The following is a 461,373-nucleotide window of genomic DNA, read 5'->3' on the forward strand; positions in this document are numbered from 1 at the left end:
ATCCGCGAATGCAAGAGAAAGGGAGAGCCGAAGCTCTCCCTTTCTCTTATCTTTTCCCTATTCTGGATGACTCAGCTAGACTGAATCGTCTTCTGTGGCGGTCTCCACTTTAATCTTGAAATAGTGTTTACGGTCAGTGGTATTTGGAAAACTGACGGCATCGTCATCGGTATTCAGCAGCGGAATTTCCACGTAAAACTTCTTCGCGCCTACTGCATTTTTCCACAAACGTATTCTGGCAGGCATGATTAACAGGGACGTTGGCAGCTTTGGTGCTGGGGTTCCTGCTGTCTTCTTGATTTCATCGACCAAATAGTTGGCAGAAACCGACAGCAAGTTCATATCTATCTCGTCGAAATCTTCGCTCAGAAACGATATATCCGTAGAGATGGTAAATACTTTGCCAGGTTCGATAGAAACGCCTTTGAAGTTCTGTACATGAGTGCCGAAGTACAAGGTATCGAGCTTATGTTGGCCTGCAATACCAATCGAATCTGCCGAAAGGGCGACGTCTTTCCCCGCGCCGGGGAGTTTCTTGTCTTTGGCAGAAAACACCACCTTCCAACCATGAGGGAGGTGGTTTTTCGGCGGTGAAATGTCATAAATCCAGGGCCTGAAGAGCACCTTCCGGGTTCCTGCGAAAAGCCCCTGCAACTCAACCGCGCCACCTTTTTCTGCCTGTAAATCTCCAGCTGCACGCTCGTTTTCATCGTACGGGGTGATATGCAGGTGAGCAATAGATGGCGGGCGCACGTTGACCAGAGAACCCAGATCATCCGGTCTTGGGTGTGTGTAATGGTTACCACTAAGACCACTGTAGACATTGCTGTCCGGGTAGCTTGACCTTGGGGTTTCCCAAAATAAACGCGCTTTACAATAGGTGACGCGACGGGAATCTGTAGGGGTACTGGTGATCACCATTTCATTCTGGCGCGAATCTGCTGTGAATACGATCAAACTGGTCCAACGCAGTGGGTTCCGGTCTGCGCGGTCGCCATATTGAGTGGTGTTGAAAGGGTCGTAGTTGTTGCTGTCAAAATGGTGCTCGACACTGCCAGTCTGCATGGAGTTAGAGCAGGCACCCATATAAATTGCGCCGCCTTTGTTGCCGTAGCAGTCAAAGTTTCCGAGATCGTTCGACGATGCAATGTAGGTCCATTTACGGTGTACTTCCAGCTGACCATCAGGGGTTGGCCAACGGTTTTCGTCAGCCGTGTTTCGACTGCCCAGGGTTGGATCAGACATATATATGCCCCAACCATCGTTATTAACCGCTGCACAGCCAATAAAGCTGTTGTGCATGTAGTCTTCGTAGCCGCCCGGGAAATACCATCCGTCCAGACCATTTTCCCGCGCCATCAGGTTTACGTGGGTGTTGTAAGCACCATCAATGCCCACAAAGCCGTTCCATGGCATAGCATCAACGACAATGTTCATAAACTCGTTGTATGAAGCGCGGGCAGTGGTGGAATAGTTGCCCGGAAGATAAGGGGTCATTTGTGAAAGCAGAGTGTAATAGGCTTCCATATTATAGAAGGAGACTTCGACCGTTTTTGTTGACGAGGGTAAGCCACCCGGCACCACAACGGTTGTTGTTGTATCCAAACGTTTGATGGGTTTATGGTAGACCCGTGTTTCACCCTGTGTTTTGGGTTTGCTGGTGGTTTGCTTGTCGGATGCTTTGATACCAACGGATTTACCATCCAGTTTCTTGCCGATGTTGGCGATACGGGCGACTTCTTTTCCCTTGGCATCAAAAGCTCTGACCCAACGGACGAGTGGCACATCGATGGTGTCATCAAGCAATACTTCTTTGGAATCGCTGTAGGTGCCGCGAGCAGGGACGATGATTTCCGTATCACCTTCGCCATTATTGAGCTGAAAGCTGGTGAGATCAGACCAAACCAAAGGGATGTTGAATCGCTTTTGCGGTAGGCGGTTTGGCTGACCTGCCCAGTATTTCGGGGAGTTGGGCTGAGAACTTGCTGCAACACTCGGCTGGGGCGGCGTATGACCAATGATGATGCCGTTACCTCCATCCCCTGGATCTTTTAGACAGCCGCTGACGGCAAAATCAAATAAAAGGGTAGAGCCACATTGGGTATAAATGCCATCATTATTTGAGCCACCAATTGGACATAGTGCGGTGGGGTGCGTGGTGACGTCGCGCAAGGCGCCGGAGAGGGCTTTCCTTCTTACATAGCTACCTTGCCCTCTGAAAGTTCCGGAGCCCGTGGGGACTAACAAGTTTCCGACAATGGGGAAATAGCCTTTTCCCATGACGACATGGAAATCGTAGCGTTCATCTGATGGCGGCACAGGATCGCCATTCAAATCACGAAGCCTGAGCGCTTGCTCAAGCTTGACCTGATTTCGTTGCGCCATGGCGATAACGCCTTCGCGGTCTCTCTGCCAAAAGGCTTTGGCAGCTTGAGGAGTCTCGCCGACAGATTCCAACTCAATCGTGAGCTCACCTGTTTCGAGAAGGCTAATCAGCCAGTTATAAAGTAACTGAAACAGGCGGTTTAAGGCATCTGCGGTGATACGGAAAGGGGAGGTGACGGCATTCCATGTTCTGGGATAGCGTTGGCGTAGGTTACACATTTTTCGGCGCTCTTTTCCATGTATTTCCTCAAACTCTACGCAAATCAGTAATGGATTGATGTCTAATTTTGTTTACATGCGATATATATTATGACTTGATTTTTGGTTAACTTAGGTAGACGGTCTAGATTGAAGAAAAAGCCGGTGGCAAACCGGCACACGCTTAAGCCAGTATTAAAAAGGGTTAAACAATAGGAATTAACCAGCAGCCTTACTCTGGTTGTAAACATGGGTGGCGATGGCATCCATTAGTGGTGGAGAGAGACAGTCATAAGGCTCTAGCCCCAATTCATGTAGCCTTTCCCTGATGGCCTTCATTTGCTCTGGGGGGGTGCCAGCTTCGATAATGGAAGACACAAACGCCGCAAATTCTGGCGGTGACCAACCTTTTTCTCGCGACAACTCTGTGTGAACAAAATCGAGCCCATAGAAAGGATGGTTGGCGTCTTCAATACGGCCATACATATGCACGCCGCAATCACGGCAAGCATGACGCTGAATGGCTGCGCTTTCGTCAATGATAAAGAGCTTGTCAGCATTCTCATCGACCGAGAGGTTGTCCTTTGAAACTACGGCGATCTGAGAGAATGTTGCTCCTTCTGGTTTCCAACACTTCGAGCAACCGCACACATGGTTGTGAGCGGTTTGTGAAGATATGTTGACCACGACTGGATTGCTGCCACACTTACAGGTCAACGTACCGCCAGAAAAGCTAGCGGTGTCGTTGATTCGCACGCCACTATCGACGGCAGGGTGAATTGAAATTGTCATAGGAAACACCTTAGCAATAGCGTCCTTAATTGCTTTCCACATGGTTAGTCCTCCATGGGTAACCTTGTATAACGTAGGCCGCACACTAACCTGATTGAACGGGTTGGGATGAGCGGCTTTTTAAGCCTAATGTGAAGGTTCAGGATTGAATATGAGCTGGCTGGCAAAACATTGTTGCCGTGTCTTTAAAGGATGGACTTTGGGGCTGTTGGCAAAAAAAGCGCCGTCAAAGACGGCGCGAAAAATGCTTATGCATTAATGGATTAGTTAAGATCAAAACGATCGTTATTCATCACTTTTGTCCAAGCTTGAACAAAGTCGTCAATAAACTTTTGCTGAGCGTCATTGGAGGCATAAACCTCCGCTATCGAGCGCAACTCTGCATTAGAGCCAAAGATGAGGTCAACGGGTGTGGCCGTCCATTTCTGGTCGCCGCTAGCGCGATCGTAACCCACGTAGATACCCTCTTCAGTCTTAGAAGGTGCCCATGCGTTAGACATGTCCAGCAGATTCACAAAAAAAGCATTATTCAAAGTACCTGGTTTATCCGTAAATACGCCATTACTCGAACCATCACTATTGGCGTTCATGGCGCGCATACCACCAATCAGAGCAGTCATTTCTGGCACTGTCAGCGTGAGTCGGTCAGCACGCTCTACCAGCATCTCCGCAGGAGAGCGATAGTTACTTGCAGCATCATAATAGTTTCGGAAACCGTCAGCCGTTGGTTCAAGCACCGCAAATGACGCCACATCAGTCATGTCTTGCGTTGCATCAGTACGACCAGGGTTGAACGGTACTGAGATATCGACGCCACCTGCTTTCGCCGCTTTTTCAATGGCAGCATCACCACCTAGCACTATTACATCAGCCAGAGAAACTTGGGTGTCGCCGGCATTTTTATTGAAAGCTGTCTGAACCTTGGTGAGTTCTTTTAGGACCTTCTTAAGTTCTTTTGGATTGTTTACCGGCCAGTCAACTTGAGGTTGCAAAGCAACCCGCGCGCCGTTTGCACCGCCTCGCATGTCAGTACCACGGTAGCTTGCAGCAGAAGCCCATGCGGTTCTCACCAGCTCAGGTACTGTCAGGCCGGTTTCAAGAATAGCGGTTTTGATTTCCTGAGCCTGTTTGTTGTTGATAAGCAGATGGTCAACAGCTGGCACTGGGTCTTGCCATACCAGAATTTCTTCTGGGATTTCTGCACCAATATAACGGGCGCGAGGGCCAAGATCGCGGTGGTTAAGCTTGAACCAGGCTTTAGCGAATGCCAGTTCAAAATCTTCCGGGTTTTGGCGGAATCGTTCTGCAATAGCGCGGAATTGAGGGTCTTCTTTAATAGCGATATCAGTGGTAAACATGATGGGCGCATGGCGTTTGGTCGGATCGTGGGCATCCGGCACCAGGAGTTTTGCTGCGTCACTATCTGGAATCCACTGCTTTGCACCAGCCGGGCTTTCAGTCAGCACCCAGTTGAAGTTAAACAGGTTGTCTAAGTAGTTAGTGGTCCATTGAGTGGGAGTGACTGTCCACGCACCTTCCAGGCCACTGCTAACGGTGTCTTTACCGTTGCCATCGCCACACTTACTTTTCCAGCCAAAGCCTTGGTCCTCAATCGGTGCGCCTGCCGGGGCCTCGCCCACACACTCTTCCGGTTTGTGCGCGCCGTGAGCCTTACCAAAGGTATGACCGCCAGCTATCAGGGCAACGATCTCTTCATCATTCATCGCCATGCGACCAAATGAATGACGAATATCCTTCGCTGCAGCAAGCGGATCAGGGTTACCGCCTGGGCCTTCAGGATTGACGTAAATTAAGCCCATTTGAACGGCTGCCAACCCTTCTTTCAGGTTACCGTTTTCGTCACGTCGCTCATCTGCGAGCATTTCTTCTTCCGGCCCCCAGTACACCAGATCCGGTTCCCAATCGTCTTCACGTCCACCGGCAAAACCAAAGGTTTTGAAGCCCATTGACTCTAGCGCTACGTTGCCGGTCAGCGCAATTAAATCAGCCCAAGAAATTGCTGCCCCGTACTTCTGCTTCACCGGCCAAAGCAGTCGGCGAGCCTTGTCGAGATTGACGTTATCCGGCCAGCTATTCAGTGGGTCAAAACGTTGTTGACCACCACCGGCTCCGCCACGTCCGTCATGAACACGATAAGTTCCGGCTGCGTGCCAAGCCATACGGATGAAGAAAGGCCCGTAGTGACCATAATCCGCTGGCCACCATGGCTGGGAAGTGGTGAGTACATCGGAGATGTCTTTCTTCACTTGATTGAGATCGAGTTGTTCAAATGCAGATGCGTAGTCAAAGCTTTCGCCATAAGGATTGGATTCCTGACCATGGTCACGGAGTGGAGCGAGGTTGAGTTGATCAGGCCACCAGAATTGGTTGGACTTTGGTTCTCCCTGAGCCATGGCCGGCGCTGAAATTAGCGCTCCAGTAAGGGCTATGGAGAGTAGGGTACGTTTAAACATAATTGCCTCCTTTGGTCATGCCAACTGTTTTTTTCTTTTCGTGAGTTGTTTATTAACATTGAAAAGTTAATTGGATTTTCCATTTTCAATCTTCATCAGAAAATTCGAATTAGATGAATTTTCTGAACGAGATTCTTCTATTGTTTAAAAAATAAAGCTCAGACTTATTTTTTTCATCTAATGAAAAATTGATTTTGTATTAATTTATAAGCACGTGTTACCCACTACGATTTACGCTGTATGAAATAACGGTGGTTGTCTAACCCTTTTTACTTTAGATGGTTGTATCTTCTCTTGTAGAGTGTGGGTTATGTTATCGATCTAAGATTGACTAATTATTCGTCATTTTTTAATTATAGAAATGAAAACCCCAATCGATAAAAGGGAATATTTCGATGGCTATGATTGGTAAAAACGAAAGTGTAGCCACGTTTACTTTTTATTGTTCATTAAGTGACTAATATAAAATGGAATGTTGAGTGAAAAGTAAGAGCTGTATCTTTTGGTTTTTGAATTATTTTAATAGAAAATTAATTCTTTTCTAATCGATTATTTTGGCTGTTTATTTACTTATATGCATTTAATTGCTTTGTTCTGAAATTAAGAATACTGAAAAATATTCAGTTTTCATATGGTTTGCGAATGGTCACTCGCTTTTACATACCCAAACGACCTGAAGATACTCGCATTCAGAGGTCATCAATGCGTTCAATTCGAGGCAAATAAGAATATCAATCTCCACCACTGTGGGCATGAATTCAGAGCGCACGCGCAGCATGTTCAATGCGGAAGCGCCGACCTTTGCTTTATCGCTGAGACGCCTCTGAACGAGATAATTAGCCATCTACATAGGGAAAATGTAGCGTTGCTGGAAGAGCCCATAAAAAGGACAGGGGCAACCGGAGCGATTGAATCAGTGTACTTCCGAGATCCTGATGGAAACCTCATCGAGGTTTCGAACTATCTCTAAACTACTGAATGGCTCTGTGTCTGGCTTGATGTACTCTGCTAAGCTCTCGTTTACTTGTTGATAAAGAGGGTAAATATCGTGTGGGGTCTTTATGAACATTAACATTACATAATGTTATGTTTGTCTACGTGTCAACCCTTATGAAGACAACATTGAAGATCGCTATGCATACTCGCTACGATCTAAGGGCTTACAAACGCTAACTCGTAGAGCGGTCAATCAAAGAATAGAAGGTATAGAGCCTATGTTTACACGTCAAGTTACTGAGGACCTTGCTATTGCCTTGGTTCAGCCCTCTTTTGCAAAAAACTATTACGAAATTGTTTGCCGCGAGCGAGAGTATTTGTCCCATTGGCTTGCTTGGCCACCCCATGCCAATGGTGAGGCATTTTTCGAAACCTTCGTAAAAAGTGCGCTTCATGATTACGCAGAGGGAAAATCCTTGACTTGTGCCATGGTGTATCAGGACGAGATCGTTGGCAATATCAGTTTCAACTCAATTAACCACGAGCTCAAGAAAGTGGAAATTGGCTATTGGCTGAGTGAATCTTTTCAGGGAAAAGGCATTGCTTCTCGCTGTGTTCAGGCGTTGATAGATATCGCTTTCCAAGAGTTGGAAATGGAAAAAATCCAAATCGCGGCGGCAACGGAGAATCTGCCAAGTCGGAAACTGGCTGAACGCCTTGGCTTTGTGCTTGAAGGGATCATCACCCGTAACGAGAATCTAAACGGTCGTGTGGTGGACCATGCGATCTATGGACTTAGTGTCAGCAGACTCTAACAGAAAAGGAGAATAACCTTGGCGATCATCTACTTCATTCTTGCCGTTCTTGGGGCACTGTTTCCCTATGCTGCTTTTGGAGTTTGGCTGGTGGAGAATGGCCTAAATGTTTCTCTGCTTCTTGCAGATGCGATGGCAAACCCCATCAGCATGATGGCGTGGCTGGATGTCATCATCGCGGGCGTGGCGCTTATCGTTTTCATCGTGGTTGATGGCAAGGATAACAACGTAAGACTTCGCGGTTGGGCGATCGCGGGTACATTGACGATCGGCGTGGCTTTTGGTTTACCTTTCTATCTATTCCTCAAAGAAAGCAATCAAAAATGAACCTAGCACTTGAAAATCCCTTAGCGAGCAACAATGTCGCCTTTACCTGAACCCGCAGAACACTCTGTCTTCGGGTTGTTGTTATAAGGACACCGACACTAAGGGGTGATGACTGATATGGACTACCTAATTGCAGTAACGCTATTCGCGATCTCAGCCTCTGCTACGCCCGGCCCAAATAACCTTCTTTTGATGTCTTCTGGCGCCAACTTCGGCGTGAAGAAAAGCCTACCGCTGATGTGTGGGATCTGCTTTGGTTTTGCGCTGATGCTGTTTCTGGTGGGCGTTGGATTTGGGCAAATCTTCCAACAGTTTCCAGAGCTTCACTTCATCATTAAATGTGTTGGTACGGCTTATCTTCTTTATCTTGCGTTTTTAATTGCCCGCTCTGGTGAGATTGAAGAAAGCGGCGCTGAAGCCAAACCACTGACTTTCATGAAAGGCGCGCTTTTCCAATGGGTGAACGCCAAAGCGTGGGTCGTAGCAACTGGGGCGATTGCAGCCTTCACCACTTTAGGTGCAGGTTACTATACCCAGAATTTGACGATTGCCACGACATTTTTTGTGGTGTCATTTCCCAGCGTGGGGATTTGGTTATTGTTTGGTTCGGCATTGAAACGAGTGTTGTCATCCGCCGCCCGTCGCAAGGCCTTCAATTACTTTATGGCGATCTTGCTGGTATTGTCGGTTGTTCCTGTGGTTTTGGAAATTTTCAAATCGATATGAAGGCAATAACGCACCGTTTGGCAACCATCGAAGACTATGAGTTTCTGCTTGAAGTGAAAAAGCAGGCGGAAGGGGAAGCGTTATTTGGTTGGGATGACGATGTGCAACGGCGTATTCACCAATTTGCAGTTCGTCGGGCACCATATCGAAGGTAAAAAGCCTTCTTTCTTTAAAGATGTGCAGTTTCTATTGATTGGGCCGGCGTGGGTGTTTCACTTCTTTTTGCCTTTGATGCCGCACAGTGAGACATAAAAGAAGCCAACCGAGAGGTTGGCTTTTTAGTTTCAATTAAGCTGCTTTGTTTGGCAGGAACTTCGGCGCGTAACAGGTATCGGTTTCCGCCGTTACTCGTGTCATCGCATCAATACGCATTGGCACCAAACCAGCGTGTGATTGGCTACCAAAGTTTTGGTCATTAGTGGTCGGATCCAGCACCCAAAAATTGGTACTGTTCTGATGACCCGTCACGTTGTTGTTCATAGCCGCAACCAAGATTTCACCGTTCTGATCAAGCGTAGCAGCTGTGATTTCATCAACGTGGTGGAAAAACTTCACGGTTGCTGAAGCATCTTCGGTGCTGAGGTTAAATACGCGGGTGTTAGTCACGAAAAGAAGTTCGCCATCTTTGAAGATCAAATCACCCCAGTTCGCGTAGCCACCAAGACGAATATTCAAATCCAGATTACCGATCAAAGTTTGCACGCCAGTCGAAGGATCGATGGTGAACAGTCGACGGATATCGGAACCGTAAAGCGTTCCAGTCTCTGGGTCGAAGGTCATTCGCCAAACTTGATACTTGGTTGAACCAACTACGTGGTGAGTTTGCGATGCTACATCAAAATACGCCAACTCATAGGGTTTATGCGTTTTGTGCAGGAATGGGAGATTAGAAATCTCCTGTTCTGTAAATTCACCGTCTTCAACACCATCAATATAATACTCATCCGGTGTTGGCGTACTGGTGTAATAAATGCGGTTATTGGTTGCATCGTAAGCCATCGCAGAAGCACTGAATAGCGCGCGAGAGTTTATCTCTACGAGGTTAGCTGCTTCTGTGTGGAACTCTTGGCGAGTGATGCTCCGGGCAAGGCCTTCGTGAACGTTCACAAGCACACCTACATCGCCTCGGCCTGCGTTCATGGTGTAGAGGTTACCATCACACTCTGCTGAGGCAGCTGACATGCTAAAAGTGCCTGCTAATACGAGTGATGATAGCAGTGTCTTTTTCATTTCCTGGCTCCTATGTCCTTAAAAATTTTTTACACCTAGTTTTTGAATTCTGGGACAGGCTGACAAGTGACGACTGAAGTAAAATATTCTGTACATCAAGTTGTAAGAATGTCTAATAAAGCATCCTAACACCGACGAATATTATTTTCTTTGATAAATAAAGGAATAGATTTCAACTTCTCTGCACTGAAACGTGAATCTTATTTAGAGGACTTAATGTTGTGAAATTAACAACTAATTTGTTTGCAGCTAATGTTTGTTCACGATACATCTTTCTCCTAAAAGAGGGAGGGCGCCGAAGGATTTTTTGAAATGCCATGAATAGAAAAACGGCTCCGAAAAGGAGCCGTATTCAGTGATTCAACTTAGTGAACGATTATGCGCCTATTACGCCACCATCTTTGCGGGTAATACGCATCACGGTTGAACGTGGTACAGAATCACCACCATCAGGGAAGTGGGATGGTGCCAAGTCTTCACCTGGGTGCTGAATACCTACAAACATGGTTTTATAGTCAGGAGAGAATGCTAAGCCTGTGATTTCACATGCGATTGGGCCTGTCAGGAATCGACGTATTTCACCGGTCTTCGTGTCTGCACAGAGCATTTGGTTGTTCCCCATACCCGCAAATTTACCCTCGTTGGAGTACTTACCGTCTGTCTGGATCCAGAGACGACCAGCGCCATCGAAACCAATACCGTCTGGGCTGTTGAACATGTTGTCTTTGTTCACGTTTGCTGAGCCTGCCATCAGGCCTTCCTGATTCTCTGGGTTACCTGCCATCACAAAGATGTCCCATTTGAAATCAGATGCAGTGTGGTCGCCGCCTTGCGGTTGCCAGCGAATAATGTGGCCATACGGGTTTTTCTCACGAGGATTTGCCACGTTTACAGGCTGATTCTCTCGGACACCGCGGTACTTATTGTTTGTGAGAGTACAGAACACGTGCTTGTTGTCTGGATGAACAGCAACCCACTCAGGACGGTCCATGGTGGTCGCGCCAACTTGTGTCGCTGCTTCACGGGCAAAGATCAATACTTCTGCTTGGCTTTTGAAGCCATTCTCTGGTGTCAGGCCATTTTTGCCGAAAGTCAGCTCAACCCACTCACCTTTGCCTTTCAGTTCGCCTTCTTTGCCGTCGAGTTTCGCCACATAGAGCGTGCCTTCTTCCAGCAGATCACGGTTTGAAGCGTGAGTGCCTGGTTTGTATTTGTTCTTCGAAACGAACTTGTAGAGGTGTTCACCACGCTCGTCATCGCCGAGGTAAACCACAACGTGACCGTCTTTATTGATAGTTAGCGCTGCGTTTTCGTGTTTGAAACGACCCAGTGCTGAGCGTTTCTTCGGCTTGGAGTTGGGATCCATGGGGTCGATTTCGACAACCCAGCCAAAACGGTGCGGTTCATTAGGTGTTTTGGCAACGTCAAAACGCTCGTCGTGTTTCCACCAGTCGTAGCCCCAATCTTTATCTTTCACACCATAGCGCTTATAGGTCGGCCCCAGATCCACTTCTTCAGAAGCCGCAAAGTAGCCGTTGAAGTTCTCTTCACATGCAAGGTAAGTACCCCATGGCGTTTGACCGTTTGCGCAGTTGTTGTAGGTACCTAGAATGGTTTCACCACCTTCTGGGTCTGCAGCCGTTTTTAGTAAGTCGTTACCGCGTGCGGGGCCTGTCATTTCCATTGGGGTGTATGCGGTTACCTTACGGTTCAGTCGACCTTCAACATTTGGCATCCACTTACCATCTTTCTTTACCAGTTCGATGATAGAAACACCATGTGCAGCCTGAGATTTACGTACATCATCGGCAGAGATGTTTTTACCCTGATGGGTATAGAGGTATTCGTTGTTGGTGTATTCGTTGTTTGCGACCAGTACCGCGCGGTCATCAGACAGCGGGAAGAAGGTCATGCCGTCAGTGTTATCACCATACTGCATTTCCTGTGCTTTTGAATCGTTAGACTGACTGAACTCTGGTGAGTTGGGGAACAGTGCGTCACCCCATGAGATCATTGTTTCAGCAACATAGCCTTCTGGAACAACAACCGTATCAGCAGTAGAAGCAGGAATGGCCTTAAAGCCCATCAGCTTGCTCTTGTCCATTGAACCAGCAACCGCTTGTGCTACTGGACTTGCTGCGAAGAAAGCTACAGAGCCCGCTGCACCGGCAGCACGTAGGAAATTACGACGATTCATCGCCGCGTCAATAAAACGGTTAAACTCTGGCTCGCTGTCCAGTTGACGTTGGTCAATATGTTTGCTCACGATGACTTCCTTTCCAGATGATTTTATTAATTAATCGTGTGATTTACCCAAACGCAGGTTCTCCTTGCGTTTGGGTATCTACCGGAACCGAATTCTGAGATTCGATTGTTAAAAGTTCGTGAACTCTCAATGAAATGTAAATGTCAGTATCGAGAACTATGCACTGATAAATAAGTATTGGGCATATCCATATGCGTCTGATTTCACTTTTTAGTGTTAGTATGAGTTTTTGCGCAAATCAAAGTCGACGAGACAGCAGAATTGATCGGACACAAAGTCCCTTTACTAGAAGTTCGGCATCTTTAGCATGAATCAAGATGAGGAATAAACGATGCTGAGATTTTTGGGAACGCTTTGTGCAGTGCTGTTATCAACCCATTTGAGGGCAATAGAAGGAGAGGGTGATCCTGTTATAGGAAAGCAAAAGGCTTACACCTGTCAATTTTGCCACGGAGAAACTGGCCACACACCAAAGAAGGATTACCCTCGCATTAATGGTCAGAATACCCAGTACTTATAAGCGGGAGAGCGCACTGGTGCAATGGGTAAAATAATGTGCCAGCAGATGTCAGTGTTGAGTGATCAGGACATGAAAGGCATCGCTGCTTTCTACGCCAGCCAAGAACGTGGAAAGCATGAGTAAAGCATTGCTAGAGGGCAGGCTCGCTGCTAATGTTCAGGCAACATTGAAGACAGGAAAAAGACATGCCAAGAATCTGGGTTGATGCCGACGCTTGCCCGGCCGTGATCAAGGAAGTGCTGTTTCGCGCTGCAGACCGTACCCAAACCGAATGTGTGTTGGTGGCTAACCAACCTTTGAGAACACCACCATCCCGTTTTATCCGAAGCCTTCAGGTTGAAAAAGGGTTTGATGTCGCAGACAACGAGATCGTCAAACGTGTCGAAAAAGGTGATTTGGTCATCACCGCAGATATCCCTTTGGCATCAGAAGTGATAGAGAAGTCGGCGGTAGCGTTAAACCCGCGAGGAGAGCTGTATACGCCGGAAAATATCCGCCAACGACTGAATATGCGCGACTTTATGGATACGCTGCGCTCAAGCGGTATTCAAACCGGAGGTCCCGCAACCATGAGTCAGCAGGAAAGACAGAAATTTGCCAATGAGTTGGATAAGTTTTTGCAGCGCGCTAAGCGGTGATTAAATACAAAAAAGGAGCGATAAATCGCTCCTTTTTCTTTTTACGTTTTGATTAGTTGTAGATGCGTGACCAACAACCATTCGAACAATCTACGTTTTTGTTCGCGTGCAGTTGTGCACGGTGACCAGTGCGGATGTTGTAGTAGCGGCCGTTTGACCCTTTCAGGCGTGCCCAGGCGATATCACCATGATGGTAGTAACGCTCGTGGTTTGAATGTTGTTCATAGTACTTACCGCCACCATTGATAGTGATGCTTCTCAGGTGCGAGCCAGTTTGGAAGAACTCAAGCGTTGTACCTGCTGGGATAGTACCGTTGATATTAGCGTGTACACCTCGAATCCACTGGTCTTTAGTACCCCAGTTACCACCTCGGCTACCGTGCCATGCTACACCACTATTATTTGCTGCGTTTGTCAGCAGAGTATCCACATCTGGGTCGTTGTCGACAATGGTAACGCTCGCAGAATCTACGTCGCTCTTATCGTCTTTCACCCAAGCTTGCAGCGTGAAATACTCATTGTTTTCATGAGTAGAGTCATTGATCGTCGATACGCCAATACGAACCGAATCTACACTTTGTGGCAGGGCAATTTCAGTCAGTGTCGAAGAGATGGTTGCTGAACCTGTTGAGCCGTCAGAGAACAGCAAAGTCACTGTGTTGCGATAGTCACTGTTCAACACCGCAGAGCCATTCTTCAGTGCTACGCGGAGTTTAGTATTTGCTTCTCCGGTAGCTTTATCAAAGTTGACGGTAAAGTAAGCCGTAGAACCTTCGCTGACTGAAGATGAAGCAAGTGTGATGCCTTGTACTTCTGGCTTGAGATCAGATGGGAAAATCGTCTTTGGATAACAGGTATGGTCTTCAGATGTCACAGTACCCATTGCACTGATGCGGCTAGGGAATAAACCAACTTTGATTTTCTCACCCGTAGAAGGCTTGATGCGGTAAAGGATATTACTGTTCACATTGCCTGAAACGTTCTGGTTTTTCGCCGCAACCAGCATTTGACCGTTTTGGTCGAGCGTCGCTGATGCGATAAAGTCGATAAAGTGGAACGCTTTCAGCGTTTGTGCACCTGTGGTGGTATCGATCACGAAGGTGCGGCCATTGGTCACAAACAGTAGCTCACCTTCGTAGAATACAAAAGACCCCCAGCTAGAGTAGCCGCCGGATCGCAGGTTGCTGTCAAAAGTACCGATATCAGTCGTTTCACCGGTGGTTGGGTTTATTTTGAAAATCTTAGTCGTGTCAGATGCGTAAAGTACACCGGTATCTGGGTGGAACGCCATACGCATGATCTGACGGTCTACGGTTGGACCAGCAACATGATTACCACTGGCAGGATCCATGTAAGCCAACTGATAAGGTTTGATCTTCTTGGCATGGATATCCAGCGCTGCATATTCTTCAGCGGTGAAGTCGCCTGTTGGGATGTCGACATAAAATTTGGCTGGCTGTGGAGCGTTCGCATAATAAAGGCGCTCAGTCTGACGGTCGTAGGACATTGCAGGGCCGCTAAATAGTGCACGAGAATGGTAGGTCGTGCGGTTAACTGCGTCCTGGGCGTAAACACCAGTCATTTTGTCCAACTCCTGAACATCCAAAAGAACGCCAACATGGTTACGCCCGGCATTCATTGAATATACGTTACCTACACAATTTGCTGCCGCTTGTGCTGATGTTAAAACGCCGGCCAATACGGCCATTGAAATCAGAGTTTTTTTCACGGTGAAAGATACCTATATCCATTTCTTTTTCGTTAGTGTGGCCAAACTACTTAAAACGCATCTGTCGCGATTCTTTTTGGTCGCTTCAGCTGGGCATACTTAGTCGTTTGGATTGTATAGATGGTCAAACAGGCACATGTTGCTCAACCGTGAGCAGAGCCTAAATGTTTAAATGGCTCATTTACTTCTCATTTTTTAAACGAAATTTATTTTGATGTTTTTTAGGGAGAAACTTATAAGTCGCATGGCTTTTAAGTGGTGGAAATGTATGGTGACTTGATGAGGGAACGTTGTAGGAATAGAAAGACAAAGACTAATTAAAGTCTGATGTGTTTAACAGGTTGACACCACTTTTCTTTGTCTTCTTGCTATTTGATAAGCTAAATATTATCCAGTTTCTCAACTAAAAAACTCACGACGAGAGTGAGAATCTCTTTCTTTTTTCTAATTAAGAAATCTCTAATGCTTATCAAAATAGTCTTTGCGCCGGATGTATTTATCCATGAAGTGATAGGCGATAGGGCGCAGAAGCCAACTGGTTAATACCCTGATGATGCGGATAAGGGAAGGCATATTGTGGTAAATCTTGTCGTTATGAAGCCACAAGAGCTCGCCAACATGCCAGAACATTAAAGGAATACCTGGCAAGAAAGTGACTATGTCGACATCACAGCAAATCCGGTAAGTACGGTTTTTCAAGCGATAGCGTTTTTTGAAACTCCAGAACCCTGTGGCTGGCTGCCCGAAGGTAACAATACGTTTAATCGACCCAGGATATTTCTGCTCCAGTATCTCACCGGCAATAATGGCCATGCTGCCACCCGAGGAATGACCAGTGAGCGTCAAGCGCTTACCTTGCGAAACTAATCTTGCAGCACACGATTCCAGCTTTTCCATCACGCTGATGCCTTCAATTCGATTAATTTCTTCAGAGTGCTGAAATTCGGCTTGTTGGCCTGGGGAAAGTCGAGAGTAGTCTTTGTCGATGACGAAACGTCTGGAGGTGCTGGGTTGGCGCAACAGAAACTGGAAACCCCAATGAACGTGTCCTGCGTTTTTCGGGGCATCGACTTTACTTGGCAACACAATTAGGTTTAACAGCCAATCCCAAACGCTTTGTGAGCCTTTGAACACGATAACGGCATCGCCGTCTTCGCGCCATAAAACGCGAATGATGGTTTTCCCCCATCGGTTGTGAATATCCCTACGTCCATTTTCTGAAAAGCCATACTGGACGTGGTCAAAGTGTTTGGGATAAGCGTCCCGACAGAGGATCGCGTAGCGCTCGTATTGATAGCGATTAAGTCTTTTCACCCGTTAAATCAGTATGAACCGTAAAACAGATCAGTGTAGTCATAAAAAATGACGAATCAGCGACAGGAAGAAGAGGGGTAGAGGTTTTTTGTGCGAGTGACCAAAAAAAGCTGCACTAGGCAGCTTTTTAGGTCAATCATAGTGCTGTAGGAACGGGGAGATATGTGTGTTGTAGGTTAGCGCCTTAACGGCACTGTGATTGCTTATTAACCACTCAGCCTTGCTGATATTTCCTATTCCGATGATGGCTTGAACCAACAGTTTAAAATCCCGAAGCCAACGCGCTTTCTGATCTTCGCTCCAATCGTTGCGATAAATCTCATGATAATGTTCCACCCACCAGTAGCCGCCACGGATAAAGGCAGCAATTATGCTGGTCGCGGGTTCGATTTGTTCATCTTTACCGTCGATGGCGTACTCATCTGCCAAGGGTTGACCCTGTGAAAAGGCAGCGTAATTTCTACAGTATTTAAAAAGCGCCAGTTGCAGTGCAGACCCGGAGTCACAGTGTTCAAGAGGCAGTGTGGTGACGGGTAGGTGCTTTTTATTGTTTCTGAAGAGTTCAACAGAGCGCTTGCCCGGCAAGAGTTTTTCGATAACAAAAAACAAATCGATACTGATGAGTTTATTGCTCAAAGTGATTTCCTTGTAACTATCCAAGCTTCAATTCGCAGCCAGCTTGTTGGCGGGTTGAAATGATGTGCTTGGTAACAATAAGCTGATTTTCAACAAACTAGCCGCAGCATAACCCCTCAATGTGTAAAACGGAATTCCTTTACGCTGAATTCGCTCCATACTTTGATTTTCGTTGTCGAAAAACTGTGCGCTGTAGTACAAGTTTATGTAGACCCAAGGTCCAGTTTTATCGTCAAAAAACAAGATACTCGCAAACTTTGTAACCTAACTGTTATGAAGGTCCTGTTCGGAACGAATACATCAGTTTCAAAAAACCACTTCGACTAATAATTATCCACTTATGTCTTAGTCATCAATGAATTGAGTGGCTTCGGCAATATATCCATACAACCTGACATTGCTCGTTATTCAGAGGCCAACAATGTGTTCAATTTTAGGCGAATTTCTTTAGGAATAGTCATTCTATTTCCGTGAGATTTGACGAAGAAGTGGGCGCAGCATTGAAGGCCTCCCCTCGGGCAAGTTGAATCCTGCATCTTCAGGTTGATTGGTTGTAAGAACGTGGCTTACAAGGAGATAGTATGAACAAAATTCTAGCAGGTGCAGCGCTGAGTGCCTGTTTAGCGGCCCCAGCGTTTGCGGAAAATAACGTTGTGGGTGGCTATTTTGCAGACTGGCAATATGCCAATGCTGATAATCCCTACACTGTGAAAGATATTCCAGCAGACCGGTTGACCCATATTATATATGCGTTCCTCAGCATGTGTGGCCCTCATACTGGTGCATCTGAGCTCGTTCAACAACAGGTTGCTAAAGCCTGTGAAGGGCAGGCTCCATACTCTGCCATCGTCGTTGATAAAGAAGCAGCCATGGAAATAGATTTCGGCGATGTTTCTGTCGATGTCCCTTATAAAGGGCACTTTGCTCAGTTAGCCGAGCTTAAGAAAGCATACCCTGATTTGAAGATCCTGCCCTCATTCGGCGGTTGGACTATGTCAGAGCCTTTCCATGCGATGGCAAAAGACGATGCCAGTATTAAGCAGTTCGCGAAATCTGCTGTTGCTTTAATCGCTGAATATGACTTTTTTGATGGTATCGATCTGGACTGGGAATACCCTGGCGGTGGCGGCTTAACAACATCTCCTTGGAACCCGGAAACTAAGCTGTCAGACGAGGTGAAAACGCAGGAGCGCGAGGCCTTTACAATATTGGTCACCTTGCTTCGTGACGAACTTGATACACTGTCTGCAGAAACCGGCCGTGAATATGAGCTTTCTACAGCAGTGGGCGTAGGCCCGAAAGCAGCACAAATCGATTGGGAAGCTGCTGCGCCAAAGCTGACAAATATGTTCGCGATGACGTATGACTTCCTTGGTGGATGGGGTACGCAAACTGGTCATCTGGCGAATTTGCATGCGACTGACCGCAGTTGGTGGGGCATGGGGGCCGATGCGTTTGTTAATCAGATGATTGAGCTGGGCATTCCGAAAGAAAAACTGGTGCTTGGAGCGGCATTCTATGGCCGCGGTTGGGAAGGATCTCAATTTGATGGCAGCTTACCAACATCTGACTTGGCTTCCGAAAAAGGCGCAAGCTTTGGTACCGGTGAGCCAGGGTACTTCATGTACTGGGATTTGAAGCAAAACTATACCCCATCTGAAGGTTACCAATACGGCTATGATGAAGCTTCTCATGCGCCATATCTTTGGAACCCGGAGAAGAAAGTCTTTATCTCTTTCGAAGATGCGCGTTCAGTGAAAGCGAAAGCGGAATGGGCAAAGCAGAAGGGACTGGCAGGTGTATTCACTTGGGAGCTCTCTGGTGACCCTGACAACGAGCTGACTTCAGTTATGCATCAGGTGCTGCAGAGCAAAACCGCGAAGAAATAAACAAGTATACCCACGACCTGAAGATGCTCGCAGTCAGAGGTCATCAATGCGTTCAATTCGAGGCAAACTTCACGAGGAATAGTGGTTCTATTTCCGTGGGATTTAACGAAGAAGTGGGCGCATTGAAGGCCTCCCTTCGGACGAGATTGACTGACGCCGTGCTCTTTGTTGTTCTTTTTTGATGGAGATGACTGCACCTACAAAGGAACGTCGCGATCACAACGCCAGTCAATCTCGGTGAATCCTGTATCTTTAGGTTGTTTGGGTATACATTCTTGTTTGTATAATCCGGCGATCTGTCGGGTTTTTTATTTGGGGGTTACCAAGGGTTTCTTTTACTTCCTGTATTCCATATTGCGTTTTCAGATTAGTGATTCGTCTAGAGGCACCAAGCCATCTGTAAGCAACACCATCGAATTGCTAAAGAGGATGTCGTGTACCTCTTTGATAGAATAAGTATGTGCGTTGCTATACAAGTATTTAAATCAGAAAGATAGAGTGAATTCTGGCTGCGTGTCCGTCAAAAAGACAAAACCCCGCACTGCGGGGTTTTGTCTTTTTCAGCAAGCAAAGATATCTTTGTTTTTGTTTGTATGCGCTGACTATAGTCTGCACGATCACTGGATGTCCAACGCTTCTGTAAGGTTTATTAAATGCTGGGCGGTGTATCACTTTAGTTATGTAATGAAATAAGTTTCACAAATTTGTTGGAGACTCTTTTCCAAAACCAAGCTGATTTCTCAGCAGGAACTGAAATCTATGCTTGTAATTTTTTCTTTACACTTTTGTTTTCAAGTGACTGAAATAAAAGCAAGTTAGTCAGTGTTTTGGCGATAACCTTAAAATTTCGCCATTTGAGGAATCTGTTAAGAGATAGATATCACCGTCAGGGGATTCGACCACATCTCTGATGCGCCCATAATTGCCATCCAGTAGCCTTTCTTCACCCATTACCCTGCTATTTTCTATATCCAGCCGAACCAAAAGCCCGAACTTTAGGGAACCAAGCAGAATATCGCCTTTCCATTGGTCGAATTTAGCACCAGAAAGCATGTCCATCCCGGAGGGGGCAATTGAAGGAACCCAGTAATGAACAGGTTGCTCCATGCCTGCCTGCTCAGTGCCTGAACCAATCTTGCTACCCGTACCGTAATTCACACCATAGGTAATAGTGGGCCAACCATAGTTACTACCTTTTGTTATTGGGTTCAGTTCATCACCTCCTTGCGGACCGTGTTCGTGTGTCCAGAGGGTTTTACCGTCATTGTCCAGCGTCATACCCTGAATATTACGGTGACCATAGGAATAGATCTCCGGGAAGCTGCTACTATCGCTAACAAATGGGTTGTCAGAAGGGACTGATCCATCAAGGTTCAACCGGATAAGAGTGCCAATGTGTGAATCATTCTGTTGGGCTTTGTCTCGGTTACCGCGGTCACCCAGTGCGATAAAAAGATGTTCGTCTGTTACTAGCAATCTTCCGCCATAGTGACGGCCGCCAGCCAGTTTAGGCTTTTGGGAAAACAGGAGCGTAACGTGGGAGAGCGTATTGTCATTGAGGATGGCGGAAGACACTGCAGTGCCGGATTTCCGAAAGTCACCGTCTTCGGCATAGGCTATGTACAGACGTTTTGAGAGCTCAAAATCGGGAGCAAGAGCAAGCCCCAATAAGCCGCCTTGCCCACGATAAACCAGGTTCTCAGGCAAGCCTTCAATGCTCGTCATAACGCCTTCAGAACTAACGCGCTTTAGAGCGCCATTTCGTTCGGAAACTAGCATGTCACCGTCTGGAAGGAAGACGAGCGACCAGGGGTGGTTGAGGCCCTGTGCGACGCTGTCTATGATGAAGGTGTGTTTTTCAGAAGTAATGGTGTCTGCGTTCGCTGCCAAGGGAGCAAAGGTTGAGAGTATGGCTCCTGCAATGAAGATTGCTATTTTCATTAGGGGGTCCCTTCCATTGTTGTCCGATTTATCCGTCACCCCTCAATCTTACCTCATGTTGGTAGCTTCACGAGAAATGCTGTGCAAAACGGAATTTCAGTCGGCGTATACCCCGGCTAAGTTGTGAAAACTTATCCGACATTGAAGAGGCGTCTTCTGCTGCCTGCTCCGTACTGTTGTCTGAACTGTTTTGGCCGCTACTTTCTACACGGTTTCGTCCATTTTGCTTTGCTCGGTAAAGCAGCTTATCAACCTCACTGTAAATGTCGGATAGTGACTGATTGGAATCCACCGCTGATACACCGAAACTGGCAGTGACACTGAACTCATCACCCTGCTCTGTCATGAACGAAAGTTCACTAATACGCGTACGCAAATCCTCCGCAATCAACTGAGCTTGCTCTAGGTGGCTGCTTGGGAGTAGAAGCATAAATTCTTCACCACCGACGCGGGAGCAGATATCGTTCCGGCGTAGGTTGTTTTTAAACAGTTCTGCAATACCGGTAAGCACTTTATCGCCAACGGGATGACCATGAGTGTCATTCACTTTCTTGAAGTGGTCGACATCAAGCAGCAAACAGCAAACAGGATCACCATCGTTTGCCATCCCTGACTTCAAGATATCGAGTTGGGAGCTTAGATAACGTCGGTTGTACAGGCCTGTCAGACTGTCTGTGTTGGCGATTTTTCCCCAGCGCGCACGTCGGCGGTTAATCCATAGTGCTGCCAATGTAGCGACCACAGTGGCTAGGACACCTGCTACAACCAGTACATTTAGGTATTCTACTTTGTCTTCATTGGTTTTTAGCTCAAGTGTCTGCAGCACGTTATTCCAACTCAAGTGTTGGTTCTCTGCCTTGAGTTTTTCCAGATTGAAGAGCATTTGTTGGCGTTCGAGATTATCTATCTGCTCATCTGCGCTGAAGTTATTAAAGCGGTTCTGGTAATCCAATAGGGTCAGGTAGGCATTTTTGTAGTCTCCAAGACCAAAGTGCGCTTTTGATGCTACCAAGTACAAGTCAATCTCGGTGCGATAAAGACGCGCGAGTTCTGTCTGTCCCGTAATAAGGGGAGTCACCAGGTCAATGGCTCCCTGAAAGTTTCCGCTTAAGAGGCTTTGATTAGCTTTCAGGTAGTTGTATTTGCTGATGTAGTAGCGAATGGTTTCGCGCTGACGTAAAGCATCAGTTTGCTTGAGGTAGCGGGCCATGCTTTTAGTGTCACCGGATTGCAGCAAGAGATCGGCGATTTGGAGGTTGATGCGGAAACGGTGGGAACCATCACCTAATATCTGAGCAATCTGCAGTGCCTGCTTATATTCAAGTAAAGCCTGCTTTTTGTCGCCTTGCTTTTTAGCCAACTCCGCCATATCGAGCTTAACCAGGAGTTGATTGAACGACATCTTTCGCTCACGGAAGAACTGATAAGACTTGTCGAGTAGGAGGGAAGCTTTATCGAATCCATTCAGCTTAACCAGTGTGCCACCCAGACTTGACGCAATGCGTTCAACCAATAGGGCATCTTGCGTGGCTTTAGCCGCTTCCAACGAGCTCATAAACGCCGCCATGGAAACGTCGTAATCGTTCTGTGCTTTGTAGGCTTCACCTTTAACCAAAAGGATCTCTGCAGTCACTGATGGGTTATTCAGCTTCTTAGACTCTGAGAGTAAATTATCTAATTGGTCGAGCACCAAGGCTTCTTCGCCTTGAAGAATTCGCGCTTGTCCAAGTCGAAGCTGCATCAGATAGAGATCCGCCTTTAAAAGCGGGTCGTTTTTCGCCAATTCGATACCACTGTTTGCTGCTGTGATAGCGCTTTCTGGGTCGTTCAGTAAAAGATCAACCGTGGCCTTTTGCAGGTAATACCGAACCAGAAGAGGCAGCGGTTGGTTTTGTTTCAGCTCGACTTTTTCTAACTCACTGAGTAGGGCCCGAGCTTTTATTGGAACAGAATAAAGGATGGACTGAACGCCGCTAAGCGTCTTCTCAAAAGACTGTGTTTTCTCCACAGAAGCATGTGTTATCCCGGAAAAAATAGCGAAGAATAAAAAGAGGTTTTTTAGTATTTTTTGCATTGGTGAAGCTTCCATGTTCGACTTAGCTAAGCGTCAACTTGTCGTTTTTTTTTGTTCTAGCCCAAGTTGATCTCAATGAAGGGAAAACAATATATTGAGCCAGTTTTCGCACTTAGAATACCCAACGCATAATAAGGACTTTGTATTAATTTTGAGCCGAATGTATGAACTTCCTATCGGTCGTTAGATAAGCGTAGGCAGTCATAGCTGGTTTTGCCTGAGAGGAAATAGATTCTTATCGAGGAGAGTACTGTTACATAGTGCAGCAGTAGTTATACAAACCGCTGTGAAAATCATCACCAAAGTAACGTTTGAACATGAGCTGGCAGACAGGTACTAAGGTCTTAACAGAAAGGGTAAAGGTTACTTCACAGAAACTAAAAAGGCGCTGAAAGCACCTTTTTGCTGGATATTCCTATAGATATCAGCGTTTGTCCTTGATGGACTCCGCTTCTTTTTTCAGCAAAGTGATTTTGCCAAAACCCAATTTACTGAAGTAGCTGTCTCTGTGATTTTTCACTGCTTTACCATCAGCCACCATTTCCAACTGAAGCTCCATTTTCAGGAATGCAGTTAAATCGATACCCTCTGCTTCCGCGGCGGCTTCATGCGGCGAGCGATGCTTCTGGTAAGAGAAGGTAATCACTTTTGTTTCGCCTTTATAGACATATTGAAGTTGGCGCGACATATCAGCACTCATTGCTAAGGAAATGGGGAGCGGAGTATTTCTTACTGGCCTCACCAAGTCAATCCCAATGGGGGAAATCGTCAGCGCGAGAGGTCGGCGCTGAGGAACTCTTCCTCTTTATCTGTGTCCTCGCAAGGGTGGAAGGCCACACGTGTTCCTTTGCCGGTGAGAAGACCAATGTATTTAGGTGCGCCGTCCTGATCGAGCTTTACAACACCCACGGCACTTTGGTTGACGAGGAGCCCGGGACTGCCATTGTCCGGCTTGCGGCGCTCGATGCGCATGCGTTTTCTTCGGGTAAAAACGTTGAGCGGGGATTCTGGCCAGAATAGCTTTCTGTCCAGCCATTCAAAAATCGACAGAAACGGTTCAGGGAACTGATTCCTTAAACCACTACAGGTGATTTGCCAGATCCGAGGGCTGCTTTTCCGAAAACGCATACGAATGTCATATGCAAAGGAGTAATGCACGTCACCAGACAGGATCACAAAGTTCTTTGGTGTCTTGGGATGTTTAAAGATGTTTAGCAGAGCATTCGCTGAACCAGGGTGAGCCATCCAGTTTTCCGAATCTGTGGCGAGTGGATGGCCCAGAAAGGTCACAATACGCTGGATAGTTTCAATGAACTTTACACCAAACATGGGGGCAGGTGAGACCACCACCACTGCATCGTTATTGAAAACATCTTGTTGGAAGTCCATTAGAGATTCCCAGTCCATTAGACCTGATGGCTTGTTATAGCTTGACTCAGAGCGCCAACGACGTGTGCGGGTATCGACCACCACTACTTTGGGCGTGGTGGGAATAGTGTAATGCCATTGCTCAAAATGGTGCATCACTTGAGTCATAGCGTAAAGAGTGGCTGGATCCGGTGAATCAAGAAAAGTCTGTAAAGGCGTCCAGAAATCTTGGGTAAAGGCTTTTGGCTGGTTTCCCCAGCCCTGGCAGAAAAAGTAGGCCATCATGGCGTTGGTGATAATGCCTTGGGCGAACGCCGAGTTGTTGACCGCGCGCTCCCAGCCAACGGTGAGGTTAAAATCATCCGTGACGTCATGGTCGTCGAAAATCATATAGGTCGGAATATGAGCAAACAGTCTTCGCAGGTGGACCAAACCAGTGCGGAAGCGTGCTAATTCTGCCAGCTCAATATCCCACCTTTTCTGAAGCTCCTGGGAAAGGGTGGGAACTGTTTTCTCAATTTCAATGTGCTGCCACAATTCCGGTGACCACACCAGCATGTACATTGCAATAAACTCATTGAAGCTGATGAGATGATTTTCAGTGGTGCGGGAACTGAAAACCGGCTCAGGTTTGGCTTTGAAAAGCCGCTTTATTAACCCGTGGTTAATATCGCTGAATGGCAGTATCTCGGTGCGGCTGTAATAAGGCGTTTTGTCTGGCGATAATTCACTGCACCAGCGAATATTATCCCCTTTCATCTCCTGATTCTTCATGCCCAGTAGACTGATAGTCTGTCGAATAGCAGACATTAAAGGGCCGCAAACGTCGTCGGCATAGATCTGATCGCCAGTCATGATCAGCAAATTTGCCCGCTTTTCTATAGGTGTGTGTTCGTGGCTTATATCGAGCGCAGCCAAGGCATCTTCACAATGGTGGTGAGGATGGCGGCAGGAGCCGTGTGCGATGTGTTCTGCTCTTGAGGGAATGACAAACGTTGGGCGGGATTCATCGCCATAAAGAACCCCCTCCAGTGATGAGAGCATTGAATGACCGTCGAGGACGATGTCGTATTGAAGCGGCGTGTCGACGAGGAAGGGAGCATCGCCTTTAAATTGTGCCATCACGACATAGCAATGATCGCCAAGTTGGATCTGTTTTTGGTCGGCAAAGTTAGCCTCATAAAATGCGTCGTCCTGCTCAGCTTGGTACAAAGTAAAATCTGCTGTAAGAGGCTTAGAGGTAACTGCCCAAATACAGACCTCATCTTGGGTTGTCCGCCTCAATATAGGTCCGGCTAGAAAAACAGGTAACACCACAAGATCACTCGACTTTATTGTTTATTACCTTCACTTTACGCGCTCTATGAGAGGATTTGTAGCAGTGGAAATGTAAAGTCTTGCAAATAAGTTAAGTAGACCACCGGTTCATCAATCCGGTATACCTCTATTAGATAGGATGTTCGCACCATTGCCCTGTGCTTTAGCGAGCCACTGAGCAGCAACCTCACTTTCACCGATATCACGTAGCGCTGAGGAAAGTGCAACCTGTGCCTGCACATGATCCTGACGGGCAGCAAGGCTTAAAAAGTAGATGCCTTTATCTATGTCTTTGTCTGTAATAAAGCCATTAAATAGCATTTGACCTAGCGCGTATTGCTCGACAGGGCTATTGCAAAGCGCGAGATCAAGCACCCATTTGAATTCGTCGTAATCGACCCCATTCGACAGTTGTTCGCTGTGATAAATGCTGCTATTTATCAGCGTGTCTTTCTGAGGGGGGGCACTGCAGAAATCGATGTAAAGAGTAGAAAGCTCAAAAACGGCGCTGTCATTCACTCCTCTTAGAAAATAGGGAGAGGCACCTGCACAGTTTTCGGTGGGGTACTGACCACGCTGAAGATGTTGCCAGCCACGATAGAAGTCACTTTCTAAAAATGCATCAGAATAGTTAGCCAGCGTAGGGCAGCTCGCGTTGGCAAATTCCGTTTCTTCAGAGCAAGCTGTGATGGTGACCAGCAGCACGGGAAGTAACCACTTCATACTTCGTTCCTTTTACAGCACTGGGTTGAGTGTAAAAGGAGTGGCATATACGTTGCTTTCCCATCATTGAGAAACAACAGAGGAAATTGACCGCACACTGTACGGCCAATTGATGTGGAAATTCGGCTTCAGTGTTTACACAAAACACTGGAATCTGATTTGTGCGTAGACTTATCTTTCGCTGGTTTCATAGCGAACACGTATCTGAGTGAGGCATAAAATATAGTGACATATGCCATCAACTCGGTGCCTTCTTCGGCGATATTTTTCGCTGCGCGGACATAGCCGTCACCCAACAGTTCCCGCCACAGCGAGCTCATGCCGAATAGTCTTGAAAAGACCAGCAGCATGGCTAGACCCATACACAGAAGCCCAAAGTTCCTGTGATTGACAAAGGCTGCAAACTGGTTAGCTGTTTCAACGCGATCTGTCAGCGAATAAATAACGGCACTAGCTGCAACGATAGCAGCGGGGTACACCCAGAAACCATGGAAAACTAATTCATCAAAGAACATGTCTAGTTCGCGGATCAGCAAGCACAGAAAAAAACCTATCACCAAAGCGCCAAAACGTTTAAATGATGGATTGTGCTTTGCTATGTATGCGTAACAAAGGACAGTCAGTGATAACAGAAATTGTTCCATGTATTCGACCAAAGTACCTTCCGAGGCACCGGTTTTCAGCGTGTCAATGTCGAACCGGATAACTAGAACCGGCAAAGAGACCAAGACAGCGAGAAATAAAAACTGTGCAAAGGCATTAAAGATGGCGAATGTATTATTATTGCGATATGGCATCAGCTTCCTCTCAAACTGCATGAATACGTTTCTCATTCCAGAATGACCACCTATCCGTGATTTTTGTCACAATGAATTGTAGGTTTGTTATTTAAAGTTCATTTTTATGTGACGTGAGTCATTTTAGGCGAGAATACGTCATCAATTGTTCACAGGATGTCTTATTTATGAGACCTCAAATGCAAATGTCATACTTGCTTTAACGAGTTGCTTGCCTGAAGTTCCAAGTTTCATCTATCGCTTTTTTGTCTCAATGTTACTGGTTCGGGTAACTGACTGAATCGTGTATCTTTAATGGGGGAATTTTCGAGGAAGGATCATGGGGAATAAAACTATCCGTTGGGGAATGATTGGCTGTGGCAACGTGACTGAGCGAAAAAGTGGTCCTGCTTTTTGGCAGGTCGATAGCTCGTCATTAGAAATGGTGATGGCTAGGCGAAAGGAACAAGCTAAGGACTATTCCGAGCGTCACAGAATAATACGTTACACAACCGATGCATCGGCGCTGATTAATGACGCCAATGTGGATGCGATTTACGTCGCTACACCACCGGATAGTCATCTCGAATACGCATTAATGGCCGCCGATGCAGGCAAGCCATGCGTTGTTGAAAAGCCAATGGCACTGACGACGGAAGAATGCGATCAAATGTTGGCCGCGTTCGAAAAAGCCCAGGTGCCGATTTTTGTGGCTTATTACCGCCGCTCATTACCGAGATTTGACGTGGTGAGAGAATGGATAGAGCAGGGAATGGTCGGTGATGTCAGACATATCCACTGGGCTTATCACCGTGCGCCTAGCCCTGATGATATTGCAGGTAAAGACAACTGGCGTGTGGACCCCAAGCAAGCTGGAGGTGGTTACTTTGTTGATCTGGCAAGTCACGGGTTGAATTTGTTCCAACAGTGGTTTGGGGACATTGTTGCTGCCAAAGGCATCAAAACCAATCAACAGGGTTATTACGAAGCAGAGGATGCAGTAGCGGCTAGCCTGGCATTTGAGAGTGGTGTAATAGGTTCAGGTTACTGGAACTTTGGAGCGGTAAATAGCGAAGATCGGGTCGAGATTATTGGAAGTGATGGACGGATAATTTGCTCTGTGTTTGGTGAGGATGACTTTGTGCTGGATGGAAAAGAAAAGGCAAGGGCAAATGTAGTTCTCCCTGATCCGGTTCAGTATTTTCATGTCCAGAACATGGTTGCGCATTTGAATGGCCATCAAGAATACTCAAGCACTGGAATCGCAGGTCGAAATACCACTTGGGCGATGGAGCAAATTCTTAACGGCTGAGTAAATTGGTCTGAGAATTTGCTGAATTGAAAGGCGAATAGGTCATGATTTAGTCACTTGAGAGCAAATTCGTCTTGAAACGCAAATTAGTGCTTGCAAGGCTAAGGCGCTTTCCCTAATATTCATCTCGTTCTCAGGAACACAGACTATTCCCCCTTAGTTCAGTCGGTAGAACGGCGGACTGTTAATCCGTATGTCGCTGGTTCAAGTCCAGCAGGGGGAGCCAAATTTAAAGCCTCGTCGAAAGACGGGGCTTTCTTCGTTTACCTCTTCAGGAATGAATGAAACCGTCGAGACTGTCGCTTCGCGATATGTCGCTGACCTAGGCGGCCCCGTCACAAGTCCAGCAGGGGGAGCCAAATTTAAAGCCTCGTCGAAAGACGGGGCTTTCTTCGTTTACCTCTTCAGGAATGAGTGAAACCATCGAGACTGTCGCTTCGCGATATGTCGCTGACCTAGGCGGCCCCGTCACAAGTCCAGCAGGGGGAGCCAAATTTAGAGCGTCGTCGAAAGACGGGGCTTTTTTCGTTTTAGTGTTTGGTTAGCTCTCCTATCTTTTTGAATCACCCTCATAACAAGCTTCCACTAAACTTCAGCAGATTATTCCAATAAATCCGTTCAAATTGCTGAGAATGTAATGTTATATTATAACATTATTGCTTAAGGCTCTTGATGGATCATGTTGTTACCCTTCCGCAAATTGCTTCCTTTACTGTTAGCTGTATTTCTCGGCTGGCAGGGTTTTGCGGTTGCGCATCATAAGGGCGAACATCATCACCAGCACAAAGTGGATCATGAGTGCATGCTCTGTGTTCTCGGTATGCCAGCCATTGAAGTCGATGTTGTTGACTCCCCCTTTAACAACATACTGACTTTTGCAGAGCCAACCCTTTGGCTTTTGTCTTTGCCGACAGCACATATCGCCCAAAATGCGCGTTCCCCTCCAGAGTTCACCTTTTCAATCATCTACATTTAAAAGACTAAATTTTGGAGAAATTATGCGTACTAAACATTTGTTTGCACTGAGTGCGATTGCTTTGGGTGTGACGTCGGCAGCGTCTGCAGAAAATCATGAATTCCGTCAGCATGACGCTCACCAACACGGGGTTGTTGAGTGGCATATTGCGCAAGATGGCGACGAGCTTCTTGCAGAAATCACTGCGCCAGGTAGTGATGTAGTAGGTTTCGAGCACGCACCAGAAAATGCAGAGCAGAAAGCGGCGATTGAAAAAGCGGTTGCTGCACTGGCGAAACCAGGTGCTTTGTTTGCAATCAATGCAGAGGCAGGCTGTGAACTGGAAGCCCAGCAGGTTACCCATACGCTAGATGAAGATGACCACGACGGACATGACAATCACGATAAGCATGATGAACACGATGATCATACGGGTCACGACCATGACAAGCATGACGACCATCATGATGATCATAAGGGCCATGACCATCACGATGATCACCATGACGAGCATAAAGGCCATGATCATGATGAGCACGACCACGGACATGATCATAAGAAAGCACAACATGGCGAGTTCTCAGCGCAATACACCTTCCACTGTAAAGCGCCAGACAAGATTCAATCTATTACAACGGATTGGTTCACGGCATTTGGTAATACTGAGAAAATCAGTGTTCAGGCAGTGACCGATAAAGGTGTAGTGGCTCAAGAACTGCTGCCATCGTCCACGACTTTCCGTTTCTAAATATTCAGGCCCCTTCGGGGGCCCTTTGGTTGTAATTCTATGTTATTGATTAAAGACCTCCGCTTCAGGTGGCCAGGCCAAGAACAATGGCAAATTGATATTCCGGACTTTTTTCTTCAAGCCAAAGAGCGCGTTTTTCTCAAAGGGGCCAGTGGGTGCGGTAAGTCCACTTTACTTGGACTTATTGCGGGTATTAACTCTGCTGACCAAGGTTCGCTGCGCATTCAGAATACGGATTTAACCGCTCTGAAAGGTGCGAAGCGGGATGCTTTTCGTGCAGATCATCTTGGCTATATCTTCCAGCAGTTTAATTTACTGCCTTATCTCTCTGTGATTGATAACGTGACGTTGCCTTGTCGCTTTTCTAAAGCGCGTAAAGAAAAGGCAGGGGATAACTTACAACAAGAGGCGGAGCGATTACTCCGTGCACTGGCATTGCCAGAAAATTGCCTTAACAAAGCAGTTACCGAGCTCAGTATTGGCCAACAACAACGTGTGGCTGCGGCGCGGGCATTGATTGGTAAGCCCGCGTTGCTTTTGGCTGATGAGCCAACGTCCGCTCTGGATGCGGATACACGCAATGCCTTTATCTCGCTTTTGATGAATGAGTGTGAGAACGCAGGCTCCAGCCTTTTGTTTGTTTCTCACGACGGTTCACTGGAATCACACTTTGATCGTTCTATCTCCCTGCCAGATTTAAACAGAGCGGCAACACCAACGGAGGTGCTCTAAATGGCTATCCTTCGATTGGCACTACAAAGCCTTCGTAACCGCAAAGCAACGGCAATCCTGACTATTTTCACCGTGGCTGTTTCAGTCGCTTTGTTGATTGGTGTCGAGCGCGTAAGAACCCAAGCTAAAGAGAGTTTTGCCAACACCATTTCAGGTACAGATCTCATTGTCGGTGCCCGCTCTGGGCAAGTGAATCTGCTGCTTTACTCTGTGTTCCGCATCGGCAACGCCACCAATAACATCGATTGGAAAAGTGTTGAGGATGTTAAAAACCATCCTGCTGTAGCTTGGACTATCCCGATTTCGCTGGGCGACTCTCACCGTGGATTCCGCGTTGTCGGTACAACTGATGACTATTTTAGATACTACCGTTACGGCCAAAAGCAGCCGTTATCTTTCAAAGAAGGCAAGTCGTTTGATGGTTTATTCGATACGGTCATTGGTTCAGAAGTGGCCAAGAAGCTGGATTATCAACTGGGCGATGAGATCGTTATTGCTCACGGTTTAGCAGATAAGAGCTTTGCCCGACACGATAATCTTCCGTTTAAGGTTACCGGTATCCTTTCGCCAACGGGTACGCCGGTGGATCGAAGCGTGCATGTTTCTTTGCCAGCCATTGAAGCGATTCATATCGGCTGGGAAAGCGGCGCCAGAATGGGGCCAGGGGTAAAGCCGGAAGATATCGATCCTGACTCGCTGCAGCCAGAGCAAATTACCGCAGTGTTGCTTGGACTAAAAAGCCGTATTCAGACGTTTGCTTTGCAACGAACTATTAACGAATACAAACAAGAGCCGCTAACGGCCATTATGCCGGGTATCGCGTTACACGAACTTTGGGGCATGATGTCAGTTGCTGAACAGGCTTTGCTGGTGGTTTCCGGCTTTGTGGTAGTTGCTGGTTTGATGGGTATGCTCTCAAGTCTGCTGACCAGCCTGAATGAACGCCGGCGTGAAATGGCAATATTGCGGGGAATGGGAGCAAGACCTGCTCATATCTTCTTCCTGCTTATCAGCGAAGCCCTGTTCTTAACCCTGTTGGGAATCATTGCTGGAGTGACAGTGCTGCTAATTATGATTAATCTGGCTGCTCCTTTTGTATTGAGCCAATATGGATTGCAACTTTCCGCAGCATTTTTGAGTCAACATGAATGGATGCTGCTTGGTATTGTTCTGGTAGCAGGTTTTCTGGTTGGTGTGTTGCCAGCGCTTCGAGCGTATCGCCAATCTTTGTCAGACGGCATGACGATACGGATATAGATAATGAAAAAATGGCTATTAGTTTTAACCGCCTGTCTGCCAATGTTTGTGCAGGCTAATGAAGCGCTGAAACTGGATTGGTTAGATTTGATCCCTGAGTCTGAACGCAATCAGTTCAATGATCGCGGTATGCCTGTGATTGACCACACTAACGAGGCGCCACAACAAAATTTGGTCGGCAAAGTGCGTTCTGAACTCAACAACAGCCAAGTGAAAATTCCGGGCTTTGTTATTCCTTTAGAAGGCGATGCCAACATAGTGACCGAATTTCTGTTAGTTCCTTTCTTTGGGGCTTGTATCCACGTGCCGCCTCCACCACCGAATCAAATTGTCTACGTGAAGTTTGAAGAAGGTGCGCCTGTACAGGAGCTTTGGGATGTGGTGTATGTAGTTGGTCAACTGAAAACACAGACTATCTCCCATGACATTGCGCAGGCGGGTTATCTGCTCGAGGGTTCAGCGATTGAACCTTACGACGATGAATAAGCTCAAACGAGTAAACGTTAAACAGAAAGCCCGAAAAATGCGGGCTTTTTTGTGTTTAGTGACTTTGGAACAAATCATTCAGGGTGCTATCAATCCATATCATGACTTTATCCCAGCCTCTGGCTTTTCGTTTAATTGCGCTCAGCGTTAATAGAGGAGGGCTGGAAAGCTCTGCGGTCGAAAGCTCTTTGACCGAACCTTCCATCCATTCGTGAGAGACAATGTGTTCAGGGACAAACGCCCAGCCAAGGTTTCGCGTGATCAGGTTTGAAATGTAGTAGTAACTGTCTACGTGCCAATACCGTGGGGAAAGCGGCTCCTCTTGGGAATAACCGAGTCGATCTCGAATGGCGAGTTGGCGATATTTAACCAAGTCATCTTCGTGAGGGTGTTCAAGCTTAGCAAGAGGGTGATCATGACCCGTGATAAGGCATTGCTTCACTGTCTCGATATCATACCAATCCAGTGACTCAGAAAGCGGTTTAACACGGAAGATGAATCCGATGTCAGCGCGACCCTCGTTAACCCAGGTAGCTATATCTTCTTGAGAGCCGTTAAGAATAGTGAGTTTAAGCTCAGGAAAGGCATCAGCAAGCCGTTCGAAAAGGATTTCAAACGTCTGAATGGGAACCGCTTCATCCATGGCGACATTGAATGCGACAGGCTCTCCACTAGTCACCGCCATAGCTCGGGAGTTCATCCGTTGACATTGCTGCAAAATCGCCTTTGCATCGATCAGCATTTCTTTTCCTGCTTCTGTTAGTACAGGCAGTTTGGCGCTGCGATCAAAAAGTTCAAATCCTAGATCAATTTCGAGGTTCGCAATGGCGGTACTTATTCGCGATTGAGCCTTACCAAGTTTCCTCGCGGCGGCGGAAAATGAGCCTGTTTCGGCAGCTTCTACAAATGCCTTGAGTTGTTCCAATGTCCACTGCATAGGTTATTCTCGCTTTGACCTATCCGCTTTTGTGATTGATTTTAACTTTAATCTATAGCTAAACAGCGTGAAAATCCACTTTGTCGATTTATCACTTTATAGATTCGCTTTTATGCACGTGACTGAAGTTAAACAAGGTGATTCCATCACCAAAACATTCTGGCGATTTACGATTCCTGCCATTGCAGCAATGATCGTTAACGGTCTATACCAACTTGTAGATGGTATTTTTGTTGGCCATTACATTGGTGCAGAAGGACTGGAAGCGATTAACATCGCCTGGCCTGTGATTGCTATTGTTGGTGGTCTGGGTCTGATGATAGGTATGGGCGCTGGTAGCCTTATTTCCATCTATCGGGGTGAAGATAATCCTTGCAAAGCCAGAAGCGCCATGGCTACAGGTTTAGTATTAACGATAGTGCTGGGTGCATTAGCGTCCCTTTATCTTCTTTTGTTTGGCGATGTACTGGTTAAACTGCAGGGCGCGTCAGGGCTAGCCTATGGCTATGCCAATGACTATTTAGATGTCTTTAAGTTAGGTTCGGTGGCAACCGTGATAGCGGGCGCATTGCCATTTCTCATCCGAAATGACGATAGTCCCTTTGTTGCAACCTCTATGATGGTAGCGGGTGCACTGACCAATATCGTATTGGACTATCTTTTCATTGGTTTACTGGGGTGGGGGCTTAAAGGCGCTGCAGTCGCAACCGTGTTGGCACAATTGGTCAGTGTGTTAATGGGACTCGCATACCTCAGCTCATCCCGTTCCTTTCTGGGTATCTTCCGTCACCCGATAAAACTCAGTGTGTCTGACGCGGGCCAAAGCTTGGTACTTGGCTGCTCATCGCTGGTGATGTTTATGTATTACGGTGTGCTGGTAGGCTTCCATAATCGGCTGTTTGCGGAATATGGTACGCCAGTGAGTGTTGCTGCATTTGCTGTTGTGGGGTACCTGATGACGCTTTAATACGTGGTGGCTGAAGGTATTGCGGAAGGTATGCAGCCGCAAGTCAGCTTCTATCACGGTGCACAGTCTTACTCAAAGATTGCGAAGGTCGCGAAACTGGCCACAATCGTATCTCTTGCTGCGGGCTTTATCTGGTTGGCAGTGCTGAACCTTTTTCCGAATTTCGTCATTGGTATGTTCAATACAGGCAATGTTGCCTTGCTACAGGAAGCGACGTTAGGGATAAGACTGCACTTGTCGGCCATGTATCTGGATGGCTTAATTATTCTGGCATCCATGTACTTCTTGTCTGTTGGCAAAGGCGGAAAGTCATTGAGTATTTCTGTCGCTAACATGCTGGTGCAGTTCCCGTTCCTATATACCTTGCCTAAGTTTTGGGGTGTGGAAGGCGTTTGGCTCGCAATGCCTATCTCGAATGTGGTGCTGGCATCGGTGGTAATTCCAGTAATGTGGCATGACATTTTGAAGCAGCAAAAGAAACAGCCAGAGTTGCGTCCTGCAATGGCCTAACAAAAAGAAGGGGAGCATTCGCTCCCCCGTTCCTTCTTTAGAATTCGTCCCACTCTATCTCGTCGTCCGCAATGGGCTTGGGCTTCTCTTTATTTTTTTTAGGCACAACGGCTTTCTTACGTACCTTATTAAACTTGGGCGTTTTTACGGGCTCGATGGTTTCATCAATGGTGAAGAATTCCACCATGGTGCTCATATCCTGTGCCTGAGAAAGCATGCTTTCGCCAGCAGTTGTGGCTTGCTCAACAAGCGCAGCGTTTTGTTGCGTCATGGTATCCATGCGGGAAATCGCAACATTCACCTGCTCGATTCCCGAACTCTGATTCTGAGCAGCTTCACTGATCTCCGACATTTTGCTACCTACCTCTTCCACCATGCTTAGAATTTCTTGCAGGGTGTTGCCAGACTCACTGACCAAGACTGCGCCGTCTTCGACTTTCTTATTGGTGTCACGGATCAGGTCTTTGATTTGTTTCGCCGCTTCGGCAGAGCGTTGCGCCAGACTTCGGACTTCTCCTGCCACAACCGCAAAGCCACGTCCTTGATCACCGGCACGAGCGGCTTCTACCGCGGCATTCAATGCGAGAAGATTGGTCTGGAAGGCGATTTCATCTATCACGCCGATAATGTCAGAAATCTTGTTGCTGGCGCCGCTTATCTGATCCATGGCTGTGATGGTTTTCATCACTACATGACCACCTTGGCGCGCTCTATCAACGGCTTCATCACTCAATTTGTTTGCGGTAATCGCATTTTCAGCACTTTGTTTTACCGTGTCGGTCATGCTGTCCATACTAACGGCGGTTTCTTGTAAGGACGTGGCTTGATCGTCAGTGCGCTGGCTCAAGTCGCGGTTGCCAGAAGCGATTTCATTGGAGGAATTTGAAATCGTCACGGACGCTTGTCGAATGTTACCTATGACCTGGGTTAAACGCTCAATGGTAGAATTCGCGTCTATCTTGAGTTGCGCAAAGCGACCGTGATAATCCTTGTCGATACGTTTTGTGAGATCCCCGCGTGCCATGGCACCAAGAATGCGTTGCATGTCTGCAAGAGCAGTATCTATATTGGTAGTTAAACCGTTAAGGCCTTTCGCCAGATTTTGGTGAAAACCGTGCTTCCCGTCTAGCGATAACTGAATAGAAAAATCGCCTCGTGATGCCGCATCGACCATTTCGTCGATTTCCCGCTCGATAGCGACTTCAGCGGTTCTGTCTTTCCATTCAATAACGGTACCGATGCGAGCGCCACTATCGTCGATGATAGGTGTGGCGGAAATCGCCATGCTTCGACTTCCCACAATAAGCTCTGTTCGATAGAGGTCTTCCAATTGGTCTAAAAGACGGCGCTGGTGGGAAGGATCTTTATGGAAGAGATCGATGTTATGACCCATAACGCTATCGGGGTTGAACTGGGGAATTTCGGCACTGAAATCTTCTTTCGTATCGGTCAGCATTTTGATTGCTGCCCGGTTCATATAAATAATGTCGTAATTGCGGTCAGCAATCATCGTATTGGTCGAAACGGTATCAAGCGCTTGCCTCACGCGGGCATTTTCTTCTGCCTTCATCTTCGCTTCGTATTCCATTTTTGCTTTTACCCGTTCGGACTCTTCTACGTTTTCAAGCGAAGTATTCGTCGCTTGCTTAATCACCAGAAGATCTCCTTTCAGGTCTGATTGGATTCTGTTACTAAAATCACCTTCAGCTAGTCCCTCCATGACTTTCTTGATGTCTTCGATTGCATTTTGAGTGCTGTCCATCAAAGTATTAAAAGCGACAGCTGATTGGCCGATCTCGTCGCGGCTGGTGACGTTGACCCGAGCAGAAAAGTCGCCCGTCAACGCAACATTCTCAAGACTCTGGGTCATTTCCAGTATCGGATTTGTCAATGAACGTGTGACCAACAGAGCAATAGTGGAGAGAATGGCAATGCCCAGCAATAAGCTGAGACCAATGAGCCCCTTGAGAGCATCGACTTCACTGAATGCTTCAGCGCGATCAATTTCAGCCAACAGTGCCCACGTTGTGCTCCCGAACTTAATGGGTGTGTACGCTGTTAGCACCGGAATGCCTCTATAATCCTTTGCCACTTCGTAATTGCTTTCACCTGCGAGGGTTTTTCTTGTCACTTCTGTTTCAATGCTGCCCTTTATCGGGTCAGCAAAAGAGGCGATGACAGAGTGGCTTTGGTCTGCCAGATAGGAGTCAGAGCGCATCAGAAAATCAGGTCCAACAAGGTAAGTTTCACCGGTTTCGCCCATACCAGTGCGTTGTAGCATGATTTCGTTGATTTCATCGATGGAAAGCTGAAGCACCGCAACGGCCAGCGTTTGACCACTTAAATCAGTAATCGGACTACCAATGAAAGCTGCAGGTCGGTTACTTTTCACTTCATAACGTTCATAGTCCTGCATCGCAGTGGCATTAGTGCTAACCACTTGGCGGTAAAGTGTGGCAAGTGGGCTGTTTTTGTACTCTCCAGAAGAAAGATTTGTACCGAGGTCTTTATCTCTGCGGGCAGAGAAAATAACATGGCCAGTGTCTGCCTGGATAATGTAAACATCAGAATAGCCGTAGACTTTCACAAAATCATTGAGGGTTTTGCCTCTAGTTTGCCATATCTCTTGGTATTCGTAGGTGTCGGTAAGGAACTCTTCATCTGCCTGAATTTCTTCATCAGCGGCGTAGAAGGAAAGTTGCTTCTGAATTTGCTTGGTGTCTTCACTGCCAGCAAGAATGCGGATATCTTTCATTGCCCGATCAAGGTAAGACTCAATTTGGGTCTTCTTAACTTCCCGCATACTGACTAGCTGGGCAAACGCCTGTTTATGAAGGGCATCGCTGGATTTTACCAACGCAAGATAACCTACAATGAGGATGGGTAAAACGCCAATAAACAGGAATATGAGCAAGAGTTTTATCTTTAGCTTTCCGAACATCTGATACCCTTTTATTGTCGATCGGGAAGCTTCCTTGAAGAAGCTTCTCAACTATTGCGATTATTCAACTGACGGGTTTCCGTACTAGCGAACCGACCAGTGAGATGGCGAAACCTCAATTTCCCAAAGAGGCATGTTGGCCATTCGGTAAGGGGTGTATGTCACTTCCTTGTTCACCGCTAACACTTTGTTGGGAGTGGGTACAAACAGCATGTACCCACTGTTATAAACGTGTTGCATTATTTTCTCTGTCACCTTGTCAAACTCCGGTGTGCCTACGGACTCCCTAAACATCTCCTCGATATAGCTGTCCAGTTTGCTGTCGGGGAAGATGGTGCTCCAGTAGTTGTGAGTGCGGTAGACAAGGAATGCAGACCAAGGGTGGTTGTAATACCAATCGTCATCACCCCACACCAGTAAATCCCACTCTTTAGTATTCTTTCTGGCATTGGTGGCGAGCAGTTGGCCGAACACATCCTTTTCACTTGAGGTGATGTTGAAGTTCAGCTTTACGCCAACTTTGCGTAAGTCGCGGTCAATACCTTTCCATATATACATAAAGCGATCTTGGGTGTAGACATTGAGCTCCAAGCCTTTGAGTTTGGCTTTCAGCTCATCACGTATGGATTTTGGGTCCTGCACTTCGGAGTACGCTTTAAGGTTTTTCGCGACTTTATCGACACCAGGATAGAGTGGGGCAGCGAGGGTTGGTTTGATTTGACCTTCACCCCGATAGTATTTGTTCAGCAATCTGCGTTGGTCGATAGCTTTGTTCAATGCGATGCGAACATCTTTATCCATAAGACGCTCGTTACCGTTTCGAAGGTTCATGTGAATCGCAATATTGTCAGTAGAAGGTGCAGTGACAAGTTTGGAGTAGCGCGAGTTGCTGATGAGGTCTTTTTCCGAAACTGGAATAGGCATAATGTCCAGTTGGCCTTCTTTGTCGGCTGCCATTTCCAGAGCCACTTTACTGTCAAGTTCTGTATAAACCGTCACCGTTTCAATTTTCGGATACTCAGGGTTCCAGTAATTGGGGTTGGCAACCAGCACGGCTTTGGGTGTTTGCCTATCCCCTTCAATGTAGCCTTCCTTTAGAATATAAGGCCCCAAGCCATATGGGCCAGGTTCAGCAAGGTTGGGGCAGGTTGGTTTACCATTCCAACCATATTTTTCAAGATAAGGTTGGGTATAGAACTGAATCCAAATGGCGTCATTCAGGAATTGGCCATACTTTTCAGTTAAATGAAAACGTACCGTGTAATCGTCCACTTTTTCTGCGCGGTCGAAAACCGTATCTATTTTAGTGAAAAGGAAAGGTGCTTTCTTAAAATACTCCATATTCATTAATACGGCGTCAGCATTAAACGGGCTTCCGTCCTGAAACTTAACGCCCTGTCGAAGATCGAATTCATAAATTGTTTCATCAATTTTCCGGTGCGCTACCGCCATATCATATTCCCAACCTTTTTTGTTATTTGCGGGCTTGAGCAAGGCGGCATTTATAGAGTGGGAGATATAAATGTAGGGAAGACTGGGAATAAAGACTTTGAGATGAGAGCCAGCTACAGGCTTGGCCCAGCCAGCGTTTGGGGCGAAAAGAGCGAGAACTAAAATACCTCTCAAAAACGCTTTGACTGCTTTCATCACAACTACCTTGGTGTTTAACTAACAACAAATTTGGCCGCTTAAGACCTACGTTTAATAATTGATTTGCTAATCAGAAGTGTAGTTAAGTTTTGTCTTATTTAAGAGTCTGGTGTTTCAATGTGTCTCAATTTCTAATTCAAGTTATTGAATTAAATGATAATAGTCCTAATCGCAACTTTACACTCTGCCATTGACTTTGTTTGCTGAGACTTGGAGAGTAGAAGTATAAGAAATGGCTAAATTAGTCAGGATTTGTTTCTACAAGGAGAAGGTTATGAAAGTGCTTGCTTTCGCAGCGTCCAACAGCAAAACATCGATCAACAAACGACTGGTGACCTATGCAGTAAGCTTGCTGGCAGACGCTGAAACCGAAGTGTTGGATCTGAACGATTACGAAATGCCACTTTTTAGCGTGGATGTTGAGCAAGAGGTTGGAAGCCCAGACAAAGCTCAACAACTCTTTGCAAAAATCGGTGAAGCGGATGCGGTCGTTGTGTCCTTTGCTGAGCACAATGGTTCTTATTCAGCGGCATACAAGAACCTTTTTGATTGGACGTCGCGCATCAATCAAAAAGTGTTTCAAGGTAAGAAAATGGTGCTGCTTTCAACCTCACCGGGCCCAGGAGGTGCGAAGCATGTGTTGGCCACTGCAACCACCTCGATTCCTCACTTCAATGGTGATGTCAAAGCGACACTTTCTGTGCCTTCGTTTTATGATAATTTCGATGTAGAAGCGGGCAAGCTGAGGAATGAATCACTCGATACGAAATTAGTAGAAGCAATGGCATCATTACGCTAATTTCCTCTGCCTGAACAAGAGGTCAACAATTGTTGTGTTGTTGGCCTTTTTTTGTTTCCTATCTGTTGATTCTCTCCCCTAAATCTTTGCTCTGAGTCGATGTTTATTGGGCTCGTACAGGTTCCAGTAAGAAACCACTGGCATAATCAAAGCGGCATGGCCGCTGAGCGGCAAAAAGTGGCTAATTTACGGGCAGTTGTACAAATAACACCCAATCCTTTCCACATAAAATAATCAAGTTCCGTCGAGCTATGCCTGCCCGGTGCTATCGCATCATACCCATTGTTTTTGCTCGGCTTATTTAGGGTCTGTTGACCTTTGGTTGAGGGAAGGAGAAAAAAATGATTAAACGGAAGTTGTTACTTCCTGCGCTGATTGGCGCAACACTTCTGGCCGGTTGTGGTCAGGAAGCACAACAGAAGAATACATTTTCACCACTGGTTGCTGTTCAACCAGCAGAGTTTATTGATTACCAACCGCAAAAAAGCTTTGTCGGTCGTACCGAAGCGATGGAAGACGTCGGTATCGTTCCTCAGGTTTCTGGCTACCTGAAATCGCGCTACTTTAACGAGGGCGAGATGGTGAACACTGGTCAGCTTCTTTACCAAATTGATCCGTCACTGTACGAAGCGAAAGTGGCGAGTGCAAAGGCCTCTGTGGCACAAGCAAAAGCAGGTGTAACCAATGCTAACCTCGACCACAACCGTGGACAGGATTTGCTGCCTCGTGGCGGTATCAGCCAGTCTGAATTTGATCGTCTGACCGCAGTGAAATTGCAGGCAGAAGCCGCACTAAAATCGGCCGAAGCACAGCTGCAGGCCGCTGAAACAGATCTTTCCCATACCACCATCCGCGCGCCATTTACCGGTCGCATCAGTGAAAGCCGCGCAAGTATTGGTGATTTGGTGTCACCTTCAACCGGCGTGTTGACCACTATCGTTAGCCTTGACCCAATGCAGGCTTCATTCTCAATGAGTGAAAAAGACCGCCTGCAATCCGGCGCTGACCGTATGTCAGGTCTTGGCAAAGGACGCAGTGGTGATGTGGAAGTCTGGCTGAAGCTCGGTAAAGGCTTCGACTATGAACACGCTGGCCATCTTGACTACTTGGGCAACCGTATCGATACCCAAACCGGTACTATTGCGCTTCGTGCCAAGTTCCCTAACCCGGAGCATCGTCTGCTACCAGGTCAGTATGTGGAAGTGATTGTGAAAGACAAGAACACCAGGCCGACACTGGTTATCCCTCGTTTGTCTGTGCAAACCGATCTTGAAGGCGATTTCGTGATGGTGCTGAAAGAGGGCAACATCATTGAGCGTCGTAATGTCGAGCTGGGCCCTCAAACCGAACAGGGTGTGATTATCCGCAAAGGTCTGAGCAATGGTGAGCAAGTGCTGACCAAAGGTCTGCAACGCGTGCGTAATGGCATGACTGTTCGCCTTGAAGGGCAAGGGGCATAACCGAATATGTTGAGTCGCTTTTTTATCCAGCGCCCTAAGTTTGCGCTGGTCATTTCGATTATTCTGACGCTCGCAGGTGCCATCGCATTGCTTAACCTGCCAGTAGCGGAATATCCGCGTATTAGCCCGCCTTCGGTGAGTGTGACCGCGGTGTATTCCGGTGCGAGTGCAGAAGTCGTTGAACAGGCCATCGCCGACCCGATAGAAACCTCGGTCAACGGCGTGGAAAACATGATCTACATGTCTTCCAAGAGTGCGAACGATGGCTCCTACAACTTGAACGTGACGTTTGATATCGGCACTGACCCTGACATGGCGCAGGTAAACGTGCAGAACCGTGTGGCGCAGATTGAATCCAAGCTGCCACCGGAAGTACGTCAGGTCGGTGTGACGGTCAAGAAGCGTTCCCCAGACCTTCTGATGGTACTTAACTTCTACTCGCCGGAAGGCAAGTATGACGATCAGTTCCTGGTGAACTACATCAACCTGAACATCAAAGACCAGATCGCGCGAGTTAAGGGCATCAGTGAGGTTAACGTGCTGGGTGGCGGTGAATACGCGATGCGTGTTTGGCTGAACCCAGAGAAAATGGCTAACCTCGGTATCACCACGTCTGATGTGCGTTCGGTACTTTCTGAGCAAAACGTACAGGTTGCTGCCGGTGACATCGGTGCACCACCGTTCAACAACGCACAGGAAATGACCTTCAAACTGGTGACCAAAGGACGTTTAGGCTCGGTGGAAGAGTTTGAAGAAGTGGTTGTCCGAGCGAACCCAGACGGTTCTATGGTGTACCTGAAAGACATCGCAGAAGTCTCGTTGGGCAAGAAGTTCTACACAGGTAATGGTCAGTTCCGCGACCAACCGGCTTCTATCGTTATCCTGAACCTGCAATCTGACGCCAACGCGCTGGAAAGTGGTGGTTTGGTGATGGATCGTCTGGCGCAGCTTTCGCAGGGCTTCCCGGAAGGCATGACCTATGAAACCAGTTATGACACCACACTGTTTGTCGCTGAGTCCATCAAGGGCGTAGTGAAAACACTGGTGGAAGCGGTACTTCTGGTTATCGCTGTTACCTACCTGTTCCTCGGTAGCTTCCGCTCAACGCTGATCCCGGTTGTGGCGATTCCGGTTTCCCTGATTGGTACCTTTGCGGTCATGTTGGCAGCCGGCTTTACCATCAACACCGTGACCCTGTTTGGTCTGATACTCGCTATCGGTATCGTGGTGGATGACGCCATTCTGGTTATCGAAAACGTTGATACCAACATGGCGAAAGACCCATCCCTTACTCCGCGTCAGGCAACCCTGCTGGCGATGAAAGAGGTAACGGGTCCAATCATTACCTCGACACTGGTACTGCTGGCGGTGTTCCTGCCGGTTGCTATGCTGCCGGGCATCACGGGCATCATGTACCGACAGTTCGCGCTGACCATCTGTATCTCGGTACTGATATCGTCCATCAACGCACTGACATTGTCTCCGGCAATGTGTTCGTTGGTATTGCGTCAAGGTGGCGACAACCACGCGCGTTGGTTCAAGGCATTCAACAATGGCCTTGAGAAAGTAACGAACAAATACGGTGCAGCCGCAGGCTTCCTGGTGCGTAAAACCGCGGTGCTGGGTGTGTTGTTTGTGGTGGCGGTCAGTGCTGCTGGCTACTTCGCGAAAACCACTTCAACCGGTTTCGTTCCTCAGGAAGACAAGGGCGTCATGCTGATAAACATTCAGTTGCCAGATGCCGCTTCTCTGTCCCGTACCGAAGAAGTGACCCGTAAGCTGGGTGAAATCGTGACGTCTGAGCCGGGTGTAGATGGCGCGACCGTTGCGAACGGTTATGCGTTCCTGACTGGCGCGGCGGCATCTAACGGTGCGTCGATGTTCGTGAAGCTGAAAGACTGGGAAATGCGTCAGGCGTTGGATGGCGATCATTCCTCGTTCGACATCATTAACCGCATTAACGTGAAAGCGGCGATGCAGTTGCCAGAGGCCATCATCTTTGCGATGGGGCCTCCAGCGGTTCCGGGCATGGGCCCTGCTTCAGGCTTCGAGTTTGTACTTGAAGATACTCTAGGCCGCAGCCGTGGCGATCTGGCGATGGTAATGCAGCAACTGATGCAGAAAGCCAACGAGCAGCCGGAAATCGCGCGTACCTTCAGTACTTTCCGCGCAAACGTACCGCACTTCTACATCGACATTGATCGCGAGAAAGCGAAACAACTGGGCATTCCGCTCTCTGAAATCTTCACCACACTGCAGGGCAATCTGGCAGGCATGTACGTGAACGATTTCAGTCTGTTCGGTAAGAACTACCGCGTGACGATTCAGGCGGACGGTGATTACCGAAACGATCTGGATTCCATGGGCCGCTTCCACGTGCGTTCAACGTCGGGCCAGATGATCCCACTCAGCACCCTGATTGATGTTGAGCAGGTGTTTGAGCCTGATGTGGCGTGGCGTTACAACATGTACCGTTCAGCAGTGATTCAGGGCTCGCCGGCACCGGGTTACTCGTCTGGTGATGCGATTGCTGCGATGGAGCGTGTTGCCGCTGAGATGCTGCCACAGGGCTACCAGTACGAATGGACCGGCATGGCTTACCAAGAGAAACAAGCTGGTAATCTGGCCATTTACGCGTTCGCACTGGCATTGATCTTTATCTATCTGTTCATGGTGGCGCAGTACGAGAGTTGGAGTATTCCGCTGGCAATCATTCTGGTGGTTCCGGTGGCAACACTGGGTTCCTTCCTTGCGTTGGCAATGACAGGCACGCCGCTCAACTTATACGCACAGATTGGTCTGGTTCTGCTGATTGCACTGGCAGCGAAAAACGCCATCCTGATTGTGGAATTTGGTAAGAACGAGCGTGAACAGAATGAACTGCCGGTTGAACAGGCAGCAGTGAAGGGCGGTAAGCTGCGTTTCCGCGCCGTGAACATGACGTCCTGGTCATTCATTCTCGGTATTCTGCCGCTGATTTTCGCAAGCGGTGCGGGTCATATCAGCCAGAACTCGCTGGGTATCTCGCTGACGGGCGGCCTGCTCTGTGTGCTGCTGGCCGGTACCTTCCTGATCCCTGGCTTCTTCGCACTTATCCAGAAACTGCGTGAGAAACACCACGGAGGCTCAACCAAGCTGGTGGAATTAGAAGACTGATTCACCCAGAAGTAAAAAGCATCCTCGGGTGCTTTAAGATTAATGACTAACCCCGCTTTTTTAAGCGGGGTTTTCTTTTGTTAGCGATCGCGGCATTTTCCAATGTTGTTAGGTTTTAAGCTGCTTTTAATCCATAGACCTAAAAGGATCGTCTACGCATGAAAAGCTGCCATAGGGCTACCAAAACAGTGGACATAGTCACCCACTGACTCTGCGCTTTGGGAAGCAGAAATGACCCGTTCATATTGGCATCATTCGCAATATAAATTCAGTTTCCGGACGAAAAACCAAATAATCAGATTGTGAGGAAGAGGCGCTGATTTTTCTCTGACAGGCTAAATAGGCGATTTCAGCTTTTCACTCAGGCTACGTGCTGCATCCATTAAGTTCGGTACGATACTGTTTCTGATTTCGTCGAGGCTCACGCTGTTTTCAGGCCACGCCGCACTGAGGCAGGCAATCACTTTTCCTTTCTGAATGACAGGCACCGCAATAGCTTCTATTTTCCGCCCTTCCGTAGAAGCCACTCCCCAATATCCCGGTTCGCGTTGCCCATAACCATTGGTGACAGTGTCACGCATTGTTTTGTTGAACCATTGCTTATCGCTGACAAGACGTCCTTCTTTTCCACCTTTGTTTTTTAGTCCGTTGATAATGTCGTCTCTCTCACTTTCTGAGCAAAAGGCCAGATAGGTGCGCCCTACAGCAGAATACAGAAAAGCGGGTCGATAGCCTACAGAATCACGATTGAGAACAAAGGGAGCAGACGATCGGGTTGACTCTATAATTTTCATCGAGAGGCCATCTCTAACGGCAATATCAGAAGGCCAACTTAAGGCTTTATGTAACGATGCCATCACCGGACTGATAACATCATCCTCTAGCGTTGACGTTTGATGGTCAAGCTTCCGGGTTGAGGCGATGGAGTAGCCAAATCCTTTCGGGTCGCGGGTCACCCAACCAGACTCCTGCAGGGTTTGCAAAATACGTAGCAATGTCGCTTTACTTAAACCTGAATCGTGATGTAAGTCAGTCAATGTGACTGCTGGACGGCTTTTAATCAGGTCTAAAACATGGAGTCCACGTTGTAAAGATTGAATAGATTTAACCATATGCCCCTCTATACCCAAATAACCTGAAGATACTCGCCTGTATCTTCAGGTTATTTGGGTATGGCAGCTCAAATAGAGCAGCCATTTTGACATTAACGGATACCAATTTCCTGATAGTATTTTAGCGCTCCAACATGAAGCGGCATATTCAAATCCGTAAAAGCGGCATCTAAAGAAATGTTTCTGAGCCACGGAGCATTTTCTGCATCTTTTTCTACATTCTGCCAGAAGGTTTTTGTCATCGTGTAGATGGCTTCTTCCGACAGATCTTTATTTGTCATAATACCGACAGTGACACCAACGGTATACACGGGCTCGCTGTTTACCTGATTCGGGCCGTAAGCATCGGAAGCCAATTCAGCAAGCCTATAACTGGGTTGGCTGAGCAGCTTTTTGAGTTTGGGGTCAGTCTCGGCAACGTCTTTAGAAATACCGAGGAAACGCAGTTTGTTAGTCAGTGCGACCTGACTGATCACCGGGCTTGGCGCATTGGTGGGGTTGAAATACACGTCGATATTTTTATCCTGAAATGCCTGAGCAGCAGAGTCCCAGCCAAGTTTTACTGCTGTGTAATCTTCACCAGCCTTGTAACCCGTGGCCGCCTCAATAATGGTTTGCGACGTTCGTCGCGCAACACCACCCGGAGGGCCTACAAAGACACGTTTTCCTTTAATGTCTTTCAGACTTTTGATCCCCGAGTCATCATAGACAGCAATATGATAGACACCCATAGGGAAGTTGAAGACGGCGCGAAGATTATCAGACAATGTATCGACATTTTTGATTTTTTTGAACATCGCCATTTTATTTTTCATTAAATGAAACAGCATTGGCGAAGTCATAGAAAAATCGGTTTTTCCTTTTGCCACATCCAGCGCATGTTTAGTGGCAGCGCCGGTAGCATTAACCACAATGGAGTAGTCATCGATTTCTTGATTTACAGTATTAGCAAAATGGGTCATAACCATATACGGGCTGGTTCCGGGCCCTAGCGTCGACATTCTGAATGTTTCCGCTGCACTGGTGCCAAAAACAGTGAGGAAAAGTGCGCAGAAGGCAAACAGCACCTTCATCCCCCGTCGTATGAATCGTTTATTGTGACCGTTCATTATTCCCTCCTTGTTAGCCCGAATGTGGCGGCACTAACGATTTAATGGTATGCGATATCGCATAGTAGTAATGGTGATAAGAGCGATAGAAATGCCAGCGAGCTGCACCCAAAGAAAAGGCGAAATCGCTGCCAGACCAGCCAAGATATAAATTATTTTCTTCAGGCCATTGCTGCTGAAAGCGCTGGATATCAGCAACACAGCGGCAGATGTGGTTGCCAACGCAAGCAGAAGCGATGGAACAGAAAAGCCCTCAGTGATAAGTAACAGTGAGGGTTGATAGACAAAAGCAAATGGAATGATGAAACCGACCACAGCCAATTTTAATGATGTAAAGCTGAGCGTCAGTGGATTTGCATTGGCGATCGGTGCAGCGGCAAAAGCAGCAAGCGCAACAGGCGGTGTCACAGCAGACAAAACGGCGTAGTAAACGACAAATAAATGCGCAACAACCGTCTCAACCCCTAAAGATGACACCGCAGGGCCCATGACAAGCACAATGATCAGATAGGCGGGTACCGTTGGCATACCCATCCCCAAAATAAGGCAGCCTACTGCCATACAAATCAAAGAGAGGAAGAGATGGCCTTCTGCTAATGTCTGAATTGCTGAAGAGAAGCGTAAACCCAGCCCCGTGCTATTCATTACTGCAATGATCACTCCCACTGCAGCAACAATGACGGAGATAGATGCAGCAGCCCTCGCTCCGGTTTTAATCAATGACCACCAGGTACTTATATTCGCCATTCTTTGTGGTTCAATCATCGCTCCGAGTAATATGGCTGAAATAACGGCCCAGAATCCAGCTTGAGCAGGGCTTGACCCACTCACCATCAACACGACAATCAAACCAAGAGGGACGACAAATGCCAATGCCTTACGTTTTTCAAGGGGAGTAAGTGGCTCCTGGTGTTTGTCTCCCATGGCCTTCATACCCATAGACTTCGCCTCAGCGGATATAAACGCGAAGAGGCTTGCGTAATAGAAAATGGCAGGAATAAGGGCAGCAAGGCAGATACTCAAGTACGGGATACCAGTAACATCAGCCATGATAAATGCGACAGCCCCCATAATTGGCGGCATCAGCTGACCGCCACTCGATGCTGCTGCTTCAACGCCACCGGCAAATGCCGCTGAAAAGCCTCTTTTCTTTATCATGGGGATCGTGATGACGCCCGTCGCCACCACGTTAGCCACTGCGCTGCCGGAAATCGTACCAAACATACCACTTGCCAACACCGCAGCATGCGCATCACCGCCAGCGAGACGTCTCGTGAGACGAAAAGCCAGCTTTAGCAACACGTCGCCCGTCCCCAGCGTTTCCAGCAATACACCAAAAAATATAAAGATCAAAATGGTAGAGGTAACAACTGCAACAGGCCGGCCAAAAACACCATCGAAGCTATACCAGACCGTTGTCAGAAGTTCTGACAACTCAACGCCAGCATGACCAATAAACGATGGCAGGACATCGCCGAATAATGCGTAGCAAAACGCCAATGAGCACACCACTAACAGCGGAGTACCCACGACTTTATAGACGAGGTAAGCGAGTGACAACAAGCCGAAAATAGCAAGCACGATATCAGTGCTTTCAAGCTCATACAAACCTGTTTCCAGCTCGACAGATACCCAGAAATAACGATAGGTAGAGGCACAAACGGCGACAACAAAAAGTAACTCAGTGAAACGGAGCCAATTTAACGATGAAGTATCCGTCAAACGTGTCATTAGCAGTATAATTGCTCCGAGGGACACGGTACCAACACGAATAATCGTATCGTCCCAGGTTCCCCATCCCGCTGTATATATGATTGACGCAACCATCAGAAGGTATAAAGGGGCAGAAACGATATTGAGTATTTTCGCTATGCTCAGTAACAAATTCTGTGGTTTGGTCTCGGTCATCCGTGCTCCCTCATACTTTAAGTATCCAGTGTCCCTTCCCTAGTTTCAGTCATCACCAATAGCCGAACAAATATCCTCGTTTGTCGGCAATGTCGGTGTTACTTTCAATAGCGGTGTCCGATACGGTCACTCTGTTTTTCCTTTTTCGGTACCAATCCAAAAGAGCCTTTTCCATCTCTGTGCATACCGCCCGACAAGCTTCCTCATTGGCGAGATCGTTTTGTTCAAATGGGTCAGCGGTAAGGTCGAAAAGCTGCGGCAAGAAATGATGATAATCAATGTATTTCCATCGCCCGTCGGTGATCATCGTGGCCTTGGTTTGATCCGGTCTTAGGCCAAGCGTTCTCCTCGCTCCTCTCCATGCATAATCCATTTCGCTCACGGCATGTTTTCGCCATTGTTCCGGCTTAACATGCCCATAGAGGAAAGGCGCCAAAGAACGGCCCTCAAGAATATGAGACTGAGGCTCAAGGCCGGCCAGCTCGACAAATGTCGGGACGAGATCAATAGACTCGGCGAGTAAATCAAGTGTTTTACCTCGTGAAGCATTTGCAGACGCTCTGGGATCATAAATAATCAGAGGAATTCTGGCGCTCTCTTCATGGAACAGCTCTTTTTCACCAAGCCAGTGATCCCCCAAGTAATCACCATGGTCAGATGTGAACACAATGACCGTGTTTTCATACTCACCTAGAGTTTTCAGATGTTCAATCAGCCTCGCGAGGTGGTCGTCCACTTGCGTGATCAGCCCCATGTAGGCTGGAATAACGCGCTTTCTCACCTCTTCCCTTGAAAATTGAACAGACTCGTTATGCTGCATAAATGCAGAGACGACAGGGTGTGGATTTTCTTTCTCATCAAGCGTTGCGTTGACCGGCTGCACATCTTCTTCTGAATACATGTTGTGGTAAGGTGCTGGCGCAATATAGGGCCAGTGGGGTTTGATATAGCTCAGGTGTAAACACCAAGGGTTCCCTTTCGCCTCGTTGATAAAGTCTATGGCTCTATCGGTCGTATACGCTGTTTCTGAGTGCTCTTCGCTCACTCTCGCCGCGAGATGACTGTTTCGCATGTACCAGCCAGACTGCAGATTACCCTTCTCGTCAATACCTGAATTCGCCACGCTGTGCCAAGGGTTATGACCTTCATAACCTCTTTCTTTAAGGTAGGTGTTGTAAGCGAGATCAGGCGATAAGAGCTGATCGGGGTGCAAACCGTCATCCCGCTCATATGGTTCAAATCCGCATTGACTGACCAACACACCGCGTGAAGATTGCGGATCAATGCCTAACCTTTCCATTCCTTCTGCGTCAGCTTTCATGTGTGTTTTACCGACCAAAGCCACCCTATATCCCGCAGAACGGAGATGATCACCCAGCGTCTTTTCAGACACCTTCAGCGGAACATTGTTATAGCTAGCACCGTGAGAAGAGGCATATCGCCCCGTATAGAATGACATTCTCGAAGGCCCGCAGACAGGCGCCTGACAATACGTCTTGGTAAAATTCACACCGTTACGTGCCAACGCATCGATGGTTGGCGTCTTTATTGTCGGGTGGTTGTTACAGCCAAGGTAGTCAGCGCGGAGCTGATCAGCCATAACAAAAAGTATGTTGGGCTTTTTTGGGTTGGTATCGTCGTTTTTCACTGACAAGCTTTTCCTTTCAACGCTCGACGCCCCTCTCGGGAAGCCGTTATTTTCCTTTATCTAATGGATAATGTATGGCGGAAAATTGTAGAAAGAAAATAAAGTTTCACTAGGTGAAACCACTAGGGTCTGTTGACCTTTGGTGGTTAAATTTTGTTCTAGCTATAAGCGTTTTAGGCGCGGCGAGGTGCGCGCGCCTAGTAGTCTAAGCAAATACATCTCAACAAAGCATAAAATCCCCACAAACTGCTGTAAAAATCATCACCAAAGGTCAACAGCCCCTAGATAGTAAGTGTATCAGCAATATGGCTATTTATACGTTCGTGGTCATCAAGAAACTGTTTTATAAACAGCATGTTGGATCAACTAAGCTGGCGTGATTAGAAGACGGACTCATCCAGAGATAAAAAACGCCCTCGGATACTTTTTTCTTTTGGTGGGATATCGTCCGCACTCATTATGCATCAAGTTGCTAATATTAAAGTTGAGAGTCCAGCAATCATGAGTGAATACTGAGATGGAAAAAGACGAAGAACAAGAAGAACAAGAAGAACAGAATCGTAGTTTTTTTAGGCTTAGGTATAGCGAGCCAGAAATGCCTTCTTTCCTGTGGGATGGCACCACATTCCCTGTGTGTGAGATTTCAGAGCAAGGTATTCGCATTGTCTTAAAAGCAGACACCCAGATTGTAGACGGGGAAGTTATCGCCGGTATTATTCATTTTGAAGATGATGGTGAGATTGAAATACAAGGCAAGCCGCTACGAAGAGATGAAGATGAGCTAGTCATTAAACTTCATCACGGGGTCGAACTCAGAATCATCAACAAAGAGCAGATTAGAATAAGAAAAAAATATAGCCGAGACTGAATCCAGTCTGCCAATCCCCCCAATTGCTCACCTGCCATTCCTTCTTAAAAAAGGGAGAAAGGTGATGGAATGATTGCCTTACACTACAGCAATAAAGTATCGGATAATTCAGTTTGGCATGAGCTTATTCTCAAAGGATTTGGTATGGCTGATATGGTAAAAAATGCAAAATGCGCCTTGGTTTCTTGTTCTTTGTTTTTGACCAGCGTTGCACCTTCATCATTCGCCCTGGAATTGACTCAGGCACAAAAAGAAGAGTTCGTGAACAGCACCATGATGATGCTCGAAGCAGGCGGTATTCTGGGCTCTATTGCTAAGTGCTCGGGCAAATCTGAGGGTGAACTAAAGAAAGGGTATGAAGAGGTTCTTTTCCAGTGCTATAACGAGATTAAGAGCTTTGATGAAGTCTCTATCTGCCTGACGGAAAAAGTACCCAAGATGACAGGACTGACGGCGGAGCAACTGGATAAGTGCGCGCCGGACGACATGTGATTTGATAAAAAAGGGGCATGACACCCCCTTAACCTTTTCTTGCGCAAAGCTTTACTAGAAAGCCAATCGGCCTAACCTAGGGTTGCGGCAAATCCGGCTTGGGTTTTACCTTCACCAGATTTTCGATAATGCTGATCGCCAAGCCCAGCCAAATCAGACCAAAACTGACAGTTTTCACGCTATCAAACGTCTCACTGAATACCGCGACCGCCAGAACAAACTGCAATGAAGGCTCAATGTACTGCATAAAGCCAATCATCGACATTTGCGCGTACTTCACCGCCTCAGAGAAGAAGAACAATGGCAACAAAGTCACTGGCGCGGCGCCAAGGTAAAGCAGCAGGGTAGACATATCACCGGATACTCCCACGCTGTTACCTGTGCTCATCTTGTAGGCCATGTAGATTGCCGCAATCGGCAGAAGCACAATGGTTTCCACCAACAGGCTCGAAATCGCATCATACTTCACATGACGTTTGCACCAACCATACAGTGCAAAGCCCACCGCCATCAGCAAAGCAGCAACAGGCAGTTCATCGTATTGCCAGATTTGATAGCTCAACCCTAAGGTGCCGAAAACGACAGCGGCTTTCTGCCCTAGAGAGAGCGTTTCATTAAACGCCACCACACCGAGTGCGATCACCAAAAGTGGGTTAATGAAATAGCCAAGGCTCGCATCCAATACGCGGTCGTTGGTCATTGCCCATGCAAATGCACTCCACGAAACACACATCATCACAGAGGCGATGCCCGCGAAAAGAAACGAGCGTTTATCGGCAATCAGCGCCGCCCAGTTTGGCGACTTGGCTTTGCGCAGTTGCAACACCAAAAGCAAAAACGGCAACGACGCGAGAATACGAAGTGCCAACAGCTCATCCATGGCTGCGTTAGGCAAAAATTGGTAATAGAGCGGCATGGCGCCCCACAACAGGAAGGCAACAGCCGCCATCACGTTACCAAAACGTGTTGGACTCATAGATAAATACCTGGATGAAAAGTGGTCAGAGGATGCGCGATTGTATAGCGAGATCGTGATTTGTAAAGTGGTTAAGGTGAAAGAATAAAGCGTTGAGCTTCGAAATTTTTTGGACGTATAGAAATGGTGAATTTGTGGATGCTAATAATGGGTTTGAAGTCAGTTAAAAATGGTAATTATGTGAAATGAATTAATATTCAAAGTGCATTATTTTCTAGCCGAATTTCGCTATTTCAAGCTGTTATTTTTAATTGCTTGATAGCCGTTGAGCCAGAATTCGTCACCAATTCCGCTCTTAGTCTCTTTCCCCTTCCAAGGGAAGGTTGGGATGGGAGTCGGCTCTGACACGCTTCTGCCCCAAAGCCAGTGTCACTGAGTCCGTCATGGCGCGGAAAAAAGAAAAACAAAACAAAACAAAACAAAACAAAACCAATTATGTTGAAGTGCGCCGCATTCTTTAAAGGAGTGGTGTGTCTCAACTGTGAAACTTTCTTTCTGTATTTCACCAGATTTCTCTCAGTAACTGTCTGCTTTAACAATTAATCTGATTTCCACAGTTTCTCAGTCTTATTTGTGAATCAATATTCTCACCATTGAATTCCCCTCAATCTCTTCTAGCTTATTTTTTGATGCGAAATTTTACGCGCACCCGATTTGTGGGTGTGCTGATGGGCTTAACACGCTTCACAACCATTAGGCGTAATTTATCGAGGACATAGGATGTATTTCTTCAAGAAAGCGATATGGGTGGTGCCGGTATTCTCGCTCGGACTCACCGCTTGTGGGGGGGATGACGCAAATACGACAGCCTCCGTACCGGGGAACACGAATAGTCTCCCTTTACCGGGCGCACCGGTTTTAGCACAACCGACGGTGGGGGCGCTCACAGGTGATGCTTATCCTGTCACCTTCAGTTGGAGTAGCGCCACGAATGCGGCGGGCTATTTCCTGTGTAGAAAAGATGCATCACAAGACGATAACTGTGCAATGGTGGGCGAAACGACGGCCCTTACATCGCTGACTCTGCCTCTGAGTTTGGACACGCCGGCTGACTATTTTGTATTGGCCAAAAACAGTTCGGGCTCAACGGCGTCTACTGAGATAGCCGTATCGCTTCCCAAACCAGAGATGTCGGTTTTAGCGACGCCACAGGTGGGTGCGTTCAACGATAGTTCTCGTTTTTACCCTGTCACCTTTAGCTGGGATAGCGCCGAGTATGCGACGCACTATACCTTGTGCAGAGAAGACGGATCAGAAGACGATGACTGTCAATTTCTACAACAAACCGAAGCTAACAATACCTCGCTTACTGCCAATCTAAATTTGGACGAACTGGCTAATTATTTTGTATTGGCCTCTAACGGTACAGGCAAAACAGCGTCTGGTAAGCAAGCCCTCTCTCCCGCTCCTGGTGCAACGAATTTATCGCTAGAGGTGGGTGCGCTCTCAAATGGCTATCATCCTGTCACCTTTACCTGGGATAGCGCCGAGCATGCGACGGGATATACCTTGTGCAGAAAAAATGATGCACTCGATGATGACTGTGAAAAGCTGGGCGAAACGATTGACACAACATCGCTTACTCTGAGTTTGGGCCCACTGAAAAATCATTTGGCTGAATTTTTTGTGCTAGCCGAAAACAGCACGGACAAAACAAAGTCTGGTTACGAATCCTTAACATCATCAGACCTGACAACATTGATAACCTACATCAAGGCCTCGGATACCTCGCCGAATGACCTATTTGGCTGGGCGGTATCGGTGTCAGGGGATGGCAACACCCTCGCGGTGGGGGGTATTGGAGAAGATTCCAATGCCGATCGCTCTAACGATACCGGGGAAACTGATTCCGGCGCGGTGTATGTGTACCGCTTTGCCAGTGGCCGTTGGTCGGAGGAGGCCATCATCAAGGCCTCGAATGCCGGGGCAAGTGACCAATTTGGCCACTCGGTATCACTGTCATCGAATGGCAACACCCTCGCGGTGGGGGCTCGCTTTGAAGATTCCAATGCCGATGGCTCTAACGATACCGGGGCTGGTGATTCCGGCGCGGTGTATGTATACCGCTTTGACGGTAGCAATTGGTCGGAGGAGGCCTTCATCAAGGCCTCGAATACCGGGGCAAGTGACCGATTTGGCCACTCGGTATCACTGTCATCGAATGGCAACACCCTCGCGGTGGGGGCTCGCTATGAAGATTCCAATGCCGATGGCTCTAACGATACCGGGGCTAGTGATTCCGGCGCGGTGTATGTGTACCGCTTTGCCAGTGGCAATTGGTCGGATGAGACCATCATCAAGGCCTCGAATGCCGGGGCAAGTGACTATTTTGGCTGGGCGGTATCTTTGTCATCGAATGGCAACACCCTCGCGGTGGGGGCTCATGCGGAAGATTCCAATGCCGATGGCTCTAACGATACCGGGGCTAGTGATTCCGGCGCGGTGTATGTATACCGCTCTGACGGTAGCAATTGGTCGGAGGAGGCCTTCATCAAGGCCTCGAATACCGGGGTAAGTGACTATTTTGGCTGGGCGGTATCTTTGTCATCGAATGGCAACACCCTCGCGGTGGGGGCTTATGCAGAAGATTCCAATGCCGATGGATCTAACGATACCGGGGAAAGTAATTCCGGCGCGGTGTATGTGTACCGCTTTGCCAGTGGCCGTTGGTCGGAGGAGGCCTTCATCAAGGCCTCGAATGCCGGGGCAAGTGACACTTTTGGCTACTCGGTATCGGTGTCAGGGGATGGCAACACCCTCGCGGTGGGGGCTCGCACTGAAAAGTCCAATGACACCGGCATTAACGGTAACGGGACCGATAATAGTGTAAGTGCTAGAGGCGCTGCGTATGTGTACCGCTTTGACTTTAACAAATGGTCGCAGGAGGCCTACATCAAGCCCAAGTATAATACCCTTACAACTGACTTATATTTTGGCCGCTCGGTATCGGTGGCAGGGAATGGCAACACCCTCGCGGTGGTGGCTCGCTATGAAGATTCCGGTGCCACTGGGATTAACGGTGACGGAAACATTGGCGGTGTAACTAATTCCGGCGCGGTGTACATCTACTAGCCCATACCAGTAGTCACAATGGACGCGCCCAAACACGGTGTTGCACCAGACCGAGAGGGTGAAATCCGTGAATCGGGCGCGTCCATATCTATCCCAATGGCTCGGTTTCTTTTTGTGGGCTCAGCCAACATTGCGCTAAAACAACAAAGTGAAAAGTGAGTGTGTCACTTTGCGTAAATAGCGCTAAGAATTGGTCGATGGAGAGCACAAAAGCTAAGTCGGAATTGTCCAAAAATGTTTCAACCCCAAAAGAGCCAACCCCCAGACTTAACCTTCAATATTTTTAAAACCTGCACTCCGCCCCAAACGTCATTCGCTCATGCGTATACGGATGATCAAACGACAACTGCTCGGCATGCAGATGAAGACGGGTATCGGGTTCGCCGTAAAGTACGTCGCCGACCATGGGCATATTTAATCCCTTCGAATGGGCGCAGTGGACGCGAAGCTGGTGGGTGCGGCCGGTTTTGGGGAGCATGTAGAGCTTGCTGCAGCCATTTTTCACATCAATTAATTGCCAATAAGTGGTAGCTGGTTTGCCGTGTTCAAAGCAGACCAACTGGCGGGGCCTATCATCTGGGTCGCCGCGCATCGGTAAGTTGATTTCACCTTGTTCTTGTTCAATCACACCTTCCACCATGGCGATATAGCGCTTTTCCACACCTCGGGTGATGAACTGCTTTTGCAGGCTTTTGTTTGCGCGGCGGGTGAGAGCAAATACCAACAAGCCAGACGTCGCCTGATCCAGTCGATGAAGCACAAAAGGGCCTTCTACATTCGGGAACATTTCAATAACGCGGGTGTAGGCGGAATCTTTAATCGTTTTGCCCGGTACTGAAAGCATGCCGGAAGGTTTGTTGACGACGACAATCGCATCGTCCTGATAAACCACTTCCAGCGTTTTATCTTCTGCCCAGTTTTGTTCAAGTGGGTTTGGGTCAACCGTTAAGCCTTCGAGCATGTGCCCAAGGATGGGATGACACTTTCCGTGGCAAGAAGGGTAGAACTTCCTGTGCTGACGGACTTCGGATTTTGGTGACACGCCCCACCAGAACTCCGCCATTGCTAACGGTGTATAACCGTGTTTGTAAGCGAAGTGAAGAAGCTTAGGTGCAGCACATTCACCTGCCCCCGCTGGTGGTGTTGGGTTGGTGGTGGGCGCAAAGATCGCTTTGAGGGACTTCTCTTCCCCAAGTGCGTTGAGGAAACGGTATTGCTCAAACAGCATGTTCTGAAGAGTGTTTGAGAGGGCTTTACGTTGCTGCTTGGCGTGCTCGATATCTGTAGTTAATGCGCTGAGTTGTGACTCGATAACGTGGATTTTATCGTCCCACCACATTTTCAGGTATTTAAGCGTGTTTTTCTCTGCCACGCTTTGCCTCGCCAATTCATCCAAGGCAGCTTTCAGGGCATCGCCCGTTAAGGTTTCTTCCGCGATTTTCCGTGCTTGTTTCCGGGCGACTCGGCTTTCAATCATGCGCTGGCGTTGTTGCTGTTCTTCCGCGCCATACTCGGCCTTCATTTGAGCAAGTTGAGCACTAAACTGCTCTAAAAAAGGGTTGGCAGAAAGCACAGAGACTTGGGTATTTAGCTCAGTGATCGCTTCCAACTCTGTTCTGAAGAAACACTCTTCCGCCAACATATCGAACACAGGTGGAACGAAGTGAGGCAGTAAGTTTTGGTCAGCAATTTTTCCGGAGAAGGCACTGAAGTAACCAAGTTCGCCTTTTGGCGATCGCACCAGCAGCACACCAAACATTTTGCCTGTGCCTTCAGTAGAGCCATCAAGTCTTGGAGCCAGTGCGTCATCCAAACCGAAATCGTGTTGCCAATCTGTCTGATTTACGAGGTGTTGTTGCAGTTCATCTGCTGCGAGAACACAAAGTGGATGTGGCTGATAGTAAAAGGGAAAGGTAAATGCACCTGGCAGTTCAAACTGCTCTGTCTCGCTTTGAAAGCGGGTGAACAATTCTTCAGGGGTAAACGGCATTTCTTGGTGCATGGTTATCGTCTATCAGCAGATCGGTTTGGGGCCGTGATTCTACCTGTTTAGGTGAGAAAAACCACTTTACTGAATTTAAGCCTTTTACGGATTCTGACACTGTAATCGATGGTGGTATCCCCAAATAACCTGAAGATACAGGATTCAGCGAGCAAGGCAAAAATGGGCTTACTGAACCATTGAATTCATTGCTTACTTGTTGGACTCGACGTTCAATTGTGGTTATTTGGTACGTTAGACATTGGATCGTCTCTGCCAAATAAAGTATGAAAAAAGTATGAAGAATTTGTAATGCGACGAGAAAAGATGTGTGTTTTGGGATGCATCCTTGATGATTTCGTGTCGAAAATTACGGTGGTTTCTTAATTGCTAAATTCAGTAAAAATGCAATGATAACAATATGATAAATCCTAAAAAACCATTAGGGCATTGAAGTATAAAGCATTCGTTTAGTCTACATCTAAACAAAGAACGATAGAAAACATCTATTGAATCGATGGAGAAAAGGTATTTTTCTTTGAGCTAACCCACGGGCTAAGATTTTTGTGAAACATAAGATCTATTCACAAACCGTTAGAACATCTCTGGAAGGATACAAATATGAGCAAAAAATTGACTACCGCAGCCGGCTGCCCTGTCGCCCATAACCAAAATGTGATGACTGCAGGTCCCAGAGGACCCCAACTGTTGCAAGACGTTTGGTTTCTGGAAAAATTGGCGCACTTTGATCGCGAAGTGATTCCAGAGCGACGTATGCATGCAAAAGGCTCTGGCGCATACGGCACCTTTACGGTGACACATGACATCACCCAATATACCCGTGCAAAGATTTTTTCCGACATAGGAAAGAAAACGGATTTGTTTGCTCGCTTCACCACGGTTGCAGGTGAACGTGGTGCGGCGGATGCTGAACGTGATATTCGAGGGTTTGCCCTCAAGTTTTATACGGAAGAAGGTAACTGGGACTTGGTGGGTAACAACACGCCTGTATTCTTCTTACGAGACCCTTTGAAATTTCCCGATCTCAACCACGCAGTGAAGCGAGACCCTCGCACAAATATGCGTAGCTCTGCAAATAACTGGGACTTCTGGACATCGCTGCCTGAAGCTTTTCACCAAGTAACGATTGTGATGAGTGACCGTGGTATTCCTGCTTCTTATCGCCATATGCACGGTTTTGGTAGCCATACGTTCAGCTTCATTAATGCGGATAATGAGCGTTACTGGGTGAAGTTCCACTTTAAAACACAACAAGGGATCAAAAATCTTACCGATGAGGAAGCTGAGCAGTTAATCGGTAAAGATCGTGAGAGCCACCAGCGTGACCTCTACGAGGCAATCGAGCGTCAAGATTTTCCCAAATGGACAATGTACGTTCAAATCATGCCAGAGCTTGAGGCAGATGAGGTTAACTTTAACCCATTTGATCTGACGAAAATCTGGTCTCAAAAAGACTATCCATTGATCGAAGTTGGCGAGTTTGAACTGAACCGAAACCCTGAGAATTTCCATGCAGAAGTTGAGCAGTCCGCTTTCAACCCTGCGGCTGTTGTTCCTGGAATTGGTTTTTCGCCGGATAAGATGCTGCAAGGACGTCTCTTTTCTTATGGCGATGCTCAGCGTTACCGTCTCGGGGTGAACCACCACCAAATCCCAGTTAATGCGCCGCGCTGCCCGGTTCATAGCTACCACCGTGATGGCGCAATGCGGGTTGATGGAAACTTTGGTTCAACAATCGGCTATGAGCCAAATCATCAGCAGGAATGGGCTGAGCAGCCTGATTACTCAGAGCCGCCACTGCGTATTAGCGGAGACGCAGACCATTACGATCATCGAGTAGATGAAGATTACTTTAGTCAAGCAGGTGATCTGTTCCGTCTTATGACTGCAGAGCAGCGCCAAGTGCTCATTGACAATACCGTCAGGGCTTTAGATGGTGTACCTGACTTCATTATCGACCGTCATATTAAGCACGCTTACAAGGCTGATGAGGCTTATGGCAGAGGCCTTGAAGTAGCGTTAGGACGTAAATAGTAAGTAAAAAGGAGGTACTTCTGGTACCTCCTAATTTTCTAATAAATGGTGTATCGAATTGATTGAAGCGGGAAGTGGTTTCAGTCTTTGTTCAGCTTGGTAAGTTCCCAATGTGCTCGCCCATCTCCATCAGCTTGCTCAGAATTCTCTCACCATCAGCACGCAGGCCATTGTGCTCATACTCATTGGTGATCCAAGCGCGGCTGTTAGGAATACCTTTCAGGGTTTCCCGTGAGTAATCCATTTCGACATACATGTCGTCAGCATAAACAGCACAGGTGACAGGCACCGTGTTTTCAGCGAGTTTCTTGACATCGTAGAGTGCAGGCCAATCTGACTTAGTCGCCAGTGCTTCTGCAGCCTGTTTGAGCGGCAGCAGGTTTTGCATTTGGTCGAACATCCATGGATAAACCATCTCTCCGGTAAACAGGAAAGGTTTGCCCGGTTCGTAATTAAACTCGGCGTATTCCGCATTGCGAATGCGGTGTGCAGACCAAACTGATGCTTCGCCCTGATTGTAAATTGGTTCGTGCAGGAAAGCGTAAATCGGGTTGGTCTGGTAGCTTTGTTCCGTCAACATCGGCTGCAGGAAACTGACACTCAGCACTTTGCCTTGGGCAGTTTCTGTAAAGGCTTCTTCCAACAGATAGTACATTGGCAGATTGGCACCGCTTCGGCCCAAATTGATACCAATCTGTTGGAACTGTTCAACGGTAAAGGTTTGGCCGTTTGGCAGTTTCACATCGCGGGTTCGTAAGAACTCAGCAATTTCTGCGCAACGTCTTTGTGCAGATGGAAACTGGTCAAAGAAGGCTTTGTTTTTGTCTAACACACGTTGATAGGTGGCACGGTAAACATCATCAGCATGACGGGTAAGAGAAGGTACACCGCCTGTGATGTAAACGCGATGCAGACTTTGCGGATAAAAAGAAAGGTACGTTAGTGAGCAGAATCCGCCAAAGCTTTGGCCAAGTATTGACCATTTTCCGGCGCCCAGTTTCTCGCGAATCGCTTCGGCGTCACGAACGATATTGTCTGCCCGGAACTGGCTAACGTACTCCACTTGTTCGTGCACTTCTAAGTGACCCAGTGTTTGGTGGGTCAGGGGTGAACTCAAGCCTGTTCCGCGCTGGTCTAACAGTAACACGCGGTGATCTTGCAAGGCGCGTTTCAACCAGCCACTCTTTGAATCAGGACGCGGGGAGGGGAAGCCCGGGCCTCCCTGAAAATAAACCAGCCACGGCAGATTGGCGTCTGCTTTCGATGATTCGACTACTTCACGGGCAAATACGGTAATAAAAGTGCCTTCGCTGTCGTCATAATTGAGCGGCAGTTCGAATTGGTGCTGGCGGTAAAGGACGCCATTTTCGATAAAGGTATTTTGCATAACCTATGTTCCTTGTCGTGAAACGGGAGATATGGTTGTCAGGAGACAGTTGAGACAGCACTGTTGGAATTATCAGCACTCAATTCGGATGCCAGGATGAGTTTAGCTAAGGTATCGCGAGATTTGCTTTTACTTGCGTCACTAAATTTAATGCCGAGTTGAACACCGTCGCCATTGCTGGTCACGTTCATAACCGTTCCTTCAAATTCCACGGGGTGATCAAACAGCGCATTGATGACAAATCCAATGGTTTCACCTTCATCAATGAACTGGCTGCTGGACACGCGAATGGCACAACCGCTCAGCGAAAAGTCAGACAGCTTAGCCAAGGCTTTACGTCCATCAATAATGAGATGAACAATACGCGAAACAGCATATCTGGCATCAGAACGCATGCGGTGGATGCTCACTTGAGGTGGCAACTCTATCGCAATCATTTTCTCCGGGCGGTGTAATACGCTGAGAATATGAGATTTGAACGCAAAGATCTCACCATAGCGTGATGAGGTTAACCCCCGGACAACCGCCTGCATGCCGGATGTATCAGTCAGCAGCTTCGAGAGCTCAGGATCAGTGGGCGTTTCCAGCAGGATGTACTTTTTCTCGCGATATCCGATAAGACGTGAAGCGCCACCAAACGCTTTGATCTTGTCTTTGTACCTAAGCTCGAAAGTCAAAGGTGTTCCAACAGGTAGCGTTGGTAGGAATGCTGAAGGTGTAAGAATATCAGTGGTTTTCATGTTTCAAATAGAGCAGTTGATGCGCATCGCTTATTTGGATGTACCTAAGCCATCTTCTTCTTAATGTTGCGACGCATAGTGTAATGCACTGATGGTGAGGGTTAATGAAGATTTAGTCAATAGATTGAGGTGCTGCACAGAAATACATATTTATGATTAATAATCAGCAGGTTACATAATTATTTGGTTGCTGAATGAGAGCGTTTGTTTTGTTAGTTTTTATGATTGTCGGGTTTTTCTTCGGCAATCGAACAAACGCCATTCTGGCAAGGCTCACATTTTGAACGGCCAGTGAAGAGGTAGGAGATTTTGTAGCGGTTTCTGGCGAAGAAAAGATAGGCTTTGTCTGCAAACCAGCGAATAACAGGTAATCGAAGTAGACCAATCCAGCGCTTTTTCCCAACAAGAGACCAAGCTTTATGGGTGACATCTAGCCCTAGCAGCAAAGTACCATCGCTCAATTTTCCATGCAGAATTCTGCTGGCTTCCATGGGGTCGATATCTGGAAACCGGGATTTGAAATCCGGCGCGAGAATATCTTCAAACTTTAAGCTTTCCGCTCGGTTAAGCGCTCGCAACTGATCCATTTCAGCCACGCAAAGTGGACAACTGCCATCGTAGAAAAGGGTGAAGGTCATCGGAGTACTCTTGTTTGATTAATTGACTTTACAGTACGGCCTTGATTTCAAATCGGATCGCCATAATATCATCGTAAGAAGAGTAGAGAAAAAGAGCAAAAGAACGAAGGAGAAAAGGAATGGAGTTCTATCAGGCGTTTTTAACATTAACTTTAGTGCACTTGTTAGGTGCCGCCTCACCGGGTCCAGACTTTGTGATGGTATCGCAGCAGTCTCTCGTTCACGGCCGCCGTGCCGGCCTCCTTGTTAGTCTCGGTATTGCTCTTGGACTTTCTGTTCACATTGTTTATTCCTCTATTGGCCTCGCGACGGTGATCAGTGAATCTTCTATGGTGCTGACAGTGATGAAATATCTGGCCGCGGCGTATTTGATTTATCTCGGTTGGAAGGGCATACGAAGCAAGGCCGCTGTTGGTGATGATGAGCAAAACGTGAGTGTGAAGCGACGTTCAGCGTCTAAGTTAATTTCAATGGGCTTTGTGTGTAACGCGTTGAACCCGAAAGCGCCGCTTTATTTCCTTTCTGTGTTCACCCTTGTGTTGTCTCCGGACATGCCAGTGATTGAACTTGCGTTGCTTGGCGCATGGATGATGTTCATTCAACTTCTATGGTTTGGTTCAGTGGCTTTGGTGCTTTCTAAGCCTTCCGTGCAGGCAAAGTTCAAACGTATTGGCCACTGGGTTGATCGTGTTTTGGGTTCGGTGATGTTGGCATTCGGTGTGAAGTTGTTGTTTACCAGCACTAAGTAATTTCTCCAAAGATAAATAAGAAACGCCCTGTATTTGCAGGGCGTTTTGCTTTTCCGGCATGACAACTTCAATCAGTAAGATGCGGTACCACGGATTGGATAGTTGTTATCCGGGTTACGGATCCATGCCAGACCATTCACCAGCGTTTCCACATCAGGGCGAACGAATGGGTTATTGGAAATATCGACGACTTGCACTGTGCCCTGCTCGTTAATCACGAAAAGTCCTGGCTCGGCAAAGTTGTGGTCAGTTTCCTGCTCTGAACGCGGAAGAGAAACCCAAAGACCCAGATCTTTCATTTGCGCTTCAGATAAGCCATATGCAAGTGGGAAGGACACTTCTAAACGCGTCATGTGCTCTTCAAGTTGTGCGATGCTGTCGCCAGATACAGCAATAATATCGATGCCAATTTCCGCCAGCTTGTTTTTGTAATCTTCAAGATGATTCAGGTATCGGGTACACATCGGACAGTGACGACCACGGTATATCACTACCATTTGCCAGGTTGCTCCTTCGCGCGGCTTTCCGAGCGTATGCTCCCCGCCTTCAAGATCCTTTAGTGTTATTGATGGGAATTCGCTTCCCGCTGCCAGTTTGTTTGTGTATGCCATTTTCTAGCCTCCCAGTTATTTGCAAAATCAAGGTTGGTCTGCTTGGTAACTACTGTCAACCAGTTTACTTTTGGTAACCTCAGTGTGAGAAATTGCTAAATTGAGAAAATATCTGCGAGATTCAGAGGGTAAGATAGTAGTGAGATTAACTAGACTAGACGCAGTAGGTCGTGCATTAAATTTTCATGGCGATATTCAGTGTGCGAATCCAGTCAGTCCTTAAGGAAAGCTATGGCAGACAATAAAAAAAGGGTTCTCGTGTTATTTGCGCATCCTTCGCAAAGGCGTTCTGAAGTGAACTCTCCACTGTTTAAAGTGGCTCAATCGGTAGAAGGGGTCACGACCGTTGACCTCTATGGAGAATACCCTGACTACCACATCAATATCGATCTGGAACAAAAACGTCTGCTTGAGCACGATGTGGTAATTTTCCAGTTTCCGCTCTACTGGTATTCAACGCCTTCCATTTTGAAAGAATGGCAGGACTTGGTGCTTGAATATGGGTTTGCCTATGGTTCAGACGGCATAGCGCTGTGCGGAAAACAATTTCTGTGTGCTATCACAGCTGGTGGCATGGAAGGCGCTTACAAGGCAGACGGTTTTAACCAATTTAAAATCCGTGATTTGTTGAGTCCATTGGAGCAAATGGCGAACTTAACGGGTATGAAGTATCTCGCTCCTTTTGCGTTGTTTGGTTCACGCACCGCAATTGAAGACAACAAAGTCGACCGGCATGTTGCTGCTTACGAATTATTGTTAAAGGCGTTTGTGGATGGAAACGTTGATCTCGACGCCGCGGCATCTCGTGAAAAAATCACTGTGGCTACTATCGGCCATGTGCTAAAGGAAGGTGAGTCATGACAAGCATTTTTCTTCAGGCGTTTATTTATCTTATTGCTGCTGTTGTCGCTGTGCCTATCGCCAAAAAGCTGGGTTTGGGGTCTGTACTTGGTTATCTGATTGCCGGTGTGGTGATTGGCCCTGTGATTGGTCTGGTGGGTGATGAAACCACCACTATTCAGCACTTCGCCGAATTTGGCGTGGTGATGATGCTGTTCTTGGTTGGCCTCGAGCTTGAGCCGAAAATGTTGTGGTCGATGCGTAACAAGCTACTAGGGTTGGGGGGCTTGCAGGTTGGTTTGACTGCAGCCATCGTTATGGGGATCGCGTTGGTACTGAATCAGGTATGGAGCGTTGCGTTAGCAGTAGGCCTGATCTTCGCGCTTTCCTCTACTGCGATCGTACTGCAAACCTTTAATGAGAAACGTCTGACCAAAACTGAAGGCGGCCGAAGTGCATTTTCTGTGTTGCTGTTCCAGGATATCGCTGTGATCCCTATGCTGGCCTTTATCCCGCTGCTTGCATTGCCAGAATTAGTGGAGCAGGCACAGTCTGCAGCCGCCGACCATCACGAAGAAATGAGTCTTGTCGCAGGCCTTCCTGGCTGGGCGCTGGGCTTGGCTATTATGGGTGCCATTGCCGGTGTGGTGGTTGGCGGACACTTCCTGAGTCGCCCATTATTCCGCTTTGTGGCAAGTTCAGGATTACGTGAGATCTTTACTGCGACGGCGTTGATGCTGGTGATTGGTATTGCCGCGCTGATGAGCCTTATTGGACTTTCTCCAGCACTGGGAACCTTTCTGGCAGGTGTCGTCCTCGCAAACAGTGAATTCCGCCATGAGCTTGAGTCGAATATAGAGCCGTTCAAAGGTTTGTTATTGGGGCTCTTCTTTATCACGGTCGGTGCAGGTATTAACTTCGGTATTCTGTTTGATGATTTCTTTGTCATCATTGGTTTGACTGTGGGCTTAATGTTACTGAAAGCTGGGATCCTGTTTGTTCTGTCGCTGTTTTTCCGCATTAAGGGCACGGCACGCTGGCTGTTTACTTTAAGCCTTGCACAGGCGGGCGAGTTTGGTTTTGTGCTGCTGAGTTTCTCGATGCAGAACCATGTGCTGCCAATGGAAGTTGCTCAATTGCTGTCTCTGGTGGTGGCGATTTCGATGTTCCTGACCCCGGGTTTGTTCATCCTGTATGACAAAGTGATTCTGCCGCGCTTCGAGCAAAGTGCAAATGATCGGGAAGCAGACGAGATTGACGAGCAGGGCAGTGTGATCATCGCGGGGGTGGGTCGCTTCGGCCAGATTGTTAACCGACTCCTAACAGCAAATGGTGTGAAGACCGTTGTACTCGATTACGAAGCAGCACAAATTGAAAATCTACGTCAAATCAATATCAAGAGCTACTTTGGTGATGCTACACGTCCTGAACATCTTCACACGGCAGGTATTGAAGAAGCTGCAATACTCGTGGTGTCGATGGATAATCAGGAAACAACCACAGAACTTGTCGAGTACGTAAAGAAAACATACCCGAACGTCAAGATACTTGCCCGAGCTTTTGACCGTGGTCATGCTTACATGCTGCGCCATGCGGGAGCAGATTACGTGATCAAAGAAACGTTTCTTTCCGCGCTGGAACTGGGTGCGGAAGCACTCCGTTCACTGGGGGAGCACCCGTTTGTGGTCGAGCAGCAGAAAGTGACATTTAAGCGCATCGAGAATGAAAGTTCGCAGAAGCTGTTTGAAACGTGGAAAGGTGGTGATGACAGTAAGAACTATGATACCCATTATCAGAACCTGTTTATCCAACTTGAAGATGCTATTCGCGACGCGATGAGCGAGGACCGAATGGACCGGCATAGCATGACTGAACGCGAATGGACGCCGCCGCCAAAAGGCTATCTCGATGATTTCAAAGGCGACGCTGAATGCAACAAAGATGAAACAGAAGACGGCTCAGAGGAAAAGCCAGCCTGATGCTCTTAGTACCGTTTCGCGATGAAAATGCGCCTCAGCTTTGTGAGTGGATAAAAAGCGGCCGGGATAACTTTCTGTGGGGAGGCCCGGCGTTTGATTTCCCGTTGCAGATAGCGAGGGTGCGCGAACATATCGCTAAAAAGGAAGTGACGCCATATTTGGTGATGCATGAAGGTGTTCCTATTGGCTACATCGACATTTACCGCGTTTCCAAATCGGAAGTTCGTCTTTGTCGGGTATTAATTGCGGAAACATCAGCCCGTGGAAAGGGTTTAGGAAAACAGCTCGTTTCCTTGGCGCTTGATGTAGTCACTGAAGATCCTAGAATCCGCACCGTGTCTTTGGCAGTGTTTGCTCACAACGAGATCGCAGTTCGTTGTTACACCTCATTAGGTTTCGAAATGCTTTGTGGTGAAACTAAAGTGAGGGAGTTTCAGGAGGAGGATTGGACACTCTACCGAATGACAAAACGTATTGCCTAACGATATCTCTCAGTTAAAAAGCCAGACATTCTGTATAGGATGTCTGGCTTTCTCTTCCTATGTACAGCAGGTTATGTCACTGCTTGACCAGAACAAATAATCGCCTAAATGACACAGAAATTGTGATCTTTATTCACTAAATGGATCGATGGTGACGTAAGAGATAAAAAAAAGATTGTGCGCTATCAATTTCTGAATACGATGCGCGCCATTCCAAAGTCAACGGCAAACTGCCTGAAAAGGTAGGACGCAAAGCTTCCGGTCTAAGGGTGATTTGAATGTCACTTACGATAGCGGGGCCGCCATTTTCGAAAGACTGATTTCAGCCCTGAAAATGTTCCGATGCGAAAGTTTGTCCGTGCTTGGTTAACAAAACAAAAATAGCCATTAGGAAGCACACAAATGCTCAAACTTAAAACCACTCTTCTACCTATTACTGCTGCACTTTTCAGTGCCAGCGTTATGTCTCACGGCTACATCAGTGCGAAAGAAGGCGGCATTGCTGCTGGCCGCGCTGCGCTGTGTAAATACAGTACACCAACCGGAGAGCAGAACTCTGCTTGTGGTCAAGTTCAATGGGAGCCCCAAAGTGTTGAAGGCCCGGAAGGCTTTCCTGAGCTTGGTCCTGAAGATGGCAAAATCGCCAGTGCTGGATTAATCCAATTTTCTCCACTTGATGAGCAAACCGCATCGCGTTGGGTAAAACAGCCAATCAAAGCGGGTCAAAATGACTTCGAGTGGACTTTCACTGCTAACCATGTCACGCGAAACTGGGAATACTACATCACTAAAGCAGACTGGAATCCGAACCTGCCACTGGCGCGCAGTACCTTCGATCTGAATCCTTTCTGTGTGGTTGAAGGTAACATGCAAAAGCCACCAAAAAGCATGCTACATACCTGTGATGTACCAGAGCGTGAGGGCTATCATGTGATTCTAGCCGTTTGGGATGTGGGCGATACCGCGGCGGCTTTCTACAATGTGATTGACGTAAATTTTGATGGCGACACGCCAGTGCTGCCAGAATGGACGCAAGGCGGTCAAATCAATCCGGGCATGAATCTGGCGAAAGGCGATGCAGTGTTTACCCGCGTGTTTGATTCAGAAGGCGAGCGCCCTGAGCTGTCTACCCGTCTTGAAATCGACAGCGAAAAGGCTGGCGAAGCCAATACTTGGGCTTACAATCTGGCAACCAAAATCAACCAGACCAATGAAAACATCCAAGCAGGTCAGCGTGATGCCAATGGTGTCTTTAACCCTGTGTTTGGCGCGAACCCAATTTACCTGAAATCTACCAGCGGTATGACCCGCGTGGAAGTCGGTTATGAGATTGAGTCACCAGAGCCGGATTACACTGTGACTATTGAAGGCGTAGCGCAAGAGTACGTGATTCGTGACGGTGAAGTCGCACTGGATCTGGCTGTTACGGCTTCTGGTGGTCTGACTGTTGAAATGACAGTATACAATCACGCACAGGAAGCACTCGCTTACGAAAAACTGTCTCTGGCAGATAGCGCGTCCAAAGCGGTTGAGATGGTGTTGAATGGCGCGAAAGTGGGTCACCATATGCTGGTCTCCCGCGCGAAAGATGTCGAAGGTAATCTGGTAGACCAGCAAATGTTTGACTTCTTTCTGGTAGAGCAAGGCGAGCAATGTGGCACAGATCCTGAAGCAGCAAACCACCCGACATGGTCAAACGTCACCACTTACACAGGCGGTGAGAAAGTCAATTTCAATGGTCTGGTTTGGGAAGCAAAATACTGGGTTAAAGGCGCAACACCAGACTCAAGTGATGCGTGGAAACTGATTAGCAAAATGCCAGTAGCCTGGACATCAGGCAAAGCGTATCTGGCAGGTGAACAAGTGATCTTTGAAGGTCGTCTGTATCAGGCAAACTGGTGGGTAAACAGCAGCCCGGCTTCTTCACCTGAAGCTTGGAGCGACAAAGGCGCTTTCGACTGCGAATAACTTAACGATAAAAAGCAAGAAGCAATATAAGGCCGATGTGGGTGACTACATCGGCCTTCTCCATATACCAGACGACCTGAAGATGCTCGCTGAATCCTGCATTTTCAGGTTGTTTGGGTATATAAGGGCTCTCGCTTGGCATTCAATTTAATAAGTTACCACTCAATATCAATCGGTGTTCCGATCCTTACCAAGCTGAGAAACTCATCCATTTCCTCGTTGTCGATGGCAATGCAACCGTCTGTCCAATCCTGACCGCGTTTGATACTGGGGTGCGGGCCATTTCCGTTCTTTTGCCCGTGGATCATTATTTGACCTCCGGGGTCAAAGCCTAGCTTTGCAGCACGTTTGGTATCGGTGTCATTAGGGTAGTTGATACGAATAGAGCGATAAAAACTGGATTTTTCATTGATAAGGTCAAGAAAGTAGCGACCTTCAGGGGTTCGTTTATCCCCCTCGCGGAGTTTATGTCCTTTAGGATTAGCACCAAGGGAAATGCTGTACCAACGGACGATTTTGTTTCCTTGAATCAGATACATCTTACGGGCCGACTTATCGACTTTCACCAAATCAATCTTATGCTCGGTTTCCATGCTACTGGCTGAGAAAACAACACTACACAGCAAGACAAAGCTCAGCATACTGAACAGTGATTTCATAGAGTCCCTGATATTTTTAATGTTCTATTCATTATTGGTGACAACGCAATCAGATAAGCGATATGGCGAGTAAAACAAGAGATACCAAGAAGGTAGTGCTTCAGAACTGATATTAAACCCCCTCAGCGCGATGGGGCTCTCAGATTGCTTATTGTGTATGGATCTTACTCGGCGAGGATATCAATGCAGCTATCCCAAGTCTTTTTGGCAACCGCATCATGAGAGGAAGACTTCGCGTAAACGGCGTCGATAACTTCATAAGGCTTGGTTGTTTTGTAACTGGCAAACATGATGTAAGCGTCAAGCTTGGGGGAACCAGCTTGCTTCAGAACATGGGCACCACCTGCTACCAAAGATTTCTGTGCACAATAGCTTGCGATATTCAATCGCTCCGCTGGGACGTTAGCGACTTTCAGTGCACATTGATCGAACAGGTCGACAGAGTAATCCCAAGCACTGGTAAAATCGTGAGCGTAAACATCTTCAACTAGATTGAGTTTGATTTGCGCGGTGGTACCGTTGGAAAAGCGATCAATTTGAGACTGTTTGGGTTGCTCTTGTAACTTCTGGGAGGCGACAAGATATGCCATATCTGCAAGCTCAGCGCAGTAAGACATTTGAACCGTTTCTTTATTGCTATATAGCTGGATAGGTTTAATGGGTTCTGGCTGGTTTGAGCAGGCGGAAAGTGTAGAGACTGATAAAGTCAGAATTAGCAGAGGACGAGTCGGTGCCATCATACTTCCTTATTGACTGCGTCGAATCGGGACATCAAAAACAAAGGGTCATTATACCCAGCTCCCCTCATTTGTTTTGTTTTCATATTGAGATCTAAACACAGCAAGCTTTATCCCCAAACGACTTGAGGATGCTGGATTCAGCGAGATAGACTGGCGTTGTGATTGCGGCAATATAAGCATTCTCAGGTTGTATGGGCTACTTATCGCACACCTGACCTTTCTGGTTTTCAAATCGCTGTCGGTGTGATGGACCCGAGCAAGAAGAGCGCAAACAGCTCGGAACACAGCCCTCGATTTGAAAGTGAAATCACTTACACCGGTGACTTTGATGCTGTTGATTTCAAAGCCTATATCAATGGTGTGACTCAAAGTTCGAAAGACAGTTATGGCACTGTTGATTCGGATTGTCTGGACGGTGGTGTCCGCGTTGGTTTCGGTGGTGTAGCTCTGAACGCTTCTGGGTTCAGCACTAAAGGCCTAGGAGATGTGGCTGGCTTGGATACTATCGTGAGTACAGAAAAGACCAAGTCAGATGGCTATTTGCTGCAAGGATCTTACACCTTTGATAGTGAGCGATTTGTGCTGTCCTACGGCAACACTGAAGTCGACACTGATGGAACCAATACGCTGGAGTACGCAAACAAAGCGGTTGCTTGGTTCCATACTGTGAATAGCAATCTGACCCTGGTGGCAGAATATAACCGTACCGAAGTGAACGAAGGTAACACCGAGAAAAACAACACCTACGCGTTAGGCGCCGTAGTCACTTTCTAACGGTTGTGAAGAGTACCCTTAAACCACGCCTGGTTTGTTAAGCACGATATGTTAGCGCTGAGAGGTCGCTTTCTGTAGTGTGCTAATGGCGTTAAGTTTGGCTTAGAGCTTGACGCCACTTTTTCATTCTAAAAAAAACACCCCAAGAAAAACTATTGCAACTCCCGTTGGTTGGCGTGGGAAAGAGCAAGAACAACTGCCTTGGGGTGTATAGAAGAAACCGCTTTCACAAAGAGTATTCAATACCGTAAAAAACGGATCTGAAATTCGTTTAAAAGAGGGTGAAAATATGAGAGATGAGACGTTGTATCATAAGTGGTTTACTCATGAAAAGTGGGGGAAATGCATGGTAAGTAACATTATCTAGATGACTAGCCCACTTTGCATACTAATATTGAATATACCCATACAATAAGGACCGCTGTAACAGCAGCCCTTAAAGACAGTTTTAAACGGAATTACTCGCCGGTTTTCAAACGCAGGAAGTAGTTCTCATACTTCTCGGTCAGGTTGCCAACGGCATCTTGCCACTCACCACGGTCAATGTCTTCTTGTGGTGGGAACAAGGTTGGGTTGTCTTTGTAGACGGCGTTAGATTTCTCAACCGCAGTCAGGTAACCGGTATCAGCGCTGATTTTTGCTGCAATCTCTGGACGCAGAAGGAAGTCGATCATCTTGTGAGCCGCTTCAGTGTTCTTCGCGTTCTTTGGAATTGCCAGACTATCTACCCAGAAGATACCGCCTTCTTTTGGCCATACCAGTTCAATCGGAAGACCTTCACGTTGTGCCGCGGCTGCAGAGCCATTCCACAGCATGCCCAGACCTACTTCACCGGACAGGTAAGGGTTCGCCGGGTTGTCTGAGTTAAATACCAGTACGTTTGGCATCAGCTTCTTCAGTTCTTCGTAGGCTTCGTCGATCTGTTTTGGATCGGTAGAGTTACCCGAGTAACCCAGCTTACGCAGCGCGATATGGAACACTTCTCGGGTGTCGTCCATCAGCATGATTTGGCCTTCGAGCTCTGGGTTCCAGAGATCTGCCCAGCTATCGAAATCTTCCGGGTTGTACATGTCTGTGTTTACTGCCAGACCTGTCATCGCAATCACGTGAGGAATGGAGTAATCGTTGCTTGGATCGAACGGCTTGTCGAGGTAGTTCTTATCCAGCTCGGTGAAGTTGTTCAATTTCGAATGATCGATTTTCTGGAGCATACCTTCATCGCGCATTTTCGCTACGAAGTAGGTTGAAGGCACCACAAGATCATACCCTTCTGGGTGGGTTTTCATTTTCGCATACAGGGTTTCGTTCGACTCGTAAGTTGAGTAGATAACCTTGATGCCGGTTTCGCGGGTGAATTGCTCTAACAGCTCAGTTGAGATGTAAGGACCCCAGTTCGCGAAAATCAGTTGATCATCAGCAGCTTGTGCCGGTGTGGTGAACATAGCGGCTGCACATGCAGCGCTGGCCAGAATTGAAGACCATTTTTTCATTGTCGGTTTCCACCTCCAAAGGCCCCCTCGATAGGGCGCATTAATACTCCAGGGATACATCATCATCCCCGCGTTAACATCTGATTTTACTCAGAGAATCTCGTCGGTTGGGCGGTCAGAAAGACATCCGAGCCCGAAAAAATCGGCGCGATATTACAGCCGAAACCCAGTACTGGCAACTGATTCAGGCCACTGAACGCCACTGTTCGCTTAGTGTTGGGACTGTGTCTTGCTTCCACGGCCTGCAGCGTGGAATAATCCGCGCAATATTCAAACCACAATAACTGTGAATTTATGACTGACAAAATTGATTTCATCAGCACCCTCGAAGAACTGGAAACCTTCCTGATCGCGATTGAAAGCGGTGGTCTGGGACTGACAGGTGTAGCGGGTGTTGCGCTTGCAACCAACAATGCTACCGGTCAGCCGTTTCTTGCCGTGCTGGACGATAAACATCAACTGATCCTTGCGCGCGATGTAACGCCTGAAGTTTTTGAAAATGGCAAAGATTTGGTTCGTTACGGGCCGAAAAAGCACTAACTCCTGATTTAGAAAGTTTGCTTTCATTAACGACAAACGCCCTCAGTTGAGGGCGTCAGTCAACTCCCCCGAAGGGGGCCCTCAATGCGCCCACTTTTTCGTTAAATTCAACGGAAATAGAACGACTATTCCTCGCCAAATTTGCCTCGAATTGAACGCATTGATAACCTCTGAATTCAAGCATCTTCAGGTCGTTTGGGTATGCTATTCTGCCAACCCACCTTGGGTGAGTTGGGTAGGATCGAGCAAGCGTGTTAACGCTTCTCTGTCTAAATCTGTCTCTTCTTCCGCAACATCAATGATGGCTCGACCTTCTTTGTATGCCTTTTTGGCGATTTCTGCCGCTTTCAGGTAACCAATCACGGGGTTGAGCGCAGTAACCAAAATGGGGTTTTTCGCCAGCGCAACATCCAGATTTTCTTTCCTGACCGTGAAAGTGAAAATCGCTTTGTCTGCCAGTGCACGTGAACTGTTACTGAGCAGTTCAATACTTTCCAACACATTGTGAGCAATCACTGGAAGCATCACGTTAAGCTGGAAGTTGCCAGATTGGCCTGCCACGGTGACGGTGGCATCGTTACCAATCACCTGCGCTGCTGCCATGGCTGCGGCTTCAGGAATCACAGGATTCACTTTGCCCGGCATGATGGAAGATCCTGGTTGCAAGCCTTGAAGCTCAATTTCCCCCAGTCCCGCCAATGGGCCGGAGTTCATCCAACGTAGATCATTGGCAATCTTCATGATGGCTACAGCAGCCGTCTTGAGTTGGCCAGATAAAGCGACCATGGCGTCTTGACTGCTGAGGTTGAAGAAGAAGTTTTCGCTGGCTTCAAACTGCGTGCCTGTCGCTTGTGACAGGTTGTGGGCGAATGCGGAAGCAAAGCGCGGATCCGCATTAATACCCGTACCAACGGCAGTTCCACCTTGAGCGAGAGCCTTAACGGCTTTCAGGCTGCGTTCAATGCCTTGTTTGGCATGCTCAACCTGGAACTGCCAGCCACCGAGCTCCTGATCAAAGGTCACTGGCATCGCATCCATCAAATGAGTGCGCCCTGTTTTGACCACGGCACCGATATCTTCACGCTTCATATGCAGTGTATGGGAGAGGTGCGCCAAAGATGGCAGAAGGTGCTTTTCAATCGTCAAAGCGGCGCTAACTTGAATCGCGGTAGGGATTACGTCATTGCTGCTTTGGCCCATATTTACATGGTCATTTGGGCTAACGACATCGCCGAGCTTGGCGCTGGCGAGCGTCGCAATCACTTCATTGGCATTCATGTTAGAACTGGTGCCAGAGCCGGTTTGGAACACATCGACAGGAAACTGGTCGAGGTATTCACCATCAATGATCTCTTGGGCAGCTTCAGAGATTGATTCAGCAATATCACCTTGCAGCAAACCTAGTTGTGCATTAGTGATAGCGGCGGTCTGCTTAATGTATGCCAAGGCCTGAATAAATGTCGCTGGCATGGTGTGTCGACTGAACTGGAAGTTGTCCAACGCGCGCTGAGTTTGGGCTTGGTAGAGGGAATCGGCAGGGACGCGGATTTCGCCCATGCTGTCTTTTTCAGTTCGGTATTCTTGCGTAGTCATACAGAGTCCTTTTTCTTTAATCCAGCGGCGCTTGAAGGCGTTGTAATTCGAGTTGTAGTGAGAGGAACTTCTGTTCCCCGCCATGGCGGCGTTTATAAAAACGTTTTAGTGCAATCAGAGGTTCGTGAATCATGTTCAGGCATACATGGCGGAATTGCTGCGAGCGTTCGGGGTCCCGGATGGCTTCAATCAGCGCGAAGTAAACCTGACGCAGATAAAGCTCGGCGAGCAGCGGGCTTTCATTCTCTGCGCCTAACTCATGGTAGGAAGCTAGCGTGACACCAGACTGAATGAAGTGGTAAACCACATCAGGTTCATAGCCCCAGACAATGTCTGAATGATTAAACCTTTCCAACGACTGAAAATACTCTGTGTATAAAAACGTTCTGTCGATCATCTACCAGCCCTGATTTATTTCTAGATAATGATAATTATTATCATTTAATGTTTTTGATAACAACCCCTTGGTTTTTGTCGTTATTAGGGTTTCCAGTCACCAGAGACAGAAAAGGGGCGCATTAGCGCCCCGCAAAATGAAGAGTGAAATCGATTAAATTGTCTCGGATAGCCAGCCGTTAAACTCATTTTGTGGCAACGCACCGTTGATTTGCTGAGCCATCTTACCATCCTTGAACACCATAATGGTCGGGATGCTGCGGATTCGATATTTAGCTGCCAGCGCTTGCTGTTCTTCTGTGTTGACTTTGACAAAAATAGCGTCTTCTTGCTTACCTTTTGCCGTGGCTTCAAATACTGGCGCGAATCCCTGACATGGGCCACACCAAGGTGCCCAGAAATCAATAACCACAGGCTTACCAGAAGCGAGCAGGGCGTCCATGTTGTCATCAGTACCTTCAATCGGTTTTCCTGTGAGCAGCGAAGACTTACAAATTCCGCAGCTTGGATTCTCATCAACGCGCTCAGCCGGAATGCGATTCAGCTTATTACAATGTGGACAACGCACGGTTAATGTACTCATTTTGAAAACCTTTCCTTTGATTTGCTTGGGTGTAGATTATTCGTATCCTGGCTTTGAGGCCATTTCATTTCTCCTATCGTTAGGATTGGTCTTTCCTATCATCAGAAATTCGCGCTTTGCACAGCTCGTAAAATTCATAAGCCTGTGGCGAAAAGTAACGATCTTTCAACCGTAAGATACCAATTTGCCTTTCCACATAGGGCGTTGTTAGGGGGAGCCAACAGAGATCCCTCTCATCATCTGGGAAAGCGAGCTTAGGCAGGGTAGTAATGCCTATCCCAAGCTTTAAAACGGAAAATAGGGAAGTGATGTTTTCGACGCTGTAGCGTGCATTAGCAGCAAGTACATTGGCATGCGTGGGCTCAAGCAGGGTGCAGGTGCCATTTTTTACAAAAGGAAGCGCCACCAGATCCTGCCATTCAATGTCCCGCAATTGTTTGGAAAGGGGATGGTCGTTAAGGCAAACCACGCCGAGAGGGTCAGCTAGCAATGGGGTAAACTCAATGCGTTCATCCTGAATATGGAGACAGTTCCCCAGTGCTAAATCTACTTCACCTGCGAGCAACCTTGCTTCTACACCCGCCGCATTGTCATCAACCAGAGCGACATCCACGTTGGGATGATTTTCTGTGTAGCTTGCCAAAACGGTAGGGATCAACTTGGCGGCAACGGAGGGCACACTTGCAATTCTGACCTGGCCTAACTGGCCTGCGGCTGCGGCGCAGAGGTCAGAGTTCAACTCCTCATAGAGTTTCAGGAACTGGTTGATTTTGGGAAGACAAAACTCGCCAAAAGGGGTCAGCTTTGCTTTGTGTCCGGTATCAAACAGTGCCTGCCCTAGTATCTTTTCCAGTTCTTTGACTGAGGTTGACAGGGCCGCCTGCGAGCGATTTGCCTTTGATGCGGCAGCGCGAAATCCCCGTTGTTCTGACACCAGAGAAAAGTGTTTCAACTGCTGCAGTTTGATATCCATACACACCAAATCCTTTCTTGATATACCCAAACAATCTGAACTCACGCATCTTCCGGTTGTTTGGGTATGAATGATAAATAAAACTGAACAATTGAAAAAAATTAACCGTTCGTTTTATCAACAATTGTAAGGCAGACTTTAATCAATTGTTAACAAATTGACAAAGAGAGTCTTAATTCAATGTTGCCCCAAGAAAATCGCCACGTAGAGAAATCCGTGATTAAAACTGACTTGTTTGCCTCAAAAGCTCCGCTTGAGTGGGCGGTTGGGTATAACGGCACGCTCTACACCGCTCAAATCCCTATTGATAAACAAGGTCAGTTGGTGAATGGCGGGATTGAAGCGCAGACCCGTCAAACCATGAATAACCTGATGCACACACTTGAAAGTGCAGGTGTGACTAGCTCTGCGGTACTGCAAGTGTTGATTTATGTGACTGACCGTAACTACCTCCATACTGTTAACAAGGTCTACGCCGAATATTTTAATGCGCCATATCCAAACCGTGCGGCCATGGTTGTGGCGGATTTAGCAAGGGAAGGCATGTTGGTGGAGCTGGTGGTGTATGCCGCGCTTCCTCAATAACGAATGAATTTGAAATAAGAAATAGAGATCAAGGAGTCAACGATGAGCCTGAACAGAGAAAACGCACTCTACATTGGTGGAGAATGGTGTCAGGGAAACCGTACGGTTGCCAACATCAACCCATCTAACATTTCCGAGTCTTTGGGGGACTTTGCGCAAGCCAGCCAAGCTCAGGTTCATCAGGCGATTGCCAGTGCACGTGAAGCGCAGCCAGTTTGGGCGAAAACGCCTCTGGAACAAAAACAGAAAGTGCTGCAAACCATTGGTGATGAGCTGATTGCACGTTGTGATGAATTGGGCCGTTTGCTTTCCAGCGAAGAGGGCAAACCTTTCGCAGAAGGTCGTGGTGAGATTTACCGTGCGGGGCAATTTTTCCAATACTATGCGGCAGAAGTGCTGCGTCAAATGGGTGAAATGGCTGAATCTGTGCGCCCCGGCGTTCAGGTCGAAGTCACCCGCGAAGCGGTGGGCGTGGTTGCGATCATTTCGCCATGGAACTTCCCGACGGCGACCGCCTCTTGGAAAATTGCGCCAGCGCTGGCATTTGGCAACAGCGTAATTTGGAAGCCTGCCAACCTGACACCGGCAAGTGCTGTGGCGCTCGCAGACATCATTCACCGTTCTGGGCTGCCAGCAGGAGCATTTAATCTGGTGCTGGGCTCTGGTTCTGAGGTGGGCGACACCCTGATCCACAGCAGCGAAATTGATGCTGTCAGCTTCACGGGGTCTGTGGATGTGGGCCGAAAAGTAGCAGCAGCGACGGCGCCTAATTTTGTTCGCTGCCAGCTTGAAATGGGCAGTAAGAATGCGTTGGTCATTGCCGATGATGCTGATATCAACATCGCGGTAGAAGCGACCATAGCTGGCTCATTTTCAGGGACTGGCCAGAAATGTACCGCGTCCTCCCGTCTTATCGTCCTTGATAGTGTTCATGATGCTTACGTTGAAGCACTTTCCGCTCGTATGCAGCAACTGAAAGTCGGACATGCATTGGAAGACGGCGTATTTATGGGGCCAGTCGTCGATGATCGCCAACTCTCTTCGAACCTTAAGTGGGTGGAAAGAGCCCATGAACTGGGTGCAGAACTGGTGACAGGTGGTGAGCGTTTAACCCTTGAAAACGACGGTTATTACATGGCACCGACCTTGTTCATTAATACCCAAAACGATTGGGATATTAATCAGGAAGAACTGTTTGCACCCATGGCCTGTGTACAGCGTGTTGGTTCTCTGGATGAGGCCATAGCAAAAGTGAATGAAACCCGTTTTGGCCTGACTGCGGGGATTGTGACATCCAGCCTTCGCAGCAGTGCCCTCTTTAAACAACAAGCCCAAACCGGTTGTGTGATGGTGAATCTGCCAACAGCAGGGACTGACTACCACGTACCGTTTGGCGGCCGTAAGGAATCCAGCTTTGGTCCGCGCGAGCAGGGCCAGTATGCACGTGATTTCTACACCATCGTGAAAACGGCTTACCAGCGCGCGTACTAATTGATCAGGGTAGGGACAGCTTATGTATCAGGACGAAATCATTATCGATGGATTGCAGTACTGCCTCTGGGACAGAGCGTACTTTGAATCGCTCAAACAAAGTGGAGTGACTGCGGTTCATGTGACCTTGGTGTACCACGAGACTGCGCGTGAAACGCTGACCCGTTTTGCTGAGTGGAACTTACACTTCGAGCGAAACAGCGATTTGATCATGCCTGTTATGTCTATGGATGACGTTTTCAAGGCGAAACGTGAAGGCAAAGTTGGGATCTTCTTTGGTGCCCAGAATTGCTCGCCGATCGACGATGAAATCGGCCTGATTGAGGTGATGCGTAAGCTTGGTCTTTTGATCATGCAGTTGACCTATAACAACCAGAGCTTGCTGGCGACGGGTTGTTATGAGCAGGAAGACAGCGGCGTAACCCGCTTTGGTAAGCAAGCTATCGCAGAGATGAACCGTGTTGGCATGATCGTGGATATGTCTCATAGTTCTGAACGTTCAACGCTGGAGGCGATTGAGTTGTCCTCGCGCCCTATCTGTATAAGTCATGCAAACCCCCAGCATGCGCATCCTGCGCTTCGCAATAAGTCGGATGAAGTGATCCGTGCTTTGTGCGAAAGAGGTGGTTTGCTTGGCTTCAGTCTTTACCCTTTCCACCTTCCTGGCGGCAGCGATTGCAGCCTGGAAGACTTTTGCCGAATGGTCGCAGATACCGCTGAAATGGTGGGTGTAGAACACCTCGCTATTGGCAGTGACCTTTGTCAAAACCAGCCACAGAGTGTTCTCGAATGGATGCGAAATGGTAGATGGTCAAAAAGCCTCGATTATGGAGAAGGCTCGGCCTCAAACGCTGGTTGGCCTGCGGCTTTGCCGTGGTTCCCGGAGACCAGCGGATTAAAAAATATTTATCAGGGATTGCGCGAAATTGGATTCAGTGAACAGGAAACGGCAGGGATACTCGGCCGCAACTGGCTCACTTTTTTGGAAGACGGCTTAAAGCCGGAATAAAAACATTTCGCGAGGCGGGATAACCCGCTCACAAGGAGCAAGGTTCTTGGACGCTAGTTCAGGAGCTAACGACAACGTGGAGACAGATGATGTCTGAATTACTCAATGCAGAGAAGACAAGCACTGTAAATAAGGAACAAAGTGTCTGGGTGAAACTGGGTCTTGATAATCCGGTTTTTTGGATGAGCGGCGGTTTTCTCACGCTGTTTGTGGTGACAGCGCTTGTTGATAACAAGCTTCTGTCTTCGCTGGTTAATGCTGGCTTCAGTTGGAGTGTGTCCTTCTTTGGCCCTTACTGGCAGTTGCTATTGCTGGCGACATTTTTGATTGGTATTGCACTGGCGTTCAGTCCAGGTACCGGTAGGGTGCGCTTAGGTGCGATGGACAAACCCGAAATGGAAGGTTTCAAATGGCTGGCAATCATTCTTTGTACCCTTTTGGCTGGCGGTGGTGTCTTCTGGGCAGCGGCAGAGCCGATTGCTCACTTCGTTAATCCTCCTCCACTGTATGGCGTGCCTGAAGGCAATATTCAGCGTCAGGCTTTTAATGCATTGGCACAGTCCTTCATGCACTGGGGTTTCCTTGCCTGGGCTATCCTCGGCACCCTCACCACCATTGTGTTGATGCACCTTCACTATGACAAAGGGCTACCGCTGAAACCGCGTACTCTGCTTTACCCGGTATTCGGTGAGCGCGCCATGACAGGTATGTTTGGTGCGCTGATTGATGCTTGCTGTATCATTGCGGTTGCGGCGGGAACCATTGGGCCAATTGGCTTCCTTGGCCTGCAAATCAGTTACGCACTGAATGCGTTGTTTGCATTGCCTGATGGCTTTACGACCCAATTTATTATCATCCTCTGTGCGATAGCTATTTACACCATTTCAGCATTGAGCGGCGTTAACCGCGGTATCCAGATTCTGAGCCGTTACAACGTGATTCTGGCGGTTGGCCTCATGGCTTATATCCTTTTGGTAGGCCCAACTGATTTCATTATCAATGGTTACCTGCAAGGTGTTGGCACCATGGTCGACAATTTCATCCCTATGGCTACCTTCCGCGGTGACATGGGCTGGCTGAGCTGGTGGACCGTATTCTTCTGGGGCTGGTTCCTGGGATACGGTCCGATGATGGCAATCTTTATTGCGCGTATCTCCCGCGGCAGAACGATCCGCCAACTGGTCACCACGATCAGTATCATTGCACCGCTTATCACCTGCTTCTGGTTCACCATTGTGGGCGGCTCAGGTCTGGCTTTTGAAATGGCAGAACCTGGCTCAGTCAGTAAAGCGTTCGAAGGCTTTAACCTACCAGCATCGCTGCTTGCGATCACTCAGCAACTACCGTTCCCAATGTTGATGTCCATTCTGTTCCTGATCCTCACCACCGTGTTCATTGTCACCACAGGTGACTCCATGACTTACACCATCAGTGTGGTTATTAGTGGTGATCTGAACCCGAATGGACTGATGCGCACGTTCTGGGGTGTCATGATGGGGGCAACGGCCATTATTCTTATCTCGCTTGGCTCAGGTGGTGTTTCGGCACTTCAATCTTTCATCGTTATCACAGCAGTGCCGGTATCACTCATCCTGCTGCCATCGCTGTGGAATGGTCCGAAAATCGCTCTTCAAATGGCGAAAGACCAAGGACTGGATTAACCGTCGTGAAATGACAGTTACAAGGCAAATATGGGACAGCGTTAATAAGGCTGTCCCTTAATAATCAACAAATCTAAGCGTTTGTAGGTGCGACGTCATGAATGCGAAAACTGCTATGGAAAGTGTAACTATGCTGCGTGATCCGGCTGTAGTAATGGATCCCTATCGATTGGGTGCCATGCACCAGACCCGTCTTAGCTTCGTGCGTAGTTTGTTGAGAAAGATGGAATCAGAGCAGTGGAAGATTGAATGCGTTCAGTGGGACATTGCGACGGATGGATTCGGAACAGCAGTTTACGAATTGAAGACACCTAACGGGGTTTATCAATTGGTGGTCTTTTCTACAGCGATTGCCGATGAAGAGCGTAACGACCGCGTGATTGCGGAAAAGTGGGATGTGACCATGGCACTGGTCAAAGGCAGGGTCAACCAACGGGAGTTGGATAGATTGCGCCAGAATGTGCCGCTGCAGGAGGCTGGCAGAAACACAACGCAGGTGCTGGTTTTATCCCGCGCCAACAAAAGTGTGCGCGTGTTTGAACATGTGATTGAAGCGCTGGCTTCAGGACATCAACCGAACGCCAAGGAAATTGCCAATGTGGGTTATATCCTCCGCACGACTGCAGTGTATGGTAACGGAAAGTTCGGGATTGCTGATTTTGAAACACTGGATGAAAACCCGGATTTTCGCCTCTCCTTCAGTGCGCAAATGTGTGCTGTCTATATGCTTCGCGAGTTCAGCCTTGATTGGGTTCACTTTCTGGCGAAGCAAAAAGGCGGTGAGTGCGCTATCACGCTGAAACCGGAGTTACAGCGTTATATTGGTGTGGGCAACGCAACGGGTTTGGGTATGGCGCCTTATCTTATTCGCCATCCTCGGGTCGTGGATAACTGGCTAACTCACCGTGAAATGGCTTTGGCTGCTGTTTCAGAGCAACCGATCGATGAAGACAGTACGGTGAGGATATTGTCTTTGTTGAACAAGGCAAGAAAGCACTTGAAAGAAGTTGTGACCATAGACGAGCATCAGCAAGACTTAAACGCTCGGAGCGTGGATGAACTTCCCGGTCTGGAGCAGGACATCGTGATGCTTTCCAGAGACAGGTCATGCTGGAGCGCTGCAGTTTTAGCGGCGGAAAAATACACTTTTGAAACGCAGGAAATTCTGGTTACTTGCCTGCTTGAAGCCTTCCCTGAGGTGGTAGACCCGTTCTGTAATGAAATGAATGCTGATGAGTCCCTGTCACTCACTCCGGGAGTTAAAGTTGCAGCCATGCTATCTCTATTGGAAACACGTTATCAATGGGCGCTGAGTATCGATTTCTCGCAACCAGATAGCCAGTATTGGTTCTGGTATCGCTCCCAGGACAAGGAAGAGCCTCGTATGGCAGTGCGTGGTGAGGAGCCTGGAGAAGAAAGAGAGTTGGGCCTTGATGTTGGAAGACAGGTATCAAGGTTCTATGAATCATTGAAGAAGGCAGACCCGGATATGTCTCTGGCGGAGTTCCTGCTGGAAAACAATGCTTTCAGGATGATTGCACGCCGTGTGTGGACGCTAGGCAACTGCCCCATGGGCGATATTCAAATGAATGTGCTCGGAAAAAATGTCCTGCCGATGCACTTACTCCGCTGCAAACTATCGATGTTTGGTGCGACCAAATTTGACCCTCGTTCAGACCGTTGGGTGAGAGTCACTTTGTTTCAGGGCGCCCCCACTTACGCCGAGCTTGGCCGTGTTGCAGATATTGACTCTTGGCTTTTTCCCGTCTTGACCTCATCAAATGAGCAAGGGGAGACAGTATGATTCGGGTCTCTCATAACGAGCTGGTAGGGCTATGCACCAAGGCATTTGATGCGTTAAACCATCCACACGGCGAGTCAGATACCATCGCAGACACTGTTGTCGATCTGGAAATGGCAGGACTGGGGGGCGTTTCCATGTTCGTGGAAGCCTTACCTACGCTTGATGGCGAGCAGCAAGCGCGCTCTCCGCTTTGTGACATTACTGATGGCAATATCCTCGTGAACCTTCATGGTGGTAGCTTGTTTTGTCACTTGCCAGCGCTGATTGATGTTGCTGTTGAAAGACTGATTTACTTCCCCGAAGTGTCAATGGCAGTGTGGGATTGCCGCAACCGATGGTTGGCTTTTGGTGAACTACTTAAGCTTGCTGGCAAAGGCTTATCGGTACGTGTTTGTTGGCATAGAAGTGACTCGCCAGATGATATTGAATGCATTCTGAATGCGGGATCCCGTTATCCTGATATTTATCTGCAGAAAGATCTGAACCTGGTGGAAAACAGCATGCAGATTGAATTGAGCCTGACGCCTTTTACTGCCTCAAACAGTGAAGCTTCGCCAACCATTGCAGGAAGCGTACAGAGCGAGGCAGTGAATTCGGCATGGGAGCAGGGGATCAGCATTCGCCTGAATGATTGGGAGTTGCTAAAGCACTATGCTTCAAGGTTGCTGGTTGAGGACAGTGATCGCTCTATGCGAGGCGCTGGGGAGTGACATCGCCCCGATGAGCAAATTGGGGTTAGTGTTTTCATTTGCGCAGGACACAATCGTCCCATTAGTCATTTTCCACAGCGGCTCACAGGAAGTTGGCGCGCCCCATGCTCGCTCCATGCTATAGCTATCTGAAAACCTCACATCCGAAAGTCGCGTCGGCTTAGACTATGTTATCCACGCATTGACATTGAGCGGGCGTATCGCCTGATAAAAAAGCCCCAGCTCGAGGCCGGGGCTTTTTGTTGTGAAGCGCCGCAGAGATTATTTGGACTCTACGCGGTTCATGAATTTGTGTTCCACTGTGTTCACACGGATTTTGTCGCCAGGCGCTACGTATTCTGGCACCTGAACTACCAGGCCTGTGGTCAAAGTCGCTGGCTTGGTACGTGCGCTTGCTGAAGCACCTTTGATAGACGGTGAGGTATCGGTGATCACAAGGTCAACGGCAGAAGGCAGTTCTAACGCGACAGGCTTGCCACTGACAGCCAGAACTTGAATGCCTTTGGTTTCTTCAGTGATGAAAAGCAGTTCTTCTTCGATGTCATCTTGATTGAAGTGGTAAGGCGTATAGTCTTCAGAATCCATGAAAACGTACTCGTTGCCATCAACATAAGAAAAATCAGCAGGGTGACGGCTGAAATCCGCCAGGGTAATCATGTCGTCTGCTTTGAAGCTTTCGTCAACTTTCGCGCCGGTTGCTACATCATAAAGACGCATACGGAAAAGGCTATTGCCCGCACGGCCGCTTGGGGTCAGCTTAGTAATATCTTTCACTGCCAGTACTTTACCGTTGTGTTCTATAACGGCGTTCTTTTTAATCTCACTTGCCTTTGGCATGGTCACTATTCCAGTTGAATTACTGGTGCGAAAAATATCACGAATCTTAATTTTGGCAAGGGAGTGCATGTATCATTGATGCAGAAATATACGCGCTATGATTTTCTCTTATGAAACGTCCTGGAACAGAAAAGTAGAACAATGATTAAACAGCTCGATACCAAAGTGGTTTACCAGAATAAATGGATGACCGTTCGTGAAGATAAAATTCTCCGCCCAAGCGGTGCGGAAGGTATTTATGGGGTAGTGGATAAACCTGATTGTGCGGTGATCATGGCGATTGATAACGGGCTAATCCACTTGGTTCAGCAGTACCGCTATACCGTCCAAGCGCGCTGCTGGGAATTGCCACAGGGGGCTTGGGAGTTGCGTCCAGAAGCTGATCACCTCGAACTGGCGAAAGGCGAGCTTCGTGAAGAGACGGGAATGGATGCCAAAAAAATGGTGTACGTCGGTGCGCAATATATTGCTTACGGGTTTCTGAACCAAACCTGCCATATCTATCTGGCGAGTCAATTAACCAACGTTGGGAAGTCGCTTGACGAGGAAGAAGAAGATCTGATTTCGGACTCATTCCCCATAGAAGAGTTTGAGCGCATGATGATAGATGGAGAGATAAAAGATAACGTTACTGTTGCTGCATATGGCCTAGCTAAATTGAAAAATTTGGTGTAATCACCTGTTTGTGAGTGGATAATAAAATTTATCATTAAACTTATGATATATAAACATTTTATTTCTTGTTTTGGTGACGAATAAATGGCGCATTCGTTGATGGTTGCGTCATTTTTCTGACTTATAATGAGATATGCCTCTGAGTGCGCTAAAAAACCTGCTTTTACCATTCAAATAGCTATTTTCTCCCGTCTATCGCACGTATAATGCGATTAAAAGTACACTGTAATTCAACGTACGAAAACCACCGCTTTTTGAATCCAAAAAATCACGGATGGCATGTCACCCAACGGATGCAGTTTTATGGTGTTGAGCCGATAACGATTTTCTGGAATATGCGAAATGCTTAAAGCCCGCCGAGCCGCGATGGCTGCTTGTTTAAGCCTACCTATATCATTGCCTTCTCTGGCCAATGTCGACCTCGACGCATTGCTGGACATGCCATTAGAGTCACTTTCTGATACCAAAGTGGTATCGGCAACCCGCACTTCACTCAGTCTGGCTGATATTCCAGCGGCTGTTCATGTGATCACATCGAAAGAGATCAAGCGCTCTGGCGCGAGATCTATCGCTGATGTGCTGGCGCTGTCACCGGGTATACACGTCGCCAAGTATTCGAACTATGACTGGGGTATTGCTGCCCGAACTACGAATGAAGCGCTTAGTAATACTATGTTAGTGATGGTTGACGGCCGAAGTGTGTTTAATGGCATGTTTTCCGGTGTGGACTGGGACTTGATTCCAGTAAGCCTCAAAAATGTCGATCGCATTGAAGTGGTACTGGGACCTGTTGGTACCATCTGGGGCGGGAATGCCGCGAATGCTGTGATTAACATCATCACGCTGGATGCAGAAGATACGCCAAGAAGTCACGTGTCTGCTTCGTTAGGTAATTATCATTATCAGGAGTATCAGGTCCGTCATGGCGGAGAGATTTCAGGCAACTTCTTCCTAAGTGGGTACGCTGAGTATGTTCAGCACATGCCTTGGACCAGCAAACAAGATGAATTACAGAATCTGCAGGATTTTCGGGTATACACCGAGCGATTCGGTATGCGTGGCGACTACCAGAATCTGGATCACACAATTTCCTTCCAAGTTGGTGGCATCCGTTCCCGTGAAGATTACCAATGGCTGACGTACCAACCACATTTCATGTTTCCCGGTCAGGATACGGAAGATTATGTAGCGTTTGATGCCGAAATGGTCGCTGAGGAATACTTCGCAGGCATTAAATATCTCCGGGAGTTGAGCCTCGATACTCAATGGGAACAGCAATTATGGCTCACATACAGTAGCAGTGATAGCAGCGACCGAAATGCTTACTTCACCCGCTTTGATTCAGAAACTACCTACACCGACAGTAGCGTGCTTGGTGGCCACGTTATGGTGGGACTCAACTACCGACTGGTTGAAGAGTATTTCCGACCTTATAGTGACTCTGAGCGCCTTACTCAACCTTATCTAAGGGTGACTGATGAGCCGGGTTTCACTAACCACAGCGTTGCGCTTTATCTCAACTACACGTACCCGCTAACGGACACTACCCAATTGATGGTGGGGAACCGTTGGCAGTATTTCAATCTCGTCGAAGATACTTTCGCTCAGCCACAAATTCGCTTAATGCAGGATCTCAGTGAGAACCAGCGCCTTTGGTTAGGCTGGGGACGCGCGGTTATCACGCCAGCGCGCCAAGCTAGGACCATGGATTTCCATCAAAATGATTACGTGAGCCATGTGTCCTTATGTGAGGCAGGGAATTCAACTAATTGTTTACCATACAACTTTGATTACATGAAGGTCTTTGTGAATCAGGGTAATGAAAATATGCCTGTTCCAGAAGTAGAAACGTTTGAGGTTGGTTATCGGTTGTGGGCAGACAAGTTGCTCCAATTTGACGCCAACCTTTTCCTTAGTGAAGAGTCAGATATTCCAGCTTGGCAATTGGAAAGTGCAGAACGCAGTTATATCTGGGAGAACTCTTCTCCAGGTACAGTTGGTACCATCATCGATGTATACAAGTATCGACAGATTGCTCCTTTGAGTGCGCGAACTCATGGGGGTGAGTTAAGCGTGAAATGGCAGCCTTCAGGCGATTTTCAGGTTAATGCCAGTTACTCATACCGAAAGATAAAAGCTGGTTGCCACGGCGATGTATGCAGAAATAGTGAATCGCCAATGCGTGCTTATGAAAACGAGCCTGTACATCTAGCAAACGCGCAAATTATGTGGGATATCACGCCGAGTCTTTGGGTCAGCAACGTTCTGCACTATGTGTCAGCTTCCAAACCAGATGAACGGGTGGGAAGTGAGGCAGAATTTGGCTGGCCGGAAGTTCTGACCTGGGATTTCATTGCTGGCTGGCAGCCTGCAAAGGATTACCCCGAGTTTGTTCTCTCGATTGAAAACCTCCTCAACGATCAAATTAATGAATATCCTGCTAGCCATGGTGGTTTTGATAATGGCACCCAATACTGGCTTGAAATCGATTGGCAACTTCCATGATAAGTCCATTAATTCATCACTTCTACCGCAGTGACAAAGCCAGAGCAACCTTGCTCTGGCTTTCGGCTTTGATCGTCTTTGCAATAAGCACCGGTGCGCGTGCCAGTGATATCCGTGATGACGATTTAAAGGCGGTTTATCTATTCCGGTTTGCGATGTTGGTGGATTGGAAGTCGTCACATGACCCTTCATCTCAATACCAGTTTTGTGTCGATGCTGAGAACGGCGTCAGCAGAAAGCTAAAAGAAATTATCGAGAAGAAACCTCAGGCAATATTCCATCAAATCCAGCGTGGGGAAGTTTCGGTGCCGGCATGCCATATTATTTACAGCAACACTGACGAAACCGATAAAGTATCTGCGTTAAAAGCAACGTTTCCCAATGCGCTTTTGGTTGGGGAAGGGCGGCGTTTTACCAGAGCAGGCGGCATGGTGGCGTTTGTCAGAGTGAACAACAGGATAAAGCCGCTTATCAATAGAAAAAATCTTGCGGGAGCGCCATTTTCCCTGCGCTCGCAATTGCTATCAATTGCAGTGATGGAAGGGAGGATAAGGCATGATTCTTAGCTGGCTGAACAACCTCCCCCTGAGAGTTAAACTAGTACTACCAACCTGGTTGTTGATGACTTCTGGCGTTGTATTACTTGGCTTTGCGATCGAAAATATCGCTGAAAACAAAATGGAAAAGAGCCTCATTGGTCGTACCGAAATACTAACCAATGCCGCGGCGGTTAACTTGACTGCGGCGCTGGCATTTGATGACCAGCGCACGGCTTTGGAGCAACTGGAAGCATTGCGTGTAGATCCAGAACTTATTGGCGCGTGGGTTCGCACGTCAAACCACACTCTATTCGCTTCGGTGATGGACCTACCGATAGACTGCCGCTTCACAGAGGCATCCATTGTTTGTAGCGACACCAATTACGAGCGGGTGAAAAAGCCGATTGTGTTGGGGGAGGAAATCCTCGGCTTCATTGAAGTGTACGTTTCTCGCGAAGCGATAGAAAGAGAACGCCATTTTCTGGTGGGCTATTTGGTTGTCGGTACGACATTGCTTTCATTGTTGGCGTTGATGTTTGCTCAAATGCTTCATCGTCTTGTGTCAAATCCACTCTCTTCACTCCATCAGTCTATGTCTTCCATGTTAAGGCTTGGTGTGTTCGGGCGTGCCATTCCTGTTAAACATCACGACGAACTGGGGAAACTGACAGCATGCTTTAATGACTTGGTTTCAAATCTTTCAGAGCGTGATTACCAGCTCAAGCAAACCCTTAACCAACTGGAAAACAAGAGCCAGTATATTGGTGAAGTGCTCGATACTATGGAGCATGGCGTGATGGTTATTGCACCAGGGGATGTGGTGACGTATTTCAACCCAGCGGCAGAATATATTCTGCGCCGGATAAGCTGCTCACCAAGGAATTTGACAAAGCTATTAAAGACCTTTGAGCCTGTGTCCCGCGTACAGGCAATTTCACGTGCTATCGACTTGCACCAGCCGATGAAAGGGATCGAGTTGACTCATAGCACAACGGGCAAAGTGTTTAAGGTAAGTACTCAGCCAATGGGTACTGCGCGGCATTCTTTGGTACAGTTTGAAGACGTGACTGAACAACGTGAGGCGGAGCAACGCCGTAAACTCGCGGAGCTAATTTTTGATAAAAGTCAGGACGCCACTTTGGTGATGTCCCGCGATTTGACGATCAAGACGCAGAATGCGGCGTGTATTCAGACATTTGGTATACACCACTCTTGGCGCACTTTGTCGACAGATAGCTCTTACAAAATGACCTTTTCCGAGCTGAAAACACTGTTAGCGACAGGTACTATGGAATGGCACCGTATTCTATTCGGTCATGGAGGCATTGAAATACCTTGTCAGGTTGTTGCTCGAACCCTCACAAACCACTGGGGTTGCGTGGAAGGATTTGTTGTTACTATTGTCGATTTGTCAGCAGAAATGGAAATCAAACGCCTGAACTACATCGCGAATCATGATGCGCTTACTGGGCTGGCAAACCGTGCTCACGCGCTGGATAAACTCAGTCAGGATCACGACAGAGAGCGTGATATGCACGTGCTGTTTATCGATTTGGATGGTTTTAAAGCGGTGAACGATCAGTTCGGTCACCAAGTCGGGGATGAGTTACTAAAAGTGGTGGCTGAACGTTTGAAGTCGTCGGTTTCGCGGCGCGACTTCGTGTCCCGATTATCCGGTGACGAGTTCCTGATTGCACTTTATGGCAACGCGCCAGTGGATAAGATTGCGAGTCGACTTCTGAGAAAACTTAGCGATGAAATCGTGATTAACAACTGTAAACCAAGAGTGAGTGCGAGTATTGGTGTTCGCTACTGGGCGGCGAAGGATGCTTCATCTTTGGCACAAGTTATCGAGCAGGCAGATAAAGCCATGTATGACGCCAAAGCAAACGGTAAGAATAGATATTCTTTAGCCGCGAACCTTGCTGCGTTGACGGAAGAGGTATGAAAACTCAGTCAAAACTCAAACAGAGTACCATGCTGGCTTTTGCTAGTGTCGTTCATACGGTGAAAAGCATTTTGAGGAACGACAGATGACGCTTGAAGGGGCGATGACATTCAGCATTGCTATATTCGTTTTTGCCATTACTCCAGGCCCGGGTATTTTCGCTATACTGGCCCGAGCTATGGTGACAGGCTGGCGAGATTGTGTGGCGATTTCTGCGGGTATGGTAGCGAGTGATCTGATATACCTGACGTTGGCATGTTTTGGTCTGGCAACTATTGCAGAAAATTACGCAGGATTATTTACCGTGGTCCGCTATGTGGGTGCAGCTTACCTGATTTACTTGGGCTACAAGATGTTCAGAGCTTTGCCGCAGGTCGCGCAGCTATCTGAAGAAACAGTAAAGAAATCCTCCGGTGCAGCCGCTGATTTTACCCAAGGCTTCTTAATTTCAGCTTCAAACCCTAAAGTCATTCTGTTTTATATCGCGTTTTTGCCAACCTTTATGGATGTGACGCTTCTTAGCATGGGTGATGTGGTGTTGGCGAATGTGCTGGCGGGTTTTGCCTTGATGAGTGGTGTCATGATGGTCGCTGTGGGCGCAGATCGCGCAGCAAAGCTTCTTAAAACGGAAAAAGCGGTGAAGCGTATGAACCGCGGCGCCGGTTCTCTTATGATTGGCGCTGGTGCCTATCTGGCTATCAGTCGTTAGGCGTAACCATCTGAACAAAGACGTAGCCATTCGGCTGCTTCTTTGCTCCAGAAAAGACTCATCAGGCGATTTTGACTTGTCCTGCCGTGAACTGATGTGAAATGGAAGAAATTACCGACGGCGTGATCATTGGATGTGAATGGGTCGCTGAGACCATCACAATATCGATTGCGGGAAGCGGTGGTAGTTTGGCGCTCTGAATCACCGTCAGATCCGGTGGTGCACTGCCAGAGGCCATGGCGGAAAGTGCTTGCCGGCTTCGAACCAATCCAACCAGAGTTGATGCGCTGGTGGTGAAAGCCACCAAATCAACATCAATGCCAAACTTGCCAAGTCCATCGAGCGCCGTTGTATGGAATTTACAGCTTTTATCAAACAGCGCTAAAGGCAGGGGGCGACGTTCTATCAGAGATGTGTCGTCACCGCATATCCAGACTCCTTTGTCATGTTTCAACAGCCATCCTTCGTCAGAATCAGGGGCTCGGGTCACAATGGCTAAATCCAAATCACCACTGTCCAGTCGTTGGCGTAACCGAACGCTCGATGCGCAAAGCACATCAAAAGTGACATTACCAAGTTGGTGACGAAATGCCTCCAGAAGCTGAGGCAGCAGCGATTCCGCATAGTCGTCCGGACAACCAATACGGATTGGACGTGTGTTATCTTCACGCCTGAAAGCATCTAGCGCTTCATCGTGTGAGGCAACCAGCCTGCGGGCGTGACTGACCAAACGCTGACCGGCGAGGCTGACGGTAAGCGGGCGTTTCTCTCTGTCAAACAACGGGTTGCCCAGTTCTTCTTCCAGCTTTTTAATCTGCATGCTGATGGCAGATTGTGTACGGTGAATCTGCGAGGCAGCCCGGGTAAAACTTCCTGTGTCAACGATCGCTAAAAAACTTCGCAGTGAATCGATATCCATTCCCGAACTGTCCTTACATCATGAAATCGAATACTAAGCATCAAAACTATACGTTAGAAACCTTTTCTGCTTATGAGCATACTCGTTCACATCAACAAAAAGCAAAAGGAAAGCCTGATGAAACTGATAATCGCCAACAAAAATTACTCGACTTGGTCACTCCGCGGCTGGCTGGTTCTCCGAAGCTTTGATATTGATTTTGAAGAAGTTGACCTCGAATTATTCACGGATGCTTTCTACGCCGAGATTGGCAAACACTCCGGTGCGGGAAAGGTGCCAGTATTGGTGGATGGCGATCTTGCTGTCTGGGACTCTCTGGCCATTTGTGAGTACGTCAACGAGCAATATCTCAACGGAAAGGGTTGGCCTGAAGACGTCGCCCAGCGTGCCAGAGCGCGTGCGCTATCTGCTGAAATGCACTCCGGGTTCATGGCACTTCGCGGAGAGATGCCAATGAATATCCGTGCGCACCGCAATGTCTCACCTTCAGAAGCGTGCCTAAAAGACATCGCGCGCATAGATGCCATATGGACTGAGCAAATGGCACAGTTTGGTGATAAAGGTGGCTGGTTGTTTGGTGGCTTCTCGATTGCGGATGTGATGTATGCGCCTGTCGCGTTGCGTTTTCTAACTTACGGCGTTTCTGTGTCTGCCGACGCCCAGCGCTACATGAATAAAGTGTTGGATGATGCTGCCATGAAGCAATGGATTGAGGAATCCAAACTGAACACCGTTGTTGTGCCGCAAGGAGAAGCGGGCGAAGAGATCACGGGCTAGGAGAAAGGAATGCTTGTTTACGGAGATATGAAGTCCGGAAATTGCCTGAAAGTAAAACTGATACTTTCGTTTCTGGATATTGAGCACGATTGGCAACATGTTGATATCTTGAAAGGCGAGACAAAAATGGCCGAATTTCTGGCGGTGAACCCAAATGGGAAGATACCCGTAGTGGTTTTGGATGATGGACGTGTGTTGTCTGAATCAAACGCTATTCTGGGCTACTTTGCAGAAGGTACCTCTTATCTGCCGACAGATAACTTCTTAAAAGCCAAAGTCTACGAATGGCTTTTCTTTGAACAATACTCGCACGAACCGTTTATTGCTGTTGCACGATTCATTCAGAAATATCAGGGAATGCCAAAAGAGCGAGTTGACGAATACCACTCTTTACAGTCTGGTGGACACAAAGCGCTGAAATTGATGGAGCGGCAACTAGGAAAATCGGCTTTCCTCGTTGGCGATACCATGACCATCGCAGATATCTCGCTTTATGCTTACACGCACGTGGCGCATGAAGGCGGGTTCAGTCTGGAAAACTACCCAAACATCGCACGGTGGATAGATACCATTGCGAACACTGAGCGCTATGTAGGTATATCCTGAGTGAGTCGTAGAAACCTCTGAGTACAAAACCGCCGCTAATGCAGCGGTTTTGTTATACCAATATCAAAGACAGTTATTTAACACTGAGCTCAACATCTCCAAAACCGAGTGAACGCAATTCATCAGTATCCAGATTGGTTTCCAGCTCAACGTCTCCCTTTCGTAAGATGTTGTTCGCGCTGGAGCGGTGAGAATCTGAGATCGGCCTTGCCCTACCAATTTCAACGGTACCGGCAAACTGGGATTCAGCATTGAAATGACCGGAAACAACCGCTTCAAAAGGACGAAGGCTCTCACTGGTAAGGTTTTGCATTGTCTGCAAACCATATTCCTGAATAGCCCAACTCCAATCCCACCATTGTGAAGCTCCTGGAATATGGCGAATATTCCATTGGTGGCGAATATCCGCTGACGGGTTGCTGGCTCTTCCCATCGTAAAAGTATGCTTATGGTTCGGGCGGTTGGTTGGGTGTGTATTCCATGCATTACCCCCCCAGCGTAAGAAGCCATCAAACTCGACATCGTAGCTGACATCAGCACTGAATCTGTATGGGTAAGAAATAGTGGAACGGTAAAGCTCTACGCGTATTGGAATTTCTGAATTAGCGGGTACCATAGGGCGTGTCTGAAGCGTCACTGTTTCAGAGGATGCCCCTCCGTTGGTGTTTGCCCAACTCTGATTAGCGCCCAGCTTGATGGCAACTTCTGTTTTGCCGACCAGTGGCCACTCAAACTCGTTTTTGGTTTCTACAGCCTGCGAGAAGCCGTACGTGTCGGTTTTTGACCAATTAGTTGATTGATCCACTTTGAGTTCAACGACCATCTGTTGTGGGATGTCACTTCTGTTTCTCGCGGTGGTCTCTATGGATGTAATAAGTTGCTTATCCGACTCTGTAACCTCACCATGCCAGAAATCATCGCTGTTCAGGGTGTAGTTAAAGTTACTGACGCGGATAGCCGTTTTCTCGTCACACCGATACCCTGTACATGAACCTCGGTTATTACCTTGTATCACCCATTCGTCGCCATCCTTCCGGACAGACATGTCACGACCAACATAATCACTACTATTCCCGCCGACCCAAGCATATCCTAGATAGTCAGCAAGGTAACTGAGAGGGCGGATAAACCTGCTCTCATCGGACACCAGACTGTACTCAACATCGAATTCTTCCCCTTCTGGCAAAGTATATTTGGCAAGAGTAGGAATTTCAGTGTTTCCAGTGCTGTTTGGGTGGCACCAAGTACTATAATTGGGTATATCCTGCTTAATCCTTCCTTCATGTCCAGTTCCCATGATGACCCAGTTATCTTTCAGACCGGTAATTTGCCACTGACCCATTTTAGAAAGCAAATAGTCGCGATGCAGCGTGGCTTCACTTCGTGTGATGGGACGATAGCCGGAGCGACAAACGTCGTCTCCTCCGGTATCAACGACAAGCTGATCGGGAAAAATCTTTGCAAAGCTTGGTGTAGAAAACGCTGAAAGTAGAGACAGGGTTATCAGCGATAGGGTGACTCTAGGCATGGCTTTTTCTCCATTGTTTTTAGATGTTGTGTTTGTGTTTTTTAGATAACACAGGGTCAGCATGGCACTGCATATTGGAGGTGCTAACTGAAAAACAATGAAAATTAATCACCAATAAAATCAATATATTAAACTCTATTTTCAAGCTTGTTCTTGCTTCAAAGGCGTGTGATAAGCTGGGTATGACCAGACATCTCATCCTTGATCAATAAGAAATCGGGATCTTCGTAAATAACATCTAGTTTTGCCAGACGACTTCCTTGTTCTAAAAACAGGTAGGGCGTGGCATGAAATAAGTCAGTGGCATTACCTAGGTTATTGACATAGACCAACTCAACGTCACACTTAAGCAGGAAGCTGGAGTCGAGTGTTGATGCCAAATGCCCAGTGAGCTTCACCAAACTGGTTTGCTTTGCGGTGCTATCTTCTATGGTCGCAACATGGATAAGAGATCGCCCATCAATGGCTGTCTGCCCTTTTGCAATGGTCGTGCTCCGGTCGGGATGAACCTTTACCAGAAGATGCTCATAGTGACCTGACATTAAATGTTGCTGCCAGGGCAGCGCCAGTACTCCTGTAAACACACTGATGTTGAGAAAAAGAAAAGCAATGGTGGCTTTCATTTTCGTTCCTCCACAAACTGTGTTATTTGGGCAGAGACAACAGGCAACTGGCCTGAACGATAAGTGAGATTAACAGCGTCTTGTGTTTGGCGATGGAACCAAGCAAGTTCGTTTTCTCCGTCTCCAATCCCGACAAAAACGACGCAGTCGCACTGGTTTGAAGCAAGTAAACGCCTAAGAGGTAGCGAGAGTTTTACCGATGGAGATTTGATGAGTATCAATTCACCAACTCGCTGTTGAGCTAGCGCCAAATGCGCAGCGTGAGGTGGCCAGGGTGCGAGATCCAGTTTGATCGAGAGAATCACGAGTGTGGCAAATATCAGTATGACTGAAAGTATATTCAGTATGATTCTGATATAGGGAGGACAGATTGGGGAAAGGTCGGTGCCATTCGAGGTATCTTGTTGTTCTGTAGATTCATTATCCAATTCCGCGTGTGGTTTGGGTGTTTCCGTTGAGAGGGGATTCTCAACGACTTCTTCCAATGAAATTTCAACGCATTGTACTCTGCCGGGTAATGCACGGTATCCCACTCTGGGGGCTGTGATGATTGGGCTTTCTTTAACACCTAGCTTTAAAAATGCCCGTCGCAATGCGCTAATGGATTTAGCAAGTGAGGTATCTCCTACGCAGATGTTCCCCCAAGCATGGGTGATAATTTCTTGTTTCTCTATCACATCGGGCGCACGTTGCACCAGTAATTCGAGAATCAGTCCTTCTCGGTGACCAATACCCACATTTCGCGTATCAGTAAATATCCGGTTTTTTACTGGGTCAAATTTTATCATTTGCATTCCTAGTTGCATTGTTTTTTTGACAAAGTTGTAAAAAATTAAAACGTCATAAAGGTTATCTATATTGTATTTTTGTGAGTTTTAAAGTGAGATGTTTCCCATTTAAGATAGTTACTTTGTTTTTTTCTTATATCTAAAAATCATTATTAACTAATGTATAAATAGTAAATTTTGACTTATTTCCCCCTCTTACTTACATGAGACTTCAGTATCGGGAATACATCAATCTTCCCTTTTAAATCAGAATATTGAATGTAATCGATTGCAGGGTAAGGAATGATGTATAGCTGATATGCAAATTGTTTAATAATAGGAAGTTTCTATGAGTAAATACTAATTCGACAAGTTGAATGAGAAGCCCCCTTTTATTTTATTGTCAGGGAATTGTTATTTTTAGGTCATTAATAACCTTCTTATTTTATCAATATAATTATATTTAAAACTGTATGTTAGTCTAGTCATTAATATTTCTATTATTAAGAAGGAAATTTCGATTGCTTTTATGGATAAAAGCGATTAACCCGTTGAGAAGATGAATCTCTGTGAAGGGTAGAGCGTGATCAATGGAAAATTCGGCTGATAGGCTATCAAATTTCTGCCTTCTTTGATGTGGTCGATTGAAATATTCTTCTGCTTGGGTTTAGGGTGTTAACTCATTCCGCTGAAAAGACGTCGAACACCGACGGAAAATATTAATCAATAAGGGCTGATTTAGTATTATATTGAACTGATGAAAATTGACAGATAATCTGCCGACGAGAAAGCGATGGCAGATTCACTGGCAGAGCAACTCGGCCAAATGGGCTTTGAAGTCACAAAACTCCCCGTGCCTGAGCACATCACCAACGGTTTCAACATCTTCAATGAAAAAGGCGTAAAAACCGTGAACCTTTCTACTGGTATGGCGAAAGTGCACACGACAGAAGAATTCATTGCCATTGCAGACCTGATTGCGATCAGTGAATTTGTGCGTACCTACGTGACGCGTTAATCGAATGATAAATAAAAACCGCCTTCCGGCGGTTTTTTAATCCTTCCTTTATTGTCCAAACCAAGGAAGATAAGTTTGCTGATGGGCGATGTCTAAGGAAACATAGACCAACAGAACTGACATGCTGATATTGAATACCCGGAAATAAACGGGGTTAGCGATGCGCTTGCCAAGCAAGCTGCCGATAAGGGAATAGGAGGCAGGTGCGCCAAAAGCCAGTATGGTCAAGATCCCAATCCAGAAAAGGCTCTCTATCCCGTGGATGTCAGCAGCAGGAAATTGAATCGTCACAATGGGGAGCGTCGCAATGATGCCCTTTGGGTTGAGCAATTGCAGCACCAGTCCGTCGTGGAACGTCATCGCGTTTTTCTTACATGAACTCTTATTGATGTCCACTTTCGCTTTGGCCAGCTTCCACGCAATGTAAAGAATATAGCTGCAACCAATAATACTGATATAAGGAAGGGAAGTCGTGGAAACCATTGTGCCGCCAATCAGTAACATCGAAATGAAGAGAATCAGCATTGCGGTAGCGACGCCTGCGAAAAATCCGAGATCCTCTCGTGTGCGATTTTGAAGTCCGCCATTCAGGCCTAGAAGATTCACAGGGCCTGGAGAATACATAATGCCAAAGGCATATGCCCAAAGTTCGAACATAGGAAGTCCTTTATAGAATTCAGAGAGGGAAGTTAGTCAGAGATTTGAAGCTGGTATTGCTTTGGCGTCATACCAAAGACGCGCTTGAACCTTCTATTGAAATGGCTACTGTCGGCAAAACCGAATTCCTGAGCGACATCGCTTGCGGGCTGTCCGCTTTCCAATGCTTTGCGAGAACCATTAATACGACAATTGATGACGTACTGGTGAGGTGTAATACCAAACTGCGCCCGAAACTGACGGATAAAGTGATACTTTGACATGTTGGCGACATCAGCAAGATCGTCAATGGCGATATCTCTAGCTAGGTTGTCCTGCACAAAATCTTTGGCGCGCGTTAGCAAGGTATCTCTGCGGTTTGTTGGCTTAGCTTCATCTAACATGCCAGCTAATGACACTAGAGTATGTGAGAGGTTAAAGAGTGCAGATTGCTGCTCAATACGATGGCAGGAGGGATCTTTAATCAGGCTGGAAAGGATCAACGCCTGATTGCGGAGTTTAACATCGTTGAGTAAGCAGCCTTTGATTCGTAGCGACGATGGTGCCTTCACGCTAAGCGCTTTGATTTGAGCTGTAATACTGTCTGGGTGGACATAGAGCATCAAATACTCGAGGTTTTGGTCTCCTCCCGAACTTCCATCATGAACATCTTCCGGATTGAATAGGATAACGCCGCCTTCAGGACTTTTATGGAAAGCGCTCTGACAGAAAAAATCCTGCCTGCCTTTAAGCGTCACACCAATAGAAAACTCTTCGTGGGCGTGTTTGTCGTAAGTGAAGTCGCTCATATTTGCGTCAAGCACAGCTACACCTTCAAGGTGCTCACTGTTTACAAACTGGAAGCGATTGTCTGTGTCCACGTCCGTTCCCTCATCCATCTCTTTAACATCTTTGCAAAATATAGAAGGGAGAGGAAACAAAAACTTGAACAAAATTGCGCGATTTTCTGTTTATCGCGCTATTCGGTGGGTATCACCATTTGGCGAATATGTTGACGAAGCTCTTTCGCGTTTGATTCTGTCAGCAAGAGATTGGCGAGAGAGATCATTGCGATGGCAAAGTAGGCACCTGACGAGAGAAATGATCCCAAGCTAAAGGAAGCGAAGGTCATAAACGAAAAGAGGCCAATCAAGCAAAGTTGACCCAGTTGGTTGTAATTGATGGCGAGGATCCCTGTGACGGGATCGTTTTCGATGTTGACGGGCAAGGTACTCCATCCCCATTTCACACGCACCTTGCCGTCTTTCAATACTGCGTTAAAGCCGTTTTCCCTTAGATGCTGGCTGAGTTTGTCTAAATCCACTAAATGCCACCGATACTGTCAGTGTGTCCAAATGTAGAACCACAACAATCGCATTGCTGATAAGAACTACCAAGCATCATATCCATAGAGTTTGAAAGAATTATCGTTGCACGCCGAAACAAAGTCGCATCCGGTTCAGCTTTTCTTGGCTCAAGTTGCACCAGTGTGTGGGCAGTCATTTTCCCGCAATCACTGCAGTAAAGTTTGTTCTCTTGTTCTGCCATAAGCACCATCCTTAGTCGTTTTCACTCCAAAAACCAGTGAAAATACCATTCACACTTCATATCAGACTACTTCAGCCTGATTGGTGAAATGAAGACGGACGGGCAAAAATGTGAAACCATTCGAAGTATTGAACTCGACATGTCGACTTTTTAGGCAAATTGCCAGCTCTGTTGGTGATAAGGATCGTCCTGACTAGGATCCGAATATCACTGTTCATTAAAAGATCAATCATTAACCAACTCTGCGGTGTTAAAAATCATGAAGCATGTATATACAGAAAAGAAAACTGCACTCGAAGGTGAGAATAAAGAAGAATATTTAACGATAAAGGGGGTATAAATGTTGATAGAAGTCTCAATAATAAAATAAATCCGGTTCAGATCGCATTTTATCTTGCGCGATCCTTAAATTGATAAAAAATATCAATGTATGGCAGGAGATAATTAAAAATAAATTCAGCCATAAAAAATGTATCACTGCCTACAAAAAGAAAATGGATCATTTCTTGACAGTGGCTTGGATCCTTTCTTTATATGATTCAAGAAAAAGGATCTTAATATGGGTGGAGTGTATTGTTCGGCGATCAGGAATTAGATCCTTCGAGAAGCTATCAACTTCCTGAACGTGTAGTAAATGAAAACGCAATGGTACACAGAAAGCGACTTTGTTGGAGATGTGGAATGTTTGGGCAAAGCGATCTACGAAATAAACTCGTTAATTACGGTCGTAAACTCTTTTTACAAGGGCATGATACACGACAAAGCGGTAACCTGTCGGCACAGATGGAAGATGGTACTGTAGTAATTACCACCAACGGACTAAAAATGGGTAGGCTAGAGAGTGATCACTTCTCTGTCGTTTCATTGAGCGGAGAACTGATATCTGGCGACTTACCGAATTGGGAATTTGAGCATCATTTGGATATCTATAATGCAAACCCGAAGCATAAAGCTATTTTTACGATCACACCAAGGCATATTTCAAAATTAGTTACCGAGGAAAACCTCAATGTAGAAAATGTATTACCGGCACTTTCTCCCATTGTAGCGATGAGAACGACCACACTTCCTAGAATTCCATTATTTAGATCTTCTGGATCTTGTTTCCTGGCAGAAATGGCCAAAAGTCATCACGCGGTATTGATTGCGAATATCGGATTGGTGGTGATGGGAGAAGATCTTGAAGATGCACTGTGTAATGTTGAAGAGTTGGAAGAAACAGCTGCGCTGAGAATGCAAGCTGCAAACGACAACTTCCGTTATTTGAGTAATGAAGAAATTGCGGAAATAAATGCGGTTTTTGCGCACTGATATGCTTCCCACCAATAAAGAATACTATTAAGAAGCTGGCATTGACGCTAGCTTCTTTGCTTTTGGAATATATCCAAACTCGCTAAATTCTGCATCTTCAGGTTATTTGGGTATATGAACGACCTGAAGATGCTCGCATTGATCGCCTCCCTTCGCTTTCGTTAATGGCTCTGTACCCTCTGTTGCTTCTTTTTGATGGAGATAACTACACCTGCAAGGGAACGCCACGATCAGAATGCCAGTCAATCTCGCTGAATCCTGCATCTTCAGGTTATTTTGCCACAGTAAAAAAGAAGTAGACATCACAATTGATAGTGTTACCGATTTAGGGAGGTTTACACTAAAAAATAGTGACTTAAGATGAAATGTAGGACTTGTCCATTATACAGGAGCCATACATGTCAACTGACTATCAGCTTGCAGATAAACCGATTCCAGCTCCACGAGGCACACTCGAGCAATTTAGTTTTCATTCTCCTTCATTGAAAAATAATATGGCAGATGAAAATGCCAATAGGGAGATCATTGTGTACCTTCCTGCCTGCTACTACGCGGATTCAAACAAAGCCTTTCCGGTTATTTACGTGTTACATGGCTACGAGGGTGAGCCTAATTCCTGGTTCGATGAGGAATTGAATGAAGAAGCCGGCCTCGACGATATATTGGATGAGTTGATAGACGAGGGAGATCTCGAAGCCTCCATTGTTGTCGCTGTAGATGGCCGTAGCTCACTGAATGGATCCTGGTACATTAATTCTCCCGTGTCAGGCAACTTTCTTGACTACCTGACAGTGGATGTCGTAAAGGAAATCGATATTCGCTTCCGGACCCAGCCGGGAAAAATGGCTATCTTTGGTCATTCAATGGGTGGCTTTGGAGCTATGCTGGCCGCGATGGAAAATCCAACTTTGTATCGTACGTGCGTTGGGCTAAGTCCTGCTGGGATGATGATGAAAAGGCATGATTATCAACAACATGCTGATTTCTTTCAGGAAGAATTGAACAAGCTCATAAATGGTGGGGAACCAGAATGGTTTATCTATGCATATCTGACTATCATTCGTGCTGTTGCACCGGATACTGAAAACCCGCTGCTCTATATCTCCAAAGATATTGATGAAATTGTCGCAGCTTTGGAGAAATTCCAGCTATCTGACATTGCCATGAGACAAGCTGACCGGATCCGCGACTTACCCATCTATACCGAGATTGGTGACAACGAGGGCGATTCTGTCGGTGAGCCGATTTTGGACAACTTCAACGCCATGATAGAGACGTTTGAGGAGCTTGAGCTAAACGTCACATCATACGTTTTCATTGGTGGGCACACCGATAAAGTGATTGAACAGGTATATCGGGGGCTGAGGTATATTGGAGGAGTATTTCAGGAGAGCAAAATATAAAATTTTTTTAATATCTCATTTAAACTGATAATGGCGCACTTTTTCTCATGCGCCTTTTCATGCAATGCCTATTATTTTATACATGCCATTTCATGAATTAATTGTGAAAATTCGCAAACTTAAAAATTATCGCAGGTCACGTCTCATTCATAATCAGCCATATATTGAGGCACAAAAAGAAGCCAGCCACTTTTCACAGACGGCTCTTTAGTTTGCTTTGAGTAAAACAAGCGACTTACACCCCTTCGCTTTTGTATGAAAAATAAACGCCGACTTCGGCATTTTTCTTTAACAAGAAGAGGCTTGGCTATGAATAATCAATCAACTATTACAAAAACACTCCCTTCTTTTATAGAAACACGTCTCAATTCGTTTTTGCGCGATATGACAGAGCCTTATGAAAATTCGCGGCCGCTACCAGTCAGTAGTCGGCCGGGACAAGGAGCTGTCGTGATGCAAAGTAACGATTACTTATCACTGAGCCTGAATGACTCTATTCAATCAGCGCATCTGAATGCGATTGCGGCATCTAAGGAAAACGTCGTGATGTCAGCAGTATTTCTTCAGGATGAAGACCACAAACCCGATTTTGAAAGTAGGTTGGCTGAGTTTGTTGGCATGGATGGTTGCGTGTTGTCGCAATCGGGCTGGGCGGCAAATATTGGTTTGCTGCAAACTATTTGCGAACCGGGAACACGGGTTTATATCGACTTCTTTGCGCACATGTCGCTTTTGGAGGGAGCTCGTATTGCGGGTGCGAAGATTATTCCTTTTCTACACAATAGCGTGAGCAATCTTAAGCGCCAAATTAAAAAAAATGGCCCAGGTATAATCCTGGTCGACTCGGTATACAGCACTATCGGTACGGTTGCTCCTCTTCCCTCTATTTGTGATGTGGCTGAGGAATTTGGCTGTGCGTTAGTGGTTGATGAATCTCATTCTTTGGGAACTCATGGCCCCGGTGGCTCAGGATTAATTAATGAGATGGGTGTGCGTGACAGGGTAGATTTTGTTACAACAAGCCTTGCGAAAGCATTTGCCTACCGGGCAGGGGCTGTATTGGGACCGGATAAACTTATCACGACAATGCCTTTTGTATCTTTCCCTGCTATTTTTAGTTCCACTGTGTTGCCGCAAGAAGTTGCGCGCTTAGATGTGACTTTAGACGTAATAAAAAATGCTGATGAAAGGCGAAGGCGGCTGTTTGAAGTCTCTGACTCTCTCCGTCATGGTCTTCAAAACATTGGATTTAACATTCGCAGCGATTCTCAAATCATTTCGCTGGAATGCGGGGATGAACAAAACACAGAGCAGGTCCGCGACTTCTTGGAAGCGAATGGAGTTTTTGGGGCGGTATTCTGTGCGCCTGCTACACCCAAGAATAAAGCTATCATCCGGTTTTCTCTCAGTGCTGATATGAGTAACCAAGAGGTCGATCAGGTACTGACAGTGTGTCAGGCGGCTTACGATAATCCGAAGTTGAACTTCTATTGATTAAGGGTGCTCTAAACAGGTCTCAGAAAGCTCCTGATGGTGCTTTTTCAGGTCAGCCAATTAGAGATTTTGTTCCGCAGCTTGTCTTGATCAGAAGGCTTAATGATAAAGTCAGACATACCAGAGCTGATGATTTTGTCCAGAGTTGGTTTTGAATTGTCACCAGTATGCGCGATGATCGGAATATTGGAATACTTCTCTTGTGAATCCCGGATTTTCCGTGACGTTTCCAAACCATCCATCACTGGCATTTCAATATCCATCAGGATCAAATCTATGCTTTGCTGATCATCGTCAAGGGTTTGTAGCGCGCTATTTCCGTTTGGACATTGAATGACCTTAAAACCCTGCTTTTCCAAAAGGATTGAGGTAAATTGCCGTAAGGTTTCGCTGTCATCGACTACCATAATGGTTTGTTGTGTAGCGCTGTTATTAGTTGAGGGTTGCCGTTTTGTAGCAATTTCAACCGTCTCAAAAAATAACTGTTCAATCAAAGCGGGTGTGTTGATTCGCCAAACCAGTGTCTCAATCCAGGCTGGTTGGTAAACCGAATGGGAGGGATGGAGTTCGGCGGAACCATTATGAAGATAAACCACTTGTGCTCTGGTAAATGAAAGGAGTGGTTCAATATGACTCAACACATCACCATTGGCTTTGACGCTTTCTAAATCAACAATAATCACATCATATTCGAATTCAAAATCGCGTTTTTGCAGTGCCTGTAACACGTTGATAGTTTCAAGCTTAAAGCCCACGTCTTTGCTGATTTTGGAGGTGCGTGCGATCAGATCGACTTCATCGGTAATGACCAGCATAGATTTAAGCTTGATTAGCTTATGCTTGATGACGTCAACGAGCGGGGACTCAATGCTGGGGAAGGTGAGGGTAAAGGCAGTCCATTCACCCAGCTTGGAGTCACAGGTGATTTCACCGCCAAACGAACGCATGACTTTACGACAAAAGGGAAGGCCTAAGCCGTAATTACCTGTTCTTCCCGTGGTATAAAAGTCTTCAAAGATGATCTCAAGAATTTCCCGGGGAATACCCTGACCGTTGTCCCGTACGACAATCCGATTTTCGTATTGGTCATTTTCCAAAAGGACATTAATCGTGAAGCTTTCGCTGCCACGGTGATGGAAGGCATTTTTAAATAGATTGTAGATAACGTATTTCAGGAGTGTATCGCTGCCTAAAAATTTGAAATCATTCGACCTAAGCAACGAAATTGCAGTTTTGTCAGACACACTTTTATACCCAAAACTGTCTACTGCATGCTTTAATACGTCTAGTGCACTGTGTTTCTTGAATGTTGAACGGGACACGCGGCTTTCATCAATGGAGGTCAGCAGTAGGTCAATGGTTTCGTTTCCGGCACGAATAATATTCATCGCATCATTGCTAACTTCACGCAACAACCTTACGTCTTCCTTAGAAAGCTGATACACCTTTTCGTTGTTCGATGGATCTGGGATAGTTGCTCGAATCAAATCAATGGTAGAGCAAAGGCCGCTCAATGGATTGCGCATTTCATGGGCGATGCCTGCACCGAAGACTTTTGCTATAGAGACCTTGGTTTCGTGTTCTTGTTGGTTACGGAAAAAGAAAATATTGCCGAATAAATAGATGAAGAGGAATACGGGCATGTAGTAGGTCCAGTCCATCGAAAACTCAAGGTGATAGCCTCGGGTCGCCCAAGCACAAACCATTGCCATGCTTAAGCCTAAAAGCGTTTGAGCAAACATCACCCAGGTAATATGCACCAGTAGGATGTGGAGGAATATCGCTGCCATAAACGATAACAACCAGACTGTTGACCAGTCATTCATCAAGAGCATGTAGAAAAAGAAAAACGGCAAGACGACAGTAATGGCAATTTGATAAAACCAATGCATATATTCTTGTAATGGTTGCTTCATGCGTTTTCGTATCAGAACAACAATGAAGAACAGGCAGCAGAAAAGCCTCAAAGAGAGATTCTCGTATGCTTGAGGGAGAAAGTAAGTCCAGACAAAATAATACAGGGGAAATCCAATTAGCCCCATCCAGCCAACCAATGTCAGATTGGGCTCAGCGTACTGATAAACCTTGCGAAACGCTGCTTCCATGCTTTTGATAGATAATGTCCTAGTCGAAACGTTTTTCCTCCGCCAGCATTATTATTTTTCAATATAGGAACGATTCCTTCAAACTCTGATAGATAAAGCTGAATGGAAATTTAGTTAGCTCACCTGCTGGCTTTGTACATCCTATAAACCCCGAGCTTGGTGCATATGTGAGCAAGGTATTGATGCAAAGATAATATCTTCTCTGCCATCACTTCCATCTAAACAACGAGTTTCTAAGACAAGTTAGATGCTATAGCGACCCTTTGAAGAAACTGTATACAATGGTCAGTCATTGGGGTGTCTTATTAATTGTACAAGTCTCGTTTTTTTAAAAAGATAATGATTTGACTTTAAATCTCTAAAATATTGTACAGTTAACTATTAGATGCTTTAGAAATAACAAAAAGTGAAAAACGTCGAATAAAAACCGTTTTCTTGTGGAATATATAGAGTTTCCCTTGCACCATCAGAAAGGGACAACAAAGAGCAAGGCGTCAGTCCACTCGACCGAAGGGAGGCCATCAATGCGAAAATCTTCAGGTTGTTTGGGTATAAAAAGAAAAAGCGAACCGGGTGGCTCGCTTTTCGCTATCAAAGCTGAAATTGCGAAGATCAGTCTTCCATATAGCTTTCGATGCTCGGGCAAGAACAAATCAGGTTACGGTCACCGTAGACGTTATCGACACGGTTCGCGGTTGGCCAGTACTTCGCATCTTTCGATTGTGCGCTTGGGAAGCAAGCCAACTCACGGCTGTAAGGGCGTTCCCAATCGGCAGCCATCAGGTCATTCTGAGTGTGTGGTGCGTTAACCAGCGGATTGTTCTCCAGCGGCCATTCACCATCCTGCACTTTAGCTATCTCTTCGCGAATCGCGATCATCGCGTCACAGAAACGGTCCAGCTCAGCTTTGTCTTCACTTTCTGTTGGCTCAATCATCAGTGTGCCAGCAACCGGGAAGGACATCGTTGGCGCGTGGAAACCGAAGTCCATCAGACGCTTCGCAATATCTTCCTCAGAGATGCCAGACGCATCTTTGATTGGACGAATGTCGATAATACATTCGTGCGCGATGCGACCGTGAGTACCGCGGTACAAAACTGGGTAGTAAGGACGCAGGCGCTCCATCACATAGTTTGCACTCAGGATGGCAACCTTAGTCGCTTCCGTCAGGCCTTGCTCTCCCATCATGGCAACGTATGCCCATGAAATTGGCAGAATAGAAGCACTACCGATCTGCGCAGCAGAAACCGCGTAATTAGTACCTTCAACCACATGACCTGGCAGGAATGGCGCAAGGTGTGACTTCACACCAATTGGTCCCATGCCTGGCCCACCACCACCGTGTGGAATACAGAAAGTTTTGTGGAGATTCAGGTGGGAAACATCTGAACCGATGAACCCTGGGCTGGTGAGACCAACCTGTGCGTTCATGTTCGCACCGTCGAGGTAAACCTGACCACCGGCTTCATGAACCAGTTCGCACACTTCCTGAACCGCTTCTTCATAAACGCCATGCGTCGAAGGGTAGGTGACCATGATGCAAGACAGGTTGTTGCGGTGTTTTTCGATTTTCGCTTTCAAATCGTCAACGTCAATATTGCCGTCATCATCACAGCCTACAACCACAACTTTCATGGAAACCATCGCAGCAGATGCCGGGTTAGTCCCGTGTGCAGAGCTTGGGATCAGACACACATTACGGTGAGCTTCACCACGGCTTTTGTGGTAGCGCTGGATCGCAATCAGACCTGCGTATTCACCCTGTGCGCCAGAGTTCGGCTGCAGAGACATCGCATCGTAACCTGTGATTTCACACAGCATCTTGCTCAGGGAGTCCGCCAGTTCACCATAACCTAGTGCCTGGTCAGCTGGCACGAATGGGTGCAAAGCACCGAACTCTGGCCAGGTCACAGGGATCATTTCCGCCGCCGCATTCAGCTTCATCGTACAACTGCCGAGCGGGATCATACCGTGGGTCAGGGAGAAGTCTTTGTTTTCCAGCTTCTTCATGTAACGCATCAACTGGGTTTCACTCTGGTGAGTGTTGAACACAGTGTGCGTCAGGTAATCACTGGTACGGCGGCACGCTTCTGGGATCGCGGCGTATTCGTCTGCTTCTACAGAAGAGGCGTATTGTGCCACATCAGTTTCGTCTGTCAGTGCAGCAACCAGTGCGTTCACTTCTTCCAGTGTGGTGGTTTCGTCAAAGCTCACGCCCAACTGACCATCAAGTTTACGAAGGTTATAACCTGCGTCCTGTGCTTTTTGGAACAGCACATCGGTTTGATCGCCGGTGTTCAGCGTGATGGTATCGAAGAAGTCATGGAATGCCAGCGCAATGCCTGCGTGGTTAAACGCCGCGGCCGCTAGTGCCGTCAAGTGATGCACACGACGACCGATTTTTTTCAGACCCTTAGGACCATGGTAGACCGCATAGAAGGCAGCCATATTCGCCAACAGTGCCTGTGCAGTACAGATGTTTGAGGTCGCTTTTTCGCGGCGGATATGCTGCTCGCGCGTCTGCATCGCCATTCGGAGCGCTTGGTTGCCTTTCGAGTCGATAGACACACCAATCACACGGCCAGGCATCGTGCGCTTCAGTTTGTCTCGTGTTGCCATGAATGCAGCGTGTGGACCACCAAAGCCCATTGGTACGCCGAATCGTTGTGCTGAGCCAATAACGACATCTGCGCCCATCTCTCCCGGTGCTTTCAGTAGGGTGAGGGAGAGCAGGTCAGCAGCAACAGTCACCAGCGTTTTGTTCGCTTGTGCCGCAGCAATAAGGCCTGTCAGATCGCGTACTTGACCTGTTGTGCCAGGATATTGCAGCAGAGCTCCGAATACATCGTGTTGTGGTAGGTTATCCGCGGAATCGACAACCACATCAAAGCCCATAAAGCCTGCGCGCGTATTAATTACGTCCAGAGTTTGAGGGTGAACGTCGTCTGCAACGAAGAAGGTGTTGCTTTTGCTCTTACCGCCACGCTTACACAGCGTCATGGCTTCTGCAGCAGCAGTGGCTTCATCAAGCAATGATGCGTTGGCCAGTTCCATGCCGGTTAGGTCCATCACCATTTGCTGGAAGTTCAGCAGTGATTCGAGGCGACCCTGAGAAATCTCTGGTTGGTATGGCGTATAGGCCGTGTACCAACCTGGGTTTTCCAACATATTACGGAGGATTGGGTTTGGCGTATAAGTACCGTAGTAACCCTGACCGATAAAGCTGCGCTTGATGACGTTTCTGCTCGCAATGCCTTTCAGTTTACTTAGCATGTCCACTTCACTCAGTGGTGCATCCAAATCCATAGGTTGTGGCAGACGGATAGCTGCTGGCACAGTTTCTTCAACAAGGTGATCAAGGCTGGTAGCTTTCACTGTGTTTAACATCGCTTGCTGGTCGGATTCGCGCGGCCCGTTATGACGGGTGGCAAATTCGTTGTCAGCCTGCAGTTGATCAAGTAAGCGTGATTCTGTCATGACCTTCGTCCTGAATTAGTCTTCGATAGTTGCTTGATAAGCTTCTGCGTTCATCAGATGATCAAGGTTACTGTCTTCTGCGAGCTTTATTTTCGCAATCCATCCGCCTTCAAAAGGGGCTTCATTAACCAGTTCTGGGCTGTCTTCCAGTTCTTCGTTAACTTCTACTACTTCACCGTTTACCGGGCCGTAAATATCTGATGCTGCTTTTACAGATTCTACGAGTGAAAAGCCTTCACCGATTTCAACTTCGGTGCCAATTTCTGGTAGGTCAACGAATACGACGTCCCCTAGCAGCTGTTGTGCGTGGTCAGAAATACCAACAGTCACTGTACCGTTACCATTGTCTTTAACCCACTCGTGGCTCTCAGCAAATTTCAATGTTGCATCCATTTTTACTTCTCCGTGTGAAACGAGTTAAGTCTTCGCTGCGGTATGCAGCATAAAAAATTGAACGGGCCGGGGGCTTCTCCGAACCCGTCTAATATTCCTTTCAGGCAAGCATTCTCTCAGCAGGCGACAACGTTAATGGCGATTGCGTTGGTTGCCAGTCCACCTTGGGAGGTCTCCTTGTACTTGCTCATCATGTCGAGTCCTGTTTCGTGCATGGTCTTAATCACGCTGTCCAGCGAAACGTGGTGCTCTCCATCACCATTGAGCGCGAGTCTGGTGGCGTTAATCGCCTTCACCGCACCCATGGTATTTCTTTCAATACAGGGGACTTGAACTAGACCATTGATAGGGTCACATGTCAGTCCCAAATTGTGTTCCATGCCGATTTCCGCCGCATTTTCAATTTGTGCAGAGGTTGCACCCATTGCGGCAGCTAGGCCTCCGGCGGCCATCGAACAGGCAACGCCTATTTCACCCTGACAACCGACTTCTGCTGCTGAAATGGACGCGTTGGTCTTGTATAAAGAACCGATTGCTGCAGCGGCGGCTAAGAAAGTTCTGATGCCTTCTGCGTTGTTGGGTGATACAAATTTATTGTAATAAGCTAACACCGCTGGAATAACACCGGCTGCGCCGTTGGTTGGTGCCGTGACAACACGGCCTCCGGCAGCATTTTCTTCGTTCACGGCCATGGCAAACATGTTGACCCAGTCATTAGTGTCGACTGGCAGTCCGTCCAGGTCTTTTTTCCTGATGCAGTCGTGCAGCTTTTTCGCTCGGCGTTTGAGTTTCAACCCGCCGGGTAATACACCATCTTGCTCGATACCGCGCTCAATACAGGCGTTCATGACATGCCAGATAGCATCAATTTGTTCGTTGACGGTTTCCATGGTTGCTTTTTGGTCTTGCGCTTTTGCACGAGCAAGCTCATTGGCAAACATAATGTCAGCGATACTCTTTTTTTGTTTTTCACAATGTTCAAGCAATTCTACCGCGCTGTTAAAGGGAAACGGCGGAGCAAAATCTGACGCTAGGGCATCCGTTTCACCTTTCTCTACGACAAAACCTCCACCAACCGAGAAGTAGGTGCAACAAAGCAGTACTTCTTCGTGACCTCCCTTTGCTGTCAGTGTCATTCCGTTTGGATGCTCCGGCAGTACTTCGTCGAAGTGGAAGATAAGATCAGTATCCCAATCAAAGGGGACGAAGCGGTGTCCGTCCACTGGCAGTTCCTTGCTGCCTTTAACCATATTGGTCATGGTAGGGATATCATCTGGGTTAACGCTGTCAGGCCATTCGCCCATCAGCCCCATGACACACGCGACATCAGTCGCGTGACCCTTCCCTGTTAATGCCAGCGAGCCGTATAGCTCAACTGTCACGGATTCCACATTGTGGAGAATTGATTTATCGCGCAATTCTGCTGCAAATCTTGCGCTGGCGACCATCGGACCCACTGTGTGTGAGCTAGATGGACCAACACCAATTTTAAACAGGTCAAACATGCTATGACTCATTGCACGTCTCCTTGCCTTTTGTAGGTTACGCACCACCGTTCTTGGCTTGGGTGCCGGTTGATGACTATCCTGCCATCGCCTGCCCAGTTGTAATGTTGAAGAGCTTATTACTTTGGGTATAGCAAGCGTGGCGTTTTATTGTTATTTGCACTTCAACATTTGCGTAACATACAAAACGTGTTTGCGCCCTGCAAAACAAAATTTCCTATAGGAAACTCTTAATGTGATCTGGCGAACATTTATGACAATTTGCTCAATATACGACTTTCTTAAAATCCCCAGTCCACGCAAACGTTTGCTTTTTTACTCTCTTACACTCAAAATTGCAAACAATAAATCTGAAGTTAACCAAATAATCTTTTAAAAACATAATCTTATATTTATATCTGGTAAGGGTGCTATTTGTTGCTGAAAAATGAGCATTGAGATAGGTTCAAAGGAATATAGCTATCGTCCATACGATTAGGTGGTACAGAATTGCCCGAGTTTCCAATAGGAAACTTTTTGTTAAAAATGTTAACTTATCTATGTCGGTCATCGTATTGTCTGTGTAAAAATGACCGCCACTAGGGATTAAACCCAATAACAGCAAGGTGAGAATCGAACTATGTCAGAGCCAGATGCACAGATCGGGTACCCGTCAGTGACCGTTGAAAGAGCGAGTGTACAAGCAGATGCGCCGATCTCGCCACTGCGTTTGGGTGAACGGTTGAAAGAGATCCGAACAAATAGCGGTTTGACGCTGGAAGAAGCCAGCAAGCTCACCGGGCTTGCTCGCTCCACACTTTCGAAAATTGAAAACGAACAGATTTCCCCAACGTTTCAGGCAATGCAGAAGCTGGCAGTAGGATTGAAGATTGATATCCCACAACTGTTCGCACCGCCAAAATCGCGTCAGGCGACAGGCCGTCGTGATGTTACCCGTGCTGGAGAAGGGAAATCGAGACCGACGGGTACTTATGAGCATGAATTGTTGGCTACCCAACTTACCAACAAAAAAATGTTCCCGTTCAAATCCCGCGTCCGAGCCCGTTCGTTTGAAGAATACGACGAATGGATTCGCCACGATGGCGAAGAATTTCTTTTGGTATTGGAGGGCAGTATTGCTTTCTACTCCGAATTTTATGAAGCAATTGAACTGAATGAGGGTGACAGCGTGTATTACGACGCTGCGATGGGACATATGCTCACCTCACTTAGTGAAGAAGACGCCTTGATTCTCTGGGTGACTGCATCCTGAATCAAGAAGGTAGTTATTGGTATAAACCCGCTGAGTCAGCGGATGATTATTTAGCAAGTCGGCAAGCGCCGTGATCATGGAGTGAAACATGTCTCAGGATCTACTCAAAACCCCACTGCACGCTCTTCACATTGAAATGGGCGGGAAAATGGTTCCATTCGCTGGCTATGATATGCCAGTGCAATACGCACTCGGTGTGCGCAAAGAACATATTCATTGCCGTGAACACGCGGGTCTGTTCGACGTTTCTCATATGGGCCAGTTGCGCCTGCATGGAGAGAATGCTGCAAAGGCGCTGGAAGCACTGGTACCGGTAGACATCATTGATTTACCCGAGGGTAAGCAGCGCTACGCACTGTTTACCAATGAGCAAGGTGGCCTGATGGATGACCTGATGGTGACTAATTTCGGCGATCACCTTTTTGTGGTTGTCAACGCTGCATGTAAAGAGCAGGACATCGCACACCTGCGCGCCAATCTTCCAGCGGATGTTGAGTTGGAAGCGATTGAAGATCGGGCTCTGCTGGCCCTGCAAGGCCCTGAAGCTGCAGCAGTTTTGGCTACATTGAACCCTGCTGTTGCTGACATGGTATTTATGGATGCAGCAAAAATGGATTTGGCGGGTATTGAGTGTTTGGTTAGCCGTTCTGGCTATACTGGTGAAGATGGTTACGAAATCTCTGTTCCTGCAGATAAAGCGGAAGAGTTTGCTCGCCGACTGCTGCTGAAAGAAGAAGTGGAATGGATTGGTCTAGGCGCACGTGACTCACTGCGTCTCGAGTGTGGCCTTTGTCTTTATGGGCATGACATTGATACCACCACAACACCGGTAGAGGGCAGCCTACTATGGGCAATAAGCAAACCACGTCGTGCTGACGGTGAGCGTGCCGGCGGCTTCCCCGGTGCAGAGATTATCCTTGAGCAAATTGCGACTAAAGACGTATCTCGCAAACGTGTTGGTCTGCTGGGGTCGAGCAAAGCACCTGTGCGAGAAGGCGCGGTACTGTTTGATGCTGACGATAATGAAATTGGTGTGGTAACCAGTGGTACCTTCGGTCCAACCAAAGGTCAGCCAGTCGCTATGGGCTACGTTTCAACAGCCAATGCTGTTATTGGTACTGAAGTGTTTGCAGAGGTACGAGGTAAGAAGTTGCCGATGACCGTCGAAAAAATGCCGTTTGTCCCTCAGCGTTACTACCGAGGCTAATTCGCTGAGTTATAGCGAAAAAAAGCTCGCATAATAAAACAGTGGTAATCCGCATTGATGACGGTAAAAGTTCAGCAATGTAGGTGATTTAAGTAAGGTCGGTGATTCTCACCGACCTTTTTATTTTATTTGTCAGTAGGCTAGACAAAAGGTCGTAAAGCCTGTCGGTTTATTTAACTTCACGTCTCAAAACTTGGCATTACTTGTGCTTTCTTTGTAAGTGGGCTCCCTGTCAATAAAGGTAAAAATTGTCAGAGGCAGAAGGTAGGCATCTGTGACTTCGTGCAGAAAGCGTCAATAAAGCAGGCGATTCACAGGATTATGGATTAATGTCTTATATGTACGACATGAGGTCGATAGGAGAAAGAGTTGTATGCTTGCAGAACAACGGGATGATATTGATAACCCTCTGATCTGGCCGATTTTGGGTGTACTAGAGGCGTCTAATCAGAGCTGGAAAGTGCACTATTTGATGGCAGAGCTGCAGAAGAATACCATCATGGACCATCTGGACGATGATCCACAACTGGACTTGTTCAAGCGTAATTTTCTTATCATGAATGCGCTCTACCAATTGCAGGAAATGCTATTGCCAAATCAGTGGTTGCAGGTGGAGTCGATGGACATCCGTTTGATGTGGCGAGGAGCGAGTTCTGGCTTTGTTCAACATGAAGTGAATCATAGCGACCCACTTCGTGGCTACTATATGGATTGGACCAACTACGATGCGCAGATTGAAGATGTGCGTGAATTGTTAGGCTCATTCTGGAAGCGCTATCAACAGCACGTGGGTCATTGCAGTGAAACCACAGTTGAACGTCGTAATGCATTGGCAGCATTAGGACTATCAGAAAATGCCTCTGATTCGGAAATCCGACGCCAATGGCGCAAGATGGCGTTGAAATGGCACCCAGACAGGCCTGAAGGGGACGCGGCGACCTTCCGTACCATGTGCGAAGCCTGGCAGAGCCTGAGACTATGATGACAACCCGGAACGCGTAAACCTAGCTTACCCCGAGCTGGTCTTCTTGTTTAATACACGGTGTTTTTTGGCAGCAGACAAAGTAAATAGCACCAGGGTCAACAACACAATGCCGCCTCCTAGCAGTACATTGTCACTCGGTACCTCCCCAAGAACAGCCCACACGAACAGGGGCCCAAGAATAGCCTCAAGTAGCATGAAGAGATTTGCGTGTGCGGCTGGAAGATACTTTGGCCCAACCGAAATGAGCACAAAGGAAACTGGCACTACCACACAGCAAAGTAGCAAAGTGTATTTCCATTCCTGCTGAGTAAGTGACAAGGGCTCAGCGCCTGCTATTAGAGAAATCATCGCTGTGCAAATTCCACCTAGAACCAAGTAGAGCGGGGCATTGGCGCTTTTGCTTTTTCGCAGAATCACAAAGTAGGTTGCGAGCATAAATGCTGTTATCAGCGCCATCAGGTTGCCATAAGAGGCCGTAGGCATCGCCTTTCCGTAGAACACAAACCCGACACCAATCATGGCTGCAATAATGGCGATGATAGTTCGAATGTCAACCTGCTCCTTGAGTAAAAGAAAGGCGAGCAGAGCAGAGATGAGTGGGCTGATATTGATGATGATGAGCGTACTGGCTACTTGAGTGTGATCGATAGAAAGTACGAAGCAAACTGTTGATATGGAAAAAGCAAAAGAGCCAACTAGTAGTGATTTGGATGGCTTTCTCAATGCGGCAATGGTTTGGGACGGTTTGGTTACTATCAAAAATGTTGAGATGATGAGTGCCGACAATAGGCCTCGCCAGAACAACAATGTCCAGCCTGATGCCTCAATCAGCCGAATGAGTAGCGCGTCAACACTGAGGATCGAAATCCCCACTAACATGGCTGCAGTGCCTTTAAATATCGGTGTCACTCCTACTACTCCTTGTTTTTACGCCGATTTCCTTTTCCCTTGGTAATACTATGTTTGGGCTAGACGTAAATATGAACACTCAACTTTGTTCACCAACAGTACTCCATTTATTAACAGATAAGTCAATAAGTGCAAATGGCTTTTGTCCGTTCTCACTTTATCAAGCTTCAAGAGGGGTCTACTCTTACTTGATGGTAGTGTCACTGTTAAGAGAATTTGGATAGAAAATGAGATCTATACGCCACATCTTTTTCGCGTTGATGGGATTAAACCTTTTTCTCGGCGTAGCAATCATCCTCGCGCACGTGCGATCTAATGAGCTAACGAATCAAATGAATACCATTTACGAGCAGCGCTATCATCAATATCGGCTGGTCATTGAGTTAAAGCAAAGTTCTGATCTTCTCACTCAGTTTGCTCGAAGCTATGCGGTAACAACAAACAATCGCTGGCGTTACCTTTTTGAACAAGTCAAAGCCATTCGAGATGGCCAGCTTCCTATGCCAGATGGTTATAACTTCGATTACTGGACGCAATTATCCGATCCAAACAATGAAGTCGTTCATCCCGAAATCCCGATTCGTCCAGATTATCCCTCGCTGATGAGTCGCTTACTAGATTCTGGGATCAGCGAATCCCATATGACTTTTCTGACCCAGGCACTATCCCGTTCACAAGATCTGATTGGCATTGAGCAAACCGCCATGGATCTCATTCAGGGTCGTAAGCGCACAGCCCGAGGAATTGAAAGAGTAATTCCTGATCCTGAACTTGCAGAGAAAATGCTGTTTGGCCCAGATTACAGTCATGAGAAGAGCAAAATCATGGGGCCCATTGGCGCTTTTTATCATGCGATAGATAAGCAGACGGCTGAAGAGCTGGATGTGCTCAATCAGCAGCGCGTTAATATGGAAGGGATCACCATATCGATGGCATTTTTGCTGCTTTTGGCTGTGCTGACCACTACAACCCTACTTTGGTATAGATTCCTCAAGCCACTAGACAATATCCGCAGCACTATAGTCAGCAAAGTTCGGAACAAAGAATTTGAGTTCAAGCTGGACGTCAACAAGCAAGGTGAATTGAAAGATCTTGCACACGCGCAAAACGAAGTATTACGTGAAATTGCTGAACGCTTCGAGTTTAGTCGACAAGTCAAAGCGTTCTCTGATCTGATTCGCGGCTGCTCCGATATGGGCGAACTTGGCTTCCAGGTAGCGAACTTTTTCTCCCAACGCCTAGAGTTGCCTTACACAGCTCTTTACGTAGTCCGCGGAGACATCATGAGCCTTGTAGGTGGTGTGGGTGTTGACGAGCAATCTGAGGATATGCAGAAAGAAACGCTCTCATTCCACCGCACTATTTTGGTTACCAAAGAAGTACTGATAATACGTAACGACAAAGACCAGTTCGTACTGACTTTGCCGGTCGGCAGACTTTCCCTGAGTGAGATGTATTTCATTCCGCTCATCGTAAATAACGAAATGGTGGGTGTGCTTGAACTTGGCTCAGTGCGTCTGCTATCTGATAAAGAGCACGACTGGCTCAATGAAGTTCAGGAAGACCTTGCAGTAGGCATTCAGCTTACCCGCAACGCAGAACTTCAAATGGAAGCTGAGCAACGTGTTTCCGAGCAGCTCAAACTTAATCAGCAGATCATTAATGCAATTCCGAATCCAACATATTTCCGTGATACCAAAGGTAACTACATCGGTGTGAATGATGCATTCACCGATTTTCTCGGACTTTTTTACGTTGATGTCGTGGATAAATCACCATCAGAGTTATTTGCTGATGACGTAGCAACCATGTTTATCGAAAAGGAAAAAGCGCTGCTCGATAACCCGGGTTCTACGGTATACGACATTGAGTTGGCCAACGTTGGCGGCGATGTTCGAATTCTCACGGTGTACGAAGCAACCTACTATGGTGGTGATGGCGTTCCATTAGGAATTGTGGGCTTGTTCGTTGATGTAACAACACAGAAACGCCTCGAATCTGATCTGATTTCTGCAAAGGATCAGGCTACTGAGGCGAGTAAAGCGAAAGGTGAATTCTTAGCCAATATGAGCCATGAGATTCGTACTCCAATGAATGCGATTCTCGGTATGTCTCACTTGGCATTGATGACTGATTTGAGTGATAAGCAGCGCAACTATGTGGGCAATATAGAGAAAGCAGGTAAGTCACTACTTGGCATTATCAACGACATTCTCGACTTCTCGAAAATTGAAGCCGGTAAATTGACAGTTGAACACACTGAATTCAGGTTCAGCGAAGTGCTGGACAACATCAGCAACATTATTTCCATAAAGGCAAAAGAGAAAGATCTGGAGCTTATTTTTGATATTGACCCTGACCTTCCTGATGATCTGGTGGGTGACCCACTTCGTTTAGGGCAGATCATCATTAACTTAACCGGTAACTCAGTGAAGTTTACTGAGACGGGCGAAATCATTATTCGTGCCCATAAGGTTACTGATGCTGATGAAATCATTGAGATTCAGTTTGATATTGAAGATACCGGTATTGGTATGAACGATGACCAATTGGGAAGGCTGTTCCAGTCGTTCTCGCAAGCTGATGGTTCGATTACCCGCAAATATGGTGGTACCGGTTTGGGCCTAACCATTTCTAAGAGTTTTGTTGAGCTCATGGGTGGCCGAATTTGGGTCGAAAGTGAGCCAGGTAAGGGCTCAACTTTCTCGTTTACCATCCGATGTGGTCGAAGTGAATCCAGCATCAAGGAAAAGGTAGCACGTGCCACCATTCTTAATGACAAGCGAGTATTGGTGGTTGATGACAACCATGCGTCGCGTGACATCATGTATGCGCTATTGGATAATCTGGAACTGCGTGTAGCAGCGGTTTCAAACGGTGAAGAAGCGGTTTCCGAAGTAGAGTCTGCCGACAAGATCAATGATGGCTTTGATGTGGTTGTGATGGATTGGAAAATGCCGGGCATCAATGGTGATGAAGCCACGCTACTCATTCGCGATAAGCCCCTCAACAAGATGCCGAAAGTGATTCTTGCTAGCGCCTACGGTGAGGATTCAGGATTGATCAATGAAGAAGTGCAGAAAGTGTTCGATGCTTCGATCGTGAAGCCGATCAACCCCTCGACTTTGTTCGATGCGCTGATGGAAGCATTTGGCCATGAAGAAATGAAGCTGACAAACTGCCACGAAGCTGAGAAAGACAAAACAGAGGAAGTTGACTTTACGGGTTTGAAGATACTTCTTGTGGAAGACAATGTGATCAATCAAGAAGTTGCAAAAGGTATTTTGGAGCAATTCAACCCAACCATTGAAGTGGCTGAAAATGGACAAGTTGCGCTGGAAAAGGTGCAGGAAGATAAGTTTGATATCGTTCTTATGGATATGCAAATGCCTGTGATGGACGGCTTGACGGCAACACGCAAGATTCGAGAAGTAGAAGCCCTTGCTAGTTTACCCATCGTTGCCATGACCGCAAACGCTATGGAACGGGATGTGAAGCAATGTAAAGAAGCGGGTATGAACGATCACGTTTCTAAACCGATAGACGTAGAAGAGTTGATCAAATCGATTCAGCGCTGGGCATCCGTGTCAGAGCAGACAGTGAAAACATCCATTGCACTCAATGGTATGAAAAAGGACCAACCTTCAGACTGTAATCTCAATCATATCGATCCTTTGGTGTTAGATGCGAAAGAGGGTATCACCCGTATTGGTGGTAATGTTGATGCTTACTGGAAAGTCATTACTGCATTCACTGAAACCAAACTCGTGGTAATTGAGACAGTTCGACAGCAAATCGCAAATGAAGAGCGTGAAGATGTAGAACTGTTCGCTCACTCGTTGAAAGGTGCAGCATCTAACGTGTCAGCTAAGGGCTTGGCTGTGTTAGCGGGCAACTTAGAAGATCAGGCAGGGTCTGATCTTCAAATGGAAGCTTCGCTGCTCGATAAAATCGAACAGTGTTTGCAGGAAATTAGAACCTACATCCCTGATGAAGAGCCTAAAAACGAGGTGGAAGATCAAGCTCAGGAGTTCGGAGGTTATACCCCTAGAGAATTCCGCATCGAACTTGAACAGCTTAAGATCCTGCTCAACAACTTTGATACACAAGCCGTTGATTTTATTGCCGGTATAAAAGAGAGCTCGAAGGGTATGAGTGTTGATCTTACCAGTGTAGAAGGTGCTATTCGCAAATTCGAGTACGAGGCTGCAGTCACAAAACTGGAAGCGGTGATCGAATCACTAGGTGCTGACGAAGTTAATGCCGCAACAGAGTCTTTATGATGTCGTTAGAGCGATAATCGCTAGATAAGATAAAGCCGCGTGTGTGAACGCGGCTTTTTAAAACGAATTACAGTGAGCGACTGCGTAATTCGAAAATAAGCTTTTCTGCACTGCATTCAAACTTCAATTTTACTGTCAGTGGATCAAGTGAAAGCTCGGCATCTTCGTCTAAGTCATGCATAACCTCGTCGTTCACCTGCTTTGCTAGATCCAGATAACGTTGAAATTCAGCAACAGCTGAAGCTTTGTCTTTGGCGAAGATTTCTACTTCCGCGACCTCGTCACCTTCGCCGATAACAAAGCCCATTTCTGCTGTTACACCGCATGCATCGCATACTTGGTATTCTTCTTGGCTCATCGCTTACTCTCTCAATAGCAGCCGCACTTAGTTCTAAGCTTAAGGCGTCTGCATGCTGTTATTTAAGTAATATTACTACATATAATCATTGAAAAAGTAGGGTTTTTATAAAAGAATTTTAAGTAGGATGGCTTGCGTTTGATTATCATTTCGGATGGGATGCAAACAAAAAAGCGCGGACCTAAATCCGCGCTTTTTCACTATGGGTTCAGTCTTCCCATTGAACCAGAGTACCTGATGGCCAGTTTGCACCAACATCATGATATTTCTTCTCAAGCATATGACGACGGATTTTGAGGGTTGGTGTCAGCAGACCATTCTCAATGCTCCAAGGCTCTTTAATCATCAACACGCCCCGAATTTTCGCGTGCGATTCCAACTCACCGTTGATAGTGTCAATCACATGCTTCACTCGACGCTCATAGCGCTCTCGGTCAAAGTCCGGGAAGTGATGAGGTAGTGCCAGCAAAACAGGGCCAGGCATGCCTGAGCCTACGAGGCACATCATCTCTATATTGCTGAGCTCGAAAAGACGCTTTTCAATCGGAACTGGAGCAACAAATTTCCCTTTTGCTGTCTTGAAGGTATCGTTTTTACGCCCTTGAATGGTGAGAAAGCCTTCATTATCGAGGAAGCCGATATCCCCTGTGTGCAGCCATCCTTCTACAAGAGTTTCGGCAGAAGCTTCCGGATTTTTGTAGTAACCGGCAAACAGGCCTTTACTGCGAACCAGGATTTCTTCGTCTTGTGCGATTTTGATTTCTACGCCTGGACCTGGGCTACCAACTGTGCCTATTTTATCAGCGCGGAATGGGTAGTTGAGGGTGCTATATGCGTAAGATTCAGTCATGCCCCAAGCTTCAGTGATATTGAGCCCAAGCTTTTCATACCAGCGAAGAAGCGCGGCTGAAACAGGTGCAGAACCACAACCTAAGACCCGAGCCTGATCCAAACCGAGATTTGTGGCCACTTTCTTCTTAATCAGGCCAGAAATGAGCGGCAGTTTAAGGAGAATATTGAGTTTGCTATCGGGCAACTTCTCTTGGATTCGTTGCTGGAATAGGGTCCATAAACGAGGCACCGAAATAAACAAAGTAGGGCGGTGCATCTTCACGTCGTCGATAAAGGTATCAAGAGACTCTGGGAATGCAGTGCAGATACCTGCATTCATCGCGGTTGCCATGATATAAACACGTTCTGTGATATGTGCCAGCGGCAAGTAAGAAAACAGACGCTCACCTTCGCGCATGCCAATGTGATTGATCAGTTGCTGAGCAGACCAAGCATGTGTGCCATAACTCAGCATGGCACCTTTTGGTAAGCCTGAAGTACCAGACGTGTATACGATAGACATCAGTTCATCATCTTGATGATCCGGTTTGACATCCGCGCGATCATTTTGGGCAACCAAGTCTTTCCAGTCGTAACCGCAATTGATGGTTGGGTAGGGGAAAGCAATGGTTGGAATGTCTGACCGCTCAGCCAAAGAGTCTTTCAGCGCTTGGGTGTCATCAAGCTTGCCTACAAACAGGGCTTTCGATTCGCTGTGGTCAAGCACATGGGAGATGGTTTCTGATCCGGCGGTTGGGAAAATTGGCACGCTAATGTAGCTGCCAAGCATCATGGCAAGATCAGCGGTAAACCATTCAGCACAGTTTTTGGAGATGAGAGCAACGCGGTCTCCTGGCTCGAGGTCCATACTGCGCAGAGCAGTGACGATACGCAATGCTTGGTCGACTACGTCTGAATAGGTGAAGTCGGTAAACTTGCGATTAATGATCTGTCTCAGGAAAATTTCATTTGGGCGTTCTTCGGCCCAGCGCAGCATTTGTAGATATGGTTTTTGTTGAGCCATAAAGGACCCCGTTTAACAGTAGGGAAAAGAGGTTATTTTTAATTGTATGTTACTAGCATGTTAAATTAGGTGTCTTGAGGGACGATGGTCAAGCGATTCATTCAAACGCTTGTTCAAATTTTGATGCATGTAACGCTGTACCACTCTTCTTTGTGGTTTTACTGACAAAAATAGCATTTTCGTTTCAGTGTGTTACAACTCAACAATACTTGTTGGTCCACCTTATGTAATACCCTTCACGCTTCTCATTTTTTTATACTTAATTGGCTCATAAGCTATACGAATGTACTATCTTTAAGACTGTTACGTTAAGGGTCGGTAGTCGGTAAACCCTTTTTACTTTCAACATAATCAAGCTCTACGTACGTGAAATACATACCAACAATAGCGTTAACAGCGGTAGTAGTGATGTCTTGATTGTTAAAGCTTACGGAAGCCAAAAAACAGGGATAAAACTATGCCAAAGAGAAGCAAAGAAGATACAGAGGTAACCATCAGGTTAATTCTGGATGCAGTGGTCGATCAGTTGGTTACCTTGGGGTATGACAAGATGTCGTACACCACGCTTAGCCAGCAAACGGGGATTTCAAGAACGGGGATTAGCCATCATTTTCCGAAGAAGACGGATTTCATTACCCGTCTCGATGACAGGCTGTTAGGTATCCTGATTGATAGATTGGATTTGGAAGGCGATAAGCGCTCTTTTATAGAAAGTTGGTTGACTGCACTTCGTTCAGACAATCGCTTCATTGCTGTTCTTCGCGTCTTTTTTCTGCACACAGTTTCGTCGGAAAACGCTGTTGAGTTTACCAGCCATGCGAGTAGAAAACTGCATGATGTTTGTTGTAACCGATATGGTGAAGAATTCGAAAAAGATCTGGAGTGGCTACTGGGGAAATCCCTGCTCACCATGGCTTAGCCAGCGTTAACCTCTTCAATGAAAAAGGCTCCTAATACTGGGGCCTGTTTCGTTGCGTTTGCGTTGCCCTAAAGTGCCTATTTTCTGTGCGTCAGCGGCCCATTTTTGATCTGAAACAGTAAAACGCCAAAAAAACGCCTCTCATTCAAATATAAGTTGAATTGTTCAAAATTAATTTAATAATGGGCTTCGAATTCGAGTCTTACACCCATTTGCCAACGAGATTTTTCATGAGCAATTCACTAGTACTTGTCCTTAACGCGGGCAGTTCCTCTCTTAAATTCGCATTGATGAACGCACAAACCGGAGAAGCCATTTTGTCTGGTCTGGGTGAGTGCTTCGGTCTTGAAGATGCGCGCATTAGCTGGAAACGAGAAGGACAAGACAAGCAAGAAGCCATGCTGGAACAGGGTGGTAACCATCACGAAAAAGCAGTAAGCCTTATTGTCGAGTTGGTGGAGAGTATGGATGTTGGTGGCCAACTGGTTGCAATTGGTCACCGTGTGGTTCACGGCGGTGAAAAGTTTGCTGCTGCGACACGTCTGAATGAAGATGTTCTGGCAGAAATCGAAGCGTTGAGCGATCTAGCTCCGCTGCACAACCCAGCAAACGTAATGGGTATTCGTGCAGCAATGAAAGCCTTCCCGGCGCTGCCACAGGTTGCTGTGTTTGACACCGCGTTCCACCAAACAATGCCTCAAAAAGCGTTTACTGGCGCAATATTAAACGAGCTATACACAGACTATGGTATCCGCCGTTACGGATTCCACGGCACCAGCCACTACTTTGTGACCCGAGAAGCAGCAAAACAGCTGGATAAAAACGTTGAAGAAGCGAACTTCATTTCTGTTCATCTAGGTAATGGTGCGTCGGTGTGCGCGGTTCGTAACGGTCAGTCTGTTGATACCTCCATGGGCTTCACTCCGCTGTCTGGCCTGATGATGGGTACTCGTTGTGGTGACTTAGATCCAGGCATCATCGAATTCTTACTGAAGAAAGGCTGGAGTCAGGAGCAAGTGTTTGAGGCATTAAACAAGAAATCTGGTTTCTTGGGTGTTTCTGGCCTGACTTCCGATGCCCGTGGCATTCTGGAAGCAATGGAAAGTGGTCACGAAGGTGCCAAACTGGCGTTTGAAGTGTTTACCTACCGCGTTGCCAAGTACATCGGCTCTTACATGATTCCACTGGATAGTATCGATGCGATCATCTTTACCGGTGGTATCGGTGAGAACTCACTGCCTATCCGTCACGAAATCCTGAAGAACCTCAAGCTTCTGGGCTTTGTCGAAGACGAAGCTGGCAATGAAGCAGCGCGCTTTGGTAACGGTGGCGTCATTGCAAAATCCGAGCTTCTGGGTGCTGTGGCGATTGTTGTTCCAACCAATGAAGAATTTGTTATAGCTTCTCAAGCTGCTGGGTTTGCAAATTAATCCGCGATAGCTGAATTGGATACTCAAAGCCGTTGATGAGAGTCAGCGGCTTTTTTTCATTTTTTGCGAAGAAATATCTAACATTCGGTTATAGATACTGGAGAGGATGACGTTCCAGCCAAGCTTGGACAATCAATTTACTTTGGGCTATTTCTGTATTCAACCGGAGTTCTTCCTGTCCACTTTTTAAAGGCTTTATAAAAGTTTGCGGGTTCGGAGAAGCCCACCAGTGTCGAAATATCTTCAATCTTCATACTTGTCTGCTGTAAGTACTTCACTGCGAGATTTTGACGTGTTTTTTCCAACACCTTTTGATAAGTTTGGCCAGATTCTGACAGCATTCGGTTTAAGGCTCTTAGTGAGCAATGAAAGTGTGTCGAGGCTTGTTCGGCACTGGGGAACTTGCCTGGGCTTTGTAAAATAAATGCCTGAACCTGTGTAGCAATGTCCTTGGTTGAAGGATAGCCAACATTTTTTATCAAGACCATTCAATCAGTGCTCCGTCCATTCATATTAATAAAAAACTTATTTCATAATTCAATAAATAAACCGAGATGCCAAACAGCCAAAAGCCAAAAAATGTACCATTGGTGCATAAAACGGTACTGTCCACGCCTAAATGTTTGTGAATGTTAAAACTAAGTAACAAGACTGAATTTACTTATCAAGTCTGCTTGCAGATACATATTGATTGGTCAATTTGATGCTCGTTCGGACAAGAATCAACGAGCTAACCGCAAATGGGTCGTTCTTATGGAGAGTCGTAAATGATATCTAAGAACTTTAACTACTTCGCCCCAGCGTCTGTTCCTGAAGCACTTGTCTTGCTGCGAAAGTTTGGTAATGACGCAAAATTGTTAGCAGGTGGCCACAGCCTTTTACCCATGATGAAAATGCGCTTTGCCGAGCCAGTACATCTTATTGATATGCAAAATATCGCCGAACTGAAAGGAATATCTGTTCACGATGATGTGATTTCCATCGGTGCCATGGCCTCTGAAAACAGCATATTGCGCCATGAATCCTTAGCAGAATTGTGTCCTCTTTTAATGGAAGCGACAAAATGGATTGCCGATCCGCAGGTGAGAAATAAAGGCACCATAGGGGGTGATATCGCGCATGGGATCCTGCCAATGACCAACCAGCAGTGATGCTTGCGCTGGATGCGACGTTCCACATTGTTGGCGGCGAAGGAAAACGGATTGTCGCTGCCAATGATTTTTTCCTCGGTACGTACCTTACCGATCTTAGCGCAGGTGAAATTCTCGCCCGGATTGAGATCTCCAAGCAGGCTGGCGTACGTCAATGAGGATTTAGAAAGTTGAAATGCAAAACGGGTGATATTGCCACCGCCGCATGTGCTGTGTCTTTGAACGTCAATGGTGACGTTTGTTCAGATGTCAGAATTGCTCTGACCAATCTCGGACCTACTGCCTTTCGGGCACGCAAGGCAGAATGGGTGCTGGAAGGACACTATCCCACACCTGAACGCTTAAATGCCGCTGTTCAAATTGCTATGCAAAGTAGTGAGCCCGCTGCAGACCAACGCGGAAACGAAGAGTACAAAACGGCAATGGCAGGAGAGATGCTCCATCGTGCGTTGCAAGATGCAATCACGAGAAGATAAGACAACAGCCTCATCAGTATGCAGGTTTATCGTCGGCAAATAGGGATGCCACTGCGCCGATCAAACATGCTAATACGCGTACACGTCACCGATATCTCCCTAAAAACACTGCATGGCACATTACTGAAGGCAAACAAGGGGAAGTGTGATGGTATCGAGTATGCAAGATCTAAACACCAATGAAGAAGGCGATCTCTCAGAGGTGACGAAAAGAGTTCAGGGCATCGGTTGCTCGCGCAAGCGCAAGGAAGATCCGAAATTTGTACAGGGTAGGGGGCAGTACGTCGATGACGTCAAACTACGGGGTATGGTTTTCGTTGATATGGTATGCAGTCCGTACGCCCACGCCAGAATTATCTCAATCAACAAAGAAAAAGCCCTCGTATTACCCGCGTGTTCATCCAAGTCCACTTGAAACCTATGGTTGTGTTGCCTCGTTTGACCTGGTCAAAGGCAACCTGACTGTCTATGTCACCTCTCAGGCACCGCATGTTGTACGCACCGTTGTGTCATCGCTCTCGGGTATTTCAGAGAGTAAGGCATTAGGATGGCAACTCGATAGCGGCAATTACCACTTTGCCCTGCAAAAGGTGATGGATGCCGTCGACTATCCCACGCTGCTCGAAGAACAAAAAGTAAAGCGCGAAAACGGGGAGTTGATGGGGATCGGCGTATGTACCTTTACTGAAATCGTGGGTGCTGGGCCAACCCGAAATTGTGACATTCTCGGTATTAGCCGCGATTATCATGGAAATGAGTTTCGGTGAATCCACGGGACAGTTTTGTTTAGAGATAAGTTGGAAACATTTTCCTAACTTCTGGAGGGTGAAATTTCACGATTTCCTTTCCGAGTGGAAAACCATCTTGACACTCTAGCACCTCGGAAGCAACGTGATTCATTGCAACTATTTGATTCCTCAAATTTAACCAAATAACACCCGGGTCAAAGCGTTGCAGGTGAAACTGAAACTGCTCCATTGTGAACCCCTCCTTCAAATACAGCTATGTTCCTTAGTAAGTATTAGTGGATTGGGTTTACTGATACAACAAAGAGTAATAATCTTTATTCTAGAGCCATCAACGTAAAATGAAAAACTCAATATTGAGTATTTTGACCAAGACTTATTATGCGTGATTTTCAATAAAGACAAGATAAGTCTGCGTGAAGAGGTTATTTTCTTCGGAACTTATCCGTGGATATTCAACATTGAACTGATTTTTTCGAAATCCCTAACAATTCATTGCTTGACTCTTGTCTTACTTCACCCAAGCGATATTTACCTATTTGGAGGTTTAGGTGGTTTTTTTTGTAGCATTAAATCTAAACAGGCACAAAAGGTTGGTGTAGATTCAGAGTAAAATTCATCAACTGTAGAAAAGTGATTTTTATTCTCTAAAACCACGGTATTGCTATTCATATCGTGAGACTGAAGATACTCCGCAAAAACACTGGTCTGCCTTTGAAACTCGTCACTTTCATTACCTCCTACATACAGGCTGAAATTGACGGGTTCAGAAGCATCAAAATGAACAGGACTCGCTTTTGTTAATTGTGTTGAGTCGAGGTTTAACCGCTCGCGCATGATGATAGTGAAGGGTTCCAGATCGTAAAGGCCTGAAAAGCCGATAACGGTTTGGAATAGATTGCGCGGAAGCGATGCATCAAACGCTGACCAGTTGGTCAACCCCATCATTGCAGCTAGATGCGCCCCTGCGGAGTGACCTGCGACGGTAATCGAGTTTTGGTCAATGCCATGTTCTTCTGCGGTGACAAATAGATTGTGAATACCGCGACGACATGAATTAATGATCTCACTTATTGTGACATCTGGGGCTTGTGGATAGTTAAGATTTGCAACGGCAATGCCATATTGCGTAAAAGAGTTCGCGACTTTGGCGTAGATTTCCTTATCGGTGTATTGCCAATAGCCACCATGGATGTGGATAAGCAGAGGCATTTTCTTACTTCTGCGCTTCGGGAGATAAAGATCGAGTGAATGATGATAGGAAGATGAACCGAACACGATTTCCTTCGTTTCGCAGTGGGAGGCCGGGCGAGTCTCTACCCAATTATGAATGATCTGTGGTGCGTCGGGGGCAGTCAAAAATGTGTAGTATTGATCAAAGAGCTCGGTTTTCGAGTAGCCTCTGAGGACAATGTCATTTGATAATGGTTCTCTTTCGATGGCTGCTTCCAGTGCCACCATTTCCTGTTGAATAACTGCAACCTCACCAATATTTCCTGCTAGCTTGAATCTGAGTATTTTGTCTATTTCATCTTGATTTTCATAAAAATCATTAAGTGATGTTACATATATCGTTAATGTTTTTATGGATGAGCGATTCACACCGTATGAATGAAACCTTTCATTAACTTTTTCCGCTAGAGCACCAAGCGAATTCACGGTGTTTTTTGAGCTTTCATCCGCTACGAATTCAATAAAGAGTTCAATATTATCAATGTGTTTAATCGGTATTTTCTTGTTTGTTGACTTTATTTTCATCATTGACCCCTCTTAGGTTATTCACGCTTGCAGGCAAGAGAGCAGGTGTTGAGTTTACCGTTGTGAAGTATTGTAGGGCAATAAAATGCACCTAATTTCATATTGAGTTATTTTTATTTGATATTTCTCATTTCTTATACAGTGGCTATAAAGTTATTGATTATAAACATAATTCTTCAAACCCAGCGAAGTCAAAATGTCAAATTTATATGAATTTATTTTAAGTATAGATATTTTAAGCTTGAAATAAAAAAATACGGTGCATACGCTTTAATCTTCTCATCAAAGCAGGAGCACGGAAATGAGAGTCGCTTGTATCGGGGGAGGACCTGGAGGTCTATATTTCGGCATATCAATGAAACTTCGCAACCCTGAAGCTGAAGTATGCATTATTGAGCGTCACCGTGCTGATGACACCTTTGGCTGGGGAGTCGTATTTTCAGCGGAAACACTAGACAATTTTGCACAAAATGATCCGGTAACGGCAGAAGCAATAAGGGAAAGTTTTGCCTATTGGGATGATATTGCCTTAGTGAGAAACAACGAGAAAATTGTTTCCACAGGGCATGGGTTTTGTGGGATTGGGCGATTAAAGCTACTTAATATTTTACAAAATCGTGCGGAAGAACTGGGCATTGAAATTTGTTATGCCACCGAATCATCACCCGCTGAAGAGTTAGCGAAAGCGTATGATCTTGTGGTTGCCGCGGATGGGCTAAATTCCAAAACCAGGCAAGCTCACGAGAAAGAATTCAAACCCAATGTCGAAATGAGGCCATGCAAATTTGTTTGGCTGGGTACGCCGCAAAAGTTCGATGACGCTTTTACTTTTATTTTCGTCGAAACCGATAAAGGTTGGGTTTGGGCACACGCTTATCAGTTTGACGACAAAATGGCGACCTTCATTGTCGAATGTGATGAAGAAACATGGGCGAAGTATGGCTTTGGTGACATGAGCCAGCAGGAATCTATTGAAGTCTGTCAGGAAATATTCAAAGACCACTTATCAGGTCATCCCCTCATTACGAATGCGAACCACATCCGAGGTTCAGCGTGGATCAACTTCCCACGTTTATTGTGCGAAAAGTGGAGCTTTAACAACATTGTCTTGTTAGGAGATGCAGCCGCATCTGCGCATTTTTCCATAGGATCCGGCACCAAATTAGCGATGGAAAGTGCGATTGCGTTGGCGACATATTTGAATCAAGAAGACTCAATACAAGATGCTTTTCGTCTGTATGAAAGCGAACGCCGCGAACAGGTGCTGCGCATTCAGTCCGCCGCAATCAACTCTTTAGAGTGGTTTGAGCATGTGCACCGCTATTTAGGGTTTGACCTGAAGCAATTGAACTACGCCATGTTGACGCGCTCCCAACGAATTGGACATGAAAACTTGCGCGTGAGAGACCCCAAATGGCTCGCTGAAGCTGAAGCCTGGTTCAGCAATCAAGCCGGTAGCGACGAGTCTGGCCAGGTTCGGTCTCCCATGTTCACTCCCTTTACTCTGCGTGACTTAAAACTCATCAATCGCGTTGTGGTTTCCCCGATTGCCCAATACAAAAGTACGGATGGGCACATAACCGATTGGCACCTTATTCATTATGGCGAGAGAGCCAAAGGTGGAGCGGGCTTAGTGTGCACGGAGATGGTGTCAGTGGCCGAAGATGGACGAGCTACATTGGGGTGTGCAGGGCTGTATCACGACACTCAAGTCTCGGGCTGGAGCAGGGTGAATGAGTTTGTGCATAACGAAACGCAGGCTGCGACATGTTGCCAGCTTGGCCATGCCGGTGCCCGCGCAGCGACTCAATTACCCTGGGAGGCGGAGAATCAACCCTTGGAAACGGGTGGGTGGCCGCTAAAGTCCGCCTCTCACGTGCCATGGTCGCCTAGCAGCCATGTACCTGAACCGATTTCCGAACAAGAAATGGATAAGGTGTGTGAGCAATTTGTTCAAGCGGCGCAACGGGCTGACCGTGCGGGTTTTGACATGCTGGAAATTCATGCAGCACAGGGTGGGTTATTGGCCTCTTTCATCTCGCCTCTGACTAACTTGCGTGATGATCAGTTCGGTAGCCAATCACTTGAAAATCGCATGAGATTTCCATTGAAGGTAGTGACAGCTGTTCGGCAAGTTTGGCCGGTTCACAAGCCAATGTCCGTCCGTATTTCGGCCAGTGATTGGGCGGGTGAAAGCGGCGTCACACCCCGTGAAGCCGTCGATATTTCTGCAATGTTGAAGAATGTGGGTATCGATATCATTGTGGTTTCATCAGGTGAAACAACGTCATCGGTAAAACCAAGGTATGGCCGTCTTTATCAAACCCCCTTTGCCGATCAAATTCGTAACGAAGCCAATATTAGTACCATGGCAGTCGGAAATATTTACGACGCTGACCATGTAAATTCCATCTTATTGGCGGGTCGTGCGGATTTGGTAGCGATAGGTCGTCCTCATTTATCCGACCCTTATTGGACCAACAGACAAGCCGCACTCATTCAAGACAAAGAACAGGTTTGGCCTGCCCCCTACCAAACGGGCAGAGAACAAATGCAACTGTTAATAAACAGAGAGTTAGTAAACAAGACCTCCTGAACGAGAGAGCTCCAAATTGATGATTGACGCAGAAAAACTACCAGTAAACCTCGATGAGAGAATTTCGAAATCACGACTTAGGGTGTGGCTGAAAATCCTTGGCGTGAGCCAGTCTATCCAGTCAGATCTGAGGCAAAAACTCCGAGTCGAGTTTAATTCAACGCTCCCTCGGTTCGATGTGCTGGCAACCCTGGCACGTTTTGATAGTGGTATGAAAATGAGCGAATTATCAACGGCTTTGCGCGTTTCTGGCGGTAATGTCACGGGCATTATTGATAGGCTGATAGAAGACGAATTCGTTGAAAGAACGGTGATGCCAAACGATAGACGTGCATCTTGCGTCTCTCTGACAGCATTGGGTCGCAAAGAATTTGAAGTGCAAGCGAAAGCCCACGAAGCATGGGTCAATGAACTTCTTATCTCTTTGGACGATGATTCGCTCCATATTTTGAGTCAGCAATTGGACGCCATTATTCATCATGTTGTGAAAGACTAAGCTAACCAACCCTACGGTCTGTCGATCTGCCGATAAGGCATGAGATGCAGTCGCTGAAAGTAGTACGTAGTGAGGGAAAAAGATGTTAGGACCAACAGCACATATAGATTCGTTTACACGCAGCAATTTGCCGCCTGCCGATACTTGGCCAGAGTTTCCGGGCAGGGAAAATCAATACCCAGAATACCTAAACGTTGCTGAAGAATTGACTGATAAAATGGTTGCCACTGGTTTTGGCGATCATACTGCGCTAATCGGGAATGGACGAAGACGAACCTATAAAGAGTTATTGGATTGGAGTAACCGGATCGCGAACGTTCTTGTTGAAGATTTCGGTCTGGTGCCGGGGAATCGAGTGCTTATTCGCTCCTCAAATAACCCCGCTTTCGTTGCATGTTGGTTGGCCGTCACGAAAGCGGGAGGCGTTGCAGTCAATACCATGCCGATGCTAAGGGCAGCTGAATTAGGTCAAATTGTAGATAAAGCGGAAATCAAATTTGCTTTATGTGACACCCGGATTTTGGATGAGCTTGAAGAATGCCAGCAGTCCAGTGCCTGGTTGGAGCATGTCATCGGCTTTGATGGCAGCTCAAATTTTGATGCTCAACTCGACAGAATGGCATTAGAAAAGTCGGTGAAATTCAGTCCAGTAAAAACAGGACGTGACGACGTTGCCTTGCTGGCTTTTACGTCAGGTACTACCGGAAAACCTAAAGCCACAATGCATTTCCACAGGGACTTGCTGCAGATTGCTGATGGCTATGCGCAGGAAGTGCTGCAGATCTCTTCCGATGACATTGTAGTAGGCTCCCCTCCGTTAGCTTTCACTTTTGGGTTGGGTGGCTTAGCGATATTCCCGTTACGCTTTGGCGCATCAAGTATCCTCCTGGAAAATGCATCACCTACCAATATCATTGAAATTATTGATAAATATAAAGCAACCATCTGCTTTACTGCGCCAACTGCCTATCGCGTGATGCTCAAAGGTATGGAGGAAGACGCAGATTTGTCTTCGCTGCGGGTGGCTGTGTCTGCAGGCGAAACGCTGCCAGCACCGATTTATCGCGAATGGTTTGAGAAGACCCAAAAACCACTGCTTGATGGTATCGGTGCAACTGAAATGTTGCATATCTTTATCTCTAATCGTCTGAACGACCATGCTCCCGGCTCAACAGGGAAGCCAATCTCTGGTTACGAAGCGAAAATTGTCAATGAAAACGGCGAAGAATCAGCGGTAGGTGAGGTAGGGAGGCTACTGGTCCGCGGTCCAACTGGGTGTCGATACTTAAATGATGCTCGACAGAGTGACTATGTTTCTTCCGGCTGGAATATCACGGGAGATGCATTTTATAAGGACGACCAAGGCTTCTTCCATTTTGTTTCCCGTAATGACGAAATGATTGTGTCTTCTGGCTACAACATTGCCGGACCGGAAGTGGAATCCGCGCTGCTCAGTCATGCTTATGTTAAAGAATGCGCCGTGATAGGAAAAAAAGACGATGCGCGAGGCATGATTGTTGAGGCACATATTGTATTGACAGATATTGCAGACCCGTCTGAACAAACAATCAACGAACTACAAGACTATGTTAAAAATAAAATTGCTCCCTTTAAATATCCAAGGTCTATAAAGTTTATTAATGATTTGCCCAAAACAAAAACAGGGAAAGTACAAAGATACAAACTAAAGATGAATTAAGTCACTTTTTGATTTAATTAACTATGGAAATACCATCTTGTGTGGTGGTTAAGGATAATGTTATGAAGTTAAAGATAAACCTATCAATAGCTATATCGTTATTTTTTTTGGTGTCAACATCGTATGCCAATGAACTCAAAGTAGGCTTAATTACGACACTTTCTGGTGGCGGGGCTGCGTTGGGTATTGATATTCGAGATGGTTTTCTACTAGGTGTTGAACAAGCAGGGGGCGGGAATATCTCTGTGGTTGTAGAGGATGATCAGCGTAAACCTGATATTGCAATAAAAGTCGCTGACAAAATGATTCAATCCGAAGATGTAGATGTGTTAACAGGGATTGTTTTCTCAAATATTGCGATGGCGGTTGTCCCAAGCAGTCTGTCACAGGGTAAATTTTATATTTCTCCAAATGCGGGGCCATCTTTATTGGCGGGCAAGCGTTGTCACAAAAATTATTTCAATGTAGCTTGGCAAAATGACAATTTACATGAGGCGGCCGGTGAATTTGCCAACGCTAAGCAATATAAAAACAGTTTTATTATGGCACCGAATTACCCAGCGGGAAGAGATGCGCTGAATGGGTATAAGCGGTTGTACCATGGCGAGTTGGCAGGAGAAATAAAAACTAAGCTAGGACAAACCGATTACGCGTCTGAAATTGCCCAGATTCGCGCATCAGGTGCAGATAGCGTGTATTTCTTTTTGCCGGGTGGCATGGGTGTTTCTTTCCTCAAGCAATATGCTGACAGCGGCGTTGGAATTCCGTTAATTGGCCCTGCTTTTAGTTTTGATCAAACTATTCTAGCGGCGGTTGGAAAGGCTGCAGAGGGCGTCAGCAATACCTCTCAGTGGAACAAGGACCTTAATAATGAAGCGAATAAAGCGTTTGTAGCGACATTTAAGGCAAAGTACGGTCGACTGCCATCTCTTTATGCGAGTCAAGGCTTTGACGCGGCAGTTCTTCTCGCCAATGTTAATTCGAAGGTGTCAATTTCAAACCCTGACCAGTTCCGGGCTGAGCTGGAAAAAGCGGATTTCTCATCAGTACGTGGCAGTTTCGAGTTCGGGCCTAACCATCACCCAATTCAAGATTACTATGTTCGAGAAGTTGTGAAAGAAGACGGCATCTACACCAATAAAGTGGTCTCCACGGTACTGTCAGCACATGCAGACGCTTATTCGCCCGAGTGTAAGTTTTAGCCAAGGGTGTAGGTGAGAAGATGTCGTTACTCCTCATAGTAGAGCAGTTGTTAAACGGGATACAGCTAGGTGTCATGCTGTTTCTCGTCTCTTCGGGGCTGACTTTGGTGTTCGGCGTGATGGGGCTGATTAACTTGGCTCACGGTTCCCTTTACATGGTTGGCGCGTTTGCGGCAGCTTATGTGGCAAGCATCACCGACTCATTTCTCGCTGGTATTGCAGCGAGTGTGGTGGTTGCGGGGCTTGTTGGGGTGTTGGTGGAATGCACGGTCATGCGAAAGCTATATGCGCGTGACCACCTCGATCAAGTGCTTGCTACATTTGCGCTCATCCTCATTTTCTCCGAAGGGACAAGGCTGATATTTGGTTCGTTTCCCCTGTATCTGTCCATACCTGATTACCTATCAGGACCAGTGACACTTCCCGGTGGCATCAACTATTCACTTTATCGTTTGGTGTTAATTGTTGTTGGCTTGTGTATTGCCGTTGCACTGCATCTTTTGATCAGTAAAACCCGGCTGGGGATTCAAATCCGGGCAGGAGAAAGTGACAGGGAAATGATCGCCGCTTTGGGTGTGAATATCTCTAAATTGTACACAGTGATATTCGCTATTGGTGCGGCATTGGCAGGGCTTTCCGGTGCCTTGGTCGGGGCAATCCAGTCGGTGCAGGTTGGCATGGGTGAACCGGTTCTGATCATCGCGTTTGTGGTGGTGGTCATCGGGGGTATCGGCTCCATTAAAGGGACATTTTATGCCGCTATTTTAGTGGGTCTTGTAGATACCCTGGGAGGGTATTTATTGCCCATCACCTTCATCTCGCTGTTTGGTCCTGAAGCGCACGAAACGGGGGCTACCATCGCTTCGATGCTGGTGTACATCCTTATGGCTTTAGTATTGCTGTTTAAACCGACAGGTCTGTATGGAGCATCGCAATGATTCGTTCCCATTCACTTAAATTGGAAAGCCCATTGTCTTCAAACTCTCTCAATGTGCTGCTCTACTTTATCCTGCCGTGTATTGCATTTATCGCATATCAAGCGGGAGAAACATTTCTGATTACGCTTTCCACTCGTGTTGCCATCTTTGCTCTGGCAGGAATCGGTTTAAACATTGCGCTAGGTTATGGCGGCTTAGTGAGCTTGGGTCACGCTGCTTTTTTCGGGCTGGGTGGCTACTCTATGGGTATTCTTGCGAGCCACGCGCAAGACTATGTTCCTCTGTATGAAGGCATCTTTACCCTTCCAGGTACACAATCTATGCCAATTATCTGGCTTGTTGCTCTGATCGCGAGTGGTATTGCGGCGTTCATCATTGGGCTATTGTCTCTGAGAACATCAGGTGTTTACTTCATCATGGCGACTTTGGCCTTTGGTCAAATGCTGTATCACTTTGCCATTAGCTGGTCACGCTATGGCGGTGAAGACGGGCTAGTTATTTATTCCAGAAACACCTTTCCTGGTTTGGATACCCTAGACCCTCTCCAATTTTTCCTCATCACTTTTGTGTTGCTGTCAGTGGTGCTCTATTTCACTTCTCGACTTCGCTTTTCGCCATTTGGCATGGGGCTAAAAGCGGTGCGACAAGCCCCTGGGCGCGTAGAAGCCATTGGTGTTCATCCAATGAAAGTTCGACTCATTGCGTTTGTGATTTCAGGGATGATCACTGGGTTGGCTGGGGCGTTGTATGCCGACTTAAATCGCTTCGTCAGCCCTGAAATGTTTGGTTGGCAATTGAGCGGTGAAATCATGATCTTCGTGATTCTAGGTGGTGTGGGGCGGTTGTTTGGGCCGGTGGCGGGTGCAGGTGTGTTTGTGTTTCTGGAGTACTTGCTGGGTGGATTAAGTGATTTTTGGCATATCTACCTAGGCCTGATTCTGCTGTTCGTTGTGCTCTACGGCAAAGGCGGCATTGTCTCGATGCTATCGAAGAAGGGGGAGGGGCATGAGTGATCCTGTTTTGGCTGTAAGTGGATTGTCAAAATCCTTTGGCGCGCTAAAAGCGACGCAGAACGTCTCATTTAAGTTGGCGCCAAATGAGATACATGCCCTGATTGGTCCCAATGGTGCCGGGAAGTCGACCTTGATTAAACAAATTGCGGGTGAGCTTCTGCCGGATGCAGGGAAAATTCAATTTTTGAATAAAGACATCACAGAGTTTGGGGTGGTGGAAAGAGCGAGAATGGGCTTAGGTAGGAGCTTTCAAATCTCCTCTGTCGTGCCGGAATTTACTGTGATGGAAAACATCCTTCTGGCTATCAAAGGGCGAGAGCGAGGCTGTTTTCACTTCTTTAAACATTGGATGTCTGATCCCCGTCTGAACGAACAAGCGGAAGAGTTTGCGGCTAAGACCAAGCTTCAGCATCGCCTCACAGCCGTCGCATCAGAACTTGCCCACGGAGAGCGCCGACGACTTGAGCTTTCTATGGCGCTTGCTTTGAAGCCCAAAGTGTTTCTACTTGACGAACCCATGGCGGGACTGGGAAGCGAGGGGGCGTTGGAAATGACAGAGCTGTTGTCGCAATTGAAGTTCGACGCACCGATTCTGCTTGTTGAGCACGACATGGATGCCGTATTTGCGCTAGCAGATTCCATCAGTGTCTTGGTGTACGGCGAGGTCATTGCTAACGGTACAGTTGATGAAATTCGGTCACATCCGGATGTCCGAAGAGCCTATTTAGGTGAAGAGTCCGAAGAGGAAGGTGGTTGATATGAATCTACTCACGGTCGCTGGATTAGAAGCCTCTTATGGCGCATCAAAAGCCCTTTTTGATGTGAACTTAACGGTTGATCAAGGTGAAGTTGTTGCCTTGATGGGGCGCAATGGCATGGGGAAAAGCACGACCATAAAGTCGATATGCCGAATGCTGACCAACACCCAAGGAGAGATACGTTTTCTGGATCGCTCCTTACACTCGATGGCGTCTTATGAAGCGGTGCGTTTAGGAATTGGGTTGGTGCCTGAAGGGCGACGATGTTTCCCGAACTTAACGGTTCAGGAAAACCTGATTGTCGGTTCCCAAACCGGCCATTGGGATATTGAAAAAGTCGGCGAATTATTTCCGCGCCTGATCGAGCGGGCGCACCAGTCGTGTAAAACCCTGTCGGGTGGCGAGCAGCAAATGGTTGCGATAGGAAGAGCCCTAATGACTAACCCTAAGTTGTTGATATTAGACGAGGCAACGGAAGGTCTCGCGCCCATTGTACGTCAGGAAATATGGAGTGCGATCAAAGCACTAAAAGCAACGTCAGACATGGCCATTTTACTCATTGATAAATCGATAAAAGAGCTATCGAGTGTGGCTGACCGCGCGGTGATCCTAGAGCGAGGAATGAGCGTGTGGGAAGGGCGTTTAAATACGCTTGATGACGAAACGTTAAATGAGCGCTTAGGGGTCTGAAGATGGCTTTTATAATCAAACAGAAAGTACTTTTTAAGCACTGTGATCCGGCTGGAATTGTCTTTTATCCCCGGTATTTTGAAATGATAAATGACGTTGTGGAGATGTTTTTCTCCGACGTGTTGCAGCGGCCATTTGAAGAGCTGCTAAAAAACGGTGGCTTACCAACAGCCGAGATCAGTACCCGCTTTCATTCTCCCAGCAGGCACGGGGATTGTTTACAGATTTTGCTTGAGCCGACGCATCTTGGTCACTCCAGTATGGGCGTTGTTGTTATCGCCATGTGCAATAGCGAAGAACGTTTTACGTCATCTCTCACGCTGGTGAACGTCGATTCAGGGGGAAAATCCTGTAAGTGGGATGATGCGATTCGCGAAAAAATCACATCGATGTTGTCGCCTGACATGGAGAAGGTGAAATGAAAGAATTTCCAACATTCAGAGCCGCTGCTGTGCAAACGAGCCCCGTATTTCTTGACGCAGATGGCACAGTAGAAAAAGCAGCCCAACTCATCTCAAAAGCCTCGGAAAATGGTGCAAAGCTGGTGGTGTTTCCTGAATCATTCGTGCCCGGTTATCCCTATTGGAACTGGATCACGGATCCTGTTACCGGCAGTGAATGGTTCGAAAAGCTGGTGAAAGCCTCCATCTTTGTGCCTGGCCCTGAGATTGATGTAGTGTGCGCTGCTGCTGCTGCCTGCAATGTGTATGTAGTGATTGGCGTCAATGAGCGTTCAAAAACATCATTAGGTACCCTATATAACACACTGGTTTTTATTGACCCGCTAGGTCAGATCATGGGGAAACATCGCAAGTTGGTTCCCACATGGGCCGAAAAACTCACATGGACGGGAGGTGACGGCGCTAGCTTGACGGTATACGACACCGACATTGGCCCACTCGGTGGCCTGGCATGCGGAGAGAACACCAACACATTGGCGCGTTACAGTTTATTGGCGCAGGGTGAACTGGTTCACACCGCAAGTTACATCTCTCTGCCTGTCGCGCCTGCTGACTATGACATGGCCGAAGCCATCAAGCTCAGGGCAATGTCGCATTCCTTCGAAGGCAAGGTGTTCACCGTTGTCTCCACCTCAACCATATCCGAAGAAATCATCGAAGAGATGGAGAAAATCAGACCTGATGCTCGCCAGCTGATGGAGAGAAAATCCAGTTGTTACTCGGGCGTCATTGGTCCTGATGGTCGATCAGTCGGCGATGAGTTGATTGATGAGGAAGGTATTGCATATGCCGATATTGACCTGACACGCTGTATTCAGCCAAAGCAAATGCATGACATTGTTGGGCATTACAACCGGTTCGATATTTTTCAACTGACGGTCAATCGCACCAAGCAACACCCGATCCGTCAATCAGACAATCAAGAGATCGCGAAAGATGAGCCTTCCGACGCTCAGGCTTCTCAAGAACGTTAGTCGGCACAGGGCATTACGCATACAGAGGGTGAGCAGTATGAACAATGTAAAGGATAGCGTTGGCAGCAACCAGAATCGCTCTGATGACCAACTTGGCCGGTCAAGAGTGAAAGATAACCAGGTTCTGGAGGATTACTACTCCGAACTTGAAGGGGTACACACTGGGGCATTTTGGAAAGTCGCCAATGCGATTGAGCCCTGGGAGCCTAAAGCATTATCAGAGCCTGTGGTTTGGCGAAATGAAGCACTCCGAAAGCTGGTATTGAAATCACTGGATTTAGTGAGCCCTGAAGATGCTGGTAGACGTGTGGTGTATTTGAAAAATCCCAAACGGACAGACGTCAGTGCTGCCTGTGGTTGGCTGTTTTCCGGTTTGCAAGTCATGCAACCCGGTGAAAGGGCAGGCGCACACAAACATGCGGCCTCAGCGTTAAGGTTTATCATGGAAGGCAAAGGTGCTTATACCATTGTGGATGGTCATAAAATCGACCTTGGTGCGCGTGACTTTGTCATTACCCCAAATGGGACATGGCATGAGCATGGTGTCTCCGAAGATGGGGAAACCAGTATATGGCAAGACGGACTAGATATTCCTTTAACCAACGTGCTGGAGTCCAACTTCTATGCTGTTCACCCAGAGGGATACCAAACAGTTACCCTGCCAGAAAATGACAGCCCGCTGACCTATGGCGCACCGGGTTTACGACCAGAGTTAGATAAGTGGGATAAACCTTATTCCCCGTTAATGAAATATTCGTGGGATCAAAGCTACGAAGCGCTGTTGAACTACTCAAAAGTCACAGATGGCTCACCCTATGACGGGGTTATTATGCGCTATGTCAATCCTCAAACTGGGGGCGATCCCATGCTGACCATGGGGGCTAGCTTACAACTCTTGAGACCGTCTGAGCACACCAAAGCGCATCGCCACACGGGTAACATCATTTACCAAGTAGCCAAAGGCTCTGGATATTCAATTATCAATGGGCAGCGGTTTGATTGGAAAGAGAAAGACATTTTCTGTGTACCGACATGGATGTGGCACGAACACGTCAATACGTCTTCATCGGAAGATGCCTGTCTGTTTTCTTTTAATGATTTACCAACCATCAAAAAACTGGGCTTTTATGTGGAGCAAGCCTTGGTTGATAACAATGGGCATCAACTTATCCAGGCGTAAAGCCAGAGAGTTGTTTTCAGTATCTGATAGCTCAGTTTGTATATATTCAAATCACGAAGGATGTGTAAATGAAACTTATTACTTATCGAAACGGGCCACACGCTGAAGCTCGCTTGGGTGTTGTCGTAGACCATATGGTCGTGGATGTTGAAAGATTGGGAGATGCATTCGGGCAGACCTTTTCCAAGGATATGCTTGGATTGATCGATCAAGGTCAGGACGCCGTGGCGGCAATTCGCCGGGCGTTAGAGCATACAGAATCAATTCGGCCGCCAGGTATCGCCACTGCCATAGAAAATGTCACTGTATTGGCACCGATCCCTAAGCCGAGAAAGAACATCTTTGGCATCGGTCTGAATTACGTGGAGCATGTCGCTGAGTCGGCAAAATCGCTGGATACGTCTAAAGATTTGCCGGAAAAACCGGTTGTATTTTCAAAACCACCCACCAGCGTTATTGCGACAGGTGAACCCATCCAACATAACGCCGCGATGACCCAGCAACTGGACTGGGAAGTCGAATTAGCGGTTGTTATCGGTAAGCGAGCTACGCGTATTACAAAAGAAGATGCGATGAGCTACGTGTTTGGTTACACCGTGCTCAACGATGTTTCCGCTCGTGATAACCGTAGAGCCGGACAATGGATTTTTTCTAAAGGGCAAGATTCTTATGCGCCAATGGGGCCTTGCATTGTGACGGCGGATGCTATCGAAGATCCGCACAATCTCGATTTATGGCTGACCAAAAATGGAGAGGAAAAGCAGCGCTCTAATACACGCCATTTACTGTTCGATATACCCACGCTGATTTCCGATATTTCGACCGGTATTACCTTAGAGCCCGGAGACATCATTGCCACCGGGACGCCGTCCGGGGTTGGGGCAGGGCGCGACCCACAAGAATGGATGTGGCCGGGGGACGTTATTGAGTGCGGCGTCGAAGGCATAGGGGTAATTAGGAACCCAGTGATCAACATTGGAGCGGTATAATGACCAGGACGTATAAAATTGGGCAAATTGTCCCCAGCTCTAACCTCACGATGGAACGTGAAATTCCTGCAATGTTGAGGGTAAGGGAGAAATTTTACCCGGAGACATTTTCTTTCCATTCCAGTCGAATGAGAATGAAGCACGTCACGCCGGAGGAGCTCAAGTCAATGGACAGTGACAGCGACCGGTGTGCATTGGAGTTGTCAGATGCCGATGTTGATGTCATGGGATATGCATGCCTTGTTGCCATTATGGCGCAAGGCAATGGTTATCATCGTGAAAGCCAGAAAAGGCTGCATGAAGTCACCCTAGCTAACGGCTATCCAACTCCCATTGTAAGCTCTGCTGGCGCACTGATAGATTGCTTAAAGCTGATGGACGCAAAAAGAATTTCATTGATTACGCCCTACATGAAACCTTTGACGAAATTGGTTTGCGACTACATTGAATATGAAGGTATCGAAGTGCACGATGCCATCTCACTTGAAATCCCCAATAATCTTGAAGTTGCTGCACAAGACCCCTTTAATCTGGTCGATATATATAAAAGACTTGACCTGACAGGGATTGATGTATTGGTTTTGTCGGCGTGTGTCCAAATGCCATCGTTGGCTGCCATACAAATCGTGGAAGATGAATGTGGGATACCCGTTATTTCAGCAGCAGTGGCGACAACACATCAAATTCTTACTAACTTGGGTTTGGAAGCGAAGGTTCCAGGTTGTGGAAAGCTACTCTCTTGAGGAGTCGTCACGATACACCACAACGCCGTCAGCAAGTGGCGGTAATAAACAGGAGATAGTCTCATGCTTACGTCAATCATCTTTTTCAATGTTGAACGCGATAAAATCAATACTGTGGCTGAACAGTTGGCGGACCTAAAGGAAATGTCCGAAGTCTTTTCTGTCAGCGGTGCTTATGATTTGATAGCGATTGTCAGAGTGAAGCAAGCCGATGATCTATCGCGGCTTGTTACAGAGCAAATGGCTAAGATTGATGGGATCGTAAAAACGGATACTATGCTGGCGTTTAAAGCCTACTCTCGACATGATCTTGAAAGCATGTTCAGTTTTGATTGAGTGCTGTTGAAAGTCAAACGCCCTGCTCGCGGGTCTGGATGGCGTTTATCAGCGGGGATGGCGCTAATGGAACACCCAATCCAATAGCATAGACTCAGCATCATCACACTAGAGGCGTTGACATGTTATCACGGAAGAAAACGGGACTGATTATTGTTGATATTCAGGGGAAGTTAGCTCGTACAGTACATCACAGTCAGATGCTAATTTCCAATTGTGGAAAATTGATTGCAGGGGCCAGAGCTCTCGACTTACCCATTGTTCTACTTGAACAAAACCCGGAAAAGTTAGGTCGCACGGTAGAAGAGCTAAGCGTTTACCTAGATGGAATCCATCCAATACCAAAGTTTACTTTCAATGCGTGTGATGCCCCGGACTTTCTAGAAGCTATTAACTTGTTGAATGTGGATTCTTGGTTAGTTTGTGGTATCGAGGCACACATTTGTGTCTATCAAACGGCAAAAGGGCTGGCTGATTTAGGGTTCAAGGTGGAGCTCGTCAGTGATTGTGTTTCTTCTCGTCTTTCTTCCAATGTGCAGCTAGGTATCGATCGTTTAAAGAAAAGTGGTGTTGAAATCACAGGTTTGGAAATGTGTCTTTATGAACTGGTGAAAGATTGTCGGGAGCCTGAATTTAAAGAGATACTGAGCCTAATTCGTTGAAGCTAAACTTGCAGAATTATAGAACAGCTTTTCCATATCATTTGGCTATTACTACTCTATCTTGATGGAACTCTGATGAACGAGGCTACCTCCTGAATCTTAGGGAAAACCTCTTTGATTAAGCGATTTTCATCCCATTCGCTCGTTTTAAATATGGCGACAATACAGGCTATTATTTCTTTGTCGTAATTCAGTATGGGTACAGAAATATTTATCTTTCCGTGACTTATCTCTTGATTGGTTATGCAATATCCATTTTGCTTAAACTTCTGCACTTCATTCTTAATGTCTTCTTCCTTTGTCATCGTCAGGGGCGTGAATGGTCTTTTGATTTCCTTCTCCAAGATAGAGTCGACCTTATTATCATCAAAAGTGGAAAGGAAAATTCTGCCTGAACTTGTACAGTAAATGGGGACAGTAAAGCCCGGATAATCGTTGGGATAGGCTTCGGTGATGCTTTGTAACGGAATGAGATAAACCACTTTTTCTTGATGGTAGACACTGACGCCAACGCGCGCATCCAGGTTCTGACGCAGATTGATAATGTGTGGGTTGATGGCGCTCACCAGATTGTTCTGACTAAGGTAACTACTTGCTGGAAGGAGCATTTTTAAGGAGAGCTCATATCGCTTTGAGGTTGGATTTTTCGTCAGGTATCCCAGCTCCTCAAGGGTATAAACATATCGTTGGACTGCGCTTTTCCCCATCCCCGTAACCTGAACAAGTTCGGTCAAACTCATGCTTTGCGTGGTCACATCAAAAGCTTCAATAATTTCAAAGGCTTTCTTAACTGAGCCAACAAATAAGCGATTCTCCATCCTCTAAATCCTCAGAAATAAGACATTAGAACACAAGATCTGGTTTGCGATCGTAACCTGATCGTTATAGGGTTGTTAACGAAGTAACACAATACACAACAAAGTATTGCAATGCAATATTTATATGGAGGTAAATATCATGAAGTATCTATTCGCTACGCTTTTTGCTGTGCTTTCTATTGTCGCTAGCTTTACTCAAGCTGCTGAATGGCCAAAGAAAACAATCAAATTAACCGTTGGTTATGGAGCCGGTGGAACAACGGATACGGTATCGCGCGTGTTATCCACCGAACTTGAGAAAAGTCTTGGTAAAAAAGTTACCGTCATCAATAAGCCGGGAGGTGGCGGGTCTGTCGCCGCTGCGTTGTCGAAAGCGCAACGCCCTGACGGATATTCAATTTTCACACTGACGACAGGCGCGGCAGTACTATCTCCCCATATGCAAAACCTGCCTTACGATCCTTTAAACGACTTTTCTTTCATCTCTCAAATTGCCCAATGGAACCTTGGAATAGTGGCCCCCAAGGATGCGCCGTACTCATCTATTCAAGAGCTTGTTGAATATGTGAAGCAAAATCCGGGCGAAGTGAGTTATGCCATTGCTGGTGCCGGTACTCCACAACACCTTGCTATGGAGCGTCTCGCGCAACAAGAGTCGCTGAAATGGAAGGCGATCCCGTTTAAAGGTGGTGCAGCAAGTGTTACGGCACTCTTGGGTGGGCATGTTGATTTGATGGCTGGAGCGACGGAGTGGCTGCCTCAAGTCCGTTCTGGTGAATTTAAACTCCTTTCAATCATTACAGACAAGCGAATGGCTGAGTTCCCAAATGTGCCCACCTTGATTGATGCAGGTTACGACATCTCCGCGCCTTCTATTTTGGGTATTGCGGGTCCAAAAGGGATTCCTGATGAAGTGGTAGAGAAACTTGCCAGCGCAATACAAGTTGCGACAGAAAGCGGGGACTTCAAGGAGATTATCGAAAAACTGGCTATGCAGGTGAACTATCTCGACGCGAAGAAATTCGAGGAGAACGTGACAGAGACGTTCCACAAGCAAGGCGAAATCATTCAGCTCTCTGGGCTAGGGAAATAGCCCAGTATTGAGAGCGGGAAGAGTAGAGCAGGAATTCAGGAAGGAATGATGAATCAAAAATCAAAGGACAGATTGTCAGCAGTGATGCTTGCCATTATTGCTGTGTTTATAGGTGCCACATTAATACCAGGGCAGGTTGAAGATACTCAATCTATCGCGTTGTCACCGAGGTTCTTCCCATACTTTGGTTGTGCGTTAGTTGGTATTGGCGCAGTTTTTCTGTTTATCAGCAGCTTTGATAAAGCCGCTGGTGAGCACGAAACTGCAGCTCCAAAGCAGAGTGTTAGGACTTGGTTGCGACCTCTTCTTACTGTCCTTGTGATAGTTCTGTTTATCAGTGTGTTTGAAACATACGGCTTCATCCTTTCTGTATCAGCAATGATGTTTCTGCTCTTTCTCATCAATGGAGTACGACGACCAGCGACGCTAATCATCATACCGGCTCTGGTCACTCTCGCGCTCTATGCACTGTTTGTCATTGGACTGGGAATGTCCGTTTAAACCAAGGAGGGTGGTATGGAAGGCGAGATCCTTCAATCTGTTGTTTCAGTTTTTTCTGTACTTAATCTTGTCGCTATTTTTGTTGGTGTTGCATTTGGCATCTTTATGGGGGCAATCCCGGGGCTAACTGGCACCATGGGTATTGCGTTGATTATTCCACTGACCTATGGATTTAGCCCTCTAACTGCGTTTTGTGTTTTGTTAGGGGCTTATAAAGGTTGCCTTTTCGGGGGGAGTATCCCCGCCATTCTATTAAATACACCAGGCTCTCCTGCAGCAGCGGCGACTGTTCTGGATGGCTATCCTTTGGCTCAAAAAGGACGAGGAAGCGAGGCGATGGGAATGGCGCTATGGGCGTCCGTTATTGCTGATGTTATTGCCACTGTCATATTGGTTTTGGGCGCTGTTTCTCTTGCTAAGCTGGCAACCAATTTTGGACCGCCGGAGTTCGCAACCCTAGTACTTTTTGCGCTTCTTGTTGTCGCGGGGGTGTCGGGTAATTCACTTTCCAAAGGTCTAATTACCGCTTCACTCGGGTTTCTTTTTGGAACCGTCGGACTAGACCCGATGGTAGCCACCCCAAGATTCACTTTTGATAACGTCAATTTGATGAATGGTATTTCGCTTATGGCGATGTTGATCGGTTTATTCGCCGTTTCTGAGCTTCTGATCCAGGCAGAAAATTTGGTTGAGAAACAGACAGCGAAACAAGCCAACAGCAAAGCCAGTTCATCTATTTCATGGTTACAAATCAGGGGGAGCTTGAAGACCATCTGTAGAGGCTCATTCATTGGTGTTGTGTTGGGGGCGATACCCGGGTTGGGAGCAACGCCCGCGGCGTTTCTGTCCTATTCTGAGGCAAAAAGGAAATCGGCGACACCTGAGAAATTTGGCCAAGGAGAGTTAGAGGGAGTCGCTGCCGCAGAGTCAGCGAACAATGCTACCTGCGGTGGTGCTTTGATTCCTCTGCTCGCATTAGGTGTGCCAGGAGATGTGACAACCGCTGTTCTGATGGGAGCCTTCCTGATACATGGCTTGGCGCCTGGGCCTGCGCTTTTTAGTGAAGATATTTCGTTGATTTATTCACTGTTCGTCGTGCTTTTTATCGCATCACTGTTTCTACCTCTTGTTGGTAAGGTCGCGATAAAGCTATTTTTTCAGATTACGAGAATACCCCAAAGTGTCTTGCTGCCCATCATCGCTGTGTTTTGTGTTGTTGGCGTTTATGGGTTCAACAACAGCACGGTCGATCTTTGGATTATGTTGGGGTTCGGCTTGCTGGGTTACGTCATGCGAAAGCTCGATTTTCCCCTTGCCCCAATGATGATTGGCTTTGTTCTTGAGCCAGTGGGCGAACAAGCAGTGCGTCAGGCGCTCACCCTGTCTGAAGGGAACTGGCTCATCTTCGTCTCTACACCACTTTCTGTGTTGTTTTTAGCTTTATCAGTCATATCTGCGGTGGTGATTTTCCGTCGTAATACGAATAAAAATGGAGTTTAACAGTGAGTTTGTCTCAATCATCCTCGTGGAATATCAAGAAGAAAGTCGTTCGTACGCACCGAGGTGTGGTGACGTCACAAAGCCGTATTGCGTCAGAAATTGGTGCTGAGGTTCTAAGAAAAGGCGGAAACGCAGTGGATGCGGCAATAGCCACATCGTTCGCCCTAGGCGTCGCGGAGCCCTGGATGAGCGGTATCGGTGGTGGAGGCTTTATGGTGATTCGTTTAGCTAAAACTGACGAAGTTAAGGTGATCAACTTCGGTATGAAGTCCCCTAAGAATCTTAACGTCGAAGATTATCCGCTTGTTGAAGGTTCAGCGACAGATTTGTTTCCTTGGACTCGCGTCCATGAAGACAGAAATGTGACGGGGGCGCTCGCGGTTGCTATTCCTGGCCAAGTCGCTGGAATGGGGTTGGCTGCTGAGCACTTTTCATCTCTTCCCTGGAAAGCACTCATTGAGCCTTCCATAGACCTTGCTAAGAAAGGACTGGTCGTTGACTGGTATGCACAGTTAGTTATTTCTTCCGTCGCCAAAGATCTGGTGCCGTTTAAAGCGTCCGCGGAGACGTTTTTGGATTCTGGTCTTTTCCCTAAATCTTCAGCGTGGACGTCTCATTCATCAAACGTCTGCGATCAGTCACGTCTGGCTAAAACGTTGGAAACCATAGCGGAAGAAGGCCATCAAAGTTTTTACCGCGGGGAGTTAGCAAGAACTATTGTCAAAGAACTCGCTGCAGCAGGGGGCAGGCATAGTTTGGAAGACTTTGAAAGTTACACAGCCACTCTGCAGACTGCGGATAAATACAGTTATCGTGACCATACCATATTTGGTACGCCGTCAATGACTGCCGGTCCAACCTTAAAACGCACTTTTTCACTGATGGAGAATTGGCAGCCAGAGGGCAATTCTCCTGACTCAAAAGCCTACAAGGTCTACGACACTGCCATTAGGTTAGCGAACGAAGAGCGCTACCGCTTTATGGGAGATGAACGTAAGGAAGTAGCACCTAGTTGCACGACACATTTTAACGTTGTTGATTCTGAGGGAAATTGCGTATCGGTGACGCAGACACTGCTTTCCATTTTTGGCTCCAAGTTGATGTTGGGAGACAGTGGCATTCTTATGAACAATGGGATCATGTGGTTTGATCCTGAACCTAATAAGCCAAACTCGCTCGCTGCGGACAAAAAATGCTTGGCGAATATGTGTCCCACCATTCTCAAACGCAACGATGGTCACTACTTTGCGCTAGGCGCATCGGGTGGACGTAAAATCATGCCTGCTGTAGCGCAACTTTCCTCGTTTATCTTGGATTACAAGATGGATATAGAGAAAGCGATGTGTATGCCAAGGATAGATATCAGCCTCAGTGAGCTCACGATTGTGGATGACACAATGGAAGAAAGCCTCATTGAAGATTTGAGGGGAACAATACAACAGGTCAAATTAGCCCCGAGGACGATATATCCGTTCAACTTCGCTTGCCCAAGCATCATTTCGAGTCAGGTTGTAGGTGGCCAACTCGAGAATGCTGGTATCACAGAGGTGATGTCAGCCTGGTCAGATGCGATCAAAGAATGAAAGGCGTGATGGGTGGCAGAGAATGAGTGAATTCTTACTAAAGCTGAACGACGGAGACTTGGTTGCACTTGTTGTTCTCTTTTTGTCTCTATTTCTTTATGAGCCTATAAGTAAAGCGATTTTTGGGAAGAATATTTCCAGCCAAATGATGTTGTGGAGAAAAGCGTGGGCAACCCAGATGCTCTGGCGCCATGAGAGAATTACGGATGTCAGCTTGGTGCGAGGACTGATCCACAATGTGTCTTTCTTCGCTACAACGACCGTTTTTGTTATTAGCGGCTTAGTTGCGCTGTTAGGTGCAAGCCACTCAATCACTGAAAAGTTAAACTCTTTTTCTTACTTGAATGGTACGACAGAGGAGGCAGTGGTTTTAAAAATAACGAGTTTGTTGATTATCATGGTGATTGCGTTTTTTGAATTTGCGTGGTCTATGGGTTTACACGCGAACTCTTTGCTTATGCTGGGGTCAGCGCCAGAGCCAAGTGAAAAGGATTCAAAAGCGACGAGCCTCGTTGTCAACAAACTCTCTGAAATGAGCGTGCTGGCCTCTTACCACTTTCAATATGGTGTGCGAGCTTATTACTTTGGAATATCCTCACTGGCTTGGATTATCCATCCTTATGTTTTCTATGCTGTTTTCCTGATTGTTATTCTTATTATTTTGAGAAGAGAGTTCTTTTCAAGAGCTTTCGATATCACGTCAATGGAAGATATCGAATGGCCAACCTCAGACTCCTCAACGGGGAGTCGTTAGGATCGGCAATTAGTTGGAATATTGGTATTTTTGGTGTGTAACGGTAGCATCAAGAATCTTCACCCCAGCTTTCTTCTTCTATCTTCGCAAACGCGAGAGATGCCCTTTGCAGTGCTGGCAGGAAATGTAAGGCTTGGTCGGCTTTGAGTCGCATGATAGGTGCCTGAATGGCGACAGCGAGATTGGACTTTCCGCGGTTGGAGGGCACAAGAACCGCAACACACAGCAGGCCTGGTAGGAACTCTTCGTTGTCGATGGCGTAACCGCAGGCTCGAACGCTTTCCAACTCTTTCTCCAAAGAAGCCAGATCAGTGATCGTTTTCTCAGTGAAGGCGGTCATTTCAGAATTACCAAGCAGTCTGCGGCGCTGAGAAGGGGTCATATTGGCCAGAAACAGTTTACCGGTTGCTGAGCAGTGCACGGGAACTCGGGAGCCTGGATGTAAATGGAAACGCAATGGGGCTTCCGTTTCAACGCGGTCTACGTAAATGACCTCACCGCCGGACAGAGAAGTCAGGTTACAGCTTTCACCCACTTCATCCCTTAATTGGCTCAACAGGTTGTGTCGTGCGCTGTGCGTGGTGGAGTTGAGCAAGACATTCTCTGCCATATGACGCAGTCTTGCGCCTTTGCCATAGTGTCTGTCGTCACCGTCGCGCTGGATGATACCCGCACTTTCCAGCTGTTGAAGCATTCTATGCAGTGATGGCTTGGGGATGTTGGTCTCTTCGGTGAGATCTTGTAGCGAGAAAAATTCATCTTTTTTAGCGATAAGTTCCAGCAATGAAAATAGACGTAATGTTGGCGTGTCGCCGTCCACAACAGCCAAGTCAGATTTGTTCTTATTTTTCATGGTTATTCCTTACTCCCTGCTCGCCATATATATCAGAACTCTGGAAAATGACAACAAACCATCTTGAAAAGTAAAATTTGCTGGCATTCATATCGTTTCGGCTCTGGCAACTAAACCACGGGTTTTTATTACCTCTGTTTGCCATAAGTTCTTGTCATAGATTCGGCAATCATTCTAGTGACATCCTTGAACGTCGCACTATCAGGTTGGAAGTCGATATCTAAGGTTAAATTGAGTGGGTAAAAGCGGCTAAGGTCTACACCAACACCCAGAGCAGTGATGATATCCCCCTGTTTTTCTCGGCTTGCTATGACTTGCTGGAGGTGGTTATCCAAATAGAAGTCGTCATTGGTCAGGTTAGTGGCGGTATCCATCGGACTGCCATCAGATATCACCAGCAATAGATGTCTCGAGGTGTCTATCTGATGCGACCTTGCGCATGCCCATTCAATCGCTTCGCCATCAATACCTTCACGGAAAATATCTCCCTTCATCAATGCCGCCAGGTTTTTAGAGCCTTGACGCCAATGTGTTCCTGCATCTTTGAAAATTAAATGGCACACTTCATTTATTCTGCCGGGCATGGCTTGCTTGCCTGTCATTAGCCATTTTTTGTAAGGCTGTCCGCCATTCCAAGCACAGGTTGTGTATCCCAGAACTTCAGTAGGTACGCCTCCAATACCTAGTGCCCTGACAAGCCCATCAACGAGATGGATAATGTTTTCCATGTGTTGCCTCATCGAACCTGAGCAGTCAATCAGTATGGTGACAGCGCTATCAGGACGTTCAACGAAGTGTTCTTTGATAAATACGCGCCTTTCCATAGGCGATGAGACAACCTGTGGAAGGCGGCTTCCATCGATGTAACCTTCCTCCTCCTCAAATTGCCAACCGTCCCGTGTTGTTTGGTTCAAACAAAGCAGTAGGCGTCTGGATATTTCCCGAAGGTTGAGTCCCAGATGAAGAAAGCGTTTATCAAGATGTGAGCGAAATTCTGCGAGTTGCACTTTTCTCACCAAGCTGGATGCGTCTACCTCGACATCGAATTCACGGTTAAAAACCTGATATTGAAGGCGGTGCATTTCCAATGATTTGCTGTTTCCCCCTGTGACTGAGGAGTAGGTATTGTCGGCTTCTATATCCGTGCTGAGTAACAGGGGAAAAGCACTGAGGATCTGCTCACTCCTTTCATTGTCATCTTCATTGTTCTCACACTCACTCACCATGTTGGACACTTTCTCAGCCAGTGATAGAGCGTGTCGGCCGTAAAATGTTTGATGGTCTTTATTGCGACGAAGACCTGCCAGTTCAGAACCCAGACTGGGTGTGATACCGGCGCGTGTCGCCTCTATTAAGTCTTCAATTTCTTGGTCGATGGGCGTTGAAAACAGGCGTGAACGGACAATCTGTATCACAGTGAAAATTAAGATACCGAGCTTTGATTCCATCAGATTCGCGTGCAATGCGAGCCTGCTCCAAGCGTCAAACCGATGGCGAATATTTTGTTGCGTGCCGGGCTGGTGATGGTTGGAGAGAAGGGCTTCCGTGCGAAATTGTTCCAGGAGGTCAAACAGCATGCCCGCGACAGGGTCTGCAGGCATGGTTGAGCGGTGAACATCAGGATCGCTGAATAATAGACGCGCTGAAATTGAATCAGCCCGCCCGCGCTGTGCTTGCGCATCATGGTAAAGATCATGAGCCTGTAAGTGAGCGGCCGAGATCGGCACATACACCGCTCCATTGTAAAAACGCTCACCACGAAGTTTGAGCTCCGGGTTGCCCGTTTCCGATCGGATGGTTGCCAGAGTCAGTTCCCGTCTGCGCTGCTGGGCTCGGGTAAAAGGTGCGGGCTCGGGGTGGTGAGCGCGACTCATCTTTCAGCACCCGTTAAAGCGGAGTTTTCCTCTATGATTTCCTCATTAAAACAGCGTTGATAAAGCTCGTTGATGATTGGCCATTCAGCTTCATCACATTTATTGAGGAAGGTGAGGCGGAAGGCAGTTCTAGGGTCACTGAATATTTCACAATTCTCTGCCCACGTGATAACGGTTCGTGGCGACATTAAGGTTGATATGTCACCGGTTGAAAACGCTTTGCGTGTCAGGTTGGCTACCTCGACCATTTGAGCCACCAGCTTTCGTCCGCGTTCTGTGTTTTTTGATGGGACACGCGCAAGAACAATCTTGGCTTCTGTTTCTGGCTTAAGGTAGTTGAGTGTGACAACCAGATTCCATCGGTCGATCTGGGCTTGGTTTAATACCTGAGTGCCATGATAAAGGCCCTGCAAATTGCCTAAACCGACTGTGTTGGCTGTGGCAAACAGGCGGAATGAAGGGTGAGGTTCTATCACCCGGTTTTTATCAGTCAGGACAAGCTTTCCCTCTTTCTCAAGTAAGCGCTGAATAACAAACATGACATCAGGTCTGCCGGCGTCATATTCGTCGAGGATCAGCGCAATCGGTCGGGCCGCAGACCAGGGCAGAATACCGTCCTGGAATTCGGTGACCTGCTTTTCGTCTCGGATCACCAAGGTATCTTTTCCTACCAAGTCCAATCGACTGATATGCCCATCAAGGTTAATCCTCATGCAAGGCCAGTTAAGCCGGGCTGCAACTTGCTCAATGTGTGTGGATTTACCCGTGCCATGTAGCCCTTGAATCAGTGTTCTTCGGTTGTGAGCAAAGCCCGCCAGAATCGCAGTGGTCACTTCTGGATTGAAGACATAGTCAGGGTCGATTTTGGGCACCAGCTCGCTGGTGCTGGAAAAAGCGGGTACAACTAACCCTGTATCGATACCGAATGTTTCTTTGGCCGACACCTGGATATCGGGTCCTTGCATCATCGTCCTCTCCATTTTTCCTCCGTTATTAAGCCTTTAGCGAGCCTTCTTATGTCTTGTTTTTACCAACGAGGTGATTTCTCGCTGGTGAGACTTTCGATATCAAAAATTCCATTATTTAAATTTCTGGTTGACCAATCCCAAAACATGTCATTAACTAAATTTCAAATTCCGTATAACGAAACATTTAATTCCATAATATGAAATTTAGCAAGGAGAACGTTATGAGTGAATCATCGATGCGCACTGTTGTTGAAGGTCCAACCAAGATGACGCCATCAGAAGCATTCGTGGAAACACTGGTCGCAAACAACGTCACAACGATGTTTGGCATCATGGGCTCTGCATTCATGGACGCGATGGATATCTTCGCGCCTGCGGGTATTCAAATGATCCCGGTCGTTCATGAGCAAGGTGCAGCGCACATGGCAGATGGTTACTCACGTGTATCAGGGAATCATGGGGTGGTGATTGGACAGAATGGCCCAGGGATCAGTAACTGTGTGACTGCGATAGCAGCGGCTTATTGGGCACACAGCCCAGTGGTGATGATTACACCGGAAACAGGAACCATGACCATGGGGTTGGGCGGATTCCAAGAGTGTAATCAGCTGCCAATGTTTCAGGAATTTACTAAATACCAAGGACATGTCACTCACCCAGCAAGAATGGCGGAGTACACAGGACGCTGCTTTGACAGAGCCATGAGCGAAATGGGCCCAACGCAACTGAATATTCCGCGCGACTATTTCTATGGTGAAATCACTTGTGAAATTCCAAAACCTGCCCGTTTAGACCGTGGTCCTGGCGGTGAGAAAAGCTTGAATGAGGCTGCTGATATTCTCGCAGAAGCCAAGTTCCCTGTGATCATTTCCGGTGGCGGCGTGGTAATGGCTGATGCTGTAGAAGAGTGTAAAGCGCTGGCTGAGCGTTTAGGTGCGCCAGTGGTAAACAGCTATCTGCACAATGACTCTTTCCCTGCTTCGCACCCACAATGGTGCGGTCCACTGGGCTACCAAGGCTCAAAAGCGGCGATGAAATTGATCGCGCAAGCAGACGTTGTCATTGCTTTGGGTTCCCGTCTGGGGCCATTTGGCACCTTGCCACAACACGGTCTCGATTATTGGCCGCAGAACGCCAAAATCATCCAGATTGACGCTGACAACAAAATGCTGGGATTGGTGAAGAAAATTTCAGTCGGTATCTGTGGTGATGCGAAAGCGGCAGCGGTGGCACTGACTGAACGGTTAAGTAGCCGAGCGCTGGCTTGTGACAGCAATAAAGAAGAGCGTCTTGGCATCATGAAACAGGAAAAAGATGCCTGGGAAAAAGAGCTGGATGAGTGGACGCATGAAAAAGACGCTTTCAGCCTCGATATGATTGAGCACAACGCGAATGAAACGCCATTTTCCGGTGGCGAATACCTCCATCCGCGCCAAGTCCTGCGCGAGCTTGAAAAAGCCATGCCTGAGGATGTCATGGTCTCTACTGACATTGGCAACATCAACTCCATTGCTAACAGCTACCTAAGATTCGAAAAGCCCCGCAGCTTCTTCGCGGCAATGAGCTTCGGTAACTGTGGTTACGCTTTCCCAACCATTATTGGCGCCAAAATGGCAGCACCAGACAGACCCGCTATTTCTTACGCTGGTGACGGTGCGTGGGGAATGAGCCTGGTTGAAACCATGACCTGTGTACGACACAACATTCCAGTCACCGCAGTGGTATTCCATAACCGTCAATGGGGCGCAGAGAAGAAGAACCAGGTTGATTTTTACAACCGTCGATTTGTGGCGGGCGAATTGGATAACCAAAGCTTCGCAGAAATTGCACGTGCGATGGGGGCGGAAGGTATCACTGTAGATCGTTTGGAAGATGTTGGCCCAGCACTCAAAGCAGCCATCGACAAACAAATGAACGAAGGGAAAACCACCGTGATTGAAATCATGTGTACCCAAGAGTTGGGAGACCCATTCCGTCGTGATGCGCTTTCTACACCTGTTCGCTTCCTAGAAAAGTATCAGGATTACGTTTAACCGCGTGTCGCGAAGTCGACAGCACCGAGAAGGAAAATTCTTTAAATAAAGAGTGAGTGTTTGGCTGAGTGCTCTCGGCCAGACCTCTCTTAAAAATTAACCCGAGACAGATTTCAAAAATAACAAGGTTCAGCTTAAAGCGCTGACCGCGGATGAAAAGGAGTTTTAACGTGAACAACCCTACGACTCAGGTAAAACCGGATTCCATCACCACCGATTTTTTGGACGCGTTTTCGAAAGCGTGGAATGACCATGATGTTGAAGCACTGATGACATTTATGACGGATGACTGCGTTTTTCTTACGGCAGCCGGTAGTGAACTGCAAGGCACCACTATTTCAGGGTTTGATGCCGTCCGCGATGCATTTGAGCAAGTGTGGAAAACCTTTCCTGATGTGTGTTGGAAAGATGCAGAGCACACGATTTTATCCGGGAGCAAAGCCATCACTGAGTCTACTTTCTGTGCAACAAAGCCTGATGGCAGCCTGATAGAAGCGCGCATGGTGGATGTGTTTACGCTCCGTGACGGCAAGATTGCAGTGAAAAATGCCTTCCGCAAAGACAGACCTGCCTTAGTGGTTTGATTGTTTTAGCAATTGATATCGGAGCAAGCAATGGAATCAGCCACTCAAGAGATATCTGGTGTCGAAAAGGAGCTATCCCGCTCCCCGACGCCAGCAGTTGATGCTTATGATCCCGCCTACGATCCCCTTGTGGATGCGACGCCAGGAAAGGGTAGGGATTATTCTCCTTCATATTGGATTGGTACGGCGGGTACGCCACCGAAAGACGATGGCCCGCTGCCCGGTGATACTGATGCCGATGTGGTGATCGTCGGTTCGGGGTTTACCGGACTGACCGCTGCTATTTTTCTGGCAGAAAACTATGGCATTAAAGCGACTGTTCTAGAGGCTAACCGTACCAGTTGGGGGTGCAGCACCAGAAATGGCGGTCAGGCTCAATGCGCTTCTGGCCGGCTAAAGCGCTCACAGTGGATAGAGCGGTGGGGGTTAGATACGGCGCTTCGCATGCATCAAGAGTGTGTAGATGGCATGGAAACGTTCAAATCGCTGATCAAAGACATCGATTGTGATCCCCAGCCAGGCGGACATCTCTATATTGCCCACCGTGCGAAGGTGATGCCAGGGCTAGTCAAAGAGGCGCAACTGCTTCGTAAAACGTTTAATTATGATGCTCAAATTTTTGATGCCCAGACCGTCAAAGAGCAATACGTCAACGATGCAGAAGCAGCAGGGGCACTGCATGAACCTGAGGGTATTGGCATACACGCAGGCAAGCTGGCCTTTGGTTATTTGAAGAAGGCACGGGCTCTAGGCGTGAAAGTGCACCCTGCAAGCCCAGTGACCGGGTGGGAAACACGAAAGGGTATCCACTACCTTCAAACACCGCATGGTACGGTAAAAGCGCAAAGTGTAGGCATCGCAACGGGGGGTTACACCTCTCAATCGCTGCATCCTCAGCTGAAAAACCGTCTGTTGCCCATATTGTCTAATTCCATGGTAACCCGGCCTTTAACACCCTCAGAAATTGAGGCATGCAATTTCAGAACAACTCAGATTCTCACAGACACCCGTGTTCTTCGACATTACTACCGGTTACTTCCTGATAACCGGCTACAAATTGGCTCGCGTAGCGCCATTACGGGGTTCGATGCGCCAAAACAGAAGTATGAGGACAAGCTATACGCGGACATGGTTCGAAAATTCCCTGCTTTGCAAGGCATTAGTATCGATTACTCATGGTGGGGTTGGGTGGATGTGAGCCATGACATGATGCCAAGAATTTTCCAACCCAACGAATCTGAGACCCTCTATTACGCGTTGGGTTATGGCGGTAATGGCGTGATGTATTCCGCGCAAGCTGGCAAGCGGTTAGCACAGTGGATTGCAGGGGATACCAAAGACCTCAATCTTCCTATTTTCCAGTCAAGGTTGCCTTATCCAAATGTGAGGGAGCTTATTGAATCTGAACATTTTGCGCCGTTTCGACGGCTGGGGCAGCGATTCCTATACCGTTGGTATCACTTAAAAGACGAAGTGTTCTAGCGATATAGGCCCATGTATTTAAATCAAAAAGTGATAAGCGCTCGCTGCAGCGCAACTGCTTGATGGAGCCAAGCATGACGCCAAACCAGCTGTAAACGGAGAATTCAGTTGGTTTGGGACAATAACACCGAAATCTAGAGCAACGTTTTGCCGCCTGCATTGGGTGGCTAGCACCCGAGGAAAGTCAGAACCAATACATTAATTAAAGAGGTTAAGATCATGAAATTAATTCGTAGTAACGTCCTCGCTATTGTCACCGCTTTCAGCATGGCGCTGACCACTCCGCAGTTATACGCTCAAACATTCAAAATGGCGTTGGGTGATGCTGCTGGTGGTACACAATGGGAACTGGGTAAAACGTTTGCTGAAAAACTCAGTGATAAAACGGGTGGTAAAGCTAAGGTTGACCTCTTTCCTAATGGCCAGTTAGGTACCGAGCAAGACACAGTTAACAATGCAGCTATCGGCTTGCTTGATTTCTCTGTGTTGGCCATCAACAACGTGACGCCTTTTTCTCCCACTGTTGGCCTGTTGACGATGCCTTATGTGATTCAGTCAGCTGAAGAGGCGAGACTACTGACGCAAGGCGATATTGGTAAAGAGCTTGTGGAAAACACCATTCGTGATGCAGGCGTCAGAATTGTTGGTTGGGCGTATTCAGGTTTCCGCGTTCTCACCAACTCTAAACGCCCTGTCAAAACGCCTGAAGATCTAAAAGGTCTGGTGATCCGCGTTCCCCGAAATGAAATCATGATTGCTTCCTATCAGGCGCTGGGTATTAACCCTACACCCATGGCGTGGTCAGAGACCTTTACCGGCCTCCAGCAAGGTGTGGTTGATGGTCAGGACAATCCTTACATCACTATTTCTGCCATGAAATTCAATGAAGTACAGAAGTACGTGACCAATATCCGTTACATCTTCTCGATGGAGCCCCTTATCATCAGTGAGTCGGTCTTCCAGGACCAATCACCAGAAATGCAAAAGGCGATTTTAGAGGCGGGTCAGGAAGCGACGGTACATAGCTTTGAGTTTCTTAAAGATACCGAAGATCGCATCAAGAAAGAGCTGGTAGCAAAAGGCATGGAAATCGCCGAACCGGCTGATAACGAGAAGGAATGGATTGAGAGTGTAACAACTGTTGTTTGGCCGAAGTTCTACAGCAGTATCGGTGGTAAAGAAAAACTGGATAACGCACTGAAACAGCTTGGTCGATAATCGAAATACCCGTCGGGCACGGAACGTGTCCGACGGGTTAGCTATTGAACTCACCCTTGAAGCCTGAACGTTGAGAGTAAGAGCATGTCGATAATGTTAACAGTGCGTCGTCACTTAAACAGGATTGAAGAATACATCTGCTGCTTGTTTCTGGCGGTATTTGTCACGCTTTTGTTTACGCAGATCTTGGTTAGACAGTTTTTCCAATACTCCATTCCTTGGGGTGATGAAGTCGCGACCTATTTATTCGTTTGGTTTACCTATTTAGGTGCTGTTGTCGCAGCAAAAATGTCTGCTCATAACCGAGTCTCTTTCCACTTTAACTACTTTCCACCCATCGTAAAAACTGTCTGCGAGACGATCGCCGATCTGCTCTGGATTGCTTTCAATCTGTATTTTGTTTACCTGAGTTATGACTTTGTTTTCAACAAGATGAACTTGTTTTGGAAGTCTCAAACCACCGGTATCCCAATGAAGTACATCTACATGATTTTGCCCATCGCGTTTTTGCTGATGTCGATACGGATTCTATGGAATGTCATCGATCGCTTAAAAGGTATTGAACACGATGACCCAGAGGCAGAAGAGATCCGCAAGCTCAGCGAAAAAAAGATGGATATTCCCAAGCTGCCATAGGCCCGGCGGTGAAAAGATAGCGAGAAGGGATTCAACCTTATGGAAGCCTATTTAACACTCATTTTATTTGGTGGTTTTTTAGTTCTGCTGGTGCTTGGGGCACCTATCACCGTTTCTTTGGCTGGCGCATCGATGGCGGCCTACCTGATTTTGGATAAAAACCCTATTGCACTGGTGCAAATCGCATTCACGTCTGTCGGGAACTTTCCACTGATGGCTCTGCCATCTTTTGTTTTGGCCGGAGCCTTGATGGAAGCCTCTGGTATATCACGCCGATTGGTCGATATTGCAGAAAACATGGCAGGCCCGGTAACAGGCGGACTTGGTGCTGCAACGGTTTTTGCCTGTCTTTTCTTCGGTGCGATATCCGGTTCAGGGCCAGCGACCACGGCAGCAGTGGGCATGCTGATGATCCCTGCTATGGTGAAACGCGAATATGAAGCGAGCTACGCGTCAGCGGTGACAGCCGCAAGCGGCGGCTTAGGAATAATCATTCCTCCGTCCATACCTATTGTCATCTTTGGTATCTCTGCGATGGGGTTGATGGCACCGCCAGAAGCGATATCCCTGCATGGCGAGTTTGATACTGTCTCCATCCCCAAATTGTTTATTGCAGGTGTTGTTCCCGGACTGATCATGGCGACAACCCTGATATTGACCAACTACTACATCTCAAAACGTCGTGGCTACAAAGGCTTGATGGAGTCCTGGTCTCTTCCTGACATCAACCACTCGTTGCGTCGGGGTGTTTGGTCGATTCTTGCGCCATTTCTGATACTGGGCGGGATCTATAGTGGCATTTTCACGCCAACCGAGTCGGCGGTGGTGGCGATTTTCTACTCGCTATTTGTGGGGTTCTTTTTACATAAAGAACTGAAATTTAGGAATGTGCTTAAGTCTTTGACCACCACAACATGGATAACCGGCCGTGTTCTTTTGATTCTCTTCGCTGCCACGGTTTTCGGGCGTCTTCTTATCGAGCAGCGAATTCCGGTTCATGTGGCTGATGCGCTATTGAGTGTCACGGACAACATGTATCTGGTTTGGGCATTGACCATCATGTTACTGCTTTTTATCGGCATGTTTATGGAAACGCTGGCGGCGATAATGATCATTGTGCCTGTCCTACTGCCCATCATGTACATGCTAGGCGCGGATCCAACGCATGTTGGGATCGTGGTGATTTGTACCTTATCCATTGGCTTTGCGACGCCGCCATTGGGAGAGAACATTTTTGTCGCGTCCGGTATCGGCGGTTCGAGCGTCGAGCAAATTACTTCAAGAATTCATCCCTTCGTTTTTGCCTCTGTGCTTGGCGTGTTTGTTATTGCCTTCTTCCCACAACTCACCCTATGGCTTCCTTCGCTGGTGGGCTGATAAAGAGGAGTAGACAAACGAAAGCTTTGTTTAGAGATATTCGGATGAAATCCCATAGGGATATTGGGTTTTGAAAAGTGACGTTAAGAGAGCAGTAAGTGATGAAAGCGTTAAACAACATTATTGAGAAAGCGAAGAAGTTGGACTCAAAAATTGTGCTGTGTGAAGGCGATGATAAACGGATTCTCATCGCCGCCGCTCAGGCTCAACAAGGTGGGATTGCAAAAGTCGTTCTGGTTGGCGAAAGAGAGAAACTACAACTGGCTGCAGACGAAGCCAACGTTCAACTTGATGATTTTGAGGTGATAGAACCTCAATCCAGCCCGCTCACAGCCTCTCTGTCGGAGTTGTATCTCGCGCTTAGGGAAAAGAAAGGCATCACGCCTGCGCAGGCGTTGCAAGAGACGCTTAAGCCACTCAATTTTGCCAACCTTATGGTGGCCAAAGGACTCGCTGACGGCTCAGTCGCTGGCGCTGTGCACACGACGAAAGATGTCGTTCGCAGCGCAATACAAATCATTGGATTGGATGGCACCAGCACGATTGTGTCCAGCTTCTTTCTGATGATGCTGTGCCAGCCCTTCCACACCTTGAAAGGAGGACTGATTTTTTCAGATTGTGGGCTGGTGATTGATCCCTCCGACGAAGAACTGGCGAGCATTGCTATTGCAGCAGCGAAGAATGCAGAAACCTTACTCATGGAAGAACCGAAAGTCGCCATGTTGTCTTTTTCAACCAGCGGCAGCGCAGAGCACGAATCGGTCAGCAAGGTCGTCAGGGCATCTCAACGGGTAAAGCAGCAGTTGCCGGACATTGCTATCGATGAAGATATCCAATTGGATGCGGCGATTGTCGCGGATATCGCGAAGAAGAAACTGCCTAATTCCAACGTAAAAGGGAAATCGAATGTCCTCATTTTCCCTAACCTGGAGGCGGGCAACATTTGCTACAAGCTGGCAGAGCGTGTTGGAGGAGCGGTTGCGATTGGTCCTTTGTTGCAAGGCTTGGCAAAACCAGCGAATGACTTATCGAGGGGTTGCAGCGTGGATGACATTGTTAACGTTATCGCGGTGACGGTCGTACAAAAAGAGATAAACAGCTCAGTTGGCTACTCCAATGCGAGGAAATTATGAATCATATTAACTATATAGACTCACTGTCTGCCTTTACGGTAGCGGTTGAAAATATCACCGAAACTAACAAAACCATGCTGTTTCGAGGTCAGCCAAATATCCGCTGCAAATTGCTCCCTCAGGCGGCTCGGGGTCATACCAAAACCGTAGAAACGGAAGCCAAGATGCTCGCGCATATCGCGGAGTACGGCCGGGACTATATCGATGTTGATAACCCTTCGACATGCCACTTACTGATGAAAGCGCACAACGCAGGCTTGGAAACCCGTTTGTTGGACTGGACGATTAACCCTTACGAGGCGCTATGGTACGCCTGTCATAGTTCAGGATCTCAGCCTCTTGTTTATGTACTGAACACGGAGAGTATTCCACAACTGGGTATGGACGATGATCCCTTTGCGATTACACAAACACACATCATGCCTGTTTACGGAAAAGCCGCAGACAAAAACAAACGGCTAACTGTGCATGCTTCCACCCTTATTCAGGGCCGTCCTCAATTCACGGCGTTGGAGGAGGAAGAAGGAATGCATGCTGCGTTGACTGAGCTTCCGATCATGCCAGATCTCAAAGTTAAAATTATTCAAGAGCTTAATGAGTTTGGGGTCAATGAACACTCTATATACAACAACCTGTTCGGTCTGTGTCGCCATGTGAACTTAATGTACGACAACAACCCATACGGTTGGATGCCTATGGATAGCCGTGCCACTCACGATGAAGTTAAGAGCGATACCGGTGAGAGTTTGCAACAATTCAAGCAAAAATACGTGTCTGATTTTGATTTTGATTGATGAGCAATACTAAGCCTTCAAGAATTGAACTATCCGAGTAGAAAAACACCAACGTGGATTTCGTTGTCGAGTGACAAGCCGCTGATGAAAATCAGCGGCTTTTATGTATTTAAACGCTATCTCTAACGTGTCCGTTAATTGGAACTCACGCTTTTGAATGGGGGGGGTACTGGCGTTTGATATCCGTACTACTTACCATGCAGTAAATCAGTAAGTGCACTATTAAAATTGAAAGGTTAGGGACGTGAGAAAAACGGATAAGAAAATCGATAACGCGCTGAGATTGGCACTCACACAAGTCTGCGACATTGCTCAGTCTGAGCAAGAGGGTTTTGAGTGGCTTACCCACTTTGCAAACTATGACCGCTTCCCTCATTCACTTGCCATTGTTTGCGTTTTCGACACGCAATTGAATCTATTAAAAGCGAATCAAAACGCCATGCATTGCCTTATCAAAGAAAGGTTGGCGTCTATTGATATCAAAGTGAAAGATATTGGTAAGCACGTGACGTTTGATTCGGTAGAAAATTGTGAAAATGAAAACGACGGCAAATGGAATGCACGTTTTCAAAAGCAGGGTTTCCAGCACTAGTGCGCTAAACCATCATTGGGTCAATGGGGTCAACGTAGCGAGGTCAAAACCCTAAACAGTTTTCGATGCACAGCAGCGGGGAAGGAAAGGATATGGTCATAGATAACCTTTACATCTACCTAGGCACGGTTAGCGTGGTTGGGATTGCTGTTATTTTGTGGGCGACGTCTGCCTTATTAAAGTCAAAATCGAGCAGAGAACGACGTTTAAGACGTTTAAAAAACTTTAACAGTGTTCAGACATCTTTACCCAAAGCAGAAGGTCAGATTGGGGAGATTGATGCGGCAGTTGAAAAAATCGAAAACCGTTTTTCGATTATCCGAAAGATCACCTTTTTCTTCATCTTTATCGTGTTAGGTCTCGCATTATCGCTGCCATTTCTGAATTCGATGCCAGCAGCAATGGTTTCGCTAATGGTTGCTGTTTCCACCACCGTTCTCGGCTTTGCCGCAAAACCTGTGATTGAAAATATTATTGCGGGCGTCGTACTTTCTCTTTCCAAAGCGATCCGTGTCGGAGATACGGTCGTGATTGAAGATCAATATGGAACGGTGGAAGACATTAGCCTTAACCACACGATTATTAAGCTCTGGAACTGGAAGCGACTAATTATTCCTAGCAGCAAAATGCTCTCTCTGGAGCTGGAGAGTTTTACCTATAACGACACTTATATCTGGGTGCATGTGGAGTTTTACACTTCTTACGAAAATGATTTAGAGCTTGTGCGGCAAATGGCCATTGAGTCCGTTCAGAGCAGCAAGCATTTTATCTCCCAAGAATCACCAGATTTTTGGGTGATGAACCTTGATAAAGATGCCTACCAATGTTGGGTTGCAGGTTGGACAAATTCCGCGACAAGGGCTTGGAACCTTGCCAGTGATATTCGCACGGGGATTGCTGTACGATTCCAAGCAGCTGGAATTAAGACACACAATGTTCAGGTAAAAATGGAGCCACGCGCAAAATCTTCAGAGCACTCAAGTGAGTTGCATACATTAAGCCGTTCTAACCGTGTTGGTGGCGTTCCCTGAGCCTGCTATTTGGGCATATACCCAAACAACCTTGGGGTGAAGGAATCTCGACCGAAGGGAGGCCCTTAATGTACCCACGTTTTCGTTAAGTTCTACGAAAATAGAAAGAGTACTCCTCGTAAAAATTTCCTCTAATTAAAAGTATTGATGACCTCTGAATTCAGGTGTCCTTAGGTCGCCTAAGTATACCCATCCTTCGTTCTTACCTTTTACTGATTATTTTAATTTGTCTTTATTTTATACAGTCTCTCGTTCTGTAATATCAATGTGAGATTAAGTACGAATGGTTTTTTATCTATGTTTTTATCTAAGTTTTTATTTTTTGTGTTTTTTCTATAAATGGAATCGCGTTCTTTATTTTTTTGTGTTGAATCTGTCTTTCATCTTTGTAGAGAATATTGGTCATAACTTTTTCTTTAACTTATTTCAATTAAAAAATTAATTTTATTTAGTCTAGTATAAAGGTGTTAAATATTTTCCTTTTAGTTAATTATTTATTGTATGAGTATTTTTCTTTCTTGTATGGTTTTATTTTCATTGATTGTTGGCTCATCTGAATACTTATATGGGGAGTGAGTTTGGAGGTGGAGATGAAGTATTTAAAAGGTATTTTTCTGTGGAGTACATTAGTCTTTCTGAACGGCTGCAATATAGACTATGTATTCGATTCAGGAAGTGGAGCTTCGGAGTCGATAACGTCACCGACAATGTCACCGCCATCAGCATTTAACCTTCAGTCATTGTCTGCTTCTGTTTCCTCGGGGGGAGGTTCTTGCCCGATTACTTTCTCTTGGGATGCTGCTGAAGGTGCTTCGAGATATACGGTTTGTCGAAAAGACGAAACGCAACCTGATAACTGCGAATCGATGGGGGTTGTATCCGGAACAACGGCAACTATCAATGTCACTGGCGCTCTCAAAGATCACCTCTCTGAATTTTTCGTAAAAGCCAGTAATGAAGTTGGGAGTAGACTGTCTAACGAGTTATCTTTGTCACCTTCAGACATTACCGCGTTAATCACTTACATCAAAGCATCTAATACAGATATTGACGACAGTTTTGGTCGGCCTGTGGCCCTATCATCTGATGGGTCGACACTGGCAGTGGGTGCGTATTCAGAAGCCTCTAGCTCGTCAGGCATAAACAGCACACCTGACAATCTGGCAGCAATAGCAGGAGCGGTATATGTTTTCCGATATTTGGATGGGCACTGGGCAGAGCAAGCCTATTTGAAAGCGTCAAACAGTCAGGAGGGGGACAGATTTGGTTGGGCTCTCGCATTGTCAGCAGATGGTAATACAATTGCAGTTGGCGCCTACGCAGAGGACTCTTCCTCCAGTGGTGTTAACAGTATTCCGAATGAGGCAGCAACATTATCGGGCGCTGCTTACATTTTCCGTAATGCTGGGGGGAGCTGGAGTGAAGAGGCATACATAAAGGCTTCTAACCCGGGTGCTAGCGACTACTTCGGCTGGTTTGTGACCCTTTCATCTGATGGCAACACCCTTGCGGTGGGGGCATATGCGGAAGACTCGTCAGCCACTGGCGTTAACAACGCAGAAAACAATTCGTTATATAATTCAGGGGCTACGTATGTCTATCGTTTTACCGGAGGCAGCTGGGCGCAGGAAGCTTACATCAAAGCCTCAAACCCTGACGCGTCTGACTATTTTGGCTATTCGGTATCTTTGTCAGGGGATGGCAACACCCTTGCAGTGGGGGCTACTTGGGAGGATTCAGATACAACAGGGATTAACAGTACCCCCAACGATTTGCTGAGTGCCGCTGGGGCTGCCTATGTTTTTCGCTACTCTGGCGGTGTCTGGTCGCAGCAAGCCTATGTGAAAGCATCCAACACAGGGATTGGTGATCTATTCGGTTGGTCGGTCTCCTTGTCAGGCGATGGCAATGTAATGGCAGTGTCCTCAAGATATGAAGACTCGAGTACAATCGGTGTTGACAGCGTACCCGACGAAGGTGCGACAGACGCAGGCGCGGTCTATATCTTCCGCTATTCGGGCGGAAACTGGGGTCAAGATGCCTACATTAAAGCATCGAATACCGGTGCAGGTGACTATTTCGGTTGGTCTGTTGATTTATCTTCTAGCGGTAACACACTTGCAGTAGGAGCTCGGGAAGAAGACTCTGGTACCTTGAGTATTAACAGCACGCCTGATGAAGGGGCTGTAGATTCCGGTGCAGTCTATATCTACCGTTATGAGAATGCTGTTTGGGCGCAAAAAGCATACTTAAAATCACCGAATACGGGCGCTGGAGATAAATTTGGTGTGTCGGTGAGTCTTGGAAAAGACGGAGACATGCTTGCAGTGGGCGCATTTTTTGAGGATTCAAGTACCACTGGCGTTGGAAGCACACCTGATGAGGGAGCAAGTAACGCGGGTGCGGCATACATTTTTTAAGAGGGAATGAAGCACGAATGCTGTTGCGCATAGTTACAATTTGCTTTGTCTGTAATCTCTGGGTGAACAACCGAATTGATCCCGAAAGGTGCGTGAGAAGTGTTGAAGGTTGTTCTGCCCCCATTTGAATGCGATTTCACTGATCCCCGTTTTTTGGAAGCGTTCGTCCACTAGATCACGGGCGATTTTCTGCATTCTGCTTTCTCGGATAAAGCCACATACCGTTTCTCCATTTTTCGTAAACACTTCGCTAAGGCGACGTACTGACAACCCCAGGCTTTTCGCAATGTCTTCACGGTTAAGGCTGGCATCTTGCAGGTTTGCGAGAATATAAGACTTGGCGCGAATCAGCAGTTGCTGCTCTGGCTGAGACAACTCGAGACGAGAGCCTCGGAGTGGTGCTAATGACGTGGCAATCAAATCTATCAATGTCTCTTGCAACAAGAGTTTACAGTCCGTGGTTTGGCTGTCGATAAGCGAAGAAATATTTAACGCCGTCGTCGCCACTAAACTGCCTAGTTGAGATGTCCCGTTGACGGGAATTGCCGTGAGCATATTGGCGTCAGGGAGCCGGCTTAATAGTGCCTTCTTTGGAAACTTGATGACTAACTGTTTGAAGCCTTCTTCGAGGTCAATGGAGTAAGTTTCTGTACTGCTATACAGAGTAAAATCGTAGCGGGATAGTGGAGCCGCACGGCCACATTGTTCGATAACAGAACGGTTATTAAGTTGAATACTTAACAGGAATTCGGCTTCTGATGTGCGCCCAATGTCTTCCGCACGCCTGATGACCTTGTGTTTCGACCCAGACACAAAGGAAAGGTCAATAACGTCATGTTTGGAGAGTTCAATTCTTCCTTTAAAGTCTTTTCGAGATAGAGCTTCGCATCCCAAGTTGACATAAGCATCACACACCGACTCCCGCCAAAAAGCGAACTTTTCGCCAGGTTGGCAATGGCTTGTGTCATAGGTAAACCTTTTGACGGTACTACTCATCCGTGTGCTCTCTTTTAAACCCTACCTTTATGTTGTAACACCAAATGCAAAATTGACACTGTCTCAAATGTGAGTCGTCTTGACCGCTGCCTTTTACGACAACTAAGGCCGCCTTCTTACGCAAGCAATCCTCCCGTTCGCCTCTTAGTGTTTTAGAAGCCCGCCGTAAAGCTCTGGTTTTCATCATTTGCCAGACATCACTTACGAGTGGGTGGCCAAAACCAAATTACTACACGCGAAGAAGGAGAACGCGCGATGTCGGAAGTATTTAAAGTGGCTGCGGTACAGGCAGCACCATCTTTTTTAAATCTCGCAGAAGGGATACAGCGAGCCGAAGCGTATATCGATGAAGCCGCTTCCAAAGGGTGCAAGTTGGTGGTCTTCCCGGAAACCTGGCTTCCAGGTTATCCCAATCATATCTGGTTAGGCCCAGTTGCATGGCAGATGCAATTTGTAGGGCGTTATTTTGACAGCAGCATTGAAGTGGGCAGCGAGGAAGACAAAGCCATTGCTGAGGCGGCTCGTCGAAACAATATTCAGGTTTCAATCGGTGTGAGTGAGCGTGACGGCGGCAGCCTGTATATCTCGCAGTGGCACTATGGCGAAGATGGCGAAATTATCAGCCGTAGAAGAAAACTCAAACCTACCCACGTAGAACGCACTGTGTTTGGTGAAGGTGATGGTAGCGACCTGGCAGTAAAGGAAACGTCAATTGGCCGCATTGGACAGCTTTCCTGTTGGGAGCATCTTCAGCCACTCTCTAAGTATGCGATGTACGCTCAGAATGAACAGATCCATTGCGCGGCATGGCCGAATTTTTCCCTCTATCGTGGAATGGCCTATGCCCTTGGCGACGTAGTGAACAACGCAGCCAGCATGATGTATGCCGTGGAAGGTGGCTGTTACGTTATTGCGCCATGCGCCACGGTGAGCAAAGCGCAGCAGGAAATGCTTTGCCAGGGTGATCCCGAAAAAGAGGCTATGTGCCAGATCGGTGGTGGTTACACCAAAATCTATGCACCGGATGGGCAGTCTATTGGTTCTGAAATTGGAGAGACGGAAGAGGGCTTAGTGATTGCAGATATTGACCTCAGCATGATCCCTTATGCCAAAGCTGTCGCTGACCCTGCGGGCCACTATGCGAAGAAAGATGCTACACGTTTACTGATAGATCGTGAAAAACGACGTGCAGTTGTAGAAGTAACAGACCTTGATGCGTCAAAAACGGCAATGTCAGAGCTGGCAACAACGGGGCAGGAGGAAGCGGTTGAAGTTGTGAGTGAACGTTCTTCATTGTTGCACCGACTTAAACCTTGGTAAGGCCTAGACAACCGATGTCACCAATTTGAAGCCATAAGCACAAGGAGTACTCACCATGGCGAATAATACAACCAACAGAAAACTGCCTCTGAAGATGCCACCGGATTGGGAGCCACCCGTACCAGCATGGAGTTCGGTATTTGCCGAAAACCAACAAGACGTCAGCATGTGCATTATAGGGTGTCAGCACAAATCTGATGCTTACATCAGCGAGTTTGTTGGTGCACTGAATGGCCTCGCTAAAAACGCGGATGTTTGCGATTTTGCAACCTGCGAAGACAAAGATGGGCTCAGCCAAACCATTGCGATTATCTATTGGATGGATGCGCAAGCCTGCGCAGATTGGCTGCACAGCGATGTTGTGACCTTATTCTGGGAGCTATATTCGGATGACAAGTGGGGGTTTGGGATTTTCAGGGAGGTGTTCAATGTACCTTTTGAACGTCTTGAGACCCTGTTCTCTGGGCCGGTACACAACCATGGCTTTAGTCAGATACGCAAGGACATCGAAGGCCCTATTGAACGTCATGGCTATTGGGGAGGGATGCGGGATCGTATTCCGCTCTCGGCTGAAAACCCTTTTGAAGCGCATCAGACTTTGGAAGTGATTGAGCAACAGGGAAATCGTGTTGTGGTTCGTGCACATGAGAACCTTTGCATTATCCGATCTGGTCAGGATTGGAGTCACACTACAGGAACCCAAAGGGAAGAGTACCTAAATCAAATTGAACCAGTGCTTAAAGCGGGTATGAATTTCCTGCGTGATGAAGGTGATGAGGTCAATTGTTATAGCTGCCGTTATATGACGCAGTTTTTGCCCTTTAAAGGCAAGCAGGAGTGCACGTTTGGTCTTGCCTTCTTCCGCACGATGTCAGACTTAGAGGCATGGTCTGAAAGCCATCCTACTCATGTGGCGATATTTAATACTTTCCTTGAAATTGCACCCAAGTATGGACCTGATCTTCAGCTACAACTTTGGCACGAAGTATCTGTATTACCAGCTGGCTCTCAGTATGGGGAATATATTAATTGTACTGAAGGAACCGGTTTATTAGCAGGCGTTAAATTGTCATAGATGTATAAGTTGGACAATTCTCCTTAATTTTGAGGATTGTCCAACTAGGCTCCAGTGTCCACTCTATTTAAACAATAAAAAATCCCATGAATCTCCGTTTTTACGGGGACTGGTTTCGTCTATTTGTTCTTTTAGTTGGCTAATAAATGAATTTAAAAATCAAGGAAAATTATCACCGCTAGATGTGATAATTAAACCATCAAAGGAAAGCAGTATGAGATTAACAAGGAATATATTGGGACTTTCAGTCTCTTTGGCATTAATGGTACCTACAGTGGGATTAGCGAATGCTGAACCTGCAGGAGGCTCGCTGTTTCGTGCAGCGACAAACAACGCGCTAGATGAATATGAAATTACTGTCGCGGGCTGGGCAGAAGCGACGGCACTTCATGCTTCAGACACGATTGGCGATGGCAATATCAGCAACGGTGCCTTTTTAAACCAGAAAGACGGTGTAGGCCTAAACCAAATCGGCTTAATGTTGTGTAAGGGCATGGGTTGTTTGCCGACTGGTGCTTTTGCACCGGCTCAGAACGTCTTGAGTCGGGTAGGACCATTCCCAGGTCCGGTTGGTGAAGCGCGTATTGATTTCAACGTGACAGCTATGTACGGCCAGGATATTCAGTTTTTCCGTACTGCAGGCATTGACGACTACACCTTCGATAACGATGACGACAACAAACTCGCCATTCCGCAGTTTTACATTGATGCGTACCTGCCAGTATTAGATGGTATGACATTGATGGTAGGTAGCTTCTTCACTTTCATCGGCAATGAAGTCGGTGCTCCTTTTACGCCGCCTAACTGGTTTGTCACGCACACTTACGCCACGCAACATGGCCCTTCAAAACACGTTGGTGCGCTTGCCAGCATCAAAGTACCGACGGATGAAGACTTTGGGCTTTTGAGCTTTGATGCCGGTCTGGTGGCGGGCTGGAATAACTGGGATGAAAAGCGTCCAACCTTTATCGGTGCAGCGCGCTGGCGTAGCCCGGATTTAGCAACCTGGTTAGATTTCGAGTTTATCTACGGTGATGGCGAAGGCGATGCATTTGGCGCTGCCAAAGGCGGTTCACCCTACATTGCTGTTAGCTCTACCGATGAGAAGCTCGACCGTTTTCACTCTTCTACCACGCTGATCCAAACTGTCAATCCAGACCTCCAGTTGGCCGCAGAGTTTGTTTATGGCTTTCAGGAAGGTGGCGATGTAGCAGCGGCACCTGTATTTATCACAAAAGACAGTGACTGGATGGGGTTGAATCTGGGCGCGAGATATAAACTGGACGATAACCTCTTCTTCGGAGCCCGTGCCGAATGGTTTGATGATGAGAATGCAGCGAATGTCCTGTGGAGTTCAGTCGGTGCAACAGGTGGTGACGTTTACTCCGTGACGACAAATCTCGACTGGAGTGTGAATCAACACTTCAAGATCCGTCCTGAACTTCGCTATGACACCTATAAAGGCAATGGTGCGGGGCTGTTTGCTGGTGGTACATCAGACGATCAATTTATCGCACTGCTCAATGCGGTTGCTTATTTCTAAGCCTTCCGTTTTAAAATATAGGAAAGCTTTTACTGATTAATCCTTAGCACTTGGTACGTTAATACACTCCTAGTATTTGGCCTTAACATTAGTTAAGGTCTTTTTTTAGGCATAAAAAAGCCCGCAAATTAATGCGGGGAAAATGGAGTTGTTAGTGCGTAAGATGAATTTAAATAGTTTCTAATTTCTCAGAGGGTTGCCACCATGCTTTATTTGTTTCACGGTAAAGATAATTGATACTTTCAATCGTGTTACTTATTCCTGCTGCTTTAGCGTAATACATTGGACCACCTCGAAAACGGGGAAATCCGTAGCCATTTAGCCAAATGGTATCTATATCTTCACTGTTTCTGGCAATTCCTTTTTCTAATAAATTTGCTCCTTCGTTGACCAATGCAAGCACCAGTCTGTTCTGAATTTCCTCATCACTGATTCTTCGGGCTTCAATGCCTAAACGTTCTGCTTCAATAGCAATCAGTGCCATTGTCGTTGGGTCATTGGCTTTCTTTCCATTTTCATAACGGTAAAAGCCCACACCCGTTTTTCGGCCGAGTCGTCCATGTTCAACCATGGTGTCGGCTGCGAGAAAGTAGGCGGGATCATCGTAAATCGGTGGGTACTCGCGGCGCGCTTTGTAGGCGATATCGATACCGGACATATCGTTCACGGCCAACGGTCCCATCGCCATGCCCCACGATTCCATCGCCGAATCTATTTGTTCCGGGCTTGCACCTTCCAGCAATAGCATATTGGCTTCCCGGCCGTAAGCGGCATACATCCGGTTGCCAACAAATCCAAAGCCAACCCCAACACAAACCGGTACTTTGCCCAATCGCTTGGCGGTCTTCATGACTGCACTGACAGCTTGTTCGGATGTCGAACGGGTTTTGACCACCTCAACCAGTTTCATCACGTTAGCGGGGCTGAAAAAGTGCATGCCGATGACTTGCTCGGGTCGGGTGGTAGAGGTGGCTATCTCGTCAATGTCCAGATAGGAAGTATTGGTCGCGAAGATGGTCGACGGCTTACAGACTGCATCTAAAGAAGAGAAAATGATCTTCTTCACCGACATTTTTTCAAATGCTGCTTCGACCACCAAATCAATATTGGCAAGGTTGCCATAATCACTGGTGCCAGAAATCAGCGAGAGAGCATGTTCTTTTTGCGCTTCTGATACCCGGCCTTGATCATACATTTTCTGATATTGGTGACGAATTCGCTCTAAACCCAAGACGCACAGATCTTCATTGGTTTCCACTAAAGTGACGCTGTAACCACTATTTGCAAAAGCGATGGCAATACCGGCGCCCATTGTGCCTGCACCAATGACGGCGACCGATTCAATATCGTCGTCAGACGTCGATTTGGCATAGCCGGAAGCTGCCTGTTTTTCAGCAAAAAAGGCATAGCGCATGGCACTGGATTGTTCGGAATCCCGGCAGGCCAGAAACAGGGTTCTTTCCAGGGCCAAGGCTTCGTCAAAGGGGAGCTTAGTCGCGGCATCAATGGCATCAATGGCTCTTTGAGGAGCGAGCTGACCTTTGGCCTTTTTGGCGAGCTTTTTACGCCAGCTTTCGAAGATATTCTCTTCGAAAGAATCCGGAATATCCCGCTTGTCCGGAGCAACAAAGACATCGTTAGCTGTGCTTTGGGAGAAAAGAATCGACGCTTGGTTAACCAGAGAGGCGTGCTCGGGTAGCGGTGAAGATGCTTGTCCTAAACTGCCGTCATCGACCTTCATATCGATAAGATCCGTTAAGGAATCTGTCGATACCATTTTACCGGATGTGATCATGGAAAGGGCCTTCTCTACACCTACATAACGGGGTAAAAGCTGAGTGCCGCTGGCACCCGGAATAAGGCCGAGGTTCACTTCGGGCAAGCCAACCTTTGTGCCTATCATGGCAACCCGGTAGTGGCAGGACAGCGCCAATTCGAAACCACCGCCAAGCACGGTGCCATGAAGTGCAGCCGTCACAGGTTTCACGCTGTTTCGAATCGCCTGCAACACATCAGGAAGGTGAGGTGTTTTGGGCACTTGGCCGAACTCTTTGATATCAGCGCCGGCAACAAAAGTATTGCCGTCACAGCCAATCACAATGGCGGCAATGTCTGGATTGGTATTTGCCTGTTCCAGTCCGGCCAAAATGCCAGACCGTACTGAATGGGAGAGGGCATTTACCGGTGGGTTGTTTACCCGGATTACCCCAACCCCATCCTCAATGAGAAGACTCACGGTGTCAGAAAGAAGCATAATTTTTCCTATCCTTGGTCGAAATCATCGCTGATCGAAGTCAACGGTCACATCATCTGTAAGAGGGTGCGCCTGACAAGTCAGGATGTAACCTGCATCGATCTCGTGTTGTTCAAGGCCGTGGCTGATATCCATCTCGACTTCTCCTTTCACCAGCTTGGCTTTACAGGTGGAGCAAACACCGCCTTTGCATGAATAGGGGAGTGACATGCCATTCTCGATGCCTGCATCGAGAATGTTTTCACCCACAGTCGCCAGCTTGAAGGTGATAGAGCGCCCATCAGCGGTGACGGTCACTTTGCTCATTTTTTCCTCGCCATAGTTGGCGACACGCTGTTTGGCTTTTTCCAGTGCAACTTGCGCATCTTCAGACGATGAGGAGAAAAGCTCATAGTGAATTTGGTCATCAGAAAGCCCCTCAATACGGAACCCTCTGGAGACCTCCGCCATCATGGATTCAGGGCCACAGATAAAGGCATGGTCGGTGCTATTGACATCAATCAGGCGATGCTTTTGCAGTGCGGTACCTTTCTTCACGTCAATATGGCCGGATAACAGGTCTGACCCCTGATCTTCCTGGCTCATGATGTTTATCCAACTGAATCGGGTCATGTAGCGATTTTTCAGATAACCTAGGGTGTCAGCGAACATCATGGTGTTGCTCTGACGATTGCCGTATATCAGGGTAATACGACTATTGGGTTCCTGAGAAAGTACGGTTTTGATGATCGACAAAATCGGCGTAATCCCGCTGCCAACGGCGATACACATGTAGTGATGCTGGTTAGATGCATTCAGCTCTGTGTAAAAGCTGCCTTGTGGCGGCATAACATCAACCGTAAGACCTGCCTCAAACGTATCATTGGCGAAGTTGGAAAACTTACCGCCATCCACACGTTTGATCGCGACTTGCAACACGCCCTCATCCGCACCGGAGCAAATCGAGTAAGCACGTCGTACTTCTTCCCCATCTATGTTGGCGCGCAATGTCAGAAACTGCCCTTGAACAAATTGGAATGTCTCTTTAAGCGTGTCAGGAATATCAAAAGTTACGCACAAAGCAGAATCAGTTTGGGGCTGTGTTTGTTTTATTTTTAATGAATAGAAATTGGTTTCACTCATGGTCAATTCCCTTTACTACAAGCATTTAAAGAAATCGAAAGACTCATGACAGCTCTCGCAACGGAATAGCGCTTTACAGGCTGTTGAGCCGAATTCGCTGATCCTTGTTGTGTTTGATGAACCGCAGTGAGGGCAGCGCACTCCTTGCTCGGGCGTCAGGCGAAGGCAACTATCAGGTGCATCTGAGGGCGGTGCAATACCATATTCCCTTAGCTTTCGTTGGCCAGACTCTGACATGTCGTCGGTCGACCAAGGTGGGAAAAGCTCGGTTTTGACTTCTACGCTGCGATAACCCGCTTCAGACAGGAGGGCCAGGATATCTTCCTTGATTGCCTCCACCGCCGGACAGCCGGAATACGTGGGAGTGATGGTGACAAGGAGCTTCCCGTCCTGCTCGCTGACATTACGCAGGATCCCGATATCCCAAATAGAAAGCACCGGGATTTCGGGGTCAGCGATTTCGTCCAGCAACTGCCAAACGTCTGGCAGCGGAGATTCTGCCCGCATCTTCACTCGCTCAAACCGGGCATGTGGTGTTACTGGGATGGTTTCCATACTCACCACTCACAACCAGGGTAAGCGCGGTGTACGCTTTGCATCACGCCTAACAAATGACCGAGATGTTCCGTGTGATAGCCTTTTCGGCCTCCGCGCACTGCCCATTCATCAGCTGGAACCTCAAGCGTGGCTTCCTCCAATACGCGGCTTAACTGGGCGTCAAAGTTGGCTTTGAGGGTGGAAGTATCCACGGCTATTCCTACTGCAATCAATCGCTGTTCTGTGTCATCCGGTTCAAATATCTCTGGTATGTAACCCCATAAATCGTTGAAGGCGGTCTGCATGCGCTGGTGGCTCTCTTCTGTACCGTCCCCCAGTTTGATGGTCCAATCCTTGCTGCGCATCAGGTGATAACGGGTTTCTTTAATCGACTTATGGGCAATCGCTGACAACACTGAGTCTTTAGACTCCAACAACTGGGTCATAAACAATTGGCTGTAGATGTCGACGATAAGTTGCCTTGCCATGGTGAACGCAAAATCCCCGCGGGGAAGCTCATTGATGAGGTGATTGATGTAATCCCGCTCTCCCCGAAGAAAGGCAAAATCATCTTCGCTTTTCTCACCGTTGGTCAGTTCTGAGGCATAGCCATAAAACATGCGGGCCCGGCCAATGTAGTCGAGCGCAACATTACCCAGTGCAATGTCTTCTTCCAGAAAAGGCCCATTGCTCGCCCACTCGGACAAACGGTGCCCGAGCGTTAATGCGTCATCGCCAAGGCTCAGCACGTAGCGGAGCAAATCTTGTTGTTGTTCCATTTCCATACCTCCTTACATGTTGCCGACTTCTTTCGGAAGTGGGTAATAGGTGGCATGGCGGTACGGTTTGTCGTCCGACGGGTCGAAGAAAGCGTCGTTATCATCTTCCTGTGAAGCAGAAATATCGGCCGAGCGAACCACCCATATGCTCACACCTTCACTTCGGCGCGTGTAACAGTCTCGTGCATATTGCAGAGCGTGGGCGGCATCTTCCGCGTGGAGACTGCCTACGTGTTTATGGTCAAGGCCGCGCTTGCCACGAACAAAGACTTCAAACAGTTCGAGATTTTCCAGAGTCATTGCGCTTCTCCTTAAGCCACTGCATGTTGTTGGCGTTGCTTAACTTTCTCAGAGTGTGCATTCTGCGCGTCACGCACCCAGGCACCTTCTTCGTGAGCGTTCACATGGTGCTGAATACGCTGGCGGTTGCAGTGTCCGTTGCCATTAATCACGTTGTAGAACTCTTCCCAATCGATTTCGCCGCTGTCGTAATGGCCGCGTTCTTCGTTCCATTTAATGGCTTTGTCTGGGTGCTCCAACCCAAGAAACTCAATTTGCTGCACGGTCTGGTCAATGAATTTCTGACGAAGGCTATCATTGGTTTCGCGTTTGATTTTCCACTGCATAGAACGTGCTGAGTGCGCGGATTCCGCATCATGCGGGCCGAACATCATGAGTGATGGCCAGTAAAAACGATTGAGTGAATCTTGTGCCATCTGGCGCTGCGCTTCGCTTCCATTGGAGAGAGCCAGCATGATTTGATAGCCCTGACGCTGGTGGAAACTTTCTTCCTTACAGATGCGGATCATGGCGCGTGAGTATGGGCCGTATGAGGTGCGCTGTAAGGAAACCTGATTACAGATAGCCGCGCCATCAACCAGCCAGCCAATAGCGCCAATATCGCCCCAGGTCTGGGTGGGATAATTGAAGATAGAGGCATATTTCGCTTTTCCGGTTTGCAGTGCTTCGATCATTTCTGCGCGGCTGATTCCGAGTGTTTCAGCAGAGCTGTAGAGATATAAGCCGTGACCTGCTTCATCTTGTACTTTGGCGAGCAGCACGGCTTTACGGCGCAGCGACGGCGCGCGGGTAATCCAGTTGCCTTCCGGTTGCTCACCGATCACTTCAGAATGCGCATGTTGCGAGATTTGACGGATCAGGCTCTGTCGATAGGCCTCCGGCATCCAATCTTTTGGTTCGATCTTTTCTTCACGGTCAATCTTCTGCTGAAAGGCTTCCAGCAGCGCTTTTTCCTGGGCTTCCTGTCTTAGTTTTTTCATTGTCATTGCTCCGTTTTCAGGTGCAGAAAATCAAACACGCTCAATCACGAGGGCGATGCCCTGACCGACACCAATGCACATGGTGCAAAGGGCATATCGGCCTTGCGTGCGTTCAAGTTGGTTCAGGGCGGTAAGCACAAGTCGTGCACCACTGGCACCCAAAGGATGACCCAACGCGATAGCACCGCCATTGGGGTTCACTTTCTGTGAATCATCCGGCAGGCCAAGGTCGCGGGTTACCGCTAACGCCTGCGCGGCAAACGCCTCGTTGAGCTCGATGGTGTCGATATCATCGAGGGTCAGACCCGCCAGTTTCAGCACTTTCTTGGCTGCTGGAGAGGGGCCAAAACCCATGATGCGAGGTGGTACGCCAGCGGTTGCCATAGCAAGAATGCGGGCTCGGGGTTTGAGACCATGTTTCTCAATGGCACTTTCTGATGCGAGCAACAGTGCTACCGCACCATCGTTCACACCTGATGCGTTGCCAGCGGTGACGCTGCCAAATTCACGAAAAGGCGTGGGCAATCCCGCCAGTGCTTCAGCAGTGGTAGCGCGAAGGTGTTCGTCTTTCTCGAAACAAAGCGGTTCTTGCTTACGGCGTGGGATCATCACGGGTGTGATTTCAGCGTCGAATACACCCGTTTCCTGTGCTTTGGCGGCACGTTGTTGGCTTCGAAGGGCAAAGGCATCTTGATCTTGGCGGTTAACCTTAAAATCTTCCGCGACGTTTTCTGCCGTTTCTGGCATGGAATCGACGCCATATTGCTTCTTCATCTTGTCGTTGATAAAGCGCCATCCAATGGTGGTATCGAAGATTTCTGCCTGACGGGAAAAAGCGGTCTGCGCTTTGCCCATCACAAAGGGAGCACGGGACATAGATTCTACGCCGCCGGCAATCGCCAGCTCAATCTCGCCACAGTCAATGGCGCGGGCTGCTGTGCCGACGGCGTCCATACCTGAACCGCAAAGTCGGTTGATGGTGGTGGCGGGGACAGAATCTGGCATGCCTGCCAGAAGGGCACTCATACGGCCCACATTGCGGTTATCTTCACCGGCCTGATTGGCACAGCCATAGAAGACTTCTTCGATCTGGGACCAATCAAGCTGCGGGTTACGCTCCATGAGAGCGCGAATAGGTACTGCGCCCAGGTCATCGGCTCTCACAGCGGAGAGCGTGCCGCCGTAGCGGCCAAATGCGGTGCGAATGCCATCGCAGATATAAGCATGCTTCATGAATCACTCCTTTGATCTGGTGGGAGTACGGCTTGGTTCAGGCGTGCTGAGTTGCCCTTGAAAATGGCGACAAGCTCCTGGTTCTGGTTAGTAATATTGACGATGTAGATGCCTGCTCTTCTACCTTGATGCATGACATGCGCCTGTGCAGTGAGTACATCGTTTTCTTTAGCGGGGCGCAGAAAATCGATAGAGCAGGCAGAGGCCACGGCAGATTCGTTTTCTGAATTGCAGGCAAAAGCAAATGCCGAATCCGCCAGGCTGAAAATCTGGCCGCCATGACAGGTTTGGTGACCGTTTAGCATCTCCTCGGTGACACGCATGGTGACTTCACTCTGCCGAGAGGCCATGTGCACGATTTCCATGCCCATATTGCGGGAGACGGTGTCATGACTGAACATGTGCTGCGCGCAGGCTTGCGCCAATTGGTCCTCATCCATGTTCATTCCCCCTTAAACTGCGGCGCACGCTTTTCAAGAAACGAAGCCACGCCTTCGGCGTAATCCTGGGAGTAGCCGAGGTTGCGCATGGTTTCCTTTTCCAGCTCAAGCTGGTGGTCGAGCGTGTTGGCAAACGATGCGTTCAGCAGGCGCTTGATATTGGCGAGAGCAAGGGTCGGCTGGCTGGCGAGTTTTTCTGCTACCGCATTGGCCTCTTCCATCAAGGCTTCATCGTCAACACATCGCCAAATCATTCCCCAAGCCTCGGCTTGCTCTGCCGGAAGCTTTTCACCCAGCAACGCCAGGGCTTTAGCTCTGGGCAGGCCAAGTGCGCGCGTAAGGTTCCAAGTACCGCCGGAATCCGGGATCAGTCCGATTTTGGCGAAAGACTGAATGAAGCTCGCAGAGCGGGCAGCGAAGACAATGTCACACGCCATGGCGATATTGGCACCAGCACCAGCAGCGACACCGTTAACGGCGCAGATTACGGGAACATTGAGCGTGCTGATGGCGCGAATCAAAGGGTTGTAATTACGCTCGACAGATTCGCCCAAATCAACGCGGGCGCTGGCGTCATTCACGGCGCGATCATTCAGATCTTGTCCGGCACAAAAGCCCCGACCATTGCCCGTGATGAGCAAACAGCGGATCTCGCTGTTTTCACGCACTTCACGGATGGTGGCTTTCACTTCTTCATGCATTTGTGCATTGAAGCTATTGAGCGAATCCGGTCGGTTCAGCACCAGAGTCGCGACGCCATTATGGACGGTGAAAATTACGGTGATGAAGCTGTTTGTCTCTTCCATCACTCAGTCCTCCTGACGCTCGACCAGAGTCATGATGTCGTACACTGCGACGGTTTCGTCATTCTGATTGCGCACCAATACGTCCCACACCACCACGCCCGTTGCCCGTTCCTCATCCGGGCGGCGGGTTTTCTTGATCTTCTGCTTCACGGTAATGTCCGCTTGAATGGTGTCTCCAATCGCGACCGGAGCGATAAAACGCAGATTCTCTAGGCCGTAGTTGGCAAGTACCGGGCCTGGTGCGGGATCGACAAACAAGCCTGCGGCTGCTGAAAGCACGAAGTAACCATGAGCCACGCGCTGACCAAAGAGAGAGTCTTGCGCGGCAATTTCATCGAAGTGAGCATAGAAATGATCGCCAGACAGACAACCAAAATTCACGATGTCAGCTTCAGTGACTGTGCGTCTGTGCGTGGTCAGACTTTCACCAATTTGAAGCTCATCAAAGTACTTTCGGAAAGGGTGTACTGGCGTTCGGATTTTCTCAGCGCCTGACGTGTATTCACGGGTAATGGCGGTCAGCATGGTGGGTGAACCCTGCAAAGCCGTGCGTTGCATGTAGTGTTTGATGGCACGGACGCCACCCAGCTCTTCACCGCCACCGGCACGTCCGGGGCCACCGTGAACCAGAGGTGCGAGTGGGGAACCATGTCCGGTAGAGGATTTGGCATTGTCACGGTTCAGGATCAGCATACGGCCATGGTAAGCGGCCGCTTGCAGCACAAGCTCTGACGCTTCTGACGCATCGTTAGTCACGACAGAACCCACCAGACTGCCTTTACCCAGTGAAGCAATAGCAACCGCTTGGGACACGTCGTCATAAGGCAATAGCGTACAAACCGGACCAAATGCTTCAACGCTGTGGACATAACCCTCTTCGGTTGGTGCTTTGGATAGCAGCACGGTCGGCGGATAGAAAGCGTCTTGAGAACAGTGGTCACCGATAAGTTCCATTGCCGCGTCGTTACCACCCAGCAGCACATCACTTTGCTCGCAAAGCGTGCTGACCTGACCGGCCACATCGTCCCGCTGGCCTTTACCAATCAATGGCCCCATTTTGACGCCTTCAATAGAAGGGTCGCCCATCGCCACGCGGGCAAGCCGTGCTTTTAGGGCTTCGCTTACCGCCTCGACTTTGACGCGTGGCACCAGTGCACGCCGGATGGCAGTACATTTCTGGCCCGCTTTAACCGTCATTTCCCTTGCGACTTCTTTGATAAAAAGATCGAACTCAGGATCGTCTTCATTGACCGTTTCACCAAGAATGCTGCAGTTCAGCGAATCTGCTTCCATGTTGAATGGAATGCTGTGGGCAACAATATTTGGATGTACTTTGAGTTTTTGACCGGTAGATGCCGAGCCAGTAAAAGTGACGCTATCCTGTTCGCCTAATTGATCCAATAGATCGCCCACGCTTCCGCAAATAAGCTGCAGGGAGCCGTCAGGAAGAAGGCCACTTTCGACCATGTCCTCGACCATCGCTTGCGTCAGGTAAGCCGATTGCGTGGCGGGTTTAACAATCACGGGCACGCCCGCGATTAAGCTCGGCGCAATTTTTTCCAGCATGCCCCAGCAAGGGAAGTTAAAGGCATTGATATGAACTGAAACGCCGGGTTTTGGTGTGAGTATGTGCCGGCCGATAAATGAACCATCTGCAGAAAGTGGCTGGGCTTTGTCCTCAACGATGAAAGGCTCATTGCCCAGTTCGCGGCGGGCAATACTTGAGTAGCTCAGCATGGTGCCAAGGCCACCTTCAATATCAACCCAGCTATCGGCTTTGGTTGCGCCTGTCCATTGAGAGATATCGTAAAAGCGCTTTTTGTTATCCAACAACTTCAGACCCAGGGCTTTTAGCATTTCTGCTCGCTCATGAATGGTCATCGCACGCAGCGCTGGGCCACCCACTTCACGGCCAAATCGCACCACTTCTGCAAAATCGATACCGTCAGAGTTGACAGAACAAATCGGTTCTCCCGTGATGGCATTGGCAACAGAAACCCCGTCTGCTGATCCTTCATGCCATGCGCCGTAAACAAAACTTTTTGCCTTCATGTCACGTGTCCTTCTACGTGTTCGCATTCCCTTTCGACCCAAATCAATCCCTGCGAAAGCGGGCATTTGTTGTCGAGGTTTAATAAAAATGTTTATGAATGGTTAAATTTTATGATACACAATAAATGCAAATGATCAATAATGTGTAACATGAATAAATAATCGAATTGGCGACTACGCTTTAAGAGGCGAACCTTGAAAAGCGATGGAGCTGGAAGTAAAGCCTTGAAAGGAGAGAGCAAGATGAGCAGTAAGGTAGGGATGCACGCGATTGAAAATGCCAGCATTGATGAGTTACGCGGACTTCAGCTATCACGTCTCAAGAACACGTTGAGCCATGTCTATGAAAACTCGCCGGTTTATCGCGAAAAATTCAAGGCCCATGGAATCCACCCAGACGATTTGAAAACACTGTCTGACCTCAGCAAGTTCCCCATGACCACAAAAGCTGACCTTCGCGATAACTACCCATTCGGTATGTTCTGTACGCCAATGGAGCAGGTGGTTCGTGTTCACGCTTCGAGTGGTACTACTGGCAAACCGACGGTGGTGGGATACACACAAAACGATGTAGATATGTGGGCGGATGTGGTTGCCCGTTCTATTTACGCGGCGGGTGGCAGGCCGAAAGACAAAGTGCATATTTCTTACGGCTATGGACTTTTCACGGGTGGTCTCGGTGCTCACTATGGCGCGGAGCGGCTGGGTTGTACTGTAATTCCTATGAGTGGCGGACAGACCCAGAAGCAAGTTCAGCTGATTGGGGATTTTGACCCAGATATCATCATGGTGACGCCTTCGTACATGCTTAACATCGCTGATGAAATGGCGAGGCAGGGTATGGACCCAGAAAAACTTGCCCTACGGGTAGGTATTTTTGGTGCAGAACCCTGGACAGAAGCCATGCGTGAAGAGATGCAACGTCGCTTGTCGATGGATGCGGTAGACATTTATGGTTTATCTGAAGTGATTGGCCCAGGTGTCGCGCAGGAATGTGTGGAATCCAAAGATGGCCCAACCATATGGGAAGACCATTTCTATCCGGAAATTATCGACCCGTTAACCGGGGAAGTATTGCCAGATGGCGAGGAAGGGGAGTTGGTATTTACCAGTCTCACCAAAGAAGCGATGCCCATTATCCGCTATCGTACCCGCGATTTGACCCGCCTTCTGCCCGGCACATCGCGCACCATGCGCCGAATGGGGAAAATCACCGGTCGCAGTGATGACATGCTGATTATTAGAGGTGTGAATGTTTTCCCCACCCAGATAGAAGAACAAATTTGTAATACCCGTGGCCTGGCACCCCATTACCTGATTGAGTTGTTTAAGCAGGGCAATATGGACTGTGTGACAATAAGGGTGGAACAGCAACCTGAAGTTCATGGTTCTCAGTTAAATGGTTTGGCGAATGAGCTGGCAGGCAAAGTGAAAACCTTTATTGGCATTTCATCCAAAGTGGAAGTAGTGCCGGCTGGTGTATTGCCGCGTTCAGAGGGCAAAGCCAAGCGAGTGATCGATAAGCGATAGAAGCGGTAACAGAGAATCGATGCAAGAACGCGACAGACCCTAATTAACAGATTCATATTTTTGCTGTTTTGTTGTGATTGTGTAACATGAGACCAAGTGCCCTGAAGGTACAAAATAACAAAGCGCTATGTTTATGGATAAAAACGTATGAACCAAAAATTAGGGAAGCTGCTTTCTGACATTCTCGCCGCTGACTCGGTCAGCGGCACCTCGCTCATCATGACGGTCTTTGGTGACATCCTTGCCCGTCGCGGTGGCTCAATCAGTCTTTCCAGCCTGATTGAGCTGTTAAGTGTGTTCAATGTCTCTGACCGATTTGTCAGAACTTCGGTGTTTCGTTTGGTCAAAGATGGCTGGTTGACGGCTGAACGCAGTGGTCGTTACAGCTTCTATCACGTCACGGAAGAAGCGATGGACCGATTCACGGCAGCGGAAGAGCGGATATACAGCGCGCATGATGCTGAGTGGAACCGCCAATGGCAGATGATAGCGTTGCCCTCACTGAGTGGCAGTGAGTTGATGGAGGCAAGAAAGCAACTGGAGTCAGCAGGTTACGCGATTCTTTCGACCTCCGTCATGTTGTACCCGCGCGCAGACAAAGATGCGACACGACAGCTGTTGAGCAAACATGAGCTGAACGATAAAGCCCTGGTGTTCGAAGCCTCCTCTTGTGACCTTTCGGAAGGTAAAGAAGCCAACTTGAAATCGCTGGTGGCAAAGCTGTGGCAACTTGAAGAAGTGGAAGACAGGTTTCATACCCTACTCAGCCAATTCAGGCCAGTTCTGTCGTTACTGGAAAACGGTGACCAATTGGAGCCTGCACAAGCCTTTCAGGTGCGCACACTGCTGATCCACATCTATCGTCGTGCGCTGTTGAAATACCCGCCATTACCCGAAGAGTTATTGCCGGGAAACTGGCCAGGTAAGGCGGCGAGGACACTGACACACAATATCTACAATCTGGTGGCGTATCCGGCCGAGCAACACGTCGATGCTGTTGCCCGCGCGGCGGATGGGCCTCTTCCAAAAGCCGATAAACAGTTCTGTGAACGCTTCGGAGGCATCACATTGAACTGACACTAAACGGACTAAGGAGTAGTCATGCCCTGTTATGCATTGGACGGTATTTCGCCCGTAGTTGAAGAGGGTGCTTATGTTCACCCGGAAGCGGTGTTAATCGGTGATGTCATTGTAGAGCGGGGTAGTTATATTGCGCCTTTTGCCAGCTTGCGGGGCGATTTTGGCCGGATACACATCAAAGCCAACGCCAACGTGCAGGATAACTGCGTGATTCACGCCTTCCCCGGTATCGATGTCGTGGTACATGAGCGCGGTCATATTGGACACAGCGCCATATTACACGGCTGTATTATTGAAGAAGGCGCACTAATTGGCATGAATACCGTGGTGATGGACGGCGCGGTGGTTGGTGCCCATAGCATCATCGCCGCCCATTCCCTTGTGGCCTCTCAACAACACATCCCCTCAAAAATGCTCGCCCTTGGCAGCCCTGCCAAAGTCATTCGTGAACTGAGAGAAGAAGAAGTGACCTGGAAGAGTCTAGGCACTGATGGCTATATAGAACTCACCGAACGTTGCCTTGCGACTATGCAGCAAGTTGAGCCGTTAAAAACGGTTGAAGCAGACCGAAAACGTATGGTGATTGATGAAAGCATCAAGCCGAAGTTTGCGGATTAGACTTCTATGACTGCAAGCGTATCGTTTCCAATATTTTGTCAGCTCTCAATTATCAACATTGACCTTTGGTCAAAGATGTATATACCCAAATAACCTGAAGATGCAGGATTCAGGTCGTTTGGGTATATTTAAAGAAATTTAAGATTGATCCATGACGCTTGGCACACTCACTTCAAGTAAGTTTAGTGACTAAGGTGAGATGTATTGGCTTCGGTATTGCGTCGCTGAACTAGTTGTTTAAGGATTTAAAAATGGCTGCCACATCTCGAACTTTACTGGTTTTGTTCTTGCTAATTACCCTATCTGCCTTCAGTGCCAGTGGGGCTGAAAACCCCATAACCTCAAAAATAAAAGTATCTGAGGTCACCTTTGAAGATGAGGCTATGGAAATATGCGTGCTAGAAAGATCGGGTGACATCTTAGTGAATGAGGTTGATAGAATTTATTGCGAAGATATGAATATCTCATCAGCCAAAGGTATTGAAGTATTTACATCGTTAAAAAAGCTAGACCTAGGTGGCAATCAGCTAACCAAAATCGACTTGTCACATAACACCGCGCTAGTGGAGTTGGACCTGCGCGAAAACCAGCTAACCACTATTGATTTGTCACAGAATACTGCACTGACTACGTTATGGTTATGGAACAGCAACCTAACCACTATCGACTTATCACAGAACACCGAGCTGGAGTCGCTGGATCTAGATGAGAACAACCTAACTACTATCGACTTATCACAAAACACCGCGCTAAAAGAGCTGTTTATACTCAGAAACCCGCTAGCCACTATCGACCTGTCACAGAACACCACGCTAAAGACGGTGGCTTTTGATAGCACTGTGGAATGTACCGGTACGGCATGCTCAGAGTGCCGCTGATGACATAGTAATTCCCAGATTCAAAGCAATAAACGATGTCGCCGCGGAAGCGTGTCACTGTCCACAGGGAAAGATCGACGCTGATGTAATTGCCCATATTATCACCCCAGCCAGCTTTCATTGGTGGTTCCAAATGACCAGCTCTAAGGCAGGCGTTCGCCTTAACTAGGGTGGAGGGCAGTATTAAAATTGTAAGTACAGGTCTCTCAGGCTCATTTGACGATATTGAGGAACCGAATAACGGATTTAAATTAGAAATAATTTCGAGAAGACAGAAAATTTAGTTAATGATATTCCGAGCCGCTAGCTATTTAAAGAGTTTTTACAGATTAACTTTTGCACCACCCCGGCTTGAGGCATCGAAAAGTTGGTAGTCTGCTGCCACTAATTTCTTAAGGTTGAGTAGCAACAAGGCTATTCATCCATATAAGTGTTTCTGCCAACAACGCGATATGGGTTATGGCCTAGATCTATTTTTTCTCATTACTGGCCATAAATATAAGATAATTAAATTTTAAATAAAATTAACTATATTTTCTCTTTTTAATAATAACGGATTTTTGCCGTCACACTCCTTATGTTATTAGAAATTAAAACCAGAATTATATTGAATATAAAATCCCATACAATTGTGAAAAATTATTGAAATTCGAAAATGAATAATATAGAAGTACAACCTTGAGTAGTCTCAAATTTAAGGGATTTCTGTAAAGGTTTTATTATTTTATGATAAATATGGATATGAGTTTTCGTTGAAAGGTAATGAAGAAAATTGAAATTAAATGAAAAAAATTGAAATGATACTTGAAATATTATAATTCCTCTTAAATTCAACCATTTATGATAGTTATATATTTTTCTTTTTTCCTGTTTAAAATTTGACTTATCTTGGCCTCTCTAGCTAGTGTGTTTTTTATCAATAAAGAAACCTATTACCAAAGCCACAGATGAGGAAATAATTGTATGCAAAGATTTAATAATTTTTCTATCCGGGATTTGTTCAACTAGTGCTCGTTGTCCGCCCCGCTACTTATTGCGATAGAAATAAAAATGCAGTCAAGCGCTATGGTCATATTACCGCTTTAAGACAAACATTAATGTCAATTAAAGACAACGAGTTGTTTTCCTTTCCTAGCTCTTCTGGGTGATGAAAAACAACCCTCCTTAGAAGGATTGTGGGTTTTAAAGCTATAACAGAAGGAGAAATCTTTCTGTTTCGGAGGGAAATAGAAGGCTTACCCCCGTTTCATTGCTCAGTGAATACCGTTTTCTAGAAATATGCCCTGGCTGCTCAGTGACATCAAAAAAGTAAAATAATTGTCAACTTTTTCGATGTTTTAGTAATAACAAAATCTAGGAGTTAAATATGAGTATTAACCGAAGAAAATTTGTGACTATGGGAGTCAAAAGCGCTCTGGGATTGATGGTTGGCTCTTCCTTTACTGGTTTACCCAGCTATGCAATGTCTTCAGACAGCAATGCATCGTCCAAATCTCGAGTGATAACTGTATCGTTTATGGGTACAGCTTGTACAAGGGACGAGGGTGAAGCGACTCGCGCAGAAAGCGACAAACGTATCTACTTACCTGAATCAGGTTACATTCCTGCTCGCATTAATCTGGAACTCGGTGGTAACACGCAACCTTCCGGCTCATCTGACGTTGGGCAAACGGTTCGAGGCGTTGGTGAAAACGACTGGGCAACCCCTCGAAACAACAGTGAAACACTAAAAGTCAGTGGCCCTTTGAACGCTTCAGACAGTTTATTAAAAGATATACGCCGTTACATCAGTGGCAACCAGCTGTCCACTGCTGAACAAATCGCTGGGTATTCAATGCCAGCACTTGCGTTACACGGTGCAAATATAGCAGCAGATTCAGGTGCTGGAACAATCAACTTAATTGGTCACAGTCGCGGTGCCGCAGAGTGTATTATGGCTGCTTGGTTTCTCTTCGCCTACGGCAGTGAAGCCATCAGAAATACACCAGTCAATATTTTCGCTATCGACCCAGTCCCCGGAACTGGAGAGTGGTACAGCATACTGACGCAACTCCCACCCAACGTCGTAAATTATGTTGGTGTTTACGCTTGGGATCACATAGATGGCGTAGACCATAGTGGACACCCATTTCAGGCATTAGTACCTCGCCCCAACGGTAGAATGCGCGGTGAAAGTAATGATATTACCATTCATCAGCCAAGTTGGTGGGATTTCGTAAAAGGTGATCACGACTGGAAAGTGATGGCAAATGAAGCACAACAGCGCGACCCTCTCCTCCCATCGAATCATGCACAGCCTATTGGCTATTCACTTTATTCTTGCCGCGGAAGACACAGTACGGTATCCGGCAACTCTACGGCTGATGGGCAATATGATCACAACAATTTAAGTTCATCTGTGGCTCCAGTACCCGGCCTTATTTACAAAATGGCGCGTGGTTACCTCACCAAGTGGGGAACAACCTTTGTTGAGCCTTGTGCTGTAACCGAGAGCGTGTTGGTACTGCGCAAAAATATTCATATGTATCATCAAGACTTCGACACTATGGGCGGTGGCCAAACCCGCAATAGCCTGATTCGTGATCGTCCTTATGTGCGTCGAGTATCTTCTATTTACGGGATCAACCCTTTAAATACCTACTTTATGGATGATGTTGTTGGTGATCCTCCTTATAAACTCGCTTTCCCTGTCACCAAACATAGAAAAAATAAAGGTTGGGTAGATTGGAAATTCCTCTAAATAAAGTCATCTCCTGAATAATAGTTACTTTATTAGAAATTTTTATCCTAAATAGAATAAGTAAAGAGAGTAAGAAATGAGTACTTTGATAGATGATGTAAAAAGCGAATTAATCAATGATGAACATAAGCAGTTTTTTCATGATAGTGGCACCAATTATTTAAGGTTATTAGATACACCCCATATATGGGGTATGGAGTTTGGTAAAGGTATCATGACGCAAGCCGTTCAGCGCCAGCAAGAGTTTGAACGAGCTATTGTTGAAATGGTGCAAAAATCCCGCTACCGCTGTGATGTGGCATCGCTAAACTGCCCTGACCCAGACTGGGGCAAAGCAATTTTAGGTGCTATGGACTTAGCACTTTCAACTGAGATGAAGCGAACACAAAAAACACAATTTAGATTTTTATTTGGCCAAACACCATTGAAACCAGTTGGGGAGCCAGATAATTTAATTGATTTCAAAGCGGCTTTAGTTCGCTTGATTCGAGAGCGCTCTTCCCATTGGGAAATGATGCCAGAGATTTGGATCGGAAGGTTTTACGAGATAAGTGCTGGTTTGTTTGACTCCTTGTTACACAAGCTTATCCCAGATAGTATAATTTCAGACGACAACACTAAAATGACTTGGAACCACTCTAAAATTATTGCAGTGGACGGTTCTGAGTCTCTGGTTGGTGGTCATAATTTAAATATGGATCTATTCCGCAGCTATCCGCCAGTACACGATGCCTCTGTTGTTGTGCATGGTGCGGCGAGCTATGGCTCTCAGCTGTATTTAAATGAAATGTGGACCTCAGGTAAAGGCCTGTTGTACAAGCAGTCATTAAATACCTCTTCTTTGGAGTGGAAGGAAAAAGACTCGTATCCGAAGCTACCGTTGGACCCTCTGTCACAACCAGATGTGCAGTCATACATGGAAAACAGAAGAAACGACTTATTTTACATGCATGAGACGGGTATTCAGCCTGGACCTGACCCTGAGCCACCATACATTCCTCCTTTGCCATCGCCCCACGACATTGAGGCTTATGATCTTAGAACTCTAGACGACCTCGAGTATGAAGTCATTGAAGAGCGACCGGTCTATAACTCCTATGAAAAACTCAGCGAATACAAAAAAGCATCGCGTATTTTATGTGTTGGTAAGTACTGGACTGGCCTTGATTACGACAACGATTTCCGAGATGGCTCGGGGTTAATGAAAAAGACACTGATCATGAGTGCTAAGAAATCCATTCACATGTCCCAAATGGACTTGATCAGTGCGTGGAAAAAGAATTGGTCTGATCACGTTGTGTGTCATTGGTTGATAGACGCGCTCTTGAAAAACAAGAGGTTAACCGTTCAAGTGGTTGTGTCGCCATTAGACGCTGGTGCTGGCGCCGAGGGTGATCAGTATTCATTTGGCTCGGGAGCAAGTCGTACTTTCGATTTAATTGAGTACTATGTAAAGCATGAAATCAATGATCGCCCCATTCCGGATCCAACAGGTGAGCGTCAGCACGCTTTAAAGCGTATCTCAGTAGCTCCTCTGTACTACACAGATAAAGTTCCTAGTGATAGACAAGAAGAGGGTAAAACATACAAGTGGCCAAACTTATCTAAAGCCGGTCGCACATATTCACTAAAAGCTAAGCCTCTATCTGAAGATCCGCCCCACAATGGCATCATCGGACACCCAGCAAAATCAGTACGAGAGGCAGGTGGCTTTGGACATCCTGCGGTAGACTCAGCGCCGGGTAATCACGCCAAGATCATGATCATTGATGAAGAGTTATATGTGATTGGTTCAGATAACCTTTACCCGGGTAACCTTTCAGAGTTTAACTACTTGGTTGAAGGTAAAGAAGCTGTTGATCAGCTATTGTCGAGTTATTGGCGTCCGCTTTGGACCTACTCTGCTCCACACGGTATGGTCTCAAAAGCATCGAGCTTCAGCTTGAATCAGGCAGCATACGTTCCAGATACCAAAAGTTATCAATACGGCTATAAGTCGACACCTAACTTGGCAATTACTGGTGCGCCAAAAGATACCGACTGGACTCGATGGGCGATACTATATGATGGCCGTGATTATCGACTGTTTTTCATGCGTACGGGAAGAAACAACCAGCTCTATCCATTTGCCTACAACAGCCAATCAGGCAAGTATGAGTATGGATTTAGATCGGCTTCCGTACTGACAATTGACGGCATGCCGGATGATGCAGATACGAGCAATTTTAGTATGACACATGATGGCAGTGTGTATCGCTTCTATATGAAGAGTGCTTCAAACCCAGCTAAACTGTATGAAGCGGGCTATAACTACGCTACATATCAGTACGAATATAGGCATAAGTCGAATACTAAAATCCAGATCGGTAAAGCTCCTGCCGATACGGACTGGAGTCGCTGGGGCGTGACGCAAAGTGGTAGCCAATTTTATTTCTATGCGTTTAAATCGGGCTCTAATCGAGAATTTTATCAGTTCTTTTTCGATTTAAGCAGTGGTCGCTATGAATATAACTTCCCTGATTCTACAAAAGTATTCACTTTGAAGGGTATGCCGAGTAATTCAAACAGTACTTCGTTTGACATACTTCATGACGAGGAAAGTTATTACTTTTACCATCAAAAACTGTAACAAATGTTGCTGGGTCAAGAGGGCTGCCTCTTGACCCACTTTATTTTGCCCCTTAATCATCCAATAATGTGCCTCAAACAACTGGTAACAATAATGTTATTTATGAAGTCATATACCCAAACAACCTGAATCCTGCATCTTCAGGTTATTTGGGTATATGCGTTGGGAAAGTTCATCATTTCCGGTCGTAAGGTCCCCCGCACCGGCGGTGTCATTTTGGTTAACGCAGCCAACACGGATGAGGTGGACGCTATTATCAGAGAAGACCCGTTCCATGTGGCTGGTGTGGCTGATTACGATGTCACTGAGTTCGTTACCACAATGGCTGCAACAAAATTCAGTGGGTTGAAGAACTGCACATAAGAAGACCATCAAACAGAGTGCTTAATTTAGGTAAAGGTAAATGATTCCAGTAGCGGTCCTTATCCATGTTCCCGATGTTAATGAGGGGCTAAAGTGGTACCAAAAAGCATTTCCTGAATCTGTGCCTGTTTACTATCCAGAGTCAGACTCTACGGTACTTGAGTTAAACGGCTTCTCTTTGGAGATTGTACAAGCGGATGAAAAAGTACCCACTGGTAAAAGAGGGACTGTGGTTTATTGTAATGTAGTTAGCTGAGTATTTGTTTTACATCCCTACACACGCCACTCATTGTGTAGTCTACTATTGTAATTATCAGTTTTGATTCGAAACAAAGCGCCATAAAGATGTATCATTTGTACTTATCCACAACTATCAAGGACGACAATCATGATTTTGTACTTACTTAAGCGCGATTTTAACGACGGTGGTAAGAAGTACTTTTGCCCCTACTGCATGAAGGTTGAAGGGCTGATGGCCATGTTTCCAGAGATTCGACATAACGTAGAAGTCAGGTATGTCGATTTTCAGAAACCACGCGGTGATCTTCCCGAGCATCTGGGAGAGGCTAATCAAGTGTGCCCAAATTTGGTTTTAAATGAAGGCGATCAGTTTGGCTCGGAAAAGTTCTCTGTGTCAGCTTCAACTGGTATGCGTCATATTGATAAGACCGATGACATCATCCAGTACTTTATCGAACGTTTTGACCTGCCTGAAAAGCACTAATGGTTCAACAACAAGAGCCGCCTTATTATCCGGCGGCTCTTCGGTTTCCTACTGCGTCCAACCAAGCTCTTTCAGCGCCCATCCATCGTTCCATACCTTGGTCATATGTGTGACTTTGCCTTCTCCCGATAATTGCATCACATACACATAGTGGCTTGCGCACTTTTTTCCAGTGGCCGGCACTGGCCCACCTTCCCCGCTGTGGATACCGAAAAAGGTACCAAAGAAAATCGCGGTGTTTTTGTCATCGTCAAATGCAGAGGTGGTGAGTTCATAATGGCTGCCTACCATGGGGCCATTGGTGGTGCCGCGCATCCAGTTGGTATAGGCTTCCAGCGTGTCAATGTCAGTGAGCGCGAAAGCTTGAGAATCAAACCCGGCGTTGGGTTCAGCGAAGCCTTTGCAGGCCTCCCAACCTTTGCCTGATTCACAAGCATGAAAGAACTCGGTTGCGCTTTTAAAAGCAGACATGATTTCTCCTTCAGTTAAATACCACCTGAATATCGGTGTATTCCGCTAATCCTTCTTCTCCAAATTCGACACCCAGACCTGAGCTTTTGACTCCGCCAAAAGGTGCGTTGGGCTGGATCATACCGTGTCGGTTTATCCAGACTGAGCCACATTCGAGGCGCTTAGCCACACTTGCTGCTGCTTGCGTGTCTGAAGACCATACGGAGCCGCCTAAGCCTGAACTGCTGTCATTCGCGGCTTGAATCGCATCTTCAATATCGGTGAAACGGATGATGGGAAGGACGGGACCAAACTGCTCTTCATCGACCAGCGAATCGCCATTTTCCAGTCCAGAGATAATGGTGGGTGGGAAAAACTGACCATTTGCGGCTGTACCACCGAGGTGCACTTTGCCTTTCGCCACTGCTTCTGAGACAAGGCGTCTGACTTTTTCAAATTGGAAGGGAGTACATAGCGGGCCAAGAATCGAGTTTTCATCCATTCCATCGCCATAGGGGACCTGTTTAGCGAATTCCACCAATGCTTCGCATACGTCATCATGGATGCTCTCATGCACGTAAAGGCGTTTAAGTGCGGCGCAGGTTTGCCCATTGTTGATGAAGGCTCCCCAGAAAAGCCCTTCAGCGATGGCTTTTGGATCGGCATCAGGGAGAACGATACCCGCGTCGTTTCCACCCAGTTCGAGGGTGAGCCTTTTCATGGAATCCGCGGCACTGCGCATGATGGACTTGCCTGTTGCTGTCGAACCGGTGAACACCACCTTACGGACATCAGGGTGTGATGATAGCAATTGTCCAACGCTGTTTTCTTTAGTGTCTTCACCCGCAACGGCATTCACGACGCCGGGTGGCAATACCTGATTCATCAACTCAACGAGCTTTAAAGTGGAAAGTGGGGTGTAGGGGGAAGGTTTGATGACCACGGTATTACCCGTCACAAGCGCTGGCATGATGTGCCAAATAGCGATGAGTACCGGGAAATTCCAAGGTGTGATGGAGGCGACGACACCTAAGGGCTTACGGTGCAACTCAAGCCGGCCTTCTTCGTTATCTTGAAGGACTTTCACGCCCAGATTCAGGCTGGTGGTGTATTCGGCCCATGCGCAAGCGCCACCGATTTCCCAACGGGAGCCCAGACCATTCAATGGCTTGCCTTGTTCTTGGGTGATCAGTGTGGCCAAGGCCTCACTGTTGTTTTTGATTAGGGTGACGATTTGCTGGCAAAGTGCGACTCGCTCTTCATGTGGAGTTGATGACCACGTTGGGAAGGTGTTTTTTGCGGCGGCGACTGCAGCGTCTACATCTTGTTGATTTGATTGTGGTGCCAGTCCAACGATGTCCTGCGTGGAAGGGTTTAACACCTCAAAGTAGGTATCAGCACTTCTGCCTTGCCCATTCACTGTCATTAAATATGGCTTTGTAGAGTTCTGTGTTTCCGTACTCATGTTTCCAATCCTCGTTGATGAGTATGCTTACCCCACCTTAGGATGAGTTTACGCGGGTGACTTGGAACAAACCGCCAAACTCATTGGCTATTGGCGACAGTTCAGCATCGTACCTGGTGCCATATCAAAACGCTTGTGGAACTCCTTATAGAAGTATGAGAGATCGCTGAAACCACAGTGGTAGGCCACATTGGTCACTGAGCAGTGATCGTCTTTTTGAGACATTCCTATTAACAACGCTTTCGCGTTATCAAGTCGGGTATTGATGAGTTTTCGGGTAGGGGACTCCCCAAGGGATTGAAATTGGCGTTGAAGAGTCCGACTGGATACCCCAAGCTTATCGGCAAGTTGGCAGGCGTCGAATGCTGGGTCGTTAAAGTTTCGGTCGATCAGAGAGAGCGCGCGTCCAAGCACTCCCTGCTTTTCACGCTCGCTTTGGCTTTTCTGTTTTTCCTTCCCGTCGATGTAAATTCCTAAAAGGTCAAAAGTGGAATCCATCAAGCGGGCGCAGGAGTCTGGCATTCCTTCCTCCATTGATTTTGCTACCACAGCAATAAGCGCGGTCCGTAATGGATCGTCATGCTCCACCATCACGCCACCAGTAATGGCTTTCCCGTATCGGTGGAGCATCTCTTCCCGTGGAAGGTGAATAGAGATTTGTCTGGAGGCATTACCATTCAATATAAAGCGGCTTGGTTGGGTAGAATCGACGACATATATGTTGCCGGGCAACAAGGTGTGTTGCTTGTGATTTTGCTCGACGACGCAGCGCCCTTCATCCTGCACCAGCATATAAAGATGATCACCGGGATCTTGTTTAATCATGCGTTCTGAGCGTGTCACTTGACCCACATTCATGCAAACACTAATGGCTTCGTAGCGGGACAGCATGAAGGGCTCGAGCGCGCCTTGGAGAGAGGGGGAGTGGGTTTGTTTTGGCTCAAGTGCGTACTTCCCGCATGATGCAGTGATCATGGTTTGTAACTCGTCGAGGTGCACGAGACTTGGCTTGGTTTGGCTCAATCTAAGATGGGATAACACGACAGCCCTCCTTGGTTGCGCGGTTACTCAGATTTTTCTGGTTCGAAATTTGGGTCTATTGAAAAAATTCGAGTCATCAAGGCTAAATTGCAAATAGTCTTCATGCTATTTGCCTTCGTTATTTATCACAAAAAGTTTACATCCTGTCGGCTGTCTAGCTGTTTCAGTACTGTGCTTCTCAATCACTCTTCTGTCCTTTATTCGTCTACCACTAACATCTTTTTCCTCTAACTTTATGTTTTTAAATGCATTGTACTTGAGACTGTTTCAAGAGCGAGAATCAACGCATTTATCTTAATGTTAGTTTGTTGTTATGACATGTTACGTTATATGTTAAATATTGTCATTATGTGTATCGTAACGGATTGTGAGGTTGTAATGAAACGAGTGTTTTGGCGAGTAGCAGTAGGTTTGCTTTTCCTGCCTATGAGTGTGATGGCAGAGGTTGAACTTAAGGTTGCCACATGGCTTTCCCCGGCAGCAGCGATGAATAAAACCGTGTTGCCAACATGGGGGAAATGGATTGAAGAAGCGACTGAAGGGCGCGTTAAGATTGCTCTGGTCTATGACCTTGGAAGTCCCAACAGTCTGATTGACTTGGTGGAAGATGGTGCAGTAGATGGTGCCTGGACTTATCACGGTTATTTCCCTGGTCAGTTTAAACTGACGAGCCTCGCGGAATTACCTAACCATAATGCCGGCTCAGAAGCGGTATCTGTCGCCCATTGGCGGATTCATGAGGATTACCTTGCTGGGGCAGGGGAACATGATGGCGTTGAATTAGTGGGCGTTTTTACTCATGGCCCAGGCCAGATCCATATGCGTGAACCTTTGGAGAGCCTTGAGGATATCAAAGGCAAAAAAATCCGTGTGGGTGGCGGCATTCAGTCTGCAATCGGTGAGCGCCTTGGTGTTACCGGTGTAGCAGCGCCTGCTAACAAAATCTATGAAATGCTGACGCAAGGTGTTGTAGATGGTGTGTTTAACCCGATGTCGACTAAAACGACACTGAAACTCCATGAAGTTGCACCTTATACACTGAAGCTGCCTCATGGCATGTATTTGGGCAGTTTCGGTATTTTTCTGAGCGAGGATACGCTTGATGGGCTGTCTGAAAAAGACAGAGACGCCATTATGGCGGTATCTGGCGAGAAACTATCCGCAATGGCGGCGAAAGCATGGGCTGATGCTGACGACTACGCAGAAGGTGTCGCCCGCGAAAAAGGGAATCAGATTGTTGATGCATCTGACCAGGATTTGGCATATTTCGCTGCGGTCACCCGCGACTTAGATCAGGCTTGGGTTGAGTCAGTCAAAGATCGTGACGTGGATTCCAAAGCCGCTTTGAAAGCATTCCGCGAAGAGGCTCAGGCCTATGGGGTCGGTAATGGTCAGTAATAAAACAGGCATTGGCCAGCATTACTGGTCATTGTTCCAACAAGGATGTTGCTACCTGTTTCCCTTGATGCGTTGGACAAGTGCTGTGGCACTGATAGTCATGATGTTATTAACCGTCCTTGATGTGTTGGGCAGATACCTTCTCGGTACTCCTATTTTGGGTGGCAGCGAATTGACCGGTTTCATGCTGTTGGTATTGGTCATGCTGATGTTGCCATTACTTGTTTTTAAAGATGATCAAATCCGGGTGGATTTACTCACGGATGCGATAAGTCCGGCGTTTGCCAAATGGGTTGAGAGGGTTTACTCCCTTGGCCTCAGTATTGGCTGCATCTATCTGGCGATGAGCGTCCATAAATTGGCAGCACGTGCTGACAGAAAGCAATTGGTAACAGAGTACCTAGAAATTCCGGCCTCTTGGGCGATGTATGCGATTGCTTTCTGCTTGCTGCTGAGTGCTTTTGCCTTTTTGTTCAGAGGGATCTGCTCAACGGCGACCTTAGATAGCCATGTTGAGTCCTTGGAGGGTGAGCGTCATGATTAGTGCCCTGATTGGACTCACGATTGTTTTGCTGCTGTGTGTCCTGCGAATGCCTTTGGCTTACGCCATGACACTGGTAGGCGTCGTAGGATATGCCTCTTTACTAGATTTCAATTTCACTGCTGCCTTGACGATCAGTGCCCGCCGAATTGTCGATACCTTACAAGACCCAGCATTGAGCGTGATCCCCTTGTTTATTTTGATGGGTAACTTAATCAGCCGATCAGGGATGTCTGTTGAATTGTTTCGGGCTTCTAATGCGCTGGTGGGACACCACCGCGGTGGTATGGCCATGGCGACCATCACGGCGTGCGGCGGTTTTTCCGCTATTTGTGGATCCAGTCTGGCGACGGCAGCAACGATGGGTCAGGTCGCTATCCCTTCTATGCGTCGGTTCGGTTATGCCGACAGTCTGGCGTCAGCCTGTATTGCCGCTGGGGGGACGCTTGGCATCCTTATTCCTCCCAGCGTAGCATTGATTATCTACGGTATTTTGACAGAACAAAGTATCCGTGAGTTGTTTGCGGCAGGTTTTGTGCCGGGGGTGATGGGGATTCTATTGTATTTGGCTGCGGTGAAGTACGTAGTGTGGCGCTCGCCAGAAGCAGGACCCCGTGGGCACGAAATGACGTCTCTGCAGAAACGGGAGGCCTACAAAGGTATTGCCGGTATTGCTTCTTTGTTCACCATCATTATGGGTGGAATATATCTGGGGATTTTCACGCCCACCGAAGCTGCAGGTATCGGGAGTTTTGGCGCCTTGGTGATCGTTTATCTGCGTGACCTGCTCACTAGAAAGCTGCTGAAAGAAGTCCTTTTTGAAACGGCGGTGATGAGCGCAAAGATATTCTTTGTCGTGCTGGGCGCGTTGATTTTCTCCAACTTTATCAACCGTGCGGGTCTTCCTGAGGGATTGGTGCACTTCCTGACCACTCAGGATCTTCAGCCCATGCTAGTGTTTTTAATGATCATCGTGATTTACCTGATGCTTGGCACTGTGCTCGAAAGTATGTCGATGATGCTGTTGACCGTTCCTGTGTTTTACCCTGTGGTTCAAAGTATGGGCTTTGACCTGATTTGGTTCGGCATTGTGGTCGTGGTGGTCACGGAAATCAGCTTAATTACGCCGCCGGTTGGTATGAACGTTTTTGTGCTGAGCGGTATGTTCAAGGACCTTGATAATCGCACAGTATTTCGCGGTGTGATGCCATTTTGGGTTGCAGATATGGTGAGGCTTTTTGCCATTATCTTCATTCCCGCTTTGGCGTTGGGGTTACCTAACTTTCTCTATGGATAAATTTGTGTAACAGGGGGACGTTGTGAACCTGTCTATGCGAGAAACTCATGCAGTATTCCAGATTGCAGAGTGTTTGAATGCGGGCATGGAATGCTCGGAAATGCGCCAGCAAGTGGGTAAATGCTTGCTGGATCTTCTTGATGCTGATTACTTTGCTTCCTATGTATGGGACGGGCCGCGATGTGGCTTTTCCCATCGCGTGGCGATAAATATGTCTGACGACAATCTCTCTCACTATGAAAGCTATTTTCAGTATCACGATCCTATTACGCCCAAGCTGCAGCAACGTAAACAGGCGACGGCAGTGAGTCAAATCATGCCGCACAGTGCGCTGAAGCAGACGGAGTTCTTCAACGACTTCCTGTCTATTGATGGGCTGACGTATGGTCTAAACTTCCATGCCCATGATGGTCGCCAAAACATCGGCGACATCAGGATCTGGAGAAGTCACAGACGTAACGACTTCACCAAAAGAGATGTGGAAATTGTCAACGCAATGGGCGCAGCTTTCACCAATGCCATGAAGCACGCAAGACCTAATGCATTTTCGAAAGAAGATGTCAGACCCGAGGTTATCCCGGATATTAATGCTTCCTCGGGGATGGACGAAGATTTTCTGGTGGAAGAGTATCACCTGACTGCGCGCGAAGTGGACGTGTGTTTGGCGGTGATACAAGGGCTGTCTGATAAGGAAATAGCCAGACGATATAATGTCTCATTCACGACGGTAAGGACTCACATGAAGCATCTTTTTGAAAAGCTCAATGTGAGGGGGAGAACGCAGCTGATTCATAAAGTTCTGACCCACTGATGAGAGAGGGATATACCCAAACAACCTGACCTTTTTCCTCAGATTGTTTGGGTATACGGTGCATCTTAAAGAGGCGGCACGGGCAATTATTGGGTTGCAGCGACTATGGCTTGTTCCAGAATTTCTTGTTCGCCGATATGGTTGGCGAGAAGCAACACCAACTTGGCGTTTACCGTCATGACCTCTTCCGGAGGAAGAGAGTTATAAATGTTGGCGAGTGCTGCATAGAATGCATCTCCATCGGTGAAATTCGGTTCGATATTCAATTTCATTGTGCTTCCTCCAGTTGGTGACCAAGTGCGCGCTGCATGGCTTCTGTTATGTCGTTAATTGCCGGTTGTCGCCAGCGTGCGGTGATCACCTGATCAGGGCGAAAGAGATAAGCCGTGCCTTCAGATAAGTCATATCTCTGGTGGAGCAATCCCTGTGTGTCTGTCAGTTGAGTGATTCCTCGGAGGTTTGCAGATGGCTGATTGTGGCTGATGAGTAGTACCTCTAAATCGGTAATCTTTGCCAATTCAGCCAGAAGCTTATCCTGTTCTATACTACCTTCCGCCACCATAAGCACGAAATGATTGCCCACCCAATCGAGAAGCCAGGAAGCAACTTCGTGTTTGTTTACAGGCGCATCTAGAATCGGACTACCCGGAATCAACACATTATTGAACGTATCCTTGTCAGGCGTATTTAACGTTGAATTGCGGTATGTGCACGGTGTCGATAATCTGCCGCTGTTAATCAGTGGACGCGCAAAAGGGTAGTTTTTTGCCAGTTCTAGCGTCGCATTCCTCAGCACCTTGCTCATGGTACTTTTGGGGGTGATGAAGTCGGTCGCACGAGTCGAATTCAGGATGTTTTCTTCTGCCGCGAATTGTCGCTCATCATTATAGGTACGAAGCAACAAGGGAGAGGCCGTTTGGTTCAGTACCCGGCATAGCTTCCAAGCTAAATTTTCAACAGATTGGACTGCACCGTTTGCGCCACGTGCACCAAAAGGGCTGACTTGATGTGCTGCATCACCGACAAAAATCACCCGTTTATGGATGAAGTCATCCATTTTCCGACACTGGAAGGTATACACACTTGCCCACTCTAGGTCGAAGTGTTTGTCTGGCCCCAACATGGCTTCGATACGGGGACGAATGTTCTCTTCCCTTTTTTCCCATTCGGGGTCTGCATCCCACCCGAGCTGCAGGTCGATGCGCCAAACGTTGTCGGCCTGACGATGTAATAATGCGGACTGCTCAGGGTGGAAGGGTGGTTCAAACCAAAACCAGCGCTCAGTAGGAAAATCGGCTTTCATGACCACATCAGCGATCAGGAATCTGTCCTGAAAAACCTGTCCTTTACTTTCCAAACCCAGCTTGGTGCGAATAGGGCTGTTTGCGCCGTCCGCCACAATAAGATAATCACAGGAAATCTGATAAGTGCCATCGGGTGTGTCGACGGTTAGAAGGTTGATGTCTGTTTGCGCATCAACAACCTGAACGTTATTTTTCCAGCGAAGATCGACCTCCGATAGCGTCTCAATCACATCGACCAGATATTCCTCAAAGTAATATTGTTGAAGGTTGATAAAGGCTGGGAGCTTATGGTGTTTTTCAGGCAGTAGGTCGAACTCATAGACCTTTTCGTCACCAAAAAAAACCTTGCCTCGTCTCCATGTGATGCCTTTTGAAACCATCCGCTCGGCGCAACCATACCGATTCATGATTTCGAGTGTTCGTTTGGCGAAGCAAATGGCCCGCGACCCTACGCTGACGGTGTTGTTGTCATCAAGTACGACGGACTCGACGCCTTGCTTTGCAAGATCAATAGCCATGGATAAGCCCGCTGGCCCACCACCGATAATCACGACCTTGTGATGAGTCACTGTGTCTGATTGCTGGTCTTTACTCCTCGAATAGGAATAAACCGGATTGGTGTAAGTTGATAACATAAAAATCCATCTAAAACTGCTCTCATGTAAGAGTAAATTTAGAGATAATTAAACGACGGAATCAAGAAAATGTTGTTTCAATTTTGGGAGGATCCAGCTCTTTATTAATAAATCTTCTTTGTCTTAAACTATTAAATTATTGTAAATTATGGATTAAATATTATGTTTTTATCTCTCACATTGAGATGCGAGAATTTTAATGTCTTATATTTGATATGATGATGGATATTTATAAATCTCACATGAGAGTATTTGCTATCTTGGTTTTAGGAAGTCAATCACGTTAAAGGAACCAACATGGCAACGAAACCATTCGCATCATCCGCCGATTTAGGTGAAAAACATGAAACACTTGAGGTATTAGCCGAAGGCGTTTACGCGTTAACGGCAGAGGGTGATCCCAATGTAGGCGCAATAGAAGCAGAAGACTTCATTATCGCCTTTGAAGCAAGAGCCACACCCAAAGCTGCTCAGGACTGGTTGACTATGCTGAGAGAGCATACGGACAAGCCCGTGAAATACTTGGTCTTGTCTCATTACCATGCGGTGAGGGTATTAGGTGCATCTGCTTTTGACGCGGAAACCATCATTGCGCATGAGAGCACGAAAATGCTCATTGAAGAACGTGGCCGGCAGGATTGGGAAAGTGAATTCGGGCGTATGCCTCGCTTGTTCAGAGAGCCTGAGGGCATTCCAGGTCTAACACATCCAGATGTCGTATTTGACAGTCGCATTGAAATCCCACTTGGAGGTGATCGCGGAAGCTTGGTACTTGAACATTGTGGACGAGGGCATACTGCAGGAGACATTGTTGCTTGGTTACCTAAGCATAAAATACTGTTTGCAGGGGACTTGGTTGAGGCTCAGGCAGCACTTTATACTGGGGATGCCTTCCACTTTGACTGGTCATCTCAAACTCTGGATAAAGTGAAATCATATCAAGCTGATATATTAGTCGGAGGGCGTGGCGCGGTGGCGCGGGATAACGATGCAGTCAATGCTGCGATTGAGCAAACCCGCGGCTTCTTAACGGGCATGTTGGACACCGTCGGAGCAGTGTATAAGCGCGGTGGAACATTGAAAGAAGCATTCGAGGAAACTCACACATTGCTCGCTCCTAAGTTTGGCGCATGGCCGATATTTGAGCATTGCTTACCGTTTGATGTAAAACGATTATGGGACGAATTTGAAGGTAAAGACTGGCCCGAGATCTGGACTGCAGAGAAAGATAGGGAAGTCTGGGACGCCTTACAGGACTAGGAATGACACAGAAAAAACATCGTACATTAATGCTCAACCAGTTCCTTCCTTATCGGATGGTAAATTTGGCTGATGGTATCAGTAACGCCTGCTCGAAAATTTATCGGGAAGAGTTTGATGTTTCTATTCCCGAATGGCGTATTCTTGCGCGGTTAGCTGAGCACGAAAAACTCAACGCCAAAGACATCGGTGATATTACTTTTATGGATAAATCCAGGGTCTCCCGCGCAGTCAAATTGCTTGAAGACAAAGGTCTTTTGCTGAAGGTGAAAGACAACACTGACAACCGCGCGTCATTTCTTTCGCTCAGTGAATCGGGCCGAGATCTCTATGCGAAAATCGCCCCCAAAGCACTGGATTGGGAGGCTGAACTCATTGATGTACTTGATACCGTGGAATATCGCGATTTCCTTCGCGTATTGGAAAAGTTGGACGCCCGCCTGGAGAAAATGAAAGAATAGGGTCTATTAGGGTCTGTTGACCTTTGGTGGTTAAATTTTGTTCTGGCTATAAGCGTTTTAGGTGTGGCGAGGTGTGTGCCGCCTAGTTATTCTAAGCAAATACACCTCAACAAAGCATAAAACGCTTAGAGCAGAACCCTTCGGGCAGCGTTTGTGGGGAATTTCTGCTGCGTTATCGGCTTCTCATGTAGGCTAGCTACACATCGAAGCCTCTGCCTTGTATAAAATCCCCACAAACTACTGCAAAAATCATCACCAAAGGTCAACAGCCCCTAGCCTAACACCGCTTTTCCAATCTTGTTCATTATCCATCTCTTGATATATACAAACGAGCTACGATGTTCGCTGCGATCATAACGCCAGTCAAATTCGCTTAATCAGGCATCTTCGGGTTGTTTGGGTGTAACCCCTACATAATTTGTTGATTTGGATATAAGCTTTTATAGCGAACTGAATGGCCATGGAGTAGCGGCTGATGAAGGGTAAAAGCGTTTCAACGACCGAAGACATATTGCAGTTTGTCTCATTGCTTTATCAGGCATCCAGCCACATGCAGCCTGGTGATTTCAAGCAATGGACCATTACCCAGCTTCGTCAGCTTATTCATTTTGACAGCGCATGGTGGGGACGTGCTCTTTTTCCAGAGCTATCTGATACTCCCGAAGTACATGGCAATTCACTGTTTCAATTACCTGAAGACTACTTCGAGCAATGGCAAAAAATTGCTGACTGCGACACCATTGCCGAAAGTCTCTACAAAAATTCCACTAAGCCTTTTATGTCAGAGGTTCAGCTAGAAACAATGAGTGGGGCATTGTGCGATTTTCTTTGGCGGCATGACGTTTACCAAGTGCTCTCGTTTATGAAAGTCGATCCTGAACTCTTGCTGGATGCGAAAGGGAACATGGGGGAGAGTTTGCTGGTGGATTTTCTCTCGCTGTACCGAAATAGGGAGGGTGTAGCGTTTGAGGCAGAAGATGGAAATTGCCTTCGCCTTGTGATGCCCCACATCGTACTTAGCCTCAATCACTGTCTTGAATTTTCGGTGTTAACCAACCAAAGTGCGCAATCAAACAGTGTGTTTGAAGCCGCAATGTTTGACAGCGGGTTTATGTTGAATACACCGTCAATTGGCTTTGTTGAACTGCTCAAGCGAGACTATCCCGACTGGGATGGATGCGTACTACCCGATGAGATTCAAGAAAATGTACTTGGGAGCATATTGTCATGGAAAGGAAGGCATTTTACCCTGACATTTGAGTTTATAGACAGCTACTGGTTTATAAGGGCATACCCTTCCTCTTTGCTATCCGAATTGACTGACAGGGAAGCGCAGGTTGCCGAGTTGTTTGCAAAAGGGAAAACCTACATGGAAATTGCTCAGGAGATTAATCGTGCACCAACGACGGTACGCAATCACCTACAGTCGATCTACCTGAAACTTGGCATCAGAAACAAAGTCGAGTTGGTGGAAAAATACCGTTCCCTTATTTGATACACTATATGGGAAATCCTCTGAAAAAGTGTAAAACAATGCATTTGCATCATTCAAGGTTCTGCTTCTAGCTCCTAGCTTGTTGGTTAATCACCTGATTCAAATGACTGATCAGGTTATCCAAGGAGGAGCAAGATGAGAAAGACTGGATTGGTGACACACGAACTCTACTTCTGGCATAACACCGGAGAAGCCGCTGCTTTTCTGCCACCTGGACTCACTATTCAACCCGATAAGCATGCGGAAAATGCGGAAACGAAACGACGCTTGCTTAATCTTCTAAGTGTGGCGGGCCTTGCTGATTCTCTAACGACTATCCCACCGCGACTAGCTGATAATAGCGACTTACTCAGCTTCCATACACAAGCCTACATCGACAGTATTCGTGAAATGAGTGATGCCAACGGCGGTGATGCTGGTGAGCTTACCCCCTTTGGTCCAGGTAGTTATGAAATAGCCCTGATGAGCTTGGGAGGTTGTTTAGAGGCGGTGGACAGGATGATGGAAGGTCACGTCGACAATGCGTATTGCTTAGTGCGTCCGCCCGGTCATCATGCTGAATCTGAAATGGGGCGCGGGTTTTGTATTTTTGGCAATGGCGTTATCACGGCGAATTACGCCCTGAATGTCCATGGTATGGAGCGTATAGCAATCGTTGACTGGGATGTTCACCATGGAAATAGCCAGCAAGGTGCTTTCTATCAAAACTCTGGTGTACTCACGATCTCCATACATCAGGATAACTTTTACCCACCCATGTCCGGTGCATTGGAAGAACGAGGTGAGGGGGATGGTAATGGCTACAACATCAACGTTCCTTTACCTCCGGGCTCTGGTGATGGGGCTTATCGCAAGGCTTTTGAAGATGTTGTACTCCCTGCACTGGAAGCTTACAAACCGGATCTGATTATCGTGTCATCAGGCTTTGATGGCAGTGCGATTGATCCGCTTGGCCGTAATATGGCGACGAGCGAAACCTACCGATACATGACCGAAGCTTTGGTGGATGCCGCGGAGAAACTCTGTCACGGTCACTTGATATGTATCCATGAAGGCGGTTACTCCACAGCCTATGTGCCTTACTGTGGTCTGGCAGTCATGGAGGCGTTAAGTGGCTTGAAAACAGAGCTTGAAGATCCCTTCTTACCGATTGTTGGAGGAATGGGTGGTCAGGAATGCCAACCCCATCAAGCAGCATTAATTGCTTTGGTCGCCGAGTCCGCTCCACTACTGAAAAAGTAACCTCCCGACAGCGGATTGTCTGCAATCCGCTGTCCTCCTGTCGTTGACCTCCAATGTGTCTGACGCCTATTACCAAGAAGAGAAACCTTTCAACCTTTAAGGTAAAGGCAAGCTGAAAGTGAAAAAATGAAAGGAAGGAGATAAGAGATGGCGCTAAAAAGGATTATTTTTCTACCTCTTGCTTTAGTGGCGTTGCTATCGACGCCATTGAGTGCCCACCCGCTGGATGGTCTGACGGCCGAAGAATATAAATCAATACAAAGCATTTTACGTGGTTCCAATCTGGCCGATGAGAGTACGCTGTTTCCTTTAATTGATTTAAAAGAGCCAGCAAAAGAGACGGTACTGGCATGGAAAAAAGGCCAGCCGCTCGATAGGCGTGCAACGGTTGTCATGACAGGACCTGAAGGTTTCTACGAAGCGGTTGTGAACATTACCCAACAGAAAGTGGAGTCGAATAGTTTAATAAACGGCACTGGACAACCTATGATCCTGTTTGAGGAGTTTATTGGTGCGTTGACCGGCGCGACTTCTCATCCAGACATGGAAAAGGGGTTGGCCAAACGTGGCTTGAAACCTGATGACGTCTTTTGTCTTCCTTTAACCGCAGGTAATTTCTTCACAGAAGCCTTTGAAAACTCGCGCCTGATGAAGGTGCCATGTTATGTCCTTCCTACAGGATCAAATTACTACGCGAAGCCTATTGAGGGCTTATTTGCCACCTATGACATTGGTAAAAAAGAAGTTGTAGAAATCATTGATAATGGCGCAGTGCCGCTTCCCGCCGACGACTGGGGTTACACCGAGGAAGAAGTGGCGAAAAGAGTGCCACTAAGACCTAAGACAAATCCGGCTGTCGTTACTCAGAAAGGCAAACCAAACTTTACCCTTGATGGCAGTCATCTTGAATGGGACATCTGGCGTTTGAATTTCCGTACTGAGAAACGTGCGGGCTTAGTAGTCTCCAACATCGATGTTAACGATCAGGGCACCTGGCGACCCATTATTTATCAGGCGCATTTGTCAGAGGTATTTGTGCCTTACATGGACCCGACGGAAGGCTGGTACTGGCGTACATACATGGACAGTGGTGAATATGGCTTTGGCTTGTTTATGACACCACTTCAGGCTGGTATTGATTGCCCGGTTTATGCGACGTTTTTGCCTGCAATGATTGCGGATGACCAAGGAAATCCGCTTGAAATTCCCGATGCAATTTGTATTTTCGAGCGCAATATAGGCGACCCGGCATGGCGTCACTTTGAAGTCTTTGAACAAGGGCCGGAAAAATTTGTTCCCGCTGAAGGGCGTCCTGAAACGGAATTAGTTATCCGCACTGCATCAGAAGTGGGTAACTATGATTACTTGATTGACTATCGCTTAAAACAAGATGGCCAACTGTATGTCAAAGTCGGAGCGACAGGGTTGGATGCAGTCAAAGGAGTCGCTTCGGTCAACACCGGAAGCGAGACTTACAAGGAAGATACTCGCTATGGAACCCTGATTGCCCCAAATTTAGTCGCGGCGAATCATGACCATTACTTCAATTTCCGCATTGATTTCGATATCGACCAACCGATGAACCATGCAGCAACCATGGACATTGTTCCTGCTTCAGTTGACCCTTCTGTGCCGCGTCGCTCAATGTGGGAAGTGAAACACACTATGCTCGACTCTGAGCTGAATGCGAGATACAAAACCTCGACCGCCAAGCCGAGATACTTACATATCAGCAATGCGCAACGTGACGGGTATCTTGGGCATAAACCCGGCTATATGCTGCACCATGGCTCGGTGGCCTATGGGCCATTTGATTTTGAAAATGATCCGCCAATGAAGCGAAATGCCTATATCCAATATGCTGTTTGGAACACGGTTTACGATCCTGAACAGCGCTACGCCGGAGGCCAATATGCCGTGCAAAGTGATGGTTCAGACACGCTGTCAGAGTGGGTGAAAGAAGACCGTTCCCTGATGAACGCAGATATCGTTACTTGGTTTACGGCTGGCTTTCATCACATCCCAAGAATGGAAGATTGGCCTGTGATGTCTACGGAGTGGAAGACGGTACATATCATGCCGCACAACTTCTTTGCCCATAACCCTGCGCTGACAATCCGGAACGCAGAAACTCCCTCTGATAAGTAATTGAGTTCACGTCTTTGCCGCCATCCTCATTGTTGAGGATGGCGGTTTCTTCACGCTCGTCTCATGCTGAGAAAGAAAGGAAGCATAATTCTCAGGAGCAAGAGATGACGGATAAGAGAGATGTACCGTTTACATTAGAAACGCTGAAGGCAGCATTGAAATCAGGTAATTTAACCTGCGAATCCTATATCGACGCGGTTATCGAGCGCGCGGAAAGCCTGAAACACCTCAACGCCTTTATTACGGTTGACTGGGAGATGCTTCGAAAGGCAGCTAGGGACGCTGATCAGAGTGGTAAAGCAGGCGAAGGGCTCAATGGCATCCCTCTTTGTTTCAAAGATAACATCCAGACTGGCGTTCTTGCGGCGTCTGCGGCGACTAAAGCGTTAGCCAGTAATATCAGCAGTGCTTCCGTCGTGGCTAAGCGACTGTTAAACAGTGGCGCATTAGTGGGTGGCATGGGCAACATGCATGAACTGGCCTTTGGTATTACCACCAACAATGGCTTTAGCGGCGCGTCGAGGAACCCATGGGATCCTGAGCGGATTCCTGGCGGCTCCAGCGGTGGTGTTGCTGTGGCGATTGCAGCGGGCATACTGCCAGCAGGAATTGGAACGGACACGGGGGGCTCCGTAAGGTTACCTTCTGCACTCTGTGGCATCGTTGGCTTTCGACCTTCTATGAATCGCTATCCGTCGGAGGGGCTGGTACCTGTCAGTCATACCCGGGATACGGCTGGCCCAATGGCGAATACTGTCAAGGATTGCCGCATTTTGGATGCCATTATGGCGGATAAAGAAGATTCTGCGATCGATGAGGTTGCAAACCTTGCTTCTATCAAGTTGGGTGTACCCCGAGCCTATTTTTTCGACAACCTAGACCCTGAAGTCGCCAGATTATCAGAAGCTGCTTTAAAAAAACTTTCTGACGCGGGCGTGACCTTGGTTGAGGCTGATATTCCCAATGTCGGTGAGCTTGATGAAGCCTGTAGTTTCCCAATTGCGCTTTATGAATTTATGCAGGACTTACCTGCCTATCTCACCGCTCATGCATCACATATCAGTATTAAAGACGTCGCTGATCATGCTTTAAGCCCTGACGTGAGTGGATTGATGGCTTCGCTGATGTCTGATGGCGCGATGCCAGAATCCGTGTATCGAGAAGCTGTTAATGTGGTTCGTCCTAAACTCCAACAAACCTACGCAGACTATTTCTCGAAGCAAGGCGTGGATGCTGTCATCTTCCCAACCACTGTGCTGCCTGCCGCGCCTATTGGTGATGATGAAACCGTTGAGCTTAATGGCGAACGCCTACCTACCTTTCCAACTTTTATTCATAACACCGATCCAGGCAGCAATGCAGGCATTCCAGGAATAAGCCTGCCCATTGGCCTAACCCATAACGGCTTGCCTGTTGGTATCGAAATTGATGGGCCTTTCAACAGCGATGAGCGGTTGCTATCGATCGCGGAAGCGCTGGAGTCAGTCTTCAACTTTACGCAACGCCCCTGATCCACTCTTCATAGATGTAAGGAACACAACAATGAAAAGACGCGAATTTTTAACTTCGTCGATGAGTGCTGCGCTGCTGGCAGCGATTGCACCGACTTTTTTCTCAACCCCGGCTCTCGCTGCGGAGACAGTTAAACTCGGTGTGATGATTCCCCAATCAGGCCCCGCGGGTCTGTTTGGCCCCTCCTGTAAAAACTGCACAGAAATGGCGGTTGAAGAAATCAACAAGTCGGGTGGCATTTTAGGCAAGCAGGTTGAAGTGTTTTATGCCGATGCTGGCGGTTCTCCTTCCGATGCGCTGAAAAATGCGGTGCGCCTGTACAAAGGCGAAAAAGTGGATGCGTTTATTGGCATGCATGACAGTGCTGTGCGAGGTGCACTCACCAACTTGTTCAAAGGCGAGGTGCCTTACATCTATACGCCAATCTATGAAGGTGGTGAGTGCGCAGAGGGAACTTATGTACTCGGTGAGACCCCTGCGCAGCAATTGGCACCGGTCATTCCTTGGTTAGCAAAAAACAACAAGGTCAGTAAATGGTATTTGATTGGTAATGATTACAACTGGCCACGTGACTCGAATGCTGCGGCGAAAGAATACATTAAAGCAGCAGGTGGTGAGGTAGTCGGTGAGGAATATCTGCCATTTTCAGCCGATAACTTCGACTCCAGCTTGGCAAAAATCAAAGCCAGTGGCGCTGATGCAGTACTGATCACTTTGGTTGGCGGTGCATCTGTGAGCTTTAACCGCGCATTTGCAAACTTCGGTTTGGACAAGCAAGCCCTGCGATTGGGCACCTTAATAGAAGAAAATACCCTAGCAGGTATTGGGGCAGAAAATGCTGCAAGACTTTACTCTTCATCAGGTTATTTTCAGAACATTAACTCGGCAAAAGCCGCCGCATTTGCTGAACGCTACTACGAAAAGTTTGGCAGTGATGCACCAGCACTTAATGCATTAGGTGAGTCCTGCTATGACGGTGTCTATCTCTTCAAAGCCTTGGCAAACGAAGCAAAAGGCGTAGCGGCTGAAAAAATTGCCAGCGCTTCTGAGGGCGCGTCATTTTCTTCTCCTCGCGGGAACATGACGTTGACGAGGGGGCATGTTGATAAAGATATCTATCTTGCGGAAGCCGTAGACGGCAGATTCCGCGTTGTTGAAACCTTTGAAAACGTGCCTAGCGGCAGTACCTGCAGTTAAAGGAGAGTGTGACGCACATGGATGTGTTGACCTTGTATATTTTGAACGTCATCTACAGCCTCTCAGTGTTGGCGTTAGTTGCAACAGGCCTTGCCGCTGTGTTCGGACTACTAGGTGTGATGAACATGGCGCATGGTGAGTTTGTCATGCTTGGCGCTTATAGCGCGCTGCTCGCAAGTCAATGGTCACTGCCTTGGCCTGCGGGCCTTTTTTTGGCTGTCATTGTGAGTGCTTTAGTCGGTGCACTCATGGAAAAGGGCCTCATCAGGCACCTTTATCAGCGGCCGTTTGACACCTTGTTGGCAACTTGGGGTGTTGCCATGCTGATCCGAAAAGGGATTGAGGCTCTTTTTGGTAGGGAGTACCAAAATGTTCCTCAATACTTGCCAGGCACCGTCGATGTTGTTGGTGTTGATTACCCAGTTTATCGATTGCTCTTGGTGGTGTTGATTGCCGCCTTGATGACAGGCATCTACCTATGGTTCAGAAAAAGCCCTTCCAGCCTGAAAATCCGCGCTATGGTAGACAATCCTGCACTAGCTCAGGCTGTAGGAATTAATACTGAGCGCGTTGCTTTTTACACCTTTGTTTTCGGTGTCAGTACGGCAGGGCTCGCCGGTGCATTGATTGCACCTCTGGTGAGGGTCGACCCCTACATGGGGCTGGATTACTTGCTCTCCTCATTTTTCGCCCTTGTGATTGGCGGCCTCGGCAGCGTTGAAGGCCTGATTCTGGGAAGCGGCATGATTGGCGGCTTAGATCAGTCCCTCTCCAACCTGTTCGACAAGGTCGTCGGCTATACAGGTGTGCTTCTGCTGTCGATTTTCTTTTTATGGTGGAAACCCAATGGCATCATTTCGCAACGTTAATTTTTACGCACTGGCGTTTATCTTCGCACTGCCACTATTTATCGATAGCTACACTGCGTATGAGGTTGGTCTCTATTTAATCTTCGGACTCGCAGCACTGAGCGTTGCGTCTTGTTGGGGGCAGGCAGGTTTCTTACCGCTTGGCCAAGCCGCATTCTTTGGATTGGGCGCGTATCTTTATGGTTATGTGAATGTTGAACAGGCATCGGTGTTCAGTGTCGTAGAAGGACTGTTTTTGGCACTTCTGGTACCTGCGTTGTTAGCTTTCGCGTTGGGAAAACTGGTGTTCTCGCGTACTTCGAGTTCCGGCCCCTATTTTTCTTTGATCACACTGGCAGTTGCCATGTTGGCAACACAATTAGCATTGGTTTTTGATGGTGTCACAGGCGGGTTTAACGGCCTTAATGGCATTAACGACATTCCAGGAACAGACCGTTACGAAAACCTTTATTGGGTGATTGCGGGTGCAGTGGCAGTTGTGCTTTTGTCCCTTCAGTATTTAGAAAACACGCCATTCGGACTTTTGCTTAATGCCATCCGTGATAATGAACAGCGTGTTGACCTGCTGGGTTACAAAAGTGACCAACTGAAAAGTATTGTCTTTGCCATAAGCGCTGCGGTTTCTGGGTTGGCGGGCGCGTTTTATAGTGTCCATCAGGGCATCGTTACGCCACAGGCACTGGGCTTTTTCCTCTCGGCGGAGTTTGTTATTTGGGCTGCAGTGGGAGGACGTTTTACGCTAGTTGGTCCTATTGCTGGTGCTTTGGTGATGGGAATGGTGTCCAGTGAGTTGAAAGCGTCGTTCCCTTACTGGGAAGTGATAGTTGCGTCTATTTTCATTGTTGTGGTGCTCTTTTTACCCAAGGGTTTGCTAGGTTGGTTGCCTGCGACGAAAACGCGTATTGAGGATGACAAGTTAGAAGAAGCGGTTTCTGGCTCGTCAGAAAAACGGGTGACGCTAGCCATTAACGATGTTTCAGTGTCTATCGGACCGGTGAATATCCTCAGTTCATTGGATATGCGTTTAGGCGGAAAAGGTATTCAGTGCTTAATTGGTCCCAATGGTGCTGGGAAAACATCGGCATTCAACACTATGACAGGTGCGCTTCCTCTTTCTTCCGGAAATCTCTTGTGGAATGGTAAGCATTTTCAGCCCCGAAAACCCTATGATGCTGCACGTCAGGGTATAGGCCGGAAATTACAAATTCCCTGTGTGTTCCCATCGTTAAGTGTTGAAGAAAATATCCATTTGGCGATATGGGCGAGTCGCTCGAATAAGAAGTCTTTGTTCCGAGTTGCAAAATACGGAAAACGTTCGGCATCTTTAAACGCGCTTTACGAAGCGATGCCATTTCTTGAAGAAGGTGAAGTCTTGGCCGGATCGCTATCGGTAGGGCAACGTCAAATGCTGGACTTTACGATGACCTGTCTTGCTGAACCTGACTTGCTATTGCTCGATGAACCCTGTGCGGGACTCTCACCTGTCGAGACAAAAAAACTCATCGACATCATCAAAAATTACATCGCCAGAGAGAGAAAACCCTGCGTGATTATCGAGCATGACATGCAAGTGGTGGAGAAATTGGCTGACGAAGTGCTGGTGATGAATCAAGGTTCTATGTTGTGTTTTGGCAGCTTTGACTATGTTCGCGAGAACGAAGACGTACGAGCGATATACACAGGAGGAACCAAGTAATGTCAGAGGAAATTCTGAGTGTGAAAGGTCTTTCTGGCGGATATGGAGATATCACGATCGTCAGGGATGTGAACTTTTCAATTGGGAAAGGAGAGGTTGTGTGCCTTGCTGGTCGTAATGGCGTAGGGAAAACGACTCTGATGAAGCTGTTATCTGGCTCTTTGCCCCCTGTTACTGGCCAAATATCTCTGAATGAAAACGATGTGTCGAGCTTGAGTGCCTTTGAGCGACAGCAAAAGCAAATTAGCCACGGATTGCAAGAACAGTCGGTATTTGGTGGATTGACTGTTCGGGATAACCTTTCTTTGACAGGAAAATGGGGTAAAAGCCCACTCGTAGAGCGCCTTCTTGAGGCCTTTCCAATCATAGAAAAGCGCTATGACGTACAGGCTGGAAAATTGTCGGGTGGCGAGAGGAAGTTGGTCTCTTTTTGCCGAGCTGTTGTCGAAGATGGATTGATGACATTACTGGATGAGCCAACAGAGGGGGTACAGCCCGAAAATATCGAGCGAATGGGAGAGGTTATTCTCGAACAAGCCAAACAAGGAAGAAGCTTCATTGTGGCAGAGCAGAATCTCTCATTAATAGAGCAAATCGCCCACGCCTGTTGGGTGATGGATCATGGTGAGCTTAAGTCTCTTTATCCAAATTCTCCTGACTTAAGAGGTAATGTGGTAAAGGACCTATTGATTTAAATAGTGAGAATGATTTTAAGAGCTTGGCATTGCTTTGCGTGCCAGGCTTTTTTGTTATGTACCCCCTAAAAATGACGCTTGCATTATTTTCTTGATTGTGTCGACTGAGTCATTGCTGATTCATACCTTCATTTGGTGACCTATCACTATTGAACCGTGTCTATACTCCTGAATTAGTTAATTAAGCATATTGAGTGAAATATGCATCAGGGAGTATTGATGAGATCTTTTTCTTTGACATTAGGCCTTGTAACGGGCTGTGGCATGATGCTTATTCCCTTACTTGCTACTGCGGCCGAAGGGCTGTCTGCCCATAAAGATAACTATTTACTCCCTTTTTATAAGGAACGTCACGTTAATCAAGAGCGGTTTGAACCATTAAACCCAAATGACACAGAAGCGAAAGACACCTTTGTACAGTTCCAGTTCAGTGTTAAATATCGGTTGCTTGAAGTACGAGAAGATGGGCTCTACCTTGCGTATACGCAGCGCTCAAACTGGGAGGCATACGACACTTCTGCGTACTTTAGAGATAGTGCCTATAACCCTGAACTCTTCTATCGGCTTAATTTGGAAAGTTGGCAAGTTGATATTGGTGCAGAGCATGAGTCTAACGGTGCAGGCGGTGACAATGAGGTGAGCTGGAACCGCGTCTATATCGATGCTCGACGTTATTGGGATTGGGGCTATGTCAGCTTTAAGCCCTGGCTCAGGGTCGGAGATGTGGCTTACAATCCCGATATTTCTGATTATCTAGGTTACGGGCGACTGGAAGTTATATGGCAACCAGCAGATTCACAAGACATTAAGTTGACCATCAGTAACCTGTTTGCCGATGATTTAGATTATCTGTACTACGGAATTAGCTGGAACTTTCCAATCTACCAAGGTTTGAGAGGTTATATGAAGGCTGAAACCGGGTATGGACTGACTATCTCTAACTACAATTTTGATGATACTGCTTATGGTTTAGGTGTTGCTTTTAACTTCTGAGTCACTTTTAACTCCTGAACTACATACCCAATGTTCAGGTATGACATGTTAGGCGTCATCTAATTTTACGACGCAAAATATGCACGCCTAGAATGCTAGCACTTCTGCCATACTTAAGTATGAGTTAGGATTCCCTGTCGTTAGCAGAATTAGACATCAAGTTGAGGGCAAAAAATGACCAGCTTGGCAAATACTTACCCATGATTCAGGCAATAAATTGCCCGAGCTGGTAAGGGGTAGTGTCTAACTTCTTGAATGCTTTGAATAGTAATTTTGGTCTGCAATTTGCACTCATCACATGAGATTTAATTCTGTCGCGGACGGAGTGGTGTAATCGGTTACATTGTGCAAAGGGATAATATCTGAACAGTTCACGATGACCCCATCCTTGTCCTCTAACATATGCCTCAATTAACGAGACCGTGGATGGTATCCCGTTAGCGTGTCACGGGAATGAGCTAACGGCCTATGGCAAACCCAGATTTCCAACCAGCCGATGAATTATCTGAGGAGATTAGACCAATATGTAAACAAACGGCAAAACCCTTGTCACAACTGGATATGATGTTGATTTTAACGATGCTGTTATTGGTGTTAGATGGGGGAATGTCGGCTAGCTTCTCGACCAGTCGAGTAGCTTTGCCTAATAGCAATTTAAATTATAAACATCCTACGCTATAAATGAATTTGTAATTAAACCTGTGTCCATTTTCCAGGATTTAATGAAGTGGGTGTTTTGCACTAGCCTCACATCTAATACCTTTCTAATGCCCCCCATTGAGTTGATTGTCTTATAAATGAGAAATCGCGACCAATGTCTAGTTTTATTATTTCATGGCTGTAAATTAGTAATTTATACCTTGTTTATGCTCGTACTAATGAATAATCATAAGTATAAAATTTTGTCGCTTATATAGTCTCCTCATTGAGAAGCAATTATATGGGTGCTTTAGTGAAAAATTGATACGGTTCTGTGATTGGGAGGTGAGATAACCTCTCGATGGAACTCTAAAAATACTAATAAAAACATAGCGTTGGTTGGCAAGGTTCTAAGGTGGTACAAGCTTAACAAGTGAATCATAGTTGGGTGTTATGCATTCTGCCTCATGCATTTATGGCAGATCTATTTTTGCATTTCATCAAGCTTTACTTGTTCTCTTCTTTTTCCCTCCAAAGTTCTTTTTGCTGTAAATCTAGACTAATTAGTAATGTCTAACTTAGCCGTTTCTTGATGATGGAAATTCGGCGTGGATGTGATTTTTCTTGATTTCTTCTGTTATTTCTTCTGTTTTGGCTTTTCAGAAGAGTTTGTCCGCTTGTTAGTGTTTTTCTTGAAATAGAATAGCACTTTTGTGCGGCATGAAATCGATGCTTCACCATGTTTAATCCGTAAAGTCTCTATAGCGAAAGGAGAGCGTAAAATGGCGAAAGAGGGAAGTGTTGCTCCAAAAGAACGTATTAATATTAAATACGTTCCAGCAACCGGCGATGCTCAAGCGGAGATTGAACTCCCGCTGAAAATGGTCGTTTTGGGCGACTTCAAAGGTCACCCAGAAGACACCTCAATCGAAGAACGCGAAGCCGTTTCTGTCGATAAAAACAACTTCACCTCAGTCATGCGAGAGAGCAATCTTTCCGTGACTACTTCAGTGCCAAATGTAATGACAGAGGAGGAAGGTCAAGATCTTCCTGTTGAATTGTCATTCAAGTCTTTGGCGGATTTCTCTCCAGATTCAGTAGCAAACCAGGTCCCAGAGCTGAAGAAGCTTGTTGAGCTTCGTGAAGCACTGGTTGCCCTCAAAGGCCCGTTAGGGAATATCCCTGCTTTCCGAGCCCGTCTTCAAGAGCTGCTGGCATCTGAAGATTCCCGCGAGAAATTACTCGCTGAACTGGAGTTGGTAGGTGCTGAAGAGCAACCGGCCGACGAACAGTAATCAACGCAGAAGAGAAAAGGATTTTGTTAATGTCCGTACAAGAGAAAACGCTTGAGAGTTCTGCCTATGAATCTGGCAGTCTGCTCGACGACATCATGGCTCAAACCCGTATGGCACCTAGCGAAGAAGGCTATGATGTCGCCAAAAAAGGTGTAGCTGCATTCATTGAAAACCTTATTGGCTCTGATCAGCAGGAAGAACCAGTTAACAAAGCGCTGGTAGACCAGATGTTGGTTGAACTGGATAAGAAAATCAGCGCTCAAATGGATGAGATCCTCCACTGCGAGCCTGTTCAGCAAATGGAATCTTCATGGCGTGGCCTGAAGTTGCTGGTTGACCGCACTGATTTTCGTGAAAACATCAAAATTGAAGTGCTACATGCAACGAAGCAAGAGCTGCTGGACGACTTCGAATTTGCGCCTGAGACAACGCAATCTGGTCTCTACAAGCATGTCTACTCAGCAGGTTACGGCCAGTTTGGTGGTGAACCAGTAGGCGCACTTGTCGGCAACTATGCATTCACACCAAGTACGCCAGACATGAAATTGCTTCAGTATGTTGGCTCAGTAGGTGCAATGGCGCATGCGCCATTCATCTCTTCAGTGGCACCTGAATTCTTCGGTATCGACTCTTTCGAAGAACTGCCAAACCTAAAAGATCTCTCCGCAACGTTCGAAAGCCCCCGTTATACCAAGTGGCGTTCACTACGTGAATCAGAAGATGCTCGCTACCTGGGCTTAACTGCACCACGCTTCCTGTTGCGTGTTCCTTACGATCCGGTTGAAAATCCAGTTACGTCTTTCAACTACCGCGAAAACGTATCGGATTCACACGAAAGTTACCTATGGGGTAATACTGCGTTCGCACTGGCTTCACGTCTGACTGACAGCTTCGCGAAATACCGTTGGTGTCCAAATATCATTGGTCCGCAAAGTGGCGGTGCAGTGGAAGATCTGCCTGTTCACCTGTTTGAATCTCTGGGGGCGCTTCAGGCAAAAATTCCTACCGAAGTGCTTATCACTGACCGCAAAGAGTTTGAGTTAGCCGAGGAAGGCTTCATCTCACTGACGATGCGCAAAGGCAGTGATAACGCCGCGTTCTTCTCTGCAAACTCTATCCAGAAGCCTAAAGTGTTCCCGAACACCAAAGAAGGCAAAGAAGCAGAGACCAACTACAAGCTGGGTACTCAGCTGCCATACATGATGATCATCAACCGTTTAGCGCACTACATCAAGGTGCTGCAACGCGAACAGATCGGCTCTTGGAAAGAGCGTCAGGATCTAGAACGCGAGCTGAACACCTGGGTTCGTCAGTATGTGGCAGATCAGGAAAACCCGCCGGCAGAAGTTCGCAGCCGTCGTCCACTTCGTGCAGCGAAAGTGGAAGTCATGGATGTGGAAGGCGATCCGGGTTGGTACCAGGTTTCTCTGGCTGTTCGCCCTCACTTCAAGTACATGGGTGCGAACTTCGAACTGTCACTGGTAGGTCGCCTGGATCAGTAATTCATGGCTTTACCAGACGCAGAGGACTCCGCGTATGGCGTCAGCTTCTTTCAAAGGTTAGAAGCTGACGCACCAAAGCGGTCGGTGACTCAGGGTCCAGATTCCGATGAGGTTCTGCAGTCGTTAAAGAGAAATGTCACCAATCTTCTGAACGCACGTATGGGCGAGTCCCTGAGCGCGCCAGAACTTGGTCTGATTGATTTCAATGACGCGTCCCTGAGTTCCCATGACCTGGCTTTGCAGATACGCCGAGCCATTCGACGATGCATTGAAACCTATGAGCCACGGATAAAGAAGATGGATATCCACGTACTACCGGATAACGGATCACCGCTGAACCTAAGGTTTCAAATCACTGCATCAATCAATGCAGGAGCCTTGCATAAGAATGTGCAGATGGACCTTCTGTTGGATAGCAACCGTAAGTACAGAGTAGTCTAAGTGTCACGGAATCGATTTTTCAGGGATGAGCTGGCGTTTTTGCGCGAGCAGGGCGTGGAGTTTACAGAAGTTTACCCTCAGCTTGCCCGCTTTCTGAACAGCAGAAACACCGACCCAGATGTCGAGCGTTTGCTTGAGGGTTTCGCGTTTCTCACGGGAAGATTACGTGAAAAAGTTGAAGATGAATTTCCTGAGCTGACACACTCGATTATCAATATGCTGTGGCCGAACTATCTTCGTCCGGTCCCTAGCATCAGCATTGTGCAGTTCTCCCCAGACGAAAAAGCGTTGACTTACGCCCAACAAATTGAGAAAGGCACACAACTTGATGCTAATCCCGTGTTTGGCACTGTCTGTCACTTCAGAACCTGCCGCAAAGTCGACATATATCCATTACGCCGTGACAAGGTCTCTACCATCAACACCAGAGATGCGTCACTGGTAGATGTTGAGTTGACGATACTAGGCGATCAAATGGCGGGACAGTTGGGTTTGGACTCACTGCGTTTTTTCCTCGGAGGGGAAACCTACAGTGCGGAAATGCTTTATCTTTGGCTCAGCCATTATCTCGATAAAGTAGAAGTGGTTGCTGGCGATAAAGTTGTCACCTTACCTAAAAACAGCTTCAGAGCTGTCGGCTTTGACAGTGATGATGCCATTTTGCCGTACCCGAAAAATGTCTATGAAGGCTACCGTATTTTGCAGGAATATCTCTCATTTCCTGAAGCCTATCTATTTTTCGATGTGCCGGATATTGGCAAGTCTGTTCCTGAGGAAGCACAGGGGAAAATCTCACTACGATTCAGCTTTTCTAAAACGCTTCCGCCAGATGTCCGTGTGAAAGAGGAGAGCTTTGAGCTTTACTGCACGCCAATCATCAACCTCTTTTCTCACGATGCAGATCCGATTGATCTCAACGGGAAAAGCACTGAATACAAGATTACACCTTCCAGCCGTTATGCCTCGCACTACGAAATATTCAGTGTGGATTTGGTTCAGGGTTGGCAGGAAAACAATGTTGGACGCATTCGCGGTCAAGTTCGTACCTATACGCCATTTGAAAGTTTTCAGCATGAAATCGAACGTGCACGAGATAGAAAAGCGCTCTACTACCGTGTTCGGGTCAAAGACAGTGTTCATACCGATGGCTTTGACCACCATATATCTTTTGTCCGGAGCGATGAAACAGAATGCGTGGACTTCAGTGAAGCGATTTCGCTGGCTCTGACGTGTACAAACCGACAATTGCCACTGGAGCTAGGAAAGGGTGATATTAGTATCCCGACGGATTCGTCTCCTGCATATGCAAAGTTCAGCAACCTGACTGAACCGACTGCGCCAATGCGTCCGATGCTTGATGGAACCCTGCTCTGGACACTGATTTCAAATCTGTCGCTCAACTACCTCTCGTTACTTTCCAAGGACGCCCTCACTTCAGTCTTGCGAGCGTATGACTTCCGCGCCTTGGTTGACCGTCAGGCAGAGCGTGTGTCGCGCCAGCGTCTGGACGGTATTGTTGATATTCAGTCAAAGCCGATTGAAAAACTTATTCGCGGTTTGCCGGTGCGTGGGTTGCGTTCAGAAATAACCTTAACTCAGAGTGCGTTTGGCTCTGAGGGCGAGCTATATATTTTCGGCACTGTGTTAAGCCGATTTTTTTCACTTTACGCCAGCATCAACTCCTTCCACGAGTTGGTGGTCATTAATGCTGATAATAAGGAAAGGTATACATGGGGCATTCAGAACGGACAGCAACCTCTGATATAGAGGAAACTGTTGCCCCTGACTTTCATGAAAAGGGTGGGGGCGATAACAAGGGATCGGGCCTGCCTAAAAATGTCAGAGCCTACAACTTCTATCAATTGGTGGAGCTTATGCACCACCTCAATGACTTGGATCCGGAAAGTGAAAAATCGACCTCCAGCAAGTTGCTATTTGGCAACCATCCAGGTCTTGGTTTTGCCGCGAGTGATGTTACCGCTCTGGAAGAAGTAGACGGTAATCGATATCGCCTTGAAACCACATTCCTTGGGATGAGCGGCGCGCAGTCACCACTGCCGGGTTTTTTCCTCGAAGAAATCCTGACGGAAAACGAAGAAACGGGCCTCAGGAAACCGTTTCTGGACTTCTTTAATCACAGAATTATCACGCTGGTTTACCAAATCTGGCGCAAATATCGCTACTACATCCGCTTCCGCGAAGATGCGTCAGATGCCTTTTCTGCCCAGCTTTTCGCTCTGGTAGGGCTGGCAGACAGCGACCTTCGCGGCGATACCCCAATTAACTGGTGCAAGATGTTGTCTTACGCTGGCACATTGGCCGGGCGCAGCCGTTCCCCCCAGGTGGTCTCAGGCATAATCTCGCATTGTTTTGACTTGGAAGACGTCACCATCCGTCAGTGGGAATTACGCCACGTCAAAATTCCTGAGGAACAGAAAATGAGTCTGGGAATGGCCAACGCGGCTTTGGGTATGGACACGGTAATCGGTGACAAAGTCGGCGATCGAAGCGGCAAGTTTGTCATCTGTATTAACGGACTTACACAAGCGCGTTTTCTCGATTTTCTCCCTTCCGGCAAGGAGTATATGCCTTTGCTTACGTTAGTGGAGTTCGTGCTGCGTGAGCAAATGGCTTTCGATTTGGAACTTGGCTTGAAGCCTGACCAGGCACCGCCGATGCGCCTTTCAGCGAAGAATCCAGTATCGCTCGGGTGGTCATCTTTCACCGGTGAACTAGATAGGCCGCGTATGGTGCGCATTCAGGCTAGGCAGTAGAGGGAAATATGTCTCAACACTATCCGAAGATAGAACAGGAATCTCAGTTGCAGCAGGCAACACTTACTGTGACAAACACCCAGCACTTAGAGGCTGGCTTGTCCGCCACTCATGTGTTTACCAATGAGGGAGGCTCGATTGGTTCGAGTGGTGCAGATGAGTGGAACCTGATTGATCGCGAAGGACGGGTGTTCCCACATCACGCAGAAATTGTCGAGATAGATGGCGAACTTTGTCTGCTTGATGTTCGCGGCGCGAGCTACATGAATGGTGCAACGATTCCTGTTGGAGCAGGAAAGTCAGCGCGCCTCAAAGACAACGACATGGTGCTGATTGGCCCTTACCAAATTCGCATTCACTTGAGCGCTTTAGGATCTGACAGTTCAGGCAATCAACATGGCTTGGAAAATGTCTTCCTGACAGAAAAAGACGCAACGCAGATTGGTGCTCAGAGTGATGAAACTGACGTGGAAAACCCTGATGATGCTGTCATTGATGATCCCCTAGCTGCGTTAGAAGCAGCCACTCCCCAAACATCATCTGGTGACGACCCATTGACCGAGCACCAGGAAATGTCTGCCGAGCAGTTGAAAGAAAGCTATCTGCTCGCCAAAGACACCGAATGGCACGGCGCGGAGAAAACCGTGCATGCAGACAGCGAATACGAAATGAGTTCAGCGATCACGCTGAAACGGACTTTACCCTATGAGGATGCCCTGATGGATGACAAAACCCTTGAACGCCTGGAACAAGAAGTTGGGCGTGACTACGCAAATGCTGACAAGTCAGAAAACGCTTATGGCGAAAACGGATTCAGTGGTTATGCATCGGGCGAATATGGGAGTGAGACACCTGCGGAAGATGGCAATCACTTGGTAACAGGCCCTATTTTCCGTGGCCTTGGTGTTCAAGCGGGTAATAGCAGCAACATGGCTGAAATGCAGGCACTGTCAGAAGAGATGGGCGCTTCACTGCAATCTGCCATCCGTGGCCTTTTGGCGCTGCATCAGCAGGTTGAAGAAAGCCGTTTTGGCATGATGAACAAGAACCTTCAACCGATTGAAGATAACCCGCTTCGTCTTGGTCTGCCCTATGAAGAAACAGTTGAAACCATGTTCGATCGTGACCGTAGTATGGTCCACTTGTCTGCCCCTTCTGCGATTAGCGAAAGCCTGACTAACATCCAACACCACAATGAAGCGGTGCAAAGCGCCACCGTGGAAGCACTAGGCCAAATTCTCCGCGCATTCTCGCCAGAAGTGCTGATGCGTCGATTCAGCGCCTATCGCCGTCCTGGTGAAGTGTCACCAGAGTCCGCAGATGCCTGGGCATGGAACATGTACAAAAGCTACTACAAGGAATTGACCTCAGACCGTCAGCGTGGCTTCGAAAAGTTGTTCTGGGAAATCTTTGATCAGGCTTACGACCGAAAGATTCGTGAGAAACAACTGGAGGTATAAGGCGATGAAACGTCTGCTAGGTTGCTTTCTGCTATTCACGCTTTTCGGTTGTTCGAGCAGTGATGACGCACTGCCAAAAGATCAACCGACAACGGTGACGTTCAGTTTGGTAGCGACACAAAAGGTCAATCCCAACATCAGTGGCGATGCGACACCGATTGAAGTGCAGGTCTTTGAACTGGAAGACGACTCCATGTTTCTGGCGTCCGGCTTTGACCAACTGGCAGGCGATGCTGAAGGCGCGCTGAAAAGTAATTATGTCGACCACCGAGATTTCTCTTTGATTCCGGGGCAATTCAAATTTATCGACCATTTCCAGATTGATGAAAGTACGCGCTATATCTCCGTGATGGCGCGCTTCTCTGACCCAGATGTCAGTGATTGGAAGAAAGTCGTTAAGGTCCTGCCGGTTGGTCGGGTTTACCACCTGCTTATGTACTTCGATGGCACCGAAGTCGTTCTGGATAAAGTGGAGTAAAGATGTCAGCGAGAAACCGGGTTGTCTGGAACGAAGGGCTTTTTGTTAAGCCGCAGCATTTTCAACAGCAGCAGCGTAATTTGGAATATCAGCTGGATGAGCGCGTAGGCTCTGTCAGCCGCTATCTCTATGGCCTGACTGAAATGACGCTGAACGCGGAGTATCTGAGCTTTGGCCGTATTGCGCTCGATAGCGCATCGGGCGTGATGCCTGATGGAACTGTCTTCCGCATTCCTCAGGAGGACATGCAACCAGAAGCGCTGGAAGTGGTCGATAGTTCACTGGCGAATCAGATTGTCTATCTTGCCATTCCACTTCGCAGTGATTCGATCACCGAAGTGACCTGGCCGGAAGGCGCAGGTTCAGGTCGATACACCTCTGTCAGTCAGGAAGTACGTGATATTCATACCTTCCAAGGCGACATGGCACCGATTGATGTGAGTCCGGTTTGCCTGCGTTTGATGCTGGAAAAAGAAGACCGAAGTGCATACGCCTCCATCGCGATTGCCCGCATTCTGGAAAAGCGTCCTGACGGCAGCGTGTTGCTTGATGACAGCTTCGTACCTTGCCACTTGAACGTTGGTGCAGTGTCCGTGCTTCATCGTTTTATTGGCGAAATGGCAGGACTGATGCGTGAACGTGCGAAGAACATTTCCCAACGTATTGGCGCGCCAAGCCAGGGTGGTGTGGCGGATGTTTCCGACTTTATGTTGCTTCAATCTTTGAACCGCATGCAGCCACAACTTCAACATCTTTCACGACTGCGTAGCCTCCACCCAGAAAGGTTGTATGAAGCTTTATCTTCCATGTGTGGTGAGCTGGCAACCTTCACCGATGAAAGCCGCATGGCACCGGAATTTGGTAGTTATCAGCACGACATGCCGGTTTCTTCATTCAAGCCGGTGATGACCAGACTTCGTCAGTCTCTCAGCATTGTGCTGGAGCCGCGTGCAGTCTCTATTCAACTTCATCAACGCAAGTACGGCCTTATGGTGGCACCGCTTCAGGATCCTTCGCTGGTTCGCGATGCCGACTTCATTCTGGCAGTACGCGCTCGCATGCCAATGGAAGAGCTTCGCAAGCTGTTTGTACAGCAAACCAAAGTGGCTTCCGTGGAAAAAATCCGCGAACTCATCTCACTGCAATTGCCAGGTATTCCGGTTTCTCCGTTGCCGGTTGCGCCACGTCAGTTGCCTTACCACGCGGGATACACCTATTACCAGCTGGATAAAACCAGCGCTGCCTGGGCGATGTTGGCCAATGCAAGCGGTTTCGCCTTCCACGTCGCTGGTAACTTCCCGGATCTCGACCTGCAATTCTGGGCAATAAGGAGCTAAGCCATGGCAGAAATGTATATCGATGCGCCGGATAAAGAGCGCCATTACGACCACCTTTTGTTTGACGAAGCGACCAATATCGACGCGGATCAGGATTACTGGTTTAAGCTGCGCGGTGACAACATCAACCCACTGATTGATGCAGCGACCCCCCTGCTGGGAATGGCCCTTCGAGTGAGAAAACTTTCCGAATGCCACAACGTGGAAACCATCTACAAGCAGGCAGTGGAGGAGGTTAAGGCCATTGAAGTGGAGCTGACCGAAAAAGGTTATGACCACGCGGTAATTCTGGCTTATCGCTATGTGCTTTGTTCTTTCGTGGATGAAGCCATTATGAGTACGCCTTGGGGCGCAGACAGTGTGTGGGCAGAGCATTCTTTGTTGACGCGCTTTCACAACGAAACCTGGGGCGGTGAGAAAGTCTTCACCATCCTCTCTCGTTTGGAGAGCGAGCCAGAGCGCTACAAATCGCTGCTGGAATTCATCTTTCTTTGCCTGACGCTTGGGTTTGAAGGGCGTTACAAGGTGATGGAAAAAGGACGCGAAGAATATGAAAAGGTGATCACCAAGCTTCACCAACTGCTGCGTCAACTGGATGACAACGAACAAGTCTCGCTGACAAGTGCCGCGAATAACGTGGTTTCTACCAAATACCGCCTGAGTAAGCAGGTACCGGTGTGGACGATCTTCGCAGGCTTTATCACTTTGCTTGCGGTGGTGTTTACGGGGTACTCAATCGCGCTCAGCAATAAAACATCCAGCGTGCTTGAACAGCTTAATCAACTTCTTCAGTAACAGGTGAACCCGTGATCCGAATAGAACTACATACGTTAATTGGCAAACTTAACCAGCAGACCAAACTGGCGCTGGAGCAAGCGGGCGCACTGAGTATTGAGCGACAAAATCCGGAAGTGACAGTAGAGCATCTGCTTTTCACTTTGTTGGATAACCCGCTGTGCGACGTACGCGTGTTGCTGAAAAGCGCGGAGGTGGACCATACGCACATTCGTCAACTGACAGGCGATGCTTTGAGCCGCGAAAATGTGCCTGAAAACACACCTTCTTTTTCTCCGTTGCTCGTTGAGCTTCTTCAGGATGCGTGGCTTCTGGGCTCGACGGATCTGGGTCATTCAGAAATCCGATCGGGTGTTATTTTCCTAGCGGCACTAATCCGCCCAGATCGTTACTTGCCGCTGAATCTTATCCGACAGCTTGAAAGCGTCAATCGCGAAACGATGAAGAAGCACTTCGCGCGACTGACAGAAGACTCCGCTGAAACAGCAGTCAAATCTGATTCTGCCAAAGGAAAACAAGCGGTACCTGCTGAAGCTGAAACCGCACTGGCGAGATTCTGTACCAACTTCTCGGCAATGGCCAAGCAAGGTGAACTAGACCCTGTGCTTTGCCGTGATGACGAAATTAATCTGATGATCGATATTCTGTGTCGTCGCCGCAAAAACAACCCGATTGTCGTTGGTGATGCTGGTGTCGGTAAAAGTGCCGTTGTAGAAGGTCTCGCACAGCGCATCGTTGATGGCAACGTGCCGGACTCGCTGAAAGGCATTGATCTGATGTCCTTGGACTTGGGTTTGCTACAGGCGGGTGCTTCAGTAAAGGGTGAGTTCGAAAAACGCCTGAAAGCCATCATTGATGAAGTAAAGACCTCTCCGGTTCCTATCATTCTTTTCATCGATGAAGCCCACACCATGATAGGTGCAGGTGCACAGGAAGGTGGCGGCGATGCGGCGAACCTCTTAAAGCCCGCTCTGGCACGTGGTGAGTTGCGAACAGTAGCAGCGACAACCTGGAAAGAATACAAAAAATATTTTGAAAAAGATCCGGCACTGAGCCGCCGTTTCCAACTGGTGAAGCTGGATGAGCCCAATGTAGAACAAGCTGTCGATATCATGCGCGGTCTGCATGGCGTTTACGAAAAATCTCACCAAGTGCTGATCAGTGATGACGCGCTGGTAGCAGCGGCGGAGCTTTCCGAGCGTTACGTCTCAGGTCGTCAATTGCCAGACAAAGCTATCGACGTGCTCGACACCGCCTGTGCACGAATCGCGATTAATCTTAGCTCACCACCGCGTCGTTTGGCAGAGCTGGAAACCCGCACCATTCAGCGTCAACGCCAAATTGACATGCTGAACCGTCAGGCAGAGCTAGGTTATGACGTAGACGAAGCGCTGCTTGCATCACTCGAAGCTGATGAAGCAAAAGACCTTGAAGAGCAAGCGTCTTTGCGTGAGGCATGGCGTGTACAGAAAGATCTGATTGCTGATGTGATTGAGAAGCGTCAGCAAATTCTTGCAGTGCCGTCGGAAGATGAAGAGCCTCTGAGCGAGGAAGACCGTAAAGCCATCCGTGCTGAGTTACGTGGCCTTTATGCAGAGCTAGAAACCATTCCGCATACAGAACGTTTGGTTCACCCACATGTGGATGCGCAGCAAATCGCCGAAGTGATTGGTGATTGGACGGGTGTTCCCGTTGATCAGATGAACACCGATGAGCTGAGCCGCATTACCCACCTTCCAGAACTGCTGGGTAATGAAATCAAAGGACAGGATGTCGCGCTGGAAGTGATTCACCGTCACTTGCTGACAGCGCGTGCTGACTTGCGTCGACCTGGCCGTCCGAAAGGGGCTTTCCTACTTGCTGGGCCAAGCGGTGTTGGTAAAACCGAAACCGTGGTGCAGCTTGCCGAACTTTTATACGGCGGCAAACAATTCCTGACCACCATCAATATGTCTGAATATCAGGAGAAACATACCGTTTCTCGACTGATTGGTTCGCCCCCGGGGTATGTAGGCTATGGCGAAGGCGGTATCCTGACGGAAGCTATCCGAAAAATGCCTTACTCCATCGTGCTGCTTGATGAAGTAGAAAAGGCGCACCCGGAAGTGTTGAACCTGTTCTATCAGGCGTTTGATAAAGGTGAACTGGCGGACGGCGAAGGCCGTGTGATTGATTGCCAGAATGTAGTGTTTTTCCTCACTTCAAATCTGGGTTACCAGACTATCGTCGATTATGCAGAGCAACCACAACTGCTGGAAGAAATGCTGTATCCAGAGTTGGCAGCGTTCTTCAAACCTGCGCTACTGGCGCGTATGGAAATTGTGCCTTATCTGCCACTTAGTGGTGATACGCTCAATGCCATTATCAAAGGCAAACTAAGTCGCTTGGTGAAAGTGTTTGCCCAGCGTTATGACGCGGAAACTGAAATTGATGATGCGCTGGTGGGCGAAATTCAACGCCGTGCTACGCGTTCTGAAAATGGCGCCCGTATGCTTGAAGCTATCATCGAAGGTCAGTTACTACCGCCAGTATCGTTGGCTTTGCTTAATAAGCTTGCAGCAAGAGAGCCTGTTAAGCGCGTTTACCTCACCGCAGAAGACGGCGAGTTTGTCAGCGAGGTGGAATAAGCGATGGCAGATTGGCTTTCACTGGCAGCAACACTTTCCGGTATCCGTGATCAGCAAACGCTCACGGACACCTTTGTTGATGCGTTGAAATCAAACCTGCAGATCAGCAACGTGTGGGTCATGCTTCCTTGCCAGCAAGGCAGAAAGCTATGTGCAAAAGACAATGACCAGCATTTTGAGTGGGAAGTAGATGACTTCGGCCATCCGTTTGCGCATGTTTTCCAATCCTCGTCAGCCATGCTGCTGGATCCAACCAAGTTAAATTACTGGCAGGAAAATACGGTTTTCGTTGAGCTCATGAATCATCGCAAGCGCGGTGAAAGTGTCCTGGTGATGCCGCTTCCGCCGGGAGCGAGAAGAACCAAAGCGATTCTGACCATCACAGGTTCTTCTCATCAACTGAGCAGTTTGTTGGCTGATCCTCAGTGGCAAAGCATTTGCGAGATCTTCATTAACCAAAGTCAGATTATTCAGGATTTAGGTGAGGAGCATCGCCAGATTTCAGCGCTCAGTTCATCCATCAAGCGTATTCGCAACGATGAGCAGAAGCGCGAACAAGCTTATGAGCTGAAAAACGTATTGATTGGCGGAAGCCGATTGATGCAAGAAATGCGCGAAAAGGTTGTCACTGTGGCGCAATCTTCGCTGAATGTACTGATTTGTGGTGACACGGGAACGGGTAAAGAACTGGTTGCCCGCGCAGTACATGAACTTTCAGACCGCAGTGAAAGACCGTTTATCGCCATCAACTGTGCGGCGATTCCTGAAAATCTGCTGGAAAGTGAGTTGTTTGGTCATGCAAAAGGCGCATTCTCCGGTGCTGACCGAGCGAAACAGGGGCTAATTGCTGATGCGCAAGGCGGAACATTGTTCCTTGATGAAATCGGTGACATGCCGTTGGCACTGCAAGCCAAACTACTGCGTGTGCTGGAAACCCGCACCTACCGTCCAGTAGGTGCTTCCAGCGAAGTGAATGCAGATTTCAGATTAGTTGCGGCGACACATGTGGCGATGGAACAAAAAGCTGAAGAGGGTAGTTTCCGCCGAGACCTTTACTACCGTCTGAATCAGTTCCCGGTTTTTATGCCGGAGCTAAATATCCGCAAAGAAGACATCCCAGAGCTTTGTAAACACTTCATTGCTGAATACAACAAACAAGAAGGCGTGCACATCGCCGGTATTCGCTATGCCGCTTTGGATTTACTGAATCGGCATAACTTCCCGGGGAATGTGCGTGAATTGAGAAATCTTATTGAATACGCCTGTGCGCTGACAGCGAATGGAGAAGAAATTACACCTTCCAGCTTCAGCGGTCGTGTACTGCAGCAAACCAGCCCAGTCGCTGCGAATTCTGACGATGTGAATTCTGAGAGTTATATCGGTGTGGATATTGACGACATTAATAACCTCAAGGCGGCAGTGCAGAATTTCGAAAGCAGTGTGATTCGCTATCGCTTATCCAGTTATGGCGGTGACCGCTCAAAAGCGGCTGAAAGCCTTGGTTTACCGAAACGTACTCTGGCCCATAAGTGCCTGAAAATGGAGATTGACTGATATGACGTACGGACCAATCTCTTTATGCCTAATGATGGCTGGGCTGACGCTTTCCAGCTTCAACGCCCCGGCAAGTGACACGGACAATACGACACTGTTTGAAAGTGCTTCGGCATGTACATTGATTTCCGCAAGATTAGATCGATTGGCTTGTTTTGATGAGGTGTTCAAAACACCAGTTTCGGGTCATTCCAACGCAGCAACCATCGTGCAAAAACCAGAGGCTTGGGAACGCGCAAAACAGAGCGAATCTGAGAAAAGTGAAGAGGAAACAGGCTTTACGCTTAGCTATGCTAATCTGGCTGAACCCAAATCAGGCATTTGGATGACAGCGACGGCGCTACCTGACAGAAACCAGAAAAAAAATGAAATGCCAATCCTGATGTTCAGTTGCATTGACAACATCAGCCGGGTTGAGCTGATTTTGCCGAATGCAACGTCAGAAGGCAAAGCAGAAGTCATTGCTTCTGGAAGTTACAATGTCACTCAGCGTTGGTTGAGCGATGATACAGGCAACATCATGCGCGCTGGTCGTGGTATTCCGGCTATCGATGTGATGAAGGTCTTGATGTCTGGTCAGCGTGCGGTACTTCGCTCTGATTTGGGAGCGATCGGTAACCTGACGTTTGATACTGCCGACTTGCGTGAGAGCATCAAACCCATGCGCCAGACATGTCGTTGGTAGGGGAGCAAATCATGGATATGCAAACCTACCGAGAAAGAGTCGCTAAACCGATTGCCGGAGAAAATCCGGTCGGCGAACGTTTGCTCGACGATGCATTGTTGGATTTTGTCGAAACCCAAATGATGAAAGTCGGCTCCCTTTCTCACGCAGAAGTGCAGTGGGGGGAAGCTGAACAAAGCGCGATGAAGCTGATTGAGACTCAAACCAAAGATCTCAAGTTGCTGACTCATCTTCTCCAGTGCTTGCAGTATCAGTCTTCACCAGAGCGTTTCACACTTTCATTATTCATTCTGGCCGATTTCATCGCTGCATATTGGGAAACCTGTTATCCCGCTCCGGGCCCTCGTGGTGTATTACCACGCCGTAAATTTTTCTCCCAGATTATTCAGCGAACCGAGAAAGCGGCCGAGAAGCTCGATTTCTCCATGTTCGATGTGGATCAGAAAGAAGAAGCGGAAAAAGCACTGACGGAACTCGAAGCTGCGGCGGAAGAGAAAGATCTGCCTACAGAAGGTGTGTCAGATATCGCTTCCTTGCTTAAACGAAAACTGGCAAACCCTGAGCCACAAGTTCAGCAGGCACCTTCATCGGTACCTTCTGAAACCGTATCGTCTTCAACCATTGCACCTCCTCCAAAACTTGAAATTGATGGCAGCTCTGACCGCGCTATTAAGCAAACACTGCTTAAAGTGGCTGAGTTTGTCTCCGAGTTGGATGGCGGCATTGCATTGGCGTTGCGCCTCCGTCGCTTTGCGGTCTGGTTCTCTATCACCTCTGCACCGGATGCAGAAGCCAATGGTGAAACACAACTCATGCCAGTTTCTGCAGACCGTATCTCAGAATATGAGGACCAACTTAGCCGAGGTGCGGATCATGCGCTTTGGCGGAAGGTAGAGCAAAGTCTGACGGTAGCTCCTTACTGGATTGACGGTCATTTCCTAAGCTATCGCATCGCGCTAAAGCTCGGAAATACAGAGTGGGCAGATACCATTGCTTCGGAAGTTCGTAGTTTTGTGAAACGCGTACCTGCGGTTGCGGAACTTAGCTTCAAAGGAGGTATGCCTTACGTTGGAGCAGAAACACGCCGCTGGCTAGATGAAGGCGACACCACAAGCACGGGTTCAGCTGCTACTTCTGATTGGGATGGAAAGCGAAAGGAGGCTTTCACTCTTGCAGATGAGGGTGGAATTTCAGTGGCGTTGGCCATGCTCAACGATGGTTTATCGACGTCCAAAGAACCAAGAGACCAGTTTTACTGGCGCATGCTCTCAGCAGATGTCATGAAGCGCCATAAGCTATCAGCCATGGCAGATCAGCAGTACCACCAACTTTTAGAGCAGGCTAATCAAACCTCGCTCACCGATTGGGAACCCGCGTTGATTCAACGTTTAGAAAACATTGCGAAGTCATAATTTAAGCAGGGATCGAAAGAAATGTTCAGCAAGTTAAAATCGCTTCTTCTGAAAATGTTACCCGCCATGAAATCGGCGTTGCCTATATTGCTGGTGACCATTTTTGTCTTGATCAATGTCGCGATATGGTGGGCAGGTCCATGGCTTAAAATTGACGAAAGCCACCCGCTCGAACCTATCACAGCGCGCCTCATTACCAGCGTGATTTTCTCCCTATTCTGGTTGGCAGCTTGGGGCTTTCTGCAGTGGCGAAAACTCAAAAGTTACCATGCAGATCAAGCTCGTGAACGTCAGCTTCAGGAAGACCCTATCCAACGTTATGAAGAGCGTCAGGAAGCAGAACTCAATCAGGTCATGACGGCACTACATAAAAGCCTGAACAAGCGAAACTACCTCTATGCGTTGCCATGGTATTTAGTTTTGGGGCCGGAAAACGCGGGTAAAACCAGCCTAATCAACCGTTCAGGTCAAAACTTTGTTTTCTCATCTGTCATGCGGGCATCGGGCAAGAAAAGTGAAAATCCGTTTTCTTTCGACTGGTGGATTGGTGATGACTCGGTCCTCATTGACCCGGATGGTGAGTTGCTAACCCAACGTGCAACCAGCAGTGATGGTGAAGGGGAGATGGAGCGCCGTCTCTGGATCCACTTTATAAAGTGGCTTGAGAAAACCCGAAGCCGACGCCCCTTGAATGGTGTGGTGATTGCGCTGGATGTGGCGAAGCTTGCAACTGCAACGACAACAGAGCGTCTCGCACATGCAAACCTGATCCGTGCTCGCCTTCGCGAGCTGATGGAAACCCTTTCTACCCGTCTGCCTGTTTATGTATCGCTAACGAAGCTCGACCTGCTTCACGGATTTGAACCCTTCTTCCGTAACTACTCCAAAGCTGAGCGTGAAGAAGTCATGGGATTCACTTTTACACTGGATTCCGTGGATGATCTTGATAGCTGGTTAAATGAGTTTGATAAAGACTTCGGGCAGTTTGTCGAGCGCGTTAACAAGATGCTGCCAACAGCCTTGATGCAGTGTTTTGATGGTGAAGACCGTACCGCAATCTACAGCTTCAGTCGCCAGATGGCAGGGCTGCATGATGTGTTAAAACAGTTTCTGCAAGATGCGTTCGGAAGTGATCAATTTTCTACATCTGCATTGGTGCGTGGGGTGTATTTCACCTCTGTGTATCAACAGGGCGTGCCAACCAATGCCTTTATAGATTCTGCTTCCCGTCGCTATGGCATTTCCCATGCGGTGAACACCGCGCAGAACGCTGCAAACTCGACAACCTACTTTACTCAGAACCTGTTCAATAAGGTGATATATCCCGAAGCGGGTTTAGCGTCGGACAACTTCCGTGTGGCTAAAACCAAGCGTCGGGTGATCATGTTGTCAGCGGTCGCCTGCGGTATCGCGTCAATACTGTTGATTGGTTCCTGGCACAAGTACTACCTGAAAAACGTTAAACAAGCAGATGCGGTTCTGGCTAAGGTCAATGAGTACGAAACAAACTATGCGTCTGAGGCGATTATCGATAATGGCGTCGATATTCTAGCGCCATTGGATACGATTCGTCAGGCCACATTGGAATTTGGTTTCTTCCGTGAAAAACCGAAATTCATTTCTGACTTAGGTTTGTATCAAGGTCATGTGATTGGGCCTCAGGTAGAGAGTACTTATCTCAGTCTGCTTGAAAACCGTTACCTACCAGCATTGATGAAAGTGGCGGCAGCAGATGTAGTCGGTGCTAATGATGACGAGAACAAACTGGGTTCGCTGCGCGTTTTCCGCATGATGACGGACGACGATGGCCGTTATCAAAGCATGGTGCAGAATTACTTTGCCAGTAAATGGCAAGAGCAGTACGAGGGTGACCGTGAAACGCAAGAACGCCTCATGCAGCATCTAGACTACGCGATGGAACACACTGATCTGGTGGGTGATCGCGTTGAAGGTCAGGAGGATGCTGAGCGGGTTTTAGCACCCTATGATGGACTCATTTATGACGCCCAGCGCGAGTTGAGTCGCATGCCAATCGAGCAGCGTGTCTATCGTAACCTTAAGCAGGCATCAACGGCGATTTTGGGTTCGCCAATCAACTTGGCGACCTCTATCGGACCCGTGTTTGATGTGGTCTTTACCGAGCGCGTTTCCGATGCAAACAATCTTGATATTCCTCGTATCCTGACCAAGAAAGGTTTCGAAACTTACTTCATTCCTGAATCGGATTCTGTCTCTGAACTGGCACTCGTTGACAGCTGGGTGTTGGGCCAGGTCGAATCGATAGACTTCTCTGACGAAGACAAACGCGTGCTGAGAGATAAGATACGCGGCTTGTATGTGGCGGATTATTCTGATACCTGGCGTCGTGCGACCAACGATATCGACGTGAAATCTTTCCCGGATATCTATAACGCAGTACTCGTGTTGGAAAGCATTACGGGTAACAATCAGCCGCTGCACCGTTTGCTCGAAGAGGTGACGGATAACACAGACTTGTTCCCAGCCTTGCCTGAAGGTGATGCAGCAAAAGAAGAATTGCTTAAGTCTCCACGCTATCGCGTTGCGGCAATGGTAGACAACCAATTCTCCTCACTGAATGGTTTATCTGAAACAGAGCCGGGTAAGCCTATTTACCTTGATGAAGTGATGGATGCAGTTACCCAACTGACTGCCTACATGAAGTCGATCAACGATGCGCCTGATGTGGGTAAAGCCGCGTTGGACGCGACCAAAGCGCGTCTTTCATTGAACAACGCAGATCCAATTTACGTGTTGCAGCGCATCGCGTCTGGCATGCCACAGCCTTACGACATCATGCTGAAGAAACTGGCTGATGAGAGCTGGTATGTGATTCGTCAGGAAGCGATTCGTTATTTAGAAGTACGCTGGGCGGCAGATGTATTTAATCCGTTCCAAAGTAAACTCGCCTCCCGTTATCCGTTCAATGTCCGCTCGTCGAAAGATGTGGCGCTGGAAGACTTCGAGGCTTTCTTCGCACCAAACGGTATTCTGAATAACTTCTATGAAAGCAACTTACGCATGTTCCTTGAGGATACGGGAGAGTTCACATCAGAAGAAGAGGGTAAAACCCTCATCCGCCAGGATGTGCTGAACCAAATTGACCGCGCCCGCGCCATTCAAAGTGCCTTTTTCAATCGTAAGGGTATCTTGGATGTTGAGTTTACGCTTGAGCCAATTGAGCTTAGCGCGAACAAACGGCGCTCCGTCATCAACATTGATGGCCAGTACGTTGAATACAGTCACGGGCCGCGTAAAAACGTAGGGTTGGTATGGCCCAACACATTGCGTGACGCGGCGGTAAGCAAAATCACACTGATCCCAGTGGCGGCAAATGCTTCGCCAAGAGGGATCAGTATTCGGGGACCTTGGGCATTCTTCCGTTTGTTGGAACAGGCCGAGGTTGTAGGGTCAAGCTCAACCAGTGTCGATTACCGCTTTAATATTGATGGTGGAAACGTGATGTACCGTCTGCATTCTGAAGCAGACAGCAATCCGTTTACGGCGTCGATATTCAGAGGATTCAACCTGTCGCGAACCCTTTACTAAAGACAACAGAATCAAGCCACCAAAGGTCAACAGACCCTATTGTCAATAGATCTTCGGCGGCTTGAATATAAAAACAAGGACAAACACAGTGTCGCAGTGGATGTTGACGGACATCGATGGCGTAAAACTGGCAGAAAACAGCGCAAAACTGCGGGACTCTTCTGACTACCAGAAAATACGCAGCGAGATAAACCGACGCTTTAACCCGCTTGCTGGCTCGACGGACTGGACAAAGGTTCGTGAGCTTTGCGAAAAAGTGGCGACGGAAGAAGGGGCGGATCTTCTTGTTGCTATCTATTTCACCGTCGCTTCGATGAAAACGCAGGGCCTATCCGGTTTTGCCAACGGTCTAGAGCTTCAGGTCGCTGTATTGCGCGCACCTGAGGATGAGAACATGCCTCATGCAAAACGCGCTGAGCTCTATCGTTGGATGCTGGGTCGCATTGGCGAAGAAGTTCGCGCGATTCACCCCAGCATTGGCCAACTTCGCGATTTATACCGTTGCGAGCGCGCACTAGAAGCTATCGATAGAAACCTTTCTAAGAACGGTGGGCATAAAGTTGATGATTTAGACGTGCTTGGATTTAGTATTTTTGAGCATATCGATCGTTTAGAGAGTCAAAGCAAAGGGATTGCAATCGCGCCTCCTCCCGTTGAGGCAGAAGTGAAAAAACAAAATATCAGCGCACTGATTTTTATTGGTGGTCTGTTTGTTGGTGCTGCTTTACTATATGGACTATTAGAAGTGCAGGGCAGCGCTGAAACGCCGCTCACAGACCTTACCACAGCTGGAGTTGAGCCCAAGGTGATTTCCTTGGAAGAAGCTCAGTCCGTCCGCGAGAAATACGGTTCTCAGGCATTAAAGGAATATCAGGCAAAGTTGCTTCCAAGCTACGCAGATAAAGTCTCGATACTGACAGCATCGAAGATTGGCGATAACTATGCTTCGGGTATGGAGTATGCAGATAGTCTTCAATACCTTTTCCCTGATACACCGGAAGCGGCACAAGTTGCCAAGTCTCTTCAACAATGGCAGTCTGGATTGGTTGCAGAATTTGATACGATGAATGAGAAGTTCGAAACCGCTCGGACCCGTGCTGCAAATATCAGCTTGTATGCCAAGAGTGGTCGCGCCGATCAGGTTCAAGCATTGGCCAGAGGCCTGGAAAACTACGCGATTAGTTTGTCTCCGCTGGTAGCCCGTATTTCTTTTGCTGAAAAACTGATCAGTGATGGTGACGTTGAAAAGGCAAAACAGGAGCTAGATGTCTTAGATAAGCAACTGAAAGCATTAGTGATGAAAAAGATGTTAGTGAGAGAGACGTTGTCTGAGAGTGAGCAATTAGAAGTTAAGCAAGAATAGGGAGCCATTTGGCTCCCTATTTTGTGTAGGTGTGAGTTGGATTTAAAAACTCAGCGACGCACCAAATACGAAAGCATCGTTGCTGTTGTCGGCTTGTATGAGGAGGATTTAGTAGTTGCTCCAACTGACTTTTACACCGTCGTCGCTTGGCCTGCGACGCGCATCATTGGATTTGCGATTATTCGGCTTAGCCTTGTTTGAATTTGGCTGGTTTGGATTGACACTGCCAGCGCGGCGCGGTTTAACTTCACCGTTGTTCGTGCGATTGCCAGTATTGTTACCCGCTGGCTTTTTTCCCTGCTGTGCGCCGTTACGCGGCTTGCCCTTGAACGGTTTTTTCTTCTGAGACGCTTTATCAGTTCTTGGCTGACCATCGTTAGCTTTTGCTGTGCCGGATTTTGGTGCTGCTTTCGCTTCACCATTTTGTGCTTTTGGCTTCTTAGGCTTTTTCGGTTTCTTTGGTTTGATAGGGCGTGTTTCCAGTGCTTTCTCCGGCACTACATTGGTTGGCTTGAAGCCTTCCAGTTCTTCGCGGCGCAGCAGCTGTTGAATTAAACGCTCGATGCCAAACAGATCGTCCGCTTCATCTGCACATACTAGAGAAACCGCTTTGCCAGGTTCACCTGCACGACCCGTACGGCCAATGCGGTGAACATAGTCTTCAGCCACATGTGGAATTTCAAAGTTCACCACTTGTGGGAGCTGAGGGATATCAATACCACGGGCAGCAATGTCGGTCGCAACCAACACACGAACATCTCCAGATTTAAAATCAGCCAATGCTTTGGTGCGTGCACCTTGGCTTTTATTACCGTGAATGGGAGCAGCGGTGATGCCTTCATCGTTCAGGAAGTGGGAAAGCTTGTTGGCGCCGTGTTTGGTGCGGGTAAACACCAATACTTGTTTCCAGTCGCCGTCTTTGATCAGCTTTGCCAGCATCGCCGGTTTCTTTTTCTTGTCCGCAGGGTAAATCCACTGCTCTACAGTGCGCGCTGTTGAGTTCGCTGGCGTCACTGAAATCTCGACAGGGTTGTTCACCAGACCTTTTGCCAAGTCGCGGATTTCCTCTGAGAAAGTGGCAGAGAACAGCAGGTTCTGGCGGTTCTTCGGCAATAGGTCGAGGATCTTCTTGATGTCGCGGAAGAAGCCCATATCCAGCATGCGGTCGGCTTCGTCCAACACCAGAACTTCAAGCTGTGAGAATTTCACTGCGTTTTGCTGGTAAAGATCCAACAGACGACCCGGCGTTGCCACCAGAATATCTGTGCCTTTGCGTAGGTTCATCATTTGCGGGTTAATCTTCACGCCGCCGAAAACCACGCTGGAACGAAGACGCAGGTGACGGCTGTAAACCACCGCGTTTTCGTGGATCTGTGCTGCCAGCTCGCGGGTTGGCGTCAGGATCAGCGCACGAATATGGTTCGGACGCGCACGTGAACCTTCGCTCAAACGCTCAAGGATCGGTAGAACGAAGCCCGCAGTTTTACCTGTACCTGTCTGCGCAGCGGCCATGACATCCTTTCCCTCCAGGACAGCAGGGATTGCCTGATCCTGAATCGGAGAGGGAGTATCATAACCTTTTTCCTGAATAGCACGGAGGATTGGCGCAGAAAGACCTAGATCGGTAAAACCCATAAATTAACTTCTCGGTAAGTGAATGCCCAAAAGCAGGCTTGGTCGGCAAGTGTGCCGAAGACTGGGACAAAGGGGCGTTATTCTGCGCTTTTCGGCTAGCTAGAGCAATGAATATCTAATAATGAATGAATAAATGCCATGTGTGTGACTACCGGCGGCGTCTGAAGATACTAAATATAAAACTGGTTCAAGGATAAGACGTTAATGATCAGGGGAATAGGTATACTGATTTGTATATGCAACTAGAGTCTTTGGTATGCAGAAAACACCTCATTTGCTTATAGCTTGTCATGAGTGCGGATTGGTTTCTGCGATTCCGCCTTTTAATGGGAGTGGTAAAGCGAGTTGTCCAAGGTGTGGGCATACATTAATCAGAAAGGTAATCAATAGTGCGGCAAAAGTGCACGCCTATGGCATTACTTGCCTCATCATGTTGCTGCTTAGTTGTGTTTTTCCTTTTATGTCGTTCAGCGCGAAAGGTGTCAGCAACAGCATTTCATTGATGGATGCAGTTAGGGTTTTCCATCATTTTGACAACAACGCACTCGCTGCCGTTTTGCTCACGACCATCATTGTACTTCCAGCGCTTTATATCATATTGGTGATGTATCTATTCCACGTTGCAAATAAATCGGCCAAAGGGCAGGCAGTGATCAGCCCTCCCTCTTTGTTAAAGCAACTGAGCCGGATGGTGTTCCGGGTCGAAATCTGGTTGTTAGTTGATATTTTTTTGGTTGGTGTCATTGTCAGTTTAGTGAAGATTGCAGCGCTGGCCGATGTTGAACTGGGCTCTGCTTTCTGGTCTTACTGTGCCTACAGCGCGCTTGTTGTGGTGTTTTCCCGTTCCATTGATAAAGAGTGGCTTTGGGATAATCTATTCCCGTCTTATTCAACAGGTGAGGTAAAACCCGGGGATACACACCTATCTGGGAATCATGTTGCCTGTAGGGTATGCCATCAAATCAATGAACCCCACCACAAACACTGCCAGCGATGTGAGAGTCGTCTTCGTCCCTACAACCCAGCTAAGAACACTGCTTGGGCATGGTCTTTTCTCATCAGTGCAGTGATTTTCTATATCCCCGCTAACCTTTATCCCATGATGTATACCGTTAGCCTCGGGAGTACAGAGCGATCAACTATCATGGATGGCGTTATATTGCTTTGGAATCTTGGCTCATACCCGATTGCTGCCATCATCTTTATCGCCAGTGTGTTTGTGCCGATGACCAAGATGTTGATTATTGGTTGGCTTCTTCAGGCGACAAAAGAAGGCATTACAGACGACAGAGATGCTTTAAAGAAGCTTAAATATTACCGCTTTACTGAGTTGGTAGGGCGCTGGTCGATGATAGATGTTTTTGTGGTTGCCATATTATCCGCTTTGGTCAATCTCAAAGGACTCATGAGCATCAGCCCCGGCCCTGCAGCGCTTTATTTCGCACTGGTCGTATTTTTCACCATGTCTTCTGCGTTGATTTTTGACTCCAGAGTGTTCTGGGGCCCCCTCAGTTTGCGTGAAACTTCGTTCAATCCTGAAGTTTCGGGTGAACTAACATAATGAAAAATATAAGAGACGAAGATCCTATGAGTAATGAAGAACAAGTCACTGCAACGGTAAAAAGTGGACGCTCATTCTCTGCTGTTTGGATCCTGCCTTTGATCTCGCTGGCTGTCGGTATTTGGATGTTTTATCAGTACGAAAGCAATCAAGGCACCTTGATCACTTTGCATGTTCAAACAGCTGATGGCCTTGAAGCAGGGAAAACAGAAATCAGGGCACGTGATGTGAAAGTCGGCGTGGTCACAGATGTGCAGCTCAACAAAGATTACTCCGCTATCGTTGTTAAAGCGCGGATGGATAAAAGTGCCGATCGAATGCTTAGGGAAGATGCGACATTCTGGGTGGTGAAACCCCGTATTGGTCGAGAGGGTGTCACTGGACTTGGTACGTTACTTTCAGGTGCTTACATTGCGTTGCGGCCCGGTGAATCAGATAAATCCCAGAACACCTTCAATGTATTGGATGTCCCACCTATAGCGCCACCCGATGCAAAAGGGCTTAGGGTCGTTCTCACCTCTAAAAAAGCGGGCGCGTTATCAGTTGGTGATCCGGTTTTGTTTGAAGGTTATACCGTAGGGCGAGTAGAGAAGGTGGGCTTTGATTTACAGAAAGAAAAGGCGAGTTATCAATTATTTATTTTTAAGCCTTATGATGCCTTGGTCACCAGTGAGTCTCGGTTCTTGCTAACTTCGGGCGTACACATCCAGATGAATGCGCAAGGGATCAATGTGGATATCGCATCACTCGAATCTTTAGTCAGCGGTGGTGTGAGCTTTATGGTTCCAGAGGGTCAGCCAAAAGGTTATCCAGTTACTGAACAAATGACGGCGTTCGAGTTGTATGACGACCTGAAGCAGGTTCGGGAGCAGATTTACCATAAAGTGATTGAATACGCCTTATTGTTTGGTGAGTCTGTTCGTGGGTTGAACCCCGGAGCGCCGGTTGAATACCGTGGTATTCGTATCGGCACAGTGGAAAAAGTGCCACTTCACCTCACTGACAAAAAACAAGGTTTCGCGTCCAAGCAAATCCCCGTGCTAATCCATATTGAAGTTGAACGAATTATGGATCCCGACGTGTCTATCACTGCCGAAGAGCTGAAAACTGCACTGAGTAATGAATTTGAACATGGGCTCCGTGCCACTCTCAAAACAGGAAACCTTCTCACTGGCGCTTTGTTCATTGATACTGATTTCTATCCTGATGAGGTGGGCAAGGAGTTTCTTCCGACTTATCGTGGCTATGATCACTTCCCCACTGTGTCTGGCGAGTTCGTCCAATTTCAGCGCCAGATTGGAGGTATCCTAAACAAGCTTAATAGGCTGCCAGTTGAAGGTGTGCTGACCTCTCTTGAAGAAACGTTGGATGCTTCACAGGAAACCATGGCGACCTTGAATTCAGCGGGTAAAGAGTTAGATGGTCTGATTCAGCGTCTCGATGGCTTGCTTGCACAGGATGGTGCACAAAACCTTCCTCAGGAATTGAGGGATACTTTGGAAGGGCTTCAGCGAACTTTGCGGGGTTTCAACCCAGACTCAGAGTTATACCAAAAACTGCAAGAAGCACTGTCGGGTTTCAACGATGCAATGGATGGATTCAGTCCACTTATGAAGAAACTAAACCAGAAGCCAAATTCTCTTATTTTCGGTGAAAGCCAGTTATCAGATCCAATTCCAGTGAAGGGAGAACCTTAATGAAGCGGTCAATATTCGGGGTGCTTTTCATTGCAGCATTGGTGGGCTGCAGCAGCACGCCTGATTCTGTCACTAAAACCTATCTTCTCCCACAGGCAGAGACGAGAGATACTTCGGAATTCAAGGAGCAACCCATTCTACTGGTTCAGCCTGTGAAGGTGGCAGGTTATTTAGCGGGAGAGGGCATCGCGTACCAAACTTCGGAAACCGAGGTTGTTATTGCCCAAAGCAACCTATGGGGAGAAAACCTTTCCCAACAAGTGGCGGAACGTTTGGTAACTCAATTGCGAAGAGGCAAAACCAGATACTGGGCGATGTTCCCCAACAGTTCTCTGAATGGCCTGAAAATGCCAAGGCTACAGGTGAACATCAGTCGTTTTGAAGGAGACTACCGGGGTGCAGCAACAGTGGCCGGTGAGTGGGTGTTGGTAGATGGCAATGGTGATGTTATTGGGTCCAACACTTTCTATGCACAAGAGTCCCTTGAAAAGGAGGGCTATCAGGCCTTGGTGCTTGCGCTTTCAATCGCTCTGGACACCGCTATAGATGATATGACGCTTGATCTTAACCGAGTAGGAGTAGCCCGTTAGCTGGGCTGTCATCTAATTGTCATAATTCATCTCCAAGATCCTGCATCGTAATAGAATTAGGGAGATTCGGATGACACATCCAACTTGGGAATTGCCAGTGGAATCTGGCGCTTTGATTTTGACCCCTTGCCCGGGGACGAAAGAGTTGTCGCTGTTGGAAAGCCTTCAGCAGCTTAAAGCGCAAGGTGCGGTTGCTATTGTGACCGCTATCAACGAAGAAGAAATGGCGTCAAAAGGCGTCGAGCAACTGGGTGAACTGGTTCAGGAACTTGGCATGAAATGGTTCCACATCGTTATCGAAGACGACGAAGCACCAGACTCAACCTTCATGGCGAAGTGGCAAGCCAGCCAATCAGAATTACATGAAGCCATCGCAAATGGCGACAAGGTCGTCATGCACTGCATGGGTGGTTCAGGCCGCACCGGTTTATTGTCAGCACACCTTCTGCTTGAGAGTGGGTGGGAGCTGCAAGACATTATTCACGATATTCAGGCGCTACGCCCGGGTGCCTTTACCAAGCAGCCACAAATCGACTATATCCACTCCTTTATCGCACAATAATCCAACCGGACTACTTCAAGCTTGTTTTTTATCTAATGCCCATGCGAGCCATTTTCAGTTCATTTGGCGGCTTGGGCATTATTCCTCTAAGACTTTTTTCAGTCTGGATTATTTTCTTACGTGTATGTAATTCCGTACTCATCAAGGTTTGGATATATATTTTTTGGTAAAAATGAGGTTCAGAAGTAAGAACGATTACATTTGGATTAACTGCCTGAAAAACCGTATTTAGACCAATCGTGCTTTTTCTTCACCAAGCCCTCTAAGTCTCACATTATCTTGCCTATGCGACACATGGAAATGCAAGATTTAGCCATCATCCTTTGTGTATTGCAGCACTGATACTGTGTCTGTGGTGGCACATTCTGCGCATGGCGATTTAGTCAAAATGCGATAGGGTATTGTCAGACCGCTGTGCCGCTCCCAACGCCAATTTATACGAGTTCTGCCATGGTTGAGGAGGTCACTCATGCCCGTTGCACTGACATATCCCGGCGTTTACATCCAGGAAATTCCCAGCGGCAGCCGCTCCATCAGTGGTGCTGCCACATCTATCGCTGCGTTTGTTGGTGGCTTTTCACGAGGGCCGATAAACACGCCCGTGCGCATGTTCCATGTCGGAGATTTTGACACTCATATGGGCGGCGTTCATACCACCAGTGAAACCAGCTATGCAGTGTCGCAATTTTTTACAAATGGGGGCGGTGAGTCCTATGCTGTCCGTGTTGGAGGAGGAACCAATGGCAGCGTGTCGGTCGATAGTTGGAACGGCAACACAACACTGCTTTTTAACGCCGGGCGTCAGTTTCAAGGTGAGCCGGTTGAAGATCCCGGCGCATGGAATAATCACATCCGCATTGATGTCGACTACCTGACCACAGATCCCTCATCACTTTTCAATCTTTCAGTGACCGAAATCAGGCATGTAGATGGTCTCGAAGTGCCCGTGCGAAAAGAGACTTACCGCAATGTGTCTATGGTCGCGACTCATCCTAGGTTTGTGCAAAGTGTTGTCAACGACAACTCGATGATGGTTCAAATTCCGGACTTCGCCGGCACAGATATGCCTGCGCCAACAGGTTATTACTCTGGTACACAGACAGTCGCAAATTACGCCGCAATGGCTGACAACAACACTATGGATATCGATCTAGGCGATGGCACTGTGCGCTCTGTCGTTGTTGACGCGACGACGAAACCGACAACCATCGCTGGTGCTGCGCTCATGCTGCAGAACGCGATTAGAGATACTCATCCAGCGGATCCGCTGTGGGCGCAATGCCAGGTCGTTGCTCGGGGGGACCGAATTGCCGTTTACGCCGGGCGCAACAGCACCGCTTATCGAGCTGGTCACATGGTGTCAATTACCGACACGGCAGGGGACTTTGCAGTGACGACCGCTTTGGAAGGCAGCGCAGAGGCCAACGTTCAGCAATACGCCATGAATACGGCTGCAGCAGCCGGATTTCAGATCGCGCAAACTGCGGGCGCTGATGGTGGTGCTCCGACTGATGCGCAATTGCGGGGTAACCGCAATGCCCGAACCGGTATATACGCACTGGAAGATGTCGATATTTTCAATCTGCTGTTGATACCGGAAGCGTCAGATCTGAACAACGGTAATGTGGCGGACATGTCGACCGTAATTAGCCCTGCGATTGCTTACTGTGAGGAACAGCGTGCATTCATGCTGATTGACCCGCCAGAGAACGTGAACAGTGCGGAAGGAGCGATTGAATGGTTGGATGAAGTCGCTGGGGCAGGGCTTCGTCACCGTAACACAGCCGCTTACTATCCCCGCGTTCAGGTGCCGGATCCCAATAACGACAACCGCTTACGGACTATCGCACCAAGCGGAACTGTCGCTGGCGTCTATGCCCGCCGCGATTCGGAAGCGGGGATTTGGACAGCAGCGGCAGGTATCACTGCCAGCCTTCGCAACGTGATTAGCTTCAACCACAACCTCACCAACAACGAAATTGGCCTGCTCAACCCCATTGGTTTGAACTGCCTGAGAAACGGCGGCATCAGCGGCAATATCGTTTGGGGTGCAAGAACGTTGCGTGGCGCAAATGAGCTCGCCTCCGAATGGACATACGTACCCGTTCGGCGCACGGCGCTCTTCATCGAAGAATCCCTGTTCCGCGGTTTGCAATGGACCCTGTTTATGCCCAATGACGAGCCGCTGTGGTCAGAAATTCGCATCGCGGTGACCAGCTTCATGCAAGGGCTTTTCCGCCAAGGTGCATTTCAGGGAAGCTCACCGGATCAAGCTTTCTTTGTGAAATGCGATGCCGAGACGACCACTCAGGCAGATATCGACGCCGGCGTCGTCAACATACTGGTGGGCATGGCGCCCCTTAAACCTGCGGAATTTGTTGTTGTCAGTTTCCAACTGATGAACAACAGCGGCAGTTAATCTCTCCGCCGATGGCGGTGGCTGTCGGCAACTTCAATGTATGACTCGATAGGTAGCGAGGGGGCGTTATGTCTCAGCTCAATGTGAATGGTCAGCGGGTGGTCCCGTATCCGGGGTACAAATTTATCATCAAAGAAGCCGGTGGTGATGTGCTGGCGGCGGTGCAGAAAGTGTCAGGTCTCAGCCGCACGGTGGAAGTGAATGAATACCGCGCAGGTGGCGACCCATCCCACACCCGTAAGTCTCCTGGGCAGGTGAAATTCGAAGCCATCACCCTTGAACGCGGTGTGACGGAAAATCTCCAGTTCGAACAGTGGGCGAATAAGGTTTGGCGAATTGGGACCGAGCCAGGTGGTGAAGTATCGCTGGCAGACCTCCACAAAAACCTGATTCTGGAAGTGCTGAATGAGGCGGGTCAGAAGGTGCTGAGCTACAGCATTTACCGCTGCTGGGTATCGGAATACAAAGCGCTGCCGGGGTTAGATGCATCCAGCTCTGCGTTCATGATTCAGTCTATCAAACTCGAAAACGAAGGCTGGGAGCGCATGGCGGTGACCACGCCGAAAGAACCCAGTTTTGTTCATCCTGAGCAGTGAGTAGACGCTGATGGCCATGGTGTTGCAAGCATTAAACGATAACCGTCAGGTTGAAGTGTGGGAAGCCGCTTCAGCCCGTCGCGCGCAGGAGCGAGCGGCAATACTGGCGGGTGCTTTTGTGCCGGATTCGTTGAAACCGACATTGCCTGATTGGACAGTGGCAGGTCGCGATCATTTGCTGATGCTTGCTTACCAGCGCCAGTTTGGTGATGCCATAGAAGTTGAAGCCAAATGCGATGAATGCGGTGAGAAAACGCAGCTTTCGTTTACCGTTTCGCAAGTGTTAGGCACCGCGTCCCCTGAACTCTCCAAAGCCTGGGACGCGGTGCACGCTTCACTGGATACAGATGCGTATCTCCCCGTTTATCACAATGTGATTTTTGAAGGGATCCCATGTCGGTTTCGTTTACCCCGCATTGCGGACCTGAACATGCTGGAAAACAGCGAAGTCATGCTGTTTCAGTTTGCACAAAGGGTTATTGAACCCGAGGATTTCCCGCGAATCCGTTCAGCGCTGGCAGATAAAGAGAATGCGCAAGAAGCCTGGGAAATGCTGTTCGAACAGATCGAACAACAGATGTTGGACTCTGAACCTCTTTCCATCGTGTCGCTGAATTCAGCCTGTCCGGATTGCGGCGCCGAAACCTTGCACCAGTTTGATATTGCCAACCAGTTTTGGGCGCAACTCTCCGCCAGTGTTGAGAAGCAGCTGTGGGACGTGCATTTGCTGGCAACGGCCTATGGCTGGTCGAGTCAGGATATTCTCGCCATGAGTCCCGCCCGCCGTCGTCGTCATATTGCGATGATTATTGAGTGAGGAGGGGGAAGAAGATGAGTCGAGGTCTCAGCCAATTTCTTCGCCGAAATGTCTCGGGTGAACAATCGCTTAAACCTGTGGTGCGTTCTTATTATTCCCACGTGAGTGATGATTCTTCGCCCACATCATCTCAATCATTAAGTGACACTGTCACTGAATGGTTGGTACCAGAACCAACGAAAACAAATCCCGAACCGACTCGAAGTGAGCAAAGCGAAGTTTCATCATCAGTGCGACCAGAAAATGCATCCCACACTGACCGGAATCTTGAATATGGTTTTAACAGGGAACTTGCTCCCTCATCCTCCTCAGTTTCTCAAAAGAACGTTGGGAATCGCTCACCCCAAAAGGACTATTCGTCAGACATTGAGGCCGAATTTCCTGACCATAATGCAGAGTCTTCGAGCCAAGAATGGCAGAGAGAAGCGGAAAACAAATCAACGCTTTCCGCTAGACCAAATGCACGATCAAACGATGTAAGCCAACATTCTGTAAGTGCTATGACCCTCACCGATTTGAGAGATTTAGAGCAGGAGTCCTCCTCTGTTGTACCTGAAAACCGTCAGCAACCCGCGAAACGCCGTGACTTCACCAAACAGGTTGCCGCATCCATATTGGGAGACGAAAAAGTGTCGCCCAATACAGAGCGCTTGGCCTCTGTGAGCCCCGTTGAATCCGCGCTCTCTCCAGAAAATGAGGGGAGGCCTCAAGACCGTCTCGAAGTGTCTGTGACCATTGGTCATGTTTCCATCTTGCCAGCACCCAAGGCTCAAGAGAAAAAAGTGCCAAGCTGGAAGCCACCGGTGAGCCTGTCCGACTACCTTCGTGATCGTCAGGAGGGCAAACGATGAGTAGCGCGCTGGCGATAGCAGGTATCACTCAACTTCTTCGTGATTTGTTGAATGATGGTTTGGTCGATCACGATGTGGCAACTGTGGTGAATACCAATGTGCCTGTTCACGCGCTTCCACCCGACCAAATGCTGGCGCAGGAAGAAGATAGTGCACCTGCGCTGAATGTGTTTCTCTACCACACCGAAGTCAACGCTGCCTGGGCAAACCAATGTTTGCCAACCCGAAACAGCGACGGCGATAGAATCAATAACACACCGCTGCCGCTGGATTTGTATTACATCGTGAGTGCGTATAGCACCGCAGATTTGCACAACGATGTATTGCTTGGCTACGCCATGCAAATTCTTCACGAACATCAGGGGTTTACCCGCGCAGAAATTCAAACTGCGCTAAACCCTTCACCCGCGATTGCTGCGGGCCTTCCACCGCTTCTCCAAGCGCTGGCAGACACAGGTTTGGCTGATCAGGCTGAGGCGATTCGTATCGCGCCCCACCCAATGCCCGTGTCGGAAAAATCCGCGTTATGGAGCGCATTGCAAAGTCAGTATCGTCCCTCCGCGACTTACCGCGTATCAACCGTGTTGATGCAAGTTGAACAGGGCACGCGGGAAGCGCTTCCGGTATTGACCATTGGCCCCGGAAATACAGGGCCCGATATCCAGCCAAGTCTGGTTCCGTCAGTTCCCCAACTGGCGCGCATTATCCCTCCCGACTTGCAGCCCAGTGCAAGGTTGGGAGATACCCTGGACACCGAAGGGTTTGCGCTGGATGGCGCGAATCCTCGATTTACGCTCTCGCATATCTCACAGGAGGTGGAACATACAATCAATGCAGAGGCGGGCGGAACAGCACGCGCGCAGTCAGTGACGCTGCCGAATGCTGCAGCCAATTGGGCAGCAGGTATCTATTCACTTTTCTTTACTGCTGACGTTGGTGGTCAACCATTACAATCTAATCAACTTTCCGCCCAAATCGCCCCAGTGATGACCTTGCCGCCCACCAGTGTGGTGCGAAATGGTCAAACTGTGGTTGTCACGTTAAGCGTTACGCCGCATGTTCATCCCGGACAACAAGCCATGATGTGGCTCGGTTCAGAAGGGGCGACGGCGGAATCTGTCGCAGTGGCGACAAACACCCTTGTTTTTATCTTCGGGCCACTGGCTGCAGGCAGTTACCCAGCCAGATTGCGTGTTGATGGTGTCGATAGCTGGTTTATCCTTCGTGACAGACCACCTGTTGCTCCTGACTTTACCCCTCGGGCACCGATTTTCGATCCGACTCAGGTAGTGGTGGTGCCGTAATGTCTGAGTCCATCCAATTTTCTATTTCTGAGCAGCAACAAGCCAAAGAGCTGCAATCTCTTGAGCGCTGGCAGGCGTTGAACAACGCTCATTTAGCCGCCTTGGTAGATTGGGCGTTCAAATTGCTGTCAGACGAAGATAGCACCACATCGTCGGAATCGGTTTCATCCGTAAATGCTCGATTTCGTTCTGAAACTAAAGTGGGCAACCCGAGTTCAATCAATGTCTTGAACGATCAGTTTGGACTGAACGAAAGCGACCAGAGCGTATTGGCCTTGGTGATTGCCGCCGCCCTTGAACCATTGGTGGGAGAGCGTTGCGCGACACTTTCCGGCAACCACTCAACTCAATTTCCGAATGCGATGCTTTGTGTATCACGGATTCCGGAATGTGACTGGAGCAGCTTTTCACCGCATTCCCCACTTCGTTATTGGTTGCTGGTGGAATGGCAGCCGTTAGGTTCTGGCGACGGAGTATTGAGTGCCGATGAGCGGGTGGTGAATTTTGCCCGAGGCCTTAGCTATATCGATGAACGCCTTTCCGTAATGCTTGAGCCTGCCAATTCAGAATCTGCTGCTTCTCTTATGCCATCCCAGCGCCAACAGTTGGATGCCGCATTAAATTACCTTTCTCAAAGCCAGCGCTTCGAAATGAATAATACCTCGACGGTTTTTGAGCTTTTTGGTGATGATGCCTTCGCTAAGCGCACAATGGCGGTCTCTATTTCGACCGAATTAAATATCGGTTTGCAACGCATTAATGCAGCTAATCTACCTTCCCGCGCGAACGATTTAGATGCATTGGCAAGGCTCTGGCTGCGGGAAGCGAGCCTTTTACCCATGCTGCTATTGGTCGAAGAAGCGGACGATGCGCCAAAGCAAAAGCTGGCTGCGCAGTTTGTCGAGAGATTGCGTGGATTGGTGTTGATTGAGACAGGTCGCGCTTCTGCAGCCCTTTCAAGTAGAAGCTTTCCGCTTGAAGTGAAACGCCCCACGGTGCAAGAGCAGGAATCGATTTGGTCAGAGTTGCTTCCGGTTGAAGACAAACAGCTCCCTGCAAGATTGGCCGAACAGTTTTCGATGAGCGAGCCAGACATTTTCCGCTCCGCTTCAGTGGCCGCTGCGCAAAGTGGCTCAGATAGCGACTCAGAATTTGAAAAAGCACTCTGGCAAATCTGCCAACGTGGCGCGTCTACTGAGCTTTCAAAACTCGCCCAACGCATCGAGTGCAAAGCCAGTTGGGAGAATCTGGTGTTACCGGAATCCCAAACCAAGATGTTGGAGCAGCTCGCTTCTCAAGTTGCTCTTCGTAGTCGTGTTTATCAGTCCTGGGGATTTCGTGAACGCATGAGCCGGGGCATGGGCATTAGCGCCATGTTCAGCGGCGAAAGCGGGACAGGGAAAACCATGGCAGCAGAGGTGATTGCTAATACCCTGAACCTCGATCTTTACCGCATCGACCTTGCCAGTGTGATTAGCAAATACATCGGCGAAAGCGAGAAGCAAATGCGCGCCTTATTTCAGGCGGCTGAGCGCTGTGGAGCCATCCTCTTCTTTGATGAAGCTGATGCACTGTTTGGCAAGCGAAGCGAGGTGAAAAACAGCAATGATAGATTCGCCAATATTGGCATCGATGACTTGCTGCAACGGATTGAAATGTTCAACGGATTGGCGATTCTCGCCACCAATCTAAAATCCCAAATCGACAAAGCCTTTATGCGTCGTCTGCGTTTTGTGGTGGATTTTCCTTTCCCTGCACCAGCGGAAAGAGAACGGATCTGGTGTTCTGTTTTCCCACATCAAACACCGTTGGCCGCGGACGTGAACCCAGCTCGGCTTGCGAAGCTGAATCTTACTGGCGGCAGTATCCACAATGTTGCGTTGAATGGTGCGTTTCTCGCGGCGCAACACAATGAATCGGTGTCTATGCGGTGGCTGATGGAAGCCGCCGCGGCAGAGCTTCAAAAGTTGGAACGTCCTATTAAAGCGGGGGACTTAGATTATGGCTGAGTTCTCTTCGCTGACACCGCAAAAATCTCATGCTGAGAAAGCGGCCAATACCCCGCGTAAAGGCTTTGTGATTCAGAAAAAATGCGGTTGTGGAAATGCAGCACCGACAGGAGGCACTTGTTCTGCTTGCGCTGCGAAAGCAGCAGCGAACAGTCCTGTATTGAAAAAGCCTGCTATCAGCACGAGTGCGACTCAGCCTGATGGTGCTATTCCGCAATCTTTAAGAGAGCGTGCGGAACAGACCTTCGGTACTGCGCTGCCGGATGTGAATTTCTACACTGGTGGTACGGCGCAAAACTATGCCCGACAACTCGAAGCAAAGGCATTTACCGCAGGCAATGATGTCTATTTCGGTAGCGGATTCTATCGGCCTGATACACCGGAAGGCTTACGTTTGATCGGGCATGAGCTGACGCATGTGGTGCAGCAGCGCCGCGGGCTTGCGTTCTCGAAACTTCAGGGCGCGGGTGACACTTACGAGCAGGAGGCTGATCGGGGCGGTGACGCATTCGCTGCGGGTAAGCGCTTCAGTGTGTCGTCACCGCAAGGCTCGATCGGACGTTTCCCACAAAGGATGGGGGCGGCAGAATCTGCGGAAGTCGTGGGCTCGGAATCACCTTCCCACGACCTTGAATTTCTCGGCGAGATGATGGAACAGTCCGAGGTTGAAAGCCTGTTTACAGATTTGCAGTCGCTGGAGACTCCAGAGAGCAAGCTCTATCTCATCCCAGAATCTGCGGTGGAATCTTTTGGCGATAACCGACCGCAGCCTTCGGCACCCATTCCTCAAGCTAAGTTGTTGGATGGCGTATCACGACGGGGAAGACTTCCAGTAATCCAGCGGGAAACCGTAGCGGGATGTGACGTGCCGACCATGACAATGGGTCAGATTGGTGTCGCTGCACACCGTCAGATTGGCGGGTTCTGTGGTGCACTTCACCAAGCGATTTCTCCCACGACACCTTGTTTGGGAAATGGTCACCCCGGTTTTCAGATTCCCGGTTCAACGCGACCTGATATGGTCAAGCAATGGCCTCAAGGGCCTTATATTGATGAAGTTGGGGAAATCAAGCCTGCTTCTTGGTTAAACAGTCGTCGGGGTGATGCCGAAGCACAGTTGAACCGGGATATAGCCAATTACCAGCGGATCATTGGCCCTGCCACGACCATGTGGTCTTACGCCTTTCCGACCATGCCCTTCTTAGCGAACCCTTTGCAGAATATTGATGTTTGGCCTGCCATCGGCGGTTCTGCTTCCAATGGTGTTTATTACTATCGCTGCCGGAACACACGCAGAAGAAGAGCCCCGCGCAGCGTGCGAATCCGGGTTCGGTTTCCGGTTCCAGTGTTGCTACCTCGCACTGTGCCTAGGGTTGTCCCGCAGCCAAATCCACAGCCTGTGGAGCCGCCTTCAGAGCCTTGGCGTATGCCAGAGCTTCCTGAAATGCCGGATTTGCGTCCAGCCGTTAAACCTGTCGTTGCAGGGGCTGCTGCCGTTGGCATTGGTTATCTCATTTATCGCGGTGTTCGGATGATCCCATCATTAGCGCCACCGCTTTGGTGGACCATTCCGGGCAACCTCGCGGTGCCGTAGGAGGATGAATGAAAATCACGATTAGGTTCGATCTAATCGATATCGCTGAAAACGCCTCCTATCGCGAAATTTATCGCGTGATGTCTGACGTCGTCCGGGAAAACTGGCCGGGTATGACCTCCGTTTCATCAGAGCATCAAAGGCTGGCACAGCAGCAAGTGGCGGTTTCAGCGGCAAGGCACCTAGCCCGGACTGTTGCGGCCAGGAGGGCGCGCTAAATGCTGTCTTCCCAACCTAACTACTTCAAAGCCGGAATTGTGCTGTTGGATCCACAAAGCGCGAAGCCAATGAGCGCCATTCCTTTGCTGATTAATCCAGACTCACTCAATACCCATTTTGAGGTGAAATCGCCATCGACCTCTGAAACCCGCAGTGAGCAACTTCGTCTGAATGGCCCGCCAAAAGAAACCATTACGTTTGATGCCATTCTCGATGCGACAGATGCCATGTCACGGGGTGACGAGGATGCAGTGAAATACGGAATAGGGCATTACATCGCTGCGCTTCGCAGCCTGATCTCACCAACCAAACGCCAGCTTTTAGACAATGACACGCTGGCGCGACAAGGCAAGCTCACTATTATTCCGATGACCCAGCCTCTGCCTGTTTTCAGTTGGGGATTGCGTCGAAGAATGCCTGTTAAAGTCGGTAGTCTTTCTGTGGCAGAAGAGTTTTTCAGCGCGCAGTTAAATCCTATCCGCGCCAAAGCCAGCCTTTCACTGCAAGTGTTGTCGGTCGATGATTTAGGCTTTGACCATCCTGCTTCGTCGCTCTTCCTGCATTACCTTGATGGCATCGAGAAGCAAGCAGCGAAAGTCATCAAACCAGCAGTAGATGGATGATTAGGGGCGAATAGCATGACTGATCTTACCCAGTACCTTCTCAGTAACACCGACGAAACCGCAGACTTTGCGCCAAACAGTCGTTATGCGGGTGCGCCTTTAAAAGTGATGATGGACAGCAATGGCATCGAGAGAGTCTTTGTCAGTCGCCGATTTGTTCCAGAGCCTGCGGCGGAAGGTAACGCACCCATGCTTTTGGTCAGAGAAGGAGACAGGTTGGATTTGCTGGGGGCAGCGTATTACGCTGAGCCATCGCGTTGGTGGCACATTGCCGACGCCAACCTGGAAGCTCATCCCGGTGATTTGTTGGCGACACCGGGACGGAAAATCGCCCTTTCTTCGGGCGATGGGGAGGGCTGATGTCTGATGTTGTCATGAGCCTTTACATTGGCCCTGTTGCGCCGGTTCCGGTTTCAAAAGCGGTTATTAACGCCTTTGTTTCCTGTGAAGTGCAATCCAAAACCGAGGGGTCTTCTGGTTTTCAGTTGGTGTTTGAGATCGACAATAATTCGCCGCTGCACACTATCTTTATGCTTGCCAGCAACAATCCCATCCCGTTGGTGCGCACCGTGATTACGGTAGAAATGCACGGCAAGCAGAGTGTGTTGATGGACGGTGTGATCACCCAACACAATGTCAGCCCTACCAGCGCTCCGGGTGTATCTCGGGTCACGGTGACCGGAAGTGATTTGACGCATGTGCTCAGCTATCTCGATTTCAGCTTTATGCGCTTTCCTGCCATGCCCGATTTTGCCCGAATCAACTTGGTACTGGCGAAGTATGCGTTCCTTGGGCTGGTCCCAAAAGTTATCCCCTCTGTGTTGATTGATGTGCCAGTGCCGACAGACCGCATACCTACTCAGCAGGGAACCGATCTCGCCTATATCCAATCGTTGGCCGATCGCGTGGGGTATGTGTTCTATACAGAAACCACGGATACCGTGGGTGTGTCTGTCGCGTATTGGGGGCCGGATGTTCGTATCGGGAAAGTGCAGAAACCGCTCAATGACGACTTGGATGCCAACCGTAATGTGACCTCGCTGTCTGGCTCATATGACGCGCAGGAAGCTTACATTCCGCTGATCACTATTCAGAATCCTCAGACCAAAATGCCACTGACGATTCCTGTGCCAGATTTCAATCCACTTAATCCGCCACTGGGCTTGATTCGCCCCATCACTTTAAAGACCAAAAACATCTATGAAACCGCTAAATACTCGCCGGTTCAGGCGGCCATGATCGGCATGGCGAAAGCGGCCCAATCTGCGGTTCGTATGTTGAAAATGACAGGCTCGTTGGACGTGCTGGCTTACGGTTCTTTGTTGATGGCTAGGCGCTTGGTGTATGTGCGAGGTTCGAGCCCAGCGTTCAATGGCATTCACTATGTGGAATCTGTTACCACCACCTTTAAGGAAGGCGAATTGAAGCAGGATTTTCAATTGAGTAGGGACGGTTTGCTGTCGACCGTTAACAGGGTGTCCGTATGACAACACCTCTTTACGGTAAATTCCGCGGCACCGTGGTCAACAATGTCGACCCAATGCAGCAAGGGCGGATCCTCGCCACGGTTCCCAGCGTGTCAGGCATGGTTCCCGGAAGCTGGTGTATGCCTTGTCTGCCTGTTTTGGGTTTGAACTCAGGGATTTTCTCGGTCCCACCTATTGGTGCAGGTGTATGGATCGAGTTTGAACAAGGGAATGTGGATTACCCCATCTGGACGGGATGTTTTGCAGGTTCGCCTTCGGATGTGCCGACGTTGGCGAGAACCGCGGTGCCACCCATTTCTGCCATCACGCTGCAAACCATGGCGAAGAACGGCATCGTGATTTGCGATATCGGCGGGCCAATGGGCATGGGTGGTATCACGCTGCAAACAGCAACAGGGGCAACGCTGTCAGTGACTGACGCGGGCATTTTCATCAACAACGGCAAAGGGGCGCAGATATCTATGGTGGGACCAACCGTGGATATCAATAACGGCGCGTTAACCATCACCTAAGAGGAATGCAGCAATGCCAGGAGCGATTCTTCATATTGGTGCCACAGTCACCTGCGCCCATGGTGGGCAGGCGACACCCACGGTGCCTAATCCAAGGGTGATGGTGTCGGGACAACCTACTGTGCTGCAAACCTCACCTTATGCCGTCGCCGGTTGTGCCATGCCACCGCCGAACGCTGGCAATGGTCCTTGTGTTATAGGGCAGTGGCTGTCGGGTTCGGTGCGCGTGTTGTCATTGGGGCAGCCTTTCGCGTTGCAAACGGGACAATCTGTTTGTGCACCGACTGGCACGCCTTTGCTCCCATCCGTGGTTCAACCGCGTGTACTGGCGACCTAAGTGAGTGAATCCTTATGGCTTATCCCGATTTTCCTTATCGCATTGATACCCAGGGCCGGACAGCGACCACGACTCGGCTGGATGTCATTCGCGATCGTATCGAGCAGGTGCTTTTCACTGAGCCAGGCGAGCGAGTGATGATGCCAATATTCGGGTGCGGGCTGAACCGCCTTCTTTTCGCGGGTGTCAGCGAAGCGGTTATTGAGAATACACGGAGTCTGGTGGCGACCTCGCTGCAAACCTGGATGCAGGACGATATCGATCTTTCTGAGGTAGATGTTTATTTCGACAATGGCGCGCTTTTCATCAATGTTGCCTACATTGTTCTTCCTACCGGAGAGTCACAACAGGCCACGTTTGAGCGTGAGGTGTCAGCATGATCTATTTTTGCTGCGACCTACGCCGACGTGAGGCAGTGCGCCAGTCAGATTTGAATGGCATCGATTTCGTTGAAGTCATCGATCGTGAAGCGGCGCTGGAAACTGATCGCCAACGGTTTCTTCATCTGTATTTGGTCAATGATCCCGGTGCGTTTGTTTACACCGTCGATAACATTCGCATTGAAGGGCCGAATGCCATTGAAATAGTCAATGTAACGATGGGGCTGGACGGACAAACCAATGTATTGGTGATTGAAGTCGCCGAGCCTGGAGATTTCTCGCCTTACACCATCAACATTGTCACCAGCGCATTAAATCCGTTGCCACCACCAGAAATAGATCCTGCGCTGGCATCTGTTGGCTTCTCTTTCAAAGTCGAATGCCCTTCGCCATTCGACTGTCAAAGCAGTTGTGATTGCCCTGAACCAGAAACCCTTGATACAGAGATAGATTACACGGCGAGAGATTTCTATTCCTTCCGCCGCATGATGCTCGACAGGCTTTCAGTGACGGCGCCAGCCGCTGCGACCGGACACCCCGCAGACCTCTCTACTGCGCTGGTGGAAGTGCTGGCCTATACCGCGGACCAACTGGCTTACCAACAAGATGCCGCCACAACGGAAGCCTATCTCAATAAAGCACGCTCTCGGATTTCGCTCAAACGCATGACACGGCTGGTGGATTACAGCGTGGATGAAGGCTGTAATGCCCGCTGTTTTTGTCACTTTGCCGTGTCGGCAGATGTACATCCTATTGCCCCCACCACCTTAGTCATTCCCCGAGGCAGCGCGGTGTGCACCCAACTGAGTGAGCAACCCAGAACCTTCGCGAGAGACGACGCCTTACTGGCGCAAAGTGGTGCAGTGTATGAAACCTGCCATGATGTACCTGCGCTTTTTTCCCTCCATAACGAAATCACTTTTTATACCTGGAGTGATGCACGTTGCTACCTACCAAAAGGCGCTGTAAGTGCCACTTTAGATGGCCACTTCCCTGATTTAGAAGCGGGCATGTATCTGGCGTTTGAAGAAGTGATGGGGGCACGAAGTGGCAGTCAGGCTGACCGACAACTGTCGCAACGCCAGGTGGTTCTACTGACACAAGTGCAGGCATTTGATGCAGATGGTGAACCACTCCTCGATCCGGTAACGGAATTGCCTATCACAGAGATTGTATGGCATGGCGCTGATGCCTTGCGTTTCCCAATGTGTATCTCGTCAGAAACATCCATGGAGGAAGGACGCCGATTTCTTGAACCCGTCACCGTTGCCCGTGGCAATATGGTGCTGGTGGATCACGGTCAAACGATCTCTGGCGAGCGCTTACCAGAAGTGCCACTGCCAACGCTGAGTTGGGCGCCGGGGCAGGGCATGCAAGTTGATAGTGCGAAAGGAGCAAGCTGTACAGAAGCCAATTGCGAACAGGAACAGGCTGAAGCCATCACCCCAAGATACCAGCCGACTCTCGCCAATCGTCCACTGACGTTTTCCCCTGGCTATACGCAAGGCGCGCCCGCGACGGAGCTTTTGAAAACACCTTCACCCAGCGAAACATTCGCCAGTGTCTCTCTTGATGCTGATGATGGCGTGGAAGTGCGTCCTTATCATGTCGTCAGGGATATGCTCGCAGCAGACGATTCGTCCTTGGTATTTACGACGGAAATCGAGCGGGATGGCGTGGTTTCATTACGATTTGGTGACAACGTCTACGGTCGTCGCCCTTTGCCTGAAACCCAGTTTGCAGCCACCTATCGGGTAGGAATCGGCTCTGCTGGTCATATCGGCGCAGACAAGCTCTATCATCTCGCTTTGCCTATTTCAGAAGTAACGGAAGTGCGCAATATCACGCCCGGTGAAGGAGGGCGAGACCCAGAAACCAATGCGCAAATCAGAAAACGTGCGCCTTTCCTGTTCAAAACACAAGAGCGGGCAGTCACGCGGGATGACTATCAAACGCTGGGTCGACGGGTGGCCGGTATTCAGGACGTCAGTTGTGCCTACATCCATACGGGCAGCTGGATGACGACCTTTGCCTTGCCCGATCCGGAAGATAGGGTAGAAGTGTCTGACACATTGCGAACCACGCTTCGTGACCATTACGAAAAATTCCGCCTCACCGCCCATGATGTGGAAGTGTCGTCACCGGTTTATGTTCCCCTTGAAGTAACGCTTCATGTTTGTGTTGCGCCGAATGCGTCAAAATCCCATGTTCGCCAGCGCCTGTTGAAACTCTTCTCGTCAAACCGTTTGCCTGATGGCGCTTTAGGTTTATTACACCCAAATCGGTTCCGTGCTGGAGAAACCCTTCATCTCTCACCTTGGTTGGCTGCCGCTCAGAATGTAGAAGGAGTGATAGCAGCCAAAGTGACAAGGTTCCGCCGTTTTGGGGACCCAAGAACCAGTGGGTTGGTAGACAGAAAGCTCGAATTCGGCCGCACGGAAATCGCACGGATCGACAACGACATCAGTCATCCGGGCAATGGCGTGTTCCTTCTCGATATGGATGGAGGGCGTTGATATGGCAAACCATGAATCCCATTGTGGCGCTTGCAGCGGCATTGAGGTGCTGACACCGAAAGCACCACAAAATACCCAAGGTTTATTCCGAATCGGTTATCGAAGCGGCGAATATCACGATTTTTACGCCAGCATGACCGCGAGACTCTCTTCTGCCCAACATGGCGCTTTGGGTGTGCTGACTTCCCGCGATTCTGGCGATTTTTCGTTGGCACTCATTGATGCCTGGGCTGCCAGCTGTGATGTGCTGACTTTCTACAACGAAATGTGGTTAAACGAAGCCTACGTTAATACCGCGATGGAAACCGGATCGTTGCATGAAATGGCGATGCTGATTGACTATACGCCTCATCCTGGCGCAGCAGCCACAGCAGATCTGGCTTTCACCATCGCTGCGGGTGAAGGAATACCGGAAGAAATCACAGTGCCAGCAGGCACCAAAGTGCAGAGTACGCCAGGGCAGGACGAGAAGCCTGTTATCTACGAAACGCTGGAAGACCTGAAAGCGCGGGCAGCTTGGAATGCGATGCGCCCTAAGCTCACTGCGCCTCATCCATTAACCGCATCCACGACCCGTATTCCATTGCCGGGGACCAATCTCAATTTGAAACCGGGCGACGCCGTGTTTTTTGTCTCCGACGATGAGCAGCAGGTCTTTGCCACCATCAACGCGGTGACGCCTGTGTTGGCAGACATTGCCACAGACCCAGATGCGAAAGATCTTACCTGGTTGGACATATCGCCAGTCGGTGAAGAGCCACTAGTCACCACACATTCCGGTGCGACGGGTACCATCACCACAGTATTTGCTGCCGAAGCGGGAGGATATGTTGATAAAGCCATCAACGGAAAAGAGCTTCGCACCGTGCTGATGGAAGAAAAAACCAGTGAAAAAGCCTTCTTTTCTGCGTTGGCTGCGCAATCTAAAAGCGTCAGGCAGGTTCAGGTATTCCGTACCAAAGCGGCGATTTTCGGTCACGCTGCGCCGCCACTCGATACGCTCCACTATTCGTTGACGGGGACATCGCCTGTTTTCAAGAAAAGTGGCAGTGATGTGATTGTAGAGGACGTTGTTTCTGGCCCTTACGCCGGGTTGGAAGATGCTCAGTGGGCGGATGGCGAACTGGAGGTGATGGATGAAAACGCCAATCGTGTTTATCTGGAACGTGCGGTGTCTGAAATCAGCAAAGGCAGCACGGTTGTTCTGAAAGACGGTAATAAATGGTCGCGTTATAACGTGACAGACACGGCCGAAACCTCTGCTTCATTCTTTTCTGTCACGGGTAAAAGCTCGCGTTTAACCCTAAACAATGATGATCACTTTGATGATCTATCCATCCGTGGAACCACGTGTTTTGGTGCCAGCGAATGGATTGATATTGCTGAACCACCTATCACTGAGCCAATAGATGAAAACAGTATTTCGTTGGAGCTGAACAGTCTGTTTACTGCAGAAGAAGGGCGAAAAGTTATTCTGAAGGGTCAAGCGGATGGGTTCGGGGAAGAGCCTGTAGTGACAACACAGATCGTTCAATCTATTACGCATCAGAACAACACTTCTACGCTAACGTTTTCCGCGCCGATTGGCGTTGCCTATTTACCACAAAGCTTGCGCATCCACGCTAACGTTGCCGAAGCAACACAAGGTGAGTCGGTGGCAGAAGTGCTGGGCGATGGCAGTGCGACGCCGCATCTTGCCTTCAATGCCAAACAAACGCCCCAAACCTTTGTGCCAGCAGCAACGGCGACAGGCGTGAAACCAACGATGGAAATCCGCGTTAACAAGATCCTTTGGAAGCAAGTGCCGCACTTCCTCGATGCTTCACCAACCGATCGTGTTTACACGTTACGCATCGATGAAAACGGCTACAGCCATGTGGCGTTTGGTGATGGCGTGAAGGGGGCGATGCCGGGCAAAGGGCAACAAAATATCCGGGCCAGTTACCGTAAAACCTTGGGTCTGGAAGGCAGGGTGAAAGCAGGGCAACTTAATCTACTCATGTCCCAGCCCTTGGGTTTGCAGGGCGTAAACAATTTACTTGATGCGGAAGGTGGGGCTGACCCTGAAAGCTTCGATGAAATCCGCGTCAGTGCGCCGCTTTCCTGTCGAACCCTGGGACGTGTGGTTTCCCTGACAGACTACGCCGATTTTTCCCGCGCTTATGGCGGCATTGCCAAGGCGACATCGCAATGGCTCCATCTGAGCAGTGGGCCTCAAGTCGTGGTCACCGTGGCGGCAGAAGAAGGCGCTCAAGTGCCTGAAGGTGGCGATTTACATGAGGCGTTGACGGAAGCCTTGGTGGCGGCTGGTGATCCATTTGCCCGTTTTGTCTTGCGCAGTTTCAGGCAAACGTTTTTCCGCCTAGGCATCAAAATCAAAGTCAACGAAGACTATCTTGCTGATGATGTGATTTCCCGTGCGGAAAGCCAGCTTCGGGACTCGTTTTCCTTTGAAGCTCGCGATTTCGGCCAACCGGTTTTTGCCAGTGAAGTGATTGCTTTGCTCCACAAAGTAGATGGCATAGATGCAGTGGTGGTTGACAGACTCTACACCGGAAACACGCCGACACGTCATGACGCTATTGCCGCTCCCGTTGCCGAAATAGTCTCGGGGGAAGTCGTAGGTGCCACGATATTAAGCCTACACCCTGAAGCGCTTGATTTTATGGAGGCCAGCTTATGAGTAGCTTGTCACCGGAATCCTTATACAATCTCTTGCCCGAGGTTTACCGTCGGCGTGATGAAGAGCAGGGCTTCCCGCTCAAAGCGCTGGTGGAAATATTGGCTGAGCAGGCAGCGATCGTGAAGCATGATATCGACGGGCTTTACGATAACCAGTTCATAGAAACCTGTGACGAGTGGGCAGCACCATATCTGGGCGAGTTGGTGGGTTATCGGTATGGTCCGGAGATCCCTGGTGTCAGCCAACGGGCATCTGCTGCCAATCAGATTCGCATCACCCGTCGTCGCGGTGTTGCCTTGGCGTTAGAGCAACTGGCGACAGATACCACACGCTATCCGGCCAGAGTGGTGGAATTCTTCCGCTTGCTGTCGAGACCTGAGCATTTGGCAGCACCTCGTCCAAACAATCACTACACCTTGGATGTGAGAAACGGCGCCAAGTGCGAATCCATTGGCACAGCATTTGATTCTACCAGCTATAGCACCGCAGTGGGGCGAATCAGTCAGGGTGAAGGGCAACATCATTTCCGGAATGTCGGTGTATTCATGTGGCGTCTCGTTCATCATCGTCAATCCATTGTGCCTGCTTATCAGGTGGATGCGCGGCGCTACCTGTTTAATCCGCTGGGGTGCAATACTCAGTTGTTCAATCAGCCAATCCCAGAGCCAAATATCAATCATCTCGCCGAAGAAGGGAACCTGCCTGTGGCGCTAAAACGAACAAGCATTGCAGGTTCGCGTTTGGCAACTTTTTATCCTCATGCTTTTGCGGTGGTGATTGACGGAATTTTGCAGACGGCTGATCAACTCCAAATCTGCAATTTGAGTGATGACGGCGCAGGCTGGGCGCACTCACCTGTCGCCCGTATTTCCGTTGATCCTGAGTTAGGCAGGCTATCACTTCCGACCTCGATACCCGTGCCGGATACCGTCGAAGTGAACTATCACTATGGCGCAGCCGCCGATATTGGTGGAGGGGCTTACCCTCGCGGTGAAGGCTTTATTGTCTTCAATACGCCATCCCAAGAGATTGGTGAAGGCGAAGCCATTCAGCCTGCGCTGGATCTGATTCAAAACGGTGGCGTAGCGGAAATCGGTGTTTCCCATGTGTTCACCGAAGCGCTTAATGTATCGGTCAATGCCGACCAAACATTGTCCCTGCGTGCGGCTGACGGTCATCGCGCCTTTGTTGATCTTGATGGCGATGACATGACGCTGATTGGCGGTGAAGAAGCAGAGATCGTCCTTGATGGATTGGTAGTGACAGGTGGTCGTTTGCTGCTCCCCGATACTGGCGACAACGCACTTCGCCGTTTGGTGCTGCGCAATGTCACGCTTGTGCCGGGGCTTTCGCTGGACATTAACGGAGAGCCGACTTCACCAGAGCAGCCTTCGCTGGTGGTTGGAATTCCCAATGTGACTGTTGAAATTGAACGTTCCGTTCTCGGCGGAATTCGCAGTGTCGAAGGCGCTGCTGTCACGATAAAAGACAGCATTCTGGACGCCACATCCAATTCGCGAACCGCTTTCGCTTCGCTTGATGGTGCCAGTCATGGCGGTGTGCTGACACTTTGTGAAGCCACTGTGATTGGCAAAATAGGTGCCCGCTCATTCCCCCTGATTTCCAACAGTATTCTGGAAGCGGCGTTAGTGGAAGGTGACGATTGGACAGCGCCAGTCTGGGCACTTCAACGACAGACGGGCTGTGCGAGATTTTCCTTTATTCCGCCAGATTCGCGAGTGCCACGTCAGCATCGTTGCCAGCCACAGTTTGCAGCATCAAAAGCAGTGGAGGCAGCAGAAGCAAGAAACCCTGCGCTTTCCGACTCGGCGAGAACCCATATTATTCGCGGTGTTCGCGCACGCGTTGTGCCTGCGTTTACATCAACCCGATACAACGACCCTGCCTATGGTCAATTGTTGCTTTCTGCTCCTGAGGAAATTCGACGTGGCGCGGACAGTGGCAGTGAAATGGGCGTTTATCACCACCTCTATCACCCGCAGCGGCACGATGCTTTGCTGTTTCGTCTCAATGAATTTCTACCCATCGGCCTTGATGCGGGCTTGATCTATGTGACCTGAGGAGGAACTCATGGCTATAGATATTTCAGGAAAAACGTTTGACCCACGCCATAACTACTCCGAACTGGTGTCAATGCAGGGAAGGGTGGTGTCAGATGCGCCACTCAATGAAGGCGCTGCGATTGTGGATCGACGCTTTCGTGCAGAAACCATCGATTTAGCCGGATTCAGCGGATATCCGGCTCACCTGCCGGACAGTTTCCGGGTTGAAATCTCGGGTGGAGAATTGCTGATCCACCCCGGCCGCTATTATGTCGATGGCCTAATGGCGGAAAATTTCGGTCACGGGGAACACGACTTCTATCTGCCATTGGAAGAGTTGCGGAGCTCAGAACCTGTCCCTTTTGATGCCCAGCCTTATCTTCCCATCATGGAACCGCTAGAACTGGAAGATGGTCGCTATTTGGCTTTTTTGGATGTCTGGAAACGTCCGGTCACGTTTCTTGAAGATCCAGAACTTATTGACCCGGCCATTGGCGTAGATACTAGCGCGCGGGTACAAACCGTTTGGCAGGTAAAACTCTTTGCCGTGGATGACGGTGTCACCTGCAATACCGATGACGAAGATATTGAAGGATGGGAAGCGTTTACTGAGCCTTCTTCTGCTCGTCTTTCTACCCGTGCCAACCCAACATCAGCGGTCGATGACCCTTGCTTACTACCACCAGAAGGCGGTTATCGAGGTTTGGAAAACCGCACCTACATGGTGGCCGTGCATGACACTAATGAAGATGAAGTGCCACTGCTGAAATGGTCCCGTGTTAATGGTGCGTTTGCCGGACGAATCCTCGCACAACCTGCAAGCAATACCCTGACGTTAGAGCAGGTGGCGAAAGACGATTATCTCAGATTCAACGCGGGAGATTGGGCTGAAGTAACGGATGATGTGCGAGTGCTGGAAGGTAACCCTGGCACGATGGTGCAAATCCTTTCTGTGAATGATGCGACCAATACCGTTGTACTCACAAACCCCTTAGGTGTTGGCGAAATTATGCTGATGCCCGCATCGAATGCCGCTAATCAGTCTATTCATCCAATACTGCGCCGCTGGGATCAATCTGGCGTGGTTTTGGATACTGACGGTAATGAAATCGTTAATCTCGATGCGCCAGGAAGTGATGGCTTAATCCCAGCACCAGAAGGCACATTCATCGCGCTTGAAGATGGCGTGGAAGTGGCTATCTCGCTGGAAGGTGGCGCCGGAGAATACCATGTCAGCGACAACTGGAGCTTCATTACCCGCTATGCAGACAGCTCGGTAGAAACGCTGACATCAGCGCCTCCTCAGGCCTTTCATCACCACTACTGCCGACTGGCGGTTCTGGATGTACTGGGAGGAGAGTTTGTTGAACCGGTTTTTCAGGATTGCCGTGACCCGATTGGCACCGCTGGCTGCTGTACCGTGGTGGTTCGTCCGGGCGAAGATATTCAAGCCGCGTTGGATAGTCTCTCCCCAGAATTTGGTGGTTGTGTGTGCCTGAAAGTGGGTGTTCATACCATTCGTCGAGCACTCCGAATCCGGTATCCAAACGTGACGCTGCATGGGGAAAGCCATGGCGCACAAATCAGAAACTTTTCCGGTGAATCTGCTATTGCTGTCCGTTCGGACGATGGAAGCGTGCTCGCTGGTATTCATCTCTCAACCGTCTCCATCATGAACCGCAGCGCGACGGAGAAACCAGAAGGCATCATATCGATAAGAACAGCTCAGGACAGTCTAGTCGAAGATTGCCGAGTACAAACGCTCGATGGGAGTGTTCAATCGATTGATAACCCTGCAGTCGGTTTGTTTGATTGTCAGAGGGTGAGAGTCAGCCACTGTCAGTTCGAAGGTTCACCGATCGGTGTCTGGATTGGTGATGGCGGAGAAGATCTGACTATCAACAACAACCTTGTCCGTTTCAATGCGGAGCAATTGCCCGGTTTGATTGGTGTTGCCGTCACCAGGATCTCGGGCAGGGCGAGGATTATTGAAAACGACATTGACGGTTTCGCTCAAGGGGTGGTGATCAACAATCAACCCGCTGGCGCTTCGTTCTCAACGGCTTCATACAGTGAAGTCAAAGGAAATCGAATCACACTGAGTCGAATGGCTGGTGAGCTTGATGCGATTGCTGTGGAATCTAACTGTGCTTACGGCACGGTGTCTGAAAATCAGATCCTTCTGTTAGCGGAAGAGAGCACTGGCATCATGGTTCGTGGTGTTGGCACCTTGATTGAGCGCAACCGCATCCAAACCGAAGAACAGGTTGAAACCCAAGTCGCAATAATGATCGGCAGTGACGACGGTGAACTCTTTACTGGCGGTATCACCGCTGCGCAAAACTGGATTAGCGGATGTAGTGGTGGTGTGATTGCAGAGCAGGTCGTTGGGCTTCGTATCGACAACAATGACATTTCAAGTGACAGAGGCACTGAACTCGCAGTATCGGCAACGCAATGTACCTTGGTCAGTATCGAAAACAACACCATGGTGACCGTTACATTGGCAGTGTTTGCCAGTGAGTGTGAAGACGTTCAAATCAACAGCAATCAAATCCGTGATGATGGTGCCGCGATTTTCTGTGAGCGCTGTGTTCGCATCGATATCACTAACAATCAAATTGCCAACTGTACCCGCGGCGGGATAGTCGTTCTTCTGTGTATCGCGCGAGCGGGCATTATTGGAAACCGCCTCAACTACGTGGGTGTATCAGGCGCAAATATTTTTGCTTCTTCCATCATGAGCCTGTTCCACCTCGGCGAGTGTCACATTGAATCCAATGAAGTGCTAAATACTGGCGTTGGGCGAGACGAGATGGTGAATCAACAAAGGACCGTCGGTATCGGCGCTTTGTTTGTGCTGGAAGCCCGAGTGGAGAGCAATCTGGTTTCCTACTCTGATTTGCTGACGCGGGAACGTGTTTTGGAAGACCGCGCCTTGTTGATGCAAGGATTAATGGAAATTTCATTCCCTTTTGGCGACAGACGCGTGGTGTTTCTCGGCTATGCCTGTCAGGTAGCCAACAATAAATTCCTTGGCCGTGGTGCTGATACCCTGGTGGAAATCCTCACCCGCAGCCTCAGCGACAACATCCGAATGCGTTTCGAACGTGTTCTTTTCAACAACAACTTCATCGAACACGTCGGTAACAACGACGACAACATTGCAAATGGCGCGACGGTCATCCTCAATGGCAGTCAAGCCTCAGTGATGGGCAACCACGTCAAATCCGGCACTTTCTTCCTTCCTTCGTTCAATTTCAACGGCATGGAAGGGCCTTTTATTGGCAACGTCGTCCGCGGATCAATCATCAATCACCCCGAATTCCCTGCGCCTGAGTCTGGCTTCAACACTCAGGCATAACCAAGGAGCGAAATCATGGCAAAGGCAAGCACAGTATTGAAAAAACACCTTTCGCTCATCAGCGAAATGGAAAAGGCAGGTCAACCGAATAACGTGAAGAATCCGGTAGTGAAAACCCGCACTGCCGCTGCGGCCAAAAAGGCAAAGGTTGAAAGTCGTATCAAAGAACTGGAAGAGCAACGTGCAGCATTCAACAAAAAAATGGACGAAGCGATAACACAGGAGAAAAAACAGCTCGTTGAGATAGAACGGTTCGAAAAAATGGTCGCGGAGCCAGAACAACCCAAAACCGAAGAAAAGCCGAAACCAAAACCCAAGCCTCGCACACCAAGAACACCCAAGGTGAATACCGATGCGGTGCTACAAGCAACAACGAAGAGAAAGGTTTCACCGACTACGCCGAAAAGAAGGCCGACGAAGAAGTAGTTTGAGTTAAGACCTTGTCTTTCGCCCCTCAGAAAAAAGTGACGCCGAGTAGTACGCCCAAACAAGATGCGAAAAGCGCAAACATTCTCTCACGTCGTGGAAGTGAGTTGTTGTCGCCAAACAAAAAGACAACAACCGAGAACGTGCTTGCCGGTTCTGAATGTACTGGAAGTTCGTTAAGAGTATTGCCAGGTGGTAATGTAACAAAACCAATGAATATGGCTCGGGTGGTTAGGCAATTCAGCAATGCTAAAACACCCAAGCACACTGCTAAGGTTCCGACATCTGTTGCTTCCAGCGTGAGAGGCTTTGGTCAAGCGCTTCTTGAAGCCGCCCAAGAGACCAAAACTGAAGCTGCAATGGAACCGTCATTTCCCGCTGGCTTTAATACTGCGCCCTTATCTTCAGGTAACCCAATTCCTGAAGCAACCCGTGTGCATTTTGAAAGTGCGTATGGGTACGACTTATCTCCCGTTAGGTTGCATCAGGGAGTAAGAGAGCAAAGCGCGTTGCAGGCACTAAACACCGTCGCATTTACGCTGAACGACCATATTGTCATGGATAGCCGGATCAGTCTGGATAGCCATGCGGGAAGGCATGTTCTCGGGCATGAGCTGGCTCACGCCGTGCAAGGAAGGTTGGGAAGTCAATCCACTCATCATCAACCTCGATTGAGTCAGCCAAATTGGCACTCAGAAAGAGAGGCTGAAAGCGCAACGAAAGCTGCGTTAGCAGGCCATCGATATGATATTCGTCAGGCTGTTGATGAAGACGTCCATCAGGTTGCTCCCTGGTTAATTCTTGCGGGAATTGGCTTGGCGGCAGGTCTGGTGACTTGGGCTGTGTCAGACAGTCCAGAAGAAAACCGTCGGCGTCACGCAGCAGGGGAAGAAGATGCTTCCCAAAGCCTTTGGGCTCTGGTGCCGATTTACGGGTCTATTCAGCAAATTCGCGAAGCAGAATCCTACTTTCAACGTGTGCTTGGGGTGGGATTTTTAATGCTTGATATGGCGACATTGGGATCAGCAGGTGTGGCTGCAAGAGCATTAATCCGTGCGCCCGCTGCATTGGTTCGCACCGCTGTGACCCGACAAGGGAGTCGGTTAGTGGTTCGGGAAGGCGGAGAAATTGCGACTGAGGCTATGGCAAGGGAGGTCGCTGAAGGGTTTGTCCGTGAAGGAGGCGCTGTATTTGCCACTAGATCTGCTGCATCGGCAGAAATGATGCAAGCGTTACAACGTGGGGCGATGCTATTGGTGACTGAGGGGGGCCTGAATCATGCTGTCATGTACGCGAAAAACGCCGCAGGCCAGCTTGTTCGTGTTCATGGTGGCCCATTGCGTGTTCTGTTCCATGAAGCACCGCGTGCTCTAGGGCAAGAAGCTGTTGAGAGTATGGGTCGAAGAGTGAATGCCTACGTCGTGATTGAGGCGGGTGAAGCGGCGGTCGATATTGAACGTGCGACAGGCATAGTGCAAAACAGTGCGCCTGCGATTGTTCGTTGGTTGAGCGGGAATCCTACCAGTTGCGGCATTTTGCAAGGGGCATTGCTGGAAGCTTCAGAACTGTCAGCGACCGCTTTAAGCCGACTAATGCCGGCAGGTGCAACAAGCAGATTGGTGCCAGTCACTATCATGGATCATATGATTCAAAGTGGTGCCGGACTCCGTTTGGTAGAAGGGGGTATGGCTAATGTCATCCGAGGTACCGCAATTCAGGAGTCTATGTTGGTGGCTGGAGGTACCTTGCCCGCTGTTGTGTCAGGTATGGTGGGCTTTTTCGTGCATATGGGAACTTACTCACCAGAGGAACAAGAAGCACTGGGAAGGCCCGGAGACCCAAGTGGAATGGAACCTGCAGCGCCAGCTGCCCAACCTGTTCCGCAGCAGCAAATCGATACTACTGTTGATGTGTATGTCGATGTACTTTCAAGCGCCGATCGTACCGGTCATCGTCGTGTTGTGTTTACGATTCGTCGCACGCAAAGCGAAATCAGCCCAGGATTTGAAAAACTCTCCGAGCAATTGCCGCTGAGTGAACAAGGCGAATCAATGCGACCCATCATGGCTATTATGGTTGCCAACATTGCGAATGAACCTATCGGTGAGTACCAGATTATCGCGACACGCAACATGAGTGGTTGGGGGCTGGAAAGAGGCGAGTAACAACCGATTTGGCGTGTGTTTCAGTATCCAGTCTTCCCGCGACTAAAAAAATTTCTCCCAAGAGGCAATAATTTCAATCACTGATTCGTTATTGAAGTGAAAACAGGACTTTTTACCTTCAACTAGAGAATCAAAATGAATTCAGAAAATACCTTCTTCAACAAGGCGGCATTGATATTACGTCTTGGTCTAGGCACCGTATTTATCATCGGTGGGTTATCCAAGCTCAGTCTATTGCTCTCAAGCACTCACCAAGCGGCAATGGTTGCCAATTACATGGGAACCACTGGTTACATCAATGAGCTGTTTCAGGACTATCTGTTCAGCAACGGTATTCTTACCCCTTGGTTTTTTCTCACTTCGCTCTCCGCGTTCGAGTTCTTTTCCGGTATTGCTTTGGTTGGGGGGCTGATGGTGAGGCCACTGGCGCTTTTCTATGGCCTGCTGCTTTGGACTTTCGTGTTCTCGTTGCCTGTGGATACAGTGCCGGGGGCTTCAGTGGGTGTGAAAACTTACACTTCACCCGCCATATTTGTCCAAATCCGTGACATTACCCTGTCCGGCTTGATGTTCGTGCTGTTTAACCTGGGTGCCGGTGCGCACAGTTTTGATCAAAAACGTGGCTACACCGTTGATCAGCCGGATTGGAACTCATTGGGGTTACTGCTTCGGTTCTCTCTTGGCTTAACGTTTATCGTCGGTGGTTTCTTCGGCGCTTATGCAAAAATTCCGACCTTTGCGACCAGTCAGTTGTTGCTTGCATTGGTAGGCGTCGTACTTGTGTTTGGCCGTCCTCAATTTGTCAAAATCGCTGGCGGTGTTGTCTTGGCTATCATGATTTGGTTTATGTTCACCAAACTTAATGTCGATAAAGGTGTTATCGCAAACTTAAATGGTGTTAAGCGGGAATTTGCATTGGCCGCGGCAGGTCTAGTGTTGATGAAGTTAGGGGGTGGTGAGCGCTTCACTTTGATTGACCTAATCAACCGTTCCAACCATGTACTTGGCGTATATAAGCCAGTTTCTTGAAAGAATGATTGAGGAGTGAGCCCACCTGTAGTCAACGTATGTTGAAGTAGGTGGGTTGTTTACCTATGTGGAATTTTTTCAGGAAAAGGGAAAGTGAGACGTTTGATGAGGAGTTACTCAATCAGCTTTATCGGTACGCATATTCACTTTGCCAAGATGAGAGCCTGGCGTTTGACTTAGTGCAATCCAGCTGTGAAAAAGCGTTGCGATTGAATAATCTCCGCAAGCGCAAAAAGGCCTATTTGATGACCACGATCCGTAATGCTTTCATCGATCAATATCGACGAAGGCATCTGGAGTTAGTGGTTGAGGCTAATGAGTTAGATAGCGTAATTCAAAACGATTCGCTGACCATGCGTTCGTTGGAAGAGCTGCAAATTGAAAAAGAGAACGTGAAGTTGGTGCTCGAAGAACTGTCACCACAGGAAAGGGAATTACTGTTTCTGTGGGCGGTGGAAGGCAAGACCTTGCAGGAAATTGCCTCATCGACCGATACGCCAATTGGAACCTTGTTATCGCGAATTAGACGGATGAGAAAGCGGCTAGTCGCGCAGTTTGGTCACTTAAATGAGCAGGTGTTGTGATGAACAAAAACAAGGAAACGTTTAAAGATGCGTTGCGAAAAGAGTTCGAACAGAAAGAGCTTTCCGAGGCGCAACTGTCTGCGCTCCAGCAATTGGGTAACTCCAACAAGACACATGTTCGTTTACTGTCTTCTCTAGCGGCGGCACTGCTGCTTTGCACTTCGTTGATCATCTTTACTGGATGGAGTCAGGATTATCAGCGGATCGCCGCTGAAATTGCCTACAACCATAACAGCCAGATGCAGATGGAAGTGAAAAGTGATGTCTTTGATGATATTCAACACTACCTGAACAGACTCGATTTTTCGCTGATAGCCTCAGAACAATTGCCAGCAAATGTATGGCGAATTATCGGCGGTAGATACTGCAGCATTGATGGGAAGATCGCGGCGCAACTGAAAGTCGAAAATAGAGAAAACGGTGAGGTGTATACGCTATATCAAGCAAAACTTCCCGAGATGCTAGCGTCAGATAAAGAGTTGGACTCCATTGTGGTTGATGGTGTGGAAGTGAAGCTCTGGAAAGAAAAAGGGCTGTTATTGGGGTTGGCAAAATAAAGAGTGGTAAAAAGGCAGTAGCTTCCTCAACTATTTAATATTAGCCATCTCCGTCATTCCTTCAGAAATGGTATGAATCGCTTTCGACAACGAATCATCCGACTCTCTGTAAAATAGCCTCACTTCAAATGGGATATTCCATTTCTCATCGCCTGCCAGTGCAAGCTCTCCGCGCATCAGCTCATCCTTCACGAATGAATGGGGGAGCCAGGCCAAGCCATAGCCGCCCAACACCATAGATTTAAGCGTGTGGGCGAAAGGATTTTCGTAACGCCTGCTGAGATAACAACCTTCTTTTTCTAATAACTGGTCAATGGCTTTTCCAAATAAGGATTGATGAGTGTAAGCGACCAATGGAATGGGATCGCTTGCTTCACCGGGAAGGCTGAATATGGCTTTTTTGTCTGTAGCCAAAGCGACGGGTACCAAGGTTTCTTTTCCGATGACTGTGCTTTGAAAACGATTGTCATCTATGGCGTTGCCCAGCTCGTTATGTGTGTAGCAGAGGAGGTAATCCACCGAGCCATTTCTGAACATTTCGACGCAATCTGCTAAACGATCGGAAGAAAGTTTGACGTAAACGGGGCCAACTTCTTTTTCGATTTCATGCATCCATGACATGAAGACGGTTTGGACAATAGAATTCTGTGCTGCCACTGAAATCTCATTACCTTTGGTTTTCTTCAGCGCACGGGCTGACTCTCTGGCGAGGTGAAGGTGATTAAGGATTTCCTCGGCTTCAATGACAAATGCCTTACCTTGTTCTGTCAGTTCAAGTTGTGGCGAGTCCCTGTTAACCAGGTCTGTACCTATCCACTGTTCTAGCGCTTTGATTCGACGGCTGAATGCAGGTTGGGTAACAAAACGTTCCCTCGCGGCAGAAGTAAAACTGCTGGAATTTGCCAGACAGACAAAATCTTCTAATAACTTAAAGTCCAATACTCCCTCCGAGCCAAATACTTCGTGGCTTGGTGCCAGTTCCGTTTGTGATATTCATTGCTTTTATTTAATAAAACTAACAGAACGCACCCTTTTCGTAGGCTTAAAGATAAGAAAACAGCCTATTCACCATTCAATTTGTGGATAAGTGGGAAAAGTTTTTATTTTCTTTCCCAGGTGATGTTTTAGCATTTAATTTATTGAAAATAAATAGGTTATAAGGTGGCATAACTTTTTGGTATGTAGGGCAACCGAATTGGCATGATGCAAAAATGACGCTTATGACCATGCTTAATTGAGTGTTTTCAGCCGCACGCTATCTCAGCAGCCGAAAACTAACTTGGATGAATCGCAGCGGATGCTCAGCGCTGCAAATACGGAAAACCAGACTAGGGAGAAGTCTCATGAAGTACCGCAACAACGTTAGTTCTTTTCTGAAAAGTGCGTTAAGCGTCGCCATTGTCGGTGCATTACCTTTCACTGCACAAGCTGCCGAAACCATTCGCCTGTCTACTTATGTCAACGAGTCCGACATTCGTTATCAAGGCTTTCAGAAATTTGCAGAACTTGCGGCTGAGAAAAGTAATGGTGACCTGAAAGTCCAGGTTTTCCCATCCGGCACTCTGCATGGTTGGAGTGAAGGTGTGGATGCGGTTCAAGGCGGTGTGTCTGATATCAGCTGGATCCCTGCCGACAAACGCTTGCCATGTTATCGCGTCACCTCGCTGTATCCAGTCGCCATTAGTCTTGAAAAACAAATTGAGCTTGATGCCGATTACGCAGCATTAATTGAGGCGGAAGCGGCAAAAGCTGATCTGATCCCGCTGATCAATTCCAACTATTCGTATGACCAGGAATGGTGGTTTGAAGAACCAGTGTCAGACATCGGTAAGTTGAACGGCAAACTGGTTCGTTCGATTGGCCCTCTGGTGAGCCTGATGATCGAAACATGGGGCGGTAAGCCGGTGTTCGTTGCACCGAAAGAGGTATTCCAGTCTGCAGAGCGTGGCGTGGTTGATGGAATCAACATGGGCGTCGCGACATACAGTTCATGGAAACTTTGGTCGGTCATGCCGTACATGGTTAACGCCAACATGTTCTACGGCAACATCATCTACATGATGAACAAAGACAAGTTTGATGGCCTGAGCGCAGACAACCAGAAAGCGCTGAAGGAAGCGGCGAAGGAAGCCGAGGCTTGGCTGAAACCGCGCTATGAAACTTGGGTTGATGAGCGAGTCGGCAATGCAGTGATGGCGAACGGCGGTTCTGCGGTTTCCATGTCTGAAGAACGCACCGGTGAGCTACTTGCAGGTATTCAGGAAAAATGGACGCCAGAAGTAAACGGCGCCTGTGGTGTGCCACTGGCTGATAAAGTCCGGAGCCTGTTTGCAGCGCACAGCGAATAATTGAAGAGGTGCGCAGTATGAAATCAAACCTGTTAAAGGCTTTGAACTGGCTATCTTTAGCGTTGCTCTACTGCGGTGCCGTCATCGTGCTGATCCAGGCAATCTGGATCAGCTACGGTGTTGGGGTACGTTATATTCTCGATTCACCTGATGGCATAGTGACAGAGGCCACTGCTCTGCTACTGGTGCCTGTCGCGTTTCTCGGTATCTCATACGCACTGCTAAATGATGCCTACCCTAAAGTGGGAATAGTCCGTGACAAGCTACCAGAAACCCTGCAGTTTTGGGTCGATAAGCTGAATATGTTGGTGATGTTGCTGATTGGAGCGTTTTTCTTCACGGCATCAGCCAAAGCCATGTTCAAGTCGCTTGATTCTGGTGCGGCGTCTGAAATCCTTCTTTGGCCGCGATTTTATTTCTGGATCCCTGTGGTGCTTTCCCTTTTAGTCTTCTGTCTCACCGCAGTCTATCTGCTGTTGGCGGGCAGACCACCACGTAAGCCGCAAGGAAGTGCGGCGACGGATAACGCTGGAGTCAGCCAAAACCAACAATAACAAGGATGTGTTATGGAATGGTACGTTGTCGGGCTAGGTATGCTGGGCTTGTTGATGGGATTCATCATCATTGGCTTGCCTATCCCATTTGCGCTTGCCGCAGCATCTATCCCGTTTTTGCTCGATATTCTGAGTGTGAAATCTTCGCTGGTGACGGTGGAACTGAAACTGTGGGGGGTGTGGTTTGACTACATTCTCCTCGCCGTTCCGTTGTTCGTTTTTCTTGGCGAATTGATTGGGCGCTCTTCCATTGGCCCCAACCTTTACTGGTTTATGCATAGCAAGTTGCCACTACGTGGTGCTGCGGCTTACGGCAGTATCGGCGCTTGTGCAGGGTTTGGTGCCGTGTGTGGTTCCAGCATGGTGGGTTCACTGACTATCGGCGGTGTGGCCTTGCCTCAGATGCTGAAACTGGGTTACGGAAAACGTCTGTCGAGTGGTGTATTGGCTGCTGGCGGTACGTTGAGTGTTCTGCTACCGCCAAGCTTGATCTTGCTGTTTTATGGCATCGTGACAGACCAATCCATCGGTGCACTATTTATCGCTGGTGTCATACCTGGACTGGTACTGGTAACCATGTTCTTCATCATCGTCGCGGTGTGGGGAAAGGTTGCACCTCAAGATATTCCGGGGCAGGAGAGTATCCAACCGATCCCTTGGCTGGTGGCGCTGTCCGCACTCACGCCGGTGATGATCATTGGCTTGGTGATTACCATCTCTATCTATGCGGGAATCGCGACACCAACTGAAGCGGCGGCGGTGTCGTCGGTTATCACCCTTATCATGGCATTTTGCTTTGGTGGGCTGCGTTGGGAAGGCTTGCTCGAGTCACTTAAGTCGACCATGCAGACCATGGGTTACTTGGGCTTATTGCTGTCGTCAGGGGTACTATTCGGCTTTGTGATGACCTATCACCAAATTCCGCAGCAGTTTACCCAACTGTTCGTTGAAATGGACTTATCGCCCTACGCTGTGCTGGCAATGATTGTGGTGTTCTACATCATCCTCGGCATGTTCTTAGAGCCTGTCTCTATGACTTTTATCACCTTACCAACCCTGTTCCCTCTGGTGCATGCGGCGGGCTTTGACCTGATTTGGTTTGGGGTGGTTTACACCATCACTATGGAAATAGCCGTACTGACACCGCCTGTCGGGCTCAACCTCTTTGTTATACAGAGTCTCGCCAGAGACGACGTCACCATAGGGGATGTGATCATTGGCTGTGTTCCCTTTATTTTTGCGCTTGTGATTTTGCTGCTGTTGTTAGTCGGACTGCCTGACACAGCGCTTTGGCTCCCTGAGTTAATGGAATAATAACGATGAATGGTATACGTGTAGGAACCGGACCGACCTTGGTTCTGGTTCATGGATTTCTCAGTAGCATGACCTATTGGGAAAAACAGATTGAGCTATTTTCAACACGCTTCGATGTCGTTGCGTTCGATTTGCCAGGTTATGGAGGAAAGGCAAAGGAAACAGGCTTGGATAGCATTGAAGGGTTTGCCGATTTCGTGTTGGGAAAACTGGATGAACTCGGTATCGACTGTTTTCACCTGATGGGGCATTCGATGGGGGGGATGATTGCTCAGGAAATTGCAATCAAAGCAAAAGACAGAGTGATGGGGTTGGTGCTCTACGCAACCGGACCAAATGGCCGTTTGCCGGGGCGTTTTGAATCGCTTGAAGACAGCATGGCACGTGCTGAAAAAGAGGGCACAGAGCAAGTCGCACGGGATACTGTCCGAACCTGGTTTTCAGAAGGGGAAGAGGATCCTGATTTTGTTGGGGGAATGGCGCTTGCTGAACGTGTGTCCACGCAAACCTATATTAACGGACTTCGTGCTATGGGAGGGTGGCGCTCTATTGAACGCCTGGGCGATATTGAGGCAAAAACACTGGTTCTCTGGCCAGACAGTGATCGATCCTATATGTGGGATCAGGTCGAAATACTCTGGAGAAGAATAAAAGACACGAACTTGGCCGTGATGCCTCTGGCCGCTCACAATGCTCACCTCGAGAAAGCGCGCATCTTCAATCTACTGGTGATTGAGTTCCTGCAAAGCGATAAGGTGAAACAACGTCAGTTGGCGACGACGACTTAGGGGCTGTTGACCTTTGGTGATGACTTTTGCAGCAGTTTGTGGGGATTTTATGCAAGGCAGAAGTTTCGATGTGTATCGCCTACATGAGAAGCAGATAACGCAGCAGAAATTCCCCACAAACGCTGCCCGGAGGGTTCGACTGCGCGTCCCGTACCCTAAGCGTTTTATGTTTTGTTGAGGTGTATTTGCTTAGAATGGCTAGGCCGCACATACCCCGCCGCGCCTAAAACGCTTATAGCGAGAACAAAATTTAACCACCAAAGATCAACAGCCCCTAGTTATTTTTCTTCGTTACTCTTACGGAGTGCATCAAGATAGGCGATGTGCTCCGGAAAAATTGCACAGCATCCTCCTACGATATTCGACCCCGCATCCAGCCAGGCACGCACAAACGCTGCGTATTCATCAGCGGGTAAATCACGAACCGTCGTCAGTGAATCATTGGCTTCATGGTCTTGATGGATGACCGTAAACCCATTGGCATAAGCGCCTAGGGAAATCTGCTTGCCGCTATCATCAATGATGGCTTTTGCTAAAGCAATGGCGTCCAACATTACCTCGGGTTGTGAACAGTTAAACAGCACGCCATCGACGCTTTTTTCACAGACAACGCGAATTGCATCCGCCACAGATTCACCAGAGCGTAATCGAGGTTGATCGATTTCAGTGTCCATTAAGCTGAAGGCAAAGTAGGCAGGTTGATTTGTGCTTTTGAGTACGTCGAAAATCGTTTCGAATTCTTCAATCAAGCTAATCGTTTCAGCTATCCAAATATCTGAGTAGCCTGCTTGTGCATCAACCAGTGTTTGAATGATTGAGCGGGCTTTTTCTGCTGAGAAAAGATCAGGGCGGTAGGAACCCAAAACTGGAGGAATACAGCCCGCAACTTTGACTTTCCTCTCGCTGTCATCAGCAGCACGACGGGCAATTTGCGCTGCGGACTCAGCCAGTTCAAAGCCTTGTTCCTGATATCGCTGCTCGCCCAAGTGGAAAGGGACGCAGGCATAGCTGTTGACCGTGATGACATCGCATCCCGCATCAATAAAATTCTGGTGCGCCTGATAAACACAATCTGGCGCTTCAATCAGCGCTTGAGCGCTCCATAAAGGCTGGGAAAATGGGGCGCCGATACGTTGAAGCTCTCGCCCCATGCCGCCATCTAATAAAACAAACATCCGTGATCGCTCTTTCTTGTTGTAACCCAAATTATATTTGGGTATTTCAAAACTTTTGCGAAAGGTCTCACAAAATATTTGTGATGTCTAGAAGGGTTAAACGGCTGCTTTGCGGGTGTCTTTTTTACCTTGCAGCATAAGAAGACCAAATACGCCCAGCGCATATAGCATCGACCAACCAAGACAGACGAAAACAATCACACAAAGTGCCAGTGCGATGCCCGCTAACCATCTTGGCATCCCTTCCAGAAGTTTTAGTGCTGCGAGCATCGCCATCAGATAAACCAACACGAACACACTGTTGGCGAGCTTAAGGAAAAACTCCAAATCCAAGCCTGACCAATATCCTATGATGCAGGAAGCCGCCAGGACGCCACCGACACTTAAGGTCGCATTCTGGGGGACGCCACGGCTCGAAACCTGAGCCATTTTTCCTTCTGGCTTGTTCTCGCGCGCTTGTGCCCAAACCATACGTGAAAGGCTTTGGGTGTAAAGATTGACACTCGCGAAGCAGGCGGAGAAGCCAATCACACTGATCAGCATTTTAAAGTTCGGGCCAAACAAGTTCTCACTCAACCAGGGGATTGAGGCGCTATCAAACTGTGGGGTGCCGTAAGCGCCGAATTTCAGGATGACGACTGACATGGCCCAGTAGGTCGCACCAGCTATAAAACAGCCCGCGATAATGGCGATAGGGAAATCTCTTTCCGGATTTTTAAACTCTTCCCCCATATGGGCGAAGGCTTCAATGCCAACAAAGCACCAGAACATCACACCAAGCGCAGCGCCAATGGGCCATAAGGAATCCTCACTAATGGTCGGCATGGTCAGATCGGTGACACCTACGCCGCCTTTCCACAGAAAAGCGCCAACCAAAAGAAAAATGCTAATCGCGATAAGGGTTTGCAGCTGACCCGAAGATTTAGCACCCATCAAATTGACACCCACCAAGAGCGCGACGGTAAGAAGTTGAGCCGTCAGAGAGCCATTAATCGGCTCAGGCAAAAGTTGTTGCAGAAAGCCAGCGGCAAGAGCAACGGCCGCTGGAACACCAACGGGAATCACGCTGACAAAGAGCCAGGCGACGCTCCGCTCTAACCTTTTATCGAAAGCTTTGCGGACGAAATAAGCGGTACCGCCTGCATTCGGGTAGCGCTTACCTAATTGGGCGAATGTCAGGGCTATCGGGCAAATAGCGACAAATAGGAAGAGCCATGCCCAGAGGGAAAACTCACCGGCGATGCCCGCTGCAATAGCAGGGATCATGAATAGTCCGGTACCCAAAAGGGTGGTAGAAAGTTGGCCGATACCGGACAGCAATGTGATTTCTTTTTTGAGTTGATTCATGGGGCGTCCCAGCCAGTATCTGTGTGTTGATGACTGTTGCCAGATTAAAGCTGATTGATTGAAAAAGCATCGCGCAAAGTGTCTTTGTTCAGCGTCAGATTGACGGTTTTTATTGCTGAGGCTGACAAAGTGACAGTTTTCGCGCAATATTCTGCGAGAGAAGTGATTTACGAAAAGAGAATTGAAAGAAGAACATGGATAAGTTCGACCAACAAATATTGGATATTCTGCGTGTGGATGCACGCCGTTCCGTCAGCGAAATCGCGCGGGATGTCAATTTGTCGCGTTCCGCAGTGACAGCACGAATCAAAAAGCTTGAGCAAGACAAAGTTATTCTTGGCTACCACGCCGATGTAGTGGAGAACAAAAGTGTCGAAATGGTCTGCGCTTACCTTGCATTAAAATATGACACTTCATCCAGCCAATACCACTGTGAGGCTTATGCAGAAACCATTCGCCGGATTGAAGGGGTGAAGTGGTGTCATGCGATCAGCGGCGAAACGGACATGATGCTTTATGTGGAAGTGCCTAGTATGAACCGTATCAATCAAATCCGTGAAGTGATTCAGGCTATTCCTGACATCAAGCAGGTGGTGACCCATATCGTGCTGACAGAGTTCTTCAATACGACTAACTAAGTTAAGCTTGTTTGCTAATGCGCGTCTTTATACTGCTATCAGATAAAGCCTTAATCATTTTTGAATATCTCTTCTTAATGTAACTTTGGTCACAAAACGTGCTGCTGCTGTTTTCGAAAAACGTTCAATATTACTAGACGGTAGAGAGTCGTGAAGTCAATTTAATTACAAATAATCAATGCATTAGATAATTCATGCTCTCGTTATGCCGAAAAGTAACCGCAGCCCCTTCAATATAGGTATTGGCGTAAGTCAAAAAAGTTTCTCAGTCTGAAATAGCAATTACTTTTTTCTACTTCTTAACTGTTAGGGACAACGACATGCACCTTTCTCGCTTTCCACGTTTGCGCTTTGCTCATTTACCTACACCGCTTGAGCCAATGAAGCGTCTTTCTGAAGCCTTGGGCGGGCCTACAATCTGGATTAAACGCGACGATTGTACTGGTCTGGCTGGTGGTGGTAACAAAACTCGCAAACTTGAGTTCCTGATGGCAGACGCACTTGAACAAGGCGCTGACACCATTATCACCCAAGGTGCGACCCAAACTAACCATGGTCGTCAGACAGCGGCAATTGCGGCGAAATGTGGATTGGAGTGCCACATTTTGTTGGAAGACCGAACCGCTTCAGAAGATCCAGATTATGTGCTCAATGGCAACGTCATGCTTGAGCAACTGTTTGGGGCTTCACTCAGTAAATATCCGGGCGGCACAGATATGAATGCCGCGATGGAAGATGTTGCAGCAACACTGCGCGCCGAGGGTAAGAAGCCCTACATCATTCCAGGTGGTGGTTCCAATGCGATTGGTGCGTTGGGTTATGCTAACTGTGCCTTGGAGCTGGTCAACCAAGCCAATGAAATGGGGTTGAAAATTGACCACCTTGTTCATGCGACAGGGTCAGCTGGTACGCAGGCGGGCTTGGTTACTGGCCTTGTTGCCACCAACAGTCTAATTCCTCTGCTTGGCGTAGGTGTTCGTGTTCCCCAGCCGCAGCAGGAAGGTAATGTCTACACACTTGCTGAAAAGACTTGCGATCTATTGGGCATTCCAGGAGCAGTGAAACGCGAAGATGTGCGTGCTAACTGTGATTACGTTGGAGACGGCTACGGGATTCCTGCTGAAAGCACCTTAGAAGCGATAGATATGTTTGCCCGCTATGAAGGCATTTTACTGGACCCTGTCTATTCCGGTAAAGGTGCGGCTGGCCTTATCGACCTTATCCGCAAAGGCGAATTTAAAGACTGCGACAACATCGTATTTCTGCACACAGGTGGTGCTCAGGCATTGCCTGGCTACCGCGGTGCCTTTGACTTCGAGAGCTACTGCTAACATCAACTAATACAATAATGCGGTCATCTCTATTAAGCCCACCCTTTCGTTATTGAAAACCAAACGCAGCACTCCGCTGCGTTTTTTCCTCAACACCATACTTCACAAATATTACAAAATATGACGAAATATTATGTTATATCATTTCGTAAATAACACGTCTCTCATAAAGCAGATTTTGAAACTGGTAAATTCTGATGGCTGAAAGTTCTGTGGCTGTAACCTAGGGGCTGTTGATCTTTGATGTTCATTTTTCAATCAAAAATACATTGGTAACCACATAAGCATGAATGCCAGCGATACCATGCTGGCATAATTCCTTTCCAACTTATCATATCTACTTGAAATAGGACGATAATGCTTAATTTTGGCAAAGGCATTCTCGACTAAATGCCGATACTTATATAAGCACCAATCCATTGTATCTTTGCTGATGTCTTGCCCGCAATTACGCTTAGCGATGACGGTTCTCCCTCCTTTGCGTCGCACAAAGTCACGAAAGGCCTTACTGTCATAACCTTTATCGCAGATGATGGTGTTTATTTTGTCCAGTTGTTCGACAAGGCTTTCTGCATGAACAATGTCATTTCGTTGCCCTTCGGATAAGTCAAAGCAGATGGGTAAACCGCCGCTGTCTACAGCCAGGTGAATCTTGGTTGTATTGCCGCCTCGACTCTTACCGATTTGCTCTGTAGCGCAGCTCGCCGCTCCCGTACTGTACCGATGTGCTCTAACTATTGAGCCATCAAGAAAGACCCATTCAAAGTCAGCCATCTTCGATAAATGATTGAAAAGATGATTTAAAAGCCCTTTCTTTGACCAAAGATTGAAGCGCCTGTAGACGGTGCTCCATTCCCCAAACTCGGACGGTAAATCTCGCCAAGGAATACCTGTCCTCATGCGATAAAGTATTCCTTCAAAGGTCATTCTGTGCTCAGACTTATCATAGATGCGCCCTGTACTTTTCATTGTTTTCAGTAGAAGTTCCCATCTTGAGTCAGTTAAGATTGTTCTTGGCATGCTTTGGGGTTGTTGTTTGTTTTTGGCGAAAGAGATTATAACCCCTTAGCGTTTCGCTCAAAATTTAACCACCAAAGGTCAACAGCCCCTAGCACCCAATGTCTATTTATCTCGCGTTGATACGGACGGTGAAGACAATGGTTATGTCAGCAATGACTATCATTATCTCTACTTCAGCGATGGACATTTAGAGTATTTGGGTCAGATGGATCTTGGTTACGTGGCGCGGATGACACTTCTACCATCTATTAAGATGTGCGGAAGGTGGATGGGGAAGGCCATATGTTCAAGCTGTTTTCTTTGAAAAATCTTGGGCAGCTAGCCTAGAGGGAGCGAACTGCCGATGAGCTTTCTGCCAACCTGTATGGTCAGCATCATACCAAACATCTATTCCAACTCGGATAGTTACTCGACGGTTATCAAGTTCGAGTAAGCTTCACGAAAACAAAAAGCGACTGGAGACTGTCGCTTTTTTGTTGGATAGGCGGAAGGGAATAGGAGGGGGTTTATGAACCAGCCTGTTTCCCCCATCATCGCTTATTTACTTTTCCAGCCATTAACCTGTCAGCTTGCTTCAATCGAAGAAAACGCCTTTCTAAAAGTATGTTTCCCTGTAAATCGTCTGCGTTAACGAAGCGCTAAACAAAGAGGGAATGACCTCTATTGGTTAATGATCGAAATACTTAAACATAGCTTAGGAGTTGTAAATTATTAGATAATGTAACAGTGATGATAGAAAACCCTCAAATATCTATTGTCTCAAATATGAATCTAATGTTATTAAAAGATAAGTTTATGCGAAATATATAGGCTGTATACGTATATGGTTTCTTTTTATGGCACGCTGATTCCTTAGAGGCTTTAGTAAGAAGTGGTAATAAGTGAATTCCGCAACAAGTAGAATAGCTTAGTGAGTGTCATGACAATGCTTCAATGACTGATGGTTTTAATTTTTATATACAACTATGTTTTCAATGTATAGCTTTCTCTATTGCTATATTTTTAGATATTTATTTTATTAATTATAAAGTATGAATTTCGTACTAATCTAATGATGTCTACCTTTAGTGGTTAATATATAAACTTATGACATAAAAGGAATAAAAATCACTTCAGTAATGAAGATAGTATAGATCATAAATCCTAGAGAGACTTTTCCGATAATGACTTAATTAAGTATTAATTAAGTCTAGTGTTGGTATTGTTTTATACTCTGGTTCTTGTGAATGGGAGTTATTATGTAAATAAATTTACACTAAGTGATATTTCTATTTTTCTCGAGATCAAAGGGGTATTTAAGCTTCTTCTTAGGCATTGAACAAACAAAAGATTACATACCATAGGTGCTAAAATTTTAACTAATCATGATAGTCCTATAAAAGAGACAAAAATAACTTTCCCATGCTGTATTTTAGATGACTGCAATACAAACCAACCGCTTTGTCTAATTAAATCTATTTGTTGATGATTTAATTTATCAAGGTGAATTTCTGTCAATTTTTTATTGATCAACTTGGCATCTGGATATTATCAATGTTTCATATGGCGTGATAATTGATAATATACAGAAGCCACTGAATATGGATGAGGGAAATCATGCATTGGAATACTTCAGTTAAAATTAAGCAATTTATCAAAATTATTGGACCGTTATTAGTCCTATTCTCTTTATCTTCCTACGCGGCAGTGACCACCAAAGTGGTTGTTGAGTATACCGAGGGTCCAAGTTACTGGTTCAATGAAAAGCGCACAGTCACATTTATTAGCCAGAACTATGATGAAGGTGCAAAAGATCTGCGTGTAGTTGTCAGGGACTACGATGGAAGTACTAAATTAAGATTCTTTGATAGTCAGGATATTGTGAAAGTAAAGTCGCTTATCCGTGCAATGAACAAAACCAAGAGCTGGAGACAGTTTGACTCACCAATTTGCGATGCTCCACACTATGAAGTAGGCATCGGTAAAAAGCGTCGTGCTAGTCTAATTGACTGTACTGGATGGGACAATCAACCAACAAAAGCGTTTAACGATCTAAGAGCAGGTTTGAAAGAGTATGCTGTCAAAACTATCAATGAACCTGACTTTGTCCATTTGCAACCAGAAATCATCATTGATTAAAAGATGGACACGAAACCTCGGGATATGGAGACGTGGCTAACTGAAATTGACAAGCTAATTATGAGCCAGACCTTTTCACCGCTGCATACCTGAGAAGTTAAAGAAGCGACGGGCAGCCGTCGCTTCTTTTTTAGTAGACGAACGAAATCTGGGGTTTAAGAAATCAGCTTATTTTTCCCGTTAATCGCCAAGACCTTCCTTTTCATTACCGATCTATCCGCTTCATTATTGGTCTTTTTCACATTCACCCACTGCACACCTGTGGTGTCGGCATGGTTGATTTCTAATTGTAGGGAATACTTAGCGCGTTTGAAGATTGAAAACGTACCTAAGCCTGTCAAAAGCAGCTCCAGCCCACCTATATTCTGGATCTGAGAGTAGGCAAGCCAGATACCGCCGGAGACGGTCAAAACGCAGAAGAAGGATAGAGCAGACTATCGCTGATGAGTGGTCGCGATTTTAGCGACTTTTCTTAGGATGGGTTTATGAACTCTAGACATTTTACATTGAGCCTAAACGCTGAAATTACGCTCGAAATGCGCGATATCAACGCCGCTTTTCACTGTGTACAACTGTGCCAGACGGCCACCTGAACGTACTTTTTCCTCAATACCTTCAAACATTTCAGAAGCTTCGATGCGGCGAATCAGACTTTTACGCTGAATCGGCTTTTCAATAATGGTTTCAATCACACTCTTTAACTGGCCGATAGTAAACCTCTCAGGCAGGCAATAGACAGGCACCATAGAGTAGAGGGCTTTCTGTTGCAGGCGTTGGCGAGCTGTCTGAATGAGTGCGAAGTGGTCAAAAGCAAGCGTCATTTCAGCCAGTGCGTTCACATCAAACCACGCTACATCGTCAACCGTGCTGATGTGCGTAGAGACCTTTTGTTCTGTGACAAGGGCATAGTAAACCAAAGTGATGCTGTAGCCTCGCGGGTCACGTTTGTCACCGGAGAGAACTTGTAGTTGCTCTAAATACTGTGGCTCAACACTAGTCTTCTCTTTTAGTTTCCGCTTTGCCGTATCGTCTGTATTCAGATCCAAATTTTGGTCAATGAAGCCTCCTGGCAAAGCCCACAATCCTTCAAAAGGCTGATTAGCGCGTTTGACCAGTAACACCTTGAGTGTTCCATCTGCGACGGTAAATAGAACGCTGTCTACCGTAAATTGCGGATTCGTATGGCTATTTTGATTTCCGTTTGGCATTTCGTGTCTTTGCCTATCTTTCTGTCCCACAGACACATTAGGGAAGTTTCCTCGTTCGGTCAAACCCATGTAATTAAATTTCATATAAATCAGACATATAAAAATTATTTGTGTCATAAAGACACAAAATGCTTGATCGGTTAAATTCTATCCGTTAGCTTATATAATGTCGAAGGGACACAAAGCGGGTTTGGAGGAGCAGCCATGAAAATTTCAGCGATTGATCAAGTGGGAAATATCAGAAGTGTAAACACCACAGCATTTACCTTTTCAGGTGGTGAAGAGCAAGTGAGAGTGGACGTGGAGCAACTGGAAAATGCGGCGCGCATTCTGATTAAAGCTCGCATTCAAAGCTCATCAGATCTTATGAAGCTTCTAATGACCACTGACGCGATTAAGCGCGCAACGTTTGACGCTGTTCCTATTGAGCTTACTCTGCCTTATTTCCCTTATGCCCGTCAGGACAGAGTGTGTGTAGAAGGGGAGGCATTGGGAGCCGCTGTTATGGCATCTTTGATCAATCAGCAGGGCTTCGCGAAAGTGACGCTTTGGGATGTTCACAGTGATGTTTCTAACGCTCTGGTGGAACGTGTAAACAACGTACCACAGGCAGAAATCTTCACTAAATGTGAAGCGTTAGTTGAGCTCATGAACAGCGACGAAGTGATTTTGGTTTCCCCTGATGCAGGAGCGAGCAAAAAGACACAAAAACTGGCTGAAATTTTTGATGGTCGTCCATCTGTGATTCAGGCGCAGAAAGTTCGGGATCTGAAAACGGGTGAGATTGTTAAAACCGTCATTGAAGGAAATGTTGAAGGTAAATCTGTCCTCATTGCTGATGATATTTGCGATGGAGGAAGAACCTTTATTGAGCTGGCCAAAGTGCTTAAGTCAGCAGGTGCGGAGAAGGTATCTCTGTTTGTTACACACGGTATTTTTTCGAATGGCATGGCAGTGTTTGACGGCTTCATTGACGAGATTTACACCACGGACTCGTTCAAAGCAAAAGAAGAATACGACACAGCGGCCAACGTAACACTCAACGTCATTAGCTTATAAGGAGATCGCCATGACTATTATTGCTCCAAGTATGCAAAAAGATGTTTATAAAGAGTTCCATGCGCGAGCTTATCACCCAGACGTCTCAGAAGTTTATGCAAACTACACGTCACGCAGCGGGAAGCTCAGTAACGTTGCTCAAAATGACAAAGTTGCGTTTGTTGGTCTGCAATATTTCATTAAGAGCTATTTGATGGAAGAGTGGGATGCTTTCTTCAGTGCAGATAAAGAAACGGCAGTGGCAAACCACAAGCGAGTGATGAGTGCCATGCTGGGATATCCGGTTGATGTGAGCTATTTGGAAGAGTTACACGACTTGGGTTATCTACCCCTTAAAATTAAAGCGCTGCCTGAAGGAACCCTGGTGCCTTATCAAGTGCCACCAATGACGGTGGTAAATACCAAAGAAGGTTTTCAGTGGCTAACCAATATGATCGAAACGGTGTTGAGTGCAGAGAACTGGCCGATTCAAACCAGTGCAACAACCTCAGTAGCCTACTTGAAAGTCTTTAAAGAATTTGCGGCTAAAACAGGCTTAGCGAAGGAGTTTGTTCCCTTCCAAGGGCACGATTTCAGTTTTAGAGGAATGTTCGGTAAGCAAGCAGCAGCAATGAGTGGTTTTGGTCACTTGGCATCTGGCCTTGTTGGTACCGATACGATTCCGGCAGTATTGTTCGCTGAGAAATATTACGGAGCAAATGTAGATCAAGAACTGGTGGGTTGCTCTGTCGATGCGACTGAACACTCAGTGACGTGTTCATGGTTGCTTGAAGGTGAGATTGAGTTCTTTCGTTACCTGATGAGAGAGCAATCACCGAAAGGAATTCTGAGTGTCGTTTCGGATACCTGGGATTTCTGGACGCTGGTAACAGAGTATCTTCCCCAGTTAAAAGATGAGATTTTAGCAAGAGAAGGCACTTTGGTTATCCGCCCGGACTCAGGGGATCCAGTTAAAATCCTGACGGGATATAAAGCTTCTCCCGTATCTGAGTACTCAGAGCTTGCAAACTCTCAAAGTGAGGCGGAGCAAGAGGCACTTGCAAGTGGCTATGAAGCCTATCGCTGGAATGGTCAGTTTTATGGGGTTTGTGAAGGCCAAACCATTGAGTTGATGGACTGCGAAGTAAAAGGACTTATCGAGTGCTTGTGGGATATTTTCGGTGGCACGATGACAGATAAGGGTTTCAAACTTCTCGATGAACATATCGGTGCCATTTATGGAGATGCCATTACGCTGCCGCGTCAGCGTGAGATCCTAGAAAGACTGATGGATAAAGGGTTTGCCTCTAAAGTCGTATTGGGTATTGGTTCATACAGCTATCAGTATGTCACCCGAGATACCCACGGTTCGGCAGTGAAAGCGACAAGTGTTGTGAAAAACGGTGAACGAGTAGCTATTTTCAAGGATCCAAAAACGGATACCAAAAAGAAATCAGCGAAAGGATTGCTCAAAGTTGAGGACGTGGGAGGCGAGTTAGTGCTGTTTGATAACGTCTCAGAAGCCGAAGAAGCAGAAGGGTTGCTGGAGGTGGTATTTGAGGATGGCAAACTTGTTAAAGAAACTTCACTGGCAGAAATCCGCTCAGTCATTGATAGTCAAATCTAGGTAAGTAAAACCTCAAACTGAGATACCGCTATTTCCCAGAGAAATAGCGGTATTTTCTTGTTCAGGCTTTCTTCATCTCAAACCACTCCCTGAACCATTTGGCGAACTCGCGAGCAGGTGGTTTCAGCGGCACGTCTTTTCTTGAAACTAAATAATAGCTCGATGCTGAGGGCATGGTATTTTCGCCGATTCTCACCAACTCGCCGCTGGCAATGGCAGATTCGGCCAATACGCTGCGGGCGAACAACACGCCGTGCCCTTCTATCGCTGTCTTTTGGGCATACTGGTATTCGTTGAACCTCAGGCTTTTATAACCTTCTACGGTGAAGTCTTCGAACTTGGCGAGCCATTGCTGCCAACCGGGTTTTACATTCACCAGTTGTGGGCTGGAATCCACAATCATAGCGGAATGGTCGAGTAGGGTTTTTAAATCATCGCTTTGTATCTGTTCCAACAATTCAGGGCTGACACACGGGAAGATTTCTTCGTCGGCAATCTTTTCGAACACTAATCCTTCGTCGTAAGGCTGATAGGTATATCGAATCGCGAGATCGAGGGATTGGGCACGGAAGTCGACTTTGCTGTTATTGGCATCCAGCGTCAGGCTGAGTTCAGGGCAGGCAGCGTAGAAGTCGGGCAGGGCTTCCATCAATCGTAAATAGGCGAATGAGGAGATGGCACTGACGGTAATTTCACTACTGGCTGCCGCAGAACGGATTTGGTGGGTGGTCGCGAGCAATTGATCAAAAGCGGTGGTGCTGGAGGCGGCAAGTTGGCGGCCGATGTCTGTCAGTTCCAGTTTTCCACCGTTACGGTGAAACAATGGTGCACGAAACCAGGATTCCAGTTGTTTGATGCGTTGGCTAACCGCAGAGGAAGTGAGATTGAGCATTTGCGCTGCGCCGGCGATGGTGCCGCTTTTGATCACCGCATCAAACGACACCATGGCGTTCATGGGGGGAATATCCTGAAACTTGCTCTCGTCCATTTTCTCTTCCTTGTCGTCCTTTCCGATGGCGCGTGTTTAGCTGCGCTTAATGCCCGTTAAATATGATAAATATCGCGAAAAGCGCTTTGCGTTTAACGTCTTCATGATGCTCGCACACAGGTGAAGTGAGCACAAGGAGACCAGATGATGCAGCCAAATAATATCGGAAAACTAGAAATGATCCTGGCGATGATGCTTTCGAGTACCATCGGTGTGTTTGTTTATGAGTCAGGTCAGGTGCCGCTCAATGCGGTATTTTATCGCTGTTTGTTTGGATTCATGTTTCTCGGCTTTTACGCTTGGGTGCGCGGCTATCTGGATGCTTCAAAAGTCACAGGTAAAGAGTGGCTGTTAATGCTGGTTGGTGGCGTGACGCTCGTAGTGAACTGGTGTTTTCTGTTTACCTCTTTCAGTTTTGCACCGATAGGGGTGACCACGGTGGCTTACCACACCCAGCCGATTTTCGTGTTGTTGATAGCGGCGCTGTTTTTGCGTGAACGGTTTGAGCCACATAACTGGCTTTGGGTGTTGGTAGCATTTTCCGGTGTGCTGATGATTGTGGACCCCTTCTCCGGGGGTTGGAGTGATAACCTGATTTTGGGGATAGGCAGTGCAATAATAGCCGCGGTGTTTTATGCGCTGACGACTTTGATTACGCAGCGACTGACGCACATCAAACCGCATTTAATTGCAACGGTTCACCTAGCTATCGGTACCTTGATGATGGCGACCTTTGCACCTATTAAGGAAGTGCCAGCGGCGGGCGATCATTGGTATTGGTTGTTAGCGCTGGGATTTTTACAAACCGCAGTGATGTATATCCTGCTTTATGGTGCTTTCCAGAAACTGGAAACCCCAATGATTGCAGTATTGGCCTATGTGTATCCGGTCGCGACCGTGGTTGTCGATTATCTGGTTTACGACAGTGCTATCACGCCACTGATGACACTCGGCATGGTTGCGATTTTGTTTGCAGGCTTTGCGATGAATCGATCAATTCGGCCGTTACAGTGGTGGAAGAGAGAGCAAGCCTATTGATGGCTTCGAAGCGGCAGATTATCAGTCACAAGGGACAATATTGCCCTTGTGACAGTTGAGATTGATTTTAGTCTAGTGCCTCGCGGCGATTAAAAATCAAACGTCATCGTACTTTCCAGAATACCTTTTCGCTCGTAAACGCGAATTTCAAGACGTTCTTGCGACACCTTCACTCTGGTGAAGTTATCGCCAGAGTATACATCTGATACTGCACCTAGCTGGTAGGCGTTGTTATCAGCCGCGGAAGCGACTGAACCTGTGAGCACGAACTGCCGTTTTTGCATGTGTATTATTGGCCAAAAGAATGCAGAAGAGATAATCGAGTAGATATTCAATGGTGCTGTGCCGTGTTCTGCAATATTGAGTTCAGCAGCCATTGAGCAGTGTACGTCACCAGCCAGAAAAACGACTTTCTGAACATTGTTGTCTCGGATACAGTTTATAATTTGGTCACGTTGTTGTTTATAGCCACTCCATTTATCGTCATTGTGCTTCTTGAGATCAGGGAAGAAGGGAACTGAGGTAGCAACGAATTTTACCCGACCTGAACCATTAGTTAGCCATCCTAAAAGAGCATTCATTTGCTTCTCACCGATAATTTCCCTCTCTTCTGGACTCCGCTCTGTGCGGGTGTCTGTCACAAAAAAATCACAGCAACCATCCTGGAAGGCATAGTAATAACAACCGGGTTTACCGAATAGCTTCCCATTCTCTCCTATAGAAAGAAGAGGACTGTGACTCATTTGATAAATCTGATAGGAGAACATTGCCGCTGGGTATTTTGTCACCAAGTCTTTCGAACTTGCTCGGCTAGGCCAGTTATCCTCGATTTCGTGATCATCAAGCGTCATGTATGTAGGCACTGAACTCATAAGCTTTTTGATATGTTCCTGAGTGAACGCATCGCGATAGCGAGCACAGTAGTCCTGAACGTCTACATCAGCACCGATAGATTTGAGGTCGTCTGCATAGATTTGGTCGCCGAGCATTAAGAACTTGTCAACCGAATGACCACTTTTAATCTGATTTAGTATTGATCTGAACGTTTTGTCCCCGCGGTTATCGAACCAACTTCCGCCGAACAGACGCAATAGATAGCGACATGAGCCAAAGACGAATTGTTTTGGTGCTTGACTGTCGTTGCTTGCTGTCTGGAATTCGCCTTGGTCGGCATCCTTCCAATCCCATTTTGTGGACGCTTTGAACTCATCGAGCTCTTTGTCAGAGAAGAACCATCCAATCTGGTAAACATATTTAGTATCGGGTTCCAAGTCCTGAAAGACGGCTATCCCCGTCATGTCAAAATTTGGATTCATTTTGAAAACAGATGGTGAGCGGAAACTGTTGCCTGCTTTTCGTATTCTTGCCACACCAAAAGTTCTTCGTGGTTGTCCGTTTTCGAGTGCCTGATGGTCTGAACGGCCAAATATGCGAGCCGTTTTTTCGTCTACGTGCCCGACAATGGGACCGACCGAAAGCTTATTGATTGACGTCATCGCTTGTCTCCAGTTGTTGAAATGACTCCTCTTGGGTGGGATGAACTCTATTTGTTCGGATGTATATACGAAAGTCAGGTTAAGCGCCCAAGAAGGCATACACACGACTATAGCGCGCCACTGGAAGGGATAAGTGGGGGCAGATCCAGAATGGAGGAACGCAAACGAAAACATTAAACTTCTTGCGTGAATGAAACACTTGCCTAGATTTCATGCGCCTGAACAAGGGGAGAAAGGCGAGACTTCTAATTCCGAATCAGTTGAAAAAATAGCGGAGTAATGGCTGCCAGCTCAGACCGGCGCATTGAAAAGTCCAGAAGAAATGACGGTATACCGGAACGCTCAAAAATCGAAGAGTGAAGCACTTGAGTGGGCGTTGATCACGGTATGGCACTTAAACAAACCTCCGATTTTGTATGACATCCCGCATTTACTCTGAGCCACAACGCCATTGAAAAATACGCTTTGGGGACAACAAAGAGCACGGCGTCAGTCAATTCGCCCTATGGGATGCTCTGAATACGCCCACTTCTTCATTAAATTCCTCGGAAATAGAACGACTATTCCTCGTGAAATTTGCCTCGTATTGAACACCTTGATGACTTCTGAATTCAAACATCTTCAGGTCGTTTGGGTATGGAATATAACGATAATCGTGAACGCTAATTCGTACATCGTGTAGGAGTTTATTGTAATTTAAACACGCTTTATATTGGTTTATGGTGATTTTTGAATATTGATTTTACGTTTTTCATAGAGACTTTTTTTAAAGCAGACAAAGAGGGATGAATTAATTTCTCTTTTTTGGTACTAGTGTCTCTTTATTGTTCTGCTCGAATGTGCAGTTGCCCTCGGAAGATTTCGTTATTCCAATCCCTATAATTACATTTAATTTCAATGAGTTAAGATTTTTATAGTGGGGTGTGCGCTATGGGCTGAAAAATATCATAGTGGTTGGAAATTTAATAGTGTGTTCAATTCTGACAGTTTTATATATTTAAATTGTAATTTTTGTGTATGTTCTCTTTTTCTATCTCTGATCAGCTAATTTTTTCCATTTTTGATATATGACTTAATTTGGATTCATGATGTGGGGATGGGTAAGAAGGAGAGGGAAATTAATCATAAAGGTTAACTCGTGGTCAAGGAGACTAATGAAATGTTTAGGACAAGCTTAATATATAAACTCTTTATCGTATCTTTTTTTTATATATTTACTTCATTTAGCGCATTCGCACTCACCGTTGGTTTTGCACAAATCGGTGCAGAAAGTTCATGGCGCACAGCTGAAACAGAGTCGATTAAAGCCGAAGCTAAAAAACGAGGCTATACCCTTAAATTCTCTGATGCTCAGCAAAAACAAGAGAATCAAATCAAGGCAATTCGTTCGTTCATCGCACAAGGTGTAGATGCCATTATTTTAGCACCAGTTGTTGAGACGGGCTGGGAAAGGGTTTTGCGTGAGGCAAAACGCGCCAACATCCCTGTGATTCTTGTTGACCGCGGTATCTCGGTTGATGACGATTCACTGTATTTCACCAAAGTAGCATCTGATTTTATTTTTGAAGGACGTCTGGCAGGTAGCTGGTTAGCCCAGTCTTTGCATGGCCAGGGAGCTGTTGTCGAATTGCAGGGCAGTACGGGTGCCAGCGCAGCGATTGACCGTCAGAAAGGCTTCAAGGAAATTGTCGATCTTTTCCCTAAATTGAGCATTATCGCAAGCCAAAACGGTGAATTTACACGCACTAAAGGCAAGGAAGTCATGGAAGCTTTTCTTAAAGCCCATGGTGAAAAAATCGATGCTGTCTATGCGCACAATGATGATATGGCGTTAGGCGCGATTCAAGCGATAAAAGACTATGGATTGGTTCCTGGTGAAGACATTAAATTGATTTCTATTGATGCGGTTAAAGGTGCGTTTGAAGCCATGGTAGACGGCGACCTAAATGCGACGGTTGAATGTAATCCGCTGTTAGGACCATTGGCCTTTGATCAGATTGAACTGGCGGTTGCAGGAAAGACGGCACCTAAATGGGTCGTGCAGAATGACCTCATCCACTACAGAGAGAATGCCAAAGAAACAATTGGTTCGCGTAAATACTAAAGCATTTCCCTACTCAAGCACATGCTTGAGTAGGGAACAAAAAAGGAAAAGTCATGACAGAAACTGTCCTTGAAGTTCGTGGGATCAATAAGTATTTCCCTGGAGTGAGAGCGCTATCTGATGTCAGTTTTGAACTAAAAAAAGGGAGAGATTCATGCACTGCTTGGTGGGAATGGTGCGGGTAAGTCGACATTAATCAAGTGTATTACCGGTATCTATAACCCGGAGAGTGGTTTTGTAAAACTCGACGGGAAAGATATTACAAGAATGTCTCCAACGAAAATGTCGAGAGCAGGGATTAGCACGGTATATCAAGAAGTAAATTTGATACCCACCCAGAGCATTGCTGAGAATATCTTTTTAGGGCGGCAGCCAAAGCGATTCGGCTTGATTGACAGGAAACGGATGATAGCAACCGCTCAGCGACGCATGAAAGAGCTGAATATCGATGTTGATGTCACTAAGAACCTTGATACGTATTCTGTCGCGATTCAACAGATGGTCGCCATTGCCCGCGGTGTAGACATGTCGGCAAAGGTATTGATACTCGACGAGCCAACAGCTTCTCTGGACGGTAACGAAGTTGAACAGTTGTTTGTGATGATGCGCAGCCTGGCAGAAAAGGGAATTGGCATCATATTCGTTACGCATTTCTTGGATCAGGTTTATCAGGTCACTGATCGGATCACGATCTTGCGCAACGGTACCTATGTGACGACAGAAGACACCGCTTCTCTATCTCAGGAGTCTTTGGTTCGCCTTATGTTGAATCAGCCTTATCAACGCCAAAAAGAAAAGCAAGAGAAGGTCGACAGATTACTCGACAATGATGAGATCGCTCTAGAGGCCACCCGGTTTGGTAAAGAGCGCTACCTTTCTCCACTCGATTTCTCTGTTCGCAAAGGAAGTATATACGGTATTGCGGGCCTTCTTGGCTCTGGTAGAACGGAACTTGCAAAGCTGTTGTTTGGCTTGGTCAGACCGGATAGCGGCCAAATAAAGGTGTTTGGTGATACTGAGAGAATTTCATCACCGAGAGATGCTGTGCGGGCCGGGATAGCGCTTTGCCCTGAGGACCGAAAAAGTGAAGGAATCATCCCTGATTTGTCGGTGAAAGATAACATCATTTTGGCGTTACAGGCCAGGCGGGGCGTATTTTCAAAGATCCCCGATGCGCAAAAAGAAGAAATGGCCAAACGTTTTATTCGTGACCTCAATATTGTGACATCTCACTGGGACACACCAGTAAAAAACCTCAGTGGGGGTAACCAGCAAAAAGTCATTCTTGCTAGATGGTTGTGTGTTCAGCCAACAATTCTGATTTTGGACGAGCCTACACGAGGTATCGATGTAGGTGCAAAAAGCGAGATTAAACAGATTATCTCTGGCCTTTGTGAGCAAGGTGTAACTGTGATCCTTATTTCATCTGAACTGGAGGAAATCACAGAGTCAAGCGACCAAGTGCTGGTAATGAAGGATAAACATGCTGTTACCGTACTGTCTGAATTACCTGTTTCGACAACGAGTATTATTGAGGCGATCGGGGGTAATACGTGACAGTTATAAGAAACCAAAACATAAAGAGGATTCACGTGACCCTGATTCATGGCTTTTCGGCGTTTTATCGAAGTACTGTTTTCTGGCCGATCATCTCTTTGTTAGCACTGCTTTTGGTCAATGTGGTTATTGACCCCTCATTTCTGACGATAGAAATTAAAGGGGGGCATCTATTCGGTAGTTTGATTGATATTGCAAACCGCGCAGCTCCGATTGCTTTGTTGGCGCTTGGCATGACGCTCGTTGTTGCGACAGGAGGTATTGATTTATCTGTCGGAGCCATTGTTGCAATCGCAGGGTCTGTCAGTGCGTACCTTATTTCCGTATCAGGTATAGAGTCTGTATTTGGCGTTATTTTCATTACCCTTTTTGTGTCCTGTATTGCTGGGATATGGAATGGCTTCCTTGTGACCTTTATTGGCATTCAGCCAATTATCGCAACGCTCATATTGATGGTAGCTGGCAGAGGGGTTGCGCAGTTAATCACTGATGGTCGCGTGCTGACTTTTAATTTCCCGTCTTTTGAGTTTATTGGGAATGGCTATGTGCTGGGTGTACCCACACCCATTTTGATCGTGCTGGGTATGTATGGTCTCACCGCTTGGTTGATGAGAGCGACTTCTTTGGGTTTGTTTATTGCTTCGGTAGGGGCGAACCCAAAAGCCAGCTATTACCTGGGTATGAATGAGAAGTTCACCAAGATGTTCGTTTATGTCTTTTGCGGTTTATGTGCCGGCCTGGCAGGGATGATTTTGGCGGCAGACATTAAAGGTGCAGATGCGAACAACGCTGGCTTATGGTCCGAGCTAGATGCCATTCTGGCTGTGGTGATCGGCGGTACTGCACTTATTGGTGGAACCTTTCACTTATGGTCAACTTTGGTAGGGGTGTTGTTACTCCAAACGATCACCACCACCATCCTAACTAATGGTATTCCAGCGCAGTTTACCTTCGTGATTAAGTCTGTGGTGGTCGTAGTAGTGATGCTTTTCCTGTCTGCAAAATTCAGGCGTTCTATTCAAGCGGCATTAATAAAAGGAAAGAAAAATGCAGGCTAAGTTTTTACCGCTTATTGCGACCATTATTGTTTTTGTCGCACTGTATGCCTTTGGTGGTGTCATGTTTGATGCTTTCTTTTCAATGAGAGTATTTAGTAATCTATTTAATGACAACGCATTCCTCATTGTTGCAGCTATTGGTCTGACTCTGGTTATTATTTCTGGAGGTATTGATTTATCTGTTGGGGCTATGATTGCCTGTGTAGGCGTATCGGTTGCAGTTATGATAGAGCATTTCCATTTTCCGCCGCTACTAGCGTTTTCGGTTGTATTGGTATGTGCGACGTTATTTGGGAGTTTAATGGGTTATCTCATCGCTAATTTTGATTTGCCTCCATTTATTGTCACTCTAGCGGGTATGTTCTTTCTGCGTGGTTTAGCTTTGGTTATTAGTTTAGAATCGGTACCTATTAATCACAATTTTTATGACAGTATTAGTGAATTTTATATACAGCTTCCTGGATACGGCTCTATTACTGTCAGTAGCTTAATACTCCTATTTGTCATCATGGTTTTTAGTGTCGTGGCACATTACACGCCATTTGGTCGAAATATTTACGCAATAGGAGGAAGCGAAAATTCTTCAGTATTGTTGGGTATTCCAGTGCGACAAACGAAAGTGATGGTTTATGCAACCAGTAGCTTCCTAGCTGCCTTAGCCGGTATTTTATTCACGTTTTATACATTCTCGGGCTATGCACTATCGGCCATGGGATTAGAGCTTGATGCTATTGCATCTGCCGTTATAGGTGGAACATTACTTTCCGGAGGTGTTGGCTATATTATAGGTACGTTATTCGGTGTGTTAATACAGGGGACTATACAAACAATTATTATATTTGATGGTACGCTTAACTCATGGTGGACAAAAATAATTATAGGTGTGATTTTGTTTGTCTTTATTTTTATGCAGAAAATCATTGCATCCAATACATTCACCGGGATGCTGAAAAAAGTCCGGTCATAGGGACAGCATTGTCGCTTTGAAAGCGAGCGGGGCCCAGGATAAGTAGTATGAGAAAAGTGATCGCTGTCGACACGAGTAAGCTGTTACCAACAAAGCTCAGACTAGCAGTGCTTTTAGACCCTTATTTTCCATCGCATGCCAGAATTATAAAAGGAATTAGCCAATATCTCATGCGTGAGGAAATTGAAGTTGATGTGGTTTTAGGTAATGAAGTCAACCAGCAATCTCCCGACATAGAAGATATTTGGTTCGATGGAATCATTGCAAACTATGCGGATCCTCTTCAAGTCAGGGCGTTTGAAAGAAGTAAACTGCCTATTGTTGCAGTGTTAGAGCAATCGGAGTCAATGCTTCAATCTTTCAATGCTGTCTCTGTCGGTATTAATGCTGGAGCTTGTTTAGATATGGCTGCGGACACGCTATTATCTTCAGGAGTTAAGAGCATAGGCTGTTTTGAAATACTTGAAGATACGCGTTACCAAACTTACAAAAGTAGGGTTCACGCTTTTAATGTACTAAGCCAACGATTAAGTCTGACAATGCAATCTTTTTGCGGAGTGCTTACGAACTTTCAAACATGGAAGGTGGAAAACCAGCGACTCATTGATTGGATCAACTCACTACCAAAGCCCTGTGGAATTATTGTATTGAATGAATCGAGAGCAAGAATGGTCGTTGATGCATGTCTATCTATCGGGTATTTAATCCCTGAAGAGGTTTCTATTATTACATTTAGTGAAAGTGAGATGGAATACTCTTTCAACAAAAGGGCAGTGACTTCAATTAAAATTCCGTTACTTTCAGTTGGAGAGCTTTGTTGTGAGTTACTAATTCGTAAAATAAATAGAGAAAGGTGTCCAAATAAAAATAATCTTATCTCCCCTACAGGAGTTATATATGGAGACACGACAAATATCGATGTTAGTGTTGATCCTATAGTCTTACAGGTGAACTCCTTTATTAGGGAAAACTTCAAGAAAGGTATAAAAGTTCAACAGGTTGTAGACAGTACAGGGTACTCTAGAACATTGATTGAGAGACGTTATAAAGAAGCTATGGGCTACTCAATACACAAAGCACTCCATGATGCAAAATTAGAATATGCCCAGAAGCTACTTATTAGTACTAATTTATCTGTCGGCGAGATCGCAAAATTATCCGGCTACTCTTCAGAAGAATACCTCTATCGTATTTTTAGAACAGAGGTAAATATGACACCTGTTGACTATAGAGAAAAATGGAAATAGTTGGGAATTTTTCAGATTAGAATGATATTACTTAGTTGAGTTATATTGGTTTAGTATGAAATTATTAATTTCACTTAAAGCCACGATGGAGTGAGAATATGTATTTATCAAGGTACAAGTCAAATCTTCCTACTAGCTCTATTTTGATTTTTTATTTAATTCTTATTTTTAGTAAAGAGGTATATGCAAAAAAAATATATATCGAAATTGAAAGGAGTTCTAAGGGCAAGTATTTCCAGACTGCTAAAAAAGCAACCGATATTGACAGGGAAATAGACTTTATTAGCCATGACTCTTGTAAACTTGGTAAACCATTAGACCTCTGGCCTGAATCTGGGGAAAATCAACGATGGTTACTTGAAGGCAATGGAAACAATAACGTTTATATTAAGGCAGATACCGGATGCTCCGAAAACCTTGAGCGTTGGATATCCCATGCTGGTACTTGTGAATCTGATTTTGTTGACCTTTGGCATTCGGCTGGCGTAAACCAAGAATTTGAGTTGGTTGATGCACCCTCTATAAGAGACCGTGGTGAGAGTGGTGAATTCCGTTATCAAGATGGAAAAATGGTCTGTTTGAAGGCAGCCTCCAAAGGGAAAAATGCAACAGATTGCCCTCGTTTTATCTCGTACGGTGAAGATAAACAGATTTCACTCTCTACACGATGTGATGAAAATAGTGCGTTTAGGCTGCTGGATGAAAACTCTCCTAAAACTTGCGAGTACCGTGCACTGAGTTTTAATGCGGAGGGTAACAAAGTAGATTTGTGGAAAGCGTTTGGTGAGAACCAGACATTCTCTTTGCATAAACTGAGTGACGGTCTGTATCGTATTGCTGCGTTGTTAGACGAACAGGAATCAGCAAACAATCCTTATCTTAGCTATTCGCTTGACCCTGATGATACTTCACTGGGACTCAGTTATGACGCTGGTGAGAATACTGTGTTCAGTTTTGCTCTCGAGAGTGGCGTCTTGGCTCCAGCTAAGTTGGCGAATGGATATCTCATTGCTTACAACAGGAATGACTCTTCTCAAAGATATGTCTCAGCAACTGGAGACTGCGGAGACGGCGGACTTTCACTTCAGTCAGCGCATGAAGCAGATAAATTAAACATTTTTACTCATGAGCGGGCAAAATTTAGGCAAGGCATTGCGGTTAACACGTTATTGAAGCCAATCACCAACGAGGAAGGGGTGGCTGAATATCCCCATTGTCCCGATCCCTTCATTATCGATTCTGGCGAAAGCTACTATCTCACATGTGCCAGCTATAATGGCATCAAACTCTATAAAACAGAAGAGTTGACTAACGCTCTGGGATATGAAGACGTAGGTTGGATGGTCCCAGAGTATTTCTATGGAAAAAACTTCGGTAGGTCTCCGGAATTCACCTATCCCTATAATGGCACAATAGACGACGAAAATAGGCATTGGGCTAATTGCCAACAGCGTTGGGCCAGTGAGACCATCAAGTTAGGTGATGATGACTATATGTTGATGTTTTCGTCTCCTGAAGCTAAACGGTGTGCACCCATAGAAGCAGAGCATGATCAGCGTTATATCTACATTGGTCGACATCGGATAGGTGTTGTTTTCTCTCAGGAGGGATTAGCGCCTAATAAATTTGAGTATGTTTCTGACTTTACGATTGATTTAGGGAACTATCATTCTGGCGAAATTGATCCAAATGTATATCAGGAAAATGGCAAGTTTTACCTAACGTGGAAACAGGAAAACAACCATTGTTTTGATCCAGCAACCTTGAACCACCAATATGGTGATGAGAAGGACTGTGGGGGAAGTGATGGCAATGAGGCAAGTAGAGAAACAGCTATTATGATGCAGGAAATCACCATAGATGTTGAAAATCGTGTGGTTTCAGTCGTTGATGGAACTCGAAAGGCTCTACTCAGATCAGGGCATAATCTATGGGAAGACTCCTGGATTGCTAATGGCTCACTTATCGAGGGGCCGGAGATAATCAAGCATGGTGGGTATTACTATTTGTTCTATGCGTCAGGCCGCTTTTGTACAGAGTCATATGCGCAAAATGTAGCTCGCTCTCGCAATCTATATGGGCCATATGAAACACACTCAGTCCCATTTTTACATTCGGCTTTGCTGCCAAAAGATGCTAACCGAGGTAAGAAACTTCTTAAAGGCCCAGGTCATGCTGGTTTTGTTCAAGATAGAGAGACGGGTGACTGGTATACCGTGTTTCATGCATCAGATGACGATTTGAGCTGTACAACTGTTAGTGCTGTTTCACAGTTAAACATTCATGCCGAAAGACGCAGGGCATACATGGGGAAGCTGTCTTGGAAAAATGGATGGCCGAAGGTGCAAGGAAAGGATTTCATCCACTGATTTTCTCTTAATCAGAAAAGCTACCATGGCCGTATCATTCCAGTTGAAGCTCAGTCGTCAGCCTCTCCCATTTTGGGGTAGGGGAATTTGATATGGCCAATGCGAATTATAAATACTGTTACGGCCAGAATAAGACCTGCAACAGACACTGTGATTATTCTCCAATCATCCATATTCTTCATATCCAGTATGAGGTATCTTGCGAGTGCGACGATCGCAATGTAAAGCGGCATTCTGACCGGTACTTTTCCGGATTCGAAAAAGAAATGTACCATGGCTAGAACTTCTAGATATATGAACATCAGCAGAAGGTCTCCCACTGAAACTGTTCGGTTAATTGCAACAATATAAATTTCTTCACCGATAGCGTAGATTGTTGCAATAACAATCAGCCACAAGACAAGCTTTTCCATCAAATGGATGACTTTTCTTGCGCTTCGATTCTTTGGCATATGACTAAATCCTTTGCAAATAGGCAGTCTAACGAGAACGTTGAAGGATAATGCGTTTTATATGAGAAAATACATCCATCAAAAATGATGGATGTGAATGTATGGTGAAGAGTCAGTTAAATTCGGTATTTAACGTATTGATAGTAGGTAGTTCAAGGCACCACGCACCGCGGCAACCTGTGCATCATTGCACTCATCATTAGTCACTTTTGGACTGTCCGGGTACACTTCAGTAGTTGTCCCATATTGGCAGTTGGTGAAACCACTGCATAGACCTAGCTTCTTGGTTGGATAGTTAATCACACCTTCCTGCTCAAGCGGCGCACCAATTATGTTGCCTTGGTCATCAGCAGGTGCAATATGGGTTACTTTTCGCACTTCGTTGATAATAGCCGTCTGGAATTCAGTGTTTGGCATGTCGGTGTCACCAACCAAGTAGAAGCCATCCGGCACGATGTCTTCTTCGTATTCTTTTCCGTCACGTGCAGCCAAAGCTGGGCGGAACTCAGATTCGTCGGTATCTGTGGTTTCGTGCAGATCAATATGGGTGAAGATTTTCAAGCCCAGTCCTTTTACCCATTCCATGACATTTTTCGCCTCTTCTGACGGGCTGTTCTCATAGAATGAACGGTTTGGATCGACAGCTTGTGGATTCCATCGGTTGATGGTTTCGTAACCCCAAGGACTCACACAAGGTGCGACTACCAGATTGAAATACTCGGTGTAATTTTGTGCTTCTATATCCAGAAACTTCAGTGCACCATGAACACCGCTGGTTTCGTAGCCGTGAACGCCACCTGTGATCAGAATGGTGGGTTTGGAAGCGTCGATATTGCGACTACAAATACCAAACTGAGGATAACGGGCCACGTTGTAAGAGAGTGCTCCATATTGCTCAATATCAAAACGATTTTTCAGCGCTTCGATTTTAGTTACCACTTCTTCTTGATAACTACGTTTGATACTGACGGTATTCAGCCACTGGGACTTTTCTTCCTTACCCCAAGGCTGACCTGGCGTACCGATCGGATATGTGTTTGACATGCTTTTACTGTCCTTTTGCTTTAAATCCAAACAACTTGAGCCTTCAATCGTCAGGTTGTTTCGAGGTATTGGTTGATATTAGCTGTGATACTTCATCGGGTAACTAAAATTGCGAGCGTCTTTTGCAGTTGTTGATTCTTCACTCATTATCCGAGACAAGGAAATTCTCCAACCTATCTGAAAGCCATGCAGTCAGGGCACCACCACGTGCATCCATGGCGGTGATTTCGCCATAAGGTTGCCATTGCATCGCGTTTGAATGGCGCATCACCTGCAATGTTCCACTACGAAGATACTTCCTTAACAGCATAGAAGGTACGTTTGACCAACCTGAACCGTCTAATACTGCATCGCGGAGGTGCTCATAAAACGGCAATGCGATGTAATGCGGAGAGATTGGATCCAGCGCTTTTAGGCCCTCATCATCGACGTAAGCTAGGGTGATTTCGGTGTAGCGTTCCAGATCCGCTCGTTGTATACGCTTCATCGACGCTAGCGGGTGATCTTTTCGTACCACTGACATCATGCGTACCTGGCCGAGCTTTTTCGAGTTGATCCGTCCAAATGCGCGGGTTTCAGGCAGCAAGCCAAACGCCACATCCACCATGTTTTCATCAACCATTTCGTAGAGCTCTGGCGGCGGTGCCACGTAAATTGAAACGCTGGAATCCGGAAATTGCTGCTGGATTTCGCGCATGGTGGAGCGCCAGAAAGATTCTGGCAGAGCGTCGTCTCTGCCGATGCGAAGGGCCGATTCTATGCCGCTTTCGAATTGGCGGCATTTGGCTTCAATATCCAACGCAGCTTGTAACATGCGTTCGCAATCATCATGCACCATGCGGCCCACATCTGTGAGTTTCACGCTATTACCAGAGCGGGCAAGTAATTCCACCCCTAAACTGTCTTCTAAGGCATTGATTGCAGCACTCACCGTCGTACGGCTTTTATCAAGCTCTCGCGCGGCGCCGGCAATCGACCCTTCTTCTACCGCAGTTAAAAACATTTCAATTTGGCTACTACGCATAGCGGCATACCGTTTCATCGATCTTGTAGTAAACGATTCTACGCCTAAATATTTCAGAGAAAAGATCAGGTGACGAAAAAGTTGTCGCTCAGTAACTCCTGGATTTTATCAAAAGCGGTTATTGTGTTTCCAGAGCGTTAAGGAATACCCAAATTACCTCATATAAACGGCTCTTTTAGGCCGAAATTCAATGCGCTAAATGATAAGAGGTGGTTTGGTTATTCTCGCTACTGTCAAAATTTTTGTCACTTGTGGGGATTTATGTCTTGTGAATATACGAAAGAACGTAACTTACTGAAATTTTCTACCTTTGCCTGTTTATGTTTCGCGGCAATGGGTATCGGCCTGGGGATCTGGGCGGGATCCATGGTTATCGTGTTTGACGGCGCTTACTCTCTTGTAAGTTTGGTTCTCTCTCTGATGGCGCTGGCAGCAACTATGTACATTCGTAAGCCTGTGAACAAATCAGGCAAAACAGAACAGCCAGTCTCAGCGCGTAAAGCTGCAGTGATTGAATCGCTGGTGGTACTGACTAAAGGCCTGGTGGTGGGCATTGTTTGTCTGGTGTCTTTCGCTTCTGCTATGCAGGCCATGTTCGACGGTGGTCGTGAAGTGAACGCGGGTTTTGCATTGGTATTTGGCGTGATCAACGTGGTGGGTTGTCTGGCAACCTACATGGCGGTTCGTAAGCAATCTGGTAAACGTCCTTCAGCGATTCTGAAAGCAGAATCAAGCCAATGGCTGATGGACACAGTGATCAGTGCTGCCGTGTTGTTGGGTTTCTTGGTCGCAGCAGGTTTGATGATGAGCGGTCTGGAAGAATATGCGGTGTATGCCGACCCAATGATGGTGATTCTGGCTTCGGTTTACTTCGCGACCGTACCGGTGAAAATGATCAGCGAGTCTTCGAAGAAGCTGATGACTATCCACCAAGAATCTATCAGAGAAAAAGGTGAGGGTATCCTTGCTTGACTCATGAATGAATAGTTTGAACAAAGAGCAGCTTAGGCTGCTCTTTTTTGTGGAAATTTAAGCTTGAAAACACTGCCTTTCCCTAATTCTGAAGAGACACTCAGATCTCCCCGAATCATCGTCGTAATCCCTTGCGCTAAATCCACCTCAAAGCCGAACTTAGGTCGAAGCTCAGCAATTTTGGTCATGTTTTATTTTTTGTTTCAGGATACTTTGGTCTGACAGGTTTGCTTGGCAAATGGCAGACTCAGAATGACACCGAACATGGACGAAACGGCAAATAGAACTAAGATGCATCACTTAACGGAAAAACTGGAAAGAGCGCGCGAATTTATTGAGCTCAACCTTGATAGTGACATTGATTTGGACGCGCTCTCAGGCGTCGCGTGCTTATCGAAGTTCCACTTTCATCGTCAGTTTTCCATCCGCTATGGCGTTAACGTTGCCACGTATGTCAGGCTGCTTCGCCTGAAAAAAGCCTCCTACCAACTGGTTTATCGGCCTGATATCTCCGTGACTGATATTGCGCTCGATTGTAGTTACGAAAACAGTGAATCTTTCTCCCGCGCGTTCAGGAAAGTCTTTGGTGTTTCCCCCTCTGCTTTCCGGCAGGCTCCAGACTGGGCGTCGTGGGAAACCCATTTTGATGCCATAGTGCGGGTGAGAAATGAAGTGTATGTGAATCGGACTGACTTTGAGGTAGAGATTGTGGATGTCCCAAGCATCACAATTGCTGCCATGGAGCACCGAGATTCTCCTAACCGACTTGGTGCAACAGTGGGGGAGTTTATTGAGTGGCGACGTGCCAATCATTGTCCTCCATCGAAGTATCGTACCTTCAATTTGGTTTTTGATGACCCTGATGCGGTAACCGACTCTTCTTTTCGCTTTGACATTGGGTGTGAGCTCCCTGAAAAAGCGGATCTATCCGACCCACGCATCAAAGTGAAAACCATTGAAGGCGGCCGATGCGCCAAGATCCGCTTTGTGGGTAGCACGGATGCCATTGGTGTCGCTGTTCGCTACCTGTATTCTCCATGGCAGGAGCAATCGGGTGAGAAGCTTCGTGATTTTCCGGTGTTTTTCGAGCGGATCAATTTGTTCCCTGAAGTGCCGGAACGCGAAATGATCACTGACATTTACCTGCCAATACTGTGATGGGGATGGAGAAGCTTTTGGGTCACGCCCGGCTGGGTATATCGAGCTTCATCAAAACCTATCTTGCTGCGTTCCTTGTTGTCACCGTGAAAGGGGAGATGTTCGTATTATCACTGCGTATTTGGTCTGATGAACCACTGACGTTTCGGGGAAACGGACTATGGCACGTGAATTTTGTGCTGGCGCTTTTCTTCACTCTTTTTTATTACGTCAATCCAAACCCTTGAGTTACCTCGCGTAAGTAGATTTATTTCAACAGGTTAATTCTGGTAGGAGCGCGAAGGGCTACAGAAAACGTTAGTATGGGGGTTGTGAAATAAATCCATGGATGAGATGTAATGAATAGCCTTAAACTGAAAATCCCTCCTGTCATTGTTGTTGCGCTGGCACTTGCATTGATGAAGATCATTTCCCTGTTTACCCCTGCCAGCGAGTGGCTGGTTTCCCTTCCTTCTGGGTTGCCGTTGTTATTTTTGGCTATTGGCGCGTTTGTTGCTGTGAGCGGTGTGGTCGAGTTTCGTCGTCATAAAACCACGGTAAACCCTTTACTGACGACGGAGGCTACCGCGCTTGTTTCCGGAGGCATATACAAAATCACCCGAAACCCTATGTACCTTGGTATGTTGCTGGCACTGGTTGGTGGCGTTTTCTATTGGGCGAATCTGTTCGCTGCGTTGGGTTGTTTAGCGTTTGTGTTTTACATGAACCGTTTTCAGATTGAGCCGGAAGAAGAATACCTGACGGGTCAATTCCCAGATGCTTTTCCTGAATACATGACCAAGGTAAGACGCTGGATTTAACCGCTCAGTTTTCCAAACGCTCCGCAATCAATTCAATCCAATGTTTCACCGGCACTTGGGCTTTCGAGCCTAAGTGCAATTGGCAACCTATGTTTGCTGAGACAATCCCTTCAGGATCACCTTCACTGAGCGCTTCGACTTTGCGTTTTAACAATTGCTGACTGAGCTCTGGTTGAAACAGTGAATAGGTACCTGCTGATCCACAACAAAGATGGTCTTCCGTAGTGCGGGTTTGCTCGACACCTAATCGCCTTAATACCTCGTAATAGGTTTCCTTATTCTTCATACCGTGTTGGAGCGTGCAGGGGCAGTGAACGGCAATCTGCTCATCACTGGGTTTGAGAGGTAATTGATTGAGATCTTCAGCGAGCAGGATTTCACTCAAATCCTTGGCTTTTTCCGAAATAACCAAAGCCCTCTCTCTATAGTGAGGGGACTCGACCAGAAGTTGCGGGTATTCCTTGATGGTGACACCACAGCCCGATGCAGACATGACAATGGCTTCAGCACCATACTCGAGATAGCGCCACCAGGCATCGATGTTTCTCTTGGCTTGTTGTACGGCGCGTTCATGGTCTGAAAGGTGAAGATTGACTGCGCCACAGCAGCCCTCTTGATTCACTTCAAAAAGATCAATACCTAAGTGGCTTAGCACCGCTTTAGCCGCAGCAACCGTATTCGGCGTGGCTGTTTGCTGCACGCAGCCTCTGAAGGCAATCATGGTTCGCGTATTTTGGTTTTTCTGTGGGTAGGATTTGGGTCTTTGCTCTGGTGGAATTTGCTCTCGGAAGGTGTCTGGCATCAGAAACGTAAACTGGCGCGCCAGCTTGAACATCGCTTTGTTCCAGGAAGCATTAGGCAGGATTCGTGTGACGCCGTAACGTAGTAATTTATCACCAAATGAACGAGGGACATGCTTTTCAATGTGCTGCCGGCCAATGTCCAACAGCTGGCTGTATTCCACGCCGGAGGGGCAGGTGGTTTCACAGCTCCGACATGTCAGACATCTATCGAGATGTTTACGGGTTTTCTCTGTAGCTTCCCCGTTTTCCAGCATTTGTTTGATGAGGTAAATCCGTCCGCGCGGTCCGTCACGCTCGTCACTGAGTTCTTGGTATGTAGGGCATGTGGCATTACAGAAGCCACAGTGAACGCATCGTCGCAAGATTTCTTCAGCTTTCTTGCCGTCTAGTGTGCTTAGAAACTCATCTTTCAGTGACGTCTTCATTGGCTATTGTCTCCCTGAGCTTCAGCTTGCCCTAACCATGAATACATGCGCCCCGGATTAAACAGACAATGTGGATCAAAAGCCATTTTAAGGTTCTGATGAACGTGCATTGCTACGTCTTGCTGAGGATGAAAACACTCGCCTGTGCGCTCGAGGGGGCGATAGCAGGTAGCATGTCCTGTATGCAGAGAGGCAGTGTTAGACAGCGAGGAAAGAGGTTGTTCTGAATAGACCCATCTGACACCGCCTGCCCAATCAATCAAGGTTTCACCCCATTGCTCAAAATGCGGCGCTGAGGGTGAAACCGAGAGGCGATAAAGAGACTGAGTCGTATTGGTAAAGAAAGGGTGACGAAAATTTCTAATGGAGCGCCAGAATAAGTCCTGATTCTCCAGCACTTCTCCGCCAAGCGTCTCTACACTGCTGTTGACTGCTGAGTGGCTTCCGGAAAGGCGTATAAACAGCTGGCCAGCATACCAAGCGTTTGCAGACAAAGGATGCGCGGATACTGAAAGATCGCGCATTAGCGTGATAGCAGAAGGTGCATCACATTCAAACACCAAAGTAGTAGTACCTTCCGATTTTGGACGCACGCGCAGACTGACCTCAGTGATAATGCCGAACGCACCGAACGCCCCGGCTTGCAGTCTGGAAACATCGTAGCCAGCGACGTTTTTCATCACCTGTCCACCAAAGCGAAGATGTTCTCCGTAGCCATTGATGAGCCTTACACCTAATATGGCGTCCCTTAGCGATCCCCAGAAAGGGCGTGATGCACCGCTGATGCCCGCAGCAACAGAACCTCCGAGCGTGGCTTTGCCGTTGAAGGCTGGTGGTTCACCCACTAAGGTCTGGTTGTTTTTAGCCAGTAGGGCTTGAATCTCTGCAATGGTAGTGCCCGCACGGGCGGTGACAACCAGCTCGGTCGGGCGATAGGAAATCACGCCTGTGTGGTTTTTCAGGGAAACGGCCTGACCAACCGGCCCGCGGCCAATGAAATGTTTGGTATTGCCACCTATTAAGTTGAGCGCAGCTTTATCTGCAACGGCGTCCTGAACTTGCTCTAGCAGGTTGGAGGTGATGTCAGCCATTTGAGCTTCCCACCGTACGTTTTGATTTCTTTCCTTGAGAATGGGTAAGTGTTTTGTGCTCCTGACAATGCTTGGGCTCAGGAATGCCTTTCCCAGGATTCAGTAATCCTTCATTGTCCCACGCGGCTTTCACCCGATGGAATTGTGCTAATTCTGCGTCGTTAAACTGGTGGTGCATCTGGTTAATCTTTTCGACGCCAACGCCGTGCTCGCCAGTGATACAGCCGCCGGCTTCTACGCAAATTCTGAGTATCTCTGCGCCGAACTCTTCAGTCTTTTCAAGTTCACCTTGTACATTCGCATCAAACAAAATAAGAGGGTGCAGGTTGCCGTCTCCCGCATGGAAAACATTAGCAACACGCAAGCCATAAAAACGTGAAAGCTGGTGGATTTGATTGAGTACGTTAGCCAGTTCGCTGCGAGGAATCGTGCCGTCCATGCAGTAATAATCCGGGGAGATTCGGCCAACGGCGGGGAAAGCAGATTTGCGGCCTTTCCACATTCTTGCCCGCTCTTCTTCGCTTTCCGAGATTTTGAGTGTCGTCGCACCTGCCTGCTGTAAAATTTTCTGAGTTTGTAAAAGCTGATGATTCACATCTTCTTCGCTTCCATCAAGCTCGCAAAGAAGCAGAGCATCTGCCTCTCTTGGATAACCCGCTTTGGCAAAGTCTTCCGCGGCTGAAATCGCGTAAGCATCCATCATTTCTAAGCCAGCGGGAATGATGCCGTTGGCGATGATATCATTGACGGCATTGGCGGCGTTTTCCACTGAATCAAAACCAGCAAGGATCACGCGGGCCACTTCAGGCACGGGAAGCAAGCGCACGGTGATTTCAGTGACGATGCCCAACATGCCTTCGGAGCCGGTTATCAATGCCAGGAGGTCAAACCCGGGTAAGTCATATGCTGCCCCACCTAAAACCAGTTTTTCTCCTTCAGCAGTAACGACCAAGGCAGACACCACATTGTGGACAGTAAGGCCATATTTCAGGCAATGAACACCTCCTGCATTTTCGGCGACGTTGCCACCAATCGAGCAGGCAATTTGGGAAGAGGGGTCAGGTGCATAATACAAACCTTCTTGGCTAGCTTGTTCTGATATAGCCAAGTTTCGAACGCCGGGTTGAACCACTGCGAGCGCTGTTTCTTTGTCGATATCAAGGATGCGGTTGAGTCTGGCTAGGGAAAGCAGCAAGCCGTCGTTTAGAGGCAGAGTACCTGCAGAAAGACCGGTCCCTGCACCCCGAGCGACGACTTTGAGCTTATGCTGGTAACACAGTGAAATCACCGCCATGACTTCATCAGTGGAAGCGGGAAGGACAACACATGCAGGCATTTCGGTATAGACCGAGAGGCCGTCACATTCGTACGGACGCATGGTTTCTTCGTCGGAAATAACATACTCTTTGCCAACAATGGCTTCTAGTGCTGTGATAGTTTCCCTTTTCATGTTTTCCATCCCTGAAAACAATCCACGTCTTTTTAACAATAGGTGAGTACCTGTCTCTGCTTCCTATCCATTGAGCCTAGTGTGAGGGCCGCCGTCCAGTTTGAACTAAGAATGAGAGCGCAATTCACTTTTGCCAGGAAAAATTGGTGCCGTTTAATTCTGGAGGTAAAGGTATGGCTTGGTTTTCAGACCAATGACTTTTTAGGTGATTGGTAAACGCTTTCACTAAGCCATTGTTGATTTGGGATCGATGATAAACCAACCACAAATCCCAATTGGGTAGTGTTTGCTCTACTTCAATGGCTTCAAGGTAGGGGTCATTTTCCACCACGAAATCCGGCAACAAGCCAATGCCGGTGCCTGTGCGAATCAACTCAGCAGCGCTCATATAGCTGTCGACTTTGATTTGGCTTTGGCTCTCAGATTTTTGTTCCCCAAGCCAACGTTCAGCGGGAAGGTGCGAAAACGCGTCGTTAAGGCAAATCCAGTTTGAATGGGACGGCGAGTTTGCACCTACGCACTTCGCCAGTTGAAACTGAAAGTGGCTGAGTTTTACGCCGACAAGAGACTCATCGGGAGAGGTGGTGGCACGAATGGCGAGATCTGTGCTGGCAAGTCGTAAATCTGCATTCATCGCACTGACTTTAATATCGAACTGAATGCCGGGATTCGAGGCGGAAAGGTCCCCTACAATACGCGACAGGCTCTGTAAGGCAATATCACAGCAACTGAGTGATAGGATGCCTGCGAGGTCATCTTTCTTCTGTTTAATCCAAAACATGATGTCGTTGGCGCGATCATCCATTTCCCTGACAAAGCCACCCAGTTGCTCTCCATCTTTGGTAAATGCAATGCCATTCGAACGTCTGTGGATTAACGTGACACCGACAATATCTTCGAGACGCGAAATTCTCCTGCACACTGTGGAATGGCTGATGCTCAGTCGTCTTGATGCGCCTGATAATGATCCTTCGCAGACGACAGCGTTGTAAATTTTCAGGTCATTCCATAATGGGTCTGCATTTTTGCAATCCTGCATTGCACTAACCTCCATGTTCGAAGGCATATTTTCGACTTACAGTAATGAAACCTCAATCATCCATTGGAAGGAGCTTTGGATATGAAACTCTATGACCTTGAGCTTTCAGGCAACTGTTACAAAGTACGTTTGTTTTGTGCTTTAAATGATATTCCGCTATCTATCTACGCCGTTGATTACATGGCAGGTGAGCATAAAACGGATGCGTTTTTAAAGATAAACCCTCTCGGGCAAATCCCGGCGCTGAACGATGATGGTTTTATCGTCCGCGACTCTCAGGCAATTCTTATTTATATCGCGCAAAAACATCAGCTTTTATCCTGGTGGCCTCAGGATGCCAAAAGTCAGGGAGAGGTGATGCAATGGTTGTCTTATGCTTCCAATGAAATCGCAAGGGGCCCAAACGATGCCAGATTGCATGATCTTTTTAGCGTTGAGTTGGATGTGGGCAGTGCGAGAATCAAGGCGCTTCAGTGTGCTGAGATATTAGATGACCACTTGTCAGAGAACGATTGGCTGGTGGGTGACTCTCCGACTATTGCAGACATCGCATGTTTTCCTTACGTAGCATTGATGCATCAAGGGGGCGTGAGTGGAGAGCAATTTGAGCACGTAAACCGTTGGATGAATGCTATCAAGGGGCTCGATCGGTTTATCACCATGCCGGGTATTGAATGATGACTGCTGAGCTAAAAATCAGGGCTTTCGAACATGTTGGTATTCGGGTCTGTGATGCTCAAAGAGCGATGTCTTTTTACAAAACGCTTGGGTTTACACATGTGCAGATGTTGCCTGAGCACAACGCCTGTGAGATGGAAAACAGCGAAGGTCAGCGTATTAATCTGATATTCAGTGGCGATGAACCTTTGCTGCACGGGCACAATGTTCTTCAGGATGCTGACACGAAGTTTCCAGGCATTACCCATATTGCTTACGTGATCGACTCAATGTCTGCGTTTCTCTCTTTTTGTAAGCTAAGGGATATCAAGGTGACGGAAGGGCCGATACGCATCGGGGAAAGACGTGTGGCTTGTTTTATCCGCGACCCTGATGGCACTGTGCTGGAGTTTAATGAATTGGAAAAATGAAGGGTGACAGGCGATTGATAACATTGATATGTTACATCGTCTGGACACTTTTCAGGACCCATCATGCTTACCACGCTTTCCATTGCCAACTACCGATCCATACAGTCTCTCACTATCCCCCTCGGGCCGTTAAATCTGATCACCGGGCCGAACGGCAGTGGCAAATCGAACTTGTACAAGGCGCTTCGGTTGCTGGCGAAAACCGCATCCGGGGGAGTGGTCAACTCGCTTGCGGAAGAAGGGGGATTGCAATCGACCTTCTGGGCGGGTCCCGAAGAAATCTCTGAGGCGATGCGTTGTGGGGATGTGGACGTGGAGCCAGTGGTACGCAAAGATGTAATAAGGCTAAAACTTGGGTTCTCTAGTGAAACCTTTGGGTATACGGTTTCGCTAGGACTGCCTGAACCCCAGCAAAGTGCATTTTGTTTCGATCCCGAAATCAAGCGTGAATGCATTTTCAATGGCCCGTACTATCGTCCAGCCAGCTCTCTGGTAGAGCGAAAAGGTAACATGGTTAGAATTCGCAATGGACGTAGCTGGGAAGTGGCCTCCCAGCATATACCGAGTTATGACAGCATGTTTGATGCCCATGCTGATCCAAGCTCCGCTGCCGAAGTTTTTCATACCCGCGAAATGATTCGGAGCTGGCGGTTTTACGATCATTTCCGCACAGATGCAGATGCGCCAGCGAGAAAGCCTCAGTTAGGCACCAGAACGCCGGTGCTTCATCACGATGGAAGGGATGTTGCTGCCGCACTTCAAACCATTATCGAAATCGGTGACAGGGAAGCGCTAGACCGTGCCATCGAAGATGCATTTCCAGGTTGTAAGCTGCGTGTGGTGACTAAGGATGATGGTCGTTTTTCCATCGAATTCTACCAGAATGGCTTGTTGCGTCCCTTGAGTGGTGCCGAGCTTTCTGACGGAACATTACGATTCGTGCTTTGGGTGGCTGCATTGCTGACTCCAAGGCCACCAGCGCTAATGGTGCTCAACGAGCCTGAAACCAGCCTTCATCCTGATCTTTTGCCTGCGTTAGCGAGGTTAATCACCCATGCTTCCCAACATTCTCAGGTATGGGTGATTTCCCATGCGAACCGCTTGATCAACGCCTTGAACCAGCATCCAGATTGTCATGCCATCGAGCTGGAAAAAGTCTTGGGTCAAACCGAAGTGCAAGGTCAGGGATTGTTAGACACACCAAACTGGTACTGGCCAGATTGATGAAGGTGAATTGAAGGTGTTGCGCATCCGATTTCGTATGATATCTGCTATAAGAGCGTGATGAATCGCAAAAATATTTAGAGAAAATATTCCTTATATTTCATATAGAACTGCTCGCTGTCTAAGTTTTTGCCTAAAAAGGTATGCAATGCTGTATGTCTTGTTAAAACTTTGTGTCTATACTTATTAGGCTTTGCTGCTGTTGGCTAGGTGGACTACTTAGTGCGTTGGAGAGTCGCACTTAGTAAATACCGTAATATAAAAAAGGGATGTGATAATGCGGATTCCGTTCATCATTAAGATCATGTTTCCAATTTTGCTGCTGATGGGCTTGATGGCTAGCCCTGTTCTTTCTGCGTTATAGCTTTTGCGGAAACAATTAAACCATTGAAAAAAAACAGCCACCCAAGGGTGGCTGTTTTTTTATGCCTACTCTGTTGCTTCCAAAGAATTTGGCTTATCCAGAGGGCTGAATGCCACAGCAACTCTGAATGCTGAAGGGACGAAATAGAACGAAAGCAGGGTGGTTAGCAAAGTACCGCCGGCAATGGCGATGGCAAACGGAGGCCAGAAACCACCACCTGCGAGTATCAATGGCAGGAAGCCGCCTATCGTCGTTATGGTCGTGGAAGTAATATGTCGGCCGCAACTGCTGACAGCTTCAACAATGGCCTCTCTGTCTCCTGCTTTAGCTTTAGGGCTGGATTTGAGCTCTGCCAGAATGACTATCGAGGCGTTGATAGCCAGACCCACTAATCCCAGAAGGCCAATGATCACAGTAAAGCCGAATGGATAACCAAACACCCAAACAGAGAGTAGGCCCAGACCTGAAGCTTGAACACCCACAAGAAAAATGATTGCACTCAGGCGGAAGGAGTTGAACGAGACAACCACTACAGCGACAAGAAGCGTGATAACGATAGTGAGGTTGGCCAGTAATTGGTTAACTGAATCGTTACGCTCAGCCGATTCGCCACCAAACTCAATGCGATAACCGGGTGGTAAGCGAAGATCTGCCTGTTCCAGTTTAGCGGTAAAGGCATTCAAGGCCGTTTGCGGAAGCACACCGGCCGTAATGTAACCTTCAATCACATTGACACGTTCACCATTGCGGTGGGGTATGGCACCACGGCTAGGCTCGATCGCCAAATCTGCAATGGCGGTGATAGGCAAGTCTGCCTGGCCTTCACTACCAGCCAAAGGCAATCTCAATTTGTTCAACTCGTTGATGCTGGTACGTGAGTCATCAGCGACGCGCACCCGAACAGGAATGGACTCAGTTTCTTCGACGACGCTTCCCTGAACAATACCCGACATGGAGGCATTGAGCAGCACAGCAATATCACTGAGTGACATGCCTGTAAGTTGACTGGCTTCTTCATTCACCTTAACGGCAATCTTAGGGGTACCAGGTTGCAGGGTTTCGCGGGTGTTAATGACATCGGGTGTGGAGGCCATCAGCAAGCGAATGTTCTCACTGATATCACGAAGACGGTCAAGGTTCGGGCCATACACTCGTACTTCCAGTGGCGCATTGAAAGGAGGGCCTTGTTCAAGTTTTCTTACCAGGATCTGTGCATTCGGAAACTCTTTAGAAAGTTGTTCCTGAAGTGTTGGGATCATGTCATTGGCTGCGCGGAAATCCTCCACTTTCACCATGGCTTGCGCGAAATTAGGCGCACCACGTTGGCGTCCCATCATGTTGTAATAAAACGATGGGAAGTTCTCACCGACCACCCAGCCAACTTGCTCAACGCCATCGGTTTCTTCTAGCAGCGCTTCTATCTGTCTGGTCGTTTCCAATGTAGCGTGAATACTCGCCTGCGGGGAAAGGAACACCTGAACTTCAAACATGTCCCGGTCTGACGGTGGAAAGAATTGCTCGGTTAATTGGCCAGCCGCCCAAAACCCCGAGAAGGGAACCATAAACACGATAGGAATCGCAAACCACGGGAACCTAACCGCAGCTCGGACTGATGCGCGGAAAGCCTGACTTAACCAAGGAATGCTCAATCCTGATTGATACCAATGGTTGTGGTTTTCGCCGGAAGGCAACCAGCGAGCAGCAAAACCTGACACCAAAAAATGAGAAACGATATAGGAGCCAATCAGCGAGAAGCTAACGGTGATGGCGATTGCTCCAACAAATTCTCCGGCAGGCCCAGGCATCAGGAATATCGGTGCAAAGGCAAGAATAGTAGTGAGTGTAGAGCCTAACAGCGGTAACCAGAGGTGCTTAATGGAATTTACTGCCGCTTCCAGTCGTTTCACACCTTGTTGGCGGTAATACTGGATGGTATCTACCATGACGATGGCGTTATCGACCATGATACCGAGTGACACGATAAGTCCCGTGACTGACATCTGGTTAATTGGTAATCCGGTAAAACTCATCATGGCGAGCGTAAAAGCAGAAGCGATTGGCAGGGACAATGCGACGAGAATTGCTGAACGGAAACCCAGTGTGATGAACAGGACAATCAATACCAGCCCAAAACCCAGTAGCAGACTGTCTACTAGTTCAGAAAGACGGGTTTCTGTATATCTGGCTTGTTTGAATATAGGTTCAATGCCGATATTGGACGGTAGATCCGCTCGGAAAGCGTTAATGAGAGCGTCGGCTGATATCGTCCAGTCATCCACGCGGATGGTGTCTTGCATGCGGGCAGAAATCAGTACCGCAGGTTTACCGTCAATCAGCGCGATCTGACTCTGAGGTAATGCTTGAGCTCGTTCAACAGAAGCTACATCTTCCAGCCGGACAAGGAATCCGTTTTCATCAATCGCTACTGGCACACGTTTTACGCGATCAACAGAGTCAAGTTCACCTGACACTTCCAACTGAAAGCGGTTGAGGTCGTTGTGAAGTTCACCCGCAGCGTTTTTAGCATCTGCAGCTGATATCGAGTTTGAGATCGAAAGAGCGGATTGACCCAATACGCTGGCGGTAGCGACATCCAGCGTAACCAGAATTTCTTCGTCCGGGTCTCCAAAGGTTTCAACGAATTCAGTGCCGGGTAGATTGCGCCAACGTTTCGCGAGTTCTTTGGCATATCGACCAAGGATGAGTAGGTCGGCCTGACTTTCGTCATTCCATTGTAATGCAGTGATGTAGGTAAATGCGTTGGAATGGTCATTGTCGAAAGTCGGTTCCAGCGCGCCAGATGGCAAGTTTGGAGAAGCATCACCCAGTTTGTCACGCACTTTAGACCAAACAGGTTCAGTTTCCGTAAGTTCATCATGGAGCTCAATGGTAATGACGGAAATTCCAGGGCGGGATTGGGATTCAATCAGTTTGATTTCGTCCAACGTGCGCAGCGCATTTTCCAGCTCTTCTGTCACTAGGGCTTCTACCCGCTCCGCACTTGCACCTGGATAAGGCGTGGTTATCGTCGCCCAACGGTTGGTCAGGGCTGGATCTTCAGCGCGGGGGAGTGTAGAAAGCGCGGACAGTCCGGACACCAACAACAAAACAGTAAAAAGCACCAACAAGCGGGTGTTTTTCAGTAACTTTTCCATACTAAGTTACTCCGCTGCCAGATTCACAGATTGTCCGGATACCACGCGGTGAACGCCATCGACTAACACTTTATCGCCATTCTGAATAGCACCCGAAACATAGGCGTTATGTTCATCGGCATGCAGAACTTGCACAGAGCGGCGTGAAATCAGCTGGTTTCCAGCATCATCCGGCACGACAGCGTAGACATTCCATGTACCACGCAGTCCGTCAGTTAACCCCGAAAGTGGCATCCAAAATCCCTCTTGCGGGGTTTCGAAAGCGAATTCTAAGTAGGCAAGTTGACCATCAAGCGTATTGGCATTCTCTGGCAGCAGATAACGCAGCGTGACCGTACGGGAACGCATATCGATGGCAACACCAGGGTTGAGTAAAGTTGCTTGGTAAGTATTTGTGCCAACGCGGACCTTTGCCGAAGGGCTGGATGAGAGTACTTCGAGGTATTTAATCGGTACGCCTATACGTGCCTCTTTAAGGTCGTCTGCGAGTAATGTCAGGGTAGGGGCACCGACATTGACTACATCCCCTTGAGAAACGAATCTTTGGCTGATTTTACCGTTGTAAGGAGCATAAATAGTAGATTTTTCCTGACGGAGTCTGTTTGAAGAAAGAGAGGCTTGCAGCTGACGAACATTCGCACGCAATGCGTCGCGTTGGCTTATCAGAGAATCGATTTCGGCATCTGCACTGAAGCCTTTTTTCTTTAGTTGGCGCTGACGTTGCAGATTAGTACGGGTCAAATCTAGTTGGGCATCAAGCTGTTCCAACTGTGCATTTAATTGCTGAGCTTCGGTGTCGAGCAATTGAGTGTCGAGTTTTATCAGCGGCTGGCCCTTGGCAACAGTATCACCTTCATCAACCAATAATTTGTTTACCTTGCCACCCAGTTCGAAGCCAAGATTTGCGCTTTGACCTGCTTGCACTGTGCCCACATATTCGCGATCGACGGCGTAACCCGGGGCGAGTTCAACGGTGAGAGCTTTGACCGTTGTTATGCTATGTTCCGGCTGTGAAGCCACTTCTTCGGTATGCGAGTTGCAGGCAGTGAGTAATGTGATGCTCGCTACGATAGCGATTGAAGGGATGCACTTTTGCATGGCAAATTTCTCGTCTTCCATTACGATTATTTTTAGCAGTAGACTAGACTGTCCAGTCCAATTAGATTAAAAATAAAGCAACCAAACTAGACTGTCCAGTTTGATTTGATACTTTTTTGTACAGATTTCCAGTTAAGGAACACTGAATGACTACGCACATTTCGCAGAGAAAAGAGCAAAAGCGCCAACAAATCCTTTCGGCAGCGGTGGAGCTATTTTCCAAGCAAGGCTATGGCATCTCGATGGATGTCATTGCAGCGCATGCAAATGTCAGTAAACAAACGGTTTACGCACACTTCTGTAGTAAAGATCAGTTGTTCGAAACCTGCATCATTGAAAAATGTATATCATCTGGGTTGGAGTTGGATCTGGAACACGAATCACGTGCTGCTCATATTGTTCTTCGCGAATTTGGCTGGTTGTTCCAAACCATGTTATTAGATGAGGAAGCGCGGAATACTTTTCAGAACACAATTCGGCAGTCTAGTACCCATCCTGAAATTGCTCGCATCTTCCTAGAGCAAGGACCTATCCGGAATATCAACCGCATAAGCAATTATCTCGATTTACTGGTTAAGCGGGGAGACTTACCACTCTGCGAGAACACGGATTCTGCAGCAATGCAGCTTCTTCTTATGCTTCATGGACGCGCGGTATATTGGGCGCTTCTTGGGTTTGACTCTGGAGAGGACGCAGAGACTCGCCGTGATTACGTGTACTCTTGCGTCGATCTTTTCTTGCGAGGATATGGTTATCCAACTGATAGGTTTTAATCGCTGACCAAAAGGGTTTTATATTCGTCGAATGCGAATTGATCTGTCATGCCGCTGATATAGTCCTGTAGCAGTCTGCATCTCAAATAGAACTCCCAAAGCGTTGGATTGCTCACTGGCGCTTCTTCCATTAAGGCGACCTCATACGCCGCTACATGCTTCCTTGATAGCTTGTTGAACAACCTTCTTTCAACCGGTAGTTTGCGGCCTTCACCTCGGACGATTTTCTGGAATGTATCAGTATCCAGATCAAGGAGCGGTCGGTACTCTTCCAACAATCCACCAATGATTTTGTAACCCTGAAGTTCCAGATTCTCTACTTCCGGATCGTTGAATACATGATTGATTGCTACCTGTTTGAAGGTTTTCGCTAGTGCATGGAATTGGCTATTATCTTCAATGAGGGCCCGGTTCAGGTTGCCACTATAGACTGCAGCCAGATTATTCGTGAACTGCTCTGAAGCGTGATTGACCAGCGGATGAACCATTTCCACGCGAAGTTTGATAAAGAACTTATGAGTTGGACTAATTTCGTCGTTTTGTGCTTCACGGTAAACATTATCGAGCAGCGCATCAAAACAATGCGTGCCTTTAATTGGACGATTATCCGGTTCTAATTCGGCAAAGGTTCGCTTGAGGTGTTCGGTTAGGGTCTCAAGTGAGAGAATGCGTTTTTCTACGGCATCTTCCAAGTCTGCCAGGCAGTAGGAAATGTCATCCGCCGCTTCCATGATATAACTCAGCGGGTGGCGACAGTATTTGGCTATTTCGAGCTCATCCATCAGCGCATTCACATAGCTGTTTTCAGTAATGTAGTAGCCGACTTTCTTGGTGAGATAACTTTTATTACTTGGCACCTCATCAGCACGCTCTGTCGCAGGACGTGTATACTTCAATACTGCAGCAGCCTGGCTGTATGTGAGATTGAAACGATGAAGTGATTGTACCAGTCGAATCGCCTGTGCATTTCCATCAAAATGGCAAAGCTCATGGATGATGGGCTCCGTCGTTGTTACCGGAAGGTCTTGGAGAAGCTGCTGCATGGGTGCGAGTTGTTTAAGATATTTGGTGAACCAACGGTTTATCGCATCTTCACCACAATGCCCGAAAGGTGGATTGCCCATGTCATGCATTAAGCAAGCCATTTCCACCAAAGATTCTATTGCGCGCTCAAGTGACGAAAGGCCATAGGCGTCTTTCTCTCTATCAGACAGGCGGTCATAAATAGAATGGACAATAAAGCGCCCAACCTGTTGAACTTCCATGGAATGAGTGAGCCGGCTTCTTACTGCTGAATTACGTTCGAGCGGGAATACTTGTGTCTTTTGTTGTAGGCGGCGGATAGGCGCAGAGTTGATGATTCGCCCGCGGTCACTTTCAAGCGCCCTCTGAAGATTGGTGCCATAAGGCCTGGGTCGAGCGAGACTGACTTTCTTCCTGAAGTCGATGTGCGGCATTTATCTTCCCAACGTCGAAGCGATATATTTTCATAACCTTAGCGCTGTCTGGTTATCTTGTCGACAGACTTAGTGACAACAGAAAATTAGAAATGCCGACAGCAAATGTGCCAGCAGAGGACCCTGGGAAGTCAAAACATTAAAGGCAGGTACTAGAAAAACGCTCAAAAAGCTGAGACGAGAATGATCACACCGACGGAAAAGCCAAACATAAACACCGAAAAACCTGCTTTATACTGATTCCTTCGTTTTGTAGATAGCGTCATAATCACATCCGTATTGTTGCATGTTCAGAATACATAGCAATTCGAATGCCAACTCTCTATCCTTTAATGTCAACGGGTTAGAAAGACTCTGGTATAAATGAAAAGTCTAGGTTAGTAAATTTTGCCAATGGTTGGCAAAAAGAATTGGAGTAGGAAACTGTGATTCAGGGTATTCATCACGTTGCTTTGATTGCCAGTAATATTGAGGTTTCTAAGCAATTTTATCGAGATGTAATGGGATTTGATATTATTGCCGAGCATTATCGTGAAGAGCGGGATTCATGGAAAGTGGATATGTTGCTTCCTGATGGTCGACAGCTAGAGATGTTCTCATTTCCCGGCAGTCCTGAGCGTCTTTCTTTCCCAGAGTCGCTGGGGCTTCGTCATCTTGCTTTTCAAACTCAGGATATTGATGCAGTCATCTCTCATCTGCAAACGCATGGAATCGTGTGTGAACCCGTGCGGGTTGATCCTTATACTCAATCTCGCTTTACCTTCTTTCAGGATCCAGATGGGCTTCCACTGGAACTCTATGAGGTGACTCAAAAGTGATGCAAATCGTGAGATGAATTTTAAGCGTTTATAAAATAAGACAAATTTTTCTCATTCTCGTCCGTACTATATCCCAGCATCTATTTACCTTTGTTGGTTGAATTTTGTTATAGCGGAACCTTTCGGGCAGCGTTTGTGGTAAATTTTTGCTGCGTTATCAGCTTCTCATGTAGGCTAGCTATATATCAAAGCCTCTGCCTTGCATAAAATCCCCACAAACTGCTACAAAAATCATCACTAAAGGACAACAGACCCTAGGGGCTGTTGATCTTTGGTGGTTAAATTTTGTTCTAGCCCTAAGCGTTTTAGGCGCGGCGAGGTGTGTGCCGCCTAGTTATTCTAAGCAAATACACCTCAACAAAGCATAAAACGCTTGGGGCAGAACCCTTCGGGCAGCGTTTGTGGGAAATTTCTGCTGCGTTATCGGCTTCTCATGTAGGCTAACTACATATCGAAGCCTCTGCCTTGCATAAAATCCCCACAAACTGCTGCAAAAATCATCACCAAAGATCAACAGCCCCTAGCGATTCACTCAGGTTGTTTAGGTATAAGTGTCAGTCCCGGGTGAAAGGGCCCCTTTATTGGGTACACAAGATTTTCCCTAAGGTGAGTATCCAAATTACGGATATTTCTGAGCTGGGAATGGGTTTCACTTCGGAGTGGAAATTGGAAGAGGGAATTGGTCAATTGAAAGTAAACTCTCTGCCAAAACTCCGCGTGGAAATTCGTCACAAAGGTGAAGTGAGAATAGGAGGTCGTCTGCGTTATCGTTACGGCTCGGCGTTGCGCCGTAAACTACATTCTGTCCAACTGTCCCAAATCAAACGCGCAGCATGAGACCAGAGCTTTTTAGGGCGATGGGCTATTTTTGGTGTTCATCGATAGATTTTCCCTTCTACTCGAACCGTTTCCGGTACTGTTTGTACATGTGTTCCCCTGATATACAAATCACCCCCTACCTTTAAATCTGGCGGTAGTGTTTTTATCCGCGTATTGCCCAGATAAAGGTTACCTTCCACATTTAATCGCCCCGGAAGGACAGTGATTGGCGCGTCGACCAAACTCAAATCACCATTCACCTTAAATCCTGCGGGCAATACCGTAACTTTTGATCCTGTCAGGTTGATGTAACCACCGACTTCAATCTTTGGGAATTTCGTTAACATTGAATTTGAGGCGTTTACATAACCTTTCACCGTCAATCCATCGGGTAAATGCTTTATCTTGCTTCCCTTTATGTCCAGAAACCCTTCCACTTCAAAGGGTTCAGGTAGTTCTGTCAGCGGTGAATGGTTTAATCTGACGTTACCATAGTTATCAATGTACCCATGAAGTTTCAATGTATCGACGAAATGCGGCTTTTTCTTTCCCATGGCGTGAACAGATTGAAACGAAAAAGAGATAGTGAGTAAGATGGCTTGAATAATTAAGCATCGGCTAATTTTCGATTTTTTGGGCATATTTGCTCATAGGAAAAAGGATATAAACACCATAACTATATACGAAAACAAGATTACTTTTTCTAGAATTATAGACTTCTTTCAACATGATATAACAAGCTGATACCGATAATTTTGTTTATAGAAGGTTATAAATTTAACATTTTGAAATTCATCGAGCCAATTAACACTGTTAATACTGCTATTACTCGGTGTTTTTGTTAATGGACTCAAGATCCCATTTTGAAAATTTAATACTTATGCTTCATGGGGTTGATGATGAATATAAGCATGGAATTTTGAAACTGGTGATTAACAAAGAGAGGTGAGACGGATGCTATTGTACATTGCATTTATCTGGCGAATGTTAATGGCTGGTAAAAGTCGACTTTATTTATGGGGGGTGTTGATTTCGGTTTTCTAGACACTACAATACCCGGAAAATTTTCGCAGAAATAGCATATTTACTCGCTCTTTTTTAAATCGCACTCTCGATAGTTTCGTCGCGACAAAGGGCAATGGTATTTTATTGACCCTCATTCAGTGAACTAAATGAAGCAATTATCAAAGAACAAGTCTTTCTTACATTGGCTCAATCCGTATCGGTTTGAGGCGGTGACGCGATCGCTCCGTGCGATGCGCGATGGGATGTTGTGGTTGGTCCCATGTCTAATAGTGTCAAGCATCCTGGGGTTTGTGGCGAGTATGCTCGAATTCCTTAATGTGGATGCACCTATTTTTATACATGAACTCAATCTTCTAAGATTGTCACTGACCTCTCTTTATCCTTACCTTTTTGCAGCATCAATCAGTATGATGCTCGCGATTCAGTGGCGATTACCTCGGCCTCCTATTGCCGTGCTCTGTATTTCTTACGTAGCTGTTGCCGAGAAGGTATTGGCTTATGAATATCAGGCAAGCTCAATCCTTTTGACCTTTGTGGGTCTGACACTGCCAATCTACGCCGTACCTTTGCTCTCTAAAATGAAAAAGCAAAAGTGGGCACGTATTGTCGAGAACGAAGTAGCGGGTAAGCTCGTTAAAGACTCAATGAACCTCATCATTCCTGGCGTAATCACGACAGGCGTCGTAGTGGTCATGACTAAGCTGTTGACCCTGACAAGCCTTTATTTTGATTCTGCTGCTTTCCTACAGGCGTTTGACCCGGTCAATGAACCGTATACCGTCGGTGCTTTGTTCTCGTCGCTAAACTCGTTGCTGTGGCTTTTCGGCATCCATGGCTACTATGCGCTGACACCTTTGGTTCAGCCTTTGATCGATGTACTAGACGTTAATCGAGTGCTTTTCAACGCAGGAGACATGCCCTCGAATGCAATGAACATTTCGACGCTTTCGTCGTTTGTTTTCATTGGTGGTTCAGGTGCTACTCTAGGTTTGGCACTGGCTATTCTGGCGTTTTCAAAAGACAAAGTGATGCGTGTTATTGGGCTTTCCAGCATTCCGCTCAGCTTTTTCAACATCAACGAAATTTTGATGTTTGGTCTGCCTATTATCTTTAATCTGCGCCTTTTCATTCCATTTGTTCTTGCACCACTGGTAAATATGGGTATTGCTCTGACCGTGCTTTCAGCAGGACTCGTTGCCATTCCAGTTGTAATGGCGCCCATTACCAGCCCACTTATCCTGAATGCGTTTATTTCGACGGGCGGTGATTACAACGCTGTGATCTTGCAGGTCGCCTTGGTGATCTTGAGCACCTTGATTTACATCCCGTTTGTTCGCTTATTGGATGCACGCGCAAAGACGCGAGATTTGTACATTCCTTCATTGGACACCACCTTTACCCGCCGCGAAGAAGAAGCCTACGTGTTGGCTGTCGACCCCGTGACGGAATCGCTACAAAAAGTGCGAGAAATTCAAGGCGTACAAATGCAATTAGAAGCATTCGCGACCCGTGAGTTTTACTTAGAATACCAGCCGCAGATTTCCAGCCACACTGGACAGGTAACTGCGGTTGAAGCGCTCATTCGACTATGTGACAGTATGGGTAATGTTGAAGCCCCGGGTAAATTCCTTTCAGTGTTTGAGAAGGCAAATCTGATGACGGATATCGATTTGTGGGTGGTTCGACAGTCGGTGGCTCAGAGTAAGATCTGGATGGAACAGAAGTTCTATATGCCAATCAGTGTGAATATCACTAGCCACACTCTGACCAACCAAGGTGCGATGGAGGATATATTGTCTTTGATTGCACAGGTGCCAGGTTTAATTCATTTCGAAATCACGGAAGAGTCCTTGATTGATAATCCCGCCTTGGTGGAGGACGCTATTTCTCGTCTGCATATGGCAGGATCAACGGTTCATATCGATGACTTTGGTACAGGATACAGTTCATTGAGTTACCTAAACCGCTTTGATATTGATGCGATGAAAATCGACCGAAGCTTTGTGCTTGCGCTCAACAGCGAACGTGGCAAGCAGGTCTTCCACAGCCTGGCGGGTATCGCCAAGCAACTTGGTATGAATATCATCGTAGAAGGCGTTGAGACCAAAGAGCAGCTTGATATTGTTTCCCGGGAAACAGATGTAGTGATCCAAGGCTGGTATTACAGCAAAGCGATTTCAGCGTCTGAAGTGCGTAATTATGCATTTAGCCGGCAGGCGATGAGCAATGTTCCTCAATCACGAACCAGTTGTGAAATGGCTTAATACTGAATCCAGTGTTACCAATACAAATTAAGAGAGTGTCAGTCGCTCTCTTAATTTTTGTTGCCTAATGCTTCATCCAGCGCTTTCAATAGCCGTTCACCCGGTTGACCTGCCAACTCGACATACCTGGCCCTTATTGGTGCAGCATACTTTTTAAACGCGTTTTGTTGGGCTCGGGTTAGGGTGATGAAGGTCATACTGGGCTTAAACTCCTTGATCTTGGCGAGTTGAGCTTTATTCAACGCTTGCTGCTTTTCAAAGATGAAGTCGCTCATTTCTTCAAAGGTATCTCGAAGCAGCATTTTGTGTTCTGCAGATAGAGACAAATACCAGGCCTGATTGGCAATTACTGATGTGGTGAACTTCTGTTTCCCGGGCCAAATCATGTATTCAGTCACTTCGTAAAACTTCATCTCTTCAATGGAGAAAACCGGATTACTCTGTCCATTAACAATATTGGCTTGCAGTGCACCGTAAACCTGAGAGTAGGGCAGAGGGATGGTATCCGCGCCATATACACGAAATGATTCAATCACCAGAGGCGAGTTCATCACTCGCATTCGAAAATCTTTAAAATCGTCAGGCTTGACGATTTCTGTATCGGTTGACCACACCATGTCACCTTCAAGATAGAAAGTCATCAGGCGTAAATCCTGATCAATGAGTGCATTGCCGACAACTTCATACAGTGTGGAGTTATTGGTCAGAACCGATTGGTTGAGTTTGTCGTCTTGGGAGAAGATATAAGGGATGTTGAAAACCTGCATTTCCGGCACTAGGCTGCCAATGATACCGACTGAAGCATGAGTCATTTGCAATGTCCCTAGTGAAGTCAGCGCGGTGAGATCTTCAGATTCCCCCAATGTGCCATAGGAATAAATGTCCACGGTCACTTGTCCCGCTGACTTTTCTTCTATGCGCCGTTTGAACTCTTTCGCGTAGATGTCCTGCACTGAACCATCAATTTCTTCTAGGCCAAATCGCCACACCAACCGTTCTTCTTCACTTGTTGCCAAAACGGGTAATGACAGTAAAAAGGTGAGTGTCACCATAAACAGTCTCAGCAGATAGCGCATTTTCACCTCGTTTCGGTATGTGGACCTAGGGTCTGTTGACCTTTGGCGATGATTTTTGCAGCAGTTTGTGGGGATTTTATGCAAGGCAGAGGCTTCGATGTGAAGCTAGCCTACATGAGAAGCTGATAACGCAGCAGAAATTCCCCACACACGCTGCCCGAAGGGTTCTGCTCTAAGCGTTTTATGCTTTGTTGAGGTGTATTTGCTTAGAATGACTAGGCGGCACACACCTTGCCGCGCCTAAAACGCTTATAGCTAGAACAAAATTTAACCACCAAAGGTCAACAGACTCTAGTTAATTGTTAATGCAAATAGATATGTTTCATCAGTTTAGTCCTTGAGATTCAGGGAGAAAAAGTGATGCCTTGGGAACTTCCTTTATGAAATAAAAAAGTTGCGGACTGTGTTTGTGCAATGGGCACCAATGTGAGCGTAAAAAGCTGTATTGTCATGGAGTTAGCTGGCTGATTCACCCATGATGGGAATGGGATAATTCTCGATAAGAATAAAGTCGACAGATCCTAAACCACGCCACGAAGTCTTTTTGCGGTAGTCCCGTGAGCGGGACAGAAAATGGTGGTGACTTATTATCGAATAAGGAAATTCATCATGCACAAACCAATGATGCTCACGGCCATTGCGCTGAGCGTAGCAACAGCACTGCCAGCTTGGGCAGTTGACTGTACCTCCTTGCCAACCTGGGAAAATACTGCTGTATATAATGGCGGTGATCAGGTGGCACATACCGGCGAAGCTTACAAAGCCAAATGGTGGACGACAGGCAAGAACCCTGCTGAAAACTCAGGCCCATGGCAAGAGTGGGAAGCACTTGGTCAATGTTCTACTGGCGGCAATCAACCACCTGTCATCGAGCTGAATTCTCCTTTGAATAACTCCAACTTTGTTACCGGCGATGTGATCAATCTTTCAGCGACTGCCTCCGACAGTGATGGCTCGGTGTCGGATGTTGAATTCTTCGTCGGCGCAAACAGTGTTGGTGTTGTTACAGCGCCTCCTTTCTCTTTAGAGTGGGTTGCAAAACAGGGACAGGCGACTGTCCGTGCTGTTGTCACGGACAATGAGGGCGCGAAGTCTGAGCAAAGCGCGAGTATTACGGTTGAGGATCCTGTCTTTGGTATTCCACCTACCGCGCAGCTGACTAACCCGACTGCGAGTTCGCAACTGAAAGCTGGTGAAACCGTTGCTCTGACAGCAACTGCAGAAGATTCCGATGGCGCAGTTACGCTCGTAGAATTCTATGTCGACAACAAACTTGTCGGTTCAGATGATGTTGCACCGTTTGAAACCCCTTGGCTTGCTACGGAAGGCAACCACAGTTTCAATGCTAAAGCGACTGACAATGATGGCTTGCAGGCTTGGGCAGGTGATGTCTCAGTCAATGTCGCTGGCAATAGTGTTGGTGGTGGTTGTGCTGGCGTACCAACTTACAGCGCTGGCACCAGCTATGCAGTTGGCGATATTGTTCAAAATGCGAACTACAAATACCAATGTGACGTGGCAGGATGGTGTTCATCAGATGCGGCTTGGGCATATGAGCCAAATACCGGCGCTCACTGGCAAGACGCTTGGACTGAGCTGGGTATCTGCGCCATCGTTCCTACCGTGACTTTCACTTCTCCGTCGGATAATGCAACTCTGCTTGCAGGTGAGACGGTTTCCCTTGCTGTTGATGCCGTTGATTCTGATGGCAGCGTAACTGGCGTGGAGTTCTTCGTGGCAGGTCAAAGCATTGCCGTTGATAATGCCGCGCCTTATGCCGTTGATTGGGCGGTTACGGGCTTAGGCGAAGTGAGCATCAGCGCAGTTGCCACTGACAACGAAGGTAACACAGGTAATGCCGGTATTCTTGTGAACGTTAGTGACCAGCCGTTGGTGGCAAGTTTGACTTCCCCAGCCGCGGGCATCTCTGTCGGTCTGGGCAAATCTGTCTTGTTGGAAGCAGAGGCAAGCGCGCTTAATGGCACCGTGACTAAGGTTGATTTCGTTGTGGATGGGGCGATTGTAGCCACTGATTCAACGGCGCCATACAGCGCAAGCTGGACACCAGGGGCTGTAGGCAGTTACGCCGTTTCTGCTCTGGCGACTGATAGCAATGGCCTGACTGCATCAACCGCAGCTGTTACGCTGAAAGTGTTCGAGCAATCGGCGAAAAAACATCAGCTGATTGGTTACTGGCACAACTTCGTGAACGGTGCTGGCTGTCCGCTCAACCTCAGTGAAATGTCAGATGCGTGGGATATTATTGATATCGCCTTCGCAGAGAACGATCGCAACAGTGACGGGACTGTCCACTTCAATCTATATAACGGTGACATTCGCAGCACTTGTCCTCCGCTTGATCCGATGAAGTTCAAGCAAGACATGGCTGCGTTGCAGGCGAAAGGAAAAATTTTCGTTCTGTCACTCGGTGGTGCGGAAGGGACGATCACGCTGAATACTGATGCGGATGAAGCTAACTTCGTTTCGAGCCTGACAGCGATTGTGAAAGAGTGGGGTTTTGATGGTCTGGATATCGATCTGGAAAGTGGCTCTAACCTTGTTCATGGGTCGCAAATTCAGGCGCGTTTGCCACGTGCATTGAAGCAGATTGAAGCCAACATGGGTGGCGACATGTACCTGACGATGGCACCGGAACACCCTTATGTTCATGGTGGTATGGTGGCGTACAGCGGTATTTGGGGCGCTTACATTCCACTGATTGACGAGCTACGCGATACCTTGGACCTGCTGCATGTTCAGCTTTACAACAATGGTGGTCTGCCGAATCCGTATCTTTCAGGCGCTGCACCGGAAGGTTCAGTAGACATGATGGTTGCACAATCCAAAATGCTGATTGAAGGTTTTGAATTGGCAAACGGGACTGTGTTTGCGCCACTTCGTGATGATCAGATTGCGATTGGTCTACCATCAGGCCCAAGCTCGGCGAACTCAGGTCAGGCTCCTACCCAGAACATTCTCGATGCGCTGGACTGTGTGACTAAAGGAATGGGTTGTGGAACGGTAAAACCAGCGTTCAACTACCCGAATTTTGGCGGTGTAATGACGTGGTCGATCAACTGGGACAAGCATGATGGTTTTAACTTCTCTGGCCCTGTAGGCGAAAAGTTAAACACCATGAATGCAGGGGAATAGCATCAAACTGAGAAGCGGGAAGAGATTTTCCCGCTTTTTTGATTAAAATTTTACTTATGAGACAGCGGTATCATAAAACACCTTCATAGACTTGCTTAACGATCACAAGCAGTAACGGTGTTATGCACGTTCAAATTTCAAATAAAGCGATTCGCGGACTTTCCTTCCTTTTTGCACGGCTGCCTTCAGCTGAGAAATGGCTCCACTTTACGACGTTAAGCTGGGTACTCTTTCAGCTGTTAACATCTGCTGGTATGCACGTCATCAATGAATCTACTGTTTACCACCTCACCCTCATTGACCATGTTCATATGTACGGTGGTGTGGGGCTACTTCTCTTTTCGATGGTTTTCTTTGTCACTGTAATTAACCGCCGACCAATCACTGATTTGTATCCTTGGCTATTTGGGAACATTAAACGCATAAAGGCTGACATACGGATTATGAAGTCGGGCCGTCTACCTTCTCCAAAGCCCGGTGGGTTGGCGGCGGCGGTTGAAGGCTTGGGTTTGTTGGCATTGATTTTGGCAGCAGTGACTGGCGCAATATGGGCGATTGCCATGTTAAATGAAAACCCATTGAGCCCAGACTTTTTAGCGATCCATAAAATTTCAGTCACTGCGATAGAAGCCTATGTCTGGGGGCATGGCTTATTTGCTCTTTTCCATCTCATCTTGTGGTGGCGTCGCGGAAAACGCGCCAGGTCACATTTGTCTTATAAATGAGATAAATGAGTTAGCCTCCATCTATAATTTTGAAAGGTTAAATGATGAGGCATCCAAGATGAATACATGGAAAGAACAAGAAGTTTCCGAGTTTTGTGTTGAAGTGTCGTCCAAGAGAACGGTTGGAGCGGTCGGCGCTGAGTATGAAAGAACAGGCAGCGGTAAAGACTGGCAGCAGTGCATGAGACTGTCATTTGAGGGTTTCAATAATACTCGCATATTGTCGTTAGACGATATTTGGCGTGACTTGATTGAGAACAAGAAAACCAAGTTCTCAGGAGAGGTTCTAGCGCTGGAAACCATTGTTAAATTTGGCGATACCATGCAGCTGGAAACCCCTTACAAGGTCGAAATACAAGTCACTCATTAGTCTCGTTCGTAGTGTGAAAGGACAAATATGAATATTTAATGACGAGGTTATCTAGACAACTTGATTGACCTATCTAGATAACCTCTCTAGCCCCCGTCATTCCACGCCCTAGAACGTTTTATACCTCTTTCCCCTCCAATTTAACGTCAATCTCTCTGACACTATTCCGTTATAAAAACGACACAAATAGGCCACACGATAGGGACATCACATAACGAGGTTCCCTGAAACATGGATAGTATTATCGAAGTGAATGGTTTGACGAAAACGTTTGGAAAGAACAAAGCGCTCGATCAGATCAACCTCAAAATTCAACATAAAGAAATGACAGCGCTGCTTGGGCCTTCGGGGTCAGGAAAATCCACGCTGCTTCGACATCTCAGCGGATTGGTCTTTTCAGACAAAACACTGCAGGGGCAGATTCGGGTACTTGGTAAAACTGTGCAGAGTCAGGGGCGGGCTTCTGGTGAGGTTCGTGATTGTCGGGCTCAAGCCGGCTACATCTTCCAGCAGTTCAACTTGGTAAATCGCCTGTCAGTCATGACTAATGTACTGATTGGTGCTCTTAACTACACGCCATTCTGGCGCACGATCACTGGTAACTTCACCAAGCAACAGAAAGCAGAAGCAATGGCCGCACTAGAGCGTGTTGGCATGCAAGACTTCGCTCATCAGCGCGTTTCTACGCTGTCGGGCGGACAGCAACAGCGTGTCGCCATTGCCCGTGCACTCATGCAAAAAGCCCGCATCATTTTTGCCGACGAGCCTATTGCTTCTCTGGATCCAGAGTCTTCACGCATCGTGATGGAGCTACTCAGCGACATCAACCAGCGTGAGGGTATCCCTGTGATCGTTACGCTTCACCAGGTTGATCACGCCCTTAAATACTGTCAGCACGTTGTGGCATTACGCGACGGAAAAATCTTCTATCAAGGCGAAAGTGCGGCGATCGATAAGCTGGCCCTCGCCGAACTCTATGGCAGTAAATCAGAAATGAATTTGGAAGTCGGTGTGGAAGAGCAACCGACTTCTTTGGGAAGAGCGCCACTTTCTCTAATCAGTTAAACCGTTAACACACAAAGGACGACGAAGATGTTACGAGTACTACGCACAATCACCTGTGGACTTAGCATGCTGGCTGCGGCAGTTACTGCGCCAGTTTCTGCAGATGAAAAAATGGACACCCTGAACTTCGGTATTATTTCTACGGAATCTCAGCAAAACCTCAAATCCGTTTGGGACCCGTTCCTGGACGACATGAGCAAAAAACTGGGTATGGAAGTGAAAGCCTACTTTGCGCCTGACTACGCGGGAATCATTCAGGGCATGCGTTTTGACAAAGTTGACGTTGCATGGTTTGGCAACAAATCCGCGATGGAAGCGGTCGACCGTTCTGGCGGTGAAATCTTCGCGCAAACTGTCGATTCAGAAGGTAATCCGGGCTACTGGAGCCTTTTGGTGGTCCACAAAGATAGCCCAATCAATAGCGTTGAAGACATGATTGCAAGCCGCAATAAGTTGGCTTTTGGTAACGGTGATCCTAACTCTACTTCTGGCTTCTTGGTGCCTTCTTACTATGTGTTCGCGAAGAACAACATCCAGCCAAGTGACTTCAAACGTACGCTCAACTCAAGCCACGAAGTAAACCTGTTCGCGGTTGCTAACAAGCAAGTGGATGTGGCGACCAACAACACTGAAAATATGCGTCGCTTCGAGCGCACCAATCCTGAAAAATTCAAAAACATTAAAGTGATTTGGCAATCGCCACTCATCCCTTCTGACCCAATCGTGTGGCGTAAGAACCTTCCAGATAACGTGAAACAAGACATCTACAGCTTCTTCATGAACTACGGCACAACGGGCGACGCACAGGAAGTGGCGATTCTGAAAGGTCTCGACTGGGCACCGTTCAAGCCATCAAGCGACCTACAACTGCTGCCTATTCGTCAACTGGCGCTTTACAAGCAGCTGAATGGCCTGAGCAACCAAGACAAGCTCTCTGATAAGCAAGCCGCAGAGCTGACTAAAATCAAGAGTTCCCTGGCAGCACTAAATCGCCAAATGAGTGCTTTGGAAGCCATGGAATAAAGGTTCAACAGAGCCGGAGTTCTCTCCGGCTCTTCTTATTAACTCGGTTATTTGTAGCCTGATGGAATTCTAAAATGAGCAGTAATACCGCCGTTTTAACCGCGCCACAAACTTCTAACTGGAAACGCTTTGTTGGCATGTTGATTGTGGCTATCGTGCTTGCCTGGTCATGGCAAGGTTCTGAGATGAATCCAGCACAACTCATTAAAGATGCTGGAAATATGGCAGAGCTGGGGTCTGATTTTTTCCCGCCGGATTTCACACATTGGAAGCTTTATGTCGATGAAACCCTGATCACCATTCAAATCGCTATCTGGGGCACCGTGCTCTCTGTCCTTCTTTCGATTCCTTTCGGACTACTTTGCGCAGAAAACATTGTGCCTTGGTGGGTTTATCAGCCAATGCGCCGTTTGATGGATGCTGCGCGAGCCATAAACGAAATGGTTTTCGCGATGTTATTCGTCGTTGCTGTCGGTCTGGGGCCATTCGCTGGTGTATTGGCGTTGTTTGTTCACACCACGGGCGTGCTCGCCAAGCTGTTTTCTGAAGCAGTCGAAGCGATTGATATCGGCCCTGTCGAAGGCGTTCGGGCTACCGGAGCAAACAAGATTGAGGAAGTGATGTACGGGGTGTTACCTCAAGTATTGCCACTTTGGATTTCGTTCACCTTGTACCGGTTCGAATCAAATGTCCGCTCAGCCACCGTGGTCGGCATGGTTGGTGCGGGTGGCATTGGTGTGTTGCTATGGGAAGCGATTCGCGGATTCCAGTTCCAACAGACCGCCGCCATCATGCTGATCGTGATTGTGACTGTCAGTCTTATCGACTTCGCGTCCCAGCACATCCGCAAGATGTTCATCTGAAGGACGGACTTTTTATTTCACCCTACTTGTCTAGATAACCCATAAGCGCAGTGGAATAAAGAAGGATAAAGCATGCGAGTTTATTTAGATATCGCCAGACATCTTGAACAGGAAGTTCGCAGCCATTTTCAGGCGGGGGATTACCTGCCGCCTGAATCCAAGCTGGCAAAGAAGTATGACGTGAACCGCCACACGGTGAGACGTGCGATTGATGAACTGGTATTTACTGGCCTCATTGAGCGCCAGCAGGGTCGGGGCAACATGGTGGTCAGTCAACCTTATGACTATCCGCTTCACGCCGGTGCCCACTTTACGGACAACTTGATGGAACAGGGCAGTTTGCCGACCAGTCAAGTGATCAGCAGGGGACTGGTGGCTGCAAACGAGAAAATTGCAGGCATGTTTGGTGTCGGGCAGGAATCGCAAATCATCAAACTTCGCACCCTCCGCAAGATAAACGGCATACCAGCGAGCGTGATTGATCACTATCTTGCTGATCTGGAATGGTGGCCAGCAGTGAAGCACTTCGAAGTGGGTTCGCTGCACGCTTTTCTCAAAGATAAGTTGGATGTACACCTCACTCGTAAAAGTACTCGGCTCAGAGCCATGATGCCGAAAAAGACCGATTGTCGTTTGCTTCAACTGTCGGGCAAGACACCCATCATGGTGTTTAAAACCACCAACGTAATAACAGGAACTGACCGGATTGTGGAGTTTTCATCATCCCATACTCGTTCTGATCTGGTCGAGATTGTTTTGGAGCACTGAATGGAACAGGAACAGCAAACACCGCGCCAGCGCTGGATGTCAGTCCTCGCCAGAGCGGATGCCAATGCGCTGATAACGCACTGGGAAAAACTCGCACTCGACCCGCAATACCAGTTGGTTCGCGCACCTGAACTGGGGTTGGCTCAGGTACGCGCCCGAATGGGCGGTACAGGCAACGCTTTCAATATGGGCGATGTCACCATCACCCGTGCTGTGGTTCGACTGGGTAGTGGCGAGCTGGGTTACAGCTATGTCACTGGAAGAAACAAACAGCATGCAGAACTCGCTGCTGTAGTGGATGCATTGATGCAAACCCCAGCACATGATGCGCTGCAGCAAGCCCTGATATCGCCGCTCGCCGCAGAAAAAGCAGAACAGGAGCAGTTGCGGGCAAGGGAAGTGGCGACCAGTAAAGTCGACTTTTTCACCATGGTGAGAGGAGAGGACGAATGAGCAAGATAACAGCGAGTTTTGAGTCACCCGTGCATGATGCACAGCAGGTCTTCCGAGAGTTAATGGAGGCGATGTCCCACCCCGGGAAACAGGTTTCATTGGACTACACCGCTCAGTTTGGAACAACTAGCCGCGCAGCGACTCAGGTATTACTGACGTTGGCCGACAACGCAACCAGCCTGTGGCTATCAGAACGCTTCAATGCAGATGAAACTTTGGTTGAAAACATCCGTTTTCACTGTGGCGCACCGCTCTCTGGTCAGAAGTGCGAGTCCGCTTTTGCGCTTGCCAGAGGCAGTGAACTGGAAGACTTTGAAGGTTTCAATGTTGGTAGCGAACACTATCCGGACAGAAGCACCACGTTGATTATTGAGGTGGACAGCCTGAAGGAAGGTGATGTGCTGGTGCTGGCCGGCCCCGGTATTCAGTCGACAACAAAAATGAGAGTGAAGGGTTTGAACCCGCTGCTGCTTCTGGCTTTGGTAACAAAACGCAGCCACTTCCCCCATGGTGTGGACATTCTGTTTACATCCGGCTCCGACATTATTGCATTGCCTCGCTCGACAGAGGTGACGCTGGAAATTCAGGAGGTCACATGTATGTAGCTGTAAAAGGCGGTGAGAAAGCCATCGCTGCTGCTCATGAATTGCAGGACAAAAAACGCAGGGGCTCTTTTTCGCAAGCCGCTCTGAATGTCAAACAAATAGCCGAACAACTGGCTGGCGCGACAGATCGTGTGATGACCGAAGGTGGCATCTATGACAAAGAACTTGCGGCGTTGGCTATCAAACAAGCTGGCGGTGACTTGGTGGAAGCTATCTTCCTGCTTCGCGCCTATCGCACTACTTTGCCTCGGCTGGCGGTGACGGAACCTGCGAATACCGAAACGATGAAAATCGAGCGTCGTATCTCTGCAACTTATAAAGATTTGCCGGGTGGACAGGTACTCGGGCCAACTTATGACTACACCCATCGATTGCTTGATTTTGCTTTGTTGGCAGAAGGTGGAGAAAGTAGCGAACCCGCCAAACTCAGTGATATCAATGAGGTGGCGCATTGCCCAAGGGTGATGAGTATTCTGGAAAACCTCGACCTGACGGTGACTGAGGAAGATAACGGTGCAGCGCCGGATGATATCACCATGGAGCCACCGACATTCCCGGCAAACCGAAGTGCAAGGTTGCAGCAACTTGCGCGTAGTGATGAGGGATTTTTGCTGGCGTTGGGATATTCCACCCAGCGTGGTTACGGGCGCAATCACCCGTTTGCCAGCGAAATCCGCTCTGGCAAAGTCACGCTTGAAGTCGTTCCTGAAGAATTAGGCTTTGCCATTGAAATTGGCGATATCGAAATGACCGAATGCCAGATGATCAATGGTTTCACTGGCAGTAAAAAGCATAAAGCGAAATTCACAAGGGGTTACGGCGTCACGTTTGGTTTTTCTGAGCGTAAAGCGATGTCTATGGCGTTGGTAGATAGAGCGTTGCAATGTGGCGAATATGACGAAGTGCAACAAGGCCCTGCTCAGGATGAAGAGTTTGTGTTAGCGCACGGCGACAACGTTGAAGCCGCGGGTTTTGTCAGCCACCTGAAGTTGCCGCACTACGTGGACTTTCAGGCTGAGCTCGAACTTATCCGCAAGCTTCAAAAAGAATTTGATGGCCGCGACGCATCCGGCGAAGGAGAAGCGCTATGACTACGCAAGCCGTTCAAAGTGGTTATAACTTCGGTTATCTCGATGAACAAACCAAACGCATGATTCGACGTACCCTGCTAAAAGCCATTGCGATTCCCGGTTATCAGGTGCCGTTTGGTGGCCGCGAAATGCCCATGCCTTATGGCTGGGGCACAGGCGGTATTCAAATCACCGCTGCCATTATTGGTGAGCCTGATGTGCTTAAAGTGATTGACCAAGGGGCTGACGACACCACAAACGCGGTTTCCATCCGCCACTTCTTTGAAAAGGTTGCCGGCGTTGAAACTACTGAGCGCACTGAGCAGGCTACGCTGATTCAGACCCGCCACCGCATTCCAGAAAAAAAACTGAACGAAGGTCAGATACTGGTGTATCAGGTGCCGATCCCTGAGCCATTGCGTTTTATTGAACCGCGTGAGACGGAAACACGCAAAATGCATGGTCTGGAAGAATATGGCGTGATGCATGTGAAGCTCTACGAGGACATCGCGCGCTATGGTCATATCTCGACCGCATACGCCTACCCAGTGCGGGTTAATGGTCGCTACATCATGGATCCTTCGCCTATTCCGAAATTCGATAACCCCAAGATGGATCAAATGCCCGCGCTGCAACTCTTTGGCGCTGGGCGTGAAAAGCGTATTTACGCCATTCCTCCCTATACCGATGTGAAGAGTCTGGATTTCGACGATCACCCCTTTGAAATTCAGCAATGGGGTGAGCCTTGCTGCATCTGTGGTTCAACAACCAGCTTTCTGGATGAAGTAGTAACGGATGATAAAGGCAACCGAATTTTCGTGTGTTCTGATACCGATTATTGCAATGACCAGCAGTCAAAAAATGCTCTGAAAAAGGAGCAAGAGGAGAAGCGCGCGTGTCAGTAACAGAGTTAGGTCGCGAGCACGCGACGATGCAAGCAACGGATTTACAGCCACTTTTGGAAGTAGAAAGCCTCACCAAGCTTTATCAGCCAGGCAAGGGGTGTCAGAACATCTCTTTTGCTATATGGCCAGGCGAAGTGCTGGGTATTGTGGGTGAGTCAGGCTCTGGAAAAAGCACCTTGTTACGTGTGCTTTCAGGTCGTGAAACGCCAGATTGTGGCGCAGTGAATTACCAGTTTGAAGATGGCTCTCAAGCGAGCCTCTATGCGCTTTCTGAAAGTGAACGCCGTCGATTACTGCGCACCGATTGGGGAGTGGTTCATCAGCATCCGATGGATGGATTACGCCCGCGGGTTTCTGCTGGTGGCAACATCGGCGAACGACTGATGGCAGTAGGAAACCGACATTACGGCGATATTCGGGAGCAAGCATTGGACTGGCTTTCTCAGGTGGAGATTCCTAAAGACCGAATCGACGACATGCCAATCACTTTCTCCGGCGGTATGCAGCAAAGACTGCAAATTGCCCGCAATCTGGTGACGAATCCGAGACTCATCTTTATGGATGAACCGACAGGTGGGCTTGATGTTTCTGTGCAGGCAAGGCTGCTGGATTTGATTCGAAATCTCGTTACGGACTTAGGGCTGTCTGTGGTCATCGTAACCCATGATTTGGCTGTCGCGAGATTACTGGCTCACCGATTGGTGGTGATGAAAGAGAGTCGAATTGTCGAAACCGGGCTGACCGATCAGGTGCTCGACGATCCGCAACATCCTTACACACAGTTGCTCGTATCATCCGTCTTGCAGGGGTAGGGAAGACCATGACAAACACAATCATGTTAAGCGTGTCGAATGTCAGTAAGACTTTCGTTCTTCACAATCAAGGCAGTGCGAAGCTCTCCGTGCTTGCCGACTCTAGCTTCTCTGTCGACAAAGGGGAATGCGTTGTACTGCTGGGTCGTTCGGGTGCAGGGAAGAGTACTTTACTCCGCGCGCTATATGCGAATTACCTTGTCGATAACGGCGAAATTAAGGTACGACACCAAAATACAACGCAAGGCGAGCATTGGGTGGATATTGCCAGTGCGCTGCCCCGCGACGTTCTGGATGTTCGCAAAAACACCTTAGGTTGGGTGAGCCAGTTTCTGCGTGTTATTCCCCGCATCAGTGCACTGGATGTGGTGGCACAGCCTTTGTTGGAACGAGGGGAATGCAAGGAGACTTCACGGCAAAAGGCTGGTGCTTTGTTGAAGCGACTCAACGTGCCCGAACACCTTTGGCATTTGGCACCTGCCACATTTTCTGGTGGTGAACAGCAACGAGTGAATATTGCACGTGGCTTTATCGTTGAATCACCGATTCTGTTGCTGGATGAACCGACGGCATCACTGGATGAGAAGAACCGTGATGTCGTGATTGAACTCATTCTGGAAGCCAAGCAACGGGGTGCCGCCATCGTTGGCATATTTCACGACGAATACGTCCGCCAGCAAGTGGCAGATAAGTTCTACGACATTTCAACCTCGACATTGAAATCGGCCTAAGGGAAGGAAGCGACAATGATCATTACCAATGTTCAACTGGTGTTGGAAGACGAAGTCGTTAATGGCTCGTTAGAAGTTGAGAACGGCATTATTCGCGCCATGTCTGATTCGCCCAGCTATCAGCCAGGAGCAGTAGATGGCAATCAGGGATGGTTGATGCCGGGGCTAATTGAGCTGCATACCGACAATCTGGAAAAGTACTTCACGCCGCGACCAAAGGTTAGCTGGCCGGCATTTTCGGCCATGGCAGCGCATGATGCGCAACTTATCGGAGCCGGTATCACAACGGTCCTGGATGCGATTGCAGTCGGTGATGTGCGCGATGGTGGCCATCGTCAGGATAACCTCGACAAGATGATCAATACCATTGTCCAAAGTGGCGAAAGAGGTTTGAATCGCGCTGAGCATTTCGTTCATATCCGTTGTGAGTTGCCCCACGAGACGACGGTTGATTTAGCTAAGCTTTATCTCGACTTGGATCAGACCCATATGGTGTCCCTGATGGACCACTCTCCGGGTCAGCGCCAGTTCGTGAATCTCACCAAGTATTACGAATACTATCAGGGTAAATACAATCTCAATGACGAGGAAATGGCCGCATTCGAACAGGACCAGCGTGAAAAGTCTGCGATATGGTCAGACCTAAACCGACGAGCGATTGCGAGCCTTTGCCATGACAGAAATATCCCTCTTGCAAGCCATGACGATGCGACCCGTGCCCATGTGGAAGAATCCCGTGCATTGGGACTGGTGTTGGCGGAATTCCCTACCACTATTGAAGCGGCGCAACGCTCCCACGAACTTGGTCTGAAAGTCATGATGGGAGCGCCCAACGTGGTTCGTGGTGGCTCGCACTCAGGCAATGTCGCAGCGCATGAGCTGGCGTCGTTGGGCGTGTTAGATGCACTGTCGTCTGATTATTTCCCTGGCAGTTTGTTGGATGCGGTTTTCCGTCTTGCAGATGATGATCGCAATGCGCTGGATCTGCCCTCTGCGACATGTCTGGCGACACGTAACCCTGCGTCCGCGCTTAGCCTTTCAGATCGCGGCATCATTAAAGAGGGCATGCGGGCAGATCTGCTGCTCGTAGAGCGTCATTACGATCAGCCTTATGTGGAGCAGGTCTGGCGTCAAGGACGCCGCGTGTTTTAACCCAAAGGCAGGACAAGAAAATGGCAAAGCTGTTTTATGTGCTTGGTGCTTCTGGGGCGGGGAAGGATTCGCTGATCAATGCCGCCAGAGAGCGCTTCTGCGACAGGCTAATGGTGGCGCATCGTTACATTACACGGCCTGCTTCTGCTGGCAGTGAAAATCATGTTGCCTTGTCAGACGACGAATTTGATCTTCGTATCAAGCAAGAACTGTTTTCCATGCACTGGCGAGCGAACGGACTGCGCTATGGGGTGGGGCGTGAAGTGGAAACTTGGTTGGCGTCGGGCATGGATGTGATGGTGAATGGTTCTCGAGCGTATCTACCCTTCGCCAGAGGGGTATTTGGAGAACAGCTGGAAGTCGTATGGATCTCAGTCAACCCTGATGCACTTAGAGAGCGTCTCGAAGCCCGGGGCAGAGAAAGCGTAGAAGAAATTGCCCAGCGATTGGAACGCGCCATTCACTATGATGCGATGCGCCCGGCCAATGCGATTCATCTCAACAACAGCGGGAAACTTGAAGACACCGTTGCTCAGTTTGCTTGTGAATTAGATATCGCACTGTGCAAAGAAAACGGAGGCAATCACCATGAATAAGCATCACATTGACACAAATCTCACTTTGCATGAAGAAGCAACAATTTGTCGCGATGCTGTGGTAACTGACTCGGTGCTCGGGCGATGGACTGAAGTCGGCGAACGTACATTATTGGAACATGTTGCACTGCAAGACTTCAGCTATATTGGTCCCGACAGTGAAGTGGCGAACACTGACATTGGTAAGTTCACCTCGATTGCTTCAAAGGTTCGGATTAATCCCGGCAACCACGCTTGGTGGCGGCCGACGTTACATCACTTTACCTATCGTCCCGGAAAATATGGAATGGAAGAACTCCATCAGGCCGGCTCAGACAAGGATGCAGAGGTATTCGACTGGCGGGCGGAAAACCGGGTGACGATTGGGAATGATGTCTGGATTGGGCATGGTGTCATCATTCTCCCCGGCGTCAGCGTCGGAGATGGTGCGATCATCGGCGCAGGCAGCGTAGTCACCAAAAATGTGCAAAGCTATACCATTGTGGTTGGTAATCCAGCGAAGATGTTGCGGTCAAGGTTTGAAAATCCAGACACCGCGAGAAAGTTGGAAAGCCTGTGCTGGTGGGATTGGCCGGAAGAGAAAATCAGGCAGTATTTTCCATACTTTCAGAATAGTGCAGAAGCCTTTATCGAGGCAGCAGAGCAACACTACTGACTGTCATCAATTGAAGGGTATAAGGTTGTGTATACACCCAATTATTTTGCGCATGGAAGAACCAATGCTAAGAGTGACCTTGTTAGGAACAGGGGCGGCAGGGGGAGTACCCCTATACGGATGTGAATGTGCCGCATGTCAAAGAGCTAGAGAACACACTGCATTTGAGCGAAAGCCCTGCTCTGCTATGGTGGAGTGGGGTAAAGGCAGTGCACGTCAAAGGTTGTTGATTGATGCTGGCTTGATGGATTTACATGACCGCTTTCCTGCGGGTACCTATCATGGTTTTCTACTGACACATTTCCATGTTGACCATATTCAAGGGCTTTTTCATTTGAGGTGGGGCAATCCTTCACCCATTCCAGTTTGGTGTCCGGATGACGAGCAAGGGTGTGCTGATCTTCTTAAGCACCCTGGCTGCCTGAGATTTTTGCCCGAAATGAATCATGGCGATGTGGTCAATATTAATGGGCTCCGAGTGACGCCACTTCAACTTAATCATTCGCGACCAACGGTTGGGTACTTGCTGGAATATGGGCCGAAAGGTATAGCGTATCTCACTGATACTGACGGGCTGCCCGCTCAAACGCTCGATTTCCTCGCTTCGTTAAATCAACTGGACGCTTTGATTCTGGATTGTTCGTTTCCGCCTGAGCATGAGGGATCAAACCATGGAAACGTTGAAGCGGCAAGCCAGGTTTATGAAAAACTTCAGCCAAAAGAACTCATCATTACCCATATCGGTCATGAGTTGGACTGCTGGCTTATGGAGAACGATATTCCTGATTGGATGGAAATTGGTAGGGAAGGGATGGAAGTATAAGGGCAAATTGTTGCCCTTACGTATTCACACTCTACTCGGAAATGTATGTCTTCCAGTTCTGATAAAGCCACTCAATATCTGAAGAGCATATCAATGACATCGAGCCTCTCAGTTGTTCATCGCTCCAGTTCCACCAGTGCATTTCCAATAGCATTTGAATTTCAGTTTCACTGAAACGGAATTTGATATGTTTTGCGGGGTTGGAGCCAACTACCTCGTAAGGGGCAACATCTTTATACCCAAACGACCGGAAGAGGCAGGATTCAGAACCAATCCAGACATCGTTACCAATCACAGTGCCACCTGAGCGTTAGAAGCCATCTTTGATATCAGCAAAGTTCTCGTTGTCCTGATAGAAAAACGGAAAGGTGCTGATCCAATCTGTTATGTATCCTTGATTACCTGCCACCACAAACACAACGCCTGAGCCTAAGGAATAGAAACTGCCGATGATTAGTTTGTCGACGTCATCGCGACTAGGCAGCAGGTACCGGGTACAGTCATCGAAGCTATGTCGATGGTAATAACCCGAGTAATTGCTGTATTTCCCAACGATGATATTTGGATTGGTAATCTGCACGGCGATGGGCTTGCCGACAAAAGGGGACTCAAAATAGTTCATGGCCTTGTTTACTGGAGTTGCTGCACGAGAATGATACTTCTGACATCTAGGACAACCAAAGGAAACTTGACGTGAGTACCTATAGCTAGATATATTTGTTTCGAAGCGAAACCATATTTATAGGAGAAAGATATGTCAAGAGCATTATCGGGTCAGACTTTTAAACTGACTGCCAGTGAATGGCTGAACACAGAGCGAGCCATAGAACTTGATGAATACCGGGGTAAGATTGTCGTAATCTATGTGTTTCAAATGCTATGCCCTGGTTGTGTTTCTCACGGCTTACCGCTGGCTAAAAATATTCAGAGTACATTCGCGGACTCAGGCGTACAGGTTATTGGTTTGCATTCTGTGTTTGAGCATCACGATGTGATGACTCCGGATGCATTGAGGGCGTTTATTCATGAATATCGCATTCAGTTTCCTGTAGCGATTGATCAACCCAGTGAACACAACACGATTCCGAAGACCATGGATCGCTATCAGTTTGGTGGAACGCCGACGCTTCTTATTCTGGATCAGCATGGCAAACTCAGGCTTAACCATTTCGGCATGCTGAGTGATATGCAGGTGGGAGCGCTTATTGGTTCGTTGTTAGAAGAGGGAGCAAATGCTGGGGCAGAAAGTCAAACTTTAGATACCCAAAGTCCGGATGGTAAGGCTTTAGGAGATAATAACGGGTGTGATGAGTATGGTTGCAAGGTATAAATGTTTGCTCTTTCAAACTTGCTATAGTTAAGAGCCGACACGCGGTCGGCTCTTTGATTTTACTCGTTAATCTTATCAAGCATTTTCAGTGAGCCCATATAAGCCATATATTCGATAAGTTCGTTCAACTGCTGGTCAGATAGGTGCTCAAACTTCAGCATTCGAGATTTGGCGCGATATGAGTTCGGGTTCTTAATAAATGCCTTTAAATATTCTTTGTCCCTATATTCGGTAATGTTTTTTGGAATATTTAGCTCTGGGCCTATGTCACCCCCTTCCAAATTAATTGAGTGACATGAAATACATGTTGATTTGAATGCAACATATCCCGCCATAATAATAGGTTTATCTTCTGCTCCGGTAGGATAATAATCTGGCTTGGGTGCTTGATAATTAAACTCTATCTTATAAACCTGAAAAGGCCATATCCAATTATTATACTCATTTGGGTCAGTGGTCATGACATAAAACGGCCCCGGGTTGAGTGTTTCTTTGCCCTCACCAATGTCAGTAAAGCCATTCGGATTTCCTTTCTCATCAGTAACGACAACCAAGGGGCTTTTCGTGGTTCCTTTAGACCATGAAGCAACGAAGCCATCCAGAGCGACGAACTTAATCTCTTCCACTTTGCTGAAGTCAACACCAGCAGAGGCCGTAACGTCTTTGAAATCAAGCCCGTTATACGTCATTGGCTTTTTATAAACCGGAGATTGAAACGACAGTGAACGCGGTGCTGCAGAGGTTTTCATCCGATCGATACCAAGTGACTTCTCAAAGATTACCTGATCCCCATTTTTGAGAATAAACTCAATCTTCCGATCGTCGGCAAAACCTTGGAACGAGATAAAGCCTAGCATAATAGCAAAAATGAACCTGAACATATTGTCACCTTTATTTTTGAACATCCTGTTTTGTTTCATTGTTATAGTAGTCTTAAGGATTGATTGTATTGATGTTTATTTGCCTACTTTGAAACGGATCAAGTTAATTCACTGAAGTGTTATGAGTTAAGGCGAATATTGAAGGTGTTATTTGATGGTTATTTACAGGGGAGACAGATTAGGTAAGTGTTAATTTCTGATGACGAGGAATAATTATTCTATTTCCTTGGAATTCAACGAAGAAGTGGGTGCATTGAGGACCCCCCTTCGGGGGAGTCGACTGACGTCGTGCTGTTTGTCTACCCTCTAGGTGGAGATGGCTGCACCTTCAAAAGAATGCCGCCATCACAGAGCCGTCAATATGCTGGACACTAAAGCTTACGAAGCCTTTGTCGAGTGCGTGCTTCACACTGACTTAAACATTCGTAAGCTCCACACATCGTTGGCAATGCGTCAGGTAAAGTTTGAGACAGCAATTGGGTTGGATAGTGAAGTCAGATAGAATCTCCGGATGTGCCAGAATTTATAGATGTTAATGAAACTCTCCCATTCTCCAGTTACTCAGCACACCTTTGAAGGCCGCGCTTTCTTTCTAAAACGCGATGACCAACTTCACCCTCATTTCTCTGGTAACAAAGCGCGAAAGTTAATGGCTTTTTTGGAACTGGAAGACAAGAATATTACCCATCTAATTGGTTACGGCTCCCCACAGGCGAACTCGCTGCTGTCGCTCGCTGCGCTAGCGAAGATGAAAGGCTGGCAGTTGGAATTTTATGTCGATCGTGTTCCGGGGTGGTTGAAAGATAAACCTATTGGAAACTACCGGATGGCATTGGAACTTGGTGCTGAGGTTATTGCTGTGTCAGAACTGACTGATTCGGAATTGCATCCACACGATTATATTCAAGCGCATCGTCTTGACGAAGGATGCTTGTTGGTACCAGAGGGAGGTCATTCGCCAATTGCGGCACAGGGCGTGACAATACTTGCGCAGGAAATTCTTGAGTGGGCGCATAGCAACAAGAAGGAGAGCCTCTGTGTAGCATTGCCCGCAGGAACAGGAACCACTGCGTTGTTCTTGCACAAGCACCTCAAGGCGAATGGCATTGAAGTGCTGACGTGTCCGTGCGTGGGTGGAAAAGAGTATTTGATTTCGCAATTTGAAGAGCTTGGAGAATCTTGCTTTCCAACGGTTTTGGAATCTTCCACTAAGCATCATTTTGGAAAGCTATATCTTAATGATTACCAAATATGGAAAGCCTTACTTGAACAAACTGGCGTTGAGTTTGATTTATTATACGACCCCTTGATGTGGTGTTGTTTGAATGACTGGTTACCAGAAAATCAAGGCAAGACGCTGTTATATGTTCATCAGGGGGGGCTCGTCGGAAATGAGAGTATGTTGCCGAGATACCAAAGAAAATATGGCGTTTGATTCTAACGTTTGCTCAATAGTTAAGGTTGTTTGGGTGTTGATGATCGATATGGGCGTTATGCTGGTATTGATAGCCAAGTATGACAAAAAGAGGCCATCATGCAATTTAAATGCGAAAAGCTAGCACAACTGGAAGATAGGTACCGCGCCAAGCTCATTAACAGTCTTTCGGGCTTCAAAAGCGCTAATCTCATTGGCACCAAAGATGCAAAGGGTAATCTTAATCTCGCGATTGTGAGCTCTGTCTTCCACATTGGCGCGAACCCACCTCTGGTTGGCATGATCATGCGTCCTCATACCGTTACAAGGGATACACTCGAAAATATCCTCGAATTAGGCGAATACACGATTAATCAGGTCAATGCCGATATCTGGAAAGAAGCCCATCAAACCTCAGCCCGCTATGCACAGGAGATTTCCGAGTTTGCTGAAGTTGGCCTGACACCAGAATGGTTGGATGGAGTGAAAGCTCCCTTTGTGGCGGAAAGCCGACTTAAGTATTCGTTGTTGTTGAGAGAATCACAGACGTTAGAGATCAATGGCACAGTTTTGGTAATTGGCGAAATCAACAACGTGTTGGTGGAAGAGGATGTGATAGCGAGTGATGGTTACATCGACGTAGAGGCGTTGGAAACAGTCGCAGTGTCCGGCCTTGATAGCTACCATGTTACCAATAGGTTGGGACGATTGAGCTATGCGAAGCCAGAGAAGAAATCAGATGTTATTGACTGAGAAAGTATCTGATAGGTGAGAAAGGAAAAGCGGAGTCCAAGCCTCCGCTTTTTGATCGTCATGTTTGTGCGAAATCAAACATGGATGCTTCCGGAAGATCGCTTAAGTTATGCTTATTCAATACGACCTTTTTGTCGCATTATCAAATGTGATGAGCATATTCTCACCTGATAGGTGAATGCTGATATCTGACATGTGTGTCGTTATTGTTTTCTGAGCAATATTCAAGATTAAGATATAAAGTGCATAACTTGATTAGATACTTCTAAATTGAATAGAAATAAATTGAAGTCGTTTTGGACAATTCATTGCTATGGATGGAAAAGGAGTGGAATTGGTTTTGGTACTTTTATCGTTGTGTCTAGGATGAGTGAGAATGAAGTCCCCGTTTGTTGATCTGCCAATAGATGTGAGAACACACCTGGAAAACAGTGGTAATGGCCTCAGAGTTTCTAGCGGGACGATATTACTTTCAGCGTCAAATATCTGGAAGCATTGTTACTGGCTTCAAAAAGGGGCTGTTCGAATGTACTACCTAGATAGAGATGGACGTGAGCACAACAAAGCGTTCTTCCTGATGGGAGATTTTCTGTGGCCAGTTACAGAGCGATTAAGAAACTCCCCCAGTGGCTTTTTCATTGAAGCTTTGACTGATATTCAAGTCGTTTCATGGAAGGTTGAATCTTTGCAGAAACATTTTGATGAGGAAGAATGGCGTCACTTTGCGTTACTTTGGGTCGAAAGATTGCTCAACTCAAAACTCGAGAGGGAAAGAGATTGGCTACACTTGAATGCCAAAGAGCGCTACAAAAAGCTGTTTAAGACTAAGCAGGACTGGATTGAAAATATTCCAGACTTCCATCTAGCCAGTTACTTGGGATTGACTCCTGAATCTCTTTCGAGGATTAAACGCCAACTTACCAAATGATAAGGAGCACAACTGTTTGTCGATGCAAACTATCTCTGACTAGAAAATGGTGAGTAATAGGGAGCAAATGAAATGAACAGGTTACTTGGCGTGAGCTCAACGATATTGTTGGGGTTGATGGCAGGCTTTTTTGCTACATACAGCTTCAATGTGAATATGGCGATGCTTGAGGTCAATGGTGAGACCTATGCCAGCGTCCAATCTCTCTTTAACCAAAAAGTCAGGCATACAGCATTTTTTGTTTGTTTCTTTGGCGCGGGATTGCTGCCTTTGGTAACAGGGATTTATTGGTTAAAGGAAAAACAAACCATGATAAGTTTGGGTTGGTTGCTGATTGCTCTGACTTACATCTTGGGAATTATTGTGTTTACCCGTTTAGTTAATCTTCCACTTAATTATTACACCGAGTCTTGGGACCCTTCAGTGCTGCCAACAGACTGGGAAGTTGTGAGAAAAGAATGGAATCGCGCCAATCTTTTCAGAGCCATCGTTTCGATAGCTGTATTTATCGGAGCGTTGCTTCTGAGGGAGTTTGTTACATGGGACAGGCGAGCACGGTAGGCTCTCTCTGTGGGCGTGATAGGTTTAACCGTTTCACTCGATGGTGCGAGTTTGGCTCACCTCATGGCCATCTGATTCAGTCGCGGTAAACAGTGCTACCAGGAACGGGAACAACGTTATATTTTGGTGTTAGCAGCGAAATCGGGCAAAGCCGCGAGCATGAGCAGAGTTGTAGCGAGAGTATTTTTCATTGTTTTTTGTCATAAATACGTTGAAGGCAAATCGCGTTCGCAATGAAACAATCGGTTGAAAAGTGTTAATTGCGATGTGTCCGTTAAGGATTAACCGTCAGTGATAAGCCTTAATGCTGGCTTAATCAACCTGCTGATTTTGAAAATATTAGGGGTTGAGTGACTTTCCCAATGAGCATGAAAGACGGCAGGTTTAGATGTTTGAACTGATCACTACAAGATTAACGCTGCGTGACTTCCGTCCAGAAGACTTATCGTCTTATTTCTGTATGACACAGGATGAAAAGTATCGGCGATTCTATTCTGCGGAAGATGTGAGTATGGAAAAGGCAGCATTTTTGGTGCACTTATTTCAAGAGCAGGCTACAGCCATTCCGCGTACTCACTTTCAGTTAGCGGTATGTGATAGGAATACTGGCGAGTTTATCGGAACAGCAGGGCTTAGACTTGAGTCGGAAGGAAAAGCCTCAGTGGGTTGTGGATTTAGACGTCAGTTTCATCACTCGGGTCTGGCTGAGGAAGCTATGACCTCGCTGTTGTCATTTGGCGTTAAATATCTTGGCATTAACTTGCTTTATGCTGAGACGCTTGCAGCGAACAAAGCGGCGATTCGCCTATGTAAGAAAATGGGAATGGTGGAAACAGAATACAGAGTAGGAGGCGTGCTGTTCGCCGATCGCAAATGGGATACTGTTGTTTTGAGTAAGTGGATTGAGACTGCCAATGAATGCAAAGAAGGTGTTTAAATGGATGTGCTCCGAGGGAAACTGCCATAAGAGTATGGTTTAACAGACTACTCTGACCAGTGCTATCAGTAATTGATAATTCGAACGTTCGTGCTATTTTTAATTTTAGAAGTTTGAGAATTGTAGAATGAGCAAAAAAAAACAGACGCGGGAACAGATACTGAACGTCGCCTTTGAAATGGCGAGTCAGGAAGGGTTGGAGAGCCTCACCATTGGAGAACTTGCTAAGCGGGTCGGTATGTCCAAAAGTGGGCTGTTTGCGCATTTTAACTCGCGCAGTAATCTTCAAGCTGCAGTGGTGATGTTTGCCGGTGAGTGTTTTGCTGCTCGTATCATCGTCCCTTGCCGGGAAGCATCACACCCAAGCATCGAAGCGAAGATCCGCCATATGCTGGATAACTGGTTAACCTGGAACAGCTCATTTCAGGGAAGTTGTATGTTTCTTGATGCCTGGCGTGAAAGCCATGATGACGAAGACCCGATGCAACAGGCATTGGAAGGAACAATCAAAAAGTGGCTGAGCTATCTGCATATTCAGTTCGAAAAAGGCATTGAATCCGGCGAGTTTCGTGAAGAATTGGACTGTTGGCAAGCTGTTTATGAGCTTTACGGTTTGTACCTGAGTAGCCATCTATTCAGAACACTGAAGTTAGAATCTCAAGGGGCGCAGAAGTTTTGGACGGGGATCGATGGCCTGTTCAATAAAGTCCGAAAATAACTAGCGGAAAGCAGACGAATACCCAGTCTGCTTTTTCTTTGAATACAAATAGCACGACCGTTCTAAAAATTGAGGAGCATCCATGAGTAGCAAAATCTACTTTGGCAATAACAACCGGTTCAGTTTTAGACGTGGAGCATTGAGCGTAGCCAGTCGGCTTCATTACAAAATTGCGCCGAAGCATGCCGTAAAAACAGCGCGTCGTTTGTTTTTAACGCCGGCGAAAGGACGAGAAAGTAATCCTATGCCGGAAGGAATGGTGGTTGAAACCACATCAACAGCGCAAGGCAACATGATGACTTATAAGTTGGGTTCTGGGCCAACCTGGGTGCTGACACACGGTTGGTCTGGTTCTTCAAACCAGTTCTTTCCATTGATGGAATACATCGCTGAGGTAGGTTATACCGCACTTGCATATGACCACCCAGGCCATGGAAAAAGTGAGGGCAAAGAAGGGAGTATTCCCGCCTTCCTGAATGCCTTGGACGGTATTCTCAACCAGCAGGAAACGATTGAAGGTGTGTTAGCCCACTCCATGGGAGGTTCAACATTACTGGAAAGCGAGCATCCAGCGCTGCAAGGTAAGCCAATTATTCTGGTCGCGCCTGTTCTCAAGTACTGGGACAATCTATTCGGTACCATTGAAGCGTCTGGTTACTCAATTAAACTGTTCAAGGAGGTGATTGCATCAGTCGGGCGTGAATACAATGTCCGTATCGAAGATATCGATCCATTCGTTAAGCTGGGTAAACGCCAATCTCCGGTCGTGATCGTTCATGACAAAGGTGACCGTTTTGCGCCATTTGAAGTGTCAAAAGAAGCGACCATCTATGATCATGTGACCTTGGTGGAAACGGAAGGGTTGGGTCATGGGCGTGTGCTGAAAAGCGAATCATTGAAAGAAGCATTTTCTGACGTGGCTCGGTCGCTCAATTAACGTCTACCCAAATAGCTGAAGTTGATTGGGTAGAAAATCGCTGGTAAGAGAAACTTATGATTACACCTATTTATGCTGCGCTACTTTGTCTAGTGTTTATCTTCCTGGCGTTGAGGGTAGTTAAGTTTCGGCACGGCTATAAAGTGGCTTTGGGTGATGGTGATGAAAAGCTACTGAGAAAGGCGATTCGTGCACATGGTAATTTTGCAGAGTATGTACCGTTTGCCTTGTTACTCATGCTTATGGTGGAACTCCAATTAGACCAGGGAAGCCAATACCTCCATATTCTGGGTGCTTTGTTGCTGATCGGGCGGTTGCTTCATGCTTATGCGGTGAGTCAACCCAGTGAACCTTTGGCATTCCGTGTTTACGGTATGTTTCTGACCTTTAGCGTTTTGATATCTTCAGCACTCTGGTCGCTATATCTAGGTATATTGTAAATATTATTATCCCGGTGTGTTATTCTCCTCTTGTCCTTCAATAAGCACACCGGAACTTCCCTTGAAGAAAATTGCTGTATTCGCAGATGTTCAAAATATTTATTACACCACCCGTCAAGCCTATGGTCGACAGTTTAACTATCGAAAACTCTGGCAACAGCTTCAGGAAATGGGAGAAGTGGTAGTTGCTAACGCGTATGCCATCCGCCGAGATGACGATCAGCAAATCAAGTTTCAGGATGCACTTCGCCATATCGGTTTTGAAGTAAAGCTTAAGCCTTTTATTCAACGCAGTGATGGTAGCTCCAAAGGTGACTGGGACGTCGGTATTGCTATTGATGTGATGGAAATGGCGCCAGAAGTTGATGCGGTGATTTTACTTTCTGGTGATGGCGACTTTGATTTACTGATGGATAAAGTACGTATCCGTTATGGCAAGGAGGCGATTGTGTTTGGAGTGCCGATGCTGACAGCTAATTCGTTGATAAACAGCGTTGATTGCTTTATGCGTATTGAAGACGACCTGTTGCTATAGTTCCAGCTTTAATAACATGACTTCGGGCTCAGGATTTTCAGCCTCGGTTTTTTGGAACCCTAGGGACTCCAGCAAATTCAAACATCCTATGTTCGTTTCAAGTGTTATCGCCACCACTTCTGCCAAATCAAGTGACTTTTTGGCCATGTCTAACACTGCAGTTGCGGCTTCTCTTGCATATCCTTGCCCTTGAAACTCAGGGAAAAAGCCAAACCCCAAATCAATGGCATCAAGAGAGTCTCTATCTATCAGCCCACACACTCCAATGGGATCTTCAGTATTTTTTAGTTCTACTGCCAATAAACCCATCATTGGTGTTTTATGCATTGGCAATAATGTTGATCGAAGATACACCGCGGCATCAATAGTAGAGCGAATATTTTTATCTCCCACAAAATGAAGAAAACCTTCAGTATTGTAGAGGCGGTTGATGAAACTAGCATCGTTTTCGTTAAGGTTCCGTAGTGTCAAGCGAGGCGTGATGAGGAGCGGTTGTGGCATGTAAAATCTCCAAGAAAAAAGAGTCCTTAAATCAGGACTCTTTCAGTGTAGATGAGTTATTTACCTGCGATGTTTAATCGTGCGAAACGGATAAGCGGAGAGTAGAACTGTCCAGCATAGTTTGGTAGTACGGTGTTACCTACCGCTTCAATTTCTTTGATTATGGTGTAGAAGTTACCCGCGACAGTGATGCCCCGTACTGGCTGGATTCGCTTGCCATCGCGGCACAGGAAGCCGCTGGCACCAAATGAAAAATCACCGCTGATAGCGTCTGCTCCGGAATGGACACCCTGCAAGTCAATCAGCTCAAGGTATTCACCTGCCGTGACTTCTGCTTCACTGCTGGTGCCTGCCCCAATGACATCATGTCGCGAACTGACGCTCAAGGTACCTTTTGGCGAGCGCCCTGCGTTGGCAGTGTGTGCAACTCCGAAATGTGCCGCTGTCGCCGAGTTGTGTAACAGGCCAACCAGCTCGCCATTCTCGATAAGCGGCGTGTCACCTGTTTCGAAGCCTTCGCCATCGAATGACTTAATAGCATGGCCGCCAGACATGTATGCCACATCCCTGAAACTCAGCAGTGGACTTGCTACTTGCTGGCCAATCTTGTCACGCCAGGGGTTAATTCCACGTTTTGCCGATTCACCGGAGAATACGCTGCCAAAAGCACCCAGTACTTCGTTTAGACTTTCTTGCTCGAAAATCACCGAGTATTGGCCAGTCGCAATCGGCGTGCCTTCCAGCAGTGCTTCTGCCATGTCATAGGCATCGTTGATGACTTTCTCTGGCGTCAAGCCATCGAAGGTTCGTGCTACAGACGCAGCGACATGCATAGCTTGCTTATCATTGTGGTCAATTAACGCGGCGGTGTAACAGCTCAGCGAACGAGATTGGTGGAAACAGCGTGTTCCCAAGGTATTGCCTAACAGCGTGATGCCGCTACTTTCACTGTAACCATTGTAAGGCGCGCCTTTTGCCAATGGTTTTTCACGGATCTTCCCTTCAAGCGACAAAGCCAGCTCAATCTTCTGTTCTGGCGTCGCGTCGTCTTGTTGGTAAATCTCCGGGTATTTCGTGCTGATGTTCAGTCCTTCAGCTTGAATTTTTTGGAGAGGATCTTTCTTGGTAAAGCTGGCGTTGGTCAGCGCCTGATCGATCATTTGCGCCAAATTTTCTGGCTCGAGTGATTCAGAGTAGCTGATGGCGACATGCTCATCTTTTATCACTCGGACGCCGATGACCTGACTTGCGGTGACTTTATATTCTGAAAGTTCGCCTTGGTCAGCTTTCAGGCTAAAACTCTCGCTGCTAGATGCGATGACATCGGCCTGCGCACCACTTTTCTGTGCCAGTTCTAGCACCTGCTCGACGGCGTTTTCTAATGTTTTTTGCTCGCTCATTAGTTACCGCCTCCTACCAGAATGTTGTCGACTTTAAGTGCTGGTTGTCCGACGGTGGTGGGTACTGAACCACTGACCGAACCACACATGCCAGCAGCAAGTGCAAAATCTTTACCCACCATGCTGATTTCTTTAAGCACTTTAGGACCAGTGCTTATTAGCGTGGCGGATTTAAGCGGCTTGGTCACTTTACCGTCTTCAATCAAATACGCTTCCTGAACCGCAAAATTAAATTCACCAGTACCCGGTTGAACCGAGCCACCGCCCATTTTCTTAGCGTAGATACCACGTTCCACACTGCTTATCATGTCATCGAATGACGCGTCACCCGGTTCAATGAATGTGTTACGCATACGGGAGGTTGGGGCATATTTATAGGACTCTCGTCTACCAGATCCCGTGCGTTCGAATCCGGTTTTCAAGCTGCCCATGTGGTCGACCATAAAGCTTGTGAGCTTGCCGTCCTTAATCAGTTGGGTGTGCTGGGTTTCCATGCCTTCATCATCAATATTGATGGAGCCCCATTCGTTTGTCATTAAGCCATCATCAACCGCGCTAACAGCAGGATGGGCAATCATTTCACCCATTTTGTCGTAGAAGACAGATGCCTTCTTGGCGACAGCAGTGGTCTCCAACAAGTGGCCACATGCCTCGTGGAAAATCACACCGCCAAAACCATTACCAATCACAACCGGCATTTCACCGGATGGACAAGCATCTGCACCGAGTTTAATCAATGCTTGCTTTGCGGCTACCTCGCCAAGCTCCTCTGGATCAACATGAGAGTTGAACTCCCAGCCAGAAAGCATACCCGGCGCTTCGTAACCGGTAGATTGCTCGTTACCATGTGTGGCAACAACAGAGGAGGCGATACGGGTATAGTGGCGGGTATCTAAAACGTGCAGACCGGTAGAGTTGAAGATTTCTATCTGCTGCTCGCGTTGGGCGATACGACCAATGATTTGAGAGATTTTATCGCTCTGCGACCGGGCTTTCGCATCGACACGTCTGAGAAACGCAATTTTCTCTTCGACATGGTTGTTTGCCGAGAAAGGCATGCTCACCGGATGGCGATCATCATGTTGGGTGAAGTTCAATGCGCCGGCTTTTGCGATTTGGTCACGTTTATCTTTTGCGCAGAGCAGGGAAGTAACCTGCTTAAGTTTTTCTTCGTCCAAACTGTTGGTATAGCCGTAAAGCACTTTGTGACCGAAAAAAAGACGAATACCGATACCGAAGTCGATACCCGAATTCACTTTATCAACTTCACCGGAAAGTAACTCTACGCTTCCTGAATGCTGTCGTTCAACGAACAACTCCGCAAAATCCGCGCCCAAGAACAGAGCGTGGTCAATCACTGCTTTGGCAGTGCTGGTATTTAACATCCCTTCCTCCTAAATAGAGTCAGTTTCCTCATTTGTTACTTTGAGATTAACAGCTTGCAAGCAGAGCACCAATCGTGTGTGCCTTTTAGTGATATAGGTGCAGACTGTTTGATTAAAATTCATTCAAAACATTTACGTAATGTAGAAATTGTACTTTCGTATCTGCACGGGGTTGATACACTGCTGAGCCTGACAATGATCAGCGTACTGATAGGAATTTCCATGGCCGACAAGCTAACCAAAAAAGTCCCGACCAATATTATCACCGGCTTTCTAGGTGTAGGTAAGACAACTGCCATTCTTAATCTGCTCAAACAAAAACCGGAAAATGAAAACTGGGCTGTGCTCGTGAATGAGTTCGGTGAAGTGGGTGTTGATGGTGCTTTTCTCAGTGAGCAGGGCGCGATGGTAAAAGAGGTTCCGGGTGGCTGCATGTGTTGCGTGGCGGGATTACCCATGGCTATCGGCATCAACGCACTGTTGGCACAAAATCCGGATCGATTGTTGATTGAACCAACTGGTTTGGGACACCCTAAAGACATTATCGGTAAGCTGCTTTCAGAGCATTACGAAAATTATATCGAGCTGAATGCGACGATTACTTTGGTTGATCCGCGTAACTTTGCGGATGCGCGTTATACCGAAAACCAGAACTTCCGCGATCAGTTGGCATTGGCAGACGTGGTGGTGGCAAACAAAGCCGACCTCAGTTCACCAGCCGACATTGAAGCGTTCGATGACTATGTCAAAAGCGCTGAAATCGCGAAGTTAGCATCAGGGTATGTTGAACAAGGACAACTCAACCCTGACTGGTTAGCCTTGCCGCGAGTCGACCGTAATGCGCAGTTTGGGCACCATCATTCACACGACGATGACGAAATGCCTCCGTTTGAGCTGGAGCCGGGTGAGAAATACCGTCGCAAAGAAAACAAAGGGCAGGGCTATGTAAGTTGTGGTTGGGTGTTCGAACCGACAACCATTTTTCCTTTCGATTCTCTCTATGGTCTGTTTGCGAACTTGAATGCGGAACGGGTGAAAGCCGTGATGAATACCGATGACGGTATGTTTGCATTCAATGTCGTGAACCAGATGGTGACAGTCAGTCCAATAAGTTTGCAAGGCGTTGAGTCCCGCGTCGAAGTTATCGACAAAGAACTGCTACCTTGGGACGAGCTTGAAGGCATCCTGCTGTCGTTCATCTCAGAATAATTGTCACGCCCGGCTAAATGCCGGGCGTTTTCATCGGAAAAGGAATTCAGCGTGATGAAGGAAGAGATAAAGGCAAAGTTTGAGAGTTACCCAGAGCCGACAAAATCTAGATTACTACAACTTAGGGAACTGATTTTCGCTGTCGCAGCTGAAAGCGGTGTTAGTGTCGACGAGAGTCTGAAATGGGGTGAACCTAGCTATTCTGTAAAAGGCGGGACGCCGCTGAGGTTTGATTGGAAATCGAAATCGCCAGAATCAATTTCTATTTTCTTTCACTGCCAAAGTTTGATGATTGATACGCTGAAGGAAGTGATGCCAGAGGCGTTTAATTATTCTGGAAACCGTGAGCTTTCGTTCCCATTAAATCAGCCTTTTCCGGATAAGGCTTTGAGGGTTTGCATTGAAGCGGCGTTCACTTATCAATCGAGAAGAAGACAGCCACTTCTTGGCCTCTAGCTCCGAGCTTTATCAAGCCGCAATAATGTTGTTGCGTACTAAACCACGCCTTACGTTGTTACACATCTTGCCAAAACGGCGAATTTCGTCGAATTGCGGTGTGATACCGCGAGACATAGCTGATTCCCAATAACTCAGTTCTGAGTCCACTATTTCCAGCAGCTTCTTTGGACAACCAATACAGTTACCTTCTGGGCCGCACACAAAAGTGTCGGATTCGTAGAGAGGAAGCTCCTGCTTTACCTGCTCAATAATCTGTTTCATTGCATCCATGCGAGTCGGTTTTTTAGCCATTTTTATGACTCGCTTGGGCCTGTTGACCTTTGGTGGTTAAATTTTGTTCTAGCTATAAGCGTTTTAGGCGCGGCGAGGTGTGTGCCGCCTAGTCATTCTAAGCAAATACACCTTAACAAAGCATAAAACGCTTAGAGTACGGGACGCGCAGTCGAACCCTTCGGGCAGCGTTTGTGGGGAATTTCTGCTGCGTTATCGGATTCTCATGTAGGCTAGCTACACGTCGAAGCCTCTGCCTTGCATAAAATCCCCACAAACTGCTGCAAAAATCATCACCAAAGGTCAACAGGCCCTAATAAAGGGAGCGAAATCTTACGCCTCCATGAAATCGCTGTCTAGCAGCACATAAATCACGGGTATGTAATTGGCTTGTTGTGCCAGTGTTAACCCTTAATATTTCTAAACAATTCGACGTAGATCCTCACTGAATCCTTCTTTCGTACCCTAAATGAAAATTGATATAGATCAATTAACAAGAGTGCCGCGCGTACTCGACATCACACTAAGCATCTCACTTCTTTGTTTGAACGTGTTTTCAAAGCCCATTTTTCGAGTTGTTTATGATTGAGGTACAACGATGTTAGAAACCCTTATGCTCTCGCGAATACAGTTCGCCGCGAACATCAGTTTCCACATACTCTTCCCGACCATCACCATTGCACTTGGCTGGATGCTGGTGTTTTTCAAACTCCGCTTTAACCGAACCCAAGATTCGGCTTGGCTGGATCTTTATTACTTCTGGGTCAAAGTATTCGCTCTGACTTTCGCGCTTGGTGTGGTTTCGGGTATTACCATGAGCTTCCAGTTTGGTACTAACTGGCCGGGCTTTATGGAGCAAGTCGGCAATGTTGCAGGGCCGTTACTCGGTTATGAGGTAATGACTGCCTTCTTTATGGAAGCGACTTTCCTCGGGGTGATGTTGTTTGGACGTAACCGCGTTGCCGAATGGGTACATACGCTGGCGACTTTCTTGGTGGCCATCGGAACAACATTGTCGGCCTTCTGGATTCTGGTGCTCAACAGTTGGATGCACACTCCTGCGGGCTATGAGTTGATTGACGGTATTGTTCAGGTCACCAGCTGGAAGGAGGTGATTTTCAACCCCTCCATGCCATACCGCCTCGCACATACCTTGTTGGCGTCGGGTTTGACCGCAAGCTTTTTGATTGCCGGTATCAGCGCCTACCAATACCTGAAAAAACCAGACCACAAACCTGCCCGAAACGGACTGAGAGTCGCATTGCTGGCGGCAGCAGGTCTAATTCCGGTTCAGATTTTTGTTGGTGATTTACATGGATTGAATACCCTTGAACATCAACCGGAAAAAATTGCGGCGATGGAAGGCGTTTGGGAAACACAAAATGGTGCGCCTTTACTTTTGTTTGCTGTGCCCAATGAAGAAACCCGTTCCAACGATTTTGAAGTTGGGATTCCGAAGTTGGCGAGCCTGATTCTGACACATGACTTGAATGGTAAATTGGTGGGATTGAATGATTTTGAGGGCCATCCCCCAGTGTCTCCTCTGTTTTATGGTTTCAGGATCATGGTTGGTGTTGGCGTTCTGATGCTGCTGGTGGCGGGGTATGGAGCTTTCAAAATTATCAAAAAGCGTGAACTCCCAAAGCCCTACCTGTATGTATTGGTCGCAATGACTTTCTCAGGTTGGGTTGCCTCCTTGGCAGGTTGGTATGTGACTGAGATAGGCCGTCAACCTTGGCTGGTTAATGGCGTGCTTCGCACTTCGGATGCCGTTACAACGGTTTCTAGCGGCAATGTCATGTTATCACTGGTGATGTATTTGGTTGTTTATGCCGTTTTACTCGTTGCCTATATTCGTACGCTTTTCTATCTCGCAAGGAAAGGATTGAACGCTGAATCAACTGAGCCAAATAAAAACCTTAAGGAGGCCTGCGCTTGATGGACTATTTACCGGAAATTTACCTGCTGCTCCTTGGCTTCTCCGCGTTCATGTACGCGATTTTAGATGGCTATGATCTTGGTGTGGGGATGTTGCTCCCTTCCAACAATGAAGCGCACCGTGACCGGATGATTGCATCCATTGGCCCTTTCTGGGATGCAAACGAAACCTGGCTGGTATTGGCGGTTGGCATTTTGCTGATTGCCTTCCCAACTGCTCACAGTCTGATTCTGACCGAGCTCTACTTGCCCACAGCGTTTATGCTGATTGCGTTGATCATGCGTGGGGTGGCGTTTGACTTCCGTGCCAAGGCAAAGGCTGATAGAAAGGATAACTGGGACCTATGCTTTAAAGCGGGCTCATTGATCGCTTCGCTTTCCCAAGGCTACATGATGGGTCGCTACATTATGGGCTTTGAGGATTCAGCCTCAGCTTACGGGTTTGCGGTATTGAGTTCGCTCTGTGTGACTGCAGCATATGTGTATATCGGTGGTGCTTGGTTGGTGCTGAAAACTGAAGGCGAATTGCAGAAAAGGGCAGCCAAATGGTCACGACGTGCAGGTTGGTTGGCAGCATTGGGGATTGCTGCGGTCAGTATCGTCAACCCGCTAGTAAACGAACAAGTCGCCGAGCGCTGGTTTAGTTTCCCAGAAATGCTGTTGCTTGCGCCAGTGCCGCTGGTGGTGATGTCGATTATTTTCCTCGTTGACCGTTACTTGCGTCAGGTACCCGTAAAAGATGACTTGGGAGCAAGATGGCCTTTCTTCGGCGTCAGCCTGATCTTTGCCCTGAGCTTTCTCGGATTGGCTTACAGCTTCTTCCCTGATGTCGTGCCAGGAATCATGATTGCGAGTGAAGCAGCGAGTGCACCTGCAACCCTTATGATAGTGGGTGTGGGAGCGGCCATCGTGATGCCAATGATCTTGCTTTATACCTTTATGATTTATCGAATTTTCAAAGGAAAAGCGACAGAGTTAAGTTATCTGTAAAAAGTCACCTATAAAAAGCAAATTGGGCACCCGGTGAGGTGCCCATTTTTATTGTTAATTCAGTTGGGGCTAGGGTAGGGTGATAATTTACCAGTAAAAGGAGTTTACGATGACAAAACCTGCCAGCTACAAAGGTCAGTGTCTGTGCGGCCAAATCCAATATGAAGTTGATCATATCGAGCCAAAAATGGGGCATTGTCACTGTTCCATGTGTCGAAAATTTCATGGTTCTGCATTCGCTACTTTTGGTGAAGCCAAAAAGGAGGATTTCCGGTTCACGAAAGGCAAAGACAAACTGAAAGTCTATGTGGCGGAAAATGACACCAAAAGAACCTTCTGTGAAAATTGCGGATCCAGCTTGCTGTTTGAGGCTTCAAACAGTGATGGTAGCTTGGTTGAGTTTACGCTTGGCACGCTGGAAAGTGATATTCCACTCAAGCCTGATGCGCATATTTTCAAGAAATTTAAAGCGCAGTGGTATGACATTACCGATGAATTGCCGCAGTTTGATGAGGGGAGAGAGCACTAAAGGTCTGGCTACTTGGCACATTGAACCAAAGTAAAGTGTTCTCACTAAAAACCGAATATTGAGAACTTCGCCGCGTCTTTTCGAATAGTATACGACCCAGACTTACCTGCAGGATATCCTCAATCTCATAAAAGAATGTCGAGATTTGAGGTGCTTGTGATTAACAGTTGGTCTTTAACAGTGTTGGGTGGCATTTTAGCTAGCACTTCTTTTTTGGGAAGCACGATTGCGGCAGAAAATGTGCCGACTCCGGCCATCGTTGATGGGGCTTATGTGCAGATTGGTGATGTGCCTTGGCAAGCTGCTCTGATTGATGATTCAGGCAAATTCTGCGGTGGTATCATTATCGGTCAGCGTCACATTTTAACGGCTGCACACTGTGTTGTGGAAGTGAGTACGTCAACGCTGAATGTCGTCACTGGCTATGAAGATGTTGCGTATATCCCTGATGAGAATATCTCTGCAGTCTCAAAAATCGATGTACACCCAGACTATGATGATGAGTGGTTAACATCAGATATTGCTGTGATTCACCTCTCTTCAGATATCGCTGCTTCTGCGACTCCCGTATCAATTCTACCTTTATTAAAGCAGGGTGATTTGGATGCCCAATTTTCGGTGGCAGCGACCGAAAATCTATTCGTATCTGGATGGGGAAGAACGGGAACGACAGAATCAGGCAGTCGATTCTTAAAGCATACTTTAATGACAGGTATGGATGATTTAAGTTGCTATGGAAGTGACTCTCAATCCTTTATTTGTGCAAACAGTGAGAGAGCAACGGGTGTTTGTTTCGGAGATTCTGGTGGCCCACTAATTTGGCAGGATCCATCTGCGGTATCCGATAACGATAGAGGCTATGTGGCGGTTGGCGTTGTTAGCTACACATCAAAATATGGATGTGGATTAGTTGATTACGCAGATGGTTTTACACAGATTTCAACGTTCTACGACTGGATTGATGAAAAAATGGGTGGCTATGAACGACCGGACGTTACTTTCACAACGGACATCTTTAATCTGAATTCTAGCTATGAGCCCGACAGAACCATTCCGTTAACCCAAAGTACCAGCGGAGGTGGCGGTTCAATTCCCCTTTGGTTACTGACACTGATGATGCTTGCTGCTTTTATAAGAGTCTCAAGCCAGAAAGCTCATCGCTAAAAACCAAGCCGGAGGATTGAAAAATCTCTCCGGCTTTTTCGTGTGGGTTAGAGAGACAGACACATGGTGTGGGAAAGCTTCTCAAACCCGATATGCTCATAGAAACCAACCGCATTCTGATTGAATGACATCACTTCCAAGCGGACTTCCACAGCGCCATTTTCTTCCGCCCACTTTTTGCAGGCATCGATAAGTGCACGGCCAATACCTTTGGTTTGAATACTCTGGTCAACCACAATGGTATTTAGGCGGCAAATGAGTGTGTTGGTGAGAAATGGAACGGTCTCATTTTTGTCCAGCCTTGCCATGGTATATCCGACGATCTGGCCTTTTAAATCAGCTACGGCAAACCACCAGGCATCATCTTGGATTTTGGAAAGCAGAAAACGTTTGTCTTTTTGTGATGGAGGGTTAAATGCATTCGGTGCGTTATCGAAGTGTGTTTGGGCAATCTGTTTATAGATACCGAATATCTCATCGATATCGGATGGGGTGGCTTGTCGTATTACCAAGTTTAATTTCCTTTCGTTTCCACGCGTTCCATCAGAAAGTTAGTGATAACAGCGCTCCGAATGTTTACCTGCTGTTCTTTCACCACATTAAAACCCATACGCTCGAAAAACGGGCGTGCGGTGATACTGACATGAGCGTGATAGAGATTGAGCCCGGACTGACTTCCTTCGCTAAATAGGGCCTGCATCAGAGCTTTGCCCACCCCTTTCCCTTGAAATGCCATGTCACAAAAGAAGTGATCAATAAGCCCGTCATGTTGAATATCGGCGTAACCGGCAATTTTCCCTTTAACTTCTGCAACAAAGGGATTGAGGTCTTCAATCTTATTGGCCCAGATCTCTGCATTGAACCCGGTCGGCGCCCAAGCCTCAACTTGTGCTTGTGAATAGTCCTTGATGTTGACGTTGCGGACAGTGTTAAAGAATAGTGACCAAAGCAATGGTGCATCGCCTTTGCGATAACGGCGAATTTTAATCATGATGATGCTTTTCTGTGGCTGTTTTTTTGAAGTAAACAAGACTAAGTAAGATGAAAAACGCGATAAATACACCGGAGTCGATGAGCAGTTTTCCAAGATGAAAGCCTTCGTTGAAGATGTCGTATTGAAAGCCGAATCGGCTTAAGACCCATTCAGCGAAAAGGTTTGATGCAACGCCGATAATGATAAACCACCAAACGGGAAGGCGACCAATATTCATATAATTCCTTGTAAGTTTCGAGTGGATTGAAAAGGTTATCGCTTAAAAAATGGAAAGGGCAGATTTCTCTGCCCTTTTGTGTAGATAGTATCATTGGGCGGTTAGGCGTAAGAAGCGGTGAGCGTCATCCAATTGCGTTTCTGCTTTTGAAAATCAGATTTCAGAATCTGTAACTGCTGCACCAGAATAGCTCGCTCGTATTTCTTCAAGAGGTTTCGTTTCTTGAGGTCGAGTAAGCGTTTTTTCGCTTCATAGTAATCACTCATGCGCGCCACCAGTGCTTCATATTCTTGCTCAACAATCTGTAATCGGTGCGTTGCATTTGGCGCAAGGCTTAGACGCGCTTGAATATTTTTCAGCATCATCCTCGCCTTTGCTTTTTCAATGCGATCCGGCGGTGTGATGCGGAGCTTTTTGGTCAGTCCCAGCCAACTGCTCGATTTGATGAGCCACTTGGTTGGATCAAATTGCCACCAGTGAATGCCATTGCGGTAATCGTTCTCAAAGATATGGTGGAAATTATGGTAGCCTTCACCGAAGGTCAGGAATGCCAGAATACCATTATCACGCGCTGTGTTTTTCTGGGTGTACGGTTGATTGCCCCAGATGTGTGCCAGCGAGTTGATAAAGAAAGTACAGTGATGATTGAGAACCAGACGGGTGAAACCAATCAGAATAATGGCACCCCAAAAATCGCCATGAATGAGACCGAAAGCGATGGGAATACCGAAGTTAGTAGCAATGACTAGCGGTAGGTAATACTTATGTTGCCACATCACTATTTTGTCTTTCTGCAGATCGCGGCAATTACTGTAGTCAGAATAGCGGTGTTTCTGGTATTCACGCAGCATCCAGCCGATGTGAGAGTACCAAAAGCCGCGGTTGGCAGAGTATGGGTCTACGTCATTGTCGTCAACGTGGCGGTGGTGTACGCGGTGATCAGAGGACCAGTGAAGAATACTGTTTTGGACAGCGTAGGCTCCGCCAAGAGCAAAAATGAATTTCAGAACAGGGTGGGCTTCATAGGTTTTGTGTGACCAAAGACGGTGGTAACCCGCTGTGATTGACATACCGCTAAATGTGAAAGCGACAAGCAACATCGCGATTTGTGCCCAGTCAAATCCATGATAGTAAGCCCAAATTGGCGTACCAATTATCGCCACCGCAAAAGTAGCGACAAACACCGAGACATTCAGCCAAATGATCGGCGGTTTATTTGTGTTAGTTGATTCCATGTTAAATACCGCAAAATTCCAGCGTACACATGTACGCTAGAATAGTGACTGGTATCTAGGGGGTCAAGATAGCTGTTAACAATTTGTCTCAATTTCGCCGTCTAATTTGGTGACTCGCTCGAAAGTAATAAAAAAGGGTGAAACGCCATGAAAGCATTTCACCCGCAATGTGAACTAATGATATGAAAAGGGACTACAGAATAATAATACTACCGTTCTGGTAGGTTAATCCGCCCTGGATATCATCACTGATAAGGAATGCACCGTCCAAATCAACCAATACCGCGTTCGCAGCTATAGGCAGAGCTGCACGCATGGCGACCGAACTTCCAAGCATACAGCCAACCATGACTTGCATCCCATTTGTGCGTGCTGCTTGTTCTAATTCAAATGCTGCCGTTAAACCGCCGGTTTTGTCTAATTTAATGTTCACCATCTGGTATTTACCTGCCAAACCGTCAACATCATCTGCGGTATGACAGCTTTCATCTGCGCAAAATGGAATTGAGCTTGAAACCTCGCGCAAGACATCGTCTCCAGCCGCAGGCAAGGGTTGTTCAACCATGGCGATATTAAGCGGTGCTATTTGTTTAATCGTCGCCTCTATATCTAAATTTCTCCAGGCTTCATTGGCATCGACGATCAATGTGCTGTCCGGTGCCGCCGCGCGCACTGCAGATAAGCGCTCATAAACATCATCGCCATTGAGCTTTACCTTGATCAGCTTAGCGCCTTGTTCAACGTAATCTTTCGCCTCTTCAGCCATTTTTTGTGGTGTCGCTATTGAAACGGTCATCGCTGTTTGGATGTGATCCGGCAAAGAAAAATCATAGGGAAAGTTATCGGCTTCTAGATCCCACAATGCGCAATCAAGCGCGTTGCGAGCTGCGCCCGCTGGCAAGAGCACCTTCAACTGTGAGCGGTCGAAAACTTTTTCTTTTACCGAATCAATCTGTGCCAATACACTCTCAAAGGTTTCTCCATAACGGCCAGTTGGAGAGCACTCCCCAATTCCTTCCTTCCCGTCTTTCTTTATGGCGACTTGAATCACCTCCGCATGAGTTCGGCTACCACGGGAAATCGTAAAGGGGCGCTTTAAGGTATAAGTGACTATCTGTGCGTTGATTTGCATCTTAATCCCCGAAACTGCTGACCAGATGATCGACGATGTTTTCGACACCGAATCGGACTGGGTCTGTAGCAGGCAGTCCATGCTTTTCCTCCATCTCTTTAAGATATATCTTGGCTTCATCTTCAGTTAGTACCGAGGTATTGATTGCCATTCCGACAAAGCGAGGGTTCGGATTAGTGAGTTTTGCCAATCTTAAAGTAAGCTCCATGATGTCCTCCACTTTTGGCATAGGCATATATGGCATATGGCGTGTGTGTGGGCGATTCGCTTCATGGCAAATTACCAACGCATCCGGCTGTGAACCGTGCAAAAGACCCATTGTCACGCCCGAAAATGCGGGGTTGAGCAGGGAGCCTTGACCCTCAATCAGTTGCCACTCATCGGCATCGCATTCTGGCGACAAGGCTTCTGTTGCACCTGCGATAAAGTCTGAGATCACCGCATCTACTGCGATACCTTTGCCTTCCACCAAGATGCCTGTTTGCCCTGTCGCACAGAAGGTTGCTTTAATGTCGCGCGCTTTCATCGCTTTTTCGAGCGCCAAGGTGGTGAACATTTTGCCGACGGAACAGTCAGTGCCGATAGTAAGCAGACGTCGGCCAGAACGTTTTTTACCGCTACCCACATCCAGCTTTTTGACGTAGTAACGGAGGTCGTAAAGTTGAACGCCCGCCTTTTCCGCTGCAATAGCAATAGCTGGTACGTCTGCAAGACGCTGATGCAAGCCTGATGCGACATGCATGCCTAGTTCAATCGCTTCAATAATCATCGGAATCCACTGTTCTGCAAGGACACCGCCTGCATTTGCGGTACCCAGTACAAAGGTTTTCGCACCTTGCCTGTATGCAGTTTTGGCGTCCATTTCAGGAAGGCCGAGTGAAGGCACGCCATCATTCAAACGCAATTGTCCCAAACATTTCTCTGATCGCCAGTAATGAATACCGCGTGCGGTTTTGATAGCGAGTGGGTCGTGACTTTCGCCAAGCATAAGCAGGTAAGGGGCGGGTATGTTCATCATTTTCCTTTTATCTCGCACGCCTTAGCGTGCTGCATAATGTCCTAAAGTGATGTTTTCACTATAGGAGTGTCAGGCATTGTAGAAAAATGCCGTTTGTGACTTGCCCATACCGTTTCGTTATAGAAAAGACATATATATGAGATATATATCAATTTATGACTTCCTGGTAGTACTACAATTCCTATGAGGCTACAGATTAGGTAAGGGAACTTGACTTGAATCTCGAAAGTAAATGGTTGGAAGATTTTCTGGTATTGGCAGAAACGAGGAACTTTTCCACTGCTGCAGGGCTGCGAAATATTACTCAGCCTGCTTTTTCGCGCCGTATTCGCATGCTGGAACAATCCGTTGGCGCAGAGTTGGTTGATCGCACTCAAACCCCTGTTGCTTTAACAGCCAGTGGTCGAATTTTCCGAGTCACCGCCAGAACATTGGTGCATCAGATGGAAGAGGGGATTAGTCAGATTTCGGCACTCAATTATTCCGATGGCAGCTTGGTTCGTATTGCTTCTGCTCATTCATTGGCTCTTGATATGACATTAGCTATTCAGCAGGCTTTCACACCAGAAACTTTGCCGATGTTGAGTGTCGATGCGATGAACGTGGATGAAGCCGTAGACGCGCTCCAGCAAGGCGAGTGTGATTTGTTAATGGCATTTGAGAACGAACACCTGAAATTACCACCGTTTGATTACATTCAGGTAGGTCATGCTGATTTACTGCCAGTCACAGCGCCTAACGAAAAAGGTTTGCCAAAGTTTTCGCTCGAATCTAAAAAGGTGACACCATGGCTAGCCTATAACCCGACATCTTACATGGGAAGACAAACCGACTCCCTTCGTGCTGAATTGAATCTAACAACCGTGTTTCTCTCTTCCATGGTCGACATGCTGAAACTTCAAGCATTGAAAGGTCAGGGTGTTGCCTGGCTACCGGACTTTTCGATTCGAGATGAAATCGGGGATGGTCGCTTGATAGTGATGGGAGATAAGAAGTATGTCCGTCAAGTGGCCTACTATGCGTATCGCTATCAATCCCGATTGCATCCATCGGGAGAAAAAGTGTGGTCGGCGCTGAAAAAAATTGCTACCGGTAACTCTCTCAACTAAATAGTGAAATTCAAGAAACGGTGGTTTGGCTGGAAAGATCTTGTCCGGTTGCTGCTATATTTTTCTAACACGCTGCCGATAACTAGAACAACTAACTAAACCTAAACAGCCTGCCTTCAAGATAAAGCTAGTGGCATTGAGAACAGATAGCCTATGTGCTGTTTGGGGGGACGACTTCTCTGTTGACTGGGGTTGAAGCAGAGATTCATTGACGCTGGGAGTGACATGCCGTTGAAAGAACCTATCCCGAATTTCGTCAAAGCCATGGGGCATCGCGTTGTCAGTTATATTTTGAACGTTTCCGAAGCGGAAGCGAGACTGGTGATGCAAGATCAGGCTCGTCTGAACGCGAAGCAAAAAGATACCTTATCTTCATACATCCAACTGTGCCGACAAATGCGCGCGGTGGCGGTATCACAAGGCGACATTGAACAGTCCTTCTTCCATCGTTTGCCTCTTGTGCTGCAAAATGGTCAACATATGTTTACCGTCTGGCGTCACCAAAACGGTGGCACGACGCCAGTTGTGAATGCGGCTGATCCTCTTGCTCGTAGCTTAGCCAACGTTGCAGCGGAACTCTATCCGTTGTTTCTGGTTAAAGCAGGGGCTCGTCCTCATTTATTCTATCGTGCGTCTGGGCATCTAAGTGCAGCAATCATGCATTTGCCGAGTCAAAAATCTTTGTATCGACACTTTATCGAAGATCATTCTTTTGAACGGGTCTTCGAGACAATTGGTAATGAACCAAGTGAAACCTTTGGTCACTATGCCGATTCCAAAGGCAAACGTGGGGTGATCACACTTTCATCACTACCCGCTGCGCTTTTGATTAACAGCTACGACCTGATGCGTATACGTGGACCAATCTCGGTAGATATCTTCGTCGAAACTGTTCTAGAGATGCTTGAAATTGCGCGTAGTGTCGCTGATGGAGAAGTCGCGCAGATCCCTTTGTTTGTGGGTTTTCGAAATGCAGCCCTGACTGATTTTGATGCCTTGGATACCAAATGGGGAACCATTCGCCGCTATACGCCAGCTATCGCAGAGTATGTTCTTCAACTGCCAAGCCAAATGGCAAAACGCAAAGACAGCGGCTTTATGTTGGAATCCGGTTTTGCTTATGCGATCAACGTCGGTGATTTGTTGGAAGACGATGAATGGCCGGAAGATGTGATGGAAGCTGAAAGCGATAAAGTGGCTACGGAGCTCAATATTACGCTCTGTATGGCGATGTGTTTCCTAGAGCAGACACCACCATTTGTCGCACCAGAATGGGCATGGCATATCGATCCGTTTTCTTTGGAAGGGGCGAAGCAGATTGTCGATACGGTAAAAGAGGCGAACGAACCGGTTTCAGTGACCAACAGTGTACTAGATGACCTAGAAAGCTGGAGTCTGCTTCTTGAGGATACTGACTCAACGGGTATTCGACTTGCGTTCGGCAGGTTATTCAGTGCGGCCCGACAGCCGGAACGGTTGGATGGATTGTTAGATGCGATTCTTGCTCTGCGAAATATTTTTGGGGCGGGAGCCCAAGCTGAGAATGTTGCACAGGCGGTCAGCGTGTTGATTCAAGGTGATGCTCAGGAGGCCGTTGAAGTTGCTCAAATGCTGACCCAGGACTGGAACTTGATACTTTCTGGCGAAGCTTGGTGGGATGCAGAGGAAATCCGTGAGAAAACAAATGACTGTATTTCGCTGTGTCTAACCTGCCTTCATCACTTGTACCTTAAGTTCCCGACGCTGGTGAGCGAACCGGACCGACTCAACCAGATCATTACTGCAAACAGAGAAAGCATTGCTAGTTAGTTCACGAATAGACAAGTGAAGCATTTCTCTTACTGAACAGTTTGTTGGAGCAATCAAACGCCGATTCTGTACAATACGGAATCGGCGTTTACATATAAGAAAGGAGTCAGCGTGAGCACAAAAGTCAGCCAGATAAATGTATTTCCCGTTAAATCGGCAGGAGGCATCTCGCTCTCTAATGCTTGGGTTGAAAAAATTGGCCTGAGTTTCGATCGCCGCTTTATGGTGACGGATAGCACGGGGAAAATGGTCACCGGACGCACCGAGCCAAAGCTGACTGAAGTGTCAGTCGCTATTCAGTCCAATGGTATTACGCTTACCCATTCCACCATGTCTCCTTTGGTGTTGAAGTACTCTCAATTCTCCATGAGTGAAGTGCAAACGGGCGTCTGGAAAGACGAGTTCGCGGGTTACTCCACCACATCCACCGCCAATGCCTGGTTCAGTCACCTGTTAGGTGGAAATAAGCAATTGCTGTTTACGGGCGAAGAATCGTCGCCGCGTTACTCCCAAAGTGCGCAAACCCAGGTGAGTTTTGCTGATGGTTATCCGCTTTTGGTGATTTCAGAAGCCTCTCTCGAAGCATTGAACGAGCGCTCGCCAGATAAACACATCATGGATCAGTTCCGAACCAACATTGTCGCAACCGGTTGTAAAGCGTTTGAAGAAGACCGCTGGGAGAAAATCCGTATTGGTGGTGTGACGTTTCAAGTTGACCGTCCTTGCAGTCGTTGTGTGTTCACCACGCTGGATCTGGAAAGCGGTCGATTCCGTGCGAACGGCGAACCTATCACCACATTGAGCCAGTTCCGCACCGACAAAGACGGCAACGTGAATTTCGGCATGAATTTGGTTGCGCTGAATGAAGGTTTGATTTCTGCAGACGATGAGATCAAAGTCCTCGAGTACCGTGAGCCAGAAGTCTACGAAGACAACACTACGCCAAAGCTAAATCTCAAATGCAGCGAAGTTGAAGAGGTTGCACGAGATTTTAAAACCTTCTGGTTTACTAGCCAGCAAGGCACGTTACCAAGTTACAAAGCCGGTCAGCATCTTCCTATTGAATTGGATATTGATGGCGAACGCATCCAGCGTCGTTATACGCTGTCTTCCTCGCCAACTCGTCCCGAAACGCTATCGATTTCCGTTAAACGTGTCGATAGTGGTCTGGTGTCAAACTGGCTTCACGACAATCTAAAAGTCGGCGACAAAATCAAAGCACAGCAACCGGACGGTCAGTTCCACCTAAGTGATGATTCAGGCAAGCGTCAGATATTGCTCTTTCTTTCTGGTGGTAGCGGAGTCACACCCATGATGTCGATGCTTCGTGCGCTGGCAGATAACAACGAAATCAATGATGTGATTTTCCTGCATCAATGCAGTACAGAAGCAGATATTCCCTTCGCGGATGAACTGAAATCATTGGAAGATGCGCACGCGGGTCTAAAAGTCATGACCATACTCAGTCAGCCTGCAGCGGATTGGCAGGGAATGTTTGGCCGCTTGAGCCAGGAGCATCTCGCATTAGTGCCTAAACTCACTCAACGTGAAGTCTTTGTTTGTGGTCCTGAAGGGTTTATGGAGTCCGCCATGAATCTACTTGGAGCCTTGGGTGTGCCCGAAAGCAAACGCCACCAGGAGTTCTTCACACCACCAACAGTGGGCAATGACGCGCCAGCGATGGAAGTGAACATAAACATTGAAGGTGAGTTCATCCGCGGTGAAAACCAGCGTCCGATTTTGGTTCAGGCAGAAGAGGCAGGTGTCTATGTCGATTACAGCTGCCGCGCAGGCGTTTGTGGATGCTGCAAGCTTCGCTTGGTCGAAGGTGAAGTAGAACAACCAGATATGCCGGCTCTGTTCCCGGGTGAGAAAGAAGACGGTCTTGTGCTCGCATGTTGTTGTATTCCAAAAGGTGACGTCACTTTGGTCAAACCTTAAGCAGATAGCGGAAAACTAAAGATTTTTTCCATCAGCTAACATTAATAACTGCCACCATAGGCTATCATGGTGGCACTTATTTTTTTGGGATTAGCCAGTGACGGCTGCAAGGAACAAACAATGACAAGCACAAATAAAAAAGGTGCATTGCTGTTTGCGGTTGGTTTGCTTTTAGGTGGCTTAGTGGCCTGGAATCACTGGTCTTCCGTTGAAATCGGCATCAGTGCAGAATTGAATGGTGTGAAAACAGCGTTGTCCGAGTCACAACTCGCGCTGGAAAATGCGCAGGAAAAATTGGCTCAGTTGAACAGCCAAGTTGAAGAAGCGGTTGAGCGCACTCAATCGCTGACCCAGCAAATTGAAGATAAAGATACCGTAATTGTTGCGCTTAAAGCGACGTTGGGACAAAAGTCCAAAGCGTATATAGGTAAAACCGATGCGTTGGAAAAGGAAATGGAAGCCCAGTCAGTGGCGATAGCACAACTGAAAAAGCGGGTGACAGATACAGATGCTTTGTACGAAGAACGCTATAAATTGACTAAAACCTTGGGCGATCTGAACGAGGAGATACTGAAGGGCGCACATAAACTTGAGCTTAGTCAAAAAGCATGTTCGGAGTATAAGAAAGGCAATTCTTGGAACAAGGTGTCCCAAAATGATTGCGACAACTTCAATTCTCAGAAAGCAGAGAACAACGCAATGATCCAGCAATTTGACCATATGAGCTCAGATCTCGACAAAGTGAAAAGGGAACTTGCAGCCTTTGGCAATGTGCCGCTTCCTGACTATCCATAATCCGGATTGGGAGAGCCGAAACGCGACCAATTTATCTCCCTATCGCATTAAATTACTCCCTCTGAGACCAACAGGCCTGTTTAACAACTATGCTTATGGGAGTAAGGTCATATTTCTTTGAAAATTGCGTTATATTTCGCAGCCTTGCTTATGGCAAAAATACTAATCAATAGAATACGCAGCCGAATTTAGGGGTGGAGATTTTGACAACCCGAGTATTAATTACCGATGACTCTGCACTGGCAAGGAAGCAACTGGCGCGGTCGCTACCGGAATTTGTTAATGCAGAAATTACGTTCGCGGAAAACGGCAAAGTGGCCATTGAACAGCTACAGTCTTCCAGTTTTGATGTGATGTTTCTGGACTTAACCATGCCGGAAATGGATGGCTACGAAACACTGGAAGTGATGCGATCCAATAGCATCAATGTTCCCGTCTTTGTTGTATCAGGCGATATCCAACCGAAAGCACAAGATAGGGTGATTTCTCTGGGCGCAAAGGCTTTTGTAAAAAAGCCTGTTAGTCAGGAGAAACTCGTCGAGCTTCTAGAGCCATTCAAAAGCAGCGAACCTTCTGCACCACATAAACCCACTGAATTGTCAGAGGATATGAAAGTTGGTCGCCGGGAAATATATATGGAAGTGGTTAACTTGGCGATGGGGCAGGCAGCAGATTCGCTTGCGCGGTACTTTGACGTGTTTGTTCATATGCCTTTGCCTCAGGTCAATGTGCTTGAGGTAAGTGAACTGACAATGACGATCAAACATCTCGCCAACAATGATAGTATGAATGGCATTTGTCAGGGTTTCAGCGGAGAAGGTCTCGCGGGAGAGGCTCTGATGTTGATTTCAGACTCTTCGATGAAAGACCTATTGGATATTCTGGATTATCCGGATGATGGCAGCGTCAATAATAATCTCGAAGTGCTGGTCGATGTCGGTAACGTGCTGATTAGTGCTTTCCTGAGGGGGGTCGGTGAGCAAGCAGGTCTGGTGTTCGCGCAAAGCTATCCTGTTATTATTGGTCAACACCAGTCGGTTGAAAAGCTTGCGGAAACAATGCGTAGCAAGTGGAAACGCACAGTGACGATTGAAGTGAGTTATGCCATTGATGGCACCAACATCAAGTGTGATTTGCTGCTGCTGTTAGTCGACGAATCCTTGCCACTTTTGGATGCAAAACTGGCTTACTTAATGGATGACGAGGAGTAACCATGATTGACTCACCAGAATTTGAACAATTCAACTGGATGGTCGATATGGTTCAGAATATCGACATGGGTTTGATTGTCGTCGACCGCGATTTTAATATCCATATGTGGAATGGCTTTATGGTGCACCACACAGGCAAACATCCAAACAAGGTTAAAGGGCAATCATTGTTCGATGTGTTTCCAGAGGTTCCTGAAAGTTGGTTCCGTGCCAAATGCCGCCCGGTATTTGAATTGAAATGCCGAAGCTTTGTTGTTTGGAAACAACGTCCTTATCTATTCTATTGCCGAAATGTTCGTCCGATCACTGGACAGGCTAGCTTCATGTATCAGAATGTAACCTTGAACCCTATGGTGAATATGCGCGGTGAAGCGCAGCACATGTTTATCTCAGTAGCTGATGTAACGGGCGAAGCTCTAGCTTCTGAATAACAGCCGTTAGAACGAAAAAATGCCAGCGTTGTCGCTGGCATTTTTGTTGGTGAGATTTTACTAACCAAACAGGTTCGGGCTACCACAGTTTGGTGCTTTGCGGGTTTGAGAGGGTAATTCGCTGATGGCTGCTTGTAAGTCAGCAATTCGGGTGTCGTGTGACGGGTGAGTGGAAAGGATCTCCGGCGGCGCACCACCCGAAGCCTTCGACATATTGCGCCATAAGGAAACACTTTGGTTAGGATCGAAGCCTGCTTCGTTCATCAGTCTTACGCCAATCAAATCTGATTCAGATTCGTGAGTACGGCTGAACGGCAACAAAACCCCCACGTTCACACCAACACCCAAGCCTGCCAAGATGAGATCAGCATCAGCAGTTCCGGAGGCGCCAAGTGCAATGCTGGTAATTTGAAGGGCACTGTTGGCAGCCAGTGAGCTGGAAACGCGTTCGCTACCATGGTTTGCCATCACATGGCCAATTTCGTGACCGATGACTGAAGCCAGTTGATCTTGCGTCTTTGCTACTTTAAGTAGCCCGGTATACACACCGATTTTACCGCCAGGCAAAGCGAAGGCGTTGACCTGATCGCTGTCGAAAACGACCACTTCCCATTTATCGAAATCGGGTTGCGGTGGAGTGACTTCTAAAATAGCGTCTGTAACGCACTGAACGTATTGGATGGTCTTTTTGTCTGTGCTGACTTTTTCATTCTTCTTCAGTTCAGAGAAAGACTGCGCACCTAGCGTTGCCATCTCCGCTCCCGAGACGAGAATAAACTGGCTACGGCCAGTTGGTGATGTTGTGCAACCAGCAATCAACGCACTCAACAGCGCAGCAGAAGCTGTATATTTGAACTTGTTGATCTTCATATAGATGCTCCTTAAGTCCTTAATACTACAAGCTATATCTTAAAGGATTCATAGGTCTGAGTTAAACAAGTAAGACTAATAGAAGACTTTAAATGTCACCGATTGCGACAAAAGCCAGTAGCGAAAGAAAGTGACAACAAAGATAATAGCAACACCCAAACAACCCAAAACTAAAAAATCATCGAAGGGAACTGTTTTGTCTATCTGGAAGAAACCTATTTCGCTTGAAGGCTTGAATGCCACTTCGAAAAATACCTTGGTTGAACATCTCGGTATTGTTTACACCGAATTCAGTGATGACAGCCTGACGGGCACCATGCCTGTAGACGCAAGAACACATCAGCCTTTAGGAATGCTGCATGGTGGCGCGTCAGTCGTGCTGGCCGAAACCCTTGGCTCGCTGGCCGCTAATATGGCTGTGGAAGAAAACAAGTACTGTGTCGGTCTGGATATTAACGCTAACCACATTCGTGCGATGCGTTCAGGCTCTGTGACCGGTACAGCCACAGCCATTCATATGGGGGCGACGACGCAGGTATGGCAGATTGAAATTACTGACGAGCGCGGCCGTTTAGTGTGTACCAGCCGCCTGACCATCGCAGTGCTTCAGCATAAAGGGAAATAGATATGGTCATTACTATTCCCTGTGGCCGTATTATCGCCACCATGCATGAAGTGATGGTGAAGCTTCAGGAAAACCAGATGACGCTTCAGGCGCAAACTGACGACATCAGCTTGCTGGGCGAACCATGTATGTTGATTGCTAATGGCGGCACTGTTAAATGGAGTTTGTCACTGGGCTCGGAAGAAAACCTGATTGCAGTGTCAGAAGCGACAGGGATCGCCATTAAACGTTAAACAAGAAGGAAAGAAAGATGAAAAGATTGGTCGCCGCAAGTTTAATGTTCTTGGCGGGAACCACCTGGGCTGGAAAGGCCGATGTGGTGAATGCAACCGCGACTAAAAGTGGTGAGTCTTACCGTTTTTCTGCCACAGTCGCACATGCAGACAAAGGCTGGGATCACTATGCGGATGCCTGGCGTGTTGTCACCGCAGAGGGCGAAGTGCTGGGAACGCGGGTGCTCCACCATCCCCATGTCAACGAGCAGCCCTTCACCCGTAGCCTTTCAGGTGTAATGATTCCGGATGATATTGCAGAAGTGAACGTCGAAGCGCATGACAGCCTGCATGGCTGGGGTGGAAAGCAGTTTAAAGTCACATTGAAGTAGTTTCGAAAAGCCCCCCTTCCTTATGGAAGAGGGTCCCTCAACTAGTATTCTGCTGTCACTTCATAGCTGGTGAACTTTCGAATATTAATTACACCGGTATCGAAGATCAGATACTGGCCTTTAATGCCTTTCAGTACGCCGGTAACCACAGGATCTTTATCGAAGTTCAACGACGTAATCTTGGTTGGGTATTCCGTCACCGGAAAACTGATATCAATGATGTCATTCTGAATCGGCTCAACGGCATCAAAACCGTATTGCAGGCGAAGACTGTAGATCTTGGCATCAATTTGGGGCAGTAGTCGTCGCGCATCTTCATGCAAATCCAACTCGACATTGTCGCCTTTCAGCATCGCGCGCCAGTTGGTTTTATCCGCCAGAAACTCCGCGATTGCAATTTCCACCAAGCCTGACAGGTGACGGCTTTTTACTTTGAGAATGGGCAGTGCCTGTGTAGCACCTTGGTCAATCCAACGTGTTGGGATCTGATTCGCACGCGTAATGCCGACTTTCAAACCTGATGTATTCGAAAGGTATACCACATGGTCTGTCATGCAGAATTGTTCAGCCCACTCAGGCTCACGGCAGGTACCTTCTGCGAAATGACAGGTTTCAGGCTTCAGGATACACATGTCGCACCGCGCCAGTCTTTTGGTGCAAGGGAAACAGTGACCCTGACTGAAGCTCTTGTTGGTTTTGTTGCCACAGGCATCGCAATAGATATTGCCTGTGTGAGTTAGTTTAAGAGACTTACCAATCAGTGAGTTGAGAGAAATGTCGGCGTCGCCGACAGGAAGGGAATAGTTGACGCCGTTGTCCAGCGTACTTTTCATTTTGCTCAGAGTGCCAGTAATCATTGTGTTTTATTGTTGTCCTTCACGTGCCGAGATTTTACAACGAATACTTGTGAAGAAAAACCGCGGCACAGGAAGAGATGACTGACAGAATGGGTTTTAGTTAGCCTTTACCAATCCGTCATTCAGGTCGTTATATAAAGAGACATTTAATACCAATATATTGTGGTCGATGTCCTCGCTGATTTCGTCAATCACGAACAGGTCAGCGTCTTTGTTTGTCAGATTGTTCTCGGCCAAATTGATGATGTTTTCATTGATATCGCCATGAATGATCACTTCTTCCACTTTTTCATAGTGCCCATAATCGAGCATGGTGGCAGGGACTAATTCCGGTGCAGCGAGGGTAGGTAGGGATACGAGCAGGGCAGCGGCAAGCGAAGGAGCCTTATAAACTTTCATAGTGATGTTCCATCTTTCTTTTTTTACCGTATTGTAAAGCGGTCATTGTGAGTTTTGTCAGTGATAGGTCAGAGCGACTTAAAAGCGCCGCAAAAAAAAGAGGGTATTGTCGTGAAGTTCGCGGAACTTACAAGTCGACAATCACAGGACAGTGATCTGAAAGGCGATATGTTGCGACTGCGTGGTAGGAGTATTGATATTGACGTGCTTTCGGCGTGGCGGATTTAGGCAATGCACCTGGGCTGGCAATGATGTGGTCAATCAGCTTGCGATAGACAACATGTTCCCAACGTTTGGTGCGATAGTTGTATTTTCGTGCCTTGCATTTGGCATCGGTGTACTTGGTGAGCCTCACCATATTCTCTTCGCCGACCTCCTTGCCAAGCTGCTTCCAGACCCACTCACTATTTTCGTTCATGTAGTGGTTGAAATCCCCGGCCACGACGAATTCCTGGCCAAGTTTGAGCCGGGCATTAATCCAAATACCGAGAGCTTCTATTTGCCTGTCGAGTTTCTTACAGCTGTTATTGCGGCGAACAGGGGTTTCGAAACAGCCCGATTTGAGGTGAATAGAAAGCATATGTAACGAAGGTTGGTTCTCGCGGACGACCTCAATGTAAGCACCGTAACGTAAATCGCCTCTCGAAAGAAAAGTTGGCAGTCCAAGGGGCTGGTAATCTGGATGGTCGAACACCTTGATACCTTTCTTCACCGCCCAGCCTGTAAACTGCTGGCTGGCACGACTTTTCTTGAAGTACTTAGCGCGATCTGAGAAATAAAAATTGTAGTCATCAGCGTTTAACACGTTCTCAAGAGAGGCTTCGCTATCGACTTCCTGAAAGGCAACTAGGTCAGCATCAATAATGGAAGATATTGTCTCCATCATTAAATAGTCTTCTGCGGTTCGCTTACTCTGAATTATGTCATTCTTATCGCTTAACCATTCCATATTCCAGGTCGCTATGGACAGCGTTGCACAGGCGCTGGATACCTTGAACAAAAAAAGCAAAGACACAATAACACCGAGCCATGAACATATCGTTCGCTCGAATAAAATAGGGTGTGCTGAAGCCTTTACTGAGTTCATTAAGTGATTGTGCTTAAATAGGAGCGCTGTGAGTTAGAAAATACAAGGTCATCAAGCGCATAGTAGTGCATACGGTATCGTACGGTTTTTACGACATAAAGAAATTGGGGGGCCTGTAGCAAAATTTGACAGTCTTTTTTCATTTCTTGAAGTTTGTCCACACTAATCGAATAGATAAAAATCGCATTCCTTCCAGCCATGATCTAAATCAAAGTAACGTATGCGGCTCGACGGTCTAATGCACTACATATTGTAGTCCTGTCTTTGAATTGACCCATATTTGGTATTTGTTGGCGTCATTCACATTTTCGTTTAGGTCGATTGGATCTTGCTGGAACCTTATTCGATATCGGTCAAGTAACGCGAAATGGCGAGCTTTTTCATCGATATGGCTGACTACTTTCCCGGATGTGACGACTACTTGCCACTGATTTTCTTTCCCTTGTAGTTACAGAGGGACGATTTGTTGAGGAGCTATTTGTGAAACCTGTTGTCATCAAACGCGATGGAGGCCGCGTACCGTTCGAGCGCCACCGCATTCAGGATGCGGTACTGAGCGCGGCATTTGCAGTAGAAGACATGGATCAAGCCTATGCAGCAGCAGTCGCAGATGGCGTGCTCGCGCAGTTTATGCGCAGCGATGAAGTGGATATCAATCAAATTCAGGATGCGGTTGAAAACCACCTGATGGCAGGGCCATACAAGGCGGTTGCCCGTGCATACATTGAATACCGACACGATCGTGACAGCATTCGTGAGAAGAAAAGCCGTCTGAACCATGAAATTCGTGGTCTGGTTGAGCAAACTAACTCCGACATCCTCAATGAAAACGCGAACAAAGACAGCAAGGTGATCCCAACCCAGCGTGACCTTCTGGCAGGTATCGTGGCGAAACACTACGCCAAGCAGTACATGCTGCCGAAAACCGTTGTGCGTGCCCATGAGCAAGGTGACATTCATTACCACGATCTGGATTACGCACCTTTCTTCCCAATGTTCAACTGTATGCTAGTTGACCTTGAGAACATGCTGACGCACGGTTTCAAGATGGGTAATGCGGAAATCGACACACCGAAATCCATCCAGACCGCGACAGCAGTGACGGCACAAATTATCGCGCAGGTTGCCAGCCACATTTATGGCGGTACAACGATTAACCGTATTGATGAAACCTTGGCACCGTACGTTGAAATCAGCTACGAAAAACACCTGATGGTGGCGCGCGAGTGGGATATTCCTGACGCGGAAGGTTACGCCCTTGCGCGTACCGAGAAAGAATGTTACGACGCTTTCCAATCGCTGGAATATGAAGTGAACACCCTGCACACTGCGAATGGTCAAACGCCGTTTGTCACATTCGGTTTTGGCTTGGGTGAATCTTGGGCAGCGCGTCTTATTCAACAGTCTATATTGCGTAACCGTATTGCAGGTCTGGGCAAGAACCGCAAAACCGCGGTTTTCCCGAAACTGGTGTTCAGCCTGAAATCTGGTCTGAATCTGAAAGACGGCGAACCAAACTACGACATCAAAAAGTTGGCATTGGAGTGTGCGTCAAAACGCATGTATCCAGACATCCTGAACTTCGACAAAGTGGTAGAAGTGACAGGTTCATTTAAAACCCCGATGGGTTGCCGAAGCTTTCTGTCTGCATACGAAGAAAACGGCGAACTAATCCACGAAGGCCGCAATAACATTGGCGTGGTTTCTATCAGCCTGCCGCGTATTGCGATTCGTGCAAATGGGTGTGAAGAAACCTTCTACAAACTGTTGGATGAAGTCTTAGCCGTTGCCCGTGAAGGTTTGGACACCCGTATTGCCCGTCTTCAAGGCGTAAAAGCTCGCGTTGCTCCGATCCTATACATGGAAGGCGCGTGTGGTGTTCGCCTGAACCCTGATGATGACGTGAGTGAAATTTTCAAGAACGGCCGTGCCTCGATTTCTCTTGGTTACATCGGTATTCACGAAACCATGAATGCGTTGTACGGCGTGGAAGAGCACGTTTACGATTCAGAAGCACTGCGCGAAAAAGCACTGAACATTGTGAAATACCTGAAAGCGGCAACAGACACATGGAAAGATGAAACCGGATACGGCTTTAGCTTGTACAGTACGCCAAGTGAAAACTTGTGCAGTCGCTTCTGTAAGATCGATACCAAAGAGTTCGGTGTGGTGAATGGCGTGACAGACAAAGGTTACTACACAAACAGCTTTCACTTGGATGTTGAAAAGAAAGTGAACCCATACGACAAGATTGATTTCGAGATGGCTTATCCAGCTATCGCCAACGGTGGTTTCATTTGCTACGGCGAATATCCGAACATTCAGCACAACGTAGAAGCGCTGGAAAACGTTTGGGACTACAGTTACGAGCGCGTTCCATACTACGGCACGAACACGCCAATTGATGAGTGTTACGAATGTGGCTTCACTGGTGAGTTTGACTGCTCAAGCAAAGGCTTTGTTTGCCCAAGCTGTGGTAACCATGACTCAACTAAAGTGTCAGTGACTCGCCGGGTTTGTGGCTACCTGGGCAGCCCGGATGCGCGCCCATTCAACGACGGCAAGCAGGAAGAAGTTAAACGTCGCGTTAAGCACATGTAAGCGAACGAGAATGAACTTCCACCAGTATTATCCGGTTGATGTAGTTAACGGCGAAGGCACACGTTGCACCCTGTTTGTGTCAGGGTGCGAACACCAATGCCGAGGCTGCTATAACCAAAGTACCTGGTCACCATCGTCTGGCGAGTTTTTCGATCAGGCGATGGAAGATCGCATCATTACAGACTTAAATGATACCCGCATCAAGCGTCGTGGGTTGTCTCTCACTGGTGGTGATCCCTTGCTTCCAGCAAACCTCATAAGCGTGTTGAATTTGGTTCAACGCGTTAGAAACGAATGCGAAGGCAAAGACATTTGGATGTGGACGGGATATACACTGGCGAACCTCTCCGACGCACAGCGTGAAGTGGTGAACTATGTGGATGTGCTTGTGGACGGTAGATTCGAGAAAGATTTGGCAGATCCTTCACTTCCTTGGCGAGGCAGTTCGAATCAAGTCGTACACCGTCTGACGTGATATTAACACAGTGCCAGCTAAAATTTGTTAGTGTCCTTGTAACGCCGCTTCATTAATTGCGGCGTTGTTATTTGCTAGTTGGTATTAAACTGAAATTCAGATACTTAGTGTAGTTTTCAAGTCGTTACGAACTTTCGATAATGCGCATTGTCCATCTCTATGAATTTGGCGTTACCACAAGGACATCGCAATGAAACAACGTATTGCCGCCTTCTTATTGTTTCTCTTATTGAGTCCACTGACATTCGCGAATGCTGCGAACAGTTCTGAAAGCTATGAGTACCTACAAGACGGAAAGCTGGTGATGGGTGAAAAAGAGTGGGTGAGGGTTGATGACATCAATGTTGTTGCCAAAGCCCGTGTGGATACTGGCGCAACAACCTCATCAATCAGTGCTATCGATATCAAGAAATTCAATCGTGACGGGCAAGAATGGGTGAGTTTCCGGCTGGCACACGACGGCAAACAAAGTGAGTTGATGGAATTCCCTGTTGTCAGAACAGTACATATTATCCAATCCAGTGCCGAAGGTTATGATCGCCGTTACGTGGTCGAAATGCCTATCACCATCGGAGATGTCACTGAAACCACGGAATTTACTCTGCGTGACAGGCACCACCTGAATTTCCCTGTACTGTTGGGACGCACATATTTGAAAGATATCGCGGTAGTGGATGTCAGCCGTCAATACGTGCAACCAAAACCCGGGAATCTGGGTCAGTAAATCTCACTTGACGAATTTACAGCCAAAAGCGCATTTCAATCTGACTGAGATGCGCTTTTTTAGTTGCGACTTCAACAACATTTAGTAATGTAGCTTCATTAACAAACAGCACAGCCGTTAAATAAGGAAGTTATCGAATGTTAGATCTGCTATCTCCGGCGCAACAAGACCCGATCTTGTCTCTCTCCATCGCTTTCCGTGAAGACAACCGAGCAGAAAAAATGGACCTCGGTATTGGCGTGTATAAAGATAGTCAAGGCAACACCCCGATTATGAAGGCGGTGAAAGCAGCGCAACAACAATTGGCAGGTTCACAAACTACCAAAAGCTATGTTGGTTTGGCAGGCAGCGAAGCTTATAACCAGGCGATGACCAACCTGTTGTTAAAAGGCACAGATGGTTTTTCGCGCAGTGCAGCAGTGCAAACACCAGGTGCAAGTGGCGCGTTGCGTATGCTGGCTGATCTGATGTATCTGGCAAAACCTATCACCACTGTCTGGATAAGCGACCCTAGCTACGTGAACCATAAGCCGGTGATGGAAGCGGCAGGCTTAACGGTTAAGTTTTACCCGTACTTCAACGTAGTGACCAAGCAGGTGGATGCTGATGCTATGCTGGATGCACTGGCAAATGCAGGGCCTGATGATGTGGTTCTGCTACATGGCTGCTGTCATAACCCGACAGGGGCAGATATCCGCCCTGAACACTGGCAGGCGATTAATGAACTAGCGCAGAAGAACGGTTTCACACCGTTTGTCGATATTGCTTACCAAGGTTTTGGTGAAGGTCTGGAAGAAGATGCGAATGGTTTGCGCCTCCTGGCAGATTCTGTGGAAGAAATGCTCATCGCTACGTCTTGCTCCAAGAACTTTGGCCTCTACCGCGAGCGTACAGGTGCAGCGATTGTTATCGGGAGGAATTCGAAAGAAGCAGGCAACGCGAAAGGACGCATTCTTCAGCTCGCGCGCGCAACTTACACCATGCCGCCAGATCATGGAGCTGCGATTGTAGAAACCATCCTGACCAACGACGAACTGACCAAGCAATGGAAAGACGAGCTGGACGTGATGCGTGGACGAATCACCACACTGCGTGACGGTTTGAGTTCGGCATTGGCGTTGCGCACAGGTGACAACCGCTTTGACTTCATTAAAGAACACAAAGGCATGTTCTCCATGTTGGGTTTGACGCAAGAGCAAGTGGCAAAGCTGCGTGATGATTTCGGTATCTACGCGGTCGGTGACAGTCGTATCAACGTGGCGGGCTTAACCGAAACTCGAATTGATTACCTAGCTGACGCGCTTATTGCTGTTTCAAAATAATTAGATTTTCTTCTAATGAAAAATAAAGCCAGCGTTTGCTGGCTTTGTTTTTTTAATTAGATTTCTTTTCCTTTCCTTTCTTTATTTTTCTTTAAACACTAGGCTGACATTGACAGGCACAGTGCTGGAAATGTCAATATTTCCGACTGTCTCTGAAACTGCTTCTAGGTTTTCTTTAGGTATACCAAAAATCGCACCACTGATAATTACTGGTTTGGTGGTGAATGCGAATATATTGTCGCCTGATTTAACAATATTCATGTTAAGAGTGACTTCCTTAGTATTACCAAACAGAGTGACCTTTGCCGGAATTACTTGTTGAAGCTGAGTGCCGTTTTTATCCAAACCTTCCATGGACACCTGACCTTCTACTTTCAGCATAGGAAATTTCTTAGAGTCAAAGAAAAGATCGTTAAGACGTTGATTACGAATAGGAATGCCTGTAGAAATCGAAGAGAGTGGTGCAGTAACACCGAAATTTCCAGAGGCGTCGACAGAGCCTTCAATACCGCTTAGGTTGGCAGGCTCTACAACATAAGACTTCTTGATGGTAGCGAAACTGATTGATGAAGCTTTACTGTCTAAAGCGTAATCGTTCGAGGCAAGAGCGAGAGAAGGTGATAAAGACATAGCCAATAGTATTGCCGACGACATACGTTTCATTTTTAATTCCTTTTTATTGATTGACTTTTTATCTTTGTTGACAGTAGACAGTTTGTAAATTTTTTTATTTCGATTTTTCTTTTCTAAATTTTCGATTGATTACTATCTGTTTCAAGTGATTCAGAAATAAAACAGTGGAAATGATGTTTTTTATCCTAATAACTGACGACTTAAGTGGCGATAATTCAACCTGACCAAGATGACGAACATATCAATCAAATGCTAGTATGTGTTTTCAAACTAGATATGGTAGTAACCTAATGAAAATACATCGAATTAACCCTACAAAACGTTGGTCAGATGTGACCGTGTTCAATGGCATTGCAAACTTTGTAGAAGTGCCTGAAAGCGACCTCAGTGCAGATATCAAAGGTCAGACACAACAAATATTTGCACAGGCAGAAGAAATGTTGGCGACAGTGGGCGCAGACAAAACCCGAATTCTATCTGTCACGATTTACATTACTGACTTTGCAAATCTCGAAGCATTAAATGAAGTCTGGGATGACTGGTTTGAAGAAGGCACAGCACCAAGCCGAGCATGTGTGAAAGCGGAACTGGCTGACCCAGATTATCTAGTTGAGATGGCGTTTGTAGCTGCTGCTGGCGAAGAGTACCGTTAACCTGGAGCCTTGTCGCCTGAAATACAAACGCTCAGCAAAACGGCTGGGCGTTTGTATACCCAAACAACCTGAATCCTGCATCTTCAGGTCGTTTGGGTATATATCTTGATAGAGCAAATTTAACTTTACACACGATAGGTTGAGAGCTGATCGTTCATTTGTGTCGAGAGTATTCGAAGGTATTCGCTGGCCTTTTGGGTTTCTTCAATATACTTAGTATTTTCTTTACTGATAGAGCCAATTTGAGAAACGTTGTGGTGAATTTCGTCAGCCACGACATGTTGGTCGCTTGCGACATTGTTGATGGAAACATTTGCCTCTGTCAGCATTTTTACAGCTGATAAAATTTGCTCTAAAACTTCACCCGCAGACTTGGCTTCCTCTAAATTAGAGACAGAAATTTCGCGGTTCTTTTCCATTATCGAGAGCATCTCATGGGTACCGTTTTGAAGTCGGTCTATCATCACCCGGATCTCTCCGGTCGAATCCTGCGTTCTGCTGGCAAGTGATCTCACTTCATCGGCGACTACCGCAAAGCCACGACCTTGCTCACCTGCTCGCGCAGCCTCGATGGCTGCATTCAGTGCTAACAAATTTGTCTGTTCTGCAATCTGGAGAATCACGTCAAGAATGCCACTGATATCGCTTGTTGCTCTGGCTAGCTCATTCACGACAGTGGTAGACTTAGCCATGGATTCGTCTTGGCTCTCCAAGCTCAAAATCACGTTTTGAACCACAGCGTTACCGCGCACTACTTCTTGGTCCACTTTGTTGATAGCGTCAGAGGCAGAATTTGCACTGTCGGTGACTGATTGGGCGGAATTGGTTAGCTTTAGAATTGAGTCTTCAGCACGATCGACTTCTTGATTCTGTTTACTCATTGCTGTTGATGAGTGAACAGCAATGCCAGCGAGTACCTCAGATTCTGAAGAGAGTTTGTTCGATGATGCCATCACCTCTTTGATGGTATTTTGAATTCTTTCAAGAACTTTATCGAAGTGCCTTGCCATGACACCGAATTCATCTGAAGCATTAGAGTTAAACCGTTTGGTGAGGTCACCTTTACCTTCCGCTATATCCTTAATGGTCGCGATAAAGGTATCAAGAGGTTTGGCGACAATTTGCTTCATTACAAAAAAATTAACCAGCAGGAATACAATCACAAAACAGACGACAACGGCGAACGCTTTAAGCGCTGATTTGAAGATCAATGCAGAAACGTCCTCATTAGGATAGGCGATCACGACTTCGTAGCCCCATTTATCATAAGGAAATCGAGCAACTGACCATAAGTCTGGGTTAACATTCAGCGCCAGTTCAACCATTGCAGTATCAACGGAGTCCGAATGCATTCTGACGCGTTCTTGATTGTCCAAGAGTGCAACAAAACCGTTATTCAGTACCTTGGATTTACCAATGGCAGAAGCCAGTTGCTCTAAATCTGCTGAATACCCAACATACCAAATGCCGATCACTGAGTTTTGTTGGTCGAAAATCGGTTCATAAGCAGTGAGGTAAGGTTCTCCGAGAATATCAATTTTTCCGTAAAAGGCTTCCCCGGCTTTTATTTTCATATCGACAGCGCCACCGGGGGTTAATATCGTACCTGTTGCGCGTTTGCCTTTCTTTTTGACATTGGTGGCGACTCGCACAAATTCAGAACCATCTTTAGCGAAAAGAGTTGCTGTTCCCCCCATGGTGCTGGTTATCCTGTCCACAAGATCAAAGTTATTAGCTTGCGGATTTCCACCAAGATAGAGGTTTAAAGCTTCTCTGCTGTTGACTGTGACGCTTTCACCAAGACGAGGAGGACCTAACTCCTGACCTTCTCTCTTTAGTAGCGCCATGCTAGCGCCAACGCGTTCCATTATCAGGCTATGTGTTGTGTCCATTAAGCCAATTAAATCATGGCTGAGGTTTTCCTTTTGGACATACACACTTTCTTTGATGTGATTGGACTCGTTAATATTGGTCAGTACAAATGCAATAGCACTGGCAATAATGCCTAAGGTAGCTATGGCAGCAAAGAATTTACGTTGAAGAGACATTCTTTGAACTCCTTGTGAACCCTCGAAATAAAATTCGGAATGAAATAATGTGGTTGCAAGTAAAATGTTTCTAAATGTTTCGTCATGAATGAATTCTAGATTCGAGTGTCAAGAAATTTGGGTAATACCGAACAAATATCGGTAAAATGTATTAAAGATGAGAAATTTAGGTGTCAAAACATATAATTTTAATCAAGTGGTTGCGTATAAATACAAAGAATAAGATTACAAACCAGACTAGCTTTGTTCATGAATGGGTATTTGATGGAGGAATAAAGGTCGTTGCTTCACCTTCTCCCTTTGTCATGCCTGAACTGGCAAAGGAAGATGCCATCGATCCGGAAGAAGCTTTCATCGCTGCCATTTCCAGTTGTCACATGATGACCTTTCTAACCGTAGCGGAGAAACAGCGTTTTACGGTCGATAGCTATACCGATGAAGCTATCGGTACGTTGGGGGAGTTAGAGAATGGCAGAACAGCTGTTACGGATGTGGTACTGAAACCAAAGATTGTTTTCTGTGGTGATAATCAACCCACATCTGAACTGGTGGCAAAGATGCACAAACTGGCACACAAGCATTGTTTTATCGCCAACTCTGTGACCACCAAGATCACAGTTGAAAGTGATTAATCGTCAAATCGCTCATCGATAAAACGTTGTGACGGAACGAAATAATTAGTACCTGTTTTCGCTTCCACAAAATCAAGCAGCTTGTCGTAATCGCCGTTCTCATCGGCGGTGATCATCTGTTTGAGCGACGTTTCTACTACAGATGAAGACGCCGCGAATCCAACAAACATGGTACCGTGTTCAATGGCATTGCCGTAAGGACGGTTCTGGCGATACATTTTAATTTCCTCGCCACCCACTTCCACCTTACTTTTCTCATTGTGTGCCCAAGCTGGCTTTTCATCGTCACTGAGTTCAATATCATCCATCTTAGTGCGACCAACCACTTTTTCTTGTTGTTCGGTAGGCAGAGCGTCCCAATCCTGATGACGGTCGATATACCTTTGCACAGTGAGATAGCTACCTCCGATTTCGCTGTCATTGCCTTCCTGCACCAACACAGCTTCTGCGCGTTCCTTATCTAATGGATTTTCTGTACCGTCGACAAAGTCAATCATGTCACGGTTATCCAGATATTTGAAACCTTGAATGTCTTCAGTCAGTTCTGCTACATCCGCCAAGGCACGTGCTGCGTATTTGGCGACCTGAAAGTTCAGATCCTTACGTTCTGATTTCACCATCAGAAAAATATCGCCCGAGGTGGAAGGGAAAAGGCGAGGGCCGTCCACCAGTTCTCGGAAGTCATGGAGCTCAGCAGGCTTTGGTATATCGGGAAACAAAATGGGCCAACTGTTGGCAGAAAAGCCGATAGTGACAGATAGACCTGCGGATGTGTCTTTCTGTCGAATAGATTTCTCAATACCCGGTAGCTGTGAAAGTGCCGCGTTAACTTGATCGATATTGAGCCACTGATCTTTCAGAGAGAAAGTCAGGAATTCAGCGTGAGTACTTGGGTTAGACAATACGCCTGGTTGCGCCAGCGACACTAGCTCGTTCATACATCTTCCTGTTGATATAAGTTTGAAATCCCAGAGAGGATAGAACAACCAAGAGTATCTGTATGGGGTACTATTGAGACGCCAGCAAATAATAGAGGAAAACCCACAACAAGCTTGCTGATGTCCCGTTTTACATACATAAAAGATTCATATTATTAGACTTATTCGACATGCCCATCTAGGATAAATTTTTCAGAATGGATTCAGTTGCATATAGGGAAAACATGCTCTGGCACAAGATTCAAAACCAGCTAAAACTTCACGATATTAGCCTCATCGTCGGCCCCAACCGCTCAGATAAAACCAAGTTCCTGGTTGAACAATATGGTGATATGCATTTCGCCATTGATATCTCCAAAGCCACGCTTGCCTACTGCGGAGGCGACACTACCATCACTGATGCCGAATGGCAGCAAATTGTACAACGCGATTACCCATTTATCACCGTCGATGATGCCCATCTTTTAAAAACAACTGATCTTCTCAAGTTGATTGAAGTTGCTGTCGAAACCAAAAAGCGTCTTTATATGTCATGCAATGAAACCATTGTTTCTGATCTGCCAGCATTGTTGACTCATGCCAAAAAACACCGCCTTTCTGTGGTGAAGCTAGACAGACTGACTGCAAATGATGTGTGCGCTTGGGTTTTGGCGGAGTTTGGGTGAGTTATCGCGTCTTTTATCGTTGTACTAATCAGGTTCAGAAAGCTGAGGAACGCTATGCTATTTTAGAAATGACACTCAAAACTTTATGTATATACCTAAAATAGTAGTGTTCAACCCGCCCAAAGAGAGGACCTTAATTCGCCCAATTCTTCGTTAAATTCCGAGGGAATAGAACGTTCCTCAAGAAATTTGCCTGAAATTAAACGTATTCATGACCTCTGATTATAAGCATCTTCAGGTTTCTTAGGTATATGGTGGCAATGACTAAATTGGTGAATGGCTATTTATTGCTATTATAACTGCCGCCGAAAAAAGAATGATTCCTCCTAATCTGTTTAAGCATGATGGGCACTTATGCATAAAATATAGAAATTTGTTAGCAGTAACTGCATATGTCATGACCCATATAAAATCTAAAACAACCATTGTGGGACACATCACCATCATTTGTGGTAACAATGGTTTAGTAGTGTCAATAAACTGAGGGAAGAATGCGGTAAAAAATACTATGGCCTTGGGGTTACCCATTGCTACAAAAAAACCACTAAGATATAGCTTCTGGGCAGAAATAGAGTTTAGTGAAGGGAGTGACGTAGATGAATCTATCCTCTGACTACTAAAGAGCATCTTAACTCCCATATACAGTAGTGTTATTACCCCAAACCATTTTATTGCGACAAAGGTCATTTCAGAGCTAGACACTATAACTCCCAAGCCAGTCGCTACAATTATCATCTGTATTAAGTTAGCGGATATATCACCTAGGGCAGTAAAAATAGTTTTTCTTGGGCCATATTTAACTGAGTGGACCACACCCAACAAAATACTAGGTCCAGGTGTCATTGTTAAGATAAGTGAGGCTGTGATGAAAACTAGCCATGTATCAATAGTCATTTTGTTTCTCCTGAGGACAAAGTACCTACGCCTCAAAAGCGCAATAATCTGAGCCCATGTTTAGTTATGCTTCCTTGTAAGAAATCAGTTTGATGACATACTGATAGATATAAAAATAACCTGAGGTTATGGATGTAATGATTGAACAATTGGATAACATGCCATCATTAGTCCCCAAACTGCTATTGCAACTGCTAGAAAGGGGCAGCATTACGAATGCGGCTATGATGTTGGGAGTTAGCCAGCCAGCTGCAAGCAAAGCTCTCAAACGCGCTGAACACATCATTGGTACGGCGTTAGTTAGAAGAGATAACCGCCCTTTACTTTTAACAGCGGAAGGTAGGTTAATTGCAGAGTATGCCAAACAAAAACAGCAACAGGAGGCAATGCTCGTACAGCAACTTAGGACCATTAAGAAAGATGGAGCCGGACACATAAAAATTGCATCTTTTGGAGCATCTGCATCTACGCATATCCTTCCCGATTTAATTCGCACTATGAGCCAACGCCTGCCGCATATCAGGGTCGATACTTTAGAGTTTACTGATATAGAGGCCTTGTCTGCATTAAGAGAAGGTAGGGTAGATTTTGCGGTAATCGTGGACAAAGAACATTTAGACCTAGACATAATACCGGCTACTATTGATCGCTTAGTAGCTTTAGTTCATGAAGATGATTCTTTAGCCAAACAATCCACGCTATCGGCAGAAGATATATTGAGCAGAGACTTTATCTTAACAAAGGGGGGAGCGAGTCATTGATAAAAGAATGGTTCTCTAGCTCACATGCTTATCTCAAAGTAAAGCATACTGCAATGCAACTGACTTCAATACTCGCCTTAGTTCGAGCTGGGTTAGGTATTTCCATTGTTGCAGAACTTGCCGTCCCGGATGTTCATCCGAATGTTCGTGTAATCCCACTTTTGCCTGAGCATCCTCGCAGGATTTGCTTGGCTAAAAGAAGCGGCAGTTTTTATTCTAATGCTGCAAGGTGTGCGTGGGAACATTTTCAAACAATATACGCATAGAAATCACTAACCGCCGTCATTGTATATTGGGGTGTTATTTTTTGTTAATGATGCTTATGGCGATCTCAAAGAAGTAAAATGAATGCGGAGAAAGTGTCCACACTTTTGTCAGTGCTCTCTGTTTTGGTAAGTTTATGTCCAACAAAAAGCCCAGCATCAGCGGGGCTATTCAATATCAACTCATACTCTTAGCGTTTATTTTTCAAATAGCGCTTACGGCGTTCTTCTTTGTGTTTCGCTTTCTCTTCTGATTTCTGTGCTGCAGCTTCTTCCACTTCAACCAGTTCCTGGCTGATCATGTCTGGATGTTCCAAAGTGATTAAACCCAGAGCGCCGTTGCGAAGGTCGTTGATCAGTATCTCTGAAGCTTTGTGCAGGTCAATACGGCCACCAGAACGCAAACAACCGCGTTTCTCGCCGATCGCTTCCATCAGTTCTACTTCAGTTTCTGGTAGCTCTTCGATGTTGTAACGCTTTTTCAGCAGTTCAGGGTAAGCCTTGGCCAGATATTCCACGGTGTAGAACGCCACTTCGTCGTATTCCATCGCGGTGTCTTTCACTGCGCCAGTCGCAGCTAAGCGGAAGCCACTGTGTGGGTTTTCAACTTTTGGCCACAGGATCCCTGGGGTATCAGACAGCACTACGCCGTTTTGCAGATTTATTCGCTGCTGCTGGCGTGTGACAGCCGGTTGGTTACCGGTTTTCGCGACAACACGGCCAGCCAATGTGTTAATGATTGTAGATTTACCAACGTTGGGAATACCCATGATCATGGTTCGAATGTTCTTGCCTATTTCTTCACGGTGAGGGGCAAGCTTACGGCAAAGATCCATGATTTTGTTGACTTCACTGGTCTGCTCGGTAGTGATAGCCATCGCTTTTACGCCTTGCTCTTTTTCAAGGTGTTCTAGCCATCTGGCAGTCATTTCCGGGTCAGCGAGATCGCGCTTATTTAGCACTTTGATCACAGGCTTGTCTTTGCGGATGCGGCGAATCATCGGGTTTTCGCTGCTGAACGGAATACGCGCATCCAGTACTTCGATAATCACATCGATTTTCGGTACCACTTCTTCGATTTCTTTACGCGCTTTGTGCATGTGGCCCGGGAACCACTGGATGGAATTGTTAATCATGCGAATGATTGCCTTTGTAATTCTGTAAATGCGCCAGTCTGTTTGCACCGGGGCGAAAAGTTGCTGTGGATTTTAGCACTTAACGAAGACTTGATAAAAAATAACTGGAAGAACTGAGCGAGAGTGGCGAGAGATTAGCCGATTTGTTTATTCCACTTTTTGAGTGGGTCCGCGTTTGCCGGGGTTAGCGGCGAAAAAGTCTTCCAAACGTTGTGGCATGCCTAGATGGAAGCCCTGAAAATAGTTGATATGTAGAGCGCGCATCGCTTCGTATTCGTCCTGGTTCTCAATACCTTCAACCAATAATTCCGCATTCACTTCCTTCGAGAGGGCGATGGCACGGAGCATTGCTTCTACTTCACCTTCGACATATCGTTGCACCAAAGAGCGGTCTATTTTAATCAGACTCGGGCGGATCATGCGCACACGCATTTCTTCTGAACCTTCAACGCCATAGTCATCAACAGCGATTTGGAAACCGTTGTTGATGGACTGAGTGGTTGCAACAGACAGTGAAAGGGTGTCGGCATGTAGGTGTTCAACCACTTCTAGCACAACGTGATGACGCGGAATACCAAGCTCAGCGAGGCGTTTTACCATCAGGTTTTGGTTGGAGAAGGTTTCAATAGAAGCGACAGCGGAAGAAGGTAGCATGTTCAGGAAGATTGAGTGATTGCCAGCGAATGATGAGAAGTTTCTGAGGTGAATAACGCGGGCAAGTTTGTCGATGCTAATCTGATTTACAAAATCTGGGTGGTCGTGGTCGAGTTTCCGAAATAGGTGTGAAGGGCAGGCTGGTTCCCCATCTATTTTTCTGGCCCGAACCAGTGCTTCAAATCCGAGTACAGTGCCATTTGCCCTAAAGATGGGTTGGAATGCGCTCCGGAGCTCCAATCCATTGAAGACAGCCATGACGTCGCCGTTGTTGTCGTCACGCAAACACTCTTCAAATTCCGACTGTGTCCTTAAGTGCTTTACCACGATTGCCTTACCTCTAAATGACATTCAAGCGATGTTACGACAAAGCGCACTTTCGGAAAATGAATCATTAGTTCGATGAGTGAATTAATGTGATCTTATCCGAGGGATGTGTGTATTTCGACCAATAAAAATAGCCTGATAGGCCTAATCTTACTGGGTTATATTGAATATGTTACATGTGTTTCATATATGAGTGTAGATTCGATCTTGCTATCAGTGAAATGACCTTGTTGGCTCTCTTCGTAAAAACGAGATGTAAACAAAATGTTACGCGCTGGTGTTCCGTAAAACCTGCCTGAGTATTTTCCTCTGGATGCTGAGCCGCTATCGTTTTTTGTAGATACAAAACAGGGAGGTGTTGCGATGAAACAACATCAATACGAATCTAAACCACTGGATTCTAGAGGTCATGTTCATTGGACCGATGAAGAGAATGAGGTCTGGTCTAAGCTCGTTGCCAGACAATTGGACTGCATTAATGGCAAGGCATGCCATGAGTATTTTGAAGGGCTCGAATTGCTCGATTTGCCCAAAAACCGTGCGCCTCAAATTCCTGTCATTAATCGTGTACTGGCAGAAACCACTGGCTGGCGGCTCGAGCCTGTTCCCGCTCTGATTGATTTCGACCACTTTTTCGCACTGTTGGCGTCAAAACGATTTCCGGTAGCCACCTTTTTACGCAGCCCAAAGGACTTCGACTATTTGCAGGAGCCTGATTTCTTTCACGAGATTTTTGGCCATTGTGCCATGCTGACGCATCCTGCCTTTGCATCTTTTACCCAGCACTATGGAAAACTCGGCGTGAAAGCGTCTAAGGCTGAGCGCGTATATTTAGCAAGGTTGTATTGGTTTACTGTTGAGTTTGGTCTGATTCAAAGCGGAGACGGCTTGTCTATTTATGGTGGAGGGATTTTATCTTCGCCCGCTGAAACCGAATATGCGTTTAACAGTACTGAACCCATCCGGAAAAAGCTGGATGTGACCGATGTAATGAGAACGCCCTATCGCATCGACATTCTGCAACCCATCTACTTTTATTTAAATACGCTCGACGAATTGTACGAACTCGAAAAGCTGGACTTGCTTGAATGCGTTAGTAGGGCGAAAGCTCTTGGACTACATGCGCCACTTTATCCTCAGAAAATCGCATAAATAGGGAGAACGAAATGGAACAGTTATCTGAACTACAATGTGAAGCCTGCCGCGCTGATGCCCCTCGAATTGACGGAGACGCGGCCGCAGGGATGATGTCAACGCTGCCTGAATGGCAACTTCTTGATGTGGAAGGTATCAACCAATTACACCGAGTGTATAAGTTCCGGAATTTTAAACTGGCCTGGGCATTCGCAGACAGGGTGGCGGAGTTGGCTGAAGCCGAAGGGCATCACCCCTCGATTCTTCTGGAGTGGGGAAGCTGTTCAGTGACTTGGTGGACCCACAAGATTAGAGGTCTCCACAAAAATGATTTTATCTGCGCAGCGAAAACGGATTTGCTGTTCGAAGATTGATATTCGCTGAAAAGTAAGAAAGGGGCGCAATGCCCCTCTGTTAAATGCTGCACCTCAAACCTCGCTCCCTTATTTCTGCCTTGCGCATCGGCATTTCATCAATAATCTGTACCATTTCGTCGATATCGAAGCCCTGGCGCCAGCGCGCTTTTTCTGTTCCATCTTTTCCTATTAACACAGCAGTGTGTTCGTTGTTTTTCACGCGATATTTATTCATCAGTTTGATGATCTCCTGGGAAGAAAACAGCCCGCTAGAATCAGAGAGGTCGTTCATATCCAGAATCAAAGTGTGCAGGTCTCTGTCGTCTATCTGACATTGATAAACCAATAACTGGCGCTCAAAGGAGGCAACAGCGTCGTCAAAACCTTTGGAAAAGTAGATGAGTGTGCGGTGTGGTTCAATCAGTCCATAAACCGGATAAGCAAGCGTGGCTGTGCTGCATATCAGCCCACTTACGACCATCCAGAAATAGGTTAGGTGCTTCATCATACACGCTCTTCCTGCAAGAACATGTTTATCACTACGTAAGCTTAGTTCGTCCGGATTGATCTCTCCTTCTTACTCACAAAAACTATCGAACGATGCTCCATAAAAGTGCAGTGATAAAACACTTACTAAGAAGTAACTAATATGGTGCGATGCTTGAGTACCTGTGCACCAATGTTACGCATTAACGTTTTCCTCTCTTCACCTGTAGCGTCGGACGCTCTGTGAAAACCTCCTTTTAATTCAATTGATTGCAATATATTTGCGAGGGATATCTCGTTGGTGGCAAGGCTTTTGCTCAAGGATTCCCCAGATACTCAAAAGGAGCTTTTGCAATGAAAGGGAAGAAGTTTGCATTAAATTGGGTAAGTGCTGCAGTGATTGCGGGTGCTGGCATCTCATTTCAGGTTGTCGCTGAAGAAGACACCATCAAAGTGGGTGTCTTGCACTCGCTATCTGGAACGATGGCGATCAGTGAAACGACGTTGAAAGACACCGTGTTGATGATGGTGGATGAGCAAAACAAGAAAGGCGGCTTGCTAGGCAAGAAGCTGGAAGCCGTTGTGGTTGACCCCGCCTCAAACTGGCCGCTGTTTGCAGAAAAAGCACGCGAACTGATTGAGAAAGAAGAAGTGGACGTAGTGTTCGGTTGCTGGACATCCGTTTCACGTAAATCTGTCTTACCTGTATTCGAAGAGCTTAACAGCCTGCTGTTCTATCCGGTTCAGTACGAGGGTGAAGAGTCCTCGAAAAACGTGTTCTACACTGGCGCTGCGCCTAACCAACAGGCCATTCCTGCAGTTGACTACCTGAAAAAAGATCTTGGCGTTGAGCGCTGGGTTTTGGCTGGTACTGACTATGTTTACCCACGTACGACCAACAAAATCCTCGAAGCCTATTTGATTGATAGTGGTGTCGCCAAAGAAGACATCATGATCAATTACACTCCATTTGGTCACTCTGATTGGCAGTCAATCGTTGCTGACATTAAGAAATTCGGCGCTGCCGGGAAGAAAACGGCGGTGGTTTCTACCATCAACGGTGACGCCAACGTGCCTTTCTACAAAGAGCTTGCCGCTCAAGGCGTAGAAGCGGAAGACATTCCAGTGGTTGCATTCTCGGTTGGTGAAGAAGAGTTATCTGGTATGGACACTTCTGCGCTGGTGGGTCACCTCGCAGCATGGAACTACTTCATGAGTGTTGAAACTGACACCAACGACGAGTTCGTTGAGCAGTGGCATGCCTACATCAAAGACGACAAGCGCGTGACTAACGACCCTATGGAAGCCACTTACCTTGGCTTCAACATGTGGGCGAAAGCGGTTGAGAAAGCAGGCACCACAGATTCTGAAGCTGTTCAGGAATCCATCATCGGTGTGACTGTACCCAACCTGACTGGCGGTTACGCGACCATGATGCCTAACCACCACATCACTAAACCTGTATTAATTGGTGAGATTCAGGATGACGGCCAGTTCGTGACAGTGTGGGAAACCCCAGACGTCGTTGCGGGTGATGCCTGGTCTGATTACCTCACTGGGTCAAAAGATCTGTTTGCAAGCTGGCTGAAGCCAATGTCTTGCGGCAGCTTCAATGTCACCACGGGCCAGTGCTCAGGTGTTGCTGAATAAGTTTTAACCTCATCAATCAGGGTAGGGAGTCCGAAGAGACTCCCGCTCGGAAGATTACTTCCAGTTTACCTGCCTTTGCGGTGCCGTCTCCTTGCACATATGAACCGCATTGGCAGGACTTTTCGAAGGATCGATTCATGCAACGTTTGACAGCAACAATGAATCGCCTGCTGTGGTTGTGCCGTTTACTCGTTCTGATGAGTAGCGTGCTGATAACAGCACAGGCGAATGCCGACATTTCGGAGATGTCTCAAGCCGCAAGCGCGCTTGCGGGGAAATCGTTTGATGACAAAGAAGTGGCGATTGCTTATATCGCGTCAGCAGAGTCGTCAGAACAAGCGAGTATCTCCCGCATTCAACTTCTTGAAGGCTTGCTTAACAAGCAGGTGGTTTATGATAAGAAAGCCAAATCCATTTGGTATCTTGCTGAGCCTCCATTGGCAAGAAGTAGTGAGCTGATCAATATCCTCTCTGGTGACACCGTGACGGTAGAAAAGAAACGCCAGTACCGTGCAGTGACCATCAACAACAAGATCCGCAGTCAAATAAAGACTGCTATGGCGACAGCTGAACTATCCAGCGCTGATACAGAAACCCGACAAACTGCAGCCAGGCGTATGATTGGAGAGCTTGATGCCGCCTTACTGCCAACTATCGTTTCTATACGTGATGATGAGAGTGACACTGTCACTAAAAAGTATCTATCGACGGCGATTTCTGTTTACGAAGTGGCAGAACGTAGCGAACCAAAGCAGATCAAAGAAGCTATTACTTTCCTGTCTGATGTTGGTTTGCCTGAAGCCTTTGATACGTTGCTAGCAGCAAGAACGAAAGTTCAGAGTGATGATGTTGAAACCATCGCGGCACTGGATAAAGCGATTGCTGAATATGAACAAAGTCAGCGTGTAGTAAATGCCGCCCAAACCCTGTACTTCGGCTTGAGTCTGGGTTCGGTATTGGTACTCGCGGGGATCGGCCTTACTATCACGTTTGGTGTAATGGGCGTGATTAACATGGCGCACGGTGAGTTGATCATGATCGGTGCGTATACGACCTATGTGCTGCAGCAACTTTTCCCTGCGCAAACCGGCATGGCGCTGCTGCTTTCTATTCCGTGCGCCTTTGTGGTTTCCGGTTTGGTAGGCATGGCGATTGAACGTTCGGTGATTCGACATCTTTACGGCCGACCCTTGGAAACCCTACTGGCGACCTTCGGCATCAGCCTTATTCTGCAACAAGCCGTGCGTAGCATCTTCTCGCCGCTTAACCGCTCTGTCAGTACGCCTGATTTTATGAGCGGCATGATTGAAGTCACTCCAATGTTAGAGCTGACGGCCAGCCGTATGTACATCATGGTGTTCTGCCTAATGGTCTTCTTTGCACTCCTGTTCATTTTGAAACGCACGCCACTAGGCTTGCAGGTTCGCGCCGTGTCGCAAAACCGTGCAATGGCGCGCGCGATGGGTGTGCGCTCAGAATGGGTCGACATGGCGACCTTTGGTTTGGGCTCAGGCATCGCCGGTGTAGCTGGCGTGGCGCTTTCCCAGCTCACCAACGTTGGGCCGAACATGGGTCAGGCTTACATCATTGACTCTTTCATGGTGGTGGTCTTCGGGGGTGTTGGAAACCTATGGGGAACGCTGGCTGCAGGCTTGAGTCTGGGCGTGTTCAACAAAGTCTTGGAACCTTGGGCGGGCGCTGTATTGGCGAAGATCCTCGTTCTGGTGTTCATCATCCTCTTTATTCAGAAACGTCCTAAAGGTTTGTTCCCGCAACGTGGACGCATGGCGGAGGACAACTAAATGGTTTCTAAATCTCTTTTCGACCGCTCAACGGTCATGATGATTGTGGTGCTGCTGGGCATTGGTTTTCTGGTACCTATCCTGAATCTGGTGGTACCAGCGGGCAGCATTTTTCATCTTGAAACGTATACCGTTTCTCTACTCGGCAAATATCTCTGCTTCGCCATTCTCGCGCTTTCCGTGGATTTGGTTTGGGGCTATCTCGGTATTTTGAGTCTGGGTCACGGCGCATTCTTCGCACTCGGCGGTTATGCCATGGGTATGTACCTGATGCGCCAGATTGGTGATCGCGGTGTTTACGGTAATCCAGAGCTACCGGACTTTATGGTGTTCCTTAACTGGCAGGAATTACCGTGGTTCTGGTTTGGCTTCGACCAATTCTGGTTCGCCTGTTTGATGGTGGTCGCCGTGCCGGGTTTGTTGGCCTTTGTATTCGGCTGGCTGGCATTCCGCTCCCGTGTGTCCGGCGTTTATCTATCCATCATGACGCAGGCGATGACGTTCGCTTTGATGCTGGCATTCTTCCGCAATGAAATGGGATTTGGCGGAAATAATGGCCTGACGGATTTCAAAGAAATTCTCGGCTTTAGTCTCCAGAGCGATGCCACCCGAATTGGGTTATTTACGGCGACCGTGATCGCGCTAATGCTGGCTTATTTGCTGTGCCGTGCTGTGGTTGTGAGCCGTTTAGGTGCACTGACGATCGCGGTTCGTGATGCGGAATCCCGAGCCCGCTTTGTTGGGTATCGTGTTGAGAATAGCAAGCTCTGGTTGTTTGTCTTCTCTGCCGCCATCGCTGGTGTTGCCGGTGCCCTGTATGTACCTCAGGTAGGCATTATCAACCCGGGTGAATTTGCGCCGCTGAACTCGATTGAAATTGTCGTCTGGGTGGCACTCGGTGGTCGTGCAACCCTTTACGGTGCTGTCATTGGTGCCGTTTTGGTGAACTACGCGAAAAGTTGGTTCACCGTTGAATTTCCTGAAGTGTGGCTGTTTGCGTTGGGTGCATTGTTTGTACTCGCCACCTTGTATCTGCCAAAAGGCGTAAGTGGGCTGTTTCGCAAGGAGGCAAACGCATGATGTCGAGAACCTTGGTGGTCGAAGGCATGAACCACCAAAAAGAACAACTGCCTGAGACCAATCCTACGGCGGAGCTGCTGCATGAAATCACCCGACGTGATCAGGTATTCAGCTTCCTGAAGCCTCAATACAACCCAAAAGTCGACGTGAAAAACGGCATGTTGCTGTACGTCGAGGGCGTGTCGGTATCTTTTGATGGTTTCAAAGCGATTAACGATTTGAACCTGTACATAAAAGAAGGCGAGCTTCGCTGCATTATTGGTCCAAATGGCGCGGGTAAAACCACCATGATGGACATCATCACGGGTAAGACGAGACCGGATGTGGGCGACGTCTGGCTTGGCCAGCAATTGAACCTGCTCAAGATGGATGAAGCGGAAATTGCCAATGCGGGTATTGGCCGTAAGTTCCAGAAACCGACAGTATTTGAAGCGCTAACTGTGTGGGAAAACCTCGAACTTGCGATGGCGGGGGAGAAGTCAACATGGCACCTGTTCCGCGCTGTTTTATCCGGTGAGCAGAAATGCGACATAGAAAGAGTGCTGGAGCTAATAGGCTTAGACACGCAGTCCAGAATGTTGGCGGGTAAGCTTTCCCATGGCCAAAAACAGTGGCTGGAAATCGGCATGCTGTTAATACAGAAACCTAAGCTTTTGCTGGTGGACGAACCTGTGGCGGGCATGACGCATCAGGAGATGGATCGTACCGCCGAATTGCTGCTTTCTCTGGCGGGCGAGCATTCGATCATGGTGGTTGAACACGACATGGATTTTGTGCGCAGCATTGCGTCGACAGTGACCGTGCTTCACCAAGGACATGTGCTGGCAGAAGGATCGATGAAATCGATTCAGGACGACCAGCGTGTTCGCGAAGTGTATTTGGGTCAATAGGAGAGAGCTTAATGCTGACAGTAAATGGATTAAATCAGCGTTACGGAGAGAGTCAGACACTCTGGGATCTTTCTATTGAAGCGCCAAAAGGACAATGCACCGTGGTGATGGGACGCAATGGTGTGGGGAAAACCACTTTGCTGCAAAGCATCATGGGGTTATTGAAAGTCGACAACGGGCAGATTCTGATGGAGGGTAACGATCTTGCCCCACGCCGTGCGGAAGACAGGCCAAGAGCCGGTGTAGGTTACGTGCCTCAAGGACGTCAGATTTTTCCACGATTAACCGTTGAGGAAAATCTGGAAATCGGCTTGCCCATTCGCCCTAAGAACGACAGGAAAATCCCGGATTACATCTATGAGTTGTTCCCGGTTCTGGCGGAAATGAAGCGTCGCTTTGGCGGGGATTTATCTGGTGGTCAGCAACAGCAATTGGCGATTGCCCGAGCTTTGGTGATCGATCCCAAACTGTTGCTTTTGGATGAGCCGACAGAAGGGATTCAGCCAAACATCGTCCAGGAAATTGGTGACATCATCTGCAAACTCAATCAAGAGATGGGTCTCACTGTCATTCTTGTTGAGCAGAAGCTGCCTTTCGCACGAAAAGTCGGCGACAGATTCTGTTTGCTTGATCGCGGAAGAAGCGTGGCTAGCGGAGAAATGGACGAGCTTTCAGATGATCTGATTCGACAGTATCTGACGGTGTAGGAGTGATTGCATGGCACAAACGCTCTCTGATGTTTATGAAAGCAATGTCCTGAACACACAGTCTCACGGCCGATGGGAAGCGGAGCTTCACCTGAGCTATCAACACAACGGTACCCGAACGGTATTGCGTGATTGCCTGCACCGTGGCCCTTTAGCGGTGCAGCGCGCTTTGTATCCGGAAGGCGGCGTATGCCACGGCCATTTGTTGCATCCGCCGGGTGGTGTGGTGGGTGGCGATAGCCTGAATGTGTTTGTCGACGCCAAAGACGGCGCAGAAGCATTGATTACCACTCCTGGCGCAACCCGTTTTTATCGCTCAGACGGTCGCGTTGCAACGTTAAATCAATCGCTGAAAGTGGGTCAGGACAGCCGTCTTGAGTGGCTGCCGTTGGAAAATATTGCGTTCCCGAATGCCCATCTTGTTACCCGCACTGATATTCAAATTTCCTCTGATGCGCGCTTTGCGGGCTGGGAGATTTGGACTTTGGGACAACCTGTTTCCAACCAAGCCTTTGATAAAGGTGTGATTGATGGAATAACCACGATTTCCATCGATGACAAGCTCGTTCTCTGCGAGCGCCTTCGCGTCAATCCAACCACCTTACAACACTCTGCTGCTGCGCTTCGTGGCTATCCCGTTGTCGGTTCGATGTTCGTGTATGGCGATGCAGAAGCTTTATCCGAGTTACTTAAAAGCTGGTGGGCTGAGCAGGATAAACCGAATGAGCTTGAACTCGGCATTACCTATATCGATGGCTTGCTGGCTTTGCGGGCATTGGCATCAAACACAGAAACCCTATTCCACATTCTGACGGAATGCTGGCTAAGAATTCGAAAACACTGGACTGGCACAACCCCTGATGTTCCCAGAATCTGGCGTACTTGATTTATAGCGGTATTGACCGCGAAAACTGCGAGGAGTCAACACATGGAGTTAACCCCGAGAGAAAAGGACAAGCTGCTGCTATTTACCGCTGCGTTACTTGCCGAACGACGTAAAGAGCGCGGCTTGAAGTTGAACTATCCCGAATCTGTCGCCTTGATCAGTGCCGCCATTATGGAAGGTGCGCGAGACGGTCGAACCGTGGCGGAGTTGATGGATTACGGTCGCACTATCCTGACCGTCAATGACGTGATGGAAGGGGTGCCTGAGATGATCCACGACGTGCAGGTGGAAGCGACTTTCCCTGATGGCACTAAGCTCGTCACTGTTCATGACCCGATTGTGTAGGAGGCCAGAATGAAACTAAAAACAGGTTCCTTCACGCCGGGTGAAATTCGCGCAGCAGACGGGGAAATCGAACTCAATGCAGGTCGCCAGACTGTTTCTATTGATGTAGCAAACACAGGTGACAGGCCTGTTCAGGTCGGCTCTCACTATCACTTTTTCGAAGTGAATGACGCGCTGGTTTTTGATCGCAACATGACAAAAGGATTTCGTCTCAATATTCCTTCAGGCACGGCGGTGCGTTTCGAACCCGGTCAAAGCCGCTCGGTAGAGCTAGTGGCTTACGCGGGTTCTCGCGAAGTGTATGGCTTTCAAGGGCGCTGCATGGGTCCGATAGATGGCGCTTCAAACAGCGATAAGGATGATTGAGATGAGTAAGAGAATATCCCGAAGCGCTTATGCCGAAATGTTCGGCCCAACAACTGGGGACTGTTTGCGCTTGGCGGACACCGAACTCTGGTTGGAAGTCGAAAAAGACTTCACGGTTTACGGCGACGAAGTGAAATTCGGCGGCGGTAAAACCATCCGTGACGGTATGGGTCAAAGTCAGCGCCCGAGCAGCGAAACACCGGACATGGTGATCACCAATGTTGTGGTGCTCGATTACTGGGGAATTGTAAAAGCGGATGTCGCCGTAAAAGGCGGTCGCATTGCAGGTATTGGTAAAGCCGGTAACCCGGACATTCAGGACAACGTTGATATCATCATTGGCCCGGGTTCTGAAGTGGTGGCGGGAGAAGGCCAAATCCTAACAGCGGGCGGCATCGATTCTCACATCCACTTTATCTGCCCGCAGCAAATCGATGAAGCGCTGACCTCTGGCGTCACTACCATGATTGGTGGCGGTACTGGCCCAGCGACGGGCACCAATGCGACAACTTGTACGCCGGGGCCTTGGAACATTCATCGCATGCTCGAATCGTTGGATGCGTTCCCGATGAACTTCGGTTTGCTGGGTAAAGGAAATGCGAGCTTACCGGATGCACTGGACGAGCAAGTTGCCGCAGGCGCATGTGGTTTGAAACTACACGAAGACTGGGGCTCAACACCTGCAGCGATCGATTGTTGTTTGAGCGTGGCGGAAGTGACCGATACTCAGGTTGCAATTCATACTGATACGCTCAACGAGTGTGGCTTTGTGGAATCGACGCTGAATGCCATTGGCGACCGCGTTATTCATACCTATCACACCGAGGGGGCGGGTGGTGGTCACGCACCAGACATCATCAAAGCGGCAGGACTCGCTAACGTGTTGCCGTCTTCGACTAATCCAACACGTCCTTACACGGTCAACACGGTGGATGAACACCTTGACATGTTGATGGTGTGTCACCACCTTTCACCTTCAATAGCCGAAGACATCGCGTTCGCGGAATCCCGTATTCGTCGCGAAACCATTGCGGCGGAAGACATGCTCCACGACATGGGGGCGTTTTCGATGATTTCGTCGGACTCGCAAGCGATGGGACGAGTTGGTGAAGTGATTCTTCGTACCTGGCAAACCGCGCACAAGATGAAAGTGCAGTTTGGTGCGTTGGAAGGCGACAGCAGCTATAGCGATAACGCGCGCATTAAACGCTATGTGGCGAAATACACCATCAACCCGGCAATTACTCATGGCGTCGCCCATGAAGTGGGCTCAATTGAAAAGGGCAAATTGGCGGACTTGGTACTTTGGAAGCCTGCCTTCTTTGGTGTGAAACCGTCGCTGGTGATCAAAGGTGGCTTAATTGCTACCGCGCCAATGGGCGATCCAAATGGCTCTATTCCAACGCCTCAGCCTGTGCATTACCGCCCGATGTTTGGTTCTTTTGGTGCTGGCCCAGCGCAGAGCTCGCTGTTGTTTATGTCTCAGATGTCGATTGATAACGGTGTACCGGAAATGCTGGATCTGAAGAGTGGTGCAGTGGCGGTGAAAAACTGCAGAAACATCCGCAAAAAAGACATGAAGCTTAACGATTGGCAGCCAACGATCGAAGTGGATCCTCAAACCTATGAGGTACGCGCTGATGGTCGACTACTGGTTTGTCAACCTGCTGACGTATTGCCAATGGCGCAGCGTTATTTTCTGTTCTGAGGTGAAGAATGATCGAGTTTACAGAAATCATCAAAGCATCGGATGTCAGGGAAAGTGATATCACCGAGATGGCAACAATCCACTTGGGTATCGACTCAAGAATAAAAAGCCGTATCCGCGTCACGTTGGACAACGGCAGTGAGGCTGGGCTATTTCTTCCTCGAGGGCAAACGCTTCGGGGTGGCGATGTATTGGTGTCGACCTGCGGCCACCAAGTTCGTGTTATCGCGGCAGAGGAAAAAGTATCAACCGTACACGCTGATGATGGCGTTTTATTGGCAAGACTCGCATACCACTTGGGCAACCGCCATGTGCCGCTACAAGTGGGTGATTGGTGGGTACGTTATCAGCATGACCACGTTTTAGACGAAATGGTGGGATTACTCGGAGGCCGTGTGGTGGTCGAAATGGCCCCTTTTGAGCCAGAAGCGGGCGCTTATGGCGGCCATTCATCTGGGCATCATCACCATCACTAATTTTCAATTCAGGGAGTAATAAAATGAATATCAAATCTATGGTTATCCTACCGCTTTTGACTGGTGTGTCGCCTGCGTTTGCACATGAAGGAAATATCCATCACTCAGACGTAGCCATGCACCAGTTTATTGATGGTATCGTCCATCCGTTTACTGGAATACTTCATTTGGCGCTTTGGCTTGCAGTAGGCGTTTTCATCGCGCAGTTCTCTACAAAAACAGCTAAACGAAACGCTGCCATTGCGGTGATGGTTGCCGTCTTTGGTGCGATGCTACTGCCTGTCAGCTTGGTAAATGGCGCGATGTTATCGCCACTCTTGTGGGGGGCATTGTTGGTTATATCTGGCGCAATTTGGTTGCGTAGTGAGTCTTTGAACATGGCGTCAAACATGATTGGTGCGATTGGCTTTGCACTGCTGATTTCATCGGGATTCGCCCATGGCAGTCATCTGGTTTCCACTTACTTTGCAACAGGGTTCGTTATCGGAGCTGGTGCTCTTCTGCTCATGGGGATACGAATCGGTAAGTTGATTGATGTACGTAAGCTGTCCTACGCATTAGGACTCGGAGGCCTTTTTGTCACACCATTTGTGGGCTAATCCAGATGAACACGCATTACCGTCTGTTTCAGCTTATCAGTCCTTCTTTGCCAGTTGGGGCGTTCAGTTATTCTCAGGGCTTGGAGTGGGCGATTGAGACGGGCTGGGTAAAAAATGAAATAGCATTAAAGAATTGGCTAGTGAGTTTGGCAACAGACAGTTTGCAACAACTTGAGTTGCCAGTACTTAGGCGTGTTTTCGGTGCGTTGAAAGCTGATGATATGGATTCTACTAACCATTGGTGTGATTGGCTTTATGCCAGCCGGGAAACGATGGAATTACGAAAGGAAGAGCTTCAACGCGGCCGCACCATGTTGAAACTGATGCAGCAACTTCATTTGATTCAGGGGGACGGCCCGTTGGGTCAGATTTTGGCGAAAAGTCAGGTCGCTGGCTTCGCGTATGCCGGCATGAAATGGGGCATCGAAGAAGAAGCCCTTTGCCACGGTTACGCCTGGAGCTGGCTTGAAAACTGTGTCGTTGCTGGCGTGAAAATGGTTCCTTTAGGACAAACAGCGGGGCAGCGTGTGTTGATGGAAGTGTCTTATGCATTGCAGGAAGTCGTCGAGGCGTCGCGTTTTATCGCTGACGAACAAGTCGGCTCCTTTGCACCTGCACAGGCCATTGCGTCGAGCTGCCATGAAACACAATACACGCGGCTATTCCGCTCATAAGGAGAATGAAGATGGATTACAAACAACCGCTAAGAGTCGGTGTAGGTGGCCCGGTTGGGTCAGGAAAAACAGCGCTTTTGGAAGTGTTATGTAAAGCCATGCGCGATATCTATTCGGTGGCCGTCGTCACGAATGATATTTATACCCGTGAAGATCAGCGCATTCTAACCGAGGCCGAGGCCTTGCCTGCAGAACGTATTGTTGGGGTAGAAACCGGCGGTTGTCCGCACACTGCGATTCGCGAAGATGCATCAATGAACCTTGAAGCAGTTGAGGGATTGGCAAAGCTTCACAAAGATCTGGATTTGGTGTTTATCGAAAGTGGTGGCGATAACCTAAGTGCGACGTTCAGCCCTGAACTGGCTGATTTAACGATCTACGTAATTGACGTGGCGGAAGGTGAGAAAATCCCACGTAAAGGCGGGCCGGGCATTACACGGTCTGACCTACTGGTGATCAACAAAATCGACTTGGCACCCTACGTTGGCGCGAACCTCGACGTGATGGATTCGGACACCAAAAGAATGCGCCCGGTGAAGCCTTATGTGTTTTCAAACCTTAAAGAAGGGGTGGGGCTGGCGGAGGTGATTCATTTCCTCGAAACGGAAGGAATGCTAAAAAAAGCGGGTTTAAATACCCAAACACCCTGAAGATACGAGCATTAAGAGGTCATCAATGCGTTTAATTAGAGGCAAATTTTGACGAGAAATAGTTATTGTGTTTTCTTGGTATTTAACGAAGGAGTGGGCGCATTGAGGCCCTCCCTTCGGGCGAGTTGACTGACGCCGTGTTCTTTGTTGTTCCTTTTTGATGGAGGTGACTACACCTGCAAAGGAACGCCGCGATCACAACGCCAGTCAAGCTCGCTGAATCCTGCATCTTCAGGGTGTTTGGGTATTAGCCCGCTTAGAAGCAATTGAATTACTTACCGAACCCGTAATGCCGGAAATAACAAAAACTGACCCAGCTCACCAGAAGAGTTGCTACCGTCAATTCAACCAAGCCTAAGCGTTCCAGCCAAGTCCAATGGGGGAAGTCCTTGCCCAGCCATAGAATCAATCTCTCCATAGCCACGGCACTGATGACAGAAGGAAAGGTCAGCGCAGCCAGCGTCGGCTGGAATGGTTCTTTGAGTAGATCGACATAACAGAGATAGACGAACAGAGTCATCATGATTCCCACACCAGCAAGCGCACCGGCCAGGATAGGGTCAGGTGTTGGCATGTTCACGAGATATGCCGTGAGAGCAAGGTTCACCGGCGCTGCCATAATCGCTAATACTGGGTGAGAGTTTCTCGGTAGGCTTCCCAAAAAGCAGAGCCGATAAAGCACAAATGGTAGCATGCAGAAGTAAGCGCCAATACAGATGTGAGCGAGCAGAGCAGATTCGTTATCAAAACCCAGTTTAGGGCCTGCAAGCGTACTGCTGATTAACCCAACTGGGTAGAGAAACCAACTTGGGTATATGTTGCACTTTTCGAAAGCTTTGAGCTGATGAAAAAAGAAAAAACACATCATAAAAATGTGCATACCCATCGCTGGATACCACACCACAGCTGCCACACTCACATTCACCTCTGCCAGAAAATCTGCCATGAGTAACAGCGACATGGTCATTGGCGCCATCAGACTGCCGTATAGAGGGTCACGGAGATCTTGAAAGAAACGCTTTGGCTCTAAGATGTATTTCAACCAGACAGGACCAATCAGCAAAATGCCGATAGTAGAGAGAATCGGTCTGGTCAGATGTCCGGTAATAGGATGATAGAGAGACCAAGCAACACCCAGCCCAAAAAATGCCATCGCAAGGGATGCTTGGGCTGTAGGTATAAATCGAAAAGGAGAGTGGAAAGCTGTCAATCTAACATCCATGCGCTAACTACAGAGTGGGCATTATACGCCTGCTGATTTTTGGTTGTGAGTGGGATCGTGAAATTTCTTTATTAATTTCAGATAATAGGGACAGAGAATTTCTAAAGATGTCTTTCAGGCCTTGTGTGGTGCGGCTTTAAAGCATAATTCCTGCCGTAAAATCACCCCAAAAGACTGATATTGTCGAAAGCGGAAACCTGATCACAATCACAGAATTGCAATGTAGACCGTTTCTAAAGCTTATCTATACTCAAATTGCACCCAAAAATTTAGACGAATGAGGATGAGCTTTGAGCTTTAGTTCGCTAGGCAAAAGAGCGCTGGCGACGAATTTGGGTTGCATAACAATTTGGACTGTTACACCCGTGTAGAAATACACTAAACCTGAAAAAGACCTTACAAACCACAAAGCCCATGGGTTGCATATGCACGAGGCTAGGGAGCTCAACATAGTGAGCATGGTAGGGCATGAAATATCTACGACAACACCACAGTATTCGATTTTCAACCTTTAGAGTTAAGCAAAAAGCCACCGTTTAGGTGGCTTTTTTTCGTTTGGACAAAGCTTAGAAAGAGATATGTCGCCTGCCATTCGGCGCTCGCTTTTCGGTTTGCGGCTTGGATCTTTCTTTTGCTGTTTTAGCTGGTTTTGCTACGGATGCTTTACCCGTTGGCTTCTGAAGTTGTTTTGCCGAGGGCTTTTTATCCAGCTTTTGTTTTTTCGGCTTTGGCTTAGTCAGTGTTGGTGGCGTATCGCAAATTAATACGTAATACTCTTCATTGAAAGCAATCACATCACCATCATAAATTTTGCAGCGCTTACGTGTTTCTACTTCACCGTTAACAATGACATAGCCATCTGTAATGGCTATTTTTGCTTCACCACCACCGCTAACGGCATTCGCAATTTTGAGTATTTTGTACAACTCAACCGGCTGTGATGAAACTTCTACACCCAGTGCTTCTACTTCAATTTCTTCGTGCGACATGTTCGCTACTCATTTTTTTGTGATTTGTAAGGTCAACAGACCAAGAGGGAGTTTAGCGTAATATTCGATATCTGTGCACTCTGAAACGCACGAATGACGTGGCTTGGAGAGTATTGACGATATAACACGCAGGTGTACTGTTGTGGTGCAAAACTGTGTTTGGTAAAGCATGTGTGCGTTCGGAATCTCTTGAAACTTGAAACTGTATGTAATAAAAATACTTTCGTTGTGATGAGTTATGAAATTTTTCTCAATTTCCGCTGTCATATCATACAGCTTCATCCTGCATCTAAGAATAAATCATTCATTCTTAAGAATTGTGCTCCTTGAGGTAAACAAATAAGGGGAGTCAGCCAATAAATTGGCAACTGCGGACGAAGTGTATTTTAAACACTCAGGAATGTAATGCATGCTCACCTTCATTCAACAAGGTCAGCCCATTTTAACCTGAATAAAAAAAGAGGTGTTCTCTATGAGTAATAAAGCAAGACGCCTGTGGTTTTACCATCAAAGTAAAACGCAAAAGACGCGTCCATCAAAACTGCGTTAATCGCAAAGATACCAGAAACGCCATCCGGCGTTTCTGGTTCCAAAGCCATTCCAAGCTTCCCAACTTCCCATTCAAATCCTCGTTTTATTGAAAATTACACAGCAAAAGTGGGGCAACTGTCAGAAATTTCTATTTAAAATCAGTATCTCGACCCGCCGCTGGCTACACTTTAATCATGCCTATTTGTGAATAAATATAACAATCAAATCAGGACGCAACACAACTACTAATACGGATGTCGGGAGAGAGAAAATGAATGTATTGTCTTGGGATAATATCTCCAAGTTAGCAGGACAAACCGTTCAACTGATAGATGGTGCAGAAAACGAATACGATGTGTTGGTTGAAGCAGTGAATGAAGGAGAGGGAAACGGCACTACTAAAGATGACCGCCTTGTTGAACATTACACTATTGTTCTCGTTGGTCCGGAAGACGCTGAGTTTCCACAAGGTAATTACCTTATCTCCCATCACTCAATGGGACAGCAGATTCTCTATATGATGCAAGCAGGCAATAATCGCTATAGCATCACTATTAACACAGAGGCGTAAGTTCTACGCCTCTTTAGCTCACTTTCTCACCAAGCAAATTCTAACATCTCGCATTGAATTCCCGTCTTGATAGATTCGTTGCTATGATACTGCCTTTCTGTGTAGTCTCGGTCAGAGGTTGTATGCATCGCATTCTTCTCGCTTTTTTCTTTGTCATACTTGGGTTTTCTTCATCTGTCTCTGCGCGTGAAGATGTTCTGGTGTTTGCGGCATCATCGATGACAACAGCGCTAAATGAAATCGTGGAAGTGTATCAAAGAAAGACCGGGAATAAAGTAACTGTGTCTTACGCCTCTTCCTCTGCTCTGGCTCGTCAACTCGCATACGGTGCACCCGCTGACATTTACATTTCGGCCAACGAAAAGTGGATGGATTACTCGGTAGAACAGGGTGTGATAGAAGAGAATACCGTGATGCCTTGGTTGGAAAACCAACTGGTATTTGTTTCAGGGAAAGATGTTCGAACCCTGCCGGCTTTGGATGATAAAACCTTAATTGAAGTGATTGGTAAAAGTAGGCTGGCTATATCCGATCCCGGACATGTCCCTGCCGGCATTTATGCCAAAGAATCACTGGAAACGATGGGTCTGTGGGGCAGTGTAAAGAACAAATTGGCATTATCTAATAGTGTAAGAGCGACGCTGGCTCTGGTGGAGCGGGGCGAAGCTCCGCTCGGAATTGTTTATTTTTCCGATGCCAAAGCATCATCACGCGTAAAGGTGACTGCTAAGATCCCTGATAGCGCGCATTCGCCGATTGTATTTCCTAAGGCTCTAACCAAAGGAGCAAACAAAAATGCTGAACAATTTTTCCGCTTTATGGATTCAGATGTCGCAACAAAGATTGTCGCCAGCAACGGGTTTGTGGTGATGCAAATGAAAAAAGAGCAATAAAAACTGATGTTACTCACACCTGTTGAATGGGAAGCGCTGGCACTCAGCCTGAAAATATCCTTTGTGGCCGTTGCTGCAAGCTTGCCGCTTGGTGTCGCTACCGCCTGGTTACTGGCGAGAAAGGAGTTTGCCGGTAAGTCGTTGCTGGATGGATTTATCCATCTTCCTTTGGTGCTTCCTCCCGTCGTCATTGGTTACCTTTTGCTTGTGTTAATGGGACGTCGTGGTGTAGTCGGAAGTTGGCTCTATGAGACTTTTGGTGTGTCATTTTCCTTTAGTTGGAAGGGTGCGGCTTTGGCTTCTGCCGTCGTGGCGTTTCCATTGCTGGTTCGCGCGGTAAGACTTTCTATCGAACTTGTCGATCAAAAGCTCGAACAGGCGGCGCGCACATTAGGCGCTTCTCCGTGGCGTGTTTTTTTTACGATCACCTTGCCTTTAATAGCGTCAGGTATTTTGTCTGGACTTGTTTTATCCTTCGCCCGTAGTTTAGGTGAGTTTGGTGCGACGATCACTTTCGTTTCGAATATTCCGGGAGAAACTCAGACAATCCCGTTGGCAATGTTTGCCTTCCTGGAAACGCCGGGCGCTGAAGAGAGCGTGGCACGCCTATGTGCTATCTCCATTGTTATTGCTTTGCTGTCTTTATTCGCTTCTGAGTGGCTTAGCCGTAGAATGAAAAGGAAAATGGGAACGTAATGATTACACTGACGCTTAACATTGACCTTTCCCCTTTTCAGCTCAGTGTGGATGAAACCATTCCTTCGTCAGGCATTACTGCGGTTTTTGGGCGTTCTGGCGCGGGGAAAACCTCACTTATCAATGCGGTGAGTGGTTTGGTGAAGCCTGATGCAGGGAGAATTGCCTTGGGCGAAAAGGTACTGTTCGACAGTATTGAAAATATCAACCTTGCTCCTGAACATCGCCGGATTGGCTATGTTTTTCAGGAAGCGAGGCTTTTCCCACACATGTCAGTTGAAAAGAACCTTAAATACGGACAGCGCAGAGAGGATAAAGATCAGTTCGACGAAATCACTCAATTGCTTGGCATAGAACACCTTCTTGAGCGATATCCTTCTGCGCTTTCAGGCGGAGAGAAGCAGCGTGTAGCCATCGGTCGAGCCTTGCTCTCAGACCCAGAGTTGTTAATCATGGATGAGCCTACGGCTTCTCTTGATGGTCCGCGTCGGCAAGAATTGATTCAGTATTTACTCCGTCTTACCACATCTTTGAGTGTGCCAGTGCTTTATGTCAGCCACAGCTTAGATGAAATCCTACAGATCGCCGACAACATGCTGATTCTAAATGAAGGGAAGACGGTGGCGAATGGCCCACTTCATGATGTTTGGGGATCGGCACCGATGCGCCCTTGGCTGTCTGCGAAGGAGCAAAGCGCCCTGGTGACGGCAAAGTTAGTTGGTTATCACCCAATTTATGGTATGGCGCAACTGGATCTGGAGGGAGAAACTGTCTGGGTGACTAGAGTGGAGGATGTGGAAGGCTCCATGCTTCGCCTTCGTATTTTTGCCAACGATATTTCTATTGTGAAATCCCGTCCTTCCGACACTAGCATTCGAAACATTCTGCCAGCGGTTGTTGAGGAAGTTTGTCGTTCAGAACTCGGAGACAATGAACCGGATTATTGTCAGGTTGTGTTACGGGTTGGTAACCAGAGATTGCTGGCAAATATAACCCGATGGGCCATCGATGACCTTGGGCTATCGTTTGGTGATGTGGTATTCGCTCAGCTAAAGGGCGTCAGCATCACCAAGGGAGATTTAGCCCAAGAGCACAAGAATTTTTATTAATTTCTATGACGTTTCTGTCGCAAATTAAAGTAGAATCTCCGGGCGTTTGCCTAACATCGCAGTTATTCAAGGTCCGCAATATAGCGGTGCGTGACCAAAGTGATGTTCGCGCGCAACGCTTCAGGGCGGCCTCTTGCATGATGAGTCGCAAAATTCCTCTTTAGATATAGGCAATAGCATAATTTTCACGAGCAGATTAGATATTCTGGTTGAGTAGATGGCTCGTGATGAGTAGTAGGAGAGATAAATGTTTGCATGGCTAACTGGCTTGTTTAAGAAAGAAAAACTCAAGTCGACAGATTGGGTAAAGAAGCTCATGCAAGCGAATCGCTCTGGTAGCTATGGAAAATACCGCGAGTATTATGACAAGCACGTTAACCGTATTCACCAGTCGTATCACAAGGATTTTCAGCGATTCGAACGATTCGCAGTTCAGAACTATAAAAAGAATGACCAGCGTGCGTTTATCGCAATCAAGACAGCGATGTACGCGCATAAGCTGAACCAAATAAAAGTGGCTGCCTGTTTAACAGCGTCCGTGATCAATTACAACAAGACGCTTGTGGAAGGAAACAAAGTTCAAATTCACCCAAGGTTATTGCGAGCAGCAACCTCGCTTCACAAACAGATTGTCGAAGCTCACACCAGTTCAAAGAAAAAAACCGAAGAAAAAGCCTGATTATTCAGGCTTTTTTATGTCCGAAATTTGAATTTTTCGTCGTTAATTCTGACCCATAACTTTCCAAATGACTGACAACGTTGATCATATAAACTTTTGCTGTCTTGACTATGTTTAGAGTTGATAAGATTCTTCGTGAGCTTGAATGGTACTAAGTCTTTTAGAAACAAAGGTATATGATCTATATTGACGAATTTTAATATGACCGATTGTAGTAAAAATTATTAGACCTCAAATAAAAGTGATGGATATCACATTATTACTTTGCTAAGGTGCCGCCCCTCACACACAATGTGAGAGTACAATGACTTTTACTTCTCTTTTTAAAGCTGAAAAGCTGGTATCTACCCTAACCATTAGCTTTTTTTCTTTGTTCCTTTTAGCGGCTATGATCGATATGTCGCTTTTCTCCCAGACTATCAATCAGATGTTTGGATTCGCAGCAGAAGAGTTCGGCGCATTCTGGCAATGTTTAATGGTGGCAAATCTTGCATTGGCTCTTGTCATTGCTATTTCTCCTTACGGAAAACTAAAACTTGGCCATCAAAGCAAACCGGATATCAGTGCGTTTCGCTGGGTATCGATGATCATGTGTACATTGCTCGCAGGTGGAGGCGTGTTTTGGTCTGCCGCTGAACCTGTGTATCATTTCCTTTCGCCTTCTCCTTCCTATTCTGGCGTTGGACAGTACACAGAAGCTGCAGTGACCGCAGCGTTGAGTCAAAGTTTTCTCCACTGGGGGTTCTTGGCTTGGTCGGTTTTAGGCACACTGGCGACAATTGTTTTGATGTACGCGCATTACGAAAAAGGGCTCAAGCTAAGACCTCGTGCGCTACTATATCCCGTGTTTGGAGAGCGGTTTGAAAACCATTGGTTTGGCGCGGTTGTTGATGCATGTTCAATTATTGGTGTAGCAGCGGGCACGATTGGGCCAATCGGCTTTTTAGCAAGCCAGTTAGGTTTCAGTATTGAGGTTTTGTTTGGTATCGATAATACCCTTAGCTCGCAGGTACTTATCCTATTGGGAGTGGTAGCAGTTTACTCACTTTCCGCATTTACGGGAATGGACAAAGGACTTCAGTGGCTTTCGAAAATTAATGTAATTGGCGCGTTAGCATTACTTTTGCTTGTTCTGACATTGGGCCCAACTTCGTTCATCTTTGGTTCATTTGTGACTGCATTTGGTAGTTATATTGAGCATTTTTCGGCGATGAGCTTAGGCACAGAAAAAGCAGTTTGGATGACTAACTGGACTTGGTTCTTCTGGGGATGGTTTATTGGTTTTGCGCCAATGATGGCGATTTTTATTGCCAAGATATCCCGAGGTAGAAGTATTCGTGTACTAATCCTGGCCGTAGCAGTGGGGTCACCGCTCGTCACCAACTTCTGGTTCACTACACTGGGCGGTACAGGTATTTTCTTTGAGCTGACCAATCCGGGCGCAATTTCAGGCCCTATGGCTGGCGCTGGGTTACCTGGTATTTTGATTGCGACGCTTCAGCAACTACCACTACAAATTATTCTGGTGCCAGCTTTCTTGCTTCTCACCACAACATTTGTAGCAACGACAGGTGACTCCATGGCATATTCCATTGCTGTTGTGACATCAGAAGACGCTACACCTTCTAAATACCAGAGACTGTTTTGGGCAGTAATGCTGGGTTTGGTGGCGGCAGTATTACTGACTGCAGGGAACGGTGGTTTGGCAGCACTGCAGTCTTTTATCGTTGTCACTGCGGTACCTGTCTCGCTATTGATAGCAACGACGTTGATTTCAGCACCAGTAGCATTGAAAGGCATGTCTGCGGCTAAAGCGATACAGCAGAAGTGGTAGTCTGATAACTTCAACTGGCGCCATTACCACAGCGAAGCCATATGATTCAGATAATGAATATAGTTGTCTAAGTCTTCCTGAGTATCGATATCTATATTGCACTGATCAATGGCAACCACGTTCACCATGTGCTTGCCATTGTTCAATAGGTGTTTGGCACCTTCATCACCTTTCAAGGTTTTTAACTCTTCAAACATAGTTTTTGAGGCGATCGCGGGGGCACCTACGGTGTCATGATACTCGCAACAAACCGCGTCGTTGATGTGCTCTTTAAAGACTTTCCAAAGCAGTTCGATGTTATCAGTGCTGATAGCAGGCTGGTCGGCGAGCATAAACAAAATGGCGCTATAGTCACTCTCTAACTTCTCAGTCACGGAGGAAATGACGCTACCAATACCTTCTTTCCAGTTACCAATATAGAGGGTTTTGGCTGGCCAATGGTTTTCTTTACACGCGGCTTCGAGCTCTTTGTGCCAAAAGCCTGTTGCAATGAATATGTCTTGAGTGACAGTAAACGCAGCGTTGATGGGAAAGCTGATGATTGGAGAGCCGTTGATTTCGGCCAGCGCTTTGCATTCTTGAAAACGGGAAGCGCGACCTGCAGCGAGTATCACTGCGGCAAGTTTTATCATTCTTATACTATTCCACTGAAAGATTTGGCGTTTGAGTTATGAAGCGCCGCCATACATTCTGACAGAATAGAAAGTCCAATCCCTTCAGGCAATGCTGCGCCCAACTGCAACCCTGCTGGCCCTGCAAGTTTACACGGTAATTGTGATTCCTGTAACTCTGCGGTTTGCAGCACGTCTTCTTTTCTATGTGTTGGGCCCAGCAGGGCTAGATAACGTAAACGCGTATCCGTGAGCGATTTCAACACGGAGGCGTCGAGAGAAATACTGTGCGTCATCACTACGGCAGCATCGACATTCTTTTCGTTGCAGAAACACCCCAATGTCTCTATTTCCCCTCGCAGGATGTGATGCGCAGATTGAAAGTAATCGCGTCTTGCATTTGCTGGGCGGGGGTCCCAAAGCGTGACTCGCCAACCTAATTGATGAGCAAGGCAGACTATCGGCCTAGCATCAAACCCTCCACCACAAACGAGAAGGTGAATAGGTGGTTGAATGAAGGTTTTCAGCCAGCGCTGGCCACCTTCATCAAGTCGTTCGCCAATGGTGTTTTTATCAGCCTCTAGCTGGTGAATCCTCTCTGAGGGGATATAGTTCGCTTCTATTTCAGTGCCGCTCATAACAATACGCTGATAGTAGAAGCCAGATCTTCTTTGTTTCAACTGAGCATGAATAACATCGAGGCTTAAGTAGCCATTACCCGCGTGGATTGGCTGCAGCATAATATGAACGGTGCCGCCACAGCCAATACCAAGTTGGAAAGACAAATCGTCTTCATCCTGGCTGTCATAAGTCAGAGTGCAGGCTTCACCTGTCATTATCACCTTTTTTGCATGTCGCTGAATGTCTGATTCCAAACATCCTCCGCTTAGCATACCGAGTTGTTGACCCAGGCTACTAAAAAGCATCATTGCACCGGCTTTTCGGTAACAAGGTCCTTCCGTTTCATAAACAGTACCGAGTACCCACTCGGCATTGTCTCTTTCCGGAAACCACTCTTTCAGTAAATGATGTAGGTGGTTTGCCATTCCCCCTCCTTCATGACGCTGAGATTAGGAAAGTTTCATTGGTAAATTGTGTAGTCGCTGGCCTGTTGCCGCAAACACCGCATTTGCGACTGCTGGTGCGATAGGTGGCGTGCCGGGTTCGCCCACACCGGTTGGTGCTTCTGCAGATGGCACAATATGCACCTCGATTTCTGGCATCTGCATTTCTCTAAGTACCAGATAATCGTGGAAGTTTGACTGTACTGTGGCACCATCCTGCAGCGTGATTTCACTGACAAGCGCGGGTGACAGGCCAAAGCCGATACCCCCTTGCACCTGGGTTTTTATGATGTCTGGATTGATGGCAACACCGCAATCAACGGCACAAACGACCTTATCAACCGTGATCTGACCATTCTCGACAGTCACCTCGACAATCTGAGCGACAAACGTACGGAATGATTCATGAACCGCGACACCGCGCCCTTTGCCTTGTGGCAGTGGCTTACCCCAGTCTGACTTTTCAACTGCCAAATTCAGAACATCAAGATGACGAGGGTGGTTTTTCAATAGAGCGCGGCGCATCTCTACAGGATCTTTACCTGCTTTGTGCGACAGTTCATCAAAGAACGTTTCTGTCGAATACGCAGTATGGGTGTGTCCTACAGAGCGCCACCACAAAACAGGAACAGGTTGTTGAACGGTATGTAGTTCAATAGCTAGGTTGGGGATGGTATAAGGCAGAGTGGAAGCTCCTTCAACTGAAGATGAATCGATACCGTCTTTGATCATAAAGCTCTCGAATGCAGTTCCGGCAGCGATTGATTGCCCGACAATACGTTGTTCCCATGCCGAGATGTTGCCTTCATCGTCGACTGCGCCACGGATTTTGTGAATATACATGGGGCGGTAGTAACCCGCACGCATGTCATCTTCACGTGTCCAAACCAGTTTGACGGGCACACCGGGCCGCGTTTTGGCAATCATTGTCGCTTCAACAACGTAGTCTGCCTGTGGGTTAGCTCGACGTCCGAAACTACCTCCCGCAAACAAGGTGTTGATGGTTACGTTCTCTGGCTTGATACCAAGTAACGTGGCAACAGCAAACTGATCGATCGTTTGAATCTGTGCGCCGTACCAAAGCTCGGCTTTGCCATCTCCAACCAAAACCACACAGTTCATGGGTTCCATCGGTGAATGGGAAAGGTAGGGGAAATAGTAAGTGGCTTCGACAACGTTTTCGGCGCTATCGAGAACTTTACTGGCTTCACCATCGTTGCGGGCCGGAAGGCCGGGTGTTTGGGCAAGCGCTGTGTATTCAGTTTTCAGCTGTTCAGTGTTCTTTGTGAACGCAGAGCGATCCCACTCAATAGACAATTTGTCGCGTCCCGTTTTGGCGCTCCAGAAGTCTTTTGCAACAACAGCAATACCTGCCGGGATTTGGACAACATCGACAACACCGGGCGATCGTTTCGCAGCAGTGGCATCAAACGAAACGACTTTTGCACCAAATGCTGGTGGATGAGCCACTAACGCGGTCAGCATGCCCTCTAGTTGTACGTCCTGTGTGAAGGTCGCAGTGCCGTTGCTTTTGCCTGTATCTTTTCGGGCAGTTCCTGTTTTACCGATGATAGTGAATTGGTCCGGCGTTTTTAGGACCACTTGATCATCAGAAGGCACTGATTGGAGTGCTGCAAGTTCGGCCATCTCACCATAGCTGGCTGATTTTCCCGCACCAGAATGGGAGAGGGTGCTGTTGCTCGCCATGATTTCTGCAGCAGGGACTTCCCACACTTTGGCAACAGCGTTCACCAGCATTGCTTTGGCTTTTGCGCCTGCCATGCGGAGCTGCATGAAGGAGTTTGCGATAGCGGTACTGCCGCCTGTGCCTTGCACTGGGCCAAACAGAAGGTTGTTATATTCGTTGGCGTTTGCAGGAGCAGCCTCTGTGGTGACTTTACTCCAATCTGCATCGAGTTCGTCGGCAGCAATGGTTGCCAAGCCCGTAGTTACGCCTTGGCCCATGTCCAAGTGCTTAATCATGATGGTGACAGTGTCATCTGAACCGACCTGCACAAAAGCGTTGGGTTCAAAAGCCTTACCCGCTGTTTCACTGGCACCGGCAGCAACAGAAGGGAGGTGAACGCCTAAGGTTAAGCCAGCACCGGCTGTTGAAATGAGTTTGATGAAGTTACGGCGACTGGTTCCCGCCTGTTTAGTATTTTTGAGGAAAGCCTCTTCAGGCACATAACTGTTCAGAAAATCGCGCATGGTTCTATCCCTGTCTCAGTTCAGTGGCTGCTTGCTTGATGGCTTCACGAATACGGACATAGGCCGCACAGCGGCAAATGTTTCCGTTCATGGCTGCATCAATGTCTGCGTCGGTAGGGGATGGATTGCTGGCAAGTAGTGCGCTGGCAGCCATGATCTGGCCTGATTGGCAGTATCCACATTGCGGGACTTGTATCTCTTCCCATGCGGCTTGAACGGCTTTGGAAGCCTTTGACTCAATACCTTCAATGGTGGTGATTTTCTGCCCTGCAACGGCAGAGACTGGGGTGACACAAGAACGAATGGGTTGACCACCCATATGAACAGTACACGCGCCACATTGTGCGACACCGCATCCAAACTTAGTGCCTGTTAAGTTGAGGTTGTCACGAATGGCCCAGAGTAATGGGGTGTCCGCTGGTACATCGAGCTCAAGGTCCTGTCCGTTAATATTCACGGATACGCTCATAGTAGTCTCCTTTCGTACATAGAACGGCAGCGTATTTAGCCCTGACGCACATAACTGTGGTCGTTAGTCCTTATTTACTATGTATTCAATCTATGGCTAATGTTATAGAGATGTTCCAGAACTCTTGCCTAATACTCCGGAGTTTATGATGTGTATCATTCTCCGTGCGTGTTTCGTATCATAATCCTACGGCACGTAGATAATGTTCAGGGAAATGTTAACAAATGGAATTTGCCTCTTCGCTAGCCAAGCAGGTATTTGGAAAAGTGAACGGGGAGTGTATACACCCCTCTGATATTCCGGGTTTGAAGCTTTATGCCAGCATCGAGAAAGTAGATTTGATGCCGATTGTTCTTCAACCATCAATTTGCTTTGTCCTGCAAGCAGAGAAATGTGTATCGACGGGTAAGCAAGCGTTTGTCTACGGCGAAGACTCTTACTTGATCAATTCTGTTACGCGCCCGGTCGAGGCGAGTCTTTTGGGTGTAAGCAAAGAGCGTCCATATGTGGGTTTCAGCCTGGCTATTGACCAGCAAATGGTTGGCCAATTGATGATGGAAATGTCCCCCTGGCAACAAGATGCATCATCCCATCCGCAGCGCGACTTTACTCAATCGACGACAATGACCCCGGCGATTCAAAACGTTATCACTCGGTTGTTGGGTTTACTGGAAGCACCTATGGATAGAGACATACTTTCGCCTTCGATATTCAGGGAGCTTTATTACGAGGTGTTGAAAGGGCCGTGTGGTGGGTTGTTACGTAACTGCGTGACTAATCATGCGGGTGCGAACCGAATTGCTCCAGTTGTTCACTATATTGAGCAAAACTTTGAGCGAAATTTGGCGATTGAGGAGATCGCCAGCGTGGCGGGAATGAGTGCATCGACTTTGCACGAGCACTTTAAGCAGGTGACGATGGTCTCGCCGATGAATTATGTAAAATCATTAAGGTTACACAAAGCGCGCTCTTTGTTGTCTTCAGGGTATAAAGTTTCAGAAGTTTGTTATGAAGTGGGATACAGCAGTCCATCTCAGTTTAGCCGAGAGTTTAAACGCTATTTTGGTTTTACACCCAGTGAAGCGCGCTCTCTAGTCTCTATCATTGAATAAAGCGTGCTCGGTCATCAAAAATGGAAAACGGGCATCAAGCCCGCTTTGACATACCGGATGCCTCAAATTAGAAGTTGAATAACACATCAAAATAGAATTGTTCTTTATAGAGGCCATTCGCCCTGTAGGTAGCACCTATAGACAAAATATCCGTTGAATGAAATCGTCCGCCTAACTCGACTACCGAACGGGTATCATCTGAGTCAAAGGCGACTTGGCCAACTAAAAGGTTGGCTTCAATTTGCGGAAGTATCCAAGCTTTAACACCTACGTTCACGCCATAAGCAAGCTCACCCCAGTCGTGTTTTTCATCTTCAGGGAATTTCACTGAATAGACTCTCGCATCTCCGAGCACATCAACGAAACCATTAATTGGAGCATGGAAGCCTGCACCACCAGAAACGACCCAGTCGCCTTGAAACTGGCTGCTGGCGTTTACTATAAAATGTGCACCATCCATAAAAGCAAGCCTTCCTGTCCCAGCAAGGCCAGAAGGATTAGATGTAAAACCGACTTCTAAATTAGTGTAATTAAAATTGGTCGCCATTGAGGCTGTCGAAGTCAGTGCCAGTGCGGTGAGAACCGCTTTGATTACTAGCGTTTTTTTTGAATTATTCACAGCATTCCTTGCAGCAAGCGTTTTTTGCAACATAGTTCAAAGTGTATGGCTACCTGTGCGAAAACTTTAGTGACGATGCAAATAACTTTGACCGCGATTACAAAGAATTTGTCGCTAAACGATTGTGTTAGCATTTTTTTGTAATCACTATGATATCTTTACTTTTCATATCTAGACTTCACACCTTTCGGATTCATCCATGCTATCTACCTCCAAAGCCCTCATGGTACAGGGCACTGCGTCTGACGCTGGTAAAAGCGTTGTTGTTGCGGGTCTCTGCCGCGTTCTTTCGCGTCGTGGCGTGAAAGTTGCCCCCTTCAAACCACAAAATATGGCGCTCAATAGCGCAGTGACAGAAGACGGTGGAGAGATTGGTCGCGCACAAGCGTTTCAGGCATTTGCCTGTGGAATTGAGCCCACGGTTCACATGAACCCTATTTTGTTAAAGCCAAGTACGGACTGTGCGGCACAGGTTATTGTGCAAGGAAAGGCAGTCGATGCCATGAATACCATTGGCTTCCAATCTTACAAAACGTTTGCAATGACGCCTGTGTTGGAATCATTCGAAAGACTGATCTCAGAATATGACTGTGTGCTTATCGAGGGAGCGGGCAGTCCTGCTGAGGTCAACTTGCGTGAAAACGACATTGCGAATATGGGATTTGCAGAAGAGGCTGACGTTCCGGTGATTATTGTTGCCGATATAGACAGGGGAGGTGTATTCGCGCATTTGGTTGGAACTTTGGATTGTCTATCCCAATCAGAGCGGGATCGAGTAGTTGGCTTCGTCATTAACCGTTTTCGCGGGGATGTCAGCCTTCTGGAGCCTGGGCTGGATTGGCTTGAAGAAAAAACAGGGAAGCGGGTCCTCGGCGTTGTTCCATATCTTCAGGGTTTGATGCTTGATGCTGAAGATGCAATCGACACCAAACAGGAAAATATTGATCCCAGTAAAAACGTCCTGAATGTTGCTGTTCCCGTTCTGCCGCGTATTAGCAATCACACTGACTTCGATGCATTACGAGCCCATCCACAGGTTAACTTGCAATATGTTGCGCCAGGAAAACCCATTCCTCCGTGTGATTTGATTGTAGTGCCGGGCAGTAAAAGTGTAATTTCAGACCTAACCAGTCTAAGAGAGTTTGGCTGGGGCGCACAGATTCAAAAGCACCTAAGATATGGCGGAAAAGTCGTCGGTATTTGTGGGGGTTACCAGATGCTAGGTAAACACATCTATGACCCGTTAGGACTGGAAGGCAATCAACTGGATGCCGCTGGACTAGGTTATCTTGAAGCCACTACTGTGATTGAAAAAGAGAAAGTCCTGACGAAGAAGTCAGGGCAGCTTCATCTGAATGGGAAGGTGAGTGAAGTCACAGGATATGAGATTCATATGGGTGTAACCACATCAAAAGGTGTGAACCCTGTCGCCTGTGGTGAGGGTGATAATGGCCTTATCAATACGGATAACAATGTTTTTGGGACATACTGGCATGGTTTGTTCGATCATCCACAGGCGTTAGCACTCATTCTCGAATGGGCAGGACTAAATGGTGAAAAAGGTATTGATTTAATAAAAGAAAAACAACATAGCATTGATGCACTAGCGGATGCGCTGGAAGAGCATCTGGATCTTGCTCTCCTCTTTCAAAACACGGCAGAAAGTTAATTGCTAGCACTTAATTCTAAAATATTCAATCTTTAAGTGTTATAAAAATATCCATAAAAGCGTAAAAATAGGTTTGCACTCTTTTTGGAATGGCGATAAGTTAACTACAAATAATTAAGGAATACGCACTGAACCAGTGAAGGTCGGTGTGAAGAATGTAGCAAGGGTGAATGAATGAGCTTCCATCAAACAGACGATGTCCGAATTAGTAAAATAAAAGAGCTTCTACCACCGGTAGCGGTGCTGGAGAAGTTTCCTGCGACTGAAAATGCGTCTGAAACGGTGTTTAACGCTCGTCAGGCCATTCACAATATTCTGAACGATAAGGACGATCGCCTTCTCGTTATCATCGGTCCTTGTTCAATTCATGACCCAGAAGCGGCAGTTGAATACGGCAAGAAACTAAAAGTTATTCGTGACAAACTGAGTGACAAATTAGAAATCGTAATGCGCGTATACTTCGAGAAACCGCGTACAACAGTGGGTTGGAAAGGTCTGATCAATGACCCTTACCTAGACAACAGCTTTAAGCTGAATGATGGCCTGCGTATGGGACGTAAACTGCTATTGGATATCACTGATATGGGTCTGCCGACTGCGGGAGAATTCCTAGATATGATCACACCACAGTACATGGGCGATCTGATCAGCTGGGGCGCGATTGGTGCGCGTACCACTGAATCTCAGGTTCACCGTGAGCTGGCGTCAGGTCTGTCTTGCCCGGTAGGTTTCAAAAACGGCACTGATGGCAACATTAAAATCGCGACAGATGCGATTAGCTCAGCCGAGTCTCCTCACCATTTCTTGTCAGTAACAAAATACGGGCATTCCGCGATTGTCGAAACTGCAGGTAATGAAGATTGCCACATTATTTTGCGCGGTGGTAAAGAGCCAAACTATTCAGCAGAACATGTTGCTGCAATCACAGAGCAACTGGATTCCGCTAAGTTGCGTAATAAGCTAATGATCGACTTTAGCCATGCGAATAGCAGTAAGCAATACAAGCGCCAGGTAGTAGTGGGTGAAGACGTTGCAAACCAGATTGCTGGCGGCAATGATGCAATCTTCGGTGTGATGATTGAAAGCCATCTTGTAGAAGGGCGTCAGGATCTGGTTGATGGTAAGGCACCAACTTATGGCCAAAGCATCACCGATGCATGTATCGGCTGGGATGACACTGAGAAAGTGTTAAATACTCTGGCAGATGCTGTTCAAGAGCGTAGAGCTGCCAAGAAGTAAGCTTAGCTAACTCCTTCAGACTTCGTGAAACCGCCAAAGTTTTTGTGACTTTGGCGGTTTTTATTTGTCTTTTTGCCAGCATTAAACAAACGGTTTCAAAGCTTCTCTGTATCGCTAATAGCCTACTTTATGAGAATGTTTACTTTTAATTTCATAAAAAATCGCTTGCTAACTGCGTAACTGAAAAATAGGGCGGTTTGACATACATTCAGCACATAATCGCGCGATCAATCTGTAATTAAAGACCTTTCCAACAGTATTTTTCATCATCGTTATTTGCAACCAAAGAAAGCGCTTTCAAAATGAATTTATAGAGATATATATCGTATATGCTCGATTTGCTGTGTTTTAGCAGAGCTAGGTAATATCTCAACACGGATTTCACATATGGTTAACATTTTGCTATGTCACAACACGTAGAAACAACAGCAGGTGAGCTTCACGACGCAAGGGAGAGCGTTCCAGTTATACAGAAAGGGGCTTATGGCGCAGGTACGCTGACGCTTAACCTTCTTCCTGGTGCTTTGGGGGTTTTCTCCTTCTTCCTTATTACCGCTTTCGGCATGGATCCTTTCCTAGCAGGTCTGTTAGGTGGTCTTCCAAGGTTGTTCGATGCCATCACTGACCCAATCATGGGTTTTATCACTGACAACACCAAATCACGTTGGGGTAGACGACGTCCTTATATTGTCGTTGGTGCAATCTTGAGTGGCGTGTTATTTGCCATGCTTTGGCAACTCGATCCTGAAGCATCACAAGAGTACAACTTTTGGTATTTCCTTATTTTCTCTTTGATCTTCACCATTGGTAACACTATGTTTGCAACGCCGTTCGTCGGTCTGGGTTATGAAATGACCTCTGATTACAACGAGCGCACACGCCTGATGGCTTTTGCAAATACGATGGGTCAGGTAGCTTGGATGATTGTACCCTGGTTCTGGGTATTGATTGCAGACCCTGACTTATTCAGCAGCCAAGCAGAGGGTGTTCAACAATTGTCATTGTTTGTGGCAGGTGCGTGTATCACCTTGGGTATCCTTCCTGGACTGTTTTGTAAAGGCATTGATGCTTCTGACATGGGTAACCGCGCAGAGATTTCCTTTAAAACGATTTTCTCTAACCTGAAGGAAGTATTTAAAGGCATTAAGCAAGTCTTCAGGAACAAGCCTTTTGTACGCCTTTGCGGTGCGACATTCCTGGTTTTCAATGGATTCCAGCTCGTTGCATCTTTCAGCTTCTTTATCATCGTGTTCCACATGTTTGGTGGTGACTACGGTGCAACGGGTACCTGGCCTGCATGGTTCTCTACGGTTAGTGCCATTGTCACTGCGTTTGTTGTTATTCCGGTAATTACTTGGATGGCGAACAAATGGGGTAAGCGTAATGCCTTTATCATCTCTACCACGATTTCCATTGTTGGATATGGCCTGAAGTGGTGGGGCTTTGACCCAAGCAACCCTTGGATGATCTTTATGCCAATCCCATTGATGTCTTTCGGTATTGGCGGCCTGTTTACTCTGATGATGAGTATGACGGCTGACGTCTGTGACATGGATGAGTTGGATAACGGCATGCCACGTAAAGAAGGAACATTTGGTGCAATCTACTGGCTAATGGTGAAAATTGGTCAGGCGCTGGCACTTATCCTAGGGGGTTTGGTATTGAAAGTAGTTGGCTTCGACCCAGGTGCAGGTGCGCAGTCTGTTGAAACCATCACGAACCTTCGCTTAGCGGATATCATTATTCCCGCGTCTACAGCACTGCTGGCGATTCTGGTAATGTGGAAGTATGACCTAACAGAAGAAAAAGCACGGGCAATCAAGCAAAAACTGATTGAGTTGCGCGGCGAGCTTTAAGCAACAAAAACAATAGCAAAGCGAGGCTCTGACCTCGCTTTTTGGTGTTATGACACCTGGATTAAATGGCTTCGATAAAATCTGTGGTTTTCAGTCCGTTCATGTCTCTGACGATTTGTTCGAAGATTTTGCAGGAGACATCGATTAATGCATCAGGAAAATCGTAGCGTGAATCGTGCAATGGAGGATGCTCAATACCACTTCCGAGTCCGAAGAATGCTGAAGGCCAAATACGGGAATACTCAGAAAAATCTTCAGACCAACGCATCGGATTTTCAAGATCGTTGTAATCGAAGCCTAACCCCTTACAAGCTTGTTTTAATAGCATGTTGGCTTCACTGTGGTTGATAATCGCATTGAACTTGTCAAACCATTCGATATTTAGTCTTAGTCCATCTCTTTCTGCGTATCGCGTTGCCATTTCTTCAACGTCAGAGCACAGTGAATGAAAACACTTGTTGCTGTCGCTTCTCACCGTCGCCATCAAGGCAGCTTCCGCAGGTGTTGTTCCAAAGGCAGGGTGCCCCATATTGACATGAACAATGGTCGCTAAAGAAAAGCTGCTGGGCATATTTTGAGGCAATCGCTCAATATCTAGCATTAACTCTCTCAGAGCACGCGTCGGGTTCACTGCCGTTTCAGGGTAAGCGGCATGAGCGGTCTTGCCCTTTAAAGTGATAGAAACACCGGCAGACGCGCAAGCGAATGTGTTTTCACGGCAAAGAACTTGTCCAAGAGGGTGGCCTGGAACATTGTGATAGCCAAACGCATAATCGATTTTATCCATAGACCAGCTTTCGTCATCTAACATTGCCCGTGCGCCCTGGCCGTTTTCTTCCGAAGGTTGAAAAATAAGAGTGATCTTTCCTCTTTGTAGGGATGACATAGACAAACGATAGGCTAACGCCATCAAACTCGCTGAATGACCGTCGTGACCGCATGCGTGCATGATGCCCTTAGCATTCGAACAATGGGAGTGTGTGGCGACTTCATCTATGGGAAGGGCATCGGTGTCAGCGCGAAATAAAAGGTGAGGGCCCGGTATGCCGCTTTCTAGGGTTAATGCTATCCCATGACCACCAATTTTTACCTGAGGATCGTAGCCGAAGCTCCGCAGCGTATCGGCGATTAACTTTGCGGTTTTCTCTTCAAAACCAGAGAGTTCAGGCATTTTATGTAATTGGTGTCTAAACAGGATAGGGTTGAACATGATTCCCCCAAACAACCGGAAACAAGCTCCACACTCTACGCGTTGAAGCACACCATTTATGTGATCGAAGTCAGATCTATGAGGGCATGCTGATCAGAGTTGTTATTCGTTATTTTTGTGCTTTGTTGAACAAAAAAATGGCAGGTTTAACCTACCACTTTTGTTGAGACAAATTGCCGGAAAATTACTTACGAATGCCTTCCACGTGCAATTCAAGGTCAACGTAGCTTGAAGGCCCCATTACGGCGATGTCGTAGTCTTTAAGCTCTAGGCGAGTTGTGCCTTCAAAACCTGCGCGATAGCCACCCCAAGGATCATTACCTGCGCCAATGAAATTAGCTGCAATTGAAATAGGGTTGGTTTTACCATGCAGTGTCAGGTCACCATTGATGGTGATTGAGCCGTCGCCGTTGTCTTCTACTGACGTGCTCTTAAAGGTGGCAGAAGAAAACTTGGATGCATTAATAAAATCTCCACTGCGCAGGTGCTTATCACGCTCAGCATGGTTTGAATCCAGACTGGTAGTATCGATGTTTACTGCCACTGTGGAAGCTGTAACGTCTGCTGGGTCGTAGGAAAACTCACCGTCAAAGTTGTTGAAACGACCTTTGATGAAACTGTAGCCGAGATGTGGAACTTTGAAGTTAATTGACGCGTGAGCACCACTGGTGTCGATCACGTAATCATCCGCAGTAGCCATCGCCGGCAACATGGTTACCGCAGCGAATCCCAGAGCAACAAGTGTTTTTTTCATAGCGATTTGTCTCCAATCATTTTCCGTAACGTATTGTCTTTATCAATAAAGTGGTGCTTTAGTGCCGCAGCCGCATGAAGAATGGCCAAGCCAATCAATGTGAAGGCAGCGTAGTAGTGAATCGCGCCAGCAATATCTGACTGGTTAGTGAAGAGCTCTCCGAGAGCCGGGACTTCAAACCAGTTAAATACCTCTATTGCGCGACCATCAGATGTCGAGATCAGATAGCCAGACGTGAATATAACGAACAACAAAATATAGATGAGGCGGTGAGCCGAGTGCGCAGCAGTTCTTTCCAGGCGATTTCCCTCGATCTGCGGTGCGCCCTTAAAACTGCGCCACAATACTCTGAATACAGTCAATACCGCGAGAAGAATGCCGACGGATTTATGCCAGTAAGGAGCGGTTTTGTACCAACTGCTGTAGTAGGTGAGATCGACCATCCAAAGGCCTACTGCAAACAAGCCAACAACGACCAGTGCTGTCAACCAGTGGATGGCGCGTAAAACCGCATTGTATTGCGTGGGTTGTTCCATCTTCCGTTCGTGTCCAATGTAATAAGTTAATGAGAATTATAATCATCATTAAATGTAGGTGAACCGGATACAACTGAACGACTTATTCGAAAATCTTGATGGAACTCTTTAAATTAGGGCCAATTAGTCTTCTTGCTGCCAGCTCAAACTGAGTGAGACTGAGTCGGCAAAACGCAGAGCGTGAGGCTTGTCGATGGTTACATTGGCATAGGTCACCCAATGGTGAGAACGAGAGATATCCAGCACGCTGGAAACTAATTTCTCTAACAACAGAAAGCGACCATTTTCGACATGATCAATGATCGATTTGGTGATCACTTTGTAATTCAAAGCCTCTTCAACATTGTCGTTCATACACGCTTTATCGCCAGGGTAATGTATTTCAATGTTAAGCACGACATCCTGTTTCTTCTGTTGCTCTTCAGGGTTAAAACCAATGTAGGTACGCAGGCGAAGATTTGTAATTTTGATAATGGCATTTTGCATAGCACAGCCTCCGTTCTTATTTGAGTGCTCGACCGCCATCTAGATTGATGCTTTGGCCGGTCATATAATTACTGTTCATAATGAATTCTACGGCGTTGACAACTTCTTGTTCGCCGGGCGCGATAGCCATAAGTGATTTAGATAGGGCTTTCTTTTTATATGCTTCATCGTCCCCTTCATTAAACATAATCAGGGCTGGGGCGATGCTGTTAACTTTGACTCCAGGTGCGAGTTTTTTTGCGAAGGATAGGGTCATATTGTCTAACGCTGCTTTACTGGCTGAGTATGCAATATGTTTGTCGCTACCTTTACGCACGACATAGTCTGTGAAGTGGATAATGTCCGACTGGGCTGCTGAATCAGACGCCATAAATGGCGACAACGCAAGATTGAGTAAATAAGGTGCTTTAACGTGTATCTGCATCATGTCATTTAATAGCGCAGCGTAGTCATCGGTTTTGTTTTCCGCATTCCAGTCTGATGCATTATGAATCAATGCGCGAATCTCAACATTGTGCTCTGCAATATCGCGGGCAAATTGATGAATTGCAGTGTCAGAAGAGAAATCAGCCTGTATGCAGGTTACCCCGAGCTCTCTTAGTGCCGATACGCCAGGTTTTTCTGAACGATAAGACGCGATAACGCTAAAACCTTTCGAACAGAAATGGTTAGCAAGCGCTAATCCAATTCGCTGCCCTGCACCAGTGATCACAATTGTTTTATTAGTCATATATCTCTTATGAGGTTTAATGTGCGAAACCCAATACGGACACGGATCAAAAAAGATCAGAAATCGGTAATGATAATTTTAAAATCAGTAAGTTAGATTCTAGCAGAACGTCGAGTGAGGGAAGGATGCAAAAGAGCGTATTGGTGGCTGGCTCACACGGAACCATAGGTAATGCCGTTACCAAACAACTAAAAATAGCCGGGTACGAGATCCTGACAATCAGCCGCGGTCAAGGTTCCTCTCTCAATCATCTCAATATTGCCATGACTGAGCCGGAAAGTGTGGAAGTGATGGAGCAGTGGTTAGCTGAGCGAGCTGAAAATCTTGCCGGTGTGATCCATTGTGTCGGATTTCTGCATGATGAGGTTCGTGGACCAGAGAAGAATCTCAAACAACTCAGCGCTGATTGGCTCAACCTTTCAATGCGAGTCAATGTAATAAGCCACATTCATGTGGCCCAGGCATTGAATAGCATAGTTACACGGCAATCAAATCTCCGTTGGCTATCTCTGAGTGCAAAAGTCGGTAGCATTGAAGATAACGGATTAGGAGGATGGTACAGCTACCGAATGTCCAAAGCGGCGCTCAACATGTTCATTAAAAATCTTTCTATAGAATGGGGGAGGCGAGCCGCGAACTCTTCAGTGATTGCCATGCACCCAGGAACTACACCGAGTGGGTTGTCAGATCCTTTTATTCAGAACTGGCCGAAAGACAAACTTTATAGCCCCGATTTAACGGCAGAGCGAATTGTTTCCGTTTTCGAGAGTATGTCGCCGGAAGGAACGGGAAAATTGTATCATCATGATGGAAGCGTTATTCCGTGGTAGCTATTGCAGGGGATAGCGACGAACGTCGATTACCCTTTTTGACCAATAAGGATTGTCGATCCGGGAGATGGTGACACCCTTGGAGGAAGATGCATGCATAAACTCGTCCTCACCAATATAAATACCGACGTGGTACCTGCTGGCTCCTGTTTTAAAGAAAATGAGGTCTCCATGGCCGGCGGTTGCGAGAGTAATTTTGTCTCCAACCTTGATTTGTTGTCTCGTGGTTCTAGGTAGAGAGTGTTCGTAAACGGCAAGAAACGCTTGTTGGGTAAAAGCTGAACAGTCTATCCCGTGTTTCGAAGCACCACCATATCGATATGGCGTGCCTTTCCATTCGTCGAAATAGGCAAACAGTGCTTGGTATTTTGATATTCCAAATTGGGAATTGGGGAGGCCAAGTGTGCCAGGGCGATTGGTTTCATAATGCGAAGAGTAATCAGCGTCGTCGTCAGATTTCGGAGATTCACAGCCAACCAAAAGGAGGCTGGAAAACAAAACGGTAAAGAGAATCCAATTTCCCGGCATTATCGTTTCCATCGAATTGTTGGGCTGGAGTGACAAAGCGCCTCCCGCTGGAATGCACTTTAAGAAAACAACGCTTGATATCTATACCCCAGCATCTTCAGGTTGTTTGGGTATATTGAGTTTATTGACAGAGAATTTGCTACGCAATAGTGAAATATCCGTGGTGTTACAGAAATCTCAAGCCTGGAACTCTATGCAGCGGTTTGATTCCTACGCACATACCATTCTGTAATGTAATCAGCTAAGGCAAGCACTGCGGGCTCATTTGCTCCTGGCTTGATGGCTAACCCATTCGCGATGGCGGTTTCTAGAGAGTGACAGTTTATTCGCTCAAGCAAATCCATTTTGTCTGTGACTGAACACGCCGCGATAAGAGAAACTGCCATGCCAGATTCAATGGCAGCATTAAGCCCGTGGAAGTCTGCTGCAGTCAACACAACCTGATGCGAAATATTTGCCCGATTCAGTAGTTCCAATGCTAAACGACCCCAACGACAATCACTTTCTATGGCAACTGGCAGTGGCTTGTCCTTGCAGTAGCTAACATGACGTGATTTGGCCCACACAAGTCTTACTGTAGATAGCTGTGTGACAGGGTAACTCTCATCGTGAATATTAACTAAAGCCATGTCAAGTCGACCATCTTGAACCTGTTTTAAGAGACGTTGACTACTGTTGCTTTGCACCGACAGCTGAAGGTTTGGATAGCGCTCAGTAAAACCGTTCAAAACCTGGCGGAAAATAAGGTTCACGTAATCATCACAAACCCCAAATTTGACCATGCCATTCATGTCTGGGCTGTGAAAATGGGAAATTGCCTGATCATTCAAGTTGAGTATTTGTCTGGCATAGCTAACCAAGGTTAAACCATGAGAAGTTAATACGTGTCGTCTTCCTTGCTTTTGGAAGATGGCGACACCTGCCAATTCTTCCAGCTTTTTCATCTGCATACTCACTGCAGATTGTGTTCTATGGACGCTGTCTGCGGCTGCAGCGAAATTCCCGCAATCAGCTATCGCGATCAAAGTGCGGAGTTGGTCTATGTCGAAGTTTGTCATTACTTCAGCTCCTTTGAAGTATCAAGTAAAAAAGATTGGCTTTTCTTAATAATTAAATTGATTAAATATTGAACTGTCAATAGGGGGAGCAAAAACGGTACTAGGGGAGAGAAGATATGGTGGTCAAAACGAATAACAATGATTTCATAAATGAAGGCTGGAAAAGCCTAGCTAGAGCCGCATACCGAGAAGGTCTACTTGCAAAGTTAGTGCATGCAATGTGGTACTTCAACCGAAAGCACTTTTTAATTCAGGAGCTATCCAAAAACCTGGATGATGAGCGATTTTTACAAGACGTTGGACTTACTCGAGCAGAAGTAGAAAGAGAAATTCAAAAGCTACGCCGTAGTAAACCATTTTAAGAATCGAGTCCTGGGATACTTCCGCATATCCAGCCGCACGCTACTCTGGTGTTGCGGTTTTTTTATCTTTATATACACAAACGACCTGAAGATGCAGGATTTAGCGAGATTGACTGGCGTTGTGATCGTGGGGTGCCTTCTCAGGTGTAGTATATGAAGCATGATGATCATGAGCATTGTTTGATTTGCTATTGGGAGATTTTTGCTTCTAATAGCGAAGAGTCAGGAGTTGGCTATTGTTGCGGTGGTAACACGTGGCTGTGTCGGGAGTGCTATGAGAAATTCATATCACCTTACCAAAATGAGCCCCCTTGTTGAAGTAAAGGTTTTTTTGAGCAAAATTTTTATCTGCAATTTTATCACTAAAAAGTGGTGAAAATTTAAGTTCTACACTTTTGAAAAGCGCGTCAACTTATAGTCTCAGCCAGCTTAATGAGTCGAGGAAAAAGGCAAAAAAGAACAACAGAAAATAAGCCGGTCGACCCGGCTTACGTAAAAAGCAGTGGGCAAATTGACCCAAAGATAATTTAGGCGTTAAAACTTTATATTTGCCATCAACAGGACACCATTGGACTTGTAGTTATCATGCATAAAGAACCTTCGATACTCTAGCCCAAAACCGATGCTATCGAAGGCAACCAATTCTAAACCTGCGCCTATGTAACCTCCAAGGCCATCAGACGTATCAGTCGTTTTAGCACCAGTTTTTTTAACTTCAATGGACTTTTCCACTTCTGAGTATGTTGCACCACCCATGGCATATGCATTAACAAAGCTCAATAAGTAATGGTTCGCTCTCATCCCTAAGTAAGTATTAGAAAAGTCGATGGTTTCTGTTGTTTCACCCAATAATAAAGAGACCGTAGAACTGGCGATGCCAGAAGCGCCAATGTGTCCAATTTCAGCCGCAAAGTTGGGCTGAAACTGATAGGAGTAATTAAACTGTGCTGCAAAACCCACATCGCTGTCACGACCATCAAGATCAGCGCCCCCAAGCCCCAAACCAATCTGGTGTTGCTGAGCCAATGATGGAAATGATGCAAGTAAAGAAACCAGTAAAACAATAAAGTGTTTCATGATGAGTACCAAAAAAATTTAAAACAGCGTTCGTTATAGTATCGAAATTGTAACTAGTGAATTATGTATGTCCAGTAAAGAGTACAGGCATTCACATAGACTATGAGTGTGAAATCTCGCTCACATTTCCTATTGACATAGTAGGCAATAATCGATAAAGGTCCCGTGATTTTTGCCACAGAGGTCTTATCTTTCACTAACATCGAGGATGAGAAGTGCGACTGTAAGTGTTCATCAAACTAGACAGAGATGCTCAAATGAATTCGCCACCAAGCTCGCAGCGCTAACTCTATTTTCCACCTCAGTTTCTGCTGATATCTACTCACCGTTTTGCCCGTTAGGCTGTCCGGAAGTGAAGGAAGAGAATTACCTTGTTTTCACCCACATCGATGCACTTTCCAACAATCCGACGACCAAGTTCGCGGAACGGAGAGCATATGCAGTGAACTAGATTTGATGTTAGTGGAGGGACGGAGCTTTCAGACGATACGAAGATATGGGTTCGACAGACCATATTGAAGTTAGTGGCTTTGATGAAGGTGAATGAAGGCCCGAACATCAAAGAGTAAATCATGAGATAGGAAATCAAGCTTTGCAGAATCTGAACTAAGGGCCTGTCGTTGTGAAACTGCAGGCCTTTTTATTATCTCCGATTACCTTCCCGTTCCACCTCTAAAAATGGGACACTTTTTCAAAAAGGGGCATGAATTGGGGCAGTTTACGAAGGGTTTTACGGGGTTAGAAAGAGCAACACACTTATCACAACTAATTGAAATTAATGAAAAATACTTACGTGGCTAGAGTTTATGCAAAGGAACATTAATTCTGTTGTTAATACAAATGAAAAGTTACAACGCTTTAATCCGCATACAGAGTACCTAGAAAGAAATACACGAAAAGCGGCGAAATATTGTCTAGAAATCTTTTCAGCAGTGAGTTTTTATTACTACATTTACTAGTAACCCAATGGATTTGAATGATTTTTATGAATGCATTTAATGTGGTTGTTGACAAAAGCTTTACAACTGGTTCTTATTTATGTGAGTATTGTCACCATTGAGGTTGTGATGAACCCCTATGGGGAGCCAAATTGCGACGAAAAACAAATTAATGAGCGATTGAGCACTATACATTAACTCAGTTGTTCAGTTGATTTTAAACATTACTTGGTAGAATTTCTTTCATAACAATAACGTTTGCTGAAAGGCAAATCATTGGACGCAGGCAATCATAAGGAATTGGTTTGGCCGCCGACAACCTAATGATTGGTCCAAATTTGGCGTTACTGCATAGCTGGACTTTACATTCGCTTGCTGCGTGAAAAGTCAGAATAGTAACCTATACCCGGCTTCTATGGACCGGGTTTTTTATTGTCCAAGCAAAGAACAAAATAGCCTGTGTTGGCCAAAAACAACAAAGCCAGACATCAGTCTGGCTTTGTTCATTGTGTCAGAGGTTACTTGCTATTCTCTACCATTTCTTCGGTTTTTTCTGCAATCACTGCAAATTCTCTGGTCGGTTTACCAACAATCGAACGGGTAGGTTCTTTAACATCAGACAAAACAACTTCAATGGTATCGCCCAATTGGAATGCTTTAACGCCATCTACCGAGATGGTCCCAATATCGCCATTGCATTCAATACGCTTCTTGTTATCGACAATAAGCGACGCAGGGATAAACGCCATCGCCCCGTTTTCCAGTAGGCGCACACGCATGCCAGCACGGTTAATGTCAAAGATCTCTGCAGTGAAAGTTGTTTTCTCAGCGACGCTGCCTTTCAGTAGCTGAACATACAACCAGTCAGCGACATCACGCTCGGCCATACGATGGTGTCTGCGGTGTAGAGCTAACTCCTCACCGATCATTTCGTCCGGAGTTTGTGCGGCATCTTCACCACGGATTATAGCTTTGAGAAGGCGATGGTTAACCATATCGCCGTATTTACGGATTGGTGATGTCCAAGTTGCGTAAACATCGAGACCCATTGCGAAGTGTGGGGCCGGGGTATTACCAATTTCGCTGTAAGACTGATATTTACGAATACGGTTATCAAGGTAAGTGGTTTCCTGCTCGTTCAACCAACGACGTAGTGCGCTAAAACCTTCGATAGTCTCAAGTTGTTCTGCCGAAACATTGCCACCGTTATTGTTTATCAATTCAACCGCGTCAGCCATTTTCTCTGGAGAGAAGCCAGCGTGGGTGTTGAATACACCAAAACCAAAGTGTTCGCGAAGGGCGCGGCCAGCACAGATGTTTGCTGTAATCATTGCTTCTTCAACCATGCGGTTCGCGATACGGCGAGGGTCCACATGAATCGCGACAACATCGTTGTCTTTGCTTAGCTCGAAACGGTAGTCAGGACGGTCAGGGAAAGTCACTGCATTGGTTTCACGCCACGTCATACGCGCTTTGGCTAGGCTGTGCAAGGCGTTGACTTGTTCAGCAATAGTTTCAGTTGGTTGCCATTTGCTGCATGACCCAGTTTCTAACAGTTCTGATACGTTATCGTAAGCCAAACGGCCCTGAGACTTGATGGTAGCTGAGTAAAAGTGAGCATCTTCGGCAATAGAGCCATCGGCTAATATGGTAACACGACAGCAAAGTGCAGGGCGAACCTCCTCTTCACGGAGGGAGCACAGGTCGTCACTCAGTTCGCGAGGTAGCATCGGAATGTTTCGGCCTGGCAGGTAAATGGTGAAACCACGCTCACGGGCTTCTTTGTCCAGGCTTGTACCTTGAGCTACATAAGCTGTTGGGTCAGCGATGGCAATAGTCAGTTCGAATGTACCGTCTTTATTTGCTACCGTGTGCAACGCATCGTCCATATCTTCGGTGGATTCGCTGTCGATTGTGATAAACGGTAGGTGCGTCAAATCTTCACGAACCAACGACTCATCAAGCATTTGCCAGCTTGGTTGTGGCGCTGGTTCCTGATTTGGTAGGTTATGTTTCGCCAACGTTACCCACCAAGGTGCAATTTTGTCGTTTGAGTCCGTGATTTTTTCGCTGATTTCACAAAAGAAATTGTTGTCACCTTTCAAAGGGTGGTGGATAAGGTTTGCTACAACCCAGTCGCCTTCAGACAGCGCGTCGTGGCTAAGGCCTTTCTTGGTTTTAGCACGGATAGCATCTTTAAGCTGAGGGCTGTCAGGAACCACATTCAGCTTATCGCGAATCATTTTCACTCGGCCAATAAAACGATCAACCGACTGTTCAATTAGTTCGTCTGGCTCAGCCACTTCTTTTTCTTTTTCGGTACGGATAAGCGCGACGACTTTGTCACCATGCATGACTTTTTTCATGTACGCAGGTGGGATGAAGTAGCTGGTTTTACTATCAACTTCAAGGAAGCCGAAACCTTTTTCGGTTGCTTTGATAGAGCCTTCTTTCTTAGGAATGCTCTCTTTAATTTGCTGCTTTAGCTGCGCTAGTAATGGATTGTCTTGAAACATTAGCCTGGTCTCAGATTGTGAACCGCCACACTATACGGATTCACCGCCTTAAAACCAAGTCATCACATATTAAAGGTGTATTGCAGTTGAAGATACCTAGTGGCATAAACTGAGAGCTAAGTCGTCGAAATGAAACAGAAATGGCAACTTCGTTCGCAAACTTGATGTAACAAAGAAACCTAATTCGACATTAGTGACAGAATATCCGTTCGGTAAAAGGATGTTACGGTTTAGCGAATGGATAGTGCTGAAGTGCGGGTTAGTGGTATAGCCGAAGATGTGTGTAGCGCACTGGACAAATGGTGTGAAGATATATTCAGTCGATTGGTTAGTCGAAATGGAATCAGAAACATCGCACTTTTTATCTGGGTTGATGACGAACTAAGGCTTGCCGCAAGTCAGACACAGGATGTTTTTAACTTCTATCCCGTTTTCAAACCCTCTGAGGAATATAGTGGTTATTATATCGATTGGGAGGCGCTCGCCAATAAGTATCAGCACCAATTTTCTTTTATTTCTGAATTGCCCTTTAACGGAGACTGGGAGCAAGAGAACCAACTTTGGGAACATGCGGTCATTCCCTTATGTAAGAGAGAGGAGAAGTTGGGGTATTTACTAGTGGAATCAGAAACGACTTCCCGTGATCGCTCTTTGTCTCCTGAAGACTTTTCTTGGTTGCAGGCGAATACGGATGAACACCTAAAGTGTAAAGTCCTAGCGCATAGGCTGAATCAGCAGAATGTCACTAATAGAAAGAGCGAATTAGATCTCGCTCTGGATAATCATACTCTCTCTTCTCAACTCACTTACCTAAAAAACCTCCACGAGATTTCACTTCGCTTTACTAAGGCAACCACCATTCACTCACTATGCCGGATTGCGGTTGAACTTGGCAGAGACAAACTCCAGGTCGACAGGATGGGAATATTCCTTTGCGATATGGAAACCCACAAGATGTGGGGGACATGGGGAACTGATCCTCAAGGTAACGTCGTCGACCGCTCAAAGTTCTGCCAGGAAATGCCAAAAACAATGTTTATGGAAGAGGCGCTCACCAAGAAGAACGAACTCATTGTAAAAGAAAATGTACCTTTATATTTCGGTAAGGAGCAGGTTGGTATCGGATGGAACATCATGATGGCGATGTGGAATGGTGACGAGTGCATTGGCTGGTTGGCGGGCGATAACCTTATCTATGGAACACCACTTGATGAGCCTAAGAAAGAAGCAATTAAACTCCTTGCTGCGTCCGTCTGCCAAAAAATAGTCAAAGTGAGGGAGTCAGAATCTTCCAGCATGCGCTTTGATGAACTGATATCTATTAACAGCAAGCGGGAATCAGAGCTGAAAACGCTCAAGCACAAACTCTTTGCGAAGAAACGTAATGAGCGCTGGATGAGCCTGTGCGATGCTGATACTGGTTTGCCAAATGAACAGGCTTTAAATATGGCATTGCCCGGCCTGTTTAAACAGGCCAGAAAAGAGAAACAGCGCGTCGCAGCAATTTCGATCGACATAGATTGTTTTGATGGGTATAGAAAATTCTATGGAAAATCGGCAGCGTCTAACTTGGTAAAAAAAGTCGCTGACGTTCTAGAAAGGCAGGCAGGGACAATGCTTCCCGGCATCCTTTGCTACCAATCATCAGGTACGTTTTCTCTTCTTCTATTACATAACGATGATTTGATGTTGCGCGAAGTGGCCGAAAATATGGTGCATTCTGTTTACCATCTCAATATTCCCAACAAGAATTCGTCAGGTTACCAGCGAGTAACATTGAGTTTGGGAATGACATTAACGTCTATTTCATTATTTACTCAGAAACTGAAAATTATGAAACGGGCAGAAAAGCTCAAGACGACGGCGGTAAAACTGGGGCAAAACCGCATATGCCTCGACTAAGAATTCTTACCATTAGGAAACTGGCTGTCTGAAATAACAGCAAATTGCTACGGAAATAAGCGTTTGCAGTCAAAAAGCCATCAGTCGTAGAAAGAATTGTGAACTTGTTCAATTTTTTCTGGCTTTTTTGGGTCTACTGGCGCAGAATGCACGCCTTATTTGTCGAGGCCCGTAGCGTTAGATACTGTTGCAGAGAGTAGGTTGTCACCGTGTTTTTGTTTGAGTGACCCTGTATCAGTGAAAAATAACAGTGCGAAACCGCTAGCAGGGGCCCCGTTACTTTCGTCTATATATTGGGATCCCAATGCAAGATACTGTTACTGAATTTCGCCAGTTAGATCTGGCTGAAAACATTCTTTCTGCTCTTGACGCAATCGGTTTTGTGGCGCCGACTCCTATCCAGGCAGCTTCGATTCCTCTTCTGCTTACCGGTGTTGATGCACTCGGTAAAGCGCAAACCGGTACTGGTAAAACAGCTGCATTTTCTCTGCCACTGTTAAACAAACTGGATCTGAAACAACACAAACCACAAGCCATCGTTATGGCACCAACACGCGAACTAGCTATACAGGTGGCAGCTGAAGTTAAGCTGTTGGGTCAAAACATCAATGGCCTGAAAGTGCTTGAAATCTACGGCGGTGCTTCAATCGTTGACCAGATGCGTGCGTTGCGTAGCGGTGCACACATTGTTGTTGGTACTCCTGGTCGTGTTAAAGACCTTATCAACCGCGAACGTCTGCAACTAGACGAAGTTCACACCTTCGTTCTGGATGAAGCTGACGAAATGCTCAAGATGGGCTTCGTTGACGACGTGACTTGGATCATGGAGCAAGCACCAGAATCAGCGCAACGCGTATTGTTCTCTGCCACCATGCCTCCAATGGTTAAAGAAATTGTTGACCGATTCCTGCGCGAACCTGCTCGTATTGACGTTGCTGGCAGCAATCGTACTGTTGAGAAAGTAGAACAGCAATTTTGGGTTGTTAAAGGTGTAGAGAAAGACGAAGCCATGTCTCGTCTTCTTGAGACTGAAGAAACTGATGCGTCTATCGTATTTGTGCGTACCCGACAGGACACTGAGCGTCTGGCTGATTGGCTGAGCGCGCGTGGCTTCAAAGCTGCTGCTCTACACGGTGATATTCCACAGTCACTTCGTGAGCGTACTGTTGACCATATCAAACGCGGTGTTATCGACATTCTGGTAGCGACTGACGTAGTTGCACGTGGTCTTGATGTGCCACGAATTACTCACGTATTTAACTACGACATTCCGTTCGATGTTGAGTCATATATCCACCGTATCGGTCGTACTGGTCGTGCTGGGCGCGCAGGTAAAGCAATCTTGCTGGTTCGCACTAACCAAATTCGCATGCTGCGCACTATCGAGCGCGTAACTTCTACTCGCATGGAAGAGGTTCAACTTCCACTGCGCGATAAAGTTGCTGAAGCACGTCTGGCTCGCCTAGCTGCGGATCTGGCAGAACAGAAAGAGTCTGAGAGCCTGGAAGCATTTGTTGGCCTGATCGAGAAACTGCAAGAGCAAATCGAGGTTGATACTGCAACCTTGGCAGCCATGCTGCTTCAGCGTCAGCAAGGCAAACGTCCACTGTTCTATAACGGCCCAGATCCAATGATTGCCGCTATGGAACGTGACAGCCGTCGCCGTGAATCACGCCGTGATGACCGCGGCCCGCGTGATCGTGGCGAGCGTCGTAGCTACAATGCTGCAGATTGGGACACTTACCAATTGCAAGTTGGCCGTGACCAAGGTGTTCAGGTTAAAGATATCGTTGGCGCAATTGCGAACGAACTAGGCCTTGAGAAGCAATTCATCGGTTCAATCAAACTGGCAACGGGTCACACCTATGTTCAGTTGCCGAAGAAAATGCCTAAAGAGATCCTGGGTCAACTGAAGCAATTGCGTATTCGCCAGAAAGCGACTGACGCTCAGTTGGTTGAAGGTCACGTAGATATGTCTCCACCGCGTCGTCGCAATGGCGGTGATCGTAACGGTGGTGAGCGCGGCCCACGTCGCTTTGATGACCGTGGCCCTCGTGGTGGCAACCGTGGTGAAGGTCGTGGTGACAAAGGTGGCCGTCGGTTCGACCGTGACCGCGGTGGTGACAAGCGTTCTTTCCGTGGTGAGCGACGTCACGCAGACGCATAATTCGCTTGTGTTGCCGAAAAATTTCTAAGCCCGCTTTAAGCGGGCTTTTTTGTATATATTTGTCTATTTGCGTGTTTGCTAAAGTAATGGACGGTGTTCTAATGATTGGGACGAAACGGTCGGCTTAGCGTTGCTATATTATTGAGGCAGCAAGCTGAAACTGGGCGTTAAGTGTATTACCGATCAATTCATAGTTGTTTGAATTAATTGGAGGTATACCTAAGCTGCCTCAAAGCGCTCCTTGAGAGATTCACCTTGGATAGAACAAGGGTTGAGGTTGTTTTCGTATATGTTGTTCCCTGTTTGAGGACTGTTTATGCTGAACATGCAGTTTGATAAGCGGGTGATAATAAACACCAGCAAAATGGACTGGCAGTCATCGTCGGTGGAGGGTGTTTTCCGCAAGCCTCTCTCGCGGGAGGAGGTAGAGCGTGGTCAAGCCACCAGTATTGTAAAGTACTCCCCAAATTCTTCCTTTTCACAACATGCGCCCCCTCTGGGCGAAGAAATTCTTGTTCTTGATGGAATGTTTTCTGATGAAACCGGTGACTATCCGGTAGGCACGTATCTCAGGAATCCCCCCAATTATTCCCATACACCATTTAGTGATATTGGTTGCTGTTTGTTGGTCAAGCTCCATCAGTTTTCAGCAAACGATCATCAAAAAGTCTGCATTAACACGCTAAACGAACAGGGGTGGATTGAAGGTCAAGGACGTTTGATGATTCGGCCGCTGCATGAATTCAATGGTGAACAGGTGGCCATGATTAAATGGCCAGCAGGGCAACACTTTTTCAACATCTCACATTTCTGTGGTGAAGAGGTTTATGTATTGGAAGGAGAATACAGGGATGAGTATGGTAAATATGGACCAGGTACCTGGATAAGAAACCCGCACATGTTTGAATATAATCCTTACGCAGAAGAAGATACGCTCCTTTGGGTGAAGGTTGGGCACCTCCCTTACCCTGGTGTGAGGTAGAAAAAGGAATGTACAGATTAATCAACCACGGGATGAGGGGTTGCATATTTTTTTATTTCTGCGTAAAAGTGAGACAGATGTAAACCCAATATATCGCTAGTATGTTGGTTGAGTACAAGGCTCGAATGTTCGAGCTTTTTCTTGAAAATGCCTCAATGGCTACAGGACATGACGAACCCGGATGTTTCAGACTCAAAGCCCTCCCCAGATGCAGTTTTTTGAACTTGCACCTGTACCCATGGTTCTACTGAATGAACTCGGAGAGATCATTCAAAGCAACCGTGAGTGCCTGCAGTTGTTTCACGGACAGCCAGATGAAACCAATATTGATGGCTATTTGACAGAGAGCGCGTGGAACGAAGCTGTTCGCTATTTTGAGGTCGTTTCTAACTCGCCACAGTACGAGCCGTTTACCAAACTCGTTCGCTTGGCACTTAGCAAAGATATCTATGTCCTGAAAGTCAATTTGGTCAATACAGTTCCAACTAATACCTTTATCGCAGTATTTACCCTCTATCAACAAGATGACGAGGTCAATGAGGCGTTACAGGAAAGACTGCCAATGGGTATGGTGCGTGTAGATACTGAAGGTCGGTTTATTAGCTTTAACCCTGCTTACCTTGACCTATTGGGCTACGAAGTCGATGACTTGCTCCAGGTAACTGAATTTGATTTAACCTACCATTCTGATGCTAATAGCGAGAGACCGTTACGTGAAAACCTTACACTAGGGTCTGGCAATCAATACCAGGTTGATAAACGTTACATTCATAAAAATGGGCATCAAATTTGGGTTCGCGCGTTTGTTTCTTCCATCGTTTGCAAGTACACCAACCAACAGCAGTATTTGGTTGCTGTGTTGGATATTCATGAAGAAAAGCAACTTCAGGAAACGATCATGACATCGGAGAGGCGTTTCCGGGCGATTGCTGAGCATGTTAGCTCAGTTGTGTGGATTTCGGCTGCAGACCCTATGCGTTTGTTTTATGTTAACAAATGCTATGACACTATTTGGGAAGAAAGGGTTGAAGCCTTATACTGCAATCCTCACGCTTTTCTAGCAAAAATTCACCCAGCCGAACGTGAAATGGCAGAAAGCACACGCTTTTCGCCATCGACTGATTCTTGGAATATCAATTACAGACTGTTGTTTGATGATGGCAGAGTGAAACATATCCGAGACAGCGGGAATTGCGTTTTTGATGGAAATGGTGAGCTTATTTATCGCGTCGGAACCCTGACTGATATTACGGCGGAAATTGATCAACGTGACACCGTGGTAGTCATGGCGAAAAAATTACGTGAACTGGTGGAGTATGACTCTCTTACTGGTATTAAATCTCGCCATGCGATCATGACTGACATTCAGGAAGCCTTCCAAGGTTATGATCGCGTTAGTGATGCTTCGGTGCTGGTTTATATCGATGCTGATGGATTCAAGAGTATCAATGATTCTTATGGCCACGATGTCGGGGACAAAGTACTGAAAGCCATTGCTGGCCACCTCACGTCAAATATCCGTGACTCGGATGTTGCAGGCCGAATAGGTGGTGATGAATTCGTTGTGCTTTTGAGGCACACGGCCAAAGCAGAGATCCCGCACATTCTTGATCGCTTGAAATGCGATATTGAGTGCGAAGGCTTACCTGAAGGTGTCAAAGTTTCCATCAGTGTTGGGGCAGTCGAGTTGTCTGAGAAAGTCATTTCAGCAGAACAATGGCTTAGCGAAGCAGACAAAACGATGTACCAGCACAAACGAGCCCGAAAGAAATCCCGTCTAAGCCGAAAGTATTAGAAAATAACGTGATGCGCTTACTTCCTTATTTTGTTGACTAAATTGGGGGGATTCTCTCAAATTCATGCTTTCTTAACTACCTAACCAACTGATCTTTTCAAGCTCAACCTGATTTTTCTCGCGGGTATAAACCAATAAACTTCAGTCTTCTCAGACTTTCTTCTGATACCTATCTACTGTTTTACAAATGAGACAAATAGGTGTAACACTTCCAAGTATTCTCTTGGTTGAATAACAGGGGGAATGGCCATGCAGAGTGTTGTTGAGGTATTTGGTACCGCGCTTGCCAGCTATTACAACGGCAATAAATCAGGGAAACTCATTGTTAGGGAAAACAATGGTACGTCTGTTATCCCTACATCCGATTTCTTCCGCCGGCCGGAAGATGTTGCTACTGACAGAATTGCACTGTCGTATTGTCGTCGTAGCGTATTGAACGTGAGCGCAGGGAGTGGTGAACACACTCTTTACCTTATTGCGAAAGGTATTAAAGTGACGTCGATTGACAGTTCACCTATCGCTTGCGCGATCATGCACCAACGTGGTGTGCCATCGGTCATTTGTGGTCATCTGTTTGATCAGCATCCAATGTTTGATCGCACCTTTACCTGGTTGGCGCTGCGCGGTGCGATTGGTCAGTTAGGTAATATCCGTAATTTTCAGCACTTTCTTAACCTGGCACACCGGAATCTTTATCCGGGGGGCCGACTGATTTTGAGCTCAGAGAACCTTCGTTATGAGGGCTATCGCACACGTCATCTGACATTTGAGTTTGATGGGAGAGTTAGCGAGGAAGTACCGTGGTTTGATATCGGTATGTCTACGCTAAGAAGAGTTGCTGACAGTAAAGATTTTAACTGTCGTATCGTTTACTGCGATGACAGCAACAAATACGTTGCTTTACTCACCAAACGGTAATTCATTGAGCTAGGTGTATAGCAGTGGGGCATTATAGCCCCATTATTTTTGAATACTTATCAACGCAATCTACAAAGTGTGCACGCTCATTGTCATCTGATATATATTTCGCTTGCTGCGCAAGAATACTTCTTTCTGCCAACGCATTCTTAACCTGCCAAACTGAATAAGCTGCCTGCTTATCAAGTTCAATTTCCTGTTTTTTATCTGGTGGCAGCAATGCAAGGTTGTGGCTCATAATAACTCTCTCTTTGTCATAATGTGCCCAGAATGAAACCCCGGACAGGGCGATAACATAACGAAGAGCATCGCTTTCGACAAGTGTTTACAGCGTACTTACGCCTTGCTGACATTGAGAAAGGGTCTCACCACTATGATTTCCTTATGGAGAGGTAGGTAGCAAGTGGGGATTTATGGAATTTACCTATCATGACAGGCAGAAGCTCTATGATGCGTGGATGTCTTACAAAGCGAAATTACGTATCACTCAGATAGAGATGGCCAAACGCCTTGGTGTCAGTCAACTAGACTTCTCAAAGACAATGCGGGGTGACGTTCCGATGGATCGAAACTTCGTCTTCCGATTCTGTAAGGAAATGGGATTGGATCCAGGGAGTTCATTGCCGAGTTTGAAAGAAAACAAAAAAATAACGAGTAATGAGCCTATTATGGTCAGAACCTCTCTGACGGTTGACGGTACAATCGCCAAGGTAGAGTATTCTGGCGATCAGGTATTTATCGAATATATTAAAGAAATCTAGAAAGCCGCCTATTTTGAAGTGACCCCGTAAAGTTGGACATTTCTGCTAAGCGGCTTTCTGGTTTACTGGTGAAGACAAGTGCTACTTGGTTACCATTTTGGAAATTTGTTGCGCTTTCTCTTCGTCAGAAAGGTTGGACGGTGGTGGAACCAATAGACCCTTCTGGCATGCTGGTCTTTGTGCTAACTCATCAACCCAGCGTTGAAGATGTTCAAGGCCAGAAATATCAACGCCGCTCCACTCGTGGATTCGAACCCAAGGCCAGGTAGAGATATCTGCAATTGTGTATTCATCACCAGCCAAATAGCGGTTGTTAGCCAATTGCCCGTTCATGACTTCGAACAGACGACGTCCCTCATTCTGGTAACGCTCGATTGCTGCTGGGATCTTCTCTGGGAAATAGCGATAGAAAACGTTAGCCTGACCCATCATTGGCCCAACGCCACCCATTTGGAACATTAGCCATTGCAGCACTTGGCTTTTCTTTTTTTGGTCGGTTGGCAGTAACTTACCCGTTTTTTCTGCGAGATAAATCAGAATTGCACCTGATTCAAACACTGCAAAATCATCGTTATCTTTGTCCACGATGGCAGGGATACGTCCGTTTGGGTTAATGGCCAAAAATTCAGGCTTTTTCTGGTCTGCCGCTATTAAATCCAGTGCGTGGTATTTGTAGGCTAGCCCCATCTCTTCAAGGGCAATTGAGATTTTGTATCCGTTAGGTGTGCCTGCGGTATATAGCTCTATCATTTACTTAATCCTATTTACTTTGGTTGTGCTTCGATGAATGCTTCTCGCTCGAGTAGCGATTTGTACCAGGCAGAAATCGCAGGTAAGGATTCATCAATGTGAATATCCATGTTTTTGATAAAGCTAACCATCACATAAGCAGTAATGTCTGCGACTGAGAAATGTTCGCCGGCTAGGTAAGGAGACGCAGAAAGTCGCTTCTCCAGCGTAGGAAGAAACTCTTTCACTCGCTCTTTGGATTCATGTCCCCAAGCTTCAACACAGCGCTCTCTATCACTGTATATGCCAGTAATGTTACGGAAAGCCTGAAATGCGGTAAACAGACCCTGGAACTCTGCTATACGGTTCCACATTTCGACCTGCCCTATTTCGATAGGTGTACTGCCGAAAAGATGGTGATCAGTAGGAAAAGCCGCATCAAGGTAACGGCAAATGGCCATTGATTCACTGATTGTGATACCGTCATCCAGTTCCAACATAGGGATCCGGCCGTTAATACTTTTCCCTTTGAAATCATCGGTTAGGTTTTGACCACCACGGATATCGACGTGAACACGGGGAATGTCGATTCTTTTTTCCGCCAAGAACAGACTGACACGTCGAGCACTGGGTGCGGCACCTAATTCATAAAGTTTCATATTCACTCCTTTGACGAAATGGGTATCCAGCTTCTGGAAGTTTAAGACAAGGGCAGCCAAACGGTGACATTAACGCCTTTGCCATCAGCACGGTTGGCGAGCGAAAGGCGACCTTGATGAAATTCTGCCACCAATCTTGCCACGTAAAGACCCAAGCCAAGGTGAGGCTTGTCTGATTTATGCTTCTCTTCCCGAACAGAGACCATTGAGCCGAGCAATTGATTTCCCATATTTTCAGGCAATTTAGGCCCAATATTAGAGACTGTGATGCGTGCCAAATTGTCATGAATTAACATGTATATCTCGATATCGGTATTTTCCTGACGAAACTCAACGGCATTCGCTACCAGTTTATCCAACAGCTGCGCTACGTATTCTGGCACACCGGACATCTGGTAATTGCTACCTTTGATATGCAATGTAAAGCCTTGTTTAGGATAGGCATATTCATAGCCCTGTACGCAGCCGGATATCACTTCATCAAGTAGGAATTCCGTGCGTTCTGCATGTTCAAAACTCTGTTCGAGACGGGTGGCCTCCGTCATGCTCGATAGAATTGTTGCCAATCGCGTGACTCCCTCCTGAGCGCGTTCTATATAGCGAGCCTGATCATCTTCTTTGGTGACGAAAGCCAGATTCTCCAGTGATGAACGGACAACTGCCACAGGTGTGCGTAATTCGTGCGACAAACTGGAAGACATTTTCTCCAAATAAGCGTTGTAGTCGGAAAGGCGAGTCACCATGGTAGACAATGTACGGGATAAATCCCCGATTTCATCTTTGCTGGTGGCGGGTTCCAGTTGATGTAGCACACGACCTTGGGAGTCAACCGCGCTTTCTGCATCATCACGAAGTTTCCTGACTCGTCGAGAGATATGCGATCCGAAAAGCAGCAATACAACGACACCTGTGCAAATGACGGCAAGCAGGACATTAAACAGTTGCTCCAGTGCTTTGTTACGTAGGGTTTTTATTCCTTTTGTGGTTTCTTCAACCACGACAGCGCCCACTACATCGGATCCGACCTTAACAGGGTAAGCAGCAGAGAGGATCGTGGTGCTTTCATCCGGTGTAAGACGCCAGTTGGCATAAGGGCGCCCTATGAGCGCTTGTTGCACTTCAACGCCCCGGAAGACAGCAGCATTGTGCATTGCGTCGATGATTTTCTCGGGCGGGCGCTCCAGCAAACGGTAATAGAAGGGATTGAGGATCTTATTTTGAATCCAACCCATGATACCCGACGGCTCTTCTTGATATTTAATCGTCGTTTCCCAAACTCCGTTTGACGATTGCAGGTCTCCCGTTTTTGCCAGTACACGCCCATGTTGATCGACAACCCAGACTCGGGAACTTCCATCGTTCATTCGCTTCAACACACGCTCAATCTCTGGAGAAGGAACCAGTAGGGTCCCCAGTGTTTCTGCATTACGAGGATTCGAAGTCGCGAGGATGGTTTCTACATCGCGGCTGTAAGGGTTAGTGACATCATAATAAGCAAAACTGAGCTTTTCACCAACAAGCCAATCCGGAATGGCAAGTTCAACCACATAGCCTTGCGCAGTTTCTTGCCACCAGCCCTGAATGGCTTCTGAGAGAAAGTTATGCTCAGTATCTTCTATCGTATTTTCAATCAGGTAGATATCTGCTTTGCCACTTTTTCTTGCAGTGATGCCGTAACGTTTCAGCTCGCCTTTAGGCGTTGTTAAAGTGACTACTAAGTGATCATTACGGTCGATTCTTGCTGTGTTTTCGCGCCGGAGTACCGGAGATTTATCGATAATATCAATCAATACGTATAAATCATCACCGTCACTGGCCATGATTAAGTCAAAGTTGAGCTCGTTTGATTGATACGGCGTTCGGCTAAAAATAACGTGGGAGTCAGCATAATTTGTTCGATGGCTTTTATAACGCTCCCAGTCCAAGATTGAGCCATCAATGTCGATGGGAGAGTCCAGTGCCATGGCATAGAGATCTTTCCCGTCTTCTAATCTTGGTTTTGTTTTTTTCTGGCGTTCAAACAGTTCAGGTTGTTGATTCAGGGCCATAGAAAAAGCTCGGGCAGAACCCATTAAGGTTTGCTCCTGACCTTGTCTAAGCACATTTTCCAACTCCCAGACATAGTTGTAGCCAATGAAGGGCAGCAAGAGTAAAAGCCCGCTCAACAGGACGATTTTTGTGCGGATGCCAGATAGCCACCGCCATACCTGTTCGGTCATAAACGTCATTTAGTGCTGTCCCAGCGATAACCCATGCCATAAACAGTGTCGATATGGTCAAACTTATCATCAAGAGCAATGAACTTCTTACGGATACGCTTGATGTGAGAAGTGATGGTGCTGTCATCCACTACAACGTGGGCTTCTTGCATCAAATCCTGACGGCTTCTTACGTGCCCCGGGCGTTTTGCGAGTGCATGAACCATCCAGAATTCGGTCACAGTCAGATCCACAGTTTGATCTTTCCATTTCACTTGCATTCGATTGAGGTCCAGCGTGAGATTGTCGCGCTCCAATAAAGATTCTGTCTGCGTAGATGCCAGGCTTAGTAATTCGCTGCGACGAAATAGCGCCGCGATACGTGCCATTAAGTGCGGAAGGCTGATGTCTTTCGTTAGATAGTCATCCGCTCCCATTCTCAGGCCGACAACCGTATCGATGTCACTGTCTCTTGCCGTAAGGAAAATGATCGGAATCGTGGCGGAGATGGCACGTAGCGATTGGCAAAGCTGAAACCCACCATCAATTTCGTCTTGAAGACCGATATCGATAATCGCCAAATCTGGCAGGCGTTGCTTGAAGCCCTCTTCAGCGTCAGGGCGGTTGGCGTAGGTAGAAACCGAATAGCCTTGTTTTCGCAATACATCTGCGTAGTTTTCGCGAATGGCGGGTTCGTCTTCAACAATAGCGATACGTTTCATTTTTACTCGGGTAATCAAACAGAAGATGATTTGACTATACCGCAAATTGCGCCTTGAAAAAGGGGATCTGACCGATTCAGGGTAAAAGCCATTTTTTTGCCATAATTGCCCCGAGCATTGCCTTTTTTGTTCCCAGTCGGTGTCATTTTGCCTTGCTTTAATGACCTCATCGAAACAACGAACGGGTTCTCCCTTCACAAACTGAAATGGATGAGGAAATAACGATGAACAAGATGAATAAAACACTGGCAGCAATCTCTCTGGTTATCCCTATGACTGTTTCTACGGCTTTTGCCGCAGACCAAACCTTGCAACCTGAGCGTGACCAAACAACAGAAATGATTGGCTTTGGTGGAGGTGCTGCACTGGGGGCTGTGATTGGTGGTCCTGTCGGCGCGGTAGCGGGTGCCATTGTGGGTGGTTTGATTGGTCAGGTAGCCAGTGTCGAAGAGCAAAATGAGCAGCAGGCGATGGTGATTGCTGATATCAACGAACAGAACGCACAACTTGAAACTTATCGCTCGCTATATGCTGAAAACGAAATCGAACTGGCAAAACTCAAAGCTGAGATGAATGAAAAAGAAATCGCATTGGAGTTAGCGATGGATATTCAGTTCCGAACCAATTCATCAGAGATAGAGCCTCATTTCCAACTACAGCTTGATGAAATCGCTGCACTGATGCGCCAACAACCGGACGTGCAATGGGATCTAGAGGGGCATGCTGATGTGCGTGGTAATGAAGAGTATAATTTGAAACTGTCACATCAGCGTGTGCAGGCAGTATACGACTACTTGGTTGAGCAAGGTGTCGATCCTTCTCAGTTGGCACAAACAGCATTTGGTAACCAATTGGCTCTTGAGAAAGAAGGCGATCGTGAAGGCTACTTCTTCGACCGCCGCGTTAGCCTGCGCGCAGTGTCTGATGCTATGCCTACAGCCAACAACCAATAAAGGGAGCTGGATATGATTATTCGTCCAGCAACATTAGAAGATGCAGAGCGCATTAATGCGCTCTGCCACACTCTGGGTTATCCATCTGATTTGGAAGACACCGAGCTACGTTTAGAAAAGATCATGAAGCAGCCGAGGGATGCGCTTTTTGTCGCAGAGTTGTGTGACATGGTGGTGGGGTATATCGCAGTACATACCGTTGATGTGGTTCACGACGACATGCCGTGGGGAAGAATTTCATCCATGGTTATTGATGAAAATTTTCGCGATATGAGTATTGGAAAGCAGTTACTCGAACATGCTGAAGCTTACCTTAAAAAACAAAATTGCCATCGTATTGAAGTGACCAGTCATATCAGTCGCGAAGAGGCGCATGGGTTTTATCTTCATTTGGGGTACCGCATTACGCCGCTTCGGTTTATCAAACTACTGGCTCAACGTGTGCTGGTGGCAGCGAGTTAAACTATTTCGCCATGGCCTGTTCATGCTTCAGCAACCAGGCCTTGGCATCTAACCCTCCGGCGTATCCTGTCAGCTTTCCATCCTTTCCAATAACCCGGTGGCAGGGAACAATAATCGCTACAGGGTTCTGGCCATTCGCTGCTCCAACTGCGCGAGAGGCCTTTGGTCTGCCAACATCAACCGCTAGTTCACCATAGCTGCGTGTTTCACCCGGTGGGATTGATTGTAGTGCCTCCCAAACCTCGCATTGGAAAGCAGTACCTAAAAGATCCAATGGCACATCAAACTTAATGACTTCACCGGCGAAATACTTATCTAACTGGGAAATGATGGATTCGAAAGGTTCGCGAGTTATGACCTCTTCGTCTGATACCGGAATATCGTATTTGTATTCGGGCAGTGAGAGGGAAGTCAGCCCTTTGTCTGAAGCTGTGAGGGTTATCGCGCCGAGTGGTGATTTGTATTCGTAACGGTACTGTTTCATGATGTGTCCTTATTCATTGCCCAAGACGGTGTTGGCTTGACTTAATGCGTTAATGTCATTGAAAGCCAGGGCGAGATAGCTTCTCCAAGGTTTTGCTGAAGTCGTCAGATCTGCGTTAAATAGGTCAAGATCTGATATATCTGGGAGACTTAATCCTCGAAGGCGAGCATAAGCGTATTGCGCCTGACTAAGATGTACTGACGGTGAAGTTTCTGGCCAGGATTCATGCTTGAATCGCTTACAAATTGCTGACCAGTGTTCTTGGAAAGACGCCTGACTTGATTCAGTGCTATCTAAAAATGAGTTGATGTGAGAGGCAGGCGAGTGAGAGGTGCTTAAGGTCTCTCCTGAATAGGCTCTTACCCCCGCTTCCTCCATATCCCAACAACCAGGGATGCGTATGCCGTTTGAGCACTCGTAAGATGAATTATTTTTCAAAGCGTCATCAATTACTTCTGGGTTGGCGTCCAAATCCAGTAAATATCGAATACGGTTTACAACCTGAAAGAGAAGCTTTGGATCTTCAGTGTCGATGACCACTAGAAAAGCATTTTTGTCTTTCTGCAGTGTGGCGGTAAAGCTGCCTTGTTGCCCTTGGTGGACAAACCTTCTGCCATAGCTAGTATCAGTGAGCCATTCCAAGCCTGAAATCATCCGAGGAGCCATAAATCGTTTAAAGGCAGCCCAGTTGTATGGTGGTCGGAAACTCATGCTCAAAGTCATCGCCTCATGACTTTTTAACTCTTTGCGACGTACCTGGGTGGGTGACAGTGACAACTGTTGTAGGAAGCAGTCGTTAAAACGCCTAACACTGTTAAATCCGGAGGCAAAAGCGATATCAGTTACTGAGAGCTGGCTTTCATGCAGAAGCTTTTTAGCAAACAGGATTTGCTGATACAGAGCATACTGTTTCGGTGAACAACCTAGCGATTCAGTAAACAGCTTTCGTAGATACCGATCACTGACACCAAGCCGCTCGGCCAATTCAGGTACGCTATGCTCATGCAGGTAGCCCTCATTAATGAAGCTTAATGCTCGCCTGAAGGTGGTTTCTTTTCCCATCCAGGCTGGTGAACCGGGAGCGCTGTCAGGGCGACAGCGAAGGCAGGGCCTAAACCCCTGAGCTGCTGCTTCAATCGCAGAGGAATAGTAACGAACGTTCTCTTCTTTTGGGGAAGGAGCAGGGCAGATAGGGCGACAGTAGATACCTGTCGACACCACGCCAATAAAGAACAAACCATCAAAGCGGGCATCGCGGGATAGTCTGGCTTGTTTGTAGGTAGTAGTGTCCGTCATATGTAGGTCTTGATGATCGTTTTAATAAACATATCATCATGAATGAAGGGCATTAGCCAGAAACGGAACTGAATAAATTGGTAGGCTTGAGCCCAAAGAAAGAAAAAGGGCTGCGAAAGCAGCCCTCGATACTCGTTAAAACTGAAGATTATTTGTTCAGGTAGGCATAAGCAGTAAGGAACGCTTGTTCCTGGAATTGCTTCAGGCCAACTTCTTTCAGTGAAACCTGAATAGGGTTGCGTTTGAGTGAAGCTTTCATTTCAGATGAGGTGAATACTTCTGCTTCAATGCCATCTAGAAGTTGCAGTGCTGCTTCCATTTTGAAGCCTACTGCGCTGCCCGCGAATTTACCTTTGGTAGGACGCTCACGGATAACAATCTTTTCAATTTTGTAGTCTTCCACCAGCTTGGAAACTTGCTTTTGGAAGTTGCGGATCTGCTCGGCACTTGCCGCGTCAGTAATCGTAAATTTTCGCGCGCGACACTCTGGCACTTCAAACAGACCTTGATTAGATTCCAGCAGGCAAATGTTTGCTTCGTTGCTTTTTAAATCGACAGCACAAATACGCATTGTTTCAGTTCCACAATTAAAAGAGCCGACAAGTATAAGAAAAACTATCGGCTAGGTCATGAAATAAAAAAGAGAAGTGGTGCGATTGGTGAAGAATAGAACGATTAACGGAATTCGGAGAAATCTGTTTTGAGCTTTGCTTCAGTCAGCCCACGTATGATTTTGAGATCAGGTCGTTTTTTTAGGTCGATGAACTCAACTTCACGAAAAGATTCAGTTTTCGCGGAATAGAACAGTTTCACCGTTGGGGTCATCAAGTCATCCGGATTTTCTTTGCATACCAATCCAACCCTACCGTTACTAAGTTCTACCACAGTTCCGATAGGATAGAAGCCAACACAGCGAATGAATTGTTTAAGAAGATCTGGGTCGAGATGGAAAGGTGTTAGACCAAGCATGATCTTGAACGCCTCTGACGCTGATAAAGCAGGCTTGTAACAACGCTCGGCAGTTAACGCATCATAAATATCGACAATACAGGACATGCGCCCAATTAGCGTAAGTTCATCTCCTTTTAGTCCATTCGGGTAACCGTTGCCGTCAATCTTTTCATGGTGCATCAAGCTGACGTCTCTACTGAGCTTGGGCAAATCTATCATGCTATCTAAAACTGGCTGCGACAATGTTTGATGCTCCTTCATATGAAGAAACTCTTCTTCGGTAAGCTTGCCCGGCTTGTTTAGCACTTCATCACGAATCAGGATCTTGCCAATGTCGTGTACAAGACCACCAATGGCGAGCTCTTCCAGCGTCTGGCGGTCAAGTTCCAGATACCGACCGAAATTCACTAGATGGAATGCCACATTCATTGAATGCTCGAGCAGGTAGGCGCTTTTTTCACGAATGCCGCTGATCCAAAGAACGGCGTCTCTCCGCTCGAAAATATTCTCTACGATATCGGAACTGACTTGCTTGACGGGTTCAATGTCGACAGGTTTATTTTCGTAGACATCGTTGAGTAGTTTGCTCAGTTGTTTCTTTGATTTGTCTACCAGTTCTTTGGCAGCTCCGAACTCGTCGCTACCTTTAATAGACGAGTGCTCACCCACTTTCGTTTCGTGATACTGAATGTCGTCATCGGAAATGACTTGGTCTGCGTCGATGTAGACGAAAAGCACGCCTTTGTATCGCAGGTTATTAATGGTTTCTTCTCGTCTGATGAAACCGGGCTTTTTCATCTTTGTGCGGGCGCATTGAGATTCAATTTGCTCGACGTACATGCCGATCTCAGCATTATCAATGGCGACTTTCTGCAGCATTGATGCTTGCTCCGTTAAAAATCATTCGGATAGGCTCTCACTTTTTAAACCACGCCATGCTGTAAAAGTAATTGGGGTTACTGCGTTGTTGATGAATATAATTATATACAAAATACAAGCTGGCACCTCTAAAATGAAACAAATTTGTCGATAAAATCTTAAAAACGCCGAATGATATTCTGTAATGGCTTTATATTTAGGGGTTTCATCTGGTATAGGTCAATGATTTATTTGGCTTTACTGTTTAGAAAGTGTTGAAGCGTATCCGTGCGATGATGTATGCCACAATCACCAATCTGATCATTCGGATATGGGGCTCATTTAAGATTGCATGTATTCTAAGATGCCAATTGCGAATTGCAACAATTGTTATGTTTCTCATTAACTCAAAGCGTTAGGTCGATCGCATTTTATATTTGCCCTATATGTTTGTACTCGTTAGAGTGCGTGTCTTCGCGTAGTAAGCTACTTGAGTTAAATCATGCAGATTCTAAAAACCAGCTACCATCCTAGTGTTCTTCCTCTCGAAGATAAGACCAGTTTCCACCGACGCGCGGCGCGCGCAATCGTTGTGAAAGAGGACAAAATCCTCCTACTGTTCACTGAGCGTTACCATGACTATTCGCTCCCTGGTGGTGGTATCGATGAGCATGAAGATAAAGTGCAGGGTTTATTGCGTGAATTGAGCGAAGAGACTGGTGCACGGAATATTCGAAACATACGCGAATTGGGCGCTTATGAAGAATACCGCCCATGGCACAAGCCAGATTTTGATGTGGTGCACATGATGTCTTATTGCTTCTGGTGCGACATCGATGAAGAACTAGGCGATGTGTCCTTAGAAGATTACGAAGTGAAAAATGGAATGCGTCCTCTTTGGGTCAACATCCATGAAGCTATTGCACACAATAAAGAGACGATTGCCAATAGCGATAAACAAGGCCTTTCTATTGAGCGTGAAACGTATCTGTTGGAGCTTATTGTCAAAGAGTTAGGCTTGTAGCATCTGATCAGAAAGGGCTGGATATCCAGCCCTTTGTTATTTCTGAAGAGTTAACTAGTAGCGATAGAAAAGCGTAAAGTTCGCATAGGCACTGTGGTTTCGCTCTGACTCTTCATATTGCTTAGAATGCGCGGTGATCGACGCCACTGCACCCCAATGTTGTGAATACCAAGTGACTCCACCGGATATACCAGCTTGTGCGTGTTCCACGTGAATATCGTCATTTTCCGGTGGTTTATCACCCTCTATAGTAATGTCATCAAATCGGTATCGTACCTCGACGGATGTAAAGAAGAACATGCCATTGTCTGAGTGGCTGAGTAGGCCAACATCGACCGCGTTACCGGGTAATACAGATGTTGAGCCGAAGGTATTCCCAAGGTCAAAACCAAAGCGATAGGTGCCGCCGACGGCGACTTCACTCTGGAAGTTACCACCCTGACCACGACCAAACGCGCTGAACTCTCCAATAGGGCTTCGTGTTATCAGTTGGTGGGCTTCAAGCCCAACTTGATAGATGAATTCATTATCTATTTGATAATTCCACCCTTTGGGATCGGGTGAACCGATGATTTCATGAACAATAGATTGCGCTTCTTCCGCATAAGAGTCAGGTCCTACTGTGCCAAGCATCAGACTTCCTTTAAGAGCGTAGAAGTCGGTTTGATGATATGCACGGCCCATCCCATAAACCAAGCCGGCATAAGAACGTTCATTGGGTTGTGGCTTAGTGAGCTCTATATCTGAAGGCGTCCACATTTGTGATCCAATTTCGAGGCCATAGCCAATCACGCTTGGGTCGGATGACCACCGGAGGAAAAGGCCGCTGGTATAATCCCTGTCAGTGCCTAATGCCCCATCATTATCGATGGAGAATGAAACCGTGGCAGCTTGACTTGTGGCGCTAAACAGGGGTAAAGCGAAAATCGCTGCGCCAATGAATCTGCGTGACAACATAATGTCCTTTGTATTATTTAATAGCGACTTGGCTCATGCTATACCATTCGACAGAGTCTTACGACGGCTAGCTATAAGGAGAGTGATTTGCTACAGATAAATGAAGTATTAGTCAGTGCTGAATGGTTAAGAGATAACCTTGACTCACCGAAACTTAAGCTGGTAGATGCCAGTTGGTTTATGCCAGGTACGGACAGAAACGCCAAATCTGAATGGTCAACGAAACGTATCCCCGGTTCAGTGTATTTCGATTTTGATGGCGAGATATATGATAAAACTTCTCCTCTCCCGCATATGCTGCCATCAGAAGCCCAATTTGAAGCCGCTGTCGCAGAGTTGGGGATCAGTAATGAAGATGACATCGTTGTTTATGATACAGCAGGTATCTTCTCATCCCCGCGAGTGTGGTGGATGTTTAAAGTCATGGGCCACCAGAATGTCGCACTGTTGGATGGTGGGATGCCGGCTTGGGAAGGTATTGGCGGCGAGTTAGATACCGATGTGCCTCAATCCCCGACCTCGACCGGCTATAAGGCAAAGCTTGATAAAGAGGGTGTCATTAACTCAAAAGACCTCTTGGCAGGTATTGAGGCGGAATCTTTGAATGTCGTTGATGTTCGACCTGCGGATCGTTTCTCTGGCTGTGTTGCTGAACCTAGACCTGGTGTGAGAAGTGGACATATGCCAACCGCAAAAAACTTACCTTTTCTTTCACTCACCGAGAATGGCAAGTTCAAGTCAAAAGAAACGCTGTCAATGCTTCTCTCGCAAGTCCTATCTAAAGATAAGCCTAATGTGTCCTCCTGCGGTTCAGGTGTGACTGCATGTACATTTGCACTGGCGGCGGAATGGGCGCTGGGTACCAAGATAGCAGTTTATGATGGCTCCTGGACCGAGTGGGGCAGTAACACTGAGCTTCCAGTGGTGAAAGACTAGCTAACCCATTGAGTAAAGCCCTTGCTAATGCGGGGGCTTTTTTATGTCTGCTGCTCAAAGAAAATTTTGGATGTTGCCAGTGTGTGAATTAAACGATGTAAAAGTCGATATGTGTTGCGTAATTTCCATGCAACAAAAATGAAAACTAAGATTGAAAGGTGGAAGGGATCAAACTTGAAATGGTATACAAGATGTAAGCAGATATTAATGGTTACAAGGTGTTAACAATATGATAAGAGTGAATTCATGTTGTTGATTAATATACACGGAGCAGCAACGTGACGAATCAAATCGCTATGACTACAAATAATGTTTTACTCCCAGAACGCATTCAGAAACTTGTACATGCCCTTTCAAATGGCGTTTACGAGAGGGAGAACACTATTCGTCTTTGTCTGCTTGCAGCACTCAGCGGTGAAAGTGTGTTTTTGTTGGGGCCTCCAGGGATCGCTAAAAGTTACATCGCAAAACGTTTGATTAAAGCGTTTGATGACAGTCGCTTTTTCGAGTATCTGATGACCCGTTTTTCCACGCCTGAAGAGGTGTTTGGCCCACTTTCTATTCAGGAACTCAAAGACAACGGTAAATATGTACGCCTAACTGATGGCTACCTGCCTACCGCAGACGTCGTGTTTCTGGATGAGATCTGGAAAGCCGGTCCTGCCATTTTAAATACCTTACTGACAGTTGTTAACGAGCGTGTTTTCCGTAACGGTTGTGAAGTACTGCCGGTTCCGATGCGCCTTCTTGTGACTGCCTCTAACGAACTGCCAGAACCAGACAGCGGTTTAGACGCGCTGTACGACCGCATGCTGGTGCGTATCTTCGTCAACCGCATTCAGGAGAAAAGCAACTTCAAGCGCTTGCTGACGGGGGAAAGCGGAGAGGCTGAGATTTCTATTGGCAGTGATATTTCTATCAAGGCACATGAATACGAACAATGGCAGCATCAGATCGACAATGTTTCATTGTCTGACGACGTGTTTGAAAAAATCTATGCGTTAAAGATGATATTGGAAAGGGAAGCGGAAGAAGGAGGGAATAACTTTCCACCAGAAGAACTCTACATATCTGACCGCCGTTGGAAAAAAGCGGTTCGTCTTCTCAAGGCAAGTGCGTTCTTCAATGGTCGAAATGATGTTAATCCTGTCGATCTCTTGCTGCTGCAGGAATGTTTATGGCACAGCCCTGAGTCACGCAATGTCGTGACTGATGTGATGCGCCGCTTTGCGCAGGAAATTTGCTTCAACCAACAAGAAGCATTAGCCATTGCCAATGAAGCGAATGAGGACAGTCGCGAGTTGGCTGAAGAAATTAAGAATGTACTCGGTCACACTGCAAATACTGAGCTTTCGATGCGCAAAGAAAAGAACCGCATCGACTTGTCAGGTGCGCGCCGTTATTCGGTCAATATGGCGAATAATTTGGTCAAGTTTGTGATGTTGGACTCCAACCCTTCTGTGTCAGAGAAAGAGAAGGGTGACAGTCGTTGGGTATATGTTGATGCCACTGAGTTTGAAAAGAAAATCAAGAACGGAGCGTGCGACGTGTACGGCTACGTCAATAAGAATCCTAATCTCTGCTTGTTGAAGTTTGACGTTGATAGTGAGCACCGGCTGGTGATCAAAGATATCGCAAACCGTCCGGTACCCGTCGCAATTGCGGGAGTTGATGACAATGATACGAATACCTTTTCTGAGTGGCAAACGCGCAATGAAGCGTCCATTGCTAAAATTGATGATGCAAAACATTTAATTCGGGTTGCCAGAACACAAATCAACGCTACACTACCGCATCACTTTGCAAATTCCGAACTATTGGAACTGCTCGCAAACAGCATTACTGATGCAGAAGAAACGTTGCAGCGTCAAACAACGAAGTTTGAAAAAGGTGCGTTCAGAACACGAATGTTAACGGAATACTTCGAGTAAGGAGGAGTTATGGTCAGTCCAGAAAGCCTCCATCTAGGTATGATGCTTGCGGAAACTGGGATGTTGGAACACGCAGTTACTGAGGTGATGGCAAAGCCGCAACTTCTGGTGATTACGGAATCCAGTCCTTCCGCAAAATCAGCAGTGCGGGCGCATATTCGTAAATGGCGCCATTCAGTGAAGCGCCGTCTCAGTACAGATTGTATTACCAACGACTTAAAACAAGAGATACAGCTATACCAAGAAGCAGTTGCTCTTCCTCAGCATGACTTTGCCAATCAGGCGAAAGTGATGTTCAGGAAACTCGAAGGAAAGTCAGCTTTCTATCTTGAAGCACGTAGAATACTAGAGAAGAACATAGCGAAAGAAACCCCAATGTTTCAGGCCTACTTTTGTAATAAGTGGTATGAGCATTTAGCGAGTGCCATTCAGCAAGCTCAGCAAAAAGAGCTTGAGGCGTACAAAGATAAATTACTCAAAGAGCTTTATCAACGCATTGAAACATACAAAACACTCGAAAACGTTCAAGAATATGGAACCATCGAAAAGGTTGGGCGCCTGTGGGATTTAGCGTCATCCAAGGTGACCCAAACGGATGTCGAGTTACTGAAACGCTTTGTGACTTTCCTGAGAGAGAACAAGGATCTTCAGGAGATTGCGGAGAAACTTGGTCGCATGGCGAATGAGGTCGATGACCCGTCACTACACCGGTCACCGGCAGAAGAGTTGAAGCTGGTTGAAGAACCTGATGACAATGTTGCTGATGACATTGTTGGTGTTCACCAAAGTGATAACCTTGAGCGCATCGTACCGAATGAAACGATTTATCTCGCTGAACCCGCGTTAGAAGTTCTTTTCTACAAACACTTTGCCGACAAACGGCTACTGACTTATCGTATGCAAGGTATGCAGCGTACATTACGAAAGGTCAAATCCTTCAAGCCTGAATGTAAGCAGGTAGAAATTGAGAAAGGGCCTTTTCTGATTTGCGTGGATGCATCAGGCTCTATGAATGGGTTTCCGGAGCAGTGTGCGAAAGCAATGGCTTACGCGTTGATGCAAATCGCGGTGAAAGAAGACCGCGATTGTTCTGTGATGATTTTCTCGACTGACCACATTACCTATGAATTGACGGGTGAGCAAGGTTTGAAAGAGGCACTGAATTTCCTGTCTTATTCATTCCACGGTGGGACAGACTTAGAGCCTGTCCTGAACCATTCGATTGATTTGATGGGAACAGACAAATACCGTAATGCGGATCTAGTGGTTATCTCTGACTTTATCGCCCCGGTTCAGCCGCAAGAAGTACAAGATAAAGTGGACGCGTTGAAACAGCAGTACAACCGCTTCCACGCCATTAATCT

412 protein-coding genes, 1 tRNA gene, 8 pseudogenes and 1 riboswitch (1 of these 422 running past the window's edge) are annotated in these 461,373 nt (G+C 47.3%); of the genes and pseudogenes, 277 read left to right on the plus strand and 144 right to left on the minus strand.

What is annotated here, in order from left to right:
* Positions 1-75 precede the first annotated feature (75 nt).
* From VP504_RS21630 to katG, 3 genes are all read right to left on the minus strand, one after another.
* Positions 76-2,604, minus strand: a complete 2,529-nt coding sequence (locus VP504_RS21630; protein WP_325895411.1) for a hypothetical protein — start codon at positions 2,602-2,604, stop codon at positions 76-78.
* 198 nt (positions 2,605-2,802) lie between these two features.
* Positions 2,803-3,375, minus strand: a complete 573-nt coding sequence (gene gfa / locus VP504_RS21635; protein ID WP_325895412.1) for an S-(hydroxymethyl)glutathione synthase — start codon at positions 3,373-3,375, stop codon at positions 2,803-2,805.
* Between the two features lie 263 nt (positions 3,376-3,638).
* A complete protein-coding gene (gene katG, locus VP504_RS21640; RefSeq protein ID WP_325895413.1) occupies positions 3,639-5,849 on the minus strand; it encodes a catalase/peroxidase HPI in 2,211 nt (736 codons plus the stop codon).
* Between the two features lie 1,214 nt (positions 5,850-7,063).
* Between katG and VP504_RS21645 the strand changes: the two genes are divergently transcribed.
* The 5 genes and pseudogenes from VP504_RS21645 to VP504_RS21665 form a co-directional block, all read left to right on the plus strand.
* The gene (locus VP504_RS21645; RefSeq protein WP_062711746.1) at positions 7,064-7,600 is read left to right on the plus strand and encodes a GNAT family N-acetyltransferase; all 537 of its coding nucleotides are present in this window, start codon (positions 7,064-7,066) and stop codon (positions 7,598-7,600) included.
* A gap of 18 nt (positions 7,601-7,618) precedes the next feature.
* Positions 7,619-7,927 (plus strand): DUF2834 domain-containing protein, encoded by a 309-nt coding sequence (locus VP504_RS21650; protein WP_325895414.1) that lies wholly within the window; start codon positions 7,619-7,621, stop codon positions 7,925-7,927.
* Positions 7,928-8,044: 117 nt separating this feature from the next.
* Positions 8,045-8,653, plus strand: a complete 609-nt coding sequence (locus VP504_RS21655; protein ID WP_062711914.1) for a LysE family translocator — start codon at positions 8,045-8,047, stop codon at positions 8,651-8,653.
* Positions 8,650-8,808: a hypothetical protein gene (locus tag VP504_RS21660; protein ID WP_442788944.1), complete on the plus strand. Its 159-nt coding sequence runs from the start codon at positions 8,650-8,652 to the stop codon at positions 8,806-8,808. The genes VP504_RS21655 and VP504_RS21660 overlap by 4 nt, the downstream gene beginning before the upstream one ends.
* A pseudogene (locus tag VP504_RS21665) lies at positions 8,777-8,905 on the plus strand (Mpo1-like protein); the annotation flags it as partial. The gene VP504_RS21660 and the pseudogene VP504_RS21665, both read left to right, overlap by 32 nt.
* 36 nt (positions 8,906-8,941) lie before the next feature.
* Here VP504_RS21665 and VP504_RS21670 read toward each other — a convergent pair.
* The gene (locus VP504_RS21670; protein ID WP_325895415.1) at positions 8,942-9,883 is read right to left on the minus strand and encodes a hypothetical protein; all 942 of its coding nucleotides are present in this window, start codon (positions 9,881-9,883) and stop codon (positions 8,942-8,944) included.
* Between the two features lie 376 nt (positions 9,884-10,259).
* Positions 10,260-12,080 carry a PhoX family protein gene (locus tag VP504_RS21675; protein ID WP_325895461.1) on the minus strand — a complete coding sequence of 607 codons (1,821 nt, stop codon included), beginning with the start codon at positions 12,078-12,080 and terminating at the stop codon, positions 10,260-10,262.
* Positions 12,081-12,480: 400 nt separating this feature from the next.
* Between VP504_RS21675 and VP504_RS21680 the strand changes: the two are divergent.
* Positions 12,481-12,792, plus strand: a pseudogene (locus VP504_RS21680) (c-type cytochrome).
* Positions 12,793-12,854: 62 nt separating this feature from the next.
* Positions 12,855-13,307, plus strand: coding sequence for a YaiI/YqxD family protein (locus tag VP504_RS21685; RefSeq protein ID WP_325895416.1), 453 nt, complete (start codon positions 12,855-12,857; stop codon positions 13,305-13,307).
* A 52-nt stretch (positions 13,308-13,359) separates the two neighbouring features.
* Here VP504_RS21685 and VP504_RS21690 read toward each other — a convergent pair whose 3' ends face one another.
* The 3 genes from VP504_RS21690 to VP504_RS21700 all read right to left on the minus strand — a co-directional run bounded on the left by VP504_RS21690 (position 13,360) and on the right by VP504_RS21700 (position 16,986).
* Positions 13,360-15,015 (minus strand): YncE family protein, encoded by a 1,656-nt coding sequence (locus VP504_RS21690; protein ID WP_325895462.1) that lies wholly within the window; start codon positions 15,013-15,015, stop codon positions 13,360-13,362.
* Positions 15,016-15,495: 480 nt separating this feature from the next.
* Positions 15,496-16,350 carry a lipase family protein gene (locus tag VP504_RS21695; protein ID WP_325895417.1) on the minus strand — a complete coding sequence of 285 codons (855 nt, stop codon included), beginning with the start codon at positions 16,348-16,350 and terminating at the stop codon, positions 15,496-15,498.
* Between the two features lie 132 nt (positions 16,351-16,482).
* Positions 16,483-16,986: a hypothetical protein gene (locus tag VP504_RS21700; protein ID WP_325895418.1), complete on the minus strand. Its 504-nt coding sequence runs from the start codon at positions 16,984-16,986 to the stop codon at positions 16,483-16,485.
* A gap of 581 nt (positions 16,987-17,567) precedes the next feature.
* Here VP504_RS21700 and VP504_RS21705 point away from each other — a divergent pair.
* Positions 17,568-18,875 (plus strand): glycoside hydrolase family 18 protein, encoded by a 1,308-nt coding sequence (locus VP504_RS21705; protein ID WP_325895419.1) that lies wholly within the window; start codon positions 17,568-17,570, stop codon positions 18,873-18,875.
* An 819-nt stretch (positions 18,876-19,694) separates the two neighbouring features.
* On the opposite strand, the gene VP504_RS21710 is transcribed toward VP504_RS21705, so the two are convergent.
* The 6 genes from VP504_RS21710 to VP504_RS21735 all read right to left on the minus strand — a co-directional run bounded on the left by VP504_RS21710 (position 19,695) and on the right by VP504_RS21735 (position 27,131).
* Entirely contained in the window at positions 19,695-20,816 is a 1,122-nt protein-coding gene (locus tag VP504_RS21710; protein ID WP_325895420.1) for a PQQ-dependent sugar dehydrogenase, read from the minus strand.
* Between the two features lie 67 nt (positions 20,817-20,883).
* Positions 20,884-22,890 carry a diguanylate cyclase gene (locus tag VP504_RS21715; protein WP_325894111.1) on the minus strand — a complete coding sequence of 669 codons (2,007 nt, stop codon included), beginning with the start codon at positions 22,888-22,890 and terminating at the stop codon, positions 20,884-20,886.
* Positions 22,891-23,314: 424 nt separating this feature from the next.
* Positions 23,315-23,578: a DUF2960 family protein gene (locus VP504_RS21720; RefSeq protein WP_062711788.1), complete on the minus strand. Its 264-nt coding sequence runs from the start codon at positions 23,576-23,578 to the stop codon at positions 23,315-23,317.
* 80 nt (positions 23,579-23,658) lie between these two features.
* The gene (locus VP504_RS21725) at positions 23,659-25,572 is read right to left on the minus strand and encodes an alkaline phosphatase D family protein (protein WP_325895463.1); all 1,914 of its coding nucleotides are present in this window, start codon (positions 25,570-25,572) and stop codon (positions 23,659-23,661) included.
* 114 nt (positions 25,573-25,686) lie between these two features.
* The gene (locus tag VP504_RS21730) at positions 25,687-26,298 is read right to left on the minus strand and encodes a sel1 repeat family protein (protein WP_325894113.1); all 612 of its coding nucleotides are present in this window, start codon (positions 26,296-26,298) and stop codon (positions 25,687-25,689) included.
* A 128-nt stretch (positions 26,299-26,426) separates the two neighbouring features.
* On the minus strand, positions 26,427-27,131 hold the full coding sequence (locus VP504_RS21735; protein WP_325894115.1) for a hypothetical protein: 705 nt from the start codon (positions 27,129-27,131) through the stop codon (positions 26,427-26,429).
* A gap of 283 nt (positions 27,132-27,414) precedes the next feature.
* Here VP504_RS21735 and VP504_RS21740 point away from each other — a divergent pair, with 283 nt between their 5' ends.
* The 7 genes from VP504_RS21740 (at position 27,415) to VP504_RS21770 (ending at position 32,564) form a co-directional block, all read left to right on the plus strand.
* Positions 27,415-28,386 carry a Gfo/Idh/MocA family protein gene (locus VP504_RS21740; RefSeq protein WP_325894117.1) on the plus strand — a complete coding sequence of 324 codons (972 nt, stop codon included), beginning with the start codon at positions 27,415-27,417 and terminating at the stop codon, positions 28,384-28,386.
* A 150-nt stretch (positions 28,387-28,536) separates the two neighbouring features.
* Positions 28,537-28,612, plus strand: a tRNA-Asn gene (locus VP504_RS21745).
* 453 nt (positions 28,613-29,065) lie between these two features.
* Positions 29,066-29,362: a hypothetical protein gene (locus VP504_RS21750; RefSeq protein ID WP_325894118.1), complete on the plus strand. Its 297-nt coding sequence runs from the start codon at positions 29,066-29,068 to the stop codon at positions 29,360-29,362.
* Between the two features lie 22 nt (positions 29,363-29,384).
* A complete protein-coding gene (zrgA, locus tag VP504_RS21755; protein WP_325894120.1) occupies positions 29,385-30,089 on the plus strand; it encodes a zinc uptake protein ZrgA in 705 nt (234 codons plus the stop codon).
* Positions 30,090-30,128: 39 nt separating this feature from the next.
* A complete protein-coding gene (locus tag VP504_RS21760) occupies positions 30,129-30,821 on the plus strand; it encodes an ABC transporter ATP-binding protein (RefSeq protein WP_325894122.1) in 693 nt (230 codons plus the stop codon).
* The gene (locus VP504_RS21765; RefSeq protein WP_325894124.1) at positions 30,822-32,078 is read left to right on the plus strand and encodes an ABC transporter permease; all 1,257 of its coding nucleotides are present in this window, start codon (positions 30,822-30,824) and stop codon (positions 32,076-32,078) included.
* A 3-nt stretch (positions 32,079-32,081) separates the two neighbouring features.
* Positions 32,082-32,564: a DUF3299 domain-containing protein gene (locus tag VP504_RS21770; protein WP_325894125.1), complete on the plus strand. Its 483-nt coding sequence runs from the start codon at positions 32,082-32,084 to the stop codon at positions 32,562-32,564.
* A gap of 55 nt (positions 32,565-32,619) precedes the next feature.
* Here the strand turns inward: VP504_RS21770 and VP504_RS21775 are convergent, their stop codons facing one another.
* Positions 32,620-33,501 (minus strand): LysR family transcriptional regulator, encoded by an 882-nt coding sequence (locus tag VP504_RS21775; protein WP_325894126.1) that lies wholly within the window; start codon positions 33,499-33,501, stop codon positions 32,620-32,622.
* A 112-nt stretch (positions 33,502-33,613) separates the two neighbouring features.
* On the opposite strand from VP504_RS21775, the pseudogene VP504_RS21780 reads away from it, so the two are divergent.
* Positions 33,614-34,978: pseudogene (locus tag VP504_RS21780) on the plus strand (MATE family efflux transporter).
* Positions 34,979-35,015: 37 nt separating this feature from the next.
* On the opposite strand, the gene VP504_RS21785 reads toward VP504_RS21780, so the two are convergent.
* Together VP504_RS21785 and VP504_RS21790 are read right to left on the minus strand one after the other, a co-directional pair.
* Positions 35,016-37,919: a methyl-accepting chemotaxis protein gene (locus tag VP504_RS21785; protein WP_325894128.1), complete on the minus strand. Its 2,904-nt coding sequence runs from the start codon at positions 37,917-37,919 to the stop codon at positions 35,016-35,018.
* A gap of 84 nt (positions 37,920-38,003) precedes the next feature.
* Positions 38,004-39,566, minus strand: a complete 1,563-nt coding sequence (locus VP504_RS21790) for an ABC transporter substrate-binding protein (protein WP_325894130.1) — start codon at positions 39,564-39,566, stop codon at positions 38,004-38,006.
* Positions 39,567-39,843: 277 nt separating this feature from the next.
* Here VP504_RS21790 and VP504_RS21795 point away from each other — a divergent pair, with 277 nt between their 5' ends.
* From VP504_RS21795 to VP504_RS21805, 3 genes are all read left to right on the plus strand, one after another.
* Positions 39,844-40,368, plus strand: coding sequence for an NADPH-dependent FMN reductase (locus tag VP504_RS21795; RefSeq protein ID WP_325894131.1), 525 nt, complete (start codon positions 39,844-39,846; stop codon positions 40,366-40,368).
* Positions 40,369-40,709: 341 nt separating this feature from the next.
* Positions 40,710-41,828 carry an efflux RND transporter periplasmic adaptor subunit gene (locus tag VP504_RS21800; RefSeq protein WP_325894133.1) on the plus strand — a complete coding sequence of 373 codons (1,119 nt, stop codon included), beginning with the start codon at positions 40,710-40,712 and terminating at the stop codon, positions 41,826-41,828.
* Between the two features lie 6 nt (positions 41,829-41,834).
* Positions 41,835-44,984 (plus strand): efflux RND transporter permease subunit, encoded by a 3,150-nt coding sequence (locus VP504_RS21805; protein ID WP_325894134.1) that lies wholly within the window; start codon positions 41,835-41,837, stop codon positions 44,982-44,984.
* 335 nt (positions 44,985-45,319) lie between these two features.
* On the opposite strand, the gene VP504_RS21810 is transcribed toward VP504_RS21805, so the two are convergent.
* The 4 genes from VP504_RS21810 to VP504_RS21825 form a co-directional block, all read right to left on the minus strand.
* Positions 45,320-46,096, minus strand: a complete 777-nt coding sequence (locus VP504_RS21810; RefSeq protein ID WP_325894136.1) for a helix-turn-helix domain-containing protein — start codon at positions 46,094-46,096, stop codon at positions 45,320-45,322.
* A gap of 92 nt (positions 46,097-46,188) precedes the next feature.
* Entirely contained in the window at positions 46,189-47,205 is a 1,017-nt protein-coding gene (locus VP504_RS21815) for a TAXI family TRAP transporter solute-binding subunit (protein ID WP_325894138.1), read from the minus strand.
* A 33-nt stretch (positions 47,206-47,238) separates the two neighbouring features.
* Positions 47,239-49,113, minus strand: a complete 1,875-nt coding sequence (locus tag VP504_RS21820) for a TRAP transporter permease (RefSeq protein WP_325894139.1) — start codon at positions 49,111-49,113, stop codon at positions 47,239-47,241.
* Between the two features lie 52 nt (positions 49,114-49,165).
* Positions 49,166-50,761: an alkaline phosphatase family protein gene (locus VP504_RS21825; RefSeq protein ID WP_325894141.1), complete on the minus strand. Its 1,596-nt coding sequence runs from the start codon at positions 50,759-50,761 to the stop codon at positions 49,166-49,168.
* 517 nt (positions 50,762-51,278) lie between these two features.
* Here VP504_RS21825 and VP504_RS21830 point away from each other — a divergent pair.
* Together VP504_RS21830 and VP504_RS21835 are read left to right on the plus strand one after the other, a co-directional pair.
* A complete protein-coding gene (locus VP504_RS21830; protein ID WP_325894142.1) occupies positions 51,279-51,629 on the plus strand; it encodes a PilZ domain-containing protein in 351 nt (116 codons plus the stop codon).
* 69 nt (positions 51,630-51,698) lie between these two features.
* Complete coding sequence (locus VP504_RS21835) at positions 51,699-52,121, plus strand: hypothetical protein (protein ID WP_325894143.1); 423 nt, start codon at positions 51,699-51,701, stop codon at positions 52,119-52,121.
* Positions 52,122-52,197: 76 nt separating this feature from the next.
* Here VP504_RS21835 and rarD read toward each other — a convergent pair whose 3' ends face one another.
* Positions 52,198-53,097, minus strand: coding sequence for an EamA family transporter RarD (gene rarD, locus VP504_RS21840; RefSeq protein ID WP_325894144.1), 900 nt, complete (start codon positions 53,095-53,097; stop codon positions 52,198-52,200).
* Positions 53,098-53,817: 720 nt separating this feature from the next.
* Here rarD and VP504_RS21845 point away from each other — a divergent pair.
* Both VP504_RS21845 and VP504_RS21850 read left to right on the plus strand, forming a co-directional pair.
* Entirely contained in the window at positions 53,818-56,169 is a 2,352-nt protein-coding gene (locus VP504_RS21845) for an FG-GAP repeat protein (protein ID WP_325894146.1), read from the plus strand.
* A gap of 18 nt (positions 56,170-56,187) precedes the next feature.
* On the plus strand, positions 56,188-56,328 hold the full coding sequence (locus VP504_RS21850; protein WP_325894148.1) for a hypothetical protein: 141 nt from the start codon (positions 56,188-56,190) through the stop codon (positions 56,326-56,328).
* A gap of 124 nt (positions 56,329-56,452) precedes the next feature.
* Here the strand turns inward: VP504_RS21850 and VP504_RS21855 are convergent, their stop codons facing one another.
* Positions 56,453-58,171, minus strand: a complete 1,719-nt coding sequence (locus VP504_RS21855) for an RluA family pseudouridine synthase (protein WP_325894149.1) — start codon at positions 58,169-58,171, stop codon at positions 56,453-56,455.
* 600 nt (positions 58,172-58,771) lie between these two features.
* On the opposite strand from VP504_RS21855, the gene VP504_RS21860 reads away from it, so the two are divergent.
* Positions 58,772-60,205 carry a catalase gene (locus tag VP504_RS21860; RefSeq protein WP_325894150.1) on the plus strand — a complete coding sequence of 478 codons (1,434 nt, stop codon included), beginning with the start codon at positions 58,772-58,774 and terminating at the stop codon, positions 60,203-60,205.
* Positions 60,206-60,296: 91 nt separating this feature from the next.
* Here the strand turns inward: VP504_RS21860 and VP504_RS21865 are convergent, their stop codons facing one another.
* The 3 genes from VP504_RS21865 to VP504_RS21875 all read right to left on the minus strand — a co-directional run bounded on the left by VP504_RS21865 (position 60,297) and on the right by VP504_RS21875 (position 62,970).
* On the minus strand, positions 60,297-61,592 hold the full coding sequence (locus tag VP504_RS21865; protein WP_325894152.1) for an alpha/beta fold hydrolase: 1,296 nt from the start codon (positions 61,590-61,592) through the stop codon (positions 60,297-60,299).
* A 38-nt stretch (positions 61,593-61,630) separates the two neighbouring features.
* Entirely contained in the window at positions 61,631-62,332 is a 702-nt protein-coding gene (locus VP504_RS21870) for a PilZ domain-containing protein (RefSeq protein ID WP_325894154.1), read from the minus strand.
* Between the two features lie 212 nt (positions 62,333-62,544).
* Entirely contained in the window at positions 62,545-62,970 is a 426-nt protein-coding gene (locus VP504_RS21875; protein ID WP_325894155.1) for a thiol-disulfide oxidoreductase DCC family protein, read from the minus strand.
* Positions 62,971-63,089: 119 nt separating this feature from the next.
* On the opposite strand from VP504_RS21875, the gene VP504_RS21880 reads away from it, so the two are divergent.
* On the plus strand, positions 63,090-63,719 hold the full coding sequence (locus VP504_RS21880; protein WP_325894156.1) for a LysE family translocator: 630 nt from the start codon (positions 63,090-63,092) through the stop codon (positions 63,717-63,719).
* A gap of 71 nt (positions 63,720-63,790) precedes the next feature.
* On the opposite strand, the gene VP504_RS21885 is transcribed toward VP504_RS21880, so the two are convergent.
* Positions 63,791-64,330, minus strand: coding sequence for a peroxiredoxin family protein (locus VP504_RS21885; protein WP_325894157.1), 540 nt, complete (start codon positions 64,328-64,330; stop codon positions 63,791-63,793).
* 231 nt (positions 64,331-64,561) lie between these two features.
* On the opposite strand from VP504_RS21885, the gene VP504_RS21890 reads away from it, so the two are divergent.
* The 4 genes from VP504_RS21890 (at position 64,562) to gbpA (ending at position 69,599) form a co-directional block, all read left to right on the plus strand.
* Complete coding sequence (locus VP504_RS21890; protein ID WP_062711886.1) at positions 64,562-65,191, plus strand: NAD(P)H-dependent oxidoreductase; 630 nt, start codon at positions 64,562-64,564, stop codon at positions 65,189-65,191.
* On the plus strand, positions 65,188-67,149 hold the full coding sequence (locus VP504_RS21895; protein WP_325894159.1) for a monovalent cation:proton antiporter-2 (CPA2) family protein: 1,962 nt from the start codon (positions 65,188-65,190) through the stop codon (positions 67,147-67,149). Before VP504_RS21890 ends, VP504_RS21895 begins: the two co-directional genes overlap by 4 nt.
* Positions 67,149-67,631, plus strand: a complete 483-nt coding sequence (locus VP504_RS21900; RefSeq protein ID WP_325894160.1) for a GNAT family N-acetyltransferase — start codon at positions 67,149-67,151, stop codon at positions 67,629-67,631. The genes VP504_RS21895 and VP504_RS21900 overlap by 1 nt, the downstream gene beginning before the upstream one ends.
* Before the next feature lie 214 nt (positions 67,632-67,845).
* A riboswitch (cyclic di-GMP riboswitch) is annotated at positions 67,846-67,938 on the plus strand.
* Positions 67,939-68,033: 95 nt separating this feature from the next.
* Complete coding sequence (gbpA, locus tag VP504_RS21905) at positions 68,034-69,599, plus strand: N-acetylglucosamine-binding protein GbpA (RefSeq protein ID WP_325894161.1); 1,566 nt, start codon at positions 68,034-68,036, stop codon at positions 69,597-69,599.
* 155 nt (positions 69,600-69,754) lie between these two features.
* On the opposite strand, the gene VP504_RS21910 is transcribed toward gbpA, so the two are convergent.
* Complete coding sequence (locus VP504_RS21910) at positions 69,755-70,258, minus strand: L,D-transpeptidase family protein (protein ID WP_442788918.1); 504 nt, start codon at positions 70,256-70,258, stop codon at positions 69,755-69,757.
* Between the two features lie 164 nt (positions 70,259-70,422).
* Positions 70,423-70,998, minus strand: coding sequence for a hypothetical protein (locus tag VP504_RS21915; protein WP_325894163.1), 576 nt, complete (start codon positions 70,996-70,998; stop codon positions 70,423-70,425).
* 162 nt (positions 70,999-71,160) lie between these two features.
* On the opposite strand from VP504_RS21915, the gene VP504_RS21920 reads away from it, so the two are divergent.
* Positions 71,161-71,772, plus strand: a complete 612-nt coding sequence (locus VP504_RS21920) for a hypothetical protein (RefSeq protein WP_325894165.1) — start codon at positions 71,161-71,163, stop codon at positions 71,770-71,772.
* Between the two features lie 458 nt (positions 71,773-72,230).
* Here the strand turns inward: VP504_RS21920 and VP504_RS21925 are convergent, their stop codons facing one another.
* Positions 72,231-73,262, minus strand: coding sequence for an extracellular solute-binding protein (locus VP504_RS21925; protein WP_325894166.1), 1,032 nt, complete (start codon positions 73,260-73,262; stop codon positions 72,231-72,233).
* A gap of 294 nt (positions 73,263-73,556) precedes the next feature.
* Here VP504_RS21925 and VP504_RS21930 point away from each other — a divergent pair, with 294 nt between their 5' ends.
* The gene (locus VP504_RS21930; protein ID WP_325894167.1) at positions 73,557-73,802 is read left to right on the plus strand and encodes a hypothetical protein; all 246 of its coding nucleotides are present in this window, start codon (positions 73,557-73,559) and stop codon (positions 73,800-73,802) included.
* Positions 73,803-74,006: 204 nt separating this feature from the next.
* On the opposite strand, the gene VP504_RS21935 is transcribed toward VP504_RS21930, so the two are convergent.
* From VP504_RS21935 to VP504_RS21950, 4 genes are all read right to left on the minus strand, one after another.
* Positions 74,007-75,395 carry a class II fumarate hydratase gene (locus VP504_RS21935; RefSeq protein WP_325894168.1) on the minus strand — a complete coding sequence of 463 codons (1,389 nt, stop codon included), beginning with the start codon at positions 75,393-75,395 and terminating at the stop codon, positions 74,007-74,009.
* A 16-nt stretch (positions 75,396-75,411) separates the two neighbouring features.
* Positions 75,412-75,792 carry a hypothetical protein gene (locus VP504_RS21940; protein WP_325894169.1) on the minus strand — a complete coding sequence of 127 codons (381 nt, stop codon included), beginning with the start codon at positions 75,790-75,792 and terminating at the stop codon, positions 75,412-75,414.
* A gap of 153 nt (positions 75,793-75,945) precedes the next feature.
* Positions 75,946-76,374: a thioredoxin TrxC gene (gene trxC / locus VP504_RS21945; protein ID WP_325894170.1), complete on the minus strand. Its 429-nt coding sequence runs from the start codon at positions 76,372-76,374 to the stop codon at positions 75,946-75,948.
* A gap of 79 nt (positions 76,375-76,453) precedes the next feature.
* Positions 76,454-77,347: a LysR family transcriptional regulator gene (locus tag VP504_RS21950; RefSeq protein WP_325894171.1), complete on the minus strand. Its 894-nt coding sequence runs from the start codon at positions 77,345-77,347 to the stop codon at positions 76,454-76,456.
* 180 nt (positions 77,348-77,527) lie between these two features.
* On the opposite strand from VP504_RS21950, the gene VP504_RS21955 reads away from it, so the two are divergent.
* From VP504_RS21955 to VP504_RS21980, 6 genes are all read left to right on the plus strand, one after another.
* A complete protein-coding gene (locus tag VP504_RS21955; protein WP_325894172.1) occupies positions 77,528-77,932 on the plus strand; it encodes a RidA family protein in 405 nt (134 codons plus the stop codon).
* A gap of 42 nt (positions 77,933-77,974) precedes the next feature.
* Positions 77,975-79,423, plus strand: coding sequence for an aldehyde dehydrogenase family protein (locus VP504_RS21960; RefSeq protein WP_325894174.1), 1,449 nt, complete (start codon positions 77,975-77,977; stop codon positions 79,421-79,423).
* A gap of 22 nt (positions 79,424-79,445) precedes the next feature.
* Complete coding sequence (locus VP504_RS21965) at positions 79,446-80,432, plus strand: membrane dipeptidase (protein WP_325894176.1); 987 nt, start codon at positions 79,446-79,448, stop codon at positions 80,430-80,432.
* Between the two features lie 89 nt (positions 80,433-80,521).
* The gene (locus VP504_RS21970) at positions 80,522-82,093 is read left to right on the plus strand and encodes a BCCT family transporter (RefSeq protein ID WP_325895422.1); all 1,572 of its coding nucleotides are present in this window, start codon (positions 80,522-80,524) and stop codon (positions 82,091-82,093) included.
* A gap of 97 nt (positions 82,094-82,190) precedes the next feature.
* A complete protein-coding gene (locus VP504_RS21975) occupies positions 82,191-83,897 on the plus strand; it encodes a hypothetical protein (RefSeq protein WP_325894177.1) in 1,707 nt (568 codons plus the stop codon).
* The gene (locus tag VP504_RS21980) at positions 83,894-84,607 is read left to right on the plus strand and encodes a DUF3726 domain-containing protein (protein ID WP_325894179.1); all 714 of its coding nucleotides are present in this window, start codon (positions 83,894-83,896) and stop codon (positions 84,605-84,607) included. The genes VP504_RS21975 and VP504_RS21980 overlap by 4 nt, the downstream gene beginning before the upstream one ends.
* A 261-nt stretch (positions 84,608-84,868) precedes the next feature.
* Here the strand turns inward: VP504_RS21980 and efpL are convergent, their stop codons facing one another.
* Positions 84,869-85,444, minus strand: a complete 576-nt coding sequence (gene efpL / locus VP504_RS21985) for an elongation factor P-like protein EfpL (protein ID WP_325894181.1) — start codon at positions 85,442-85,444, stop codon at positions 84,869-84,871.
* A 141-nt stretch (positions 85,445-85,585) separates the two neighbouring features.
* On the opposite strand from efpL, the gene VP504_RS21990 reads away from it, so the two are divergent.
* The 5 genes from VP504_RS21990 to VP504_RS22010 all read left to right on the plus strand — a co-directional run bounded on the left by VP504_RS21990 (position 85,586) and on the right by VP504_RS22010 (position 91,820).
* A complete protein-coding gene (locus VP504_RS21990) occupies positions 85,586-86,119 on the plus strand; it encodes an NUDIX hydrolase (protein ID WP_325894182.1) in 534 nt (177 codons plus the stop codon).
* A gap of 342 nt (positions 86,120-86,461) precedes the next feature.
* On the plus strand, positions 86,462-88,624 hold the full coding sequence (locus VP504_RS21995; RefSeq protein WP_325894183.1) for a TonB-dependent receptor plug domain-containing protein: 2,163 nt from the start codon (positions 86,462-86,464) through the stop codon (positions 88,622-88,624).
* The gene (locus VP504_RS22000) at positions 88,609-89,190 is read left to right on the plus strand and encodes a YfiR family protein (RefSeq protein WP_325894185.1); all 582 of its coding nucleotides are present in this window, start codon (positions 88,609-88,611) and stop codon (positions 89,188-89,190) included. Before VP504_RS21995 ends, VP504_RS22000 begins: the two co-directional genes overlap by 16 nt.
* Positions 89,180-91,111: a diguanylate cyclase domain-containing protein gene (locus tag VP504_RS22005; protein WP_325894186.1), complete on the plus strand. Its 1,932-nt coding sequence runs from the start codon at positions 89,180-89,182 to the stop codon at positions 91,109-91,111. The genes VP504_RS22000 and VP504_RS22005 overlap by 11 nt, the downstream gene beginning before the upstream one ends.
* Positions 91,112-91,196: 85 nt before the next feature.
* A complete protein-coding gene (locus VP504_RS22010; protein WP_325894187.1) occupies positions 91,197-91,820 on the plus strand; it encodes a LysE family translocator in 624 nt (207 codons plus the stop codon).
* A 61-nt stretch (positions 91,821-91,881) separates the two neighbouring features.
* On the opposite strand, the gene VP504_RS22015 is transcribed toward VP504_RS22010, so the two are convergent.
* Positions 91,882-92,739, minus strand: coding sequence for a LysR family transcriptional regulator (locus tag VP504_RS22015; protein WP_325894188.1), 858 nt, complete (start codon positions 92,737-92,739; stop codon positions 91,882-91,884).
* 117 nt (positions 92,740-92,856) lie between these two features.
* On the opposite strand from VP504_RS22015, the gene VP504_RS22020 reads away from it, so the two are divergent.
* Together VP504_RS22020 and VP504_RS22025 are read left to right on the plus strand one after the other, a co-directional pair.
* On the plus strand, positions 92,857-93,516 hold the full coding sequence (locus tag VP504_RS22020; protein WP_325894190.1) for a glutathione S-transferase family protein: 660 nt from the start codon (positions 92,857-92,859) through the stop codon (positions 93,514-93,516).
* 9 nt (positions 93,517-93,525) lie between these two features.
* The gene (locus VP504_RS22025; protein ID WP_325894192.1) at positions 93,526-94,122 is read left to right on the plus strand and encodes a glutathione S-transferase family protein; all 597 of its coding nucleotides are present in this window, start codon (positions 93,526-93,528) and stop codon (positions 94,120-94,122) included.
* A gap of 73 nt (positions 94,123-94,195) precedes the next feature.
* Here VP504_RS22025 and VP504_RS22030 read toward each other — a convergent pair whose 3' ends face one another.
* The 3 genes from VP504_RS22030 to VP504_RS22040 form a co-directional block, all read right to left on the minus strand.
* Entirely contained in the window at positions 94,196-95,650 is a 1,455-nt protein-coding gene (locus tag VP504_RS22030; RefSeq protein WP_325894194.1) for an aerolysin family beta-barrel pore-forming toxin, read from the minus strand.
* A gap of 158 nt (positions 95,651-95,808) precedes the next feature.
* Entirely contained in the window at positions 95,809-96,273 is a 465-nt protein-coding gene (locus VP504_RS22035; RefSeq protein WP_325894196.1) for a hypothetical protein, read from the minus strand.
* A complete protein-coding gene (locus tag VP504_RS22040; RefSeq protein WP_325894198.1) occupies positions 96,270-97,061 on the minus strand; it encodes a winged helix-turn-helix domain-containing protein in 792 nt (263 codons plus the stop codon). Before VP504_RS22040 ends, VP504_RS22035 begins: the two co-directional genes overlap by 4 nt.
* An 859-nt stretch (positions 97,062-97,920) precedes the next feature.
* Here VP504_RS22040 and VP504_RS22045 point away from each other — a divergent pair.
* Positions 97,921-98,058: pseudogene (locus VP504_RS22045) on the plus strand (peptidase M20); the annotation flags it as partial.
* Positions 98,059-98,106: 48 nt separating this feature from the next.
* Here VP504_RS22045 and VP504_RS22050 read toward each other — a convergent pair.
* From VP504_RS22050 to VP504_RS22065, 4 genes are all read right to left on the minus strand, one after another.
* Positions 98,107-98,715 carry a LysE family translocator gene (locus VP504_RS22050; RefSeq protein WP_325894199.1) on the minus strand — a complete coding sequence of 203 codons (609 nt, stop codon included), beginning with the start codon at positions 98,713-98,715 and terminating at the stop codon, positions 98,107-98,109.
* Positions 98,716-98,747: 32 nt separating this feature from the next.
* The gene (locus tag VP504_RS22055) at positions 98,748-99,575 is read right to left on the minus strand and encodes an AraC family transcriptional regulator (protein WP_325894200.1); all 828 of its coding nucleotides are present in this window, start codon (positions 99,573-99,575) and stop codon (positions 98,748-98,750) included.
* 98 nt (positions 99,576-99,673) lie between these two features.
* Positions 99,674-100,018 carry a hypothetical protein gene (locus tag VP504_RS22060; protein WP_325894202.1) on the minus strand — a complete coding sequence of 115 codons (345 nt, stop codon included), beginning with the start codon at positions 100,016-100,018 and terminating at the stop codon, positions 99,674-99,676.
* A complete protein-coding gene (locus tag VP504_RS22065) occupies positions 100,018-100,242 on the minus strand; it encodes a hypothetical protein (protein ID WP_325894204.1) in 225 nt (74 codons plus the stop codon). The genes VP504_RS22060 and VP504_RS22065 overlap by 1 nt, the downstream gene beginning before the upstream one ends.
* Before the next feature lie 681 nt (positions 100,243-100,923).
* On the opposite strand from VP504_RS22065, the gene VP504_RS22070 reads away from it, so the two are divergent.
* The 3 genes from VP504_RS22070 to cqsA all read left to right on the plus strand — a co-directional run bounded on the left by VP504_RS22070 (position 100,924) and on the right by cqsA (position 104,450).
* Entirely contained in the window at positions 100,924-101,553 is a 630-nt protein-coding gene (locus VP504_RS22070) for a class II aldolase/adducin family protein (protein WP_325894206.1), read from the plus strand.
* A gap of 398 nt (positions 101,554-101,951) precedes the next feature.
* Positions 101,952-102,956 carry an alpha/beta hydrolase gene (locus VP504_RS22075; protein WP_325894208.1) on the plus strand — a complete coding sequence of 335 codons (1,005 nt, stop codon included), beginning with the start codon at positions 101,952-101,954 and terminating at the stop codon, positions 102,954-102,956.
* 309 nt (positions 102,957-103,265) lie between these two features.
* Positions 103,266-104,450 carry an alpha-hydroxyketone-type quorum-sensing autoinducer synthase gene (gene cqsA / locus VP504_RS22080; protein ID WP_325894209.1) on the plus strand — a complete coding sequence of 395 codons (1,185 nt, stop codon included), beginning with the start codon at positions 103,266-103,268 and terminating at the stop codon, positions 104,448-104,450.
* Positions 104,451-104,497: 47 nt separating this feature from the next.
* Here the strand turns inward: cqsA and VP504_RS22085 are convergent, their stop codons facing one another.
* The 4 genes from VP504_RS22085 to VP504_RS22100 all read right to left on the minus strand — a co-directional run bounded on the left by VP504_RS22085 (position 104,498) and on the right by VP504_RS22100 (position 111,942).
* A complete protein-coding gene (locus VP504_RS22085; RefSeq protein ID WP_325894210.1) occupies positions 104,498-106,555 on the minus strand; it encodes an ATP-binding response regulator in 2,058 nt (685 codons plus the stop codon).
* Between the two features lie 612 nt (positions 106,556-107,167).
* The gene (gcvP, locus tag VP504_RS22090; RefSeq protein ID WP_325894211.1) at positions 107,168-110,032 is read right to left on the minus strand and encodes an aminomethyl-transferring glycine dehydrogenase; all 2,865 of its coding nucleotides are present in this window, start codon (positions 110,030-110,032) and stop codon (positions 107,168-107,170) included.
* A 15-nt stretch (positions 110,033-110,047) separates the two neighbouring features.
* The gene (gcvH, locus tag VP504_RS22095) at positions 110,048-110,425 is read right to left on the minus strand and encodes a glycine cleavage system protein GcvH (RefSeq protein WP_325894212.1); all 378 of its coding nucleotides are present in this window, start codon (positions 110,423-110,425) and stop codon (positions 110,048-110,050) included.
* Between the two features lie 116 nt (positions 110,426-110,541).
* Positions 110,542-111,942: an L-serine ammonia-lyase gene (locus VP504_RS22100; protein ID WP_325894213.1), complete on the minus strand. Its 1,401-nt coding sequence runs from the start codon at positions 111,940-111,942 to the stop codon at positions 110,542-110,544.
* A 607-nt stretch (positions 111,943-112,549) separates the two neighbouring features.
* Between VP504_RS22100 and VP504_RS22105 the strand changes: the two genes are divergently transcribed.
* The 3 genes from VP504_RS22105 to VP504_RS22115 all read left to right on the plus strand — a co-directional run bounded on the left by VP504_RS22105 (position 112,550) and on the right by VP504_RS22115 (position 115,371).
* Positions 112,550-113,182, plus strand: coding sequence for a helix-turn-helix domain-containing protein (locus VP504_RS22105; protein WP_325894214.1), 633 nt, complete (start codon positions 112,550-112,552; stop codon positions 113,180-113,182).
* Between the two features lie 88 nt (positions 113,183-113,270).
* On the plus strand, positions 113,271-114,389 hold the full coding sequence (gene gcvT / locus VP504_RS22110; protein ID WP_325894216.1) for a glycine cleavage system aminomethyltransferase GcvT: 1,119 nt from the start codon (positions 113,271-113,273) through the stop codon (positions 114,387-114,389).
* Between the two features lie 373 nt (positions 114,390-114,762).
* Positions 114,763-115,371, plus strand: coding sequence for a DNA-J related domain-containing protein (locus VP504_RS22115; RefSeq protein WP_062706933.1), 609 nt, complete (start codon positions 114,763-114,765; stop codon positions 115,369-115,371).
* A gap of 27 nt (positions 115,372-115,398) precedes the next feature.
* Here the strand turns inward: VP504_RS22115 and VP504_RS22120 are convergent, their stop codons facing one another.
* The gene (locus VP504_RS22120) at positions 115,399-116,283 is read right to left on the minus strand and encodes a DMT family transporter (protein ID WP_325894218.1); all 885 of its coding nucleotides are present in this window, start codon (positions 116,281-116,283) and stop codon (positions 115,399-115,401) included.
* A gap of 260 nt (positions 116,284-116,543) precedes the next feature.
* Between VP504_RS22120 and VP504_RS22125 the strand changes: the two genes are divergently transcribed.
* Positions 116,544-120,566 (plus strand): response regulator, encoded by a 4,023-nt coding sequence (locus VP504_RS22125; RefSeq protein WP_325895423.1) that lies wholly within the window; start codon positions 116,544-116,546, stop codon positions 120,564-120,566.
* Between the two features lie 67 nt (positions 120,567-120,633).
* Here VP504_RS22125 and VP504_RS22130 read toward each other — a convergent pair whose 3' ends face one another.
* Both VP504_RS22130 and VP504_RS22135 read right to left on the minus strand, forming a co-directional pair.
* The gene (locus tag VP504_RS22130; protein WP_325894219.1) at positions 120,634-120,924 is read right to left on the minus strand and encodes a DUF406 family protein; all 291 of its coding nucleotides are present in this window, start codon (positions 120,922-120,924) and stop codon (positions 120,634-120,636) included.
* Positions 120,925-121,132: 208 nt separating this feature from the next.
* Positions 121,133-122,779 carry an AMP-binding protein gene (locus tag VP504_RS22135; RefSeq protein ID WP_325894221.1) on the minus strand — a complete coding sequence of 549 codons (1,647 nt, stop codon included), beginning with the start codon at positions 122,777-122,779 and terminating at the stop codon, positions 121,133-121,135.
* A gap of 457 nt (positions 122,780-123,236) precedes the next feature.
* Here VP504_RS22135 and VP504_RS22140 point away from each other — a divergent pair, with 457 nt between their 5' ends.
* Together VP504_RS22140 and VP504_RS22145 are read left to right on the plus strand one after the other, a co-directional pair.
* Positions 123,237-123,698, plus strand: coding sequence for a TetR/AcrR family transcriptional regulator (locus VP504_RS22140; protein WP_325894222.1), 462 nt, complete (start codon positions 123,237-123,239; stop codon positions 123,696-123,698).
* Between the two features lie 230 nt (positions 123,699-123,928).
* Positions 123,929-125,128 carry an acetate/propionate family kinase gene (locus VP504_RS22145; RefSeq protein WP_325894224.1) on the plus strand — a complete coding sequence of 400 codons (1,200 nt, stop codon included), beginning with the start codon at positions 123,929-123,931 and terminating at the stop codon, positions 125,126-125,128.
* Between the two features lie 137 nt (positions 125,129-125,265).
* On the opposite strand, the gene VP504_RS22150 is transcribed toward VP504_RS22145, so the two are convergent.
* Positions 125,266-125,616 carry a helix-turn-helix domain-containing protein gene (locus VP504_RS22150; protein WP_325894225.1) on the minus strand — a complete coding sequence of 117 codons (351 nt, stop codon included), beginning with the start codon at positions 125,614-125,616 and terminating at the stop codon, positions 125,266-125,268.
* A 279-nt stretch (positions 125,617-125,895) separates the two neighbouring features.
* On the opposite strand from VP504_RS22150, the pseudogene VP504_RS22155 reads away from it, so the two are divergent.
* From VP504_RS22155 to VP504_RS22165, 4 genes and pseudogenes are all read left to right on the plus strand, one after another.
* Positions 125,896-126,437: pseudogene (locus VP504_RS22155) on the plus strand (FAD binding domain-containing protein).
* A 12-nt stretch (positions 126,438-126,449) separates the two neighbouring features.
* Positions 126,450-126,755, plus strand: a complete 306-nt coding sequence (locus VP504_RS22160; RefSeq protein ID WP_325894227.1) for a hypothetical protein — start codon at positions 126,450-126,452, stop codon at positions 126,753-126,755.
* 160 nt (positions 126,756-126,915) lie between these two features.
* Positions 126,916-127,170, plus strand: coding sequence for a hypothetical protein (locus tag VP504_RS25655; protein WP_442788919.1), 255 nt, complete (start codon positions 126,916-126,918; stop codon positions 127,168-127,170).
* On the plus strand, positions 127,073-127,522 hold the full coding sequence (locus tag VP504_RS22165; RefSeq protein ID WP_442788920.1) for a molybdopterin cofactor-binding domain-containing protein: 450 nt from the start codon (positions 127,073-127,075) through the stop codon (positions 127,520-127,522). The genes VP504_RS25655 and VP504_RS22165 overlap by 98 nt, the downstream gene beginning before the upstream one ends.
* Before the next feature lie 510 nt (positions 127,523-128,032).
* Here VP504_RS22165 and VP504_RS22170 read toward each other — a convergent pair.
* The gene (locus tag VP504_RS22170; protein WP_325894230.1) at positions 128,033-129,262 is read right to left on the minus strand and encodes an alpha/beta hydrolase; all 1,230 of its coding nucleotides are present in this window, start codon (positions 129,260-129,262) and stop codon (positions 128,033-128,035) included.
* Positions 129,263-129,560: 298 nt separating this feature from the next.
* On the opposite strand from VP504_RS22170, the gene VP504_RS22175 reads away from it, so the two are divergent.
* From VP504_RS22175 to VP504_RS22245, 15 genes are all read left to right on the plus strand, one after another.
* Complete coding sequence (locus VP504_RS22175; RefSeq protein WP_325894231.1) at positions 129,561-131,855, plus strand: bifunctional salicylyl-CoA 5-hydroxylase/oxidoreductase; 2,295 nt, start codon at positions 129,561-129,563, stop codon at positions 131,853-131,855.
* 19 nt (positions 131,856-131,874) lie between these two features.
* Positions 131,875-132,351 (plus strand): MarR family winged helix-turn-helix transcriptional regulator, encoded by a 477-nt coding sequence (locus tag VP504_RS22180; protein ID WP_325894232.1) that lies wholly within the window; start codon positions 131,875-131,877, stop codon positions 132,349-132,351.
* Between the two features lie 82 nt (positions 132,352-132,433).
* A complete protein-coding gene (locus VP504_RS22185) occupies positions 132,434-134,050 on the plus strand; it encodes an AMP-binding protein (protein WP_325894233.1) in 1,617 nt (538 codons plus the stop codon).
* Between the two features lie 62 nt (positions 134,051-134,112).
* Positions 134,113-135,252, plus strand: a complete 1,140-nt coding sequence (locus tag VP504_RS22190; RefSeq protein WP_325894234.1) for an ABC transporter substrate-binding protein — start codon at positions 134,113-134,115, stop codon at positions 135,250-135,252.
* A gap of 20 nt (positions 135,253-135,272) precedes the next feature.
* Entirely contained in the window at positions 135,273-136,190 is a 918-nt protein-coding gene (locus VP504_RS22195; RefSeq protein ID WP_325894235.1) for a branched-chain amino acid ABC transporter permease, read from the plus strand.
* Positions 136,187-137,203, plus strand: a complete 1,017-nt coding sequence (locus VP504_RS22200) for a branched-chain amino acid ABC transporter permease (protein WP_325894236.1) — start codon at positions 136,187-136,189, stop codon at positions 137,201-137,203. The genes VP504_RS22195 and VP504_RS22200 overlap by 4 nt, the downstream gene beginning before the upstream one ends.
* Positions 137,196-137,960 carry an ABC transporter ATP-binding protein gene (locus VP504_RS22205; protein ID WP_325894237.1) on the plus strand — a complete coding sequence of 255 codons (765 nt, stop codon included), beginning with the start codon at positions 137,196-137,198 and terminating at the stop codon, positions 137,958-137,960. The genes VP504_RS22200 and VP504_RS22205 overlap by 8 nt, the downstream gene beginning before the upstream one ends.
* A gap of 1 nt (position 137,961) precedes the next feature.
* Positions 137,962-138,651: an ABC transporter ATP-binding protein gene (locus VP504_RS22210; RefSeq protein WP_325894238.1), complete on the plus strand. Its 690-nt coding sequence runs from the start codon at positions 137,962-137,964 to the stop codon at positions 138,649-138,651.
* Between the two features lie 2 nt (positions 138,652-138,653).
* Positions 138,654-139,073, plus strand: coding sequence for an acyl-CoA thioesterase (locus tag VP504_RS22215; protein ID WP_325894239.1), 420 nt, complete (start codon positions 138,654-138,656; stop codon positions 139,071-139,073).
* Positions 139,070-140,086 carry a carbon-nitrogen hydrolase family protein gene (locus tag VP504_RS22220; RefSeq protein ID WP_325894240.1) on the plus strand — a complete coding sequence of 339 codons (1,017 nt, stop codon included), beginning with the start codon at positions 139,070-139,072 and terminating at the stop codon, positions 140,084-140,086. Before VP504_RS22215 ends, VP504_RS22220 begins: the two co-directional genes overlap by 4 nt.
* Positions 140,087-140,123: 37 nt before the next feature.
* Positions 140,124-141,266, plus strand: a complete 1,143-nt coding sequence (locus tag VP504_RS22225; protein ID WP_325894241.1) for a cupin domain-containing protein — start codon at positions 140,124-140,126, stop codon at positions 141,264-141,266.
* A 68-nt stretch (positions 141,267-141,334) separates the two neighbouring features.
* On the plus strand, positions 141,335-142,255 hold the full coding sequence (locus VP504_RS22230) for a fumarylacetoacetate hydrolase family protein (protein WP_325894242.1): 921 nt from the start codon (positions 141,335-141,337) through the stop codon (positions 142,253-142,255).
* Positions 142,255-142,998 (plus strand): maleate cis-trans isomerase family protein, encoded by a 744-nt coding sequence (locus tag VP504_RS22235; protein ID WP_062706850.1) that lies wholly within the window; start codon positions 142,255-142,257, stop codon positions 142,996-142,998. Before VP504_RS22230 ends, VP504_RS22235 begins: the two co-directional genes overlap by 1 nt.
* Positions 142,999-143,061: 63 nt before the next feature.
* Positions 143,062-143,334, plus strand: coding sequence for an Lrp/AsnC family transcriptional regulator (locus tag VP504_RS22240; protein ID WP_062706848.1), 273 nt, complete (start codon positions 143,062-143,064; stop codon positions 143,332-143,334).
* Positions 143,335-143,456: 122 nt separating this feature from the next.
* Positions 143,457-143,996, plus strand: coding sequence for an isochorismatase family protein (locus VP504_RS22245; protein ID WP_325894243.1), 540 nt, complete (start codon positions 143,457-143,459; stop codon positions 143,994-143,996).
* Positions 143,997-144,052: 56 nt separating this feature from the next.
* Here the strand turns inward: VP504_RS22245 and VP504_RS22250 are convergent, their stop codons facing one another.
* Complete coding sequence (locus VP504_RS22250; protein ID WP_325894244.1) at positions 144,053-144,814, minus strand: IclR family transcriptional regulator; 762 nt, start codon at positions 144,812-144,814, stop codon at positions 144,053-144,055.
* Between the two features lie 139 nt (positions 144,815-144,953).
* On the opposite strand from VP504_RS22250, the gene VP504_RS22255 reads away from it, so the two are divergent.
* From VP504_RS22255 to VP504_RS22275, 5 genes are read left to right on the plus strand one after another with little or no spacing between them, the layout of a single operon-like run.
* The gene (locus VP504_RS22255) at positions 144,954-145,907 is read left to right on the plus strand and encodes a tripartite tricarboxylate transporter substrate binding protein (RefSeq protein ID WP_325894245.1); all 954 of its coding nucleotides are present in this window, start codon (positions 144,954-144,956) and stop codon (positions 145,905-145,907) included.
* Between the two features lie 45 nt (positions 145,908-145,952).
* On the plus strand, positions 145,953-146,408 hold the full coding sequence (locus tag VP504_RS22260) for a tripartite tricarboxylate transporter TctB family protein (protein WP_325894246.1): 456 nt from the start codon (positions 145,953-145,955) through the stop codon (positions 146,406-146,408).
* Between the two features lie 15 nt (positions 146,409-146,423).
* Positions 146,424-147,908: a tripartite tricarboxylate transporter permease gene (locus VP504_RS22265; RefSeq protein ID WP_325894247.1), complete on the plus strand. Its 1,485-nt coding sequence runs from the start codon at positions 146,424-146,426 to the stop codon at positions 147,906-147,908.
* Between the two features lie 2 nt (positions 147,909-147,910).
* The gene (locus tag VP504_RS22270) at positions 147,911-149,491 is read left to right on the plus strand and encodes a gamma-glutamyltransferase family protein (protein ID WP_325894248.1); all 1,581 of its coding nucleotides are present in this window, start codon (positions 147,911-147,913) and stop codon (positions 149,489-149,491) included.
* Positions 149,492-149,513: 22 nt separating this feature from the next.
* Complete coding sequence (locus tag VP504_RS22275; protein ID WP_046303207.1) at positions 149,514-150,245, plus strand: DUF599 domain-containing protein; 732 nt, start codon at positions 149,514-149,516, stop codon at positions 150,243-150,245.
* Positions 150,246-150,294: 49 nt separating this feature from the next.
* On the opposite strand, the gene VP504_RS22280 is transcribed toward VP504_RS22275, so the two are convergent.
* The 3 genes from VP504_RS22280 to VP504_RS22290 form a co-directional block, all read right to left on the minus strand.
* Entirely contained in the window at positions 150,295-151,098 is an 804-nt protein-coding gene (locus VP504_RS22280; protein ID WP_325894249.1) for an IclR family transcriptional regulator, read from the minus strand.
* A 128-nt stretch (positions 151,099-151,226) separates the two neighbouring features.
* A complete protein-coding gene (locus VP504_RS22285) occupies positions 151,227-152,972 on the minus strand; it encodes a cobaltochelatase CobT-related protein (protein ID WP_325894250.1) in 1,746 nt (581 codons plus the stop codon).
* On the minus strand, positions 152,969-153,952 hold the full coding sequence (locus VP504_RS22290; protein ID WP_325894251.1) for an AAA family ATPase: 984 nt from the start codon (positions 153,950-153,952) through the stop codon (positions 152,969-152,971). The genes VP504_RS22285 and VP504_RS22290 overlap by 4 nt, the downstream gene beginning before the upstream one ends.
* A 209-nt stretch (positions 153,953-154,161) precedes the next feature.
* Here VP504_RS22290 and xsc point away from each other — a divergent pair, with 209 nt between their 5' ends.
* The 11 genes from xsc (at position 154,162) to VP504_RS22345 (ending at position 167,240) form a co-directional block, all read left to right on the plus strand.
* A complete protein-coding gene (gene xsc / locus VP504_RS22295) occupies positions 154,162-155,973 on the plus strand; it encodes a sulfoacetaldehyde acetyltransferase (protein ID WP_325894252.1) in 1,812 nt (603 codons plus the stop codon).
* A gap of 152 nt (positions 155,974-156,125) precedes the next feature.
* Entirely contained in the window at positions 156,126-156,557 is a 432-nt protein-coding gene (locus tag VP504_RS22300) for a nuclear transport factor 2 family protein (RefSeq protein ID WP_325894253.1), read from the plus strand.
* A gap of 30 nt (positions 156,558-156,587) precedes the next feature.
* Complete coding sequence (locus tag VP504_RS22305) at positions 156,588-158,039, plus strand: FAD-dependent oxidoreductase (protein WP_325894254.1); 1,452 nt, start codon at positions 156,588-156,590, stop codon at positions 158,037-158,039.
* Between the two features lie 219 nt (positions 158,040-158,258).
* A complete protein-coding gene (locus VP504_RS22310; protein ID WP_002538703.1) occupies positions 158,259-159,257 on the plus strand; it encodes a TRAP transporter substrate-binding protein in 999 nt (332 codons plus the stop codon).
* A gap of 84 nt (positions 159,258-159,341) precedes the next feature.
* Positions 159,342-159,893 (plus strand): TRAP transporter small permease, encoded by a 552-nt coding sequence (locus tag VP504_RS22315; RefSeq protein WP_046303200.1) that lies wholly within the window; start codon positions 159,342-159,344, stop codon positions 159,891-159,893.
* A gap of 39 nt (positions 159,894-159,932) precedes the next feature.
* On the plus strand, positions 159,933-161,270 hold the full coding sequence (locus tag VP504_RS22320; protein WP_325894255.1) for a TRAP transporter large permease: 1,338 nt from the start codon (positions 159,933-159,935) through the stop codon (positions 161,268-161,270).
* A gap of 101 nt (positions 161,271-161,371) precedes the next feature.
* On the plus strand, positions 161,372-162,403 hold the full coding sequence (gene pta / locus VP504_RS22325; RefSeq protein WP_325894256.1) for a phosphate acetyltransferase: 1,032 nt from the start codon (positions 161,372-161,374) through the stop codon (positions 162,401-162,403).
* Positions 162,400-163,197, plus strand: a complete 798-nt coding sequence (locus VP504_RS22330) for an FRG domain-containing protein (protein WP_325894257.1) — start codon at positions 162,400-162,402, stop codon at positions 163,195-163,197. The genes pta and VP504_RS22330 overlap by 4 nt, the downstream gene beginning before the upstream one ends.
* 244 nt (positions 163,198-163,441) lie before the next feature.
* A complete protein-coding gene (locus VP504_RS22335) occupies positions 163,442-163,789 on the plus strand; it encodes a hypothetical protein (protein ID WP_325894258.1) in 348 nt (115 codons plus the stop codon).
* 92 nt (positions 163,790-163,881) lie between these two features.
* Entirely contained in the window at positions 163,882-164,820 is a 939-nt protein-coding gene (locus VP504_RS22340) for a mechanosensitive ion channel family protein (protein ID WP_325894259.1), read from the plus strand.
* A gap of 590 nt (positions 164,821-165,410) precedes the next feature.
* Positions 165,411-167,240, plus strand: a complete 1,830-nt coding sequence (locus VP504_RS22345; RefSeq protein WP_325894260.1) for an FG-GAP repeat protein — start codon at positions 165,411-165,413, stop codon at positions 167,238-167,240.
* Positions 167,241-167,273: 33 nt separating this feature from the next.
* Here VP504_RS22345 and VP504_RS22350 read toward each other — a convergent pair whose 3' ends face one another.
* Positions 167,274-168,236: a helix-turn-helix domain-containing protein gene (locus VP504_RS22350; protein WP_325894261.1), complete on the minus strand. Its 963-nt coding sequence runs from the start codon at positions 168,234-168,236 to the stop codon at positions 167,274-167,276.
* A 255-nt stretch (positions 168,237-168,491) separates the two neighbouring features.
* Between VP504_RS22350 and VP504_RS22355 the strand changes: the two genes are divergently transcribed.
* From VP504_RS22355 to VP504_RS22365, 3 genes are all read left to right on the plus strand, one after another.
* Positions 168,492-169,556, plus strand: coding sequence for a carbon-nitrogen hydrolase family protein (locus tag VP504_RS22355; RefSeq protein ID WP_325894262.1), 1,065 nt, complete (start codon positions 168,492-168,494; stop codon positions 169,554-169,556).
* A gap of 55 nt (positions 169,557-169,611) precedes the next feature.
* Complete coding sequence (locus VP504_RS22360; protein WP_325894263.1) at positions 169,612-170,631, plus strand: phenylacetaldoxime dehydratase family protein; 1,020 nt, start codon at positions 169,612-169,614, stop codon at positions 170,629-170,631.
* A 214-nt stretch (positions 170,632-170,845) separates the two neighbouring features.
* Entirely contained in the window at positions 170,846-172,174 is a 1,329-nt protein-coding gene (locus VP504_RS22365) for an outer membrane beta-barrel protein (RefSeq protein WP_325894264.1), read from the plus strand.
* A 169-nt stretch (positions 172,175-172,343) separates the two neighbouring features.
* On the opposite strand, the gene VP504_RS22370 is transcribed toward VP504_RS22365, so the two are convergent.
* Genes VP504_RS22370 through paaZ form a run of 10 tightly spaced genes read right to left on the minus strand, consistent with a single transcriptional unit; the run spans position 172,344 to position 182,677 of the window.
* On the minus strand, positions 172,344-174,428 hold the full coding sequence (locus tag VP504_RS22370; protein ID WP_325894265.1) for a 3-hydroxyacyl-CoA dehydrogenase NAD-binding domain-containing protein: 2,085 nt from the start codon (positions 174,426-174,428) through the stop codon (positions 172,344-172,346).
* A gap of 24 nt (positions 174,429-174,452) precedes the next feature.
* Entirely contained in the window at positions 174,453-175,550 is a 1,098-nt protein-coding gene (gene paaE, locus VP504_RS22375) for a 1,2-phenylacetyl-CoA epoxidase subunit PaaE (protein ID WP_325894266.1), read from the minus strand.
* Positions 175,551-175,565: 15 nt separating this feature from the next.
* The gene (gene paaD, locus VP504_RS22380) at positions 175,566-176,105 is read right to left on the minus strand and encodes a 1,2-phenylacetyl-CoA epoxidase subunit PaaD (RefSeq protein WP_325894267.1); all 540 of its coding nucleotides are present in this window, start codon (positions 176,103-176,105) and stop codon (positions 175,566-175,568) included.
* A 2-nt stretch (positions 176,106-176,107) separates the two neighbouring features.
* Positions 176,108-176,866, minus strand: a complete 759-nt coding sequence (paaC, locus tag VP504_RS22385) for a 1,2-phenylacetyl-CoA epoxidase subunit PaaC (protein ID WP_325894268.1) — start codon at positions 176,864-176,866, stop codon at positions 176,108-176,110.
* Positions 176,867-176,878: 12 nt separating this feature from the next.
* Entirely contained in the window at positions 176,879-177,166 is a 288-nt protein-coding gene (gene paaB / locus VP504_RS22390; RefSeq protein ID WP_251881945.1) for a 1,2-phenylacetyl-CoA epoxidase subunit PaaB, read from the minus strand.
* An 11-nt stretch (positions 177,167-177,177) separates the two neighbouring features.
* A complete protein-coding gene (paaA, locus tag VP504_RS22395; protein ID WP_325894269.1) occupies positions 177,178-178,146 on the minus strand; it encodes a 1,2-phenylacetyl-CoA epoxidase subunit PaaA in 969 nt (322 codons plus the stop codon).
* Between the two features lie 30 nt (positions 178,147-178,176).
* Positions 178,177-179,379 (minus strand): 3-oxoadipyl-CoA thiolase, encoded by a 1,203-nt coding sequence (gene pcaF, locus VP504_RS22400; RefSeq protein WP_325894270.1) that lies wholly within the window; start codon positions 179,377-179,379, stop codon positions 178,177-178,179.
* Positions 179,376-179,819, minus strand: a complete 444-nt coding sequence (gene paaI, locus VP504_RS22405) for a hydroxyphenylacetyl-CoA thioesterase PaaI (protein ID WP_325894271.1) — start codon at positions 179,817-179,819, stop codon at positions 179,376-179,378. Before paaI ends, pcaF begins: the two co-directional genes overlap by 4 nt.
* A 2-nt stretch (positions 179,820-179,821) precedes the next feature.
* Positions 179,822-180,625, minus strand: coding sequence for a 2-(1,2-epoxy-1,2-dihydrophenyl)acetyl-CoA isomerase PaaG (gene paaG, locus VP504_RS22410; RefSeq protein WP_325895424.1), 804 nt, complete (start codon positions 180,623-180,625; stop codon positions 179,822-179,824).
* A 3-nt stretch (positions 180,626-180,628) separates the two neighbouring features.
* A complete protein-coding gene (gene paaZ / locus VP504_RS22415; protein WP_325894272.1) occupies positions 180,629-182,677 on the minus strand; it encodes a phenylacetic acid degradation bifunctional protein PaaZ in 2,049 nt (682 codons plus the stop codon).
* A gap of 243 nt (positions 182,678-182,920) precedes the next feature.
* Between paaZ and paaK the strand changes: the two genes are divergently transcribed.
* The 9 genes and pseudogenes from paaK to VP504_RS22460 all read left to right on the plus strand — a co-directional run bounded on the left by paaK (position 182,921) and on the right by VP504_RS22460 (position 193,239).
* Entirely contained in the window at positions 182,921-184,207 is a 1,287-nt protein-coding gene (gene paaK / locus VP504_RS22420) for a phenylacetate--CoA ligase PaaK (RefSeq protein WP_325894273.1), read from the plus strand.
* Between the two features lie 147 nt (positions 184,208-184,354).
* Positions 184,355-185,284, plus strand: coding sequence for a phenylacetic acid degradation operon negative regulatory protein PaaX (gene paaX / locus VP504_RS22425; RefSeq protein ID WP_325894274.1), 930 nt, complete (start codon positions 184,355-184,357; stop codon positions 185,282-185,284).
* Between the two features lie 24 nt (positions 185,285-185,308).
* Positions 185,309-185,905: a phenylacetic acid degradation protein PaaY gene (locus tag VP504_RS22430; RefSeq protein WP_325894275.1), complete on the plus strand. Its 597-nt coding sequence runs from the start codon at positions 185,309-185,311 to the stop codon at positions 185,903-185,905.
* 251 nt (positions 185,906-186,156) lie between these two features.
* Positions 186,157-186,783 carry a hypothetical protein gene (locus VP504_RS22435; protein WP_325894276.1) on the plus strand — a complete coding sequence of 209 codons (627 nt, stop codon included), beginning with the start codon at positions 186,157-186,159 and terminating at the stop codon, positions 186,781-186,783.
* A 1,366-nt stretch (positions 186,784-188,149) separates the two neighbouring features.
* Complete coding sequence (locus VP504_RS22440) at positions 188,150-189,523, plus strand: Tat pathway signal protein (RefSeq protein ID WP_325894277.1); 1,374 nt, start codon at positions 188,150-188,152, stop codon at positions 189,521-189,523.
* 76 nt (positions 189,524-189,599) lie between these two features.
* On the plus strand, positions 189,600-192,152 hold the full coding sequence (locus tag VP504_RS22445) for a phospholipase (RefSeq protein WP_325894278.1): 2,553 nt from the start codon (positions 189,600-189,602) through the stop codon (positions 192,150-192,152).
* A gap of 162 nt (positions 192,153-192,314) precedes the next feature.
* Complete coding sequence (locus VP504_RS22450) at positions 192,315-192,515, plus strand: YciI family protein (RefSeq protein WP_325894279.1); 201 nt, start codon at positions 192,315-192,317, stop codon at positions 192,513-192,515.
* A 40-nt stretch (positions 192,516-192,555) separates the two neighbouring features.
* Positions 192,556-192,762 (plus strand): annotated as a pseudogene (locus VP504_RS22455) (glyoxalase/bleomycin resistance/dioxygenase family protein); the annotation flags it as partial.
* 141 nt (positions 192,763-192,903) lie between these two features.
* Positions 192,904-193,239: a DUF3088 family protein gene (locus VP504_RS22460; RefSeq protein WP_325894280.1), complete on the plus strand. Its 336-nt coding sequence runs from the start codon at positions 192,904-192,906 to the stop codon at positions 193,237-193,239.
* Between the two features lie 48 nt (positions 193,240-193,287).
* On the opposite strand, the gene VP504_RS22465 is transcribed toward VP504_RS22460, so the two are convergent.
* The 3 genes from VP504_RS22465 to VP504_RS22475 form a co-directional block, all read right to left on the minus strand.
* Positions 193,288-193,710, minus strand: a complete 423-nt coding sequence (locus VP504_RS22465; protein ID WP_325894281.1) for a hypothetical protein — start codon at positions 193,708-193,710, stop codon at positions 193,288-193,290.
* 10 nt (positions 193,711-193,720) lie between these two features.
* Positions 193,721-195,154 carry an aldehyde dehydrogenase family protein gene (locus tag VP504_RS22470; protein ID WP_325894282.1) on the minus strand — a complete coding sequence of 478 codons (1,434 nt, stop codon included), beginning with the start codon at positions 195,152-195,154 and terminating at the stop codon, positions 193,721-193,723.
* A gap of 87 nt (positions 195,155-195,241) precedes the next feature.
* Positions 195,242-196,195: a helix-turn-helix domain-containing protein gene (locus VP504_RS22475; RefSeq protein WP_325894283.1), complete on the minus strand. Its 954-nt coding sequence runs from the start codon at positions 196,193-196,195 to the stop codon at positions 195,242-195,244.
* Positions 196,196-196,573: 378 nt separating this feature from the next.
* Between VP504_RS22475 and VP504_RS22480 the strand changes: the two genes are divergently transcribed.
* The 4 genes from VP504_RS22480 to VP504_RS22495 are packed head-to-tail and all read left to right on the plus strand — an operon-like array spanning position 196,574 to position 200,242.
* The gene (locus VP504_RS22480; RefSeq protein ID WP_325894284.1) at positions 196,574-197,593 is read left to right on the plus strand and encodes a TRAP transporter substrate-binding protein; all 1,020 of its coding nucleotides are present in this window, start codon (positions 196,574-196,576) and stop codon (positions 197,591-197,593) included.
* On the plus strand, positions 197,583-198,137 hold the full coding sequence (locus VP504_RS22485; RefSeq protein WP_325894285.1) for a TRAP transporter small permease: 555 nt from the start codon (positions 197,583-197,585) through the stop codon (positions 198,135-198,137). Before VP504_RS22480 ends, VP504_RS22485 begins: the two co-directional genes overlap by 11 nt.
* On the plus strand, positions 198,130-199,431 hold the full coding sequence (locus tag VP504_RS22490; protein WP_325894286.1) for a TRAP transporter large permease: 1,302 nt from the start codon (positions 198,130-198,132) through the stop codon (positions 199,429-199,431). Before VP504_RS22485 ends, VP504_RS22490 begins: the two co-directional genes overlap by 8 nt.
* Positions 199,432-199,453: 22 nt before the next feature.
* The gene (locus VP504_RS22495; RefSeq protein WP_325894287.1) at positions 199,454-200,242 is read left to right on the plus strand and encodes a helix-turn-helix transcriptional regulator; all 789 of its coding nucleotides are present in this window, start codon (positions 199,454-199,456) and stop codon (positions 200,240-200,242) included.
* Positions 200,243-200,328: 86 nt separating this feature from the next.
* Here VP504_RS22495 and VP504_RS22500 read toward each other — a convergent pair whose 3' ends face one another.
* Together VP504_RS22500 and VP504_RS22505 are read right to left on the minus strand one after the other, a co-directional pair.
* Positions 200,329-200,514 (minus strand): DUF2783 domain-containing protein, encoded by a 186-nt coding sequence (locus VP504_RS22500; protein ID WP_002538760.1) that lies wholly within the window; start codon positions 200,512-200,514, stop codon positions 200,329-200,331.
* On the minus strand, positions 200,511-202,181 hold the full coding sequence (locus tag VP504_RS22505) for an FAD-dependent oxidoreductase (protein ID WP_325894288.1): 1,671 nt from the start codon (positions 202,179-202,181) through the stop codon (positions 200,511-200,513). The genes VP504_RS22500 and VP504_RS22505 overlap by 4 nt, the downstream gene beginning before the upstream one ends.
* Before the next feature lie 297 nt (positions 202,182-202,478).
* Here VP504_RS22505 and VP504_RS22510 point away from each other — a divergent pair, with 297 nt between their 5' ends.
* From VP504_RS22510 to VP504_RS22640, 27 genes are all read left to right on the plus strand, one after another.
* On the plus strand, positions 202,479-203,441 hold the full coding sequence (locus tag VP504_RS22510) for an MBL fold metallo-hydrolase (RefSeq protein ID WP_325894289.1): 963 nt from the start codon (positions 202,479-202,481) through the stop codon (positions 203,439-203,441).
* A 2-nt stretch (positions 203,442-203,443) separates the two neighbouring features.
* On the plus strand, positions 203,444-203,902 hold the full coding sequence (locus tag VP504_RS22515; RefSeq protein WP_325894290.1) for a MarR family winged helix-turn-helix transcriptional regulator: 459 nt from the start codon (positions 203,444-203,446) through the stop codon (positions 203,900-203,902).
* A 475-nt stretch (positions 203,903-204,377) separates the two neighbouring features.
* Entirely contained in the window at positions 204,378-205,397 is a 1,020-nt protein-coding gene (locus tag VP504_RS22520) for a response regulator transcription factor (protein ID WP_325894291.1), read from the plus strand.
* A 135-nt stretch (positions 205,398-205,532) separates the two neighbouring features.
* A complete protein-coding gene (locus VP504_RS22525) occupies positions 205,533-206,639 on the plus strand; it encodes a class II histone deacetylase (protein ID WP_325894292.1) in 1,107 nt (368 codons plus the stop codon).
* A gap of 147 nt (positions 206,640-206,786) precedes the next feature.
* On the plus strand, positions 206,787-208,787 hold the full coding sequence (locus tag VP504_RS22530) for a copper amine oxidase (RefSeq protein WP_325894293.1): 2,001 nt from the start codon (positions 206,787-206,789) through the stop codon (positions 208,785-208,787).
* Between the two features lie 104 nt (positions 208,788-208,891).
* Complete coding sequence (gene iaaH, locus VP504_RS22535; RefSeq protein ID WP_325894294.1) at positions 208,892-210,298, plus strand: indoleacetamide hydrolase; 1,407 nt, start codon at positions 208,892-208,894, stop codon at positions 210,296-210,298.
* A gap of 31 nt (positions 210,299-210,329) precedes the next feature.
* Entirely contained in the window at positions 210,330-211,496 is a 1,167-nt protein-coding gene (locus tag VP504_RS22540; RefSeq protein WP_325894295.1) for a substrate-binding domain-containing protein, read from the plus strand.
* A 17-nt stretch (positions 211,497-211,513) separates the two neighbouring features.
* Entirely contained in the window at positions 211,514-212,365 is an 852-nt protein-coding gene (locus VP504_RS22545) for a branched-chain amino acid ABC transporter permease (protein ID WP_325894296.1), read from the plus strand.
* Positions 212,343-214,061, plus strand: a complete 1,719-nt coding sequence (locus VP504_RS22550; RefSeq protein ID WP_325894297.1) for a branched-chain amino acid ABC transporter ATP-binding protein/permease — start codon at positions 212,343-212,345, stop codon at positions 214,059-214,061. Before VP504_RS22545 ends, VP504_RS22550 begins: the two co-directional genes overlap by 23 nt.
* A complete protein-coding gene (locus tag VP504_RS22555) occupies positions 214,061-214,756 on the plus strand; it encodes an ATP-binding cassette domain-containing protein (protein ID WP_325894298.1) in 696 nt (231 codons plus the stop codon). Before VP504_RS22550 ends, VP504_RS22555 begins: the two co-directional genes overlap by 1 nt.
* Before the next feature lie 219 nt (positions 214,757-214,975).
* Positions 214,976-215,749, plus strand: coding sequence for a phospholipase A (locus VP504_RS22560; RefSeq protein ID WP_325894299.1), 774 nt, complete (start codon positions 214,976-214,978; stop codon positions 215,747-215,749).
* A 468-nt stretch (positions 215,750-216,217) separates the two neighbouring features.
* Positions 216,218-216,430: a hypothetical protein gene (locus VP504_RS22565; RefSeq protein WP_325894300.1), complete on the plus strand. Its 213-nt coding sequence runs from the start codon at positions 216,218-216,220 to the stop codon at positions 216,428-216,430.
* Positions 216,431-217,170: 740 nt separating this feature from the next.
* Complete coding sequence (tssB, locus tag VP504_RS22570; protein ID WP_002538780.1) at positions 217,171-217,683, plus strand: type VI secretion system contractile sheath small subunit; 513 nt, start codon at positions 217,171-217,173, stop codon at positions 217,681-217,683.
* Between the two features lie 29 nt (positions 217,684-217,712).
* Positions 217,713-219,185 (plus strand): type VI secretion system contractile sheath large subunit, encoded by a 1,473-nt coding sequence (tssC, locus tag VP504_RS22575; RefSeq protein ID WP_062709607.1) that lies wholly within the window; start codon positions 217,713-217,715, stop codon positions 219,183-219,185.
* Between the two features lie 3 nt (positions 219,186-219,188).
* Positions 219,189-219,626, plus strand: coding sequence for a type VI secretion system baseplate subunit TssE (gene tssE / locus VP504_RS22580; RefSeq protein WP_325894301.1), 438 nt, complete (start codon positions 219,189-219,191; stop codon positions 219,624-219,626).
* On the plus strand, positions 219,627-221,393 hold the full coding sequence (tssF, locus tag VP504_RS22585; protein WP_325894302.1) for a type VI secretion system baseplate subunit TssF: 1,767 nt from the start codon (positions 219,627-219,629) through the stop codon (positions 221,391-221,393). It abuts the gene before it with no gap.
* Positions 221,357-222,400, plus strand: coding sequence for a type VI secretion system baseplate subunit TssG (gene tssG, locus VP504_RS22590; RefSeq protein WP_325894303.1), 1,044 nt, complete (start codon positions 221,357-221,359; stop codon positions 222,398-222,400). Before tssF ends, tssG begins: the two co-directional genes overlap by 37 nt.
* Before the next feature lie 8 nt (positions 222,401-222,408).
* Positions 222,409-223,860, plus strand: coding sequence for a type VI secretion system-associated FHA domain protein TagH (gene tagH / locus VP504_RS22595; protein ID WP_325894304.1), 1,452 nt, complete (start codon positions 222,409-222,411; stop codon positions 223,858-223,860).
* A gap of 4 nt (positions 223,861-223,864) precedes the next feature.
* The gene (gene tssJ, locus VP504_RS22600; protein ID WP_002538787.1) at positions 223,865-224,338 is read left to right on the plus strand and encodes a type VI secretion system lipoprotein TssJ; all 474 of its coding nucleotides are present in this window, start codon (positions 223,865-223,867) and stop codon (positions 224,336-224,338) included.
* Positions 224,339-224,340: 2 nt separating this feature from the next.
* Positions 224,341-225,675, plus strand: coding sequence for a type VI secretion system baseplate subunit TssK (tssK, locus tag VP504_RS22605; protein WP_002538788.1), 1,335 nt, complete (start codon positions 224,341-224,343; stop codon positions 225,673-225,675).
* A gap of 3 nt (positions 225,676-225,678) precedes the next feature.
* Positions 225,679-226,470 carry a type IVB secretion system protein IcmH/DotU gene (gene icmH, locus VP504_RS22610; RefSeq protein ID WP_002538789.1) on the plus strand — a complete coding sequence of 264 codons (792 nt, stop codon included), beginning with the start codon at positions 225,679-225,681 and terminating at the stop codon, positions 226,468-226,470.
* Positions 226,471-226,481: 11 nt separating this feature from the next.
* Complete coding sequence (gene tssH, locus VP504_RS22615) at positions 226,482-229,097, plus strand: type VI secretion system ATPase TssH (protein WP_325894305.1); 2,616 nt, start codon at positions 226,482-226,484, stop codon at positions 229,095-229,097.
* A 3-nt stretch (positions 229,098-229,100) separates the two neighbouring features.
* The gene (locus VP504_RS22620) at positions 229,101-230,651 is read left to right on the plus strand and encodes a sigma-54 interaction domain-containing protein (protein WP_325894306.1); all 1,551 of its coding nucleotides are present in this window, start codon (positions 229,101-229,103) and stop codon (positions 230,649-230,651) included.
* Position 230,652: 1 nt separating this feature from the next.
* Positions 230,653-231,336: a type VI secretion system-associated protein VasI gene (gene vasI / locus VP504_RS22625; RefSeq protein WP_325894307.1), complete on the plus strand. Its 684-nt coding sequence runs from the start codon at positions 230,653-230,655 to the stop codon at positions 231,334-231,336.
* Positions 231,337-231,347: 11 nt separating this feature from the next.
* Positions 231,348-232,748 carry a type VI secretion system protein TssA gene (gene tssA, locus VP504_RS22630; protein WP_325894308.1) on the plus strand — a complete coding sequence of 467 codons (1,401 nt, stop codon included), beginning with the start codon at positions 231,348-231,350 and terminating at the stop codon, positions 232,746-232,748.
* Positions 232,749-232,769: 21 nt separating this feature from the next.
* Positions 232,770-236,315 (plus strand): type VI secretion system membrane subunit TssM, encoded by a 3,546-nt coding sequence (tssM, locus tag VP504_RS22635; RefSeq protein ID WP_325894309.1) that lies wholly within the window; start codon positions 232,770-232,772, stop codon positions 236,313-236,315.
* 88 nt (positions 236,316-236,403) lie between these two features.
* A complete protein-coding gene (locus tag VP504_RS22640; protein ID WP_325894310.1) occupies positions 236,404-237,678 on the plus strand; it encodes a type VI secretion system ImpA family N-terminal domain-containing protein in 1,275 nt (424 codons plus the stop codon).
* 108 nt (positions 237,679-237,786) lie between these two features.
* Here the strand turns inward: VP504_RS22640 and VP504_RS22645 are convergent, their stop codons facing one another.
* Positions 237,787-239,313 (minus strand): DEAD/DEAH box helicase, encoded by a 1,527-nt coding sequence (locus VP504_RS22645; RefSeq protein WP_325894311.1) that lies wholly within the window; start codon positions 239,311-239,313, stop codon positions 237,787-237,789.
* A 256-nt stretch (positions 239,314-239,569) separates the two neighbouring features.
* Here VP504_RS22645 and VP504_RS22650 point away from each other — a divergent pair, with 256 nt between their 5' ends.
* From VP504_RS22650 to VP504_RS22780, 27 genes are all read left to right on the plus strand, one after another.
* Entirely contained in the window at positions 239,570-240,874 is a 1,305-nt protein-coding gene (locus tag VP504_RS22650) for a paraquat-inducible protein A (protein WP_325894312.1), read from the plus strand.
* 26 nt (positions 240,875-240,900) lie between these two features.
* Positions 240,901-242,571 (plus strand): intermembrane transport protein PqiB, encoded by a 1,671-nt coding sequence (gene pqiB / locus VP504_RS22655; protein ID WP_325895425.1) that lies wholly within the window; start codon positions 240,901-240,903, stop codon positions 242,569-242,571.
* Positions 242,571-243,161 (plus strand): PqiC family protein, encoded by a 591-nt coding sequence (locus VP504_RS22660; RefSeq protein WP_325894313.1) that lies wholly within the window; start codon positions 242,571-242,573, stop codon positions 243,159-243,161. Before pqiB ends, VP504_RS22660 begins: the two co-directional genes overlap by 1 nt.
* A 70-nt stretch (positions 243,162-243,231) precedes the next feature.
* On the plus strand, positions 243,232-243,723 hold the full coding sequence (locus tag VP504_RS22665; RefSeq protein ID WP_325894314.1) for a phosphatase domain-containing putative toxin: 492 nt from the start codon (positions 243,232-243,234) through the stop codon (positions 243,721-243,723).
* A gap of 469 nt (positions 243,724-244,192) precedes the next feature.
* On the plus strand, positions 244,193-246,142 hold the full coding sequence (locus VP504_RS22670) for a phage tail sheath C-terminal domain-containing protein (RefSeq protein WP_325894315.1): 1,950 nt from the start codon (positions 244,193-244,195) through the stop codon (positions 246,140-246,142).
* Positions 246,143-246,210: 68 nt separating this feature from the next.
* Positions 246,211-246,738: a phage tail protein gene (locus tag VP504_RS22675; RefSeq protein ID WP_046303131.1), complete on the plus strand. Its 528-nt coding sequence runs from the start codon at positions 246,211-246,213 to the stop codon at positions 246,736-246,738.
* A 10-nt stretch (positions 246,739-246,748) separates the two neighbouring features.
* Positions 246,749-247,555, plus strand: a complete 807-nt coding sequence (locus VP504_RS22680; protein ID WP_325894316.1) for a T4 family baseplate hub assembly chaperone — start codon at positions 246,749-246,751, stop codon at positions 247,553-247,555.
* A 500-nt stretch (positions 247,556-248,055) separates the two neighbouring features.
* The gene (locus VP504_RS22685; RefSeq protein WP_325894317.1) at positions 248,056-248,406 is read left to right on the plus strand and encodes a hypothetical protein; all 351 of its coding nucleotides are present in this window, start codon (positions 248,056-248,058) and stop codon (positions 248,404-248,406) included.
* Positions 248,403-249,710, plus strand: coding sequence for a DUF4255 domain-containing protein (locus VP504_RS22690; RefSeq protein ID WP_325894318.1), 1,308 nt, complete (start codon positions 248,403-248,405; stop codon positions 249,708-249,710). The genes VP504_RS22685 and VP504_RS22690 overlap by 4 nt, the downstream gene beginning before the upstream one ends.
* Complete coding sequence (locus VP504_RS22695) at positions 249,710-251,719, plus strand: ATP-binding protein (protein ID WP_325894319.1); 2,010 nt, start codon at positions 249,710-249,712, stop codon at positions 251,717-251,719. The genes VP504_RS22690 and VP504_RS22695 overlap by 1 nt, the downstream gene beginning before the upstream one ends.
* Positions 251,712-253,313: an eCIS core domain-containing protein gene (locus VP504_RS22700; protein WP_325894320.1), complete on the plus strand. Its 1,602-nt coding sequence runs from the start codon at positions 251,712-251,714 to the stop codon at positions 253,311-253,313. Before VP504_RS22695 ends, VP504_RS22700 begins: the two co-directional genes overlap by 8 nt.
* 8 nt (positions 253,314-253,321) lie before the next feature.
* On the plus strand, positions 253,322-253,531 hold the full coding sequence (locus tag VP504_RS22705; RefSeq protein ID WP_325894321.1) for a hypothetical protein: 210 nt from the start codon (positions 253,322-253,324) through the stop codon (positions 253,529-253,531).
* The gene (locus VP504_RS22710; RefSeq protein ID WP_325894322.1) at positions 253,532-254,155 is read left to right on the plus strand and encodes a CIS tube protein; all 624 of its coding nucleotides are present in this window, start codon (positions 253,532-253,534) and stop codon (positions 254,153-254,155) included.
* 15 nt (positions 254,156-254,170) lie between these two features.
* Entirely contained in the window at positions 254,171-254,515 is a 345-nt protein-coding gene (locus VP504_RS22715; RefSeq protein WP_325894323.1) for a LysM domain-containing protein, read from the plus strand.
* Positions 254,515-255,642, plus strand: coding sequence for a hypothetical protein (locus tag VP504_RS22720; RefSeq protein WP_325894324.1), 1,128 nt, complete (start codon positions 254,515-254,517; stop codon positions 255,640-255,642). The genes VP504_RS22715 and VP504_RS22720 overlap by 1 nt, the downstream gene beginning before the upstream one ends.
* Positions 255,639-256,154, plus strand: coding sequence for a phage baseplate assembly protein V (locus VP504_RS22725; protein WP_325894325.1), 516 nt, complete (start codon positions 255,639-255,641; stop codon positions 256,152-256,154). Before VP504_RS22720 ends, VP504_RS22725 begins: the two co-directional genes overlap by 4 nt.
* Positions 256,155-256,167: 13 nt before the next feature.
* Positions 256,168-256,491, plus strand: coding sequence for a hypothetical protein (locus tag VP504_RS22730; protein ID WP_325894326.1), 324 nt, complete (start codon positions 256,168-256,170; stop codon positions 256,489-256,491).
* Between the two features lie 14 nt (positions 256,492-256,505).
* Positions 256,506-256,871 carry a GPW/gp25 family protein gene (locus tag VP504_RS22735; RefSeq protein WP_325894327.1) on the plus strand — a complete coding sequence of 122 codons (366 nt, stop codon included), beginning with the start codon at positions 256,506-256,508 and terminating at the stop codon, positions 256,869-256,871.
* Complete coding sequence (locus VP504_RS22740) at positions 256,868-259,387, plus strand: baseplate J/gp47 family protein (protein ID WP_325894328.1); 2,520 nt, start codon at positions 256,868-256,870, stop codon at positions 259,385-259,387. Before VP504_RS22735 ends, VP504_RS22740 begins: the two co-directional genes overlap by 4 nt.
* Position 259,388: 1 nt before the next feature.
* Complete coding sequence (locus VP504_RS22745) at positions 259,389-262,070, plus strand: hypothetical protein (RefSeq protein ID WP_325894329.1); 2,682 nt, start codon at positions 259,389-259,391, stop codon at positions 262,068-262,070.
* Positions 262,067-264,151, plus strand: coding sequence for a hypothetical protein (locus VP504_RS22750; protein ID WP_325894330.1), 2,085 nt, complete (start codon positions 262,067-262,069; stop codon positions 264,149-264,151). The genes VP504_RS22745 and VP504_RS22750 overlap by 4 nt, the downstream gene beginning before the upstream one ends.
* Before the next feature lie 10 nt (positions 264,152-264,161).
* On the plus strand, positions 264,162-267,497 hold the full coding sequence (locus VP504_RS22755; protein WP_325894331.1) for a DUF6519 domain-containing protein: 3,336 nt from the start codon (positions 264,162-264,164) through the stop codon (positions 267,495-267,497).
* 15 nt (positions 267,498-267,512) lie between these two features.
* Positions 267,513-267,923, plus strand: coding sequence for a hypothetical protein (locus VP504_RS22760; protein WP_325894332.1), 411 nt, complete (start codon positions 267,513-267,515; stop codon positions 267,921-267,923).
* 14 nt (positions 267,924-267,937) lie between these two features.
* Positions 267,938-270,088 (plus strand): DUF4157 domain-containing protein, encoded by a 2,151-nt coding sequence (locus VP504_RS22765; protein ID WP_325894333.1) that lies wholly within the window; start codon positions 267,938-267,940, stop codon positions 270,086-270,088.
* A gap of 135 nt (positions 270,089-270,223) precedes the next feature.
* On the plus strand, positions 270,224-271,117 hold the full coding sequence (locus tag VP504_RS22770; protein ID WP_325894334.1) for a DoxX family protein: 894 nt from the start codon (positions 270,224-270,226) through the stop codon (positions 271,115-271,117).
* Between the two features lie 65 nt (positions 271,118-271,182).
* On the plus strand, positions 271,183-271,701 hold the full coding sequence (locus tag VP504_RS22775; RefSeq protein ID WP_062663915.1) for an RNA polymerase sigma factor: 519 nt from the start codon (positions 271,183-271,185) through the stop codon (positions 271,699-271,701).
* Positions 271,701-272,258: a hypothetical protein gene (locus tag VP504_RS22780; RefSeq protein ID WP_325894335.1), complete on the plus strand. Its 558-nt coding sequence runs from the start codon at positions 271,701-271,703 to the stop codon at positions 272,256-272,258. Before VP504_RS22775 ends, VP504_RS22780 begins: the two co-directional genes overlap by 1 nt.
* A gap of 30 nt (positions 272,259-272,288) precedes the next feature.
* Here the strand turns inward: VP504_RS22780 and VP504_RS22785 are convergent, their stop codons facing one another.
* Positions 272,289-273,197: a LysR family transcriptional regulator gene (locus tag VP504_RS22785; RefSeq protein WP_325894336.1), complete on the minus strand. Its 909-nt coding sequence runs from the start codon at positions 273,195-273,197 to the stop codon at positions 272,289-272,291.
* 404 nt (positions 273,198-273,601) lie between these two features.
* On the opposite strand from VP504_RS22785, the gene dctP (VP504_RS22790) reads away from it, so the two are divergent.
* Genes dctP (VP504_RS22790) through VP504_RS22805 form a run of 4 tightly spaced genes read left to right on the plus strand, consistent with a single transcriptional unit; the run spans position 273,602 to position 277,262 of the window.
* Complete coding sequence (gene dctP / locus VP504_RS22790) at positions 273,602-274,606, plus strand: TRAP transporter substrate-binding protein DctP (protein WP_062709481.1); 1,005 nt, start codon at positions 273,602-273,604, stop codon at positions 274,604-274,606.
* Positions 274,607-274,623: 17 nt separating this feature from the next.
* Positions 274,624-275,160 (plus strand): TRAP transporter small permease, encoded by a 537-nt coding sequence (locus VP504_RS22795; protein WP_325894337.1) that lies wholly within the window; start codon positions 274,624-274,626, stop codon positions 275,158-275,160.
* A 12-nt stretch (positions 275,161-275,172) separates the two neighbouring features.
* The gene (locus VP504_RS22800) at positions 275,173-276,474 is read left to right on the plus strand and encodes a TRAP transporter large permease (protein ID WP_325894338.1); all 1,302 of its coding nucleotides are present in this window, start codon (positions 275,173-275,175) and stop codon (positions 276,472-276,474) included.
* A 5-nt stretch (positions 276,475-276,479) separates the two neighbouring features.
* Positions 276,480-277,262 (plus strand): alpha/beta fold hydrolase, encoded by a 783-nt coding sequence (locus VP504_RS22805; RefSeq protein WP_325894339.1) that lies wholly within the window; start codon positions 276,480-276,482, stop codon positions 277,260-277,262.
* Between the two features lie 278 nt (positions 277,263-277,540).
* On the opposite strand, the gene VP504_RS22810 is transcribed toward VP504_RS22805, so the two are convergent.
* Together VP504_RS22810 and yjeH are read right to left on the minus strand one after the other, a co-directional pair.
* Positions 277,541-278,437: a homocysteine S-methyltransferase family protein gene (locus tag VP504_RS22810; protein WP_325894340.1), complete on the minus strand. Its 897-nt coding sequence runs from the start codon at positions 278,435-278,437 to the stop codon at positions 277,541-277,543.
* A gap of 96 nt (positions 278,438-278,533) precedes the next feature.
* The gene (gene yjeH / locus VP504_RS22815) at positions 278,534-279,784 is read right to left on the minus strand and encodes an L-methionine/branched-chain amino acid transporter (protein WP_325894341.1); all 1,251 of its coding nucleotides are present in this window, start codon (positions 279,782-279,784) and stop codon (positions 278,534-278,536) included.
* 194 nt (positions 279,785-279,978) lie between these two features.
* Between yjeH and VP504_RS22820 the strand changes: the two genes are divergently transcribed.
* Both VP504_RS22820 and VP504_RS22825 read left to right on the plus strand, forming a co-directional pair.
* Positions 279,979-280,422, plus strand: coding sequence for an Lrp/AsnC family transcriptional regulator (locus VP504_RS22820; protein ID WP_325894342.1), 444 nt, complete (start codon positions 279,979-279,981; stop codon positions 280,420-280,422).
* Between the two features lie 320 nt (positions 280,423-280,742).
* A complete protein-coding gene (locus tag VP504_RS22825; RefSeq protein WP_325894343.1) occupies positions 280,743-281,753 on the plus strand; it encodes a D-cysteine desulfhydrase in 1,011 nt (336 codons plus the stop codon).
* Positions 281,754-282,011: 258 nt separating this feature from the next.
* Here the strand turns inward: VP504_RS22825 and VP504_RS22830 are convergent, their stop codons facing one another.
* Complete coding sequence (locus tag VP504_RS22830; RefSeq protein ID WP_325894344.1) at positions 282,012-282,773, minus strand: IS5 family transposase; 762 nt, start codon at positions 282,771-282,773, stop codon at positions 282,012-282,014.
* A gap of 508 nt (positions 282,774-283,281) precedes the next feature.
* Between VP504_RS22830 and VP504_RS22835 the strand changes: the two genes are divergently transcribed.
* Both VP504_RS22835 and VP504_RS22840 read left to right on the plus strand, forming a co-directional pair.
* Positions 283,282-283,404: a hypothetical protein gene (locus tag VP504_RS22835; protein ID WP_325894345.1), complete on the plus strand. Its 123-nt coding sequence runs from the start codon at positions 283,282-283,284 to the stop codon at positions 283,402-283,404.
* Positions 283,405-284,369: 965 nt separating this feature from the next.
* Positions 284,370-284,891, plus strand: a complete 522-nt coding sequence (locus VP504_RS22840) for a hypothetical protein (RefSeq protein WP_325894346.1) — start codon at positions 284,370-284,372, stop codon at positions 284,889-284,891.
* Positions 284,892-285,046: 155 nt separating this feature from the next.
* Here VP504_RS22840 and VP504_RS22845 read toward each other — a convergent pair whose 3' ends face one another.
* Together VP504_RS22845 and VP504_RS22850 are read right to left on the minus strand one after the other, a co-directional pair.
* Entirely contained in the window at positions 285,047-285,232 is a 186-nt protein-coding gene (locus VP504_RS22845; RefSeq protein WP_325894347.1) for a hypothetical protein, read from the minus strand.
* A gap of 171 nt (positions 285,233-285,403) precedes the next feature.
* Positions 285,404-286,099 carry an NUDIX domain-containing protein gene (locus VP504_RS22850; RefSeq protein ID WP_325894348.1) on the minus strand — a complete coding sequence of 232 codons (696 nt, stop codon included), beginning with the start codon at positions 286,097-286,099 and terminating at the stop codon, positions 285,404-285,406.
* 204 nt (positions 286,100-286,303) lie between these two features.
* Here VP504_RS22850 and prs point away from each other — a divergent pair, with 204 nt between their 5' ends.
* Together prs and VP504_RS22860 are read left to right on the plus strand one after the other, a co-directional pair.
* On the plus strand, positions 286,304-287,158 hold the full coding sequence (prs, locus tag VP504_RS22855) for a ribose-phosphate diphosphokinase (RefSeq protein ID WP_325894349.1): 855 nt from the start codon (positions 286,304-286,306) through the stop codon (positions 287,156-287,158).
* Positions 287,159-287,168: 10 nt separating this feature from the next.
* Positions 287,169-288,764, plus strand: a complete 1,596-nt coding sequence (locus tag VP504_RS22860; protein WP_325894350.1) for a nicotinate phosphoribosyltransferase — start codon at positions 287,169-287,171, stop codon at positions 288,762-288,764.
* A gap of 61 nt (positions 288,765-288,825) precedes the next feature.
* Here the strand turns inward: VP504_RS22860 and VP504_RS22865 are convergent, their stop codons facing one another.
* Complete coding sequence (locus tag VP504_RS22865) at positions 288,826-289,752, minus strand: LysR substrate-binding domain-containing protein (protein ID WP_325894351.1); 927 nt, start codon at positions 289,750-289,752, stop codon at positions 288,826-288,828.
* 144 nt (positions 289,753-289,896) lie between these two features.
* Between VP504_RS22865 and VP504_RS22870 the strand changes: the two genes are divergently transcribed.
* Positions 289,897-290,790: a DMT family transporter gene (locus tag VP504_RS22870; protein WP_325894352.1), complete on the plus strand. Its 894-nt coding sequence runs from the start codon at positions 289,897-289,899 to the stop codon at positions 290,788-290,790.
* Positions 290,791-290,879: 89 nt separating this feature from the next.
* Here the strand turns inward: VP504_RS22870 and VP504_RS22875 are convergent, their stop codons facing one another.
* Complete coding sequence (locus tag VP504_RS22875; RefSeq protein ID WP_325894353.1) at positions 290,880-292,286, minus strand: alkaline phosphatase D family protein; 1,407 nt, start codon at positions 292,284-292,286, stop codon at positions 290,880-290,882.
* Between the two features lie 1,159 nt (positions 292,287-293,445).
* Here VP504_RS22875 and VP504_RS22880 point away from each other — a divergent pair.
* The 6 genes from VP504_RS22880 (at position 293,446) to VP504_RS22905 (ending at position 301,588) form a co-directional block, all read left to right on the plus strand.
* A complete protein-coding gene (locus tag VP504_RS22880; RefSeq protein WP_325894354.1) occupies positions 293,446-294,390 on the plus strand; it encodes an ABC transporter substrate-binding protein in 945 nt (314 codons plus the stop codon).
* Between the two features lie 150 nt (positions 294,391-294,540).
* Complete coding sequence (locus tag VP504_RS22885; RefSeq protein ID WP_325895426.1) at positions 294,541-295,947, plus strand: sugar ABC transporter ATP-binding protein; 1,407 nt, start codon at positions 294,541-294,543, stop codon at positions 295,945-295,947.
* Between the two features lie 35 nt (positions 295,948-295,982).
* Positions 295,983-297,005 (plus strand): ABC transporter permease, encoded by a 1,023-nt coding sequence (locus tag VP504_RS22890; RefSeq protein ID WP_325894355.1) that lies wholly within the window; start codon positions 295,983-295,985, stop codon positions 297,003-297,005.
* Positions 296,995-297,972, plus strand: coding sequence for a galactofuranose ABC transporter, permease protein YjfF (gene yjfF, locus VP504_RS22895; RefSeq protein ID WP_325894356.1), 978 nt, complete (start codon positions 296,995-296,997; stop codon positions 297,970-297,972). The genes VP504_RS22890 and yjfF overlap by 11 nt, the downstream gene beginning before the upstream one ends.
* A gap of 47 nt (positions 297,973-298,019) precedes the next feature.
* Positions 298,020-299,219, plus strand: a complete 1,200-nt coding sequence (locus VP504_RS22900) for an AraC family transcriptional regulator (protein ID WP_325894357.1) — start codon at positions 298,020-298,022, stop codon at positions 299,217-299,219.
* Between the two features lie 98 nt (positions 299,220-299,317).
* Entirely contained in the window at positions 299,318-301,588 is a 2,271-nt protein-coding gene (locus tag VP504_RS22905; protein ID WP_325894358.1) for a family 43 glycosylhydrolase, read from the plus strand.
* 50 nt (positions 301,589-301,638) lie between these two features.
* On the opposite strand, the gene VP504_RS22910 is transcribed toward VP504_RS22905, so the two are convergent.
* From VP504_RS22910 to VP504_RS22920, 3 genes are all read right to left on the minus strand, one after another.
* Positions 301,639-302,040 (minus strand): phosphate-starvation-inducible protein PsiE, encoded by a 402-nt coding sequence (locus tag VP504_RS22910; RefSeq protein ID WP_325894359.1) that lies wholly within the window; start codon positions 302,038-302,040, stop codon positions 301,639-301,641.
* Between the two features lie 129 nt (positions 302,041-302,169).
* Positions 302,170-303,084: a M14 family metallopeptidase gene (locus tag VP504_RS22915; protein WP_325894360.1), complete on the minus strand. Its 915-nt coding sequence runs from the start codon at positions 303,082-303,084 to the stop codon at positions 302,170-302,172.
* A 139-nt stretch (positions 303,085-303,223) separates the two neighbouring features.
* The gene (locus tag VP504_RS22920; RefSeq protein ID WP_325894361.1) at positions 303,224-304,108 is read right to left on the minus strand and encodes a LysR family transcriptional regulator; all 885 of its coding nucleotides are present in this window, start codon (positions 304,106-304,108) and stop codon (positions 303,224-303,226) included.
* A 261-nt stretch (positions 304,109-304,369) separates the two neighbouring features.
* On the opposite strand from VP504_RS22920, the gene VP504_RS22925 reads away from it, so the two are divergent.
* Complete coding sequence (locus VP504_RS22925) at positions 304,370-305,080, plus strand: cation transporter (RefSeq protein WP_325894362.1); 711 nt, start codon at positions 304,370-304,372, stop codon at positions 305,078-305,080.
* Positions 305,081-305,112: 32 nt separating this feature from the next.
* On the opposite strand, the gene VP504_RS22930 is transcribed toward VP504_RS22925, so the two are convergent.
* Complete coding sequence (locus VP504_RS22930) at positions 305,113-305,268, minus strand: hypothetical protein (protein WP_325894363.1); 156 nt, start codon at positions 305,266-305,268, stop codon at positions 305,113-305,115.
* Between the two features lie 64 nt (positions 305,269-305,332).
* Between VP504_RS22930 and VP504_RS22935 the strand changes: the two genes are divergently transcribed.
* The 3 genes from VP504_RS22935 to VP504_RS22945 all read left to right on the plus strand — a co-directional run bounded on the left by VP504_RS22935 (position 305,333) and on the right by VP504_RS22945 (position 307,038).
* Entirely contained in the window at positions 305,333-306,238 is a 906-nt protein-coding gene (locus VP504_RS22935; protein ID WP_325894364.1) for an AraC family transcriptional regulator, read from the plus strand.
* A 17-nt stretch (positions 306,239-306,255) separates the two neighbouring features.
* Positions 306,256-306,465, plus strand: coding sequence for a hypothetical protein (locus tag VP504_RS22940; protein WP_325894365.1), 210 nt, complete (start codon positions 306,256-306,258; stop codon positions 306,463-306,465).
* 111 nt (positions 306,466-306,576) lie between these two features.
* Entirely contained in the window at positions 306,577-307,038 is a 462-nt protein-coding gene (locus tag VP504_RS22945; RefSeq protein ID WP_325894366.1) for a methyltransferase family protein, read from the plus strand.
* Positions 307,039-307,042: 4 nt separating this feature from the next.
* Here the strand turns inward: VP504_RS22945 and glcF are convergent, their stop codons facing one another.
* The 4 genes from glcF to VP504_RS22965 all read right to left on the minus strand — a co-directional run bounded on the left by glcF (position 307,043) and on the right by VP504_RS22965 (position 311,846).
* Positions 307,043-308,266, minus strand: a complete 1,224-nt coding sequence (glcF, locus tag VP504_RS22950; protein ID WP_325894367.1) for a glycolate oxidase subunit GlcF — start codon at positions 308,264-308,266, stop codon at positions 307,043-307,045.
* Positions 308,263-309,357 (minus strand): glycolate oxidase subunit GlcE, encoded by a 1,095-nt coding sequence (glcE, locus tag VP504_RS22955; protein ID WP_325894368.1) that lies wholly within the window; start codon positions 309,355-309,357, stop codon positions 308,263-308,265. Before glcE ends, glcF begins: the two co-directional genes overlap by 4 nt.
* Positions 309,350-310,807, minus strand: coding sequence for an FAD-linked oxidase C-terminal domain-containing protein (locus VP504_RS22960; RefSeq protein WP_325894369.1), 1,458 nt, complete (start codon positions 310,805-310,807; stop codon positions 309,350-309,352). The genes glcE and VP504_RS22960 overlap by 8 nt, the downstream gene beginning before the upstream one ends.
* A gap of 124 nt (positions 310,808-310,931) precedes the next feature.
* Positions 310,932-311,846, minus strand: coding sequence for a LysR family transcriptional regulator (locus tag VP504_RS22965; RefSeq protein ID WP_325894370.1), 915 nt, complete (start codon positions 311,844-311,846; stop codon positions 310,932-310,934).
* Positions 311,847-311,927: 81 nt separating this feature from the next.
* On the opposite strand from VP504_RS22965, the gene VP504_RS22970 reads away from it, so the two are divergent.
* The 3 genes from VP504_RS22970 to VP504_RS22980 all read left to right on the plus strand — a co-directional run bounded on the left by VP504_RS22970 (position 311,928) and on the right by VP504_RS22980 (position 314,158).
* Positions 311,928-312,524 carry a glutathione S-transferase family protein gene (locus tag VP504_RS22970; protein WP_325894371.1) on the plus strand — a complete coding sequence of 199 codons (597 nt, stop codon included), beginning with the start codon at positions 311,928-311,930 and terminating at the stop codon, positions 312,522-312,524.
* A complete protein-coding gene (locus VP504_RS22975) occupies positions 312,521-312,934 on the plus strand; it encodes a VOC family protein (RefSeq protein WP_325894372.1) in 414 nt (137 codons plus the stop codon). The genes VP504_RS22970 and VP504_RS22975 overlap by 4 nt, the downstream gene beginning before the upstream one ends.
* Before the next feature lie 63 nt (positions 312,935-312,997).
* Positions 312,998-314,158, plus strand: coding sequence for an AAA family ATPase (locus tag VP504_RS22980; protein ID WP_325894373.1), 1,161 nt, complete (start codon positions 312,998-313,000; stop codon positions 314,156-314,158).
* A 429-nt stretch (positions 314,159-314,587) separates the two neighbouring features.
* Here the strand turns inward: VP504_RS22980 and VP504_RS22985 are convergent, their stop codons facing one another.
* Positions 314,588-317,677 (minus strand): efflux RND transporter permease subunit, encoded by a 3,090-nt coding sequence (locus tag VP504_RS22985; RefSeq protein WP_325894374.1) that lies wholly within the window; start codon positions 317,675-317,677, stop codon positions 314,588-314,590.
* Positions 317,678-317,683: 6 nt separating this feature from the next.
* Positions 317,684-318,775, minus strand: a complete 1,092-nt coding sequence (locus tag VP504_RS22990; protein WP_325894375.1) for an efflux RND transporter periplasmic adaptor subunit — start codon at positions 318,773-318,775, stop codon at positions 317,684-317,686.
* A gap of 146 nt (positions 318,776-318,921) precedes the next feature.
* Here VP504_RS22990 and VP504_RS22995 point away from each other — a divergent pair, with 146 nt between their 5' ends.
* Complete coding sequence (locus tag VP504_RS22995; RefSeq protein ID WP_325894376.1) at positions 318,922-319,548, plus strand: TetR/AcrR family transcriptional regulator; 627 nt, start codon at positions 318,922-318,924, stop codon at positions 319,546-319,548.
* Here VP504_RS22995 and dgt read toward each other — a convergent pair.
* Positions 319,545-321,005, minus strand: coding sequence for a dGTPase (gene dgt, locus VP504_RS23000; protein WP_325894377.1), 1,461 nt, complete (start codon positions 321,003-321,005; stop codon positions 319,545-319,547). The two genes, VP504_RS22995 and dgt, sit on opposite strands and share 4 nt — an antisense overlap.
* Positions 321,006-321,430: 425 nt before the next feature.
* Here dgt and gloA2 point away from each other — a divergent pair, with 425 nt between their 5' ends.
* Positions 321,431-321,823, plus strand: coding sequence for an SMU1112c/YaeR family gloxylase I-like metalloprotein (gene gloA2 / locus VP504_RS23005; RefSeq protein ID WP_325894378.1), 393 nt, complete (start codon positions 321,431-321,433; stop codon positions 321,821-321,823).
* A gap of 606 nt (positions 321,824-322,429) precedes the next feature.
* Positions 322,430-322,660 (plus strand): hypothetical protein, encoded by a 231-nt coding sequence (locus VP504_RS23010; RefSeq protein ID WP_325894379.1) that lies wholly within the window; start codon positions 322,430-322,432, stop codon positions 322,658-322,660.
* Positions 322,661-322,698: 38 nt separating this feature from the next.
* Here the strand turns inward: VP504_RS23010 and VP504_RS23015 are convergent, their stop codons facing one another.
* The gene (locus tag VP504_RS23015; RefSeq protein ID WP_325894380.1) at positions 322,699-323,283 is read right to left on the minus strand and encodes a hypothetical protein; all 585 of its coding nucleotides are present in this window, start codon (positions 323,281-323,283) and stop codon (positions 322,699-322,701) included.
* A 531-nt stretch (positions 323,284-323,814) separates the two neighbouring features.
* On the opposite strand from VP504_RS23015, the gene VP504_RS23020 reads away from it, so the two are divergent.
* A complete protein-coding gene (locus tag VP504_RS23020; RefSeq protein ID WP_325894381.1) occupies positions 323,815-325,932 on the plus strand; it encodes a PTS sugar transporter subunit IIC/EAL domain-containing protein in 2,118 nt (705 codons plus the stop codon).
* A gap of 50 nt (positions 325,933-325,982) precedes the next feature.
* Here VP504_RS23020 and dctP (VP504_RS23025) read toward each other — a convergent pair whose 3' ends face one another.
* The gene (gene dctP / locus VP504_RS23025) at positions 325,983-326,984 is read right to left on the minus strand and encodes a TRAP transporter substrate-binding protein DctP (protein WP_442788933.1); all 1,002 of its coding nucleotides are present in this window, start codon (positions 326,982-326,984) and stop codon (positions 325,983-325,985) included.
* A gap of 633 nt (positions 326,985-327,617) precedes the next feature.
* Here dctP (VP504_RS23025) and VP504_RS23030 point away from each other — a divergent pair.
* From VP504_RS23030 to phnP, 17 genes are all read left to right on the plus strand, one after another.
* Positions 327,618-330,161 (plus strand): Ig-like domain-containing protein, encoded by a 2,544-nt coding sequence (locus VP504_RS23030; RefSeq protein ID WP_325894383.1) that lies wholly within the window; start codon positions 327,618-327,620, stop codon positions 330,159-330,161.
* A 122-nt stretch (positions 330,162-330,283) separates the two neighbouring features.
* A complete protein-coding gene (locus VP504_RS23035) occupies positions 330,284-330,886 on the plus strand; it encodes a hypothetical protein (RefSeq protein ID WP_325894384.1) in 603 nt (200 codons plus the stop codon).
* 58 nt (positions 330,887-330,944) lie between these two features.
* Entirely contained in the window at positions 330,945-331,256 is a 312-nt protein-coding gene (locus VP504_RS23040; RefSeq protein ID WP_325894385.1) for a hypothetical protein, read from the plus strand.
* Positions 331,257-331,487: 231 nt separating this feature from the next.
* Positions 331,488-332,321 (plus strand): phosphonate ABC transporter ATP-binding protein, encoded by an 834-nt coding sequence (gene phnC, locus VP504_RS23045; protein ID WP_325894386.1) that lies wholly within the window; start codon positions 331,488-331,490, stop codon positions 332,319-332,321.
* A gap of 27 nt (positions 332,322-332,348) precedes the next feature.
* Complete coding sequence (phnD, locus tag VP504_RS23050; RefSeq protein WP_325894387.1) at positions 332,349-333,344, plus strand: phosphonate ABC transporter substrate-binding protein; 996 nt, start codon at positions 332,349-332,351, stop codon at positions 333,342-333,344.
* Between the two features lie 74 nt (positions 333,345-333,418).
* Positions 333,419-334,207, plus strand: a complete 789-nt coding sequence (gene phnE, locus VP504_RS23055) for a phosphonate ABC transporter, permease protein PhnE (RefSeq protein WP_251879988.1) — start codon at positions 333,419-333,421, stop codon at positions 334,205-334,207.
* Between the two features lie 72 nt (positions 334,208-334,279).
* Positions 334,280-334,975, plus strand: a complete 696-nt coding sequence (phnF, locus tag VP504_RS23060) for a phosphonate metabolism transcriptional regulator PhnF (protein WP_325894388.1) — start codon at positions 334,280-334,282, stop codon at positions 334,973-334,975.
* Positions 334,976-335,428 carry a phosphonate C-P lyase system protein PhnG gene (gene phnG, locus VP504_RS23065; RefSeq protein ID WP_325894389.1) on the plus strand — a complete coding sequence of 151 codons (453 nt, stop codon included), beginning with the start codon at positions 334,976-334,978 and terminating at the stop codon, positions 335,426-335,428. It abuts the gene before it with no gap.
* The gene (gene phnH, locus VP504_RS23070) at positions 335,425-336,033 is read left to right on the plus strand and encodes a phosphonate C-P lyase system protein PhnH (protein ID WP_325894390.1); all 609 of its coding nucleotides are present in this window, start codon (positions 335,425-335,427) and stop codon (positions 336,031-336,033) included. The genes phnG and phnH overlap by 4 nt, the downstream gene beginning before the upstream one ends.
* Positions 336,024-337,124, plus strand: coding sequence for a carbon-phosphorus lyase complex subunit PhnI (locus VP504_RS23075; RefSeq protein WP_325894391.1), 1,101 nt, complete (start codon positions 336,024-336,026; stop codon positions 337,122-337,124). Before phnH ends, VP504_RS23075 begins: the two co-directional genes overlap by 10 nt.
* Positions 337,121-338,008 (plus strand): alpha-D-ribose 1-methylphosphonate 5-phosphate C-P-lyase PhnJ, encoded by an 888-nt coding sequence (locus VP504_RS23080; protein WP_325894392.1) that lies wholly within the window; start codon positions 337,121-337,123, stop codon positions 338,006-338,008. Before VP504_RS23075 ends, VP504_RS23080 begins: the two co-directional genes overlap by 4 nt.
* 26 nt (positions 338,009-338,034) lie before the next feature.
* The gene (gene phnK / locus VP504_RS23085) at positions 338,035-338,820 is read left to right on the plus strand and encodes a phosphonate C-P lyase system protein PhnK (protein ID WP_325895427.1); all 786 of its coding nucleotides are present in this window, start codon (positions 338,035-338,037) and stop codon (positions 338,818-338,820) included.
* Between the two features lie 8 nt (positions 338,821-338,828).
* Positions 338,829-339,551 carry a phosphonate C-P lyase system protein PhnL gene (gene phnL / locus VP504_RS23090; protein WP_325894393.1) on the plus strand — a complete coding sequence of 241 codons (723 nt, stop codon included), beginning with the start codon at positions 338,829-338,831 and terminating at the stop codon, positions 339,549-339,551.
* A 15-nt stretch (positions 339,552-339,566) separates the two neighbouring features.
* Positions 339,567-340,703: an alpha-D-ribose 1-methylphosphonate 5-triphosphate diphosphatase gene (phnM, locus tag VP504_RS23095; RefSeq protein WP_325894394.1), complete on the plus strand. Its 1,137-nt coding sequence runs from the start codon at positions 339,567-339,569 to the stop codon at positions 340,701-340,703.
* Between the two features lie 20 nt (positions 340,704-340,723).
* The gene (phnN, locus tag VP504_RS23100; protein WP_325894395.1) at positions 340,724-341,299 is read left to right on the plus strand and encodes a ribose 1,5-bisphosphokinase; all 576 of its coding nucleotides are present in this window, start codon (positions 340,724-340,726) and stop codon (positions 341,297-341,299) included.
* On the plus strand, positions 341,292-341,954 hold the full coding sequence (locus tag VP504_RS23105; RefSeq protein WP_325894396.1) for a DapH/DapD/GlmU-related protein: 663 nt from the start codon (positions 341,292-341,294) through the stop codon (positions 341,952-341,954). The genes phnN and VP504_RS23105 overlap by 8 nt, the downstream gene beginning before the upstream one ends.
* Positions 341,955-342,018: 64 nt before the next feature.
* The gene (gene phnP / locus VP504_RS23110) at positions 342,019-342,777 is read left to right on the plus strand and encodes a phosphonate metabolism protein PhnP (RefSeq protein WP_325894397.1); all 759 of its coding nucleotides are present in this window, start codon (positions 342,019-342,021) and stop codon (positions 342,775-342,777) included.
* 31 nt (positions 342,778-342,808) lie between these two features.
* On the opposite strand, the pseudogene VP504_RS23115 reads toward phnP, so the two are convergent.
* Positions 342,809-343,399 (minus strand): annotated as a pseudogene (locus VP504_RS23115) (type B chloramphenicol O-acetyltransferase).
* A 132-nt stretch (positions 343,400-343,531) separates the two neighbouring features.
* Between VP504_RS23115 and VP504_RS23120 the strand changes: the two are divergent.
* Positions 343,532-344,107 carry a peroxiredoxin family protein gene (locus VP504_RS23120; protein ID WP_325894398.1) on the plus strand — a complete coding sequence of 192 codons (576 nt, stop codon included), beginning with the start codon at positions 343,532-343,534 and terminating at the stop codon, positions 344,105-344,107.
* A 59-nt stretch (positions 344,108-344,166) separates the two neighbouring features.
* Here VP504_RS23120 and VP504_RS23125 read toward each other — a convergent pair whose 3' ends face one another.
* Positions 344,167-344,988 carry a c-type cytochrome gene (locus VP504_RS23125; RefSeq protein WP_325894399.1) on the minus strand — a complete coding sequence of 274 codons (822 nt, stop codon included), beginning with the start codon at positions 344,986-344,988 and terminating at the stop codon, positions 344,167-344,169.
* Between the two features lie 316 nt (positions 344,989-345,304).
* Here VP504_RS23125 and VP504_RS23130 point away from each other — a divergent pair, with 316 nt between their 5' ends.
* The 10 genes from VP504_RS23130 (at position 345,305) to VP504_RS23175 (ending at position 352,211) form a co-directional block, all read left to right on the plus strand.
* Entirely contained in the window at positions 345,305-345,490 is a 186-nt protein-coding gene (locus VP504_RS23130; RefSeq protein WP_442788921.1) for a hypothetical protein, read from the plus strand.
* Positions 345,491-345,523: 33 nt separating this feature from the next.
* On the plus strand, positions 345,524-346,423 hold the full coding sequence (locus VP504_RS23135; protein WP_325895428.1) for a pyridoxal-phosphate dependent enzyme: 900 nt from the start codon (positions 345,524-345,526) through the stop codon (positions 346,421-346,423).
* A gap of 99 nt (positions 346,424-346,522) precedes the next feature.
* Positions 346,523-347,155, plus strand: a complete 633-nt coding sequence (locus VP504_RS23140) for a flavin reductase family protein (RefSeq protein WP_325894400.1) — start codon at positions 346,523-346,525, stop codon at positions 347,153-347,155.
* A gap of 376 nt (positions 347,156-347,531) precedes the next feature.
* On the plus strand, positions 347,532-348,083 hold the full coding sequence (locus VP504_RS23145) for a Crp/Fnr family transcriptional regulator (RefSeq protein WP_062713086.1): 552 nt from the start codon (positions 347,532-347,534) through the stop codon (positions 348,081-348,083).
* Positions 348,084-348,155: 72 nt separating this feature from the next.
* Positions 348,156-348,644 (plus strand): DUF1772 domain-containing protein, encoded by a 489-nt coding sequence (locus VP504_RS23150; RefSeq protein WP_325894401.1) that lies wholly within the window; start codon positions 348,156-348,158, stop codon positions 348,642-348,644.
* A gap of 388 nt (positions 348,645-349,032) precedes the next feature.
* A complete protein-coding gene (locus VP504_RS23155; protein WP_325894402.1) occupies positions 349,033-349,581 on the plus strand; it encodes a GNAT family N-acetyltransferase in 549 nt (182 codons plus the stop codon).
* Positions 349,582-349,708: 127 nt separating this feature from the next.
* On the plus strand, positions 349,709-350,299 hold the full coding sequence (locus tag VP504_RS23160; RefSeq protein ID WP_062713081.1) for a TetR/AcrR family transcriptional regulator: 591 nt from the start codon (positions 349,709-349,711) through the stop codon (positions 350,297-350,299).
* An 82-nt stretch (positions 350,300-350,381) separates the two neighbouring features.
* Entirely contained in the window at positions 350,382-351,236 is an 855-nt protein-coding gene (locus VP504_RS23165; protein WP_325894403.1) for an alpha/beta fold hydrolase, read from the plus strand.
* Between the two features lie 56 nt (positions 351,237-351,292).
* On the plus strand, positions 351,293-351,676 hold the full coding sequence (locus VP504_RS23170) for an MAPEG family protein (RefSeq protein ID WP_325894404.1): 384 nt from the start codon (positions 351,293-351,295) through the stop codon (positions 351,674-351,676).
* Positions 351,677-351,737: 61 nt separating this feature from the next.
* The gene (locus VP504_RS23175) at positions 351,738-352,211 is read left to right on the plus strand and encodes an NYN domain-containing protein (protein WP_062713076.1); all 474 of its coding nucleotides are present in this window, start codon (positions 351,738-351,740) and stop codon (positions 352,209-352,211) included.
* Here the strand turns inward: VP504_RS23175 and VP504_RS23180 are convergent.
* The 3 genes from VP504_RS23180 to VP504_RS23190 are packed head-to-tail and all read right to left on the minus strand — an operon-like array spanning position 352,206 to position 355,497.
* Complete coding sequence (locus VP504_RS23180) at positions 352,206-352,712, minus strand: GNAT family N-acetyltransferase (protein ID WP_325894405.1); 507 nt, start codon at positions 352,710-352,712, stop codon at positions 352,206-352,208. The genes VP504_RS23175 and VP504_RS23180 overlap by 6 nt on opposite strands.
* Positions 352,713-352,768: 56 nt before the next feature.
* Positions 352,769-354,112: a TldD/PmbA family protein gene (locus VP504_RS23185; protein WP_325894406.1), complete on the minus strand. Its 1,344-nt coding sequence runs from the start codon at positions 354,110-354,112 to the stop codon at positions 352,769-352,771.
* Entirely contained in the window at positions 354,112-355,497 is a 1,386-nt protein-coding gene (locus tag VP504_RS23190; protein ID WP_325894407.1) for a TldD/PmbA family protein, read from the minus strand. Before VP504_RS23190 ends, VP504_RS23185 begins: the two co-directional genes overlap by 1 nt.
* 222 nt (positions 355,498-355,719) lie before the next feature.
* Between VP504_RS23190 and VP504_RS23195 the strand changes: the two genes are divergently transcribed.
* Complete coding sequence (locus VP504_RS23195; protein WP_325894408.1) at positions 355,720-356,706, plus strand: CobW family GTP-binding protein; 987 nt, start codon at positions 355,720-355,722, stop codon at positions 356,704-356,706.
* Positions 356,707-356,760: 54 nt separating this feature from the next.
* The gene (locus tag VP504_RS23200; RefSeq protein WP_325895429.1) at positions 356,761-357,162 is read left to right on the plus strand and encodes a DUF1801 domain-containing protein; all 402 of its coding nucleotides are present in this window, start codon (positions 356,761-356,763) and stop codon (positions 357,160-357,162) included.
* Positions 357,163-357,174: 12 nt separating this feature from the next.
* On the opposite strand, the gene VP504_RS23205 is transcribed toward VP504_RS23200, so the two are convergent.
* Positions 357,175-357,456, minus strand: a complete 282-nt coding sequence (locus VP504_RS23205; RefSeq protein ID WP_062713069.1) for a hypothetical protein — start codon at positions 357,454-357,456, stop codon at positions 357,175-357,177.
* Between the two features lie 577 nt (positions 357,457-358,033).
* Here VP504_RS23205 and VP504_RS23210 point away from each other — a divergent pair.
* The 4 genes from VP504_RS23210 (at position 358,034) to VP504_RS23225 (ending at position 362,056) form a co-directional block, all read left to right on the plus strand.
* Positions 358,034-359,374, plus strand: a complete 1,341-nt coding sequence (locus VP504_RS23210; RefSeq protein ID WP_325894409.1) for a cytochrome ubiquinol oxidase subunit I — start codon at positions 358,034-358,036, stop codon at positions 359,372-359,374.
* Entirely contained in the window at positions 359,371-360,363 is a 993-nt protein-coding gene (locus VP504_RS23215; protein WP_325894410.1) for a cytochrome d ubiquinol oxidase subunit II, read from the plus strand. Before VP504_RS23210 ends, VP504_RS23215 begins: the two co-directional genes overlap by 4 nt.
* A gap of 109 nt (positions 360,364-360,472) precedes the next feature.
* On the plus strand, positions 360,473-360,892 hold the full coding sequence (locus tag VP504_RS23220) for a GFA family protein (protein WP_325894411.1): 420 nt from the start codon (positions 360,473-360,475) through the stop codon (positions 360,890-360,892).
* Between the two features lie 213 nt (positions 360,893-361,105).
* Entirely contained in the window at positions 361,106-362,056 is a 951-nt protein-coding gene (locus VP504_RS23225; protein ID WP_325894412.1) for a serine protease, read from the plus strand.
* 47 nt (positions 362,057-362,103) lie between these two features.
* On the opposite strand, the gene VP504_RS23230 is transcribed toward VP504_RS23225, so the two are convergent.
* From VP504_RS23230 to dgcN, 6 genes are all read right to left on the minus strand, one after another.
* Positions 362,104-362,568, minus strand: coding sequence for a GNAT family N-acetyltransferase (locus VP504_RS23230; RefSeq protein ID WP_325894413.1), 465 nt, complete (start codon positions 362,566-362,568; stop codon positions 362,104-362,106).
* A gap of 2 nt (positions 362,569-362,570) precedes the next feature.
* On the minus strand, positions 362,571-363,047 hold the full coding sequence (locus VP504_RS23235; protein ID WP_325894414.1) for a GNAT family N-acetyltransferase: 477 nt from the start codon (positions 363,045-363,047) through the stop codon (positions 362,571-362,573).
* Positions 363,040-363,267, minus strand: coding sequence for a hypothetical protein (locus VP504_RS23240; protein ID WP_062713050.1), 228 nt, complete (start codon positions 363,265-363,267; stop codon positions 363,040-363,042). The genes VP504_RS23235 and VP504_RS23240 overlap by 8 nt, the downstream gene beginning before the upstream one ends.
* Before the next feature lie 101 nt (positions 363,268-363,368).
* The gene (locus tag VP504_RS23245; protein WP_062713048.1) at positions 363,369-364,502 is read right to left on the minus strand and encodes a fatty acid desaturase; all 1,134 of its coding nucleotides are present in this window, start codon (positions 364,500-364,502) and stop codon (positions 363,369-363,371) included.
* 193 nt (positions 364,503-364,695) lie between these two features.
* Positions 364,696-365,634 carry an N-acetyl-D-Glu racemase DgcA gene (gene dgcA / locus VP504_RS23250; protein WP_325895430.1) on the minus strand — a complete coding sequence of 313 codons (939 nt, stop codon included), beginning with the start codon at positions 365,632-365,634 and terminating at the stop codon, positions 364,696-364,698.
* Position 365,635: 1 nt separating this feature from the next.
* Complete coding sequence (gene dgcN, locus VP504_RS23255; RefSeq protein WP_325895431.1) at positions 365,636-366,649, minus strand: N-acetyltransferase DgcN; 1,014 nt, start codon at positions 366,647-366,649, stop codon at positions 365,636-365,638.
* A gap of 218 nt (positions 366,650-366,867) precedes the next feature.
* Between dgcN and VP504_RS23260 the strand changes: the two genes are divergently transcribed.
* The 6 genes from VP504_RS23260 to VP504_RS23285 all read left to right on the plus strand — a co-directional run bounded on the left by VP504_RS23260 (position 366,868) and on the right by VP504_RS23285 (position 373,948).
* Complete coding sequence (locus VP504_RS23260) at positions 366,868-367,761, plus strand: LysR family transcriptional regulator (RefSeq protein WP_325894415.1); 894 nt, start codon at positions 366,868-366,870, stop codon at positions 367,759-367,761.
* Between the two features lie 225 nt (positions 367,762-367,986).
* Positions 367,987-369,570, plus strand: a complete 1,584-nt coding sequence (locus VP504_RS23265) for a hypothetical protein (RefSeq protein ID WP_325894416.1) — start codon at positions 367,987-367,989, stop codon at positions 369,568-369,570.
* 111 nt (positions 369,571-369,681) lie between these two features.
* Entirely contained in the window at positions 369,682-371,511 is a 1,830-nt protein-coding gene (locus VP504_RS23270; RefSeq protein ID WP_325894417.1) for a hybrid-cluster NAD(P)-dependent oxidoreductase, read from the plus strand.
* A 120-nt stretch (positions 371,512-371,631) separates the two neighbouring features.
* Entirely contained in the window at positions 371,632-372,306 is a 675-nt protein-coding gene (locus VP504_RS23275) for a hypothetical protein (protein ID WP_325894418.1), read from the plus strand.
* Positions 372,307-372,509: 203 nt separating this feature from the next.
* The gene (locus VP504_RS23280; RefSeq protein ID WP_325894419.1) at positions 372,510-373,517 is read left to right on the plus strand and encodes a response regulator; all 1,008 of its coding nucleotides are present in this window, start codon (positions 372,510-372,512) and stop codon (positions 373,515-373,517) included.
* A 2-nt stretch (positions 373,518-373,519) separates the two neighbouring features.
* Positions 373,520-373,948 (plus strand): PAS domain-containing protein, encoded by a 429-nt coding sequence (locus VP504_RS23285; protein WP_325894420.1) that lies wholly within the window; start codon positions 373,520-373,522, stop codon positions 373,946-373,948.
* Positions 373,949-374,008: 60 nt separating this feature from the next.
* Here the strand turns inward: VP504_RS23285 and VP504_RS23290 are convergent, their stop codons facing one another.
* The gene (locus VP504_RS23290; protein WP_325894421.1) at positions 374,009-374,818 is read right to left on the minus strand and encodes a M48 family metallopeptidase; all 810 of its coding nucleotides are present in this window, start codon (positions 374,816-374,818) and stop codon (positions 374,009-374,011) included.
* A 196-nt stretch (positions 374,819-375,014) separates the two neighbouring features.
* Between VP504_RS23290 and VP504_RS23295 the strand changes: the two genes are divergently transcribed.
* From VP504_RS23295 to VP504_RS23305, 3 genes are read left to right on the plus strand one after another with little or no spacing between them, the layout of a single operon-like run.
* On the plus strand, positions 375,015-375,443 hold the full coding sequence (locus tag VP504_RS23295; RefSeq protein WP_325894422.1) for a hotdog fold thioesterase: 429 nt from the start codon (positions 375,015-375,017) through the stop codon (positions 375,441-375,443).
* Positions 375,444-375,445: 2 nt separating this feature from the next.
* Positions 375,446-375,676 (plus strand): DUF3389 family protein, encoded by a 231-nt coding sequence (locus VP504_RS23300; protein WP_325894423.1) that lies wholly within the window; start codon positions 375,446-375,448, stop codon positions 375,674-375,676.
* A gap of 17 nt (positions 375,677-375,693) precedes the next feature.
* Positions 375,694-376,047 carry a hypothetical protein gene (locus VP504_RS23305; protein WP_325894424.1) on the plus strand — a complete coding sequence of 118 codons (354 nt, stop codon included), beginning with the start codon at positions 375,694-375,696 and terminating at the stop codon, positions 376,045-376,047.
* Positions 376,048-376,088: 41 nt separating this feature from the next.
* Here the strand turns inward: VP504_RS23305 and VP504_RS23310 are convergent, their stop codons facing one another.
* From VP504_RS23310 to VP504_RS23320, 3 genes are all read right to left on the minus strand, one after another.
* Positions 376,089-376,904, minus strand: a complete 816-nt coding sequence (locus VP504_RS23310) for a DUF2797 domain-containing protein (RefSeq protein WP_325894425.1) — start codon at positions 376,902-376,904, stop codon at positions 376,089-376,091.
* Between the two features lie 96 nt (positions 376,905-377,000).
* Positions 377,001-377,303 (minus strand): hypothetical protein, encoded by a 303-nt coding sequence (locus VP504_RS23315; RefSeq protein WP_325894426.1) that lies wholly within the window; start codon positions 377,301-377,303, stop codon positions 377,001-377,003.
* Between the two features lie 127 nt (positions 377,304-377,430).
* Positions 377,431-378,252, minus strand: a complete 822-nt coding sequence (locus tag VP504_RS23320) for an endonuclease/exonuclease/phosphatase family protein (RefSeq protein ID WP_325894427.1) — start codon at positions 378,250-378,252, stop codon at positions 377,431-377,433.
* Positions 378,253-378,870: 618 nt separating this feature from the next.
* On the opposite strand from VP504_RS23320, the gene nrdD reads away from it, so the two are divergent.
* The 4 genes from nrdD (at position 378,871) to VP504_RS23340 (ending at position 383,512) form a co-directional block, all read left to right on the plus strand.
* Positions 378,871-380,991 (plus strand): anaerobic ribonucleoside-triphosphate reductase, encoded by a 2,121-nt coding sequence (gene nrdD / locus VP504_RS23325; protein ID WP_325894428.1) that lies wholly within the window; start codon positions 378,871-378,873, stop codon positions 380,989-380,991.
* Positions 380,992-381,001: 10 nt separating this feature from the next.
* The gene (gene nrdG / locus VP504_RS23330; protein ID WP_325894429.1) at positions 381,002-381,466 is read left to right on the plus strand and encodes an anaerobic ribonucleoside-triphosphate reductase-activating protein; all 465 of its coding nucleotides are present in this window, start codon (positions 381,002-381,004) and stop codon (positions 381,464-381,466) included.
* 190 nt (positions 381,467-381,656) lie between these two features.
* On the plus strand, positions 381,657-382,190 hold the full coding sequence (locus tag VP504_RS23335) for an ATP-dependent zinc protease family protein (RefSeq protein WP_325894430.1): 534 nt from the start codon (positions 381,657-381,659) through the stop codon (positions 382,188-382,190).
* A 137-nt stretch (positions 382,191-382,327) separates the two neighbouring features.
* Positions 382,328-383,512, plus strand: a complete 1,185-nt coding sequence (locus tag VP504_RS23340; RefSeq protein WP_325894431.1) for an amino acid aminotransferase — start codon at positions 382,328-382,330, stop codon at positions 383,510-383,512.
* A gap of 81 nt (positions 383,513-383,593) precedes the next feature.
* Here VP504_RS23340 and VP504_RS23345 read toward each other — a convergent pair whose 3' ends face one another.
* The gene (locus VP504_RS23345) at positions 383,594-384,175 is read right to left on the minus strand and encodes a YceI family protein (RefSeq protein WP_325894432.1); all 582 of its coding nucleotides are present in this window, start codon (positions 384,173-384,175) and stop codon (positions 383,594-383,596) included.
* A 260-nt stretch (positions 384,176-384,435) separates the two neighbouring features.
* Here VP504_RS23345 and VP504_RS23350 point away from each other — a divergent pair, with 260 nt between their 5' ends.
* On the plus strand, positions 384,436-384,798 hold the full coding sequence (locus VP504_RS23350; protein ID WP_325894433.1) for a RidA family protein: 363 nt from the start codon (positions 384,436-384,438) through the stop codon (positions 384,796-384,798).
* 125 nt (positions 384,799-384,923) lie between these two features.
* Here the strand turns inward: VP504_RS23350 and VP504_RS23355 are convergent, their stop codons facing one another.
* The gene (locus VP504_RS23355) at positions 384,924-386,846 is read right to left on the minus strand and encodes a methyl-accepting chemotaxis protein (RefSeq protein ID WP_325894434.1); all 1,923 of its coding nucleotides are present in this window, start codon (positions 386,844-386,846) and stop codon (positions 384,924-384,926) included.
* 170 nt (positions 386,847-387,016) lie between these two features.
* Here VP504_RS23355 and VP504_RS23360 point away from each other — a divergent pair, with 170 nt between their 5' ends.
* Positions 387,017-387,478 carry an OsmC family protein gene (locus VP504_RS23360; RefSeq protein ID WP_325894435.1) on the plus strand — a complete coding sequence of 154 codons (462 nt, stop codon included), beginning with the start codon at positions 387,017-387,019 and terminating at the stop codon, positions 387,476-387,478.
* Here the strand turns inward: VP504_RS23360 and VP504_RS23365 are convergent.
* On the minus strand, positions 387,475-388,416 hold the full coding sequence (locus tag VP504_RS23365) for a Dyp-type peroxidase (RefSeq protein WP_325894436.1): 942 nt from the start codon (positions 388,414-388,416) through the stop codon (positions 387,475-387,477). The two genes, VP504_RS23360 and VP504_RS23365, sit on opposite strands and share 4 nt — an antisense overlap.
* A gap of 197 nt (positions 388,417-388,613) precedes the next feature.
* On the opposite strand from VP504_RS23365, the gene VP504_RS23370 reads away from it, so the two are divergent.
* The gene (locus tag VP504_RS23370; RefSeq protein ID WP_325894437.1) at positions 388,614-389,081 is read left to right on the plus strand and encodes a hypothetical protein; all 468 of its coding nucleotides are present in this window, start codon (positions 388,614-388,616) and stop codon (positions 389,079-389,081) included.
* A 264-nt stretch (positions 389,082-389,345) separates the two neighbouring features.
* On the opposite strand, the gene VP504_RS23375 is transcribed toward VP504_RS23370, so the two are convergent.
* Positions 389,346-389,975, minus strand: a complete 630-nt coding sequence (locus tag VP504_RS23375; RefSeq protein ID WP_325894438.1) for a LysE family translocator — start codon at positions 389,973-389,975, stop codon at positions 389,346-389,348.
* Between the two features lie 137 nt (positions 389,976-390,112).
* Between VP504_RS23375 and VP504_RS23380 the strand changes: the two are divergent.
* A pseudogene (locus VP504_RS23380) lies at positions 390,113-391,002 on the plus strand (LysR family transcriptional regulator).
* Positions 391,003-391,190: 188 nt separating this feature from the next.
* On the opposite strand, the gene ylqF reads toward VP504_RS23380, so the two are convergent.
* Positions 391,191-392,135: a ribosome biogenesis GTPase YlqF gene (gene ylqF / locus VP504_RS23385; RefSeq protein ID WP_325894439.1), complete on the minus strand. Its 945-nt coding sequence runs from the start codon at positions 392,133-392,135 to the stop codon at positions 391,191-391,193.
* A gap of 147 nt (positions 392,136-392,282) precedes the next feature.
* Positions 392,283-393,116 carry an EAL domain-containing protein gene (locus tag VP504_RS23390; protein WP_325894440.1) on the minus strand — a complete coding sequence of 278 codons (834 nt, stop codon included), beginning with the start codon at positions 393,114-393,116 and terminating at the stop codon, positions 392,283-392,285.
* Positions 393,117-393,479: 363 nt separating this feature from the next.
* Here VP504_RS23390 and phhA point away from each other — a divergent pair, with 363 nt between their 5' ends.
* Together phhA and VP504_RS23400 are read left to right on the plus strand one after the other, a co-directional pair.
* Positions 393,480-394,268 carry a phenylalanine 4-monooxygenase gene (gene phhA / locus VP504_RS23395; RefSeq protein WP_325894441.1) on the plus strand — a complete coding sequence of 263 codons (789 nt, stop codon included), beginning with the start codon at positions 393,480-393,482 and terminating at the stop codon, positions 394,266-394,268.
* A gap of 14 nt (positions 394,269-394,282) precedes the next feature.
* A complete protein-coding gene (locus VP504_RS23400) occupies positions 394,283-394,624 on the plus strand; it encodes a 4a-hydroxytetrahydrobiopterin dehydratase (protein WP_062715327.1) in 342 nt (113 codons plus the stop codon).
* Between the two features lie 40 nt (positions 394,625-394,664).
* On the opposite strand, the gene VP504_RS23405 is transcribed toward VP504_RS23400, so the two are convergent.
* On the minus strand, positions 394,665-395,114 hold the full coding sequence (locus VP504_RS23405) for a DUF4174 domain-containing protein (protein WP_325894442.1): 450 nt from the start codon (positions 395,112-395,114) through the stop codon (positions 394,665-394,667).
* A gap of 332 nt (positions 395,115-395,446) precedes the next feature.
* On the opposite strand from VP504_RS23405, the gene urtA reads away from it, so the two are divergent.
* From urtA to ureG, 13 genes are all read left to right on the plus strand, one after another.
* The gene (urtA, locus tag VP504_RS23410; RefSeq protein WP_325894443.1) at positions 395,447-396,742 is read left to right on the plus strand and encodes an urea ABC transporter substrate-binding protein; all 1,296 of its coding nucleotides are present in this window, start codon (positions 395,447-395,449) and stop codon (positions 396,740-396,742) included.
* 137 nt (positions 396,743-396,879) lie between these two features.
* The gene (gene urtB / locus VP504_RS23415; protein ID WP_442788922.1) at positions 396,880-398,544 is read left to right on the plus strand and encodes an urea ABC transporter permease subunit UrtB; all 1,665 of its coding nucleotides are present in this window, start codon (positions 396,880-396,882) and stop codon (positions 398,542-398,544) included.
* On the plus strand, positions 398,545-399,624 hold the full coding sequence (urtC, locus tag VP504_RS23420; RefSeq protein ID WP_325894444.1) for an urea ABC transporter permease subunit UrtC: 1,080 nt from the start codon (positions 398,545-398,547) through the stop codon (positions 399,622-399,624).
* A complete protein-coding gene (gene urtD / locus VP504_RS23425) occupies positions 399,621-400,514 on the plus strand; it encodes an urea ABC transporter ATP-binding protein UrtD (RefSeq protein ID WP_325894445.1) in 894 nt (297 codons plus the stop codon). Before urtC ends, urtD begins: the two co-directional genes overlap by 4 nt.
* A gap of 11 nt (positions 400,515-400,525) precedes the next feature.
* Positions 400,526-401,221 carry an urea ABC transporter ATP-binding subunit UrtE gene (gene urtE / locus VP504_RS23430; RefSeq protein ID WP_325894446.1) on the plus strand — a complete coding sequence of 232 codons (696 nt, stop codon included), beginning with the start codon at positions 400,526-400,528 and terminating at the stop codon, positions 401,219-401,221.
* A 10-nt stretch (positions 401,222-401,231) separates the two neighbouring features.
* Complete coding sequence (locus VP504_RS23435) at positions 401,232-402,107, plus strand: urease accessory protein UreD (protein ID WP_325894447.1); 876 nt, start codon at positions 401,232-401,234, stop codon at positions 402,105-402,107.
* A gap of 42 nt (positions 402,108-402,149) precedes the next feature.
* Positions 402,150-402,452: an urease subunit gamma gene (ureA, locus tag VP504_RS23440; RefSeq protein ID WP_002536054.1), complete on the plus strand. Its 303-nt coding sequence runs from the start codon at positions 402,150-402,152 to the stop codon at positions 402,450-402,452.
* 9 nt (positions 402,453-402,461) lie between these two features.
* Positions 402,462-402,818, plus strand: coding sequence for an urease subunit beta (locus tag VP504_RS23445; protein ID WP_325894448.1), 357 nt, complete (start codon positions 402,462-402,464; stop codon positions 402,816-402,818).
* 1 nt (position 402,819) lies between these two features.
* Positions 402,820-404,526, plus strand: a complete 1,707-nt coding sequence (gene ureC, locus VP504_RS23450; protein ID WP_325894449.1) for an urease subunit alpha — start codon at positions 402,820-402,822, stop codon at positions 404,524-404,526.
* A gap of 8 nt (positions 404,527-404,534) precedes the next feature.
* Complete coding sequence (gene ureE / locus VP504_RS23455) at positions 404,535-405,002, plus strand: urease accessory protein UreE (protein WP_325894450.1); 468 nt, start codon at positions 404,535-404,537, stop codon at positions 405,000-405,002.
* 23 nt (positions 405,003-405,025) lie between these two features.
* Positions 405,026-405,601: a HupE/UreJ family protein gene (locus VP504_RS23460; RefSeq protein ID WP_325894451.1), complete on the plus strand. Its 576-nt coding sequence runs from the start codon at positions 405,026-405,028 to the stop codon at positions 405,599-405,601.
* 5 nt (positions 405,602-405,606) lie between these two features.
* Entirely contained in the window at positions 405,607-406,275 is a 669-nt protein-coding gene (locus VP504_RS23465; protein ID WP_325894452.1) for an urease accessory protein UreF, read from the plus strand.
* Between the two features lie 11 nt (positions 406,276-406,286).
* A complete protein-coding gene (gene ureG / locus VP504_RS23470) occupies positions 406,287-406,925 on the plus strand; it encodes an urease accessory protein UreG (RefSeq protein WP_325894453.1) in 639 nt (212 codons plus the stop codon).
* 271 nt (positions 406,926-407,196) lie between these two features.
* Here ureG and VP504_RS23475 read toward each other — a convergent pair whose 3' ends face one another.
* From VP504_RS23475 to VP504_RS23485, 3 genes are all read right to left on the minus strand, one after another.
* Complete coding sequence (locus VP504_RS23475) at positions 407,197-408,078, minus strand: TDT family transporter (protein WP_442788923.1); 882 nt, start codon at positions 408,076-408,078, stop codon at positions 407,197-407,199.
* Between the two features lie 635 nt (positions 408,079-408,713).
* Entirely contained in the window at positions 408,714-409,136 is a 423-nt protein-coding gene (locus tag VP504_RS23480; protein WP_325894455.1) for an RNA-binding S4 domain-containing protein, read from the minus strand.
* A 470-nt stretch (positions 409,137-409,606) separates the two neighbouring features.
* Positions 409,607-409,735 carry a hypothetical protein gene (locus tag VP504_RS23485; protein ID WP_269747464.1) on the minus strand — a complete coding sequence of 43 codons (129 nt, stop codon included), beginning with the start codon at positions 409,733-409,735 and terminating at the stop codon, positions 409,607-409,609.
* Between the two features lie 203 nt (positions 409,736-409,938).
* Between VP504_RS23485 and VP504_RS23490 the strand changes: the two genes are divergently transcribed.
* The 6 genes from VP504_RS23490 to VP504_RS23515 all read left to right on the plus strand — a co-directional run bounded on the left by VP504_RS23490 (position 409,939) and on the right by VP504_RS23515 (position 415,449).
* Positions 409,939-410,238, plus strand: coding sequence for a DUF6916 family protein (locus VP504_RS23490; protein ID WP_325894456.1), 300 nt, complete (start codon positions 409,939-409,941; stop codon positions 410,236-410,238).
* 122 nt (positions 410,239-410,360) lie between these two features.
* Complete coding sequence (gene modA, locus VP504_RS23495; protein ID WP_325894457.1) at positions 410,361-411,131, plus strand: molybdate ABC transporter substrate-binding protein; 771 nt, start codon at positions 410,361-410,363, stop codon at positions 411,129-411,131.
* A gap of 6 nt (positions 411,132-411,137) precedes the next feature.
* Positions 411,138-411,827: a molybdate ABC transporter permease subunit gene (modB, locus tag VP504_RS23500; protein WP_325894458.1), complete on the plus strand. Its 690-nt coding sequence runs from the start codon at positions 411,138-411,140 to the stop codon at positions 411,825-411,827.
* Positions 411,827-412,936, plus strand: a complete 1,110-nt coding sequence (modC, locus tag VP504_RS23505) for a molybdenum ABC transporter ATP-binding protein ModC (protein ID WP_325894459.1) — start codon at positions 411,827-411,829, stop codon at positions 412,934-412,936. Before modB ends, modC begins: the two co-directional genes overlap by 1 nt.
* Before the next feature lie 247 nt (positions 412,937-413,183).
* Positions 413,184-413,615 (plus strand): hypothetical protein, encoded by a 432-nt coding sequence (locus VP504_RS23510; RefSeq protein WP_325894460.1) that lies wholly within the window; start codon positions 413,184-413,186, stop codon positions 413,613-413,615.
* Between the two features lie 304 nt (positions 413,616-413,919).
* A complete protein-coding gene (locus tag VP504_RS23515; RefSeq protein ID WP_325894461.1) occupies positions 413,920-415,449 on the plus strand; it encodes a BCCT family transporter in 1,530 nt (509 codons plus the stop codon).
* 23 nt (positions 415,450-415,472) lie between these two features.
* On the opposite strand, the gene VP504_RS23520 is transcribed toward VP504_RS23515, so the two are convergent.
* The 4 genes from VP504_RS23520 to VP504_RS23535 are packed head-to-tail and all read right to left on the minus strand — an operon-like array spanning position 415,473 to position 419,804.
* Positions 415,473-416,081, minus strand: coding sequence for a nucleotidyltransferase family protein (locus VP504_RS23520; RefSeq protein WP_325894462.1), 609 nt, complete (start codon positions 416,079-416,081; stop codon positions 415,473-415,475).
* A 2-nt stretch (positions 416,082-416,083) separates the two neighbouring features.
* Entirely contained in the window at positions 416,084-417,106 is a 1,023-nt protein-coding gene (locus VP504_RS23525; protein ID WP_325894463.1) for an XdhC family protein, read from the minus strand.
* Between the two features lie 24 nt (positions 417,107-417,130).
* Positions 417,131-419,335: a xanthine dehydrogenase family protein molybdopterin-binding subunit gene (locus VP504_RS23530; protein WP_325894464.1), complete on the minus strand. Its 2,205-nt coding sequence runs from the start codon at positions 419,333-419,335 to the stop codon at positions 417,131-417,133.
* Positions 419,336-419,339: 4 nt separating this feature from the next.
* Positions 419,340-419,804, minus strand: coding sequence for a (2Fe-2S)-binding protein (locus VP504_RS23535; protein ID WP_325894465.1), 465 nt, complete (start codon positions 419,802-419,804; stop codon positions 419,340-419,342).
* Positions 419,805-420,028: 224 nt separating this feature from the next.
* Here VP504_RS23535 and VP504_RS23540 point away from each other — a divergent pair, with 224 nt between their 5' ends.
* Positions 420,029-420,916: an AraC family transcriptional regulator gene (locus VP504_RS23540; protein ID WP_325894466.1), complete on the plus strand. Its 888-nt coding sequence runs from the start codon at positions 420,029-420,031 to the stop codon at positions 420,914-420,916.
* 67 nt (positions 420,917-420,983) lie between these two features.
* Here the strand turns inward: VP504_RS23540 and VP504_RS23545 are convergent, their stop codons facing one another.
* Entirely contained in the window at positions 420,984-421,535 is a 552-nt protein-coding gene (locus VP504_RS23545; RefSeq protein WP_325894467.1) for a hypothetical protein, read from the minus strand.
* Positions 421,536-421,734: 199 nt separating this feature from the next.
* Between VP504_RS23545 and VP504_RS23550 the strand changes: the two genes are divergently transcribed.
* The 3 genes from VP504_RS23550 (at position 421,735) to VP504_RS23560 (ending at position 426,299) form a co-directional block, all read left to right on the plus strand.
* The gene (locus VP504_RS23550) at positions 421,735-423,204 is read left to right on the plus strand and encodes a cobyric acid synthase (protein ID WP_325894468.1); all 1,470 of its coding nucleotides are present in this window, start codon (positions 421,735-421,737) and stop codon (positions 423,202-423,204) included.
* A 174-nt stretch (positions 423,205-423,378) separates the two neighbouring features.
* Positions 423,379-424,443, plus strand: a complete 1,065-nt coding sequence (gene aroG / locus VP504_RS23555) for a 3-deoxy-7-phosphoheptulonate synthase AroG (RefSeq protein ID WP_325894469.1) — start codon at positions 423,379-423,381, stop codon at positions 424,441-424,443.
* 404 nt (positions 424,444-424,847) lie between these two features.
* Positions 424,848-426,299 (plus strand): MFS transporter, encoded by a 1,452-nt coding sequence (locus VP504_RS23560; protein ID WP_325894470.1) that lies wholly within the window; start codon positions 424,848-424,850, stop codon positions 426,297-426,299.
* Positions 426,300-426,360: 61 nt separating this feature from the next.
* On the opposite strand, the gene VP504_RS23565 is transcribed toward VP504_RS23560, so the two are convergent.
* The 5 genes from VP504_RS23565 to folM all read right to left on the minus strand — a co-directional run bounded on the left by VP504_RS23565 (position 426,361) and on the right by folM (position 430,015).
* On the minus strand, positions 426,361-427,509 hold the full coding sequence (locus VP504_RS23565) for an amidohydrolase (RefSeq protein ID WP_325894471.1): 1,149 nt from the start codon (positions 427,507-427,509) through the stop codon (positions 426,361-426,363).
* Between the two features lie 184 nt (positions 427,510-427,693).
* The gene (locus tag VP504_RS23570; RefSeq protein ID WP_325894472.1) at positions 427,694-428,263 is read right to left on the minus strand and encodes a YceI family protein; all 570 of its coding nucleotides are present in this window, start codon (positions 428,261-428,263) and stop codon (positions 427,694-427,696) included.
* Positions 428,260-428,799: a cytochrome b gene (locus VP504_RS23575; protein ID WP_325894473.1), complete on the minus strand. Its 540-nt coding sequence runs from the start codon at positions 428,797-428,799 to the stop codon at positions 428,260-428,262. The genes VP504_RS23570 and VP504_RS23575 overlap by 4 nt, the downstream gene beginning before the upstream one ends.
* Positions 428,800-428,922: 123 nt before the next feature.
* A complete protein-coding gene (folX, locus tag VP504_RS23580; RefSeq protein WP_325894474.1) occupies positions 428,923-429,285 on the minus strand; it encodes a dihydroneopterin triphosphate 2'-epimerase in 363 nt (120 codons plus the stop codon).
* Between the two features lie 16 nt (positions 429,286-429,301).
* Positions 429,302-430,015 carry a dihydromonapterin reductase gene (gene folM, locus VP504_RS23585; RefSeq protein ID WP_325894475.1) on the minus strand — a complete coding sequence of 238 codons (714 nt, stop codon included), beginning with the start codon at positions 430,013-430,015 and terminating at the stop codon, positions 429,302-429,304.
* 125 nt (positions 430,016-430,140) lie between these two features.
* On the opposite strand from folM, the gene VP504_RS23590 reads away from it, so the two are divergent.
* Positions 430,141-430,845: an SDR family oxidoreductase gene (locus VP504_RS23590; RefSeq protein ID WP_325894476.1), complete on the plus strand. Its 705-nt coding sequence runs from the start codon at positions 430,141-430,143 to the stop codon at positions 430,843-430,845.
* Here VP504_RS23590 and VP504_RS23595 read toward each other — a convergent pair whose 3' ends face one another.
* Both VP504_RS23595 and VP504_RS23600 read right to left on the minus strand, forming a co-directional pair.
* A complete protein-coding gene (locus tag VP504_RS23595; protein ID WP_325894477.1) occupies positions 430,846-431,373 on the minus strand; it encodes a C40 family peptidase in 528 nt (175 codons plus the stop codon). It abuts the gene before it with no gap.
* 191 nt (positions 431,374-431,564) lie between these two features.
* The gene (locus VP504_RS23600; RefSeq protein WP_325894478.1) at positions 431,565-432,431 is read right to left on the minus strand and encodes a LysR family transcriptional regulator; all 867 of its coding nucleotides are present in this window, start codon (positions 432,429-432,431) and stop codon (positions 431,565-431,567) included.
* 116 nt (positions 432,432-432,547) lie between these two features.
* Here VP504_RS23600 and VP504_RS23605 point away from each other — a divergent pair, with 116 nt between their 5' ends.
* Positions 432,548-432,793, plus strand: a complete 246-nt coding sequence (locus VP504_RS23605) for a hypothetical protein (RefSeq protein ID WP_325894479.1) — start codon at positions 432,548-432,550, stop codon at positions 432,791-432,793.
* Positions 432,794-433,327: 534 nt separating this feature from the next.
* On the opposite strand, the gene VP504_RS23610 is transcribed toward VP504_RS23605, so the two are convergent.
* Positions 433,328-433,870, minus strand: coding sequence for an outer membrane beta-barrel protein (locus VP504_RS23610; protein ID WP_325894480.1), 543 nt, complete (start codon positions 433,868-433,870; stop codon positions 433,328-433,330).
* 1,456 nt (positions 433,871-435,326) lie between these two features.
* Entirely contained in the window at positions 435,327-437,324 is a 1,998-nt protein-coding gene (locus VP504_RS23615; RefSeq protein WP_325894481.1) for an exoribonuclease II, read from the minus strand.
* Positions 437,325-437,561: 237 nt separating this feature from the next.
* Between VP504_RS23615 and VP504_RS23620 the strand changes: the two genes are divergently transcribed.
* From VP504_RS23620 to VP504_RS23640, 5 genes are all read left to right on the plus strand, one after another.
* The gene (locus VP504_RS23620; RefSeq protein WP_325894482.1) at positions 437,562-439,226 is read left to right on the plus strand and encodes a GGDEF domain-containing protein; all 1,665 of its coding nucleotides are present in this window, start codon (positions 437,562-437,564) and stop codon (positions 439,224-439,226) included.
* A 304-nt stretch (positions 439,227-439,530) separates the two neighbouring features.
* A complete protein-coding gene (locus VP504_RS23625) occupies positions 439,531-441,393 on the plus strand; it encodes a DEAD/DEAH box helicase (RefSeq protein ID WP_325894483.1) in 1,863 nt (620 codons plus the stop codon).
* 316 nt (positions 441,394-441,709) lie between these two features.
* Positions 441,710-442,375: a cupin domain-containing protein gene (locus tag VP504_RS23630; protein WP_325894484.1), complete on the plus strand. Its 666-nt coding sequence runs from the start codon at positions 441,710-441,712 to the stop codon at positions 442,373-442,375.
* Between the two features lie 181 nt (positions 442,376-442,556).
* Positions 442,557-444,170 carry a sensor domain-containing diguanylate cyclase gene (locus VP504_RS23635; protein WP_325894485.1) on the plus strand — a complete coding sequence of 538 codons (1,614 nt, stop codon included), beginning with the start codon at positions 442,557-442,559 and terminating at the stop codon, positions 444,168-444,170.
* 249 nt (positions 444,171-444,419) lie between these two features.
* Positions 444,420-445,088: a class I SAM-dependent methyltransferase gene (locus VP504_RS23640; protein ID WP_325894486.1), complete on the plus strand. Its 669-nt coding sequence runs from the start codon at positions 444,420-444,422 to the stop codon at positions 445,086-445,088.
* Positions 445,089-445,119: 31 nt separating this feature from the next.
* Here the strand turns inward: VP504_RS23640 and VP504_RS23645 are convergent, their stop codons facing one another.
* A complete protein-coding gene (locus VP504_RS23645; RefSeq protein WP_325894487.1) occupies positions 445,120-445,326 on the minus strand; it encodes a DUF3283 family protein in 207 nt (68 codons plus the stop codon).
* 175 nt (positions 445,327-445,501) lie between these two features.
* Here VP504_RS23645 and VP504_RS23650 point away from each other — a divergent pair, with 175 nt between their 5' ends.
* On the plus strand, positions 445,502-445,849 hold the full coding sequence (locus tag VP504_RS23650; RefSeq protein WP_325894488.1) for an XRE family transcriptional regulator: 348 nt from the start codon (positions 445,502-445,504) through the stop codon (positions 445,847-445,849).
* Between the two features lie 81 nt (positions 445,850-445,930).
* Here VP504_RS23650 and VP504_RS23655 read toward each other — a convergent pair whose 3' ends face one another.
* From VP504_RS23655 to pdsR, 4 genes are read right to left on the minus strand one after another with little or no spacing between them, the layout of a single operon-like run.
* Positions 445,931-446,599 (minus strand): glutathione S-transferase family protein, encoded by a 669-nt coding sequence (locus VP504_RS23655; RefSeq protein WP_325894489.1) that lies wholly within the window; start codon positions 446,597-446,599, stop codon positions 445,931-445,933.
* A gap of 14 nt (positions 446,600-446,613) precedes the next feature.
* Positions 446,614-447,237 (minus strand): glutathione S-transferase, encoded by a 624-nt coding sequence (locus VP504_RS23660; RefSeq protein ID WP_062711513.1) that lies wholly within the window; start codon positions 447,235-447,237, stop codon positions 446,614-446,616.
* A 41-nt stretch (positions 447,238-447,278) separates the two neighbouring features.
* On the minus strand, positions 447,279-449,465 hold the full coding sequence (pdsS, locus tag VP504_RS23665; protein WP_325894490.1) for a proteobacterial dedicated sortase system histidine kinase: 2,187 nt from the start codon (positions 449,463-449,465) through the stop codon (positions 447,279-447,281).
* Entirely contained in the window at positions 449,462-450,157 is a 696-nt protein-coding gene (gene pdsR, locus VP504_RS23670) for a proteobacterial dedicated sortase system response regulator (RefSeq protein ID WP_325894491.1), read from the minus strand. The genes pdsS and pdsR overlap by 4 nt, the downstream gene beginning before the upstream one ends.
* 224 nt (positions 450,158-450,381) lie before the next feature.
* Between pdsR and pdsO the strand changes: the two genes are divergently transcribed.
* Together pdsO and VP504_RS23680 are read left to right on the plus strand one after the other, a co-directional pair.
* On the plus strand, positions 450,382-451,110 hold the full coding sequence (gene pdsO, locus VP504_RS23675) for a sortase-associated OmpA-like protein PdsO (RefSeq protein ID WP_325894492.1): 729 nt from the start codon (positions 450,382-450,384) through the stop codon (positions 451,108-451,110).
* Positions 451,111-451,122: 12 nt separating this feature from the next.
* A complete protein-coding gene (locus VP504_RS23680) occupies positions 451,123-451,572 on the plus strand; it encodes a GNAT family N-acetyltransferase (RefSeq protein WP_325894493.1) in 450 nt (149 codons plus the stop codon).
* Between the two features lies 1 nt (position 451,573).
* On the opposite strand, the gene VP504_RS23685 is transcribed toward VP504_RS23680, so the two are convergent.
* The 4 genes from VP504_RS23685 to VP504_RS23700 all read right to left on the minus strand — a co-directional run bounded on the left by VP504_RS23685 (position 451,574) and on the right by VP504_RS23700 (position 455,182).
* A complete protein-coding gene (locus VP504_RS23685; RefSeq protein WP_062711498.1) occupies positions 451,574-452,056 on the minus strand; it encodes a methylated-DNA--[protein]-cysteine S-methyltransferase in 483 nt (160 codons plus the stop codon).
* Between the two features lie 9 nt (positions 452,057-452,065).
* The gene (locus tag VP504_RS23690; protein WP_325894494.1) at positions 452,066-453,352 is read right to left on the minus strand and encodes a bifunctional transcriptional activator/DNA repair enzyme AdaA; all 1,287 of its coding nucleotides are present in this window, start codon (positions 453,350-453,352) and stop codon (positions 452,066-452,068) included.
* 148 nt (positions 453,353-453,500) lie between these two features.
* Positions 453,501-453,923 (minus strand): DUF3010 family protein, encoded by a 423-nt coding sequence (locus VP504_RS23695; protein WP_325894495.1) that lies wholly within the window; start codon positions 453,921-453,923, stop codon positions 453,501-453,503.
* A gap of 104 nt (positions 453,924-454,027) precedes the next feature.
* Positions 454,028-455,182, minus strand: coding sequence for an HD-GYP domain-containing protein (locus tag VP504_RS23700; protein WP_325894496.1), 1,155 nt, complete (start codon positions 455,180-455,182; stop codon positions 454,028-454,030).
* 481 nt (positions 455,183-455,663) lie between these two features.
* Between VP504_RS23700 and VP504_RS23705 the strand changes: the two genes are divergently transcribed.
* Positions 455,664-456,185 (plus strand): NUDIX hydrolase, encoded by a 522-nt coding sequence (locus VP504_RS23705; RefSeq protein ID WP_325894497.1) that lies wholly within the window; start codon positions 455,664-455,666, stop codon positions 456,183-456,185.
* 54 nt (positions 456,186-456,239) lie between these two features.
* On the opposite strand, the gene VP504_RS23710 is transcribed toward VP504_RS23705, so the two are convergent.
* Entirely contained in the window at positions 456,240-457,142 is a 903-nt protein-coding gene (locus VP504_RS23710) for a lipid A deacylase LpxR family protein (RefSeq protein WP_325894498.1), read from the minus strand.
* Between the two features lie 87 nt (positions 457,143-457,229).
* Here VP504_RS23710 and VP504_RS23715 point away from each other — a divergent pair, with 87 nt between their 5' ends.
* The 3 genes from VP504_RS23715 to viaA all read left to right on the plus strand — a co-directional run.
* Positions 457,230-458,078, plus strand: coding sequence for a sulfurtransferase (locus tag VP504_RS23715; RefSeq protein ID WP_062711481.1), 849 nt, complete (start codon positions 457,230-457,232; stop codon positions 458,076-458,078).
* Between the two features lie 296 nt (positions 458,079-458,374).
* Positions 458,375-460,009: an AAA family ATPase gene (locus tag VP504_RS23720; protein ID WP_325895433.1), complete on the plus strand. Its 1,635-nt coding sequence runs from the start codon at positions 458,375-458,377 to the stop codon at positions 460,007-460,009.
* A 9-nt stretch (positions 460,010-460,018) separates the two neighbouring features.
* Positions 460,019-461,373 carry the 5' portion of an ATPase RavA stimulator ViaA gene (viaA, locus tag VP504_RS23725; RefSeq protein ID WP_062711477.1) on the plus strand. 94 nt of this gene lie beyond the right edge of the window, so 1,355 of the gene's 1,449 nt are visible here — the first part of the coding sequence; its start codon is at positions 460,019-460,021; its stop codon lies beyond the right edge, outside the window.

It is taken from the genome of Grimontia sp. NTOU-MAR1 (assembly GCF_035758505.1).
Taxonomy (GTDB): Bacteria; Pseudomonadota; Gammaproteobacteria; order Enterobacterales; family Vibrionaceae; genus Enterovibrio; species Enterovibrio marinus.

Bases quoted from the DNA above. Each gene is read 5' to 3' on its own strand.
- dctP (WP_442788933.1), bottom strand. From the start codon at position 326,984: ATGGTGACACTCACCTTTTTACTGTCATTACCCGTTTTGGCAACAAGT.
- VP504_RS23485 (WP_269747464.1), bottom strand. From the start codon at position 409,735: ATGGCTTTGGAACCAGAAACGCCGGATGGCGTTTCTGGTATCTTTGCG.
- VP504_RS23120 (WP_325894398.1), top strand. From the start codon at position 343,532: ATGTCAAGAGCATTATCGGGTCAGACTTTTAAACTGACTGCCAGTGAA.
- VP504_RS22350 (WP_325894261.1), bottom strand. From the start codon at position 168,236: ATGAGTAGTACCGTCAAAAGGTTTACCTATGACACAAGCCATTGCCAA.
- VP504_RS22275 (WP_046303207.1), top strand. From the start codon at position 149,514: ATGAGTGAATTCTTACTAAAGCTGAACGACGGAGACTTGGTTGCACTT.
- VP504_RS23460 (WP_325894451.1), top strand. From the start codon at position 405,026: ATGAATATCAAATCTATGGTTATCCTACCGCTTTTGACTGGTGTGTCG.
- yjeH (WP_325894341.1), bottom strand. From the start codon at position 279,784: ATGAATCAACTCAAAAAAGAAATCACATTGCTGTCCGGTATCGGCCAA.
- VP504_RS22180 (WP_325894232.1), top strand. From the start codon at position 131,875: ATGATTGACGCAGAAAAACTACCAGTAAACCTCGATGAGAGAATTTCG.
- VP504_RS21670 (WP_325895415.1), bottom strand. From the start codon at position 9,883: ATGAAAAAGACACTGCTATCATCACTCGTATTAGCAGGCACTTTTAGC.
- VP504_RS23705 (WP_325894497.1), top strand. From the start codon at position 455,664: ATGCAGATTCTAAAAACCAGCTACCATCCTAGTGTTCTTCCTCTCGAA.
- VP504_RS21675 (WP_325895461.1), bottom strand. From the start codon at position 12,080: ATGAATCGTCGTAATTTCCTACGTGCTGCCGGTGCAGCGGGCTCTGTA.
- VP504_RS21815 (WP_325894138.1), bottom strand. From the start codon at position 47,205: ATGAACGGTCACAATAAACGATTCATACGACGGGGGATGAAGGTGCTG.
- VP504_RS22560 (WP_325894299.1), top strand. From the start codon at position 214,976: ATGAGATCTTTTTCTTTGACATTAGGCCTTGTAACGGGCTGTGGCATG.
- VP504_RS22840 (WP_325894346.1), top strand. From the start codon at position 284,370: ATGCATTGGAATACTTCAGTTAAAATTAAGCAATTTATCAAAATTATT.
- VP504_RS23605 (WP_325894479.1), top strand. From the start codon at position 432,548: ATGGTGGTCAAAACGAATAACAATGATTTCATAAATGAAGGCTGGAAA.
- VP504_RS25655 (WP_442788919.1), top strand. From the start codon at position 126,916: ATGCAAGATCTAAACACCAATGAAGAAGGCGATCTCTCAGAGGTGACG.
- VP504_RS22280 (WP_325894249.1), bottom strand. From the start codon at position 151,098: ATGAAAAATAAGAACAAATCTGACTTGGCTGTTGTGGACGGCGACACG.
- VP504_RS23530 (WP_325894464.1), bottom strand. From the start codon at position 419,335: ATGCGCGATTTTCTGAACAGTTATGTGCCTGAAGAGGCTTTCCTCAAA.
- VP504_RS22825 (WP_325894343.1), top strand. From the start codon at position 280,743: ATGCACCTTTCTCGCTTTCCACGTTTGCGCTTTGCTCATTTACCTACA.
- VP504_RS23475 (WP_442788923.1), bottom strand. From the start codon at position 408,078: ATGGCATTTTTTGGGCTGGGTGTTGCTTGGTCTCTCTATCATCCTATT.
- VP504_RS23490 (WP_325894456.1), top strand. From the start codon at position 409,939: ATGAATGTATTGTCTTGGGATAATATCTCCAAGTTAGCAGGACAAACC.
- VP504_RS21950 (WP_325894171.1), bottom strand. From the start codon at position 77,347: ATGGATATCAAACTGCAGCAGTTGAAACACTTTTCTCTGGTGTCAGAA.
- VP504_RS23620 (WP_325894482.1), top strand. From the start codon at position 437,562: ATGGATAGTGCTGAAGTGCGGGTTAGTGGTATAGCCGAAGATGTGTGT.
- VP504_RS22015 (WP_325894188.1), bottom strand. From the start codon at position 92,739: ATGGATATCGATTCACTGCGAAGTTTTTTAGCGATCGTTGACACAGGA.
- modB (WP_325894458.1), top strand. From the start codon at position 411,138: ATGTTACTCACACCTGTTGAATGGGAAGCGCTGGCACTCAGCCTGAAA.
- tagH (WP_325894304.1), top strand. From the start codon at position 222,409: ATGTCTCAACACTATCCGAAGATAGAACAGGAATCTCAGTTGCAGCAG.
- VP504_RS21855 (WP_325894149.1), bottom strand. From the start codon at position 58,171: ATGCACCAAGAAATGCCGTTTACCCCTGAAGAATTGTTCACCCGCTTT.
- VP504_RS21720 (WP_062711788.1), bottom strand. From the start codon at position 23,578: ATGTCGCGCCAACTTCAATATGTCTATAAAGGCGAAACAAAAGTGATT.
- phnP (WP_325894397.1), top strand. From the start codon at position 342,019: ATGCTAAGAGTGACCTTGTTAGGAACAGGGGCGGCAGGGGGAGTACCC.
- dctP (WP_062709481.1), top strand. From the start codon at position 273,602: ATGAAGTACCGCAACAACGTTAGTTCTTTTCTGAAAAGTGCGTTAAGC.
- VP504_RS22025 (WP_325894192.1), top strand. From the start codon at position 93,526: ATGCTTGTTTACGGAGATATGAAGTCCGGAAATTGCCTGAAAGTAAAA.
- VP504_RS23695 (WP_325894495.1), bottom strand. From the start codon at position 453,923: ATGCGTATTTGTGCTGTCGATTTAAAAAGCAACGAAGCAAACATTTGC.
- phnK (WP_325895427.1), top strand. From the start codon at position 338,035: ATGCAAGCAACGGATTTACAGCCACTTTTGGAAGTAGAAAGCCTCACC.
- VP504_RS21975 (WP_325894177.1), top strand. From the start codon at position 82,191: ATGAATGCGAAAACTGCTATGGAAAGTGTAACTATGCTGCGTGATCCG.
- VP504_RS22490 (WP_325894286.1), top strand. From the start codon at position 198,130: ATGATTAGTGCCCTGATTGGACTCACGATTGTTTTGCTGCTGTGTGTC.
- VP504_RS23210 (WP_325894409.1), top strand. From the start codon at position 358,034: ATGTTAGAAACCCTTATGCTCTCGCGAATACAGTTCGCCGCGAACATC.
- VP504_RS22030 (WP_325894194.1), bottom strand. From the start codon at position 95,650: ATGCCTAGAGTCACCCTATCGCTGATAACCCTGTCTCTACTTTCAGCG.
- VP504_RS22100 (WP_325894213.1), bottom strand. From the start codon at position 111,942: ATGAGTCATAGCATGTTTGACCTGTTTAAAATTGGTGTTGGTCCATCT.
- urtA (WP_325894443.1), top strand. From the start codon at position 395,447: ATGAAAGGGAAGAAGTTTGCATTAAATTGGGTAAGTGCTGCAGTGATT.
- VP504_RS23235 (WP_325894414.1), bottom strand. From the start codon at position 363,047: ATGATTAAAATTCGCCGTTATCGCAAAGGCGATGCACCATTGCTTTGG.
- VP504_RS22865 (WP_325894351.1), bottom strand. From the start codon at position 289,752: ATGGACGAGAGCAAGTTTCAGGATATTCCCCCCATGAACGCCATGGTG.
- VP504_RS23315 (WP_325894426.1), bottom strand. From the start codon at position 377,303: ATGAAAGTTTATAAGGCTCCTTCGCTTGCCGCTGCCCTGCTCGTATCC.
- VP504_RS21850 (WP_325894148.1), top strand. From the start codon at position 56,188: ATGGACGCGCCCAAACACGGTGTTGCACCAGACCGAGAGGGTGAAATC.
- VP504_RS22205 (WP_325894237.1), top strand. From the start codon at position 137,196: ATGAGTGATCCTGTTTTGGCTGTAAGTGGATTGTCAAAATCCTTTGGC.
- VP504_RS23680 (WP_325894493.1), top strand. From the start codon at position 451,123: ATGATTATTCGTCCAGCAACATTAGAAGATGCAGAGCGCATTAATGCG.
- urtB (WP_442788922.1), top strand. From the start codon at position 396,880: ATGCAACGTTTGACAGCAACAATGAATCGCCTGCTGTGGTTGTGCCGT.
- phnH (WP_325894390.1), top strand. From the start codon at position 335,425: ATGAGCAAGATAACAGCGAGTTTTGAGTCACCCGTGCATGATGCACAG.
- VP504_RS21705 (WP_325895419.1), top strand. From the start codon at position 17,568: ATGAACAAAATTCTAGCAGGTGCAGCGCTGAGTGCCTGTTTAGCGGCC.
- VP504_RS22810 (WP_325894340.1), bottom strand. From the start codon at position 278,437: ATGTTTGTTTTATTAGATGGCGGCATGGGGCGAGAGCTTCAACGTATC.
- VP504_RS22735 (WP_325894327.1), top strand. From the start codon at position 256,506: ATGGCTTATCCCGATTTTCCTTATCGCATTGATACCCAGGGCCGGACA.
- VP504_RS23015 (WP_325894380.1), bottom strand. From the start codon at position 323,283: ATGCCCAAAAAATCGAAAATTAGCCGATGCTTAATTATTCAAGCCATC.
- VP504_RS23650 (WP_325894488.1), top strand. From the start codon at position 445,502: ATGGAATTTACCTATCATGACAGGCAGAAGCTCTATGATGCGTGGATG.
- VP504_RS22670 (WP_325894315.1), top strand. From the start codon at position 244,193: ATGCCCGTTGCACTGACATATCCCGGCGTTTACATCCAGGAAATTCCC.
- VP504_RS22260 (WP_325894246.1), top strand. From the start codon at position 145,953: ATGATGAATCAAAAATCAAAGGACAGATTGTCAGCAGTGATGCTTGCC.
- VP504_RS23520 (WP_325894462.1), bottom strand. From the start codon at position 416,081: ATGATAAAACTTGCCGCAGTGATACTCGCTGCAGGTCGCGCTTCCCGT.
- VP504_RS23240 (WP_062713050.1), bottom strand. From the start codon at position 363,267: ATGAATATTGGTCGCCTTCCCGTTTGGTGGTTTATCATTATCGGCGTT.
- VP504_RS22215 (WP_325894239.1), top strand. From the start codon at position 138,654: ATGGCTTTTATAATCAAACAGAAAGTACTTTTTAAGCACTGTGATCCG.
- VP504_RS23195 (WP_325894408.1), top strand. From the start codon at position 355,720: ATGGCCGACAAGCTAACCAAAAAAGTCCCGACCAATATTATCACCGGC.
- paaC (WP_325894268.1), bottom strand. From the start codon at position 176,866: ATGGAACAACAACAAGATTTGCTCCGCTACGTGCTGAGCCTTGGCGAT.
- VP504_RS23030 (WP_325894383.1), top strand. From the start codon at position 327,618: ATGCACAAACCAATGATGCTCACGGCCATTGCGCTGAGCGTAGCAACA.
- VP504_RS22370 (WP_325894265.1), bottom strand. From the start codon at position 174,428: ATGCTTCTTTCTGACACCGTGAGTCTTCTCATTGAGGATGGGGTTGGG.
- VP504_RS23550 (WP_325894468.1), top strand. From the start codon at position 421,735: ATGCTATCTACCTCCAAAGCCCTCATGGTACAGGGCACTGCGTCTGAC.
- VP504_RS22700 (WP_325894320.1), top strand. From the start codon at position 251,712: ATGGCTGAGTTCTCTTCGCTGACACCGCAAAAATCTCATGCTGAGAAA.
- VP504_RS22980 (WP_325894373.1), top strand. From the start codon at position 312,998: ATGCTTACCACGCTTTCCATTGCCAACTACCGATCCATACAGTCTCTC.
- dgcN (WP_325895431.1), bottom strand. From the start codon at position 366,649: ATGAACATACCCGCCCCTTACCTGCTTATGCTTGGCGAAAGTCACGAC.
- katG (WP_325895413.1), bottom strand. From the start codon at position 5,849: ATGTTTAAACGTACCCTACTCTCCATAGCCCTTACTGGAGCGCTAATT.
- tssM (WP_325894309.1), top strand. From the start codon at position 232,770: ATGTTCAGCAAGTTAAAATCGCTTCTTCTGAAAATGTTACCCGCCATG.
- VP504_RS22875 (WP_325894353.1), bottom strand. From the start codon at position 292,286: ATGACGTCAATCAATAAGCTTTCGGTCGGTCCCATTGTCGGGCACGTA.
- VP504_RS22800 (WP_325894338.1), top strand. From the start codon at position 275,173: ATGGAATGGTACGTTGTCGGGCTAGGTATGCTGGGCTTGTTGATGGGA.
- VP504_RS21710 (WP_325895420.1), bottom strand. From the start codon at position 20,816: ATGAAAATAGCAATCTTCATTGCAGGAGCCATACTCTCAACCTTTGCT.
- VP504_RS22460 (WP_325894280.1), top strand. From the start codon at position 192,904: ATGATTTTGTACTTACTTAAGCGCGATTTTAACGACGGTGGTAAGAAG.
- phhA (WP_325894441.1), top strand. From the start codon at position 393,480: ATGAAACAACATCAATACGAATCTAAACCACTGGATTCTAGAGGTCAT.
- VP504_RS22150 (WP_325894225.1), bottom strand. From the start codon at position 125,616: ATGGTCTTGATAAAAAATGTTGGCTATCCTTCAACCAAGGACATTGCT.
- VP504_RS22320 (WP_325894255.1), top strand. From the start codon at position 159,933: ATGGAAGCCTATTTAACACTCATTTTATTTGGTGGTTTTTTAGTTCTG.
- VP504_RS22660 (WP_325894313.1), top strand. From the start codon at position 242,571: ATGAAGCGGTCAATATTCGGGGTGCTTTTCATTGCAGCATTGGTGGGC.
- VP504_RS22070 (WP_325894206.1), top strand. From the start codon at position 100,924: ATGTTTGGGCAAAGCGATCTACGAAATAAACTCGTTAATTACGGTCGT.
- VP504_RS21940 (WP_325894169.1), bottom strand. From the start codon at position 75,792: ATGATCGACAGAACGTTTTTATACACAGAGTATTTTCAGTCGTTGGAA.
- VP504_RS23020 (WP_325894381.1), top strand. From the start codon at position 323,815: ATGAAGCAATTATCAAAGAACAAGTCTTTCTTACATTGGCTCAATCCG.
- gfa (WP_325895412.1), bottom strand. From the start codon at position 3,375: ATGACAATTTCAATTCACCCTGCCGTCGATAGTGGCGTGCGAATCAAC.
- VP504_RS22905 (WP_325894358.1), top strand. From the start codon at position 299,318: ATGTATTTATCAAGGTACAAGTCAAATCTTCCTACTAGCTCTATTTTG.
- VP504_RS22960 (WP_325894369.1), bottom strand. From the start codon at position 310,807: ATGAAAAGGGAAACTATCACAGCACTAGAAGCCATTGTTGGCAAAGAG.
- VP504_RS22930 (WP_325894363.1), bottom strand. From the start codon at position 305,268: ATGACCAAAATTGCTGAGCTTCGACCTAAGTTCGGCTTTGAGGTGGAT.
- VP504_RS22740 (WP_325894328.1), top strand. From the start codon at position 256,868: ATGATCTATTTTTGCTGCGACCTACGCCGACGTGAGGCAGTGCGCCAG.
- VP504_RS21875 (WP_325894155.1), bottom strand. From the start codon at position 62,970: ATGACCTTCACCCTTTTCTACGATGGCAGTTGTCCACTTTGCGTGGCT.
- VP504_RS21645 (WP_062711746.1), top strand. From the start codon at position 7,064: ATGTTTACACGTCAAGTTACTGAGGACCTTGCTATTGCCTTGGTTCAG.
- tssE (WP_325894301.1), top strand. From the start codon at position 219,189: ATGGCTTTACCAGACGCAGAGGACTCCGCGTATGGCGTCAGCTTCTTT.
- VP504_RS21630 (WP_325895411.1), bottom strand. From the start codon at position 2,604: ATGTGTAACCTACGCCAACGCTATCCCAGAACATGGAATGCCGTCACC.
- ylqF (WP_325894439.1), bottom strand. From the start codon at position 392,135: ATGATTAACAATTCCATCCAGTGGTTCCCGGGCCACATGCACAAAGCG.
- dgt (WP_325894377.1), bottom strand. From the start codon at position 321,005: ATGCCGCACATCGACTTCAGGAAGAAAGTCAGTCTCGCTCGACCCAGG.
- efpL (WP_325894181.1), bottom strand. From the start codon at position 85,444: ATGCCAAAGGCAAGTGAGATTAAAAAGAACGCCGTTATAGAACACAAC.
- VP504_RS23275 (WP_325894418.1), top strand. From the start codon at position 371,632: ATGACAAGCACAAATAAAAAAGGTGCATTGCTGTTTGCGGTTGGTTTG.
- VP504_RS23640 (WP_325894486.1), top strand. From the start codon at position 444,420: ATGCAGAGTGTTGTTGAGGTATTTGGTACCGCGCTTGCCAGCTATTAC.
- yjfF (WP_325894356.1), top strand. From the start codon at position 296,995: ATGCAGGCTAAGTTTTTACCGCTTATTGCGACCATTATTGTTTTTGTC.
- VP504_RS23645 (WP_325894487.1), bottom strand. From the start codon at position 445,326: ATGAGCCACAACCTTGCATTGCTGCCACCAGATAAAAAACAGGAAATT.
- VP504_RS21770 (WP_325894125.1), top strand. From the start codon at position 32,082: ATGAAAAAATGGCTATTAGTTTTAACCGCCTGTCTGCCAATGTTTGTG.
- cqsA (WP_325894209.1), top strand. From the start codon at position 103,266: ATGAATAATCAATCAACTATTACAAAAACACTCCCTTCTTTTATAGAA.
- VP504_RS23180 (WP_325894405.1), bottom strand. From the start codon at position 352,712: ATGCCACAACCGCTCCTCATCACGCCTCGCTTGACACTACGGAACCTT.
- VP504_RS23600 (WP_325894478.1), bottom strand. From the start codon at position 432,431: ATGACAAACTTCGACATAGACCAACTCCGCACTTTGATCGCGATAGCT.
- VP504_RS21860 (WP_325894150.1), top strand. From the start codon at position 58,772: ATGAGCAAAAAATTGACTACCGCAGCCGGCTGCCCTGTCGCCCATAAC.
- paaE (WP_325894266.1), bottom strand. From the start codon at position 175,550: ATGAGTGAAACCAATTTCTATTCATTAAAAATAAAACAAACACAGCCC.
- VP504_RS23565 (WP_325894471.1), bottom strand. From the start codon at position 427,509: ATGTTCAACCCTATCCTGTTTAGACACCAATTACATAAAATGCCTGAA.
- VP504_RS22775 (WP_062663915.1), top strand. From the start codon at position 271,183: ATGTGGAATTTTTTCAGGAAAAGGGAAAGTGAGACGTTTGATGAGGAG.
- gcvP (WP_325894211.1), bottom strand. From the start codon at position 110,032: ATGACAGAATCACGCTTACTTGATCAACTGCAGGCTGACAACGAATTT.
- VP504_RS23040 (WP_325894385.1), top strand. From the start codon at position 330,945: ATGAATACATGGAAAGAACAAGAAGTTTCCGAGTTTTGTGTTGAAGTG.
- VP504_RS21655 (WP_062711914.1), top strand. From the start codon at position 8,045: ATGGACTACCTAATTGCAGTAACGCTATTCGCGATCTCAGCCTCTGCT.
- pta (WP_325894256.1), top strand. From the start codon at position 161,372: ATGAAAGCGTTAAACAACATTATTGAGAAAGCGAAGAAGTTGGACTCA.
- VP504_RS22340 (WP_325894259.1), top strand. From the start codon at position 163,882: ATGGTCATAGATAACCTTTACATCTACCTAGGCACGGTTAGCGTGGTT.
- VP504_RS22850 (WP_325894348.1), bottom strand. From the start codon at position 286,099: ATGCCAAACGGAAATCAAAATAGCCATACGAATCCGCAATTTACGGTA.
- VP504_RS23560 (WP_325894470.1), top strand. From the start codon at position 424,848: ATGTCACAACACGTAGAAACAACAGCAGGTGAGCTTCACGACGCAAGG.
- VP504_RS23035 (WP_325894384.1), top strand. From the start codon at position 330,284: ATGCACGTTCAAATTTCAAATAAAGCGATTCGCGGACTTTCCTTCCTT.
- VP504_RS23525 (WP_325894463.1), bottom strand. From the start codon at position 417,106: ATGGCAAACCACCTACATCATTTACTGAAAGAGTGGTTTCCGGAAAGA.
- VP504_RS22265 (WP_325894247.1), top strand. From the start codon at position 146,424: ATGGAAGGCGAGATCCTTCAATCTGTTGTTTCAGTTTTTTCTGTACTT.
- prs (WP_325894349.1), top strand. From the start codon at position 286,304: ATGAAAATTTCAGCGATTGATCAAGTGGGAAATATCAGAAGTGTAAAC.
- VP504_RS23080 (WP_325894392.1), top strand. From the start codon at position 337,121: ATGACTACGCAAGCCGTTCAAAGTGGTTATAACTTCGGTTATCTCGAT.
- VP504_RS21685 (WP_325895416.1), top strand. From the start codon at position 12,855: ATGCCAAGAATCTGGGTTGATGCCGACGCTTGCCCGGCCGTGATCAAG.
- VP504_RS21890 (WP_062711886.1), top strand. From the start codon at position 64,562: ATGGCAGACAATAAAAAAAGGGTTCTCGTGTTATTTGCGCATCCTTCG.
- aroG (WP_325894469.1), top strand. From the start codon at position 423,379: ATGAGCTTCCATCAAACAGACGATGTCCGAATTAGTAAAATAAAAGAG.
- VP504_RS22730 (WP_325894326.1), top strand. From the start codon at position 256,168: ATGCCAGGAGCGATTCTTCATATTGGTGCCACAGTCACCTGCGCCCAT.
- VP504_RS22915 (WP_325894360.1), bottom strand. From the start codon at position 303,084: ATGTCAAACACATATCCGATCGGTACGCCAGGTCAGCCTTGGGGTAAG.
- VP504_RS22995 (WP_325894376.1), top strand. From the start codon at position 318,922: ATGACTACGCACATTTCGCAGAGAAAAGAGCAAAAGCGCCAACAAATC.
- phnC (WP_325894386.1), top strand. From the start codon at position 331,488: ATGGATAGTATTATCGAAGTGAATGGTTTGACGAAAACGTTTGGAAAG.
- VP504_RS23335 (WP_325894430.1), top strand. From the start codon at position 381,657: ATGAAACAACGTATTGCCGCCTTCTTATTGTTTCTCTTATTGAGTCCA.
- VP504_RS22705 (WP_325894321.1), top strand. From the start codon at position 253,322: ATGAAAATCACGATTAGGTTCGATCTAATCGATATCGCTGAAAACGCC.
- VP504_RS21765 (WP_325894124.1), top strand. From the start codon at position 30,822: ATGGCTATCCTTCGATTGGCACTACAAAGCCTTCGTAACCGCAAAGCA.
- VP504_RS22035 (WP_325894196.1), bottom strand. From the start codon at position 96,273: ATGAAAGCCACCATTGCTTTTCTTTTTCTCAACATCAGTGTGTTTACA.
- VP504_RS22900 (WP_325894357.1), top strand. From the start codon at position 298,020: ATGAGAAAAGTGATCGCTGTCGACACGAGTAAGCTGTTACCAACAAAG.
- tssJ (WP_002538787.1), top strand. From the start codon at position 223,865: ATGAAACGTCTGCTAGGTTGCTTTCTGCTATTCACGCTTTTCGGTTGT.
- xsc (WP_325894252.1), top strand. From the start codon at position 154,162: ATGAGTGAATCATCGATGCGCACTGTTGTTGAAGGTCCAACCAAGATG.
- glcF (WP_325894367.1), bottom strand. From the start codon at position 308,266: ATGAAGACGTCACTGAAAGATGAGTTTCTAAGCACACTAGACGGCAAG.
- phnL (WP_325894393.1), top strand. From the start codon at position 338,829: ATGACAAACACAATCATGTTAAGCGTGTCGAATGTCAGTAAGACTTTC.
- VP504_RS22190 (WP_325894234.1), top strand. From the start codon at position 134,113: ATGAAGTTAAAGATAAACCTATCAATAGCTATATCGTTATTTTTTTTG.
- VP504_RS23220 (WP_325894411.1), top strand. From the start codon at position 360,473: ATGACAAAACCTGCCAGCTACAAAGGTCAGTGTCTGTGCGGCCAAATC.
- VP504_RS23400 (WP_062715327.1), top strand. From the start codon at position 394,283: ATGGAACAGTTATCTGAACTACAATGTGAAGCCTGCCGCGCTGATGCC.
- VP504_RS22500 (WP_002538760.1), bottom strand. From the start codon at position 200,514: ATGAAATTGAATATCGAACCGAATTTCACCGATGGAGATGCATTCTAT.
- VP504_RS23355 (WP_325894434.1), bottom strand. From the start codon at position 386,846: ATGTCTCTTCAACGTAAATTCTTTGCTGCCATAGCTACCTTAGGCATT.
- VP504_RS22125 (WP_325895423.1), top strand. From the start codon at position 116,544: ATGGGATTAAACCTTTTTCTCGGCGTAGCAATCATCCTCGCGCACGTG.
- VP504_RS23130 (WP_442788921.1), top strand. From the start codon at position 345,305: ATGGCTGCACCTTCAAAAGAATGCCGCCATCACAGAGCCGTCAATATG.
- VP504_RS23160 (WP_062713081.1), top strand. From the start codon at position 349,709: ATGAGCAAAAAAAAACAGACGCGGGAACAGATACTGAACGTCGCCTTT.
- VP504_RS22290 (WP_325894251.1), bottom strand. From the start codon at position 153,952: ATGGAGAGGACGATGATGCAAGGACCCGATATCCAGGTGTCGGCCAAA.
- VP504_RS22140 (WP_325894222.1), top strand. From the start codon at position 123,237: ATGCCAAAGAGAAGCAAAGAAGATACAGAGGTAACCATCAGGTTAATT.
- VP504_RS21915 (WP_325894163.1), bottom strand. From the start codon at position 70,998: ATGATGGCACCGACTCGTCCTCTGCTAATTCTGACTTTATCAGTCTCT.
- VP504_RS22665 (WP_325894314.1), top strand. From the start codon at position 243,232: ATGACACATCCAACTTGGGAATTGCCAGTGGAATCTGGCGCTTTGATT.
- VP504_RS22130 (WP_325894219.1), bottom strand. From the start codon at position 120,924: ATGAGCCAAGAAGAATACCAAGTATGCGATGCATGCGGTGTAACAGCA.
- VP504_RS23075 (WP_325894391.1), top strand. From the start codon at position 336,024: ATGTATGTAGCTGTAAAAGGCGGTGAGAAAGCCATCGCTGCTGCTCAT.
- urtC (WP_325894444.1), top strand. From the start codon at position 398,545: ATGGTTTCTAAATCTCTTTTCGACCGCTCAACGGTCATGATGATTGTG.
- paaK (WP_325894273.1), top strand. From the start codon at position 182,921: ATGAGCAGTAAGGTAGGGATGCACGCGATTGAAAATGCCAGCATTGAT.
- VP504_RS22470 (WP_325894282.1), bottom strand. From the start codon at position 195,154: ATGAGTACGGAAACACAGAACTCTACAAAGCCATATTTAATGACAGTG.
- VP504_RS22710 (WP_325894322.1), top strand. From the start codon at position 253,532: ATGCTGTCTTCCCAACCTAACTACTTCAAAGCCGGAATTGTGCTGTTG.
- VP504_RS23655 (WP_325894489.1), bottom strand. From the start codon at position 446,599: ATGATAGAGCTATATACCGCAGGCACACCTAACGGATACAAAATCTCA.
- VP504_RS22680 (WP_325894316.1), top strand. From the start codon at position 246,749: ATGGCCATGGTGTTGCAAGCATTAAACGATAACCGTCAGGTTGAAGTG.
- VP504_RS23290 (WP_325894421.1), bottom strand. From the start codon at position 374,818: ATGAAGATCAACAAGTTCAAATATACAGCTTCTGCTGCGCTGTTGAGT.
- phnN (WP_325894395.1), top strand. From the start codon at position 340,724: ATGGCAAAGCTGTTTTATGTGCTTGGTGCTTCTGGGGCGGGGAAGGAT.
- VP504_RS22210 (WP_325894238.1), top strand. From the start codon at position 137,962: ATGAATCTACTCACGGTCGCTGGATTAGAAGCCTCTTATGGCGCATCA.
- VP504_RS22355 (WP_325894262.1), top strand. From the start codon at position 168,492: ATGTCGGAAGTATTTAAAGTGGCTGCGGTACAGGCAGCACCATCTTTT.
- VP504_RS22505 (WP_325894288.1), bottom strand. From the start codon at position 202,181: ATGTTATCAACTTACACCAATCCGGTTTATTCCTATTCGAGGAGTAAA.
- VP504_RS22925 (WP_325894362.1), top strand. From the start codon at position 304,370: ATGTCTTGTGAATATACGAAAGAACGTAACTTACTGAAATTTTCTACC.
- VP504_RS21805 (WP_325894134.1), top strand. From the start codon at position 41,835: ATGTTGAGTCGCTTTTTTATCCAGCGCCCTAAGTTTGCGCTGGTCATT.
- VP504_RS21790 (WP_325894130.1), bottom strand. From the start codon at position 39,566: ATGAAAGCAGTCAAAGCGTTTTTGAGAGGTATTTTAGTTCTCGCTCTT.
- VP504_RS22695 (WP_325894319.1), top strand. From the start codon at position 249,710: ATGTCTGAGTCCATCCAATTTTCTATTTCTGAGCAGCAACAAGCCAAA.
- VP504_RS23435 (WP_325894447.1), top strand. From the start codon at position 401,232: ATGGCACAAACGCTCTCTGATGTTTATGAAAGCAATGTCCTGAACACA.
- VP504_RS23510 (WP_325894460.1), top strand. From the start codon at position 413,184: ATGTTTGCATGGCTAACTGGCTTGTTTAAGAAAGAAAAACTCAAGTCG.
- VP504_RS23285 (WP_325894420.1), top strand. From the start codon at position 373,520: ATGATTGACTCACCAGAATTTGAACAATTCAACTGGATGGTCGATATG.
- VP504_RS23340 (WP_325894431.1), top strand. From the start codon at position 382,328: ATGTTAGATCTGCTATCTCCGGCGCAACAAGACCCGATCTTGTCTCTC.
- VP504_RS23595 (WP_325894477.1), bottom strand. From the start codon at position 431,373: ATGCCGGGAAATTGGATTCTCTTTACCGTTTTGTTTTCCAGCCTCCTT.
- VP504_RS22990 (WP_325894375.1), bottom strand. From the start codon at position 318,775: ATGCAAAAGTGCATCCCTTCAATCGCTATCGTAGCGAGCATCACATTA.
- VP504_RS22315 (WP_046303200.1), top strand. From the start codon at position 159,342: ATGTCGATAATGTTAACAGTGCGTCGTCACTTAAACAGGATTGAAGAA.
- VP504_RS21795 (WP_325894131.1), top strand. From the start codon at position 39,844: ATGAAAGTGCTTGCTTTCGCAGCGTCCAACAGCAAAACATCGATCAAC.
- VP504_RS23690 (WP_325894494.1), bottom strand. From the start codon at position 453,352: ATGACGGACACTACTACCTACAAACAAGCCAGACTATCCCGCGATGCC.
- VP504_RS21955 (WP_325894172.1), top strand. From the start codon at position 77,528: ATGTTGCCCCAAGAAAATCGCCACGTAGAGAAATCCGTGATTAAAACT.
- VP504_RS22360 (WP_325894263.1), top strand. From the start codon at position 169,612: ATGGCGAATAATACAACCAACAGAAAACTGCCTCTGAAGATGCCACCG.
- VP504_RS21990 (WP_325894182.1), top strand. From the start codon at position 85,586: ATGATTAAACAGCTCGATACCAAAGTGGTTTACCAGAATAAATGGATG.
- VP504_RS21970 (WP_325895422.1), top strand. From the start codon at position 80,522: ATGTCTGAATTACTCAATGCAGAGAAGACAAGCACTGTAAATAAGGAA.
- VP504_RS22935 (WP_325894364.1), top strand. From the start codon at position 305,333: ATGACACCGAACATGGACGAAACGGCAAATAGAACTAAGATGCATCAC.
- icmH (WP_002538789.1), top strand. From the start codon at position 225,679: ATGGCAGAAATGTATATCGATGCGCCGGATAAAGAGCGCCATTACGAC.
- VP504_RS22760 (WP_325894332.1), top strand. From the start codon at position 267,513: ATGGCAAAGGCAAGCACAGTATTGAAAAAACACCTTTCGCTCATCAGC.
- VP504_RS22860 (WP_325894350.1), top strand. From the start codon at position 287,169: ATGACTATTATTGCTCCAAGTATGCAAAAAGATGTTTATAAAGAGTTC.
- VP504_RS22145 (WP_325894224.1), top strand. From the start codon at position 123,929: ATGAGCAATTCACTAGTACTTGTCCTTAACGCGGGCAGTTCCTCTCTT.
- VP504_RS23245 (WP_062713048.1), bottom strand. From the start codon at position 364,502: ATGGAATCAACTAACACAAATAAACCGCCGATCATTTGGCTGAATGTC.
- VP504_RS21870 (WP_325894154.1), bottom strand. From the start codon at position 62,332: ATGAAAACCACTGATATTCTTACACCTTCAGCATTCCTACCAACGCTA.
- VP504_RS23170 (WP_325894404.1), top strand. From the start codon at position 351,293: ATGATTACACCTATTTATGCTGCGCTACTTTGTCTAGTGTTTATCTTC.
- VP504_RS21900 (WP_325894160.1), top strand. From the start codon at position 67,149: ATGCTCTTAGTACCGTTTCGCGATGAAAATGCGCCTCAGCTTTGTGAG.
- VP504_RS21910 (WP_442788918.1), bottom strand. From the start codon at position 70,258: ATGAAATCACTGTTCAGTATGCTGAGCTTTGTCTTGCTGTGTAGTGTT.
- VP504_RS21820 (WP_325894139.1), bottom strand. From the start codon at position 49,113: ATGACCGAGACCAAACCACAGAATTTGTTACTGAGCATAGCGAAAATA.
- VP504_RS22945 (WP_325894366.1), top strand. From the start codon at position 306,577: ATGAATAGCCTTAAACTGAAAATCCCTCCTGTCATTGTTGTTGCGCTG.
- VP504_RS22750 (WP_325894330.1), top strand. From the start codon at position 262,067: ATGAGTAGCTTGTCACCGGAATCCTTATACAATCTCTTGCCCGAGGTT.
- VP504_RS22185 (WP_325894233.1), top strand. From the start codon at position 132,434: ATGTTAGGACCAACAGCACATATAGATTCGTTTACACGCAGCAATTTG.
- vasI (WP_325894307.1), top strand. From the start codon at position 230,653: ATGACGTACGGACCAATCTCTTTATGCCTAATGATGGCTGGGCTGACG.
- VP504_RS22870 (WP_325894352.1), top strand. From the start codon at position 289,897: ATGATGCAGCCAAATAATATCGGAAAACTAGAAATGATCCTGGCGATG.
- VP504_RS23700 (WP_325894496.1), bottom strand. From the start codon at position 455,182: ATGCTGCAGAAAGTCGCCATTGATAATGCTGAGATCGGCATGTACGTC.
- VP504_RS23135 (WP_325895428.1), top strand. From the start codon at position 345,524: ATGAAACTCTCCCATTCTCCAGTTACTCAGCACACCTTTGAAGGCCGC.
- VP504_RS23190 (WP_325894407.1), bottom strand. From the start codon at position 355,497: ATGTTAAATACCAGCACTGCCAAAGCAGTGATTGACCACGCTCTGTTC.
- VP504_RS22200 (WP_325894236.1), top strand. From the start codon at position 136,187: ATGATTCGTTCCCATTCACTTAAATTGGAAAGCCCATTGTCTTCAAAC.
- VP504_RS23125 (WP_325894399.1), bottom strand. From the start codon at position 344,988: ATGTTCAGGTTCATTTTTGCTATTATGCTAGGCTTTATCTCGTTCCAA.
- VP504_RS22065 (WP_325894204.1), bottom strand. From the start codon at position 100,242: ATGGCAGAACAAGAGAACAAACTTTACTGCAGTGATTGCGGGAAAATG.
- VP504_RS22725 (WP_325894325.1), top strand. From the start codon at position 255,639: ATGACAACACCTCTTTACGGTAAATTCCGCGGCACCGTGGTCAACAAT.
- VP504_RS22720 (WP_325894324.1), top strand. From the start codon at position 254,515: ATGTCTGATGTTGTCATGAGCCTTTACATTGGCCCTGTTGCGCCGGTT.
- VP504_RS23720 (WP_325895433.1), top strand. From the start codon at position 458,375: ATGACTACAAATAATGTTTTACTCCCAGAACGCATTCAGAAACTTGTA.
- VP504_RS22880 (WP_325894354.1), top strand. From the start codon at position 293,446: ATGTTTAGGACAAGCTTAATATATAAACTCTTTATCGTATCTTTTTTT.
- VP504_RS22220 (WP_325894240.1), top strand. From the start codon at position 139,070: ATGAAAGAATTTCCAACATTCAGAGCCGCTGCTGTGCAAACGAGCCCC.
- VP504_RS23635 (WP_325894485.1), top strand. From the start codon at position 442,557: ATGTTTCAGACTCAAAGCCCTCCCCAGATGCAGTTTTTTGAACTTGCA.
- phnD (WP_325894387.1), top strand. From the start codon at position 332,349: ATGTTACGAGTACTACGCACAATCACCTGTGGACTTAGCATGCTGGCT.
- VP504_RS21865 (WP_325894152.1), bottom strand. From the start codon at position 61,592: ATGCAAAATACCTTTATCGAAAATGGCGTCCTTTACCGCCAGCACCAA.
- VP504_RS22010 (WP_325894187.1), top strand. From the start codon at position 91,197: ATGACGCTTGAAGGGGCGATGACATTCAGCATTGCTATATTCGTTTTT.
- VP504_RS23370 (WP_325894437.1), top strand. From the start codon at position 388,614: ATGGATTCAGTTGCATATAGGGAAAACATGCTCTGGCACAAGATTCAA.
- VP504_RS22515 (WP_325894290.1), top strand. From the start codon at position 203,444: ATGACACAGAAAAAACATCGTACATTAATGCTCAACCAGTTCCTTCCT.
- VP504_RS22430 (WP_325894275.1), top strand. From the start codon at position 185,309: ATGCCCTGTTATGCATTGGACGGTATTTCGCCCGTAGTTGAAGAGGGT.
- VP504_RS22780 (WP_325894335.1), top strand. From the start codon at position 271,701: ATGAACAAAAACAAGGAAACGTTTAAAGATGCGTTGCGAAAAGAGTTC.
- tssC (WP_062709607.1), top strand. From the start codon at position 217,713: ATGTCCGTACAAGAGAAAACGCTTGAGAGTTCTGCCTATGAATCTGGC.
- VP504_RS22005 (WP_325894186.1), top strand. From the start codon at position 89,180: ATGATTCTTAGCTGGCTGAACAACCTCCCCCTGAGAGTTAAACTAGTA.
- VP504_RS22920 (WP_325894361.1), bottom strand. From the start codon at position 304,108: ATGCGTAGTAGCCAAATTGAAATGTTTTTAACTGCGGTAGAAGAAGGG.
- paaB (WP_251881945.1), bottom strand. From the start codon at position 177,166: ATGACTCTGGAAAATCTCGAACTGTTTGAAGTCTTTGTTCGTGGCAAG.
- VP504_RS22805 (WP_325894339.1), top strand. From the start codon at position 276,480: ATGAATGGTATACGTGTAGGAACCGGACCGACCTTGGTTCTGGTTCAT.
- VP504_RS22525 (WP_325894292.1), top strand. From the start codon at position 205,533: ATGAGAAAGACTGGATTGGTGACACACGAACTCTACTTCTGGCATAAC.
- VP504_RS23570 (WP_325894472.1), bottom strand. From the start codon at position 428,263: ATGAAAAAAACACTTGTTGCTCTGGGATTCGCTGCGGTAACCATGTTG.
- VP504_RS22510 (WP_325894289.1), top strand. From the start codon at position 202,479: ATGGCAACGAAACCATTCGCATCATCCGCCGATTTAGGTGAAAAACAT.
- VP504_RS22170 (WP_325894230.1), bottom strand. From the start codon at position 129,262: ATGATGAAAATAAAGTCAACAAACAAGAAAATACCGATTAAACACATT.
- VP504_RS22530 (WP_325894293.1), top strand. From the start codon at position 206,787: ATGGCGCTAAAAAGGATTATTTTTCTACCTCTTGCTTTAGTGGCGTTG.
- VP504_RS22715 (WP_325894323.1), top strand. From the start codon at position 254,171: ATGACTGATCTTACCCAGTACCTTCTCAGTAACACCGACGAAACCGCA.
- VP504_RS23540 (WP_325894466.1), top strand. From the start codon at position 420,029: ATGGAATTTGCCTCTTCGCTAGCCAAGCAGGTATTTGGAAAAGTGAAC.
- VP504_RS22965 (WP_325894370.1), bottom strand. From the start codon at position 311,846: ATGCAGGATTGCAAAAATGCAGACCCATTATGGAATGACCTGAAAATT.
- VP504_RS21830 (WP_325894142.1), top strand. From the start codon at position 51,279: ATGGAAAAAGACGAAGAACAAGAAGAACAAGAAGAACAGAATCGTAGT.
- VP504_RS23405 (WP_325894442.1), bottom strand. From the start codon at position 395,114: ATGATGAAGCACCTAACCTATTTCTGGATGGTCGTAAGTGGGCTGATA.
- VP504_RS22075 (WP_325894208.1), top strand. From the start codon at position 101,952: ATGTCAACTGACTATCAGCTTGCAGATAAACCGATTCCAGCTCCACGA.
- VP504_RS22175 (WP_325894231.1), top strand. From the start codon at position 129,561: ATGAGAGTCGCTTGTATCGGGGGAGGACCTGGAGGTCTATATTTCGGC.
- VP504_RS21835 (WP_325894143.1), top strand. From the start codon at position 51,699: ATGATTGCCTTACACTACAGCAATAAAGTATCGGATAATTCAGTTTGG.
- VP504_RS21995 (WP_325894183.1), top strand. From the start codon at position 86,462: ATGCTTAAAGCCCGCCGAGCCGCGATGGCTGCTTGTTTAAGCCTACCT.
- VP504_RS23625 (WP_325894483.1), top strand. From the start codon at position 439,531: ATGCAAGATACTGTTACTGAATTTCGCCAGTTAGATCTGGCTGAAAAC.
- VP504_RS21935 (WP_325894168.1), bottom strand. From the start codon at position 75,395: ATGACTACGCAAGAATACCGAACTGAAAAAGACAGCATGGGCGAAATC.
- VP504_RS22555 (WP_325894298.1), top strand. From the start codon at position 214,061: ATGTCAGAGGAAATTCTGAGTGTGAAAGGTCTTTCTGGCGGATATGGA.
- VP504_RS23155 (WP_325894402.1), top strand. From the start codon at position 349,033: ATGTTTGAACTGATCACTACAAGATTAACGCTGCGTGACTTCCGTCCA.
- VP504_RS22520 (WP_325894291.1), top strand. From the start codon at position 204,378: ATGAAGGGTAAAAGCGTTTCAACGACCGAAGACATATTGCAGTTTGTC.
- VP504_RS22195 (WP_325894235.1), top strand. From the start codon at position 135,273: ATGTCGTTACTCCTCATAGTAGAGCAGTTGTTAAACGGGATACAGCTA.
- pqiB (WP_325895425.1), top strand. From the start codon at position 240,901: ATGAGTAATGAAGAACAAGTCACTGCAACGGTAAAAAGTGGACGCTCA.
- glcE (WP_325894368.1), bottom strand. From the start codon at position 309,357: ATGGCTGACATCACCTCCAACCTGCTAGAGCAAGTTCAGGACGCCGTT.
- VP504_RS21715 (WP_325894111.1), bottom strand. From the start codon at position 22,890: ATGCAAAAAATACTAAAAAACCTCTTTTTATTCTTCGCTATTTTTTCC.
- VP504_RS22085 (WP_325894210.1), bottom strand. From the start codon at position 106,555: ATGGAAGCAGCGTTTCGCAAGGTTTATCAGTACGCTGAGCCCAATCTG.
- VP504_RS21845 (WP_325894146.1), top strand. From the start codon at position 53,818: ATGTATTTCTTCAAGAAAGCGATATGGGTGGTGCCGGTATTCTCGCTC.
- VP504_RS22620 (WP_325894306.1), top strand. From the start codon at position 229,101: ATGGCAGATTGGCTTTCACTGGCAGCAACACTTTCCGGTATCCGTGAT.
- VP504_RS21775 (WP_325894126.1), bottom strand. From the start codon at position 33,501: ATGCAGTGGACATTGGAACAACTCAAGGCATTTGTAGAAGCTGCCGAA.
- VP504_RS22690 (WP_325894318.1), top strand. From the start codon at position 248,403: ATGAGTAGCGCGCTGGCGATAGCAGGTATCACTCAACTTCTTCGTGAT.
- VP504_RS22105 (WP_325894214.1), top strand. From the start codon at position 112,550: ATGTCAGAGCCAGATGCACAGATCGGGTACCCGTCAGTGACCGTTGAA.
- ureE (WP_325894450.1), top strand. From the start codon at position 404,535: ATGATCGAGTTTACAGAAATCATCAAAGCATCGGATGTCAGGGAAAGT.
- VP504_RS23535 (WP_325894465.1), bottom strand. From the start codon at position 419,804: ATGAGCGTATCCGTGAATATTAACGGACAGGACCTTGAGCTCGATGTA.
- paaZ (WP_325894272.1), bottom strand. From the start codon at position 182,677: ATGAAGGCAAAAAGTTTTGTTTACGGCGCATGGCATGAAGGATCAGCA.
- gbpA (WP_325894161.1), top strand. From the start codon at position 68,034: ATGCTCAAACTTAAAACCACTCTTCTACCTATTACTGCTGCACTTTTC.
- VP504_RS22485 (WP_325894285.1), top strand. From the start codon at position 197,583: ATGGTCAGTAATAAAACAGGCATTGGCCAGCATTACTGGTCATTGTTC.
- gcvH (WP_325894212.1), bottom strand. From the start codon at position 110,425: ATGGATGCAACATTGAAATTTGCTGAGAGCCACGAGTGGGTTAAAGAC.
- VP504_RS21760 (WP_325894122.1), top strand. From the start codon at position 30,129: ATGTTATTGATTAAAGACCTCCGCTTCAGGTGGCCAGGCCAAGAACAA.
- zrgA (WP_325894120.1), top strand. From the start codon at position 29,385: ATGCGTACTAAACATTTGTTTGCACTGAGTGCGATTGCTTTGGGTGTG.
- VP504_RS22645 (WP_325894311.1), bottom strand. From the start codon at position 239,313: ATGGGTTTTACCGATCTAGGTCTTTCTGCGCCAATCCTCCGTGCTATT.
- pcaF (WP_325894270.1), bottom strand. From the start codon at position 179,379: ATGAAGCATGCTTATATCTGCGATGGCATTCGCACCGCATTTGGCCGC.
- VP504_RS23205 (WP_062713069.1), bottom strand. From the start codon at position 357,456: ATGGCTAAAAAACCGACTCGCATGGATGCAATGAAACAGATTATTGAG.
- VP504_RS22135 (WP_325894221.1), bottom strand. From the start codon at position 122,779: ATGGCTCAACAAAAACCATATCTACAAATGCTGCGCTGGGCCGAAGAA.
- VP504_RS21880 (WP_325894156.1), top strand. From the start codon at position 63,090: ATGGAGTTCTATCAGGCGTTTTTAACATTAACTTTAGTGCACTTGTTA.
- VP504_RS21660 (WP_442788944.1), top strand. From the start codon at position 8,650: ATGAAGGCAATAACGCACCGTTTGGCAACCATCGAAGACTATGAGTTT.
- VP504_RS22285 (WP_325894250.1), bottom strand. From the start codon at position 152,972: ATGAGTCGCGCTCACCACCCCGAGCCCGCACCTTTTACCCGAGCCCAG.
- VP504_RS21965 (WP_325894176.1), top strand. From the start codon at position 79,446: ATGTATCAGGACGAAATCATTATCGATGGATTGCAGTACTGCCTCTGG.
- VP504_RS21740 (WP_325894117.1), top strand. From the start codon at position 27,415: ATGGGGAATAAAACTATCCGTTGGGGAATGATTGGCTGTGGCAACGTG.
- VP504_RS23480 (WP_325894455.1), bottom strand. From the start codon at position 409,136: ATGTCGCACGAAGAAATTGAAGTAGAAGCACTGGGTGTAGAAGTTTCA.
- VP504_RS22770 (WP_325894334.1), top strand. From the start codon at position 270,224: ATGAATTCAGAAAATACCTTCTTCAACAAGGCGGCATTGATATTACGT.
- VP504_RS22235 (WP_062706850.1), top strand. From the start codon at position 142,255: ATGACCAGGACGTATAAAATTGGGCAAATTGTCCCCAGCTCTAACCTC.
- tssG (WP_325894303.1), top strand. From the start codon at position 221,357: ATGGGGCATTCAGAACGGACAGCAACCTCTGATATAGAGGAAACTGTT.
- VP504_RS22675 (WP_046303131.1), top strand. From the start codon at position 246,211: ATGTCTCAGCTCAATGTGAATGGTCAGCGGGTGGTCCCGTATCCGGGG.
- trxC (WP_325894170.1), bottom strand. From the start codon at position 76,374: ATGAGTACATTAACCGTGCGTTGTCCACATTGTAATAAGCTGAATCGC.
- VP504_RS21750 (WP_325894118.1), top strand. From the start codon at position 29,066: ATGTTGTTACCCTTCCGCAAATTGCTTCCTTTACTGTTAGCTGTATTT.
- VP504_RS22245 (WP_325894243.1), top strand. From the start codon at position 143,457: ATGTTATCACGGAAGAAAACGGGACTGATTATTGTTGATATTCAGGGG.
- VP504_RS23105 (WP_325894396.1), top strand. From the start codon at position 341,292: ATGAATAAGCATCACATTGACACAAATCTCACTTTGCATGAAGAAGCA.
- VP504_RS23350 (WP_325894433.1), top strand. From the start codon at position 384,436: ATGAAAATACATCGAATTAACCCTACAAAACGTTGGTCAGATGTGACC.
- VP504_RS22255 (WP_325894245.1), top strand. From the start codon at position 144,954: ATGAAGTATCTATTCGCTACGCTTTTTGCTGTGCTTTCTATTGTCGCT.
- VP504_RS23445 (WP_325894448.1), top strand. From the start codon at position 402,462: ATGAAACTAAAAACAGGTTCCTTCACGCCGGGTGAAATTCGCGCAGCA.
- phnE (WP_251879988.1), top strand. From the start codon at position 333,419: ATGAGCAGTAATACCGCCGTTTTAACCGCGCCACAAACTTCTAACTGG.
- VP504_RS22975 (WP_325894372.1), top strand. From the start codon at position 312,521: ATGATGACTGCTGAGCTAAAAATCAGGGCTTTCGAACATGTTGGTATT.
- VP504_RS22445 (WP_325894278.1), top strand. From the start codon at position 189,600: ATGAGTACTTTGATAGATGATGTAAAAAGCGAATTAATCAATGATGAA.
- tssA (WP_325894308.1), top strand. From the start codon at position 231,348: ATGGATATGCAAACCTACCGAGAAAGAGTCGCTAAACCGATTGCCGGA.
- urtE (WP_325894446.1), top strand. From the start codon at position 400,526: ATGCTGACAGTAAATGGATTAAATCAGCGTTACGGAGAGAGTCAGACA.
- tssK (WP_002538788.1), top strand. From the start codon at position 224,341: ATGTCAGCGAGAAACCGGGTTGTCTGGAACGAAGGGCTTTTTGTTAAG.
- dgcA (WP_325895430.1), bottom strand. From the start codon at position 365,634: ATGCAAATCAACGCACAGATAGTCACTTATACCTTAAAGCGCCCCTTT.
- VP504_RS23310 (WP_325894425.1), bottom strand. From the start codon at position 376,904: ATGATTACTGGCACTCTGAGCAAAATGAAAAGTACGCTGGACAACGGC.
- VP504_RS21930 (WP_325894167.1), top strand. From the start codon at position 73,557: ATGACTGACAAAATTGATTTCATCAGCACCCTCGAAGAACTGGAAACC.
- VP504_RS22240 (WP_062706848.1), top strand. From the start codon at position 143,062: ATGCTTACGTCAATCATCTTTTTCAATGTTGAACGCGATAAAATCAAT.
- VP504_RS23610 (WP_325894480.1), bottom strand. From the start codon at position 433,870: ATGAAACACTTTATTGTTTTACTGGTTTCTTTACTTGCATCATTTCCA.
- VP504_RS22970 (WP_325894371.1), top strand. From the start codon at position 311,928: ATGAAACTCTATGACCTTGAGCTTTCAGGCAACTGTTACAAAGTACGT.
- VP504_RS23145 (WP_062713086.1), top strand. From the start codon at position 347,532: ATGAAGTCCCCGTTTGTTGATCTGCCAATAGATGTGAGAACACACCTG.
- phnF (WP_325894388.1), top strand. From the start codon at position 334,280: ATGCGAGTTTATTTAGATATCGCCAGACATCTTGAACAGGAAGTTCGC.
- VP504_RS23365 (WP_325894436.1), bottom strand. From the start codon at position 388,416: ATGAACGAGCTAGTGTCGCTGGCGCAACCAGGCGTATTGTCTAACCCA.
- VP504_RS21980 (WP_325894179.1), top strand. From the start codon at position 83,894: ATGATTCGGGTCTCTCATAACGAGCTGGTAGGGCTATGCACCAAGGCA.
- VP504_RS22365 (WP_325894264.1), top strand. From the start codon at position 170,846: ATGAGATTAACAAGGAATATATTGGGACTTTCAGTCTCTTTGGCATTA.
- VP504_RS22565 (WP_325894300.1), top strand. From the start codon at position 216,218: ATGGCAAACCCAGATTTCCAACCAGCCGATGAATTATCTGAGGAGATT.
- pdsR (WP_325894491.1), bottom strand. From the start codon at position 450,157: ATGAAACGTATCGCTATTGTTGAAGACGAACCCGCCATTCGCGAAAAC.
- urtD (WP_325894445.1), top strand. From the start codon at position 399,621: ATGATGTCGAGAACCTTGGTGGTCGAAGGCATGAACCACCAAAAAGAA.
- ureC (WP_325894449.1), top strand. From the start codon at position 402,820: ATGAGTAAGAGAATATCCCGAAGCGCTTATGCCGAAATGTTCGGCCCA.
- VP504_RS23200 (WP_325895429.1), top strand. From the start codon at position 356,761: ATGAAGGAAGAGATAAAGGCAAAGTTTGAGAGTTACCCAGAGCCGACA.
- VP504_RS23575 (WP_325894473.1), bottom strand. From the start codon at position 428,799: ATGGAACAACCCACGCAATACAATGCGGTTTTACGCGCCATCCACTGG.
- VP504_RS23265 (WP_325894416.1), top strand. From the start codon at position 367,987: ATGCCGTTGAAAGAACCTATCCCGAATTTCGTCAAAGCCATGGGGCAT.
- VP504_RS23150 (WP_325894401.1), top strand. From the start codon at position 348,156: ATGAACAGGTTACTTGGCGTGAGCTCAACGATATTGTTGGGGTTGATG.
- VP504_RS22305 (WP_325894254.1), top strand. From the start codon at position 156,588: ATGGAATCAGCCACTCAAGAGATATCTGGTGTCGAAAAGGAGCTATCC.
- folX (WP_325894474.1), bottom strand. From the start codon at position 429,285: ATGCAAAATGCCATTATCAAAATTACAAATCTTCGCCTGCGTACCTAC.
- paaG (WP_325895424.1), bottom strand. From the start codon at position 180,625: ATGGAAGAGACAAACAGCTTCATCACCGTAATTTTCACCGTCCATAAT.
- VP504_RS22020 (WP_325894190.1), top strand. From the start codon at position 92,857: ATGAAACTGATAATCGCCAACAAAAATTACTCGACTTGGTCACTCCGC.
- VP504_RS22540 (WP_325894295.1), top strand. From the start codon at position 210,330: ATGAAAAGACGCGAATTTTTAACTTCGTCGATGAGTGCTGCGCTGCTG.
- VP504_RS22755 (WP_325894331.1), top strand. From the start codon at position 264,162: ATGGCTATAGATATTTCAGGAAAAACGTTTGACCCACGCCATAACTAC.
- VP504_RS21895 (WP_325894159.1), top strand. From the start codon at position 65,188: ATGACAAGCATTTTTCTTCAGGCGTTTATTTATCTTATTGCTGCTGTT.
- VP504_RS21735 (WP_325894115.1), bottom strand. From the start codon at position 27,131: ATGAGAAACGTATTCATGCAGTTTGAGAGGAAGCTGATGCCATATCGC.
- paaA (WP_325894269.1), bottom strand. From the start codon at position 178,146: ATGAAAAAACTAAGACAGGAAGCCCAGGAAAAAGCGCTGCTGGAAGCC.
- VP504_RS22650 (WP_325894312.1), top strand. From the start codon at position 239,570: ATGCAGAAAACACCTCATTTGCTTATAGCTTGTCATGAGTGCGGATTG.
- phnM (WP_325894394.1), top strand. From the start codon at position 339,567: ATGATCATTACCAATGTTCAACTGGTGTTGGAAGACGAAGTCGTTAAT.
- VP504_RS22830 (WP_325894344.1), bottom strand. From the start codon at position 282,773: ATGCCAAGAACAATCTTAACTGACTCAAGATGGGAACTTCTACTGAAA.
- VP504_RS22300 (WP_325894253.1), top strand. From the start codon at position 156,126: ATGAAAAGGAGTTTTAACGTGAACAACCCTACGACTCAGGTAAAACCG.
- ureA (WP_002536054.1), top strand. From the start codon at position 402,150: ATGGAGTTAACCCCGAGAGAAAAGGACAAGCTGCTGCTATTTACCGCT.
- pdsO (WP_325894492.1), top strand. From the start codon at position 450,382: ATGAACAAGATGAATAAAACACTGGCAGCAATCTCTCTGGTTATCCCT.
- VP504_RS22820 (WP_325894342.1), top strand. From the start codon at position 279,979: ATGGATAAGTTCGACCAACAAATATTGGATATTCTGCGTGTGGATGCA.
- VP504_RS22685 (WP_325894317.1), top strand. From the start codon at position 248,056: ATGACCCTCACCGATTTGAGAGATTTAGAGCAGGAGTCCTCCTCTGTT.
- VP504_RS23710 (WP_325894498.1), bottom strand. From the start codon at position 457,142: ATGTTGTCACGCAGATTCATTGGCGCAGCGATTTTCGCTTTACCCCTG.
- VP504_RS22115 (WP_062706933.1), top strand. From the start codon at position 114,763: ATGCTTGCAGAACAACGGGATGATATTGATAACCCTCTGATCTGGCCG.
- VP504_RS23345 (WP_325894432.1), bottom strand. From the start codon at position 384,175: ATGAAACGTATGTCGTCGGCAATACTATTGGCTATGTCTTTATCACCT.
- VP504_RS21785 (WP_325894128.1), bottom strand. From the start codon at position 37,919: ATGTTCGGAAAGCTAAAGATAAAACTCTTGCTCATATTCCTGTTTATT.
- VP504_RS22050 (WP_325894199.1), bottom strand. From the start codon at position 98,715: ATGTTCGAACTTTGGGCATATGCCTTTGGCATTATGTATTCTCCAGGC.
- VP504_RS22985 (WP_325894374.1), bottom strand. From the start codon at position 317,677: ATGGAAAAGTTACTGAAAAACACCCGCTTGTTGGTGCTTTTTACTGTT.
- iaaH (WP_325894294.1), top strand. From the start codon at position 208,892: ATGACGGATAAGAGAGATGTACCGTTTACATTAGAAACGCTGAAGGCA.
- VP504_RS23590 (WP_325894476.1), top strand. From the start codon at position 430,141: ATGCAAAAGAGCGTATTGGTGGCTGGCTCACACGGAACCATAGGTAAT.
- VP504_RS22835 (WP_325894345.1), top strand. From the start codon at position 283,282: ATGAACCAGCCTGTTTCCCCCATCATCGCTTATTTACTTTTCCAGCCA.
- VP504_RS23305 (WP_325894424.1), top strand. From the start codon at position 375,694: ATGAAAAGATTGGTCGCCGCAAGTTTAATGTTCTTGGCGGGAACCACC.
- VP504_RS21690 (WP_325895462.1), bottom strand. From the start codon at position 15,015: ATGGCCGTATTGGCCGGCGTTTTAACATCAGCACAAGCGGCAGCAAAT.
- VP504_RS22795 (WP_325894337.1), top strand. From the start codon at position 274,624: ATGAAATCAAACCTGTTAAAGGCTTTGAACTGGCTATCTTTAGCGTTG.
- paaD (WP_325894267.1), bottom strand. From the start codon at position 176,105: ATGGAAACCATCCCAGTAACACCACATGCCCGGTTTGAGCGAGTGAAG.
- VP504_RS22480 (WP_325894284.1), top strand. From the start codon at position 196,574: ATGAAACGAGTGTTTTGGCGAGTAGCAGTAGGTTTGCTTTTCCTGCCT.
- gcvT (WP_325894216.1), top strand. From the start codon at position 113,271: ATGTCTCAGGATCTACTCAAAACCCCACTGCACGCTCTTCACATTGAA.
- VP504_RS21960 (WP_325894174.1), top strand. From the start codon at position 77,975: ATGAGCCTGAACAGAGAAAACGCACTCTACATTGGTGGAGAATGGTGT.
- pdsS (WP_325894490.1), bottom strand. From the start codon at position 449,465: ATGACGTTTATGACCGAACAGGTATGGCGGTGGCTATCTGGCATCCGC.
- VP504_RS22225 (WP_325894241.1), top strand. From the start codon at position 140,124: ATGAACAATGTAAAGGATAGCGTTGGCAGCAACCAGAATCGCTCTGAT.
- VP504_RS23185 (WP_325894406.1), bottom strand. From the start codon at position 354,112: ATGAGCGAGCAAAAAACATTAGAAAACGCCGTCGAGCAGGTGCTAGAA.
- VP504_RS23320 (WP_325894427.1), bottom strand. From the start codon at position 378,252: ATGGAATGGTTAAGCGATAAGAATGACATAATTCAGAGTAAGCGAACC.
- VP504_RS23165 (WP_325894403.1), top strand. From the start codon at position 350,382: ATGAGTAGCAAAATCTACTTTGGCAATAACAACCGGTTCAGTTTTAGA.
- modC (WP_325894459.1), top strand. From the start codon at position 411,827: ATGATTACACTGACGCTTAACATTGACCTTTCCCCTTTTCAGCTCAGT.
- paaI (WP_325894271.1), bottom strand. From the start codon at position 179,819: ATGGATGAGGACCAATTGGCGCAAGCCTGCGCGCAGCACATGTTCAGT.
- VP504_RS21810 (WP_325894136.1), bottom strand. From the start codon at position 46,096: ATGGTTAAATCTATTCAATCTTTACAACGTGGACTCCATGTTTTAGAC.
- VP504_RS22250 (WP_325894244.1), bottom strand. From the start codon at position 144,814: ATGGAGAATCGCTTATTTGTTGGCTCAGTTAAGAAAGCCTTTGAAATT.
- VP504_RS22545 (WP_325894296.1), top strand. From the start codon at position 211,514: ATGGATGTGTTGACCTTGTATATTTTGAACGTCATCTACAGCCTCTCA.
- phnG (WP_325894389.1), top strand. From the start codon at position 334,976: ATGGAACAGGAACAGCAAACACCGCGCCAGCGCTGGATGTCAGTCCTC.
- VP504_RS22310 (WP_002538703.1), top strand. From the start codon at position 158,259: ATGAAATTAATTCGTAGTAACGTCCTCGCTATTGTCACCGCTTTCAGC.
- VP504_RS23140 (WP_325894400.1), top strand. From the start codon at position 346,523: ATGCAATTTAAATGCGAAAAGCTAGCACAACTGGAAGATAGGTACCGC.
- VP504_RS22040 (WP_325894198.1), bottom strand. From the start codon at position 97,061: ATGATAAAATTTGACCCAGTAAAAAACCGGATATTTACTGATACGCGA.
- VP504_RS21800 (WP_325894133.1), top strand. From the start codon at position 40,710: ATGATTAAACGGAAGTTGTTACTTCCTGCGCTGATTGGCGCAACACTT.
- VP504_RS23515 (WP_325894461.1), top strand. From the start codon at position 413,920: ATGACTTTTACTTCTCTTTTTAAAGCTGAAAAGCTGGTATCTACCCTA.
- VP504_RS22435 (WP_325894276.1), top strand. From the start codon at position 186,157: ATGGCTGCCACATCTCGAACTTTACTGGTTTTGTTCTTGCTAATTACC.
- VP504_RS22550 (WP_325894297.1), top strand. From the start codon at position 212,343: ATGGCATCATTTCGCAACGTTAATTTTTACGCACTGGCGTTTATCTTC.
- rarD (WP_325894144.1), bottom strand. From the start codon at position 53,097: ATGAGTCCAACACGTTTTGGTAACGTGATGGCGGCTGTTGCCTTCCTG.
- VP504_RS22230 (WP_325894242.1), top strand. From the start codon at position 141,335: ATGAAACTTATTACTTATCGAAACGGGCCACACGCTGAAGCTCGCTTG.
- VP504_RS23300 (WP_325894423.1), top strand. From the start codon at position 375,446: ATGGTCATTACTATTCCCTGTGGCCGTATTATCGCCACCATGCATGAA.
- ureG (WP_325894453.1), top strand. From the start codon at position 406,287: ATGGATTACAAACAACCGCTAAGAGTCGGTGTAGGTGGCCCGGTTGGG.
- tssB (WP_002538780.1), top strand. From the start codon at position 217,171: ATGGCGAAAGAGGGAAGTGTTGCTCCAAAAGAACGTATTAATATTAAA.
- VP504_RS23630 (WP_325894484.1), top strand. From the start codon at position 441,710: ATGCTGAACATGCAGTTTGATAAGCGGGTGATAATAAACACCAGCAAA.
- VP504_RS22910 (WP_325894359.1), bottom strand. From the start codon at position 302,040: ATGCCAAAGAATCGAAGCGCAAGAAAAGTCATCCATTTGATGGAAAAG.
- VP504_RS22745 (WP_325894329.1), top strand. From the start codon at position 259,389: ATGGCAAACCATGAATCCCATTGTGGCGCTTGCAGCGGCATTGAGGTG.
- VP504_RS22465 (WP_325894281.1), bottom strand. From the start codon at position 193,710: ATGTCTGCTTTTAAAAGCGCAACCGAGTTCTTTCATGCTTGTGAATCA.
- VP504_RS23375 (WP_325894438.1), bottom strand. From the start codon at position 389,975: ATGACTATTGATACATGGCTAGTTTTCATCACAGCCTCACTTATCTTA.
- VP504_RS21925 (WP_325894166.1), bottom strand. From the start codon at position 73,262: ATGAAAAAATGGTCTTCAATTCTGGCCAGCGCTGCATGTGCAGCCGCT.
- folM (WP_325894475.1), bottom strand. From the start codon at position 430,015: ATGACTAATAAAACAATTGTGATCACTGGTGCAGGGCAGCGAATTGGA.
- VP504_RS23660 (WP_062711513.1), bottom strand. From the start codon at position 447,237: ATGAAACTTTATGAATTAGGTGCCGCACCCAGTGCTCGACGTGTCAGT.
- VP504_RS21730 (WP_325894113.1), bottom strand. From the start codon at position 26,298: ATGAAGTGGTTACTTCCCGTGCTGCTGGTCACCATCACAGCTTGCTCT.
- VP504_RS23615 (WP_325894481.1), bottom strand. From the start codon at position 437,324: ATGTTTCAAGACAATCCATTACTAGCGCAGCTAAAGCAGCAAATTAAA.
- nrdG (WP_325894429.1), top strand. From the start codon at position 381,002: ATGAACTTCCACCAGTATTATCCGGTTGATGTAGTTAACGGCGAAGGC.
- VP504_RS23465 (WP_325894452.1), top strand. From the start codon at position 405,607: ATGAACACGCATTACCGTCTGTTTCAGCTTATCAGTCCTTCTTTGCCA.
- VP504_RS23685 (WP_062711498.1), bottom strand. From the start codon at position 452,056: ATGAAACAGTACCGTTACGAATACAAATCACCACTCGGCGCGATAACC.
- VP504_RS22440 (WP_325894277.1), top strand. From the start codon at position 188,150: ATGAGTATTAACCGAAGAAAATTTGTGACTATGGGAGTCAAAAGCGCT.
- VP504_RS21885 (WP_325894157.1), bottom strand. From the start codon at position 64,330: ATGGCATACACAAACAAACTGGCAGCGGGAAGCGAATTCCCATCAATA.
- VP504_RS22345 (WP_325894260.1), top strand. From the start codon at position 165,411: ATGAAGTATTTAAAAGGTATTTTTCTGTGGAGTACATTAGTCTTTCTG.
- VP504_RS22330 (WP_325894257.1), top strand. From the start codon at position 162,400: ATGAATCATATTAACTATATAGACTCACTGTCTGCCTTTACGGTAGCG.
- modA (WP_325894457.1), top strand. From the start codon at position 410,361: ATGCATCGCATTCTTCTCGCTTTTTTCTTTGTCATACTTGGGTTTTCT.
- paaX (WP_325894274.1), top strand. From the start codon at position 184,355: ATGAACCAAAAATTAGGGAAGCTGCTTTCTGACATTCTCGCCGCTGAC.